Annotated in this window: 376 protein-coding genes, 6 tRNA genes and 1 riboswitch (2 of these 383 only partly in view); of the genes, 196 read left to right on the top strand and 186 right to left on the bottom strand. The window is 44.6% G+C overall.

All coding sequences use genetic code 11. The annotated features are described in order from the left end of the window. The 5 genes from F3J22_RS04310 to F3J22_RS04290 all read right to left on the bottom strand — a co-directional run. A protein-coding gene (locus F3J22_RS04310; protein WP_167014640.1) for a SusC/RagA family TonB-linked outer membrane protein crosses the window boundary here: on the bottom strand, positions 1-2,281 show its 5' portion. 890 nt of this gene lie to the left of the window's left edge; only the first 2,281 of its 3,171 coding nucleotides appear in the window; the start codon lies at positions 2,279-2,281; its stop codon lies off the left edge, out of view. Between the two features lie 371 nt (positions 2,282-2,652). Continuing rightward, the gene (locus F3J22_RS04305) at positions 2,653-4,032 is read right to left on the bottom strand and encodes a RagB/SusD family nutrient uptake outer membrane protein (protein ID WP_167014638.1); all 1,380 of its coding nucleotides are present in this window, start codon (positions 4,030-4,032) and stop codon (positions 2,653-2,655) included. A gap of 24 nt (positions 4,033-4,056) precedes the next feature. Continuing rightward, the gene (locus F3J22_RS04300; RefSeq protein WP_167014636.1) at positions 4,057-7,083 is read right to left on the bottom strand and encodes a TonB-dependent receptor; all 3,027 of its coding nucleotides are present in this window, start codon (positions 7,081-7,083) and stop codon (positions 4,057-4,059) included. A 513-nt stretch (positions 7,084-7,596) separates the two neighbouring features. After that, complete coding sequence (locus tag F3J22_RS04295) at positions 7,597-8,298, bottom strand: hypothetical protein (RefSeq protein WP_167014634.1); 702 nt, start codon at positions 8,296-8,298, stop codon at positions 7,597-7,599. A 232-nt stretch (positions 8,299-8,530) separates the two neighbouring features. Continuing rightward, complete coding sequence (locus F3J22_RS04290; protein ID WP_167014632.1) at positions 8,531-10,945, bottom strand: RND family transporter; 2,415 nt, start codon at positions 10,943-10,945, stop codon at positions 8,531-8,533. Between the two features lie 98 nt (positions 10,946-11,043). Here F3J22_RS04290 and recO point away from each other — a divergent pair, with 98 nt between their 5' ends. Beyond that, a complete protein-coding gene (recO, locus tag F3J22_RS04285) occupies positions 11,044-11,781 on the top strand; it encodes a DNA repair protein RecO (RefSeq protein ID WP_167014629.1) in 738 nt (245 codons plus the stop codon). Here recO and F3J22_RS04280 read toward each other — a convergent pair. From F3J22_RS04280 to rsfS, 4 genes are all read right to left on the bottom strand, one after another. Next, the gene (locus F3J22_RS04280; RefSeq protein ID WP_167014627.1) at positions 11,760-12,578 is read right to left on the bottom strand and encodes a UDP-2,3-diacylglucosamine diphosphatase; all 819 of its coding nucleotides are present in this window, start codon (positions 12,576-12,578) and stop codon (positions 11,760-11,762) included. The genes recO and F3J22_RS04280 overlap by 22 nt on opposite strands. Before the next feature lie 88 nt (positions 12,579-12,666). Beyond that, entirely contained in the window at positions 12,667-13,302 is a 636-nt protein-coding gene (locus tag F3J22_RS04275; protein ID WP_167014625.1) for a lactate utilization protein, read from the bottom strand. A gap of 8 nt (positions 13,303-13,310) precedes the next feature. After that, positions 13,311-15,335: an ATP-dependent zinc metalloprotease FtsH gene (ftsH, locus tag F3J22_RS04270; RefSeq protein WP_167014623.1), complete on the bottom strand. Its 2,025-nt coding sequence runs from the start codon at positions 15,333-15,335 to the stop codon at positions 13,311-13,313. A gap of 79 nt (positions 15,336-15,414) precedes the next feature. Beyond that, positions 15,415-15,816: a ribosome silencing factor gene (gene rsfS / locus F3J22_RS04265; RefSeq protein ID WP_167014621.1), complete on the bottom strand. Its 402-nt coding sequence runs from the start codon at positions 15,814-15,816 to the stop codon at positions 15,415-15,417. A 158-nt stretch (positions 15,817-15,974) separates the two neighbouring features. Between rsfS and F3J22_RS04260 the strand changes: the two genes are divergently transcribed. The 3 genes from F3J22_RS04260 (at position 15,975) to F3J22_RS04250 (ending at position 19,088) form a co-directional block, all read left to right on the top strand. Then, a complete protein-coding gene (locus F3J22_RS04260; RefSeq protein ID WP_167014619.1) occupies positions 15,975-16,715 on the top strand; it encodes a biotin--[acetyl-CoA-carboxylase] ligase in 741 nt (246 codons plus the stop codon). 333 nt (positions 16,716-17,048) lie between these two features. Beyond that, complete coding sequence (locus F3J22_RS04255; protein ID WP_167014617.1) at positions 17,049-17,996, top strand: AraC family transcriptional regulator; 948 nt, start codon at positions 17,049-17,051, stop codon at positions 17,994-17,996. 93 nt (positions 17,997-18,089) lie between these two features. Then, positions 18,090-19,088: an aldo/keto reductase gene (locus F3J22_RS04250; RefSeq protein WP_167014615.1), complete on the top strand. Its 999-nt coding sequence runs from the start codon at positions 18,090-18,092 to the stop codon at positions 19,086-19,088. Positions 19,089-19,163: 75 nt separating this feature from the next. Here the strand turns inward: F3J22_RS04250 and F3J22_RS04245 are convergent, their stop codons facing one another. From F3J22_RS04245 to F3J22_RS04230, 4 genes are all read right to left on the bottom strand, one after another. After that, complete coding sequence (locus tag F3J22_RS04245) at positions 19,164-19,499, bottom strand: translation initiation factor (protein ID WP_167014613.1); 336 nt, start codon at positions 19,497-19,499, stop codon at positions 19,164-19,166. 18 nt (positions 19,500-19,517) lie between these two features. Then, positions 19,518-20,396: a diacylglycerol kinase family protein gene (locus tag F3J22_RS04240; RefSeq protein WP_167014611.1), complete on the bottom strand. Its 879-nt coding sequence runs from the start codon at positions 20,394-20,396 to the stop codon at positions 19,518-19,520. Between the two features lie 5 nt (positions 20,397-20,401). Continuing rightward, positions 20,402-21,253: a carboxylating nicotinate-nucleotide diphosphorylase gene (nadC, locus tag F3J22_RS04235; protein WP_167014609.1), complete on the bottom strand. Its 852-nt coding sequence runs from the start codon at positions 21,251-21,253 to the stop codon at positions 20,402-20,404. Positions 21,254-21,421: 168 nt separating this feature from the next. Further along, positions 21,422-21,832 carry a DUF4783 domain-containing protein gene (locus F3J22_RS04230; protein WP_167014607.1) on the bottom strand — a complete coding sequence of 137 codons (411 nt, stop codon included), beginning with the start codon at positions 21,830-21,832 and terminating at the stop codon, positions 21,422-21,424. A gap of 311 nt (positions 21,833-22,143) precedes the next feature. Here F3J22_RS04230 and gpmI point away from each other — a divergent pair, with 311 nt between their 5' ends. The 3 genes from gpmI to uvrC all read left to right on the top strand — a co-directional run bounded on the left by gpmI (position 22,144) and on the right by uvrC (position 26,385). Further along, on the top strand, positions 22,144-23,667 hold the full coding sequence (gene gpmI, locus F3J22_RS04225; RefSeq protein ID WP_167014605.1) for a 2,3-bisphosphoglycerate-independent phosphoglycerate mutase: 1,524 nt from the start codon (positions 22,144-22,146) through the stop codon (positions 23,665-23,667). A gap of 298 nt (positions 23,668-23,965) precedes the next feature. Beyond that, a complete protein-coding gene (locus tag F3J22_RS04220; protein WP_167014603.1) occupies positions 23,966-24,550 on the top strand; it encodes a hypothetical protein in 585 nt (194 codons plus the stop codon). 2 nt (positions 24,551-24,552) lie between these two features. Then, entirely contained in the window at positions 24,553-26,385 is a 1,833-nt protein-coding gene (gene uvrC / locus F3J22_RS04215) for an excinuclease ABC subunit UvrC (RefSeq protein WP_167014601.1), read from the top strand. A 42-nt stretch (positions 26,386-26,427) separates the two neighbouring features. Here uvrC and F3J22_RS04210 read toward each other — a convergent pair whose 3' ends face one another. The 8 genes from F3J22_RS04210 to F3J22_RS04175 all read right to left on the bottom strand — a co-directional run bounded on the left by F3J22_RS04210 (position 26,428) and on the right by F3J22_RS04175 (position 36,334). After that, positions 26,428-27,015 carry a DinB family protein gene (locus tag F3J22_RS04210; protein WP_167014598.1) on the bottom strand — a complete coding sequence of 196 codons (588 nt, stop codon included), beginning with the start codon at positions 27,013-27,015 and terminating at the stop codon, positions 26,428-26,430. Positions 27,016-27,136: 121 nt separating this feature from the next. Further along, positions 27,137-28,159, bottom strand: coding sequence for a gliding motility protein GldN (gene gldN / locus F3J22_RS04205; RefSeq protein WP_167014596.1), 1,023 nt, complete (start codon positions 28,157-28,159; stop codon positions 27,137-27,139). A gap of 21 nt (positions 28,160-28,180) precedes the next feature. Continuing rightward, positions 28,181-29,719, bottom strand: coding sequence for a gliding motility protein GldM (gldM, locus tag F3J22_RS04200; RefSeq protein WP_167014594.1), 1,539 nt, complete (start codon positions 29,717-29,719; stop codon positions 28,181-28,183). 54 nt (positions 29,720-29,773) lie between these two features. Further along, positions 29,774-30,520 (bottom strand): gliding motility protein GldL, encoded by a 747-nt coding sequence (gene gldL / locus F3J22_RS04195; protein WP_167014592.1) that lies wholly within the window; start codon positions 30,518-30,520, stop codon positions 29,774-29,776. A gap of 148 nt (positions 30,521-30,668) precedes the next feature. Next, complete coding sequence (locus F3J22_RS04190) at positions 30,669-31,955, bottom strand: SUMF1/EgtB/PvdO family nonheme iron enzyme (protein WP_240155000.1); 1,287 nt, start codon at positions 31,953-31,955, stop codon at positions 30,669-30,671. A gap of 271 nt (positions 31,956-32,226) precedes the next feature. Beyond that, positions 32,227-34,272 carry a thioredoxin domain-containing protein gene (locus F3J22_RS04185; RefSeq protein WP_167014589.1) on the bottom strand — a complete coding sequence of 682 codons (2,046 nt, stop codon included), beginning with the start codon at positions 34,270-34,272 and terminating at the stop codon, positions 32,227-32,229. 199 nt (positions 34,273-34,471) lie between these two features. Next, complete coding sequence (locus F3J22_RS04180) at positions 34,472-35,266, bottom strand: uroporphyrinogen-III synthase (protein ID WP_167014587.1); 795 nt, start codon at positions 35,264-35,266, stop codon at positions 34,472-34,474. Between the two features lie 36 nt (positions 35,267-35,302). Next, positions 35,303-36,334: a DUF4271 domain-containing protein gene (locus F3J22_RS04175; RefSeq protein ID WP_167014585.1), complete on the bottom strand. Its 1,032-nt coding sequence runs from the start codon at positions 36,332-36,334 to the stop codon at positions 35,303-35,305. Positions 36,335-36,530: 196 nt separating this feature from the next. Between F3J22_RS04175 and hemW the strand changes: the two genes are divergently transcribed. Beyond that, positions 36,531-37,655, top strand: a complete 1,125-nt coding sequence (gene hemW / locus F3J22_RS04170; protein ID WP_167014583.1) for a radical SAM family heme chaperone HemW — start codon at positions 36,531-36,533, stop codon at positions 37,653-37,655. A 77-nt stretch (positions 37,656-37,732) separates the two neighbouring features. Here the strand turns inward: hemW and F3J22_RS04165 are convergent, their stop codons facing one another. Both F3J22_RS04165 and F3J22_RS04160 read right to left on the bottom strand, forming a co-directional pair. Further along, positions 37,733-38,707 (bottom strand): deoxyhypusine synthase family protein, encoded by a 975-nt coding sequence (locus tag F3J22_RS04165; RefSeq protein WP_167014581.1) that lies wholly within the window; start codon positions 38,705-38,707, stop codon positions 37,733-37,735. Between the two features lie 151 nt (positions 38,708-38,858). Next, positions 38,859-39,308, bottom strand: a complete 450-nt coding sequence (locus tag F3J22_RS04160; RefSeq protein WP_167014579.1) for a hypothetical protein — start codon at positions 39,306-39,308, stop codon at positions 38,859-38,861. A gap of 230 nt (positions 39,309-39,538) precedes the next feature. Here F3J22_RS04160 and F3J22_RS04155 point away from each other — a divergent pair, with 230 nt between their 5' ends. The 6 genes from F3J22_RS04155 to F3J22_RS04130 all read left to right on the top strand — a co-directional run bounded on the left by F3J22_RS04155 (position 39,539) and on the right by F3J22_RS04130 (position 44,543). Further along, positions 39,539-40,135, top strand: coding sequence for an ACP phosphodiesterase (locus tag F3J22_RS04155; RefSeq protein ID WP_167014577.1), 597 nt, complete (start codon positions 39,539-39,541; stop codon positions 40,133-40,135). Between the two features lie 101 nt (positions 40,136-40,236). Continuing rightward, positions 40,237-40,839 carry a DUF2911 domain-containing protein gene (locus tag F3J22_RS04150; protein ID WP_240154999.1) on the top strand — a complete coding sequence of 201 codons (603 nt, stop codon included), beginning with the start codon at positions 40,237-40,239 and terminating at the stop codon, positions 40,837-40,839. Positions 40,840-41,179: 340 nt separating this feature from the next. Beyond that, positions 41,180-42,319 carry a cystathionine gamma-synthase gene (locus F3J22_RS04145; RefSeq protein ID WP_167014575.1) on the top strand — a complete coding sequence of 380 codons (1,140 nt, stop codon included), beginning with the start codon at positions 41,180-41,182 and terminating at the stop codon, positions 42,317-42,319. A gap of 144 nt (positions 42,320-42,463) precedes the next feature. Continuing rightward, positions 42,464-43,237 carry a TIGR02757 family protein gene (locus F3J22_RS04140; RefSeq protein WP_167014573.1) on the top strand — a complete coding sequence of 258 codons (774 nt, stop codon included), beginning with the start codon at positions 42,464-42,466 and terminating at the stop codon, positions 43,235-43,237. 17 nt (positions 43,238-43,254) lie between these two features. Beyond that, entirely contained in the window at positions 43,255-44,199 is a 945-nt protein-coding gene (locus F3J22_RS04135; RefSeq protein ID WP_167014571.1) for a DUF6263 family protein, read from the top strand. Continuing rightward, positions 44,199-44,543 carry a hypothetical protein gene (locus F3J22_RS04130; RefSeq protein ID WP_167014569.1) on the top strand — a complete coding sequence of 115 codons (345 nt, stop codon included), beginning with the start codon at positions 44,199-44,201 and terminating at the stop codon, positions 44,541-44,543. The genes F3J22_RS04135 and F3J22_RS04130 overlap by 1 nt, the downstream gene beginning before the upstream one ends. Positions 44,544-44,611: 68 nt before the next feature. On the opposite strand, the gene F3J22_RS04125 is transcribed toward F3J22_RS04130, so the two are convergent. Further along, positions 44,612-45,274 carry a sterol desaturase family protein gene (locus F3J22_RS04125; RefSeq protein ID WP_167014567.1) on the bottom strand — a complete coding sequence of 221 codons (663 nt, stop codon included), beginning with the start codon at positions 45,272-45,274 and terminating at the stop codon, positions 44,612-44,614. Positions 45,275-45,425: 151 nt separating this feature from the next. Further along, on the bottom strand, positions 45,426-46,670 hold the full coding sequence (locus F3J22_RS04120; protein WP_167014565.1) for a serine hydrolase: 1,245 nt from the start codon (positions 46,668-46,670) through the stop codon (positions 45,426-45,428). Positions 46,671-46,814: 144 nt separating this feature from the next. On the opposite strand from F3J22_RS04120, the gene F3J22_RS04115 reads away from it, so the two are divergent. Beyond that, on the top strand, positions 46,815-47,828 hold the full coding sequence (locus F3J22_RS04115; RefSeq protein ID WP_167014563.1) for a fumarylacetoacetate hydrolase family protein: 1,014 nt from the start codon (positions 46,815-46,817) through the stop codon (positions 47,826-47,828). A 3-nt stretch (positions 47,829-47,831) separates the two neighbouring features. Then, positions 47,832-48,716, top strand: a complete 885-nt coding sequence (locus F3J22_RS04110) for a flavin reductase family protein (RefSeq protein ID WP_167014561.1) — start codon at positions 47,832-47,834, stop codon at positions 48,714-48,716. Between the two features lie 63 nt (positions 48,717-48,779). Here F3J22_RS04110 and F3J22_RS04105 read toward each other — a convergent pair whose 3' ends face one another. The 3 genes from F3J22_RS04105 to lysS all read right to left on the bottom strand — a co-directional run bounded on the left by F3J22_RS04105 (position 48,780) and on the right by lysS (position 52,033). Further along, on the bottom strand, positions 48,780-49,523 hold the full coding sequence (locus tag F3J22_RS04105; protein ID WP_167014559.1) for a DUF4197 domain-containing protein: 744 nt from the start codon (positions 49,521-49,523) through the stop codon (positions 48,780-48,782). A gap of 41 nt (positions 49,524-49,564) precedes the next feature. Next, positions 49,565-50,398, bottom strand: coding sequence for a universal stress protein (locus F3J22_RS04100; protein WP_167014557.1), 834 nt, complete (start codon positions 50,396-50,398; stop codon positions 49,565-49,567). 120 nt (positions 50,399-50,518) lie between these two features. Further along, positions 50,519-52,033 (bottom strand): lysine--tRNA ligase, encoded by a 1,515-nt coding sequence (gene lysS, locus F3J22_RS04095; protein WP_167014555.1) that lies wholly within the window; start codon positions 52,031-52,033, stop codon positions 50,519-50,521. A 336-nt stretch (positions 52,034-52,369) separates the two neighbouring features. Here lysS and F3J22_RS04090 point away from each other — a divergent pair, with 336 nt between their 5' ends. Further along, positions 52,370-54,502, top strand: a complete 2,133-nt coding sequence (locus F3J22_RS04090) for a S9 family peptidase (protein WP_167014553.1) — start codon at positions 52,370-52,372, stop codon at positions 54,500-54,502. Positions 54,503-55,157: 655 nt separating this feature from the next. On the opposite strand, the gene F3J22_RS04085 is transcribed toward F3J22_RS04090, so the two are convergent. The 4 genes from F3J22_RS04085 to F3J22_RS04070 form a co-directional block, all read right to left on the bottom strand. After that, positions 55,158-55,496: a tRNA-binding protein gene (locus F3J22_RS04085; RefSeq protein WP_167014551.1), complete on the bottom strand. Its 339-nt coding sequence runs from the start codon at positions 55,494-55,496 to the stop codon at positions 55,158-55,160. A 344-nt stretch (positions 55,497-55,840) separates the two neighbouring features. Then, a complete protein-coding gene (gene lptC, locus F3J22_RS04080; protein WP_167014549.1) occupies positions 55,841-56,680 on the bottom strand; it encodes an LPS export ABC transporter periplasmic protein LptC in 840 nt (279 codons plus the stop codon). A 121-nt stretch (positions 56,681-56,801) separates the two neighbouring features. Next, positions 56,802-58,049 carry a hypothetical protein gene (locus F3J22_RS04075; protein ID WP_167014547.1) on the bottom strand — a complete coding sequence of 416 codons (1,248 nt, stop codon included), beginning with the start codon at positions 58,047-58,049 and terminating at the stop codon, positions 56,802-56,804. A 245-nt stretch (positions 58,050-58,294) separates the two neighbouring features. Then, on the bottom strand, positions 58,295-58,930 hold the full coding sequence (locus F3J22_RS04070) for an LON peptidase substrate-binding domain-containing protein (RefSeq protein ID WP_167014545.1): 636 nt from the start codon (positions 58,928-58,930) through the stop codon (positions 58,295-58,297). Positions 58,931-59,088: 158 nt separating this feature from the next. On the opposite strand from F3J22_RS04070, the gene F3J22_RS04065 reads away from it, so the two are divergent. Together F3J22_RS04065 and F3J22_RS04060 are read left to right on the top strand one after the other, a co-directional pair. After that, positions 59,089-59,895, top strand: a complete 807-nt coding sequence (locus F3J22_RS04065) for a glycosyltransferase family 2 protein (RefSeq protein WP_167014543.1) — start codon at positions 59,089-59,091, stop codon at positions 59,893-59,895. 299 nt (positions 59,896-60,194) lie between these two features. Then, positions 60,195-60,521, top strand: coding sequence for a multidrug efflux SMR transporter (locus tag F3J22_RS04060; RefSeq protein WP_167014541.1), 327 nt, complete (start codon positions 60,195-60,197; stop codon positions 60,519-60,521). 26 nt (positions 60,522-60,547) lie between these two features. On the opposite strand, the gene F3J22_RS04055 is transcribed toward F3J22_RS04060, so the two are convergent. Next, a complete protein-coding gene (locus tag F3J22_RS04055; RefSeq protein WP_167014539.1) occupies positions 60,548-61,813 on the bottom strand; it encodes a chloride channel protein in 1,266 nt (421 codons plus the stop codon). A gap of 191 nt (positions 61,814-62,004) precedes the next feature. On the opposite strand from F3J22_RS04055, the gene F3J22_RS04050 reads away from it, so the two are divergent. Together F3J22_RS04050 and F3J22_RS04045 are read left to right on the top strand one after the other, a co-directional pair. Continuing rightward, positions 62,005-62,565: a protoglobin domain-containing protein gene (locus tag F3J22_RS04050; RefSeq protein ID WP_167014537.1), complete on the top strand. Its 561-nt coding sequence runs from the start codon at positions 62,005-62,007 to the stop codon at positions 62,563-62,565. A 92-nt stretch (positions 62,566-62,657) separates the two neighbouring features. After that, the gene (locus tag F3J22_RS04045) at positions 62,658-63,272 is read left to right on the top strand and encodes a MarR family winged helix-turn-helix transcriptional regulator (protein WP_255492039.1); all 615 of its coding nucleotides are present in this window, start codon (positions 62,658-62,660) and stop codon (positions 63,270-63,272) included. 64 nt (positions 63,273-63,336) lie between these two features. Here F3J22_RS04045 and F3J22_RS04040 read toward each other — a convergent pair whose 3' ends face one another. The 15 genes from F3J22_RS04040 to F3J22_RS03970 all read right to left on the bottom strand — a co-directional run bounded on the left by F3J22_RS04040 (position 63,337) and on the right by F3J22_RS03970 (position 79,443). Beyond that, entirely contained in the window at positions 63,337-63,555 is a 219-nt protein-coding gene (locus tag F3J22_RS04040) for a hypothetical protein (protein WP_167014533.1), read from the bottom strand. A gap of 128 nt (positions 63,556-63,683) precedes the next feature. Then, positions 63,684-64,274 carry a DUF420 domain-containing protein gene (locus F3J22_RS04035; RefSeq protein ID WP_167014531.1) on the bottom strand — a complete coding sequence of 197 codons (591 nt, stop codon included), beginning with the start codon at positions 64,272-64,274 and terminating at the stop codon, positions 63,684-63,686. A gap of 76 nt (positions 64,275-64,350) precedes the next feature. After that, positions 64,351-65,046, bottom strand: a complete 696-nt coding sequence (locus tag F3J22_RS04030) for an SCO family protein (protein ID WP_167014529.1) — start codon at positions 65,044-65,046, stop codon at positions 64,351-64,353. A gap of 54 nt (positions 65,047-65,100) precedes the next feature. Then, on the bottom strand, positions 65,101-65,514 hold the full coding sequence (locus tag F3J22_RS04025) for a cytochrome C oxidase subunit IV family protein (protein ID WP_167014527.1): 414 nt from the start codon (positions 65,512-65,514) through the stop codon (positions 65,101-65,103). A 73-nt stretch (positions 65,515-65,587) separates the two neighbouring features. Next, positions 65,588-66,262 (bottom strand): cytochrome c oxidase subunit 3, encoded by a 675-nt coding sequence (locus F3J22_RS04020; RefSeq protein ID WP_167014525.1) that lies wholly within the window; start codon positions 66,260-66,262, stop codon positions 65,588-65,590. Positions 66,263-66,289: 27 nt separating this feature from the next. Continuing rightward, positions 66,290-66,871, bottom strand: coding sequence for a cytochrome c oxidase subunit 3 (locus tag F3J22_RS04015; RefSeq protein ID WP_240154998.1), 582 nt, complete (start codon positions 66,869-66,871; stop codon positions 66,290-66,292). Between the two features lie 2 nt (positions 66,872-66,873). Further along, the gene (cyoE, locus tag F3J22_RS04010; protein ID WP_240154997.1) at positions 66,874-67,749 is read right to left on the bottom strand and encodes a heme o synthase; all 876 of its coding nucleotides are present in this window, start codon (positions 67,747-67,749) and stop codon (positions 66,874-66,876) included. A 132-nt stretch (positions 67,750-67,881) separates the two neighbouring features. Continuing rightward, on the bottom strand, positions 67,882-69,693 hold the full coding sequence (locus tag F3J22_RS04005) for a cbb3-type cytochrome c oxidase subunit I (protein WP_167014523.1): 1,812 nt from the start codon (positions 69,691-69,693) through the stop codon (positions 67,882-67,884). 122 nt (positions 69,694-69,815) lie between these two features. Further along, positions 69,816-70,847, bottom strand: coding sequence for a cytochrome c oxidase subunit II (locus tag F3J22_RS04000; RefSeq protein WP_167014521.1), 1,032 nt, complete (start codon positions 70,845-70,847; stop codon positions 69,816-69,818). Between the two features lie 67 nt (positions 70,848-70,914). Then, entirely contained in the window at positions 70,915-72,120 is a 1,206-nt protein-coding gene (locus F3J22_RS03995; protein WP_167014519.1) for a quinol:cytochrome C oxidoreductase, read from the bottom strand. Positions 72,121-72,161: 41 nt separating this feature from the next. Beyond that, positions 72,162-72,773 (bottom strand): cytochrome c, encoded by a 612-nt coding sequence (locus F3J22_RS03990; RefSeq protein ID WP_167014516.1) that lies wholly within the window; start codon positions 72,771-72,773, stop codon positions 72,162-72,164. Positions 72,774-72,855: 82 nt separating this feature from the next. Further along, positions 72,856-73,449 carry a DUF3341 domain-containing protein gene (locus tag F3J22_RS03985; protein WP_167014514.1) on the bottom strand — a complete coding sequence of 198 codons (594 nt, stop codon included), beginning with the start codon at positions 73,447-73,449 and terminating at the stop codon, positions 72,856-72,858. 48 nt (positions 73,450-73,497) lie between these two features. Then, positions 73,498-74,934 (bottom strand): NrfD/PsrC family molybdoenzyme membrane anchor subunit, encoded by a 1,437-nt coding sequence (gene nrfD / locus F3J22_RS03980; RefSeq protein ID WP_167014512.1) that lies wholly within the window; start codon positions 74,932-74,934, stop codon positions 73,498-73,500. A 109-nt stretch (positions 74,935-75,043) separates the two neighbouring features. Continuing rightward, complete coding sequence (locus F3J22_RS03975) at positions 75,044-78,100, bottom strand: TAT-variant-translocated molybdopterin oxidoreductase (RefSeq protein WP_167014510.1); 3,057 nt, start codon at positions 78,098-78,100, stop codon at positions 75,044-75,046. A 71-nt stretch (positions 78,101-78,171) separates the two neighbouring features. After that, entirely contained in the window at positions 78,172-79,443 is a 1,272-nt protein-coding gene (locus F3J22_RS03970) for a c-type cytochrome (protein ID WP_370459402.1), read from the bottom strand. A gap of 470 nt (positions 79,444-79,913) precedes the next feature. Here F3J22_RS03970 and F3J22_RS03965 point away from each other — a divergent pair, with 470 nt between their 5' ends. The 3 genes from F3J22_RS03965 to F3J22_RS03955 all read left to right on the top strand — a co-directional run bounded on the left by F3J22_RS03965 (position 79,914) and on the right by F3J22_RS03955 (position 82,042). Further along, positions 79,914-80,657, top strand: a complete 744-nt coding sequence (locus tag F3J22_RS03965) for a copper resistance protein NlpE N-terminal domain-containing protein (protein ID WP_167014508.1) — start codon at positions 79,914-79,916, stop codon at positions 80,655-80,657. 97 nt (positions 80,658-80,754) lie between these two features. Continuing rightward, a complete protein-coding gene (purN, locus tag F3J22_RS03960; protein ID WP_167014506.1) occupies positions 80,755-81,321 on the top strand; it encodes a phosphoribosylglycinamide formyltransferase in 567 nt (188 codons plus the stop codon). Positions 81,322-81,358: 37 nt separating this feature from the next. Beyond that, the gene (locus tag F3J22_RS03955) at positions 81,359-82,042 is read left to right on the top strand and encodes a hypothetical protein (protein WP_167014504.1); all 684 of its coding nucleotides are present in this window, start codon (positions 81,359-81,361) and stop codon (positions 82,040-82,042) included. Here F3J22_RS03955 and F3J22_RS03950 read toward each other — a convergent pair. The 3 genes from F3J22_RS03950 to F3J22_RS03940 form a co-directional block, all read right to left on the bottom strand. After that, a complete protein-coding gene (locus tag F3J22_RS03950; protein WP_167014502.1) occupies positions 82,026-84,482 on the bottom strand; it encodes a TonB-dependent receptor in 2,457 nt (818 codons plus the stop codon). The genes F3J22_RS03955 and F3J22_RS03950 overlap by 17 nt on opposite strands. A 134-nt stretch (positions 84,483-84,616) precedes the next feature. After that, a complete protein-coding gene (locus tag F3J22_RS03945; RefSeq protein ID WP_167014500.1) occupies positions 84,617-85,801 on the bottom strand; it encodes a GTP-binding protein in 1,185 nt (394 codons plus the stop codon). 12 nt (positions 85,802-85,813) lie between these two features. Beyond that, on the bottom strand, positions 85,814-86,227 hold the full coding sequence (locus tag F3J22_RS03940) for a MerC domain-containing protein (RefSeq protein ID WP_167014498.1): 414 nt from the start codon (positions 86,225-86,227) through the stop codon (positions 85,814-85,816). Positions 86,228-86,452: 225 nt separating this feature from the next. On the opposite strand from F3J22_RS03940, the gene F3J22_RS03935 reads away from it, so the two are divergent. After that, a complete protein-coding gene (locus F3J22_RS03935; protein WP_167014496.1) occupies positions 86,453-87,079 on the top strand; it encodes an SCO family protein in 627 nt (208 codons plus the stop codon). Between the two features lie 9 nt (positions 87,080-87,088). Next, positions 87,089-87,523, top strand: a complete 435-nt coding sequence (locus F3J22_RS03930; protein ID WP_167014494.1) for a Fur family transcriptional regulator — start codon at positions 87,089-87,091, stop codon at positions 87,521-87,523. A 149-nt stretch (positions 87,524-87,672) separates the two neighbouring features. On the opposite strand, the gene F3J22_RS03925 is transcribed toward F3J22_RS03930, so the two are convergent. The 3 genes from F3J22_RS03925 to F3J22_RS03915 all read right to left on the bottom strand — a co-directional run bounded on the left by F3J22_RS03925 (position 87,673) and on the right by F3J22_RS03915 (position 91,947). After that, entirely contained in the window at positions 87,673-89,397 is a 1,725-nt protein-coding gene (locus F3J22_RS03925) for a M3 family oligoendopeptidase (protein ID WP_167014492.1), read from the bottom strand. Between the two features lie 71 nt (positions 89,398-89,468). Next, on the bottom strand, positions 89,469-90,152 hold the full coding sequence (locus tag F3J22_RS03920; protein ID WP_167014490.1) for a DUF5606 domain-containing protein: 684 nt from the start codon (positions 90,150-90,152) through the stop codon (positions 89,469-89,471). Positions 90,153-90,246: 94 nt separating this feature from the next. After that, the gene (locus F3J22_RS03915) at positions 90,247-91,947 is read right to left on the bottom strand and encodes a hypothetical protein (protein WP_167014488.1); all 1,701 of its coding nucleotides are present in this window, start codon (positions 91,945-91,947) and stop codon (positions 90,247-90,249) included. Between the two features lie 152 nt (positions 91,948-92,099). Here F3J22_RS03915 and F3J22_RS03910 point away from each other — a divergent pair, with 152 nt between their 5' ends. Together F3J22_RS03910 and F3J22_RS03905 are read left to right on the top strand one after the other, a co-directional pair. Next, positions 92,100-93,089: an aspartate-semialdehyde dehydrogenase gene (locus F3J22_RS03910; RefSeq protein ID WP_167014485.1), complete on the top strand. Its 990-nt coding sequence runs from the start codon at positions 92,100-92,102 to the stop codon at positions 93,087-93,089. Positions 93,090-93,402: 313 nt separating this feature from the next. Beyond that, complete coding sequence (locus tag F3J22_RS03905) at positions 93,403-93,654, top strand: hypothetical protein (RefSeq protein WP_111594566.1); 252 nt, start codon at positions 93,403-93,405, stop codon at positions 93,652-93,654. 199 nt (positions 93,655-93,853) lie between these two features. On the opposite strand, the gene F3J22_RS03900 is transcribed toward F3J22_RS03905, so the two are convergent. The 4 genes from F3J22_RS03900 to uvrB all read right to left on the bottom strand — a co-directional run bounded on the left by F3J22_RS03900 (position 93,854) and on the right by uvrB (position 99,986). Next, positions 93,854-94,513, bottom strand: coding sequence for a DUF2461 domain-containing protein (locus F3J22_RS03900; protein WP_167014484.1), 660 nt, complete (start codon positions 94,511-94,513; stop codon positions 93,854-93,856). A gap of 161 nt (positions 94,514-94,674) precedes the next feature. After that, positions 94,675-95,760, bottom strand: a complete 1,086-nt coding sequence (locus F3J22_RS03895; protein ID WP_167014483.1) for a porin — start codon at positions 95,758-95,760, stop codon at positions 94,675-94,677. Positions 95,761-96,069: 309 nt separating this feature from the next. Beyond that, positions 96,070-97,458 (bottom strand): ammonium transporter, encoded by a 1,389-nt coding sequence (locus F3J22_RS03890; RefSeq protein ID WP_167014481.1) that lies wholly within the window; start codon positions 97,456-97,458, stop codon positions 96,070-96,072. Between the two features lie 473 nt (positions 97,459-97,931). Next, positions 97,932-99,986, bottom strand: a complete 2,055-nt coding sequence (gene uvrB, locus F3J22_RS03885; RefSeq protein WP_167014479.1) for an excinuclease ABC subunit UvrB — start codon at positions 99,984-99,986, stop codon at positions 97,932-97,934. A gap of 102 nt (positions 99,987-100,088) precedes the next feature. Here uvrB and F3J22_RS03880 point away from each other — a divergent pair, with 102 nt between their 5' ends. Beyond that, a complete protein-coding gene (locus F3J22_RS03880; protein ID WP_167014477.1) occupies positions 100,089-100,880 on the top strand; it encodes a S1/P1 nuclease in 792 nt (263 codons plus the stop codon). A 78-nt stretch (positions 100,881-100,958) separates the two neighbouring features. Here the strand turns inward: F3J22_RS03880 and F3J22_RS03875 are convergent, their stop codons facing one another. Continuing rightward, positions 100,959-101,882: a PfkB family carbohydrate kinase gene (locus tag F3J22_RS03875; protein WP_167014475.1), complete on the bottom strand. Its 924-nt coding sequence runs from the start codon at positions 101,880-101,882 to the stop codon at positions 100,959-100,961. Between the two features lie 511 nt (positions 101,883-102,393). On the opposite strand from F3J22_RS03875, the gene F3J22_RS03870 reads away from it, so the two are divergent. Next, positions 102,394-102,906 carry a hypothetical protein gene (locus tag F3J22_RS03870; protein ID WP_167014473.1) on the top strand — a complete coding sequence of 171 codons (513 nt, stop codon included), beginning with the start codon at positions 102,394-102,396 and terminating at the stop codon, positions 102,904-102,906. 178 nt (positions 102,907-103,084) lie between these two features. Here the strand turns inward: F3J22_RS03870 and F3J22_RS03865 are convergent, their stop codons facing one another. From F3J22_RS03865 to F3J22_RS03855, 3 genes are all read right to left on the bottom strand, one after another. Further along, entirely contained in the window at positions 103,085-105,142 is a 2,058-nt protein-coding gene (locus F3J22_RS03865) for an OmpA family protein (RefSeq protein WP_167014471.1), read from the bottom strand. Positions 105,143-105,204: 62 nt separating this feature from the next. Further along, on the bottom strand, positions 105,205-106,212 hold the full coding sequence (locus F3J22_RS03860; protein WP_167014468.1) for a PorP/SprF family type IX secretion system membrane protein: 1,008 nt from the start codon (positions 106,210-106,212) through the stop codon (positions 105,205-105,207). A gap of 93 nt (positions 106,213-106,305) precedes the next feature. Continuing rightward, the gene (locus tag F3J22_RS03855; RefSeq protein WP_167014466.1) at positions 106,306-118,500 is read right to left on the bottom strand and encodes a gliding motility-associated C-terminal domain-containing protein; all 12,195 of its coding nucleotides are present in this window, start codon (positions 118,498-118,500) and stop codon (positions 106,306-106,308) included. 633 nt (positions 118,501-119,133) lie between these two features. Here F3J22_RS03855 and F3J22_RS03850 point away from each other — a divergent pair. From F3J22_RS03850 to F3J22_RS03830, 5 genes are read left to right on the top strand one after another with little or no spacing between them, the layout of a single operon-like run. After that, on the top strand, positions 119,134-121,728 hold the full coding sequence (locus F3J22_RS03850) for an NACHT domain-containing NTPase (protein WP_167014464.1): 2,595 nt from the start codon (positions 119,134-119,136) through the stop codon (positions 121,726-121,728). Positions 121,729-121,754: 26 nt separating this feature from the next. Beyond that, complete coding sequence (locus tag F3J22_RS03845; RefSeq protein ID WP_167014462.1) at positions 121,755-122,663, top strand: transglutaminase domain-containing protein; 909 nt, start codon at positions 121,755-121,757, stop codon at positions 122,661-122,663. A 17-nt stretch (positions 122,664-122,680) separates the two neighbouring features. Further along, complete coding sequence (locus F3J22_RS03840; RefSeq protein ID WP_167014460.1) at positions 122,681-124,531, top strand: chloride channel protein; 1,851 nt, start codon at positions 122,681-122,683, stop codon at positions 124,529-124,531. A 23-nt stretch (positions 124,532-124,554) separates the two neighbouring features. After that, positions 124,555-125,160 carry an NAD(P)H-dependent oxidoreductase gene (locus F3J22_RS03835; RefSeq protein WP_167014458.1) on the top strand — a complete coding sequence of 202 codons (606 nt, stop codon included), beginning with the start codon at positions 124,555-124,557 and terminating at the stop codon, positions 125,158-125,160. Between the two features lies 1 nt (position 125,161). Next, on the top strand, positions 125,162-127,057 hold the full coding sequence (locus F3J22_RS03830; protein WP_167014456.1) for a monovalent cation:proton antiporter-2 (CPA2) family protein: 1,896 nt from the start codon (positions 125,162-125,164) through the stop codon (positions 127,055-127,057). An 88-nt stretch (positions 127,058-127,145) separates the two neighbouring features. Here F3J22_RS03830 and F3J22_RS03825 read toward each other — a convergent pair whose 3' ends face one another. From F3J22_RS03825 to F3J22_RS03815, 3 genes are all read right to left on the bottom strand, one after another. Then, complete coding sequence (locus F3J22_RS03825) at positions 127,146-127,400, bottom strand: hypothetical protein (RefSeq protein ID WP_167014454.1); 255 nt, start codon at positions 127,398-127,400, stop codon at positions 127,146-127,148. A gap of 33 nt (positions 127,401-127,433) precedes the next feature. Beyond that, positions 127,434-127,655 (bottom strand): hypothetical protein, encoded by a 222-nt coding sequence (locus F3J22_RS03820; RefSeq protein ID WP_167014452.1) that lies wholly within the window; start codon positions 127,653-127,655, stop codon positions 127,434-127,436. A gap of 123 nt (positions 127,656-127,778) precedes the next feature. Beyond that, on the bottom strand, positions 127,779-128,966 hold the full coding sequence (locus F3J22_RS03815; protein WP_167014450.1) for a DUF5009 domain-containing protein: 1,188 nt from the start codon (positions 128,964-128,966) through the stop codon (positions 127,779-127,781). Between the two features lie 128 nt (positions 128,967-129,094). Between F3J22_RS03815 and F3J22_RS03810 the strand changes: the two genes are divergently transcribed. From F3J22_RS03810 to F3J22_RS03765, 10 genes are all read left to right on the top strand, one after another. Then, positions 129,095-131,140 carry a M13 family metallopeptidase gene (locus F3J22_RS03810; protein WP_167014447.1) on the top strand — a complete coding sequence of 682 codons (2,046 nt, stop codon included), beginning with the start codon at positions 129,095-129,097 and terminating at the stop codon, positions 131,138-131,140. Positions 131,141-131,229: 89 nt separating this feature from the next. After that, positions 131,230-132,378 (top strand): GTPase HflX, encoded by a 1,149-nt coding sequence (hflX, locus tag F3J22_RS03805; RefSeq protein WP_370459401.1) that lies wholly within the window; start codon positions 131,230-131,232, stop codon positions 132,376-132,378. Further along, positions 132,378-132,719, top strand: coding sequence for a Rieske 2Fe-2S domain-containing protein (locus tag F3J22_RS03800; protein ID WP_167014444.1), 342 nt, complete (start codon positions 132,378-132,380; stop codon positions 132,717-132,719). Before hflX ends, F3J22_RS03800 begins: the two co-directional genes overlap by 1 nt. 69 nt (positions 132,720-132,788) lie before the next feature. Next, positions 132,789-134,399, top strand: a complete 1,611-nt coding sequence (locus F3J22_RS03795; RefSeq protein ID WP_167014442.1) for a glycosyltransferase family 39 protein — start codon at positions 132,789-132,791, stop codon at positions 134,397-134,399. Positions 134,400-134,549: 150 nt separating this feature from the next. After that, positions 134,550-134,623, top strand: a tRNA-Asn gene (locus F3J22_RS03790). A gap of 320 nt (positions 134,624-134,943) precedes the next feature. Continuing rightward, positions 134,944-135,564, top strand: coding sequence for a hypothetical protein (locus tag F3J22_RS03785; RefSeq protein WP_167014440.1), 621 nt, complete (start codon positions 134,944-134,946; stop codon positions 135,562-135,564). 129 nt (positions 135,565-135,693) lie between these two features. Then, positions 135,694-135,767: transfer RNA gene (locus F3J22_RS03780), tRNA-Asn, on the top strand. A 112-nt stretch (positions 135,768-135,879) separates the two neighbouring features. After that, positions 135,880-136,353: a nuclear transport factor 2 family protein gene (locus tag F3J22_RS03775; RefSeq protein WP_167014438.1), complete on the top strand. Its 474-nt coding sequence runs from the start codon at positions 135,880-135,882 to the stop codon at positions 136,351-136,353. 142 nt (positions 136,354-136,495) lie between these two features. Further along, positions 136,496-136,569, top strand: a tRNA-Asn gene (locus tag F3J22_RS03770). Positions 136,570-136,667: 98 nt separating this feature from the next. Further along, positions 136,668-137,117 carry a hypothetical protein gene (locus F3J22_RS03765; protein WP_167014436.1) on the top strand — a complete coding sequence of 150 codons (450 nt, stop codon included), beginning with the start codon at positions 136,668-136,670 and terminating at the stop codon, positions 137,115-137,117. A gap of 13 nt (positions 137,118-137,130) precedes the next feature. On the opposite strand, the gene F3J22_RS03760 is transcribed toward F3J22_RS03765, so the two are convergent. The 6 genes from F3J22_RS03760 to F3J22_RS03735 form a co-directional block, all read right to left on the bottom strand. Further along, positions 137,131-137,658, bottom strand: coding sequence for a hypothetical protein (locus F3J22_RS03760; RefSeq protein WP_167014434.1), 528 nt, complete (start codon positions 137,656-137,658; stop codon positions 137,131-137,133). Positions 137,659-137,670: 12 nt separating this feature from the next. After that, positions 137,671-138,261, bottom strand: a complete 591-nt coding sequence (locus F3J22_RS03755) for an LA_2272 family surface repeat-containing protein (RefSeq protein WP_167014432.1) — start codon at positions 138,259-138,261, stop codon at positions 137,671-137,673. 45 nt (positions 138,262-138,306) lie between these two features. Next, positions 138,307-139,113 (bottom strand): hypothetical protein, encoded by an 807-nt coding sequence (locus F3J22_RS03750; RefSeq protein WP_167014430.1) that lies wholly within the window; start codon positions 139,111-139,113, stop codon positions 138,307-138,309. Positions 139,114-139,122: 9 nt separating this feature from the next. After that, positions 139,123-140,571 (bottom strand): serine hydrolase, encoded by a 1,449-nt coding sequence (locus tag F3J22_RS03745; protein ID WP_167014428.1) that lies wholly within the window; start codon positions 140,569-140,571, stop codon positions 139,123-139,125. Between the two features lie 685 nt (positions 140,572-141,256). Beyond that, positions 141,257-143,080, bottom strand: a complete 1,824-nt coding sequence (locus tag F3J22_RS03740; protein ID WP_167014426.1) for an ABC transporter ATP-binding protein — start codon at positions 143,078-143,080, stop codon at positions 141,257-141,259. Between the two features lie 16 nt (positions 143,081-143,096). After that, positions 143,097-144,581, bottom strand: a complete 1,485-nt coding sequence (locus tag F3J22_RS03735; protein ID WP_167014425.1) for a retropepsin-like aspartic protease — start codon at positions 144,579-144,581, stop codon at positions 143,097-143,099. 343 nt (positions 144,582-144,924) lie between these two features. Here F3J22_RS03735 and F3J22_RS03730 point away from each other — a divergent pair, with 343 nt between their 5' ends. Then, positions 144,925-146,139, top strand: a complete 1,215-nt coding sequence (locus F3J22_RS03730) for a glycosyltransferase family 87 protein (RefSeq protein WP_167014424.1) — start codon at positions 144,925-144,927, stop codon at positions 146,137-146,139. A 63-nt stretch (positions 146,140-146,202) separates the two neighbouring features. Further along, positions 146,203-148,491: a GH92 family glycosyl hydrolase gene (locus F3J22_RS03725; protein ID WP_167014423.1), complete on the top strand. Its 2,289-nt coding sequence runs from the start codon at positions 146,203-146,205 to the stop codon at positions 148,489-148,491. Positions 148,492-148,579: 88 nt separating this feature from the next. Here F3J22_RS03725 and F3J22_RS03720 read toward each other — a convergent pair whose 3' ends face one another. Together F3J22_RS03720 and F3J22_RS03715 are read right to left on the bottom strand one after the other, a co-directional pair. Then, positions 148,580-149,668, bottom strand: coding sequence for a family 10 glycosylhydrolase (locus F3J22_RS03720; protein WP_167014422.1), 1,089 nt, complete (start codon positions 149,666-149,668; stop codon positions 148,580-148,582). Between the two features lie 5 nt (positions 149,669-149,673). Then, on the bottom strand, positions 149,674-150,774 hold the full coding sequence (locus tag F3J22_RS03715; protein WP_167014421.1) for a carbohydrate-binding family 9-like protein: 1,101 nt from the start codon (positions 150,772-150,774) through the stop codon (positions 149,674-149,676). 161 nt (positions 150,775-150,935) lie between these two features. Between F3J22_RS03715 and F3J22_RS03710 the strand changes: the two genes are divergently transcribed. Beyond that, positions 150,936-152,924: a S9 family peptidase gene (locus tag F3J22_RS03710; RefSeq protein ID WP_240154996.1), complete on the top strand. Its 1,989-nt coding sequence runs from the start codon at positions 150,936-150,938 to the stop codon at positions 152,922-152,924. A 34-nt stretch (positions 152,925-152,958) separates the two neighbouring features. Beyond that, a complete protein-coding gene (locus F3J22_RS03705; protein WP_167014419.1) occupies positions 152,959-153,735 on the top strand; it encodes an enoyl-CoA hydratase-related protein in 777 nt (258 codons plus the stop codon). Between the two features lie 73 nt (positions 153,736-153,808). Here F3J22_RS03705 and F3J22_RS03700 read toward each other — a convergent pair whose 3' ends face one another. Continuing rightward, complete coding sequence (locus tag F3J22_RS03700; protein ID WP_167014417.1) at positions 153,809-154,510, bottom strand: porin family protein; 702 nt, start codon at positions 154,508-154,510, stop codon at positions 153,809-153,811. A 305-nt stretch (positions 154,511-154,815) separates the two neighbouring features. Between F3J22_RS03700 and F3J22_RS03695 the strand changes: the two genes are divergently transcribed. Further along, positions 154,816-157,404, top strand: a complete 2,589-nt coding sequence (locus tag F3J22_RS03695) for an ATP-binding protein (RefSeq protein ID WP_167014415.1) — start codon at positions 154,816-154,818, stop codon at positions 157,402-157,404. On the opposite strand, the gene F3J22_RS03690 is transcribed toward F3J22_RS03695, so the two are convergent. The 8 genes from F3J22_RS03690 to F3J22_RS03655 all read right to left on the bottom strand — a co-directional run bounded on the left by F3J22_RS03690 (position 157,401) and on the right by F3J22_RS03655 (position 166,363). Further along, positions 157,401-159,107, bottom strand: coding sequence for an ATP-binding protein (locus tag F3J22_RS03690; protein ID WP_167014413.1), 1,707 nt, complete (start codon positions 159,105-159,107; stop codon positions 157,401-157,403). The two genes, F3J22_RS03695 and F3J22_RS03690, sit on opposite strands and share 4 nt — an antisense overlap. Further along, positions 159,104-160,228, bottom strand: a complete 1,125-nt coding sequence (locus F3J22_RS03685) for a sensor protein KdpD (protein ID WP_167014411.1) — start codon at positions 160,226-160,228, stop codon at positions 159,104-159,106. The genes F3J22_RS03690 and F3J22_RS03685 overlap by 4 nt, the downstream gene beginning before the upstream one ends. A gap of 9 nt (positions 160,229-160,237) precedes the next feature. Further along, complete coding sequence (locus tag F3J22_RS03680) at positions 160,238-161,323, bottom strand: porin (protein WP_167014409.1); 1,086 nt, start codon at positions 161,321-161,323, stop codon at positions 160,238-160,240. Between the two features lie 100 nt (positions 161,324-161,423). Then, positions 161,424-161,987: a K(+)-transporting ATPase subunit C gene (locus F3J22_RS03675; RefSeq protein WP_167014407.1), complete on the bottom strand. Its 564-nt coding sequence runs from the start codon at positions 161,985-161,987 to the stop codon at positions 161,424-161,426. A gap of 25 nt (positions 161,988-162,012) precedes the next feature. Then, entirely contained in the window at positions 162,013-164,058 is a 2,046-nt protein-coding gene (kdpB, locus tag F3J22_RS03670) for a potassium-transporting ATPase subunit KdpB (RefSeq protein WP_167014405.1), read from the bottom strand. A gap of 11 nt (positions 164,059-164,069) precedes the next feature. Then, on the bottom strand, positions 164,070-165,788 hold the full coding sequence (kdpA, locus tag F3J22_RS03665; RefSeq protein WP_167014403.1) for a potassium-transporting ATPase subunit KdpA: 1,719 nt from the start codon (positions 165,786-165,788) through the stop codon (positions 164,070-164,072). 24 nt (positions 165,789-165,812) lie between these two features. After that, a complete protein-coding gene (locus F3J22_RS30800) occupies positions 165,813-165,890 on the bottom strand; it encodes a potassium-transporting ATPase subunit F (protein ID WP_167018300.1) in 78 nt (25 codons plus the stop codon). A gap of 116 nt (positions 165,891-166,006) precedes the next feature. After that, positions 166,007-166,363 carry a hypothetical protein gene (locus F3J22_RS03655; RefSeq protein ID WP_167014401.1) on the bottom strand — a complete coding sequence of 119 codons (357 nt, stop codon included), beginning with the start codon at positions 166,361-166,363 and terminating at the stop codon, positions 166,007-166,009. A 291-nt stretch (positions 166,364-166,654) separates the two neighbouring features. Between F3J22_RS03655 and F3J22_RS03650 the strand changes: the two genes are divergently transcribed. After that, entirely contained in the window at positions 166,655-167,554 is a 900-nt protein-coding gene (locus F3J22_RS03650; protein ID WP_167014399.1) for a lipopolysaccharide assembly protein LapB, read from the top strand. Between the two features lie 9 nt (positions 167,555-167,563). Continuing rightward, positions 167,564-168,100, top strand: coding sequence for a metalloprotease family protein (locus tag F3J22_RS03645; protein ID WP_167014397.1), 537 nt, complete (start codon positions 167,564-167,566; stop codon positions 168,098-168,100). A 66-nt stretch (positions 168,101-168,166) separates the two neighbouring features. Here the strand turns inward: F3J22_RS03645 and F3J22_RS03640 are convergent, their stop codons facing one another. The 4 genes from F3J22_RS03640 to gcvT form a co-directional block, all read right to left on the bottom strand. Next, complete coding sequence (locus tag F3J22_RS03640; RefSeq protein WP_167014395.1) at positions 168,167-171,901, bottom strand: DEAD/DEAH box helicase; 3,735 nt, start codon at positions 171,899-171,901, stop codon at positions 168,167-168,169. Positions 171,902-172,210: 309 nt separating this feature from the next. Further along, the gene (locus F3J22_RS03635; RefSeq protein WP_167014393.1) at positions 172,211-172,942 is read right to left on the bottom strand and encodes a 2-phosphosulfolactate phosphatase; all 732 of its coding nucleotides are present in this window, start codon (positions 172,940-172,942) and stop codon (positions 172,211-172,213) included. Between the two features lie 16 nt (positions 172,943-172,958). Beyond that, positions 172,959-173,432, bottom strand: coding sequence for an SRPBCC family protein (locus F3J22_RS03630; RefSeq protein WP_167014390.1), 474 nt, complete (start codon positions 173,430-173,432; stop codon positions 172,959-172,961). Positions 173,433-173,546: 114 nt separating this feature from the next. Beyond that, the gene (gene gcvT / locus F3J22_RS03625) at positions 173,547-174,635 is read right to left on the bottom strand and encodes a glycine cleavage system aminomethyltransferase GcvT (protein ID WP_167014388.1); all 1,089 of its coding nucleotides are present in this window, start codon (positions 174,633-174,635) and stop codon (positions 173,547-173,549) included. Between the two features lie 202 nt (positions 174,636-174,837). Between gcvT and F3J22_RS30795 the strand changes: the two genes are divergently transcribed. The 7 genes from F3J22_RS30795 (at position 174,838) to F3J22_RS03590 (ending at position 181,385) form a co-directional block, all read left to right on the top strand. After that, positions 174,838-176,187 (top strand): M28 family peptidase, encoded by a 1,350-nt coding sequence (locus tag F3J22_RS30795; protein ID WP_167014386.1) that lies wholly within the window; start codon positions 174,838-174,840, stop codon positions 176,185-176,187. Between the two features lie 113 nt (positions 176,188-176,300). Continuing rightward, positions 176,301-176,696: a nuclear transport factor 2 family protein gene (locus F3J22_RS03615; RefSeq protein ID WP_167014384.1), complete on the top strand. Its 396-nt coding sequence runs from the start codon at positions 176,301-176,303 to the stop codon at positions 176,694-176,696. 8 nt (positions 176,697-176,704) lie between these two features. After that, a complete protein-coding gene (locus F3J22_RS03610; protein WP_167014382.1) occupies positions 176,705-177,115 on the top strand; it encodes a hypothetical protein in 411 nt (136 codons plus the stop codon). 12 nt (positions 177,116-177,127) lie between these two features. Next, positions 177,128-177,814 carry an NUDIX hydrolase gene (locus F3J22_RS03605; protein WP_167014380.1) on the top strand — a complete coding sequence of 229 codons (687 nt, stop codon included), beginning with the start codon at positions 177,128-177,130 and terminating at the stop codon, positions 177,812-177,814. 99 nt (positions 177,815-177,913) lie between these two features. Then, positions 177,914-178,822 (top strand): NUDIX domain-containing protein, encoded by a 909-nt coding sequence (locus F3J22_RS03600; protein ID WP_167014378.1) that lies wholly within the window; start codon positions 177,914-177,916, stop codon positions 178,820-178,822. A 12-nt stretch (positions 178,823-178,834) separates the two neighbouring features. Beyond that, positions 178,835-180,250, top strand: coding sequence for a nicotinate phosphoribosyltransferase (locus F3J22_RS03595; RefSeq protein WP_167014376.1), 1,416 nt, complete (start codon positions 178,835-178,837; stop codon positions 180,248-180,250). Between the two features lie 220 nt (positions 180,251-180,470). After that, positions 180,471-181,385: a glycosyltransferase family 2 protein gene (locus F3J22_RS03590; protein WP_167014374.1), complete on the top strand. Its 915-nt coding sequence runs from the start codon at positions 180,471-180,473 to the stop codon at positions 181,383-181,385. Between the two features lie 147 nt (positions 181,386-181,532). On the opposite strand, the gene F3J22_RS03585 is transcribed toward F3J22_RS03590, so the two are convergent. From F3J22_RS03585 to F3J22_RS03560, 6 genes are all read right to left on the bottom strand, one after another. Then, positions 181,533-184,715 (bottom strand): efflux RND transporter permease subunit, encoded by a 3,183-nt coding sequence (locus tag F3J22_RS03585; RefSeq protein ID WP_167014372.1) that lies wholly within the window; start codon positions 184,713-184,715, stop codon positions 181,533-181,535. A 36-nt stretch (positions 184,716-184,751) separates the two neighbouring features. Further along, positions 184,752-185,822, bottom strand: a complete 1,071-nt coding sequence (locus tag F3J22_RS03580; RefSeq protein WP_167014369.1) for an efflux RND transporter periplasmic adaptor subunit — start codon at positions 185,820-185,822, stop codon at positions 184,752-184,754. A 63-nt stretch (positions 185,823-185,885) separates the two neighbouring features. After that, a complete protein-coding gene (locus tag F3J22_RS03575) occupies positions 185,886-187,241 on the bottom strand; it encodes a TolC family protein (RefSeq protein ID WP_167014367.1) in 1,356 nt (451 codons plus the stop codon). Positions 187,242-187,265: 24 nt separating this feature from the next. Beyond that, positions 187,266-187,880 carry a TetR/AcrR family transcriptional regulator gene (locus tag F3J22_RS03570; RefSeq protein ID WP_167014365.1) on the bottom strand — a complete coding sequence of 205 codons (615 nt, stop codon included), beginning with the start codon at positions 187,878-187,880 and terminating at the stop codon, positions 187,266-187,268. Positions 187,881-187,896: 16 nt separating this feature from the next. Next, positions 187,897-188,502 (bottom strand): TetR/AcrR family transcriptional regulator, encoded by a 606-nt coding sequence (locus tag F3J22_RS03565; RefSeq protein WP_167014363.1) that lies wholly within the window; start codon positions 188,500-188,502, stop codon positions 187,897-187,899. A gap of 349 nt (positions 188,503-188,851) precedes the next feature. Continuing rightward, a complete protein-coding gene (locus tag F3J22_RS03560) occupies positions 188,852-190,111 on the bottom strand; it encodes a pyridoxal phosphate-dependent aminotransferase (protein ID WP_167014361.1) in 1,260 nt (419 codons plus the stop codon). A 384-nt stretch (positions 190,112-190,495) separates the two neighbouring features. Here F3J22_RS03560 and dnaN point away from each other — a divergent pair, with 384 nt between their 5' ends. The 3 genes from dnaN (at position 190,496) to F3J22_RS03545 (ending at position 193,168) form a co-directional block, all read left to right on the top strand. Next, positions 190,496-191,614 carry a DNA polymerase III subunit beta gene (dnaN, locus tag F3J22_RS03555; RefSeq protein ID WP_167014358.1) on the top strand — a complete coding sequence of 373 codons (1,119 nt, stop codon included), beginning with the start codon at positions 190,496-190,498 and terminating at the stop codon, positions 191,612-191,614. 424 nt (positions 191,615-192,038) lie between these two features. Further along, positions 192,039-192,869: a sterol desaturase family protein gene (locus F3J22_RS03550; RefSeq protein WP_167014356.1), complete on the top strand. Its 831-nt coding sequence runs from the start codon at positions 192,039-192,041 to the stop codon at positions 192,867-192,869. Positions 192,870-192,916: 47 nt separating this feature from the next. Next, positions 192,917-193,168 (top strand): hypothetical protein, encoded by a 252-nt coding sequence (locus F3J22_RS03545; RefSeq protein ID WP_167014354.1) that lies wholly within the window; start codon positions 192,917-192,919, stop codon positions 193,166-193,168. A gap of 4 nt (positions 193,169-193,172) precedes the next feature. On the opposite strand, the gene F3J22_RS03540 is transcribed toward F3J22_RS03545, so the two are convergent. Then, positions 193,173-193,646, bottom strand: a complete 474-nt coding sequence (locus tag F3J22_RS03540; RefSeq protein ID WP_167014352.1) for a lipocalin family protein — start codon at positions 193,644-193,646, stop codon at positions 193,173-193,175. Between the two features lie 88 nt (positions 193,647-193,734). Further along, positions 193,735-193,833, top strand: a riboswitch (TPP riboswitch). A 55-nt stretch (positions 193,834-193,888) separates the two neighbouring features. Here F3J22_RS03540 and thiS point away from each other — a divergent pair. From thiS to F3J22_RS03465, 15 genes are all read left to right on the top strand, one after another. Further along, a complete protein-coding gene (gene thiS, locus F3J22_RS03535; RefSeq protein WP_167014350.1) occupies positions 193,889-194,092 on the top strand; it encodes a sulfur carrier protein ThiS in 204 nt (67 codons plus the stop codon). A gap of 79 nt (positions 194,093-194,171) precedes the next feature. Beyond that, positions 194,172-196,025 carry a phosphomethylpyrimidine synthase ThiC gene (thiC, locus tag F3J22_RS03530; protein WP_167014348.1) on the top strand — a complete coding sequence of 618 codons (1,854 nt, stop codon included), beginning with the start codon at positions 194,172-194,174 and terminating at the stop codon, positions 196,023-196,025. Between the two features lies 1 nt (position 196,026). After that, positions 196,027-196,617, top strand: coding sequence for a thiamine phosphate synthase (locus tag F3J22_RS03525; RefSeq protein ID WP_167014346.1), 591 nt, complete (start codon positions 196,027-196,029; stop codon positions 196,615-196,617). Then, positions 196,614-197,366 carry a hydroxymethylpyrimidine/phosphomethylpyrimidine kinase gene (locus tag F3J22_RS03520; RefSeq protein WP_167014344.1) on the top strand — a complete coding sequence of 251 codons (753 nt, stop codon included), beginning with the start codon at positions 196,614-196,616 and terminating at the stop codon, positions 197,364-197,366. The genes F3J22_RS03525 and F3J22_RS03520 overlap by 4 nt, the downstream gene beginning before the upstream one ends. A gap of 9 nt (positions 197,367-197,375) precedes the next feature. Continuing rightward, positions 197,376-198,020 carry a thiamine phosphate synthase gene (locus F3J22_RS03515; RefSeq protein ID WP_167014342.1) on the top strand — a complete coding sequence of 215 codons (645 nt, stop codon included), beginning with the start codon at positions 197,376-197,378 and terminating at the stop codon, positions 198,018-198,020. After that, on the top strand, positions 198,007-198,780 hold the full coding sequence (locus F3J22_RS03510; protein ID WP_167014340.1) for a thiazole synthase: 774 nt from the start codon (positions 198,007-198,009) through the stop codon (positions 198,778-198,780). Before F3J22_RS03515 ends, F3J22_RS03510 begins: the two co-directional genes overlap by 14 nt. Positions 198,781-198,798: 18 nt before the next feature. Continuing rightward, positions 198,799-199,908, top strand: a complete 1,110-nt coding sequence (thiH, locus tag F3J22_RS03505) for a 2-iminoacetate synthase ThiH (RefSeq protein WP_167014338.1) — start codon at positions 198,799-198,801, stop codon at positions 199,906-199,908. A 512-nt stretch (positions 199,909-200,420) separates the two neighbouring features. Continuing rightward, positions 200,421-201,566 (top strand): esterase-like activity of phytase family protein, encoded by a 1,146-nt coding sequence (locus F3J22_RS03500; protein ID WP_167014336.1) that lies wholly within the window; start codon positions 200,421-200,423, stop codon positions 201,564-201,566. A gap of 43 nt (positions 201,567-201,609) precedes the next feature. Beyond that, positions 201,610-202,065: a copper resistance protein NlpE gene (locus tag F3J22_RS03495; protein ID WP_167014335.1), complete on the top strand. Its 456-nt coding sequence runs from the start codon at positions 201,610-201,612 to the stop codon at positions 202,063-202,065. Positions 202,066-202,122: 57 nt separating this feature from the next. Next, positions 202,123-203,733, top strand: a complete 1,611-nt coding sequence (locus tag F3J22_RS03490; protein WP_167014333.1) for a DUF6377 domain-containing protein — start codon at positions 202,123-202,125, stop codon at positions 203,731-203,733. A gap of 410 nt (positions 203,734-204,143) precedes the next feature. Continuing rightward, on the top strand, positions 204,144-207,098 hold the full coding sequence (locus F3J22_RS03485) for a SusC/RagA family TonB-linked outer membrane protein (RefSeq protein ID WP_167014331.1): 2,955 nt from the start codon (positions 204,144-204,146) through the stop codon (positions 207,096-207,098). 28 nt (positions 207,099-207,126) lie between these two features. Then, positions 207,127-208,680: a RagB/SusD family nutrient uptake outer membrane protein gene (locus F3J22_RS03480; protein ID WP_167014329.1), complete on the top strand. Its 1,554-nt coding sequence runs from the start codon at positions 207,127-207,129 to the stop codon at positions 208,678-208,680. 136 nt (positions 208,681-208,816) lie between these two features. After that, positions 208,817-211,285, top strand: a complete 2,469-nt coding sequence (locus F3J22_RS03475; protein WP_240154995.1) for a TIM-barrel domain-containing protein — start codon at positions 208,817-208,819, stop codon at positions 211,283-211,285. Between the two features lie 166 nt (positions 211,286-211,451). Further along, the gene (locus F3J22_RS03470; protein ID WP_167014327.1) at positions 211,452-212,327 is read left to right on the top strand and encodes an AraC family transcriptional regulator; all 876 of its coding nucleotides are present in this window, start codon (positions 211,452-211,454) and stop codon (positions 212,325-212,327) included. A gap of 95 nt (positions 212,328-212,422) precedes the next feature. Next, the gene (locus F3J22_RS03465; RefSeq protein ID WP_167014325.1) at positions 212,423-212,812 is read left to right on the top strand and encodes a nuclear transport factor 2 family protein; all 390 of its coding nucleotides are present in this window, start codon (positions 212,423-212,425) and stop codon (positions 212,810-212,812) included. Between the two features lie 105 nt (positions 212,813-212,917). Here the strand turns inward: F3J22_RS03465 and F3J22_RS03460 are convergent, their stop codons facing one another. The 4 genes from F3J22_RS03460 to F3J22_RS03445 all read right to left on the bottom strand — a co-directional run bounded on the left by F3J22_RS03460 (position 212,918) and on the right by F3J22_RS03445 (position 220,035). Then, complete coding sequence (locus F3J22_RS03460; RefSeq protein WP_167014323.1) at positions 212,918-214,417, bottom strand: RagB/SusD family nutrient uptake outer membrane protein; 1,500 nt, start codon at positions 214,415-214,417, stop codon at positions 212,918-212,920. A 4-nt stretch (positions 214,418-214,421) separates the two neighbouring features. After that, on the bottom strand, positions 214,422-218,030 hold the full coding sequence (locus F3J22_RS03455) for a SusC/RagA family TonB-linked outer membrane protein (RefSeq protein ID WP_167014320.1): 3,609 nt from the start codon (positions 218,028-218,030) through the stop codon (positions 214,422-214,424). Between the two features lie 181 nt (positions 218,031-218,211). After that, positions 218,212-219,336, bottom strand: coding sequence for a FecR family protein (locus F3J22_RS03450; protein WP_167014318.1), 1,125 nt, complete (start codon positions 219,334-219,336; stop codon positions 218,212-218,214). Positions 219,337-219,438: 102 nt separating this feature from the next. Next, positions 219,439-220,035, bottom strand: a complete 597-nt coding sequence (locus F3J22_RS03445) for an RNA polymerase sigma-70 factor (protein WP_167014316.1) — start codon at positions 220,033-220,035, stop codon at positions 219,439-219,441. Positions 220,036-220,553: 518 nt separating this feature from the next. Here F3J22_RS03445 and F3J22_RS03440 point away from each other — a divergent pair. Next, complete coding sequence (locus F3J22_RS03440) at positions 220,554-221,534, top strand: MBL fold metallo-hydrolase (RefSeq protein ID WP_167014314.1); 981 nt, start codon at positions 220,554-220,556, stop codon at positions 221,532-221,534. A gap of 2 nt (positions 221,535-221,536) precedes the next feature. On the opposite strand, the gene F3J22_RS03435 is transcribed toward F3J22_RS03440, so the two are convergent. Both F3J22_RS03435 and F3J22_RS03430 read right to left on the bottom strand, forming a co-directional pair. Then, on the bottom strand, positions 221,537-221,734 hold the full coding sequence (locus F3J22_RS03435) for a hypothetical protein (protein WP_167014312.1): 198 nt from the start codon (positions 221,732-221,734) through the stop codon (positions 221,537-221,539). A 533-nt stretch (positions 221,735-222,267) separates the two neighbouring features. Next, entirely contained in the window at positions 222,268-222,498 is a 231-nt protein-coding gene (locus tag F3J22_RS03430) for a hypothetical protein (protein ID WP_167014310.1), read from the bottom strand. Positions 222,499-222,708: 210 nt separating this feature from the next. On the opposite strand from F3J22_RS03430, the gene F3J22_RS03425 reads away from it, so the two are divergent. From F3J22_RS03425 to F3J22_RS03415, 3 genes are all read left to right on the top strand, one after another. Further along, positions 222,709-225,969, top strand: coding sequence for a SusC/RagA family TonB-linked outer membrane protein (locus F3J22_RS03425; protein ID WP_167014307.1), 3,261 nt, complete (start codon positions 222,709-222,711; stop codon positions 225,967-225,969). Positions 225,970-225,989: 20 nt separating this feature from the next. Continuing rightward, the gene (locus tag F3J22_RS03420; protein ID WP_167018296.1) at positions 225,990-227,474 is read left to right on the top strand and encodes a SusD/RagB family nutrient-binding outer membrane lipoprotein; all 1,485 of its coding nucleotides are present in this window, start codon (positions 225,990-225,992) and stop codon (positions 227,472-227,474) included. A gap of 64 nt (positions 227,475-227,538) precedes the next feature. Beyond that, positions 227,539-228,348, top strand: a complete 810-nt coding sequence (locus F3J22_RS03415; protein WP_167014305.1) for a hypothetical protein — start codon at positions 227,539-227,541, stop codon at positions 228,346-228,348. Positions 228,349-228,355: 7 nt separating this feature from the next. On the opposite strand, the gene F3J22_RS03410 is transcribed toward F3J22_RS03415, so the two are convergent. From F3J22_RS03410 to F3J22_RS03400, 3 genes are all read right to left on the bottom strand, one after another. Further along, entirely contained in the window at positions 228,356-228,949 is a 594-nt protein-coding gene (locus F3J22_RS03410) for a DUF6624 domain-containing protein (protein WP_167014303.1), read from the bottom strand. Positions 228,950-228,993: 44 nt separating this feature from the next. Next, positions 228,994-230,301, bottom strand: coding sequence for an NAD(P)/FAD-dependent oxidoreductase (locus tag F3J22_RS03405; protein ID WP_167014301.1), 1,308 nt, complete (start codon positions 230,299-230,301; stop codon positions 228,994-228,996). Positions 230,302-230,379: 78 nt separating this feature from the next. Beyond that, on the bottom strand, positions 230,380-231,303 hold the full coding sequence (locus F3J22_RS03400) for a glycosyltransferase family 2 protein (RefSeq protein WP_167014299.1): 924 nt from the start codon (positions 231,301-231,303) through the stop codon (positions 230,380-230,382). Positions 231,304-231,564: 261 nt separating this feature from the next. On the opposite strand from F3J22_RS03400, the gene F3J22_RS03395 reads away from it, so the two are divergent. From F3J22_RS03395 to F3J22_RS03385, 3 genes are all read left to right on the top strand, one after another. Next, positions 231,565-231,945: a hypothetical protein gene (locus tag F3J22_RS03395; protein ID WP_167014297.1), complete on the top strand. Its 381-nt coding sequence runs from the start codon at positions 231,565-231,567 to the stop codon at positions 231,943-231,945. 375 nt (positions 231,946-232,320) lie between these two features. Continuing rightward, positions 232,321-233,544 (top strand): site-specific integrase, encoded by a 1,224-nt coding sequence (locus tag F3J22_RS03390; RefSeq protein ID WP_167014295.1) that lies wholly within the window; start codon positions 232,321-232,323, stop codon positions 233,542-233,544. A gap of 84 nt (positions 233,545-233,628) precedes the next feature. After that, positions 233,629-234,690 carry a nucleotide-binding protein gene (locus tag F3J22_RS03385; protein WP_167014293.1) on the top strand — a complete coding sequence of 354 codons (1,062 nt, stop codon included), beginning with the start codon at positions 233,629-233,631 and terminating at the stop codon, positions 234,688-234,690. A 46-nt stretch (positions 234,691-234,736) separates the two neighbouring features. Here the strand turns inward: F3J22_RS03385 and F3J22_RS03380 are convergent, their stop codons facing one another. From F3J22_RS03380 to F3J22_RS03330, 11 genes are all read right to left on the bottom strand, one after another. After that, the gene (locus F3J22_RS03380; protein ID WP_167014291.1) at positions 234,737-235,468 is read right to left on the bottom strand and encodes a hypothetical protein; all 732 of its coding nucleotides are present in this window, start codon (positions 235,466-235,468) and stop codon (positions 234,737-234,739) included. Beyond that, the gene (locus F3J22_RS03375) at positions 235,437-236,054 is read right to left on the bottom strand and encodes a hypothetical protein (RefSeq protein WP_167014289.1); all 618 of its coding nucleotides are present in this window, start codon (positions 236,052-236,054) and stop codon (positions 235,437-235,439) included. Before F3J22_RS03375 ends, F3J22_RS03380 begins: the two co-directional genes overlap by 32 nt. Further along, the gene (locus F3J22_RS03370; RefSeq protein ID WP_167014287.1) at positions 236,051-236,782 is read right to left on the bottom strand and encodes a TIGR04255 family protein; all 732 of its coding nucleotides are present in this window, start codon (positions 236,780-236,782) and stop codon (positions 236,051-236,053) included. The genes F3J22_RS03375 and F3J22_RS03370 overlap by 4 nt, the downstream gene beginning before the upstream one ends. A gap of 139 nt (positions 236,783-236,921) precedes the next feature. Further along, positions 236,922-237,182 carry a helix-turn-helix domain-containing protein gene (locus F3J22_RS03365; RefSeq protein WP_167014285.1) on the bottom strand — a complete coding sequence of 87 codons (261 nt, stop codon included), beginning with the start codon at positions 237,180-237,182 and terminating at the stop codon, positions 236,922-236,924. Between the two features lie 782 nt (positions 237,183-237,964). Beyond that, the gene (locus F3J22_RS03360; RefSeq protein WP_167014283.1) at positions 237,965-239,131 is read right to left on the bottom strand and encodes a relaxase/mobilization nuclease domain-containing protein; all 1,167 of its coding nucleotides are present in this window, start codon (positions 239,129-239,131) and stop codon (positions 237,965-237,967) included. Next, on the bottom strand, positions 239,112-239,462 hold the full coding sequence (locus F3J22_RS30790; RefSeq protein ID WP_167014281.1) for a plasmid mobilization relaxosome protein MobC: 351 nt from the start codon (positions 239,460-239,462) through the stop codon (positions 239,112-239,114). Before F3J22_RS30790 ends, F3J22_RS03360 begins: the two co-directional genes overlap by 20 nt. Positions 239,463-239,535: 73 nt before the next feature. Then, positions 239,536-240,435 (bottom strand): toprim domain-containing protein, encoded by a 900-nt coding sequence (locus F3J22_RS03350; protein ID WP_167014279.1) that lies wholly within the window; start codon positions 240,433-240,435, stop codon positions 239,536-239,538. An 11-nt stretch (positions 240,436-240,446) separates the two neighbouring features. Next, the gene (locus F3J22_RS03345) at positions 240,447-240,779 is read right to left on the bottom strand and encodes a helix-turn-helix domain-containing protein (protein WP_167014277.1); all 333 of its coding nucleotides are present in this window, start codon (positions 240,777-240,779) and stop codon (positions 240,447-240,449) included. 112 nt (positions 240,780-240,891) lie between these two features. Continuing rightward, positions 240,892-241,809 (bottom strand): hypothetical protein, encoded by a 918-nt coding sequence (locus F3J22_RS03340; protein ID WP_167014275.1) that lies wholly within the window; start codon positions 241,807-241,809, stop codon positions 240,892-240,894. A gap of 83 nt (positions 241,810-241,892) precedes the next feature. Next, complete coding sequence (locus tag F3J22_RS03335) at positions 241,893-242,381, bottom strand: hypothetical protein (RefSeq protein ID WP_167014273.1); 489 nt, start codon at positions 242,379-242,381, stop codon at positions 241,893-241,895. Positions 242,382-242,950: 569 nt separating this feature from the next. Further along, positions 242,951-243,024: transfer RNA gene (locus tag F3J22_RS03330), tRNA-Ile, on the bottom strand. Positions 243,025-243,172: 148 nt separating this feature from the next. Between F3J22_RS03330 and F3J22_RS03325 the strand changes: the two genes are divergently transcribed. Then, positions 243,173-243,799, top strand: coding sequence for an HAD family phosphatase (locus tag F3J22_RS03325; RefSeq protein ID WP_167014271.1), 627 nt, complete (start codon positions 243,173-243,175; stop codon positions 243,797-243,799). A gap of 34 nt (positions 243,800-243,833) precedes the next feature. Here F3J22_RS03325 and F3J22_RS03320 read toward each other — a convergent pair whose 3' ends face one another. Further along, entirely contained in the window at positions 243,834-244,091 is a 258-nt protein-coding gene (locus F3J22_RS03320) for a DUF4834 family protein (RefSeq protein WP_167014269.1), read from the bottom strand. Between the two features lie 65 nt (positions 244,092-244,156). Continuing rightward, positions 244,157-244,507 (bottom strand): TM2 domain-containing protein, encoded by a 351-nt coding sequence (locus tag F3J22_RS03315; RefSeq protein WP_167014267.1) that lies wholly within the window; start codon positions 244,505-244,507, stop codon positions 244,157-244,159. Between the two features lie 286 nt (positions 244,508-244,793). Here F3J22_RS03315 and rimP point away from each other — a divergent pair, with 286 nt between their 5' ends. From rimP to F3J22_RS03285, 6 genes are all read left to right on the top strand, one after another. Next, the gene (gene rimP / locus F3J22_RS03310; protein ID WP_240154994.1) at positions 244,794-245,258 is read left to right on the top strand and encodes a ribosome maturation factor RimP; all 465 of its coding nucleotides are present in this window, start codon (positions 244,794-244,796) and stop codon (positions 245,256-245,258) included. 16 nt (positions 245,259-245,274) lie between these two features. Beyond that, on the top strand, positions 245,275-246,522 hold the full coding sequence (nusA, locus tag F3J22_RS03305) for a transcription termination factor NusA (protein WP_167014263.1): 1,248 nt from the start codon (positions 245,275-245,277) through the stop codon (positions 246,520-246,522). A gap of 91 nt (positions 246,523-246,613) precedes the next feature. Further along, positions 246,614-250,327: a translation initiation factor IF-2 gene (gene infB / locus F3J22_RS03300; protein ID WP_240154993.1), complete on the top strand. Its 3,714-nt coding sequence runs from the start codon at positions 246,614-246,616 to the stop codon at positions 250,325-250,327. Positions 250,328-250,497: 170 nt separating this feature from the next. Then, positions 250,498-251,880 (top strand): peptidylprolyl isomerase, encoded by a 1,383-nt coding sequence (locus F3J22_RS03295; protein WP_167014261.1) that lies wholly within the window; start codon positions 250,498-250,500, stop codon positions 251,878-251,880. Positions 251,881-252,137: 257 nt separating this feature from the next. Next, positions 252,138-253,865, top strand: a complete 1,728-nt coding sequence (locus tag F3J22_RS03290) for an amidophosphoribosyltransferase (RefSeq protein WP_240154992.1) — start codon at positions 252,138-252,140, stop codon at positions 253,863-253,865. Positions 253,866-254,145: 280 nt separating this feature from the next. Further along, entirely contained in the window at positions 254,146-254,640 is a 495-nt protein-coding gene (locus tag F3J22_RS03285; RefSeq protein ID WP_167014257.1) for a histidine phosphatase family protein, read from the top strand. A gap of 83 nt (positions 254,641-254,723) precedes the next feature. Here F3J22_RS03285 and proC read toward each other — a convergent pair whose 3' ends face one another. Next, the gene (gene proC / locus F3J22_RS03280; RefSeq protein WP_167014254.1) at positions 254,724-255,521 is read right to left on the bottom strand and encodes a pyrroline-5-carboxylate reductase; all 798 of its coding nucleotides are present in this window, start codon (positions 255,519-255,521) and stop codon (positions 254,724-254,726) included. An 88-nt stretch (positions 255,522-255,609) separates the two neighbouring features. Between proC and F3J22_RS03275 the strand changes: the two genes are divergently transcribed. Beyond that, the gene (locus F3J22_RS03275; protein ID WP_167014252.1) at positions 255,610-258,927 is read left to right on the top strand and encodes an AAA domain-containing protein; all 3,318 of its coding nucleotides are present in this window, start codon (positions 255,610-255,612) and stop codon (positions 258,925-258,927) included. Between the two features lie 76 nt (positions 258,928-259,003). Here F3J22_RS03275 and F3J22_RS03270 read toward each other — a convergent pair whose 3' ends face one another. Then, positions 259,004-259,573: an NUMOD4 domain-containing protein gene (locus F3J22_RS03270; RefSeq protein WP_167014250.1), complete on the bottom strand. Its 570-nt coding sequence runs from the start codon at positions 259,571-259,573 to the stop codon at positions 259,004-259,006. A gap of 42 nt (positions 259,574-259,615) precedes the next feature. After that, on the bottom strand, positions 259,616-260,686 hold the full coding sequence (dusB, locus tag F3J22_RS03265) for a tRNA dihydrouridine synthase DusB (protein ID WP_167014248.1): 1,071 nt from the start codon (positions 260,684-260,686) through the stop codon (positions 259,616-259,618). Between the two features lie 148 nt (positions 260,687-260,834). Between dusB and F3J22_RS03260 the strand changes: the two genes are divergently transcribed. The 5 genes from F3J22_RS03260 to F3J22_RS03240 all read left to right on the top strand — a co-directional run bounded on the left by F3J22_RS03260 (position 260,835) and on the right by F3J22_RS03240 (position 264,019). Further along, positions 260,835-261,761, top strand: a complete 927-nt coding sequence (locus F3J22_RS03260) for a CPBP family intramembrane glutamic endopeptidase (RefSeq protein WP_167014246.1) — start codon at positions 260,835-260,837, stop codon at positions 261,759-261,761. Positions 261,762-261,794: 33 nt separating this feature from the next. Next, positions 261,795-262,076, top strand: a complete 282-nt coding sequence (locus tag F3J22_RS03255) for a DUF2007 domain-containing protein (RefSeq protein WP_167014244.1) — start codon at positions 261,795-261,797, stop codon at positions 262,074-262,076. A gap of 67 nt (positions 262,077-262,143) precedes the next feature. Then, on the top strand, positions 262,144-263,028 hold the full coding sequence (locus F3J22_RS03250) for a phosphatidate cytidylyltransferase (protein ID WP_167014242.1): 885 nt from the start codon (positions 262,144-262,146) through the stop codon (positions 263,026-263,028). 83 nt (positions 263,029-263,111) lie between these two features. After that, entirely contained in the window at positions 263,112-263,762 is a 651-nt protein-coding gene (locus F3J22_RS03245; RefSeq protein WP_167014240.1) for a phosphatidylserine decarboxylase family protein, read from the top strand. Positions 263,763-263,791: 29 nt separating this feature from the next. Then, complete coding sequence (locus F3J22_RS03240; RefSeq protein ID WP_167014238.1) at positions 263,792-264,019, top strand: hypothetical protein; 228 nt, start codon at positions 263,792-263,794, stop codon at positions 264,017-264,019. A gap of 100 nt (positions 264,020-264,119) precedes the next feature. Here F3J22_RS03240 and F3J22_RS03235 read toward each other — a convergent pair whose 3' ends face one another. Beyond that, entirely contained in the window at positions 264,120-264,815 is a 696-nt protein-coding gene (locus F3J22_RS03235; protein WP_167014236.1) for a YjjG family noncanonical pyrimidine nucleotidase, read from the bottom strand. 53 nt (positions 264,816-264,868) lie between these two features. Here F3J22_RS03235 and F3J22_RS03230 point away from each other — a divergent pair, with 53 nt between their 5' ends. The 3 genes from F3J22_RS03230 to F3J22_RS03220 all read left to right on the top strand — a co-directional run bounded on the left by F3J22_RS03230 (position 264,869) and on the right by F3J22_RS03220 (position 268,422). Then, on the top strand, positions 264,869-265,570 hold the full coding sequence (locus tag F3J22_RS03230; protein ID WP_167014234.1) for an SDR family oxidoreductase: 702 nt from the start codon (positions 264,869-264,871) through the stop codon (positions 265,568-265,570). A 103-nt stretch (positions 265,571-265,673) separates the two neighbouring features. Continuing rightward, the gene (locus F3J22_RS03225; RefSeq protein WP_167014232.1) at positions 265,674-267,620 is read left to right on the top strand and encodes a BatD family protein; all 1,947 of its coding nucleotides are present in this window, start codon (positions 265,674-265,676) and stop codon (positions 267,618-267,620) included. Positions 267,621-267,639: 19 nt separating this feature from the next. Then, positions 267,640-268,422: an SH3 domain-containing protein gene (locus F3J22_RS03220; protein ID WP_167014230.1), complete on the top strand. Its 783-nt coding sequence runs from the start codon at positions 267,640-267,642 to the stop codon at positions 268,420-268,422. 74 nt (positions 268,423-268,496) lie between these two features. Here the strand turns inward: F3J22_RS03220 and F3J22_RS03215 are convergent, their stop codons facing one another. The 8 genes from F3J22_RS03215 to F3J22_RS03180 all read right to left on the bottom strand — a co-directional run bounded on the left by F3J22_RS03215 (position 268,497) and on the right by F3J22_RS03180 (position 275,677). Then, the gene (locus F3J22_RS03215) at positions 268,497-269,864 is read right to left on the bottom strand and encodes a Fic family protein (protein WP_167014229.1); all 1,368 of its coding nucleotides are present in this window, start codon (positions 269,862-269,864) and stop codon (positions 268,497-268,499) included. 100 nt (positions 269,865-269,964) lie between these two features. After that, complete coding sequence (locus F3J22_RS03210; RefSeq protein ID WP_167014227.1) at positions 269,965-270,711, bottom strand: LytTR family DNA-binding domain-containing protein; 747 nt, start codon at positions 270,709-270,711, stop codon at positions 269,965-269,967. 110 nt (positions 270,712-270,821) lie between these two features. Continuing rightward, positions 270,822-271,631: a histidine kinase gene (locus F3J22_RS03205; RefSeq protein WP_167014225.1), complete on the bottom strand. Its 810-nt coding sequence runs from the start codon at positions 271,629-271,631 to the stop codon at positions 270,822-270,824. Positions 271,632-271,846: 215 nt separating this feature from the next. Further along, a complete protein-coding gene (locus F3J22_RS03200) occupies positions 271,847-272,557 on the bottom strand; it encodes a response regulator transcription factor (RefSeq protein WP_167014223.1) in 711 nt (236 codons plus the stop codon). A gap of 67 nt (positions 272,558-272,624) precedes the next feature. Next, the gene (locus F3J22_RS03195; protein ID WP_167014221.1) at positions 272,625-273,641 is read right to left on the bottom strand and encodes an ATP-binding protein; all 1,017 of its coding nucleotides are present in this window, start codon (positions 273,639-273,641) and stop codon (positions 272,625-272,627) included. Then, the gene (locus F3J22_RS03190; RefSeq protein ID WP_167014219.1) at positions 273,641-274,129 is read right to left on the bottom strand and encodes a gliding motility lipoprotein GldH; all 489 of its coding nucleotides are present in this window, start codon (positions 274,127-274,129) and stop codon (positions 273,641-273,643) included. Before F3J22_RS03190 ends, F3J22_RS03195 begins: the two co-directional genes overlap by 1 nt. 15 nt (positions 274,130-274,144) lie before the next feature. Then, positions 274,145-275,020, bottom strand: a complete 876-nt coding sequence (locus tag F3J22_RS03185; RefSeq protein ID WP_167014217.1) for a YicC/YloC family endoribonuclease — start codon at positions 275,018-275,020, stop codon at positions 274,145-274,147. Positions 275,021-275,080: 60 nt separating this feature from the next. Then, the gene (locus tag F3J22_RS03180) at positions 275,081-275,677 is read right to left on the bottom strand and encodes a pseudouridine synthase (RefSeq protein ID WP_167014215.1); all 597 of its coding nucleotides are present in this window, start codon (positions 275,675-275,677) and stop codon (positions 275,081-275,083) included. Between the two features lie 54 nt (positions 275,678-275,731). Between F3J22_RS03180 and F3J22_RS03175 the strand changes: the two genes are divergently transcribed. The 13 genes from F3J22_RS03175 to F3J22_RS03115 all read left to right on the top strand — a co-directional run bounded on the left by F3J22_RS03175 (position 275,732) and on the right by F3J22_RS03115 (position 289,460). Then, the gene (locus F3J22_RS03175) at positions 275,732-276,439 is read left to right on the top strand and encodes a Crp/Fnr family transcriptional regulator (protein ID WP_167014213.1); all 708 of its coding nucleotides are present in this window, start codon (positions 275,732-275,734) and stop codon (positions 276,437-276,439) included. A 70-nt stretch (positions 276,440-276,509) separates the two neighbouring features. After that, positions 276,510-277,088 carry a hypothetical protein gene (locus F3J22_RS03170; RefSeq protein WP_167014211.1) on the top strand — a complete coding sequence of 193 codons (579 nt, stop codon included), beginning with the start codon at positions 276,510-276,512 and terminating at the stop codon, positions 277,086-277,088. Beyond that, the gene (locus F3J22_RS03165; protein WP_167014209.1) at positions 277,088-279,520 is read left to right on the top strand and encodes a heavy metal translocating P-type ATPase metal-binding domain-containing protein; all 2,433 of its coding nucleotides are present in this window, start codon (positions 277,088-277,090) and stop codon (positions 279,518-279,520) included. Before F3J22_RS03170 ends, F3J22_RS03165 begins: the two co-directional genes overlap by 1 nt. A 194-nt stretch (positions 279,521-279,714) precedes the next feature. Further along, complete coding sequence (ccoS, locus tag F3J22_RS03160; protein ID WP_167014207.1) at positions 279,715-279,873, top strand: cbb3-type cytochrome oxidase assembly protein CcoS; 159 nt, start codon at positions 279,715-279,717, stop codon at positions 279,871-279,873. A 32-nt stretch (positions 279,874-279,905) separates the two neighbouring features. Next, positions 279,906-282,056, top strand: coding sequence for a cytochrome-c oxidase, cbb3-type subunit I (gene ccoN, locus F3J22_RS03155; protein WP_167014205.1), 2,151 nt, complete (start codon positions 279,906-279,908; stop codon positions 282,054-282,056). 11 nt (positions 282,057-282,067) lie between these two features. Beyond that, positions 282,068-282,238 carry a CcoQ/FixQ family Cbb3-type cytochrome c oxidase assembly chaperone gene (locus F3J22_RS03150; protein WP_167014203.1) on the top strand — a complete coding sequence of 57 codons (171 nt, stop codon included), beginning with the start codon at positions 282,068-282,070 and terminating at the stop codon, positions 282,236-282,238. A 7-nt stretch (positions 282,239-282,245) separates the two neighbouring features. Next, on the top strand, positions 282,246-283,310 hold the full coding sequence (locus tag F3J22_RS03145) for a cbb3-type cytochrome c oxidase N-terminal domain-containing protein (protein WP_167014201.1): 1,065 nt from the start codon (positions 282,246-282,248) through the stop codon (positions 283,308-283,310). 3 nt (positions 283,311-283,313) lie between these two features. Next, a complete protein-coding gene (gene ccoG / locus F3J22_RS03140) occupies positions 283,314-284,705 on the top strand; it encodes a cytochrome c oxidase accessory protein CcoG (RefSeq protein ID WP_167014199.1) in 1,392 nt (463 codons plus the stop codon). Positions 284,706-284,733: 28 nt separating this feature from the next. Next, a complete protein-coding gene (locus F3J22_RS03135; RefSeq protein ID WP_167014197.1) occupies positions 284,734-285,171 on the top strand; it encodes a FixH family protein in 438 nt (145 codons plus the stop codon). A 6-nt stretch (positions 285,172-285,177) separates the two neighbouring features. Next, positions 285,178-285,888, top strand: coding sequence for a sulfite exporter TauE/SafE family protein (locus F3J22_RS03130; protein ID WP_167014195.1), 711 nt, complete (start codon positions 285,178-285,180; stop codon positions 285,886-285,888). Between the two features lie 5 nt (positions 285,889-285,893). Then, positions 285,894-287,252, top strand: coding sequence for an oxygen-independent coproporphyrinogen III oxidase (gene hemN / locus F3J22_RS03125; protein ID WP_167014193.1), 1,359 nt, complete (start codon positions 285,894-285,896; stop codon positions 287,250-287,252). A 495-nt stretch (positions 287,253-287,747) separates the two neighbouring features. Beyond that, entirely contained in the window at positions 287,748-288,695 is a 948-nt protein-coding gene (locus tag F3J22_RS03120) for a UDP-3-O-(3-hydroxymyristoyl)glucosamine N-acyltransferase (RefSeq protein ID WP_167014191.1), read from the top strand. An 87-nt stretch (positions 288,696-288,782) separates the two neighbouring features. Continuing rightward, positions 288,783-289,460 (top strand): hypothetical protein, encoded by a 678-nt coding sequence (locus F3J22_RS03115; RefSeq protein WP_167014189.1) that lies wholly within the window; start codon positions 288,783-288,785, stop codon positions 289,458-289,460. Here F3J22_RS03115 and F3J22_RS03110 read toward each other — a convergent pair. The 3 genes from F3J22_RS03110 to pheS form a co-directional block, all read right to left on the bottom strand. Further along, positions 289,446-290,432 (bottom strand): NAD-dependent epimerase/dehydratase family protein, encoded by a 987-nt coding sequence (locus F3J22_RS03110; protein WP_167014187.1) that lies wholly within the window; start codon positions 290,430-290,432, stop codon positions 289,446-289,448. The genes F3J22_RS03115 and F3J22_RS03110 overlap by 15 nt on opposite strands. Positions 290,433-290,525: 93 nt before the next feature. Beyond that, on the bottom strand, positions 290,526-291,377 hold the full coding sequence (locus F3J22_RS03105) for a 3-hydroxyacyl-CoA dehydrogenase family protein (RefSeq protein ID WP_167014185.1): 852 nt from the start codon (positions 291,375-291,377) through the stop codon (positions 290,526-290,528). Positions 291,378-291,389: 12 nt separating this feature from the next. Next, positions 291,390-292,418 (bottom strand): phenylalanine--tRNA ligase subunit alpha, encoded by a 1,029-nt coding sequence (gene pheS, locus F3J22_RS03100; RefSeq protein ID WP_167014183.1) that lies wholly within the window; start codon positions 292,416-292,418, stop codon positions 291,390-291,392. A gap of 87 nt (positions 292,419-292,505) precedes the next feature. Here pheS and F3J22_RS03095 point away from each other — a divergent pair, with 87 nt between their 5' ends. Then, positions 292,506-293,345: a sensor histidine kinase gene (locus F3J22_RS03095; protein ID WP_167014181.1), complete on the top strand. Its 840-nt coding sequence runs from the start codon at positions 292,506-292,508 to the stop codon at positions 293,343-293,345. Positions 293,346-293,347: 2 nt separating this feature from the next. Here F3J22_RS03095 and F3J22_RS03090 read toward each other — a convergent pair whose 3' ends face one another. Together F3J22_RS03090 and F3J22_RS03085 are read right to left on the bottom strand one after the other, a co-directional pair. Then, positions 293,348-294,031: a response regulator transcription factor gene (locus F3J22_RS03090; protein ID WP_167014179.1), complete on the bottom strand. Its 684-nt coding sequence runs from the start codon at positions 294,029-294,031 to the stop codon at positions 293,348-293,350. A gap of 13 nt (positions 294,032-294,044) precedes the next feature. After that, entirely contained in the window at positions 294,045-295,523 is a 1,479-nt protein-coding gene (locus F3J22_RS03085) for a sensor histidine kinase KdpD (RefSeq protein WP_167014177.1), read from the bottom strand. A 140-nt stretch (positions 295,524-295,663) separates the two neighbouring features. Between F3J22_RS03085 and F3J22_RS30375 the strand changes: the two genes are divergently transcribed. The 3 genes from F3J22_RS30375 to F3J22_RS03070 all read left to right on the top strand — a co-directional run bounded on the left by F3J22_RS30375 (position 295,664) and on the right by F3J22_RS03070 (position 301,294). Then, on the top strand, positions 295,664-296,455 hold the full coding sequence (locus F3J22_RS30375; protein WP_205195138.1) for a GLPGLI family protein: 792 nt from the start codon (positions 295,664-295,666) through the stop codon (positions 296,453-296,455). Between the two features lie 43 nt (positions 296,456-296,498). Further along, entirely contained in the window at positions 296,499-299,378 is a 2,880-nt protein-coding gene (locus F3J22_RS03075) for an outer membrane beta-barrel protein (RefSeq protein ID WP_167014175.1), read from the top strand. Between the two features lie 155 nt (positions 299,379-299,533). Then, positions 299,534-301,294, top strand: a complete 1,761-nt coding sequence (locus F3J22_RS03070) for a carboxypeptidase-like regulatory domain-containing protein (RefSeq protein ID WP_167014173.1) — start codon at positions 299,534-299,536, stop codon at positions 301,292-301,294. A 58-nt stretch (positions 301,295-301,352) separates the two neighbouring features. Here the strand turns inward: F3J22_RS03070 and F3J22_RS03065 are convergent, their stop codons facing one another. Continuing rightward, the gene (locus tag F3J22_RS03065; RefSeq protein WP_167014171.1) at positions 301,353-301,652 is read right to left on the bottom strand and encodes a hypothetical protein; all 300 of its coding nucleotides are present in this window, start codon (positions 301,650-301,652) and stop codon (positions 301,353-301,355) included. Between the two features lie 216 nt (positions 301,653-301,868). Between F3J22_RS03065 and F3J22_RS03060 the strand changes: the two genes are divergently transcribed. Together F3J22_RS03060 and F3J22_RS03055 are read left to right on the top strand one after the other, a co-directional pair. Beyond that, positions 301,869-302,735, top strand: a complete 867-nt coding sequence (locus tag F3J22_RS03060; RefSeq protein ID WP_240154991.1) for a hydroxypyruvate isomerase family protein — start codon at positions 301,869-301,871, stop codon at positions 302,733-302,735. A 134-nt stretch (positions 302,736-302,869) separates the two neighbouring features. Further along, positions 302,870-304,339, top strand: a complete 1,470-nt coding sequence (locus tag F3J22_RS03055; protein WP_167014166.1) for an amino acid permease — start codon at positions 302,870-302,872, stop codon at positions 304,337-304,339. Here F3J22_RS03055 and F3J22_RS03050 read toward each other — a convergent pair. The 3 genes from F3J22_RS03050 to mqnC form a co-directional block, all read right to left on the bottom strand. After that, positions 304,336-304,878: a GNAT family N-acetyltransferase gene (locus tag F3J22_RS03050; RefSeq protein ID WP_167014164.1), complete on the bottom strand. Its 543-nt coding sequence runs from the start codon at positions 304,876-304,878 to the stop codon at positions 304,336-304,338. The genes F3J22_RS03055 and F3J22_RS03050 overlap by 4 nt on opposite strands. 81 nt (positions 304,879-304,959) lie before the next feature. Next, entirely contained in the window at positions 304,960-305,598 is a 639-nt protein-coding gene (locus tag F3J22_RS03045; protein WP_167014163.1) for a hypothetical protein, read from the bottom strand. Positions 305,599-305,798: 200 nt separating this feature from the next. Further along, positions 305,799-306,923: a cyclic dehypoxanthinyl futalosine synthase gene (gene mqnC / locus F3J22_RS03040; protein ID WP_167014161.1), complete on the bottom strand. Its 1,125-nt coding sequence runs from the start codon at positions 306,921-306,923 to the stop codon at positions 305,799-305,801. A 173-nt stretch (positions 306,924-307,096) separates the two neighbouring features. On the opposite strand from mqnC, the gene F3J22_RS03035 reads away from it, so the two are divergent. The 6 genes from F3J22_RS03035 (at position 307,097) to F3J22_RS03010 (ending at position 312,824) form a co-directional block, all read left to right on the top strand. After that, positions 307,097-308,350: an aspartyl protease family protein gene (locus F3J22_RS03035; RefSeq protein WP_167014159.1), complete on the top strand. Its 1,254-nt coding sequence runs from the start codon at positions 307,097-307,099 to the stop codon at positions 308,348-308,350. A gap of 13 nt (positions 308,351-308,363) precedes the next feature. Next, on the top strand, positions 308,364-309,281 hold the full coding sequence (locus F3J22_RS03030) for a retropepsin-like aspartic protease (protein WP_167014157.1): 918 nt from the start codon (positions 308,364-308,366) through the stop codon (positions 309,279-309,281). A gap of 61 nt (positions 309,282-309,342) precedes the next feature. Further along, a complete protein-coding gene (locus F3J22_RS03025; protein WP_167014155.1) occupies positions 309,343-310,581 on the top strand; it encodes a pitrilysin family protein in 1,239 nt (412 codons plus the stop codon). 44 nt (positions 310,582-310,625) lie between these two features. Further along, on the top strand, positions 310,626-311,906 hold the full coding sequence (locus F3J22_RS03020; protein WP_240154990.1) for a pitrilysin family protein: 1,281 nt from the start codon (positions 310,626-310,628) through the stop codon (positions 311,904-311,906). Between the two features lie 12 nt (positions 311,907-311,918). Next, positions 311,919-312,314, top strand: coding sequence for a lysozyme inhibitor LprI family protein (locus F3J22_RS03015; RefSeq protein ID WP_167014151.1), 396 nt, complete (start codon positions 311,919-311,921; stop codon positions 312,312-312,314). Between the two features lie 99 nt (positions 312,315-312,413). Further along, positions 312,414-312,824, top strand: a complete 411-nt coding sequence (locus tag F3J22_RS03010; protein WP_167014149.1) for a lysozyme inhibitor LprI family protein — start codon at positions 312,414-312,416, stop codon at positions 312,822-312,824. Positions 312,825-312,874: 50 nt separating this feature from the next. Here F3J22_RS03010 and F3J22_RS03005 read toward each other — a convergent pair whose 3' ends face one another. After that, positions 312,875-314,014, bottom strand: coding sequence for a formimidoylglutamase (locus tag F3J22_RS03005; RefSeq protein ID WP_167014147.1), 1,140 nt, complete (start codon positions 314,012-314,014; stop codon positions 312,875-312,877). A 116-nt stretch (positions 314,015-314,130) separates the two neighbouring features. Further along, complete coding sequence (locus F3J22_RS03000; RefSeq protein ID WP_167014145.1) at positions 314,131-314,379, bottom strand: hypothetical protein; 249 nt, start codon at positions 314,377-314,379, stop codon at positions 314,131-314,133. A 338-nt stretch (positions 314,380-314,717) separates the two neighbouring features. Here F3J22_RS03000 and F3J22_RS02995 point away from each other — a divergent pair, with 338 nt between their 5' ends. Then, a complete protein-coding gene (locus tag F3J22_RS02995; RefSeq protein ID WP_167014143.1) occupies positions 314,718-315,812 on the top strand; it encodes a glycosyltransferase in 1,095 nt (364 codons plus the stop codon). A 136-nt stretch (positions 315,813-315,948) separates the two neighbouring features. Here the strand turns inward: F3J22_RS02995 and F3J22_RS02990 are convergent, their stop codons facing one another. Next, positions 315,949-316,278, bottom strand: a complete 330-nt coding sequence (locus F3J22_RS02990; protein WP_167014141.1) for an arsenate reductase family protein — start codon at positions 316,276-316,278, stop codon at positions 315,949-315,951. A gap of 112 nt (positions 316,279-316,390) precedes the next feature. Between F3J22_RS02990 and polA the strand changes: the two genes are divergently transcribed. From polA to F3J22_RS02975, 3 genes are all read left to right on the top strand, one after another. Further along, a complete protein-coding gene (gene polA / locus F3J22_RS02985) occupies positions 316,391-319,216 on the top strand; it encodes a DNA polymerase I (protein ID WP_167014139.1) in 2,826 nt (941 codons plus the stop codon). 145 nt (positions 319,217-319,361) lie between these two features. Then, entirely contained in the window at positions 319,362-319,907 is a 546-nt protein-coding gene (locus tag F3J22_RS02980; RefSeq protein ID WP_167014137.1) for a GNAT family N-acetyltransferase, read from the top strand. Positions 319,908-320,028: 121 nt separating this feature from the next. Beyond that, positions 320,029-321,174 (top strand): aminopeptidase C, encoded by a 1,146-nt coding sequence (locus F3J22_RS02975; RefSeq protein ID WP_167014135.1) that lies wholly within the window; start codon positions 320,029-320,031, stop codon positions 321,172-321,174. A 121-nt stretch (positions 321,175-321,295) separates the two neighbouring features. Here the strand turns inward: F3J22_RS02975 and F3J22_RS02970 are convergent, their stop codons facing one another. Then, entirely contained in the window at positions 321,296-321,913 is a 618-nt protein-coding gene (locus F3J22_RS02970; protein ID WP_167014134.1) for an L-threonylcarbamoyladenylate synthase, read from the bottom strand. Positions 321,914-321,984: 71 nt separating this feature from the next. Between F3J22_RS02970 and mtgA the strand changes: the two genes are divergently transcribed. Further along, positions 321,985-322,722 (top strand): monofunctional biosynthetic peptidoglycan transglycosylase, encoded by a 738-nt coding sequence (mtgA, locus tag F3J22_RS02965; protein WP_167014132.1) that lies wholly within the window; start codon positions 321,985-321,987, stop codon positions 322,720-322,722. Here mtgA and F3J22_RS02960 read toward each other — a convergent pair. The 4 genes from F3J22_RS02960 to F3J22_RS02945 all read right to left on the bottom strand — a co-directional run bounded on the left by F3J22_RS02960 (position 322,719) and on the right by F3J22_RS02945 (position 326,326). Then, the gene (locus tag F3J22_RS02960; RefSeq protein ID WP_167014130.1) at positions 322,719-323,240 is read right to left on the bottom strand and encodes an AAA family ATPase; all 522 of its coding nucleotides are present in this window, start codon (positions 323,238-323,240) and stop codon (positions 322,719-322,721) included. The genes mtgA and F3J22_RS02960 overlap by 4 nt on opposite strands. Further along, the gene (pnuC, locus tag F3J22_RS02955; RefSeq protein ID WP_167014128.1) at positions 323,237-323,863 is read right to left on the bottom strand and encodes a nicotinamide riboside transporter PnuC; all 627 of its coding nucleotides are present in this window, start codon (positions 323,861-323,863) and stop codon (positions 323,237-323,239) included. The genes F3J22_RS02960 and pnuC overlap by 4 nt, the downstream gene beginning before the upstream one ends. A gap of 78 nt (positions 323,864-323,941) precedes the next feature. Beyond that, positions 323,942-325,627, bottom strand: coding sequence for a PNGase F N-terminal domain-containing protein (locus F3J22_RS02950; RefSeq protein WP_167014126.1), 1,686 nt, complete (start codon positions 325,625-325,627; stop codon positions 323,942-323,944). A 102-nt stretch (positions 325,628-325,729) separates the two neighbouring features. After that, positions 325,730-326,326, bottom strand: coding sequence for a NifU family protein (locus F3J22_RS02945; RefSeq protein WP_167014124.1), 597 nt, complete (start codon positions 326,324-326,326; stop codon positions 325,730-325,732). A gap of 368 nt (positions 326,327-326,694) precedes the next feature. Between F3J22_RS02945 and F3J22_RS02940 the strand changes: the two genes are divergently transcribed. The 4 genes from F3J22_RS02940 to F3J22_RS02925 all read left to right on the top strand — a co-directional run bounded on the left by F3J22_RS02940 (position 326,695) and on the right by F3J22_RS02925 (position 331,488). Further along, the gene (locus F3J22_RS02940) at positions 326,695-327,147 is read left to right on the top strand and encodes a methylglyoxal synthase (RefSeq protein ID WP_167014122.1); all 453 of its coding nucleotides are present in this window, start codon (positions 326,695-326,697) and stop codon (positions 327,145-327,147) included. Positions 327,148-327,390: 243 nt separating this feature from the next. Beyond that, complete coding sequence (locus F3J22_RS02935; RefSeq protein WP_167014120.1) at positions 327,391-329,262, top strand: mechanosensitive ion channel family protein; 1,872 nt, start codon at positions 327,391-327,393, stop codon at positions 329,260-329,262. 44 nt (positions 329,263-329,306) lie between these two features. After that, the gene (locus F3J22_RS02930) at positions 329,307-329,828 is read left to right on the top strand and encodes a 3'-5' exoribonuclease domain-containing protein (RefSeq protein ID WP_167014118.1); all 522 of its coding nucleotides are present in this window, start codon (positions 329,307-329,309) and stop codon (positions 329,826-329,828) included. Between the two features lie 118 nt (positions 329,829-329,946). Further along, a complete protein-coding gene (locus F3J22_RS02925; RefSeq protein ID WP_167014116.1) occupies positions 329,947-331,488 on the top strand; it encodes a glycoside hydrolase family 10 protein in 1,542 nt (513 codons plus the stop codon). A gap of 18 nt (positions 331,489-331,506) precedes the next feature. Here F3J22_RS02925 and F3J22_RS02920 read toward each other — a convergent pair whose 3' ends face one another. Continuing rightward, on the bottom strand, positions 331,507-332,532 hold the full coding sequence (locus F3J22_RS02920; protein ID WP_167014114.1) for a hypothetical protein: 1,026 nt from the start codon (positions 332,530-332,532) through the stop codon (positions 331,507-331,509). Between the two features lie 76 nt (positions 332,533-332,608). Beyond that, entirely contained in the window at positions 332,609-333,685 is a 1,077-nt protein-coding gene (locus F3J22_RS02915) for a hypothetical protein (protein ID WP_167014112.1), read from the bottom strand. Positions 333,686-334,182: 497 nt separating this feature from the next. On the opposite strand from F3J22_RS02915, the gene gltB reads away from it, so the two are divergent. The 5 genes from gltB (at position 334,183) to F3J22_RS02890 (ending at position 348,926) form a co-directional block, all read left to right on the top strand. After that, complete coding sequence (gene gltB / locus F3J22_RS02910) at positions 334,183-338,712, top strand: glutamate synthase large subunit (RefSeq protein WP_167014111.1); 4,530 nt, start codon at positions 334,183-334,185, stop codon at positions 338,710-338,712. Positions 338,713-338,771: 59 nt separating this feature from the next. Continuing rightward, positions 338,772-340,247, top strand: coding sequence for a glutamate synthase subunit beta (locus tag F3J22_RS02905; RefSeq protein ID WP_167014109.1), 1,476 nt, complete (start codon positions 338,772-338,774; stop codon positions 340,245-340,247). Positions 340,248-340,502: 255 nt separating this feature from the next. Beyond that, positions 340,503-341,132: a hypothetical protein gene (locus tag F3J22_RS02900; RefSeq protein WP_167014107.1), complete on the top strand. Its 630-nt coding sequence runs from the start codon at positions 340,503-340,505 to the stop codon at positions 341,130-341,132. A 206-nt stretch (positions 341,133-341,338) separates the two neighbouring features. Further along, complete coding sequence (locus F3J22_RS30785; RefSeq protein WP_167014105.1) at positions 341,339-346,408, top strand: translocation/assembly module TamB; 5,070 nt, start codon at positions 341,339-341,341, stop codon at positions 346,406-346,408. After that, complete coding sequence (locus F3J22_RS02890) at positions 346,395-348,926, top strand: BamA/TamA family outer membrane protein (protein WP_167014103.1); 2,532 nt, start codon at positions 346,395-346,397, stop codon at positions 348,924-348,926. Before F3J22_RS30785 ends, F3J22_RS02890 begins: the two co-directional genes overlap by 14 nt. A gap of 53 nt (positions 348,927-348,979) precedes the next feature. Here F3J22_RS02890 and F3J22_RS02885 read toward each other — a convergent pair whose 3' ends face one another. Further along, positions 348,980-350,716 carry a thiamine pyrophosphate-dependent enzyme gene (locus F3J22_RS02885; RefSeq protein ID WP_167014101.1) on the bottom strand — a complete coding sequence of 579 codons (1,737 nt, stop codon included), beginning with the start codon at positions 350,714-350,716 and terminating at the stop codon, positions 348,980-348,982. 139 nt (positions 350,717-350,855) lie between these two features. Between F3J22_RS02885 and F3J22_RS02880 the strand changes: the two genes are divergently transcribed. The 3 genes from F3J22_RS02880 to corA all read left to right on the top strand — a co-directional run bounded on the left by F3J22_RS02880 (position 350,856) and on the right by corA (position 354,165). Continuing rightward, positions 350,856-351,257 carry a septal ring lytic transglycosylase RlpA family protein gene (locus F3J22_RS02880; RefSeq protein WP_167014099.1) on the top strand — a complete coding sequence of 134 codons (402 nt, stop codon included), beginning with the start codon at positions 350,856-350,858 and terminating at the stop codon, positions 351,255-351,257. A 112-nt stretch (positions 351,258-351,369) separates the two neighbouring features. Next, a complete protein-coding gene (locus tag F3J22_RS02875) occupies positions 351,370-352,626 on the top strand; it encodes a DUF3472 domain-containing protein (protein WP_167014097.1) in 1,257 nt (418 codons plus the stop codon). 432 nt (positions 352,627-353,058) lie between these two features. Then, positions 353,059-354,165 carry a magnesium/cobalt transporter CorA gene (gene corA / locus F3J22_RS02870; protein WP_167014095.1) on the top strand — a complete coding sequence of 369 codons (1,107 nt, stop codon included), beginning with the start codon at positions 353,059-353,061 and terminating at the stop codon, positions 354,163-354,165. Here corA and F3J22_RS02865 read toward each other — a convergent pair. The 3 genes from F3J22_RS02865 to F3J22_RS02855 form a co-directional block, all read right to left on the bottom strand. After that, positions 354,162-354,668: a DUF2480 family protein gene (locus tag F3J22_RS02865; RefSeq protein WP_167014093.1), complete on the bottom strand. Its 507-nt coding sequence runs from the start codon at positions 354,666-354,668 to the stop codon at positions 354,162-354,164. The genes corA and F3J22_RS02865 overlap by 4 nt on opposite strands. A gap of 94 nt (positions 354,669-354,762) precedes the next feature. Further along, positions 354,763-356,859, bottom strand: a complete 2,097-nt coding sequence (locus F3J22_RS02860) for a peptidylprolyl isomerase (protein ID WP_167014091.1) — start codon at positions 356,857-356,859, stop codon at positions 354,763-354,765. Positions 356,860-357,181: 322 nt separating this feature from the next. After that, positions 357,182-357,379: a hypothetical protein gene (locus tag F3J22_RS02855; RefSeq protein ID WP_167014089.1), complete on the bottom strand. Its 198-nt coding sequence runs from the start codon at positions 357,377-357,379 to the stop codon at positions 357,182-357,184. A 246-nt stretch (positions 357,380-357,625) separates the two neighbouring features. Between F3J22_RS02855 and nadA the strand changes: the two genes are divergently transcribed. Further along, complete coding sequence (gene nadA, locus F3J22_RS02850) at positions 357,626-358,633, top strand: quinolinate synthase NadA (protein WP_167014087.1); 1,008 nt, start codon at positions 357,626-357,628, stop codon at positions 358,631-358,633. 2,776 nt (positions 358,634-361,409) lie between these two features. Here nadA and F3J22_RS02845 read toward each other — a convergent pair. Then, positions 361,410-361,646, bottom strand: a complete 237-nt coding sequence (locus tag F3J22_RS02845; RefSeq protein ID WP_167014085.1) for a FeoA family protein — start codon at positions 361,644-361,646, stop codon at positions 361,410-361,412. 155 nt (positions 361,647-361,801) lie between these two features. Here F3J22_RS02845 and ybeY point away from each other — a divergent pair, with 155 nt between their 5' ends. The 4 genes from ybeY (at position 361,802) to F3J22_RS02825 (ending at position 366,309) form a co-directional block, all read left to right on the top strand. Continuing rightward, on the top strand, positions 361,802-362,230 hold the full coding sequence (ybeY, locus tag F3J22_RS02840; protein WP_167014083.1) for an rRNA maturation RNase YbeY: 429 nt from the start codon (positions 361,802-361,804) through the stop codon (positions 362,228-362,230). Between the two features lie 234 nt (positions 362,231-362,464). Next, the gene (locus tag F3J22_RS02835; protein ID WP_167014081.1) at positions 362,465-363,073 is read left to right on the top strand and encodes a hypothetical protein; all 609 of its coding nucleotides are present in this window, start codon (positions 362,465-362,467) and stop codon (positions 363,071-363,073) included. Positions 363,074-363,173: 100 nt separating this feature from the next. Further along, positions 363,174-365,042 carry a tRNA uridine-5-carboxymethylaminomethyl(34) synthesis enzyme MnmG gene (mnmG, locus tag F3J22_RS02830; protein ID WP_167014079.1) on the top strand — a complete coding sequence of 623 codons (1,869 nt, stop codon included), beginning with the start codon at positions 363,174-363,176 and terminating at the stop codon, positions 365,040-365,042. Between the two features lie 832 nt (positions 365,043-365,874). Next, positions 365,875-366,309 (top strand): hypothetical protein, encoded by a 435-nt coding sequence (locus tag F3J22_RS02825; protein WP_205195137.1) that lies wholly within the window; start codon positions 365,875-365,877, stop codon positions 366,307-366,309. Here F3J22_RS02825 and cls read toward each other — a convergent pair whose 3' ends face one another. Together cls and F3J22_RS02815 are read right to left on the bottom strand one after the other, a co-directional pair. Then, a complete protein-coding gene (gene cls / locus F3J22_RS02820; RefSeq protein WP_167014077.1) occupies positions 366,310-367,788 on the bottom strand; it encodes a cardiolipin synthase in 1,479 nt (492 codons plus the stop codon). Between the two features lie 133 nt (positions 367,789-367,921). After that, a complete protein-coding gene (locus tag F3J22_RS02815) occupies positions 367,922-370,066 on the bottom strand; it encodes an alpha-galactosidase (protein WP_167014075.1) in 2,145 nt (714 codons plus the stop codon). A 549-nt stretch (positions 370,067-370,615) separates the two neighbouring features. Between F3J22_RS02815 and F3J22_RS02810 the strand changes: the two genes are divergently transcribed. Then, positions 370,616-371,002 carry a hypothetical protein gene (locus F3J22_RS02810; protein ID WP_167014073.1) on the top strand — a complete coding sequence of 129 codons (387 nt, stop codon included), beginning with the start codon at positions 370,616-370,618 and terminating at the stop codon, positions 371,000-371,002. 125 nt (positions 371,003-371,127) lie between these two features. Next, the gene (locus tag F3J22_RS02805; RefSeq protein WP_167014071.1) at positions 371,128-373,533 is read left to right on the top strand and encodes an ABC transporter permease; all 2,406 of its coding nucleotides are present in this window, start codon (positions 371,128-371,130) and stop codon (positions 373,531-373,533) included. Positions 373,534-373,595: 62 nt separating this feature from the next. On the opposite strand, the gene F3J22_RS02800 is transcribed toward F3J22_RS02805, so the two are convergent. Together F3J22_RS02800 and F3J22_RS02795 are read right to left on the bottom strand one after the other, a co-directional pair. Further along, positions 373,596-374,867, bottom strand: coding sequence for a hypothetical protein (locus tag F3J22_RS02800; protein ID WP_167014069.1), 1,272 nt, complete (start codon positions 374,865-374,867; stop codon positions 373,596-373,598). A 243-nt stretch (positions 374,868-375,110) separates the two neighbouring features. Next, entirely contained in the window at positions 375,111-375,272 is a 162-nt protein-coding gene (locus tag F3J22_RS02795; protein WP_167014067.1) for a nuclear transport factor 2 family protein, read from the bottom strand. A gap of 128 nt (positions 375,273-375,400) precedes the next feature. On the opposite strand from F3J22_RS02795, the gene F3J22_RS02790 reads away from it, so the two are divergent. Beyond that, on the top strand, positions 375,401-375,976 hold the full coding sequence (locus tag F3J22_RS02790; RefSeq protein WP_167014065.1) for a hypothetical protein: 576 nt from the start codon (positions 375,401-375,403) through the stop codon (positions 375,974-375,976). Between the two features lie 342 nt (positions 375,977-376,318). Here F3J22_RS02790 and F3J22_RS02785 read toward each other — a convergent pair. The 3 genes from F3J22_RS02785 to recQ form a co-directional block, all read right to left on the bottom strand. Further along, positions 376,319-376,391: transfer RNA gene (locus F3J22_RS02785), tRNA-Phe, on the bottom strand. 83 nt (positions 376,392-376,474) lie between these two features. Beyond that, positions 376,475-377,242, bottom strand: a complete 768-nt coding sequence (locus F3J22_RS02780) for a DUF3050 domain-containing protein (RefSeq protein WP_167014063.1) — start codon at positions 377,240-377,242, stop codon at positions 376,475-376,477. Between the two features lie 40 nt (positions 377,243-377,282). After that, positions 377,283-379,484, bottom strand: a complete 2,202-nt coding sequence (gene recQ / locus F3J22_RS02775) for a DNA helicase RecQ (protein WP_167014061.1) — start codon at positions 379,482-379,484, stop codon at positions 377,283-377,285. A 162-nt stretch (positions 379,485-379,646) separates the two neighbouring features. Here recQ and F3J22_RS02770 point away from each other — a divergent pair, with 162 nt between their 5' ends. The 3 genes from F3J22_RS02770 to F3J22_RS02760 are packed head-to-tail and all read left to right on the top strand — an operon-like array spanning position 379,647 to position 382,864. Continuing rightward, a complete protein-coding gene (locus F3J22_RS02770; protein WP_167014059.1) occupies positions 379,647-380,621 on the top strand; it encodes an SIS domain-containing protein in 975 nt (324 codons plus the stop codon). A 1-nt stretch (position 380,622) separates the two neighbouring features. Beyond that, positions 380,623-381,714 carry a mannose-1-phosphate guanylyltransferase gene (locus F3J22_RS02765; protein WP_167014057.1) on the top strand — a complete coding sequence of 364 codons (1,092 nt, stop codon included), beginning with the start codon at positions 380,623-380,625 and terminating at the stop codon, positions 381,712-381,714. 16 nt (positions 381,715-381,730) lie between these two features. Then, on the top strand, positions 381,731-382,864 hold the full coding sequence (locus F3J22_RS02760; protein WP_240154988.1) for a methionine aminotransferase: 1,134 nt from the start codon (positions 381,731-381,733) through the stop codon (positions 382,862-382,864). A gap of 214 nt (positions 382,865-383,078) precedes the next feature. Here the strand turns inward: F3J22_RS02760 and F3J22_RS02755 are convergent, their stop codons facing one another. From F3J22_RS02755 to F3J22_RS02745, 3 genes are all read right to left on the bottom strand, one after another. Continuing rightward, the gene (locus F3J22_RS02755; RefSeq protein WP_304487935.1) at positions 383,079-383,825 is read right to left on the bottom strand and encodes a carbonic anhydrase family protein; all 747 of its coding nucleotides are present in this window, start codon (positions 383,823-383,825) and stop codon (positions 383,079-383,081) included. Positions 383,826-383,834: 9 nt separating this feature from the next. Then, complete coding sequence (locus F3J22_RS02750) at positions 383,835-385,469, bottom strand: SulP family inorganic anion transporter (RefSeq protein ID WP_167014053.1); 1,635 nt, start codon at positions 385,467-385,469, stop codon at positions 383,835-383,837. A 253-nt stretch (positions 385,470-385,722) separates the two neighbouring features. Next, positions 385,723-386,016 (bottom strand): hypothetical protein, encoded by a 294-nt coding sequence (locus tag F3J22_RS02745; protein WP_167014051.1) that lies wholly within the window; start codon positions 386,014-386,016, stop codon positions 385,723-385,725. 331 nt (positions 386,017-386,347) lie between these two features. On the opposite strand from F3J22_RS02745, the gene F3J22_RS02740 reads away from it, so the two are divergent. The 4 genes from F3J22_RS02740 (at position 386,348) to F3J22_RS02725 (ending at position 391,723) form a co-directional block, all read left to right on the top strand. Continuing rightward, complete coding sequence (locus tag F3J22_RS02740; protein ID WP_167014049.1) at positions 386,348-386,686, top strand: PadR family transcriptional regulator; 339 nt, start codon at positions 386,348-386,350, stop codon at positions 386,684-386,686. A gap of 35 nt (positions 386,687-386,721) precedes the next feature. Then, positions 386,722-388,431 carry a PspC domain-containing protein gene (locus F3J22_RS02735; protein ID WP_167014047.1) on the top strand — a complete coding sequence of 570 codons (1,710 nt, stop codon included), beginning with the start codon at positions 386,722-386,724 and terminating at the stop codon, positions 388,429-388,431. Positions 388,432-388,610: 179 nt separating this feature from the next. Continuing rightward, positions 388,611-390,743 carry a ferrous iron transport protein B gene (feoB, locus tag F3J22_RS02730; RefSeq protein ID WP_167014045.1) on the top strand — a complete coding sequence of 711 codons (2,133 nt, stop codon included), beginning with the start codon at positions 388,611-388,613 and terminating at the stop codon, positions 390,741-390,743. A gap of 65 nt (positions 390,744-390,808) precedes the next feature. Continuing rightward, on the top strand, positions 390,809-391,723 hold the full coding sequence (locus F3J22_RS02725) for a M20/M25/M40 family metallo-hydrolase (RefSeq protein ID WP_167014043.1): 915 nt from the start codon (positions 390,809-390,811) through the stop codon (positions 391,721-391,723). Positions 391,724-391,778: 55 nt separating this feature from the next. Here the strand turns inward: F3J22_RS02725 and F3J22_RS02720 are convergent, their stop codons facing one another. Both F3J22_RS02720 and F3J22_RS02715 read right to left on the bottom strand, forming a co-directional pair. Then, positions 391,779-393,227 (bottom strand): S41 family peptidase, encoded by a 1,449-nt coding sequence (locus F3J22_RS02720; RefSeq protein ID WP_167014041.1) that lies wholly within the window; start codon positions 393,225-393,227, stop codon positions 391,779-391,781. 71 nt (positions 393,228-393,298) lie between these two features. Next, positions 393,299-393,913: a hypothetical protein gene (locus tag F3J22_RS02715; protein WP_167014038.1), complete on the bottom strand. Its 615-nt coding sequence runs from the start codon at positions 393,911-393,913 to the stop codon at positions 393,299-393,301. A gap of 149 nt (positions 393,914-394,062) precedes the next feature. Between F3J22_RS02715 and paaA the strand changes: the two genes are divergently transcribed. The 5 genes from paaA to nadD all read left to right on the top strand — a co-directional run bounded on the left by paaA (position 394,063) and on the right by nadD (position 397,364). Further along, positions 394,063-395,061, top strand: coding sequence for a 1,2-phenylacetyl-CoA epoxidase subunit PaaA (gene paaA, locus F3J22_RS02710; protein ID WP_167014037.1), 999 nt, complete (start codon positions 394,063-394,065; stop codon positions 395,059-395,061). Between the two features lie 35 nt (positions 395,062-395,096). Further along, positions 395,097-395,477 carry a 1,2-phenylacetyl-CoA epoxidase subunit B gene (locus F3J22_RS02705; RefSeq protein WP_167014035.1) on the top strand — a complete coding sequence of 127 codons (381 nt, stop codon included), beginning with the start codon at positions 395,097-395,099 and terminating at the stop codon, positions 395,475-395,477. Further along, positions 395,467-396,228, top strand: a complete 762-nt coding sequence (paaC, locus tag F3J22_RS02700; protein WP_167014033.1) for a 1,2-phenylacetyl-CoA epoxidase subunit PaaC — start codon at positions 395,467-395,469, stop codon at positions 396,226-396,228. The genes F3J22_RS02705 and paaC overlap by 11 nt, the downstream gene beginning before the upstream one ends. 3 nt (positions 396,229-396,231) lie before the next feature. Then, entirely contained in the window at positions 396,232-396,723 is a 492-nt protein-coding gene (gene paaD, locus F3J22_RS02695) for a 1,2-phenylacetyl-CoA epoxidase subunit PaaD (protein WP_167014031.1), read from the top strand. Positions 396,724-396,794: 71 nt separating this feature from the next. Next, a complete protein-coding gene (gene nadD, locus F3J22_RS02690) occupies positions 396,795-397,364 on the top strand; it encodes a nicotinate (nicotinamide) nucleotide adenylyltransferase (RefSeq protein WP_167014029.1) in 570 nt (189 codons plus the stop codon). Here the strand turns inward: nadD and F3J22_RS02685 are convergent, their stop codons facing one another. After that, a complete protein-coding gene (locus F3J22_RS02685; RefSeq protein ID WP_167014027.1) occupies positions 397,365-398,456 on the bottom strand; it encodes an AI-2E family transporter in 1,092 nt (363 codons plus the stop codon). 211 nt (positions 398,457-398,667) lie between these two features. Between F3J22_RS02685 and F3J22_RS02680 the strand changes: the two genes are divergently transcribed. The 3 genes from F3J22_RS02680 to F3J22_RS02670 are packed head-to-tail and all read left to right on the top strand — an operon-like array spanning position 398,668 to position 399,738. Continuing rightward, positions 398,668-398,862, top strand: a complete 195-nt coding sequence (locus F3J22_RS02680) for a YtxH domain-containing protein (protein ID WP_167014025.1) — start codon at positions 398,668-398,670, stop codon at positions 398,860-398,862. A 24-nt stretch (positions 398,863-398,886) separates the two neighbouring features. Next, entirely contained in the window at positions 398,887-399,354 is a 468-nt protein-coding gene (locus F3J22_RS02675; protein WP_167014023.1) for a hypothetical protein, read from the top strand. Between the two features lie 12 nt (positions 399,355-399,366). Next, entirely contained in the window at positions 399,367-399,738 is a 372-nt protein-coding gene (locus F3J22_RS02670) for a hypothetical protein (protein WP_167014021.1), read from the top strand. Between the two features lie 171 nt (positions 399,739-399,909). On the opposite strand, the gene F3J22_RS02665 is transcribed toward F3J22_RS02670, so the two are convergent. Beyond that, complete coding sequence (locus tag F3J22_RS02665; RefSeq protein ID WP_167014019.1) at positions 399,910-400,935, bottom strand: SPASM domain-containing protein; 1,026 nt, start codon at positions 400,933-400,935, stop codon at positions 399,910-399,912. Between the two features lie 130 nt (positions 400,936-401,065). On the opposite strand from F3J22_RS02665, the gene F3J22_RS02660 reads away from it, so the two are divergent. Both F3J22_RS02660 and F3J22_RS02655 read left to right on the top strand, forming a co-directional pair. Next, the gene (locus F3J22_RS02660) at positions 401,066-401,806 is read left to right on the top strand and encodes a glycoside hydrolase family 25 protein (RefSeq protein ID WP_370459400.1); all 741 of its coding nucleotides are present in this window, start codon (positions 401,066-401,068) and stop codon (positions 401,804-401,806) included. Positions 401,807-401,819: 13 nt separating this feature from the next. Beyond that, positions 401,820-402,134, top strand: a complete 315-nt coding sequence (locus F3J22_RS02655; RefSeq protein WP_167014017.1) for a hypothetical protein — start codon at positions 401,820-401,822, stop codon at positions 402,132-402,134. Between the two features lie 5 nt (positions 402,135-402,139). Here F3J22_RS02655 and F3J22_RS02650 read toward each other — a convergent pair whose 3' ends face one another. Next, positions 402,140-402,685, bottom strand: coding sequence for a CAP domain-containing protein (locus F3J22_RS02650; protein WP_167014015.1), 546 nt, complete (start codon positions 402,683-402,685; stop codon positions 402,140-402,142). Positions 402,686-403,094: 409 nt separating this feature from the next. On the opposite strand from F3J22_RS02650, the gene F3J22_RS02645 reads away from it, so the two are divergent. From F3J22_RS02645 to rmuC, 5 genes are all read left to right on the top strand, one after another. Beyond that, positions 403,095-404,285: a DegT/DnrJ/EryC1/StrS aminotransferase family protein gene (locus tag F3J22_RS02645; RefSeq protein WP_167014013.1), complete on the top strand. Its 1,191-nt coding sequence runs from the start codon at positions 403,095-403,097 to the stop codon at positions 404,283-404,285. 72 nt (positions 404,286-404,357) lie between these two features. After that, positions 404,358-405,083: a 3-deoxy-manno-octulosonate cytidylyltransferase gene (gene kdsB / locus F3J22_RS30370; protein ID WP_205195136.1), complete on the top strand. Its 726-nt coding sequence runs from the start codon at positions 404,358-404,360 to the stop codon at positions 405,081-405,083. Positions 405,084-405,104: 21 nt separating this feature from the next. Further along, positions 405,105-406,181: an iron-containing alcohol dehydrogenase family protein gene (locus F3J22_RS30365; protein WP_205195135.1), complete on the top strand. Its 1,077-nt coding sequence runs from the start codon at positions 405,105-405,107 to the stop codon at positions 406,179-406,181. Between the two features lie 81 nt (positions 406,182-406,262). Then, positions 406,263-406,766, top strand: coding sequence for a hypothetical protein (locus tag F3J22_RS02635; protein ID WP_167014011.1), 504 nt, complete (start codon positions 406,263-406,265; stop codon positions 406,764-406,766). A gap of 123 nt (positions 406,767-406,889) precedes the next feature. Further along, positions 406,890-408,239 (top strand): DNA recombination protein RmuC, encoded by a 1,350-nt coding sequence (gene rmuC / locus F3J22_RS02630; RefSeq protein ID WP_167014009.1) that lies wholly within the window; start codon positions 406,890-406,892, stop codon positions 408,237-408,239. 129 nt (positions 408,240-408,368) lie between these two features. Here the strand turns inward: rmuC and F3J22_RS02625 are convergent, their stop codons facing one another. Next, a complete protein-coding gene (locus F3J22_RS02625; RefSeq protein WP_167014007.1) occupies positions 408,369-409,571 on the bottom strand; it encodes an MFS transporter in 1,203 nt (400 codons plus the stop codon). A gap of 173 nt (positions 409,572-409,744) precedes the next feature. Between F3J22_RS02625 and F3J22_RS02620 the strand changes: the two genes are divergently transcribed. From F3J22_RS02620 to F3J22_RS02605, 4 genes are all read left to right on the top strand, one after another. Then, on the top strand, positions 409,745-410,215 hold the full coding sequence (locus F3J22_RS02620; protein ID WP_167014005.1) for a Dps family protein: 471 nt from the start codon (positions 409,745-409,747) through the stop codon (positions 410,213-410,215). 81 nt (positions 410,216-410,296) lie between these two features. Further along, positions 410,297-411,046 (top strand): NYN domain-containing protein, encoded by a 750-nt coding sequence (locus F3J22_RS02615; protein WP_167014004.1) that lies wholly within the window; start codon positions 410,297-410,299, stop codon positions 411,044-411,046. Positions 411,047-411,079: 33 nt separating this feature from the next. Next, the gene (locus F3J22_RS02610; protein WP_167014003.1) at positions 411,080-411,613 is read left to right on the top strand and encodes an O-acetyl-ADP-ribose deacetylase; all 534 of its coding nucleotides are present in this window, start codon (positions 411,080-411,082) and stop codon (positions 411,611-411,613) included. A 103-nt stretch (positions 411,614-411,716) separates the two neighbouring features. Then, positions 411,717-413,114 carry a TlpA disulfide reductase family protein gene (locus tag F3J22_RS02605; protein WP_167014002.1) on the top strand — a complete coding sequence of 466 codons (1,398 nt, stop codon included), beginning with the start codon at positions 411,717-411,719 and terminating at the stop codon, positions 413,112-413,114. A 394-nt stretch (positions 413,115-413,508) separates the two neighbouring features. On the opposite strand, the gene F3J22_RS02600 is transcribed toward F3J22_RS02605, so the two are convergent. The 3 genes from F3J22_RS02600 to F3J22_RS02590 form a co-directional block, all read right to left on the bottom strand. Continuing rightward, positions 413,509-415,482, bottom strand: a complete 1,974-nt coding sequence (locus tag F3J22_RS02600; protein ID WP_167014001.1) for a thiamine pyrophosphate-dependent enzyme — start codon at positions 415,480-415,482, stop codon at positions 413,509-413,511. Between the two features lie 43 nt (positions 415,483-415,525). Further along, entirely contained in the window at positions 415,526-415,870 is a 345-nt protein-coding gene (locus F3J22_RS02595) for a phage holin family protein (protein ID WP_167014000.1), read from the bottom strand. A 76-nt stretch (positions 415,871-415,946) separates the two neighbouring features. Then, positions 415,947-416,873: a hydroxypyruvate isomerase family protein gene (locus F3J22_RS02590; protein ID WP_167013999.1), complete on the bottom strand. Its 927-nt coding sequence runs from the start codon at positions 416,871-416,873 to the stop codon at positions 415,947-415,949. Between the two features lie 173 nt (positions 416,874-417,046). Between F3J22_RS02590 and F3J22_RS02585 the strand changes: the two genes are divergently transcribed. From F3J22_RS02585 to F3J22_RS02575, 3 genes are all read left to right on the top strand, one after another. Further along, entirely contained in the window at positions 417,047-418,006 is a 960-nt protein-coding gene (locus tag F3J22_RS02585) for a formylglycine-generating enzyme family protein (RefSeq protein WP_167013998.1), read from the top strand. 30 nt (positions 418,007-418,036) lie between these two features. Further along, positions 418,037-419,377: a Gfo/Idh/MocA family protein gene (locus F3J22_RS02580; RefSeq protein ID WP_167013996.1), complete on the top strand. Its 1,341-nt coding sequence runs from the start codon at positions 418,037-418,039 to the stop codon at positions 419,375-419,377. 82 nt (positions 419,378-419,459) lie between these two features. Beyond that, positions 419,460-420,752 (top strand): D-alanyl-D-alanine carboxypeptidase/D-alanyl-D-alanine-endopeptidase, encoded by a 1,293-nt coding sequence (locus F3J22_RS02575; protein ID WP_167013994.1) that lies wholly within the window; start codon positions 419,460-419,462, stop codon positions 420,750-420,752. Positions 420,753-420,803: 51 nt separating this feature from the next. On the opposite strand, the gene F3J22_RS02570 is transcribed toward F3J22_RS02575, so the two are convergent. Continuing rightward, on the bottom strand, positions 420,804-421,379 hold the full coding sequence (locus F3J22_RS02570; protein WP_167013992.1) for a hypothetical protein: 576 nt from the start codon (positions 421,377-421,379) through the stop codon (positions 420,804-420,806). A gap of 505 nt (positions 421,380-421,884) precedes the next feature. Between F3J22_RS02570 and F3J22_RS02565 the strand changes: the two genes are divergently transcribed. From F3J22_RS02565 to F3J22_RS02555, 3 genes are all read left to right on the top strand, one after another. After that, complete coding sequence (locus tag F3J22_RS02565) at positions 421,885-424,953, top strand: TonB-dependent receptor (protein ID WP_167013990.1); 3,069 nt, start codon at positions 421,885-421,887, stop codon at positions 424,951-424,953. Between the two features lie 11 nt (positions 424,954-424,964). Further along, on the top strand, positions 424,965-426,722 hold the full coding sequence (locus F3J22_RS02560; protein WP_167013988.1) for a RagB/SusD family nutrient uptake outer membrane protein: 1,758 nt from the start codon (positions 424,965-424,967) through the stop codon (positions 426,720-426,722). A gap of 126 nt (positions 426,723-426,848) precedes the next feature. Further along, complete coding sequence (locus tag F3J22_RS02555) at positions 426,849-427,991, top strand: tetratricopeptide repeat protein (protein ID WP_167013986.1); 1,143 nt, start codon at positions 426,849-426,851, stop codon at positions 427,989-427,991. A gap of 75 nt (positions 427,992-428,066) precedes the next feature. Here the strand turns inward: F3J22_RS02555 and F3J22_RS02550 are convergent, their stop codons facing one another. From F3J22_RS02550 to F3J22_RS02540, 3 genes are read right to left on the bottom strand one after another with little or no spacing between them, the layout of a single operon-like run. Beyond that, a complete protein-coding gene (locus F3J22_RS02550; protein ID WP_167013984.1) occupies positions 428,067-429,515 on the bottom strand; it encodes a Gfo/Idh/MocA family protein in 1,449 nt (482 codons plus the stop codon). Positions 429,516-429,559: 44 nt separating this feature from the next. Further along, entirely contained in the window at positions 429,560-430,252 is a 693-nt protein-coding gene (locus F3J22_RS02545; protein WP_167013982.1) for a gluconate 2-dehydrogenase subunit 3 family protein, read from the bottom strand. 14 nt (positions 430,253-430,266) lie between these two features. Beyond that, positions 430,267-432,006, bottom strand: coding sequence for a GMC family oxidoreductase (locus F3J22_RS02540; RefSeq protein ID WP_167013980.1), 1,740 nt, complete (start codon positions 432,004-432,006; stop codon positions 430,267-430,269). A 57-nt stretch (positions 432,007-432,063) separates the two neighbouring features. On the opposite strand from F3J22_RS02540, the gene F3J22_RS02535 reads away from it, so the two are divergent. Beyond that, on the top strand, positions 432,064-433,548 hold the full coding sequence (locus F3J22_RS02535; RefSeq protein WP_167013978.1) for a gluconokinase: 1,485 nt from the start codon (positions 432,064-432,066) through the stop codon (positions 433,546-433,548). A 66-nt stretch (positions 433,549-433,614) separates the two neighbouring features. On the opposite strand, the gene mutL is transcribed toward F3J22_RS02535, so the two are convergent. Beyond that, entirely contained in the window at positions 433,615-435,525 is a 1,911-nt protein-coding gene (gene mutL, locus F3J22_RS02530) for a DNA mismatch repair endonuclease MutL (RefSeq protein WP_167013976.1), read from the bottom strand. A gap of 338 nt (positions 435,526-435,863) precedes the next feature. On the opposite strand from mutL, the gene msrB reads away from it, so the two are divergent. Next, complete coding sequence (msrB, locus tag F3J22_RS02525) at positions 435,864-436,349, top strand: peptide-methionine (R)-S-oxide reductase MsrB (protein ID WP_167013974.1); 486 nt, start codon at positions 435,864-435,866, stop codon at positions 436,347-436,349. Between the two features lie 84 nt (positions 436,350-436,433). Continuing rightward, positions 436,434-437,453 (top strand): SRPBCC family protein, encoded by a 1,020-nt coding sequence (locus tag F3J22_RS02520; RefSeq protein WP_167013972.1) that lies wholly within the window; start codon positions 436,434-436,436, stop codon positions 437,451-437,453. A gap of 76 nt (positions 437,454-437,529) precedes the next feature. Here the strand turns inward: F3J22_RS02520 and F3J22_RS02515 are convergent, their stop codons facing one another. Next, the gene (locus F3J22_RS02515) at positions 437,530-437,808 is read right to left on the bottom strand and encodes a YciI family protein (protein ID WP_167013971.1); all 279 of its coding nucleotides are present in this window, start codon (positions 437,806-437,808) and stop codon (positions 437,530-437,532) included. A 273-nt stretch (positions 437,809-438,081) separates the two neighbouring features. Between F3J22_RS02515 and F3J22_RS02510 the strand changes: the two genes are divergently transcribed. From F3J22_RS02510 to F3J22_RS02495, 4 genes are all read left to right on the top strand, one after another. Next, on the top strand, positions 438,082-439,863 hold the full coding sequence (locus F3J22_RS02510; RefSeq protein WP_167013969.1) for a DUF4836 family protein: 1,782 nt from the start codon (positions 438,082-438,084) through the stop codon (positions 439,861-439,863). Between the two features lie 99 nt (positions 439,864-439,962). Continuing rightward, the gene (locus F3J22_RS02505; RefSeq protein ID WP_167013967.1) at positions 439,963-440,613 is read left to right on the top strand and encodes an ATP-binding cassette domain-containing protein; all 651 of its coding nucleotides are present in this window, start codon (positions 439,963-439,965) and stop codon (positions 440,611-440,613) included. Between the two features lie 74 nt (positions 440,614-440,687). After that, on the top strand, positions 440,688-441,818 hold the full coding sequence (locus F3J22_RS02500; protein ID WP_167013965.1) for an FtsX-like permease family protein: 1,131 nt from the start codon (positions 440,688-440,690) through the stop codon (positions 441,816-441,818). A gap of 22 nt (positions 441,819-441,840) precedes the next feature. Beyond that, a complete protein-coding gene (locus F3J22_RS02495; protein WP_167013963.1) occupies positions 441,841-442,161 on the top strand; it encodes a Dabb family protein in 321 nt (106 codons plus the stop codon). On the opposite strand, the gene F3J22_RS02490 is transcribed toward F3J22_RS02495, so the two are convergent. Then, complete coding sequence (locus tag F3J22_RS02490) at positions 442,158-444,701, bottom strand: DUF3857 domain-containing protein (RefSeq protein ID WP_167013961.1); 2,544 nt, start codon at positions 444,699-444,701, stop codon at positions 442,158-442,160. The genes F3J22_RS02495 and F3J22_RS02490 overlap by 4 nt on opposite strands. 72 nt (positions 444,702-444,773) lie before the next feature. Then, positions 444,774-446,009 (bottom strand): NAD(P)/FAD-dependent oxidoreductase, encoded by a 1,236-nt coding sequence (locus F3J22_RS02485; RefSeq protein ID WP_205195134.1) that lies wholly within the window; start codon positions 446,007-446,009, stop codon positions 444,774-444,776. Between the two features lie 152 nt (positions 446,010-446,161). Between F3J22_RS02485 and F3J22_RS02480 the strand changes: the two genes are divergently transcribed. The 3 genes from F3J22_RS02480 (at position 446,162) to F3J22_RS02470 (ending at position 447,657) form a co-directional block, all read left to right on the top strand. Continuing rightward, positions 446,162-446,458, top strand: a complete 297-nt coding sequence (locus tag F3J22_RS02480) for a YbaB/EbfC family nucleoid-associated protein (RefSeq protein WP_167013959.1) — start codon at positions 446,162-446,164, stop codon at positions 446,456-446,458. 475 nt (positions 446,459-446,933) lie between these two features. Continuing rightward, positions 446,934-447,494, top strand: a complete 561-nt coding sequence (locus F3J22_RS02475; RefSeq protein ID WP_167013957.1) for an N-acetyltransferase — start codon at positions 446,934-446,936, stop codon at positions 447,492-447,494. Between the two features lie 90 nt (positions 447,495-447,584). Then, a tRNA-Thr gene (locus F3J22_RS02470) sits at positions 447,585-447,657 on the top strand. Between the two features lie 3 nt (positions 447,658-447,660). Here the strand turns inward: F3J22_RS02470 and F3J22_RS02465 are convergent. Next, entirely contained in the window at positions 447,661-448,140 is a 480-nt protein-coding gene (locus tag F3J22_RS02465) for a hypothetical protein (protein WP_167013955.1), read from the bottom strand. 139 nt (positions 448,141-448,279) lie between these two features. Here F3J22_RS02465 and F3J22_RS02460 point away from each other — a divergent pair, with 139 nt between their 5' ends. Next, entirely contained in the window at positions 448,280-449,389 is a 1,110-nt protein-coding gene (locus tag F3J22_RS02460; RefSeq protein WP_167013953.1) for a hypothetical protein, read from the top strand. Here F3J22_RS02460 and F3J22_RS02455 read toward each other — a convergent pair. From F3J22_RS02455 to F3J22_RS02435, 5 genes are all read right to left on the bottom strand, one after another. Continuing rightward, a complete protein-coding gene (locus F3J22_RS02455; RefSeq protein ID WP_167013952.1) occupies positions 449,381-450,025 on the bottom strand; it encodes a DUF2306 domain-containing protein in 645 nt (214 codons plus the stop codon). The two genes, F3J22_RS02460 and F3J22_RS02455, sit on opposite strands and share 9 nt — an antisense overlap. Next, a complete protein-coding gene (locus F3J22_RS02450; protein ID WP_167013950.1) occupies positions 450,025-450,792 on the bottom strand; it encodes a hypothetical protein in 768 nt (255 codons plus the stop codon). Before F3J22_RS02450 ends, F3J22_RS02455 begins: the two co-directional genes overlap by 1 nt. Before the next feature lie 46 nt (positions 450,793-450,838). Continuing rightward, positions 450,839-451,558, bottom strand: coding sequence for a hypothetical protein (locus F3J22_RS02445; RefSeq protein ID WP_167013948.1), 720 nt, complete (start codon positions 451,556-451,558; stop codon positions 450,839-450,841). 54 nt (positions 451,559-451,612) lie between these two features. Next, positions 451,613-452,647, bottom strand: coding sequence for a GTPase ObgE (gene obgE / locus F3J22_RS02440; RefSeq protein WP_167013946.1), 1,035 nt, complete (start codon positions 452,645-452,647; stop codon positions 451,613-451,615). 139 nt (positions 452,648-452,786) lie between these two features. Next, positions 452,787-453,374: an adenylate kinase gene (locus tag F3J22_RS02435; protein ID WP_167013944.1), complete on the bottom strand. Its 588-nt coding sequence runs from the start codon at positions 453,372-453,374 to the stop codon at positions 452,787-452,789. Positions 453,375-453,649: 275 nt separating this feature from the next. Between F3J22_RS02435 and F3J22_RS02430 the strand changes: the two genes are divergently transcribed. After that, positions 453,650-456,628 carry a glycoside hydrolase family 3 N-terminal domain-containing protein gene (locus tag F3J22_RS02430; protein WP_167013942.1) on the top strand — a complete coding sequence of 993 codons (2,979 nt, stop codon included), beginning with the start codon at positions 453,650-453,652 and terminating at the stop codon, positions 456,626-456,628. Positions 456,629-456,703: 75 nt separating this feature from the next. On the opposite strand, the gene F3J22_RS02425 is transcribed toward F3J22_RS02430, so the two are convergent. After that, on the bottom strand, positions 456,704-457,147 hold the full coding sequence (locus F3J22_RS02425) for a hypothetical protein (protein ID WP_167013940.1): 444 nt from the start codon (positions 457,145-457,147) through the stop codon (positions 456,704-456,706). Between the two features lie 182 nt (positions 457,148-457,329). Between F3J22_RS02425 and F3J22_RS02420 the strand changes: the two genes are divergently transcribed. Both F3J22_RS02420 and F3J22_RS02415 read left to right on the top strand, forming a co-directional pair. Continuing rightward, positions 457,330-458,379 (top strand): COX15/CtaA family protein, encoded by a 1,050-nt coding sequence (locus tag F3J22_RS02420; RefSeq protein ID WP_167013938.1) that lies wholly within the window; start codon positions 457,330-457,332, stop codon positions 458,377-458,379. Between the two features lie 99 nt (positions 458,380-458,478). Further along, on the top strand, positions 458,479-460,713 hold the full coding sequence (locus tag F3J22_RS02415; RefSeq protein WP_167013936.1) for a hypothetical protein: 2,235 nt from the start codon (positions 458,479-458,481) through the stop codon (positions 460,711-460,713). 3 nt (positions 460,714-460,716) lie between these two features. Here the strand turns inward: F3J22_RS02415 and F3J22_RS02410 are convergent, their stop codons facing one another. Beyond that, positions 460,717-461,373: the 3' portion of an alpha/beta fold hydrolase gene (locus tag F3J22_RS02410; protein ID WP_167013934.1), read on the bottom strand. The gene runs 348 nt beyond the window's last position; the window shows 657 of its 1,005 coding nt (coding positions 349-1,005); its start codon lies beyond the right edge, outside the window — the gene reads right to left on this strand; its stop codon occupies positions 460,717-460,719.

Here is a 461,373-nt window from a genome sequence, read left to right as displayed (position 1 = left end):
AGTTATCAATTACACGTGTATAACCAGAGGATGGGCCTAAGGAGATCGGTGCAATCAGGCTGGTAGAAGTTCTCTGGTACCATGCGAAATCCAATGTGATTCTGCGGTTCAGGAATTCCAGGTTTGTACCTACTTCCACATCTTGTGTAAACTCTGGTTTCAGGTTAGCATTTCCACCTGTTGGATTCTGGATAGCTCCAGGTTGTCCCAGGAAAGGAATATTAACGGAGAATATGTTCTGCAGTTGATAAGGATCAGCATCACGGCCTACCTTAGCCCAGCTTGCACGTAATTTACCAAAGTCAAACCAGCTGCTCTTGATTTTCAAGGCATCTGTGAATACCCAGGATCCGGACACACTTGGATAGAAGTAAGAACGGTTGTTTTTAGGCAGGGTAGAAGACCAGTCGTTACGACCTGTTACAGTCAGGAACAACCATTTCTTATAGTCCAGATCGAGTTCTGCGAATACACCCCACAGTCTTCTCTGGATGAATACATCCTCAGAAGGCAGTACGCTCTTCACGTTTGTAAGATTGTATACGCCCGGAACCACCATTTGGTTACCGATCATGATGGTAGAAGTAGTCGTACGCTGGTTCACGTTATGACCAATGATACCTTTCAATCCGAAATCTTCATTTTTCAGTTTCGGTGTGAAGGTACCAATCAGGTTAGACTCGATTTCAGCGAAGCGGTAGTTCTGTTCAGTAATCTGACCCAGACCGGACGCACCACGGGAACCGATATCAATGATTTCCTTACGGGTAAGGTTATTGATGTTCGTACCGAGCTGGTAGCTGGCATTAAACCAAGGAAGGATATCGTAGTTTAATTTCAGACCTGCAACATATCTGTCAGTTTTAGTATTAACAGTATTGTGTGCAAATGACCAGAGTGGGTTATCGAATTGTGCAGTGAGTGGCGAAATCGGGTTACCATTTTTATCCTGTGTAGGATAACCGGCAATATCCCAGTTTCTGGCCAGGAACAGGTTACGGGCAAATGAAGAAGCCGCACCATCTACCTGGTTTTCACCAAACTCAGAACCCAGCTGGTTAGTGGTGCTGTAACTAAAGTTACCACTCACATTCAGACCATTCGTCAGCCTGGTGATACCACCAACAGCCATACTTCCACGGTTGAAGCTGGAGTGAGGCACATAACCATCCTGGCTCATATAGGAAGCAGTAGCGCTTACAGAGGATTTTTCATTTCCACCATTTGCACTTACTGAGTTTTCAGAGATGAAACCTGTACGGAAGAGATCTCTTACGTTATTTGGGATCGCTTTATAAGGAATCATATATCCTTTAGGATATAATTCAGGATAAGCAGTCTGATAATCCTGCCAGATAGGAACTGAATCCAGGCCCTGGCCAAAAGGAGCACCCCATGAACCATTGGATGCTGCATTGTAGACAAACCTGCTACCAGCACCATAAGAGTTCTGGTATTTAGGATAGCTGGCTACAGTTTCAAATGCGATAGAGGAGGAATAGGTTACTTCAGTTTTTCTCTTAGAGAGTGTTGAAGAACCGGATTTGGTAGTAATTACTACCGCACCGTTAGATGCTCTTGAGCCATACAGTGCAGCAGCAGCAGCACCTTTCAGTACGGTCATTGTAGCAATGTCATTCGGGTCGAGGGAGGACAGACCACTTGAGTAAGCACCACCACCAGAAGTCTGAGAAGAGGTCGTAATCTGGTCATTGTTGTAAGGAACTCCATCCACTACAATCAGTGGCTCGTTATTTCCGAAGAAAGAGGTGTTACCACGGATGTTAATACGGGTAGCGGCACCTGGTGTACCTTGTGAAGTTCTGATGTCAACACCCGCAACTTTACCTTGCAGGCCTTTTAACATATCAGGTTCTGATTTCTGCGTAATCTGATCAGGTTTTATGGTAGCAACGGAATAACCCAATGCTGCCTCGTTCTTTTTCAGACCAACTGCAGTTACTACAACTTCACCGAGTTGTTTTTTGTCGGCTTCCAGCGCGACATCGATAGTGTTGCCAGCAGCAACTGGTACTTCCTTGGATAAATACCCCACAAAAGAGAAGACTAGTGTGGATCCGGATGGAACTCCATTCAATTTATAAGTTCCATCTGCAGTAGTGAAAACGCCCTTGGTAGTGCCTTTAATCACAACGGTAACACCGGGAATAGCAGAGCCGTCTTTAGCGTCACTAACTTTACCGCCGATCGTTCGGGTCTGTGCAACTGAATTAAGCACACAGCCAAACACGAACAGCCAAAGTAGTAGCTCTTTTTTCATAAGCGACTTGGTTTTGATTGACTAATAAAAAAGAAGTTAACAGGTTTTAAAACTATGTAACACGCAAAAAACCAATACTATATAACTACTGACTATAGCTATATAGATATAATTATTTCATTATATTAAACCATCTAAATAAATGTTAAATAACAGGTTAATAACAAGAATATAACGAATTTGTTGCCCCTAAGCAAATATATAACTATATTTTTTTAATTCAAATACAAAAACTTTTCTTGATAAAAATACTTTAACAATTTTTTAATTTATAAATATATGTTAAAACTTCATAAAAAATATATAAAATCTGCATAAAAAAAGGGGCTCCGCTTTCGCAGAACCCCTCCTGAGTTATAACACGCTTACTGTTATTCGTATCCTTCATTCTGCTCAATACCAGGATTGGTATTTTTCTCCGCCTGCGGAATAGGCCAGATCAAATTGGTTGCATTCGCACCAAATGAACATGGCGCAGTAATCGCCAGCGGATTACCACAGAAGTTCCTGTTTACACCACGCCCATTTCTCAATAAATCAAAATAACGGTGACCTTCAAACATGAACTCTTTACGACTTTCAGCCAGAACTGAATCCAATACCGCATTTGGTGCCACACCAGACAATGGCTTCAGATTCCTCTTCTCTCTGATTACATTCACATCTGCAATCGCTGCATCCGGATTAGTGCTGCTGTTTGCTTCCGCACGTACCAGGTACATTTCCTCCAGACGAAGCAATTTAGGACTGGTTAATCCATCCTTGCCATCCTGAATAGTAAACTTGGCATTAAGGAATTCGTGCGAATAAGCCTCAAAATAAACATTACGGCTATCGCTGCTATCCAATGTGGTATAAAGGTCTGGCGACACTCTCACATCACCATAGCTATACATCTGGTACATCGCTCCCATGTCATTTGAACCGGTTGCCTCAGAAGCCATAAAACGAAGTGTGAAAATTTCATCCGCAGTTCCTGGTGTGCTATAGAATTCAATGGAAGATCCCTGAATCTGATATCCCGCATTGATTACATTCGTTGCTTCTGTAATAGCATTTGCTTTATCGCCCTTATACAGGTAAACTCTCGCCAGTAAAGCGGAAGCCGCATACTGACTTGCTTTGTATTTAGTGCCGATACCTATATTTTTCAGCAATGACTTCGCCTGTGTCAGATCAGCTATTACCTGATCATATACTTCCTTAACGGTGTTCCGGCCAGGAGTAGCTAATTCATATTTGATCTTAATCGGAATACCTGCCTGTGCACCATTACCTTGTGCATATGGACGCGCAAATACATTCACCAGATCAAAATGCATCAGGGCACGCAGAAAAAGCGCTTCCCCTTTGATACGGTCTTTATCATCCTGTGACGCATTGATATTATCAACAGCTTCAAGAATCCTGTTTGCACGCATGATTCCTTTATAGGCTGAAGCCCAGAAATCTTCCACATCTGCATCTGCTGTCACATAATCATGACGAAAACTACTCAGGAATCTGTTACCGTTGGTGGTAGAAATATACCCATTATCTGCGTTCAACTCGGTCATAACCCAATAGTTACGGCCATAGTACGCTGTTTCCTGAAGCACATCATAAACACCACCCAACGCTGTATTAACACCATTCAAGTCAGATAATGCCTCTCCTGCTTCCACAGAATCATATGGTTTAACATCCAGTTTATTACTGCAGGACTGCATAAACAAACCTGCTGCAACAAGCGCGATTATATATTTTTTCATAAAACTTTTCTCCTTTAATAGATTTTACAAAGTGATATCAACTCCGAAGCTTACACTTTTACTTACTGGATACTTGAAGAACTCATAGCCAGTATAGTCGATCTCAGGATCCACACCAGAATAACCGGTAATAGTCAACAGGTTCTGACCCTGTGCATAAACACGTATATTCTGGATCTTCGCAGCTTTTAACCATGTTTTAGGCAGGTTATAGCCTAAGGTTACGTTACGCAGACGGATGTAGGAGCCATCTTCCAGGTAGCGGGTGGATAAAGCGGTCGAGTTGTGATTACCACCTGCAATTGGTTTAGGCCTGGATGCACTCTGTCCTGGTGTTGTCCAGTAATCAGTTCCTGCTGAAACATTATAGTTCCAGTTCATACGATAACCATCTGCATCACCATATCTTGCGGTACCGTTCATCACCTGGTTACCCTGCGAAGCGTAGATAAAGGCAGAAAGAGTGAAGTTTTTGTAGTTGAAAGTATTGTTAAACCCTAATGTAAACTTAGGCATAGTAGAACCAAATGTTCTGTAGTTGGCCTTGTTGATATCATTGGTGGTTGTTCCGTCAGCTTTGTACCACAGCGGGTCCCCGTTGTTAGGATCAACACCTGCCCACTGTTTCAGGTACCAGGTATATGCAGGCATGCCCACTCTGTTAATTGTACCAGTGTACGCAGTACCATCATAATCAGTAGGGTTTACAATGTCCTGACCATCATACAGCGACAGAATCTTGTTTCTGTTCATGGCAAAAGTCACGTCTGTACTCCACTGGAAGTTTTTATGCTCGATATTTCTGGAAGACACACTTGCCTCTATACCCTTATTGGCAATGCTACCAACGTTCTGGGACATAGTTGCAAAACCATTGGTCATTGAAATCGGTAACTCCTGTAACAGGTTGGTATTTTTCTTATAATACAGATCAACAGAAGCTGTCAGCCTGTTTTCGAAGAAGCCCATATCAATACCTAAGTTGGTATTGCTACTTTTTTCCCATGTCAGGTTTGGATTTCCAATAGTAAATGGTCTGCTGGAAGGAGAACCATTATAAGCGATATCATATTTATACAATGCCATTGCCTGGTAGTTACCAAAATTGGCATTACCACTGGTACCTTGGCTGGCACGGATCTTCAGATCAGAGAAGACATGCTGGTCTTTCATGAACGACTCTTCGATAATACGCCATGAAGCACCCAATGCATAGAAGGTCGCATATCTCTTATCAGCACCAAAACGGCTGGAACCATCTCTTCTTACTGACCCTGTTATGTAATACTTACCATTGTAGGTATAGTTCAACTGACCCAGGTAAGAAAGGAAACGATAATCATAAGCGTTACCGCCTACAGACTGAGGTGTGGAAGCCGCATCCAATACACGGATCCGACCATTGGCAAAACCAGTACCATCAGAACTGAAACCTTCAAAATGAGTAGGTGCATACTCCATCATAGCCAGGTAATCAAACTGGTGCTTCTCGCCCATGTTGAAGTTACCACTGAGGGAGGTCTGTGAAGTAATGGTTCTGTTAGTCTGATTCGCTTCATATAAATAACCGGCAGATGCAGGATCTGTAGCAAAACCATCATGTGTGGTAGGATCCTGGTAGGTTTTCTGATGCGCCATGATCAGATCACCGGAAACTGTCTGGTTAAATTTCATCCAATCGAAAATTCTGTAATTCAGGTAAAGTTTACCCAGTCCACGGAAGTTTTGGTTAGTATTACCATTTCTTGCAGCAGAATACAGGAAGTTATCTTTGGTAACTGAATTAGCCTTCCAGTAATCTTCCAAACCTGTATACAGATCGCCATTAGGCTGATATGCCGGCAGAAGCGGGCTATTAGCGAAGCTACCCATCAGCGGGCTACTGTAGCGGTTACCCGCATCGGAGTTTTTAGTATCCGTGTAAGACAGATTCAGGTTCATTCCGATGTCCAGACGATCACTTACTTTATGCTGGATATTAGACACTACAGAATATCTTTTGATACCAGAGTAAATCAAAGCACCATCCTGGCTGAAATAACCACCGGAAAGGAAGTATTTCGTTTTGTCATTACCACCGCTTGAATTGATCTCATAGTTCTGGGTGCGTCCATTCTGAAATGCAGCATCTCTCCAATCAGTGGTGTGTTTCAGAAGAGAATCCGGCACCGCAGCATCAATCTGTTCCTGAGAATATCCTGAGTTAGCCAGTACCATTCTTTTGTAATCAAAAGCCTGCTGTCCGTTCATTTGTTTCCAGTTACCAAAGCTTGGAGACTGAAAACCATACTGTGCTTTGAAATTTACTTTTGAAGTACCTGCTTTACCTTTTTTGGTAGAGATCACGATAACACCATTAGAACCACGTGCACCATACAGCGCCAATGCAGACGCATCTTTCAGCACAGTCACATTTTCGATGTCATTCGGGTTCAGGTTCGCCATGATGTCACTGCTCTGAGATTGTACATCATAGTTAAACTGACCGTTATTCATGATGATACCATCAATAACGTACAGTGGACCAGCACCTGCACTCAGGGAACCAATACCACGAACAGTAACCTTCTGCACAGAACCAGGCTGACCGGACGCAGATGAACTTACCACACCAGGAGCACGGCCCTGAAGGAGTTGGTTCACATCCGGCATTGGTACGTTTTCCAATTGCTTGGAACTAACTTCAGCAATTGAACTCACCGCTTTCTTACGGTCTACCTGCGTATAACCGGTAACTACAACCTCACTCAGTTGCTTGTCGTCTGATGCAAGTTTCACGTTCAATACTGAACCTGACGCAATAACTTCCTGTTTGGCAAATCCCACGAAAGAGAATACCAGCACAGTTTTTTCATCATCAATGTTGATTTTGTAAGATCCATCCACTCCGGAGGTGGTACCTTTACTGGTACCCTTGATCTGGATGGTTACACCCGGAACAGGAGTACCGTCCCTTCCGTCAGTAACTTTCCCCGATACTGTGCGACTTTGCGCAAAGACCTGACCGCCAATGCATAGCACGGCCAGGAGGAGAAATAACACTTTCCTCATAAGCATGTTTGTTTCCGTTAATAAAAAATCATCACTACAGTACACGGCCCATCCGTGTCTGAATACAGTCCAGGTTAAACAGAATTTGTGATCGATAATTAGGCGAGAAAGTTTGTCCGTTGGCTATGGCTAAATGTATTATACCTCAAAAATGACAATCGCTAAGAAATGTACTTCTTTGTTATGATTTTTTTAATAAACCAAACAAAGAAGTAATCATCCTATTTCTCACAAGCAGTTTCCTTAATAATTTTTCAATCAGTGCCAAATATAGGAAATTATTAACAAAAAGTTAAAGTATTAACTAGTTCAATAACATGCCGATAACAAAGCTTTAACTTTTCTATAACTTATAATTTAATTTTATGCTTTCTAATTAGATGATTGTCAGTATAAAAAACACATATAGTTAATTATTTAACTAAAAAGATTGTTAAACTTTTCATGTGACAACACACAAAAAAGCCCGGCTGACGTCCAGCCGGGCCAATGCCATTAGGTTAGAAAATAAAATCAGGATAATGTAAGTGGATATGTTTTTAACAACTCCAGTAATACCGTAAACAGATCATCGCTACGGTAATTGAAACGGAATTCACACTCTTTCAAATGCAAATAAGCCGTATTTCTGTTCAGCCCCTTAAACTTGGCTAAACGATGCTTGGTAAGCCCCCAGAAGGCATCTACCTCGTCCATCTGTGGTGTGCCGCTCGCATCCGATGGCTTGGAACCCAACCGGTACAAACGATACTGACCCAAATCAACAACTCCCGTGTAATGACGCAAACGCTCTGTAGTTCCTATCTTCTCCAGAACTGATCTGCCCCGGGTAGCCGCATGGATCATTGATCTGCTGACATCAGGAAGAATCTCTGTATACAACCGGTCTGCCGATTTAACAATCCCAAAGATAACAGGCTTCACCGCCTTGTCTACCTCGGTCTTTACAGCAACCAACGTATCCTCTTCCTGCTCTGAACGAACCATCAGGTCCCGCTCAAATATCGCTGCTACAGGTACAGCTACCGGATGCATCGTCTCACAATAACGTGCAATCTGGCTTCTTAATTTCTTCAGGTAACTGTTGATCGTTACCCGGCTGACGCCACTGATATTCGCTATCTGCGTGGCAGTAAGATCATCGGCAAACAGCCGTAAAATCTCCTTAAATTTCCGCTCAGACAAATGAGCGCCCTTTAAGTATTTGTTTTTCATGAACTAGTGGTTAGAATGGCATTATAAACCTCTAACTTTTTTATGTGGATATATACCTGTTTGTGATGAACGGTAAATATGACGGATAAACGTTTTTTACTAGATTACTTTATACATTTTTTTTGTCCAGTCCCCCCTTTTGTATTAAGAAAATGTAGAATTTCATCCACATGAAAACAATAAAAAAGGATGGCCAACGGCCATCCCTTACCTATAATGAGTTCTATACAGACTACTCCTTATCGCCCACTCCCAGCTTATCCATAGGCATATCCTCCGCCTCATCCACCATTTTCAATTCCTGCTTTTTATTCGCCTGCTTCAACAATGCCTTCTCCATCCACAACAACAATGCCGGCAGTATAGTGAGGTTTGTCAGCATCGCTACAATTAACGTAAGGGAAGTTAGCCACCCTAACGCCTTTGTTCCGCCAAACTCCGAGAAACTGAATATCATAAACCCTGCAAACAATATCAACGAAGTATAAATAATACTCAACCCCGTCTCATGTATCGTCTGCTTAACAGTCTCGGATATATCCAGATTATGATGCGGTAACTCCTGCTTGAAATTCACCAGGAAACGAATCGTTACATCTATTGCTATACCCAATGCCACACTGAAAACCAACACCGTAGAAGGTTTTAACGGAACACCTACCCAACCCATCACACCGGCAGTTACCACCAACGGAATAATATTTGGCACCAATGATATAATCAGCATCCGCCACGACCTGAATAAATACAGCATACATCCCATGATCAGCACAAAAGCCAATAAGATACTCTCTGTCAAACCACTGATGATAAATCGCGTACCCTCCTGGAAAATCACACTGGTCCCTGTAAACGTCACAGTATATTTACTACTGTCGAAAATCTTATCCACCTTAGGCTTCAAGGAATCCAGCAATGCAGGCAGACGCTTTGATCCTACATCGGCCATATTCACACTCACCCTCGCTATCTGCTTCGTACTGTCCATAAACGAGGATACCAGCTTACTGAAAGTACTGTTAGCACCCGCCGCTCCGGCCGCCGGCGCTTTCATACGCAGGTACGGTGCAAGAAATCCAAGGTCAAACTGGTTAGGAACCGCATAGTTACTGCTGTCGCCATTATAATACGCCTGCTTCGCAAATTTAATACCTTCCACTACCGACAAAGGACGTGCAAAATCAGGCTGCGCCGCTATCAGCTGCGTCAGCTCATCCAGCTTGTTCAACGTCTGCAAATTCACCACACCATTCTTTCGCTTCGTGTCTACCGCAATCTCCAACGGCATCACACCCTTGAAGTTTGCTTCAAAAAATTTCAGGTCCGTATACAACTTGTCCGTATGCGGAATATCATCCAGCATATAGCCTACAGACTGTAATCTCGTCATACCTATAATTGCCGCAATCACCATAACTCCGGTAACTACGTAGACGGATGTACGATATTTAAACACCAGCGTTGTAATAAAGTCGAGCAATTTTTTAATGAACCCACTCTCCCTGTAAGAGATATGTTTCAGCTTAGGCGCTGGCAGATAACTCAGTACTGATGGCAACAATATAAAGGAGATCAGGAATATGAACATAATGTTCAAACCCGCTACCACACCGAATTCCTTCAGAATAGCACTGTTGGTAAAACAGAAAACACCAAAGCCAATCGCAGCAGTGATATTGGTAAATAATGTAACAATACCCATACGCTGGATCATCGTCACCAATGCTCTTTCCTTATTCTGGTGCTTCGCATATTCTGTATGATATTTACTGATAAAATACACACAGTTAGGAATCCCAATTACCACTATCAGCGAAGGTATCAACCCCGTCAGTAAAGTGATTTTATAACCCATCAGTACAATGGTTGCCACCGACCAGATTACACCAATCGCCACTACCACCATCGACATCAATACTGACCCCAATGACCTGAAAAATAAAAACAGGATCAAACCAGTCAGCAGAAAAGATATCTTCAGAAATAATTTCAGTTCATCTGCGACCTTAACGGCCATGACTGTACGAATTAATGGCAAACCACTTAACCGTACCGTTGTATGCTGCTTCTCTTCAAATGCTTTTGTGATCTTATAGATAGAATCTACTACTGCCGTACGTTTGGGAGAATTGAACACATCTTTGTTTACATAGATGGCCATCAGATAAGCCTGTGTTTCCGGGTTATACAACAGGCCCTTATAAAACAGCAACGTGTTAAAAACGTGCTGTAAACTATCAATCGTTTCCTGGCTGGAAAGATCCCCTTTAAACAGCAATCCTGCCTCCAGTTTCTTGGTGCTGTCATTCTTCGTAAGATTGATCGCCATCGGCACACTCAGGATATTTTCAACAGCATGTACCTGCTTAATATCTTTATTCAGCTGAATGTAATCCCGGAAGAAATCTCTCTGAAAGAATTTATCTGTCTGCACACCCAGCACCATCATATTCCCATCTTCTCCAAACTTCTTTTTAAACTGCTGGAACTCGAGAAATTTTGGATTATCATGCGGAATGGTAGCCACATAATCATAGGACATCTGTACTTTGCTGGCGAAGTATGCCATTACGCCTGTTGAGGCCAACAAAATCAGTAAGAGTGTGAAGCGATATTTAAGCACAAAGCCGGCTAAACGTTGCCACATGAGGATTTTTCAATTTAGTTTAGTAAGGGCGTAAAGGTAATTAAAATAGCTATTGGCTGTTAACCGCCACCTTTTAGCTAAATTGCATGCTTTACTCCATGTTACATAAAACCAACGGCATAGTTTTACGTACCGTCAAATACGGCGACACCAGTCTGATAGTCAGTGTATTTACTGAACTGTTCGGGTTGCAATCCTATATTGTAAATGGTGTAAGGTCCAGCAAGCCCAAGGCTGCCCGTGGCAACCTCCTTCAGCCTGGAAATATCCTGGAATTGGTGGTTTATCACCAGGAAATCAAAAATCTGCAGCGCATATCGGAGTTCAAACTTGGCTTCATCTTCAATTCCCTGCATTTCAATATTGTAAAAAATACGGTCGCACTCTATATGATCGAGCTGCTGCAGAAAACGCTGAAACAACCGGAACAGCACCTGGAGCTGTATTATTTTGCAGAAAACGCACTGAAAGTACTCGACACCGCCGAAATGCCGATAGCGGCAAATCTGCCCTTATTCTTCACATTAAAAGTAGGGGAGTACCTGGGCTTCAAATTGAACGGCAGGTTCTCTGAATATACGCCTTACCTCGACCTCCAGGAAGGGCATTATATCGATTTACCACCACATCACATCCATCACCTGGACCCAGCCGCCAGCGAGCTGACAGATGCCATCTCTCAATGTACCGATGCGGCACAACTGGGTAAAATTGCTATGAATAAGGAGAGAAGAAGAAAGCTGTTGTACGCTTACCTGGAGTTTTTCCGGCTTCACCTGCCGGATTTTGTGGAGATGCAATCACCTCCGATACTTCACGATATTTTAGACGCCTGAATTTTTGATGCTTCACGCGCTGCCGCTTCACCAGACGCTGTAAGGAATTTCAACGTAGTTGTTTCCCCGTCAAATACAGCATAGGAGAAGTAGTTCAGCCAGTCACCCAGGTTGATGTAATGGCTGTTTTCGCCTACTTTCAGGTCAAGCGGAAGATGCCTGTGCCCGAAGATGAAATAATCGAAATGTTCTTTTTGTAAAACCTCTTTTGTGTAGATGGCCAGCCATTCATTTTCTTCACCGAGATAATGCTCCAGGCTTTGCCCGGTGGCAGCACGGCTTTTGCGGCTGAAGTAGTTGGCAAGAGAGATGCCAATAGCAGGATGCAGAGCGGAAAACAGCACCCGGCATAACGGGTTGCGGAATATTTTTTTCAGGAATTTATAGCCATGATCACCGGGGCCGAGGCCATCGCCATGGCCAATATAGAAACGTTTTCCGGCAATAGTATATGTTTGCGGTTCATAGTAAACAGGGATATCCAGTTCGTCTTCAAAATAGCCGTTCATCCACATATCATGGTTGCCGATGAAAACAGAAATCCCTATTCCTTTATCGCGGAGGTCCGCCAGTTTTCCCAGGATACGGATATATCCTTTCGGAACTACATGTTTATATTCAAACCAGAAATCAAAAATATCGCCTACCAGAAAGATATGTGCGGCATCTTTCTCCGCATCTTCCAACCATTTGATGATCGTCCTTTCTCTTTCTCTGCTGGCAGTAGCATTAGGTGCTCCCAGGTGAAAATCGGAAGCAAAATATATTTTCTTATTGGCTGGCAGATTAATATCCATGCTAAAAATTATGAAGCTGTTAGCAGATAGCGGCGGCATAGTTTGTCACTATCCGGCAACTACCTGCTAACAGCTAAAATATTATTTGTTAGTCGTCTACTAAGAAGACGTATACTTCTTTGGGTCCGTGAATACCCACGACCAGTGTCTTTTCGATATCTGCAGTGCGACTAGGCCCTGTTGCAAAAGAAATGGCGGACGGAAGGTCATTGCCATATTTATCTTTCAGCTTGTGGAGCGCATCTTTCAGATCAAAAACGAGTTGGTGGGTGTAGGCAATCATGACATGTACCGGCGTATATACGGGCAAAGCACGGCCGCTGGGCTGTGCAGCGCTTAATACAACGGTGCCGGTACGTGCTACCAGGTACTCACAATCTGTGATGGCAGCATCTGCTTCATGCATAGAGCCCTGGTTCAGACAAGGCAACTCATCCTGATGAATATACTTCAGGATAGAAGGCGTCTGGCAGAATACATTATGCCATTCCTTATTATCACATAAAGCACGCAGATTTTCGATGAGTTCTGTTTTACCGGAGCAGAATACAAATTTTCCCTGCAAGCGGGTAAATTCTTCCGCGAACCTGATTTCCATTCCTTCGCTTTCAGCTTTAAAAACAGCAGTGTTGCCCTCCGAGTTAGGGAAGGGCAACTGTACTGGCTGACTTAAAGCATTTCGTACTCGCTTCAGAATATTTTCCTTGGCAGGAGAAATCTTCATATTACTAATTACGCGTTAGCAGGTGATGGTGATGGATTGATGATATCTGTAGGTTGAACGCCATCTGAAGTAAGACCATCAGCAACATGATGTTCCTGTTTGGTATCATACGGACGTTTACCGATCAGTCTTTCCAGATCTGCCTGGTACAGCACTTCGCTTTTCAGCAGTTCCTTGGCCAGGATTTTCACCTGTTCAAGTTTATCTGTAAGCAGGGCTTTAGTTCTGGCATAAGCCTGGTCGATCAGTTTTCTAACTTCCTCATCGATCATTTTCGCTGTCTCCTCAGAATAAGGTTTGGTGAAAGACTGATCGCTGTTAGGATCGTAGAAAGATACGTTACCTACTTTATCATTCATACCGTAAACGGTTACCATTGCATAGGCCATGCGGGTGATTACCTGCAGGTCGTTCTGTGCACCGGTAGAGATTTTGCCGAATACGATTTCTTCTACAGCACGGCCGCCGAGGGTCATACAGATGTCGTCCATCAGTTGCTCGGTGTTGTAGAGATATTGTTCTTTAGGAAGATACTGAGCATAACCCAGTGCTGCCACACCGCGAGGAACGATCGTTACTTTCACGAGTGGGTTAGCGTGTTCCAGGTACCAGCCACAGATAGCGTGACCCGCTTCGTGGTAGGCAATTACTTCTTTCTCTTCCGGAGAGATGATTTTGTTTTTCTTTTCCAGACCACCGATTACGCGGTCTACCGCATCGTTGAAGTCATCCATTTCCACTTCAGTTTTGCCTTTACGGGCAGCGATGAGGGCGGCTTCGTTACAAACGTTGGCGATATCGGCACCGGCAAAGCCAGGTGTCATAGAAGCCAGTTTCTTAATATCCAGGTTTGGAGATGTTTTAATTGGCTTCAGGTGTACGGAGAAGATCTGCTCTCTACCTGCCAGATCCGGCTTGTCAATAGAGATCTGACGGTCGAAACGACCAGGACGCAGCAATGCGCTATCCAGTACATCCGGGCGGTTGGTAGCTGCCAGGATAATGATACCGCTGTCAGTTCCGAAACCATCCATTTCAACGAGCAGCTGGTTGAGGGTGTTTTCACGCTCATCATTGCTCATCATTACGTTTTTACCTCTGGCACGGCCGATTGCATCAATCTCATCGATGAAGATGATACATGGTGCTTTCTCACGGGCCTGTTTAAACAGGTCGCGTACACGGCTGGCACCCACACCTACGAACAGCTCCACGAAATCGGAACCGGACATAGAGAAGAAAGGTACCTGTGCTTCACCTGCCATCGCTTTGGCGAGGAGGGTTTTACCAGTACCCGGAGGGCCTACCAGTAACGCACCTTTTGGTATTTTACCACCCAGAGAGGTGTATTTCTTTGGATTTTTCAGGAAATCAACGATTTCCATTACTTCCACTTTCGCTTCGTCCAAACCGGCAACATCGTTGAAAGTAATGTTTACGCGGGTACCTTTATCAAAAAGGGTAGCTTTAGACTTACCGATATTGAAGATACCACCCGGTCCACCGCTGCCACCAGCAGGGCCACCCACTTTTCGCATGAGTAATACCCATAAACCAATAATCAGCAATAACGGCACCAGCAACTGTATAAATGGTTCAAACCAGCTCGTTCTTTCGTCATAGCTGATCTTGACCAGGTTCTCAGGAGCTACGCCTTCCTGGGCTTTGTCGATATCTTTCTTGAAACTTTCCTCGCTACCTATGGTAAAACGGAAATGAGGACCAGCATTTTCTCCACCAAACTTACTTTTAGATACGTCTTTAAATTGCGGGTCTTTTAATTTGTCTTTCTTTATGTAGACTTCTACATATTTCTTGTTTACAACGACCAGCCTGTCCACGTCTCCAGGTTTCAGGTATTTAACCTGGAACTCCTGGAAGCTGATCTCCTGGGGGTGAGATCCAATATCCATGAAATTCATCGCTAACAGGGCAAGGCCAATAAAGGCATAAACCCAATATATCGTGAACCTAGGTCCTTTCTTAGGCGATTTGTCTGAACCCCTGTTGAAGTTATTGCCTCCTTTTTCCATAATCTTTCGCTCCTTTACGGATGTTTATTGCAATCAGAATTATATATAAAATAATACAGAACCAAGCTGTTTTGTTTAATTAATCGTTGTGTTCCATTCTGTCAGCATCGCTCCACATTTCTTCCAGGCTGTAGAATTTCCTGGTTTCCGGCTGAAAAACATGCACAACTACATTTACATAGTCAACCAAAATCCATTGCTGAGCAGTGAAGCCCTCATGCTTGTAAGGCTCTTCACCCACCTTTTTCTGGACCTCGTCAGCGACAAAATCAGCTATTGCCCGTACTTGTGTGTTGGAATTCGCTTCACATATAATGAAGAAATCGGCCACAGCTTCAGGAATCTGGCGAAGATCCAGGGATACTATATTTTCTCCCTTTTTATCCTGAATGGCCTGTATGATGGTGGTAAATATTTCACTTTCTCTGGTTAAGCGCGTCTGCGCTTTTTTCCTCGTGCTCAGAACGGTTAAGGGTGCCAATAAATCACGTTTTTGTTAAAAATAATCTTTAATTGTCAAAGTTACTAAACAAGCATTAATATAAGCTTGAGAAAATCACCATATGGGCGTCAATCCTGTTAAGAAAATAATAAAATGAACTACTTTTCCAGCTGAAATTCAGACTAAAAAGGATTCAAGTGATAGGACACCCGTTTTATATCCTCGAAAGTGTTGACAGCACCAATAACTATGCCATGGCACAGGTCAATTCCGGCGATGTGACATCCGGTACAGCCTGGTATACCGGCAACCAAACCGCAGGCAAAGGCACCCGTGGTAAAAAATGGCTCGCCGAACCCGGCGATATCAGCGCACTAACCGTTGCCATACATCCCGGATCGCTGCCACTTTCCAGCCAGTTCATGCTAAGTATCGTCATCGCCCTCGGTGCCCATGATTTCCTCTCCAAATACGCCGGAGACGACACCATTATTAAATGGCCCAATGATATTTACTGGCGTGACAGAAAGGCAGGAGGTACCCTCATCGAAAATGTGATCAGAGGTACCAGCTGGCAATATGCCATCATCGGCATCGGCATCAACCTCAACCAGGCAAAATTCCCGGATGAACTCAAAAATGCCGTCTCCCTGCGCCAAATCACCGGCAAAACATGGGAAGGCCCCATCATGGCCAAAGAACTATGCTCCTTCTTTGATCTGCGCGTTAATCAACTCCAGACAGTTGACCACCACGACCTGCTCAAAGAATATAAATCCAAGCTTTTCCGCTTCGGTATACCCTCCCCATTCAGAATTAACGGGGAAATATATACCGCTACCATTGTAGACGTACAACCTACCGGACATATTGTATTGGAAAGAAACGGTAACCTCGAAGAATACGGATTCGGTGAAATCGAATTTATCCTGGGCTAACATCTTCCTGTAAACTACAACACAGATATAATAAAAAAGTCTCTACGATGTAGAGACTTTTTTTCCAAAGGGGTAATATAATAATTTAGAAAATATTCTTGTTTTTACTTAGCGCAAATCCTTGCTGCTTAAGCTCATCATAAAGCGCGATGATAACAAGATTTTGGTTGATAAAGGCGTTAACAAATTGTGAAATTTCTTTGCAATTATCAAAAATAAAAATGCAATTGTGTTGCATTTAAACCAAAACATCAGTAAAATCAAGGGTTTCACTTCATGTGAATTTTTTAGACACCCATTATTTTATCTGTTAAAGAAGTGGTAAATTTGAAAATGTCTTCGAAAAAAGTAACCCTCCCCAACAGTATTCGTACCCAAAAAATGTCTGAGATCAATAACGATCTCCTACTTTTTACAGATCGTGAACTTCGCCCTAAAGCACCTGTTCACGGCAGCTTCGCCATATACTCCCGGAAAGACACCCCGGTCAAAGCAGATATATCCGCCTCCAGAAGAGATTATTACAAAATAGTACTGATCACCAAAGGAACCGGTATCTATACCGTAAATGACAGACAACATGAAATAGATGGGCCAACATTGATTTTTCTTCACCCCGACCAGGTCAAAAGCTGGCATGCCACTTCAGAAGAGCAGGACGGAACCTACATTCTATTTAATGAACACCTCTTCGAAAACCAGCAGCAGGAAATCCTGAACTACCCACTGCTGCAAAGAGAAGGACAGGCGGTATACAAAATAACAGACACACAGACAGTATACCTGGCCTCTATTTTCAGACAACTGATGAAAGAATTCAATGAAGATGCAGCCTTTAAACAGGAAGCCATCCTCATCTACCTGAAACTGGTGTTACTGGAAGGAAGAAGAATCGCACAGGAAGAAGCCGCACCCGTACGGCAACTGACAGCCGCTCAAATGCTGGCCTTCCGCTTCACCGACAAACTCGAGAAGCAATTCCCGATCGAACATCCGCATCAGCAGGTAACATTAAAAACAGCTAAGGAATTCGCCACCTTTCTCAACACACATCCCAATCACCTGAACGCCTGCGTAAAACATACCACAGGACGCACTGTCAGTGAGCATATACGGCAGCGTGTAGTACTGGAAGCCAAACTCCTGCTCATTCATACCGATTGGCCTATTGCTGATATCGCATGGAGTCTGGGTTATGAAGATCCCGGTAACTTCACCCACTTCTTCCAGAATCACTGCCACCAGTCGCCAAATTCATTCCGTCACCAGTCCGCTCTTTGATATTAACAAGAATCCCTTTGCACAATACAATTTCTCTGCTGCCTCCCCATTGTACTTTTGTATCATACTAATCAGATACAAAATCACAATATTATGCAGTACAGAAAACTTGGAAAAACAGGAGCATCAATATCCGCAATAGGACTGGGTTGCATGGGAATGTCATTCGCCTATGGCAACGGACAGGAATTTGATAACAACGAAGCTGAATCACTTTCTACGCTGGAACTCGCACTGGAACTGGGCATCAACCTGCTGGATACAGCAGATATGTATGGAAAGGGCGCCAATGAAATATTACTCTCTAAATTACTCGCCACTAAAAGAGATAAAGTTTTTCTCGCCACTAAATTCGGATTCCGTTTCAATGACGATAACAGTACCTGGTTTGATGGCTCACCAAAATACCTGAAACAGGCCTGTGAAGCCAGTCTCAAACGGCTCGGCATAGATGTAATTGATCTGTACTACGCTCACCGTATATCCGACACCGTACCGGTAGAAGAAATGGTTGGCGCCATGGCTGAACTGGTGAAAGAAGGCAAAGTGCGTTACCTCGGCCTCTCTGAAGCCAGCGCCGACTCACTCAAAAGAGCTTATAGCGTACATCCGATAGCAGCACTGCAAAGCGAATACTCCCTCTTCTCACGGGACGTGGAAGGAGATATTCTGCATACCGCCAGAGAACTGGGCGTTTCCTTAGTGGCTTACAGCCCGTTAGGTCGTGGTATGAGTACGGGCACTCTCACCGATACTAACCAGCTCGCCGAAGGAGATTTCCGCAGAAATATGCCAAGGTTCCAGGGTACAAACTTTGAACAAAACCTCGAAACAGTAAATGCTTTAAATGCTTTTGCAATTAATAAAGGTATTTCAACAGCTCAACTGTCGCTCGCATGGTTGCTTGCACAGGGAGATGATATTATCCCGATCCCTGGTACCAAACGCAGAAAATATCTGACTGAAAATGCAGGCGCTGCGGATGTAATGCTCACCAGTGAAGACCTGACCGCGATTGATAACATTCTCCGGTCACATCAGGTAGCTGGTAACCGTTACCATGATGCCGGTATGAAACTGGTCAACAGATAAAATTTGTTAAAAAAGCAATACGAAAACGGGACGGATGTCTATCCGTCCCGTTTAATTATTTATGAGAATAAGTAACTATTTTGTTTTCTTGTAACCCCAGTCCTGGAGCCACTTCACCATCTTTTCCCTGTAATCGCCCTGAATCAGGATCAATCCGTCTTTTACACTTCCGCCTGTACCACATTTTGTTTTCAGGTCTTTTCCCAATTTCTCCAGGTCAGCTTCTTTACCGATAAAGCCATCTACCATCGTCACTACTTTACCTGCACGCTGTTTGGTATCCAGCTTAACACGAAGCTGCTGGCTCTCCGGCGCTAACGTGTCTGCTTCTGTTTCCGGCTCCGGCGCAAAATTGTAATTGGGATCGGTGGAATATACTATACCGCTGTTATTTGATTTTTTCTTTGACATCTTTCTACGTTTTAAACGTTAACTATTAACGATCATCTGGATGGCACCCGGTTTTACTTTAAGTTCCAGCGAGTTGCCGTTCAGCGGCACTGCATCACCATCTACCTGCAGGTATTGTAAGCTGCTTCCTGAAACGTTGATCGTTTTACCTGTATAATGTTTAAGATAACGTGTTTTATCAATATTTCCCAGCAAAGAATATAAACTAACCGGCAGCAATTGCAGGAAATTGACAGGAGGCATTACGCAGAGGTCCAGCAAGCCGTCAAAAACACTTGCTTTAGGCGCCAGTTTAAACTCATAGCCAAACTGGTTACCATTGGCCACTGTCAGCAGAAACGCCTTTTCTTCCAGCTTTTTACCATCAATACTGATGCTGTATGCTTCCGGCTTATAGCTGCTGAAACGTTGGATAACCAGTTTTGCGTAGCCATAGAGGCCACGTTTGGTGGTATGTCTGAATTCATCTGCTACCAGTGCATCGAAACCAACGCCGGCATTGCTGAGGAAAAGATGTCCGTTGGCATAACCTACATCCATGGGTTTCCTGGCATCAGCGAGGATAACCTGCATGGCTTTGTTTACGTCCAGCGGGATTTTCAATGCACGCGCAAGGCCGTTACCGCTTCCCAGCGGAATAATGGCCAGGGCAGTATTACTATCTACCAGTCCCTGCGCGATTTCGTTGATGGAACCATCTCCACCAACGGCTACTACCGTGTGAACCCCGTTTTTTACTGCTTCCAGGGCCAGATCTTTACCATGGCCAAGGTAAGCCAGGTGGGTTACCTGCACATCATACCGGTCTGACGGGAAATTCTTCGTGATGGCTCCCTCCAGTTTCTTTTCCCTGTCGGTTCCCGCTTTCCGGTTGATGATAAATAAAATCTTCTTCAAAATAATCAGATAATAATCGCTTTCAGGCTGAGATCCAGACTTACAGCATGATGGATAATAGCACCAACGGAAACGTAGTCTACGCCTGTTTTGGCGTATGCCTCGATCGTATCAAGGTTGATACCACCGGAGGCTTCCGTTTCCACTTTTCCATTGGTGAATTTCATAGCTTCAACAATCTCATCGGGACTAAAGTTATCGAACATAATACGATCTGCATGTCCCGTTGCAAGCGCTTCTTTTACATCGTCGATATTGCGGGTTTCTACCTCTATTTTCAGGGGAAGATTCCTTTCTTTCAGATAAGCAACTGTTTTGCTCACAGCGGCGGTAATGCCACCGGAAAAATCAATGTGATTGTCTTTCAACATAACCATATCATACAATCCCATACGATGGTTTACACCACCACCGATACGTACTGCTTCTTTTTCCAGCATACGGAAGTTAGGAGTGGTTTTACGCGTATCGAGGATTTTGGTATGATAATCTTTGATTTTTTCTGCATACTGGTGCGTGAGGGTAGCGATACCGCTCATACGCTGCATGCAGTTTAATACCAGGCGCTCCGCCATGAGGATGGTATGGATCGCAGCCGTCACCTCAAATGCAACCTCACCGGCTTTCATGGTATCGCCGTCCTTTTTATAGGGCGTGAATACCGTATACATATCAAGATAGCGGAAAACAGCCTCAGCCACCTGCATACCTGCAAGTATACCATCTTCCTTAATTTTCAGTCGCGCACTACCTTTTGTATCGGCAGAAATACTAGCCAGGGTAGAGTGGTCCCCGGTGCCGATATCCTCTGCCAGGGCGCTTCTGATAAATGTATTAAGCGCAGTTTCGTTTAACATGAATCATATTTTATTCGCCTGTGGCGATGTTTATATTTTGTTGTTTTCAGGGAGATAATTTCCCTGGAAAGTTACCTGTCTGAATAACTAAACCGCCGCAAAAATAAAAAGTGCTCCGCAATATTATGCGGAGCACCAGATTTTTCAACTGAATTATATAGTAAATATTTACTTTGTTTCGAAGCGAAGTTCATTCAATACCATGCTGGTGCCCTTTTTCTGAAGGAAAAAGGTAACACGGTAATTGCCACCGGAAGTGGTCAGGTTACCAACGCCAAAACGGGAACCTTCACCTCCCTGATGGATCAGTTCGAATGATTTTACCTGGTTCTTGGCAAAGAAATCTTTCAGGATAATATCAGCCTGTGCTTTACTATATGCGCTGGATTTACCTGCAAGGTTAATTTCTACGGTATTGTCCAGGTAACGGAATAAACTACCCGCGTCACCTGCTTTCATAGCTGTAACTACATCTTCAAAAGGCCCAGCAACTGTAACTTCGTATGAGCTTGCCGACAGCGTAAATGCTGAAATAACTCCTCCCAACAATATCCCCAGCACAATCAAAAGCTTTTTCATTGTCAGTTATTTAATTAAAAATGTGATTCTTCCAACTCAAATTAAAAGCGAAAACTATGCCAAAGGCCTTGTAACTCAACAAAATCCCATCATCGTGGTAGCAATGAAAGGTTAAACAATAACAAAAGAATAATATGTATCCAAAATACCATGTATAAATATCAAGTAAGCCCTGCCAAAAAGGGTTTCAGAATTTTCGAGTAGCTTTAACCCCCGAAATATTTAGAAAGTATTTCAACGCTTTATGAGTATTTTCACCCCCTGAGTATTAAAACTTACGAAACTTAAATATAATCTTAACCGGATTGGATATGGAAAAGAAAAGAGCCATTCTCGTAATTATGGACGGATGGGGCGAAGGAAAAGTACCTTCTGCAGATGCCATTGCTAACGCTAAAACTCCTTTTGTAAGCAGCCTGTACAATAAATACCCGCACAGCAACCTGATCACCTGTGGCGAACAGGTAGGTTTACCTGAAGGTCAGATGGGTAACTCTGAAGTTGGTCACCTCAATATCGGTGCCGGCCGTATCGTTTATCAGGAACTGCAACGCATCAACGTGGCTATCCGCGATGGTGAACTGGCTAAAAACCAGGTATTACTGGATACACTCGCTCACGCGAAAAACAATAATAAAGCCCTCCACCTCATCGGTCTGGTAAGTGATGGTGGTGTACACTCTCATATCAGCCATCTTAAAGCGTTAACTTCTATCGCTAAAGAAAATGGTGTGGAGAAAGTATTTATCCATGCCTTCACCGATGGCCGTGATACCGATCCTAAAAGCGGCCTGGGCTTCCTCGAAGACCTGACTGCTCACCTCCAGACGTCAGGTGGCAAAATCGCCTCTGTAACGGGTCGTTATTACGCTATGGACCGCGACAAACGCTGGGAACGTGTTAAACTGGCCTACGATGCTTTAGTAAAAGGCACCGGCACCCCAACCCAGGACGTTATCACTGCAGTGAAAGCTTCCTATGCAGAAGGTGTTACCGACGAATTCATCAAACCAATCATCGTTACCGGTGAAAATGGTCAGCCACTGGCTACCATCCAGGAAGATGATGCCGTACTGTGCTTCAACTTCCGCACAGACCGCCCGCGTGAAATCACACAGGTACTCAGTCAGGAAGCCTTCCCTGAGTTTGATATGACGCCGCTGAAACTCTACTATACCACCATGACCGAATATGACAAAACCTACAAAAATGTACATGTCATCTTCGAAAATGATAACCTGAACATGACACTGGGTGAAGTGGTTGCAGGCGCAGGTCTGAAACAGATCCGTATCGCGGAAACAGAGAAATATCCGCACGTTTCCTTCTTCTTCTCCGGTGGCCGCGAAAAAGAATTCGATGGCGAACGCAGAATCATGGTGCCTTCTCCTAAAGTGGCCACCTATGACCTGAAACCAGAAATGAGCGCCAACGAACTCACGGATGCAATCGTTCCTGAAATTGAAAGCAAATCAGCAGATTTCATCGCGCTCAACTTCGCCAATGCCGACATGGTGGGCCATACCGGCGTATTTGAAGCCGCAGTGAAAGCAGTTGAAACAGTTGACCATTGCGTGGAAAGAGTAGTAACTGCTGCTCTCGCAAATGATTATACTGTATTCCTGACCGCTGATCATGGCAACGCAGATTTCATGATCAATGCAGATGGCACTCCTAATACTGCCCATACACTGAACCTCGTACCGTTCTTCATCATTGATAAGGATTTTAAAGGTACCCTGAAAGATGGTAAACTGGGTGACTTAGCCCCTACCATCCTGCATTTCATGGGCGTTCCTGCTCCAAAGGAAATGACAGGAAATTCATTGGTGTAAAAAATCTGATTTTTTATAAGAGATTAAAGGTTGTCGCATATATTTGTGACAACCTTTTTTCATGTAAACCTACGGTACTAGCCAACTTACCAGGTACTAGATAATTAAATATCCTTTTTTCTGATACCCTGTAACATTTGACTATAAACCGACGTTTTACTATCACCAATTAGTATATTTCTCAGTCTTAACGACTGATATTCATAATTTTAGTGCTCTCGACAGATTTGCTCATGCATCGATGCGCCGTTTTCACGGCGCATTTTTTATGCCCCTTTTAAATAGTAATTTTGCACCTATGAAGTACACTTCCGGCATTATACTAATCATCATATTTGCAGGCGTTGTTGGATGCAATAACAACGTGAAGGATACAAAGACAGGCAAACAGGATAAATTCATTGATATCCCTGCCTACTTCAAATCCGAAGAACAACAACTGATTCAATCAGGCATCACCTTTCAAAAAAAGGTTACCTTCAACGGGAAATCAGAAGCTGTTGCCATAGAAAGTAAGGATACCAATGCAATTCAGCATCTCCTTAAACCATTCCTGGATATTGATCTTAACAAACCTTCCCTGGTAAATGAATATGACACCACCAGCCTCACAGACCCGTTCTCCGGCAGAAAGTCTATCATTTACAAGTCAAAAGGAAAACAAACAAATCCGGATGAAATCACCATGGAAACAGATAAGAACGGTACCATCCAACAGGTAACCGTTCAGTCATATACTTCCAGCCTGGTATATGAATACAGACAACATCTCGTATACCAGCGGGGAAAAGCGATCATGATCAATACTTATCAGAGAATAGCTTTCCTCACCCCAAAAGAAGTGGAGATAACAGCTAAAAAAGAAGACAAAAATCAATTGTAAAGATGACAGGAGCGGAGTTTCAGAGCATTTCACACACCATCCCTGTAGAAGCCGGGATTTACAAATACTATGACGAGCAGGGCACGTTACTGTATGTAGGTAAGGCTAAAAGTCTGCGTAAAAGAGTCAGCTCCTATTTTGTAAAAAATCACGACAACTATAAGACGAGAAAACTCGTTCAGCATATCCACCATATTGAGTTTACCATTGTAGACTCAGAACAGGATGCGTTTCTGCTGGAAAACTCGCTTATAAAGCAGTTCCAGCCCAAGTACAACATCAATCTGAAAGACGATAAAACATATCCGTATATCGTCATAAAACACGAAGCTTTTCCGCGTGTATTCCTTACCAGGAATGTCATCAAGGATGGCTCTGAATATCTCGGGCCATTTACCTCCGTAGGCCGCGTCCGCGAACTGCTGGAAGTAATAAAAAACAACATCCCGTTAAGGACCTGTAACCTGAACCTTTCAGAACAGAATGTCCGTAAAGGAAAGTATAAGGTTTGCCTGGAATATCACCTGGGTAACTGTAAAGGCCCCTGCGAAGGACTGCAAACGGAAGAGGATTACAGGGAAGGCCTGCAGCAGGTCCGTAACGTTCTGAAAGGCAACCTTACGCCGGTAATGAATATGTTCAAGGAACAGATGATGGAACATGCCGCCAATATGGAATTTGAAAAGGCAGAAATCCTGCGTAAGAAGATTGATAGTCTGCGCGAATATTCTGCCAAATCAACCATTGTTAATACCCGTTTGGGTAATATGGATGTCTTTTCCATCATCAGCGAGGGCAACCATGCCTATGTAAATTACCTCCGTATTCTCAATGGGACCATTGCCGACACCAAAACCGTGACGCTGGAAAAACAGCTGGAAGAAGGAGAGGAGGAAGTGCTTACATATGCGATCGCGTATATGCGTGATGTATTTAAAAGTATCAACAGTGAGATCGTGGTACCTATTCCGGTAGAATACCCGGAAAGCAATGTTACCATTACCGTTCCCAAAGGCGGCGATAAGAAGAAATTGCTGGAGCTCTCAGAAAAGAACGTCAATTATTTTAAAGAGGAGTTATACAGGAAGAAGATATTGCACCTCGAGGGCAAAAGCGACATGGAACGCAAGCAGGTATTGTACCAGCTCCAGGCCGACCTGGAACTGCCGGCACTGCCATTGCATATTGAGTGTTTCGATAACTCCAACTTCCAGGGGGCATATCCGGTGGCTGCCTGTGTGGTATTCAAGGATGGTGTTGCTTCCAAAAAAGATTACCGTCATTTCAATATTAAAACGGTGGAAGGCATCAATGACTTTGCCTCCATGAAAGAAATCGTTTACCGCCGGTACAGCAGGTTGCTGGCAGAAGCCCAGCCATTGCCCCAGCTGGTAATCATTGATGGTGGTAAGGGACAGCTGGGATCAGCCATGGAAAGCATCCGTGAATTGAATCTCATCGGCAGTATGACCGTCGTTGGGCTGGCAAAAAATGAAGAAGAAATCTTCTTTCCCGGGGATTCAGAGAGTATCAAACTGCCTTTCAACAGTGAGAGCCTGAAACTGATCCGGAGAGTACGTGATGAGGTACACCGCTTTGGTATTACTTTCCATAGAAATAAACGTAGCAAAGGGACCTTTAAAAACGAGTTGGAAAGCATTAAGGGAATCGGTGAAAATACCGCCACCCAGCTGCTGAAAACTTTCAGATCGGTGAACAAGGTGAAACAATTATCACTGGATGATCTCACCAATGAAGTGGGAGCAGCAAAAGCCAGACTGATTTATACACATTTCCATGGCGATGCGCCTGCTCCCGGAACTGTTAAAGAATAACTGATTTTATATACACGGCTGTCTCTGACAGCCGTTTTTGTTCTATACCGCATACATATTTGCGCTCACAATGGCTCGTTGCGCCTGCAGGATATGCCTGCGTATATGGGCAATCAGGTAGCCAAAAGTATCTCCTGCGGAGATTTTTATCCATTTAGACATAGATATCGGCACCCGTACTTTTTCGAGGTCAACCCTGCTGGCTGCTACCAGTAGCTGCTCCATGCTTTCCTGCTGCCGGATGAATTCGGCCAGTACAATCTCTACTACCAGTTCAGTACCCGGGCGGAAATTACCGGGGGCTGACATTTTGGTTTTAGGAAAGCCATTAGCCTGTGGCTCGAGAAGCCTGGTAAACCAGGCGCCAAACCATCCTGATTTGAATGCCGCTTTGGGCTTTACACCTTTTCTGACTGCTTTTTCGATGGCTTCTCCGATGGCAGGGAGGTAGAATCGTCCGAAGGAGTTGAGGTGTTCGAGGCACTGTATGGCACTCCAGGAATCCGGATTGGGAGATTGGAGCAGGATGGCATCGCTCTGGCCACCGAAGCGGCTGATAGCAACCAGCCTGATGGTAGCAATCTCTTCTTTCAGCTCCGACAGTAATTGTTGGGAATTAACGGGGGCCATAACAGGAATATTTGGAACAAATCTAAAGCATTAAAAGGAATCGGGGAATGGGTATAAAAGCAAAGTGGTCTCTACTTTTGGTAGAGACCACTTTATGTATAATCAGGTTAAGTTGTAGCGATTAGTATTGCCAGAGATCCTGTTCTTTGTTGAAGATACGATCTTTAATAGCCTGACCTTCCATGAGGCGCATTACACCATCTTTGATGTAATCTTTGATTTCGCGGTTATAGGTGTTTTGTTCTTTCACGATATAACTGCCAAAGAAGCGCATTTCGAAGAGGTCTTCCCAGGAGATGGTAGATGCGTCGTTATTTTGGTTATAAACGTCGTATTTAGCCAGTACCGGGCGCAGGTCAGGGTAGTAAACCCAGAACAGCGGGATGGATGCACGGTATGATCCGTCGTCGTTGAGGCGGGTCATGAGTGGTGCGATACCGAGGATACGTACTTTCAGCTGAGATGCTTCTTTATCGAACACCCATACTTCTTTGATTTTGTACTGTCTGATAGTAGTAGGATCGAAGTCGTCGCGGGTGGTTACCTGTTTTTCTTCGTTGGTAACCGGGTCGATACTTGTTACTGTTCTTTCCTCACCGGTGAGTTTCTTTTCGATATCAGCGTAAGGCATTACAGTAGTGAAGCGATCGTCGATAGGACTAAAGGCTTCTACATCCTTATTTTTAATTGCCTGGAGCAAGATATTGATAAACAGTTGATTGGTACCTGCTTCATCTTCCACGTTAAATTGGAAGGGCAGGTTGATTTTTTCCCTGATGTCGATGATCTGCCATACACGTTTTTCCCAGAATCTATCATCCTCGCGGATGTAGTCGTAAGTGATAGGAACACGTTCTCTGGCGAGGTTTCTTTCCACTACTCCGTCGATACGCAGCGATTTACGCGGGGTATCTACTGGTGCGGCTGCAACAGGAGCTGCGGCTCCAGGAGGGGGAGGAGTTGCAACAGCGTTACCTGTTGCTGGATTAACCACCGAGTTGGGGTCTTGTTGTGCGGTGTTCTGTGTTGCTTTTTTGCGACGGGTAGAGCCACCTTTACGGGTGCTTTGCGCGTCTGCAGCAGTTGCCAGCATTACCAGCAACATAGTGCACCATCCAATTCTGTTAAACAATACTGCTCGCATATTTCAGCAATTATAAATCCGTTAGTTTAATTTATACATAGTGTTAGCCATGGTACGTACAACACCGTCTGGTCCTTTTACTTTAGGGCTTTCGATGTGAACGATATCTCCAGGGCGTAACGCGCGGATAGCACCAGCGATGTTCGCAGGGAAATAAGGAGAAGAAGCATCACCTTCTACATAATCCTTACCTCTTGATTCGATACCAACGCGGTAGCTAACCACATCATATTTAACACCTTCGAATTCGAAGTCTTCCAGTACAGCGCGAACACCCATCTGGTTTCTGAATTCAGCGGCTTTAACTGTACCACCTTTGTAGTTACCTACCTGCAGAGAAGGATCCGGAACGCGTTTTACGCGGAATTCCTTTTTACCCAGGTCTCTGGTTTTACCGTCGATGTTGGCAACAACATTGATGGTAGCTTTACCGGTTTGGCTAACAGTAACTACATAGTTACCGGCGCCGGTTTTGGTGATATTACCTGCACCTGCGATAGTTGCGGATACCTTTTCAGCAGGTACACCGGCAGCGGTGATGGAGATCGGGTTTTGAACACCGATATACAGCACGTTCATTTTATCAGCAGAGATAGCGGTAGCAGAAGCACCAACATTATAGGTTTCAGAGAAAGGATACGATTTTGCTGCACCACCAGTAGGATCTGGCAGTGATATTGTACCAGAAATGGTTTTTTCTCCGATACCACCTACCTGTGTGGTGTAGGTAGCTAAACCATCTTTAGCTTCGATTGTCTGACCATTAACGGTAACAGAAGGATTTACTGTAGTGCTGTAGGCACCTACTGCGATTTGTGCAGTTACAGTCTGGCCTTCCATCAGGTTTTTAGAGTTCAGTGATACGAAAGGTCTGATCTGGTCAAATTTGAAATCTTTCTCGCTGATTTGCTTGAAGAGGTCATCAATGATAGCAGACTCAGAGTTTTTGATATCATTCTGGAATTTACTTAACAGGGTAACTGCAGCAACAGTAGGAACCATGTTGAAGTGGTAGGTAGTCCAGGATTTTTTAGCGTCGCCGCCATGAATGGATTTACCTACTTCAACTCTCAGAGGGAGTGATTTATCAAATTGTGCTTTCTTATCAGGATTTACATAAGACAACAGTTGTTCACGGAGCTTGATCAGTTTAGCTTCCAGCGCCGGACCCTGTTTCTGGTTTTCCATTACGTAAGTAGGAACATCCAGATTGCTTTTGCCTTTAATTTCACCGTTTTCATCCAGTCCATCAGATTGTTTGATGATGGTGTCTTTCAGGTTTTCGATGAAATCATATACTTCTTTAGAAGCAGCTTTTACCTGTTCAGCTTTTGCTTTGTACGGGCCTACTTTTTCGGCCTGACCTTCCATCTGCTTTGCAAATTGTTCATAGATGAAAGCATTCTTAGCAGCCAGGGAGCTGTTCGAATTGATGATAGAGTTATTTACGATACTAAATGCGTTCAATATTTCAGCAGACACGTTCAACGCCAGCATGGCCGTGAGGACCAGGTACATGATGTTGATCATCTTCTGCCGGGGATCTTTAGGTAGTGCCATAGTTTGTTTTCGGATTTAAAAATTTGTGTTACTCAAAAAACTATTAGCAATACCTTATTTCGCACCGTGCATAGCGCTCAGCATGTTACCGTAAACGGTATTGAGGTTGCTGAGGTTTTTAGCAAGCAGTGTGATTTGTTCTTGTGTTTTCTTAGCATCATCGATGCTGTTGCTCATTGCAGCTGAAGTATTCTGCAGGTTGCTGTAGAATTTGTTCATTGCTTTGAGATGGTTGTTAGTATCCTGGAGTTCCAGTTCGTAGATAGCATTCAGAGAAGCCAGGTTTTTGGTCATACCCTGCATCTGAACATGGAATTCTTTAGTTGATTCTGATGCGCTGTTGAAAGAAGAAACAGCAGTAGCAGCCTGTGTGTAAGCGTTAGCAACGTTACCGATAGCAGCAGCAGCTTCTTTGGTTTTAGCAGTGTAGTCGCCGGTTGCAGCAACAACATCGCTGATATCTCTCATTTTGTCAACGGTAGTTCCCAGTTTCTGGAAGTTTTCGCTGAGGCGTTGCAGGTTAGCAGGAGTGATATCTGCTTCTACCAGCATTTTGTCTAATGCAGCAGTAGAAGAAGGTCCGCCAGCTACAACAACAGCCTGTCCTTCATGAGAAGCACCACTGTCCGGTACGAAGGCGTATACGAAGAAGATGAGGGCTTCCGTGCTCAGACCTAAGATCAAAGCAATGTCAGCACCTGGCCAGTGTTGCAGTTTAAAGAGTGCACCGATAATTACAACAGAAGCCGCAATACATACGAAAAAGTTCAGCCATTTAGCTTTGTTAGGATTCATAGCCATAGGTTAAAATTTAATCTGGTTAAAGTGATTAGTGTTAAATTTTTGTATGGAATAGTAGTTAAAAAAAATACTCAACGATTTGCAGATAGTGTAGTACATAATATAAAAGGTTAGCTGTTATATTAATTAATTACGCTATTCTAATGTTTTAGTGATGGCCTTTAGATCTGCGGCTCAGCGCAATGGTGCATCTGAAACCAACATACGATTTGGCACTATCTTGATACTCATAAGTTCTGGTACCAGTCTGCAGGAAATATCCAATATCCTTCCATGAACCGCCCCTGATGGCTTTACGCTTCATTTTCAGCGGTGCGTCATCCGGAACGTCCATTCTTAAATACGGGTTCATATCAGAGGTAAAGGAATAAGCATTCTCATAGAAGATATCCGCAGTCCACTCTGCCACGTTACCCGCCATGCAATACAGACCATAATCATTAGGCCAGTAAGCGTCGGCACGTACAGTGTAGAAGCCACCATCTTCAGGATAGTTACCACGGCCAGGTTTGAAGTTAGCCAGCAGACATCCTTTTTTATTGCGGATATAGTAACCACCCCAAGGATAAGGAGTTTGTTCTCTACCGCCGCGTGCAGCATACTCCCACTGCGCTTCAGAAGGCAGCTGGAATTTATCTTCCGTAAATAATTTCTTAGAAATACGATAGTCTTCCCAGAACTTACTTCTCCACTCGCAGAAGGCGGTAGCCTGGTGCCAGTTAACACCTACAACAGGATAGTTATCGAATGCCGGATGCCAGAAGTACATACGGGTCATCGGTTCGTTGTAGGCATAAGAGAAGTCCCTGATCCAGCATAAGGTATCCGGATAAATAGGTACGTCTTTTTTAACAATGAACTGAGAACGAGGTTTGCCGGAGTTTTCTCTCAGCTTGGCTTTATCCCAGTTGAAGGTTTCCTGATGGTAAATCAGTTTTCCAACGTCAATGTCTTTACGACCATACAGGCGATCTGCTTCAGAATAGATCATGGCATCCAGTTTTTCATAGGTGCCTTTGTCTTTCCAGTTGATTTTCTGTTTCCAGTCGATAATATCCTGACCATCATCCTGTTTTACATGTCCGAGGAGGATATGTGCGATGGAATCACGTACCCAGTTCACGAACTGACGGTACTCGTTATTGGTGATTTCCGTAGCATCCATGTAAAAGCCGGAAATGGAAATAGACTTGTTACGTGCTGTAAACGCATAGTTTACATCTTCATCGCTCGGACCCATGTGAAAGGTTCCGGCAGGAACGTACACCATTCCATAAGGTACAGGGGGATAGTACTTTGGCCTTGGACTAACGCCAATCAGTTGCCCTTGTGCGTTCTTTGGGGTTTTACTACCGCCACAGCTGGCCAGCAGGGACACCAGCAACACTGCCAATAGACTTCTTAAATAGTTAAGCTTCATAAGGGTAGCTTTCATCAGAATATGTTTTTTCTATTAACCAGCCAGGTGTTTTTTGCCAGCATACAAGGGAACACTTTTCTCATATTTTCACCCGCTTTGTTTATATGAAAGATAGCAAATGTAATAATTAATTTTAATCCGTAGTTACTTTTTACACAACTTTTTCAATTCCACATACGACGACCCGGTAACTAATTTAAACGTATTTTTTAACATTTTATTATACGCATGGAATAACATTTACCGTTTTGTGCGTGCCCCTGACAGGGTGCAAGTTACATAATTATTAAATTAAATTAATAATTTCACTCATATAAAAAACAGGCTTAATACAATGATAATCTTTACATAAGTAAATCAGGGTTTCATTGTCCCGGAACCTGTCCGTTAACAAAGGGAAATCTTCTTTATTTTTTTCTGCACCTACTAAAACCCGGAACGGAATAAACCATTGCCCTGTTTCGTGCATTTTTGGCTGATAATCTTTCCCTACTATCGCTATTTCGGCCGTGCCCTTAACAAATTGTAGTAACTGCGACGCCCAAACGCCAAATGAGGTGGGGTATCTAACCGCGGTCTGTGCTAATCCCGATACTGCTCCTATCGCTTTGTCTGCCAGTGCCTTATCCCCGAAAACAATAGAAAGCGCCCAAAGGTTCTGCGCCATCACTGCATTTCCACTGGGAGTGGCCCCGTCATAAACTTCCTTCTTCCTTACTATAACGTCGTTTTGGTCGTCTATCGTATAATAAAAATATTGCCCGCTTTCATCCGCAAAGTGTGACTGTACAAAAGATGTAAGCTCCCGGGCAGTATGTAAATATTCCAGTTCTCCGGTAACTTCCTCCGCTGCTATCAGCGCCCGGATCAGGTATGCATAGTCGTCCAGAAATGCCGGATACTTTGCCTTTCCATCCTTCCAGGTATGATAGAACGCAGAATCACCCTGTTTTATGCGGAATTGCTGCATACAAAATTTAATATTCCGTATAGCCGCTTCCCGGTAGCTGGTATCTCCAAAGGCCAGAAACGCCTTACAATAGGCATGCGCCATCAAGGCATTCCAACCCAGCAACACCTTATCATCCAAACCAGGATGCACCCGCTGTTCCCGCACTGCCAGCAGCTTTTCGCGGCAACCAGCCAGCATCGCCTTCAGCACCGCCGCATCATAGCCATGTTCCGCCGCAAATTCCTTCAAAGGCTGCTGCACCCATAAAATATTAGTCTCTTCCCAGTTGCCATGCCCCGTTACATCATAATATTCACAGAATGGACCTGCCTGTTCTCCCAGGATATGATGAACCTCCGACTTACTCCAGGTATAATATTTTCCTTCCACCCCCTCAGAATCAGCATCCAGCGCTGCATAGAAGCCACCTTCCGGACTGGTCATCTCCCTGGCAATAAATCCCAGGGTATCCGCTACGGTCTCTTTATATATCTCATTACCGGTAACCTGGTAAGCATCACACAATACATCTACCAACAGGGCATTATCATACAACATCTTCTCGAAGTGCGGTGCCAGCCACTTCTCATCGGTAGAATACCTGGCAAAACCACCACCCAGATGATCGTAAATGCCCCCCTGCAACATCTTGTCCAGCGACAATAACGCCTGCTTTAAGGCAGCTTCATGTTGGGTGACATAATGATAACGCAGCAGGTAAGCGATGGTAAATGTTTGCGGAAACTTAGGCGCACGGCCAAAACCACCCCAGGTCGTATCCGCCTGGCGCAATATATTCTCACAGATGGTATCTGCCTGCGCCCTGGTAAACAACTCATCCACCGGGATTTTCAGGTCGAAGCCTGAAGTTATTCCGAACTGACTGGCTTGTTCCAGGTGTTGTGTCAGCGTATCCGCCTGAGACTCAATCTCATCTCTTTTATTTTCATATGCATCGGCCAGTGAAAATAACACGTCTTTCCAGGAAGGACGGTTATAGGCCTTTGCCGGCGGGAAATAGGTGCCGCCGTAAAAAGGTTTCTTATCCGGCGTCAGAAAAACATTCAGTGGCCATCCGCCGGCACCGGTCATCGCCTGTACTGCATCCATGTAGATATGATCCAGGTCAGGGCGCTCCTCACGATCAATTTTGATATTCACAAAATGCTCGTTCATGATCCTTGCGGTCTCAGGGTCTTCAAAGCTTTCCCGCTCCATAACGTGGCACCAGTGACAGGCAGCATATCCAATACTTACCAGTATGGGCTTATCTTCCCGACGTGCTTTCTCCAGGGCTTCTTCTCCCCAGGGATACCAGTCTACAGGATTGTGCGCGTGTTGAAGAAGATAAGGGCTGGACTCACTGATCAGCTTATTCATGCATTATTCCGTTTAAGTACAAAGAAATTTATTTTCCGGGATTATTCTGCATTATTTTTCAGTAAAACAATGAGTTACGTAAATAAAAACAGGCAGACCCTGCGGTCTGCCTGCACTATAATATCTTACCTCGATCTGTTCAGCTCAGAAGGGCCGAATAATATACGGTCAGATTTCCTTAAATGTTTTGTTACCAGCGTTATTTTTTCGCGTTGGCAACTGCAAGATACTGTTCCAGCGCTGCTACCATGCTTGGAGCCTGTGGCGCCGGCGCTTTTACATCCAGCCTTAACCCGGCTTCTTCCACTGCTGCAGAAGTAGTAGGTCCGAAAGCTCCGATCCTTGTTCCGTTCTGTTCAAACGCAGGTACGTTCTCAAACAGTGACTTAACACCCGATGGACTGAAGAACACAATCATATCGTACGCCTTACCACCTAAAATCTCCTTTACATCATTTGAAACTGTTTTGTAAAGGGTAGCAGTTGCATACTCACATTTGTTTGTTTTCAACCACTCTTCAATGTCCTTCTTCTGACTGTCTGAACTAGGGAACAGGAACTTCTCGTTATCTCTGTGCTTGTTCATCACCTCCAATACCCCTTTGGTAGAACCATCTGCACCATAAAACACTTTGCGCTTCCGGTAAAGGATAAATTTCTGAAGGTACAGTGCCACTGCTTCTGTAATACAGAAATACTTGCAGTCCTGAGAAACTTTGATTTTCATCTCCTCGCAAATCCTGAAGAAGTGATCTACTGAATTGCGACTGGTGAAAATTACAGCTGTGTAATGCAGGATATCAATCTTCTGCTTCCTGAACTCCTTAGCTGGTAAGCCTTCAACCCGAATGAACGGAAAAAAATCCAACTTAACATTGAACTTCTTAGCCAGATCAAAGTAGGGAGACTTTTCTGTTTCAGGCTTAGGTTGAGAAATTAGGATTGACTGAATTTGTTTACCTTGCAAATCTTTTTTTGGCCCGCCTTTAATCATACTTTTTTATGCTCTAGTGTTAACAATAGGCGGTAATCAAGGATTACCAGTTAACCAGATATTCAGTAACACCTTGGTCAATATTAAAACAGGTGCTACTTCGAATGCGCAAAGGTAAAGAAAAAAATGCAATTTACTGAAAGACAGGTATTGCTTTACCAATGAATAAGACCTAATATACCGGTATATAACAAGTAATATAATGAAGAATATCGAAATATAAAGGAAGGTTTGTGCTATTTCCGATGAACAAAATGCAAGCACTACCAGAAATGGCACGAGTAAAACACCTAAAATCTTATTAATCAGGTATAAAATAAAAATGTAGGCATCTGCAAGATCGGCATTACCAAATAACCATCCGCAAAATCTTAACATTACATATTTAGTTCCATATACAATACCCACCAATGCTATAAGCCCTGGAATCAGCATCCATGGCTCTGCCTGAGGAAATACCTGCTTACGGTACAATACCAGGTAGAGATACATTCCCAGCGAAATAATGAAGAACGCATTCAGCAGAAAATTCGGAAAAGGCGACTGTGATAACTGATCTTTCAACTGACGCTGACTCAGGGTAGGGTTCAGGAAAGCGCGGAACAGGTCATGGAAATATTTCTGATAGGAAAGCCTGATAACAGCTACCAGCAGGGTAATCCCTGCAACCACATATACCAGCCAGTCCTGGTCATGAAAAGGCCTGATCGGGTTCACGTCTGTAAAGGCGGGTTTTCCTGCTTTCAGAAAGACGTTTTCCGCCACCAGTTTTTTCATGTAGATATCATAATCAGATACCGGCTTTACCTTAGGAACAGCTGCCACTTTGGTAGTATCTGTGGCCAGATGAGCGGTATCTGTAGCCTTCCTGGTACTATCATTATGTGCCACAGGAGGTACTACTATACGTCTGGTCGTATCACGCCTGACTGCAATAGTTCTTGCTGCCGAATCGGTACGGGGTTTCACCGGCCTTGGTTTAGGACGGGAAGTATCCGCAACGCGGCGGGGAGCAGTAACATGTGTGTCGGCCGGCACCCTGGCAGAAGAGTCTGCTTGTTGGGCCATCAGCGGCAGATAACAGATTGTAAATAGTAACAATAACCAGTGGCGCACCAGGAAAATGATTTTTCAATGAATTGAAAGAATGGCAAATAAAGGCATCCTGTTCACAAAACAAAATTCAACCGTAATTTTGCTGTTTGCAAAGATATTAAAATACTCCATAGTTGGCAGAACGCCATCAGGATAAGGAACATCATTCATGTCGGGCATCTATTTACATATTCCATTCTGCAAGCAGGCTTGTTATTACTGCAACTTTCACTTTTCGACGTCCGTGTCGCAAAAAGACGCCATGGTGAAAAGCATATTGCAGGAAATCTCCCTGCAAAAAAATTACCTGGGAAACGACAGCATCCACACCATTTACTTTGGTGGCGGAACACCCAGTCTGCTTTCGCAAAGCGATCTTCAACAGATCATGGACACCCTGCATACCCATTTCAATATTGCTGCAGATGCGGAAGTGACCCTGGAAGCCAATCCTGATGACCTGAGTCCTGCTAAACTGCAGGAACTGAAAGCCCTTGGTATCAACCGCCTCAGCATTGGTATACAGTCGTTCCACGAAGCGGACCTTAAATGGATGAACCGTGCCCATAATGCCCAACAGGCGGAAGACTGCATCAGAAATGCGCAGGAAGCCGGTTTCCAGAATATCACCATCGACCTTATTTACGGCGGCCCCGGACTTTCTGACGAAGGCTGGGAATACAATGTGAAAAAAGCCATTGCTTTCGGCATCCCGCACCTGTCCTGTTACGCCCTTACGGTGGAACCAGGAACAGCGCTCGACCATTTCATCAAAAAGAAGAAAATGGAAGCAACAGACCCTGAAAAGGCGGCGAGGCATTTTGAACAACTCATGCAATGGGTAGAGGAAGCAGGATATGAACACTACGAGATTTCCAACTTCGCATTACCAGGCTGGCATAGCCGGCACAACAGCAGTTACTGGAAAGGGTTGTCGTACCTGGGAATTGGCCCTTCGGCGCATTCCTTCAACGGGCATTCCCGTCAGTGGAATGTGGCCAACAATGCATTGTATATCAAAAGCATTGAAAAAGGGGAAGTGCCTTTTGAAATAGAGACGCTTACAGCAGAGATGCAATTCAATGAGTATATCATGACGTCGCTGCGCACCGCTGCCGGATGTGACCTCGGCTGGGTGGAAGAAAGATTCGGTGTTGACCTTGCCAGGCAATTACAAAGCAACTGCCGGCAGTTTATAGCCAAAGGCTGGATGGTAGCGCAGGGCACCATGTTGCGGCTAACAAAGGCAGGAAGGCTGTTTGCGGACGGAATTGCGTCTGATCTGTTTATCTGATCAAAAGTTATCTAAAATAAAAAAGTCATATCTACTACGTAGACATGACTTTTTCCCAATATTTATTCCTGAGTGGATTACCAGCCAAGGATATACGCAAACATCAGTGGTGCTACGATGGTGGCATCTGATTCTACGATAAACTTAGGCGTGTGGATATCCAGTTTACCCCAGGTGATTTTCTCGTTAGGTACGGCACCGGAATATGAACCGTAAGAAGTAGTGGAGTCGGAGATCTGGCAGAAATAGCCCCAGAAAGGAACATCTGTCCATTCCAAATCCTGATACATCATTGGTACTACGCAAATTGGGAAGTCACCTGCGATACCACCACCGATCTGGAAGAAGCCAACGCCTTTACCAGCGGAGTTATTGCGGTACCATTCAGACAGGAAGATCATGTACTCGATACCAGATTTCATGGTAGAAGTTTTCAGATCACCTTTGATGCAGTAAGACGCGAAGATATTACCCATGGTGCTATCTTCCCATCCTGGAACGATGATAGGAATATTTTTCTCGGCAGCAGCGAGCATCCAGCTATTTTTAGGATCGATCTCGTAGTGCTCTTTCATTACACCGCTCAGGAGCAGTTTATACATAAATTCGTGTGGGAAGTAGCGTTCGCCGGCAGCTTCAGCATCTTTCCAGATTTTATAGATATGTTTCTGGATACGACGGAAAGCTTCTTCTTCAGGGATGCAGGTATCGGTTACACGGTTGAAACCTTGTTCCAGCAGATCCCATTCTTCCTGCGGGCTCAGATCACGATAGTTAGGTACACGTTTATAGTGTGTATGTGCAACCAGGTTCATGATATCTTCTTCCAGGTTTGCACCGGTGCAGGAGATGATATCTACTTTACCCTGACGGATCATTTCCGCGAAAGAAATGCCCAGTTCAGCCGTACTCATGGCACCGGCCAGTGTCACCATCATTTTACCACCTTCCAGCAAATGTGTTTCATATCCTTTGGCAGCATCCACCAATGCAGCTGCATTAAAGTGGCGGTAATGGTGCTGGATAAATTGAGAAACGGGTCCCTTATTCATGTCGTTTAATCATTTATATATTAACTGCATGGCTTATAAAGCCTTAATAAGGGGCAAAGTTAAGATAATTTTACTGGTGATAATGATTTGAGCCTAATATGCTTATCTGAACATTTCTTTACAGACAATACAAGACGGGACAGCGCAGTTATTATGCCTTAATAAGACGTTCCATTAAGGTCAGGGTACCTGTTTCGTCTGACTTAACTTTAGTCCAGGTTTTTTCACCTTCCAGCATAATCAGGTATACAGTGCCTCCGGCAGATGTATATTCTACCACTGATTGAATTTTGTTGTCAGGATATTTTTTTATGAGTCTGTTTACCACGTTGAACGGCAGACTTTCACCGGTGATGTAGCGGGAAGTTACAAGGAGCTGTCCGTCTGCATCGAAATACGCATTTACCTTGGTGTGGTTCATGGTAAATTTAGCGGTGAAGGTCTTGTTATCATCGGTGTACCATTTCACATCGTTTGCGCCTGAAAACGCGTAATCAAAGGCACCGCTGATTTTTCTGTTAACAGTAGTTTCGTATGCTGTTGCAAATACAGAGGTACTTAATGTCAGGGCCGCAGCGCAAATCAAAAGGATCTTTTTCATAGCTTTTTGCTTTTAGGAGTTTTTGAGATTAATTTTTAATAGTTGGATTTCTATCAGATTTCCGTTTTTTACTTTTTGCTTATGTTTTGTTTATCTGATAATATAAAGTTGCCTGAGATAAAGAAATGTTGCACGGACAAAAGTTAAAAGACTGTTAAATAGGAGGAAATTTGGAGGAAAGGAGGGGTTTGCTACATTTGTCCATTATATAAAACAACAGCACCAGTATTATGAATCACCTGGCCCACGCATACTTGTCTTTCCATGATCCTGAATTGATTACCGGCAACCTGATTGCCGACTTTATAAAAGGTAAAAAACAGCTGGAGCTGCAGACCCCGGAAATACAGAAAGGTATCCGGTTACACAGGGCCATCGATACCTATACCGACCAGCATCCGATGACTGCTGCGGCAAAGCAGTTTTTCAGACCGGCGGTAGGACTATATGCCGGCGTGTTTACCGACCTCGCATTTGATCATTTTCTGGCCACTGATCCCCTTTATTTCTCCGATGAATCACTCTATACCTTTACCCGGTTTGTATATGCACAGATCATAGAAAGAAAAGCACAATTACCTGCCACCTTCCTGGAGATGTTTAAATATATGTATGACTTCGACTGGTTATATAACTACAGGACTACTGACGGAATCGGCCGTGCCATCAAGGGAGTTACCCGGCGGGCACAATACCTGGAAACTTCTCCTGATATCGTTTTTGCCACATTTATTGAACATTATGAGGGACTGAAAAAATGTTACCAGTCGTTCTTTCCTGAGCTGGTCACTTATGTAAAGGAAATTTACCCGTTGGAACACCCTTAATACCTTGTTAATTGGGCCGCTGCTGTTTTTTCGATTGGCTAAAAATGTCTAGGTTTGGGCCCTATTTACAAAACAGAAAACAATTTTTAATACTAATCCGGATGATGAAAAAAGCAATGATAGTGGCCCTGATGATGGGTATGTTTTGTTTGACAGCAAGTGCTCAGGACAAAAAATTACCACCACTTGATGCCAGCCCTATGGACATGGCGTATTACCCTGTAATGTACCCTTATGTAGTTAAAGTAAAAGGCGAAGCTGCCGGCCCGCTGGTAGCACGTGTAATCTATAGCCGTCCGCAAACAAAAGGCCGTGAAATATTCGGCAACCTGGAAGAATACGGTAAGATCTGGAGATTAGGCGCCAACGAAGCCACTGAGATCGAGTTCTTCCGTCCTGTTGTAATCGCCGGAAAATCAATTCCTAAAGGCAGATATACAATGTATGCCATCCCAACAGAAAAAAGCTGGACCATCATCATCAATAAGGAAACTGATATCTGGGGCGCATTCAAATACGATCAGGCAAAAGATGTGGTAAGAACAACCTTGCCGGTTATCTCCCTGAATACCCCTGTAGATGCATTTACTATGGTGTTTGAAAAAGCTGATGCCGGTGCAAACCTGATCATCGCCTGGGACAGAGTAAGCGTAAATCTTCCGATTAAATGGAGCGATGCCGCTGCCAAACCTAAAACAAAGTAATCAGGTAACTAAAAATAAGAAAGGCGGTAAGAATACCGCCTTAAAAATTTTAACCATATCCTATGAAAAACCTTCACGAATATATATCGTTCTGATCGTCTCCAACGACTCGAATCCGTGAACGATATAAAAATGTTCGTGAGCGTTTAAAATAATACGATAATATCATAATATGAGCTAAATTGGACAAGTGTTTTTAACCCGGTTCAGCCAGTTAACTCCTTCCTCATTTCTCTCCCTGTAAATCATCCCCCTAAATAAAAATCATTGCTGGAACAGCCGGGCAAAGGGTGTATATTTGGTTACCACCAGAAATTGTTCATTATAAAATAATTAAGACATGAAGCTGGGTACTAAACTCATACACGCAGGTGTAGCTCCCGACCCGTCTACCGGGGCCATAATGACTCCGATCTTCCAGACCTCCACATTTGTACAATCCGCCCCCGGGCAACATAAAGGCTACGAGTACGCACGTACGCAGAACCCTACCAGGGACGCACTGCAGAACGCATTGGCAGCCATAGAAAACGGCACCCATGGTATCTCTTTTGGCAGTGGCCTCGCCGCCACAGATGCAGTCTTAAAACTGCTCAACCCCGGCGATGAGGTGCTGGCTACCAACGACCTGTATGGCGGCACCTACCGCATATTCACCAAGGTATTTGAACGCTATGGCCTGAAATTCAATTTCATATCCATGCAGGACGCCAAAAACATCGAGGCGCATATCACACCAAAAACAAAACTTATCTGGATTGAAACACCTACCAATCCATTGCTCAATATCATTGATATTCACGCCGCTGCACAGGTAGCCCGCCAGGCAGAAGTGCTGCTGGCCGTAGACAATACATTCGCATCTCCTTACCTGCAAAATCCGCTGGATCTGGGCGCCGACATCGTAGTACATTCTGCTACCAAATACCTCGGCGGCCACAGCGATGTGGTACATGGTGCCGTTATTGTAAAAAATGAAGAACTGGCCCGTCAGCTCTACTTCATTCAGAATAGCTGCGGCGCAGTTCCTGGCCCGCAGGATTGCTTCCTGGTACTCCGCGGTATTAAGACCCTGCATGTACGCATGCAGCGCCACTGCGAAAACGGTGCTACCATTGCCAACTATCTCCGCCATCATTCCAGGGTGGACAAAGTGTACTGGCCAGGTTTCACTGATCATCCCAACCACGACATTGCCAAAGCGCAGATGCGTGGCTTCGGCGGCATGATCTCCTTCTCGCTTAAAGACGACACCATAGAATCTGCCAATAAAGTATTGAGTAACACACATTTATTCAGTCTGGCTGAATCCCTCGGCGGCGTAGAATCCCTCATCGGGCACCCGGCTACCATGACCCATGCCTCTATTCCAAGAGAGGAAAGGGTTAAAAACGGCCTGGCAGATAGTCTCATCCGCCTGTCGGTAGGTATTGAAGATGCCGACGACCTGATAGAAGACCTGAAAAAAGCAATCGGGTAGAGAAAGTTAATAGGTAAAATCTATCTTTACTGCTTTCTAATTGCAGTAAACCATATCCACAGCTAATCAGCACAACATACGTACACGGATATACTCCGATGTAGGTATGTTGTACTGCTGCTCTGGTATATATGAAGGAACTTTATGAAAATTGAGCAGTTAAGGGATTTCCTGAATGCAAAGGTGGAACAATACAATCATCCGGATTTCATTGCCAATGATCCGATCAGCATTCCGCATCGCTTCAGCCAATTGCAGGACATCGAAATTGCCGGCTTATTTGCCGCCATCTTCGCCTGGGGTAACAGAACCACTGTTATCAAGAAAAGTAAGGAATTGCTGCAGATGATGGACAATGCGCCATATGATTATATCCGTCATCACCAGCCCAGGGAAAGACTTAAACTGATGTCGTTCATCCATCGCACCTTCAATGGCCTGGACCTGCTGTATTTTGTTGAATTCCTGCAACATTACTACGCCAATGTCACCTCATTGGAATTCGCCTTCAGCGGCCATATGAACGCAGCAGACGAAAACGTGGAAAATGGTCTGATAGGATTCCGCAAAGTATTTTTTGCACTGGAACACCCGGAAAGAACAACAAAGCATATCTCCACACCGGCGAAGAATTCCGCCTGCAAAAGACTGAATATGTACCTTCGCTGGATGGTGCGCAAGGATGAAAATGGCGTGGATTTTGGACTGTGGAACAACATATCACCGGCTCAGCTGGTAGTACCCATGGATGTCCATGTAAGCAGGGTAGCGGCAAGGCTGGGACTCACTTCCAACGAAAAAGCAGATTGGAAAACAGCAGCAGCACTCACCCATGCACTGAAAAAATTAGACCCGGAAGATCCGGCGAAATATGATTTCGCCTTATTCGGACTGGGAGTAATAGAAAAATACGTTTGATAAAATCATAGATGCTAATGAAAAGGATTTTGGGAATAACACTGACATTGCTGGCCTTCACGTTTCAGGTAAATGCACAGGAGGCTTACGTTGACCTTAGCTATCATTTCAATAAAGGCGAGCAGTTTGAGCTGGAACAGAAAAGCAGGAATGAGACCTATATGACGGTAAATTCAATCCAGCAAAGAACCACCAGAGATTACAACAACCTTATCGTTATCGATGTGAAAGAGGTAAATCCTGGTAAGGCCATTCTCACCTTCTATTATAAAGAATTGAAATTCAACTGGAATGCTAAAAACACCAACATCGCAGTTGATGCTAACGGCCCTGCCTCTACGGAGCCATTCCAGAAAGGACTGAAATACATCCTCAAAAAGCCTTTTACAGTAGAAATCAACAGCTTCGGCGTCATCAGCAAAATAGATGGCTTAAATGAGCTGCTGGACAGCGCAGAAGTAGCCTTCAACGACCTGAAGAAAGATGAACAGGCAGCCTATAAAAAACTGATGACCGACCAGTTCGGTGTGGAAGCATTCCGCAGCTGGCTGGAACAACTGCTGGTGATGTATCCGGCACATGGTATTAAAACAGGCACCCAATGGGAAGAAAACGTTCCTATGCGTGGCGGCCTCGTAGGCTCTATTGATCTTTACTGGAACCTCCAGACCTGGGACTCCCAGACCGCTAAAATCGGCGGTACCGCTAAAATCAAAACCGATAAGGTACAAATGCTGGAGCTGGAAGATGGTATCAAAGCCACTGCAGAAATCAGCGGAAGTACACAATCTAACTACCTCATTAACCGTAGCTCAGGTTTTCCTGGTATCTGTGTGCAAACCACAGAGCTGAATGGTGCATACACCTACAAAGCCAATAAGGCCAAAGGTTTTAAGAAAGATATCAACGTTCCGGTGAAAGTAATCACCAACGCCAGTTATAAAATCAAACAAATGAAATAATGAACAAGCCGTCAGACTTACAGCAAACATCTGCCTGGGCAGCGCAAACATTTGAATTGCGTGTACCCGATAGTGTTAGCTATGAACAACTGGAGTCATTACTGGCGGCACGACTGGAAATCCTCATCAGTGAAGATTTTCAGCAGTTCATTTACCTGCTTTACCGGATTGATGTATCAGAGAAAAAAGTGACTGCGATCATCCAGGATGCCACCGCAGCAGGCGTGAGTCCCTATCCGGCCATAGCGGCGCTGATCATTCACCGGCAATTGGAGAAAATAGCTACCAGGGCTTCCTTTAAACAGCCACCGCCTGCTGGTGAAGATGATGAAGAAAGATGGTAAAAGATATAAAAGCGAAAGGGTCTCTAATCAATAGAGACCCTTTCGCTTTTATAGGAATACTATTCCGGTTATTTATTGAACATCAGTTCTTTCACTTTGTCTTTATCCTCTTTCTCCTTGTTCAGATCAAAGAAAGTTCCGAACACCTTGTCCCACAATGAAGTACTTACGCCAAAACCTTTATCATCCGTCTTGTAGTGGTGCAGGTGATGATTACGCCATAATGCCTTCATAAATTTAAAAGGAGGATTCCAGGCATGAATAGCATAGTGCATGCTGCCATAGATCAGGTAACCCAGCAGGAAACCCGGAAAAAACATAAATGTAACCTTGCGCAGGAAAATATACTGCGCGCCGAAAATTACAGATGCCAGGATCAGACTTGGAACCGGCGGCATAAACAAACGTTGCTTATCCCTCGGGTACTCGTGATGGTTACCATGCATCACATAAATGATACGCTGTACTCTTGGACTTTCGCTACCGAGGTGGAAAATAAAACGGTGCATTATGTACTCAAAAAATGACCAGAAAAACATGGCCCCAAAAAATACCATTGCAACGGTACCGACTGTAAATCCTAATTTGTCGTGGCTGTAGTACAGCATGTAGCCAATAATGGGTATGTAAATTCCCCAGATGACCAATGGATGCGTTTTCGTCAGCATCTCCAGGTATTGGCTCTCGAATAATCTTGCCTGTCCTTTGTTCTTAATCTTTTCAAACTTCATGACTCCCCAGTTTTTAGTTAGTTACGGGAAATGAATAAAACCTATCTAAACTTATGTATCAATACAATTTGGTTAACTGGCATCGGCCTGAAAATCCCGGCCATAGAAATCAAAATCCCGTTGAGGTTGATCCTTAAAATGCGGTGCAAATTTACTGAGAATAATTTATTCTGAAGCCATTCAAATCAGGAGAATGTGCTCTTTCTCTTCCTAATTCATACTGATAAATTATCTCTCCAACTTGCTTGAAAAAAGGATAACCCACCTCCTCATATTCATACTTATTATCATTCAAAACACCATCGCTGTTAACGTATATAGTACCTGTCAACATAAATTCCACCTGGTTTTTAAAATCCACGATATATGTTGCATCAGTTAGAAACCCATAAGACCATCCCGTTTTATTGAATACACGTATGTACGGAGGTATGTTCTGTTTACCCGCTTTAAAGAAGAAAAACTTTGTAAAACTATTAAAGTACGCTGCGGTATCATATTTCGGAAAACGACTCTCAGAGGGGTATTCTGACATGTATTGATATAAGAATTTATAATCATCTTTAGTTAGATGAAAACGTTGTGCTGCTGGGACTGATTCGGGGAAAATAACCGACTGCAGTACCTGCTGCAGATTCTCCAGCGGGAAATTGTTATGTCTGGTAAAATCCATTGGCCGCGGAACCAGGTGATCATCTTTGTCCAGGTAACCTTGCCCGATAAACACTTCTTTACTGTAATCAAAATTCAGTGTTGAAGTAGCAGGCGCCTGCTGATAGATCATCTTCCCATCTTTTACAAAAGTTATTTGTGGAGAATGCCTGTTTTCATCTTCTGTCAATGGCATAAACCTGCGTACGATGCGGGTATCTGTAAGGCCCATCTGCCAGAGTCTTTCGTTTATGTGCTGCTGTCCAACAAATTCGTATAGCCGGTTATATGCATCGTTATCGCTGATCAGAAATATTTCCTTTATGTAATGCGCTATAGATGGCAAACCGTTTTCTGCACTTGTATCTGCATGAACGGTAACCTGTCCGCCATAGGCACTATCTGTGAGCATAGCTGTGGTACTGGTTAATCCTGGCACCTGTAATTCATGTAGTTTTTCCAGCGACAGCAGTGCGATCGGTAATTTCACCGTACTGGCAGGATTAAAATACTGGCCGGCATCTACATTAAAATAATAATTTTTAAAATGCGGTGTATTATCTGCGTCCCGATTTATTTGTGTGTAAATAAGCTGATACCTGAAAGAATCCGGATGTTGCAGTACATGCTGCAGTAATGGGCCGGCATGTGCGCGGATGAGCCGCTCCAGCATGCTGTCTGTACGAACCTGCGCAGTCAGCAAACATGGAATAAAAAGCAGGAATACCAGCAAACGGTTACGCATATCTGAAATAGGTTCTGAATAGTGACGTTTCAAAAAGAATTTACCCTTAGTTGAATTTATAAAAAATATTGCTCAGACTGAAGCTCCATGCTCACTTTTCTTATATTTGATCCTCATATCATACAACCAGAACTCACACCAATCATGAAACTTGTTACTTATTTAAGAGAAGAAACCGACCAGCTGGCCATCCTGGTCGATGGACAGTTATATAATACCCAGGACCTTCATCCTGATTTGCCCACCAATATGCAGATGTTCCTGCTGCAGTGGGAAGAAGTGATAGAAATAGCCTTACATGCCGATGCGCAGCTGAAAGCAGGGGTTAAACCAAGAGGAGTACATGGTATCCCTTACGACAGCGAGCATATCCTGGCGCCTGTGCCATTCCCTACTTCCTGCCGCGATGGCTATGCCTTCCGCCAGCACGTTGCCGCCGCAAGACGTAACCGTAAAGTAGACATGATTCCTGAGTTCGATGAATATCCGATCTTCTATTTTACCAATCACAATGCCATCCAGGGACCTGGTAAAATTTCCTGTATGCCTGACCATTTCGACAAACTCGATTTTGAGCTGGAAGTGGCGATCGTAGTATGCAAGCATGGCCGTAATATCACCGCAGCAGAAGCAGACGAATATATCGGCGGATATATGATCATGAACGATATGAGCGCACGTACCCTGCAGATGGAGGAAATGAAGCTCAATTTAGGCCCGGCAAAGGGAAAAGACTTCAGCACCGTGATCGGCCCTATGCTGGTTACTCCTGATGAGCTGGAAGAATTCCTGGTACCTGCCAAACCTGGTCATACCGGCAACAACTTCAACCTGAAAATGACCTGCAAAGTGAATGGTGTACAGGTAAGTGAAGGTAGTATGGGTGATATGGACTGGACATTTGCTGAAATCCTGGAACGTTGTGCCTATGGCGCCAATATCCTCCCGGGTGATGTCATTGGCAGCGGTACCGTTGGCACCGGCTGCTTCCTGGAATTAAACGGCACCGGCAAGCTGAACAATCCTGATTATCAGGAGCAATGGCTACAGCCCGGTGATGTGGTAGAAATGGAAATTGCAGGCCTCGGCATACTAAAAAATACTATTGTGAAAGAGGACAGCGATTTCTCTATCCTGGCACTGAAGAAAAAAGCATAGCATATGCAGGTAAATCCCACAGATATAAAAACCAGTGAGTTACATGCCTATCTCCTGGGCGCAGTAGCGCCAAGGCCTATCTGCTTTGCGAGTACAGTAGATGCGGATGGTAATCCGAACCTTTCGCCCTTTAGCTTTTTCAATGTTTTTGGTTCCAAGCCTCCTACGTTGATTTTCTCACCTGCCCGCAGGGTCAGGGACAATACGGTGAAGCATACACTGGAAAATATATACGCTACCAAAGAAGTGGTTATCAATGTGGTAAACTACGCCATGGTACAGCAAACTTCGCTCGCCAGCTGCGAATATCCGGCAGGTGTCAACGAATTTGCAAAGGCAGGCTTTACGCCACTGGCTTCAGAGAAGATCAGGCCTTTCCGTGTGAAGGAAAGTCCGGTGCAGATGGAATGTATCGTCAGGGAAATCATTGAAACAGGGCAGGAGGGCGGCGCAGGCAACCTCGTTATCTGCGAACCAGTTATGCTGCACATTCATGATGATATCCTCGACAGCAATGGAAAGATCGATCCACATAAGATAGACCTTGTAGCCCGCATGGGTGGCGACTTCTACTGCCGTGCTTCCGGCGATGCCGTTTTTGAAGTGGAAAAGCCCAATACCAAACTCGGTATCGGCGTTGATGCCTTACCGTTATCCATCCGGAACAGTGAAATATTAACCGGGAATAACCTCGGGCAACTGGGCAATGTGAATGAAATACCAGTAATAGAGGCCACGTTTAATGATGATCATCTAAAACAAATCGTCCAGTACTACAGCATTACACCGGATGAAATGGAAAAAGAACTGCATCGTTATGCGCAAAAGCTCCTGCAGGCAGGGAAAATAAAAGAAGCCTGGCAGGTGTTATTGTCGGGAAATTTTTAATAAAAAAATATGGGCAGATGATGATCATCTGCCCATATTTTTTATAAGATATTTTAAATCAGCTTATTTAGCACCGAATACTTTCTTCAGGAGATCAGTAGTTCTTGCCACAGGATTAGCCCTGATATTCACTTCTTCTTTGCTGATCTGGTCAAACAGTGCATTTACCGCCCTGGTGGTAACGTAGTCCTGCAAATCAGGATTTACTTTATTGAAGGTGGTAGGGAGCTTGTTGTAGTTAGTTACGAGCTCGCCATAATATTTGGTAGCCATGGTGCTATCCAGACTGCTTTTAATAACCGGCGCAAAAGCAGCTTTCAGTTTATCGGTAGTTTTTCCTTTGAAATAATCTGTAGCTGATGTATTACCGCCTTTTACGAGGTTGAGTGCATCGGTCAGCGTCATTTCCTTGATAGCGTCAACAAAAATTGGCGCTGCAAATCCTACTGCTTTTTCAGCAGATCTGTTGATCTGGAGGATCGCGTTATCTACCAGTTTACCCATGCCTAACTGACGGAGGGTGTTACCGATCTTAACAGCGTCTTCAGGCAGCAGCATTTTGTAAATATCGTTGCCGAAGAAACCATCTTTCACGCTCAGCTTCTTAATACCAGCTGAAACACCGTTAGACAGTGCCTCTTTGATAGCAGAAGATGCATCAGATTCGGAGATGCTGGATAGGGAAGTGGTAGATGTTGAACTGGTGGTAGTTGTTTTGCTCAGCTTTTTAAGTTTATTCAGCAGTTGAGCCTGGCTGGTATGCAGGGAAAAAACACCCAGCAACACTAACAGTGATCGTTTAAGCATAGTAGTTATGATGATTGCTTGTAATAAGTCAAAAGTATAAATTATTCGTGTATTGTCAGCAAAGGTATTTGAGTTTTAAATGCCAGCTTACTGGTACTGCTTCTTTTGAAGATGCTTTCAAACAGGCCATGCTTTTTAGGGATCGTGATGATCATATCGGCCTGGATACTTTCGGCAAAAGATACGATACCCTGTACCACATTGGGATTATCAATGAAATGATACACAGGATTATAGCCTTGTAGCAGTGTATCCAGCATTAAAGATTCAAACGGTGTATCGGCGGTAAAATGCTTGCTTTCATGGTCGATATTGAGTACATGCAGTTCTGCATGAAAAGCGTCCATGAATTTTTTAAGCAGATCTACCGGTGTAGATTCCACCACTTTTTTCAGGTCGCAGGCAAAAACCACTTTACTGATGGATTTGAACTTAGCGGTTGCCGGGATGATAAGTACCGGCGTGGTAGTTTGTTTCACTACGTCGATCGTATTGGAACCTACCAGGATTTCTTCCAGTTTACTGCCACCGGTAATGCCCATAATGATAATATCTGCTTCTTCATTTTTGCACACTTCGTTGATGGTAGCGGCAAGCAGGGTATTATCAGCCCTTAGCAGGATATCAATTTTACCAGCACTCAGCGCCTGCAGGTCTTTCTTCATTTTTTCCAGTCCTTCCATACTGGCTACCCTCAAATCGTCCGCATTCACCATGGGCACAGAAGTAGGCACATCCGGGATGGGTACTACCAGTTCATATGCATGGTAAAGGACGATACGCTCCGCACCAATGGCGTTGGCCATATCCATCGCGTATGTAGCAGCATTATAGGCTACGTCTGAAAAGTCTGTAGGAACGAGCATTGTTTTCATGGGCGATATTTTTGGATGACTCATTAGATTAACGAAGTAAGCGCCAAAAAGTTCCGTCCCATATAAAGCAAAAAGCTGACCAGTTGTAACTGATCAGCTTTTCTATAATGTTATTTATTGTTAATCTGCTTTTTCCTGCTTCATCTGCGGGAAGAAAAGAACGTCCTGGATAGACGGCTGGTTGGTCATCAGCATGGTTAGCCTGTCGATACCGATACCGATACCGGAGGTAGGCGGCATACCGTATTCCAGTGCACGGAGGAAGTCCTGATCGATGTACATTGCTTCGTCATCGCCACGTTCCATAAGTGCTACCTGCTCTTCGAAGCGTTCGCGCTGATCGATAGGGTCGTTCAGCTCACTGTAGGCGTTGGCAATTTCCTTACCGTTTACCATCAGTTCAAAACGTTCTACCAGACCGGCTTTGTTACGGTGTTTCTTCGTCAGCGGGCTCATTTCAACCGGGTAATCGGTGATGAAAGTAGGCTGGATATAGTGTCCTTCGCATTTTTCACCGAAGATTTCGTCGATGAGTTTGCCTTTACCGATTTTAGGATCTACGGAGATTTGCAGTTGTTTGCAAACATCACGGAGACCAGCTTCGTCCATTTCAGAGATATCGAAACCGGTATGCTCTTTAATGGCATCGTACATGGTTACACGACGGAAAGGTGCCTTGAAGTCGATTTCTTTATCCCCAACCTGTACTTTGGTGGTGCCATGCAGCGCGATGGCTACTTTTTCCAGCAGCGTTTCGGTGGTGGTCATCATCCATTCGTAGTCCTTGTAGGCAGCGTACATTTCCATTACGGTAAACTCCGGATTATGGGTACGGTCCATACCTTCGTTACGGAAGTCTTTCGCAAATTCGTATACACCTTCAAAACCACCTACGATCAGGCGTTTCAGGTATAATTCGTTGGCAATACGCAGGTACAGCGGCATATCCAGTGCATTATGATGAGTAACGAACGGACGGGCAGCGGCGCCACCAGGAATAGGCTGGAGGATAGGTGTTTCTACTTCCAGGTAACCCAGGTTGTTATAGAAGTCACGGATGGTCTGCATGATTTTCGTACGTTTCATGAAAACCTCTTTCACCTGAGGATTGATGATCAGGTCCGCGTAGCGTTGACGGTATTTGAATTCAGGATCTGTTACTGCGTCAAAGGTTTCGCCCTCTTTCTCCTTTACAACAGGCAGTGGACGCAATGCTTTTGCGAGCATAACAAATTCGCTGACGTGTACAGATGTTTCACCTGTTTTGGTAGTGAATACATACCCTTTCACGCCAATAAAGTCACCCATATCGGTGAGCTTCTTGAAAACAACATCATACAGGGATTTATCTTCACCTGGGCATATATCGTCACGACGGATATACAGCTGAACGCGACCTACAGAATCCTGTAACTTGACGAAAGCAGCCTTACCCATGTCACGGACACTCATAATGCGTCCTGCCAGGCACACGTCCTGGAATTGCTCCTTGGTTTCTTCCGAATAATTGGTGAGAATGTTTACGGAAGTATTGTTAACCGGATATTCGGCAGCAGGGTATGGGTCTATGCCCAGTTTCTGCAGCTCCTGTAATTTTTCCCGGCGTATAATCTCCTGCTCTGATAATTGTGTCATGTGATAAATTGTAAATAGCAATTTGGAGTGCAAAAATAACTTAATAATGCAGAAGGAACAAGGAAACTGCTAGAATCCCAATAGGAAAGGGCTGTAAGACTACAGCCCCTTACTTTTTGACCATATCCTATGAAAACCGGGATAAAAGTAAATCAGCTCACTGCGAAATCTGTATCGACTTTCCACATGAAGGGTTTCCCCATTTAAATGGCAGTATTTTCAAGATTAGCGGCAAACTTGCTTCCACTCATGGAATTTCAGGGGGCGGGTATCTCCACTTATGCTTATTTTCGCCCGCCAACACTATCAAACAGGCTAAAGACATATTATTTATTTATGAGAAGCGTACATTGGCTAAAACCAACCTACCTGACTGGTGCAGCGTTCCTATTGCTGACGATATCAACCACCCAGGCACAGGAAAAGCAGGATATTACCTTTGAGCAATCCTTCAAAGGGCAACCCAGCAACATTACCGTCGCTTTGCCAGCAGTAAAAGGCTGGGCCGACAGTGAACATTACATCGAAATTCGTGACAAACAAGCCTACAGCATTGATGTCCGTACCGGAAGAGCTACCATCTATACCGCGCCTGTTGGCGGCCCTCATGTAGACATTCGCGATAACGACGTTTTCTACACCGGCAACGACGGTAAAGAAATTCAGCTGACCAGCAACAAAGACCAGGAAAAGAATCCTACCCTTTCCCCGGATGGTAAATACGTGGCCTTTACCCGCAACAATGACCTCTACAGCGTGGAAATTGCCACTAAAAAAGAAACCCGTTATACCAACGATGGAACGGATGTCATCTATAATGGCTGGGCATCATGGGTATATTATGAAGAAATCCTCGGACGCCCTACGCATTACCGCGCATTCTGGTGGAGCCCGGACAGTAAGAATATTGCCTACATGCATTTCGACGATACCAAAGTACCTGTATTCCCTATCTATAGCGAGAAAGGACAACATGGATATCTCGAAAACACCCGCTATCCTAAAGCCGGCGATCCTAACCCTGCGGTTAAACTGGGCGTAGTACCAGTTACTGGCGGTGCCACCGTTTGGGCCGACTTCAACGAAAAGGATGACCAGTATTTTGGTATGCCTTTCTGGACAGCAGATAGCAAAAGTCTTTGGATACAGTGGATGAACCGTGATCAGAACAACCTGAAGATCTACAGTATCAACCCTGCCTCCGGCACTAAAAAAGAAATTTACGACGAGCAGCAAAAAACCTGGATCGACTGGTTTGATGCCGTTCCTTTCCTTGATAACAATAAAGGTTTCCTGTTACAAAGTGACAAAACCGGCTGGTCGCACCTATACCTCCACAACATGGACGGCTCCCTGAAAAAGCAGCTGACCAATGGTAACTGGACCGTTAAAGAAGTACTGGAAATTGATCAGAAAAATGAAATGATCTATTTCACCGCACGTAAAGAGTCGAGCGCACGCTTCGACCTGTATAAAGTGAGCCTCAAAACCGGCGCTATGACCCGCCTGACCAATGGTAACTATAACAACGTTATTAACATGGCCCCAGGTGGTAAATACTTCATTACCACTTACTCTAACCTGTCAACTCCTTCTAAAATGGCGCTGACAGACAATAACGGTAAAGTCATCCGAGAACTCGGCGATAGTAAAGGAGCTGCTTTTGACCAGTACAATGTAGCCAGAACCGAACTGAAAACATATAAAACCCGCGATGGTCTTGAATTACCAATGACCATTACCATGCCGGTGCATATGCAGCCAGGTAAAAAATATCCGATCCTGATCAGCATCTATGGCGGACCTAATGCCGGTACCGTGTATGATACGTGGAAATGGAACAACCTGCAACAGTGGTGGGCACAGGAAGGCGTTATCCAGGTGGCTATTGATAACCGCAGCAGCGGGCATCTGGGCAAGGCCGGCATGAACTACATTCACCGTAAACTGGGCCTCTATGAAATCCAGGATTATATGGATGCTACCAAATGGCTGCGTACACAACCATGGGCAGATACCAATAAAGTTTGTATGACCGGCGGAAGCTTTGGTGGCTACATGACTTGTATGGCCCTGACTTATGGTGCAGACGTATTCAACTATGGTATGGCTAATTTCGCCGTAACAGACTGGCAGTTATATGATAGCCACTATACGGAGCGCTACATGGATACCCCGGCTGATAACCCGGATGGTTACAAATCCACTGCCGTGATGACTTACGCCGATAAATACAAAGGCCTGATCCGCATTACCCACGGTACTATGGACGATAACGTACATATGCAGAACTGTATTCAGCTCATCGATAAATTTGAAAATCTGAACAAGCATTTTGAATTTATGCTCTATCCTGGCGAGCGCCATGGCTGGGGTGGCTTAAAAGCAGTGCATTCCAACCAGGAATCCTGGAGATTTATCTATAACAACCTGTTAGATAAACCTTTCCCTTCTGCCTTCAGTAAATAAGAAATTGTTATAAACAGAAGCGCCCGCCTGGTAATTCCGGCGGGCGTTTTCTTTATAAGTAAAACAAAGCCCACAGATCTTGAATCTGTGGGCCTTATTTAAATAGAAACGGGGCTGCAAGACTACAGCCCCGAAAAATTTTAACCATATCTTTATTGAAAAACCTACACCAAAGATGGTCGTTTTTACCATATGAGTAAAGGTCATTTTTGTGAATGATATATTTTAACCGGGGAACGTCAGAAAAATGAAGGTTAACGTATGGTCGTGAAAAACACTTTATAATTATTTAAATATGATTATTATCTACACAAAGAATTGGTAATCAATATATAACAAGCATTATTATCGTGAAAATAGAGAAACGGCTTTCGGGAGAGAGAAATAAAAAAGGGTGGTAAGAATACCGCCCTTGTAATAATTTTAACCATATCCTATGAAAAACCTAGAACAAAGATATACTCCTAAATTTTCCTTAGGTTTTCATTTCCGTGAACGATGTATTATTGTTCGTGAACATCGGATAATGGTAAATTAATTATCATATTAATAAAAATATAATATTATAATATTATAGAATTAATAGGATAATTAATCAATATCTAATTGATTATCAATACAATTTTTCACTAGATTAGTTGTTAGAAAAGATTTCTCAGGCAATTCTCTGACCGTTTTCTACGGGCAACCCAGGTTGAAGTAAGGTAACTGCTTTATTATCACCGACTACTCCCAAAACTAAACACTCAGACATAAAACGGGCTATCTGTTTGGGAGGGAAATTCACTACTGCGACAATCTGTTTTCCGATAAGTGCCTCTTTGCTATAATTGACTGTAATCTGTGCGGAGGATTTGCGTTGCCCTATTTCAGGGCCAAAATCTATCAGTAACTGATAGGCGGGGTTACGGGCTCCCGGAAAGTCGTTTGCCTCCAGAATTGTCCCCACTCTCATTTCTATTTTTTCGAAGTCCTGCCAATTAATTAATTCCATGTCTGTAAATCGTGTTGATTAAATATAGGTATCTATTATGACAAAATCAAGTAGAATACTTGTATTAACTATTCTATGTGACTGACCTGTTTACGTCGTATATGCGTAATAGTTAAGGCATATTTCCTGTTGTATTTACCCTAAGGCTATACCGATAATGCCATCTCGATAACATTAACATTTTCCGTGTAGAAATGATGCATAAAAACCAAGCAAACACTGCAAACTGGCATAATTATTGGTTTTTATTGAATCAAATTTTAGGTTAAAAAATAGGTTAAAGCGAAATAACCCCACCTGCAGAGGTGGGGTTATTTCGTTTATACATTTACGTTAGTTACCTGCTATGATCGAACCGGTTTTATGTGCGGGTGCTTAGGCTTCTCTAATAGCCTTACGCCATTCTGCTGTTGCTGCCCTGCCGGTGTGGCTACCGGCGATGGCTGCAGCCTTGCCGGTACATTAACTACCGGTTTTGGCGGAGCAGGCGACGGTGAAGCAGGAGGTGTTGTAGGATTAGCCGGAGATGTTGCCGGATGCGCACTGTCAGATACACCGGCAGGGACTCCCGCAGGCTGTATCGTTGCAGGCGCCGGCGCTGATGCCGGAGCAAGGCTGTCGCCAGGTGCAGCATCCTGCGACATAGACGTACTATCCTCAATGGTAATAGGTCCGCTTACGCTGATAATCTTCTTAACACTGAAGTCTTCATTAGCCTCCAATCCCCAGCCATGCAGCTGTGAAGTAGGCGTATTAATAAATACTTCTTTGGTGGAATAGAAAATCTTACGCTTAGGATCGTAATTTAACTCGTTGGTATTCAGCGTTTCGCCTTTGGCAGTTACCAATACCACGCTATCCCGTAGATAAACGTAGCCTTCTTCTTCCAGGTATTTACCATGTTTGGCGGTGAGTGTACTGGTTACCTGTAAGGTTGTATCGTACATCAGCAATTTGAGTCCTTTCTTGAACTCTACGTAGGTAGGTTTGTCCAGGCTCCTCTCCATAGAAGGTGCCAGCAGTTTGGCGCTTACCTTACCGTTCTGGCTGAACATGGCAACGATGTCTGATCCATTCTCCACGGCGGCTTTCTTGGAGTCGAATTCCATTACAGCCTGAATATCATTCTCACAACTACTAACCGTAATGGCTATCAGAAAAAAATATATAATCCTTTTTATCATGTACTTAATTAAAAAAGAAATGCAGTGAATGCCAGGGCGAAGATAAAAGATTTTATCTCCCTAATCATACACTGCATTTCGATTTAATATGTGGCAGGCTACTATTTAGCCTGTTATGGTATTAGTCGTATTTACGTTTAACGAACCATCTGTCGCTAAGTGTAAAGCCTATAGATACCCGGTAGATGTTTTCCTGAAGCAGGGTGGATGAATTACCACGGTGGGCAATTTCCAGTGCCAGGTTCAACATGCTGTACTGGTTAGAGTAGGCCATACGGCGGATAGGTAATCCTGCCCCCAGTGTAGCGCCATAGGTAGGCATATTTTTATCATCCAGCTTAATGTAATCCTGGCCGTAGTAACCTCCGAGGCGGTAAGCCACACGGTTCCAGTAACCACTCAGTGCAGAGGCATTTGGTACAAACTGTCCGCCTAGAGACATTTTCCAGGCGTTTTGCACAGCGGCATCTTTCACGCCATAGGATTTGAAATCGCTGCCCCAGTTAGAAGCATTGAAATCTGCGCCGATCATCCATTTATCATACTTACGCAACATGATACCACCGGCAAATTCAGTAGGGTAAACGATTTTCCCTTTTTCGCCCTGAGTGAATTTCACCGTATCAATAGTAGTATAATCGTTGGTGCTGGCATCATAGATAGCAGATTCAGACATGGTCATTTGTTTACCGTTCATAGTCTGGTTCAGACTACCGCTGGCACCAAAACTCAGGTCCATGTCCTTCGCTACTTTGGTTTTATACTGGACACCCACTTTATAGAAGAAGCTGCTGTAGCTGATTCTGTTGGTATGTCGGGAAGCATAAATGTTGTTGGATGGATAGATAATATTGGTTGTATTGGTAAGACTACCGAAGAGGTAGCCCAGGTTCACGCCGATGCTGAAGTTACCAATGCCTACACCCGTACCACCATATAACTGATATAAACCACCACTACCTTCGTAGCGGTTAACCAGTGGTAAACGTAAGGTATCAAAGAAATTGCCGGTAACTGGCTCCTGGATATTATAGGATACCCTTGTTACTGGACGAAGTCCGATGTTGGCGCCCCATTTTTTCTTAATAGGGATACCCAGTTGAAGATAGGAGAGTGTTCCAAAACCTGAGCTGAAGCTAGACTTACCATCGCGGATGGTACGCGCTCCACCTTCCACGCCAATATCTAAAGACGTAAGCAGCAAGTTGGAATAGCTGGCAGGATTGATGAAATTCACTGACGTTGGATCACTGTATGCCTGAGAAACGCCTCCCATACCCCGGTTGACAATGTTCTGGTTATTGTTTAAATCTCCCAGACCGTAACGTGAATATGGTGAATTGTCTTGTGCGATTGCTTTATTTGCCAACAGAAATAATGCGACGATTAGGCAAAAAATACTGGTTTTTGTCCGATGCATTTAGTAACAGAATTATTTTTTACCCATTTATCTATAAAATATACCTGTTCATCTATAAAATTGAAGGGTCTGCAAATATCTAAATTTTAAGACGGGAAGCAAAAAAAAACCTAATACGGCCTGTTAAAACCGCGTTAAAGTTGGCGTTTTTATCTCTCGAAATCCTTACCTGACAATCATCTTCATAGAATTCCTCACTCATTATCTGCGGATAAATTTCTAAAATGTCCGTTTAATTTGACCCGCTCCTTCAGCTTTTCCATTTCTGCCATCATCGGAATTACTTTATGAAGATGTCTTTTTAGAAATTCCAGCCGCTGGATTTCATAAAACAGGTGCAGCATTTCGTATTCTTCCGACAGGGAAAGACCGGCATGATGGGCAACATCATAGGAGAGGAGCTCCTGATCAGCTTTCTTAAAGGATTTGTGTACCTGGAGGATGGCGTGCAGTTCCCGGATACCATGCAGAACCTCGCCCAATAAGCGCGGACTCACCGTGAGGTTGTTTTCCGGATAACTCACAATAGCGCCGGTATATAGCTTCTGAGGAATTGTCTCTATCTTTTCCAGTACCCTGAAAATCCTGTCGCCACGGGTGATAACATCCATTTCGCCGTTATCATAGAGTTTTTCCACCTTCTCTACTTTCACCAGGGTGCCATATTCCATCACCTTTTTATCTACCACAGCAGGAATACCAAAATACTTACCCTCAGCTACACATTCCGCCACCAATTGCTTAAACCGGGGTTCAAAAACATGCAGATTCAGCTGTTCTCCCGGATAAGTCACTACGCCAAGCGGAAATAAGGGTATAAAGTTAGTCATTGAATTTTCCGTTATTTGCTAAAGTTATAAAATCATATGAAAACCTGGACAGCACAAAATACAACAACTTAACCTACATAATCATGTCATAATATGGGCCTGTTTGAAGGGAACATGTAAACATTAAGTACTTTTATGGTTTATAAATTATCATATTTATGCTAACTGGCAATTGTTCGACAACTTTGCTGATTTCTACCTATAACTGGCCTGCTGCACTAAATCTTTGCCTCAAAAGTATTTATGAACAAACGTTGTTACCCAACGAAGTGATCATTTGTGATGATGGTTCCCGGGAAGATACTACCGAACTCATCAAAACATTTCAGCAAAATTTTCCGGTTCCTTTAATTCATGTCTGGCAGCCTGATGAAGGTTTCAAGCTGGCACAAATCCGTAATAAAGGAATTGCTAAAGCCTCCGGAGACTATATTATTCAGATTGATGGAGACCTGGTTCTGGAGAAACATTTTATTGCCGACCATGTGGCCCTGGCAGAACAAGGCTATTTTGTGACCGGCAGCCGTGTTGGTCTCACTCCCGACCTCACCAGAAATGCATTTGACAAAGAAGCCGTGGATATGCGCGTGGTTCCGCTGGCCTATAAATTCAATGCCATGCGCATCCCCTTTATTTCCAACCTGCTGTCAAAAACATACAAGCAGTGGGGTAAACATAAATATTATGTAAAAGGCTGTAATATGGCCTTCTGGAAAAAAGACCTGGTGCTCGTAAACGGATACGATGAAATTTTTGTTGGATGGGGACAGGAGGATACCGATATCGCCATCCGCCTGTTGAATGCCGGCATTAAAAAGAAATTCATAAAGCTTCGTGGGGTGGCATTTCATCTATACCATAAAGAAGCATCCCGCGAGAAAGATCAGGAAAACCAGCGGTTAACCAAACTGGCGATCAGCTCCGGTAAAAAATACGCCACACAGGGCCTTAGCGCATATCTGTAATTAAATACACTACCATAAATGCTGTTACCAGCTCCCCAGGTGCTGGTAATAGTAGTTCATATTCGTTTATTCGTCCACGTTAGCACAAGCCACATCATCGTTATCGGCAGCCTGAAAAAATTCAGGTTCTGAAAAAAATCGTACCTTCGCGCCATGCGAACAATTATATTAGGCATAAATATCGCGTACGCAGTTTTCAACTACGGTCTCTGATTCCAGGACTGACGGGCATTTCATGCTCATTCTTCCCATACATTTTTCCTGCATATATTTTTTGTTAATTATTCAAAACCATTATTATGGCTTGGTTATTCCTGATTATAGGAGGCCTGTTTGAAGTGGGCTTTACTGTATCCTTAAAGTATTCTGAGAACTTTAGTAAGCTCTGGCCTTCAATAAGTTTCTTTATCTGTATTACGCTGAGTTTCTTCTTTCTGAATAAAGCAATTAACGGCGGATTGCCGATAGGAACATCCTATGCAGTGTGGACCGGCATCGGCGCCGCTGGCACTGCCATTGCGGGCATGATCTTCTTTAAAGAACCTGCTGTATTCTGGCGTATATTCTTCCTGTTGACGCTGATTGGTTCCATTGCAGGACTGAAGTTCGTATCAGGGGGAGAATAACAAATTATCCGCAGCCATAGAAAGCGTTATGCTATGCTTTCTATGGCTTTCTTTTTAGTAACTGGTAGTAGTCTGCTTATCAGATATGCGCTGGTGCATGCTATCGCTGTCATTGGTAATAATGCCGGTGCATGGCTTATTTCCAATCCCATTATTAAAGCGGTGAATACGGCCCTCGTAGTACCAGTAAAGAATGCCAGCATACCGGCGATGGCGGCAACCGCAGGGTCTACATGAATTCCCGGAAAGGAAACCTGGAAAATAAATCCTGTCAGCAGGCCCCAGGCCGCGCCTATGAGAAACAAAGAAATTACACCGGCCCCTGTATCCAGCAGCGCACTGTATACCACCCACATAAACAACTTCACAAAACAGAAAAGGAATATTAACTTCAACGTGACCGCACCGTTTAGTAACGGGATCAGCTGTTGTTCTCCGCTTCCAAACATCTCCGGATAATAATAACAGCAAACACCGGTGATAACCGCAGCGAAGAGCAGCCACCATTTTGACTTAGCAGCCATTAATACGCCTTTTGAAGACAACCATCTGTTACATTTTACTACCAGCGCACCCAGTAATGCACTCACTACACCGACAATCAGATATAACCCATACAGCGTGTAATCATTAACGTTAGCTATCCTAACGTTATAATTAACAGGATGTAAAAAGTATTGTGCAACTGCCGTTAATAAAGTAGCAGTAACTACCGGCAGGATAGCAGCTAATGTTATTTCTGCCATCAGCAATTCAGCGGCAAACATGAATGCAGCAACCGGGGTACCGAAGCACCAGGCAAATCCGGCAGCAATGGCGGCCATACGGAGGGCATTACGCGCCGTTGTATTCATACCGGCGATGTCTGCGATTTTATTATTTACGGCCATGCCAGCCAGCCATACAGGAGATTCTGTTCCGAGTGGAGCACCCGTTGCAACCGCTGTTGTCAGACCGGTGGCGTTTAATAATTTTTGTTTGTGGCGGAATAATAGCCATATTACAGCGCCTGCTACCGGAACAAGTACCAGGAAGAAGCCGAGGCCACTATCTTCAGGATCTGGATAAGTATAGCCTATCTTCCCCAATAATACCAGGTTGGTCAATAAAGGTAACAGGTAACTTATCAGCCAGGCGAGTCCGATGCCGGTAAGGGTGGCTGGGATTGTTAATATTAACAGCCTGAGCAAGGAAATACTTTCAGCTACATCATTGGATGAGCTGGCGATTTGCCCGGACTTAGGCAGCAGGGAAAATCGTTCATTGTTTAAATAGTAGAGCCTATTCCTCATGAAAAGTTGATATTATCCAAAGCTATATCCTTCATATGATAATCTCAAATGATTTTTCATCATATATATGAACAATTTGGATAAATAGCGAACATTATGTTAATCAGTTGCAAATATTTTCACCGTTAGGAAACCTTATCATAAATTGAAATTCATTGTGATTGAGAATTTCAAATAATTCAATGTTGACCATGCAAAAAAACGAAGATCTGATAGATGATACTGATGGGAGTGTTCCTGCCATAACTTTAAGAGAGCTAATATTATTAAAGCGACTGTTACTATATACCCGTAAAGATGAAGAACTGCTCAGGGAAGCTGCGCCCATGCTAAAACAATCCGCCACTGGTATTTTAAGGAAATGGTACGCATTTATTCAGGCGGATAATTATCTTGCCCAATACTTTAGCGATATAAAAGATGAAGACGCTTTTCTTGCATCACGTATGGGGGAATGGTTGAATCAGCTATTAACCATACAGGAAATTCCTCATGCAGACCTGATCGAGAGAAAAATAAAAGAAGGAGATAGTCTTAACATGTCATTGGATCCGGCCTTGTTAAGATATCTGGTAGCCTTTTCTTACCCGGTAATTAACGCCGGTAATGAGGTATTATATAGAGCAGGCTATAAGGAAGCCATCCTTGCAGGCATGCAACTGGCGTGGTATAAGGCTGTTACGTTGAGTGTAGCTTTATGGGCATATCCATTCAGGGCATCTAAAAGCAGCGGCACATACTTATCAAGATAGTAAGATTAACGGTATGTCACTAATATGCTATTTACACCCATATATTAATATTGTACCTTGCCCCCAAACTATTAAGGACAGCACGATTTATCATGGGGAAAGTATCCACATTCAGCCCCGAGCAACAGGCCGACAACACAGCGAGCAAGGTTGTAGCCGCTTTGGAGCGTTTATCAGAAGCATTTAGAGTACTTCTCTGGCAAGAGGCCACTCAGTATGGATTAAGTCCCATACAAATTCAAGTTCTCACTTATTTGCTACATTATCCGGAAGAGAAGCGTACAGTGACCTCACTGGCTTCTTATTTTAACATGACTAAAGCTACGATCAGTGATGCTGTAAAATCACTGGAGCAGAAGAAGTACATCGTTAGAAAAGCCAGTCTGACTGACACTCGCAGTCACAGTCTGCAACTGGTGAAAGAAGGAAAAGCACTGGCAAAGAAAGTAGAACGTTTTGCACAGCCATTACAGGACAGTGTAGATTCGGTACCTGTGAAAGAGCAGGGAGCATTGCTGGAGCAATTAATGCAATTGATTTATCAGCTAAATCAGGAAGAAGTGACCAGTACACAGCAGATGTGCTTTAACTGTCAGTTCTATACCCAGAAAAAGGGTCACTATTGTGGATTGCATAAAGCAGCCATGAAGCCTAATGATCTTCGGGTAGAATGTTCCGATTTCGATTTACGGTTAGAAGAAGCCTGATTTTCGGCTCAAAACCAATCTAAAACATTAACGGCAGGAAAGTGATTTCCTGCCGTATGGTAATTTATGCTTCCTTATTGCTGAGATACCAGCGATAAGCCAGAAAACCTATGATTACAAGTGGCGTAAGTGCCAGCATCAAGATCCCGTTATTCAGTCCTTTTGCAGGACCTTCTCCCAGTTGCTGAGCTGTTTTTGTACACAGGGAACACTGCGCCATCACTTGATTGCTCAGCGTAAGCAGTAGCATTCCAATCGGCAAAATAAAACACAGCTTTTTCATTCCTTATTCTTTTAAGTCCTGTAAAATTACATTATACCGGGCAATTTCCGACCAATTATTCCATGGCCGGAGGAGTGTCTGTTATTCTGGTAAACAAAAAAGCAGACCGTCTGGCCTGCCTTTTATAATTATTTAGCGAGATGATTAACTATGTGATAAGGCGACAGCATGATATACACGATTACGCCGGTTATAGCCACATAAAACCAGATGGGCCAGGTGATACGTGCAATCTTGCGATGACGCGGTATATCCATCTGAAAACCGCGCCAGGCTGTAAACAACACCAATGGTACAATAATCGTAGATAATATGATGTGGGAAGTCAGGATGAAATAGTAGAGGTAACGAATACCACCAGCTGCGGCAATCTCTGCTTCACTCAATTTATTGTCGCCATTCAGGTCGCCATAAATAGTTTCAGGCACCAATGCATGGTAAGTAACGTATGAAACCAGGAATATGGCAGAGAGTCCGATAGCAATCAGGTTGGTCACCTTATGTGCCTGGACTTGTTTGTTTTTGATAAAGTACAGGCTGGCTACCAGCAGAATAGCAGTGGCAGAGTTAAGAATAGCATGGAAGAGGGGTAGTACATGCGGATCGAAACCCGGTTGAAAATCCGGCTTAGGCAGGAAAAACAGTAATGCTACTACTACAGGGATTGCAATCGAAACGATGACAATTGGTGTGCTTAGATTTTTATCTTTAATACCCATGATATACAGAAAAGTAAAAAGTGAATAAAGAAAGATGAAACCTTTCTCTATTCACCTTTCATATAACGAAATAATATTAGTTCGTAGTGGAGAACAGCCCTTTCAGGAACTTCAGGAAACCTGGTCTGTGTCTTTCCTTTTCCAGATAAAGGGTAGCAACATCACTTGCCAGCCTTTTGATATCAGTAGAATCGAGACCGTTATAGTAACCGCGGATATTCCTGTTTTTATCAATCAGGACGATTTTTTCGGTATGAACGAAATCGTCCGGTCCGCCGTCGCCTTCTGTCACTGATACGAAGAAATCGTGTCTGGCAAGATCATAGATTTCTTTTTTATCGCCAGTGAGCAACCACCAGTTATCAGGATTGACTTTGTAGTCGTATGCGTATTTACGCAGTTTGTCTACGGAGTCTCTGACAGGATCCACTGAGAAAGAGAGAATTTGTAATAACGTATCGTTTTTTACATATGCACTCTGCAGCAGGCGGAGGTTTTTTGTCAGGGTAGGGCAGATGCTTGGGCAGGAAGTGAAGAAGAAGTCGACCACAAGGACTTTTCCTTCGAGATCTTTGAGGCTTACTTGCTGACCAAGCTGGTTGGTCATGTGAAAGTCTCTTATGGTATGGAAGACCGTATCATAAGAGACTTTCCCGTCTTTTACAATAGTATCAACTCTTTCAGGGATATAGTACCTGGGTATTGGCACTACGTTTTTACCGTAGTGATCTACAATCAGATAACCCGTCAGCGGCAGCAAAATCGCCAGCATCAATCCTAAAATAGCCCTGCGTGAGATGATTCTAAAGTTTTATGCTAAAAAATATTAATAATGACCGTGACCTTCTTCTGCCGGAGCAGCTTTTGGTGCTTCTACCTTGGTACCTGGAGCGAGATCAGATCTCATGTTTTTCCAGGAATTACCTTCGTACAGGAAGGCGATGATGAACCATATGAACAGCAGTAAAGGCATTAATACGGTCATTATCAGGTTTTTGATTTCATGACCAAGGTGCATGAATTCAGCAACGATATAGAAGGCTTTGAATAATGTCAGGATGATGAAGACACCATTCAGTACCATTCTTGGCAGGAAATGAAATTCGAAGTGTAAGTATGCGAGACCTACTTCAAGCACGGTAATACCCAACAGGATCCAGAATGTTCTCCAGATGGCCTTAGTTGACGAATCAGCGTGAACTGGTTCGAGCACCTCTGATGATTGTGTATTATGTTCCATTCTATAATAAATTAAATAACGTCTAAAAATCAGATTCGAAATTAATCAGGAATAAACCTTGCGTTTGGTACTATTAGAGCAGGTAGAAGCAGGTGAATACGAATACCCAAACCAGATCTACAAAGTGCCAGTACAGACCTACTTTTTCCACCATTTCGTAGTGACCTCTTTCTTCGTAGGTACCTTTCAGTACGTTGGTGAGGATTACGATATTCAGTATCACACCGGAGGTTACGTGTAAACCGTGGAAACCGGTGATGGTAAAGAAGAAGTTGGTGAAGTTAGTAGAAGCAACGGTACCGTCTACGTTCATGAAAGGGTTACGACCCCACCATGCACCTTCGTGATACAGGTGTGTCCATTCCCATGCCTGACAGCTAAGGAAGGCGATACCACCAACGATGGTCCATGTCAACCATTTAGCTACTGCTTTTTTATCTTTATGGTGACCAGCGTGTACGGCCAGTACCATGGTTACAGAACTCATGATGAGGATGAAGGTCATCAAGCTCACAAATGCCAGTGGCAATTCTTTGTGCCCCATGCCTGGGAATGATTTGAACACCTCATTCGGATCAGGCCAGGATGGGCTGGAAAATCGGATGGTACCATAAGATATCAGCAATGCGCCAAAAGTGAACGCATCTGACAAAAGGAAGTACCACATCATCAACTTACCATAGTTCACATTAAAGGGAGAGTAACCTCCGGCCCACCATTTTTTCTTCGCTGTAACTGCTGTATCCATTGTTTGTTTTATAAAATTTTACAAAGTTTATCTCGCGATACTTAAAAATACTAACAAGTAAATCCACAGAATGTCTACGAAGTGCCAGTAAGTGGCTGCTACTTCGATAGGCACCGGGCTGTAGGTTCGAACACGTGTTCTGTAGGCTCTGCCAAACATCACCAGTAAGGCTACAACGCCACCCAGTACGTGCAGCATATGCACTCCTACGATTACATAAATAAAAGATGCGGAAACTGGCCCGTTAAGGGGGAGTCCGCTGGATTTCATCTGAGAAAACCCGATCCACTGACATGCGGCAAAAACTACACCCAGTACTGCGGTAAGCGTAATTAACTGTTTGTAGCGCTGCATATTCCTTTCTTTAAATTGCTTTAAAGCCAGGTGAATGGTCAGGCTGCTGGCCAATATCACAGCAGTTGAGAGCCAGAAAATATGTGGCAGTTCAAATGCCAGCCAGTTTGCTTGTGTCCTCTTCACAACGTACGCACTGGTAAACCCGATGAACATCATGGTAATACTACCCATGGCGATCCAAAGAGAATATTTGTGCGGATGTATTTTCTTACGTTGTATGCTCATTGTTTGCATCACTTCCTCCTGTTTCAAGTTTAATATTTATCCAGCAATTGTGCAAGCTGTACTACTGTCAGGTAGATATAGGATCCGAACATCAATTTCCGTGCTGCAGGAATATCGTTCTTTCTGTAGAGGTTGATGGCTCTGAACAAGAAGAATATTCCGGCAATGATGGCTACGATAGCGGATACTTTACCCGTAATCTTCAGCAGATAAGGAGCTACGCCTGCTGGAATCATAAGCAGTGTATATATCACCGCCTGCAATGCTGTGAACTTATTAGGTTCTCCGTTTGCAGGTAATAATTTGAAACCGGCTCTGGCATAGTCTTTATACGCAATCCAGGCAATGGCCCAGAAATGCGGGAATTGCCATAGGAATTGGATGGCGAACAGTGACCAGCCACCTTCTGAAAGGTTATTGGCGCCGGCAGCCCAGCCGATAAGCAGGGGCATGGCACCCGGAATAGCACCTACCAGTACGGCGAGTGAATTCCATTTCTTCCAGGGTGTATATACAAAAGCATATAACACCAGTGACAAGAGGCTTAACCCTGCACTTAACCAGTTAAAGCTGAAGCCCATGATGAGGGTTCCTGCGATACCGGTAATGGCAGCGAGGGCGATCGCTTCACCGTCAGACATACGTCCGGCGGGTAATGGACGAACTGCGGTACGAGCCATCAGTTTATCCGTTTCCTTTTCCCATATCTGGTTGATGGTATTAGCTGATCCGGAGACCAGTAAACCACCGGCAAATAATAAAAGAACTTTTACAATTTTAAACTCCACTCCCGGCACCAGCAGGTAAGCTACCACAGACGAAAAAACCACCATGAAGGTGAGATTAAACTTCATTAACTGAGAATAATCCTTCACCTTACTAGCTACTGCATATGATGACGACAATTTTATGGAGTTTTCTTGCAACATTTTATTTCTATCCACATCCCGGACGTTTAATTCGGGACAAATTTACAAACATCACAGTTAACAGCCTCCGACAGGCCGGAAAAGACCTGCCGGATGCTGAAAATAATATTAGTGTGCAGACTCGTTAGGTCCGATTGGTTCAGTCTGAGGAATGAAATCTCTACCATCCTTAGAGTAGTCGTAAGCCCAACGGTGAACTTCAGGGATTTCACCAGGCCAGTTTCCATGGATACCATGAATTGGCGTAGTCCATTCCAGAGAAGTTGCTTTCCAAGGGTTCTGGGTGGTCATCTTTCTACCTTTGAAAATGCTGTAGAAGAAGTTGAACACGAACAGGAGCTGGGTAGCGAATACGATGATTACCACAAAGCTGATGAATTCGTTCAGGCCATTGAACTGGTTGAAAGAAGTCCAGCTGGAGTAGTCGAAATATCTTCTAGGCATACCGGCCATACCTTCGTAGTGCATAGGCCAGAAGATGCAATAAGCACCAACCAGGGTGATCCAGAAGTGGATATAACCCAGGGTGTTATTCATGAATCGGCCATACATTTTAGGGAACCAGTGGTAGATACCTGCGAACATACCGAAGAAAGCGGATACACCCATTACGATGTGGAAGTGCGCGATTACGAAGTAGGTATCGTGCAGGTGAATATCGATAGAAGAGTTACCCAGCCAGATACCTGTCAGACCACCGGAGATGAATGTAGATACAAAACCGATAGAGAACAGCGCAGCCGGAGTAAAGCGGATATTACCTTTCCAGATGGTGGTGATCCAGTTAAACACCTTGATGGCAGATGGAACCGCGATCAGGAGTGTTAACAGTACGAAGAAGGCGCCGAGGAATGGATTCAGACCTGTTACGAACATATGGTGTGCCCAAACCAGGAAGGCGAGGATACAGATAGCGAACAGGGAACCGATCATTGCGAGGTAACCGAAGATAGGTTTGCGGGAAGAAATCGCGAGTACTTCAGACACCATACCCATTGCAGGGAGGATGATGATATATACCTCTGGGTGACCCAGGAACCAGAATAAGTGTTGATAGAGGATTGCGCTACCACCTTCGTTAGCCAGTGCTTTACCGGCGATGAAGATATCAGAGAGGTAGAAGCTGGTGCCTGCGTGACGATCCATGAGGAGCAGGATGAAACCTGACAGTAACACAGGGAAAGACAGTACACCGAGTACAGCGGTAAAGAAGAATGACCAGATTGTCAGAGGCATTTTGGTCATGCTCATACCTTTAGTACGCATGTTGAGGATAGTGGAGATATAGTTCAGACCACCGAGCAGCTGAGAAACTACGAACAGCGCCATGGAAGTGAGCCAGAGATCCACACCTATTTTAGAACCGATAGAAGCATCTCCTAATGCTGACAGCGGAGGGTACATTGTCCAACCACCGGAAGCAGGACCTGTCTGAACGAACAGGGAAGCCATCATTACTAAGCTCGCCAGGAAGAAGAACCAGTAAGAGAGGCAGTTCATGAAAGGAGACGCCATGTCGCGGGCACCTACCTGCAGTGGAATAAGCAGGTTGGAGAAGGTACCGGACAGACCGGCGGTTAATACAAAGAATACGAGAATGGTACCGTGCATGGTAACCAGCGCATAATATGCTTCAGGCGTAATACGTCCGCCTTTTGCCCAATGGCCTAAGATGCTTTCCAGCCAAGGGAAAGTGGCTTCAGGAAAGCCGAGTTGCAAACGAAACAGTACAGAGAAGAAAGCGCCGATGATAGCCCAAATAATACCTGTGATCAGGAATTGTTTGGCGATCATTTTATGGTCCATGCTGAACACATACTTCGAAATGAAACTGTCATGGTGTTCATGATCGTGATGATCATGTCCACCCGCGCCGTGCGTTACCTCCTGTTGACTGTGCAATGTTGCTTCGTGACTCATAATCGGTTCGGTTTATTATTAAACTGACACCCGGGAAGTATTTTCGTTTGTCAGTTTGTTTTTTTGAATTATTAATTGGACTCCGTCAAAAAATCTTCTTCACAAAATTAAGCCTAACTTAATTATTTGGCAGCTACAGTTTTAACTGTAGAATCAGCACCAGCAGCCGGAGCAGCAGGAGCAGGGTTTGCCAGGTTATACTGCAAAGGTTGTTTAGCAACCCATGCATCGTATTCTGCCTGTGTTTCCACCACGATCACACCTCTCATAGAGTAGTGACCGGAACCGCACATCTGATCGCAGGAGATTTCGTAAGTGAAATCAGGATTTCCTGTTTTTTCTTTCATTTGTTTGGTGGTGTATTTAGGAGTAACCCACAGTGTAGTAGGGATACCAGGAACAGCGTCCATTTTCATACGGAACTGTGGTAAACCAACGTCGTGGATAACATCGCGGGAGCCAATTATGAATTTAACCGGTTTGCCTACTACCAGGTGAACTTCAGTAGCCTGGAAGTCATCTTTGGACAGAGGATCGTTCCAATCAACACCCAGTTCATTGGATTTAGCCGCGTCAATGAGTTTGAAGTCACGACGACCGAGCTGACCATCTTTACCTGGGTAGCGGATGAGCCAGTTAAATTGTTTACCGGTGATCTCAACGATTGCAGCATCTTTCGGTGCTTCAGAGGTGAGTTGGAACCAGTGTTTCAAACCGAAGGCTACGAGAACAGTCAGGGCGATAGCCGGGATAACTGTCCAGATAACTTCTAATTTGTTGTTGTGAGGGAAGTAAAATGCTTTTCTTCCTTCTTTTTCCTGGTATTTGAATGCAAATACGAAGAGCGCGATCTGAGTAATAACGAATACGATACCGGTGATAGCCAGTGTTACGTAGATGAGTGTATCAACACCTTCACCCTGCACAGAGGCAGATTCGCCCAGGATCTTCCCTTTCAGCAAATCGTTACAGTAGTAAACTCCTATAAGCCCCAGCACCAGGAATGCAATCAGCAGGAAACCATTGATACGGTTACTTTGCTGGCGCGCTTTCTTTTCTCCCTTCAGAATGGACACATATTCGCTCGCCTTCGCAATCTGGAAGATGACTATGAATATGAGAACAACAACTAAGACTGCTAAAAATCCTGACATTGCTATATGAAATAATTAAGTTATCTAATGCTTTTCTATTATCTAATCTCCTTTCTCACCTATAATATTAGGTGTGGTGAATGATACTCTCTTTCAGGTAAGGATGATTTTTTGGAACCAGAGGTGCTTTTGTCAGCTGGTTAGAAACCAGGTAGATAATCAGACCTACGAAGCCGAAGCCTAATCCCAGTTCATACCAAGGGAACACCAGGTGTTTTACTGTACCAGGGTAAACCATTTGCCAGAAATCCATCCAGTGACCAGCGATGATCACGATAGCGATGAATACGACAGATGTATAGTTACGTTTAGTATCTCTTTTCATCAGATACAGCAACGGAGTAATAAAGTTGATCAGCAGATTCAGGAAGAAGATCGGACGCCATTCGCCCCATACACGAGGTTGGAAGTAAGCGGTTTCTTCAGGCATATTAGCGTACCAGATCAGCATGTACTGGGAGAACCAGAGGTAAGTCCAGAAGATACTGAAGGCGAACATGAATTTACCCAGATCATGCAGGTGTTCTTCATTCACATAAGTGAGGTAACCATGTTTTTTCAGGTAAACAACAAACAGGGAGATCAGTGCGAGACCAGACACCCAGGTGCTTGCGAAAGTGTACCAGGAATACATGGTAGAGAACCAATGAGAATCGATGCTCATGAGCCAGATCCAAGGAGAGGTAGAACCTACAGAGAGGGTGAATACTACCAGGAATCCACCTGCTACTACGGTATTTCTCCAGAGGATTTTTTTACCGGTTGCTGGTTTCAGATCCCAACCATCTTCTTCGATAGACATTTTACGCAGTTTCATGGTAAAGAATATCCACAGACCGATGGTAATGATAGTTGCTGTTGTAAAGAATCCTTTATTCAGGAAAGCTGATTTCCATTGCAGGATTGGATCGTGTTCTACGTGTTCTGCATTTAACCAGTGGTAGATATGATCTTTACCACCAAATACGAGAATCATTACAACTGCAAACAGGATAGCACCTAAAACAGGTACTGCCATTGAAATTGCTTCAGGAACGCGGCGGAATGCAATCTGCCAACCACCATGTGCCAGGGTTGTAGCAGCAATAAAGAATGTGCTGGCTAATGTAATCAGCAAAAAGAAGCTGCTGTTTTGCAACAGACCCGCCCAGAAGCGTGTTGCGTTCTCACCCTGGAACGCAAATAATCCGATCAATAAAGTCAGCAAGCCAACGCCCATTAACACGAAGCTGGTCTTTTTTAATCTTGCTGGAACTACAAATTGGTCTTTCATTGTCGTATATTAAAATACTTGTTTGAAATTCAGTTTAACTCTTACTTTTTAGCTGCCGCGCTATCGGTAGCTGCTGGTGCTGCTGCTGCTGCCGGAGCAGAAGAAGGAGCATTTTTGCTCTTAATATAAGCTGCAATTTTCCAGCGTTGTTCTCTATCGAGCTGGCTGGCGTAGCTACCCATCATGTTAAAACCATAAGTCATTACATGGAACAGGCGGCCTTCAGTGTAAGCTGCTTTTGGACCAGAAGCCAGGTTAGCAGGAGCTGCAGGGTAAGGACCATCACCACCTTTGTAGAGAGGACCGTTACCGTCCATTGCTGTACCGTGGCAGATACCGCAGTAGATGTTGAACAGACGTTCACCTTCCTGCAGATCAGCTGCTGTGATAGCCAGCGGATTTTTCACCAGATTAGCCAGAGCAGTATCTGATTCTTTCAGATGGTATGGTAATAATTCACCTCTTTTTACTGTTCCTTCCACTGGTTTCATACCTGACAAACGAGCACTGTAAAATTCGTACGCACGGGATTCATACATGTCTGGCATATAAATCCTGCCGGGCTTTCTGTTGTGCTCCCCTCTGTTACATGCTGTCAGGAAAGCTCCAGTTGCCAATGCGGCTACAATCAATATGTTGGAAGTCCTTTTCATCAGAATTTATTTAACCGGCAGTTACTTCATATTGTTGTTACAAGCTGTAGTAACTGCCACTGTCGTTTTTTGCTGTTTTTAATTACGCGTTTACAGGTTTTACCTTACGGAGATAAGGCTCATCATCCTTATCGAATCTGCCGAACCACCAGCCAGCTTCAGCCTGTTGCTCTTCGATATCGTGAGCGCCTGCAGCCTTGAGGAAGCTTTTCACTTCTTCAGCGTTAGTTTTTTCGGTTACTTCGATTACCATTACAAACTTATCATCGGTTTGTCTTGGGTGGAAGATGTGTTTTTTAACACCTGGCATGACTTGGCAAAGCCAGCAGAAGGTCATCACCATACCAACAGCTGCAAAGAGAACTGTCAGCTCAAAAGTGATTGGAATGAAAGCTGGTAATGGGAAGTGAGGCTTACCACCGATGTTCAGTGGCCAGTCTACGTTAAATACCCAGCTCATGAATGATAATGCCGTAGTAGTACCGGTAATACCGTATATAAAACCGGCTGTGTGCAGGCTGGTCTCCCTCAGGCCCATCGCGTGATCAAGGCCGTGTACAGGGAAAGGAGTGTACACATCGTGTAATTTGTAACCAGCTGTACGAACTTTCTTTACCGCTGGGAACAACACTGCCTCATCGTCAAACAACCCTACAACAAAATTTTTAACAGCCATATATTTAAAAATTCAAAGTCTAAATAATTAATTCTGTCTTTTAGTCTATTAGTGAGCGTGAGCAACGTCGTGAGCGAATTTCTCATCACTTTCTTCTTCGTATACTTCCATTTTCTCTTTGAAGTTTTCGCCGGAAGTTTTCAGAACAGATTTGATCTCTGCTACTGCGATTACCGGGAAGTACTTAGCAAATAAGAAGAAGCAAGTGAAGAACAGACCGAATGTACCCATGTAGAAACCAACTTCAGGCCAGGATGGACGATAGTAAGACCAGCTGGATGGGAGGTAGTCACGGTACAGTGAAGTACAGATAATTACGAAACGCTCGAACCACATACCGATGTTTACGATGATAGACATAACGAATGTTACCATTACGCTTCTTCTCATCTTGCGGAACCAGAATACCTGCGGAGAGATAACGTTACAAGTCATCATGATCCAGTAAGACCAGCCCAGAGGACCTGCTGCACGATATTTGAAGAATGTTGCAAACTCGTAAGGGTTAGCACCGTACCATGCCATGAAGAGCTCGGTCAGGTAAGCACAACCTACTACAGAACCGGTCAGTACAATTACCTTGTTCATGGCTTCCATGTGACCAATGGTAATGTATTCTTCCAGGTGCAGTATTTTACGGGTGATGATTAAGAGCGTATTTACCATCGCGAAACCAGAGAAGATCGCACCAGCAACGAAGTAAGGAGGGAAGATGGTGGTATGCCAACCTGGAATAACAGAGGTCGCGAAGTCGAAAGATACGATGGTGTGTACGGAGAGTACCAGTGGAGTAGATAAACCCGCCAGTACGAGTGACAGTGCTTCGTGACGTTGCCAGTGTTTGGTAGAACCAGTCCAGCCGAAAGAAGCTACACCATATAATAACTTACGCAGTTTAGTTTTTGCTCTATCACGGATGGTAGCGAAATCCGGTAATAAACCAGAGTACCAGAACAACAGTGATACAGTGAAGTAAGTAGAGATCGCGAATACGTCCCAGAGGAGCGGAGAGTTAAAGTTAACCCATACCGGACCGCGGGTGTTAGGATAAGGCAGGATAAAGAATGCCATCCATACACGACCCATGTGAATAATCGGGAACTGACCGGCACACATTACCGCGAAGATGGTCATCGCTTCTGCTGCACGGTTTACCCCTGTACGCCATCCCTGACGGAACAGCAAGAGGATAGCGGAGATCAGGGTACCGGCGTGACCGATACCTACCCACCATACGAAGTTGGTGATATCCCAACCCCATCCGATGGTTTTATTCAGATTCCAAACACCTACCCCGAAATAGATCTGCCAAAACACTGAAAATGCGCCGAAGCCCAACAGTGCAAGTGATATAAAAAAGCCTACATACCACAATTTACCAGGCTTAGCCTCGATAGGACTAATGATATCTTCCGTTACCTGGTGATAATCCTTAACCCCGTCTACTAAAGGTTCTCTCAGTGTGGATTCGTATTTTAAATGCATATCCTTTAAGCTTTTAGCTGCTAGCTTCTAGCTACTAGCCCTTGTCTTTTGTTATGATCTCAGATTCTGTAACTTCTTTTTTCCTCTTAACGATTTCCCGTCAAGATCATTAAGCATGGTGTGCTTCTTCCTTGTGAGCAGCTTCTTTTTCTGCTTTAGGTTCAGCATCCTTGTTTCTGATCTTAGCCAGGTAGTTGATAGAAGGCAGTACGTGGGTTTCTTCCAGCACGTAGTACATTCTTTCTGTCTGTTCCTCGTTACGGATCTTGTAGATTGCGCTGTTTTTATCGTTTACGTTACCGAATACGATAGCATCTGCAGCACAAGCCTGCTGACATGCAGTTTTAGCTTCACCGTCTTTCATTGGACGACCAGCTTTCTTAGCAGTCAGTTTAGCATCCTGCAGGCGTTGTACGCAGAATGAACATTTTTCCATCACACCACGGCTACGAACCACTACATCAGGGTTCAGGACCATGCGGGTCAGGTTATCGTTCATATCAGCAACATCGTACAGGTTGTTTTCGAAGCTATCAGCACCATTCCAGTCTCTCCAGTTCAGACGACGAACTTTGTAAGGACAGTTGTTAGCGCAGTAACGGGTACCGATACAACGGTTGTAAGCCATCTGGTTAATACCTTCAGAGCTGTGGTTGGTAGCTCCAACCGGACAAACGTTTTCGCAAGGAGCGTTATCACAGTGTTGGCACAGCATCGGCTGGAACACAACTTCCGGATTGTTCTCATCACCGCTGAAGTAACGGTCGATGCGGAGCCAGTGCATTTCATGCGCTTTCACCACTTCTTCTTTACCTACAACGGATACGTTATTTTCTGCCTGACAAGCAATGGTACATGCACCACAACCGAAGCAAGTGTTCAGGTCGATGGACATACCCCATTTGATACCAGGGTAAGAGAAGCTAGGATACAGGGTAGCATCTTTACGGAAATCCTTACCAAATTTCAGCAGTTCTTCTCTGTCTTCGTTAACTTCTTTAGGATTTGCTTTGAATTCATCGAGGGTAGTTTCCTTGATGATAGGACGACCTTCGTAGCTGTTGTGCGTCTGAGTCAGACCGAGTGGATATTTAGCACCGGTTGCAACAGGAGCTTCAGCAGGAGCGAAGTAGTCGAAGTTCTGACCGTTGTAGCTTACAAAAGGATAAGCGTTTTTACCGATACCGCCGGCAGCTTTACCGGTTTTCTCAGAGCGGCCATAACCTACTGCGATGGCGATAACTTCAGGGTGCATACCAGGAAGGATCAGCAGCGGGAGTTCCACTGTTTTGCCGTTAGCAGTGATTTTCAGTACTTTCTTCTCAGCGTTGATTTCGTAATCATCGCCCAGTTCAGTAGAGAAGGTTTTAGCGAGTGTATTGGAAACACAAGCGTAGTTGTCCCAGGTAGCGCGGGTGATTGGATCCGGCATTTCCTGTAACCAAGGGTTATTTGCGAGTCTACCGTTACCGATAGATACTTTTTCGTAAAGTACAACTTCGTATTTACCACCTTTTACACCACCGATTTTAGCGGTAGCAGCGGCAACGTCACCGGAGAAGGAACCACCACCCATAGCCGGAGCTGTAGCTGGTTCAACGATACCATCCTGCAGTACTTTATCCCATGCTTCAGCGCCACCCAGTTTAGCGATCCACTCGTTTTTCAGGTAATCAACCCATTGGGTAGTGTTACCAGCCCAGGTCAGGAGGGTATCCTGAATAGCGCGTGTTTTAAAGAGAGGAGCGATGGTAGGCTGAACGAATGAGTAGTAGCCAGGTTTACCTTCAGCATCATTCCAGCTTTCGAGGAAGTGATGATCAGGAGCGGCAAATTTGCACAGTTCAGTAGTTTCATCTACGCGGTCGTTGAAGGAAACGGTGAGTTTCACTTTTTTCAGACCTTCGGAGAATTTAGCGGCGTCGAAGTAGTCGTAAGCAGGGTTAGCGCCATAAACGAGTACAGCACCGATGCTGCCTGCGTTCATATCGCTTACCAGTTTCACCATTTCAGCATCGCTACCCTGGCGATAGTTGCTTGGGTTAGCGAGGTCGATGGTAGCACCATATGCACCAACTGCGTTGTTGATAGCGTTTACGATGATCTGTACATTCACATCGTTAGAACCGGAAACTACCAGGGATTTACCTGCGGTCTTTTTCAGTTCAGCTGCTGCTTTCTTAACGCCTTCTGCCAGTTTACCGTCTACGCCGGAAACTGCATTGCCATTTACTGCTGCGAGCAGGGCCAGGGCAACTTTACCGGTTTCAGATGGTTTGTGGGTATATCTGTAATCCGCGTTGGCACCGCTCAGGCTCATGTGGCTTTCGAACACGAAATGTTTGGACATTTCAGGGTTCTTAGCGTTGATTTTGCGGGTAGCAGCGAATTGTTTTGAATATTCAGCAGGGTTTAACCAGGTACCCAGGAAATCTGCGCCGAGGTTTACAACGGTCTGCGCATTTTCGAAGTGGTAGGAAGGAATAACTCTTTTACCGAAAGAAGCCTGGTTTGCGTCCAGCATACCGGAGTATGAAACTGCATCGTAAACCACGTGACGGGAGTTAGGGTATTTCGCCAGGAACTCACCGATTACTTTTTTAGTAGTAGGGCTCAGCAGGGTAGTGCTCAGCAATACTACAGGTGCACCACCAAGGCCGGCGAGTGCGGCAGAAACCTGTTTGTCAAGTTCTGTCCAGGTAGTTTCGTTACCGCCGATAGTAGGGAAACGCAGACGAGCTACATCATATAAGCTCAGTACAGCACCCTGTGATTTAGCGGTGGTAGCGCCACCAGTTATAGAAGAAGAGGTATTTCCTTCAATTTTGATAGGACGACCTTCGCGGGTTTTAACCAGCAGTGGCAGGTATTCACCATCAATAGTGTAAGAAGAAGCATAGTAGTTAGCTACACCCGGTGTGATTTCTTCTGGTTTGTTCACATAAGGGATAGCTTTCTTTATCGGCGTTTCACAGCTGGCTGCGATAGTTGCAGCAGCGGTGGTGAACCCCAGGTATTTCAGGAAATCCCTGCGGGGGGTAGTAGCATTCAACAGGCCTTCACTCTCAAACGGCAGTTCTTCACTGAATTCGTTCTTCACAATTTCCTGATGCGCATCGGTATTGTGCAACTCCTCCAAGCCTTTCCAATACTTTTTTTGCTCCATGTTATATTAACGAGTTACGTTTATAAAATTTGATATCTTCTGATCCGAGATCATTAATCTCTAAATCCTTCCTAGTAGTGACATTTTTGACATTCAGTACCACCAACCATTTCAACGGTTACGCTATCGATCTTGCCATCTTTCATATCCTGATGAAGCTGTTCGAAGATTTTGTAATAGTTGTTTTCAGCGAACTGAACTTTGGTTGTACGGTGACAGTTAATACACCATCCCATGGACAGATCAGCGAACTGATGAACTTCGTCCATTTCGGTGATTGCACCGTGGCAGGTCTGGCACTGCTGTTTTCCAGCCACTACGTGTTGAGAGTGGTTAAAGTATACGTGGTCAGGCAGATTGTGGATTTTAGTCCATTCGATCGGACGACCAGGTTTGGTATACTTCTTAGACTCGTTATCCCAGCCTACGTAATCGTATAATTTTGCAATTTCAGCAGTACCGTCAACTTTCTTGCCTTCCGCTGTAAACAGGTCAGGACCAGAGTAGCTATTGATAGCCTTGTGACAGTTCATACAAATGTTCTCAGAAGGAATCATCGCTGTTTTAGACTTCTCAGCACCGGCGTGGCAGTACAGACAGTTGATCTGGTTGATACCTGCGTGCACCTTGTGGCTGTAGAAGATCGGCTGCTCAGGCATATAATCTTTCTGACGTCCGAGGTTGATCGCTCCATTAATAGTGAAGTAACCACCTACCATGAACAACACCAGAATACCCAGCGCGATGTAAGCTTTGTTTTTGTAGAAAGGAACAGGTTCCGGAGTAGCGATACCCTCTTTATCACCAGCCAGCTTATTCAGGTTGCTGTTGATTTGCATGAGGATCAGGGCTACGATTGCCAGGATCAGGGTAATGATACCGAACAGGAGGCTGTTGTCAGCACCTTGTTCACCCTTACCGTTTTCCGGACTAGGAGTTCCTTTTGGAGTGGTGGTAGATTTCGTCTCTTCAACTTTGATATAAGCCAGAATGTCGTCGATCTCTGCATCACTTAATGCAGGGAACGCCGTCATAGCAGTCTTGTTATACTCGTTGAAAAGGTCGTTGGCATACTTATCACCTGATGCCAGTACTGACGCAGAGTTGTGGATCCACTGGTGCAGTAATTTCTTATCAGACCACCTGCCTTCAACACCTGCCAGAGCAGGTCCTGTTACGCGCTTGTGGACATTGTGACATGAGGCGCAATTCTGTTGGAATAATGCTTTACCAGCGTTTGGATCCGCAGCTTTAACGGAAGAAAACGGAATTACTATACTAGCGCATAGAATAAGCACACTCACAAAATGCTTGCGCAAAAGAATGGAAACACGACGATACACAGCCTATATAGTTTAGATTTGACCTAAAGTTTCTTAAAAGTGCGAGCAAAAATAAGACAGAATGTTGACAATTTACCAACAAATAAAAAAATTTATTGCCGTAAATAATCCCAATTTTTTACTACTTTCCGAGCATCCTACTGGTTTAGAGTCTTACTACTGGCTTTGTCTACAGTCTCTAACATACATCCAGCCTGATATTACCTAATCGAAAACGGAATTTTTTTTAGTAAAAACATCAATGCATATATATAATATATGGACTGCGCTGTCTTGAGGTTATAGTAATATTATATGCAGATTTGAAATTTCATAAGGCCTCCCTATATCCATACCTACCTGGTAATCCTCTCCCTACCATATATTAATATTGTGTCTGACGCCACTATTATTGGCCTGAGTGCCTTAAATTTACCATAATAACCTGCCACCTTCCCATAATGTTCATTAACACCCGTAAAAAAATATCCATGCATAAAATCCTTCTATTCTCCGTATTGCTAGCCACCATGGCCGGTTGTAACAACAATAACACACAAGAAAAACAAACTGAAATCCGTGATAATGCGGGAAAATCTGCCCAAACCCACCTTACCGGCACCTACCAGGGAACCTTACCCTGCGCAGATTGCCCCGGGATGGACTACCAGATATCCCTATACGATGACCACACCTATAGCGAATTAAAATCATATCAGGGAAGAGGACTAAATGTGGCATATGTCGAAACAGGTACCTGGAAGGCGGTTAACGACTCCGTTGCCATGCTGGAACAAAAAATGGACAGCACCTCCTTCCTCGCCTCCGAAGGAAAACTCGTCCTGCTCGACAAAGCCGGCAAGCGGGTCGAAGGCGTACTCGCCAGCAATTATGAACTGAAACCTATAGAAGGGGGTGACATCCGTAAACTCCTCAGCGATAAAAAAACCAATGGCGTGAATTTCTACGCCAGCGGCAACGAACCTTTCTGGTCCCTGGAGCTGGACAAAAAGAATATCCGCTTCAAAACCGCCAACGGCGACAGCATCTATGTTCCGCTGCCCGGCCTGACCATGAACACCGATACGCTGAAAATCTACAAAACAAAAGATATCACCATTAATATAAGGAATACCGCCTGTTCAGATGATATGAGCGGATTTATGAGACCCAACACCGTACAATTAACAATCGGAGATAAAACATATTCCGGATGCGGACAGTTTATTAAGTAGATGTATTTCAGAGAGAAGTGACCTGGTATTACCCTAATACAGCAGGTCTTTCTCCCGGATATATGCTACTTTTGCAGCTGATTCAAATCCAGCAACATTGAAAAATATCGCAATATTTGCCTCAGGAGCAGGTAGCAACGCACAGAAGATCATCGATCATCTCAGGAACTCACCCGATGGAAAAGTAACGCTGATCGTTTGTAATAAGCCAGGCGCCGGTGTTTTGGACATTGCTGAAAAAGAAGGTATTCCCTCCGTTCTGATCGAAAAAGAACAGTTCTTCCGCGGCGACGACTACGTTAAACTCTTACAGGAAAAAAATATAGACCTCATTGTGCTGGCAGGATTCCTCTGGAAAATCCCCGCCAACCTGGTGCAGGCATTCCCGGATAAAATTATCAACATACACCCGGCCCTCCTCCCTAAATACGGTGGAAAAGGCATGTACGGGCACTTTGTTCATGAAGCTGTGATTGCCGCCGGCGAAAAAGAAAGCGGTATCACCATTCACTTTGTAAACGAGAAATACGATGATGGCGCACCAATCCTCCAGGAACGTTGTGTCATCACTTCTGAAGATACCCCGGAAACGCTGGCTAAAAAAGTACAGGTACTGGAACACCAATGGTTTCCGGTAATTGTGGAACGATTATTGAAAAAATAATCCAGCCGTCGGCCTTCCAACCTAACCCTTCAACTGTATGAAAAAGATATTGCTATCATCCTGGCTGTTTCTATCCTGCATTGTCGCTGCCCATGCCCAGGATGGTAATTCTTTCCACAGAAATACCTACATCAAGGTAAACCCTACCACGCTTATTAATGAGCTGGACGTTTACCTGGAACAGGAGCTTTCCCCTAAAGTAAGCCTGGAACTAGGTATCAGCGGTATTTATACAGATTATCCGGACTATGTGCTCACTAAAAAAATTGACTTCGGGCAAAAGAAACCCGATATCAGCACTGAACAATTCGTAGATGGGAGAGGGTTAGGGTTCCGTGCAGGCGTCAGGTTATACCTTTTCCCCAGCGGCATTTCGCAGTCCAGGGCAGCAGGTACCTACTTCGAGCCCATGCTGCTTTTCAAAAAGGTCTTTTACCCGAATGAGGACGTCACCATTAACAATGCCAGCTATACAAATACCGGCACAAAAGACGTTTATGGGATCCAGTTACTGCTGGGACGGCAGTTCAATAAGGATAAGGTAATACTGGACCCGTTTGTTGGAGTAGGCCTGCGTGGCAAAGTATATCAATACGTTACCTACCACGCAGGTGATAATAATTCAATAGTTATAAATGACGGCCGGATGGTAAGCGTACTTCCCAGTATCCAGCTGGGCATTAAGATCGGGCTCAACCTCGCTCCTAAAAAGGAACAATAACCTTCATACTGACATTTCTTCCCATATTATATATACCATAACGCCCGTTGGGTGAATGACTGTAATATTCAAAGTATTTCAGCCTGTTCATATTTGCCTGATAAGCAACATCAAAGAGGTTTTCAGCCTGTACAAAGACTTCCGCCACCGCCTTTTTCTGCTTATTCAAAATGCTGGCGCCAATGCCCATATTCACCAGCGTATAGCCGGGTGTGTAGGTCTCTGTATCATCCACACCATAAAATTTAGACTGTGCCCCGAAAATATCCACACCGGCACGTACATAGGCACCGCTGATTATTCCCCATGGCTTCGCCGCCGTTAGCTTTACATCAGAACGTATATGCATTGGCGGTATAAATGGAAGATACTTAGCGCTATTGCCATATTTATCACGCAATGCCTGATTCTGGTTCAATCCCTCCGTATAGGCAATACTGTTATTCCAGCTAAACCAGGACCAGCGACGAGGATGCAGGTTAACAGCGAGTTCCGCCCCATATAACCTTGCTTTGGATTGCTGATAACTATAAGTGACATTTCCCGGAACAATCACGACCGGTTCCCCGTTTGCATCGTATAGTCGTGCCTGGTAGATATAGTTTTGAATGTTATTATTGAAGAGCTCCACACTGATGTCTGCATCAGGCAGATATGCCAGAAAACCGAGATCTTCCTGCAAACTAAACTCCGGCTTAAAAGACCTGTTGCCCAGATAAACAATATGCGCACCCGGATCGAGGCCATTAGAACCGATTTCGGTAATATTTGGCGCACGGTAACCTCTTGCAATGTTACCTTTTACGAGTACACGCTGACTAATATTCCATGTCAGGCCCAGACTTCCGGATATGCCAGTATAGGTATGCCTGAACGAAGGGAATTGCAAAGTGGCGCCCACAGTATCTTTCGTATGAAAATCAAAACCGGTGGATTTATCTGTATCTACATAAAAATCACTCCAATGGATATTTCTATGGTCATAACGCAATCCTCCGGATATATCGATCTTTCCAACAGAACGACGTGCGAAAAAGAATCCACCTATATCAAACAATTCATAATCAGGAATCGGAAAATCAGTAGCAGCCTTACTTCTGTTGGTCTGGTACATACCATTTATACCTACACTTGTTTCAAAACCTGCGATAGTCGGCATATTATACCGTACATCGTAATTGAGCGTGTTTAAAACTACGTATAGTCCTGCCTGTGATGGATAAACCGGATGATTATATTCCCTGCGTATGCTTTGCTGCAATCCCAGTGTGGTAGAGAGTTCGCCTTTTCCCAGGTGGAACATACTCCTGTTAAAGACTCTGTAATGCTGGATATGCTGGTGTAAAGGGTTCAGGCGATAAGTATGCAGCTGATCGTCCGGAACGATGGGCCTGCTGCGGATATCATCCTCATCGCCCTCTGCCACCTGCCTTGTAAATTTGCGGGTCAGCGAATCGCGGCTACCGTCGGGGATTTCCTGCATATTATCGTATAGTGTAACGCCCCAGTGCGTATAGCCCCATTTCTTATCCGCATGTGCGAGGGCTGACAGGTTATATTCCCTGAAGGCAGTTCCGTATACATAACCATCTACGCTGTTTTTATAATTATGCGCAGTACGTAAACTCCCTCTCAATGCGAATTTCCAGTCATTATGGCGATAGGAGAGCCCCAGCGAATTACCAATCATTCCGTTATTGGTTTGATATTCAGTAGTAAAGTTTCCACTGAGTTTTCCTTCAGGAGAATTAGGAATATCAGGGATGATGTTGATAACACCAGCCAGTGCATCGGAGCCATAGGTAAGACTTGCCGGGCCTTTCACCACTTCCGCGCGGGATACGCCGTACTGATCAATTTCGATACCGTGTTCATCGCCCCATTGCTGGCCTTCCTGGCGGAGGCCGTCGTACAGGGTAAGCACACGATTATAGCCAAGGCCACGGATAAAAGGCTTGGAGATATTTGGGCCGGTAGTTACAGCACTGATGCCGGGCACCCCCTTCACGATGGCGTCTATCAGGTTGCCGTTTACCTGCTGGTTCATTTCTTTCTTTCCGAGGATAGCGATAGGCACTGGGTTCTTTCTGGCTATAGTACTTTTGGAAACACCTGTTACCACTACCTCATTCAGTTTGGAAGGGTCTTCTTCCAGGGAGATGTCCGGCATTGTGTGAACACCAGCCTTCACCGTGTATTTCAACGTTTTAGTCTGGTATCCTACCATAGAAATATTGAGCACATAATCTCCGGGTTTCACTGCAAAAGTATACATACCGGTTGCATCGGTTACAGCGCCGGTGTGCAGTGCCGGTATGGCTACAGTTGCGAATTGCACGGGTTTTCCATTGGAGATAACTTTTCCTTTCAGCTGAAACTGCTGGCTATAGGTTGCTAAAGCAAATAGTTGTAGAAATAGTAGCGTAAAAATTTTCTTCATCTTCAGATCATATTGTTTTTTTAAGAAACAGGGTAATGGATAGTAACAAAGTTTTAGACTTCCGAAGCTAATTTTTTACAAATCTATCCCGAATGATTTAAATTTGCTTTAATTATTTTTTAGACCAGCCTAAATTAATCGATCAAAAAAGGATCTTTGAAGTATTTACCCTTTAGGTAGGAGATCACCTCATTGTCAGTACAGAGGCAGCTTTCCAGCTCTTTTTCCAGGAGTGGCTGATCCAGAAACTGACCAATTATTACCAGTTCATTGTACCGATCTGCGAAATGTTCATCCCATCGGTTTTCGATAGTCTGAAGCGTTTCTTCATCCAGTTGCCAGCGGTGGCGGGGAATGGCACACCACCAGTAACCGGCTTTTTCGGCCCTGACGGAACCGCCGGCCTGACTCCAGTTAACGGCAACCTGCGGCCGCGATGCCAGCCAGAACAAGCCTTTACTTCTGATTACATTACCAGGCCATTGATCATTGATATATTGCCAGAATCTTTCGGGGTGAAACGGTTTTCTGCTTCTGAATACGAAGGAAGAAATGCCATATTCCAGCGTTTCAGGCGTGTGCTCGTTCGTCAATTCTGCCTGCCAGCCAGCGCTTTGGGAAGTTGCATCGAAATCAAATCTGCCTGTATTCAATATTTCCTGCAATGGAATTTTTCCAAAAATTGATTCTACTATTCTTGCACGGGAATTTAATCGCTGAATAATACCTTTCAGGAGTCCTAACTGTATTTCATCTACCATATCACATTTATTCAGGATAATAACATCTGCAAATTCTATCTGATCTGTGAGCAGATTTACGATAGTCCGGTGGTCGGCATTATCTTCTGTCAGGGCTCTGTCCTGCAGCTTTTCAGCGCTGTTAAAATCTTTCAGAAAGTTCAGTGCGTCCACTACCGTTACCATTGTATCCAGTTTGCTTACTGCGGACAGGTCGATATTATTTTCTTCATCTACATAACAAAAAGTTTGTGCAACTGGTATTGGTTCTGATATGCCGGTAGATTCGATCAGGAGATAATCGAACCGGTTTTCCGCAGCCAGTTTTTCTACTTCTTTCAGGAGGTCTTCCCGTAGTGTGCAACAGATGCAGCCGTTGCTAAGCTCTACGAGTTTTTCTTGTGTTTTGTGTAATACCTGTTCATTCCTGACCAGCTGCGCATCAATATTTACTTCGCTCATATCATTCACGATAACGGCTACACGAATATTTTCGCGGTTATGCAGTACGTGATTAAGGACAGTAGTTTTCCCTGCGCCGAGAAATCCACTCAGCACCGTTACTGGTAACTTTTTCATATGTAGGTTCTTTTAATTCAAGGAAGATGCATGTTTGTGTGTATCACAAGTCCTGGTATGGCGGATGTTCAGGAGATGTGCAATGATGATGATAATGGCGCCGATGGCGATGACAGTGGCTTCCCAGGCCGCTGCCCAGTGCAGGAAATGCCCTGCAACCAGGCAAATGAAACCCAGGATAAACAACAACAAAGGCTGAGACTTTCTGTGCCGGAGGTAATACCCTCTGCCCAGGGCAAAACATCCGACTATAAAAGAGAACGACAACATTGCATATTCCATCCATCCATGGCCCGGTAGCGCCATTCCCAGCAGGGGAATGGCTGTTATGAATAGCGGGAGCAGGGCACAGTGTACCGCACATAAAACAGAAGCGCCTATACCCAGTGCGTCCAGGTTCAATCTTGCATACAGTCGTTCTCTCATCATTTATTATTTCGATCGGACAAAACTATGTATTTTTGCAACATAGTTGCAATTATTTTTTAAAAGAATTTTAAAAAACCAATGAATCACCTAAACATAAAATCTTTTAATAATTGTAACAGATTGATTATAAAATAAAAAATGATCTAATAAGGCGAATACTGGGGCATCTGTTTAGTATGTGCTACCTTTGTATATAGTTCTAAAGATTAGAGAATATAACTTATGTCAAGTAAAGCAAAAGGTCTATTAATATTCTTTGCAGTGCTGAGTGTGGCATTTCTGGGATATGCAGGATATGTAATCAAAGGAGAAAGAGGAACATTCCTTGGTGTGGAAAAGCTGCCGGTATTAGGGGCTCCAGGGCATACAGTGCCAGGATTTTCCTTCACTGACCAGGAGGGCAAAACCCGTAGTTCTGAAGATGTCAAAGGTAAAATATACGTTGCTGAATACTTTTTCACCACCTGTACCGGTATTTGTCCGAAGATGAATGCCAACATGGAAAAAATATACGACGCATATAAAAGCAATCCGAATTTCCTGATATTATCACATACCGTTGATCCTGAACATGATAGCATTCCTGTTTTAAAAGCATATGCAACAAAACATGGTGCAGACAGTAAAAACTGGTGGTTCCTCACAGGCAATAAGGTAGATTTATACCGCCTCGCCCGTCAGGGATACCTCGTAGATGACGGCACTCCTAGTGGTGATGATGATTTTGTTCATACACAATGGTTCGCACTGGTAGACAAAACCGGCCAGATCCGTGGTTTATACGAAGGCACCAAAGACAGAGACGTTTATAAGCTGATTGCCGATATAGACAGATTAATGAAAGAATAGTTTTTGATCATGGGCAACAAACAACAAATAGCAGAAAGAATTTCCGCCTTACTGAAGGATAGCAAGCTTAGCGTGACAGAAACCAGAACAAAAATTCTGGAGCTGTTTATGAAGAGTGATGGCGCGCTGGAACATAGCGACTTTGAAAAGCTTGCCGGTAAATCATTTGACAGAGTAACTGTTTATCGTACCCTACAGACCTTCCTCGATAAAGGGATCATACATAAAATACCTACTACGGATACGTCTGTACGTTATGCAGTGTGTAAATCGGAGTGCACCGAACATCACCATCATGATCACCATGTGCATTTCCGTTGTGAAGCATGTGGGAATACCATTTGTTTAGATGAGACGAATGTACCGGAGATACATTTGCCGAAAGGCTTTGCCGCACGTAATGTGGAAGTAGTGGTGAGTGGGGTATGTAAGTCTTGTAAGTAGATTTTACTTTTTTATATAAGAGCGAGGGATAAGGTTTTTAATCTTATCCCTCGCTTTTTTATATCCGACACCTTCGGTGTCGGACGGAGCGTGAAGGCCGCGTCTCTACTTCGTAGAGACGCGGCCTTCACATATGAGATTGAGTCGGGTTATCCGATTTTGTCCATTTCGATTTTTACGAAGTCTATCAGCTCTTTTACGTAGGCTGGGGAGAAATCAAATTTAATTCCTGCCGCTTTATAGAGTTCAGGTAATGTTCTGGTATTACCGAGACTCAATGCCGCTACGTAGTTATCCAATGCCTGCTGCGGATTTTCCTTATACTGTTTCCACATCGCGATGGCACCTAACTGGGCAATACCGTATTCGATATAATAGAATGGTACTTCAAACAGGTGCAGCTGGCGTTGCCATGCGATAGACCTGATATTTTCCAGTCCTGACCAGTCTACCACATTCGGAGAAAACTCATCCTGGATTTCGTTCCATTTAGCGGTGCGTTCTTCAGCTGTATGGTTTGGATTTTCGTAGATCCAGTGCTGGAATTTATCGATGGTGGCAATCCATGGGAATATGGTGATAGAGCGTTCCAGCTGCTGGCGTTTTGCGCGGCGCAGCTCTTCTGCATCATCAAAGAAGATATGCCAGTGGTCCATCGTAAAGAGCTCCATACTCATACTGGCCACTTCCGCAATTTCCATAGGGTATTCCTTGAAGGCGGTTAATGACAGATGATGGCTGAGGAAGGAATGTACTGCGTGGCCACCTTCATGTACCATGGTGGTGAGGTCTTTCATCTGACCGGCAGCGTTCATGAAGATAAACGGCACACCGGTTTCGGCGAGCGGACAGTTATAGCCACCAGGTGCTTTCCCTTTACGGCTTTCCAGGTCCAGGCGTTTCATCTGTTTCATCACGCGCAGGCAGTTACCAAAGAAAGGTCCCAGTTCGTCAAAAGTTTTGATGGCTTTATCTACCAGTTCTTCACCGGTATGGAAAGGTTCCAGCGGTTTGATGCCGGCGGGTTCTGCGTCTCCATCCCATGGGCGCAGGGTATCCAGTTCCAGCTTGCGGCGTTGCTCTTCCAGGACTTCTTTTACCAGCGGAACGATATGTGTTTTTACTGCATCGTGAAACTGGAAACAGTCTTCTTTCTTGTAGTCGAACCTGCCCAGTTCTTCGAATTTATAATCACGGTAGTTTTCAAAGCCTGCATTGAGGGCTACCTGGTTACGCTTGGTGATCAGGCCGGAGTAGAGGTTGTCCAGTGCTTCGCGGTCTTCCAGGCGGCGGGTACTGGTTTTCATGAACACTTCTTCTCTGAGTGACCTGTCGCTGCTCTGGAGGAATTTGGCTGCCTGCTGTAGCGTATATTCCTGACCGTTAACGGTGATGGTCTGTTTGCCGGAGATAGCGCCATATTGCTGTGCCATCACGCTGAGTTCAGCTGCGATCGGAATATTTTCTTCCCTGAACAGTTTGATTTGTTTGTGGGTATTGCGGATGTACGTCTTATAGAGTTCCTGGTCCAGCTCTTTCACGAAAGGGATGTCCAGGAATTTTTTATTGATGGCATCTGTGTATGGCTGGAGTTTGGGCTGGATTTCCATACAGAAGTATGCGAAGGCCTCTTCCAGCGATTTATCGGTGGTATCGCATGTCATTTTTATCTGGCGCCAGCAGGCATCTTCGCTGATAACACCTTCGAGTTCGCTGATGTCTTTGAGCCATTGTTCCAGTTCGCTGACGTTATTGATCTGACGTTGCTGCAGTTCTTCGAAGTAAGGCTGCAATGCATCCCATGTGGTCACGGTAAAATCTTCGGGGAGATAGTGACGGGGGAGTTTCTTTATATCTGCGGTTAAATTCTTCATCTTACTAAAATAAAAAATTCCAGGCATCCCTCAGGTTGCCTGGAATAATAGTTATGTTAAAATCTGGAAGATTACTCTTCAGATTTCTTTTTACGAGGTTTAGCGGCTTTTTTAGGTTCTTCACCTTCAGCAGCTTCTTCTTTTTTAGCGGCGGCTTTAGCTTTTTTAGGTTTTTCTTCTGCAGAAGCTTCTTCACCTTCTTCCTTCGCAGCTTTTTTAGCGCGAGGTTTTTTAGGTTTTTCTTCTGCATCGGTAGCCTCAGTAGCTTCAGCAGGAGCTGCGGCTGCTTTTTTAGCTTTTTTCTCTGGAGCAGGAGCTGCTACTTCTTCAACGAGTTCTTCTTCTCCGTTACCATCAGCCAGAATTTCTTCAAATTTCAGCAGGTCATTTGATTTGAGTATGGCAAACCATTTAACCATTTTCTTCATATCACTTACGTATACTCTTTCTTCATCGAATTCAGGGTATACGTTTTTGAAATAGGCTTTGATAGTATTGTTATCAGCTTTAGCATCCAGTGGAGGGAAAGCTGCGGTTTTTTCGTCCATGGCTTTGAAAACTTCTGCCAGGTTTACGTTTTCGCCAGTGGTAAAAACTTCAATACTTTCCAGTGGAGTAAAATTATGCACGCGGGAAGACACAAACCTTGTGCTCTTATCTTCCAGTGACCTAACGATGGCGCCATCTTGTTTACTGGCAACTAACTGAAACAAACCGCCCAATCCGGTTACTGCAACAATTTCTCTGTACTGCATGTTCAAATTTTTAGGAAGCGCAAATATAAATAATTATAATAGATTGCCCGCTGACAAATTGACCTGTAACAGGCGCCGGTGTCAGGAGGCTGATTCAATTCAACTTTCGTGCCAGCACAACAGCCTGTTTCCAGCGCCTGTTGCGGCCTTTGGGGTCAAATATTTCGATTAAAAATATATAAACACCTGCCGGCAAAAGTACTTTTTTTTCATCATATCCATCCCATGTGAAAAAACCAGTTCCTGATAAGGGTAGATTTCTGGCCAGGGAGCGTATAGCCTTTCCTGTTACATCATACACCGTTGCATTCGCCACCCATAGCTGATTCCCAAACATATACCGGCATTTTGCACGTTGCAGTTCTCCTTGATTTTCAGGGGTAAAAACCGGGGTCAGAAAAGTCACTTCAGCACTTTCAGCACTATCCCGGGCCACACTGCTGATCCATCCCGGGGAAGCATAACCGGTAGCAGCGGTAGCCGACTGCCAGTTATCCGCATTAGCTGCCGGGCGCTCAAAGCTAATGCGCTCCAGTGAGACGCCCTTGCTATTGGAAAACAGAGAGAACTGCCAATCACTATTGTACCGAATTTCTTCCAGAATAATGCTGTCGGCCGTCATCAGCCTTAAACCACCGCCACCAACGTAGGTTACAGGCATATTAATTTCCTGAATAGCGCCAGGTTCTTTACAATTATAGCGCCCACAAAGTTTCAGGGCATCAGCGGTAAAAGCAATACATTTTCCCGGCATTAGCACTCTGCCATTGACACTCAGTGCTTTAGCCGCATCTGTGCGACCATCATCGCGTATATTCTGCATCCTGATTGATTGTAAATTGATCGCATGGTGGCTGTTGTTATATATTTCTATAAATCCCGGTGTACTTGTCTCCGGATCAAAGAGTATTTCACTGAAAAGGACATCACCGGCAACAGCGGGGGCTGGCAGCTGGAATGACCGGGTTATCTGGCTACCGCCAGGGTCCAGGCAGTTGGTTAATCCGTTGACAGTAACCTCATACTCCTGTTCGGGCTTTAACGGTGCAGGGCAGGAGAGTAGCACCGTGGAAAAAAGCGGGGGCTGCACTTCAATTTTTGATAATTGCATGCCAGTTATGTGGTAATGATCGGGGGATGCAGCGGATATACTGTCCAGCGTTTGAGAGAAATACAGCTGCAAGTGGCTGGAATCAGGAGCAGAGATATAATACAGGTCTGGCCCGGTTGTCCAATCCAGCTTTCCGGCGGCCGCATTAGGCAGGCCGGGCGTACCACCGGCAGGGGCCAGACTCGCCTTCCAATTGGGCTTATCTATACAGGGAGCATCCACGTCGATCATCTCCAGACTATAACCGCCTTTACTATATTCCGGGCTACCATACCAGGATTTATTATAATTCACCGCATGGATTACCTGTCGTTGCTGATTGTAGAGCACTACCAGGCCTGTATCATCAGGAATGGCGGTCCATTTGTCCAGGCCGGTAACCAAAGGAGCATGAAAGCTGTCTTTTGCTGCGGCCGGACAAAGCAGCAACGGCTGTTCCGGTGGCAAAGCCACGTCTGGCAGGATGATTTCCTTTTTATTGACTGCGATGATACAGCCTTTAAGGGTTATAATTTCGTGGGTCCTGTTGTAGAGTTCCAGGTATTCGTAAGGCGGTAAAGCTATTACAGGTGTCGGCTTTGCCATAATTTCCCGGATAACGATATTATAAACGGAAGGCCGAATGGTATCGGCAGGGCCAGAAGCCATACTGGTGGCTATTAAACAAACAACGGGCATCAACATAGAGAAAAAATTTAGAATACATAAATCTATACTAATTTTTTCCGGGCTTCCTTAATTACATGTTAACAGGAAGCAAAAAAATTTAGATATTATGAAAAGAGAGGAGTATATATTAATTTTGGGTTCCTAAAAATTTAAAATTTACAATCACAATGAAAGTTGCCGTAGTAGGAGCTACCGGACTGGTAGGCTCAAAAATGTTACAAGTTTTGACAGAAAGGAATTTCCCTGTCACAGAATTGATTCCAGTGGCTTCAGAGAAGTCAGTAGGTAAGGAAGTAACATTTAAGGGCAAGGGCTATAAGGTGGTTAGTGCAGAAACGGCAATTGCCATGAAACCAAATGTAGCGATCTTCTCTGCAGGCGGCAGCACTTCCCTGGAATGGGCTCCTAAATTTGCAGCAGCAGGTATCACTGTTATTGACAACTCCAGTGCCTGGAGAATGGACCCTACCAAAAAACTGGTGGTTCCGGAAGTAAATGGTGATGCTTTAACTCCTGAAGATAAAATCATCGCAAACCCTAACTGCTCTACTATTCAGATGGTGCTGGTATTAAAACCGCTTCACGAGAAATACAACATCAAAAGAGTAGTTGTTTCTACCTATCAGTCAGTAACCGGTACCGGTGTTAAAGCGGTGACCCAGCTGATGAATGAAAGAGAGGGTATCCAAGGTGAGATGGCATATGCTTACCCTATTGACCTGAACGTAATTCCTCAGATTGACGTATTCCTGGAAAATGGTTATACCAAAGAGGAAATGAAGATGGTAAATGAGACTAAGAAAATCATGGGTGATGATCATATTCTGGTAACTGCAACGACTGTACGTATCCCGGTAATGGGTGGTCACAGTGAGGCAGTTAACATCGAATTTGATAAGGAATACGAATTGGGAGATGTCCGTACTGTTCTTGCAGCAACACCTGGTGTTATTGTAGTAGACAATCCTGCCAAAGCTGAGTACCCGATGCCTAAAGATGCGCACGACAAAGACGAAGTGTTTGTTGGTCGTATCCGCAGAGACGAGACCCAGCCTAAAACAGTGAACATGTGGATCGTGGCAGACAACCTGCGTAAAGGCGCTGCAACCAACGCAGTACAGATTGCAGAGTACTTACTGGCTAAAAACTGGTTATAATCATACTGTTGTGTTAGGCTTCCGGCCAAATCGTTTATACGACACCGTGGTATCTGACACGACTATACGAGATTATATTTATAAAACATTAAAAGCAAGTGGATTACCACTTGCTTTTTTTTGTTTATATCACTATAGTGGTTAATATTGTCCGGAAAAATTACACGGAAGTAGTATTGATTTCTGCTGGATAAAATTCAATTTTGGAAGTAATAATCCTATGCCAGCTAACTAAATTTAGAGTTGTCCGATTTTAGAGAAAGAGCATTTTTTTATTTCGCTATTGTCTAATCTGAAAACACCCTTAAGTCCTATGAAAACCAACACCAATCGCGAGCTTTTGTTGATGCACAAGTTTACAGAGGAGTGGAGTACGAACTTTTCCTCACAGGTATCCAGGATCATGAATATTGTTGATCAGCAGGATACCCTGGACGGGATTATTCCAATTATCGAAGTTGCCAATGTGTACAATCAGAAATTCGCACATACGCGCTCAGACAAAGAAAACCTATTGAAAAACAGAAAAGCGCGTCCATTCGAATTCCTGATCCACAAAAACTAATTTTTTAACCGGCTTATTAGTACTGTATGGGATTTGGGCCCGACGATAAGGCAAAAGAAAAGCAAGGCTGGCTAATGCTTATTTTATTTGGCCTTATCTGTATCCCTATGTTTCTGCTGTTGTTTTCCATGGTCATTTACCGATTATGGACCGGAGATTATTAACAAATCACAGACAGCACTAATAAGCCGGCTGGAACTTAGTCCATTGCACGGTTAATGAATTGCAGCAATGGTTGCATAACGGAAAATGTTTTGAGTATATCCCGTAGCATTGCAGGCTGTACGACAGCATCGTCTGTCAGAGGACGTGATACAATGAGGCTTTTTAAACGGAGATATGCAATGGCAGGATTATCTGGCAGATATCCCTGTGGGGCGGTTTTGAGAGATTCCCCCTCAATTTTCCCAAATTGCTTAATAAAATCTTTATTGGAAATAATGCTTTCGAATTCTTCGAAATTGTAATCTATTTCCTGTCTTACTTTTTTCAGTTCAGGGGCGGGAGGCATCCATAAGCCGCCGCCGGCCATACTATTCCCTCCTGGTTCCAGGTGGAAATAATAACCTGCCAATGTGGATTTCTTTCCACCTTGCTGGAAAGATGCGCCCATATTTGTTTTATAAGGTGTCTTGTCTTTGGAAAAACGGACATCTTTATAAATTCTGAACACACAATCCTTTACCTGAAGGCCCGCCATCGTCGGGTCCTGTTTCTGTAATCCGTCAATAATCTGTTGTACTAACGTTTCGTAGTCAGCTTTTGCAGCCATGTATTCATCCCGGTGTTCGTCGAACCAGGGCTTGTCATTATGCTGTTTTAACGCTCGCAAAAACTTTAACGTGGAAGACTGTAACATCGTTTGGAATAAATTTTCAGCAAGATAATGATTGTTAATAATATGGTTTAAATCAGCCGCATTATCGCGGCCGGATATATAAAATCCCTGCAGGCGCCGGAACGCCTACAGGGTCATCTCAAAAGACAGAAAGAATAATGTTGGTCTACCTTGCAGTTATATCAAAAATGATATGTCGCAGCAAATAATACGTTAGCTGTTGTTGTAGTCGGAACTCCGTCCGATTTACTGAACAAATCTACGGATGATTTATCCAGTCTGAATTCAGGTATCAACGTTAGGTTTCCTACCTTATAATTAAACGACAAAGTACCAGCCACTACATTTCCACCAGTAGGCGTTGTTGTAAAAACCTTCAGCCCTTTTTTATCAGAAAAATATTCTCCTCTTAGTGTAAGTCCGAGTTTATCTGTAAAATCCAGGTTTACATACAATGCAGATCCCCACCAGTTGGCACTTGCATTGCTCTCTCCTTTCAGATGGGAATTCAGGTAAGTGCTATAGGTACCATTATATCCCAATCCGAAAATTTTAGAAAACTGGTAAGTGGCAACAAAATCTACCTGGTGGTTCTGAATACTGCTGGTATCTTTTCCTTCGAGGTAGTTCAGGTATAATTTTACCGGCGCTGAAGCTGGCGTAAACCCAAGCTGGGCACCAATATATTTATGACTGTTCTCCGAAACAGATTTCAGATCCGTCGGATTAAATACGCCTACCATTGCACTTAATGAAGACGACAGCGTAAAATCCGCTTTCAGACCCGTATTAAAGAAAGGCCCGTAGCTGAACATATAGCTCATGCTGTAATTTCTGTTAAGATATGCATCCACTAACTCGTAGCCTACATGCGTAGCGTAGCTACCCAGACTCAACTTCACCTTATTGGTCAGCTGGTAGGAGACATACAATTGTTTTATAGCCATAGACAAGCCATTGGAAGAACCCGGTACATCATTATAGGAAAATTCCCCCGCGCGTTTTCCAAATCCAAGGTCAGCAACAATACTTCCTTTTTTAAATCCGTGCTCTATCTTCAAAGAAACCATTCCCAACTCAAAGGAGTTATGAGAGTTGGTAAAGCTGGTTTTATTATCTGTATAATTACCATTCAGGTTATACTTGTAATAAACATCAGCAGAACCAGATAATTTAAATGCCGGTACAGACGTGGTATCTGTAGAAGTTTGGGCCGTGGCAGACAACAGGGTGCCTGTAGCAAATAAGGTCGTGAGCAGTCGTTTCATTTACTTATGATTTGGTTGATAAAATGGTAAGATGTAAATGCTGCCTTTTCTGCGTTGTTTTGGGGTGCGTGCACTTTATGCTAGGTACTCAATACAGGTCAATTTCAATTTAGTGGCGTGCAAAGCGCAATAGAAGGAATGGATAACCAACGAAGCATCCATAGCAGTTCCACCGTGAAGGCTTCCCGCGCTGATTATCCATTCCAGAACTTTATAACGTAATCGCATATACGCGATCTGTCAATACAATTGATAAATATCTAACTCAAAGAACTTAATTTCACTTGCTATGTTAATGGGCATTGCTTTTCAGGAATGCGCCAGTTCTTCTTCTTTGAGATCACCATCGTCTGTAACAGACATTAAAGCAGGGTGATAGCTTTCGTTGTGCTGTGTAGTATCCAGGCCCAGCGCTTCTTCATCGTCAGATACGCGGAGTGGGTGGATCATGTTGATCAGCTTAAAGAGTCCGTAAGAAACCACAAAGCTGTAGGTCACTACCAGCAGGAGTCCCAGCACCTGGTTTTTAAACAGTTCGAAGTTGCCATAGAACCAGCCGTTGTTACCACCCTCGTTTACAGTTTTGGTTGCGAAGATGCCAGTAAGCAGCATACCTACCATACCACCAACACCATGACAAGGGAATACGTCCAGGGTATCATCAATGGTGGTTTTTGATTTCCAGTGTACCATCATGTTAGACACGATAGCCGCTACGAAACCGATGAAGATAGATTGCGGAATGGCAACGAAACCGGCAGCAGGTGTGATAGCCACCAGGCCAACCACCGCACCGATACAGAAGCCAAGTGCTGATGGTTTGCGTCCACGTACTACATCAAAGAATACCCATGATAAACCGGCAGCAGCAGTGGCAGTGTTGGTAGTTGCAAAAGCGGAAACAGCAAGACCATTGGCTGCCAGGGCAGAACCAGCGTTGAAGCCGAACCAGCCGAACCAGAGCAATCCTGTACCTAACAGCACAAAAGGAATATTTGCCGGCTGCAGTTCTTTATTATCGATGTGGTCTTTTCTGCGTTTCAGTACCAGTGCTCCGGCGAGCGCGGCGCAACCGGCAGAGATATGTACTACCGTACCACCTGCGAAGTCGAGTACCCCCAACTTGAACAGGATGCCATCCGGATGCCAGGTCCAGTGTGCAATTGGAGCATATACCAGCAGACTGAACAGCACCATAAATAATACATAGGAGGTAAAGCGGATCCTTTCAGCTACTGCACCAACCACCAGGGCAGGCGTGATGATGGCGAATTTCATCTGAAAGAGGGCAAACAACAGCATAGGGATAGTAGGGGCCAGACTCCATGGACCGCTGCTTTCTACATTTCTAAACATAAAGAAGGTGGATGGATCACCTATGATACCATGATAAGATTTACCAAATGCCAGACTAAAACCAACTACTACCCATAAGACGCTAATAAGACCAGTCGCAATGAAGCTTTGCATCATAGTAGAGATCACATTCTTTCGGTTAACCATTCCGCCGTAGAAGAATGAAAGGCCGGGGGTCATTAAAAATACCAGCGAAGCGGCTACCAGGATCCAGGCAATGTCCGCGAAATTATATTTACTGGTATCGGCAAAAGCGGGGACAGAGGGAATAAAAATCCCAATAATTGCAACTACCGTCAAAAAAATGAAGGGTAGATAGTCTTGGAATGAGTTTTTCTTCATAGCACTTGAATTTTAAATTTCTTAAATAAAAGTATAGGTGAAATTTAAAACGTCAAATAGAAGGCCCGAAAAATAGAATTTTTTGAATAATGTGCCAGAAATTTGCCCTGAGACTAATCAGATAATAAATAATTATAATATTAATTATTATTTTCTGAAATATGTGTAGAAGGAAGGAGGGAATTTATCGATATAATACTCTAAATATCAATTATTTATGAAATAATTTGTGTCTGGTTGACAATTTTTAATTTTCATAGGTAGATGTCTTACTGCATTTCTAAAAACCTCATATTAAATTATTAATAATAAATAGATTACATATCTTATAAAATACAAAGCGAAATGAAAATGCCTATCTCATATAATAAATAATTCTATATATGAGATAGGCAATACGTTTATAATTTTGAATCCGGGAAAGCAGAATTTTTACATGTTCCTGCACAATGAATGACCCAAAGGCCACATTTTTATGCTTTCATTTCCTGTAATTCCCTTTCCATGGCAAACATCTGGTCACGGAGTCGGGCAGCTTCCATAAAGTCGAGGTCTCTGGCAGCCTTTTCCATATCCTTTTTCACCTTCGCCACAGCCTTCTCCATTTGAGGAATAGTCTTCACTGCCGCCGCAGAAGTTTTGGCGCTCTCCATGGCCTCTTCAGCCACCAGGGTCATTTCATCATGTACCGCATATGGTGAATGCTCGTCGAAGTTCTTGATTTCCAATACAGACGTCTGACCCAGGATTTGCTCTTTCGTTTTACGAACAGTCCTAGGCGTAATATTATGTTCTATATTATAAGCTACCTGCTTTTCACGGCGACGGTTGGTTTCATCAATCGTGCGCTGCATACTATCGGTCATCTTATCTGCATAGAATATTACCAGGCCATCCACGTTACGGGCCGCACGGCCTGCCGTCTGGGTCAGCGAGCGCTCATCACGCAGGAAGCCTTCCTTATCGGCATCCAGGATGGCCACCAGCGACACCTCCGGCAAATCAAGGCCCTCTCTCAGCAGGTTCACACCCACCAGCACATCTATATTACCCAGTCTCAGATCTCTCAGAATCTCTATCCGCTCTAATGTATCTACCTCAGAATGTATATATCTTGATTTTACATTAATACGCTGGAGATATTTATCCATTTCTTCCGCCATACGCTTGGTGAGGGTAGTTACCAGCACCCTGTCGCCTTTCTGAACGCGCTTATCAATTTCATCCAGGAGGTCATCTACCTGGTTCACACTAGGACGGATTTCAATCGGAGGTTCCAGCAGCCCTGTAGGACGAACTACCTGTTCCACCACGATCCCTTCGGTTTTTTTGAGTTCATACTCGCCCGGCGTAGCACTCACGAAGATGGTCTGGTTCAGCAGGTTTTCGAATTCATAGAAGTTCAGCGGTCTGTTATCCAGTGCTGATGGGAGACGGAAGCCATACTCTACCAGGTTCAGCTTACGGGAGCGGTCACCGCCGTACATACCACCGATCTGCGGTACGGTAACGTGACTTTCATCTATCACCAGGAGGAAGTCGTCAGGGAAGTAATCCAGTAAGCAGAATGGTCTTTTTCCCGGATCACGGCGGTCGAGGAAGCGGGAATAGTTTTCAATACCGCTACAATAGCCCAGTTCCCTGATCATTTCCACATCGTAATTGACACGTTCGGAGAGGCGCTGTGCTTCTATGAGTTTGCCATTGGCTTTAAAATATTCTACCTGTGCTTTCAGCTCATCCTGGATTTCATAAAGGATTTGCTGCATCATATCTTTCGGCGCAACATAGAGGTTTGCCGGGAAGATAGCGGCATCATCCATCCGGGCTATACGTTTACCATTCTGGACATCTATGGTTTCAATCTCCTCAATCTCATCTCCGAAGAAGGTAATTCTATAACCAAAATCCACATATGGCAGGTTGATATCTACGGTATCTCCCTGTACCCTGAAATTACCACGATTAAAATCGCCGGTAGTACGGGAGTAGAGCGAATTGACCAGTCCGTGCAGGAGGGTATTCCTGCCGATGGTTTGTCCTTGTTTTATGCGGATAATGCTGTTTTCATAATCAGTAGGGTTACCCATACCATATATACAGGAAACGCTGGCTACCACGATAATATCCCGTCGGCCCGACAGGAGGTTGGAGGTAGCTTTCAGGCGTAGTTTATCCAGTTCTTCATTGATGGCCAGATCCTTTTCTATATAGGTATCACTTACCGGCATATATGCTTCCGGCTGGTAATAATCATAATAGGAAACGAAGTATTCCACGGCGTTATCCGGGAAAAACTGGCGTAATTCGCCATAGAGCTGGGCAACGAGGGTTTTATTATGTGTAAGTACCAGGGTAGGGCGTTGCACCTGCTGGATTACATTGGCTACAGTAAATGTTTTACCCGAGCCGGTTACCCCTAACAATGTCTGAAATGGTTCACCTTCGTTTATTCCTTCGGTCAATTGTCTGATAGCTTCCGGCTGATCACCAGCGGGAGCATATGGAGCTTGTATCTTAAAAGGCATAATGTGATTAATAATTGAGCAGTACATCAAAAATACTAAAGAACGGTGGACAAAAGTGTTAAAAAGGTCTTTACTTTTGCCAGACAACGAGGATCAAAAATTATGAGAAAGAAAGTAATTCTTGCCCTGATGGTGGGCTTCCTTTTACCTATCGCCAGCTTTGCCTGGGGACCGAACGGGCATCGCATTGTTGCGGAGATTGCCTTCAATCATCTGACGCCGAAGGCACGTAAGGCGGTAATTGAAATTCTGGGTCGCCAGAGCATGGCCATGGTGGCTAACTGGCCGGATTTCATCAAATCCGACACTACCCATAAATACGATCATACCAACACCTGGCATTACCTGGATTTCCCGGGCGGCATAGACAGAGCTGAGTTCGACAAGGAACTGGCTGCTGCTACCGGCGAAAACCTGTATACCGAAACCCAGGCGATGATCAAGCAACTGAAGAACCGTACTTTATCTAAAGACGAGCATGTATTTGCCATTACCTTCCTGATCCATATGATGGGAGATATGCACCAGCCGCTGCATGTGGGTCATGATGAAGATCAGGGTGGTAATAAAATCCAGGTACAGTGGTTTAACAACCCATCTAACCTTCACCGCGTATGGGATGAGCAATTAATTGATTATCAACAGCTCAGCTATACCGAATATACCAAAGCCCTGGATATTGCCACTGCAGCAGAGATCAAGGCCTACCAGTCTGGCAGCATTGCCGACTGGATGTTTGAATCACATGTAATCGCAGATAAGATCTATGGTTATACCAAACCTGATTCCAAACTGAGCTATCGTTATAACTATGTATTTGTGAATGATCTGAATACGCAGTTATTGAAAGGTGGCCTCCGACTGGCGCAGGTACTGAATGAAATTTATAAATAATAGCAGTTACTATAAAAGCAAAAGCCTCCCTCTACTGAGTAGAGGGAGGCTTTTGCTTTTATAACTTTAAAACGGAGACTATACCAGGTCGATATCGAAGTTAACCAGTTGTACGAACTGTTCGATACGTGCATGGATTTCCTCTTTGGATACTGCTCTGATACGCTCAGTACCGAATTTTTCCACAGAGAAGGAAGCCATTGCAGAACCTACGATAATCGCGGTTTTCATATTTTCGAAGGAGATATCTTTAGTTTTAGCCAGATATCCGATGAAACCACCTGCGAAGGTATCGCCGGCACCGGTTGGATCGTAAACATCGTCCAGCGGCATTGCAGGTGCGAAGAATACGTGGTTTTCATGGAACAGGAGGGCACCGTGTTCACCTTTTTTGATGATCAGGTAGCGAGGACCCATGGTCATGATCTTGCGGGCAGCTTTCACCAGAGAGTATTCACCACTCAGCTGACGAGCTTCGCTATCGTTTACCATCAGGACATCTACTTTTTTCAGCACTTTCATCAGATCTTCCAGTGCTACTTCCATCCAGAAGTTCATAGTATCCATTACGATCAGCTTAGGGCGCTCTTTCATTTGTTCGAGCACGCTCATCTGAACCTGTGGCGTCAGGTTACCGAGGATCAGAAATTCGGAGCCCTGGTAGCTTTCAGGAATGATTGGATTGAAGTCTGCCAGCACGTTGAGGTCAGTCACCAGGCTGTCGCGGGTGTTCATGTCCATGTGGTATTTACCGGACCAGTAAAAGGTTTTTTCATCCTTTTTTACCTGTACACCGTCCATTTTCACACCTTTTGCCTGTAATGCATCCATTTCAGACTGTGGGAAGTCGCCCCCAACTACTGATACCTGGTTGATTGGGCTTACGAAGTTAGACGCTGCCCAGGCAATGAAGGTAGCAGATCCACCAATGATTTTTCCTGATTTTCCAAATGGGGTTTCGATCTCGTCGAACGCCATAGTACCTACCACTGTAAGAGACATACTATTTCTTATTACTGGTTTATTAGATTAAAGTATTATACAAAACCCGGCAAAGGTAATACATCTCCATCAAACCAGCCCTGCTTTTTATCTCATTATATTATATTTTATATAAATATATAAATTGATATTTTTTGCACGATAATGTTGTGATAAAAATATTTTTGGTATATCGTTAATGACTATACGAAATAAAAATATTCACGAGCCGGTCCGATAAAAACAATCTTGATAACACATAAAAAAGGGAGGATATAAATTTATAAAGGGAGGAATTCAAACTAACTGAAAAGCATATACAAAAATTTTATCCTTACGAAACACTGTACCACAGCAAGTTTCAATAGTACTAAAATTTAGCAGTAATATATTTTTTGTGCATCGCTGTAACTTTTTAAAATCAGTCTCGTTTAACATACCAGTAAGCGCTGAAAACCTATTGCAAATACAATCAAAGATATTTTAGTAAAAGACTGTATCAATCTAACAATCTTCAATTAAAACACGAATCATGTCAATTTCAAAGAAACGTGCTCTCGCTGCGGGAGTCATGATGGCTACTGCTATGGCTGTAACTTTCACTGCCTGCAAAAAAGACGACGACAACAAACCTACTCCACGTCAAACCACTTTCAAAGTTCAAGGTATCGGCGCTGATAAACAAGTAGACAAAGCAATCATTACCCTGTCTGAAAACCAGGATAGTTCTGTAACACTGAAGCTGCAACTGACTAAATCTACTAAAGATGCTGCTCAGTTTATCTACCTGCTCGGTGGTACTCCTGATGCGCCTAAAACTGACACCTTCTTCGTGGCTACCGGCGATGCAGTAAAAGGTACTGGTGCCGCAATGCCTGTGCCAATGTATGCTAACGTGAAAACCATCAAATCCTACACTGCTACTGGTGCTAAAGATATCGCTTTCCGTTATGACGATGTTGTAAAATTAGCTGCTCACCTGAAAGTTCTTTCTGGTACTGCTAAAGATACCGCTGCTATCGGTGTTATCAAAACAGGCAACTAATCTATCGATATATCGGATCTGGTTAAGTTAAAACTGTGCAGTGCTGTTCTTCTTAAGCGGAAGGCAGCACTCAATAAAAGTGTGATGAATCAAATAGAATAGCCCACGCAATTGCGTGGGCTATCTCTGTCGTTTTGTAATTCTGTAGGATATGGAATAATAACAGGTAAACGATTGTTTATTCTGTCTGGTTGTTATTTACAGGTGCTTCTACCTGACGGCGAAGTACAGTGAATTCAGTTCTTCTGTTTAACTGACGGCCTTCCGGATTATCCTTGTGATTAGGTAAGGAGTTAGGAGCAATTGGCCTGCGTTTGCCATAGCCTTTAGCTATCAGTCTGTTTGATGCAATACCTTTGCTGATCAGATAATTCACGCATGACTGTGCACGTGCCTGCGACAATTTATCATTGTATTTATCAGAACCGATACTATCGGTATGTGCGGCCATTTCGATCGTCAGTCTTGGATTATCTTTCAACATTTCCACCACTGTATCCAGTACAACTTTAGATTCTTCACGTAATGTTGCTTTGTTGAAATCGTAGAAAATATTATTTATTACGATTGGTTTTTCTATTTCATAATGTTTGAGGCACAGTGTAGGGTTCTCAAGTGAGTCTACTGTTTCGAGGCCATCAGTACGGAACGGAAGTCCTTTTGTGAAATAGTTTTCTTTTTCTGCAACCAGTTTATACTGACGGGAAGGATCTGCTTCAAAGGTATATCTGCCGGCACGATCTGTTGTCTGTTTTGACATCACTTTCTGCCGGGCGGAGTCCATCAATGTAATGGTGGCACCTTCCAGTGGTTTGTGTGTATCACAATCTATGATCATACCGCTTACAATTTTGCGCAGGCGTTTGATACCGAATATTTCCAGGCAGCAAACTGATTCGCGATCCGAACTAATAAATCCGGATGCGAAAGGGTGCGTATTGTCTAAAGCAGTGTAGTAGATATCATCTTTGGGCGAGTTGAGTGGTTTACCCATATTTTTGGGAGCAGACCAGCTGCCAAAGTCGCCTTCGCTGGAGAAGAAATCCAGTCCACCCAATCCTATACGGCCATCGGAGCTGAATACGAGGAGGCCTTTTTCTGAATCATAGAAAGGCGCCTGTTCTTCATCTTTGGTATTAATGGCGGTACCGATATTTCTTGCACTACCGGGTGTATTATTTGATATAACGGAGTACCAGATATCGTATTTACCCATGCCACCAGGCCGGTTAGAGGAGAAGAGCAAATATTTTCCATCGCTGGTAACAAAGGGTTGCATGGAGTTATAGCCATCGATGTTCACGTTGGTACCTAAAGCCACGGGATCCGACCATCTTCCGCCACTCTGTGTACTTACACAAATACAAGCCTGTTTAACGCCATTTTTGACTGTCCAGCGTGTCAGGTACATGTATTTACCGTCTGGTGTTATGGCTGCTACGCCCTGGTCCCATCCTTTAGGAGGGTCAGGCATGGCTACTTTCTGGGAATTACTGTAATCATTTCCGGAACCTGTTGCGGTATACAGGGTATTGACATATGGCGTACCTGCTTTTTTTGCTTCCCTGTTTTTCTTTGCCTCGCTGGTATTAGCGGCGGGCGCCGGCATGTTTTCAGGCCTGGAAGAAGTAAACATAAGGGTATTAGCATCGAGCATTACCGGTGCGTAGTTTGCTCCACCTTCGTTTACAGTACCAGAAGTTTTAATGATGCTAAAGCGGGGTTGCTTTTTATCTTCTTCGATAGCGAATTCACAAGTCTGAATTTCGAGTGTTGCTCGGGTAGAAATATCGTCAGCGGCAGTATAAGATTGTTTGAATTTATTGAATTGCTCGAGGGCTTCCTGGTATTTACCATTTGCCCTGAGACATACACCATACCAATAGCGGGCCTGCGGGAACTGAGGGTTATTAAACCCTACCAGTTGTGCGTACCAGGTTTCGGCGTTGCCATAGTCGTTGTACAGGCGATAAGATTCGGCCAGGCGTGCTACCACCTGTTGATAGTCTTTCATTTTTCCGCTTGGCGGGGGGCCACCGATAGTATAGGGTAATACCTGTTCTGGCTTCACTTTGAAAGTACCGAGGGCTTTATTATAATACTGTGCAGCAGAATAATAGTCTCTGGCATTATAGTAGACATCTGCAGTATGCTTATAGTCATAAACATACTGTGCCTGCACGGAGCTTATGATCCCGGTAAAAACAAGTAGCCAGCAGAGTGTAATTTTTTTCATGAGGGTCTCATTTCTTTTTTTCGTGTAATTTTTTCCCCTTCAGATATTTTGGTATATGATGATTATAATCTAGGACAGATGAAATATTCCTGGTTCAGCATTCTCTTTTTGCGGCTGATGAAGGATAGGGATACTTCAAAACTCTGGCTGCCATTAACGAGACGGTGCATATTGGAAGTATTGGCATCATAGCTGAGCCCCAGTGTAAATCCTTTAAAGTGGAAGCCTGCCATGGGAATAGCGGAATCATTGAAGCGGTAGTTGAATCCCAGCAGGAAGTCGAAATCAGGATTTACGGTCATGGAAGCATAAGCACCTACTACAGTCTCTTCCGCATTTCCCTGGTGCATGTACAGTCCGGTGGGAGTAAGGCTAAACTGTTCGTTCAGTTTGATTTTGGTACCACCATGGATCAACCACCTGATAGGCAGTGTTTTTTCCTGTCCATCAGCAGAGAAAGGGTCTTTAGGCTGTGTAAGGTGTGCTGCGGAAAATCCCAGGAATGGGTTGAAGCGATGATTGGGGTTACTATCGAAATATACTGCACCTGCGCCTGCGTCAAATGAGCTGGCAGAGGTTTTAGAGATATTTTCACCGTTTGCAATGCTCGGATCGAAACCGATGGTAGGATTATACTGGCTTCCCGTCTGGAATTTGGCGGGATCAATTCTCCTGTTGAGTAATCCAAAGTTAATACCAAAAACGATCTGGCTTGTTTTGGTTCGGCCAAACTTCACACCGGAATAGGATACACTGGCCATTGCATTGAGGTAGTTGTACCCGGCATCACCGGCAGACATATTCAGCACATTGGCGCCAATACCAATATTTTTATCTGTGGCGGCATCGATAGATACCCCCGCAGTAGAGAATGGTTTTCCATAATTCGCCCACTGATTACGATAATCACCGTTTATACGGAAATCACCATCAATAATACCAGTCAGGGCTGGGTTTAACCAAAGTGGGTATGCATAATATTGAGAGAAATGCGGATCTACCTGCGCTGTAGCAAAGCGGGGCAACAAACTGCTCCATAAAAGTATCGCAATTATAAAAATCCTCTTCATAGGAACATTTTTTACTTGTTCAAGATTACCGGGATGACAGTAGTTTAAGGCTATCATCCCGGTATGATTTATTCACGGGTTTTAAGAACGTTATTATCGCATGAGGGTCACATTACCTTTCTTAGTGATCACCGTACCATCCTGCATGGTTGCTTTGACAATCCATACATATACACCCACAGGCTGTTTCACTCCGTTCATGGTACCATCCCATCCTTTACGCTGGTCAGTAGAAGTAAATACCAGCTGACCCCATTGGTTATAGATCCTGAATTCGAGTTGTGCGATAGCGGTGCCGTATACATACTCGATATCATTCACACCATCACCATTTGGACTGAAGAGGTTTGGTACATAGATATTATTACCCTGTGGATTAGTTGTTTTATCTGTTACAGATGCCAGTGCACTGTTCTGACAAGAAGAGGCGCCGATCGCTCTTACATACAGCGTTACATTCTCATTAGGCTGGAGGTTGCTAACGGTATGTGATGTACCATTATCTCCTGTACTTGGTGCGGTGAAGGTAGTAGTGTCATTTACTGCTACTACATACCGTTGTGCACCTGGTACTGCCGGCCATGTAAATGTGACGCTGGTAGCTGTTCTGCTGCTTACGGTTACCGTTGGAGCAGCGATCGCTGTCAGCACTGTAATCTGTGCCTGTGCTCTGCTTGCACTTGTACAACCTGTTCCTATAGAAGCCTCTACATAGTAGGTCACATCAGCGTTAACCGGCGGTGTCACAAACTGAGCACCTGTGCTTACCGGTGTAGTGCCGTTAGCTGTAGCATACCATCTGAAGACAGCACCTGGCGTATTGGTTATTGCCGTGAGTGTGTATGTTTCACCTGGGCACTTGCTGAGGTCATTACCGCTTACTGTTGGCACAGCAGGAGGATTACCTACTGAAACGCTTACCAGTGTACGGCTTGGACTTGCACAACCACCTGTGCTTACTGCTTCAACATAGTAAGAAGTATTAGCAGTGATTGGGCCTACCGTTACGCTATCGCCGGTGGTGATCAGCGTTCCGCCTGATGTTGTCGCATACCAGTTGTAAGTCAGGGTCGGATCAGGATTTTTAACCTGTAATGTTGCATTGCTATTGTTACAGGTGGTTACCGCAGGGTAGAGGACTGCCGGAGCAGCTGGTGCATTAACGACGGTCACGTCTACACGTCCTCTGCTGGTGCTTACACAGTTACCATTTGCAACACTTGCATCTACGTAGTAGCTGGTGTTTGTGCTCACACTATTGAAGCTTACGTTGGTACCGGTAGCTATTGGAGTAGTGCTTGTTGCGCTGGTATACCAGTGGTAGATCATACCAGACACCGGATTTATTACCGCGAGATTCAGCGTATTTCCAAGGCAGAGTGTCACATTGGAACCAGCGTTCGGTGTTGCGACAGAGTCTACAACAGTAGCGGTGGCTGTTCCTTTGGTTGCACTGTAGCATCCGGAGGCGTTTCTTGCAGCTACGAGGTAGTCTGTTGTTGCTGTCAGACGGCCGGTTGTAAAGGTCGCACCAGTTGCCAGACTATCATTGGTGATAGCATTATACCAGATATAGTTGAGTGCCGGATCCGGATTAGTGATATTGAATGTTACCGGATTACCAGTACAAGCAACCTGGTTATTAACATTAATTACCGGAGTTGGCGGAGTTGGCAGTACAGTTACTGTAGCTGTTGTTCTCGCACCTGCATTGCTGCAACCTGCGCTGTTGAATGCTGCAACATAATAAGTTGTTGTAGCGGTCACATTGCTGGCTGTATAGCTGTTTGCACCGTTAGGTGTAAGGTCTGTACCATTTACGGCTGCATTAAACCAATGGTAGGTCAGTGATGGATCAGGGTTAGCAACAGTGAATGTTACGTTGCTGCCTGCACATACTGTCTGACTATTGGTTACCAGAGACGGAGCACCTGGAACCGGTGTTATAGCTAAGGTTACGGCCACTCGTGGTGATGTTCCTGTGCATCCTGTCACACGTGTTGCTTCTACATACAAGACAATAGAAGAGGTGAGTACACCAGTTGTATAGGACGTACCAGCATCTGTATTCAGGGCAGTTCCACCAGTTGGTACATTGTACCATTTGTAAACCACACCGCTGAAAGGTGCTGTGATGATAACAGTTGCAGGAGAGCCACTACATACTGCCTGATTCGGATTCACCAACGGAGTTGGAACGCTGTTCACTTTTACACTCGCAGCAACGAGAGGAAGTGTACATCCACCTTTACTTACCTGTAAATAGAAGGTAGTATCTGCTGTCAGTGGCGCCGTTCTGAGGCTATCAACATTTGACAGAACAATCGTTCTTGCCAATGATGTATACCAGGTGTAAGTCAATGTTGGATCAGGGTTGCTCACGGTCAGCAGGGCTGTTTGTCCTGCGCAGATGGCAGCGCCTACTACTGTTGGTGGTGTGAAGCTATTAACTGTCACCGTTACTGACTTCGCAGAGTCTGGTCTGTTTTCACATGCATTTGTACCCTGAACGGTCACATAATAAGTAGTAGTGATATCCAATGTATCAGTTACAAACGTACTACCACTGGTGATATACTGTGTCAGTGCTGCATCACGGTACCATTTGAATATTGGACTGGTGACAGTAGTGCTGGTAGCAGTAAGTGTGGTAGTTGAATGCACACATGTTGTTGCTCCATTCACCTGTATATCGGAAGGCAGCGCTTTTCTGCCAACATTAACGGTTACTTCTTTCAGGTTACCTGGAACATTCGCACAGTTGCCATTAGAGCTTACACTTACAAAGTAGTGATACTGGCCATTGGTAAGATTAGTAATGGTCAATACACCTGTTGCAGGGTTTACGCCATTGGTTATTGGCTGTGTTTCCTGTTGATCCAGGTACCAGTGGAATACCGGATTAGCGACATTGCTGGTTGGAGTCAGCACTACTGCATCCCCTGCGCAAACATTCTGAACACTGTCGATTGTGATGTCAGAAGGTTGTGCATTGTTGAATACATTAATGGAGATCTGTGTGCGTGCTGTATCTCCTGCACAGCTACCGGCGCCATTGGCTTTTACAAAGTAGTTGTGCATACCGACAGTTGTACCTACCGGAACAGTATAGGAAGTACTGTTTGCTACCAGCTGATTTCCAGCAGCATCGTACCAGGTGTATGTCTGGCCTGCCTGTGCAACTACTTTCAGTGTTACAGGCAGATTGCTTACGCATACAGATGCAGGGTTGCTACTATCTGCTACCGGAGGTGCGATACCACCATTTACAGTTACTGTAACCGCTTTTGCGTTACCTGGTGCATTTTCACATGCATTGGTACCTTGTACGGTTACATAGTAAGTAGTAGTTACACTCAATGTATCCGTTACGAATGTGCCGGCACTTATGATAAACTGTGTCAGTGCAGCATCACGGTACCATCTGAATACAGGGTTGGTAATAGTGGTGCTGGTTGCTGTGATAGAGACAGCGCTATGAATACAGGTTGATGTATCATTCGCCTGAATATCAGATGCCAGCGCTTTTTTGTTTACTGTTAAGGTCACCGCTTTCAGGTTGCCTGGCTGATTGGAGCAGCTACCGTTAGTTGACCCTACGCTTACGTAGTAAACATAAGTACCTGCGGTTGCTGGTGCAAGTGTTAACACACCTGTTGCAGGATCAACACCGGCGGTTACCGGCTGCGTTTTCTGCTGATCCAGGTACCACGTGAACACAGGGTTCGCAATAGTGGTACTGGTTGGAGTCAGGCGGATAGTATCACCGAGACATGAATGCGGTGTAGTATCGATATTGATATCAGATGGCTGTGCATTGTTGAATACATTCAACGTGATCTGCGTACGGGCAGTATCTCCGGCACAGTTGGTATTTCCACCGGTTTTCACAAAGTAGTTGTGTATACCGATAGCTGTGCCAACAGGAACAGTATATGAATCACTGTTTGTTATCAGCACATTTCCTGAGGCATCGTACCAGGTATGTATCTGGCCTGCCTGTGGTACCACTTTCAGCGTTACTGGCAGATTGCTTACGCATACGCTTGCAGGATTACCTGTATCAGCTACCGGAGGTGCGGCACCGCCATTTACAGTTACTGTAACTGCTTTCGCGTTACCTGGTGCATTTTCACATGCATTGGTACCTTGTACGGTTACATAGTAAATAGTGGTTACGTTCAGGGTATCAGTAACAAAGGTGCTGGTGCTTCTGATAAACTGCGTCAGCAAGGAATCACGGTACCATCTGAATACAGGATTAGTGATAGTGGTGCTGGTTGCAGTGATAGAGACAGCGCTATGAATACAGGTTGATGTATCATTCGCCTGGATATCAGATGCCAGCGCTTTTTTGTTAACTGTTAAGGTCACCGCTTTCAGGTTACCTGGCTGGTTGGAGCAGCTACCGTTAGTTGATCCTACGCTTACATAGTAAACATAAGTACCTGCGGTTGCCGGTGCAAGCGTTAACACACCTGTTACTGAATCTACGCCAGCGGTTACCGGCTGTGTTTTCTGCTGATCCAGGTACCACGTGAACACAGGGTTCGCAATAGTGGTACTGGTTGGAGTCAGGCGGATGGTATCACCAAGACATACATGCGGAGTAGTATCGATGTTGATATCAGATGGCTGTCCATTATTGAATACGTTCAACGTAATCTGCGTACGGGCAGTATCTCCGGCACAGTTGGTATTTCCACCAGTTTTTACAAAGTAGTTGTGTATACCAACAGCTGTACCAACAGGAACAGTATATGAATCACTGTTTGTTATCAGCACATTTCCTGAGGCATCGTACCAGGTATGTATCTGGCCTGCCTGTGGTACCACTTTCAGCGTTACTGGCAGATTGCTTACGCATACGCTTGCAGGATTACCTGTATCAGCTACCGGAGGTGCGGCACCGCCATTTACAGTTACTGTAACTGCTTTCGCGTTACCTGGTGCATTTTCACATGCATTGGTACCTTGTACGGTTACATAGTAAATAGTGGTTACGTTCAGGGTATCAGTAACAAAGGTGCTGGTGCTTCTGATAAACTGCGTCAGCAAGGAATCACGGTACCATCTGAATACAGGATTAGTGATAGTGGTGCTGGTTGCAGTAATGGAGGTGGCGGTATGAATACAGGTAGATGTATCATTGGCCTGAATATCAGAAGGCAGTGCCTTTTTATTTACCGTTAAGGTGACACCTTTCAGGTTACCTGGCTGGTTAGAGCAGCCACCATTGGCTGAGCCAACGCTTACATAGTAAACATAAGTACCTGCGGTTGCCGGAGCAAGCGTTAATACGCCTGTTACCGGATCAACACCAGCTGTTACCGGTTGTGTTTTCTGCTGATCCAGGTACCACATGAACACAGGGTTCGTAATAGTGGTACTGGTTGGAGTCAGGCGGATGGTATCACCGGCACATGAATGCGGTGTAGTATCGATGTTGATATCTGATGGCTGTGCATTGTTGAATACATTCAATGTGATCTGCGTACGGGCAGAGTCGTTGCTACAGCCATTTGTATTATTGGCTTTCACATAGTAAGTGTGCAGACCTACTGCTGTTCCTTGCGGAACAATATATATGTTATTCTGTGCTGTCAGCTGATTACCGATTGCGTCGAACCAGGTATATGTTACACCAGGTTGTGCAATTACTTTCAGGGTGTCCGGAAGGTTGCTTACACATACAGAAGTCTTGTTGCTGCTATCTGCTACCGGCGCCGCAGGAATTGACAGGATATTTACTGTCACAGCTGCAGAGCGCTGGATATCACAATTGTCTCTGGTTGCAGTTACAGTATAAGTGTAAGTACCTGCCGGGTGCGTACCAGGAATAATGTAGGCCAGACTGTCAATCAGCTTGGTATTATTCTGATCGTACCAGCTATAGGTAACGCCTGCTACAGGATTTGCCACGCTTAATGTAATCGGTGTACCGACACAAGCGCTGGTATCTTTCGCAATAATTGTTGGTGCCACTATTCCACGACGGGCGTAGTTGAAGTCGACTGCGGTGAGCAGGGAAACCACGCCTGATTTCAGTTTCACTTCGATACCATCGAATTGTTTGGTTGGAACAAAAGACAGCACCACGCCTTGTGTACCGTTCAGAATATTCAGGTGCAGCAGCGGGTTGCTAACCAGGAGGCTATCACCTGGGGTATTACCATTATAGCTGGTTAACTGAACACCTGCCAGTAATGCGGCTGACAATACCTGGCTTGGATTGCTGAGGCGAACTTCAACGGTATCACCGAGTGTTGACAGACCATTAAAGAGCGCACGTTGCCATACTGCGGATCCCAGCAGACCGACGTTAAGTACCAGGGAAGATGCAGATTCTGTATTATTATCCACTGCCAGATCCGGGTTAACTACGGTTCCCAGTCCCAGCACACCACCAACAGAGGTACCGCTGTTGATCTGCGCTATTGCGCGTTCACAAGGAACAGGGTTAGGCACCATTGGTGTGGTGATGATCAGCACCGGAATACGCTGGGAAGTACAAGTACCGGTAGAATCCAGTGAGGCCTGTACCCATAATGTATCTGTGCTTTGTGTATGCTTAGCAACAGTTGTATACTGTAATCCTTCAAAAATGCTATCAGTAGCAAATTGAGATGCATACCATTTCACTTTGGCATTTGCAGCCGGAGGCGTAGCCACCAGTACAGCGCTCATACCAGTATCCACGGTAGCCGGATTAGGTTTCACAATCGGAACACCGAGTTGGGTAGTAACAGTAAACAGTACCGGCGTACGGGTCGCAGAAACTGTATTACAGCTATCATTCATCGCTTCCACATAGTAAGTTACAGGAGCGGTTACGTTGGTAACAGTGAATACAAAACCACTGTCTGTATTCAGTTTGGCACCACCGTTTGCAACATTGTACCAGCTATAGCTATAACCTTTAACAGGATTGCTGATGGCTGCACTAGCTGTAGAACCAGGACATACAGCAATTGTATCAGGATTTAATACCGGAGGCAGTGGCGTAGCTACTACCTTAATATTAACAGCAGTTCTGTCTGTACTTTCACAACCTACGCCTGCTCTGAAGGCGGTTACATAGAATGTGGAGTCAGTTGTTATTGGGCCTGTAGTCAGACTTGCACCGTCTTTACCTGTCAGGTAGGTACCGTTACCGGTATACCAGCGATAGGTAACATTCGGAGAAGGATTGCTTACGTTCAGGGTGGCTGTACTACCGCTACATACAGTTACGGATGATGCCTGTACCTGCGGAGCAGCAATTATACGGCGGGCAGAATTAAAGTTGATACTTGTCAATGCACCCACTACACCTGATTTCAGTGTTACCTGCACTGCATCGAAGGTACCTTTAGGCAGGAAGGTGTATTCGCCTGTCTGGCCGCTGTTCAGCAGATTCACATGGAGTAATGGATTACCTACCAGTACTGAATCTACCGGAGTATTTCCGAGATAAGCGGTGAGCTGTACACTTGCGAGTACGGCTGCGGAGAGCACCTGGCTAGAGCTGGAGAGACGTACTCTTACGCTGTCGCCAGGAGCAGATGGACCGGTAAATCCGGCGCGCTGCCATACTGTGGCGTTTAGCGCGCCCAGGTTGATTACGAGGGAAGAAGCAGTATTCTGATTGTCGTCCACTGCAAATCCAGGGTTGTATACGTTACCCAATATAAGGAGACCTGAACCACCAACGGTTTGGGTTACTGCGCGTTCACAAGGTACGGCCAGAGAATCTCCCTGATAAGTGACAACGGTTACTGGAACCCTTGCAGATTGACAAATATTGGCTGAAGTATCTTTAATAAGTGCCTGTACCCAGTATACCTTGGTATTTGGCGCAGACTGAGCAGGGGCAGCAAATGTAGTACCTGTAAACAGTGAATCATTGCCTGTTTGTGAGCCATACCAAACAATAGAAGCATTAGATACCGGCAGGGTGGCTGTCAGCACAGCAGTAGCGCCTACAGTTACTGAATCTGGATTTGGCGATACCACAGGTGGCTGTAATGCCTGTCCAACCAGGATATGGTAAGCCTGTCTTGTTGATACAGCACCACAGGAGCTTTGTGCTTCCACATAGAAGGTTGTATCAGCAGTAACATTATTCACTTTGAATACGAATCCGCTGTCTGTATTCAGCTTGGTACCGCCAGTCGCAACGTTATACCAGTTGTAGGTAAGGCCATTCACTGGTTTGATTACCTGTAATGATACATTAGTACCAGCGCAGGCAGTGATATTCTGATCAGCGCCAGGAACCTGTGGAGCAGCCAATACGACTACTGGCACAGGGAATCTTGTAGGATTTTCGCAATTCTGCGGACCTCCGTAAACAGCTACCCAATAAGTAACGGTGCCTGGAGTTTTCAGACTATCGGTAGTATAGGTTGCATTAGAACCCAATACAGTAGTGCTGGTAGAATCGGCGTACCAATGAACACCAGTACCATTTACCGGCGTTACAGTCAGGGTTGCCTTATTATTCACACATACAGTGTCGTGTGGTGTTACCACAGCCGGTGTAGGATAAATTACCCTTGCACCATAGATATCAATAGATGTCAACAGATTTGCAAGGCCGGTGATACGCACCTCTACACGATCGTATGGTGCGCTAGCAGGGATCGTTGCAACAAACTGCTGACTGTTGAGCAGGCGAAGCGTCAGGAGGTTGGAAAGTGTATCTGCCGCTACCTTGGTTGTATTATTATAAACAGTTACCACTACACCACCGAGCAGACTAACATCTGCAAGACCTGTTGGTGCAGCAAAGTTAATTCTGATGCTATCAGTAGCTGAACCCACATTAGGGAAAATCAGCTGTTGATATACGGAACCACCCAGTAAGCCTACTGGCATACTCAGGCGAGTGAAGTTAGTTTGATTACTGTCGATATCATTTGTTGGGTTCTGCACAGAACACAGGATACAACCCAGTGAAGTACCGGATACCTGTGAAGTCGGAACATTACAATCAGGCGAAGGAATAACCGGACCTGTAACAACAACAGCGACGGCTACACGTTTGGATTCGCACGCACCCGGAATTGTAACGGCTGCATAATAAGTGTAGGTACCAGGATTGTTGAATGGTCCTACAACAAATGGAGTTCCTGTTCCTACAGGTGTGGTAGCCGTTGAATCGGAATACCAGCTGATGGTAGCACCAGGTATTGGTGTTGCAGTCAGACTGGCTGTTTGTCCGGTGGCTACTACTACAGTACCAGGTACTACTGGTCCGGCAGGGGCGGTAACTATTTTTACATTTGCCGCCTTCAGGTTGTTAGGGGCATTTGAACAACGGTTGGAACCAGCCACCGCAACATAATAGGTATAAGTACCTGCTGCGAGTCCGGATACGGTAAGTTTACCGGTAGAATCGATATTATAGGTTACCCCACTGACTGTACCATTGGTAATGGCTTGCGTTTTAGCAGCATCCAGATACCAGGTAAATACAGGTTGGGTGATGTTGGAAGTAGGATTGACAGCAGGAGTGATCACCGCATTGCCACTTGTACACGCGGTGGTGGTATCACTTACAATGATATCTGCCGGTGTTGAAAGTGGATTAACAGTAATGCGTACTGGTAATCTTTCAGGATTTGCGCAACCATTTGCATCAGTAATTTGTGCAAAGTAAGTTACAGTACCTGTTGTGGTCAGGGTAGGGGTAGTAAATGTAGAGTCATTTACTTTGGTACCAGCCACTGTCATACCAGTAGAATCAGTATACAATGTCATGGAAGCAGTACCGAGACCATTGGCAGTAATTGTAGCCGTCTGGCCCTGACATGCAGCTCCATTATTTGTAATAACGATTTTAGGGTTTGGCGCCACTGCTCTTACACCATATATATTGATGTTATTAAGCAGGTTGGCAACGCCTGTCAGTTTAATCTGAACAGTGTTGTACGGGCCACTTGCCGGGATCGTTACAGTGAAAGGTCCGGAACCTTGCAGCAATTGCAGGGTCAGGAGGTTCGCCAGGGTATCTCTGCGGTTGATGGTTGTCGTACCCCCCTGAACGTTAGCCACGGTAATTTCAACTCCACCAAGGAGGGAAACATTCGCAAGACCACTTGCTGTCCCCAGCATCACGCGGAGGCTATCCGAACCATTACCTACAACAGGGAATATCAGCTGTTGATAAACACTACCACCCAGTAATCCTACCGGTATATTAAGCGTACTGTAATTCGTTGTAATTGCGTCGATGGCGTTATTTGGATTACTAACGCTGCAGAGCACACAACCTAAAGTAGTACCTGTTATTGTGCTGGTAGGGGCGTTACAGGAAGTATTGGTTACCGGCGGTAACGCAATTGCTGTATCTGCAACATGGTATGATTCGCAGGTACCTCCTGTGCTCAGTCTGACGCCTGCAAAATATACATTCGGTGTATTTGCTGTGGTAGGTACTACCGACAGTGTATCGCCAAAGGCGATAGGTGCCTGTGTAGTATCCTTATACCAGACCACCGTACCACCTGCCGGCGGTGTTGCTCTCAGAATTATTGCCTGTCCGAGGGTACCGTACACTGTTGTAGCGCCAAGGGTTGGTACAGGGGCTTTACCTGTCATGATTACCGTCACCTTCTTCAATGTATTGGCGAGGTTATCGCAATGTGTAGAATCAGATGCGCTGATATAGAATATGGCGGTACCTGAACCAAGACCGATAATCGTCAGTTTTGCGGTGACAGGATCTACCTGGTAGGTTAATGCACCATCTACCATTCCATTGGTGATAGGGGTAGTTTTACCAGCATCTTTATACCAGGTGAAAACAGGTTTTGTGAGTAACGTCGAATATGGAGTTATTCTTACCGTATCTCCCTGACAGCCATAGGCAGTATCCGGGAAGTTGATATCAGTTGCAGCCGTATATGCCTTCACTAACAGGCTCACTGGTGTTTTCTGTGATCCTGACGGACAGGTACTTCTGGTGGCGGAAACATAATAGGTAAAGCTACCGGCAATATTCACCGGTGGCGTGTAAGTAGAAGTGGCAGATGGCCCCTGAAGTATATTTCCGGCAGCATCGTACCATGTATATTTCAGGCTTGCGTCCGGGTTCTGCACCGTAAATGTTACCGGGGTGTTGAGACAGGTAGCCTGGTTAAGTGAGGCGGCTGTCAGCACCGGGCTAGGAATGACGCGACCCATATCATAAACACGTAACCCCGCCAGTACGCTGGCCAGGGCAGAGAATCTGATTTCGATATGATCGAATTGCCCCGAAGAGGCGAATGTAAATACCTGTGGAGAGGAAGGCCCCGATAACAATCGTAATTGCAGCAATGCGCTGGACGCATTGATACTATCCACCGTTGTCTGGCCATTGGATGTAACGATTGTAATATTATTGAGTGCATCTAACGACAATAAAGCACCAGGAGTGCCCATCACTATTTTAACAGAATCGCCGACTTTTGACAGGCCGGGATATACTGCACTTAATCTTGTATAACCTAACAGTCCCACGGAAGCATTCATTGTTGCAAAGGTGGTAAGGCTGTTATCAATGGCATTATATGGATTATCGATTGATCCTACTGCAGCAGCATTGACAGCATCGAGGCTGCCTCTTGATCCGTAAATAACGTCTAATGCTGTATCGCAGGTCAGCGGGGTTGTTGTTACAGTGTTGTAATATGCTGCATATACATTCAATGAGGTAGCCACATTTAACAAACCGGCAATAGAAATAGTAATGCGGTCATAGGCGGTGGTTTGCGCCGGCAGATATATTTCTGCCTGGTTTGTTGCTGCCAGCAGATTCACTAAAGCAGCATTGACATTATACGCACTACCAACATTGGTGGTATTATTCTTTGCCTGCATGGTGATGGCTCCCAGGTTAGCACTTAAGAGTGCACCTCCTGTTCCTATTTTCACAATAGCCCTTGTTCCTGCCGGCACCGGTGTGGGAAAAATCAGGGTTTGTTCAACGCCGGAAAGCAGGGCTAACCCTGCTGTCAGTGTGGAATAGGTACTTAGGGATCCCGAGCCGGCATCCACCGCATTTCCGGGGTTAGTCACTGTACATATCACGCACAACGCTCCACTTGTATTGGTTTGCGAGTTAGCGTATACGCGTTGATAATACGTTTGTGCGTTCACGTTAGCTGAGGAAAATCCCAGTATCAATAGTACAGACAACAGGCTTTTCCACCACCTGTCGAACCGTAGGTTTTTCCGGGGTTTAGGCGAAGACCCGTTCCAGGTTTTCAGGATAACAAAAGAAGCACTAAAAGGGCTATTAGGAGTAGCTTTTGAATGCATAGCATCTATGTTTGGATAATAAGAAGTCTTGTTTAATGTATTCACACTAAACTCTAAGGATAGGCAGCGGTTAAGATGTTATTGGGGGAAAGGATTTTGGTTGATATAATATCACTTCCTTTCTGCCTTGTATACATTCCGATATTTGGTTATACAACTACGACAATTCACAGTATAATCACGAAAGTATAATGTAGAAAGCGTTTATTGATATGCCTTTTTGTTCATTTATTGCCAACGGATCAGTTTGTTCATTTTGAGTTCGCTTTGTTCATTTTATTCATTTTACTTAGCCAACTCACCATTTTGTTCAGGGATTGAAAACAGGGGGATTTATTTTAAATTCTGGCACGAATAGTTAGCATATTTTAACAGCAAATTATCCCGATGATCATATTAATATCTGAGGAACCTCTCTTCTAATTAAATAATTGATAATAATCTTCTTACAAAAAGAAAAAACGGAATAAACCTCCTGCTCTTTACCAATAAATTAAAATAATTTATATGTATAATATATTTTAATACCTCAATTCATTCCATTCATTTTTATTTTTTAAAATCTAAACGGCTGATATCTACGTAATTAACCTATTGTACCGAAATTCCATCAAAATCCATTATTGTCCCCTTATGATAGATATATCCTATGACTTTATTCTGACCTTACAGAAGGAAGTGTTACAAAAATTCGGGGTCGAAGTCATGTCGCCAGGAGAATGCAAGCATCTGGCCCAATCCATACTGGATTCCACCAGGCAGCTGATAAGTGAAACAACCCTCAAAAGAGTGTTCGGATTCGCCGTTGCACAACACAGCTTCTCCCGCTTCACACTGAATACACTCGCACAATATTGCGACTACAAGGACTGGGAAGCATTCCAGCAGCATCACTACCGGATGAGTAATCCGCAGGCAATATCCATTGAAAACGGCACCGCAAAAGAAGCCAAATGGGTAGAACTTAAAACCAAAGCTGCTGCTGTATCCCACTACACCATGCTCACCCTCCAGAACAGATCTGGCATCAATTTCCCATTCACGGTTAAGCGTCAATATATTATTAACCACATTGAGAAATTCCTGGAAAGCAATTACACTGCTACTGCATTAATTGCACCTTCAGGGTGGGGAAAATCCATTTCACTGGTGCATGTAGCAGATCATTTCTGGCATAACAAATCACCAAAAATGAAGGAAGACGTGTGCTGGTTTATCCATGCACATGCCGCCGGAAGCTTGCTGTTGAAAGGTTTCAGCCTTTCCACCTGGCTGGACAATCAACTGAACCACGGTAACGGCGAAAACTTCAGAGAATATTTCGCATCAGAATTTGAAAGAAGAGGCTCACGCCTTATATTAATAATAGACGGATTTGATGAGATAGCCGTATCAGCAGAAAAACTCCGGCTTATCTATTCCAAACTGGAAGACTTCATTTATACCAATGAGAAATTTCCATGGATAAAAGTCATACTTTCTGTCAGAAGCAGTACCTGGAATGAACTGTTTCAACGCCCCAATGACTATTCCTCCTTCCGTCGCTATTGGTACGTAGGTGCTGAAATGGACGAAGAAACGAATATCAACGTTAAACAGTTTGAAGACCAGGAAATCAAGGCCATACTGGAAAAGCACGACTACGGCCCTGACATCATCAACCAGTTTTCAGAGACGTTCCTCCAGAAACTCCGGCATCCTTATTATCTGCAGTTATTCTGCCAGCTAAACCCGGACCCGAAAACATCATTTATCGATGAAAACCTGAGCATGTACGAAATCGTATCCCGGTTTGTACAGAATAAGGTGTTCATCTCTTCTACCAGCTCTTTTAAAATAAAAATCATACAGCGAATGCTTCAGTTAATAGACCTGGGCAGAAACGGTATGTATATTGAAAAGCTGGAACTGCTGGACCAAAGCTCAGAACTATTCCCCGCATACAAGGAATTACTCGCCGATAATATCCTGGTAGAGGAAAACCTCAGCCAGGAAATTATGTACCACGTGAAGGTGCGTTTCGCACATCCGTTCCTGTTAGAATACTTCGTGGCCATGCACTACCTGCAAAAAACGAATCAGCAGGTGAATGAATCCATTTTGCAGGAAATGCTGGACTACCTGCCTTCCTCTTCCTACAGGGTGGGGGTGTTTAAATGGCTGTTACGCTTTGCCATCAACCATAAACAAACCGATGGCATCCTGAAAATGCTGCACCTGCCACTGGCATTGCTGGAAAAATCCCATCTCCTGGAATACCTGGTACTGCACTATCAGCTGGATGGCAACGACCAGATGGAATTACGTTCCATCTTCCCGCAAGGCTTCTTTAAAAAGAACCCCATCAGTAACTTTATCAATGATGAGTTTATCCATTTCAGGAAGAAAAGGGTACTGATGGCATTACTTACCCTCGCTGATACCAAAGAAGATAAACTGAAGATAAGAAGCATGCTGTTTACCATTTCTCTGCTGCAACTGGACGCAGAGGACTGTGAAGCACATCTTCAGGCAATTAAAAAAATCTATAATCCGGGAGAACTGGATGACGAACTGTGGGTAACTCCTCATGAAATCCTCCTGTTTATATACGAACGCCTCAAATTTGGTATGGTCGATGACCAGATCATGCAGAAAATCTATAATTACAAGCATTATCTGAGCGCCGTTTCTAAAAACCACCAGGCCACCATCCCGCAGGAAATCGTTATCCGTAACATGGGGTATGCCCTGTCACTGCTCGATGACTATGAACAGCTTTTGCAGTTCACACAACAGATTTTTGATGCCTACCCTTCACTGGTGCACAGAAAAACTGACTCTTTCAGACTCCAGCTGCTCTGCTGGCAGACACATGCGCTGGCCAGACTCGGAGAAATGAAGAAAGCACAACGCATCTGTAAGCATACAGATAAGGTATTGAAAAATTATTCATCCGATTATTTTGCAAATAAGTATGTAGAATCACTGCAGAAGATGATTACAGCAGATTTCTACTATAAAGAACATGACCTCATCAGAGCCATGCGTGCCGCCGAGAATGCAAATGAAACAGCCCAGAAGCTTGATTTTAAAGTGATCGCCCTCAGAAACCTGAATCTACTCAAAAAACTATACGCACAATTAGACATGTCCAGTAAAATAGCGGGCATACAATCTCAGATAGATAACATCAAAGCAAGTACCTCATTTAAACATGAAGTATTAAACTTTGCTCCCAGATTCTGATAGAATTTTGTTTTCTTGCATAGCAGATGGCTATCGACGAAATCAAATATTCATTTACACAACGACTTGTTCTAAATATACTGAGCCTGTTGACGATTGTCGCGCAAGCTCCCTACCTGAACAGATTCCTGCCACCAATTATGGCAGGCGGTTTTCATGTGGACCTACTCGTGTCAGTAATTATCTCCCTGGCCTTTGTATTCCTGCTTCGCTGGATATTTAAGCCATTGGTTATACCCGTATTTATTACCATATGCTGTATTATGCTGGTAAATAACTTCGGTAAAGGCTATTCTTTCTATAATATTTTTAATGATTATAAAGGGATGGTACAGGGAAACTGGGTAGCCAAAGACAGCAAACAGCTGGATATCCTCAGTCTTTACCCTCATAAGGTAGAAAGCTACCGGGATAAAACTGTTCGGGGTATCCGCGAAAAAATTAATTACAACGATTCTACCGTCAGGAACTTCTCTATCAGGCATTCCCTGGACTATTACGACTCCTATTGGTACAAATATGGCAGTATTGTGCGTTACCTGTCGCTGTTCCGCTATATCAACACCAACTTTAAATATGTGCTGGACTCCAGGCGCGATGAATATTTTGCTACTCCCCAGGAAACCATTCTCAACGGGCTCGGCGGCGACTGCGATGACCATTCCCTGCTGATGACCTCCTGTCTGCAATCCATCGGGGCCAGAACGCGCATTGTACTGATCAAAGGGCACGCCTACCCGGAGTTATATGTAGGCAGCAAGGAGGACTTTGAAGTGATGAAACAGGCCATCATCCTGTTTTTCCCCCGGCCACCGATCAGGGAAATCTATTACCACGAGCTGAAAGGGGAATACTGGATCAACCTCGACTACAGCGCCCGTCATCCGGGCGGTCCATACCTGAATGACAGAGTTTATGCACTCATTGAGCTCTGATCCCCTAAATTTGCGGTATGAGCCAGTTCAAGTATCTACGGAAATATCATAGCTTTTTTAGATTTAAACGGGAATTCGAGCAGTACAGCCTCAAAAAAGCCAGGAGTTACGAAATAGTTATTCATTGGCTTCATAGCAAGCTCACCCGTCAGCAATTTTTGCTGCTATCAGGTATGCTGGTAGGCTGTGGTGCCGGGATGGCCGGTGTTGTTTTGAAAATGCTCGTGCACTACATTCACTATGTCATTACGGACAAGGTCCATTTTCATACACAGGTATTCTTTTATGCGATCTTTCCATTTCTGGGGATTGTACTCACCACGCTGATAGTAGTGTGGTTTTTCAAGGGGCAGTCCAGGAAAGGGATTCCGGCGATTTTACACGAGATAGCGCAAAACTCCAGCTTGATACCACCTGTAAAGATGTATTCCCAGGTATTGCAAAGTGCCGTTACGGTGGGCCTTGGGGGTTCTGCGGGGCTGGAGAGTCCGATTGCAGTTACCGGTGCGGCACTGGGCTCCAATTATGCACGTACCTATAACCTGGGCTATAAAGAGCGTACCCTGCTGCTTGCAGCTGGTGCCACCGCTGGTATCGCGGCCGCTTTTAATGCGCCTATTGCCGGTATGATGTTCGCCTTTGAGATATTGCTTACCGGCGTTGTATTTTCAGATTTTATGCCGCTAATTGTGGCGGCAGTCTGTGGGAGTCTGCTGTCAAAAATTATATTACAGGAAGAAGTCCTTTTTCATTTTGAGTCCAGGTCGCCATTCAATTACCATAACGTTCCCTTTTATATAGTACTCGGGCTGCTGAGTGGGTTTTATGCCCGGTATTATGTGGTCATAGGGCAGAAAGTGGAGCATTTTTTCCATGGCCTGAAGTGGAGCGCTGTACAGAAAGCCATGTTGGGCGGGGTGATCGTATCCGCTTTTTGTGTGGCTATGCCACCATTATTCGGGGAGGGATACACTGTAGTGAAGTCGCTGGCCAACGGCCATGGCGAAACCATTCTGCAGAACAGCTTTTTCCGGTATATGCCGGCACAAAGCCAGTTATTGTTGATTTTCACTGGTGTTATATGCCTGATGAAGGCTTTTGCATCTTCCATTACAATACAGAGCGGCGGTAATGGCGGTAATTTCGCGCCCTCGCTCTTTGCCGGCGGATTCCTGGGATATTTCTTTGCGTTATTGTGCCTGCAGCTGGGGTTTGACACAGCACCTGTTACCAACCTGGTAATCGTAGGCATGGGCGGAGTCATGAGCGGGGTGATGTATGCACCTCTTACCGCCATCTTCCTGATTGCCGAATCCAGCTCCGGGTATGATCTTTTCATCCCACTTATGATAGTCGCCACTATTTCTTATCTTATCAGTAAATGGTTTTCTCCTATCTCTCCCGAAATTAAAGCGCTGGCAGAAGAAGGCAAAGTATTCACCAGGGCCCATGATAAAAACATTTTATCACTGATTAAAATGGAGGATATCCTGGAAACAGAAGTGCAGACAATATCCAGCAATAAGTATTTCAGAGATCTGGTGCCGCTGATTAAGGAAGGCGACAGCAGTAATATTGCCGTAGTAAATGATCAGGGAATTTTTGAGGGCCTGATAGCCCTGGATACGTTACGGCCGATTATGTTCAGCCCGGAACTATATGACACCATTACTGTTAAGAAATTGATGAAGGCACCGGCAGCGGTTATTAATATCAATGAGAATATTGATGAGGTTATAAAAAAATTTGACGCTGTCAATGCCTGGCATTTGCCGGTAGTGAAGGATAAAATGCTGGTCGGGATGATTTCCAAATCAAGAATCCTGAACCACTACCGCAGATTGTTACAGGAATATTCAGAAGTCTGACAATAAGCAAAACGACACCTTGTATGGCCCGTGTACTTATAAATTTTGCGCATCCGGCACTTGAAAAATCGAGGATGCATAAGCAACTCGTTCCTATGTTAAAAACGGTACCGGGGATTACATTCAATGATCTTTACGAGCGGTACCCCGATATGGATGTAGATGTTACCAGGGAACAACGTTTGCTGGAGCAACACGATATCATCATCCTGCAACACCCTGTATACTGGTATAATGCACCTGCTATTATCCGGCAGTGGCAGGACCTGGTGCTGGAACATGGTTGGGCTTATGGCCATACCGGGAAGGCTTTACAGGGGAAATACATGACCAATGCCGTATCTGCCGGCAGCCGGCAGGACCATTACCAGGCAGGTGGTATTCATGGTTTCCCGTTGGAGCAGTTCTTTCTGCCTTTTTCACAGACAGCTGTGCTTTGTAATATGAAGTACGTGTCGCCCTACATTATCTACGGCGTACACCGGATGGATACGTCTGCTATTCAGGAAGAAGTGAAACGTTATAGACAATTGCTGGAGGTATTGAAGTCGCCCGATTTTGATCTGACCACCTTAACTAAGATCAGCCATTTGAATGAGCTGGTCAAAGCACCTATTCAAACCACCTAACATGGATCAACATACGTTGTTATTTCAGTCGATGGTATACCTGGCTGCTGCCATACTTTTTGTGCCATTGGCTAAAAAGATGGGGCTGGGAGCCGTTTTAGGCTATCTGCTGGCAGGAGTTATTATTGGTCCTTCCGTTTCTGGTTTTATTGGAAAAGAGGGGGAAGACATTATGCATTTTGCGGAATTTGGCGTGGTGATGATGCTGTTTCTGATTGGGATGGAGCTGGAACCTGCGTTGTTATGGCGTTTGCGTTCGGCGATACTTGGGCTTGGTGGGTTGCAGGTGATAGGCACTTCTGTAGTGCTCGCCGCAGCATCCTGGTGGCTGGGCCTATCCTGGAACGCCGCCCTGGCATTGGGTATGATCCTTTCACTCTCCTCCACGGCCATTGTGCTACAAACGCTGAATGAGAAAGGGTGGATGCCCACTGCTGCCGGGCAAAGTTCCTTTGCCGTGCTGCTATTTCAGGACATTGCGGTTATCCCTATGCTGGCCATTTTTCCGCTGCTGGCAGGCAATCATGCTGCGGCAGAAAGTGCGGAAGGCGCTTCTATACGGGACAATCTGCCGGCATGGGGACAAACGCTCGTAGTATTAGGCGCCATCATCACGATTGTTATCGGCGGCCGGTACCTGGTGCAGCCCATCATGCGTGTGATTGCCCGTACAAGGGTGAGGGAATTGTTTACCGCCACCGCCCTGCTGATGGTAGTAGCCATTGCGGTACTGATGAACCTTGTAGGACTGAGTTCAGCGCTGGGAGCATTTCTGGGAGGTGTTGTACTTGCCAATAGTGAATACCGCCACGAGTTGGAAAGCGATATCGAGCCATTCAAAGGGCTATTGCTGGGGCTATTCTTCATTGCAGTAGGAGCTTCCATTGATTTTAAACTTATTATGCAGCAGCCCTGGATTATACTGGGACTCGTTTTTGGTATTATGGCCATCAAAGGGCTTGTATTATTTGGCTTGGGCAAGCTGTTCAAACTCAGTCTGGACCAGAATCTGCTGTTCTCTTTCGCGTTATGTGATATTGGAGAATTTGCTTTTGTTTTGTTGTCGCTTACTTCGCAGAGTAATATCCTGGACAAACATACAACAGGCATGATGACCGCTGTAGTAGCCATTTCCATGGCGATGACGCCCTTGCTGATGCTGCTGTATGAAAAATTGGTACAACCACATTTTACTATCTCCGCAAAAACAGAACGTGATCCTGATGAAATCGACGAACACAACCAGGTGATCATTGCCGGATTTGGTCGCTTTGGTAGCATGACAGGGCGTTTCCTCCGTGCAAACGGTATTAAGGCGACTATCCTCGATATGGATTCTGACAGAGTGGATGCACTGCACCGACTTGGTATTAAGGTTTATTATGGAGACGCTTCCAGGTATGATATGCTGGCAGCAGCGGGTGCCGCAAAGGCAAAGATCCTGATCATTGCCATGGATGATGCTGAAAAAACCGCGGCAGTAGTAAAAATAGTAAAGCGCTACTTCCCGCATCTGCAGCTGCTGGTGCGTTCTATGGATATCGAAGATACCTTTGATCTGATGGACCTCGGGGTATTACATATCTACAGGGAAACTGTTGACACCTCTTTGCGGCTCGGCGTAGATGCGTTGGAGTTATTAGGGATTAGAGCATATCATAGTCACCGTGCAGCGCGTACCTTTTTAAAACAGGATGAGCGCTCGCTGAAAAGTCTTTCAGCAGCACGTGAAGACAAGAAAGAGTTTGTCAGTGCGATGAAGGAAAGAATTGATGAAATGGAAAAACTGATTACGTCTGATAAGATCAAAACATGGCTTGATGAAGGGGAGGGCTGGGATAGCACCAGTATCAGAGACGAAGCGAAAGGAGAACCTGATGCAACCGCTACTAAATAAGCAGACAATACAAATCTGATTGCCAGATACTTTTCAGCTGATACCTTCGGTATCAGCTGTTTTAGTTTAGTTCTGCGCTGTTTCTATTTTATTTAGCGATATGCGCGATGATAAGCTCTGCCACGTGATGCAATAAATTCACATCTATTTGCTTTGGTGAATCATGTAGCGGCTTGCTGGAAACGGCTCTTACAAAACCTTCTTCGTCGGGTTCGAAGGTAATTTCCTGTTCTGCAATATCTACTTTATATACTGTTTTGAATGGAAGCTCAGATGTTCTTACTTCCAGGATATGTGGCTGTCCTTTATATTCAAATTTCAAGGTGAAATTAGCTGTCTGCATATTGGGTTATCGCTGTGCGGATCAGGCGCTGGCTTATTTATGCCGGTAATTCCTCATACTTGCTTTGGTATCTTTCGATAATTCGTGAATACCCCAAACTGAAAGATAGGCCAGTCCGCTGATGATTAAAATATAGCCAACAAAACCGAGGGTATGAAACCATGTGGATAATACCCAGTCATTTGTGTCGGCGTACTGCGCTAAGATAGCTAAAATAGCGCCTGTAACGGTTAATATGATTGCGATTTTTTTCATGGGGGGCGATTTTAGGAAGAGATTGTAATACGATCACTGTCTGCTGTAAAACGGTTCGGGTACTACAATATCTACGTAAAATCAACACCCGTAAGATGTTAATAGCTATATTTTTTATGGAGATTATAGTTGTAGTCTGATACCCAGTTTATTAAGTCCTTTTACCAGGAATAGCATCAGTACGGCAAAGCAGGCACTCCACAAAATCCCTGTCCATCCTTCACCGAAAGCGTCAGGATATTGCAGGCCGAAAAACAGCATGGCGAAGTAAATGATATCAGGCAAAATATAGGTCAGTAAAGGATTTGAACCTGCCGGCGCGAAAAAACCTGTCCATCGGGTTACCTGTTTAACATCTACCAGAAAAAATAAAATTGAATAAACGACTACACAAATAGCAGCGCTGTTTAGTGCCCAGCTTGGTGTGGCGTGTATTTTAGATATTTTATACTGGGGGTGCAGGCAGATGCTGGCAATCATCAGCAGAATAAAAAAGCCTGTAACACGTGAAATCAATTTAGAGCCATTCAAATCCAGGTCTTCATCAAAATAAAACAATGACAACAACAAACCACAGAGTACAATTGCTGTGTGTACAGCATTTACCGCTTGTCCACCGATCCAGGCCAGGCTGCTATTCTGTATAAATGGCTGATGTACCACCGCATAATAGGCGATACAAATGGCTATCATCAGGAAGATGCCACCGCTGGCACCTTTCACCAGCTGGTAGATGATGGAGGCATACAGATAAGCCCAGCCAATGAGCCCTAAAATCCCCCACCATTGCGGCTCGAGATAATGTGTACCCTCTTTTCCTCCCCGGTAGATATAGCCCAGATAGATTAAGCCGGCCATACCAATGAGTTTTAGTAAGATGGCCAGCCATTTTTGTTTGAACCTGTATACGTTCCATACCAGTATAGCAGCGCCGTAAAACAGCAGTGCCCATGCGGGTTCAGACATGCCAGTGGCCTCTTTGTTTAATCTGCCGGTATTTACCATAAAAAGTCCCAGCACCAGCAAACCTAAAGTTCGCCAGGCGATATGCCCCTGTAGTTTCCAGAAGCTGTCGCCCTTTGCCAGTCTGTTGTTGATGGCAAACGGAATCGACATACCTACAATAAAAAGAAAGGCGGGAAAAACGACATCTACGAAGGTCATACGATCTTCGTCGGCATGGGCATGTTCCAGCCAGGAGGGGATACCGGCTACACCTGCAACATTATTGACGAAGATCATCACCAGGATAGTGATGCCTCTGAAGGTATCGATAGAACCTATGCGTCCTTTTCTCAGATTATTGATCATATGCGATTGAATAAATAGCGGACATAAAATACGACATCTGGCGGACACCCTTTAAGAATTCTCCATGAGCGGAATCTGCCAGTCGTGAAAAACCGGTAACTTCAGTTATAAACCATTTTTCATCACATATGAAGCAAAATCTAATTGCCGGCATCGGCTTTACCGCTTTATCTGTCTTAATGGCGTGTAACCAGGGACAGAAAAAAGAAGCAGCCAAAGCAACCCCCGACCCGCTGGCCGCCAACAGAGACACCACCATTAACCCCAGGCAGGATTTCTTTGAATATGCCAATGGCGGATGGATCAAGAGAAACCCAATCCCGCCTGAATATAGCTCCTGGGGCATCGGTAACCTGGTACAAGAAGAACTCTACACCAGGTTACGTGAGATCAATGAAAAAGCAGTCGCTAACCCTTCAGACCCTATATCCAAAAAGATCGCAGCTTTCTGGAAAGAAGGCATGGACTCTGTAAAGCTGAATGCTGACGGCATCAAGCCTATTGAGCCAAAGCTGAAAGCCATTGATGGCATTACTAATCTGCAGGAGCTGGCGCAGGTAAGTGCACAGTTAAGCACATTTGCAGGCGTTTTATCCGTCATCGGTATTGAGCAGGACGCGAAAAACAGCGAACGTATGTCCGTCATCTTCTGGCAGGGCGGCATTGGCTTACCTAACAGAGATTATTATTTCAATACAGATGACCGTACTGCAAAAATCAGGGCCGCTTATCCGGGCCATATTTCCAGGATGTTGCAGTTTACCGGCATGAGCGCAGCAGCAGCCAGCAGTGCAGCAGCCGATATCGTAAAGCTGGAAACCATCCTGGCAAAAAACAGCCGCAAACTGGAAGCACTCCGCGATCCGGAGGCGAATTACCATAAAATGCCGGTGAGCAAGCTGAATCAGCTGGCAGGGAATATTGACTGGAGCAAATACCTGCAACAGCAGGGCATCAGCAAATTTGCTGATACTGTGATTGTGGGCCAGCCGGAATTCTATACCGCCTTAAGCAATGCCCTGAAATCAGAGAAGCTGGAAACCTGGAAAAATTACCTGAAATGGATGGTAGTAAGCGAAGCAGCTCCTTATCTGAGTGATAGCATCAGTTATGCAGATTTTGAATTCTATGGCAAACTGCTGAGTGGAAGAGAAAAGCAACAGGTTCGCTGGAAACGTGTACTGAATGCTGAAGAAAAAGCCATGGGCGAGGCATTGGGACAACTGTTCGTAAAAGAGTATTTCCCTGCCAAAGCTAAAAAACGCTATGAAGACCTGGTAGAAGATATCCGCGGTGCGCTTAAGACACGTATCCAGAACCTTACCTGGATGAGCGACAGCACTAAAGAAAAAGCGCTGTACAAGCTCTCTAAAATCACCAAAAAAGTAGGTTATCCTGATAAATGGAAAGATTTCTCTGCCATGGATATCAAGGAACAGTCTTACTTCGACAACGTTTATCAGGCCGGGCTCTGGTGGCATCAATACAGTATCAACAAGCTGGGCAAGCCGGTGGACCGTACCGAGTGGGACATGACCCCTCAGACCTACAACGCTTATTACAACCCGAGCAACAACGAAATCGTGCTGCCGGCGGGTATTTTCACCGTTCCGGGCAAGCGCGACGCAGAACTGGACGATGCGCTGGTATATGGTTATGCAGGCGCGTCTACCATCGGCCATGAGATCACCCATGGCTTTGACGACGAAGGCCGTCAGTTTGATGCAGCGGGTAACCTGAAAAGTTGGTGGAGCAAAGAAGATGAGAAAAAATTCAACGAGCGTGCAGCCGTAATGGTGAAACAATTCGATGGATATGTGGTAGTAGACAGCTTACATATCAACGGTAAAGCGACACTGGGAGAGAACATTGCAGACCTCGGCGGTATCTTGCTGGGCTGGGATGCCTTCCAGAAAACCGAACAGTTCAAGAAAAACGAGAAAATCTCCGGTTTGACGCCATCAGAGCGCTATTTCCTGGGATATTCCCTGGGATGGGTGAGCCATACCAAGAAAGAAGAGTTGGCCAGAAGGGTGCTTACCGATGTACATTCTCCGGCGAAATTCAGGGTGAACGGGCCTTTCAGCGATGTAGACGCATTTTATGAAGTTTATGGCCTGAAACCGGGAGATGGTATGTACAGACCTGATAGTCTGCGGGTACGTATCTGGTAGATAATCCGCTTTTTTCTCAGTAATTTTGCGTCAAATTCTGAAACACATTGATTGAGAAAAAACAAGTTGTAAAACAAGAAGAAAGGGCGGTGATTGTAGGAGTAATCACCAAAGACCAGACGGAGCGCCAGGTACAGGAGTTCCTGGACGAGCTGGTATTTCTGGCTGAAACAGCCGGAGCCCAGACTGTTAAACGTTTTACGCAAAGGCTGGCTCACCCGGACCGTACTACATTCGTAGGGAAGGGTAAGCTGGAAGAGATCCATCAGTTTATTGCCGGTAGAAATATAGACCTTGTCATTTTTGATGATGAGCTGACAGGCTCACAGATTTCGAATATATCTAAGGTATTGAAGGTGAAGGTGATTGACCGCAGTGACCTGATCCTGGATATTTTTGCGCGCCGCGCCCGTACTGCGCAGGCAAAGGTACAGGTAGAGCTGGCACAGTACCAGTATATCCTGCCTCGTCTGCGTGGTATGTGGAGCCACCTTGAGCGTCAAGGGGGTGGTATCGGTAGCAGGGGACCTGGTGAAACGGAGATCGAAACAGACCGCCGTATCGTAAAAGATAAGATCTCGCTGTTGCGTAAACGTTTGGCGGAGATAGACAAGCAGTCGCTCACCCAGCGTAAGGAAAGAGGTGAATTTATCCGTGTGGCCCTGGTAGGTTACACCAACGTAGGAAAGAGTACTACCATGAACCTGCTCAGTAAGAGTGAGGTTTTTGCGGAGAACAAACTTTTTGCGACGCTGGACACTACTACCCGCAAGGTGGTATTCGAGCAAACGCCATTTCTGCTGAGTGATACTGTAGGTTTTATCCGTAAACTCCCACACCACCTGGTAGAGAGTTTCAAATCCACGCTGGACGAAGTAAGGGAAAGTGATATCCTGCTGCACGTAGTAGATATTTCACATCCTCAGTACGAAGAACAGATTGAAGTAGTAAACCGCACCTTACAGGAGCTGAAGGCCTTTGACAAGCCTACGATTCTCATCTTTAACAAGATGGACCTGTATGAGCAGAATACTTTCGATGAGTGGCTGGCACCAGAGATCAAGGAAGAAATTTTGACTAAGCTGAAAGCAGACTGGGATGTCAAAACCAATGGTAATACCGTATTCATCAGTGCTGCCGAGAAGCGGAACATTGAGGAATTACGTAAAACCATTATGGACAAGGTTAGCCAGCTTTACCGCGAACGTTATCCTTACAAAACAGAATTCTTCTATTAATGGCCAAACAGTATACCTGGCACAAACTGGATGAATACAGTTTGCCACTCCGGGATAATGACATCAACATACTGGAAGTTAATGGCAAAAAGCTTAGCTGCACCCGGTTTCAGGGGCAGCTTTTTGCTTTTGCCCATAAGTGTCCGCATGCCAGCGGGATCATGGCAGATGGCTTTATTGACAGTGCCGGCAATGTAGTATGTCCTTTGCACCGTTACCGTTTTGACATCCGCAATGGTCGTAATACCAGCGGCGAAGGGTATTTCCTGAAAACATATCCCATAGAACAGCGTGAAGACGGCGTTTACCTGGGAATGGAGAAGAGTGGATGGTTATGGTAAGGGGATTATCATTCTGTTAAAAGTAGGAGGGCGGGGTAAAGGTTTAGTCGTATGCAGTAACTTTTCGATATGCTTACAACCAGTTACCGACCTGCCAACATCACTGAGCGGCAAGTGTGGCAATTATTTATTGTGATACTTGTTTTATTGCAGTTCAGTGCCTTATTTGTTCCTGTTCTGGAGCCCGATGCCGCCCTATACGCAGGCATTTCCAAAACCATGGTGCTGCGCCATGATTATATGAATTTATTTGTTGACGGCCACGATTGGCTGGACAAACCCCATTTCCCCTTTTGGATTGCAGCATTCAGCTTTAATATTTTCGGCATACATACCTGGTCGTACAAGCTTCCGGCGATACTTTTCCTGTTGCTGGGCGTGTGGTATACCTGGCGTTTTGCCCGGGAGATATATGATGAAACCGTTGCCAGGTGGGCAGTATGTATACTGCTGACCGCCGAGCACCTGGTATTATCCAACAATGATGTACGTGCAGAGCCTTATCTGACGGGACTTATCATTGCAGCAGTCTATCATTTCCACCGTAAGCAGGTGGTTCCTGGCGCCATATTTACGGCATGTGCCATCATGACCAAGGGCATATTTGCTATTGTGCCTATCGGTGCTGCCATAGGCGGGCATTTGTTATTTTCGGGGCAGGGCAGGGAGCTGCTGCGGTGGCGCTGGCTGCTGGCGATTGTGCTCACCGCCTTATTCACAACTCCGGAATTATATTCGCTGTATACACAGTTCGACTTACATCCTGAGAAAGTTGTTTTTGGTCGTACGGCGGTATCAGGGTTACACTTTTTCTTCTGGGACAGCCAATTCGGGCGTTTTATGAACACCGGACCGATTAAGGGTAGTGGTGATCCGTTTTTCTTCTTTCATACGATTTTATGGGCCTTTCTGCCCTGGTCCGTGATGTTATACGCAGCAGTGATCGTATTTATCAGGAAATGGAAGTCGCAGGTAGAGTATTATTGCATCAGCGGTGCATTGGCGACCTTTGTATTGTTTTCACTGTCGCGGTTTCAGCTACCGCATTACATGAATATCATATTTCCGTTTTTTGCCATCCTGACCGCAAAATATATTCTGTCGCTGCATACAGAAAAGGGGCTTAAATTTTTCAGGGTCACACAATACACGATCATTATACTGGTAGCCGTGCTGGGAGTGGTGATAGACCTGTTATACAAGCCGGCCATGCATTTTCTGTGGTTGATACCAGCAGGCACCTTGCTACTGCTGTATGTACTGTTGCGCTATTGGATGGATAAAACCACGAAGCAGGCGGTGTTCTACAGATCCGTAGCCATCAGCATCCTGTTAAATTTATATTTGAATACTGTCTTATATCCTGATATGATGCAGTACCAGAGCGGTACTACCGCTGCCCAATACCTGAATAGTGCTTTGCCTGGTCAGGCAGTAACGATGTATAAGGCACATTCCTATTCGCTGGAATTTTACGCTAAAGCGCCGGTGGCAGTGAGTGATACTGTCAATGGAGCGGGGCTTTACTTCACGAATAAGGAGGGGTTGGAGCATTTCCACAAGTATACACTCATTAAAACTTTCCCTCAATTCTGGGTGAGTAAGCTGGATTTACCATTTGTCAGAAAAGCAACGAGAGCCGGGGCTTTGGAGGAGAGATACCTTGTGTCAGGATATTAGTCTAAAAAATATATTGTCTCAAAACCCTTTACCACAGGGGATTTAAGAAGATCTTCCGAAAAAATTTAAAAAAATCTGTATTAAGATTTTGCAGAAATAAAAATTTGCCTATTTTTGCAATCCCAAATCGCACAAACGGTACGGGAAAATTCCTCCTTAGCTCAGTTGGTTAGAGCATCTGACTGTTAATCAGAGGGTCGCTGGTTCAAGTCCAGCAGGGGGAGCGAAAAACGAAAGGCTTGCAGTAATGCAGGCCTTTTTTGTTTTATGTTAGTTCACATTGAAAAATAAACACAAGACAAATTCCATCCCTGCCTTTCCAAATAATATTTCAAACCTGCTTTCGACCAAAGCGCCACCGTGGCTGACACCTCAATACGCCAGCAATCTCCGGTCAATTTAGCTTATTCACCCGCAACTGATTTTCCTATCTTGGACGCACCGGAAGAAAATGTCTATGACAAAATAATAGTTTTAAAAAACAACAAATAACGTTATCGCCTACACGTAGCATATTTTATATACACGTACTTATTCCAATATCATGAAATACTTAATATTGTCAGTACTCTTAGCGGCAGGAGTAACCGCCGCACAGGCACAAATAAAGCGCAACTCCTGCTCCTGGGAGTCTTGGACAAACAACACTGTTCCCCGGCAAATCACTAAGTTATTGATCATCTCCTCCGGTCATATGTCGGGCAGGAAAGTCGTACAGGACCTCAAATATGCGCTGGATCAGAAGTTAGGAAAAAAGCAGGCGTCAACGGTTTTCATTTACATGGGAGAAACATGGAATGTTACACCCGATACCATTCGTCATATTGCCCGTTTATATCCACATGATGCTATATTGTTGGTTACTCCGCAGGGGACAACAGATCGAACTTCTTCCTTTTCCCCTACCACCTCGTGGTATAGCCGCAAAAAATATGTACCAAACGTTGCCGGCCCTTTCGCTCAGGAAACCGGAACTGCTACGAAATATGAAAATATAGATATGATTTCAACGTTGGATCTGTTGGACGATGATAACATTGATCAGCCATACTGGTCTGCTCATATGAAGCTGCATACAGTTCTTAGCTCCAGGAGATTATATGTAAAAATGGCGAATCAGTTGCTGAGTGACTGGAAGAAACAACAAATAAACATAGGTGGCTAATTCTCTTATAGTTATAGATATTTTTTATATCACACAAATTTCGTTTTGATTTGCGTGATAATTTACTACATTTGCGACCCGGAAAGCTGGTCTAATAACCAGATTTCCAGGAGAATAAAGCAGTTATACTCCTCCTTAGCTCAGTTGGTTAGAGCATCTGACTGTTAATCAGAGGGTCGCTGGTTCAAGTCCAGCAGGGGGAGCAAAGGTTATAGGTTGTAAGACTTATAACCTTTTTCTTTTTACAGCATTGGCCATCTGACTCCGTGACGTGCCATCTATCTCTATTACTACTTTCACTTTAAAGCCGATAATATGAAATCTCCATTTGCTTTATTATTACTATGCCTTGGCATATCCATCAACCTGATGGCTCAAAACAGCGATTACAAGCCGAAAGATCCCGCATTATACAATACCATTGCACATATGGACAGTGTTATGTTCAATGCGTTCAACAACCAGGATATAAGTCTACTGAGAACCGTATTTGCGGAGAATGTGGAATTCTACAATGATGGCGGGGGCGTATCTGATTATAACACGACTATCCGCAATTTTGAGGCGATGTTTCAGCGGAATCGTGAAAGCGGTCTAAAAAGAACGTTAGTTCCTGGCTCACTGGAAGTATATCCAGTTCCCGGATTTGGCGCCATAGAAACAGGCCTGCATCGCTTTACGCACATAGAAAACGGTAAGACAGAAGAAGCGGTAATGAAGTTTGTACAAATCTGGCAATTCAGGGATAACCAGTGGAAAGCCACCAGGGTAATAAGTATAGGGCATTAAAACGTTGCAGCACCCCAGTAAACTGATGATTAATTTTCTTTCTTTAGAAAAAAAATCTTTGAAATTTTAATACGTTTATTACATTTGCGACCCGGAGAGCCGGCCTAACAACCGGATTTCCAAAAGAATAAAGCAGTTATACTCCTCCTTAGCTCAGTTGGTTAGAGCATCTGACTGTTAATCAGAGGGTCGCTGGTTCAAGTCCAGCAGGGGGAGCAAAAAATCGGAAGGCTTGCAGAAATGCAGGCCTTTTTTATTTTGCAAATTCACTTCCTGATAAACCCTAGATACTTGCCTTATTAAGAACTATAACTATGGCTAATGCAGATAAATTTGACCTCGAAATAATTATTCCTTCGACAATTGAAGTAGTTCATATGGAAGATAAAGTCAGATTCCGTGGAAATAAAAAGGATATAGATCAGTTTGTACAGGAATTTTATAAGCTCAAAGCACTAACAGACGGGCAATTGTGTAAACTGGGAAATTATGTCCTGAAGGTTTCTGATTATATTACAGAGGATAGCATAAAGCCCAACTGGATAGAGTTACCAGCATGCGCCTGGGGAATTATGGGTAGTAAATTCCGGGAGGTAGCTAATGAACTAGAGGATAACCCTTTCGACTTTAATGATTGCGCTTACACTAATAGGATTCCATTCGACATTGGCGTGGAAGTAATGGATTTGCCAATTCAATACATGATATTTCATGAGGATGGAACCTATGAAACCAAAATCATTCATAGGTCTTCTGTTGAATAGTTTTTTTTAATGCTTATTTAGTCAGATACCTACTCTTCCCCGAGCCATCATCAATGGTTTTAAGCATATAATCTATCTCTTTCTGCTGCCACAAGGCGAAAAGCCGATTCATTGCCGGAATATGCTCCGGCAATAGCAACAATGTGGCTTTAACCCTTTCTCCATGGTGTGAAAATGAGATATAGTTATCTACGCCTTCGCTTACACTTCGCGCATAGTTTTGGCCATAATAACTCCCGTAAAAAAACAGGATGTTATCAATTGCTGTCAGTTGGTATTTACAAGTTCCTTCAAGCGTAGTTATCGTAATATCATCATCTGTTAACAGACATTGTCCAGCCTCTTTATAACTCTTTATAAAAGCGCCAATTATAGGAATGATTAATAATAGTCCACCAGGAATAACTGCATAAACTCTCAGGAAAGGAATAAACAGTAAGACAATAATGACCAGCACTTCAACTATCGCAAACACTCTCAGCATTTTAGTCAGCCTGGTGATAATATATTCTACTCTTGTAAAAAGAACATAATAAGTCATATCATAAAAGATCTACGCCCTGAAATTCCAGTTAATCAATGGCAACTTCCTGCGTTCATTACAATTCCAAAGTCCGATTTGAATTCCCCTTGTTTTCTTGCTTTTGTTCACAGCACCAATCTGCAAGCCTCTCATCTGGTAGCATAGATTGTAGGCCAACGCAAACTGTATACCATTATGCGCCTGGGTGTAGTTAAATGTCGCAATGGAAATACCATTGGTTCTATTGGTAAGATGCCCGATAAATCCAAGAGAAATACCATTTACAACATAAGCACCCCCGATACCGGTTCCGGAAATGTTTATGCCGTTAATAATCTCTGTGGGAGATTCTTTCTTTACTTCTGCTAATGCACTGTCGCTATCAACGGTCGGATCGGAAGGAACGAATGCCACCAGTATACCTTCTCCAATAATCGATAGCCGCAATCCATTGGTGTAGGTATGTTTGGGACCATCAGTAAAATTCCAGAGACCTACAGACAAGCCATAAATAGTGGTGTTTTTTTGTTGAAAAGTCCAGGCAGGGAAATAGACTTTCTGTTGCTGCGCTACAACCTGCATGGTCAGCACCATGAGCAGGCACGTGATAATTACTTTCATTTCAGTACAGGATTTATACTACAATTAAGAATATTATCTGATCATTTACATGCTACATTTCTGCTTCACATCTTCTGAAAAAAATCGGGGAACATGAAGGTAAGCTTTGCTCATAGGCACCCAATAGCTCTTTCTATCATCAATGGTAATCTGGCAACTATCACCTTCACAGCAGGCGCAATGGACAATTTCTACCTGCACTATTGAATCGCTTACAAGTTTATATACACCAAACCGCATGGCCATATCTGCACAACCATCGCTTCTATAGGAATAAATCTGTTTCGTTTTTTTATCATACTCCGCCGAGATAATTTCATCAAAGTTTTTTACGGGAATAAAACTGTCATTTTTAAATAACCAAAGATCGGAAAGCTCTCCCGGATGGATATCCCAATAGTGTTTTACGAGTTTAAAATCAGGGATACCATCACCATTGAAATCACTGAAGGTATAAAAATCGAAGATACTGTAAAAATTGGGGCCCGACTCCTGCCTATGTAATGTAAAAATCGTATCCCATCGTTCGCCGGATTGCTTTAGGATAAGCACTTCTGACACAGAATCATTCATAAAATAGTGCATGGCCGCATATTTTTTTGAATTACCAAACAAATGACCAATATGCATGGAATACCACATTTCATCTTTGTCAAACTTTGATGAATCGCTATACAGATTAAACATACTGTCCAGATCGGACTTAACCATGTGATAATCAGTCATCCCTTCATCAGTATCTGCTGTAGCATGCAAAGATGTATCAACAGCCCGAATAGTAGCATCCGGACTGTTTTTATGCTTACACGCAAAAAATAAAATAGCAAATAACAGTACAGCAGCCACTTTCATGTGTGCTAATTAATCAATTTTCTTCGCAAATCCTTTACCTCCAACATTAAATCCAGTCACAGTACCTTTTTCATCTTTTTTAAACTGGAACATCATACCCATCTGGTATATAAAAAACTCCTCCGGACTTGTAAAATTCATCTCCCAATTAATTCCACTGTAATTAATGGACAATTTTCCTTTATCCAGATTCACCACAGCAGTATCTCCATTAAACAAATACTTGCCTACATAAGTACTTGCAGGGACTTCATTGATATTAAGCAGGTGTTTTTCCATCGGTTTGTAAAAATCTTTCCAGCCATATGCCTTAGCTACGCTGTTTACGATTTCCATCAACAGCATATCATCATTGCCATTGCTCATTACTACCACACCATCTCCATTTTCAAGGCAACCATAGTGAACACAGGTAAATCCTTCATCACCGCCACTGTGCATGAAGTAGTGGTTACCACCAATCTCACCGATAAAACTTCCCATTGCAGTGCCGCTATTTAGCACCGGCGTTAATCTTTTTCGTGTATACTCTTCCGTTAGTATCCGGTTGGATTTTCCAATGTATGCCAACTGGGTTTCAATAACGTACTTACTGTAATCCGAAGGAGTTGTCCAGAGTCCTGCTGCTGCTTCTTCAGGGTATATGTGGTATTTTCCGGCAACGGGTGTACCTGTAAAGCTATATCCTGTGGCTAGCAGTGCCTGTTTTTCTTTGGGTGGCGGTTGCGTAAAAGAGCTGCTGGTCATACCAAGTGGCTTCAAAATCTTTTCATTCATAAATTTATCATAAGGCAATCCTGTTACGTCTGCCAGGATTACCTGAGAAATAGTAGTACCACCACCGGAATACTCCATTTTTACACCTGGCTCAAACTGCGACCTGACAGCAGGGGAGTTGGCAGGTCTTTTACCGTCCAGTATCTGTGTGATAGTTGGAATAGAATCTCCGACAGCGTAGCCGTCGAAGCCGTGTACATTGAGTCCTGCCGTATGTGTCAGGAGGTTGGCGATAGTTATTTTCTTATTGTGAGATACAGTATCATAGGGGAATTTCCAGGTTTTCAGGTAATTGTTGATATCTGTATTAAGATCGAGTTTCTTGTCCTGTGCCAGTTTCACGATCGCTACTGCATTCAGCGACTTACTCATAGAGGCCGCCTGGAACAGCGTATTAACGGTTACGGGCGTATGGCTTTCTGCATCTGCATAGCCATAACCTTTGGCCCATTCCACTTTATAATTGTGAATAACGGCAATGGATACACCGGGAACATGGTGATAAGCCAGGCGTTCAGCAATAGTCCAGCCTGCTGCATTATCGGTATGCACCCAGCCACAGAGGCCATTTTCGACCTGCTGTATCTTTTCCTGAACACTATCTGAATTTTTTGTCTGTGCAAAACAAAATGTGGGAAGGGCTAATAATAAAATGCCCAAGTTGATAAGTGCGCGTCTCATTATGGGGTAGTGTTAATTATAATACCAAATTAGAAAAATCTATCTCTTTATTATAAATCAGGTAAACAGATATTTTCAGTAAGATTATCAAGTAATTTTAAATATTTAGAAACCAATTTGTTACAATTAAAATCTCTTCATAGTCTCCATTATATCGTATACCCGGTGTAGTTAGCATTAAAAAAATTTAGGAGATAATTTAATCCTTCATCGGTTTTAACGATCAAATTGTTCATCTTTGCGGCGGATTCTGTTTTATAGGAAGATAAGAATAAGACCAAAGAACATTAAGAAAACAGAATACGGAAATTGGTTGCTGGTAAATACTAAAAGTAGGTTTTGAAAGCCTTTTAACTGATACTGCGTTTAAAAAGCAGTATGATATTTGTATTGAATAAAGAATAGTTGTTAAAATCAGGTGCTGTATATGGCGGGATTTACTATCTTTATCATATAAGTTGCACCCGGTTAACTGGTAAATCTTATTGAAAACGGACCATATCGTCGAATATTGCTTTCAACAAGACATATATAATCCAACATATAACAGCATCGCATAAACGCTGCTGTAAACGTTTTTTGTTGTCCCCATGGCAAGCGTGGGACGACGCCTGCACAGGCCTAAGTCTGTGTACTCAGTGAGATTAGGAGCACTCTTCTTCCCCGAAGGTGCTCCTCCTTACTATCATTGATAACCAGCAGCCTGCAAATGAAACAGCTCTGCATATCTGCCATTCTCTTTCAGTAATTCTTCATGACTTCCCAGTTCTATCATCTGGCCTTTATCCAACACCAGAATTCTGTCCGCCATTCTAACAGTGGAGAACCGGTGTGAAATCAACACCGCAGTTTTTCCTTTTGTTAGTTCTGCGAAATGCAGGAAAACATTGTATTCAGCCCGGGCATCCAGCGCAGAAGTAGGCTCATCCAGTATCAGCAGCTGCGCATCCTTCATATATGCTCTGGCCAGAGCAATTTTTTGCCATTCACCTCCTGAAAGCTCAATACCCTTGTTGAAACGGCGCCCCAGCATCTGACTGAAACCATTCGGCATCTTTTCTATCAATGGCAGGGCCAGACTTTGTTCTGCCGCTTCGGTGATCAATCGCTGATCATCTTTATGACCAATATTACCCACCGCAATATTCTGAGAAACTGTCATCTGATAGCGCTGAAAATCCTGGAATATAACGCCAACGTGTAAACGCAGATCTTCCGGATCATAATCTCTCAGATCGTGACCATCGAGTAAAATACGACCTTCCACCGGATCATAGAGCCTGCTGAGCAGCTTTACCAGCGTGGTTTTGCCGGCACCATTTTCTCCGACAAGCGCCAGCTTTTCACCGCTGCGAAGTGTAAAGCTAAGATGGCGAATTGCCCATTTTTCCGCATTTTGATATTTAAAACCAACATCCTCAAATACAAAGCCTTCTTTAATCGGCTGTGGAAAAGGCAACGCCTTACCTACCACCTCCATACGTGATTTTATTTCGAAGAAATCGAACATATCTTTCAGGTATACAGCCCCTTGTGTAACGCTGGAGAAGCGTATCAATATTCCCTGGAAGGTTGTTCTCAGCTGCCTGAAAGACCCTGCCAGAAAGGCCAGATCGCCAATCGTCAGCGCGCCGTTAATGGTACGGAGGATTATTATCACATAGGCGGCATAATAGCCCGCACTGCCTATCAGCGCGAAGAAAGTGCCCCAGAAAGCGTGCTTCCGCTCCAGGACTTTCTTATCGTTGTAAAACTGATCAGAGATGACTTTAAAGCGCCCGATCAGGAAGTCGGACAGGTCGAACAGCTTGACTTCCTTGGCTGTATCGTCGCTGGCGGCGATAAAACGGATATAGTCCAGCTCACGCCTGGCGGAGGTTTGCCCCCAGGTGAGCATGTAGTACTTATTGTTATAGCTGGATTCATTGAGGAATGCCGGGATAACAGCCACCAGCAATAAAAGTATCAGCCATGGGTTAAAGACGATCAGGCCGGCGGCCAGAAAGCCTACGGTGATCATATCCTGCGCCTGGCTCATTACCTGCGACAGCAGGATAGTACGACCGGCAGTTTGCTGCCGTGCCCGCTCCAGTTTATCATAAAACTCAGAGTCCTCGAATTGGTCAAGGTCTAATGTGGCCGCGTGTTCCATGATTTTAACGGAGCTGCTGTTGGCAACCAGTTCGCCAAGAAGTCCGTCTGTATAGGAAATTACTCTGGAGAGGCCATCTGAAATTACAGCGAGTGTTAATTCGATGGCTACCAGCTGCCATAGAAAAGAGGCATCGTGGTGGGAGGGGTCTTTGCTGAGGTGAACTACCTGGTCAATAATCAGTTTGCCGATATACAGGAGAGATAATGGCATGGCCGATTGTATAACACGCAGCAGTATATTGACGATCGTCAGTTGCTTACTGGTTTGCCAGACCATTCTGAAAAAGGCTGGCAGGTTACGTAATGCTGCCAGCCTTTCTTTAAAGGTCATGTTAGGGTTATTCCTTGGTCTCATGACCTGAAATTACGAATTAAGGAATATCTATCTTCCAGGGTTTGCCGTATTTATTTACTTCTACCTTCATGGGCTGGTCTTTCCACTGGGCGGCATACTTCTTAATATTTTCCGGGTTCATCAGTTCAGCGGCTTTAACCCCGTTGATGGTCATCACCTCATCATCTTCCGAGATGCCACTATCTGCAGCACTGGTTTGGGGCATAAAGCGCCTTACCAGCATTTTGCCATTGGCAAAAGCCCACTCCACATTTTTCATCCAGAAGCTAAAGGGAAGGTTATAGTTGTTATTTGGCACTGCAGAAAATTTATGATCTGCCAGGTTAATAACCCAGTTAAAGCGGCTGATCAGTTCAATACCGAAGCTACCGTCGCCTTTAGGAGACCATTTTTCGTCGCCTTCGCGATAAGCCTGCATAGTGCCCGTAAAGTTGCCGATATGCCATTTATTCAGGTCTACACCGTTAAAAACACCGTTTACAACAGGAGAGGAGTGACCCATACTGGTAGTGGTGCTGTTGGATTCGACCTTAAATCCTTCCATCAGGTGGTTTCTGTTTACGGAAGGACCAAAGATGATCAGCGGATATCCTGCGCCGGTATCGAAGTGGAAATCACCGTCCAGGACTCTTCCGCTATTGAGGGTAACACTACTCTTAATACCCGGTACACCGAGGGAGTAATCCAGCGGGATGATGGCCGCATTGGTATTATAATCGAATTTCCCGATGGTATACAGGCGTATCTCAGACTTATCGAAATCTATCTCCGTAATATAATTACGGAGGAAATTAGCGCCGAAAAGGCCGTCCAGGTCATCTCCGAACTGAGGGAAGATAGCGCTGTTATTGTTGGGGATACTGAGTGTATCGAAATGCATGGTAATACCCGAAGCGATACCGATTTGCTGAGAGGCGCCTACAACACTGGCCTGTTGCTGCCTGCTGGCAAAAATCCCGATTTCATCTGCCACGCTTTTTTTAATACCCATGCCATCAGCACCGGTATCAAACAGGAAGCGCAATGGCTTTTTACTATCGTTGAGTGTGAGCGTCAGTACGATTCTGTTCCGGGAATATTGGAACGGAATAACGGCTGCGAGGGCTGCTGGCTTGTCCAGGTCGATGCCTGCAAGCAGGTCATAATACTGGATTTTTTCTACTTTATTGGCGGTATCCAGGTAGATCCAGGTTTCGAAGGCTTTTTGTTTTACGTTGGCATATTTCACCAGCACTCTTTTTCCTCCCGGAATGGTTTCTTCTTTTTTAATGCTGAGTTTATCCAGGCTGTCTTTGCGGAAGGCTCTGTCGAGCATGCCGTAGGCATAAGGTGCAGGATAAAATCCCAGGTGAAAGTCAGGGGAAAGAAGTGGTTTGGCGAGCTCCACGCTTTTGTTGCGGATGGCATTTTCCAGGGAGCTGATGACGTCAGCAGGCCGCTGTGCATACAGTGATGATGCCGTGCACAGGAACATGCCCGCGTACAGGATTACTTTTCTCATGGTTGGTTTTAATGGTGGTTTATCGGGTGAAATTATTATAAATAAGCCTCATTTGCAGGTATTTTTTAATTTCAGCAGCGATTGAATTTGATTATCTTTCAGATAGATTGTTCATTTAAATGTTTTGAAAATGCTGATCGCTATTTCTATATTAATATGTATCATATTAATTTTCAGTATATTAATCGGAATTGTTCGAATAAATCATCAATCACGCGAATGGTTTTCGCATAATGATTAAAAAAAATCTGCCTTAGATAGAGGGGATGCGTTTGAACGTGCGTTATTAAGTTGTATCTGTATTCTGTACTGTAGCATTATTCTTAAATACAACTTATAATTCATGCGTGCAAGGAGGAATGTGCTGTCATATCTGGGCGAAAAAGAGTGGTTTATACTGCTGTTATGGTTTGGGTTGGCCGCTGTGGGCACAGTAACTGAATTATCAAGAGGAAATATGAATAATTTCCTCATCTTCCGCCAGGTATTCTTTCACCTGATTCATCAGCAACCGCTGTATATAGAGTATCCTTCTGAATATCTTGATGTAAACCTCTATGGTCCTGTTTTCAGTATCATGATTGCGCCATTTGTCGTATTTCCGGTAAAGATCGGGGCATTCCTATGGTCGATGGCAGGGGCGGGAGCGATATTTTATGCCATCCGGCAGTTACCCATCACAAAGCTGCAGCAAAACATCGTGTTATTGCTGTGCAGCCAGGAGCTGATGGGCGCCTCCGGCTGGTTCCAGCTCAACCAGTTTATACTGGCATTCATCATACTTACCTTTACCGCTACTATAAAAGGGAAAGACCTGCTCGCTGCTTTTTTCATAGTGGCAGGAACCCTAACTAAATTTTACGGAATAGTAGGACTTAGCTTTTTCTTTTTCAGCCAAAATCCGAAACGCTTCATTGCAGGGCTTTTCCTATGGTCAGGGGTGTTATTCGCATTACCTATGCTAATGTCCTCTCCACAATATATCCTACATTCCTACCAGGACTGGCTGATGGCGCTGGTAGCAAAAAATGCAAAAAACCAGCATAACCTGGTCAGCTTCCAGGATATATCTGCCGGAGGACTGATCAAGCGTGTATTCAAGCTCCCTGAGCTGGATGACCTGGTGGTATTGGTGTCTGGTACATTACTTTTTGCATCACAATACCTTAGACTTAAGTATAGAAAGAATAGCAATTATCAATTATATATTCTTTGCTCTGTTTTATTTTTTCCTGTGTTGTTTAGTAGCAGTTCTGAGTCGCCTACCTACATCATTGCAATACCTGCTATCTGTATCTGGTACGTGATTCAGAACCCTACAAAGTGGAATAACGTATTCATTTTCTTCGCTATACTACTGGTAAGTTTCTCACACTCGGATGTATTAACACCATGGTTCAGGAAAAACATCGCGGTGCCTTATGCTATCAAAGCTTTGCCATGCCTGGTTTTATACCTGGTGATCGTATATCAGATACTTACAAGACAATTTCTCCGGCTTCAGCAAAACATCATTCCTGTATATGCCGATAAGCCACAGGAGCTAATGCGTGCATAAAATTTAGCAAATTTTTTTTATTATCCCGACGTATCTTGCCATTCTAAAGAGTGTGTTTATATTATGTTAACGGGATTCAAGATTGGTCGCGCCTTAGCGCTATCGGCTTTAGTTTGCGGCAGCATACAGGCTGGCGCACAAACTCAGCCAACTACTGCCTCAACTTTTAAGGAGAGTAAAAACCTTGCCGCTGTAGATCCATATATTGGCTCCGGTGGACATGGCCACGTTTTCGTAGGTGCCAGCGTTCCATTTGGTGCCGTACAGGTTGGGCCTACTAACATTGTGAAAGGGTGGGACTGGTGTTCCGGTTACCATTATTCAGATAGTGTTGTGATCGGATTTTCACAGATGCACCTCAGCGGAACCGGTATCGGTGACCTCGGAGATGTACTGATGATGCCTTACACCGGCGCCATCAGAACCAACAGAGGTACACAGGAAAATCCTACCTCCGGCTACGGCTCTCACTATTCTCACAACAGAGAAAAAGTTCGCCCGGGATACTACTTTGTTCACCTGGACGATTATAATACTGACGTAGAACTCACCGCCACAGAAAGAGTAGCATTACATCGCTACACCTTCCCTAAAGATCAGCAAGCCAATATCATCGTGGACCTGAAAGAAGGTATCGGCTGGGATGCTCCCGTAGAAACCTATTTCCATAAAGTAGATGATCATACAATCGTAGGCTACCGCTATTCCAAAGGATGGGCTGTAGACCAACGCCTGTGGTTTACCATCAAGAGCAATACTCCTTTGAATGAAGTAACCCTCTTCGATGGCGACAAACAGGTAAGCGGAACAGAAGTGAAAGCAGTTGCCACCAAAGCGGTGATCAGCTTCAAACAATCACCAGGACAGGTAATGCTGAAAGTCGGTATTTCTCCGGTGAGCAGCGAAAATGCAACGGCTAACATCAACGCTGAAATGCCAGGATGGGACTTTGCAAAAGTGGTAAACGATGCAAATACCAAATGGGAAAAAGAGCTGAACAAAATCGACATTCAAACCAATGACGAAGCTGCCCGCCGCACTTTCTATACCGCTATGTACCACACGATGATTGCACCAATCCTGTTCAATGATCATGATGGCAGCTATCGCGGTACCGACAAAAAAGCATATCCTAATCCAGGATTCAACAACTATACTGTTTTCTCCCTGTGGGATATCTATCGTTCATGGGGCCCGTTGAGCACCATTCTGCATCCTGACAAGGTGAGCGACTTCGTAAACTCCATGGTTACTATCTACAAACAACAGGGCAAACTGCCTATATGGCCACTTGTAGGTAGCGAAACCAATTGCATGGTAGGTTACCATTCAGTTCCAATTATCGTGGATGCATACCTGAAAGGTTTCAAAGGATTCAATGCCAACGAGGCTTTTGAGGCCATGAAAGCTTCTTCTACCCGCGATGATCTGGGTGTGAAATATGTAAAAGAAAGAGGTTATATCCCTGCAGATAAAGAATACGAATCAGTATCCAAAGCGATGGAATACGCCATCGACGACTGGTGCATCGCTGCCATGGCTAAAAAGCTGGGCAAAACTGCTGATTACGAATACTACAAAAAACGCGCAGGCTACTATAAAAACTATTTCGACAGCACCATTAAATTCGTACGTCCGCGTATGAGCGATGGCAGCTGGAAAACGCCTTACAATCCTTTCAACTCCATCCACGAGAAAGGTGACTTCACCGAAGGTAACGGCTGGCAATACACCTGGCTGGTGCCTCAGGACGTGGAAGGCCTGATCAAACTGATGGGCGGCGACGCTGCTTTCACCACCAAACTCGATAGCCTCTTTACTGCAAAAGGCGACATGGGCGCAGAAGCTTCCAGCGATATCTCCGGCCTGATCGGTATGTACGCGCATGGTAATGAACCTAGCCACCACGTTACCTACATGTATGCTTTCGCTGGCAACCAGTGGAAAACTGCTGAAAAGGTAAGACAGGTAATGAAGGATTTCTACTTCGATAAGCCTGAAGGCCTCGCCGGTAACGAAGATTGCGGCGCTATGTCTTCCTGGTATATCTTCTCTTCATTAGGTTTCTATCCGGAGAACTCCGCCAGTGGCATCTATGTAATTGGTAGTCCGCTGTTCAGCAAAGCTTCTGTACAGGTGCAGAACGGTAAGAAATTCACTGTAAATGCTATTAACAACAGTGCTGATAACATCTACGTACAAAGCATTAAACTGAACGGTAAGCCATATACGAAAAGCTATATTAGTCACAGCGATGTGGAAAAAGGCGGCGTAATGGAAATCACCATGGGTAGCAAACCAAATCTGAACTTTGGTAAAGCACCTGCAGACAGACCTTACAATAAATTATAAAATTATGTTTAATCCCGCGCCTTCGGCGTGGGATTAAACGAAAAAAGCGTCTCTACTCAGTAGAGACGCTTTTTTCGTTTATAGGCAATTATGCTAAGCTTCCTTTAAGAACAGTTAATACTTCCGGAGTTACATCCCCGAAAATAGAAACCCCGGCAGCACCATTGCTGACAGCCAGTCTTACTGCTTCACGGAAATCATCGTAGTTATTATGAAAGTCTGGCATAAACAAGCCTGCATACAGCGGAAATGCGCCGTGTAAGGCTTTTACGCCTTCTGCCACTGCATCACCGATCCAAACAATTTTTTCTCTATAGAAACCATGATAGATCATAGGGCAAACCGCCGTCAGTGGCCAGTTTGTCCAGTCTTGTCGAACAATACGCTTTGCAATTTCAGGGGTAGGGAATACCGCTGCTGTAATCGCTTTCTTGTGGCTTTTCGCTACCGCGGCGAGGTTATTCACCACGTTAGTAACGCGATCGTAGCGATATTTGCGCCAGGATGGGCTTTGATCAGGATGCTGAATATCTTTAGGATCAACGCCATATTTCTCTTTATAGCCACTGCAACAGGTATCGCAATAACAGAAATCATATTCAGGCAGTTCTTTCGACTGATCGATACCATAATGATCCCAGAGATTTACCGGCAGGATTACATCACAGAAGCGCACATAATCCAGGTGGATACCATCTACATAATCTTTAGAGAGAATTTGTTCTACCTGTGATTTCAGGTAATTTACTACTTCCGGTTTGCTTGGGCATAACCATCTGTAGTAATCTACATAAGGCGGATGATCTGCACAGGATTCACCTTTCCTGTTTTTCGCATACCATTCCGGATGACTTGCCAGCAGATCTTTTTCACCACGGTTCATCGTCCACATCCAGCGGTGAGCCTTGATACCATTGGCTTTGGCAGCTTTAAAATGTTGCTCGCTGTCTGCCTCAAACATTATATCCAGGATACCTGCTTTTTTGTAACCGGCATACTTCTTTACCAGGTCTTCGTATTTTTCTTTGTGATCAGGATTGATCCATACGCGGTGAGATACTGTGGCAGCTTTACCTGCAACTGATGCTACTTTTTCCGCTGCGCTAACGGGCAACAGTGGATTTGCCATTGCAAGGCCACCAATACCCAGGGTCTTAATAAAATTACGTTTATTCATAGCCGTTATTTTTTCTGTAACCAGATTTTTCCATCCTGATTAATATGTAGGATATCCGCTGCGATTTTCTTACCTTTTATTGTCCACTCAAAGCTGCTACCATCGCCGGAAAGCGTAATATTATAGGTTCCGCCATTATCCACATTTATCTTGTCTGTTATATTTAATTCTGTTAGGGAAGATGCATATTTCCCGTGACTGGCGCGGTATTCACGCTGCAAGTTATACAGTCGCCACGCTTCTTTCCTTGCTTCAGTATCTGCCGGATATACGAAAGTTTTATTGCCTTTACCGGCACTCGCTGCAGCAAACTGGAGGTATCCCCAACGTTCCGGAGCATGCATATCAATCATTTCCTGTGCTGACCAAACCCAGTTGTTCTCCGGCTTTTTCAGCTTTACGTATTTACCGTCAACAATATCTGTGTCCCATTCTACACGGGAAAAATTAATTCTCCATATATCATTATCTGCGGGCACAGCACTTTTATCTGTCAGCTGCAAAGCGCTGAACGGAATAGCCATTTCCACCGTCCATGAGGAGTCCTGATCAGCTGGATGATTGATAGTACCATTAATTTTGACGGCTGTTTTCACGCCTTTAGTATCCCATTTCATATCAAAGCTGCCACCATTGCGGTATGGCTTCGACATAAACAGGTCCATTAAAGTATTGAAGGCATTAATTTCCAGTTCAAAATACTGATGGGTATCACCATTTGGGTCAATAAATACTTCGAAATCATTATCATGATAAATCACCGCATCGCGTTGGGTCAATGTAGCCCAGATGTGCGGTTCCTGCAACCATGCCCCAATGTACAAATAGTTTTTATCCCACAACATTTTAATACGTGTGCGGTAACGAGGCGTAGGCTTTGTGGTTCCTTCGATGTCTACAAAGTCTTTTGTCCATGGTACATTTTGCCATGACGACTCATTCAGATCACCATCAATTTTAATATTGCCTGCAGTTTTATAGCAGACATAATTCTCAGGAACAATTGTATAATTTTTGAAATTCCTGGAAGCCACCTGTCCATCGGCAGGAACGGCGAAACCAACACCCATGGCGAGCGTTACAAGTAAGCAAAGGCGTTCTAGCATATCCTTTTAATATTTACAACAACAACAAACTGAGGACTTAAAGTTAAACTTATTAAATTATGAATCCCGGAAAAGCATTTATTCCTACATTTATACGATCCAAAACAACCGTTCAGATCATGTATAAACCAATTTTACTGACAGGTCTATTATTTACAACTATGGCAGCATCAGCCCAGGAAAAGATGACGCCAGAGCTATTATGGCAGCTCGGCAGGGTAAGTGGAGAGACTGTAACAGCCGATGGCAAAAATGTTATCTATGGCGTATCCCAGATAAATCTGGCAGAAAATAAAGGAGAGAAAAATCTTTTCTCCATTCCATTGACAGGAGGCCAGCCTAAACAGCTGACGAGCAGTGCAGGTGCAGAAGGAGATGTGGCCTTATTGCCAGGTAACAAAATCGGCTATTCACTGAAAGGACAGTGGTGGGAAATGAATGCCGACGGCAGCAATCCTGTGCAAAAAACCAATGTAGACGGTGGTATGCAGAATATCCGCATCTCCCCGGATGGTAAACATATCCTGTTCTCTAACGAAGTAAAAATCAAGAAGGTCTCCGGTAAAGACTTCTTCCCGGATCTACCTAAATCCAATGTACAGATCTACGACAACCTGAACTATCGCCATTGGGATGCCTGGGAAGATGGTAATTTCTCCCATGTATTTTATGCTACTTATGAAGATGGTAAAGTAGGTACACCAGTGGATATCATGGCAGGAGAGCCGCATGATTGTCCGCAGATGCCTTCCGGTGGCCCTGAGGATATGATCTGGAGCCAGGATGGTAAAAGCATCCTGTATGTATGCAAAAAGAAATTCGGCAAAGACTACGCATTGAGTACCAACACCGATGTGTATGAATATAACCTGGACAACGGCACTACCCGCAACCTGACCGAAGGCATGATGGGTTACGACGTTGCGCCGGTACTTAGCAACGATGGCAAATACCTGCTGTGGTTATCTATGGCACACGATGGTTATGAGGCAGATAAAAATGATGTTATCATCCTCAATCGCGCTACCGGCGTAAAAACCAATCTTACCAAAGGCTGGGACGGCACCGCTTCCGGCGCAAGATTCAGCAACGACGGCAAGAAAATATACTTCCTGGCCGTGATCAAAGGCACCGAACAACTGCTGGAAATCACGCTGCAGAAGGATATTGCGCAAACCAATGAAAAACATATCCGTCAGGTAACCAATGGTGAATTCGATATCAACGATATGATCAGCCAGACCGGCAACACCATGGTAGTTACCCGTACTGATATGAACCATGCTGCGGAAGTATTCACCGTAGACCTGGTAAAAGGTGCTGTGCAGCCGTTGACGACAGTAAACAAGGCTACCTACGATAAAATCGGTATGAGCAAAATTGAAAAACGCTGGGTAAAAACCACCGACGGGAAGGAAATGCTTACCTGGGTGATCTTCCCGCCGGATTTCGATCCAGCTAAAAAATATCCAACATTGCTGTATTGCCAGGGTGGCCCTCAGTCTGCATTATCACAGTTTTACTCTTTCCGTTGGAACTTCCAGCTGATGGCAGCACAGGGTTACATCGTAGTAGCACCTAACCGCAGAGGTATGCCTGGCCATGGCGTTGAATGGAATGCCGCTATCAGTAAAGACTGGGGTGGACAACCTATCCGCGACTACCTGAGCGCTATTGATGATGTCAGCAAGGAAAGTTATGTGGATAAATCCCGTCTGGGAGCAGTAGGCGCCAGCTATGGCGGTTATTCTGTATACATGCTGGCAGGCGTACACGAAAACAGGTTTAAAACCTTTATCGCCCATGATGGCCTGTTCGATATTAAAAGCTGGTATGGTACCACCGAAGAGCTGTGGTTTGCCAACTGGGATATCGGAGCTTACTGGGACCCAGCCAATGCCAATACCTATAAAAACTTCAATCCGAGCGAACATGCCAATAAATGGCACACGCCTATCATGATTATCCAGGGTGGTATCGATTTCCGTGTTCCTATTGAGCAGGGCTTACAGGCATTCCAGCTGGCACAGCTGAAAGGCATCAAGAGCAAACTGCTGTATTTCCCGGAAGAGAACCACTGGGTGTTAAAACCGCAGAACGCCATCGTATGGCAGCGTGAGTTCTTCAACTGGCTGAAAGAAACATTATAATCATCTGTAATTCATTAACACCAAAATAGTCTCCATGGCAGCCTTATTGCTTGACATCCGTGATGGTGCAGCCACCATTACCTTAAACAGACCAGAAGTATATAACGCCTTCGATGATGCCCAGAGTTACGAACTCCAGGATGCATTAAAACAGGTAGAAAGAGATCCTTCCGTACGTGTAGTGGTTTTAACGGGGGCCGGCAAGGCCTTCAGTAGTGGCCAGGATCTGAAAGCTTCCATGGAGGCTGGCAAACGCAGTCTCAGCGACTCCTTGCATAAACGTTATAACCCTATTATCAGGGCTATACGAAATATGCCTAAGCCGGTTATCTGCAAACTGAATGGAGTGGCAGCCGGCGCGGGATGTTCCCTGGCGCTGGCCTGCGACGTGATCATTGCCAGCGAAACCGCCAGCATGATAGAGATATTTGTGAATATTGCGCTGGTATTGGATTCGGGGTCTTCCTACTTCCTTCCCCGGACGGTAGGCTATCACCGTGCCTTTGAGCTGGCCACCAAAGCCAGCAAGGTAAGCGCAGAAGAAGCGCTTAAACTGGGGCTGGTGAATAAAGTAGTGCCGGCATCAGAACTGGACGAGGCTGTGGCCGCAGAGGTGAAATATTACGCCAATGCACCAACGAAAGCCATCGCCCTGATGAAGAAAATGCTGACCAAAGGCATGACCGAAGACCTGGATGCAGTGCTCGAATATGAGGCCTATTGCCAGGAAATCGCTGGAAGCTCCGCTGATAATACAGAAGGGGTGCAGGCCTTCCTCGAAAAGAGAACGCCCGTATTTACCGGAAAATAGCAGATCATCTGCCTGAAAAGAAAAACGCGCCCCGCCGAAGCGGGACGCGTTTTTTTATATTCGTCAATTGGTATTAAAGACCACTCAGGGCGATACCGATCTGGTAAGGACGGATATCGTATTTGTCGGAGTTTTTCAGCAGTGGAGTCAGGGAATAGTTGTAGAAAAGTGCAAAATTTCCATAACCTACACGTGCAGAAGCGGCAAAACGCCATGGGTTGAAATACTCCTTATTTCTTTCCTTGTCGGTAGTTTTACCACCGTTAGGACCAGTGAATTTAGCTTTCGTATGTGCATCTACGAGGGCACCGATTTTCAGACCGATAGCAGCCTTAAAGCCTTTGTTAGCGTTATCAGGAACGGAACGATATCTTAATTCAACCGGAATTTCCAGGTAAGTAGTAGCTACTTTATATCTTTTGTTGGCAGTAGAATAAGGGAAAGTAACGTCTGAAGTATTAACACGGCCGGCAACATCCATGGTGTGGTCTTTCAGCATAACACCATCTGTACTGATACCGAGACCCGGAGCGATACTGAATTTAGAACCTTTCAGCGGCATATCGTACATGAAAGCTATATTAAAAGCCCTGTTGAAGCCAGACTTCACGCTATCCGGAGAATTTGACCATCCACTGTAACCAAACTGGATCATCAGGAAGTCTTTGGAATGGGAAACGGAATTCATTGCTTTATTCATCGGCGAACCACCGTCCTGTGCAAAAACTCCCAGCGAAATGGCTATCAAACCAAGGGTAAAAATTATTTTTTTCATAAAATCTTAATACTTAAGAAAAAGAATATTAGGCAAATTTAATGGAATGATTGTAAAACAATTGGTTAAAATATTGCAAAAACATCCACCGGATGAATCATTTCCGCGGTGGAAGTTACACAAAAACTCAAATTGATATTGATATTCTTTTTTAAGTAGTCAACCCCAAAATGAACAAAATGAACAGCAATTTGGGCTAAATAATCATTAAATTGATATAAAATCTTCGATTTGGTCCTAATCTCCTGTCAACGCTGGTAATTTATAGTTATACAATTTTTAAGAGTTTGTGAACACACCACTACATGAAAAAAATTGTTAATAGCGTGATCTGGCTGTTTGTAACCATAGGGATGATACTCTGTGTTCTGTTGTATTACTCGTGGCATATCCGGCAACGTGTGCACATAACCGCCACCATGGCGCGCAAAAGCAGCAACACAGACACTGAACTACTGGCAGCCCTCCAAAAAAATGAGCTCTATACAGAATACAGCTTCTGGTTCATCCTCTTTGCGGTATGCGTGGCCATCGTTTTCCTCTGCGTCGAAGGCCGATACATCTCCCTGCGCTTCGCCCAGCTGAGAGACAGAAGCAACCGGCTGTACAAAAGTTCCCAATCCTACAAAAGACTGGCACAACAAGCCGGCCCTATCATGTATACCTCCACGCCGGAAGGATATTTCAGCTTCGTCAGCAGCCGCGTAGAAGAAATTACCGGCTACACCGCCGAAGAAGTGACCGACCAGCACTACTCCATGTTCCTGGATACCCGCACCTTTAACCGCCTGGAAAATTTCTATTCGGAACAAATGCGTGGTCACCAGGACTATTCCTCTATCCAGTTTGAAATCATCACCAAATCAGGCGAGCGCAAATGGGTAGAACAGCTGGTGTCTGTTGTCAGGGATGATTTCGGCCATGTAACTGAGTTTCAATGTATCGTAAAAGATCTTTATTCCAGCGGCGGAAGCGATTATAACGTAGATTATATCCGGGAAAGACTGGAAGCAGTCATCGACTTCACGCCTTCCCTGATGTTTATCAAAGATATGTCGGGCAGGTACCTGCTGGTAAACAAACGCTTTTCAGAAGTGCTGCAAACGCCCAGAGAAGCCATTATCGGCCGCATAGACGAAGATCTCGACTTCCCCTGGGTAGAACGCTACGCCCACATGGACTCGCATGTAATCTCTGCCGGTACCCCCATTGATCAGGATGATGCCTTTGAGTTTGAGGGCCAGACCCTGTTTTTCAATATGACCAAATTCCCCTTGCGTAATAGTTACGGGGAGATGATCGGCATTTGCGGTATCGCCCACGATGTGACCGATAAGAAAAACAGTTACCGCGAAATGGCCAGGGCAAAGCACTTAGCCGAAGAAGCCCGCAGGGCACAGGAAATTTTCCTGGCCAACATGAGCCACGAAATTCGTACGCCCATGAACGGTATCCTGGGCATGACAGGCCTGCTCCTTCAGGACCCACGGCTGCATGGCAACCAACAGGAATTCATTACTGCCATTCAAACCTCCGCAGCTAACCTGTTGGTTATCATCAACGAAATACTCGATTTCTCCAAAATAAAAGCGGGCAAACTCAACCTGGAAGAAAAACCTTTCTACCTCGGAGAAGAGATTGAAAACGCATTGTACACCCTGAAACACCAGGCACAGGAGAAAGACCTGGTATTCATTACAACACTGGATGAGCATCTACCTGAAATAATTATAGGGGATAAGGTGAGACTAATACAGGTATTGGTAAATCTGGTAGAAAACGCCATTAAATTCACCGGCCCCGGAGGAAGCGTGAACGTACACCTATATCCGGCATCAATAGGAAAAGAGAAAATTCGTTTAGCCATTGATGTTGCAGACACCGGCATTGGCATTGCCCCTGAAAAACAACTGCATATATTCGAAAGCTTTACTCAGTCGCACGGTGATGATAACCGGACCTTTGGTGGCACAGGCCTGGGACTGGCCATCTGCCGGGAGCTGGCAGAAATGCAGCAGGGAAGCATCAGCGTAGAAAGCAAGCCAGGAGAAGGTTCCCGCTTTCATGTAGAAATTCCTTTTAACTATGATAATACCCTGGCAACCGAAATGGAGAAAACACCCGTTTTCCCGAAAAACTCAAAGCCTTTGCTGGGGAAATCCATACTGATAGTAGAAGATAATCTTATCAATCAAAAGGTGGCCTATCATGCGCTCAGCAATGCAGGCGCCCGGGTAGCCATCGTGGATAATGGCCGCACCGCAGTGGAACTGGTATTGATGCAATCCTACGACTGCATTCTGATGGACATACAAATGCCCGGTATGGATGGCCACGAGGCCACACAACTCATGAGAAAAAATGGCGTTACCGATGTCATCATTGCCATGACCGCCTCCGCACTCAAAGGAGAAAAAGAACGTTGCCTCGAATCAGGAATGAATGACTATATTTCAAAACCCTTCGAAGCGGATGAACTCTTCACCAAAATATTAAAAGCCACCGGCTCCCCGACGCTACAGGAAATCCCTAAAACTCAAGTGAAGCATATGTCTTCCTATAATATCGACTTTCAGTACCTACGCTCCAAAATAGGACTGGAAGACCATGAAATAAACGACCTCCTGGTAGATATGCAGGCCGATTTCCCGGAGAAGCTGGAAATGCTGCAGCAGTCCGTACAATCGGAAGACTGGCAGAATGCCTTTATTATGGCGCATCAGCTGAAAAGCTGCTTCTCCCTGCTACAACATACCGAAGCGGTCAGACTCTCCCTGAGTATCGAAATGGATACCCAGAGCCGTGAAAATCTATCGTCGGTACCGCATCGTGTAGGCAAGCTCGTTAGTATGTACCAGGAAATACTACCGGCGTTACAAACCGCTACATCCTAAGCGGCCGGTAAGGTAAAATAGAAAGTACTGCCTTTCCCTTCTTCGCTGGTAACACCGATTTTACCGCCCTGCGCTTCAATAAACTCTTTGGAAATCGCGAGTCCGAGCCCGTTCCCTTTGTCGCCACTGCCGCCCGGCACCTGGAAAAACCTTTCGAAGATTCTGCTGGTAAACTCAACAGGGATTCCTTTTCCTTTGTCCTGCACAGAGAACAATATCATTCTGCCTTCGGCTGCCATCACGTTTAAAGCTATAGCCGATTTAGCCGGCGAATAGCGAATGGCGTTGGTCAGGAGGTTTACCAGTACCCAGGCCGACTTTTCCACATCTGCCAGTACTTTTGGCAATGTTTCCGGCACATCTGCATCAATAGAAATTTCCCTTTGCGCCGCCTGCTTCCGCACGGTATCCATGGCGTATTGTACAATGTTCTGTGCCGGCACAGATTGCGGTTGCAACTGTATATTGCCGCTTTCCACCTGCGAAAGATCAAGTAACTCGCCCACGATTTTGATCATGCGCCTGTTATCCTGTTTGAGACTGTCTACCAGTTCTTTTTGTTCTTCAGAGAGATGACCAACGCGATCATCTTCCAATAACTTCAGACTAAAATCAGAAGACGCCAGCGGCGTTTTTAGTTCATGGGAAATGGTAGCAATGAAGTGGGTCTTAGCCAGGTCATGCTCTTTGAAAGAGGTAATATTTTTCAATATAACGACATAGCCTATACGTTCATTTTCGTGTTTAATATCAGCTACTTCTCTCGTGAAGAAAGATTCTTTTCCATCAACCACAATTTTTATCGGTGTATTCTCCTGGTTATTAACAAGATATTTTAGCAGATCATTGTATTTACCGGCATCTTCGGCAGATTTGCCTACCACATCTTTCTCCTGCATACTAAGTAGCTGCAAGGCTTCTGCGTTGGCAAACAGGATGGTATTCTTTATATCAAAGCCAATGGTGGCGTCTTTCAGGCTACTAATTACGGCTTCTGCGCGCTGTTTCTCGAACATGATCCGCGCGATATTACTATGCTCATAGTCATCGAGGCGCTGGGCCATGGTATTGAAGGCATTGGCAAGGTCGCCGAATTCATCATTGGAGGAAAAATGTAATCGTTTGCTGTATTGCTTATTGGCAATGCTTTTGATACCTTCCGTCAGCTCATGGATAGGGTTGGCGATATATCCGGGGAAATTATATACGAAGGTGAGTCCAACGAGAAAACAGACACAACTGATAATTGCGATATACCATAACGCCCTGTCTGCCGCCATTTTCACCGTTTCATTCTTACCTACGATCGCGTTCATGTTGAGGTCCATGATGGTGTAGATATTGGCTTTAATGCCGGCAACATCAGCAGGGGAGTAGGTAGAATCGTTCTGGATATGCGCAAACAAAGCAGCCACCTTAGCGGTGGCATCCTTTTCTCCACGTTCGGTAACGTTGATTTGTTGTTTTTCCAGATTTTTTTCAAACTCCTGCACACTGTGCGCCTTATTGGTAGGTAGCTCCTCCAGTGCTACCAGCATATTTTTGGCATATTCCAGCGATTCGTAGTTATCCTTCAGGATGATTTTAGCTTTTTCGTTCAGGCGGCTCAGGTAGTAATAACCCAGCACACTAACCACCAGCAACATGATGTATAAAAACAGCACCCCCAGGGTTATCTTCGTTTTGAGTCTAACTTTACTCATGACAGTATGATGAGGTCTATATCATTATTAGATAATGTTTTCAACAGCTGATTGAACAGGTTTGTCCGTAAGATAATACGAAACAGGCTCAGGTGCGGCTTCCCGATACAAACAGTGGTAACATGTTTCTCCAGTGCAACATTAATGATTGTTGTTGCGATATCGGCACTATGTTCCTGTACAACTTCCGCACCCAGTTCTGTAGCCAGTTTCAGGTTATTAATAAGATGTCGTTGTGATGCCAGCTGGATCTTATCTGCACTTTCACTCGGGGTCTGCACGTATATCACCAACCAGTCTGCATGATAATAGGCTGCGAGCCTGGCTGTTTTACGGATTACTTTTCTTGCGGTTTCGTCGTTGGTAGAGATACAGGCCAGGAAAGTCTCATGGCGCATCTGCTGACTTCGGGGCACTTCTATTTCAACTTTTCTTTCAACCTGGTTGGTCACTTCTTTCAGCGCCAGTTCACGCAGCTGAAGGATTCGTTCCGGCTGGAAGAAGTTGCGCAAGGCTGTTTCTACCTTTGATTTATCGTAGATCTTACCTTCTTTGAGGCGGGTAATGAGTTCGTCGGCGGTGAGGTCAATATTTACGACCTCGTTGGCCATTTGCAGTACGCTATCGGGTATACGCTCCTGCACTTCTACGCCGGTAATGGCTTTTACTTCCTGGTTGATGCTCTCAATATGCTGAATATTAACAGCAGAAATCACATTAATACCAGCATTCAGTATCTCCACTACATCCTGCCATCTTTTTTCATTTTTACAACCGGGAATATTTGTATGTGCCAGCTCATCGATCACCACCCATTCCGGCGACAGCAGCAGGATGGTGTTCAGGTCCATTTCTTCCAGCAGCTTTCCTTTATAGAAGACATGTTTCCTGGGGATAACCGGCAAGCCTTCCAGCAGGGCGTGCGTCTCCGCACGCCCATGGGTTTCTATGTAGCCTATCTGGATATTGACATTATTACGTAGCATCGCATGTGCTTCCTGCAGCATGCGATAGGTTTTGCCTACGCCGGCACTCATACCGATGTAGATTTTGAATTTGCCCCGGTCTGTTTGCCGGGCAAGATTCAGGAAATGCGCTACGGAACTTTCTTTTTCTGTCATGATAACATTTTAAAACCAGACTGCCAGTGATGCAGTGATGGCGCTGTTGGTATTAGTGGGATTATCGCTTTTATAAAATGTTTTGTCCCTGCCATCAAACAATCTTCCTTCCAGTCTGAAAACGACATTATCTACCGGCGAAAAATCAGCATTCAGGGAATATCCTAAAGTCTGAAAGCCGTTGGGTGTATTGGTAGCGATGATTACACCGTCTTTGTCGTTGTAGTATTCCAGGCGTCCGGCCATAGCGAATTTGGGTGTAAAAGCATACTTCGCAATCGCGATAGGACTATACCAGACGGAGTAATCGGATGACCCTTTTTCTTTCTGTTGTAAGCCATAGTCTATACCTGCGATCAGACTGAATTTATCCGTGATATTGAATGTTCCGTAAAGGTCGTTAAAGTATCTCATTTTACGGGTGCTGTCCGGAAAATCATTTCCGATATAGGTGCTCCAGTTTAGCAGCACATTATCGGAGGGCTTAAAGGTAATCTGAGTACCGAAGGCAGGGGTCTGGTTACCATCTACTTTACGGATGCGCTGCCATCCGTTGAGGTACATGGCTGCAAAAGACCAGCGGTCATTTGGCGACCAGGTAATTTTTGCACCGGCTTCATAGTAGGGCGTATTCTCCGCCATGATACTACGTGTAAGTGTGAAACAATCTTTCCCTATGGCGCTTTCAAAGCCAATGTGGGAAGGCATAATGCCGGCATCTACCCAAACCTTTGGCGCTATACGAATACCCACATTTGCTTCATAAACATATCTTAATGCTTCTGGTTCAGCTGCCAGGTTATATTGGGGATAAGTCCCGGCCATGAGCCCAACATTAGCCCTGACACGGCTGCTGCTGTAATTGGCTTTTACCATGGCCAGGTTGATATTTAGTTCATTATGTCTGCTGAAATTATACAGAAATCCAGGGGCCATATGGTTGGATGGATTGCCAGTGTTATAGCTGTAATAAGCCTCTGCATATCCGGAGAAGGTAATTTTTCCTTTTTCATTTCCCGTAGTTTTAGTAGAGTCCTGGGCATAGCCTGTCAGTGCCGCGGATAACAGCCCCGCAGCCAGTAATACTTGTTTCATTTTGAGTCTTTTAGAAAATCAGGTCAAATGGAGGCTGTAAATGTCCCCCCGCCTTTGCAGGCGCGGGGAGTATACAGCATGGTTTTCCTATATGATAGCATTATTTCAATTCGTCTAACGCAACGTTCAGTTTGAGCACATTTACAGTGGCAGGGCCGAACATACCCATTACAGGAGATTTAATATTGGCCGCTACGAGCTGATTAAGCCTGTCGGCAGGGATATTGCGCACCTTGGCAATACGTGCCACCTGGATATAGGCAGCAGCTGGCGACAACTGAGGGTCCAGTCCACTCGCAGAAGCGGTAACGAGTTCCGCAGGGATGTCTGACTTTTTCACATCAGGGTTATGCACCAGAAAAGTGTCGATACGCGCCTGTACAATCTTCAGGTAATCAGCATTATCAGCGGATTTATTGGAGCCACCGGAACCGGCAGCGTTGTAATCCACCGCAGAAGGGCGACTCCAGAAGTATTTATCTTCTGTAAACTTCTGACCTATCTGCTCATAACCCACTACTTTTCCATTATGCATGACCGTTACACCATCCCCTTTACCAGGAGCGAGTTTCGCAATACCTGCCAGCAGCAGGGGATAGAGTCCGCCCAGCAGGACAACCAGCAGGAGCGTAAGTTTTATGGATGGCAAAAGATATTTTTTCATGACTTTTCTTTTAAACATTAATCATCTACATAAACAATGCAATCAGCATATCTATGATCTTAATTCCGATGAAAGGCGCGATGACACCTCCAACACCATATATCAGGAGGTTTCTTCTCAGCAGTGCACTGGCGCCTATTGGCTTATAGGCAACGCCGCGCAGCGCCAGTGGTATCAGCATAGGGATAATAATCGCATTGAAGATAACCGCACTGAGAATCGCTGTTTCAGGACTGTGCAGCTTCATGATGTTAATACCTTGCAAAGCCGGTATGGAGGCCACAAAGAGCGCAGGTACTATCGCGAAATATTTGGCTACGTCGTTGGCGATGGAGAAAGTGGTAAGGGTACCACGTGTCATCAGCAACTGTTTACCGATTTCTACGATTTCAATCAGCTTGGTAGGGTCATTGTCTAAGTCCACCATGTTACCAGCTTCTTTAGCTGCCTGGGTACCGCTGTTCATGGCCACGCCCACATCTGCCTGGGCCAGGGCCGGCGCATCGTTGGTACCGTCGCCCATCATAGCCACCAGACGGCCTTCCTGCTGCTCCTTACGGATATAAGTCATTTTATCTTCCGGCTTGGCTTCTGCGATGAAGTCATCGACACCCGCTTTGGTAGCAATGTATTTGGCAGTAAGTGGGTTATCACCCGTTACCATTACTGTTTTTACCCCCATCTTGCGCAGACGCTCGAAACGCTCGCTGATACCAGGTTTGATGATATCCTGCAATTCGATAACACCCTGTACCTTACCATTCAAAGCTACAACCAGCGGCGTACCACCATCTTTGGCAATGGCTTCCACGCGTGATTTCGTTTCATCCGGGAAGCTGTTGCCCGCTCTTTCGGTCAGCTTCCTGATAGCGTCGAAAGCGCCTTTGCGGATCTTATTGCCATCAGGCAGATCGATACCACTGCTGCGGGTTTCAGCAGTAAATTTCACCAGCACACCACCGGAAGTATTCAGTTTACTTACGATGTCTTTTCCTGCCAGCTCCACGATAGACTTACCTTCCGGCGTTTCATCAGATAAGGAACTGATGGCACACAGCTGAATGAAGGTCGTATTGTCGATACCATTGGAAGGGTAGAAGTTAGTAGCCTTACGGTTACCGATGGTGATGGTACCTGTTTTATCCAACAGCAGTACATCTATATCACCAGCTGTTTCTACGGCCTTACCTGATTTGGTGATTACATTTGCACGCAGTGCACGGTCCATACCGGCAATACCAATGGCAGAAAGGAGTCCGCCGATCGTGGTAGGAATCAGACATACAAATAATGAAATGAAAGCGGCAATGGTTATCGGTGTGTTTGCATAGTCTGCAAATGGTTTCAGTGTTACACACACAATGATGAACACCAGTGTGAAGCTGGCCAGCAGAATCGTAAGTGCTATCTCATTCGGTGTTTTCTGCCGACTAGCTCCTTCCACCAGTGCAATCATTTTGTCCAGGAAAGATTCACCCGGCTCCGTGCTTACACGTACTTTAATATGGTCTGATAATACTTTGGTACCGCCTACCACGCTGGATTTATCACCACCAGCTTCGCGGATTACAGGCGCACTTTCACCGGTAATGGCAGACTCATCTATGCTTGCCAAGCCTTCTACTATCTCACCATCTGCCGGGATAATATCTCCCGGATCACACAAGAAGATGTCACCTTTTCTTAACTGGGAAGAAGAAACGATTTTTATTTCGTTGGTGAAGATTTCCCCGATTACTTCCACTTTTTTCGCCGGTGTTTCTTCCCTTGTTTTACGCAGACTTTCAGCCTGTGCTTTACCTCTGGCTTCAGCAATTGCTTCTGCAAAGTTGGCAAACAAAACAGTGAGGAACAGTATAACGAAAACGGCTATATTATAAGTAGCAGAACCCTGTTCTGTGTTGTGTGTAAACAATGCGTATAAAGCAACGATCAACATAACGGCTGTACCGATTTCCACGGTAAACATTACCGGGTTTTTGATCATCAGCTTAGGATTCAGTTTCACGAAGGACTGCTTCAGGCTTTCCATCACCAGTTCCCTGGGAAACAGTTTATTATCTTTATTCATTTTCTACTTAATTATTTATAAACAGAGAAATACTCAGCAATAGGACCCAGTGCCAGAGCAGGGAAGTAAGACAATGCAGTGAGAATAACGATTACTGCAAAAGTCATGGCGCCGAAAGTCAGGGAATCTGTTTTTAAGGTACCAGCTGATTCAGGTACATATTTTTTAGCGGCCATGATACCTGCAATTGCAACCGGCCCGATAATAGGCAGGAAGCGGCCAAGTATCAGTACAAAGCCGGTACTCACGTTCCAGAATACGTTGCCATCACCGAGTCCTTCGAAGCCGGAACCATTGTTGGCATTGGCAGAAGTATACTCGTACAGCATTTCAGAGAAGCCGTGATAACCAGTATTATTAAGCCATGCCCCCGGTTTTACCGCCCAGTTTACATCCGGATGATGTACCAGTATGTAAGAAGAAAAAGCAGTAAAGGCCAGGATCAGGAATGGCGACAGCAGCGTAATAATAGCAGCGATCTTCACTTCCCGGGCTTCGAGCTTATGGCCCATGAATTCAGGCGTACGCCCCACCATCAGACCAGAAATAAATACTGCGATGATCACGTAGATATAGTAGTTCAGGATACCTACACCACATCCGCCGTACAGGCAGTTGAGCATCATACCCAGCAGCTGCATCAGGCCGGAAACCGGCATCATACTATCATGGAAACCACAGATAGACCCGGTAGAGATAATCGTCGTCACAGTACTCCAATATGCTGTGCCGGCAGGGCCGAAGCGGACTTCCTTGCCCTCCATGGAGCCCGTTGGCTGTAGTATACCCATATGCGCGAGTACCGGATTACCTCCCATCTCCGCCTGCATAGTAGGTATCAGTAACATAATCATGCCTATGGTCATAATACCAAACATGACATACGCGAATTTCCTGCGTTGGATAAACATACCCAGCGCAAATACCATCGCGATAGGGATCACTACCTGCGCCACCATTTCGGTGATAAACCCAATGTAGTTAGGGTTTTCGAACGGATGTGCAGAGTTGGCGCCGAACCATCCGCCACCATTGGTACCCAGGTGCTTGATAGCGATAAAGCCGGCAGCAGGACCACGGGAAACGTTCACGGTGTCGCCCTGCATCGAAACAACAGTATCTTTTCCGGCGAAACTGGCAGGTGTACCATTGAAGATGAGGATAACGGCAATGAGTATACTAAGTGGCAGTAAAATGCGGGTGATTGTTTTCAGGAAGATATCCCAGAAGTTACCCAGTTTGGTAACAGATTTCTCTTTAAATGCCTTGAATACGACTATCAACGCAGCAATACCGGTGGCAGCACTTACAAATTGCAGGAATGCCAATACAAATAACTGTGTGAAGTAGGTTACACCCGTTTCTCCGGAATAGTGCTGGAGGTTACAGTTCACTACGAAGCTGATAGCAGTATTCCATGCCAGATCTGGCGACTGGCCAGGGTTTCCGTCAGGGTTGAGTGGCAACTTATGCTGAAACATCAATGCAAAAAATGCATACACCAACCACACCAGGTTGATCGTCAGCAATGCTTTCATGTGTTGTTTCCAGTCCATTTCCTCTTTAGGATCGATGCCGGAAAACTTGAAGAAGAGGCGCTCAATCGGCGACATAAAATCGGACCAAACCCTATCACCTCTGAATACTTTTACAATATATCTCGCAAGTGGCCAGGCTAGTAGCAGTGTTAGTCCATAGGTGGCGATAACGCCCAGAATTTCTGTATTCATTTTATAGTTAGTTAAATAGCAGCCTTAGAATTTTTCCGGTTTCAGTAATACATACACCATGTATAGGAATACCAGGATGGATAAGACGAAAAGTGCGGTCATAGCATTTAGATTTTTTCGAAGTAGTCAACAGATTTGAAGAAGAGCCAGAAGCAGGCCAGGCCCGCAATCAGCAACAGAATGGTAAGCAACATATATTTTCCTTTTTTAGTTAAACATTAAAGTGCGGATGTGCGGAGATGATGTCTGTGCAAACGTAAAAGTGTTACTGGCAGCAGCTCTTTCATATTAACATGCTGTTGTCTGGTATGCAGTAACGGTGATAACGTATAAACATAAACGCATTCAATCGCATTTTTCACTACCATACTTCCGTTATGATACAGCACCGCTGCCATGGTAAAGCAACGTCTTACTTCATCGAGTCTGCCCAATTGGATCATTTTCCTGGTGTAATCAGCAAAGCTGTGGATCACCTTACTCACTTTATCTCTGCCCGAATACAGCTGCATGGCTGATGACAGCCCGGTAATCTGGTTACCTATTAGCTGGGAGACTTTTGAATCTGGTAACATGGTAATATTGTTTTTTGTTCATATGGTAATGCCAGCGGAATGCCATTTCGGAAAAAATCGCGCTTAAACAAAATCAACAAATTGATTATCAATTATTTAATATGCAGATGATTATTTTTTAGGTAGATGATTGTTGCGGAAAACCATGCAGAAATGGAAGGGTCTATACTATTTCTGCATATGGAAATAGCATACTTCATTACAAGGAAAGTTGACGCAAAATGGTACATAGAGGTAATTAACGCGCTGAAATAAATAGGTATCTTGCCCTAAAATATATCCCGTATACCTATGAACGTTAATCCGGAATCAGTAGACCAGCCAAATGAAGAGCCGGTCACTACTCCAGTTTCTGAACAATCTCCCTGGACGCGCTATTGCGAAAACTGTCGTAGCCCTGAGGCTGAAAAAGGGTATGTAACCCCACTATGCGTAGCATGCAGGAAAGCATTCAGCCGATATCCAATCCATAAACATATTAAAGGAGCCGCTATTCTCGTCGGCATCATTATCGTTTATTCGTTGTGGCTAGTGCCAGAACGCCTACAAACTTATTTCAACTATGAGAGAGCGAAAAAGCTGATGACAGAACATCGCTTTCATTCGGCCAGGGCACTTCTGGAACCATTGATGGAACAGTACAACGACAACATGAAACTTCGTGTAGCCTACATGGAAGCAGCATTCAGGGATGGCGACTATGATGCAGCAGATAGCATTCACGACCTGATTGCCAATAGTTCTTTTGAAGATGAAAATGTACTCGCAGATGTGGATCGCATTATTAGTGAAAAAGGGTTTCTGTACATCCATGATGATTGTGTAAAACTGCTGGAAGCCAATACTGACAATGCCAAAATGGAACTACATCTTTTAGATTCAATGGTTAAAGTACATCCTGACGCTGTTGGATTAAAAACCACCCAGGCATATTATTATAACTATGTCGGCAATATTGAAACCTGTGATTCTATTTTTCTTCAGCTGTTAAAAGAATATCCCGGAAGCGTGGATATTCGTCGAAAGTATGCAGAAAGGCTGGATGAACGGGAGAAATATCAAGCTGCTGACTCCCTGTTTTCCCTTATCCTGCAAAGCTACCCTGAAGACCAGGAAGCATTGACATATGTACAAGCAAATTATGCCCGTAAGAGTAACGCGTACGTGGATTCTATTACTTCTCAACATTAAAATATTCTTATGTACTTTCTCCGGGGCATAATCATCTCTATTGTAACATTTCCGGGTGTGGTGATACATGAACTGGCACACCAGTTATTCTGTCGTTTATTTGGTGTAGCGGTATACAAAGTAACCTATTTCCAGTTGGCGAATCCTATTGGATTTGTACACCATGAAATACCAAAAAAATCTATCCACAGTTTGTTTATCAGCATAGGCCCGTTTTTCCTGAACAGCATACTCGGTATGGTGATTGCCTTTCCGGCAGTTATACCTGTTGCGCATATCGGTCATCTGACCTTTACTGATTACTTTCTGTTATACCTGGGTATAAGCATTTCCATGCATGCATTTCCATCTATCGGAGACGCTAATAATATCTGGGCAATTGTACGGCACGGGCCCAATACTCCAATGTGGCTGAAAGTACTGTCTTTCCCTATTGTATGCATTATATATGTGGGAGCACTAGGTTCTATTGTCTGGCTGGATCTGCTCTACGGCGCTGCCGTATCTATCTGGTTACCAATGGCTATATTGAGCGCTATGGTATAATAAAAAAAGGAAAGTTGATAACAGCCTAAGCCACTATCAACTTTCCTTTTTTCATTGTAAATATTATTAGCTGAAGAGATACAGCACGTCTTCTTTAGTGAGTTTCTTCACGAAGCCGTTATCATCAGCAATGATTTCTTTCACCAGCGATTTCTTTCTTTCCTGTAACTGCAGGATTTTTTCCTCTACGGTATCTTTACAGATCATACGATAAGCGAAGATATTTTTCGTTTGTCCGATACGGTGCGTACGGTCAATGGCCTGCTGTTCTACCGCCGGGTTCCACCATGGATCTACGATGTATACGTAATCCGCCGCGGTAAGGTTAAGACCCACACCACCAGCTTTCAGTGAAATCAGGAATACACGGCACTCATCATTTCCCTGGAAATTCTGAATGGCTTTTTCACGGTCCATTGTAGACGTGCTACCATCAAAATATTCGAAAGGAATTTTCAGATGTTGCAGGCGCTCTTTGATGAGCCCCAGCATACCCAGGAACTGAGAGAATACCAGCACCTTGTGGTTACCGATATTTTCAGCGATTTCGCGGGTAAGCTCATGCAGTTTTACAGAATGGTTTGGATACTGCTCGGTATCATTCAGGATAGCCGGGCTATCACAGATCTGACGCAGTTTCATCAAACCTTGCAGGATGGTCAGCTGTGAACGTTCCATACCCTGATCTTCAATAACACCAAGGATTTTAGAACGATAGCTGTTACGGTACGCATCATAGATATGGCGTTGTTCCGCGTCCATCTCACAGAAAATAACTGTTTCAATTTTTTCCGGTAATTCTTTCGCCACCTGTTCTTTGGTACGGCGAAGAATAAACGGATATATCAGCTTACGCAGATGTTCTTTTCTTTCCTCATCCTGGAATTTATCGATAGGCGTTGCAAACTCGTTACGGAAGAAGTCTACACTACCCAGCATACCCGGGTTCAGGAAGTTCATCTGTGCATAGATGTCGAAGGTATTGTTCTGCATCGGGGTACCACTCAGCGCCAGCCTGTTTTTGGTATGTAACAGCTGTGCGGCTTTGGTAACTTTAGACTGCGGGTTCTTGATTGCCTGCGACTCATCGAGTACAACATAATCGAATTCAAGTTTCATCAGCAGCTGCACATCACTGCGCAAAGTACCGTAGGTGGTAATGATAATATCAAATTGACCCAGTTCTTCCGCGGTTTTGAGTCGGGTAGGACCGTGGTGAATATGATGTGTTATTTCCGGTGTGAACTTCCTGATCTCATTTTCCCAGTTATAAATCAGGGTGGTAGGGCACACTACCAGTGTGGTACAATGGCCGTGTTTATTTTTGTAATACTGGATGAAGGTGAGTGCCTGGATGGTTTTACCAAGACCCATGTCATCAGCCAGGATACCGCCCCATTTGATCTCGTCGAGGTAGTTGAGCCACTGGAAGCCGCTTTCCTGGTAAGGACGCAGTTTTGCATGCAGGTTTTCCGGCAATGCGATGTTCCGTATCTCATCAAACTGCAACAGCTTTTTACGTTTCTGTTCCAGTTCAATTACTACCGCTTCATCATCAATAAACTCATAGAGTTCATCGATAACGGAGAAGTTATATTTACTGAGTTTAAGACCTTTATCCTTTTCTTCCCCAACTTTGAAGAGCAGGGAATATTTGCGGAGCCATTCTTCCGGCAGCAGCCCCAGGCTGCCATCGGCCAGCTGCACATAGTTTTGTTTATTGGCGAGTGCAGATTTAATATCCTTGATAGATACACGCTGATCGCCATACAATACTTCAATCTGAGCATCAAACCAGTCGATGCCGGAGCTGATCTGCAGATTGGTTACCGGCTTATGGGAACTGAATTTGAAATTCCGCAGGTTATCGAAGCCGAATACCCTGACATCCATTTCTTTCAGTGCGTCGAAGAAAAGGAAGAACCAGTTGTTTTTCAGTGCTTCTTTGGCGCGCAGGTAGAAATAGTTGTTATTATCTATCTGTGCAAAGTTGGTATGCAGCGTACGGAGTTTGGCTACAAACTCGTCTTCTGCTTCCTTGTTGCGGTGGATAACGATTACCTTATTGCCTTCCTGAACGGTGATTTTACTTTCATCATTCCATTCTACTTCCTGTCCGCGGTAGGCGAATCCAGGCTGGATAATGAAGGTTTCACCCATTTCTTTCAGGTAAACACGTGCTTCGGGTTTGATGTCGTGCACTTCCGCCAGGAGGCCGGTATCGAATTGGATATCGTACTGGCGGCTCATTGGCAGCAGGTAATCTTTAAGATATACCGGCCATTCCTTCGTAGGAATTTTCAGTTTATTATTCTGACGGAATAACTCAACATGTAAGGAGTCCTGCGGATTTTCGAACATATATACTACGTTCTGGTGCAGGAACAGCAACGGACTTTCCCATTCATTGCGGGAAACGTTGACTTCTTCCCCTTCTATGGACACGTAGCATTCTATTTCCACGTTGGAAGCAGTAGTACGTGTTTTGATGATCAGGCGAAGGCGTTCGGCGCCTAACTGAACAGGGACAAGGCTTTTAGTCTTGAATGCCTGTCTGTTTGGCAAGAGGAATATCAGTCCCTGTTCGGCCATTTGCGGAAACAGTTTGGCCAGTTTAGGGTGGAGATATTCCAGCATTAATTCTTTTGTTTCGGTGGGCAGTTCTTCTGCATTTTCGTGGGTAATATTTTCCCATATACCGGCAAAAGGAGAATTTTTGCTGAGGAATTTGCTTACTTCTGCGTTCTGGAGCTTACGCACGGGTGCGATCAGTTCCCTGTCTTTTTCCTTGAACTGGTAGAAATCCACATATTTGGATAAGTCCAGTTTGCTGGCGAGGGAAACGAAGGCGGTTTGCTCATCGTTTACCTCACCGGAAACGAGGTCCAGGCGGAAGTAAGGATATAATGTTTCGTTGGCATTGAAAACCGTTGCCAGACGCTGTGTTGCGGTGATAGTTTCATCAGCGGGGGCGGGGGCCGGAGCCTGCTGTCTGCCGATGGTGGTGCCATCTACTCTTTTGATGCTTGGGTCTAATACGCGCAGGAAAGGTTTCCCATCGGTATAGGTAAAGGTAAATTTACCTTCCAGGTCATCGCTGAGGGAGTAGCCGTAGAGGGAGAGGAGCTTATTTTTCTCTTTATCCCAGTTACGGAGTGTATCGAAGTAGAACGGCCCGTGTTTTTGCAGCAGCTGCAGGAACAGGGCGGTTTTATGAACACAGAGGGCATGTTCCGTTTCATCACAGGTACAATGCGTATCGAAGAACCGTTCTTCATTGCGTTGGATGATTAAAGGAAATTCCTCTTTGCCTACCTTGATAACAGCTTCCACTTTTTCATCTTTTGCGGAGATGATTTTTGCGGGATGTTCTTTAGCCAGCTTTTCTGCGTTGGCGAATATACCGCCAGAGGTAAGCAGTTTAATGGTTTTGAGGTCGATCGACTTCATTTTGATCAGCGTATGCTGCTGATCGAACTGTGTATCGAAGCTTTCGAACTGATTTTTGTCCAGCATTTCCTGGAGTTGGAAAAGGGCGGCTGCCTCGTGACGACAAATGTCTCCAAGGTTATAAGGACATTGGCAGCGGATGGACATACCTGATGTATCACCATATTTATTGATAGATACACGGTAAAAATTGGCATGAGTGTCGCTCTTCACGCGGAAGGTAGCTGATTTTAATACCGGGTCTGCCTCAATTAATTCGACACCACCGGTAGAAAATATACGCTTCCCCCTGCGGATCACTTCATCAGTGCCGTTGTTATAAACATATTTGAGCAAATGGGGTAGCGACATACTATCTCTTGTTGCCAGCTTTTATTTTACCAGCCGAAGGGTTAAAGTAAGAAAAAAAAGTCATCGGCGACTGGCAAAAAGGCAATCCACAAAAGTAAGCAGAAAATCCCTAATGAAAAAAGGTCATCTGCCCATCTCCGATAACATATCTTTTCTTTAAAAATAAGTAAAAAAGAGCATTCTAAACACACTGATTATCATTAAAATTAAGGTAAACAAAAAAAGGCTGCCGGTAATTCCGGCAGCCTTTTTAACGAAGGTTTATAAAAAAATAATATTCCAGACTGGCTGTAAACCGCCCAAAGGGCCTTAAACGATGGGTTCTGCCACCAGTTCTCCGTTCTTAAACAACGGCAATACGTTCGCACCGTCGGCAGTCAGGCAATATTCAATATCTTTTTCCAGGTTGTATTTAGACAGGCGTTTGTAGTGTGAGGCCTGCTTCATAAAGGTATAGATATCCCCTTGAGCAGCGTTGTACAGGGTTTCTGCAGCAATCGCGGAGTCACAGTTGATGTCAAAATGGGATTTAATACGGCTAACCACAGCACCGGCGAAGAGGGTATCTTCGAGGTTTACCCTGTCTTTCCAGGCGGCGCAGCCAAGGATTACGTTTTGTCCCTGGGATATGAGGTAGTCGCATACTGCGGTGATATTCGGGAAGGAGCCGGTCACTATCTGGATGGCATCTTTTGCCATGTGCAGCAATTTTGTACCATTGGTAGTGGTGAGTACCAATGTTTTACCTTCAATAAAATCTCTGGGGTATTCAAAAGGGGAGTTGCCATGTACCAGGCCTTCCGCCACTTTTCCATCGCGTTCGCCGGCAGTGATGCCGCCAATGGCGCGTCCGATGTTGACACATTCTTCTACAGAGGCCACCGGGATAACCTTCGCGGCGCCATTGTACAAAGCAGTACAGATCGTAGAGGTAGCACGCAGTACGTCAATAATTACTACAATGCTGTTTTTTACATCATAAAGATGCAGTAGAGCCGGAGATAAACATACTTCCAGGCTGGGTTTGTTGCTTTCTGTCATTCAGTTACGTTTTTCTTTAATCAAGGATCACTCTCCACTTGTCTGTTTCCGCATATTCCTTAATTGTATCGTTGCGAAGACTCAGGAGCTTCGTCATGTATTGCAGCAGATAAAATCGCTCTACCATACGGCCTAACCAGCCATAAGGGGTACCAAATTCCATCAGATCTATCATCACAGTACCATTCTCTATCTCTTTAAAAAAGTGATCATGCTTCATGGAGGTAAAATCCCCTTCCGTCATCTCATCACAAAAATGTTCTATGGCAGACATCTGGGTAATTTTAGTTGTCAGTTGCCTGAGTTTTCCCAGATGGCGGGCCTGCCAGGTGACTGATTCCCCCAAGGAAATCAAACCACTGGTTTTGCCTTTAATTGGCTCCTCTCTGGTATGCTCCATACTTTTTTTATGGAGTGTAATGCTACGGCTCAGGTCAAAAACCCTTTCCCGTGGGGCATGGATCACGGTTGTCAGATGAATAGTGGGCATAGATATGGTATAATTATAAAAATTCCGGTACCCGGAAAAATAGTTTTTCCAGGCACCGAAATTAATAACTTTAACCGGCTATTCATATTCCTATAGCCTGGCCGAATATTTTACTTATCCCAGAAAAGGCACTTTTACCACTTTTGCCTTCAGGGATTTATCTCTAACGGCAATGTAGATATCGCTGTCCAGGCCTGCAAAAGGAGTTTTTACATAACCCAGGCCAATGGCTTTCTGCATAGAAGGAGACTGTGTACCGGAAGTTACACGACCGATAACATTACCTGCTGCATCTTTGATTTCGTAATCGTGACGGGGAATACCCTTGTCCACCATTTCAAAACCTACCAGTTTCTGTTCAACGCCATTTGCTTTCTGTGCTTCAAAGATAGCACGGGAAGGGAAGTCTTTGGTAAATTTGGTAATCCATCCCAGACCAGCTTCCATTGGAGAGGTACGGTCGTCGATATCATTACCATAGAGGCAGAAGCCCATTTCCAGACGCAGGGTATCACGGGCACCTAAACCAATAGGTTTCAGGCCTTTAGGTCCACCTACTTCAAAGAGTGCATTCCAGATTTTATCTGCAGCGCCATCTTTGTCTTCAAAATAGATTTCGATACCACCAGCGCCGGTATAGCCGGTAGCGCTGATAATTACGTTTGGAACACCTGCAAATTCGCCTTTAGCGAAAGTGTAGTATTTCAGGTTTACCAGGTCTACTTCCGTCAGTGGCTGGAGCATGCTGGTAGCATTAGGGCCCTGGATCGCCAGCAGCGCAGTTTTGTCGGAGATGTTGTGCATCTCAACGTTTTTGGTGTTGAACTGGCTGATTCTGTTCCAGTCTTTTTCGATATTGCTTGCATTTACTACCAGCATATACACATTGTCTGGCTCAATGCAGTATACCAGTAAGTCGTCCACAATACCACCTTCATCGTTAGGCAGGCAGCTGTACTGCGCTTTACCCGCTGTCAGTTTGGAGGCATCATTGCTGGTAACACGCTGGATCAGGTCCAACGCATTTTCTCCTTTTAAAATAAACTCGCCCATGTGACTCACATCAAACACACCGGCATTGGTGCGGACAGCCTGATGTTCGTCGTTAATACCTGTGTATGATATTGGCATGTTGTAACCTGCGAATGCAGCCATTTTAGCACCCAACGCAATGTGCTTTTCTGTAAAAGGCGTGTTTTTCATACTTATTTTTTAAAACGCGGCAAAAATAGCATTTTGGATCGTACCAACGCCAGACAGATATAGACAGATGACTTTCAGCAGACTAAATCAATATATTATAAATACCTAAAATACAACGAAATAGTAAAAAGTTCTGGCATGAAATTCCTTATTGGTGAAGGGTAATCCGTAATTTTGCATTCACACCCAAAACTGTTTTGCTGTGAAAAAGATAACCTGGCTGTTACCATTGGTAGTTACTACCATGTATGTAAATGCGCAGAAGAAGAGTGACCGAAAAACCCTGACAAACCTGCAACTGCACATCAATTATCTCAGCAGTGATAAGCTGGAAGGACGCCGTACAGGTGCTCCGGGCGAGCGGCTGGCAGCTGAATACATTGTATCTCAAATGCAACAGATAGGGCTTATCCCTAAAGGGACTGACGGCTTCCTGCAAACATTTACCGTAAAAGAAGGAATGGAACCCGCTCCTGCGTGCGCTTTTGAGCTGAATCACCATCAGCTTACCACCGGCGCCCAGTATATTCCGTTGCCTTTTTCAGCACAAACAGCCGCAAAAGGGGAAGTTTTGCCACAAGCCAATGAACCGGAAAATATCTGGCTCGTGAATGTTGCGGAGATCGACAGCAATAAATACAAGACAAGTCTGGACCTCTATCAGCAGGAAACCGCTACCGCAGCCAAATCCGGCGCAACAGCCGTTATCTTCTATAACGGAAAGGAAAAACCTGCTGAAGTCAGCGCATGGCTACAGCAAAAAACGCCCGCAGCAGCCATCCCGGCAGTATGGGTGGCTCCGGACATCAGCAGGCAACTGGCAGACGATGACGCCAACAGCTTCCTGATCAATATGCACATTGCCCTGCAGCCGGTAAAACAATCAGGCGTCAACGTGATCGGCTATATCGATAATAATGCTGCCCGTACAGTGATTATCGGCGCCCATTATGACCATTTAGGTTTTGGAGAAGATTTACAGGAAGATAGTAAAGTACTGTATAACGGCGCCAACGACAATGCCAGCGGCATCGCGGCATTGCTGGAAATCGCCCGCCAGGTGAAAGCTTCCAAGCTGCATAACAGCAATTACCTGTTCGTGGCCTTCTCCGGCAACGAGCAGGAATGCAGCGGCTCCAGGTACCTGGCTGCCAATAGCCCCATCAACCTCGGACAGGTAAACTATATGATAAACCTGGACATGGTCGGTAAGCTGGACCCCTCCAATGGCCTCCAGATCGGCGGGGTAGGAACCAGCCCTTCCTGGGCAGCATTGCTCCAGGGAAGTGCAAAAGAAACGAAAATCGTATATGATCCAAGCGGTATAGGCCCTTCTGATCATACATCTTTCTATAGAAAAAATATTCCTGTACTCTTTTTCTTTACCGGTAGAGAAGATTATCATAAAAGCGGCGACAGCGCCGATAAAATCAACTACGAAGGCACTTTGACGGTCATGAAAGTCGTTTACGACCTGATAGACAAGACCGATGGAAAGGACAAACTGGCCTTTTCCAACACTCCTGAACCTACTACAGCTGCCATCAAATAATTGCAGCTGATGCTGATATAAAAACGAATTTTATAAATTCGCAATTTGTTTGCATCATCACTTGATGCACTGACGGCTATTGTGTAATTTGTAATTCGTAATTAAAATCCTGAATGGACGAAAAACTGGCGGTAGTTTATAAATATTTTCAGCTACTGGAACATTTTTCAGCAGATGCTGCTGAATTTGCCAGGATATTTCATCCAAATATCATCCAGACGGAATACCCCAATCAGATGTCTAATGATATCAAACAACGGAATTTTGATGTTATTATGGAGAGTATGGCCACTACAAAGCTGATACTCAAATCGCAGCACTACAGCGTGCTGAAGGCATTTGAAAACGGAAATACACTGGTGGTAGAAGCTAAATGGACCGGAGAAATTGGTGTGGATGCAGGAAAATTTCGCCGCGGACAGGTAATGAAAGCGTTTATTTGCACTATAATTGAGTTTCGGGACGGCAAAATTTATCGTCAGCGTAACTACGATTGTTACGAACAATAACAACAGCTATGCGTAAATTATTTTCAATATTATCACTGGCAGCATGCGGGTTGATGGCTTGCAATCAACAGCGCGGTGAAAAGACAATGGACAGATCGGCATATGACGTGATCACTGAAAAAAGCTACGTTTACCGGGAGATGAAACCTGCTCCAGGCCCGCTGTCTGACTCCATCCAGCAATTAAAAAAAGAAATGACCGACTACCTGGACCAGCATGGCTTTAAAAGACATATGGCCGGGAAAGACAGTCTGCTCTTCGTTCGTAGCAATGCGCAGGAAGTAGTAATCGATCTTCCTACCCCGCAGGATGTATGGGAAGCCAATACCATTATCGTTTTCGATCCGGCAAAAAATCCTCGCTTCATCAACCTGCATAAGGGAACAGGTCAGCTCGAACATTATATTAACAGCAAATAACCCGTTTTTACTTTGGCTATCAAGCAACATATAAGACTTACCGTTGATGCGGTAGTATTTGGATATATACCAAAGGAAGGCATTGTGGTACTGCTGATCAAACGTACCATAGAGCCTTACCTGCATAGCTGGGCGCTCCCCGGCGGATTTGTACGTGATGAAGAATCGCTGGAAGATGCCGTTACCCGTGAACTACTGACCGAATCCGGCGTGAATATCAATTACCTTGAACAGTTATATACCTTTGGAGGCCCCGACCGCGACCCGAGAGGCCGCGTAGTGTCTATCGCCTATTTCGGACTGGTAAACCCAACCAACTATAAGCTGGCCGCCAGCTCCGACGCAGAAGATGCCTCCTGGTTCAATATCAAGGATTTGCCAGACCTGGCATTTGACCACGCCACCATTATTGACCTGGCCGTAAAACGCCTCCGTAATAAAATAAGATACGAACCTATCGGCTTCGAACTCCTGGATCAGAAGTTCCCCATCGCCGACCTGGAAAAATTATACGAAACCCTGCTCGACAGACCTATCGACAGAAGAAATTTTCAGAAAAAAATTAATCACCTGGGCATCCTTTTCGCGCATAACGAAAAACAGAAACAGGTGTCGCAAGGCCGTCCGGCAAAGCTTTTCAGCTTCAATGAAGAGAAATACTTCCAGCTGAAAAAAGAAGGTATGGCCTTCGAAATCTAACCCCGGGATTTTATTTTGTGTAATTTTTACAAAAATTATTTTGGAGATATAAAATACCTGCTTATATTTGTGTCATAATTACACAAAATAGCACCGAAGATGCACACAAAGCCCACAGGAGTTATTATCGCCAGGTTTCAAACACCATCCTTACATGAAGGACACCTGGAAATCATCAGACAGGTGAAAGAACAGCACAACCGCGTGCTGATAGTACTCGGCGTTAGTCCGGTAAAAGGTAGCAGGAAGAACCCACTCGACTACCACACCCGGGAAAGAATGATCAAACAGCTGTTTCCGGAAATCATTGTGCTTCCGCTCAGCGACCAGAAATCTGATATGGTCTGGTCCCACAAACTGGACGAACTATTACATAATACCTTCCCGCATGAAACATTTCAGCTGTATGGCAGCCGGGATAGCTTTATAGGCACCTACACCGGCCGTTACCCAACCGTAGCGCTGCCACCGGTAAGCGATTATAATGCTACCGCCCTCCGGGAAGCCATTTCTGACAAGGTTTTCGACACAGAAGAGTTCCGGGCTGGCATTATCTACAATACCTACAGTCTTTTTCCGTCTGTATATGCCACTGTAGATATCGCCGTATTCAGAAACAATAAAACGGAATTACTGCTCGGCAGAAAGCCGAACGAAACAGCCTGGCGGCTGCCAGGAGGCTTCTCTGACCCGGAAGACGAATCTTTCGAAGCTGCCGCACGCCGCGAACTGCAGGAAGAATGCGGCACCTTTGAACCCGGCGATTTCGAATATGTTTCCTCTCTGCGGGTAAACGACTGGCGCTACCGCAGCGAAGTCAATAAAATCATCACCACACTCTTTGCCACAGACCTGATCTATGGCGAACCAGCAGCAGGGGACGACCTGGAAGCACTCAGATGGGTAAACGTAAAAGATATCCCACAACTGATTGCACAACAGGAAATTACCGATACCCATATCCCGCTGATGCAGTTGCTACTCAAAAAATATTCTACCCAAGACTAAAAACTTACTGCTATGACAAAAGAGAATCTCGTTTTGCTGGCCGATGCTTATAAATACTCTCACCACAAATTATATATCCCTGGTACCGAATTCATCTATTCCTATCTCGAGAGCCGTGGTGGTAAATTCAATGAAACCGTGTTCTATGGCCTCCAGTACTTCCTCAAAGAATACCTGGAAGGGGTAGTCATCACCAAAGAAAAAATTGATGAGGCAGAAAAAGAATTGCTGGAAGTATTTGGGAGAAATGATGTTTTTGAGAGAAGCAAATTCGACTATATCGTTGAAAAACATGGCGGTAAGCTGCCGGTACGTATCAAAGCAGTACCCGAAGGAACGGTAGTGCCTGTACGAAATGTACTGATGACCATCGAAAACACGGACCCTGCCTGTTTCTGGCTGACCAACTTCCTGGAAACATTACTGATGCAGGTATGGTATCCATGCACCGTGGCCTCCGTATCAAGAGAAATCAAGAAAGTAGTAGTAGACTATTATAACAAAACTGCTTCTGCTGAAGCCTTTGCCGGAATTGATTTTGTACTGAATGACTTCGGTTTCCGCGGCGCCAGCAGCGTAGAAAGTGCAGGCATCGGCGGTAGCGCCCACCTGGTCAACTTCTCCGGCAGTGACACCATTCCCGGTTCTACCTTTGCAAAAAGGTACTACCAGGCCAAAACCGCACCCGGCCTTTCCATCCCGGCCACTGAGCATAGCATCTGTACCCTCCTCGGCGAAGAAGGTGAACTGGAAATCTTTAAACATGTGCTGGATACCTTCCCCACCGGAACCATCGCCTGTGTTTCTGATTCCTACAACATCTTCCGCGCCTGCGAAGAATACTGGGGCACTGCACTGAAAGAGCAGATCCTCAGCAGACAGGGTACTTTGGTGATACGCCCCGACAGTGGCGACCCCGTTCAAACACTCCTCCGTGTATTCCAGATCCTTATGGATAAGTTTGGATACACTACCAATGAAAAAGGATACAAGGTATTGCCTCCACAAGTGCGGGTGATCCAGGGAGATGGCATCAGCTATTCTTCTATCCCTGGCATTTTTGCCGCACTGGAGCAAGCCGGTATCAGCGCAGAAAACCTTGTACTCGGTATGGGCGGCGCATTACTCCAACGCGTAAACCGTGATACCCAGGAGTTTGCACTCAAATGCTCCTATGCACAGGTAAACGGTAAACATATCGATGTACAGAAATCTCCTGCCGAATTGGATAAAGATGGTCATCTACGCACTTCTTTCAAAAAATCCAAAGCAGGCAAACTTAAGCTGGTAGTAGAAAACGGTGTATTCATTACCGTTAGGGAAGAAGAATTCCCTGATTTGAAGGATCAGCTGGTTACTGTTTTCGAAAATGGCCATCTCACCTCCAATATTACTTTCGAAGCAGTAAGGCAAAACGCCAAACTTTAAAATATTCTAATATATAATACTATACAGCCCCGGCAATAATTAACCGGGGCTTAAACTTATCATATACGAAATCCCGGCTTTTTACCCTATTTTTGAGACACTTTAGATGTAGCTATGCCGCACTGCGGCATCAAATATGCGAACCAACGAACGGACTAATGAATGCAACTTTAGAACTGTCATAACAGAAAAGCCTACAATTATCAAACACTGACAACCTATGAAAGTAAGTGGATTTTCGTACATGCGTAATAGTTTTACGTATGGATACCCTGTAATTCAATCTATCAAATCTGTATTGCCATTGGTAGATGAGTTTATTGCCATTGTCGGGAAAGGGGACGATGGTACCCGCGAGGCAATTGAAGCAATTGGTTCTCCTAAAATCCGGATCATCGATACTGAATGGAGTATTGCAATGACCAAAGGTGGGAAAATCTTTGCGCAACAGGCAAATATCGGCCTGAAAGCAATTTCCCCGGACGCTGACTGGGCGTTTCATATCCAGTCTGATGAATTAATCCATGAAAAAGACATCCCGGAAATAAGACAGGCCATGCTGGAAAATCTCCACAACAAAAAAGTGGATGGTTTCCTGTTTCCTTTCTATCACTTCGTGGGCGACTATAATCACATCGGGCCTACCCGCAAATGGCACAGCAAGGAAATCCGTATTACCCGGAACGATCCTAAAGTTTTCAGCTATCGCGACTCTCAGGGCTTCCGCCTCTACGATTCGGAAGAAGCGTATAACGAAGATGAAAAGAAAAATGGTACCAAGCTGAAAGTAAAATTACTGAACGCACATATCTACCATTATTCTTACTGCCGTAACCCATATCTGCTGCGTGGAAAGGTTAAAAAGTTTAGCAGCTACTATTCCCAGGGAGCCACTTCACCAGAGTTTACCAGGGAAGAGGAACCATTTGATTTCCATTCTGTAATTGATATTCTTGCTCCTTTTACCGGCACACATCCTGCTATTATGCATGATGCTATCGCCCAGCAAAACTGGGAGTTTAAATATGATCCTTCCCGCGGTCGTTTCAAACCAAGACACCGTGTGCTCCATGAGATTGAGAAAATTACCGGCTGGAGAATAGGGGAGTATAAAAATTATAAATTGATCAGCTAGCAAATATTTCGTCTTTATAAAAAGTGCGCTGGTAGTATACCTGCGCATTTTTTTTATCTCTATATAAAAAATAAGCCGGAATAAGATTATTCCGGCTATTACCTAAACCTACAACTGTTACACTGTTAGTAACAAAACTTAAATATCTTAATTGACGTGTATTTCATTTAAAGGCACTTCTTCATAAGAAGCCACCATACGCTGACGGATATATCTTTTCTTCGATAATCTGCCCATACCCAGCTTCGCCATACCCATATCTACGATCATGTACACAACCGGTACTACGATCAGCGTCAGGAACATGGAGCTTATCAGACCACCGATAATTACCCATGCCAGACCATTCTTAGTAGATGCCACACCACCAGTTGCCATTGCAATAGGCAGCATACCAATTACCATCGCGATGGTAGTCATCAGGATCGGACGCAGACGCGCATTGTTCGCGTGAATCAGCGCCTGATAGGTGCTCTGGCCCTGCTCTTTCATCTGGTTGGTAAAGTCGACCAGGATGATCGCATTCTTGGCCACCAGACCGATCAACATGATCATACCAAGGATAGTAAAGATATTGAGCGTATTATTGGTGAGTGCCAATGCCAGCAATGCACCGATAATTGCCAATGGAATGGAGAATAATACCACAAACGGATAGATGTAGTTATCGTAAAGTGCCACCATGATGAGGTATACCATTACGATAGAGATCAGCAGTGCTGCACCTAATGTTCCGAAAGAGTCGCCCTGGTTCTCCGCATCACCGCCGAATACAAAACTAACGCCGGCAGGTCTTTTCATCTTTTCCAGTTTAGCGGCAAACTCCTGGGTTACAGTACCTGATGGTCGTCCCATCACCTGAGATTGTACAGATACAGAAGTATTTTTATCTCTTCTTTCCAGATGGCTAGGTCCGGAGCCTTCTGTTACGGCTGCAAATTGCGACAATTTTATGAGTTGTCCCTTATTATTTATGAACTGAATGTTAGCAACGTCTTCCAGGTTCTTTCTGTTGAAATCATCGAAGCGTAAGTTGATATCATATTCATAATCTCCCTGACGGAATTTCATCTTGGAATCATCGGCTGTACCGGAGAAGGCTGTCTGCATAGTACCACCCACTGCATCCAGTGTGAGGCCCAGTGCCGCCATTTTATCGCGGTCCACTTTCACGTTGATTTCTGGGTTACCCTCTTCTACAGAGAGTTTCACCTCACTGGAACCCGGAATGGTTTTCAGTGTGTCCATGGCGATTTTGGCAAAAGCCATTACGCTGTCCATTTCGGAACCCATCACGATCAGTTCTACAGGCGCACGTTCTGCAGTACCCAGGATACTAACGTCAGTAGTCTTAACTTTCACACCTGGCAGGATTGCTTTCAGCTCTTTCTTGATTTTCGCTGCATAGATATCCGAACCATCTTTACGCTCTTCCGCAGGCACCAGCATCACCGTAATTTCTGATTTATATGCGGTAGACTGAGAAGTACCGAAGCCATCTTCTGAAGTCTGGCCCACGGTAGTAATCAGACGGGTGATTTCTTTCTTCTTATTCAGGTATTGTTCTGCGGTACGTGTAGCCATATTGGATTGCTGAACAGATGCATCTTTCGGCATTTCCAGCTGCACGATGAATTGTCCGCGGTCACCTTTAGGGATAAACTCACCACCGATGTAACCTTTACCTACCAGCATGAAAGACAGGATCAGCAGACCAACAGAACCCAGGATAGTCCAGCGTTTATGTGCCAGTGCCCAACGAAGCAGGCCTGTCATCCAGTCGGTGAATTTCTGCAGTTGTTTTTCAAACCAGAGAATAAATTTCTCAAAGATATTTTTACCGGTGATATGTTCCAGTTTACCCAGTCGGGACGACAGTAATGGCACGATCATGAAAGAAGAGAGCAAGCTCAACATCGTTGAAATCATTACCACCACACAGAACTCACGGAGGATTTTAGATACCAGTTCATTCGTTAAAGAGATAGGCAGGAACACTACCACAATTACCAATGTAATGGAAGTTACGGTAAAACCGATTTCCTTTACACCGTCATAAGCAGCACGGACACGGTTTTTACCCATTTCCATGTGACGGTAGATATTTTCCAGTACCACGATCGCATCATCCACCAGGATACCTACTACCAGGGAAAGACCCAGGAGCGACATCAGGTTGAGGGAGAAGCCCATCAGCTTCATACCAATGAAAGTAGCGATCAGTGAAGCCGGGATGGAGATCATAACGAAAAGGGCACTACGAATACTGTGCAGGAAGAGGAGCATTACTATTGCCACCAGTACTACCGCCAGGATAAGGTCATGTATTACAGAGTCGGCGGATTCCAGTGTAAACTCAGAAGAGTCGTTAGCCACCAGGATTTTCAGCTTATCTGTTGCATATTCACCTTCGATCTTTGCAATCGCTTTTTTCATTTCTTCAGAAACAGTAACCGCGTTGGCATCTGTCTGTTTCTGTACCTGTAAGGCGATCGCGTTTACACCGTCTACACGGGCAATACGTTCAGCATCTTTCTGCGAATCCTGTACATCGGCAACATCCATCAGGCGTATCTGTGACCCGTTGTCCATTGTTTTCAGTACCAGGTTGTTCAGCTGTGCAACATCTTTATATTTACCGGCAAGGCGGATCAGGATCTGCTGATCAACTGTTTTTACTTTACCGGTAGGGAAGTCGAGGTTTGCATTGGTAATCAGCTGACGCAGTTCCAGGATAGAAAGGTTGAATGCCTGCAGTTTCTTAGGATCTACGTTGATCTGGATTTCACGTTCCTGGCCACCGATCAGGGATACCTGGGCAACGCCTGGTAAACGGGAAAGGATAGGCTGAATCTTTTTATCCATCAGATCATAGAATGCTTTATCATCCATTGTTGCAGTAGCAGACAACGTCATGATAGGCAGGTCATCAATAGAGAACTTATTCAGGGAAGGTGGTTTTGCATCACCTGGCAGATCGGCCAGGATAGCATTTACCTTACGCTGCGCGTCCTGGAGTGCGATGTCCACGTTCGCGTCGTTATTCAGTTCTACAGTGATAACGGAAAGGCTTTCAGAAGATTTGGAAGTGATCTTCTTGATTTTTTCCATAGATGCGATCGCATCTTCAATTTTTTTGGTGACAGTACTTTCCACCTCGTTAGGAGATGCGCCCGGATATACCGTGGCAATAGTAACTATCGGAGAGCTGAACTTAGGCAGGAGCTCATAGTTCAGGGCTTTATAGCTCATCACGCCCAGCAGCGTAAGGATGGTAAACACCACCACTACGACGGTAGGTCGTTTTATCGATACTTCAGTAATCTTCATGTTGAAAGAGTTTGTAGTCCCGGTTACACGTTTTCCTTATTTCCCAGCCTGTTGAACAGTTACGGAAGCACCATCTGTCAGGTTGATCTGACCGCTGGTGATCACTGTTTCGCCTTCGTTCAGGCCTTCACGGATTTCAACCTGGTCGCCGATGATGCGGCCAGCGATTACTTTACGGAGCTTAGCTTTGTTGCCGTCCATTACATAAACCTGGTTACCGTTTACACCACCTACGAAAGCGGTACGTGCAATGAACATCGTCTTATCAGTTTCAGGAGAGGCGAAGTGCGCAGTTCCGTACATACCGGCTTTCAGTTCTTTTGCAGACTGGTTAACAACTTCCATTTCAACAGGATAGTTGAGGGAATTATCACCTTTGGCAGCGATGAAAGTGATGACAGCTTCGTATTTAGCTTCAGGGAATACAGAAGTAGTCACTTCTACTTTCTGGCCTTTCTTCAAGCCTACAACTTGTCCTTCAGGCACGTTCACAGCCAGTTTCAGGCGGGAAACGTCTACGATATCAAACATTTTGTTACCTGCGGAGAGATAAGCACCCTGTTCGATATATTTTTTATTGATGATACCGGAGATAGGCGCTTTCACGTAGGTATCGCTTACACGGCGGCTGGCAGCTTCGTAGCGTGTTTTGGCTACATCATACTGCAGGCGTGCATCGTCTACCTGTTTCTGGGTAACACCACCTGTCTGGAAAGCGGATTCATATCTTTCTTTATCAACTTTCAGTTGTTGCAGATTAGCTTTGGCAGATTCCAGATCTGTATTGAAGAGCTGACCATCTATATAAGCGATTATCTGACCTTGTTTTACTGCGCTGCCTTCATCCACCAGCAGTTTGGTAATACGACCGTTCGTTTCGGCCATGTAGGAAAGTTCGCGAACAGGGGTGAAGTTTCCGTTAGCCAGGAAGCCATCAGCAAAGTCGTTGCGGGATACTTTCTGGATCAATACAGGAACATCGCCGATATTACTTTCTTTTACAAAGTTGATTTTGTCTTCGTTGGCTTTTTTATTTGCGTTGAGCTTCCACATTATCAGTACTACTGCACCTACCGTTACCAGGCCCCAGATAATAAATTTTTTCATCTGCAAATAGATTGAGTTGAGTTTATGTTCTTGCTTTTCAGCAGTTGTTTTTCGTTTATTCGTTTAGTTTAGGAGAGATTTCAGATTACCCTGACTTTTGATAATTTCCAGTTCAGCCAGTTTATATTGCAGCAGTGCATTGTTGTAGCTGTTCTGAGCATCAGTGAGGGATGTTTCTGCGTTGAGCAGATCTGTCAGGCCTGCGAGACCAAGTTTGTAGTTATTCTGTGTAGAATAATATACTTCGTTTGCCAGCTCCATATTCTCTTTCTGTGTATTGATAGCGGTTACGTTGGTACGCATGGTGAGTTTGGCATTTTCATACTGGGTACTGAGTGCCTGTTTGGTTTCATCCATGGTATATTGCAGCTGACGCAATGTAACGTTGGCCTGGCTTACTTTTGAGCGGCGTCCGAAACCATCGAAGATGGGAATTTTCAGGGAGAGGCCTATTGCGGAAGTACCATACCAGAGGGTGCTGTTGATCGCTTCTTTTGCAAACATCCATTGGTTACTCATACCATTGTAGGAATAGCGGCCGAAGAGGGAGAGAGAAGGATAGTTCTCTGCCTGATAGGCTTTCTTCTGGAACATTTGCAGTTCTTCCTGTTTACGGAGCACACGCATTTCTGTTCTGTCTTCCATGTTCATCTGCTCATAATTGAGTACAGCAGCTGCTGACGACTCGATATCTTTCAGCGGAGTAACCGGAATGGTAAATGCATTTTCCAATGGCATACCCATGACGCGTTTCAGGTTGTTGATCTGCATCGCGTAGCTGTTGAGGGTTTGAATGCGTTGGGTCTGGTAGTTGGTAAGATTTACCTTTATTCTGTCCAGATCGATTTTTTTAGCGAGACCATTATCGAATTGAGATTTGGTAGCGCCTACCAGTGCTGTCAGTTTAGTGATATTGCTATCCAGCGATTTTAGATTTTCCTGGGTGATCAGCAACTGATAATAGAGCTGAGTGACGTTGTAAATTACGTCTTCAGTAGACTGTTGCGTAGCCAGTTTATAATATTGTTCGCCTGCTTTTGCCGCTTTAAGACCGGTGAATACGCTCTGGTTAAAGAGTTGCTGGTTCAGCTCTGCGCCTGCGCTGGCGCCGTATTTCACGCCGAATGCCAGTACTACATTTTCACCAGGTTTTCCCAGTGCATCACCAGGAAGGATGGATTTAGCCAGCTGGAGATTATCCGTGTAATTGGCGGAACCATTAATTTGAGGGAGTGCCTGGGAACGTACTTCTTCTGTTTTGAACTTACCCATGTCTTCGTCCATTCTTGTTCTGGCAAGACCCTGGTTATTATTCAAAGCAAACTTCAACGCTTCCGGGAGAGTGAGTGGCGCTTGGGCATAGCAATGAGATACACCTATCCCCAGCAGGAGGATAAGCGACAACTTTAATCGCTTCATACTGTTTAAATTAGCCTGGTAATTTTATTCTTCTTCCTTTATTTGTAAATACTGGTAAGCGAGTTTATGTCCCTGGAGGGTAGCAACTCCCAGTACAAAGTGACTGGTAACTTCATCCATCACCGAGGAGATTTCATACTGGTCAGCCGGGTAGTGAATCGGATCGAAAGCCGCTTCCAGCTGTAGTTGGCGCATACGAGCAGTAACTTCGAGATCTAGGTTTTTACGGAAAATTCCTTCGTTCATACCACGTTTCAGGTTCTCTTTAATGCCAGTCAGAATACAATCGGTTCTAAAACGTTCTACTACTTTCCAGGTTTCCGGATGATATTTTTCTATTTCGAACAGCATAACCGGATTGAGTGTACGGGCTTTCGTGCGGATGAACTGCATCTGATTTACCAGTTCTTCGATAGCGTTGGCCGAGTCTTTACCGTTTTTTTCTGCGAACTGGATATGATCGTTTAATAGTTCGTTCATTGATTCTTTGATGAGCGACTGTTTATCTTCATAATGTTCGTAGAGTGTTTTTTTAGAGATGCCGCATTCGCGTGCGATATCAAACATGGTAACACCTTTCACACCATAAGACCTGAACATTTTTCTGGCCGCCTCCATAATCCGATCTCTCACTTCCATGGTAGCTGTTAATTAATTATGCTTTTATTCCTTTAATAAAGATTTCAATTAAGAGTCGTTGTTGTTCCATTACCTGGTCAAACATTACGTCGTCGATGTCTTCATTGGGATTGACGTGATCGGGAACACTGTAGCGTAGTCCCATCATGGCCATCACCAATGTTTCAGCAGTTTTGTGGGCGTTTTTCACTTTGAATTCACCGCTGGCCACGCCATTTTTAATGATTTCCGCGTGGATTTCAATTTCTCTTTTTTTGGCGGCAACCATCTGCTGGCGGATATCATGTTTGCTATCTATCAGCATTTTAAAGAGCTCCAGGCGGCAGAACTTCATTACGAAGTTGCGGCGGATTTCAATGATCTGAAATAACGCTTTGGTGGCCGATTTGGCAGTTTTGGCTTCTTTCTCCATTTCCTGAAAGTAGGTTTCGCCAATTCTTTCCAGCACAGCCTGGTGCATCCCGTTTTTATCGGTAAAATAATAATAGAGGGATGCTTTAGAACAGCGAAGATCGTCGGCGATCTCATTCATGGTAGTTTTAGAAGCACCATAGTGTGTAAAGCGCTTCAACGCCGCGTCGAGGATCTTATCCCTCATTTCGTCTTTGTTCTCTGCTTGCATTAACTTTCTGACTTTTTTAGTTTCAAGGTCAAAATTAGCAGATTTTTCTTAATAAGTAATGAACAGATTTGTATTAACAACGATTTAACTTTTTTAACAGAAAAGTCAAATAGTCAAAAATGTTGATTAGAAGAGTGTTATAACGGGAGAGTGGAAACGAAAAAATTTTTTAAATTTTTTTTGAGGACAGCTTGTTTTGCTTTTTCCTGACGCCTTCGGCATCAGGAAAAGCCTCAGGGCTTACCCCTCGGAGGGGTAAGCCCTGAGGCTTATAATTATAATAGTAATAATAACAAAAGCCCATGTCTGTGCAGACATGGGCTTTTGCTCCTTATAAATAAATATATACTTATTTCAGTTTGTTGAGGGCAGCTTCCAGCTTTTCGAACATAGCCGGGATTTCTTCCTTCACGCAGGTACCAACGCTGAGGCGGTACCAAGGGGAGGATTTGTCGCCACCGAAAGCGTAGAAAGGCACGAGGGCGATCTTAGCTTCGTCGAGGATATAGGAAGTAACGGCAGCCTGGTCAGCCAGTACTTTACCATCGGCTGTGGTTTTACCCACCAGGTCGATTTTAATGGTAAGATAGATGGCAGCCTGCGGTGCGATTGCTTCTACTTTATGGCCTGCATTCTTCAGTTTATCAAAGCCCTGGTAGATTTTCACCAGGCGTTCTTCGATTTCGCCTTTGAAGTGCTGGAGGTATTTATCCACATTCTCTTTCTGAACGAGGTAGCGGGCAGCGGCTTTTTGCTCAGCCATCGGGCTCCATGCACCTACGTGGGAGAGGATAGATTTCATTTTACCGATCACGTGAGCCGGACCGAGTGCCCAACCAACGCGAACGCCGGTAGCAGCAAAGGCTTTACTCATACCATCGATGAAAACGGTGTAGTCTCTCATTTCAGGACGGAGAGAAACCGGGTTGTAGTGGTGGGTTTCACCGAAGGTCAGTACCCAGTACATCTGGTCAAACAGTACGTAGAGCGGCTTTTCGTCGGCGCCACGGCTTTTGTTTTCTTCCAGTACCAGGTCACAGATATCTTCCAGCTGTTTTTTACCGAAAGCGGTACCGGTAGGGTTCTGTGGAGAGCACAGTGCCAGGAGGGTCGCCCCTTTCAGGAGTGGCTTCAGCTCTTCTGCCGTAGGCATGAAGAAGTTTTCCGGCTTAGTTTGCAACACTACGTGTTCCGCTTCCAGGAAGTGGGTGTAGTGGTTGTTATTCCAGGAAGGAGTTGCATAAACTACCTTTTCGCCACGATCAACGATCGTTCTGAAAGTAGCATAGATAATCGGACGGCCACCGCAGGAAATTACGATTTCTTTAGCAGGGTCGTATGTGAGACCTTCACGTGCACCAATGAAATCACCTACCGCTTGTCTGAGCTCCAGGATACCATCCGCAGGAGGGTAGTTGGTCAGGTGTTCCTTGTAAGCAGTTATGATCTCCTGTTCAAACTCAACCGGGATTGGGAAAACCTTCGGATCAAAATCGCCGATCGTAAAATTGTAGATCTTATCACCCTTGGCCTGCTTCTCTTTGATTTCAGCTGCTAATTTGATGATTTCGGATCCAATCAGTGTTTCGGCTAAATGAGACAGTTTCATAACCTGCTATTTTTGTTGGTTTTAGAAAAATTTTTCTGCGCCGCAAAACTAACCCATTTGCAGATAATTTAAAAGATTGCTGGTATTCTTTTCATAATCTTTAACAAAACCCACAAATACCAGACATCCATCTAAAAACAACTGCTTTTTTTACCCAATCACGTAACATTATCATTTTCAGACATATTTCGGTAACAATAAATTATTGTGAAAAACGCGGATATTTAAGTGTATAAGATGTTATGAAATTAGGCTGATTGACAAAACTTTCTATCTTTGTTTACAGTACATTTACAGCATTTTTGGGGCTATCATGTGAAAGCAGACCAGAGAGACCCTGCCAATCAGGTTACCATAAGAATGACAAGCAAACTTTTATAGATCATGAAATTTATTGTTTCTTCCTCTACTTTATTAAAACAATTACAACAGATCAGCGGTGTTATCAATTCCAATACAGTATTGCCTATACTGGAGGACTTCCTGTTCCTGATTGATAAGAACGAACTGACTGTAGTTGCCACAGACCTGGAAACTGTTATGCGGGTGAAGCTGGAGGTGGAAGCCAAGGAAAACGGAAGGGTTTGTATCCCTGCTAAAATCCTGATGGATTCCCTCAAGAATCTGCCGGACCAACCGCTGACCTTCCACATCGATCTTAACTCATATGCGGTGGAAATCACTTCAGACAACGGTAAGTACAAGGTGATGGGCGAAAACCCTGAAAACTTCCCTAAAGAGCCGGCTGCTGATGAAACCACGTCTTTTACCATGACCGCTACCGGCCTGGTAACCGCTATCAACAAAACACTCTTCGCTGTCAGCAACGATGACCTTCGTCCTGCCATGACCGGCGTATTCTTTGAACTGTCCCCTAACAGCCTGACCTTCGTATCTACCGATGCGCACCGCCTGGTAAAATACGTTAGAACAGACGTTCAATGCCCGCAGGCAGATACCTTCATCGTGCCTAAAAAGCCGCTGAACCTCCTGAAATCACTGCTGCCGGACAACGACTCACAAATCAAAGTTGCCTACAGCCAGAACCACTTCTTCGTGCAACACGAAGGTGCCCAGATGATCTGTCGCCTCATCGACGCCAGATTCCCTGATTATAAAGTGGTTATCCCTAAAGACAATCCTTACCGCCTTACCCTGGTAAAAAGCGATTTCCAGAACGCCCTCAAACGCGTAGGTGTTTTCGCCAACAAATCCACTAACCAGGTGGCACTCAATATCACCGGCAGCGAACTACAACTCTCTGCACAGGATGTTGACTTCTCCTTCGAAGGTAACGAGCGTATGAGCTGCCAGTACACCGGCGACGATATGCAGATCGCCTTCAACGCCAAATTCCTCATCGAAATGCTCGGTGCTGCTGAAGGCGATGAAATCAATATCGAACTGGCCACCGCCACCAAAGCAGGTATCCTCAAACCTTCCGAAAAAGAAGAAAATGAAGATCTGCTGATGCTGGTAATGCCACTCATGCTGAACAACTAATCCGCCCCCTTCATGACCGCCTTTATAACGATCATGAATACACGGTAACCTAAAATTTTGCTAAAAGTTATTGCTTGAAGCATAATGATAATACATAAAGCAATCTCTCACAAAGAGGTTGCTTTTTTCTTTGCCCACAGCCCAAATCAGCCATTTTTTATTGCACAAAAAATCGTAATTTTTTACCGGAATAAAGAATCAATACTACGTTTTTATAGTTAGCGCCCGGAACAAATATCACTGTCAGTAATAACGACTGCGCGTATACGAGAAAGAAGCAAAAGTATCCCGTTATTATATACAGAAAATCTCACATATCCTTCTCCCGAGCTTGTTGGTTGTTGTTTAGTTAATGTGGAAAAACCCACTTCGGTTATTAAAGGAATTTGCCTTGTAGCGATTATATACCTGACATACCTGAAATATGGAGTCGTTTTTTGAACATATTTCCACACCTTACCGCATGGCCTTCCTCATAGGTGGCCTGCTATTACTATGGATACTGGAAGGGACCATCCCACGTTTCCGGTTTTCAGGGAATAAATACCGCCATGCCGGTACCAACCTCTTCTTTACCCTCACCACCGTTGTTTTAAATACGATTTTTGCCTTCCTCATAGTGAAAGCCAGCATCTGGACCTCCGCCAAACATTTCGGCCTCCTATACCTCGTAAAATTACCTGTATGGCTACACGCAGCGCTAGCTGTACTGCTGCTCGATTTCATCGGCGCCTGGCTCATACACTGGGTACAGCATAAATATCTCTGGATGTGGCAGTTTCATAAAATACACCATATCGACACAGAGATTGACGCCACCACCGCATTAAGACATCACCCGATAGAAAATCTTTTCCGTATTGCAGCGCTCTTTGCCGGCGTGCTGGTACTAGGTGTACCATTCTGGATGGTCATGCTATACCAGACACTCTCCGTATTTATATCCCAGTTTTCTCATGCCAACATAAAATTGCCCAAAAAGGTAGATAATATCATTAGCTGGATTATTGTATCGCCTGATATGCACAAAGTGCACCACAGCCACTATCAGCCGGAAACAGATTCCAACTATGCCAATATCTTCGCCCTCTGGGACCGCATTTTCGGGACATTCAGAGAAATTAAAGAAACTACGACTATACGTTACGGATTGGATGAATACCAGGAGAACCGGTATAAAGAAATCGGGCCCCTGCTAAAAGTACCCTGGGATCAACACAACGACACCACTACAGTGAACTACAGTAACCACTAAATATATAAACAACGATTATTTACCCTCGATTTTAAATTCGAATACATATGCAACACTCAACAACGTTAACGAAAACTACCTGTATCAGTGCACTTATTATCGGAGTATTTTCTGCTGTTTTTGCATTCGTGACAAAAACACCCTCCAACGCCATCATTATAGGTGCCACCGGTATCGTGGTAGGATTTATTTCTCTGTACATCGGCAGAAAAAATATTGATGACATGCAGCTCGCCACCGGTGGCATTTTCATGGCAGTACTGGCTTGTCTGATCGGATTATGGCAGATTTATAACTAATCCGCTACTTCGTTTTGTGGTATTTTTCAGTGTAACCCACAGCTGCCTTCAGTGGATACAATATTAATGTTGTATCAGACAGCTCTTTAATAATCGCTGTATCCACAACGATACTGGTATCCTTCACACCTTCGGAGTGACTCCACAACAGTAAGGTGTCTGCCGACAGCAGCCATTTTTCGTATATCAACGTATACATATTAATGGATCTGGCGGAACCGTTCTTTCTTAGTTGAAAACCCTGCATTTCTCTGTCCAGGCCCGCTACGGGCTGAATCCACTTTCCTATGAGCTTAGCTGCATCAACCTGCAGCGTATCTGCAACAGCGGTAGTGCTGTCGATTACGCCGGCATTACTGCTGTCAGATACCGTTAATAAACTACTATCCGGAACATGCGTTTCTTCACTCTTCCTGTTGCCACCACAAGCAGCCAATAACAGCATCAGCAATATTCCTTTCAGATAAACTCTTACCATAAACTAAAAATACAATAGTTAACAGAATTACCAACTTTATATTCCATTTCACAGAAATTACCATTTCGGAAAATAATTACTACATTTACGTTCACTTTAGGGGTGTTTATGCGAAAGCATAAGCTGAGATGATACCCTCAGACCTGATGCAGCTCATACTGCCGTAGGGATAAGTAACTGAAACCTTCTTCATCTTCCACACCATCCTAAAGTTTATTGTTCACCAATTAATTCCAGCATCTATGGAAGTGCTTGTAAACAATAAACTTTATGCGGTGCAGCAGGGGACTACTATTGCTGCACTCTTACAGTTTATTCAATTATCCTCTCAAAAAGGCATTGCCGTGGCCGTTAACAGCCAGGTGATTCCCAGGTCAGACTGGGAACAACAGCTGCTGGCCGCCGCAGACAACGTCACCATTATCCGCGCTACACAAGGCGGATAAGATTTAAATCAATTTTCGTTTACCCAAAACCGTTATTATTTATAATGGTTAGGAATCCTATTATCTAAATCTTACTGCCATGCAAAAGCAACAGGCGACTATCAGTCGCGCGCCATTCCCTGCGTCCGAAAAAATTTACGTAGCCGGAAACCTGCACCCAATAAGGGTAGCCATGAGGAAAGTCAACCTGACGAATACACGCCACCAGGGCCCGAAAGCCCCCGGAACCCCCAACGACCCCGTTGTTATCTACGATACCAGCGGCCCATATACCGACACTACCATAGACATCGATGTAAACAAAGGACTGCCACGTCTGCGTGAACAATGGATTATCGACAGACAGGATACAGAACTGCTGCAAGAGAACTCCAGCGCATATACGCGTAGTCTGCAAGATACCAGCCTTCCCGGTATGACGCACCAGATCACGCCACGCAAAGCGTTGCCAGGCAAAAATGTTTCCCAGCTGTATTATGCCAAACAAGGCATCATCACTCCGGAAATGGAATATATTGCCATCCGCGAAAACCAGTTACTGGAAGCCGCTTCCACCGAATACACCACACAACACACTGGTAATAGTTTCGGCGCCCGCACACCTGTTAAGTTCATTACACCGGAATTTGTAAGAGATGAAGTTGCCGCCGGCCGTGCTATCATTCCTGCCAATATCAACCACCCGGAAAGTGAACCCATGATCATTGGCCGTAACTTCCTCGTTAAAATTAATGCCAACATAGGCAATAGTGCCGTTACCTCCAGCATAGAAGAAGAAGTGGAAAAAGCAGTGTGGGCCTGCCGCTGGGGCGCCGATACCATCATGGACCTCAGCACCGGAAAAAATATCCATGCTACCCGTGAGTGGATCATCCGCAACTCACCGGTGCCTATCGGTACCGTTCCTATCTATCAGGCACTGGAAAAAGTTAACGGCAAAGCAGAAGACCTCACCTGGGAAATTTTCCGCGACACCTTAATAGAACAGGCAGAGCAGGGAGTGGATTACTTTACTATCCATGCAGGGGTATTGCTCCGATATGTACCGCTTACCGCCAAACGCGTTACCGGCATCGTTTCCCGCGGTGGCTCCATCATGGCTAAATGGTGCCTGGCTCACCACAAGGAGAATTTCCTGTATACACATTTCGAAGATATCTGCGAGATCATGAAGGCCTATGATGTGTCTTTCTCGCTCGGCGACGGTCTGCGCCCGGGAAGCATTGCTGATGCCAACGATGCTGCACAGTTCGCGGAACTGGAAACGCTTGGGGAACTTACTAAAATTGCCTGGAAACATGATATACAGGTAATGATAGAAGGCCCTGGTCACGTGCCTATGCAGCTCATCAAAGAGAACATGGACAAACAGCTGGAATGCTGCCACGAAGCACCATTCTATACCCTCGGGCCTTTGACTACCGACATCGCACCAGGTTACGACCATATCACTTCCGGCATCGGCGCCGCTATGATAGGCTGGTTTGGCTGTGCCATGCTCTGCTATGTTACGCCGAAAGAGCACCTGGGCCTGCCAAACAAGGAGGATGTCAGACAAGGGGTGATTACCTATAAAATTGCCGCACATGCTGCCGATCTGGCCAAAGGCCATCCTGGTGCGCAGGTACGCGATAACGCACTCAGTAAAGCCAGATTCGAATTCCGCTGGGAGGATCAGTTCAACCTCGCTTTAGATCCGGAAACAGCCCGTTCCTACCACGATGAAACCTTACCTGCCGAAGGCGCTAAAATTGCGCATTTCTGCTCTATGTGCGGCCCACATTTCTGCTCTATGAAAATTACACAGGAAGTAAGGGAATATGCACAGGCAAAGGGTTTGGAAGAAGCTGCCGCCATTGATGAAGGTATGCAGCAACAGGCAAAGGCATTTGTTTCCGGCGGAAGCGAATTGTATTCAACACAATCTAATTAATATGATCTGGGTGATAACTTCTCCCGAAAATATAAATTCGGAATCCGAACTAATAACAAATCTATTAGCAGCAGGCGCTGATAAAATACTGCTCAGGAAGCCTTCCTGGACAAGCATTTCCTATTACAGACTGCTGGAAAAAATTCCCGCTGATTTATATAAGAGGATTATCATCAGAGATAACCAACAGGTATATAAAGATTTTGCACTTGCAGGCATACACTGGAGTGAGGCCGCCAGAAATGCATCACCGTTGTCTGCCACGCAAAAGCAGTATAGTACAGGTGTACACGATTTACAACAGCTGGAAATTTATGAAGATGCTTTTTCGCATTTTTTATTAAGCCCGGTTTTCGACAGCATCTCTAAGCCAGGCTATAGCAGCCAGTTTGCAAAACCTTTACCGGAAAGCTGCAAGGCTACTGTTTTGGCACTGGGAGGCATCAACGAACACAATATTATGCAGCTGCCGGCATGGAAATATGCCGGTGCTGCTGTATTGGGTAGCATCTGGAAAAATCCGGCAAAAGCAGTGGATCAGTTTCTCCTGCTGCAACAAGCCTGGCACAAAGCAAAAATTGCACATCCATGAAACAAGACAGACCATATGCACTCAGCATAGCAGGACTGGATCCCAGCGCCGGCGCCGGTTTGCTGGCTGATATAAAAACATTTGAACAGCTACAGGTATACGGACTCGGGGTAACCAGTGCCGTTACCATACAAACGGGCACCCGGTTTCATGATCTGCAATGGTTGCCTGCCACGCAAATACTGGAACAGGCGAAACCCTTGCTGGAAGAATATCCTGTCACCTTTTGCAAAATAGGTATTATGGAAAATCTTGCTGCTATGCACCGCGTTATTACACAATTGCTGATATGGCAACCAGCTATGAAAATTATCCTGGACCCTGTATTGAAGGCCTCTGCCGGATATACCTTTCATGAAAAACCGTCATGGACACAGTGGGAAGCCCTGCTAAAACACGTTTACCTGCTCACCCCCAATTATGAGGAAGCAGTGCAACTGACAGGTCTTTCCAGCGGTACAGCAGCTGCATCACAGATTTTCAGCTGTTGTCATGTACTCCTGAAAGGCGGCCACCATCCTGAAAAGCCAGGTGTAGACACCCTTTACACCGACAAGGTAATTGAAATTCATCCCGGCAAAATAAACGCCTCACCCAAACATGGGTCAGGATGCGTGTTATCTGCTGCCATTACGGCCTTGCTGGCAAAGGGCGAAACACTGGAAAGGGCCTGTATTAACGGTAAAGACTATACGGAAAAATTATTATCGTCCAATACAGGTCTACTGGGATATCATTCTATCATCTAACTAAAAAACATGATTAACAGACTTCATTATATATCACAGGGCGCCACTGCCGAAGCCCACCTGGACAATATCCGGCAGGCCTGTGACGCAGGCTGTACCTGGGTTCAGCTGCGCATAAAAAACGAAACGCCGGCCAATATTACGCCTGCCGCCATGGAAGCAAGGCGCATTACGCAGGCTTATGGCGCAACGCTTATCATTAATGACCATCCGCAGGTGGCTGCTGCCTGTGGCGCTGATGGCGTGCATGTCGGGTTAAATGATATGTCCGTGGCAGATGCCCGCCTGATTGTAGGCCCGCAGGCAATTGTAGGTGGTACCAGCAACAAAACGGCTGATATCCTGAAACATAGTCTGGAAGGCGCCGATTACGTAGGACTCGGGCCTTTCCGGTTTACGGCTACCAAAGAAAAGTTAAGTCCGGTTTTAGGAATAGATGGTTACCTGAGTATTATGGAGCAGTTGCACATTCTTCGTTTGTCCATTCCAGTTATTGCCATAGGAGGTATACTGGAAGATGATTTACCGGGATTAATGCAGGCAGGTGTACACGGTGTCGCTATCAGCGGGCTGATAACAAATGCAGCAGTCAAAAGCAAGATGGTAGCAGATCTTTATTCACAACTCAACAATGAAAATTATGCAACCACTTAAAATAGCAGATAAAATATTTCAGTCGAGGTTGTTTACCGGCACAGGAAAATTTTCATCGACGATACTGATGGAAGAGGCGCTGTTAGCGTCTTCTTCAGAACTGGTTACTGTAGCGCTGAAGCGGGTTGATATCCATAACCAGGCAGATGACATCCTTTCACACCTGCATCATCCGCATATTAACCTGTTGCCTAACACCAGTGGTGTACGCACCGCCAAAGAAGCAGTATATGCTGCGCAACTGGCTAGGGAAGCGCTGGAAACCAACTGGGTAAAGCTGGAAATCCATCCTGATCCGCGGTACCTGCTGCCAGACCCGATTGAAACCCTGCTGGCAACAGAACAGCTGGCGAAGCTGGGCTTTGTGGTTTTGCCTTATATCCATGCGGACCCTGTGTTGTGCAAGCGGCTGGAAGATGCCGGCACCGCAGCCGTGATGCCATTAGGCGCTCCCATAGGCAGTAATAAAGGACTGAAAACACTGGATTTCCTGGAAATCATCATTGCGCAAAGCAGGGTACCGGTGATTGTAGATGCCGGTATCGGCGCGCCTTCCCATGCCGCGCAGGCCATGGAACTAGGCGCAGACGCCGTCCTGGTAAATACGGCCATTGCTGTATCTCCTGATCCGGCAGGCATGGCGCTGGCCTTTAAAGCCGCCGTGGAAGCAGGCAGACAGGCATACGAAGCCGGACTTCCACGCCAGCAACAGCATGCGAGAGCATCAAGCCCGTTAACTGCTTTCCTGGATGAGATTTAACCACCTAAAATGTAGTTTATGTTTACGGATATATTCAACAGGTATGATTGGGAAGATGTAAAAGCGAATATCTACAGCAAAACTGCTGCCGATGTGGAAAAAGCACTCTCCAGCAGCAAAAGGGACCTCAACGACTTTGTAGCACTCATTTCGCCGGCAGCAGTACCTTACCTGGAAGAAATGGCGCGGATAAGCCAGCAGCTTACCTTACAGCGGTTCGGCAATACCATGCAGCTGTACATACCGATGTACCTCTCCAATGAATGCCAGAACATCTGCACCTATTGCGGATTTAGTCTGCATAATAAAATCCCGCGGAAAACGCTGACCAACGCAGAAATGTTGTTGGAAACCGCCGCCATCAAGGAAATGGGATTTGAGCATGTACTGCTTGTAACTGGAGAAGCCCAACAGCTGGTAGGAGTAGACTACTTCGTTAATGCGTTACAGTTATTAAGACCACACTTCTCCAATATCTCCATGGAAGTACAGCCCATGGACCAGGAAGATTATGAAACCCTTATTCCGCATGGATTACATGCTGTTTTAGTATACCAGGAAACCTATCACCAGGCCGACTATAAACTGCATCATCCCAAAGGGAAAAAATCAAATTTCCAATACCGGCTCGAAACGCCCGACAGGCTTGGAAAAGCAGGCATCCACAAAATGGGACTGGGCGTACTGATAGGCCTGGAAGACTGGCGGACAGACAGCTTCTTCACCGCATTACACCTCCAATACCTCGAAAAAGCCTATTGGAAAACAAAATATAGCATTTCCTTTCCGCGGCTGCGGCCATTCAGCGGAGGACTGGCGCCAAAAGTAGAAATGAACAACCGCGAGCTGGTACAGCTTATCTGTGCCTACCGGTTATTTAACCAGGAAGTAGAACTGAGTTTATCCACCAGGGAAGAGGAGCAGTTCCGCAATAACCTGGTTAAGCTGGGCATTACCGCTATGAGTGCCGGTAGCAAAACTAATCCGGGAGGATATGTGGTAGACAGACAGTCGCTGGAGCAGTTTGAGATTTCAGATGAACGCAATGCTGCCGCTATTGCAGCCATGCTAAAGCAACAGGGCTATGAAGCCGTCTGGAAGGATTGGGACCAGTCATTTTGCCAATAAAAGAAAAGAGGGTGGAAGAAACCGCCCTCTTTTTTGCTTTTCATAGATGGTCAAAAAAATTACAAAAGACTTCTCTCAATGGTTGTAAATATAAGTAAGCTCTACAATAAAAAAACTGATTTATAGAAACTGAACAAAATGAACAGCGGGCCTGAAAATGAACAGCGAACAGGTATTTTGAACAGGAGAACGGCGCGCTGACGGCCAGGAGGCAGCAACAGGCTAAAAAAAAGAGGCTGCCTCTACAATGCAGAAGCAGCCCTGTACCTAAAATCCCGTAGTGGCCATATTACTTATAAACATAAGTATGATTGGGACATCCTTAAACCAAATGTAGCACTGTAATCGTGAACAACCCGGGCATTCGCCGAAATGAACAAAAAGAACAAATGAACAAAAGCTGCACAAAAGGACAGACCAGCAAGCACTTCCCTAAATCAGCCACCAGCAACAACTCCAATGAACAGTACTGATCTTTTCTGTGGTTCCCCGACATTCAGTAATTTGCCACCATGAAAAAGAATTGGCTTTTCCTGCTTACAGCAGCCATCGCACTGGCCAGCTGCAGCAGCACCCGCAAAACCGTTAACAACGAACATTCCATTACCCAGCTTCGCCTTATAGGCAAACAGGTAATACCTTTCAATATGCCCTTTAAGGGAACCACCACCGGCGGCCTTTCCGGTATCGATTACGATCCTGTTCACCAACAGTACTATATGATATCCGACGACAGGTCTGATATCAATCCTGCCAGGTTTTATACCGCCAAACTGTATTTCAGCGATAAATCATTTGACAGTGTAAGGCTGACAGACGTAACCACCTTCAGGCAGGCTAACGGTCAGTCATATCCGAATAAATTCAGCAACCCCGCACTAACACCAGACCCTGAGGCACTTCGGTACAACGCCAAAGGCAACTTCATGGTATGGACCAGCGAAGGGGAACGCATCGTTACAAAGAAAGATACCGTGCTGGCAAATCCAAGTGCTACCATGATCCATCCGAACGGACAGTACATAGATACATTTGCACTGCCAGCTGCTTTCCGTATGCACGCCACTGAAAATGGCCCGAGAAGGAATGCCGGCTTCGAAGGACTTGCCTTCTCCAACGATAACAAATGGTTATATGTGAGTCTGGAAGAACCAAGATATGAAGATGGTCCAAGAGCGGATGTAGGCGTTGATAATGCCCTTACCCGGTTCATAAAGTTCGACCTCAAAACCCGTCAGCCGGTGGCACAATATGGGTACAGGCTCGATCCGGTGGCTTATCCACCGGTATCAAAGGATAGTTTCCGCATCAATGGTATCGCGGATATCCTCTACCTGTCTGATAATAAATTGCTGGTACTGGAGCGCTCTTTTTCCGTGGGTGTTAAAAATTGCACCATTAAATTATATATCGCTGACCTCAGCAATGCTACCGATATCAGTAATATTAACTCCCTCCAAAATAACGGCAACGTAACGCTGGCGTCCAAGAAGCTGCTGTATAATTTTGAAAGCCTGAACACTTATATAGATAATATCGAGGGCGTAACTTTTGGACCGACCTTACCCAATGGTCATCCAAGTCTGGTTTTTGTAGCAGATAATAATTTTTCATCTGCAGAAGAAAGCCAGTTTTTTGTTTTTGAAGTAATTCCATAGAACATACTGGAGATTAAGCTGTTATTGGTGTAAAGCGTTCCGAATGAAATACCTTACACTGATAACAGCTATTCTATTGGCCTCCTTTGTGGCCTGTAAACAATCTGCCACGCACGAAAAAGATCAGCAAAATACCACTACGGCTGAAGCCGAAAAATACGTAACCTATATCGGTACCTTGCCCTGCGCAGATTGCAGCGGCATTATCACCAAACTAACCATCAACGAAACCGACAGTACCGGCAACCAGCATTTTAAATTAACGGAGACTTACCAGGGCACAAAAAACGGTGACCAGGACCTGAATAGCGAAGGTCGCTATGCCATTATTAAAGGCAGCGCCAGCGATCCCAATGCAGTAGTTATAGTGCTCAACCCCGACAAAGACAAAAATCTCCAGCGTTATTTTCAGAAAATCAGTGAAGATGAACTACGGCTGCTGGATACGGAACAAAAAGCCATCAACAGCAATTTAAATTATAGTCTGAAGAGACAGTAAAAGCCCAAAAAATTACATTAAATTTAGCTTCATCAGAACATTTTATGACCAACTTCTATGAGGCGTATACTGGGTTGTTTGTCTGTTTTTCTATTGATTATTCTTTCTTTTTCCGGGGCTGTCGCGAAATCAAAGCACGACAGTATTCTTGCCGTACTCAATACTACCATTGATCAGGCACCGTCGTTTGATGCCGGCAGGGTAAAAAAAATCGATAGTATCAGACATCTGTTACAGGAGCCGCTTACCATAGAGAAAACATATAGTGTTTACCAGAAGCTGTACGAAGCATTCATCGTTTTCAACTTTGATTCGGCATTTGTATATGCCAGCGCTATGGAGCGCATAGGGGAAAAGCTACAGGACCCTATAAAAATTACGAACGCCAAAGTTAAGCTGGGCTTTATTCTGTTATCTTCCGGGATGTTTACCGAAACCAATGGCTACCTGCAGTCGATTGACATTAGCGGCATGCCCGACTCTGTGCGGGTGCAGTATTTTCTCATGAAAAGCCGGTTTTACAGTGACCTTGCCGAATACAACCAGGATAAGTTTTTTACCCCTGAATACCGCCGGCAGGGGCTGGCGCTGATGGACTCCGCCCTTCACCTGATGGACCCCAATACCTTCGACTACCGCTTTCACCGGGCGGAGCAGCTCTTTAAAAGGGGAGAGGTCCAGGAAGCCCTGCGGCTATGGCCCAATCTGAACGACGGGCAGCTCACCGACAGGCAGGTGGCCGTTGCGGCCTGTAGTCTGGGTTCCATTTATATGAAGATACACCAGCGGGATACCGCCATTTTCCTGATGGCCCGTTCAGCCATTGCTGATATCAGGTCTTCCACCAAAGAAACCATGGCGGCCTATAACCTGGCTACCTTTCTCTTTGAGCAGGGAGATATTAAGAATGCCTCCCGGTATATTGAAAAAGCGATTACCGAAGCTGCCTTTTACGGGGCACGCCAGCGAAAGGTAATGGTGAGTAATATTCTGCCTATTATAGAAGAAGAAAGAATTTCCTCTGCTGAACAACGCAACAGATCGTTGCTGATATACGCCACTGCGGTAACCCTGTTGTTCCTGGCACTGGTAGCCATGACCATTATTGTTTTCAGGCAGATACAAAAACTGAAACTGGCCCAGCTGGCCATTACTACCGCTCACCACCAACAGCAGAAAATAAATAACCAACTGGAAGAAGCCAATAAAATCAAAGAAGAGTACATTGGTTATTTCTTCAACATCAACGCCAACTATATCTCAAAAATTGAGAAAATAAAACAGATGCTGGAGCAGAAGCTGGCAGAAAGTAAAAATACCAGCGATGTGAAGTTTTTGGTAAACTCCATCAATGTGCGGCAGGAGCGGGAAGAGCTCTTCACCAATTTCGACAGGGTTTTCCTGCGGATATTCCCACATTTTGTTGACGAGTTCAACAAACTATTTGACAAAGACAACCAAGTCATTTTAAGAGAAAATGAGTTGATGAATACCGACTTACGCATCTTTGCATTAATTCGTATAGGCATTACTGATAATGATAAAATTGCCGGCATCCTGGAATACTCTGTCAACACGATTTATGCCTATAAAACAAAAATCAAAAAACGTTCACTGATACCCAACGACGAGTTTGAAGCCCGGATTATGTCCATTCAGGCATTGTAATTACCCAAAATACCACCTGATAGTATCGATATTTTCAAAAAAAATATTCAAAATTATTTGTTTGAATATCAATATCTTATCTCTTAATTAATCAAATATTTCATCTATTTTTTCGATATTTCATCTGTAAAAATTGTTACCCTCAAAACAGAACCATTATTTTGACAAAAGAGAAATTTTCAACCAAATAGTAAATACTAAGAAAGCGCCTTATTTATTAACCACGTTAAAAATCCATTTTCTGCAGCATTGATCTGATGACAAATCCACGTAACCGGAAAGGGCAAGCTATGTCCTTTTTGAAAGCCTCATCACGCTCATAAATGCCTCGTTTCTGATAACATCTTGTAAAAAAATCCACGTAGAACTCGTAACAGTACAAATCTCTTTACTGATCTAAATTCCATTTTATGAACAATTCACGACTCTTTTGTCGACTCCTAATTACGTTGCTGCTTGTGCTGGTTCAGGGGCTTGTTTTCGCCCAGAACCGGAGTATCACCGGTAAGATTACCGATGGTCAGGGCGCCCCGATTCCAGGTGCCTCCATAGCAATAAAAGGTACCAAATCAGGTACTTCCTCCAGCCCGGATGGAACTTTTAGTCTGTCTAACGTACCAGCAAACGCTACGCTGATCGTTTCATTTGTAGGATATAAAACCCAGGAAGTAAGTATAGGTGGTAAATCATCCCTGGCCATTGCACTCGGTCAGGAAAACTCTACCCTTTCTGATGTAGTGGTAGTAGGTTATGGTACCACCCGTAAGAAAGACCTTACCGGTGCGGTGGCCTCTATCAAATCAGCAGATTTCAACCGTGGTATTGTTACTGCCCCTGATCAGCTGATCCAGGGTAAGGTTTCCGGTCTGATGATCCTGAACAACTCCGGTGCACCAGGTGCTGCTGCTACCGTACGTATCCGTGGTCTGTCTTCCGTTCGTTCCGGCAACCAGCCACTATATGTAATTGATGGTATTCCTTTGGATGGTCGTGTTGCACGTCCTTCTGTAGATGCCAACGGTCTTGGTCAGACCCCTGATGCCAACCCGCTCAACTTTATCAACTCTTTTGACATTGCGTCCATGGACGTACTGAAAGACGCCTCTGCAACAGCGATCTATGGTTCCCGCGGTTCCAATGGCGTTATCATGATCAATACCATAAAAGGTACAGCAGGCCTTCCACGCATTGATGTTAACTATGGCGGCGGCTTCAGCAATATCATGAAACAGCTGAAAGTACTCAACGCCGACGAATACCGCTCTGCCCTGAAACAATACAATCTGACCAGCGGCGACTACGGCTCCAGCTCAAACGGTATGAATTCTATCCTTCGTACCGGTAGTACACAGAATATAAACGTTGCTGTTAGTGGTGGCAGTGAAACTGGCCGCTACCGTGCTTCCTTCGGTTATATGGACCAGGATGGTATCATCCGTAAAACAGGTCTGAAAAAATATACCGCTACCCTGAACGGTCAGAATACCTTCCTGTCTGACAACAGACTGGGCCTCGATTACAACATCATGGCCGCACAGACGATTGAAAATATTGCTCCTATCTCCAATAACGCAGGCTTCACCGGAAGTCTGATAGGTCAGGCGCTCCAATGGAACCCTACCATGCCTATCTACAACTCCGACGGTTCTTATTACCTGCTTGGCGCTGGTAGTTCTATCAACCCGCGTGCTATGTCTGATGCCTATGATGATAAAGCGAATATTTCCTACGTGCTGGCAAGTGTTTCTCCTCACTACAAAATCACGCCAGACCTGGAATTAAGAGCGGTTTACAGCCTCAATCACCAGGTGGGTATCAGAAAATCACAGATTAAATCATTCATCAATATTACAGATGTACAAGGACAGGGTCAGGCCTATTATGGCAATAACGAGCTGAATACCTCTCTCTTTAACACCACCCTGACTTACCAGAAACAGCTCAATAAAGATTTTAACCTGAAAGCACTGGTGGGTTATGAATACCAGCAGTTTGATTTCAACGGAACTTCTATCGGTGCACTGGGATTCCCTACATATGCGGTTGATTACTGGAAACAGCTACAGTCAGCTGCTCAGACAAAAACATCTATCAGTTCTTTTGAGAACCCCACCAGCAAACTGCAGTCTGTATTCGGCAGGGCTGAAATGAACTATCGTGGTAAATATTTACTGAATGCTACCCTGAGAGCAGATGGTTCCAGCAAATTTGGTAAAAACAACCAGTATGGTTACTTCCCGTCTTTTGCAGGTAAATGGAATATCAGCCAGGAAGATTTCATGAAAGGAGGCAAAGCATTCCAGAACCTGGCGGTACGTGTAGGTTATGGTACTACCGGTAACCAGGAATTCCCTGCCGGCGCGTCTCAGGAACAATATGCCCTCGGCCCTAATGGTAGCGCGGCACTCAGCAACGTGGCCAACCCCAACCTGAAATGGGAGAGCTCCAAACAGTTCAATGCCGGTGTCGATTTCAGTATCCTGCACGACCGTGTGTCCGGTACTATCGATTATTTCTATAAAAATACTACAAACCTCCTGTTCAGCTTCCCTGCCATCATGCCGGCGCCTGCATCCAATTACTGGATCAACATGCCTGGCCATGTTATCAACAATGGTGTGGAAATCTCCCTGGGAGCAGATATCATCCAACATAACAACCTGAACTGGCGTGTAAACATCAACGGTACAGTACTGCATAACCAACTGAAAAACTATGACGGTCCTCCGGTACTGACAGGTGCTATCAGTGGTCAGGGTGTATCCGGTGCTACCTCTCAGCGCCTTGCTAATGGTTATCCGCTGAATACCTTCTATGTTCGTAAATTCCAGGGCTTCGATGATAAAGGCCAGGCTACTTATCAGGACAATGGTAATACCCTTTATTATCTCACCAACCCTAACCCTAAAGCCATGCTGGGCTTTAATACTCAGCTGATGGTGAAAAAATGGACGCTTAGCATGAGCTCCCACGGCGCTTTCGGCTATCAGATCTATAACAACACCGCCAATACAGTACTGCCAATCGGTAACCTGGGCTCCAGGAATATCGCTAAAGCATTATTGGGCAATGGCGAATCTCTTTCCAACCCGATCACGGTTTCTTCCCGTTACCTGGAGAATGGCAACTTCATCAAGCTCGATAACCTTACCCTTGGTTACACCTTTGGTAATATCGGCCATGTATTCAAAAATGCAACAGTATCTGTAACTGGTCAGAACCTGTTTGTAATCACCAAATACACTGGCTTTGATCCGGAAGTTAATACAGACAAAAGTGTAGATGGCGTTACCTCATTCGGTATTGAGTACTCTCCGTACCCAACCGCAAGAAGTGTAATGTTCAATATCTCTTTCTCTCTGTAATCTACCATTCATTTAAAACGTAAGACCAATGACCAAGAAAATATTTCGAACCGCACTTGCTGCCTCCATCTGCCTCGGACTCGCTTCCTGCAGTCTGAAGGAAGATCTGGGATCAACAATTACAAAGAGTCAGGCCGACTCCGTAATCACCGTAGCTTCGCTGCTGAAAAGCGCTTATGATAATTTACAGATGCCATACCAGGACTTCAGCAACAGCTGGGGCATGAGTGAAATGAGCACCGATGAAGCCGTTGGCCCTACACGTGCCGGCGACTGGGACGATAACGGCGTATGGCGCCAGCTCCATCAGCATACCTGGACTGCCGACCACGCGCATATCCTCGGTACATTCAACAGCCTCCTGCAATTGCAGTTTGCAGCTACCAACGTACTGAACTTCCGCCCATCCGCACAACAGGCCGCCGAAGCCAGATTCCTTCGTGCTTTATCTATGTACACCACCCTCGACCTCTGGGGACAGGTGCCTTTCAGACAACCAGGTGATAACCTGCTGGAAGCGCCTAAAGTGCTGAAGCCACAGGAAGCCATCGACTTCATGGTCGCTGAACTGAAAGCCATCATCCCGGATTTACCAGGAACATTAGCAACGCCAGCCTACCAGGCAAACCAGAGCGCTGCTAAGTTTTTGCTGATGAAAATCTACCTCAACAAAGGCGCATTCCTGAACAGACAAACACCTACATTCGATGCTGGTGACATGCAGTCTGTTATCAGTTATGCAGATGAAATCACCGGTGTTGGCTTCTCGCTCGCTACTAACTACTTCGATAACTTCGCATACAACAACGATGTTATCAGTACTGAAAATATCTTCACCCAACAAAACGGCCCGGGACTAAGTACCGTAAGAAGTGGTAACAGCGCCTATGCACGTTGGAAATTTACACTGCACTACAACCAGGACCCAAGCGGCTGGAACGGTTTTGCGACCTTATCTAACTTCTATGATTCATTTGAAGCTGCTGATAGTCGCCGTGGTGGCCCTTACAACATTGTCACTGCTGCCTCCGGCTTAAATGTTGGCTTCCTCTTCGGCCAGCAATATGATAAAAATGGGGTAGCGCTGAAAGACAGAAAAGGTAACATGCTCAGCTTCACTAAAGAAGTAGCGCTGAAAGAAACAGGCAACAACCTGGAAGTTACCGGTATCCGCGTACTGAAATATCCACCGGATTTCGTTACCAGTGGCGGTAAAGCGAAAGATGGCAACGACGCCAGTAACGATTACGTTTTCTTCCGTTATGCGGATGTATTACTGATGAAAGCGGAAGCCCAGCTGAGAACAGGTCAGTCTGGCCCTGCGCTCATACTGGTAAATACTTTAAGAGCTAAGAGAGGCGCTTCTCCATTGACTACACTGGATCTCACTGCCCTGCTGGCAGAAAGAGGCCGCGAACTCTACTGGGAAGGATGGCGCCGTCAGGACCTGATCCGTTTCGGTAAGTTCCTCGATGCATGGCAGCTGAAAGATGCTGACGGAGCACCTAAAAATCTCCTGTTCCCAATTCCTACCAGCGGTCTTGCTGTTAATAAAAATCTAACCCAAAACACCGGGTACTAATATTCCCGACCGTCACCAGTGGTTTCCACGGCGCTGGTGACGGTTATTTCCATCCCTTCACCATAGCTTGTTATATGTTGTTATGCATCGGACGCAGGTCCGGTGAAGGGATTTCCTTTTCGAAAATTTCCCGTCCATGTATAAAGTCAACATGAATAAAAGTGGTATTCGTTTAACAGTAGCGTTGCTGCTGTTGAGCATATACGCAAAGGCACAATCGCCGGTCAGCGTGCCAGGAAATGTAAAACAGGTAACTGTTAGTGGCCAGCAGGTGAAAATCAGTACAGATAATGCTTTTGCGGAGATTACAGTTTATAGTCCGGATGTAGTAAGAGTCAGGTTAGATAAAAAACCACTGAAGGCCGATTTCTCCTATGCTGTTATCGCAAAGCCTGCATCTTCCAAAATAAATATCACCCAGAACGCACAGGAAATTCATATCACTACAGATTCATTACAGGTGAGTATCGGGAAAACTCCTTTCGCCATCACCTTCCTTACACCTGACGGTAAAGTGATTAATGAAGACGAAAAAGGTTTGACGACCTCCTGGGTCAGTGATCAGGTGACTACCTATAAAAAATTACAGGAAGGAGAGCGGTTTGTAGGGCTAGGAGAGAAGACCGGCAACCTGGATCGTAAAGGTGAAGCCTATACGAACTGGAACTCCGATGTATTTGGCTATGCCGTCAACAAAGACCCCTTGTATACTACCATTCCCTTCTATATGGGAATACACCATCAGCTCAATTACGGGATTTTCTTCGACAACAGCTTCCAGAGCGACTTCAACTTCGGCGCCAGCAATAACAGGTTTTCTTCCTTCGGCGCCAGAGGCGGGGAGATGAACTACTATTTTATCTATCATCAACATCTCAACGACATTATTAAATCCTATGCTGACCTCACAGGCTACATGCCATTACCTCCGTTGTGGAGCCTGGGATACCAGCAAAACAGATATAGCTACTATCCGGAAACGGAAGTAATGCGGATCGCACAAACGCTCCGCGAAAAGAAAGTACCGGCCGATGGCATCACCCTCGACATCCATTATATGGATGCCTACAAACTTTTCACCTGGAATAAAGACAGATTCCCGGATCCCGCAACAATGACGGCGAAACTCAAAGCAATGGGGTTACATACCACCGTTATTGTGGATCCGGGAATCAAGGTGGAAAACGGCTACCATGCCTACGAAAGCGGTAAGGCCGCCGACATCTTCATAAAATATCCTGACGGACAATATTACACCGGACAAGTATGGCCGGGATGGTGTCATTTCCCTGATTTCACCAGTCAGAAAGGACGCACCTGGTGGCAGAATGAATTAAAAACGTATATGCGGCAGGGGGTGAGCGGCATCTGGAATGACATGAATGAAATAGCCACCTGGGGGCAGAAAATGCCTGACAATGTGCTCTTTAGCTTCGAAGGTCATCCGGTATCACATATGGAAGCGCATAACGTATATGGGTTAACGATGGCCCGCGCCAGTTATGAAGGTGCAAGGGCAGAAATGAAGGAGCGTCCGTTTGTACTGACCAGGGCCGCCTATGCCGGTTCTCAGCGCTACGCCGCCTTATGGACAGGCGACAACAGGGCGGAAGAAGATCATATGCTGCTGGGAGTAAGGTTGTTGAGTAGTCTGGGCCTGAGTGGTTACGCCTTTACCGGCATGGATGCCGGCGGGTTCACCGGCAACGCTACTGTTGGGCTATACACCCGCTGGATGCAGATAGCCGCCTTCATTCCTTATTTCCGCAATCATACGCAGGTGAATACCAAATCTGCCGAGCCATGGGCTTTCGGTGAAGAGTCGCTGGAAATCACCCGTAATTATATTAATCTACGCTATCATCTGCTCCCATACCTCTACAGTAAAATGTATGAAGCCAGCAAAACAGCCATGCCAGTGGTTCGTAGCCTGGCAATAGATAACACCTACGATCCGCTGGTATATGATCAGCAGTACCAGAATCAATATTTATTTGGAGATGCCTTCCTGATCGCTCCTTTTGAGAGTACCGCCAGTTTTGGTAAGATTTATTTTCCGGAAGGGAAATGGTATAATATGTATACCGATGCAGTAACTGCAGGAAAAAAGGAAGACATCACCGCAATCAATATTAAGACCTTACCCGTATATATCAAAGGGGGCAGTATAGTGCCGATGCAGTCGCTGGTTCAGCATACCGGAGAAATGCCTTCAGATACATTACAACTGCATGTATACCAGGGAGATCAGGCCCATGTATTTACTTATTATGAAGATGATGGAAGCGGGTACGATTACGAAAAAGGGGGGTATTACAGCAGAGAAATTTCCTATACCGGCTCCGGTAGAAAATTAACACTGGCCAAAGCATCCGGCAACTACAACACTAAATTCCATTATATCAGGTTTATCCTGCACGGTTTTGAAGATAAGCAACAGCTAACTGTCGATGGCAAAACAATAGGCGTTACTGCAACGTCCTATTCGTTCCTGTCGCCAATATCCAGATTTGATCCACAAGGAACATTTGTTCCGGCAGACAGCTGTAAGGTACAGCAGTTTACTATTGCCAATTCCAATCAGCTTATTAACGTGGATTTATAAGAAGGGAACGGCCTTCCCGCTTTCGGGTGGGCCTTTTTTTTAAAAGAAAGAGATATCTGAGGTCCAGATTTTAAGGCATTACCGCCTCAGCAGCAAAGCTACCTTTTCCATGAATAGTTTAAATTTGCATTAAGATATTTTTCTTAAAAGTGTGAAAGATAAGACCATGCAAAAAACCATTCAAATACCTACCCGGTTGGAAGATAGTATTGATGCTAAAAACAGTCTTGCTCTTGACGAGGTTCCAGTAATAGAACAATGTATTCAAAATACGGATGAGAAAGGTGTACTGCATATCGAAGAACATGCATTGCTGCTTATTTTGGAGGGCAGCATTTCTCTTTCCGCCGGTGAACAGGCACTTACAGTCTATAAAAATGAATTGACGCTTCTGAAAAAAGGAACCGTTCTGAAATACGAGAAAAAAGGGGATCAGCAAAAGGACAATATCTATCATGAAATGGTGGTGATTTTGAAAGACAATCTCATAAAATCCTTCGCTGCTGCCGCTGAAAAAATAACCCCCAAAGAAGCTAATGGAAAAGTCAGAGCGGGTGTACACACAATGACCGAATGCCTGATTACTTTTACAGACTCACTCCGTCCGTATTTCAATCATAGCCCGGAAGTATATGCCGGACAGCTACGCCTGAAATTAACAGAAATGCTGTACCATTTGGGGATTGGAAACAGTAGTTTATTTCATGAATTAATGCAGCTTCGTCAGCCAGTGCAAACTGAAATCCGGGAGGTAGTAGCGCAAAATCTGACTTCACCTGTCTCCCTTACAGAACTTGCCCATTTATCAGGCAGAAGCCTTTCCAGCTTTAAAAGGGATTTTTTACATATCTACAATCAGTCACCGGCGACATGGATACGTAATAAACGTTTGGAGAAAGCTAAAGAAATGCTGGAAACAACCCAACTATCAGTATCGGACATTTGCTTCTCCCTGGGTTTTGAAAATCTTTCCCATTTTTCAAGAATATTTAAAGACTATCACGGCCAAAAACCTTCTTTTTATAGAGAAGGACTAAAATGAACCAAATAGAAAAGTAAACTGAACGGGATAGAAAAACAAAGGATAATACCCCATCCTACTTTTGTATGTAGTAATCACTATAAAAAAACAGAAGTATGGCAGTAACAGAAAACAATAGCGTTCAGGAGTATAAAGCAATAGTATCCGTTCTGGAAAATTATGTGGAAGGGTTAAGAACAGGCAACATAGAGCGACTCAAAAAATCCTTTCATCAGGATGCCATTATGTATGGCTATTGGGAAGAATATTTTATTGAAGGCGGCATCTCAAATCTTTATGATTCCGTAGAAAAACATGGAGCCGCGCCACATTTCAGCACCCATATTGACATCCTGGACAAAACGGAAAACACGGCCCTCGCCCGTATAAGATATGAAAGAAATGCTGCAGATAAAGACGGCGTGGATTATCATTCATTAATTAAAGTGAAGGGCGAATGGAAAGTGATTTCCAAATTATTTCAGATATCGGTAAAGCAGTATTAGTTTTTTAATCTACTCCTTTACCAAATAATTAATGGTGCTTTGTAAAGTATAGACATACCTTACGCAGCACCATTTTACTTTTTATCAATCTTAATCAGTCGCCTCTTAGTTGAGTGGGTTCTGAACTACCACTCCGTTAGTATTATTAATCTCATCCTGTGGAATAACATACTGCCATCTTAAATCTCCGGCAGGAACGTCCATTATACCACCAGTAAAGCTTGCATTGTGGTTACCACCATTTCTGTTTAATGGTGCATTCAGGCGTTTCAGATCTGTAAAGCGGAAACCTTCTCCCCATAACTCCACACGACGCTGGGTCATGATTTCATCCACCAGGGCATCTCCGGTTTTAACACTCTGAACATAGGCAGCATCACGCTGATGAGCCAGCGGATATAGCGCAGCAGCAGCTTCTGTGAATTTATTATTTCTTGCCAGCGCTTCTGCTTCGATCAGGTACATCTCAGCTACACGCATAATTGGTAAATCTGCCACACTACTTCCAGCATCCGCCACAATGAACTTGCAGTTCATATACGGATATCTCGTACCAGCCGCAGGTATAGAAGTATTCTTACCGGTAGAATCCCAGAGTTTTTTACGTATATCCGTGTCCGTAATTTTTGCATACAAAGGAGCAAAAATCGCTTTAGGACAGGTTTTGATGTTAGATGACCCGAAATTGCAGGACATATACGCAAAGAAAGAGTAGAAGTAAGTCGTTTGATCTGCCTGCTGGTGTACGCCCCAGATCCATTCAGGATTGGTATAATCGTTAAACCCGGCGGTATACTGCGCATTCGTCATCAGGTTGAAACCAGTTCTGGAAAGCTTTGCATAATAGGCAGCAGAATCCCAGTTTTGTTGTGTCAGCGCCACTCTGGCTTTGATACCCTGTGTTACGTTAATGTTCAGGTGAGACGCGTTCGGACGTTTGAAATCTTTCAGCAATACCATAGCCGTGTTCAGGTCATCATTGATTTGCTTATACACATCTGCAACGGTATTACGTGCTACCACAGGGGAATTCGGTTTAGTCTTGATAGGCAGACCCAATCCATCGTTTGTACCTTTGGCATCGAAACGTACACCAAACAGCTGGATCATCTGGAAGTATGCCCAGCCTCTGTAGGCATAAGCTTCTCCTTTAATTGCCAGTTTGTCTGCATCCGCACCGGAAGCCGCATCTGTGTTAGCGATGATCATGTTGGCATTCGCAATGATCGTATAATAAAACAGGTAGTTATAATAAGGCGCAGAGTTAGTAGCGATGCGGTGCGAAATCCACTTATAGTTATTATTAAGCCATCCGTTACCGGCAGAAGGCATCACCAGATCTTCTCCCATCACATCATTATACATCATATTGGCACTTTGTCCGCCCTGATCCTGCTGGCTGTAAAACTGAGAATACATGTAACGGTGTATACCGTTTACAGCAGCCCATGCATTGGCAGTAGTACTGAATGCATCTTTGGTAGCTACCTGGTTGGTTGGATTGGTATTCAGATAATCCTTGCCGCAAGAAGCTAACACCAGCGCTGCCAATGACAGTGCTACGTATGTCGCCTTGCCTTTATAAAGCGAAAATATCTTTCTCATAAAATTAGAAGTTAAGATTTACACCCATGGTTATGATTCGATTGTAGGTATAACTGTTGGCAGTAGTACCATTGAAGGCGCCATTCACGTCCATACCTTTTCTTGCACTGAACATGTGCAGGTTTTCACCTGATACATACACGGTTGCTCCTTTAGCAGTAATGCGCGACAGTACCTGACGAGGAACAACATAAGATAAAGTGATGTTATTGATATTCAGGTAAGAAGCACTTGTTAACCAACGATCACTGGCTGCGCCATAGTCTGAAGTACGGCCGTTGTCCAGGCGTGGAACATTGGTGATATCACCAGGTTTCTGCCAGCGTTTAAATATATCAGTAGATAATGCATTACCATAGGAACCGCTAGACATCAGGGATGCATAGGCGCCATCATAGATTTTACCACCGATCTGGTAAGTCATCACGATGCCAAGTGTAAGCCCCTTATAGGTGAAGCTATGCTGCAGGCTACCATATAATTTAGGAATGGAGGACTGACCAACATACATCAGTTTAGCGTTGCTGACAGAGCTGGTTACGGTATCCTGTGCTCCGGTTGTTTTATTGGTAATGATTTTTGTATTACCAGGATTTGCCGGGTTGTAGGTTTGTGCAGTATATAATGCATTTCCGTTATCAGGATCAACACCATAGAAGTGACGCAGGTAATAATCATAGATAGAATGACCAACGCTCAGCTGTTTGGAACCATCAATGATAGAAGATGGGTTATCCGGCATTTTGGTGATCTTGTTCTGCAAGGTAGTACCATTCACGGTCAGGGTGTAGCTGAAATCTTTTGTTTTCACGATCTGGCCAGTCAGCTGCAGTTCCCATCCGCGGTTGTACATATTACCAACGTTCTGCTTAACGGTGAATACAGCGGTAGTAGTACCGCCATTATCCAATGGCTGCGGCACACTGAAGATCAGGCCTGATGTATTACGATTGAAGTAATCGATGGTACCTGTCAGGCGATTCTTGAAGAATCCGAAGTCAATACCCATGTCCAGGTTGTAGTTGGTTTCCCATTTCAGATTAGGGCTACCTAACGTTCCCTGTACGAAACCAGGTGCAGTACCATTGTTTCTGCCGAGGTTATAGAAAGCCTGGTAGGCATAGTAGCCTAAACCGGCATCATTACCCAGTTTACCGTAAGAACCTCTCACCTTCAGCTGATCAACCCAGTAAACATTAAAGAACTGCTCGCGTGCGAGGTTCCAGCCAGCACCAACAGACCAGAAATTATCCCATCTTACGTCAGGGCTGAATCTGGAGTTACCATCGCGACGCAGAGATGCGGACAGCATGTATTTTCCTTCGTAATCATAGGTAGCTCTCGACAGATAGCTTTCTACCTTTTGATTATCTACATAGGAAGTAGTGGAGTTAATGGTAGAAAAGTTTGGTAATTCAGTGATACCATCCACGATCTGACCCTGTTTGTAACCTTCCAGGAAGGCGTAATTCAGGCTGTAATTTTCATGGCCGGCGAGTACACTTACGTTATGCTTGCGGAAAGACTTAGTAAAAGTCAGCAACTGGTTGAAAGTATAGCTTACTGTTTTTTCGGTATATCTGTCTGAACGACCGGCAGGAGCACCATCACCGATAATATTATTATCGTAATTCTGCTGGAAGTTATTTTCAATATCTGTACTGAGGTTGGTGGTAAATTTCAGGTAGGGGAGGATAGAGATCTCTGCAAAGCCTCTGCCACTTAACAATCCTTTGTTCTGCATTACCTGGTTCAGCATATTTTCGTAGATAGCATTTCTGCCGGCAGCAAAAGGACGGGTCAGGCCGATATCATAAGTCGGCTGCCCATCAGTGCCAATGATATATGCACCGGTTGCATCATGCGCATGTACAGGATAAATAGGCCCAACGTTTCTGGAGAAAAAGAAAGGATTCACATATCCGGTGTTACCAGAGCTGTTATCCTGGTTCTGTTTGATGTAAGTACCGCCGATATTCATACCGGTTTTGAACCAGGTAGTAGGACGTACATCTATATTCAATCTGCCGTTGAAGCGTTTCATGTTGGATTTAATCAGATAACCTTCCATATCAGTATAGCCGAAGGAGCCATAATAGGTAGATTTATCACTTCCGCCGCTGTAAGACAGCTGATAATTCTGTCTACTACGACCGCCTTTTTCAGCAGCTTCAGACCAGTTCAGGTCTTCAGGATACAGGAGTCTGGCAGCAGGATTTAATTTTCCATCTATCCCAACGATTTCTTTCCCGGCAACATTATACGGGTTGTATGCCAGCAACTGGCTGATATCGCTATAGGCTTTATTTTTATATGATTGCAAACCAGTGTTGGCGCCGGTAGTGATACGGGTATAGGTACCTGATGCAATTTGGTTGGCAATATCATTAGGCAGGGAGTCTGCACCAAACTGAAGGCTGTTTCTGTATGCTTCCCACATTAAAGGGTAGTAGTCGTTGGTACCAACGCGGTCATATTCAGGCAAACCTCTTCTTACAATACCATAATTAGCTGAAAAGTTAAGCTGTGGTTTGTTTTTATTGCCTTTTTTGGTGGTGATCATTACCACACCATTAGCTGCTCTGGAGCCATATAATGCGGAGGTAGTCGCATCTTTAAGTACAGATAAGGATTCGATGTCTGCAGGATCGAGAGAAGAGATAGAACCATCATAAGGCACACCATCCACTACAAAAAGTGGAGAGGAGGAAGCAGAATAGGAGCCGTAGCCTCTCAGGCGTATACCAGGACCCGCATCAGGAGCACCACTGGAGTTGGTTGTCTGAATACCTGGAGCAGCACCTACCAGTGCATTTGCCACGTTATTCAGCGGACGTTTATCAAAGGTTGAGCTTTCAATCTGCGTGGCAGGGCCGGTATACAAAGCTTTCTTTGCAGTACCATAGGCTACAACCATTTCCAGGTCAGCAGCATTTAAAGCCAGGCGTATACTAAGATTGCCCCTTCCATCAGCAACGATATCAGATTGCTTGTAACCCATGAAGGAAACAGAGAGTACAGCCCCCGGATTACAGCTGATGGTAAAATTACCTGTTGCATCTGTTACCGCGGCCAATTTGGTGCCTTTGATAACAACAGTAGCGCCAGGCAATGCCTCACCCTTTTCATCTGTTACCTTACCGGTAACTTTTATAGGATCAGCAGCCACTAGAGAAGTTTCTGCTGCATTTACCGTCGCTTTTTTCAACTTGATAACTACAGTTTTGTCTACGATTTCGTAGGTAAGGTCCTGGCCTGCAAAGCATTTACGCAGTACATCATTGAGGTCTTCATTATGTACCTCCAGGGATACGTTTTTTGCCAGACGAAGGTCTTTGTCTGAGAAGAAAAACTGGTACCCGGACTGGCGTTCAATTTCTTTGATAACCTCTGCCATCGCTGCATTGTGCTTGACAATGGTAAGTCGCTGACCAGCAACTTTTGCTTCTGCACCTGCGCTGCAAATGAACAGCAGCAAAATCATAAATTTGATAAAATAGCGCAGATTAAATCGGGAGGAATGTCTGCCTTTTAATAGTGGCAATCGGGATGTTTTGACAATAGCATCGCTGACCTGGTATGAATCCAGGACGTCATAAGCAGTAAATTGCATATTTTCGTTTTGTTTGGGTTCTTAAATCATCAGTTTGATTAATTACAGTTGATACAAGTCTGATATATACCCATACTTTATTCGCCGTTCCATCTGAACCATGGAACGGTTTTTTTTAGTGCTGAATATACTTTTGGTTGATAAAGATTATTCTATTCCGGCATAAGCAAAACAGGTCTTTTTAAGATTTAATAATTATAGTTCTGTCTCTGAATTCAAAATTTAATTTGCCTGTAACTTCCAATATATGCAGTAGTTCTGCCAGTTTCACATTCCTTGAAATACCCCCACTGTAGGTTTCTTCAAACGTTCCTTCGTACTCAATATTTACACCATACCAGCGGCCTACCTGGCGCATTATAGTGTGAATATCCACGCTATTGAAATGGAAATTCCCATTTTTCCAGGCCACTACATTTTCTACATCAACATTTTCCAATAATTGCATTTTTCCGGAGCGGGCAATCATTACCTGATTTTCGGGACGCATGATTACATCGCGGATTTTCAATGCTCCTTCTACCAGCGTGCCTTTCAGATTAGGCTCGTCCGTATAGGCATTGATGTTAAAACTGGTACCCAGGTCCTCAAAGGTCTCTGAGCCGGCTTTTACCCTGAAATTGATTCCGGTTTTATGTGTAACCTCAAAATATACTTCTCCGGTAATGCTTACTTCACGGTCTTTCCCCGCAAACGCAGTAGGATAGGTGATAGACGATTCTGCGTTTAACCATACATGTGAGCTATCGGGCAGCATTACCTTGAAAGTACGTCCTGTTGGCGTAGTGATGGTGTTATAAACGATATCCTTACTTCCGCTTTCCGGATGATATTTTATCTGATCCTGGTCTTTAACAATAGAAGTACCGCCCTGCGTGGCTATGACACCATTCCCTGCTGAGTCCAGCAATACTGTTTCTCCATTGGATAATGTTAGGATAGCGCCCGTTCTGCCAGGCAATACCTTTGCAGCTTCACTATATATAATAGATCGCTTGGTATTCCGGAAACTTGTCCACCAGAAGAAACTCATGGCGGAAACAAGCAATAACAGCGATGCCGCGGCATACCAGCGGTACCGGTTCAAAAAGCGGATTTTGCCGGCAGGACGCACGATTTCGTCTGTTTGTTCCATTATTTTACTGAGCATACGCAAACGTATGTCGGTCGCATCCTGTTCGGGTATTTCCCAGTCGGAGCCCTGCTGTACCTTCTTAAACCATGCCTCTACTATTGCGTTTTCCTCGGCAGTACATAGTCCCTGCTGGTATTTTGCCAGCAATTCCCGTGCTTTTTCTTTCTGCATTTAAAAGTGCTTTCTAATGATTTTGGTAGAAAAAGTAACTCCGTCCTTTTATAAGTGACATGACAGAGAAAATAGTGGACTATTTTCTCAAAAAAAAAATTTTCATCTGAAAATAATAGACACAAAAACGCAGACGGATAAGTCTTTCAGATGAATCCGGAGAAGTTTTAAGGCGCGATGGATCTGCTTCCTGACAGTTTCTTCAGAAATATTCAGCCGGGTGGCTATTTCATGATAACTGAGATTATATTCCCTGCTCAGGCGAAAAACCTGTTGCATTTTTCCGGGAAGTTGCGCAATGGCAGCCTCCAGCTGCAACCCCATCTCTTTATTATTAAAGGCTTTTTCGGGGGCAGGCTCATTGAAATATGACTCGTCCATGAAGTGTAACAGCAGCTCCTGATAAGTATTCCTGCTGATATTCCTTTCAATATGTCTGACAGACATATACCTGGCGCTGGTAAACAGGTAGCTGGATAATGAAGTATTGATTGTCAGTTCATTTCTTCGTTTCCACAGGGAAATAAACAATTCCTGAACTATATCTTCTGCTTCCAGCTGCACTTTTACAGCACGCATAACATATACCAGCAGCTTATCCCAATATCTGTTGTAGATGATGGAAAATACTTCTTTATCATCCTGTCGCAAAAGCTGTATCAGCGCTTCGTCTGATAAACTGTGATCGGAAGTATGCATCGATAATAATTATAATACCCCTCCAGAGAGTGAGATAAGATAATTCCTGTTAAAATGGCGGCAAAGGAACTCTTAAGGAAAAGGCCAAGTTAAAAATTATTGTTAACGGCAATCGTTGTGCTACATTGTCCAGTCTTATTATCGCGTATTCACTGTAAATGTATGTTTAAACACTTATTTTTTGGTTGATGATTCGTTGTTATAAGCAGTTTAGTATTAATGAACTCTCAAAGAAAAGCAATAGTAAAAGTTAGCAAAATTTTGTGAAAGATACGTATATCATCTTAACGGCACAAGATAGCCATAATTTTTTGCCGGTGAAAATTCAATCTCCCAGTTCAGGCTTCTAAAGATATAGTCCACTTCCGGCGTAATCTACATCATTATTTACAGCTATTCTTCTTTTTTAAATCACTGATACTCAACAATAGTACCCTTTTAGTAAGTAGGATACCAAAATGTATCCACTTGTTTTAAATTTATTACGCAGGTAATTTCGCATCAAATTAAACCCAAAAATGGAAAGAAGAAGCTTATTGAAGCAATTAGCCCTGGCAGGAATAGTAACCGCCATCCCGTTCAGAAAGTTATTGGCATCCGCACCCCTGGCCCCCACAGGCAGACCATATCATCAATTTAAACTTGGAGACCTGGAATTATTCACCATTACAGACGGGTTCCTTCATTTTGATCATATCCAACCCGATATTGCAAAAGGTGTTCCCCGCAAACAGGTGGATGAACTACTGGTGAAGAACTTCCGCCCTGTCAATGAGATGGATATGAGCATGAATATCCTGTTGATCAAACACCTGAATAAATTTATCATTATCGATACCGGCGTTGGTGGTTCATACGGTAAAGATTCCGGTTGGCTGCAATCGTCCCTGGCAGATGCCGGCATCTCCCCGGACAGTATATCCGACATCGTTATATCACATGGTCACCCGGATCATATCGGGGGAGTCCTCACAAAAGAAGGACAACCCGCCTTCCCGAACGCGACCGTCCACATCAGCAGGATTGAACACGATTTCTGGATGGCCCCTACCCAGGACTTCTCCAAATCAACTTTTGAAAATAAAGACCTGCTACACACCTTCGCATTAGCGACCAAAAATACACTGACCACCATCAAACCTAAGCTTCGCCTCTTTGAAGATGGCGACAAGCTGTTTGATTGTATCCGCCTGGAAATAGCTCCGGGTCATACACCCGGACATACGGTAACGCATATATTTTCAGGAGGAGAGGAGCTGGCCCACGTAGCAGACCTGGTCCATTCTGATGTATTACTGTTTCCACACCCGGAATGGGGCTTCAATGGCGACACAGACCTGGAACTCGCAGCGGCTACCCGCAGAAAGGTGCTGGCAGCACTCGCCGAAAAAGGCAGCAAAGTATTTGCCTACCACCTGCCTTGGCCTGGCATCGGTCACGTCAGAAAAAATGGAAATGGATTCGAATGGGTAGCTGAAACCTACGCCATCCCCGGATGATATCATTCTACAACGGAAGGCTGCTGCAAGGCAGCCTTTCTTTTTACCACCAATAACACAATAGCGGCGTATAGGAGTGCACTTATTACCGGCAAACCAATCAGCTCAGAATAACTGATATAATAAGACCAGCTGGAGGATAACATATCTCTATTGCTGAAAAAGATAAATATATAGATCGTCTCTGTAAAAAAACTCATTATAAATACTGTTATTACCAAACAGGTAACGACAATACTATAACGGAGTTTCTTTTTAAGAAAAAATAAAGCAGGTACCCCCTTTAAAATTACCAGTAGTGTAAGAAATGGTATTCTATATCTTACAAATAGTCTATTATCCGACGTATTATTCCTGATGAGATTATTATAGAAAAAATCTCCCAGATAAAGCAACAGAAATGACCATATAACTATCATACCTATACGATTAGATACAGTCAGATATGACTTCCGCATCGATTTCAGACCAGGCAAAAACAGCGACAATAGTAACATTAGTATTGAAGAGAAAATATAGCCAATGCAGGCATAGCGCAAGTACTCGAACAGATATTCCATAGGTAATGATTCATCCAAGATACATTTTTATTGATTGTCATTGCTCCACATTACTAGTAACCTCACCTTAACATTAAGTTCATGATTAGTTAACCTTCAATTTTAACATTTCATGTTGCCCTATTTTAGCTTTGTTGTAAATGCGTTCCCGTTCAGCCATATTGCTTTCCCTTCTAATCTTCAGGATATTCTTTATCCCTGTATGGTTTAGCTGCAACGTACACCAGTTCCACGACCCAGCCACTACCTTCGAGCATATACGTATTCATAAAAGACGTTCCTGGCTGATTGATGAAAAAGCCACTGCCGAAGCAATTCAGCTCGAAGAACAACAACAACAAAGGATTATCCCGCTGATAAGACTTATCAACAAACTGTTCTTCGCTGTAAGGTCGATTGCACAAAAAATTTCTTCCCCATCTACCATAAACGATGCGCCGCTGTTTCTCCGACATCGTGTTCTTAGAATATGATACCCCCATGCCTGTTTCTGTATGCGTTTACACGCATGTAAAGAAATAGTTTCTCCATCCCTCCATTGCACTCGTTCATTGGCCATCAACTGGCCATAGGGACGCCATTTGTCTATTCGCCTTGTCAAACAAACTTACATTATGCGAAAGCTATCAGTTTTATTGCTCCTTTTTTCACTATTTCTCCCTATACTTTTTATTAATCCCACCGCTGTATATGCACAGTCGGCACAGGTAATCACCGGTAAGGTGGTAGATGCAGAAGATGGTTCACCTATTATCGGGGCAATCATCAGCATAAAAAATGCTAAAAGAGGAGCTGTCACCAATGCCACCGGAAACTTCTCCATCAACGGTAAAGAAGAAGATGTTATCAATGTTAGCTTCATCGGCTACAAACAAGCCACTATTACTATTGGCAAACAAGCTACCCTCAACGTTTCACTGCAGCGCGACAACAAAGCACTGAGTGAAGTAGTCGTTACCGCATTGGGTATCAGCAAACAATCCAAAGCACTGGGCTACGCCGTGCAGACCATTAACTCCAAACAGCTGACCGAAGCGCCAGACCCCAACCTGATCAACAACCTGGGCGGTAAGGTGGCCGGCGTATTCGTTACCAATGGCGGCGCCGGCGTGGGTTCTACCTCCCGTATCGTTATCAGGGGAGAAAACTCTTTCAATGGTAGCAATCAGCCACTGTTTGTGGTGGACGGTGTACCTATTAATAATGAAACCTTTTTTAATAACGCCATCGAAAACTCTTCCAATCAGGGTACCTGGGCAGAGGTAGACTGGGGCAACGGTGCGGCCGAAATGAACCCTAATAACATTGCCAATGTAACGGTGCTGAAAGGCTCCACTGCTGCAGCATTGTATGGTTCACGTGCCGCAAACGGTGCTGTAGTACTGACCACCCAAAAAGGCAGCAGCGAGAAAGGAAAGATAGGCGTTACTGTTAACAGCACTACTACTTTCGAATCTCCACTGAAACTTCCACGCCTGCAAAATGAATACGGCGCAGGTGTAAACGCTTATCCGTTAAGTGGTACACCTAATACCTACCAGTTCGTAAATGGTGGCGGCGGTAATGAAAACAACATTCCTAACTGGGGACTGAAATTCGATCCCAGTGTGAAAGTAATTCAGTTCGACAGCCCTACCAGCGACGGTTTACAAGCCGGCGACCTGGTCCTCCGCGGCCTTAATCCCAGTGCAACTGTTACAGCTACGCCGTGGGTAGGTCATGCGGACCACTTCAAGAACTTCCTCCAGACGGGTCTTACTACACAGAACAGTGTTGGATTTGGCGGTACAACAGACAATGGTAGCTATCGTTTTTCTGTTGATCAGATGTATAACAAAGGTATCTTACCAGGAACAGATCTGAAACGCTATGGTGTTGCATTACGCGCAAATCACCGCTTCAGCGACAAACTTACTTCCGACTTCTTCATTAACTATATCAACAGCAGTAGCAGCAATCGTCCGAATATCGGCTACGGCTCTGAAAGTGTGATGTATACCTTCTTTGGTGTATATGGTATGCCGATCAACATCGACATCAATTCGCTGAAAAAGCAATGGCAGACAGGCAGAGATCAGCAAAATCAATTCCGTTACTGGAACAACCACGATAACCCTTATGTGACCCTGTTCGATAATACCAACAGCTTTAATAAAAATCGCCTTATCGGCAATGCATCATTGAAATATGCCATCACACCGCAGTTTGATGTTATGCTGAGAACAGGTTCTGATTTTTATGCAGATATGAGAGAAGGACACCGCGCCTTTACCAGCGTGCGTTTCCCAACAGGTGGCTTCAGAACTGATAATGTGAATTATTTCGAAAATAACACTGACTTCCTCTTCAGCTACCACAAAAAACCTGGTAAATTATTCAATGTCAGTGCTTCTGCGGGCGGCAACAGGTTTATGCAGAACGTCACCTACACCCGTGACATCGCCAATTCATTGATTACACCTGGACTCTATAATTTCTCCAATGCACAAAGTCAGCTGCCTACACTCTATCAGAAATTTGACAAAGTTGTATACAGCCTGTATGCATTCGCCGACTTCGATTATAAAAGCCTGATCTACCTGAATATCACCGGCAGAAATGATCATTCCAGCACGCTGCCTAAAGGCAACAATTCCTACTTCTATCCATCTGCTTCCCTGAGTGGAATCATTTCCGATATGGTAGCACTGCCACACGCCATCTCTTTCCTGAAAGTACGCGTATCAGCAGCACAGGTAGGACGTGATGCAGATCCATATTCTATCAGCAATACCTATGTTACCAATACACCATTCAACAACTACCCGTTAACAACAGGTAATAACGTATTGGCCAACAACAATCTCAAACCATCATCTACCACAACAACTGAAGCAGGCCTCGAAATCAGGTTCCTGCATAACAGGTTAGGCCTGGATGCAACTGTGTACCAGTCTAATACCAAAGACGAAGTGGTACAATTACCAATCGCGGTATCTTCCGGTTATACCAATGCTTATGTGAATGGTGGAAAGATCAACAACAAAGGTATTGAGCTCATGCTAACGGCAGCGCCTGTACGTTCAGCGCATCCCGGAGGATTCAACTGGGACATGAACTTCAACTTCAGTCACAACGTAGGAAAAGTTGTTTCCCTGCCTGACGGCATCGATACCTATGTATATGCACAGGTAACGCAGTACGACCGCTACTATCGCGCTATTCAATACGATGCAAAAGTTGGTCAGCGCCTGGGTAATATGTATGGAAATGCTTTTGTAAGAGACCCACAGGGCAATATAGTATATAACAATGGTGTTCCTCAGTTTACCACTACGCAGAATTCCCTGTTAGGCAACTACAACCCGGATTTCATTCTTGCCTGGAATAACGAGTTCAGTTACAAAAATTTCAACCTGAGCTTCCTCTGGGATTGGCATCAGGGTGGTAAATTCTTCTCTTATACTGAACTGGGTGTACTCGCTGGTGGTATGTCTGTTGAAACCCTGGAAGGCAGACAAACAGGTATTATCGGTAAAGGCGTTATGCTGGACGGTTCCGGAAAATACGTTCCAAATACTGTAAAAGTTGATGCTGCCACGTATTACAACGGCTACTACAACGCATCCAACAATGAGGCTTTCATGTATGATGCATCGTATATCAAATTACGTGAACTGCGCCTGGGATACACCTTCAAAAACATCTTCGGTAATGCATCAGGAGCTAAACTGAACTTCTCCCTGGTGGGAAGGAATATACTGGAATTCACCAAAAACAAAGATGTTGATCCTGAAACACTGGCATTGCGCGGTCAGCAAATACTGCCAGGAACAGAGTTCCTCAGCATTCCTTCTACAAAAAGCCTCGGATTCTCTCTGGGTCTTAGTTTCTAGTAATTTAACCTGAATAAAAAATGAAAAAGTATATATATATCCTGGGTATAGGTATTACTGCATTACTAAGTGCCTGTTCTAAAGAACTGACCAATACCAATAAAAACCCCAACGCCCTCGAACAGGCGGATGCAACTACCTTGCTGTCCAACACGATCGTAACTGAGTTCTATAACAACTCAAACATCGTATGGACGCTGGGTAACGGCTACAGTCAGTATATGACTTTCAGCCAGTCTTACTACGATCAGCCTACACGATACTCTCCGGTTACCAACGAACCTTACTGGATACCATTGTTTGAAGCTGCCCGTGACGCCAATACTTTATATACACTGGCCCAGCAGAAGAACAACCCAATGTTGCAGGCCGCGGCGCTTACCCTGCGTTCCTACGCATTCGCGCAGCTGACCGAACTCTGGGGCGACATTCCTTTCCTCCAGGCACTCAAAGGCAATTCCGGCGTATATACACCAGCGTATGATTCGCAGCAAACCGTTTATACAGATGCCGGACAGGGTATTATTCCAAGTCTGAGAAAAGCGGATAGCCTGTTAAAAGCCAATCCTGCCGGACTGATAGAAGGGGATATGCTGTATTCTTCCAGCGTTACCAACTGGAGAGCTTTCATCAATGCACTCAGGTTACGTTACCTGTTAAGGGTATCTTCTAAAATGGATGTATCGGCCGAAATGCAGTCTATTATTGCTGATGGCGCCATTATGCAGAGCGCTGCACAAAGTGCCGCACTGACATTACCAACGGTAACACCGTATAATTTTGTGAGTCTGACAGAGCGTTCCGGCGACTTTGCCGTTAAGTACATGAACAGTACGCTGTATGATCAGTTTGTAGCTACCGGCGACAGCTCCCGCATCAGTGCGTACTTTGCGGTGAATACACTGACGCCGTCAGGTGCTGCATTCAGTTTCAATAACTACGGCGGTATGCCATTAGTAGTTGATGCAACTACCACACAAACTAATCAGAGCTCCAACTTCAACGTATCTTTTACCAAAGGCACCAATACGGCGCTTATCAAAGCACGTGTGATCACTTATGCCGAACAGCAGTTTATTCTGGCAGAAGCAGCCATTAAAGGCCTTGTTTCCGGCGGCAACAGTGTGGCAACCACTTACTATAACAGCGGCGTAACAGGTGCATATGCAGAAGTCGGGCTGAGTGCCGGCACTGCGGCCAACTATCTCACACATGCTGCCGTTGCACTGGATAATTCCTTACCTGCCAATGCGTTAAAGCAGATCATTACTCAAAAATGGCTGGTGAATATCAACAACGGTTTCGAAGGATGGATAGAGTATAGGCGTACGGGTTATCCTGCCTTCCAGACGGGAGGTTCCGCCAATATGAACAACGGCGTAATTCCGACCCGTTTCCTGTACCCTACATCTGAACAAACAATCAACAACACCCATTACAGTACAGAAATTACTGCAATGGGCGGAAAAGAAACCACTACCTACAAAGCCTGGTGGGAAAAATAGTATTACAATCGCCGGACAATAAATCATCATTGTCCGGCGATTTATTGCAATAAACACGTTGAACATGACCTATACGCAGGCGGAAATACAGGAACTGTTTATTAAGTTTAACCGGTTAAGCAGGTATGAAGATAGAATCAGGTTATATGACCAGCATTTTAATATCCTCCCTTTTACGTTACCTGCCTTTGAGACCAATCTATATAATTTTTTTTCTGATAAAAACCTGGAACAGTTTGATGCAATCCTTTGTCAGGAGAGGAGATCAAGTATTGATTTGAAAAAATCATTTCTGTTTGATAAAGAACAATATACCTTTAGCATCAAACCGCTGAACTCCAATTACAGCACAATCAATACCTATTTCATCGAGCGTTTTCTGCATACAAGGGAATATCTTTTTGCACACCATCAGGAAGATGAAAATAATGATGCGGAACAATTGCTGTTAGCCGCCAAAGAAATGGTAGCTGTGCTGGAAAATAAAATCACACACGACCTCAGAAGAAATGCACTCACACAGTATGCAACTGTGTTCTTCAGGGGCTTATCAGATTTCAACACCTGGAAAGTGCCTACAGTAACCACCCGCCGTAAGAAGATCATCGAGTTATATATGTATGCTGTTGGATTTTTGTACGGAGAATATATGCATGCATTACAGTATTATCAGTCAAAGAAAGATGCGGACAATTTACCGGTAGGTATTGAAGAGAAGCTGTTGTTATTGCAGGAGTTTGGCTTTATAGATGCCATCAGGAATCGATTTCCGTTTTTAAACAAAGCGGACCTCGACAGGAAAATAGCAGAGATTATTTACAGGATAACCGGAGAAAAAATCTCCTCCTTTTTTGGTGTAACGAAGCGAGGATAGCGCTGTATCAGTGTCCCGGATAATCGACACCAAATTTTTTGGCAGCTTCCGACAGTGGCGGCATCCCTTTTTCTTTTCTTCGCTTATCAACGTTGGCTTCATCCTCTATTGGCGCCAACTGCATTTTATCTGTATTATAGCCTGTTACAGGGTCTTTTATGGGCATATATTGTGTTCCGTATAGTTGCTTTCCTTCTTTCTCCAACTTAACACGGTCAATCATTTTTACCAGAACAGGCCACTCAAGGTCGTGCTTTTCGGTAGCGCGTGTAAACTCCGGCAAATATTTTTCCTGATCGGCTAATTCCGCATGCTGAATTACATAGAAACATGCAGAGGCTGCCTTCTCTCCAAAGACCTGTTTTCCCGGATTTCCCATGGAGTCCAGTATTACTCTTACACGTTTCAGGTTAATTGCATCCAGACTATCCTGCATTTTCCATAATGCGATATTTTCGTGGGCAGTAACGGATTTGCTTAATTGTTCCCTATATCGTTGATCATCATCATAAATACTGTTTAGTTCAGCTTTTAGATGATCTATCCGTTGTTGGTTAGTATTGCATGCTAGCAGTAGCAATAGGAGTGGTAGCTTTTTCATAAAATGGAATGATGAAGAAGATACAAAAATCCGCTGCAATCTCACTACATGTTTAAAATTAAAGCCGCAGCATTTTTCCCGCTACTCAATGCAGCTTCAACAGTTCCCATTGCGGGACCATCATAGAGGTATTCACCAGCGAAGTATATTGTTTGCTCCACTGCCTGCGATAAAACCTTTCTGGCGTCGGCACTTCCAACTTTATCATAGGCATAGGAGCCGCGGGTGTAGGGAGCAACTGTCCAATTGGCTACGTGCCAGCCCTGGAGATTACTTTGGAGTGTCTCAGGGGCCAGACTGAAAATATTACCCAGAGATTGTAATGTCAGCTTAAGAATTTCTTCTGCCGGCAAATCCTTCTTCGCCATGGCCGGAGGACCTCCCAGCCAGCCAGTAAGCAGTGGGTTATTTACAGAAGTCTGTGTCCAGAAGGTGGGCACCTCTTCCCCGGAAGTAACCAGCAGCGTGGTGGATGGGCCGTTTTCAGGCGCATTAAATACTTTATTTTCAGTCCAGAAGGGCGTTTTGAACTCGAGTAATACTTTTATTATAGCGCCGTAACCAATATTCTTTAAAGCCCTATCCTGTGCGGGAATTACAGGATCAAACCTCACAGCTCCAGCTGATTCAGTTGTTGCCTGTAACATTCCCAGCGGAAGTGCTACTATCACTTTTGAAGCATTATATTCATTACCATCAGTTGTGCAGATGCGCACCATATCTTTTTGCCAGTGTATTTCAGTGGCTGTTTTATGCAGTAGTATTTCATTTCCGGCGGCAGTAATGGCATCTGCAAGAAATTGTATCATCTTTCCATAACCTTCATCTACGCGATATTGTGCATCATCATCCTCATGGCTCCATTCATTCCTAACGGCGAAAGTACTGATATCATTCACGTCACCGGTATCATAGCCATTTACAAAACCTTCGATCTGGGTACGCATATCTGTATATTCTTCTGTGGAGAAATGTTCCTTCAGAAATGCCCTTAGCGGAACATCTTCTTCTTGTTGGTACATTTTCTCCAGCAGCGCATCCCAGCCGGTAACTGTTTCGTTTCCTTCCTGAAATACGCCATTCCGGGAGCGTAACATTTTAAATTGTGTGTTGGAATAGGGGATACCTGCTTCTTTCAGCAGGTCCAGGGTAACGGGCAGGTTACCGTGAACAAATTCGGCTCCTAATTCAGCCTGGGCAAGGTTGTCGTGATGATGTACGGTATTGATTCTTCCCCCGGTACGATCACGTGCCTCCAACAACGTGACACTTTTTCCTGCCTTCATGAGCGAATAAGCGGCCATGAGGCCAGCGGCGCCCGCACCTATGATAATTACATCCGGATGTTTCATAGCTTATACTGATGGGTCAACGTTAAGAAAAAGATATTAACAGTATGTTATCCTTACCGCTGGTAGTTCAATTTTTTATTAAACTACTTTAAAGAATGTTTTTATACAGAACAAAAATTTGCGGAAGCCCGAATATTTCTTCAATGCCAGCACTTCTTCGCGATATTTGAAAAAAGTAGACATACGTACAAAACGGTTTACCAATGAGGGATGTTGGTAGGTACGGTTCAACACTTCAAATACTTCTTTTTCTTTGCCTTCAGGGCATTTTTCAGCAAATAGCTGCATATTTTTTCTGGCTTCTACGATTTCCCGGTTCTTCTTGTCTGCCTTTTTTCTTGCTTTATGTGCATCTTTATTCCCGGTATTTACATTGCAGTCGTGCTGCCGGTATTTTACCAGTGGCTGATCCACAAAGAGGATCGGGCCGAAAAATGTGGCAACGAAGCCAATCCAGCGGTCATGAATCATCGTATCAGGAAAGGGCAGGGATCTTTCAATAACTTCTTTTTTGGAAATCATTGCATGTCCGGCGATGCTGTTACCTATGGCGAAATTTAGTGGCGTATTGAAATTCTGCTGATTTCTTTTGTCAGAAAGACGGTACCCTAAAGACTTTCCGTCGAAGTCTACAAATTCTGAATCACAAAATGCCATAGGATAGCCTTTCGACATTTCCTCCATCATCACCGCTATCTTCTCCGTCAGCCAGATATCATCCTGATCACAAAATGCGAAATAATCGCCCTGAGCCAGCCTGGAACCCTTCTCGAAGTTTTTGATATAACCCAGGTTTGTTTCATTTTCATACACCCTGAAATTGGCATACCGTTCTTTATAGCTCATCAGTAAATCATAAGATCCATCTGTGGAACAATCATCAATAGCAATAATTTCAATATTAGGATATGTCTGGCTTAACAGGCTATCCAGTTGGGCCGGGAGGAATCTAACGCCATTATAGACAGCCAGGATAATTGAAACCAGCGGTGCGTGTGTCATTGTAGGTTTGTTGTAGCGTGTTGTAAAAGGTGTTAAATATATAAAAAATACATATAAGACCTGTCCGATAACTTCGGAACAAGTCAAAAGGTTTTTCTGTCGCGTTTTTTATCAATATGTTTTAGTTCTGCATCAATTCATTTCAGGCTGTTATTTTAGAAATATATATCAAAATTACAATTGAAGTTATCGTGAAGCAAGAAAAGCAAATATAAAGCTCCGTTTGGAGGTGTATATTGTTCTGTCCAACTAATTAATGCTATGACGTTCGATCAGCTATTCAGGCAATGGGTGGAGGGCATAACCAGCAATTATTCACCCGATAAGCATATAGTAGCCTATTATTTCGGGATATTTCAATCGCCGTCGTCTTACACCCTTTACCTGACAGGCACAAGTACCTATGACCTGGATGATGATGATTGGGCATCAAACCTGGAAGAATTCTATCTTAAGGACAGCTACCTGGAATTGCCAGCAAACGGATACGATCATTTATCCTGGGAGGCAATGCTGGCTTTGGTCGTAGGAACGGTTACTGAATTTTGCCAATCAGACACTTTCCAGCAATCATTCCTGCGCAGGGCAGAAGTCATTGCAACCGGTTTTGATGACGGTGATTTGATCATCCTCAAAAAATGATGCGGAGGTCCCAAATGAGAAAATGAGAAAGGCTTAGGAAGGCGTCTGTTAGGGACTTTGTTAGGTAGATGAAAAAATACACGTCGAAGCAGGAGGTATGCAAACTGTTTGCAAACGAAAAAAGGCTTTCAGCGCTATATCGCTAAAAGCCTTTACCAGTGTGTGCTCCCAACAGGGCATGATCCTGTGACCCCCTGATTATGAGTCTCTAAAATTCATGCTTTTAGTTACCTGCAGTTACTGCTGAACACGTCAAAAGACCTTACCAGCTGCGCTTTCAATTGTTTTTATACTTAGACTTGCGTCATGTCATTTCGGAATGTTTTTTAGAAACATGTATCAAAATATGTATCAAAAATACGCTCTAAAGTTATCATGAAACAAGATAAGGTAAACGTAAAGGTAGTTCCAGATACTCGAAGGTCCAAAACCGGGGAGCGTTTCCCGTTGAAACTCCGTATCACCTATAAGGGTATACGCAAATACTACGCTACCGGCTTTGATGCTACCCCGGAAGAGTGGGAGCAGCTCAACAGCACCGAAGCCAAAGGCAACCTCCGGCGCATCCGCCAGGAACTAGGCATTATCGAAAAAGATGCAGCACGATGCTGCGAGGGGATTGTGCCTTTCTCTTTTTCCCAGTTTGAGTCCAGCTTTTTTGAGGAAAGGATCTATACGGAGTCGGTAGAAACATTATATAATAACTATATATCCGAACTCCAATCAAAAGACCAGCACGGCACCGCTGACTCTTACACGACCTCCATCAACTGCCTGAAAAAGTACCGTCGCAGCCCGCAACTGGGGCATATCACGAAAGAGTACCTGGAAGGGTTTGAGTCGTGGATGATTTCCCGTGGCCGCTCCATTACTACGGTAGGTATTTACCTGCGGCCACTGCGTACCATTATGAACATTGCCCGCGAAAATGGGCTCATAAAGCCGGAGACCTATCCTTTTGGGAAACGTAAGTACATCATTCCTACCGGGAAGAACATCAAAAAGGCCCTGACTAAAGCACAGCTGAAGCAAATCTTCGAGTATCCTACTGATCCGGGTTCCGGCATGGAAAAGGCCAAAGACTTCTGGATATTCAGCTACCTGTGTAATGGCATCAACGTGATGGACATTGCTTTACTGAAGCATAAAAACGCGCATCCATCCTACATTACCTTCCTACGGGAAAAGACGAAACGCACCACCAAAGGGAGTCCGGTTAACATCGTCGCCACCCGGAACACCTATATTGATGGGATCATCGCCAAATGGGGCCAGGCATATACTCACCCTGAAGGCTATATTTTCAACATTGCCGAAATCGGTGATGATTCAGTAACCATTCGCAAAAAGGTGAAGCAATTCACCAAGAACACTAATAAGTGGATGAAAAAGATGGGAGAGGAGCTGGGCTTCGAGATGCCGGTGACTACCTACGTAGCCCGACATTCATATGCTACGATTCTTGTTCAGAGTGGAGCGCCGCTTAAACTTGCCAGCACCAACCTGGGTCATCAGAGCCTGATGACCACGGAAAGGTATTTTGCCGGGTTTGAGATGGGGGTTCAGGCAGAGTATGCGAGGAAGTTGGTGGAGTTTTAGAACGAAAAAATAAGTTTATATTTAGGTTTCATTGGAATTTTCCCTAAAACTGTTTGAACCATAATCCCCTTTGAAGGCACCAAAATGAAACCAAGAATTTTTGTCGGATCATCTGTTGAAGCATTAGATATTGCATATACAATTCAAGAAAATTTAGAATTCGACGCCACAGTAACGGTATGGAACCAAGGCGTCTTTAACCTTTCCAATACGGCGTTGGATGATTTGATATCAGCCTTAGATAATTTTGATTTCGGCATTTTTGTCTTCAAGCCCGACGATGTTACCTATATTAGAAGCGAGAAAAAGAATACAATTCGAGATAATGTAATTTTTGAATTGGGATTATTTATAGGTAGATTAGGTAAAGACAAGGTGTTCTATTTAACACCAAGAAATAGCCCTCCCTTTCATATTCCAACAGATTTATTAGGTATAACCGCTGGAACTTTTGACGTTAAACGAGAAGATAATAACATTAAGGCGGCTTTAGGCCCATTTTGTAACCAAATAAGAGCACGCTTAAAGAATTTCGTTTATAGTAATCTAAGTGTCTTAAGAGAGGAGAGCACAGAATGTAAAAGGCTAGCTATTGAAAAACCTAATTGTTGGAATTATCTTTTGGCTGCGGAACTCCTTTCAAACAAGCTAATGGAGATCCATCAAGGCTACATCGATCTTGAAAAAGGACATATTTTTCAGAAGGCAAAAATATATAATGCAGAAGAATATTTCATTTGGTTTCAAGAAGCCATTGAAGACATGAAAAGATTCACAACTCTAATCCCAGAATTGATAGATGATTTAAACAATTCCGTGGTTATTTCTGACGAAGGGGATCGTATTTCTAATATAAAGAAATCTGTAGATAGAATTCTTAACTTTTGTCGAGAACTAGTCAAATGGGAATATCTGCGTATGGAAATTGAACCTCCAAGAGAACTAGCTGAGGTAAAAACAATAGCCAAGGGATGGTCGAAGACTTATTTTAATTCAATAAATTCTCTTCCATTGGAAATAAAACGAAAAATTGAAGTTGAAAAATCGCCTGAGAATAATGGCGATTCGAAGTTTATTAATGTCGATTCTCTTAAAGGGATAGATAAGGCTATAAATATTTTTGCCGAATACTTCGCCACTCTCTAGCCATACATTCGAACCCAGTATGAAATTGAAGAAATTTATGCCGCAGTTATTTTGTATATGCTGTTGTCCTAACTTTGGGTACTACAGGACATTTTTTGAGAGCTTTGGCTGAAATAAGATGATAAATACTTTGCGTCAAGTTTTCCTTCCATCTAGAGTTGGCGTCCTTTATAGCTTTCGCATTTTCATGCAGAGATTCCCTAATAGTGAATTCAACATGCCAATAATTCGCATTACTCGGCTTATGGACAATTTCGACTTTGGCTATAACATTCGCTGTTTGACCAACTTGCTGAGGTATACCTAATTCTGTTAACAATTTTTTAGCGGTTGCGTCATTAGGTCTAGAATACGGAAATTCAATGTTTTGTAGATCTTCAACAAAAAAGTAAATAGGGCAATACACCTCAAGTAATTTAATATCTTTTAAATATTCGTTGAGTTTTATTTCTCTAATTGAATCCCAATATTTCCCAGCTCCGCCTGTCTGATTAAATTTTAAGTGCTTAATTTCATAATTCCCACCTAGCAAATTCATTGATAAACCCGGTATTCTTTGATCAAGAATAATGTTATCCACTAAGTTTTCAAACTCATTAAAAGTATCTCCAATACATTTATCTGATCGTCTTAAGATCACATATTTATCTTGTCCATTTAAAATGTTTATATCTATAGGATTTATATAGTTACCACGAGGTAATATATTTTTGGGATAAGTAAAAAATACTATAGCAGTATCTTTTTTAGCTTTTAAGAAACTTTTTAAATCCTTCAATGAATCCTGTAAGTTCCATCGCATTGGTCGAAATCAGTTCACGATTAATAAAATAACTAAATACTATCTCATCAGTTTCATTATTGACGCTAGAAGAAATCATTAACATTTTATTCTCAGGAAATAATAGAGTATATTTTAATGAATTATTCTTGGCAATCTCAACAGTTGCGTCTGAGCATTCAAGCTCCGAAATTTTAAAGGCCGTTTTATAAAAATGATTCTGAAATAATTTTCGATCTAAGTTCCTAGTCTCCGATTTTCCTAATGCCAGTTCAAACTTACGTGTATACCTCTCCATATTTGTATCTAAATACTGAGGGAGATTTGTATCATAGACACGAACTTGGTCAAAGAACTCTCTGGCTTGTGAAATTTCCCAACCATTATTATTTAAAATATCAAGATGTCTGATCCTGCCGCTCCTTGCTTTGAGATTTTCATGTGCCAATCTTAGTCTATTTTCATTATTCTCTACCCCCCAAATTGCTGACGGAACGGAAACATCCTCCACAAGAATGCAGATATTTATTGGATTATTTAAGAGTTTTAATTCGCCATTAGTAACATCTATTGCAGCACTCATATTCTGTCGTATTTAGGGTTAAGAGTTTGCAAAAACGCATTATCTAACATGGAAAAAAATAACCTTTTTTCTTCGGCATGTAAATTATCGACGATTTCAAAAATGTTATCATCAAGATCAATATCACTAAATTCTCTGCATGCATCAATATCAATCAAAGTTCCTATTCTAAATTCATTCGCGGTTGATGCTCTTGCATTCTTAACTATTTGAACTTTCAATAGCACATTGGGATCATTACTAGGATTAAAAGATGTTCTATATAAATTTAGATTCTCTTTATATCCTTCAAGGTTGAATTGAGGTATTTTAATAAATGTACTCTCTTTAGTTAATTGCTTTTCAAACAGACTCACATATCTCACACTTATTCGTTGAATAGAACGTACAATTTTCATTTCAATTAACGTAGAAAGTTGTGTGCGAATAAATGGAAAATAATTCCCCCATAACTGGTAGTCTCCCATGTTCTCAAAAGAGATTGCATTTCCATTAAACGCTATAGCATATTTATCATTGCTCATCAAAAAATCTGGAGCAAACTTCATCAACTCATCTGCAATCCCTGGATCCTTTGACACCTTCGTTTCTCTTAATATTGGAAAAACATCTTTAAACTGAGAATAGAAGGCTCCAACGACTTCATCAGGTTGAATATTTAATACGTATCGAATTTCAACTCTTGATGACAATAAGGGATTAGGCGTAATTTCAACTGGAAGTTTCATCAACCGAGTTATAAAAGTTAAAAGGTTTGCAAAGATACGACTCTTTGCTGAGGTTCCGATCAGGGTATAGGGTCGAAATTTGGACAACTAAATATATTCAAAATATCTGATAATTAAATGTTTCTTATTTATCTCATCTTTAATCAAACCCTTCCCCAAAAAACTCCTCCATCGTCATTCCAAACGCACTCACCACCTTCACCAGGCTACTAAACCGCAAGTCTTTTCCTTGCTCATAGCGGCCATACTGCGCTCTGGGGATATTATTTTCATACGCGAAAACTTCATAGTTTTTGTATCCTGCTTTGATGCGGAGATCTTTGATCCGGGCTCCCAACTTTACTAGCTGCTCATCAGGGTCAAGCTGGACTTTCTTGGAGTTTTCTTTTTTGCTATCCATATACTAAAATAAATGAATAGTTTACAAATGAGTAACCCTTTATATGTTACTACTAAAAAGAAACTACTTTTATTTTACTACTAATAAGTAGCTTTAATTGAAATTTTGCTTAATTTGCTAACAAACAGCATTGTTATGAAACTGCTATCAGGTTAGACAAACGCAAATTCTTATTTTAGTGATCTAAAGATATTTCAAGCTTCTTGCTTTAGATCTCGTCCTGGAAAACTGGTAATTTGAAAGGCGACGAGGGATACAAGGTGAGTAGCCCATGCTATGGCGCATGGGCTCACTTAGTCGTCGCCAGGTATACCAGTACCTCCAGAACACTTTGTTGGGCCCTGCGCTATTTTTATGCCCACCCAACACGCTCCCAAGTTACTTATAGTCAGGAATTGAACGGCAAAGGATGCCGTACTGGAAATTCTTTTGCCATATGGACATTAACCCTCAAAATCCGCTAACTATTAAATCATCTTACTCATGGACAAAGCACAGAATGTACTATCAGAATTTCACAAACACTTTACAAATATGCCGCTCGATTTTCGGGAAAAGGTTTGTGCAGAATGCGGCTGGAGTGTTCCCACATTCTATCGGAAAATGCGGCTCCGGCCAGTTGTTCATCCCGATGGTAGCACAGCACCCATTATCAGCAATGCAGAAAGGGAGGGCATCATAAGAGTGATAAAGGAAACAGTCACCCGAACACACAACAAAATTCCTAAGTAGCACTCATAAATGGAAAACGGCAATTGCTCAATGCAATTGCCGTTTCTTTGTCACCGCCGGATTTTCCGTTTTTTCTTTTTCTTTTTAAACTCATTTAATGCAGCCAGATTTTCATGAGTATAACTATCAACAGGGCTGAGCAACTCCCGGATAATACCGCCAACCAGAACTCCCGTCTCCTTTGTATTTTCAAATATTTCAGTGTTCCGTCGTGAAGGCTCTTCACTAATTGCGTTAGTTCGTTCAACTCTCTTTGCAGACGGACGCAGTCGGCCTGTATTGTTCGAAACTCCTGTGAAGTCCTTTCCAGATGCGCTCTGTGTAATCGCTGTTGCTCGTTTAAGCTCGTTTGATGCCATTGTTTGATTGACTGCACCATCTCTAACAGTTTGTTGTAATCCAATATCTGATAGGATGGATCTTGTCCTAAGGTTTGCTTCGCATATTGTTGTATGATCTCTTTCTTGTTCATAGTTTAATGATCCTTTTAGCTGTGTCCACTTAAAACCATTTCCCAGCGCCGATCCCTTAAAAATCAATCCTTCAAAACCGTAGCTGATACCACTTACAAAACCTGTCTGCGCCTGATTAAAAAGGACATTCACACCTCTAACCTCTAGCGACTGTATAAATTCAGCAACTGAACGACTCTGCTTTTGAGCATTATTTACGATTGTCTGAAGTTTGATTTTTACCGACAGTTCGTCGGTACGTTTCATCATCTCCATTTCATTCTTTGTCAAAGCACGTTCCACGGCCTGCTTACTGGATACAACAGGAGTAAGGTTATATTTCTTTTCAATGGCCCTGATCACTTTTTCGCTCCTGGCATAATCCTGACTATCTGTAACTACTTCACCATCGAATCCGATTCTATTTACCAAGATATGAATATGTGGATGATCTGCATCACGATGCCGGAAAACCATGAATTGATGCTGATTAAAGCCCATCTCTGATAAATACTCTTTAGCGATAACCCTCATCTGCTCATTTGATAAATTCTCATTAGGTGGAAAATTTAGAGAAGTATGATAAAAGTATTTCTGAAGATTTGGACGCAAAGCCTTTATCATAGCGACTTCCTTCATGATTGTATTTTCCTGCCTGCTGGAGAAGTTGGTATCCAATACCTCAGCAACTCCTTTTTCTACTTTAGCAAGATTATAGCGTAATGCCCCTCTAAATCCTTTCCCTTTAACCTGATCGCCTGTCATTTACTAATAGTTTTATTGCTTGGTTAACTGTCTTTGATACCTGAATAAGAATAGATAGATATTCACCAGGTAACTCATTTCTATTAATCCGGTGGGTGGCCTGATTCAGATTTACACCGATCCTATGCAGTTCTCTGTATAGGTCAATTTCGATAGGAGAGTGTTTTACAGGTGGGAATCTACCGGCAAATAATTTCTGCCGGATAAGGTTGGCAGGCGTAATCCCTACCGATTTCGCCAGCTCGTTGACACGCTGATTCTCACATGAAGTCAGTCGTATATTCACCTGGACGACTCGTTTTTCACTTTCATTTTTCCTCGGTCTTGCCATAATTTCAGATATTAGAACGAAGTGACTACCAATTTTCCAAGCCGTTGAAGCGTAGCGGAAACATGGCTTGCTCCTAACGTCGCAGCCCACGCCGGACGCTATTCATTACCTTCTGAATAGGCTTATTCCTGTTAATCCACCAGTCATTAATGTCTTTGTGCCCTTGATAGAGAGAGGAGCAATCTGAGAATCTATCGCTCGTTTTGAACGTGTTGGTTGCTCGCTTTCCTGCTGTGTCATTATCCAGATACAAGGCGATTTTGGGGTACTTCTCTGTGAGGTCCATCGCTTTTCCCAGCAGAGCAAGAGAGTTCAGGATCAGGAAATCATCACCGGTTACTCCCAGAACTTTCTGACACGCCAGGTAGGAGAGAAAGCTGAAAAATCCTTCAAAGATATTTAGCCGTTGTCCTGTGCCGGCTATTAAAGTCACGTCCTTAGGCGCACAACAGCCTTTAAAATCCGCGTTTCTCAGCTCATAGCCGCCAGCCTCATTCTTGAAACCAAGGGCTCTATATTGGCGGTTATGTAGGGAAAAGTCTACTTCCTTACAATACGATTCGGCTATTGAATGTGGTATCGCCCTGGTGTTCAGATATGCTAACAAATGCTGGTCAGTGATGGGTCTTACTGCAAGAATAGAAACTGCGCCCTCATCGGGATTTTTCTTTTCACCAGCAATTCGCGGTTGAAAAGAAAAAGTAGGGGAGGGAAGGTTTTCCCATTTTTTGAGCAGATCACTAACTGAACAGCTGTTATACAGGCAACCAAAATCGATCAGATCACCACCCTGACCAATACCGTGATCATACCAGACATTCAAACGCCTATTTACTTTAAAGGATGGCGTTTTCTCTACTCTGAGCGGAGATAAGTACCAGTAGTCATCCCGAATTACCTTACTGGGTTCATAACCCAATCTGGATAAAAGGTCAACTAAATCCCATTGCTTCAAATCTTTTACACGTTGCATCTTCGTAGGATTTAGCGTTTTGCAAATCGGCGTCTCATATTGATCACCGGATTCTCATCTGTACTAACCTTGAATTCATCCACCCATGCCATCAAAGCAGAATGCTTCACCACATAGCCTTTACCAACCTTAATTGCCGGCAATGACTTTTGATGAATGTAATAACGGACGGTACCTACCGGCTTACGCAGTACGTTTGCAGCTTCAGCCAGGTTCAACAACCTGTCAGGATCTTCCGGCTGAATCACAATAGGTTTCTTGTTGTTTTCCCGCAAGCCATTTACGCATGCTTGCAATACGTCGATCTTAGAAATAATTAGATCGAATGGATTAATAATTGTCATAGTGCATTTGATTTATTTGTTATCAAATGCGTGCAATTTCTTGAGAAATGGAGGCGATATCAGGCGGATTGGGGGAGGGATTTGGGCAATTGGGGAAAGATGAAAATCGGCATTACAATTTATTAATTTTCAATTGTTTAAGCATTTCAATATGCTTTAAATAACTATTGTCTTGCCTGAATTCTGACATGAAAGTGCTGAATTTTGCTATGTTATTTCCAGTATGTTTAAAATATGCCAGGAAGATTTCCTCTAAAGAGTAAGCAGGGTCAAAATAATTGAGCTGGTAGAAATGATCTATAACAGCGGCGACACAGCCATTGAAGCCATATGGATTACGGTTATCCCTCGACTTACGTATTGATCGAAAGATTTCAAACTTACAGCCAGATGCTTTTACCTTTTCATCGATATAATTGAGGGTTTCAAGATGGCTGCCATTAATAGGAACTAACATACTCAAAAAAGTAGGCGTGGTTTCAACAGGCACCGCCATGACTGCCTGTTCAACCGGCGAGCGGTTCATAAAGGCAGCAAGAGCTGATCTTATGGCTGCCCTATTCTCCTGATCCCGGCAATACATCAGTTCAAACTTTCCAGAATTCTTCAGAGAGGCATTTTTCACAAAGCACCATTGCAGTTCCTCATCCGGGTTAATATGGCTGGCCTCACTGTACGGAATCGGGAATCGGGTTAGTAGCTCATTGCATTGGGGTATTAACGCATCTGGTATCAGTGGCAACAGCCGAATTAAGTTCTCCCTGAAACTGTCGTTAAAAGTCCAGAACACGTATTTGCTGATATCCTCCAGGTGGTTCGTGTTCCAGAAATTATCGGTAGTTATTGTGTAGTGTGTGCTTAATAAGGTTATACAGTTACCGGTGCGGATAATCTGATTTGCGTAAAGGTCATACCAGCCTATCAGGAAGTGAAACTTATTTGATGTTTTCCCCTCTACAGGAACTTCGTTGAGGTAATAATGATTGGACAATAACTTTGTTGGAAAACTTACTTCAACTCGATTCATCATACTTTTAGTTTTTCTGAAATGAATGAAATACTATTTACCTCCCAATGCTATTAAAATCTTAATACCTCCCCTAAAGGGAGTACTTATAAATATGAAGGTAGTATCCAAACAAATGTATCAATATCAAGTGAGCGTATTTTCTTTCCTACCCTGTATTTTACTCTTGCTTTATTGTTATTCATATCGGTAGGCTTTTCTCCATCATAATCAATAACGCTAATTAAAATTTTTAGATTTATCGCACTATTAGGCAGAATCAAATGAACGGGTTTGGTTTTAACTACTTCGTCATTAATTCTCTCGATTCGTAGAGAGCGGCTTCCATTTACCTCAATTACACGGTCAATTAGAAAAGTTTTTGGAATATTAGATCCGTTGAAAATATACAAATCGAGAATACCAGTCAAATTATCTATAAAATCTGGATTTTGAGTATCAACAAATCCTAATTTATTAGACGCATCTACATATAATTTCTCTTTCTTACTGAGTAATTCCTTAATCGTTGGTAAGACAAACCCTAATGAAACTCCAGCAAGAGTTCCTAATATCCCTAATAACGCAGTATTCATTTTATGGTTTTAAGTAAACAATACCTTATATGAAGGCTAATTTTAGTCCGAAAGGGATGTTAATATTAATATTCCTTAAGTTAGTTTTCTTAGTTTTAAATACTAAAGGAACTCGGTATGGGTAATACCTTGAGCTTTACTTAATTTCTTTTCTTGATTCTTAATATAGCGGAGTGATATTTTTTGTTTGCTCATAACTAAATAATTTTTCTCAAAGAAAACCGTCGCCCACCAACCATTCTTCTGTAATGAGAAAAAATCTATGTATGCTTTTGGGTACAGCACTCAAAAGAGCTTCGCAGCGGTGGGTGGCACACTTCTGTCAGTGCTAGCATAAAAATATAACTTAAAAAATCAATGCGACTTAAATATTTTCGGCTTGATTAATCAAAGATGGGTTTTCAAAATTGCTCCACATAGACAGAAGGGTAAGAATGAAAATGATCTTGACAAGTGTCATTTTTTCGTAAAACCAATATCAGCCTCCATTCTCCAAAACATGTATCAAAACATGTATCAAACGAAAAAAGGCTTTCAGCGCCAATACGCTAAAAGCCTTTACCATTATGTGCTCCCAACAGGGCATGATCCTGTGACCCCCTGATTATGAGTCAGGTGCTCTAACCAACTGAGCTATAGGAGCTGTTCCTGAGAACGAAGGTTTCCCCTCTTTCGAGGGACGGCAAAATTAATTATTTTCTTCAATTAACCTAAAAAATATTTTTTCTATATAACTGCCACGTATATACTCTAGAAAAAAGCCTGTTATTTTGTGGTCAAATAAAGACTATATGCAGGGAATTAAAAATATCATTTTTGATCTGGGAGGAGTGATCCTGAACCTGGATTACAAAAAGACGAACGACGCTTTTACAGCCCTTGGTGTAGAGAATTTTCATGAGCTATACGGCCAGTTCAAGGGCTCCGACCTTTTCAACGGACTCGAAACGGGGCACGTCAGCACAGCGGAATTTCTGGCTACCATGCATAAATACCTTCCCGAAAATATCACGGACGCACAGATTATTGATGCCTGGAATGCCATGTTACTCGATTTCCCGGTAGCAAGACTCCAATTACTACAACAGCTACGCCAGCAGTATAATCTTTTCCTGTTAAGTAATACCAATGCTATCCACCTGGATGCATTCAATAAAATTCTGATGGAATCAAGGGGCATTCCTTCGCTGGGAGCATTCTTTGATAAAACTTATTATTCTCATTTAATGGGTTGCCGTAAACCTGACAGAGAAAGTTATGAGATGGTCCTGGAGGAAAACGGACTCATAGCAGGGGAGACAGTTTTTATTGATGATACCCTGCCAAACATTGATGGCGCTAAAGCAATCGGACTGCAAACCATTCATCTGCAGGCGCCCAAAACAATACTTGAAATATTCAAACCTTTATCTGCATAAAAAAAGTCTCTACAAGGTAGAGACTTTTTCTTTACTATTTAATTTCTTCAAAATCAATATATTCACCCCGATCCGTAGATTTCGGCGGCTGTGTTCCTTTAGCTTGCGTCGTTTGTTCAGGATGCTCCTGGTAAGCCTGCTGGCTCTCGTACTGCTGGCGCATTGCGTCCTGCATTCCATTCATCTGCTGGCGTAACTGCCTGGTCGCTTTGTATACGGGTATTACAAATCCGAATACAATCTTATACAGCAGATAGAGTACAAAAAATAGAAATAAATACTTTAACACCATACACCAAAGGTAGCGGAATATCAGTTTCCAGCCGGAAAAAGATGGGGTATTTAAGTTTTCTTTAACTATAAGTCAATCATTTGCGAACACTTAACTGCTTCGCGTTTATTAAAGTCCCAGGCGATTCTTTTATAATTAATCGCATCTATCAGCGTACCTAAAAAGAAAATACCGCAGGTAAAAAAATATATAATCCCTAAACCAATCCTGTCAGTTACAAATCTGTGCACCCCCGCAAACCCGACCAAACCTAACAAAGTGAATATCAATATCGACTGCGGATCCCTTCTTTTGCTTTGATATAACATTAAAAACTTATCTTTTTTTTCCTGGGTATATGCGCTGGTTAACTGATCTAACCAGATTTTCTCCTCCGGCTCAATACCGGGTAACATATTGTATGAAAAGTTATTCATATAAAAAATAATTATAAATCGATAATGGCAACAACTGCACGTTCTATATCTCCTATATAAAAAGACACCAATAGGTAGTATTACGTTGCATGAGATGATTAAATTTGTTTCGAAGATCCTGGCAGCGGGGCAAACATTATACAAATCGAATATACGATAATAAAATGGAGAAAATTATTGGTTTTAAGAGAGAAAAACTTTTAGAATCGAAATAAAATCCTAATTTTGCGTAGGAAAAATGATTCAAACGAAGGGGACGAGATATCGGCCCCTTCGCGCTTTTTGTATGGCAAACGAACACGTGATAACAGCAATCCGGGAACTGGCAGAGGGTCTGCTGGCCAATGATCCCGATAATTTTCTGGTAGATATCAGAATAAAGCCCACAAACAATATTAAGCTCTTTTTAGACGGAGATAAAGGCGTACCTGTTGAAAAATTAGTATCTTTCAACCGTGCGTTATATGCCCTGCTGGAGGAAGCAGCCCTGTTTCCTGACAATGACTTCTCGCTGGAGGTTTCTTCTCCCGGACTGGATGAGCCATTGAAACTGCACAGACAGTATCTCAAAAATATTGGTCGTAAAGTGGAGGTTACCTTCCCGGATGGAAGTGCTAAAGAAGGCACCCTGATGGCGGTATCCGACAGCAACTTTACCATTGAAGAGCAGATCGGCAAGAAAAAAGAGAAAAAAACTACTGAAATAAATTTCGATGAAATCAAGCATACGAAAGTGTGCATTGTGTTTTAAAATATAATAGATAAACATGGCTAGTATTAACCTGATTGAGTCATTCTCTGAGTTCAAGGAGGCGGAAAACATTGACCGTCCTACGTTGATGAAGGTTCTGGAAGATGTGTTCAAAACGCTGCTGAGAAAAAAGTATGGCTCTGATGAGAACTTTGACGTCATTGTAAATACAGAAAAAGGAGACCTTGAAATATTACGTCGTCGTCTGGTAGTTGAAGATGGTGAAGTGGAAGACGACAATGCACAAATCGCTTATTCTGAGGCTATTAGCATCGAAAAAGATCTGGAAATCGGAGAAGACCTCTACGAAGAAGTAGATATCATGGACTTCGGACGCCGCGCAATCCTCGCAGCAAAACAAACGCTGTCTGCACGCATCGGAGACCTCAAAAAGAACATTCTCGTAAAGAAATATGCTGATAAAGCCGGTGAAATTGTAACCGGTGAAGTTTACCAGGTTTGGAAAAAAGAAGTTTTATTGCTTGATGATGAAGGGAATGAATTAATTTTGCCAAAAGCCGAACAAATCCCCACTGATTATTTCAAAAAAGGGGAAAACGTTAGAGCGGTGGTGAAAAAGGTGGAAATGAAGAATAATGCCCCACTCATCATTCTTTCCCGTACACACCCATCCTTCCTGGCTAAATTATTGGAAATTGAAGTTCCTGAGATCTTTGACGGCCTGATCGTTATCAAGAAAATCGTTCGTGAACCAGGAGAAAGAGCCAAAGTGGCTGTTGAATCCTATGACGACCGTATCGACCCTGTAGGTGCCTGCGTGGGTATGAAAGGTAGCCGTATCCACGGTATCGTTCGCGAACTCAGAAACGAAAATATTGATATCATTAACTTTACCGCCAACATCCAGCTCCTGATACAACGCTCGTTAACACCTGCAAGAATCAGCCGGATGGAAGTGGATAACGAAAATAAATACGCCTCCGTTTACCTCAACCCTGACCAGGTTTCCCTGGCCATCGGTAAAAAAGGCGTAAATATTAAACTCGCCTGCGAACTGACCGGATACGAAATCGACGTATTCCGCGACGAACAACAGGAACAATCCGAGTTTGATATCGATCTCGAAGAATTCTCTGACGAAATCGAAGAATGGATCATAGATGAATTGAAGCGAATAGGTTGTGACACTGCCCGCAGCGTATTAGAGCTGACTACAGAAGAACTGGTACGCCGTTCTGATCTGGAAGAAGAGACAGTGCAGGATATTAGAAGAATATTGCAAGAAGAGTTTGACAAAGAATAAAGCCCAGCCAGAACCCTTCCCAGGTAAAGGGCTTATTAGAAGGGGAATTGGATTTTTCGAGTTATTGTTTAAACGTAAAAAAACAACCCGTTTGGAAGAAACGGGAAACAGGGGAGGCCCGAACTACGATATGCCTGAAACAACAAACAACACACCACGATTGCTGGCCGCAGCCAAAGAGTTTAATATTGGTAAAGAAACGCTTATAGACTATCTTTCCAATAAAGGCTTCGACATGGGTGGCTTTGGTTCGCCAAATGCCCGCCTCACGGCTGTCATGTACCAAGCGCTGCAGTCGGAGTTCCAACAGGACAAGGCTAATAAGCGCAAAAGCGACCAGATAGCCCTGCCCAAAGGAAGCGTGTTAGATACGAAGAAGAAAGAAAAAGAGGAAGCGGAGGCTGCGGCGAAAAAGAACACTAGCAAAGACAAAGAAGAGGCAGCTCCAGCTCAGGAAGCTCCTAAAACGGAACCTAAACCTGAACCTGTTAAGGAAACCCCTAAACAGGAACCTCAGGCACAAGCTCCATCTACTCCTCCGGTAAAGGAACCAGCAGCTCCCGTTACACCACCTCCCCCGGTGGCGGAATCTCCTAAACCACAGGCACCGCCTGCCGAACCGGATGTAGTGAAAACTGAAGCACCTAAAATTAACGGGCCTCGCGTCATCACGACCATCGATCTCGATGCCATTAATAAAGGTGCTGCCAAAAAACCTGCTCCTGCACCAGCTGCTCAAAAAGAACAGCCTAAACAGGAACCAACAGCAAAACCTGCAGAAACGCCGGCACCTCAGCCTAAAGCAGAAACTCCTGCTCCACAGCCAACGCCAGCGCCTACTCCAGCACCTGTTGCCGAGAAAAAACCAGAACCAGCACCTGCTGCACCGGTAACTCCACCGCCAGCTCCTGCCAGTCCTGAAAAAACACCGGCACCAGCACCTGCTCCTGCAGCCGTTACTGAGCCTAAAACAGAAAAAGCACCTGCTGCTGAAAAAGCACCTGCAGCCAAACCTGCCCCGGCTCCTGTTGAGAATGTAGCGAAAACAGACAAAACCGATACGACAGTTAAAACGGAAAAAGCCGCACCGGTTGAAGATAAACCTGTAGTTAATAAAGTGGAAGAAGTATTACAAGAGGCTAAACCGGCTGCAGCAATCAAAGAACCGGCGATTCCAGTTAAACTTCCTGTTAAGGAAGAAACGAAAAACAACGATAACAATACCCAGGCTCCTGCGGCTAACACCGAACAGGCCGGAAACGTTATCGAAAATATTCAGGCTGAAAAATTGACCGGTCCTAAAGTTATCGGCAAAATCGAACTGCCGGTACAATCCGACAGAAGAGATAATAATAAATCTAACTTCAATAAGGACCGCGACGAAAAACGTAAACGTAAACGTATCATCGTCGAGAAAAAACCTGAACCAATCCAGCCACGTGACTTCAAAGACGGCGAACGCAAAGAAGGCGACCGCCCACGTCATGATAATCAAGGTGGTGGACACGGCAACCATGGCAACCGCGATAACCAACACGGAAACCGCGATAACCGCGGCGGACAAGGTCAGGGTCAGCATGGTGGCGGTCAGCACGGTCAAAACAGACAAGGTGGTGGACAACACGGTGGTCAGAACAGACCTGGTGGCGGACAACACGGCGATAATCGCAACCAAAACCGTAACCAGCAAGGCGGCGGTCAAGGTGGTGGTAATCGTCCCGGCGGCGGACAACACGGTCAGAACAGACCTGGTGGCCAGCAAGGCGGCGGATTCAATCGCCAGGGCGGCGGTGGCTACGGTCAGAACAGACAAGGTGGCAACTTTAATCGCCCAGGTCAGGGTGGTGGCTATAACAGACACGGTGCCAATAACCGCGATGATAAACGCACCCCTGAAGAAAAAGAAATCGACAAAAACGAGATCCAGAATAAGATCAAGGAGACAATGGCCAAACTCTCCGGCAATACCCGCGGTAAAGGCGTAAAAGCCAAACACCGTCGCGAAAAACGCGAAGAGAGAGCCAACGAAAGAGCTAACCAGCACGGCCAGGATAATAAACTCCAGGTAACTGAATTCATCTCCGTTAGCGAACTCGCTAACCTGATGGATGTTAGCTTCGCCGAAGTTATCTCCAAATGTATGGGCCTCGGTATCATGGTGTCCATCAACCAACGCCTCGACGCCGAAGTAATCGAACTCGTATCCGGCGAATTTGGATATGAAGTTGAATTTATCGGTCTCGACGCCGTTGAAGATGCAGAAGAAGTAGAAGAAGTAGATGCTCCGGAAGACCTGGAACCACGTGCACCAATCGTTACGATCATGGGTCACGTAGACCACGGTAAAACGTCCCTGCTCGACTATATCCGTAATGCTAACGTAGTAGCAGGTGAAGCCGGCGGTATTACCCAGCACATCGGTGCTTACCAGGTAACTACCAGCGGTGGTAAAAAAATCACCTTCCTCGATACCCCTGGTCACGAAGCGTTTACCGCGATGCGTGCCCGTGGTGCGAAAGCTGCTGATATCGCTGTAATCGTAATCGCTGCTGATGATGCCATCATGCCGCAAACTCGTGAAGCAATATCCCACTCTCAGGCTGCCGGACTCCCAATGGTATTCGCTATCAACAAAGTGGATAAAGAAGGATCCAACCCTGAGAAAATTAAAGAACAACTCGCTGGTATGAACCTCCTCGTTGAAGACTGGGGTGGTAAATATCAAAGCCAGGAAATATCTGCCAAGAGCGGTCTGAACATCGACCTCCTCCTGGAAAAATTACTGCTGGAAGCTGAACTCCTCGAACTGAAAGCAAATCCAAATCGCGAAGGTTCCGGTTCTATCGTGGAAGCATCCCTGGATAAAGGCCGCGGTTACGTTGCCTCCCTCCTGGTACAAAATGGTACCCTCCGTCAGGGCGATACCATCGTATCCGGTTCCTTCTACGGTAAAATCAAAGCCATGTTCAACGAACGTGGTCAGAAAATGGATGAAGCAGGTCCTTCCATGCCAGTACAGGTGCTCGGCCTGAACGGTGCGCCGCAGGCAGGTGAGAAATTCAAAATGTACGAAAACGAATCTGAAGCAAAAGAAGTGGCTAACCGCCGCGCCCAGATCGTTCGCGAACAAGGTATCCGTACCAAGAAACATATCACCCTCGACGAAATCGGTCGCCGTCTGGCACTCGGTAACTTTAAACAGCTCAACCTCATCCTCAAAGCTGACTTTGACGGATCCGTGGAAGCGCTGTCCGACTCCCTGCAGAAACTCTCTACTGAAGAGATCGTGGTTAGTATCGTTCACAAGGCCGTGGGTCAGATCACCGAATCCGACGTACTCCTTGCTACCGCCTCCGACGCGATCATCCTCGGATTCCAGGTGCGTCCTTCTTCTCAGGCTGCTAAACTCGCCGAGAAAGAAAACATCGAGATCCGCAACTACTCCATCATCTATGACGCTATCGAAGAAATTAAGAGCGCCATGGAAGGTATGCTGGAACCAAAAATCGAAAAGAAAGTGGTGTGCAACGTCGAAGTACGCGAAACCTACAAATTCGACAAGGTTACAGTGGCTGGTTGCTTCGTACTCGATGGCAAGTTAGCGAGAAACACACGCGTAAACCTCGTTCGCGACGGTATCGTAGTTCATACCGGAGACCTCGGCTCCCTGAAACGTTATAAAGAAGACGTGAAAGAAGTTGCCGCCAATATGGAATGCGGTCTGAGTCTGCGTAACTATAGCGATATCCGCCCAGGCGATATCGTCGAAGGTTTCGAAGAAGTGGAAGTTAAAAGAACATTATAAGCCTCTGGCTTTTATATCCTTAAAAGCAGCGAAGTATCCCTTCGCTGCTTTTTTTTTCTTATAGAGATATCCGGTATTTTTCCGTACTGATCTAAACTTTTGTTAAATCCGTAGAATTTTAGTGCAGGACTGAATGTTATTTGGTTATTTTTGAACTTTACGATACTAGTATGAAGAAAATTCTGGCTTTATCCGCTATCACCTTAATGCTCGGTCATGCCGCTTCGGCACAGCAAAAACTGATAGCAGACAAGATTGTAGGCATAGTAGGGGATAAGATTATCCTCAAATCCGACATGGACGGTGCCCTCGCTGATCAACAGCGTAATACCGTGGATGGCGTATTGCCCCATGATGCACCCTGCAATACCCTGGAAATGCTGATTTCCCAAAAGGTAATGGTGCTTCAGGCCGAACGCGACTCCTTACCCGTTTCAGATGCCGATATCGAAGGTCAGATGGAAAACCGTATCCGCTATTTCGAACAGCTCTACGGATCCAAAGATAAAATGAAGGAAATCACCGGCTACTCCGTATACCAGCTGCGTGAAAGGTTCCGCACACCTATTAAAGAAGGTCTGCTCGCCCAGGCAATGCGTGGTAAAATCATCGACCAGGTGAAAGTAACCCCTTCTGAAGTAAAAAGATATTTCGACGCAATTCCTAAAGACAGCCTCAAATTCTATGAATCTGAGCTGGAAATCGGTCAGATCGTTATCAGCCCTAAAGCTACCCGCGAAATGGACCAATACGCCATCGACCGCCTGCTCGATTTCAAAAAACGCGTGCTGAATAAAGAATCTGATTTTAGCTCCCTCGCCATCCTTTACTCCGAAGATCCGGGCGTAAAAGAAAACAGAGGTATCTACAACCTGAACCGTAATGATAAAAATACCTGGGACCCAGACTTCCTGGCAGCAGCTTTCCGTCTGAAAGAAGGAGAGATCTCCAGCCCGGTTAAATCCCAGCACGGCTACCATATCATCCAGATGATCAAACGTCAGGGCGATAACGTTACCGTTCAACACATCCTCGTAAGAGCTGCCGTAACAAAATCAGACCTTAGCTCCGCTACTACCAAGCTGGACTCTATCCGCAACCTGATCCTGAACAATAAATTGACCTTCTCTGAAGCGGTAAACGAATTCAGTGATGAGCAATCCGCCAAATTCACCGGTGGTATGCTGCAGTCCAAAACCGGTGAAGGTACCCTGCTCACCATCGACCAGCTGGACGATGAGGCAGACAAAGCCATCGTAATGATGCTGGATACCCTGAAGCCAGGCCAGATCTCCAAACCAACACAGTTTACAGATGAAAACGGCCGCACTTCCGTTCGTATCGTTTATCTGAAGTCACGCAGCCAGCCTCACAGAGAAAACCTGAACGACGACTATTCCCGTATTCAGGCACGTACTCTCCAAATCAAACAGGCGGAGGCTATCAACAAATGGCTGAAGGAAAAGATTCCTACATTCTACGTACACGTAGATCCAGAATATAAAAACTGTACCCATATCAGTCAATGGATGGGGCAGCTAGCCAAGCAATAGGCAGATATTTAACTTTTTTGCAAGAGGGCCGCAGTGTAGTATCACAGCGGCCCTCTTGCCGTTTATACAACTGCCTTACGCTCCCGTGACGGATTTTAACTTTATTTGCCGTAGCTTTGCATCTTCAATTTTCAGGCATGAGTGATGCGATCAAGCATGAATGCGGACTGGCATTTATTAGATTGAGAAAACCGTTCTCTTATTATCAACAGAAATATGGGACCGTTTTTTATGGGCTGAATAAATTATATCTGCTCATGGAAAAGCAGCACAACAGAGGCCAGGATGGCGCTGGTGTTGCAGCTGTAAAATTAGACACTGAACCAGGTGTTCCCTTTATGCACCGCGTACGTAGCGCAGCCCCACAGGCAATTGGCGACGTATTCAGCAAAATCAGGGACGAGATTCAGGAAATCGAAAAGTATCAACCCGAAATCACCAAATATCCGGGTTTGATGAAAGGACACCTCAAATTTCTCGGTGAACTCCTCATGGGACATCTTCGCTATGCTACCCAGGGTAAAAACAACGTAGAACTTTGCCATCCTTTCGTAAGATATAACACCATCCCTGCCCGCAACCTCGCTATGGCAGGCAACTTCAACCTCGTAAACGCTGACGAACTCTTCAAATTCGTAAACGCAAACCCTGGTGAAGTACACAAAAACAGCGACCTCGCTGCCATGCTCGAAGTGGTACACCACTTCATCAGCAAAGAAGATGAAGTACGCCGCAATGGCCTCGACATCAAACACATCCTTCAACAGGCATTCTCCTTATTCGATGGCGGTTACCATGCTGCCGGCCTCATCGGCACCGGCGACGCATTCGTTATCCGCGATCCACACGGTATCCGTCCTTCCTACTACTATATCAACGACGATGTGATCGTAGCTGCCTCCGAAAGAGCCGCAATCCGTACCACTTTCAACGTTGGTGAAAATGAAGTGCTGGAACTGATGCCAGGTAATGCCCTCATCGTTAAACCTAATGGCGAATACGCTATTGAGCAAATCCTCGAACCTAAAGAACGTAAAGCCTGCAGCTTCGAAAGGATCTACTTCTCCAGAGGTAATGATGAAAAAATCTATAAAGAACGTACCGCCCTCGGACGCAATCTCTCCGGCACCGTTCTCAAAGCTATCGACAACGACCTTCGTAATACCATCTTCTCATTTATCCCTAATACCGCTGAAGTTGCCTTCTACGGACTCCTCAAAGGCCTGGAAGACTACCTCAACAAAATTAAAGTGGAAAGAATCCTTTCCTGGGGTAAAGATTTCGACGAAGAGAAACTGAACGAAATGGTGAACCGTCGCATCCGTATCGACAAAATCGCGATCAAGGATGTGAAAATGAGAACCTTCATCACAGAAGATTCCAGCCGTAATGAAATGGTACAGCACGTGTACGATATCACCTACGGTACCGTAAGACCTGGCGTAGACTCACTGGTAGTTATCGACGATTCTATCGTTCGTGGTACCACCCTGAAAGAAAGCATCGTGAAAATGCTCGACCGCCTCGGCCCTAAACGTATCATCATCGTTTCTTCTGCTCCGCAGATCAGGTACCCTGACTGCTATGGTATCGATATGAGTAAAATGGGTGACTTCGTTGCCTTCCAGGCGGCTATCGCACTCCTGAAAGAGCAAGGCAAGGATTACATCCTGCAGGAAGCTTACGGCCTCTGTAAAGAGCTGGAACGTACCAACACCCTGCACGCACAAAACGTGGTGAAAAATGTCTATAAACCATTCACACCACAACAAATCTCTGATAAAATCGCACAGATCCTTACTCCACAAGGTATCAATGCTAAAATCGAAGTTATTTACCAATCCATCGAAAGCTTGCACGAAGCCTGCCCTAACAACCTGGGCGACTGGTACTTCACCGGCGACTACCCAACTCCGGGCGGTAACCGCGTTGTAAACAAAGCTTTCATGAACTTCATGGAAGGTAAAAACGAAAGAGGTTACTAACGGTATACGTTATACGAGAAGTCTTGATAAATTTTGAGAGAGGGCACCATCCGGTGCTCTCTTTTTTTTGCTGGTTTCGTGTTTACCGGACGCCGAAGGCGTCCGGTAAACACGAAGAAGGGCAGCCCCGACGGGGCTGCCCTTCTTCGTGAAAACAATATTGGCAATCTCCGGGGTGTAACAACTTTATTGTCTTTTCCGATGTTAATTTTATTTTAAATGACATCACAACGATTCCTATTCTGTATTTTCGTTATTGTAAACAACAGGTTTTCAGCCCATGAAAACATTGCTACTAATCCGACATGCTAAATCCAGCTGGAACGATCCCGATACGGACGATTTCGACCGGCCACTTAACAAACGGGGAAAACAGAATGCTCCTGAGATGGCAGAACGTCTGAGAGATAAAGGAGTAGTTCCCGAACTGGTGATCTCCAGCCCGGCTAAAAGAGCCCGCACCACCGCCAAATTAATGGCTGATGTATGGCATTACCCCAAACAGGCGATCCTCCTGGAAGAAGAATTGTATTTGTGCTATGCATCCACGTTCCTCAAAGTAATCACCAAAATAGATGATGACTTAAACATCGTGGCCATCTTTGCACACAATCCCGGTATCACAGACTTTGCCAATTACCTGACCGAAGAAATCAGGATAGACAATGTCCCCACTGCCGGCGTATTCGCTATCCAGGCCGATACCGATAACTGGAAGGATTTCGACCGCGCTAAAAAAACTTTCCTCTTTTTCGATTACCCCAGGAAAGATTAACCCGGACAATACAATCCTCTTCCGATATCTCTTCGGAAAAATTTTCAGTTATCCACTATAATTAATGAAATCAGGGGAGATAATTATCCCTTCACTATCTTATTGTAAGATGCGGTTATTCCTTTGATCAGCGATGAACTGAAGCCCTGGTGCTCCATTTCATTCAAACCGGCTATAGTACAGCCTTTAGGAGTAGTTACCTTATCTATTTCTTCCTCGGGGTGACGGTTCTCACGAATCAACAGTTCCGCTGCTCCCTTAACGGTTTGCGCAGCAATCAGACTGGCGGTACGGGCATCAAAACCAATCTCAATACCTCCCTGGATATTGGCACGGATAAAACGCAACGCATAGGCAATACCACATGCACCCAATACAGTAGCGGCATCCATCAGCTTTTCATCAATGCTCACGGCTGCTCCCATATGGTTGAACATGCTGGTAACATAATCTGTCTGCTCTTGTGTTGCATGCTTGAAACACAAACAGGTCATCGATTCCTGAATGGCAATCGCTGTATTCGGCATCGCCCTTACCACGGCCATACCCGGCACAATTCTCTCCAGATCATCTATACTAACACCTGTAACCACGCTGATAAGAATCTGCCTGGAAGGGTCAAATAAACCGCTGAACTCCTGCAATACTTCCCGCACATTATAGGGCTTCAGCGCCACTATAATCACTTCCGACTGGCGAATCGCCACCGCATTATCTTTTTCCACCTGTACACCGGCAGCCTTCAGCTCCCCGAGTGTATCCGTGTTTCTTTTGGTGATAGTAATATCACCCGCCTTTGAAAAACCGCTCTTCAGCAATCCCTGGGCAATGGCCGATCCCAGATTTCCACCACCTATAATGGCTATCTTTTTGCCTGACATAAAAAAAGGTTTACACTATAAATCCTAAGAAAGGTAAAACAAAAGCCTGATTGATGCAAAAAGTACAGCATTGCATTATCTTGCATAAATGCGCGCACCAACCAAAGCAGCAGCGTTTTACGCCAGAATTACCGAAGCCGCCGGCCAGCAGCAGCCGGAAGAAAAAGTAAGGCTCTATAAACTGATACTGGAACACCTTTTCAGGGACCTTACCCGCGAAGAACACCGTTCTTTCGGTAACCTGTTCGCACGCATGCAGTTCTATTTCGATAAAGAAATAGTATCTCCCGATATACAACAACAATTAACCACCCTTCGTATTCTCACCAATCGCGCTACAAAATCCCTCTTCCCGCTGCAACCGGAAGAACATCTGCTCTGTATCAAAGCACTGGCAGAATCTGTAGCCTGGTTTTATGAAGAAGTAGTACCACTAAAGCTCTCCGAACTTTATTACGATACCGGCGACCGTACCCTTTCCCGGAGCCTCCGGCAAAGACCCGCCACCATACCATCGCTGCGGTGCATGATTACCGCAGTAGGGCCACTGGTCACCAATCCCCAGGGAAAATACTCCTGTGTCCTGGAGGTCAGAAATGATGAACAGGGAAACTTCCAGCTCTCCCTCGATGGACTGGATTCAGTTTCAGTCATGTCGCTACATGGCCAGCTGCGGCCCTATGATTCTATTCATGTGCTACACTGCGCCCAGGAAGACCAGGATACGCCAGATGACTCCCTGCCCGATTTTTACACCACCACAGCAGAAAGTCAGCTCGTACTGGAGCCCGACTTACTCATAGACATCAGTGACCTGGCAGAATGCTTCAACCATAAAGGCGTGAACAGACTGCAATACCTGGTCCGCAAACTGGTGCCGCAAAGCTCCAGTCCTGCAGCTTTCCGCGGTAACCTTGTCAACGCACTGCTGGATGAAATGCTGCGTAACAAGGAAATTGACTTCAAAACCTCCTTTAAGGAAACCGTTGCGGATAACGTCCTGCACGCTGCCGCATATGGTCGCGATAAAATAAATGAGATGTTCCGGGAAATCCGGGAGTCGCACTGGGGAAATCTCCACCAGACAGTCAAAGACCTGCAGGATAAACCCATCAGGATAGAGCCGACCTTCTTTTCCGCTATGTACGGACTGCAGGGCCGACTCGATCTCATGGCCGAAGATGATACCGATCCTCACCGTAAAGAAATTTTTGAGTTAAAAAGTGGTCGTTCGCCAGACTTCAACACCTGGAAAAACCACGAAATGCAGGTTATCGGCTATAACCTGTTACTACGTTCTGCCTTCGGCCCACAGCGAAAAGGCAGTTCGGCCATTCTTTATTCAGCAGCCGATTCGCAGCCACTGCGCAACGTCAGCAGTACACATGCCGGCGAAAATGCCCTGCTGCAACTCCGTAATGAGGTGGTGTCCATGCTACTCCGACTGGCTGCCGGCGAATATGATGTGCTTTCAACTATCAACAGCACCAGCGCGGCAGGACTGCCTTCTTTCAGTGCGGAACCTTTTATGGGCTTTGAAAAAGCCTGGCTGGAAGCATCTGAAGTATGTAAATCTTATTATAAAGAATATCTGTCGTTTACCCTACGCGAGTTTCTACAGGCAAAATGCGGGATGTTTTCCGAAGTAAACCGGGAAGATGATGCCGATGGATTTGCGGCACTCTGGCTACAGGACGAAAAAGAGAAGGCTGGCCGCTTCAATATTATTTCCGGCCTGCAATTCCGCGAATTCGATACCAGCAGCAGCGCCGTAACTTTTGATATAGTAGGTGCTGTGAGCCATAATTTCAGGGTAGGGGACACGGCAATTATTTATCCGCGCACCGGCCTGGAACTGGCACCCTTACAGCAACAGCTGCTGAAAGGACGGATAGATGAGCTGGGTAAAGACTTCCTGGTATTCTCTCTGAATAACCGGCAGATGACGCTGGACTTCTTCCGTCAGTACGACGAATGGATCATCGAACACGATATATACGAATCCAACTACTGGACAGCTGCCGCATCGCTCTTTTATATGCTGGCACCGCAGTACAGCTATAAGGCGGAAAAACTGCTGGGCCTCAGGTCTCCCGCTGTTAAAGCGCTTCCTGTTCCGTTGCCAAAAATGTTTAACGACAATCAGGAACAGATAGTTAGGGATGCTATCGAAGCGGAAGATTACTATTTATTACAAGGTCCGCCGGGTACCGGCAAAACCTCTGCCATGCTGACTACGATAGCAGATGAGCTGGTAAAAAGAGGCAATCACGTTATTATAGTTGCTTTTACTAATAAGGCAGTGGAGGAGATTTCTATTAAGTTAGATGCCTGTCAGATACCTTATTTGCGGATGGGCGGCCGCAATACCGACTCCGCACTGCAACTCCGCGATCATTGCCTGAATGGCTCCCTCGAAGCAGCGAAGCAATTCATTACCAGCCACCGGGTATTTGTAGGCACAGTGGCCACCATGGCTACACGACTGGAGTTGTTGCTGATGATGGGGATTCCTGCTGATGTACTTATTGCCGACGAGGCTTCTCAGCTGACAGAGCCTCAGTTGCTTGGTTTACTGATGCCTTTCCGCAAGTTCATCCTGATCGGTGATCAGAACCAGCTTCCGCCGGTGGTGGCACAGGAAAGCTTTTTCTGTAGTACCAAAGGAGAGGCCCTCAAAACGCTGGGCATTCACGATTTACGCTCTTCTATTTTTGAACGGCTGATGCAGCAATGTAAAAGCCAGCAGTGGCGGCGTTCCTGGGGTATGCTGAATACGCATTTCCGTATGCACGACAGTATCGCAGCATTGGTCAATCACTATTATGCAGGGCAGCTTTCTTCCGGAAAGCGGGAGCAGCAGGAGGTTTTCGAACATAACACAGCTGTCGCCGGAAGTTGGGATAAAGTGTTGTCTTTAGGTAGAAAGGTGTTTATTCCCAGTCCGTATGAGCCTACCTCCAAGATGAACAGGACGGAAGCCGCGCGTGTAACGGAACTGTTGAAGCATCTTAAAAACCTTTATGGTGCTGCATTTAATAAAGATACAGTAGGGGTGGTAACACCATGGCGTACACAAATAAGTTTGATCAGGGAGATGATTTCCAATGAGCCGGATTTACAATCTGTCCATATCAATATAGATACCGTGGAGCGTTTTCAGGGTTCTGAGAATGATATTATTATAGTCTCGCTGGCGGTGTACCATGCGGCGCAGGTACAGACGCTGGAGTGTATAGGACAGTTCAGGTGGGAGCAGTCGGATATAGAGGTAGACAGAAAGCTGTTGGTAACGTTGTCGCGTGCACGAAAACAGGTTATTATAATGGGATATGAGCCGGTATTAATGGAAAGCGCCCATTACCGGAAGATGCTGGCAGAGATGGAGCGGGGGAGTATCAACTAAAGGTAACAAAGGCCACACACAGTGGTATGGCCTTTGTCAGACAACATCATATAGATCATTCCTGGCAAACCAGGCGTTAATCCAGTGTTACGTGCGACCAGTTTTCACCGCTTTTGATGCGATATAACTGCATTTCGCTGATATCAAACTGTTCTGCTATCTGTTTCATGGTTTTCTTACCGGGCTTGTTGAGCAGGCGTTTGATATTCTTCACTTTGGTAACATTCAGTTTCAGGCCTTTCAGTCTGTTACGTTGTTTTTCTTTATAAGCTTTTTTGGCAGGGCTGTTCTGCTGGTGGGCTTCCATTTCTTCTTTGGTGGCCCATTTCAGGTTACCTGCTTTGTTGTTTTTCTTGTCGTAATCGAGGTGGATCACATACCTATGTGCACGGCCGGGTCTTTTCACAAAAAGCTTTGCAACTTCTCTGTGCAGGTAGAGTGACTGGTAGCTGTCGGCGGGTTTAACATTCAAAACCGTATAGCCTTCAACGGTGGAACCCGTGAGAAGCTTACCATCTTCCGTACTTTCATGATAACTGATCACTCGGCCCATGTTTGAAACAGCGTATTTTTTACGCAGGGCAGATTTGTTTTTAATCTGTAAGTCTTTCCAGACTTCGTTTCTCAGATTTTTAATTGTGGTCATGTGAAAGTAATTTTTTATTTATTGGATTTCCGGGGTTAGCGTTTAACCATAAACGTTACAACCGGCCATTTTATCATCGGCCGGCAGAAAGTCATTCACGGCCACTTGGGGAGTTGTTGTTCTATCAAAAATATGATCTTTATATTGAATCACTACTGCGTCTAAGACTTCCTCTATTTCAGCTAATGTTTTTAAAGTTACTAATTGTTGTCTGAATTCCTTTATGTGAGGTAACCCTTTCAGATAATTAGTGTAGTGGCGGCGCATTTCGAGGATACCAACGACATCACCTTTCCACGCTACAGATTGGAGTAAATGTTTTTTACACACCTGTACTCTTTCCAAAACAGTTGGCAGAGGCAAATGTTCGCCGGTTTTCATAAAATGCTTTATCTCACGGAAAATCCACGGATATCCGATAGCGGCACGACCGATCATGATACCGTCCACACCGTATTTGGCGCGGGCTGCCACGGCCTGTTCCGGTGTGCTGATATCTCCGTTGCCGAAGATGGGTATATGAATTCTTGGGTTATTTTTAACTTTTCCGATGAGTGTCCAGTCGGCGCTGCCCTTATACATTTGGGTACGGGTACGGCCGTGAATGGAGAGGGCTTTGATGCCTACGTCCTGTAATCTTTCTGCTACCTCTTCGATGTTTTTGGTATTATCATCCCATCCGAGGCGGGTTTTCACCGTTACAGGGAGTTTGGTAGCTTTCACTACGGCAGCGGTAAGACTTACCATTTTAGGGATATCCTTGAGGATACCGGCGCCGGCGCCTTTACAAACCACCTTCTTTACAGGGCATCCAAAGTTGATGTCCAGCAGGTCGGGATTGGTAGCCTCCACGATCTGGGCGGCCATTGCCAGTGGTTCTTCATCGCCACCAAAGATCTGAATACCAACCGGGCGTTCGTAATCGAAGATGTCCAGTTTCTGACGACTTTTAATTGCATCACGGATAAGTCCCTCCGAAGAGATAAACTCCGTATACATGAGATCCGCCCCGTTATCTTTACAGACCGCGCGGAATGGGGGATCACTCACGTCTTCCATCGGCGCAAGTAAAAGTGGGAATTCCCCTAGTTCAATATTACCTATCTTCACCATAAAATTGTGAACCCTGGCCTATCTGGCAGTAGTTATTATTGTAATTACTTATATATTTTTAGCAAATGCAGCAGAGATATTGGGTTTACTGTTGCCGCATGCTTAATTTCACGCTGTAAATTTACGCATTTTAATAGAGTATTTAATTATGAACGGCTACCTAAAGCAGTATCCAGCAATATTACAGTTCGTTACAATTATAGGCTTCTTCGTAGGCTTCCTGGCATTATCCCTGCTGTTAATAACTCTTTTGTCTCCTTACCTTACCGGCTATACGGCGCTGGAGGTGCAGACGAAAGTCCTTACAGATCACAGTCTGATAGGCTCACAGCGATTAATACAAACAATATATACCTGCACGGCCTTCTTTGTACCATCGGCAATATTCTGCTACCTCTGGCAGCCCGAACCCGCTACCTACCTGGGTTTGAAGACCAGAAACTCTTTTATGCAAATTCTACTGGTAATCGTGTTATACTTCTGTGTAATGCCGTTTGCCAATGTGCTGGGAGAATGGAACCATACCTGGAACCTGCCTGCTTCTGCTTTTGACATACAACGGAGAAATGAGGAGCTGATCAAGGCAATGCTGTACATGCCTAAAATCAATGACCTGGTGCTGAATTTATTGTGCATGGCTGTGGTGCCCGCTATTGCAGAAGAATTATTGTTCAGAGGAGTTATACAACGGGTGATGATCAACATGACCCGCCAACGCTGGCTGAGTGTGGTATTCACCGGCATTATCTTTAGTGCCGTTCATGGCGAAATGCTGGATTTCCTCATGATTGCCTTGCTGGGCATGGTTTTGGGAGCCGTATACGTTCTCACAAATAATCTCTGGTTAGCGATCCTGATACATGCCGTCAACAATGGCTCTATGGTAGTCTACTCTTATCTGTACCAACATGGAAAATCCACCACTGACCCGATGAAAGACAGCCATATGCCATGGTACCTGGGCCTTGCCAGTTTAGTCGTTACCGTTGGATTATTCGCGGCGCTTTCCAGGCGCTCGCCGAACCAGATTCAGGTGGAAACCGTTACAGATGATGAGGAAGACCAAGAAAACTAAAAGTAGTAACTTGACAATCTAAAATGATCAACTATGGAAAAAGGATGGGTTAAAGTATTTGCCAGCGACCGCCCTTACGAAACTGAAATCGTAAAAGGTATGTTAACAGAAAATGATATAGAAGCGGTGATTGTGCCTAAACAATCATCTTCCTTTACCTTCACTATCCCTGGTCAGGTAGAGTTATATGTGCCTGAGGCTCAGGCCGAAGCAGCAAAAGCACTCGTAGCTTCCCATAACAACAAACCTACCGGCGATCCATATGAGATTGACGAAGAAGGAGAGGACAAAAAAGACGAAACAGATCACGAATAGTATTACCCGGCTGGCATTACCCGATTTTTTGCAGATTTTTGCGGCCATTAAATTTATCTGAGACCAAATGAAGACATTTTTTACCCGCACTGCATCAGCACTGGTTTTTGTGGCAGTAATGCTGGGAGGTATCCTATGGAGCCCGTTTACCTTTTTCCTGCTTTTTTTCCTGGTAAATGTCTTTGCCCTGCAGGAATATTTCAAGCTCATCGGTGAAATTGACCCTGACTATAAACAAAAAAGTTCCCTGCACCATTATGGGATCACAATAGCGAGCTGTGCTGTAATTACAGCTTTTACCAATAATTATTTCATGTTCAGCGGCATTTCTACCGGCTTTCTGGGCTGGTGGGTCGCTATCCTTTTCCTGATGGTACTGCCATTGGGAGAAATACTTTTTAGCAAGGACTTCTCCCTGAAAAACATCGGTTATTCAGCGATGGGCCTGCTGTATGTGACCATACCATTCAGTTTGCTGGTAAATATCCGTCTGAATGCCGAAAACATCCACTATACAGCGGATCAGGTGGGTACAGCGCCAGGCTGGTTAATACCATTGCTGTTGATCATCTTCATATGGATTAACGACACCATGGCTTATATCACCGGCTCTCTGATAGGCCGTACGCCATTTGCACCAGCAATTTCGCCCAAAAAGACCATTGAAGGTACATTGGGCGGGATGATCCTGGCGGTAGCCGCTGCCGGCATCTATGGTCATTTCTGGGGTGCTGACTATCTGGCATTACAACACTGGATGGCACTGGCCGGTATCGCCGCTGTATTTGGCACCATTGGCGACCTCATCGAGTCTAAGCTCAAAAGAATGGCAGGCGTAAAGGATTCCGGCAATATCATGCCCGGCCACGGCGGATTCCTTGACAGGTTTGATTCTATGCTGCTGGCAGCACCATTTGCATGGCTCTATGTACAGACATTTATGCTCCATTGATAAATTCGTATGCTGAAATTTTTGAATTGAAGTAACTTCGCACTGCGATTAAACCAATAAACAGACAAACAAATAAAAAAACAATGAAGATCCATCGTGAAGGATTTGCTACCATTTCTCTCGTATTCCTGGTTTTGCTGGTAATTAACGGAGCAGTATCCTACTGGTTCGATTCTCCGGTACTGACCTGGAGCCTCCTGGCCGTTTCTGTAGTATTTTTCCTGTTCATCGTGTCCTTTTTCCGGATACCTTCCAGACAAAATACCTCAGGCGATAACCTCGTAATTTCTCCCTGCGATGGTAAAGTAGTAGTAATTGAAGAAGTGTATGAACCTGAATACTTTAAAGATAAAAGACTCCAGGTATCTATATTCATGAGCCCTGCTAACGTGCATGTGAACAGGAACCCGATCAGTGGTCAGGTAAAGCTCTCCCAATACCATCCTGGTAAATACCTGGTGGCATGGCACCCTAAATCTTCTACAGAAAATGAAAGACATTCTGTGGTAATCGATAACGGTAAAACCGCCATCCTCGTACGTCAGATCGCCGGTGCACTGGCACGCAGAATCGTGAACTACCTGAAACCAGGTATGGAAGTAAAGCAAAACGAAGAAATGGGCTTCATTAAATTTGGTTCCCGTGTAGATCTTTACTTACCTTTAGGAACAGAGGTAACTGTGCAACTGGAACAAATCGTTAAAGGCCAGCAAACAGTTATCGCAAAACTCTAATCGATTTTCTTACCGGAAAATACTGAGCTATGAAAAAAATCGCTACACTGGCAGTTGCCACTCTTTTTGTTGCAGGAACTGTATTTGCACAGGAAAAAGCTAAAACGCAACCTGCTAAAAGTACCGCTAAAACTGAAAAGAAAGCTGATTGTCCGGCATCCTGCCAACAATCAGGCGCTAAGAAAAGCTGTTGCAAACAGCCTTCCAAAACAGCCGCAATGCGCGTTTCTGCTGCCAATAAGAAGACGACCAAATAACTCAGTCTGCATATTATTTAAAATGCCATCTTCGGATGGCATTTTTTATTTTATCCCGCCCTGGCGGGCAGATGCTGATCATCTGCCCAACCAGCAATATTTATAAAATACCCTGGATCTCTTTCAGACTATTAATGGTATATGTAGGGGTAAATTCAACCGGTGGCTTCGCCGGATTGAAATAGATCTGATCCATCCCAACACCGTGTGCTCCCTTGATATCCAGTTCCATCGCGTCTCCGATCATAATACTATCCGCAGCGGAAGTATCCGCTTTTGCCATCGCATAATCGAAAATTTCACGGTAAGGTTTGAGGCTACCGGCCAGCTCAGAGGTGATAATATGTGTAAAATATTTATCTATCCCTGAATTCTTCATTTTCAGCAACTGCGTAGACTCGAACCCATTGGTAATCATATGCATAGGGTAGTTTTTGGCAGCCAGGTAGTCCAGTGTTTCGATCGCATGCGGAAACAGCCTGTTTTTAGTTGGCAGAATATCCAGAAACTGGTTGGCAATGGCTTCATTCAGCTTTTCGTCGCCGATTTTAAAGTCGAGGAGGGTAAGTCTGAAACGTTTGAAGCGAAGATCGTTGCGGGTGATATATCCTTTTCTGAATCTATCCCAGAGGCGTTCGTTGTGACCTACATATGATTTCGAAAATTCCTGAAATGTTGGCACTCCCTTTTGTTGTAATCCATGTTCATCGTACAACTCCAGCAAGGTTTCCTGTTCATTTGTCTCAAAATCCCAGAGCGTATGATCCAGGTCAAAGAAAAGATGTTTGTATCTCATGATGCGCAAAGTTACGAAATTCAGTATTTTACTGTCTTTAACGAATAAAGACTATGAATGCAGTTATCACCGGCGCAAGTAAAGGAATAGGGAAGGCCATTGCAGAAAGGCTGGCAAAAGAAGGATTTAATGTGGCTATCTGTGCCCGGCATGAAGCAGCGCTTCAAGCTGCCCGGAGCAGCATCAGTCAGCAGAATCCGGCTGTTACCGTACTGGCGGAACAGGTAGATATGGGCAATAAAGCAGAGGTGCTGGCATTTGCCGAAAAAGTCAGATCACAATTTTCTACCATAGATATATTGGTCAATAATGCCGGCATATTCACGCCAGGTGCCCTTTTTGAAGAGGCTGACGGCTTGCTGGAGCAATTAATGGCAGTAAATGTATACAGTGCGTATCATCTCACCAGGGCATTATTACCTGACATGATGACTAAACGCAACGGACATATTTTTAATCTGTGCTCTGTTGCCAGCCATAAAGCCTACGCCAATGGCGGATCTTACAGTATTACCAAGCATGCTTTGCTGGGTTTCAGCCGCAACCTGCGGGAAGAAATGAAACCTTATGGGGTCAGGGTAACCAGTATCAGTCCGGGTGCTACCCTCACCGCCTCCTGGGATGGCTTTGAGGCGCCACCAGACAGAATGATGCCTCCGGAAGATATTGCCACCATCGTGTGGACCGCCTACACGCTCGCCAAACAGACAGTAGTAGAGGATATCGTACTACGTCCCGTTTTAGGAGATATTTAACATCATATATCATAATTTTTTAACTAACTTTTAACGGCGTCCGTACCGCATCCATGGCGGGTTTGGTTAAATTTGTTGACATAATATGATGGTCAGGTCTGATATGAGAAAATGTTTATTCTCCTTATTGTTTTTAGTAGGATTGGTAAACTGCGCATTCGCGCAGGATTTCCGTTTTACGACCACTGTGAGCCAGAATACAGTTGGGCTGGACGAGCCATTCCAGATTCAGTTTATGCTGGAAAACGGAGTGAACGTCACCAGTTTACAAGCTCCTAACTTCAAGGATTTCGACATTCTGCAAGGTCCCAGCCAGATGCAGGGACAGTCAATTATGAACGGACGCCGCTCCGATTATTTTGCATTCATTTATGTTTTGCAGGCCAAACATGTGGGAAGTTTTACTATCCCCGGGGCGGTAGCAAGAGTAAATGGTAACCTGGTAAAATCCAATCCTGTATTAATAGAGGTTAAAAAAGGTACGTCTACTGCAGGGCAGATGCAACAGCAACAGCTCCAGCAGCAACAACAACAGCAGCAGCAACAAAACCTGGGCGGCTACGCCCAGAGAGGCCGCGGCGATGAAGCCATGGACCCCGTATTGAAGAAAGGAGAGGATGTCAATGAAAAATTACGCAAGAACATCTTCGTAAAAGTAGATGTGGATAAAACCAATCTCTACGAAGGAGACCAGCTAACGGCAACGTATAAACTCTATACACGCCTGCCAACAAGTTCCAGCGTAACAAAAGTTCCTGCCTTCAAAGGATTTTCCGCTAAAGATATTGAACTTCCGAACCCGCCACAGGCAACGGAAGAAACGGTGAATGGTGTTCCCTATAAAGTATTCACCATTCGCAAAACATTATTGTTCCCACTGCAATCCGGCACCCTGGAACTCGACCCTGTAGAGGTAGACAACACGGTAAGGCTGGTGAAACTGGTGCCTAACAAGCGCCCCAAAGCAAAAGATCCGTTCGAAGACTTCTTCAATGACCCGTCATTTAAAGATCCGTTCTTTGACGATTTCTTCAATCGCCCGGATGTGGAAACAGTAGACGTCCCCTACAAAACCAAATGTAATCCGGTACAGATCAATGTGAAACCGCTGCCTGCAGATGGCCGCCCGGCGAGCTTCAATGGCGCTGTCGGTAAATTCACCATGCAAGCGGCAACCGATAAAACACAGCTCAGCACCGACGATGCATTAACACTGAAAGTAACGATCAGTGGCCAGGGCAACGTCAACCTGCTGAATACACCTAAAATAGATATCCCTTCAGGATTCGAGAAATACGATCCTAAAGTGACCGATAATATCGAGAAAAACAGCAACCCGTTGACGGGTAGCCGTACGTTCGAATTCGTACTGATGCCTACAGAAGCGGGACAACATATCATTCCGCCGGTAGAATTCTCCTATTTCGACCCGGCAGCTAATGAATATAAAACCGTTAAGTCGGCACCTTTCACAATTAACATCTCCCAGGGTAAAAAAGCCAAAGCTGATAAACAGGATTATGGCCTGAACAGAAATGAGCTGGTAGGCATTCAAACAGAAATACTGCCCTGGATAAAACAACATACCTGGTTTATTACCAGTATCTGGTTCTATATACTGTTATTAATTCCGGTATTGATATTCCTTGGCGTGGCTTATCTCAAGCGCCGCAAGGATTATAATACCACCAATGCGGCCCTCCTGAAGCATCGTTACGCCAATAAAGTAGCGCTGAAAAGACTGGAGCTGGCAGCCCGTTATCTCAAGGAAGGAAAAGACAAAGCCTTTTACGAAGAGACTTCCCGTGCTGTATGGGGCTATCTTAGCCATAAACTGAAGATTCCGTTTGCAGATCTCAGCAAGCAGCTGGTGCAGGATAAACTGGCAGCAAGAAGTATCAACGGTAGCAATACCAGCGATCTTTTTGCACTGATCGATAATTGTGAAGTAGCCTTATACGCACCAGGACAAGATAATACCCGCATGCAAGGCACCTACGAAAAAGCTGTTGGCATTATTACCAACCTGGAAAACGCATTGAAGAATTAATATAATAACAACCAGGCAAATGTTCTATACAAGAATGATCAGATCGTTATTACTGGCTATGGGCTTGCTTTTCGCCACTTGCTTTTCGCAAGTGATGGCACAGCAGGCAAATCCGCAACAACGTTTTGACGAAGCCAATAATCTTTATCGACAGAGTAAATTCACAGAATCTGCCAACGCCTATCAACAACTGATTGATGAAGGCTATGCCGAACGTTCCCTGTATTTCAACGCAGGTAACGCCTGGTATAAGGCCGGCAAAATAGGCGCTTCGGTATATGCTTACGAAAAGGCATTGCAGCTTTCCCCGGAAGATGCAGTCATCAAACACAATCTGGCCATTGCCAACCAGAAAGTGAACGGTTTCGTAGGGGAGTTACCGTTAGTATTCTTTCAGCAATGGTGGCTGAAGCTGCAACATATCCATAGCAGCAACGCATGGGCAGGTTTCTCACTGGCATTCTTCTGGTTACTGATAGCCGGCATGATCGTCAACCTCTTCATCCCCGGCCTGAAAAATAAATACCTCACCTGGGGCAATTACCTCTTTGGCATCTTATTCATCCTTCATTTGCTGATGGCGGTAGATACCTACAATATTGCCAATAACCACGACAACGGTATCGTCATGACAAGCACCGTTAAGGTGAAAGCCGCTCCTGATGATAATAGCAAGGATTTGTTTGAACTGCATGAAGGCATGAAGGTGAAAGTCCTGGACGCTACGAAAGAATTTTGCAAAATAGAAATGAATGACGGTAAGAACGGATGGGTAATCTGTAATGGTGTTAAACGGCTCTGACAGCGTATCCCGACGATTTAATCATCTACATAAAATAATATTGTAAGGCTGACCTGTTGGGTCGGCCTTTATTTTTACCCTTCGGGGTAGCTTGCAGCTAGTTGTTTGACTCTTTCGAAAATTCGCCTAATGGTTGTACTAACAATTGCCGTTCTGTCGTCCGATGTTAAATACTCATTATATTTCCATTCATTTACCTTCTCATTGTCAATTCCCACTTCATAGGAATGTGGTTGAAAGTTAATGGTGATCTTAGTCTGAACGGAAAAAGGTGTTACTTCTCCATGTAGGTAATCAACTAATTTTATTTCAATGCATATTTCTTTTACTAACTCTGTCAAAACATCTTCATGGTGGGAGTTATTGTAATCTTTTAATTTGTGCTCCATTTCCAGATTAAGCCCATCAGGCTCAGCTATCTTCACTCCGTTTAAAAGGACATCTAGACTATGGCGACGAAATAGGGGGTAAAAAACTGTAATATTCTCAGTTATTAATTTAATAAGATCTTCAATTTTACTGTTTTTGCATGCGTGATATATAGTTAAATTATATAAGTGGGCTATATCCGATGGCGAATCAAAACGCTGTCTTCTCCAACGGTTAATCACTTCCTTCAGTTCTTCCAGTTCATCCAGCATTCCGCCATTTGCCCCATCTATGTACAATTCCAGGCTCCAGATTAGTTGCTCACCGACATATTGTACAAAGGTATCAAGGTCTCCCACATCTGCCTGATTAAGCGCAAATAAATAGTTCTTTTTATCCGCTGATTTAATAATTGCAGGTGGGTAATTTGCTCTCAGCAAAACATAATTCATTAACAGACGCGAAAGACGGCCATTTCCATCATCAAACGGATGAATTCTCACAAACCTGTAATGTAAAAGTGCTGCAAGTTGAAGCGGATGAAGTTCTCCGGCTTCCTCTTCCATCCGGTACCAATTAATCATTTCTGCCATCATTGCCGGAGTGTCTTCCGGTGAGGCATAATGAAATATTGTTCCATCCAGCAATTTCACATGATTAGGCGCAGTTTTATATACACCGATTTGTATTTGTTTTCTGGACGGCTCCCCAGAGCCTGTTACAGCATCTCTCCAATATGGTCTGACGAGGAGGACTTCATGCAAATGCCTGATCGAGGATTCAGATAGTGGTCGTTCTTTATCAGCAGCCATTTCCTTCACCAATTCAAAAGCGACATCATGTGCCTTCATTTCTTCATATTCTCTTAAATCATGGTTTCCTGTCGTCTTATCAAACATAAACAACAACTTTGTTTCTCCATAGGTGAGTGTATTACCCTCAATATGATTGGAGTTGTAGTTAAATTCCAGGCGCACTTTTCTATTAATGCGTTCCTGAAATTCAGCTTTGATGGGCTGTAATGACCACAATTTTTCAACAAGCTCATTTATCTTTGAAATACTTTGAAGCATGGATGAGTGAATTAACTGCTGTAATGAAGTTCCCCAAAAAAAGCCAGACTCACAATAAAAATTGCTGCTTTTTGCCCTTCGGGCAGATATAGGCAGATGATTACATGCGCTCTATCCGCAGCAGGAAGTCCTGCTTTTTCTGGCGGGATACCGGTACACTCTGTCCGTCGCACATAATGATTTCGCCGCCATCGCCTTTGATGTATTTATCCATGAAGGAGAGGTTAACGATGTAGCAGTTATGTACCCTGAAGAAGGCTTTATCTTCCAGCATTTCTTCCATTTCTTTCAGGGTGCGGGAAGCAGAGAAGGAGTTGTCCTGTGAGCGGAGAAATACGTTGGTATTGGCGCCATCAGATTCGCAGTACAGGATATCGTTGACGATAACCATGCGCAGTCCTTCGGCAGTGGGCAGGGCGAGTCTTTCTGCCTGTTTGATATGCTGATGAAGTATTTCGACGAGGTGATCTACCTTTTTGGCAACTGGTTGTCCTATGTGTTCAATTGCTTTTTCCACAGCTTCCTGTAATTCATTCGCGTCGATGGGTTTGAGCAGATAATCCAGTGCGCTGTGGCGGATAGCCTGTACGGCATAGTGGTCGTATGCGGTGGTGAAGATCACAGCAAAAGTGCCTTTTTTACTGGCTTCCAGCACCTGGAAACCGTCCAGACCCGGCATTTCGACATCCAGGAATAACAGTTGCGGTTCGTATTTAACGATGGCTTCGAGTGCGGCCGTTCCATTACTACAGGTAGCCATTACCGAGATATTCGGACAGTTATTTTCCAGTAGTATACGAAGTACATCCCGACTATGTTTCTCGTCGTCCACAATGATGGCTCGCATGGGAGAATTGAAAAAGGTTGATATAGCTGATAAATAGTTGGAAACGCTTGTATTATCAGGCATTTCCGGATGGAAAAATTACGTCTTTTTTTCTAGTTATCCAAACTGGTTCAGCTAACCAGCGCCTGCCGGCAGGAGGTGTGGCGCATACTGATAACAATGCGGTTGCCGCAGGGGGCGGAGGTAGTATCTACCAGTTGTTGTGTGGAGATGCTGGCCTTCATCTGATAGCGTTCGCTCATCATGTAAAGCCGCTCGGACGCAATATCTATACAGTGAACGAGCCGTTCGCTGGTATCATCCAGCAGTTTCATTTCCGGCTCTCCGTTATCTTCTACCGTAATAAAAATCCTGTCATCATCTCTGTCGATACAGATGTTCAGCTCGCCGCCGCCTTTTTCCGGGCGGAGGAGCAGGCGTTGCCAGATGGCATACTGAACATAGGGCTGAATGATCAGGGGTGGAATGAGGCTGTTATGTGGCGCTATATCAGGGGCTATTTGCAGCTGGTATTGAAACTGCTGATCAAATCGTAGCTGTTCCAGCTGCAGGTAGAGTTCCAGCGCTTCCAGGTCTTCGTGGAGTGTCACCCATTCTTTATTGAAGTTAGACATCACCATTCGCATCAGTCGGGAGAAGCGGGTGAGGTAGAGCGATGCCAGGTCGGTGCTGGTGGTAAGAATATAATGGTGGATAGCATTGAGGCTATTGAAGATGAAGTGTGGGTCCAGCTGGGCCTGGAAGGCATGAATTTCCAGGTTGATCATGGCTTGCTGCTGGGTAATTTCTTTGGCGGAGGCGCGGCGTATCTTTCTTTCTCTTAAAAAGAAAAGAATCAGGAGCGTAAGGGTACTGGCGAGGAAAAAAGCCCAGTATGGCCAGGCAACTCCCAGAAATACATCTGTTAAAATATGTGCCACCTTCAGAGTTATAGAGGGAGAATGCGTGTCCCGAATTTAAATATCGGGCAAAACGGCACTAAAGTGAAGTAGCAATTTATACTAGGCAGAAAATAGGCAGAAAGCGGTTACAATCAGCGGAAAACTGGTTATATAAAAAAGCTGACCGGAAGCAGATGCCGCTGTTAGGGCCCAAATGCTTGCTGGTCAGCCTTTTACAATGTTTTTATGAAGGATCAGGCTTCTGTGAATTTATAGCCGACGCCACGTACAGAGTGGAAGTATTTGGAGTTGCGGCTATCTTCTTCGAAGTATTTCCTGAAGTTCAGAATAAAGTTATCGATCGTTCTCGTAGTAGGGTAGACGTTATATCCCCATACTACCTGCAGGATTTTTTCACGGGTAACTACTTCGCCTTTGTTTTCTATGAGGAGTTTGAGGAGCATGGCTTCTTTTTTACTCAGCTCATAGTGTTTACCGTCTTTGCCGATACATTCCTGTGCGGCGAAGTCGATGGTGTTGTTACCGAATTTATATACGTTAGGAACGCTGTCTTTATCCTGTATTTTTTTGTTTTTAACGATCAGCTTTTCAACGCGGAGGAGTAATTCTTCCAGGTTGAAGGGTTTGGTCATGTAGTCGTCGCCGCCTTTTTTGAGGCCGAGTACTCTGTCGGCGCTGCTATTTTTAGCGCTAAGGAAGAGAATAGGTACTTCATTATTCTGGATCCGGATATTTTCGCAAACGGCGATGCCGTCCATTTCCGGGAGCATGATATCCAGTATGATGAGGTCGAAATATTCGTTTTTTACTGCCTTGAGGGCAGCAGTACCATTATCCACAGCGGTTACTTCATATCCTTCCAGCTCCAGGTTCAGCTTCAGCGCTTCCTGGAGGTTCTCTTCGTCTTCAACCAGTAGTATTGATGCCTTTGTAGCTTCCTTCATGAGTATATATTTGATTGTAAGTCAAATGATGGGATTAAAGGGCTGCCAATTAATCCGTTGATTAAATTTACGCCGTTTGAATGGAATAATTCGTCCATGTTATATCAAAGCAGGCGCCGGAAGGTTTATTGTCCAGTACTTCTATAGTTCCGTTGTGTTGCTCTACAATTTTAGCGGTCAGGAACAGGCCCAGCCCGGAACCTTTTGCTTTCCTTGTATTTTCGTTGCCTACGCGGTAAAACTTCAGGAAGATTCTTTCTTTTTCTTCATCAGGGATACCAGGACCTTCGTCAATGACCTGTAATCTGAGTTGTTTGTTTTCTTCAAACAGCTTTACATAGATGGTACTGTTACGCGGTGCATATTTGGCAGCATTTTCCACAAGGTTACTGAGTACGATGTGTAACATCAGCTTGTCACCTTCCATCCATACCCCCGGCAAAATGCTTGCCTGAATGTCATGTGTGCCAATTCGTCCGCCTAATTCCTTAATTCCTGCCTCAAAGATGGCGGAAATATTCAATGGCTCCTTAAACAGCTGGTATTTATGGGTTTCCAGCTGGGCTGCCAGCAGGATATTATTACAGAGTTGATCGAGGCGGTTGGTTTCGCGGATGGTATTGTCTATAAGTCTGGTTTGCTTTTCTTCATCCAGCTTATGTTTGCGTATAGTTTCCAGGTTTAGCTTGGCGGCGGCGATGGGCGATTTCAGTTCATGGGTGACTGCCATCATAAAGTTTTGCTGTTGCCGGCTAAGTTTCATGTACTTCAGTACTGCCCTGAATACGAAGCCTGCGCCCATGAGTATGATACCCAGGAAGGTAAGTCCTTCGCCCAGGTATTTGAAGGAGCGCATTCTTTCGTCCTTCTGAATACGCTGAAATTCTATTTGATATTCAACGGGTTGCGTAAGACTATCGGTACGAAGTTTCAGGTTTTGCAGTTCGAAAGTGGTGATCTGATGACTCTGGCGGAGCAACAGGATTCCCCACCATACCAGTGCTGCCACTGTATATGCCAGAACGAGCAAATAAAGGAAGGAGACAGATTTGCCTCCCTGCATGTAGTTAAAGAATCTTTTCATCACGGCCGCTTGCCGGCTTTCTCAATCCGCAGACCGACATTCATCACATTGGGGAGCGGATTTTGCCGCATATTTTGTTCAAAAGATATTTTGTAAGTACCCGGTTTGTCGAAGATGGCATTCCGTTGAATAGGAACACGATGTTCATAGATATCGTCTATACCGCTGCCTAACCATTTTCCGGAGGCTTCTGCCAGCGGGAGTTCGACGCGTTGACTTTGCGGGATACTATCGCCGGGATATTGCGTACCTACCAGCAACCAGAGGTTACTATAGGGATAGGCGGCAGTATGCCGGACGTTGACGTATATATTATACAGCCAGGCTGTATCTTCCGGTTCGAATTTTACTTCAAAAGAAGGCTTGTAATCATAGGCCCAGTCGTGCCCTGGAATTTCCAGGTTTTTCTCGTAGGCATCCATTTTAGGAGGCTTGCAGGCGGCAGCCAGTAAAAAAAGGCCTGCGGTTACCAGGAGTAATCTCTTCATAAGGTGTTCGCCTTACTATAAAACGTTTAATACTTGTTCTTTTGCTTTCTCCAGTTCATCCTTCATTAAAACCACCCACTGCTGGATACCTGCGTCGTTTGCTTTGGAGCCGGTTGTATTGATTTCGCGGCCAACTTCCTGCAATACGAAGCCCAGTTTTTTACCTTTAGCCGGGTCACCTTCTTTAATGATTTCCTTGAAATAGCGGCAGTGATTTTCCAGGCGGGAAAGTTCTTCAGAGATATCCAGTTTTTCCAGATAGAAGATCAGTTCCTGTTCCAGGCGGTTGCTGTCTACATTTTCTTTGCCTACATGTTCGGCGAGTAAGCCTTCCAGGCGCTGACGGATACGGTCTTTACGGAGCGGGTCCAGTTCTTTTACCTTCACCATGTAGGTTTCAATGTTTTCAATGCGGGTCATCAGGTCAGATTCCAGCATTTTACCTTCATCCTGTCTGTGTGCATCGAGGTCCTGAAGTGCAGCCTGTAATGCTTCTTCCACATCTTTCCATTCCTGTTCAGCGATCTGTTCGGTGGCAGGGGATACTACTTCCGGCAATTTCATCAGGATGTTGAGCATATCACCCTGTGGCAGTTCTAGCTGATTAGCCAGCATGGTGATGGACTCATAGTAGTACTTAGCCAGGTCGGTGTTGATAACAACCGGGCGGGTAGCACCATTCTGACGAATATTGATGGTAGCATCGAGGGTACCGCGTTGCAGTACCTGTTGCATTTGAGAACGGATCTCAAATTCGTAGGGTTTCAGCAAAGGAGAAAACTTCAGATTCACCTCAAACTGCTTTCCGTTGAGCGACTTGATCTCCACCACAATTGTTGTTTCGCCTCTCGTGCTCTCCGCCCTTCCGAAGCCAGTCATTGATTTCAGCATAATAGAAATTTGTAGGCAACAAACCTAGTTAAATAAGCGCAGAAAGCCAAAAGCATAAAATCATAATGCCGGCAGTCTGAGTTTTTTATATATCTCCTCTTTACTGAGGGTGATCATATCACCGGAAGCCATTCCGGCTATATTGATTTCTTCGATGCGGTAACGGACAAGCCTCAACGTAGGGAAGCCCACAGCAGCAGTCATTTTACGTACCTGCCTGTTCTTGCCTTCCCGTAATGTCAGGCTGATCCAGGGCGCAGGAATACTCTTCCTGAAACGGATAGGAGGGTTCCTCGGCGGCAAAGCAGGCTCTTCAGTAAATAATTGCGCCTTGCACCGATGGGTCTGGTACATTTTTCCATCCACATTTATCTGCACTCCCTGTTGCAATTTATTAACAGCCGCCTCAGTAACAGCACCATCTACCTGCACCCAATACTCCCTTTCATGTGCATGACGGGGAGATAACAGCCGGTGATTCAATGCTTTATCATTTGTCAGTATGAGCAGGCCTTCACTATCATAATCAAGGCGTCCCACAGGATATACGTCAGAAGGTACTTTGAAAAAATCAGCCAGACAAGCTTTATTTCCTTCCGGTGTAAATCTTGTTAATACCTCATATGGTTTATAAATTACATAATAATTAAACGCCACAAGACCTTTGCTTTGGTTAAGGAGCCGTAAATTAGTACATTTGCATGATTCGATATGAGTATACCTAATAATCCTTCGTGCGAGAAATGTAAAGATCGCTTTTCGTCGATCTTTTGCAAAGCTGACCAAACCAATCTTGAACAGATTGATGCGGCCAAAGTTTGCTCTTCCTACAAGAAGGGGCAGGTCATCTTCCATGAAGGTGCCTATCCATTCGGTGTATTCTGTATCAACGATGGAAAAATAAAACTCTCCCACAGCGGCGACGACGGTCGTGAACAAATCGTTCGCCTCGTTAAAGCAGGCGATATCATGGGGTATAAAGCCCTCCTCAGCAATGAGCGCTATACCGCCACCGCTACCGCACTGGAAGATTCTTCCATCTGCTTTATTCCGAAAGACCTGTTCCTTGGCATTCTCCAGAAAGATGCTTCTATGTCTTTCGAAATGATGCGCATCTTATCCAGTGAATTACGCAAAGCCGAATTAAAGATCACCCACCTGGCCCAGAAGCCGGTGAGAGAACGCCTTGCAGAAACGCTGCTCTTCATCAGGGAAACCTACGGCCTCGAACCTGATGGCCAGACCCTGAATGTCCGCCTCTCCAGAGAAGAAATCGCCAACCTGGTAGGTACTGCCACTGAATCTGCTATCAGATTACTGTCTGAATTCAAAAAAGACGGTATGATTGAACTCGACGGCAAGAAAATCCGCCTCCTCGACGTTCCGCAGATCATCAGAACAGCTAACCTGCACGACTAATCCTGATATTTATCATTTTCTGCCTTGACACTTGTCATTGTGCACCCCACGCATCCCGGGTATTTTTGCTATGATCAAAAATTCACCGGAACTGATGCATGCATTTGCTATTATAAATTTTCATGAACTTACCCCTTCTGCCTTGTGTGAGGTGATGAAACATAAATTCCATCACGCCATTGAACATACGGCTGACCAGGTGGTCAGCTACTTCACCCTGGAGCTCCAGGACGATACCACCGTTCCTGCTGTTGCCGATATACAACACCTGCTATTTGCCCGTTTACACGCCGAAATTATCCAAACCATCCGCAAAGAGGACACCATCCTCTATCCGGTGATAAAGAGCCAGGAGCCACAGTCGCCCCCCATTAAATGCATACAGCACGGCACCTACACCACCATCCGTAACTCTTTCCAGAAGATTACCCTGTTATTGCAAAAAATCAGACAGGTATCCGGCAACTACCAGATACAAACCAACTGGAGCAGTGCCTATAAGCTCTGCATCAATGACCTCTATATCACGGAACAGTTAGTAATGCAATGGATATATGTAGCACAGAACATCCTGTACCCATCTGTTACCAAACCCGGCACCATCGTCATTGATCAGAACGATTTTAATAACGCAACAAGTATCGACTAATGGCCCAGATTCATACCAACACCCAGACAACCTGCTACCACTGCGGGGAAGACTGCCAGGAAACCAATATTACCCTGGCAGGTAAACCTTTCTGCTGTGAAGGCTGCAAACTTGTTTATGAAATCCTTAACCAGAACAATCTCTGTGAATATTATGACCTGAATAATAAGCCAGGCATCAATCAGCGCATGCAGGTAAGGAAAGATAAGTTTGCATTTCTGGAAGATGATGGTATACAGCAACACCTGGTTCAATATAAAGATGAATCACAAACACATGTCTCTTTCTATCTACCTCAGATACACTGCAGTTCCTGCCTCTGGCTACTGGAAAACCTGCACAAACTGAATGAAGGTGTACTTCGTGTAACCGTTAACTTTAGTCGGAAAACCGCACATATCATCTACCTGCATAAAATTACTACGCTGAGGAGTATAGCCGAAACGCTTACCGGCATAGGATATGAGCCATATATCAGTCTGAATGATATTCAAAAAGAACAAAAACCCCGTGTCAACCGTCAGTTGATTTATCAATTGGGTGTAGCAGGATTTTGCTTCGGTAATATTATGCTGCTCAGCTTCCCGGAATATTTTTCCGGTTCGGCTCATAACACCTCTGCCATGAATACCATGTTCCAGTACATGAACCTGGTACTGGCGCTGCCGGTATTCTTTTATAGTGCACAAGCTTTTTATAAATCTGCCTGGGGCGGGCTTAAACACGGCTTTCTCAACATCGACGTTCCTATTGTGCTGGCTATCTTCGTAACATTTATCAGAAGTCTGGCAGAGGTAGCAGCAGGGCATTCCGGTTATTTCGACTCTATGACCGGCATTGTGTTCTTTATGCTTATTGGCAGAGTATTACAGGAAAAAACTTACCAGGGACTTTCCTTCGACCGAGACTATACGTCCTATTTTCCCATAGCCGTCCACGTTATAAAGGACGGCAAAGAGGTGCCTACCTCCCTGCCGGAAATCAAAGTAAACGATACCCTGTTGATTCATCATCAGGAGCTCATTCCGGCTGATGGCATCATATCACGCGGAAAGGCGCTGATAGACTACAGTTTTGTAACCGGGGAATCTGCCCCGGTTCAAAAAACTGTAGGAGAAATCGTGTATGCCGGCGGACGCCAGCTGGAAGGAAACATCGAAATACTGACCATTAAAGAGGTGGCACAGAGTTATCTGACCAGCCTCTGGAACAGGGATACCTTTAAGGAGCCGGACGAAAAACATGTCTCCTTTGTACACCTGCTCAGTCGATACTTCACATGGGTGGTATTATTGATTGCTGTTTCTACATCCGCTTACTGGGCGGCCACAGATCCGGCTAAAATATGGCCTGCGGTTACCGCCATACTGATTATCGCCTGTCCATGTGCATTATTGCTGGCATCTTCCTTTACCAACGGGCATATATTACGTATCCTCAGCCGGCATAAACTATACCTCCGGAATGCACAGGCCATCGAAAATCTGGCCAACACCACTCATATTGTATTTGATAAAACAGGCACCCTTACCAGTAAATCAGGTGCGGAGGTAAGATATTTCGGTACCCAGCTGACGCCGCTGCAGGAAATGATGATCAGTAGCATGGCGGCGCAGTCTACACACCCGCTGAGCAAGGCTATCAGAAATTATTGCAGTACCACCAGCGCCTATACTATCCGCGATTTTCAGGAATTTACAGGAAGAGGTATTTGCGGTTGGGCCAACGATACCTTTATACGTATGGGTAGCGCGGAGTTTACCGGCATTCACAATAAAGAGGAGCAGGATGGAAGCGTTGTATTTGTAGCCATCAATGAAAAGCCGGTGGGGTTATTTACCATCAGGAACAGCTACAGGCCAGGCATTCGTAATATGTTGGAAAAGATCAGGAATTATTTTGATTTATCTGTTTTATCGGGAGATAATACGAGAGAGGCCGCCAGTCTGAGATTGCTGATGGGCGCCTCTGCTACGCTTAAATTTGAGCAGCAGCCGGCAGATAAATTAGAATACATCATCGGCCTTCAAAAGAAAGGCGCAAAAGTATTAATGATAGGAGACGGCCTCAATGATGCAGGTGCGCTGAAACAAAGTGATACGGGCATTTCCGTGGCAGAAAGCACCAATAACTTCACACCCGCCAGCGATGGCATAATAGAAGCTCAACAACTGCATCTGCTCCCTCATTTTATTCAGCTATGCCGTGCCAACAGGAAGATCGTTATTTTCAGTTTTATCATCTCCTTACTATATAATATAACAGGACTGTATTTTGCTGTGCAGGGAATTCTTTCTCCGCTGGTGGCCGCTATTCTGATGCCGGCAAGTTCTATCAGCATCATTATCCTCACTTTCAGCATGAGTGAACTGTATGGCAGAAGACTTGCTGCCAAAGCCTTTTCAGGCATTACTGACAAAAATCATGTTTGAGATTGAGCATTATCATAGTACCCCGATTGTATTGGATCTACCTTTGATACCGACACGAAAAATTACATAGTCAAAACCTCAAAGCGCTAGTATTAATGCCCGTAGTTGAAATGGGCCCCGCAAATTGACCGTTTGCGGGGCAACGGGTAACTCTTGCCGCTGCGATCGTACCTGAAAACTAATTAATTGTAGCTATGGGCGTCATCATACTATTACTGGGAGCGAGTTTGGCCGTTGCACTCGGATTTCTTGCCGCGTTTATCTGGTCTGTGAAACACGGACAATTTGAAGATGATTTTTCTCCCGCACACCGTATTCTTTTCGACGAGAAGAAGTATAACGGTAATGATTAAACGTAATTCCGCATTTCAATCCATCAATACTTATGTCACTCGAAAAATTCTACTACGACAACCGAACGGTTAAACTGTTTGCCTACGCCTGTGTGTTCTGGGGGCTGATAGGAATGTTGGCCGGTTTATGGGCCGCCACTTCGCTGGTTATCCCGGATCTTAACCTGGGATTTGCGCCTACTACTTTTGGCCGTATGAGACCAGTGCACACCAATGCTGTCATCTTCGCATTTGTTGGTAACGGTATCTTCATGGGTGTTTATTATTCATTACAACGCCTCTGTAAGGCCAGGATGTTCAGCGACGTACTGAGCAAAATCCACTTCTGGGGCTGGCAGGCCATCATTGCAGGTGGTGCCCTGACGCTGTTCCTCGGTTATACTACCGGTAAAGAATATGCCGAGCTGGAATGGCCTTTCGATATCGCCATTACCCTTATCTGGCTTGTATTTGGTGCCAATATGCTGGGTACGATCCTGAAGCGGAGAGAGGCACACCTGTACGTAGCCATCTGGTTCTATATCGGAACATGGGTGGCCATTGCCATGCTTCATATTATTAACTCTTTCGAATATCCGCTGGCATTCTTTAAAAGCTATTCCTGGTATGCAGGGGTACAGGATGCACTGGTACAGTGGTGGTATGGTCATAATGCGGTTGCATTCTTCCTGACAACCCCATACCTCGGCCTGATGTACTACTTCGTACCAAAAGCAGCCAACAGACCTGTCTATTCTTACCGTTGGTCTATCATTCACTTCTGGTCACTTATATTCATTTATATCTGGGCCGGTCCTCACCATCTGCTGTACACCGCATTACCTGAGTGGGCACAATCACTCGGTACCGTGTTCTCCATTATGCTGATCGCTCCATCCTGGGGTGGTATGCTGAATGGCTTGCTGACACTGCGCGGCGCCTGGGATAAAGTAAGAGAAGATGCCATCCTGAAATTCTTTGTGGTAGCGCTTACCTGCTATGGTATGGCTACTTTCGAAGGCCCGATGCTGTCGCTCAAAAATGTGAATGCTATCAGCCACTATACCGACTGGACCATTGCACACGTACACGTTGGTGCACTGGGATGGAACGGATTCCTGACCTTCGGTATACTCTACTGGCTCATTCCAAGGATTTTCTCTACACAATTATATAGCCGCAAATGGGCTAATACCCATTTCTGGATCGGTACGCTGGGTATCATATTTTATGTTATTCCGCTGTACTGGGCTGCCTTCACACAAAGCATGATGTGGAAACAGTTTACAGAAGAAGGCACCCTCAAATATCAGTTCCTGGAAACAGTTACCGCTATCTTACCAATGTATGCACTGCGTGCTGTAGGTGGATTACTGTATGTTTCCGGCCTGGTGCTGATGATCGTGAACCTGACCAAAACCATACGCCGTGGCTCTTTTGTGGCCAATGAAGCTGCTGAAGCAGCACCATTGCCGAAAGTAATTACTACGCATGGTAAATCTCACTGGCACAACTGGATCGAGCGTCGTCCTATTCAGCTGGTGGTATTCAGTCTGGTGGTGGTAGGTGTAGGTGGCTTGCTGGAAATGGTGCCAACCTTCCTTGTAAAAAGTAATATTCCAACTATCAGCAGTGTAAAACCATATACACCATTGGAGTTACATGGTAGAGATATTTATCTGAGAGAAGGATGTTATACCTGTCACTCACAAATGATACGTCCGTTCCGTGATGAAGTAGCCCGTTATGGCGAATACTCCAAAGCCGGCGAATTTGTTTACGATCATCCATTCCAGTGGGGTAGTAAACGTACTGGTCCTGATCTGGCGCGCATAGGTGGTAAATACCCGGATTCATGGCACTTCAATCACATGCTGGACCCTACTTCTATGTCACCGGGTTCTATCATGCCACAGTATCCATGGTTATTTGAAGACAGGATTGATAAAAGCAGAACACCAGCCATGATCAATGTGATGCGCAAGCTGGGGGTTCCATACCCTGCGGGTTATGAAACCAGGGCAAATGATGAGCTGGAAAAACAGGCAACAGCAATTGTGGAGAATCTTCATAAGGACAAACTCCCTGTTGGTAAAGACCGTGAGATTGTAGCGCTGATCGCTTATCTGCAACGACTCGGAAAAGATATCAAAGCGGAGCCTAAACCAGTACCAGCTGAAGCAACAGCCAGTACAGACTACTAAATCCAATTATCATGAAGTTCATCAATTATCTGCAATCAATCGCTGGTATCAGCATATATCCAATGATCACGCTGGTACTGTTTGTTCTGTTCTTTATCGGGGCTGCATATCTCGCATTCAGTGCCGACAAACGGATGATGGAGCATGTAAGTCGTATGCCACTCGATAAAGAAGAAAATTAAAATACTTATGAATCTCAGACAACTAATCATATTAACAGCAGGTACGTTACTCAGCGTACCTGCCTTCGCCGAAGGGAAGCCACAGCCTACGGAGCTATCAGACCCTGTGGCGCTGGTATTGCTGACAGTATGCGGTGGCCTGCTGATCGCCATTGCCATACTGGGCAACGCAGTAATGGGAGCCATGGATATATTTAGAGAGAGGATGAAGAAAGATGCCGGGAAGGCAGTTATTACCACTGGAATCATCTTGCTGGGGGTGCTGAGCGCAAGCAATGCATCTGCTTCAGATGCGCTGGTAGAAACTGCCACTAACGGCATCTTATCTAAAACATCACTCTGGGTATTGGTTACTGTTATACTCTTGGAAATCCTGGTAATCATAAGTCTGCTTTTTACACTGAAACACCTGGTGGGTATTCAGCGGAAGCGTAAACCAAAGAAAGTTGCCGTACCTGGTAAGCCACGTATATCCTGGATGGAAAAAATTAATAAAACCAGGACAGTGGATGAAGCATCTGAGGCGGAAGAAGATATGGGACACGAGTATGATGGTATACGTGAGCTGAATAACCCCACCCCACCATGGTGGAAATGGGGCTTCTACTTCAGTATTTTCTTTGGCGTCGTGTACCTGTGGCGTGGTTATGTTTCTGAAACTGCTCCTACGCAACTGCAGGAACTCGCCATGGCAGAAGAAAAAGCTGCCGCCGCTAAAGCAGAATACATGAAAAACGCTGCCAATAATGTAGATGAGAATTCCGTAAAACAACTCACCGCTACAGATGAGCTGGAAGCAGGGCAGAAACTGTTTATCAGCAACTGCGCCCCATGCCACGGCCCGCAGGGACAAGGCGTTGTAGGTCCCAACCTGACAGATGACTTCTGGCTGCATGGCGGAAAAATCAATGACGTCTTCAAAACTATTAAATACGGTGTACCGGAAAAAGGAATGAAATCATGGCAGGAAGACTTCTCTCCACGACAGATCGCCTTGCTTGCAAGTTATATCAAGTCGATCCATGGTACCAATCCTCCAAATCCGAAAGCACCACAGGGCGATAAAGAATAAATCATGTCCGACAGTACAACATTCAGAGACAGCATAGCCACAGTTGATAAGCAAGGAAAACGCAAATGGATATTTGCGAAACAACCTGCCGGTCGTTTTTATAATATCCGTACAGTTCTCAGCATTTTCTACTTTTTTGCATTTTTCAGCCTGCCGTTTATTTCAATAAATGGCAGGCCCTTGTTTATGCTCAATGTGGTAGAAGGAAAGTTCATTCTCTTTGGCGCTATTTTCTGGCCACAGGACTTCTTCATCTTCGGGCTGGCCATGCTGGCTTTTATTCTGTTTATTGTACTCTTCACGATGGCCTTCGGCCGTTTGTTCTGCGGATGGGCCTGTCCGCAAACCATTTTTATGGAGATGTTATTCCGGCGGATAGAATACTGGATCGAAGGTGACGCCGCGCAGCAACAACTGCTCGACCGCAGGTCCTGGGATACAGATAAAATCATCCGTAAAACGGCTAAACACCTCATTTTTTACCTGATCTCTTTCATTATTGCCAACATATTTCTCGCTTATATCATCGGCGCCAAAGCACTGGAAAAGATCATCATGGAGCCGTATAGCGCCCATATGGGTGGCTTTATTGCCATAATTGTATTCTCCGGTGTTTTCTACGGCGTGTATGCCTTTATGAGAGAACAGATCTGCACCATTATCTGCCCTTACGGCCGCCTTCAGGGCGTGTTGCTGGACAAAAACAGCGTACTGGTTGCCTATGACTATAATCGGGGAGAACCTCGCGGAAAATACCGTAAAGATGAAGATCGTGCAGCGGGAGACTGCATCGATTGCCTGCAATGTGTAAGGGTTTGTCCTACGGGGATAGATATACGGAACGGAACACAACTGGAATGTGTGAACTGCACCGCCTGTATAGACGCCTGTGACTTTATGATGGAGAAAGTCGGCCGTCCCCGTGGGCTTATCCGTTACGCCTCCGAAAATAACATCGCTAAAAAAGAGAAACTCAGGTTCACGCCAAGACTTAAAATATACAGCACCATCCTGTTAGTTATCCTGGGTGCAATCGTAGGGATGTTGTCCAGCCGCAAACCTGTAACCGGCACCATTATCCGCACCGCAGGAATGTTATACCAGGAAAGAGGGACAGACAGTATTTCCAACCTCTACCGGATAAAATTAATTAACAAAACAACCGCAGGCATTCCATTGGAGCTAAAGCTGGAAGATACACCGGGCGCCATTGAAATGATCGGCAAATCATCCATTACTGTTAAAGCCGAAGGACAAGGTGAAGGCACTTTCTTTATTGTACTGCCTAAAACAGCCTTACAGGGAAGGAAGTCGAAGGTAAAGATCGGACTATATGAGAACAATGTGCTGATCAGTAGTATCACCACCACCTTTTCCGGACCAATTTCATTTTAGTTATCGTACACAACATCAACATATTATCATGAACTGGGGATATAAAATCATCATCGTTTTCACACTGTTTGCTGCCGGCATGCTGACGCTGGTCACCAAGAGCATGCGAACAAAAATTGATATGGTTACAAACGACTACTACAGCGAAGAGCTGAAGTACCAGGATATCATTGAAGGGAGAAATAATGCAGGGCGTTTATCTGCCCCCGTTAAAGTAACCCAGCCGGGAGAAGCGGTTGCGGTTAGCTTTCCTGAGGAGCTTATTGGCAGGTCATTCAAAGGAAACATTTCCTTTTATCGTCCTTCAGATTCCAACAAGGATTTTACGGTACCGATGCAGCCCGACAATACCGGTACACAGACATTTGGCCGGGATAAGTTTATCCGTGGAAACTATCGCGTAAAAATTCAGTGGGAAATGGATAACAAGCCATATTACCAGGAAGAGATTATACACATTAACTAAGCTATCATGTTTACACTGACCGCCTTTTTACTTGGATTTGCCGGCAGTTTTCACTGCGTAGGAATGTGCGGGCCTATAGCCCTCGCCTTGCCTGTGCAGCACCTGCAAGGTGCGAAGAAACTGGCAGGCATCTTCCTGTACAATGCCGGCAGGATCAGTGTATACAGCGTATTCGGATTGTTGTTTGGATGGCTGGGACAGCAGCTGTTTCTGGGTGGATTCCAGCAATGGCTGTCTGTTACCGCCGGTCTTATTTTACTGTTTTCCGTGCTGGTAAACTATGTGCTGAGTACCAGGAAATTCCGGCTCACCACACCCGGCATAATGACTACGCAGGTAAAAGCCGCTTTGGGTAAATTATTGGTACAACAACGATTCAGTACGTTATACACGATTGGAGTTTTGAATGGTTTGTTACCCTGCGGGTTAGTATACATGGGCATTACCGGCGCTGCAGCTACGGGCACAGTAGAGAAAGGAATGCTATTCATGGCAGCATTCGGCGCCGGTACCCTTCCTGCCATGGCAGGAGCCGCATGGTTCGGTCATCTCCTCAGCGCCGGTATCCGCAATAAGATGCGCAGTCTGGTGCCGGTAATGATCGCTGTAATGGCCATTTTACTCATCATGCGTGGCATGAACCTGGGCATACCTTATGTTAGCCCTGTAATCAGCCAGCATCCCGAAAAAATAATGGAGCACTGCTTTAAACCGTAAATCACATGAGCCTACTACAGAAATACAATGTGGCAGCGCCACGATATACCAGTTATCCCACCGTACCTTATTGGGATGAATCTTCTTTTGATCTGGAGAGATGGAAAAGTCTGCTGAGAAAATCTTTCCTGGAATCAAACAATACGGAAGGCATCAGCCTGTACCTTCACCTCCCATTCTGCGAAAAGCTCTGCACCTATTGCGGCTGCAATAAGCATATCACCGTCAATCACAGTGTGGAAGAACCATATATCGCCACGCTGCTCAAAGAGTGGCAGCTGTATACCACCGTTTTCGGAGAAAAGCCCCGTATCCGGGAGATACATCTCGGCGGAGGTACTCCTACCTTTTTCAGCGCAGATAACCTCCGTACATTGCTGAGTGGATTACTGGCTACCGCCACCTTACTTCCTGATGCGGCACTCAGCTTTGAAGGTCATCCGGGAAATACCACAAAGGCACACCTGGAGGTATTATATCAGCTCGGGTTCAGAAGGATAAGTTTAGGTATTCAGGACTTCGATCCTAAGGTCCAGGAGATTATCAATCGTATACAACCATTTGAAACAGTGGCAACTGTGATGCAGCAGGCAAGAGAAACCGGCTTCGATTCCGTCAACTTTGACCTGATATACGGCCTCCCGTTACAAACACATCAAAGCATAAAGGATACCATACAAAAAGTAATGGAGCTTCGCCCGGACAGGATCTCTTTTTACAGTTATGCACATGTTCCGTGGATGAAAGGAAATGGCCAGCGTAAGTATGATGAATCAGACCTGCCTAAAGATGAAGAGAAACGCAAACTTTACGAAACCGGCAAGCAGCACTTCGAAGCAGCCGGCTATACCGAAATAGGGATGGACCATTTTGCATTACCTGGAGATGAATTGCACGCTGCATTTCATGATGGCACACTGCATCGTAACTTCATGGGTTATACTGTTTTGCATACTTCATTATTAGTTGGTTTAGGCGCCTCTTCCATTGGTGATAACTGGTATGCCTACGTTCAAAACGAGAAACATACCGCCACCTACCAGGAAAAAGTAAACAGGGGAGAATTTCCGATCGTACGCGGACATATTCTCAACGAAGAAGACCTGCTTATCAGAGGACATATCCACGACCTGATGTGCCATTTTGAAACCCGCTGGCACAAGGCCGATACGCAGTGTGACGCTGTGATTGCGGGGATCGACAGGCTGCAGGAACTGGAGCGCGATGGCCTTGTAAATGTGATGCCTGACCGGGTAAAAGTAACCGCTACAGGAAGAACATTTATCAGGAATATCTGCATGGCTTTTGATGCAAGATTGTGGCGAAAACTTCCTTCTTCCCAACTTTTTAGCCAGGCAATTTAATCCTGACAATAATTGCTACCGGATAAGCCCGATTTTTTTTGTTAAAATCGGGCTAACTGGTGTCCGATATTCCCGATTTTTGAAAAAATGGAGGAGGAGAGGAGTTGGCTCCCGTAGATGATCAACTGGTAAATTTTCAGTGAAGCAAAAGGTGAAACATGAAGAGAGAAAAAAATGCATCGGCTGAAACGCTCTATTGACGCGTATTTCGAAGGCAATAAAAAAAGTCTGACCGTGTAAACAATCAGACTTTTCTATTATGTGAATGGGTTAGTAAGTACAGGGAAACAAAATTCCCTACACAATATTAAAAAGAATTTCATGACAAAAGAAAAATTTTACAAAAAATTTTATTCACACCACTAAAATAATTGTGGATAACAACAGAATGAATCTTTCTAAACGTATATGAACTTCCTTTCAGAAAATCATCATCGCACTTGTTGATTTACTACCTTTGTTCCACTTTAAACATTACTCTCTAATACAGTTCATATGAAGTTCGAAGCACCAGTTGCCGTAACGGAAATCGCATCAATGATAGGCGCAGAGCTGGTTGGCAACAGCCAGTTGATGGCCACCGGCATTAACGAAATACATAAAGTAACACCAGGAGATATCTCCTTCGTAGACTTTGAAAAATACTACTCCGCCAGCCTGAATTCTGCAGCAACCATTATCATCATCAACAAGAAAGTTGATTGCCCGGATGGTAAAGCCTTATTGGTTACCGACGATCCATTCAGCGCTTACGTAAAACTGGTAAAAAACTTCCGCCCATTTGAACCGGCAACAAAGGCAATCAGTGATACCGCACTGATTGGTGAAGGTACCATCATCCAACCTAACGTATTCATTGGCAATCATGTGCGCATTGGTCGTAACTGCCTTATTCACCCTAACGTTACCATCTACGATCATAGCGTTATTGGAGACAACGTGATCATCCAGGCAGGTACCATTATCGGTGCTGACGCTTTTTACTTCAAGAAAAGAGCTGACAGAGAAGTGATGTACGACAAACTGGAAAGTTGTGGCCGCGTCATCATCGAAGATGATGTTGAAATCGGCGCAGGCTGCACCATCGACAAAGGCGTAAGTGGAGATACCATCATCGGTAAAGGCACCAAATTCGATAATATGATCCACATCGGTCATGGTACCGTTGTTGGTAAAAACTGCCTCTTCGCAGCGCAGGTAGGTATCGGTGGTAAAGCCCTTATCGAAGACAACGTTATCCTCTGGGGTCAGGTAGGTGTATCCAAAGACCTGGTGATCGGTAAAAACGCAGTAGTGCTTGCACAGAGCGGCGTCCCCAGTTCACTCGAAGGCGGTAAGGTATACTTCGGCTACCCTGCAGAAGAAGCCCGCACCAAGAAAAAAGAACTGGCATGGATCAAACGTATTCCTGAGATGTGGGAAAAGATTAAACATCTTTCCTAAGATCATTAACAATACATTATTTTCGCAGAGGAGCAATCATCTATTCAGATGTCTGCTCCTCTCTTGTTTAACCGCTGCTATATTTTTATGAGATACTTCCTCGCAGCACTGCTGCTGTTAACAACCCAATTTGCAATTGCACAGCGTTTTCCTAAAGACAACCTGTACGATTCTGTTAACCAGTGGCATACCAACATCGACGACGGCTGGTTTACTGCAAAAACCATCACCTTCGGCGACTATTCCACCTCCTCCCGCAAAAATGGGGTCGACGAAAGTATCACCGGCGGCGCCATCACCAGCCCCGCTAAACCCTTCAGTTTTACCCTTACCGGAAAAGGAGCCAGAATACCTGTCCAGACCATGGAAGTTACCCATATCGCCTTCCTGAATAGGGATTTACCCGACTTTCTGGACAAGGCATCCGACAAGGCTACATTCTTCTATGCCCTGCTGAATGACTCCAAAAATGACCCCTTAAAACGCTGGGAATTGATATTGAAATCTCCTACCTACCTCGACCTGAACGACGACAAGCCATGTGGCATCCTCCGGACAGAAGGAGAGAGCCTCCGCATATCCGCGAATAACCGTTTCGGCATCGCCAATTCCTACGAAAATATCTGTTATGTATTCAGAGATGGGAAAAAGACCATTGCAGCCATTGTACCTGGCAAACACCCGCGTATCTGGATGAAGCCCGACGTGGACGAAAGAACATCCAACGTCATAGCTGCTGCTATGGCCGCCTTATTGCTTCGTTGAGAGATATTCCACATACGCCTTGCTGGTTTCAGCAATAGTGGTGGCCAGTGGCCGGAAGGAAAAACCTGGCAGCGACTCCAGGATCTTATCATTGGCATAATACACTTTCAGCTGTGCCGTATGCGCCGTCTCTTTGGTAATAAGCGGCGACTTACCTCCAAACAGGTGCTTTATCTTTTCTACTCGCCATACCATACCCGTCATGAACGGTGTAGCTTCCTTTACCGGCGGTTTACGCCCCATAGCTTCCGCCATGGTGGTAAAGAGTTGCTTGTAAGACCAGTTTTCAGCATTCAGGACAAATCGCTCCTCTGTTATCGGACTGTCCATTAACATCATCATGGCCTTTACCACATCCCTGACATCTACAAAACCATTCACACCACTGGTATAATATGGGAATTCTTTATAAACATTCTTGAAAAGCGCACTGGAACCTTCATCCCATTGGCCTGTACCGAGGATAATAGAAGGATTTACGATAACCGCCGGCAAACCTTCCGCGATACCTCTCCAAACCTCCATTTCCCCGTCGAATTTACTAACACTGTATTTTGAATTATTCTTGCTGGACTGCCATTCAGATGATTCGTTGATAACTGTTTCCCCTACTTTGGCTCTTCCCAGCGCTGCCACAGAACTCACATGCACCAACTTTTTCACACCTGCATCCAATGCGAGGTTCACCACGTTGGCAGTGCCTTCCACATTTACCTTACGCAAATCGTTATTACCTGGCACAAAGGAAACAACACCCGCGCAGTGATACACCTGTTCGATGCCTTCCATGACATCTTCCAGGGCACATACATCCAGGATGTCGGCCTTTACCCATTCTATCTTATGCTGAATATCCCGTAACCGCGCAGCGGGCGCTGAACGGTACAAAGCCCGCACAGGTTTTCCTGCTTCCACAAGTGAACGAATCAGATGACCACCTAAAAGTCCAGTACCACCGGTTACTAAAATCATGAGAAGAATGCTGTTTTACTTTAGCAGGCCCAAAAGTAGTTAGTTCTTTTGTATTTGAGCACTGTGCGTTACGGCCTGCTACGATATAGGAGATTATTTTTCGTACCGGTAGAAACCCAACCCGGTTTTACGACCCAGTTTTCCGTCTTTCACCCGCTGTTCCTGCAGATGATTCGGTTTGAACCTGGGTGCGTGATTAAAGGCATCGTATAACGATTGTGATACAGCCAGGTTAATATCATTCCCGATCAGGTCCATCAGGGCAAAAGGCCCCATTCTGAAGCCTGCACCTTCCATCAGCTGATCGATCGCGCTGAAGTCTGCAATGCCCTGTTCGGCAATCTTCATAGCTTCCAGGTAATAGTGGCGGGCCACCCTGTTCACGATAAAACCCGGAGAGTCTTTAACGCGTACCGGTGTTTTACCCATTTGTTCGGCCAGAATATAGATAGATTCCGCAACCTCAGGAGCGGTTTGCTTACCTGAAATTACCTCTACCAGTTTCATCGCATGTGCAGGATTAAAGAAATGCATACCCACTACACGGGCAGGGTTCACTTCAATGGCAGCAGCGATACGGGAAACAGAAAGGGAAGAAGTGTTGGTAGCGAAGATGGTATCAGGTGCATTAAATACCGCCAGCTGGTTGAAAAGCGTCGTTTTTGCTTCCGGCTTTTCAATGATGGCTTCAATGATTACATCTGCTACGCAGTCTTCTATAGTGCTGGTAAACGTCAAACGTTGCAGTATTTCATCCCTTTTTTCGGGTGTCATCCTGTTCTTTTCAACAGCCAGGGCCAGGCTCTTTTCAATCTGAGCTTTGGCCCTGTCCAGCATCGCCGGTGCGATGTCAAATAAGATAGTAGTAAATCCGCCTGTGGCTGCAACCTGTGCTATGCCGGCACCCATTGTACCGGCGCCACATACAGCGATGGTTTTAGTCATATTGGAACTGCTTTATACAGTACCCTCAAACTGCTCCAGGAAACGGGTATCGTTTTCAGAGAACAGACGAAGGTCTTTGATCTGATATTTGAGCATGGTAATACGTTCAACACCCATACCGAAGGCAAAGCCGGTATATTTCTCCGGATCGATACCACAGTTGGCCAGTACTTTCGGATGAACCATACCGCAACCCAGGATCTCTACCCATCCGGTATGTTTACATACAGAACAGCCGGTACCTCCACAGATGAAGCAGGAAATATCCATTTCTGCGCTAGGCTCTGTGAATGGGAAGTAGGATGGACGGAAGCGGATACCAGTGTTTTCACCAAACATTTCCTTCACGAAATGGTAAAGGGTTTGTTTGAGGTCAGCGAAAGATACGTTTTCGTCGATGTACAGTCCTTCTACCTGGTGGAAGAAGCAATGTGCACGTGCAGAAATAGTTTCGTTTCTGTATACACGACCCGGGCTGATGATACGGATAGGCAGCTTGCCTTCTTCCATTACACGTACCTGGGAGGAGGATGTTTGTGTCCTTAACAGCCAGTCCGGGTTCTGATTGATGAAGAAAGTATCCTGCATATCGCGGGCAGGGTGATTTTCCGGCAGGTTCAGCGCGGTGAAGTTATGCCAGTCATCTTCGATTTCAGGACCTTCCGCAATGGTAAATCCTAATCTTTCGAAGATATGTATGATTTTATTGCGCACCAGGCTGATAGGGTGACGTGTACCCAGTCTGTGTGGTGCTGCAGGTAATGTGAAGTCTGTATCTTCCTGAGGGCCGCCATCGGCTTCTTTCAGGTTGCTAAACTGCTCATAGTGTGATTCAGCCAGCTGTTTAAATTCGTTCAGGATCTGACCGAATTCTTTCTTACGGTCGTTAGGCACCTGCTTCATTTCCCCAAAAAGGGCTTTCACGATACCTTTGGTACCCAGGAATTTGATGCGGTATTGTTCCAGATCCGCTGCTGTTTCGGGCACGTAGGCCAGAATTTCCTCTTTGTAGGCTGCTATTTGCTGTACTAACTGTTCCATAAACAACAAAGATAAGTGTTTAGGACATCTTCCGCAAAGTGATAAAAACAGGGCAAAAGTTGTATATTTTCAACCGCAAATCTGTATATGTCTATTTTATTCCTGATTACTGCGCTCATCGCGCTGGTGTTACTGGTTTTGCTCCTGCGGACACAAAATTCCCTGCAGGCCGCCAAGGCCCGGCTTACTGCCGCCGAACGCCGCAACGCCTTCCTGGAAGCAGAAACCAGCCTGCTTCGCAAGCAGCTGGCAAATATGAAACTGACTACCCTCAAATCACAGATAAATCCACACTTCGTCTTTAATTGCCTCAATGGCATCCATAGCGCCATCCTTACCGGCGAAAACGACCGCGCAAAGGAATATGTTTCCGGCTTCGCCAGACTGCTGCGCATGGTACTGCTTCACGCCGGCACCAATCTGCTCTCCCTCAGGGAAGAAATGGATATGCTGGATTATTATCTCAGGTTGGAAAGACTCAGAACCAGCGAGGCTTTTAATTATTCAGTGGAAATAGATCCCGATATCAGCCCTGCTGCCATCCGCCTGCCGGGAATGCTGATACAGCCCTTTCTCGAAAATGCCATCTGGCATGGATTAATGGCCAAAGAAGGTGCTAAGCAGTTGTGTATCCGCTGGAAACAGTTGCAGGAAAATACAATATTATGTGAGGTGGAAGACAATGGCATCGGCCGCGACCTGGCTTCCCTGCGCTGCAATATCGACTTGAAATCAGGGGCTTCTCACCAGTCGAAAGGCATGGAAATTTGCCTCGAAAGAATAGAACTTTATCGCTCCACCTTCAATTCCAGGTGCTTCATAGACATCGAAGACCTGCTCAATGAAAACAAGGCACCCGTAGGCACAAGGGTGAAAATAATTTTTGAAGTAAACCCCGAAATGGAAGCAGCCATTCCTGCTGCATAAAACTAGAAAATCAGCTTATACCCAACACCGCGGATGTTGACGATCTGTACTCTGGTGTCATCTTTCAGGTACCGGCGCAACTTTGTGATGAATACATCCATGCTGCGGGCATTAAAAAAGTTATCATCTCCCCACAAGTCCAGCAAAACTGTTTTCCGCTCCATTACTTCATTTTTGTTATCGTACAGGCGGCGTAGAATCTCCGCTTCCCGGTGCGATAAAAACTCGGTAGAGCTATTACGGGTAAGGGTTTGTTTGGCATAGTTAAACATATACTGACCGATGGCCACCGCTCCTTCTTCCAGGTTACGTACCGGCTGATCATCGAAGCGCTTGAGCAATGCTTTGATTCGCACGATCAGCTCGTCCATGGAAAACGGCTTTTTCAGGTAATCATTTCCTCCCAGTTCAAACCCGCGTACAACATCTGCTGTCTGTGATTTTGCTGTCAGGAAGATGATCGGCGTGTATTTGTCCTGCTTACGAATCTCAGCAGTAACCGTAAAACCGTCCATATTCGGCATCATGATATCCAGCACCACCACATCCGGATGCTCCGTCTGGAAAAGATGTAATCCTTCTTTTCCGTCTGCGGCATACAACATGGTAAATCCGCGCATTTCCAGACTGTCTTTAACAATCTGCCCCAGCTGCCATTCGTCTTCTATCAGTAATACTTTAGCCATAATCGAGAATAGGTTATTTTTTGGAAGATATTGCTCCCGGGATAATAATGGTAAACTCACTGCCTTTATCCTGTTCACTATGAACAGAGATAGTACCACCGTGCATTTCCACGATCCGCTTCACATAGCTGAGGCCCAGTCCGAACCCTTTTACGTTATGCAGATTACCGGTAGGTACCCGGAAGAATTTATCAAAGATATCGTACTGGTAACTACGTGGGATACCAATGCCATTATCTTTTACTTTAATGATCAGCATGTCGTTGTCTGCCGATATCTGAATATAGATATTTACCGTTTCTCCTGAATATTTGATGGCATTATCTATCAGGTTGTTGATGGCATTGGCGATATGCGATTTATCTACCAGAACAGTTTCGTTTTTCAAATTGTTATCGAAGCGAATCTGTAATGGTTTGGTCGCTTTCAGCTGATGGGTGGAAAGTATGTTGTCCACCACTTCTGTAAGGTCGGTTTCTTCTCTGAATAATTCAATTTCTTCTTTCTCTTCTGCAGCGATGTGCAATACTTTTTCCACCAGGTCGGATAGGCGTTGCAATTCTTTCTTGGAGATATCCAGATAGGTTTGTGTCTTGCGCTGATCGTTCAGTGCATTGAAGTTCTGAAGGGCTTCAACAGCGGCAGACACAGTAGCAATGGGCGTTTTCAGCTCATGTGTCATGTTGTTGATAAAGTCATTCTTCACTTCCGACAGTTTCTTTTGTTTGAGGATGGTACGCAGCATGTAAATAAAGCACATGGTAGTGAGTACGAGCAGCAGCAGGGAGCTGACGAGCGTCCACAGCATCTTCTGGATAATAAACTGGAGTGGCGATTCAAATACCGCCTGTACAAAGAGATTGGTACCCGGATTAAAAGGAATTTTCCTGGTTTGGTTAGGTTCCCTTTTACGGATACTATCACGGAAACTTTCCCGTTCAAAGCCATTGAAGCTCATATGAAAAGTATCCAGTTTATATTTTGTTATGATCTGACGGCTGTTAAGCTCTGATTTAAAGGTAGAATCGAGTTTTACCAGGGCAGCGCTGTCGTTATATTTATTGGTAATCAGGTATTCAGAAATCTGCCGGGCCAGTGTATCTGCGTATATACGTGCAGGTGAGTCTGTCGGGAAGGGTTCCGGCGGGAATGGCGGCCTGTCTCTGTCGCCATCATGGTGGTGTGGTGGCGGGGTTCTGAAGGTGGGGCCATGTTTTCCGTCTCTGGGCATTCCGATTTCTTCCAGCTGGATGGCATAACCTTTCATATTCAGCTTTATCGAGTCACGGTCTTTGCTATAATATCGTATATATCTGCGTACATCAGAATACTGCTGGTTAAAAACGGCATTGCGCAAAGCATCATTAATTTCTTTATTGAATTGTTCCTCCCTGATACGGTAGGAGTTATAGAGCCAGTATGCCTGGAAAAGGAAAATTCCAAGAATACAGATACTCATCAGGGTAAGAATATTTCTGATACGTTGACGCATAATTAAGATTGATCTTCAACAAAACTATCTAATCCGCTGAAAAAGCGGTGAAATCCTTAACAATAATTAACAGTAAATAAAGGTTTTTAACGCAAAGTCACACCACGAATAGCGTTTTTTGCATATAAAACAACCATTTTATGAATCTGATTTCCCGGCTGATGTTGGCAGCAGCATTACTGCCAGTTTCTTCCACCCTTTTTGCACAATCCGGGGTGATAGATTACGAAGTAACACAACGAGTAGACAAAGAGCGTATGGCGCGTTTCGCCGGTGGCGACAATGCCCCTGATATTCCGGACGTCATTACCCTTGAACAACATTTCACCTTCAACAACGGCGTAGGTAAATTAACAACCGATCGTCCTGATTTCGCCAATGGTGGCGGGTTTGGCGGCAGAAGAGGCGGACAGAACAGTGGCGACACTTCCCGGCAGGGACGCGGCCAGGGTGGCACTGGTGGCGGATTCAGAGGTGGAATGAACGGCGGTGGACAGTTCGTAGATCTCGAACACAAGAAATACCAGCAGATCTTTACCACCCAGGGAGATGATAAAAAAACCTATTACACAGAAGAAGATTATGTAGCCGCTACAGGCGCTCAAACCAGCGACAAGACTAAGAAAATCGCAGGTTTCACCTGTAAAAAGGCCACCGTTAAGGTAAAAGACGATACTTATACCGTATGGTTCACTACCGATCTGCCTTTCAGCTATTCACCCATCAATGGATTACTGCCTGAAGGCAAAGGTGTAGTACTCGCCGCTGAGAGCAGCAACCGCTCTTTTACAGCACAGAAAGTGAGCCTCAAACCTGTAACAGATACAGATTTAGCCATCCCGGCAGATGCACAGAAAGTAAGCCAGGACCAGTTCAGGGAGATCAGAAGAACAGAAATGGAAAAATTACGTAAGCGGCAACCGCAAATGTAAAAAACCTACATAACTTACTTCTTTCTGCTACTACATCCGAACTATGAAGATAATTATGCAAATCCTGTTGATACTGAGCCTTGGCATATTTCAAGCCCAGGCCCAGTCTTCACAGGGCAAGATCAAAGGACAACTGACCGACCAGACAACCAAAGAAGCACTCCCCGCTGCAACTGTAGTATTACTACACTCCAAAGATTCCTCTGTTGCCAATACTGCTATCAGTGACAACAAAGGAAATTTTGAAATCAGCGGCATCGCTGATGGCTCTTATAGAATATACCTCAGCTTTATGGGGTATAAAGCCGTATACAAACCTGTAACCATCAACGCAGACAACAGAACGATCAACCTCGGAAACCTCGCTATGGAACACAAAGGCGTAGATCTCGCCGGCGTGGAAATTGTTCAGGAAAAACCTCCTATCGTTGTAAAAAAAGATACGCTGGAGTTTAATGCAGATGCATTTAAAACCCGTGAAAACAGTGTTGTTGAAGACCTTCTTAAAAAATTGCCTGGCGTCGTTGTAGACAAAGACGGTGGCATCACCGCACAGGGACAAACCGTAAATAAAGTACTCGTTAATGGTAAACCATTTTTTGGCAGCGACCCTAAAATGGCCACCAGAAACCTTCCTGCTAATATTATTGATAAGGTTCAGCTGATAGATAAAAAATCTGATCAGGCCGAATTTACACAGATAGATGATGGACAAACAGAAAAAGCCATCAATATCGTTATCAAAAAAGATAAAAATAAAGGCCTCTTCGGACGCGGTACTGCCGGCTATGGTACCGACGACAGATATGGCGTCAGCTTTAATCTTAACAGATTTAACGATGACCAGAAAATTTCCCTGGTTGGTAACGCCAATAACGTTAATAACCTCGGCTTCTCCGCCCAGAACCAGATGAGTTTTGGCCGTGGCGGAGGAGGTGGAGGTGGCGGCGGTAGCCGTCGTGGTTTCGCGAGTGGCGGCGCCACTACTGTAAACCCTGGTATCACTACCAGCTCCATGGCAGGTTTTAACTACATGCAAACTTTTAACAAAAAGCTGGACTTCAGTGGTAGTTATTTATTTAACGACAACAAAGTCAATATTTTACAAAATACTACTCAACAAAATATTCAGGCAAACTATTCTAACTATCAGTATACTAATTCAGCATCTAGTACTGATAACCTGAACCATCGCGTGAATATGCGTTTCGAATACCAGCTGGATTCTCTCCACTCATTCATATTTACACCTACTTATAGTCTCACCAACGCTAACAGTAACTCCGTTAACGCCTATACGACGCTAGGCAACAACAACAAGGATACTATTAACCGCGGTGTTACCTATAACGACGGTCATGGTAATTCTGCCAACTATGGTGGAAACCTCCTGTTCCGCAAACGCTTCAATAAGAAAGGTCGCTCACTCAGCTTAAACCTCTCTTATAATAACAGCACCAATAACCAGGTAGGAACGGTGATATCAAATACCATGTTTCTGAATGATAATGTCAGAAAAGATTCTTCCTATAACCAGGAAAATACAACTGACAGCTACAGCAAAAACCTCGGCGCCAACCTTACCTATTCAGAACCGCTCTCCAAAGACAGGTACCTGGAAGTAAACTACGGCATCACCAAATATCACAGCTATAGCGAACGCTATACCTATGATTACGACAGCGCCAAATTAGGCTATACCAAAAGGAACGACTCACTGAGTAATATATTCACCAATAATACCGTCAATCAGCAGGCAGGTATCGCCATCAGAACGGTGAAACTGAAATACGACTATGCTTTCGGGCTGAATGTATTGTTCAATAACCTGGACAACAACACTTTCGCCTACAGAACGCTGAAAGACAGCCTGATCACACAAAATACGGTGAACTTCTCGCCTAATGCGAATTTCAACTACATGTTCTCTAAAAACAAAAGACTGCGTATCAACTATAACGGTAACACCACACAGCCTACCATCCAACAGCTGCAACCCGTGCCGGACAATAGCGATGCGTTGTATATTCAGCAAGGGAACCCTAACCTGAAACCCGCATTCAACAACACTATCCAGGTGAACTATAATACGTTTAACATGAATACCTTCAGAGGTGCGTTTATCATGTTTACGTCTAACTTTGGTAGTAACAAAATTATCAATGCCATCAACTACGATTCTACCACCGGTAAAACCATCACCATGCCGGTAAACGTAAATGGCTACTATAGTTTCAGTGGTATGATGCACAATTCAATACCGCTGTCCAAAACACCCGGACAGAACCTGAATACCGCTACCAATATTTCGTATGGCCGTGATGTTTCTATCAACAATGCGTTGAAAAATTTCAGCACCAACATCGTGCTCGGCCAGGCTGCCAATGTCAGCTTTATGGTGAAAGACTGGCTGGATTTATCTGCCGGCGGTAATATTTCGTATAACATTACCCGTTATACCATCACTAAATCTTCGAATGGCAACTACCTGAACTACGGTGCTACCGGTGATGTGAACGTCACGCTGCCAAAAGGTTTCATGATCGGGTCAGATATCAATTATACCATGAACTCCGGACTGTCGAATGGTAATAACCTGACATCCACTTTATGGAATGCCAATGTTGCCAAATACGTATTCCCTAAACGTACGGGGTTGATTAAATTCCAGGCTTTTGACCTGTTGCACCAGTATGCGGCGGTGTCCAGAACCGTAACAGATAACTACATCAAAGACTCCCGTTCCAATGTGCTGCAGCAGTATTTTATGCTCAGCTTTACCTACTTCCTGAACCGTTTCGGTGGTCAGAGTCAGAACTCTAACCGCGATAAAATGCAAAGGGATATGGACAGGAACATGCGTATGTACCAAAACGGCGGTGGCCGTGGCGGTGGAGGAGGGTTCAGACCAGGAGGTTTCTGATTATAATATCACCTATAGGCGAACAGGCTGTCTCGAGAAGTTGAGGCAGCCTGTTTTGTTTTTAACAGATTGATTATCAATATATAATTATTTATTAAAATAGAAATTTAATGAGAAGTCTATAATTTTGAGACCAAATAATGTCCCCTCTACCTATGAGCAAATATTTAAAGATTGCTTTGTCTTGTTGTCTGTTCGCAATTGCAGCATGTAATAAAGAAGCTATCCCGGCAGATTATAAACCGACTCCATCTGGAACAGCCATTTCCTCCAAACAGATCAGCGCAGGCGTTCAGGGCATAGTGCTGGATGAAAAAAATCAGCCTGTATCCGGTGCTACAGTAAGCTGTGGCAATGGAACCGCCACCACTGATCAATATGGCGCTTTCCTTATTCCTAAAGCCGATATGAATGAAGCAGCGGCTGTAGCTACCGTTAAGAAAGACGGATATTTCAATGGTATCAGAACCTTCAGGGTTACCGGTACTGGAAAAATTCAGTTTGTACAGGTACAGCTGCTACCTAAAAAAATTGCCGGCACATTCGATGCTTCCAAAGGCGGTACTATCAATGCTTCCAATGCACAGTTTAATTTCGTATCCGGACAGGTTTTAGATGCAAATAACAAACCTTATACGGGTAAAGCCAGTCTGCTATATGCACCTATCAATCCGGAAGATGCCAGCTTTGCCAGCCAGCTACCTGGTGATCTGCGTGCCATCAACTCCAATAATGATGAAGTAGGTTTGAAATCCTATGGTATGATGGCCCTGGAATTACAGGGAGAAAACGGTGAAAAACTTCACCTCGACGGCAAACAGGATGTAAACTTCAAAATGACTATCCCGGCAGGTTTGCAAGCCAGCGCACCAGCCACCATTCCATTATGGCATTTTGATGAAGCAGATGGTTTGTGGAAAGAAGAAGGAGAAGCCAAAAAATCAGGTGATAGCTATGTTGGAACAGTAAAGCATTTTTCTTTCTGGAATTGTGATGCCTATTTTCCATTAGTAAATTTCAAAGCCACTTTCCAGGATGCTAAAGGTGCTCCTTTAGGCAATATGACGGTAACTTTAACACGTGCCGATGGTAACACCAGCTATGCATATACAGATGCAGGGGGAGTGGTAAATGGTGGTGTTCCCCTTAATGAATCCATGACGTTAAAGCTGTTAGATAAATGTAATACCGTCATATACTCGACTAAGGTAGGGCCATATGCCAAAGATGCGGATCTCGGTATTGTCTCCATTACTTTATCCGATCCTGGCACCATCACCATTAAAGGACAACTCACCACCTGCGATAATACACCCGTAAAAAATGGTGCGGTTAGTATGCAACTTCAAGGACTTACTTATCTGGCAACGGTAAAAAATGGAACTTATCAGGTAACTGCTATCCGTTGCAATAGTAACCTGGCAGATGCAACCATCACTGCAGCTGATTTAGATGCAGACAAATCAGCCTCACAAACAATACAAGTTACAACAGGAGCGATCACCCAGGATCTTCAGGCATGTGATAAGCCCGCTTTTGGACAGATTTCTATAACCATAGATGGAAACGCGTATAGTCTTAATAGCATTACAGACACTTTAGTGATGCGCCAATATAATGCTACGGAATATTCTTTTTATGGTGGTTTAAGAACTAGTGGAGGCAGAACGATCGCCTGGTACCTGGATGATTTGAGCATTGGTACCCGTACGCCAACTGACTTATACATATACATAGGCAATACCTATTATGGGGCATCTCCAAATGTTCAGATAACTGTTACCCAAACAGGTAACAAGGGAGAATATATCATGGGTACCATATCTGGTACGGTTACCCAACCCGCAGATAGTACAGCAGGAATACCAAGTAAAGCAGTACCTATCTCTGGAAATTTCAGAATGTTAAGGGAATAATAACTTTTTCCTAAAAATACCAACGGCCAGCTAAGATCCTTAGTTGGCCGTTGGTATTTTAGCTATTTCGTACTGGCGAAACCATGCGTTTGGATTGAGGCGCCGTAATTCTGCGTATCGCCCAGGCGATGGTAAATGAAGGAATGAAGTCTGTACCTGGAAACAGCTCTTCCATCAGATTAAAAACACTACCAAAAGAACCAAGGGGACCACCAAAAAGGCGGTAAAAAATAATAGCAGATATGGGTGCCCAAACAATGTCGCTGACCTCACCTAAAACCGGGATTGCATAGCTGGCACAGCCCAGGAGATCCATTACAATGCAGATCCATAAGTTGGGAGTATATTTTTTGTCCATTTCAACCTCCGCTTTTAATCTTTCTCTTACTTAAACAAATAACCTACCAAAAAGGAAAAAGGTTCTTTGCAAAGGTACTTCAAACCACAAAATCTACCACTCAGCAATATTTTTCTGCCACTGCAATTGCAATGCTATTGCAATTCAAATCTATTTCTTTTAACTTGAACCGTATTTTAAACGCTTATTATGCCTCAGAAAAACTCACGCCGCGATATGATAAAGAAAGTTGCTACTATGGCAGTGGCTTCTAGCGCCATATCTTCACTGGCTCAAAGAGTATCTGCCCACGAAAACGTTATGGAAGAAAAACTGAAAGGTAAAATCAACCACTCCGTTTGCGCCTGGTGCTATCCAATTCCATTGGATGATCTCTGCAAAGCCGCTAATAAAATAGGGATTACCTCTATCGACCTGGTTGATCCGAAGGATTTCGATATCCTGAAGAAAAATAACCTGTATTGCGCCATGGTGGCAAGTAATGGCCCTGAATGGGGTATTACCAAAGGGTTCAATAACCCCGCCCACCACGAGAAACTGGAGGCATATTTCAAACAATATATCGACGCTACCGCCAAAGCTGGCTTCAAAAACCTGATCTGCTTCTCCGGAAACCGCAACGGTATGGACGACCAGCAAGGTATTGAAAACTGCACCAAAGGCCTGAAACGTATTCTCAGCTACGCAGAGAAGAAAAATGTTACCCTGGTAATGGAACTGCTGAACAGTAAAGTGGATCACCACGATTACCAGTGCGACCACACAAACTGGGGCGTAGAGCTTTGTAAATCAGTAGGTTCTGAAAATTTCAAACTGCTCTACGATATCTACCACATGCAAATAATGGAAGGGGACGTAATCCGCACCCTCAGAGATAATCATCAGTACATCGCGCATTACCATACCGGCGGCGTTCCTGGCAGAAATGAAATCGATGAAACACAGGAACTCTTTTATCCTGCTATCATGAAGGCCATCTACGAAACCGGATTCAAAGGTTATGTAGCACAGGAATTTATCCCTAAACACACGGATAAACTGGCCTCCCTGAATACTGCCGTACATATCTGCGATATCTCCTGATCATCATCTAACTAAATATCAATTACATCCGTTCGAACTTACTGTACGAACGGATGTTTTATTTTGATACTAAATACCTCCACCTTACCTTTGCCGCCTATTAGTCCACAAAAACAGTAGGATAATATAAATAGATGAAACAATATTATAAAAAGCCGCTGGCCTGGCTGCTCCAGGAGTCAACAGATGAAGGAACACATTCCTTAAAGCGCACGCTCAACGGGTTTCAGCTGGTAATGCTGGGCCTGGGAATCATTATCGGCGCCGGGCTATTTTCGCTTACAGGACTTGCAGCGGCTAATCATGCCGGACCTGCGGTAACATTATCATTCGTGGTAGCGGCGGTAGGTTGTGCCTTTGCAGGCCTCTGCTATGCTGAATTTGCTTCCATGATTCCTGTTGCCGGCAGTGCCTATACCTATGCGTATACCACCATGGGAGAGCTGTTTGCCTGGATCATCGGATGGGACCTGGTGCTGGAGTTCTCTGTAGGCGCGGCTACTGTGGCCATCAGCTGGTCTAACTACCTCGTTAAATTTCTGGCCAACTACAATATATACCTGCCGGAACGCTGGCTGCATTCTCCTTTCGAAACCTTCACCGCTCAGAATGGCGCACAGATCAGTGGAATTATTAACCTGCCGGCAGCGCTGGTAGTGGTGATGATGTCCATGATTTTAATAAGAGGTACCAAAGGCTCTGCTATCTGGAATTCAGTGGTGGTTTCCCTGAAAGTAGGCGTGGTATTGGTGTTCATCGCGCTGGGATGGAAGTATATCCAGCCCGCCAATTTTACGCCTTATATACCGCCAAATACAGGCAAATTCGGGGAATTTGGCATCTCCGGGATCTTCCGTGGCGCCGGTATTGTATTCTTTGTTTTTCTTGGCTTCGACATTATCAGTACAGCGGCCCAGGAAACAAAAAATCCGCGCAAAAACATGCCTATAGGCATTCTCGGCTCACTGGCCATCTGTACGGTATTATTTATTCTGTTTGCACACGTAATGACAGGCCTGGCGCCTTATACCGCGTTTAAAGACAGTGGTGCGCCAGTGGCGATAGCCATTGCCAATACACCGTATCACTGGCTCGGACAGGCGATCCTGCTGGCTATCATTGTCGGCTATACATCTGTAATCCTGGTGGATCTGCTGGGACAATCACGCGTATTCTATGCGATGTCGAAAGACGGTTTGTTACCAAAGATTTTTTCAGATATCCACCCGCGCTTCCGCACGCCGTGGAAATCCAATATACTGTTTTGTGTATTCATAGGTCTTTTTGCGGCCCTCGTACCATTAAGAGTAGTAGGAGAGATGACCAGCATAGGCACCCTGCTGGCGTTTGTAATCGTTTGTGCCGGCGTATGGATTATGCGATATACCATGCCTGATGCCCCTCGTGCATTCCGCACGCCATGGGTACCGGTAGTACCAATTCTGGGTATCATTTCCTGCCTGGCCATGATGGTATCGTTGCCGCTGGACACCTGGTTGCGACTGATCATATGGATGGCGATCGGGATGGTTATTTACTACGGTTATGGTAAGAAGAACAGCCGTGTCAGGGCTGTTACAGCTGGAAAGCACCAACAGCCTTAGTGGTGCCAGTCTTCACGAAGAATGCCCATTACGACCATATCTACAAACTGGCCGTGCAATTTAGCGCTGTCGCGCAGAATTCCTTCTTTGGAAAAGCCTAGTCTGATAGGGATTCTGCCGCTTTTTTCATTCTGCATGACAAATCGTATCTCGATTTTATTTAGTTTAAGTTTTGTGAAAGCGAAGCTGATGAGGGCTTTGGCAGCCGCAGTAGCTATGCCTTTTCCCTGGAAGGCGGCACCTAACCAGTAGCCGATTTCGGCCTTCTGTATCTGGTGTTCCCAGTTGTGGAGATCGATAACGCCACAGCAATCATTTTCATACCAGATACCTAAAGCAAGGGCTTCCTGTTCTTCTGTTTTGCGTGTCATCATTTCGATGAAGCGGAGCGAATGTTCTTCGTTGGTGTTATAATCGACCCAGGGGAGAAATTTGCGAAGATATTTCCGGGAGATATCCAGCTGATGATATATCAAAGGTGCATCCTGTGGCTGCAGCTGTCTAAGGAACAATTTTTCATTAACCGGAATCTCTATCATAGCAGGAATAAAAAGGATTAAACATACAAAAAAAGCGGGAACACATTGAAATGTTCCCGCTTTTTTCATTTAAATGATTGCTTATCTGTTGGCCAGCAGCTGTTGTCTGGCCATGTCCTTTACTACCTGTTGTGCATAAAGCACCGCCATTCTTTCGGTAGTAGGAGGATCGAAAGATTTTGACTGAACGGAGTAGGTCAGCTGACCACTCTGCAGGTCATAGAGGTTTCCTTCCCATTGGTATTTGGTATTGATAGTAAAGTATCCTGGCTGGTACATTCTTCCATACCACATGGAGTAATATGGCCAGAATCCATAATAGCCGTAAGGATATGGGCCACCATATACGGTACCCGGAACATATTCCCTTTCTCTGCCTTTATCTACCATTACTATTGTTAATACCTGGTTAGCGCCACTGCTTCTCAGCATATTTACTACCTGTTTTTCACCCATATTGGCAAATCCGTTCGGGCCATATTCCTGCAATGCAGAAACAGCATTATATCCTTTCTTTCTGAACTCAGCAACAGTATAGTTTTCCATCTGGCTGCGTAATGTGCGGTCTTTTTGAGGGACTAGTGCAATTACCATTACCTTCTGGTCTTTTTGCAGTTGAGGAGCACTGTTTGCTCTCCATGAAGAAGTAACCTTTGTGCTTGTACATGCCGTCGTTGCAAGAATTGCCAGTGCGGCTACTATTAAACCCAGCTTTTTCATATTCCCTCCTTTATTTTAGTTCGTTAATTATTAGACGTAGAAAGAGGCAAATTGTAACATCTGAGGGGCCGTTTTAACATTTTTTTCAGACTTGTTAATGAACTGTAAATGAACAGATTAGATTAAGATTAATTAAAATAAAAAAGCAGGCTTTCCGTTATGGAAAGCCTGCTTTTTTATATCTGTAAAAAATATGTTTGTTAGTAGTTGATAACCTGCTCTTCAATTGATTCCGGCAGTTCTCTGAACTGGTACAGCTGTGTGCGCAGCTGTGGTTCAAATCCTGCTTCACGGATAGCTTCCTGCATAGAGCGGTAAGTAAATCGGTGAGGAGCACCTGCAGCGCTTACTACGTTTTCTTCGATCATGATAGAACCGAAGTCATTAGCACCTGCGTGGAGGCATATCTGCGCAACCTGTTTACCAACGGTCAGCCAGGAAGCCTGGATATTTTTGATATTCGGCAGCATGATACGACTCATGGCGATCATACGGATATATTCTTCGCTGGATGTCATGTTGTGTACACCGCGGATACGTGCCAGCAGGGTATCTACATCCTGGAATGTCCATGGAATGAAGGCGGTGAAGCCATAGTGTCCTTCTGGTTTTTCGCTCTGTACCTGACGGATATCTACCAGGTGTTCGAAGCGTTCCAGCACGGTTTCTACGTGACCGAACATCATGGTTGCGGAAGAAGCGATATTCAGCTTATGAGCTGCGCGCATCACATCCAACCATTCCTGTGCACCACATTTACCTTTGGAGATAAGGCGGCGTACGCGATCGTTGAGGATTTCTGCGCCGGCACCCGGAAGACTGTCCATACCTGCTTCCTGCAGGGCTTTCAGCACTTCAATATGGGTACTTTTCTCCAGTTTGGTGATATGAGCAACCTCAGGGGGCCCGAGGGTATGTAAACGCAGGGTAGGGTAGAGTTGTTTCAGTTGTTTGAACAGGTCTACATAAAAGCTGAGGCCCAGTTCAGGGTGGTGGCCACCTTGCAGTAACAGCTGATCTCCGCCATATTTCAGCGTTTCCTCGATTTTGCGTTTATACTCATCGATGCCGGTAATATAAGCTTCCGCATGTCCTGGTATGCGGTAGAAGTTACAAAACTTACAATTGGCAGTACACACGTTGGTCGTGTTCACATTCCTGTCTATCTGCCAGGTAACCTTGCCATGTGGCACCTGCTGCTTACGCAGCTCATTGGCAATCTGCATCAGCTCTGCCAGCGGTGCATTTTCAAATAAGAATACTCCTTCTTCTGCAGTCAGAAATTCAAATTGTTGCGCCTTTTTGTATAATTCCTGTAGTTCCATTGTGCTTTCCTTAAAAGTTGACGGCTTAACTGAAACAAAGGTAGTGTAATTGGATATATTATGAGATGAATAAGTTAATTCTACGATATCTGTCTTTCTTAATAAAAATATTTTATACGAACCGTTTTAAATGTTAAATTTATAGATATACGACACCGTTATTTATCCCCAACATGTTAAGACCGTTTCTGTTACGTATTTTGCTGTTATTAGGAACAGCCTTTACTTGCCAGCATATATCCGCAACCACGTTAAATGCTGACGATCTACGCCTCCTATTGCCACGAAGCGACAGCAGCTCCCGCAATGCCCAGCTGATAACCCGATTTAAATTCAAGCAGTATTATGGTGGAGTAGTGGTTATCCAGGCACAACTGAAAGGATACCCGGATACATTACAGTTTATCCTTGATACCGGCAGCGCCGGCATTTCATTGGATACCGCCACCTGTGTACATCTCGGCCTCAAGCCTGTACCCACTGATAAAACAGTAAAAGGACTGGCTGGCACCAAACTAGTGTCGTTCGTGATGAACAAATCACTGCTGCTCCCGAACCTGGAGGTAGACAGTCTTAATTTCCATGTGAACGACTATGAACTGATCAGCCAGGTATATGGCCTTCAGATTGATGGTATCATCGGGTATGGACTACTTAGCCGCTATATCGTTACGGTGGATTATGATACTGAAGAAATCGGCATCTATTCACAAGGTAAATTTGCCTATCCACGGGGCGGCCAGCTCCTGAAGCCTTCTCTGACACAGATACCACTGGTGGCTTCTCCCGTGAAAAACGGCAAATGCAATACCAGCAATCGTTTTTACTTTGATACCGGCGCCGGAATGTGCCTGCTGCTGTCTAACCAGTTCGTTAATGACAGCTGTCTCTTTAAAGAGAAAAAGAAAAAAAAGAAAATGATCCAGACCGAGGCCCAGGGCCTCGGTGGCAGAATGACGATGAACCTTACCACCATCTCTGAGTTCAAAGTAGGGAACTTCGCTTTCCGTAACGTTCCTACCTATCTCTTCGATGACATTTATAACGTTACCGCCTATCCTTACCTGGGAGGCATGATCGGCAATGATCTGCTGCGCCGGTTCAATCTCACGCTCAATTATGGCACCAAAGAGATTTATCTGCTCCCCAATACCCACTACAGGGATATTTTTGATTACTCCTATACTGGACTGATCATGTACCTTATAGACGGACAGGTGGAAGTAACGGATGTCATCAAGGATTCTCCGGCCGAAAAAGCAGGTTTTAAAAAAGGCGATATTATCATCTCTGTAAATAACAATATGGGTGCAAACCTTCCACTGTTCAGGGAATTACTTAAAAGCATCGGCTCCAGGGCTGTTATCATCATCAAAAGGGATAATGACCTGGCCATAAAAAAATTGCCAATAAAAAGTATTCTTTAACGTTATTTGTGGCATGTGGCGACTTATCCGGATATTAGTATTAGCCGCTGCCTGTCAGACTGTTAGCGCACAGCGAAAACACACAGCGGAAACCAAAAGCGATAAAATATTAGCAACAATTCCTTTTACCCTGGTCAACAACCAGGTGGTCATTCCTGTTACTGTGTCGGGCGGCAACGATACCCTGCACTTTATCTTCGACAGCGGGGCAGAAGTAACGGTGATGAATATACGTACTGCTGAAAAACTGAAATTAAACAGTAACAGACAGGATTTTATGAGTGGCATGAATAATGCCATGACCCGTGTACCAGTAGTAACAATCAATGCACTATATATAAGGGAAATAAGAATGCCCTTTCTGACGGCTTACCTGGAAGACCTGACTGACATGGGAAATGAGGGCACAGCGATAGATGGTATTATTGGCGTAAGTCTGATGAAAGCCTATATTATCAAGGTAGATTATAAAAACAGGCAACTGACATTCTACCAGAATGGCAATACACCGGTCAACACCGCCGGCCAGTTGCTGCATTTTCAACTAAATTATACAACCCCCGTAGTGGATGCTACTATCAAGTTGCCCAATGGCAACACACTACTGGGACATTATCATGTGATTACCGGCGGCGAGTATGGCGTGCTTTTCAACTGGCCATACGTGGAAAAATACAAGCTAAACACGCTGCTGCCCACTATTAACACCGATAAAATACAGGACATGCTGAAAGTACTGTATTATATCAACAGTAAAATTCCACAACTCCAGATGGCAGGAAAGGTGATGAACAATGTTCCTGTCAGCTATTGTAAAGATGTGGACGATATTGGCGCATTCATAGAAATCGCCGGCGCTTTTGGCTATGATGTATGGAAACATTACACACTTACGCTCAACTACGCCAAGCAGGAACTATTTATTGAGTAGTATAGTACGCTCACCTATCAGGAAATATCTTTACTTTGTATACACAACTATCAATTGGCTTATGATTCATTATAATAAATTTACTTTATCGAATGGACTGCGTGTCATTGTGCATGAGGACCATACCACTCCCATGGCTGTTCTGAATGTGCTGTATGATGTGGGGGCAAGGGATGAAAACCCGGCACAGACAGGTTTCGCCCATCTATTTGAACACCTGATGTTTGGTGGATCTGTCAATATTCCAGAATATGATGAACCATTACAGATGGCGGGCGGTGAGAACAACGCCTATACCACCAGCGATCTGACCAACTACTATATCACTTTACCCGCTGAAAATATTGAAACTGCTTTCTGGCTGGAAAGCGACCGTATGCTGTCGCTCGCCTTCAGCGAGAAAAGCCTGGACGTTCAACGCAAAGTGGTTTCCGAGGAATTCAAGGAACACTACATCAACAAGCCCTATGGCGACGTATGGCATAAAATGCGTGAACTGGCCTATTCCACACACCCTTATCGCTGGATGACCATCGGTAAAGAGCTTTCTCATATTGAGAATGCTACACTCGGGGATGTGAAAGCCTTCTTCTTTAAGCATTATTGTCCGGTAAATGCGATCCTTTCCGTTGGTGGAAATATTACCACAGAACAGGTGAAAACCCTTGCCGAGAAATGGTTTGGCGATATTCCTTCCGGTGAAAAGTATGTAAGAATTCTGCCGGTAGAACCTCCGCAGGCGGAACCACATAAGCTGGAAATAAAAGCGAATGTGCCGCTGGATGCATTGTACAAAACCTACCATATCCAACCACGTGCAGACAAGCGCTATTACACAGCAGATCTTATCAGCGATATCCTTGGTGGTGGCGGTTCTTCCCGCCTGAACCAGGTACTGGTGAAAGAGAAAAAACTGTTCAGCAATATCGAGTGCTATCATTTTGGTAGTCTGGATGCCGGCCTGTTAAGCATAGAAGGTAAGCTGGTAAAAGGTGTGAAGATGAAAGACGCGGAAAAGGCAGTACAGATAGAACTCGATAAAATCCAATCAGAGATCATTCCTGAAAGAGAACTGCAAAAGGTTAAAAACCGCATCGAGAGCATGCTGGCATTTGAAGATATGAGCTTGCTCAACAGGGCCAATAATCTTGCTTTCTATGAATTACTGGGAGATGCTTCCATGATGAACAGAGAGTTTGCCAATTACGAAGCTGTAACCACAGAAGATATTCACCGCGAAGCACAGATTATCTTCAACGAAAATAACTCCAACACTATTTACTATTACGCTGAAAACTAATACAGCATTCGCTTTTATTAGTAAATGGCTAAAAATATTTGATGATGAACAGAAGTATTCCTCCTGCTATTAAAGATGCTGTTGAGTTTGATCTGAGTTTAAAACCTTATGAGAAATTCACGTTAGACAACGGCATTCCGGTATACGTTGTAAAATCTGATGAGCAGGAAACCCTGCAACTGGAAATGGTATTTCCTGCCGGTACCTGGTACGAAAATCAGAGCATGCTGGCACTGGCTACCAACTTCCTGATGAAAAATGGTACCAGCAAGCATTCTGCACTTGAAATAAATGAGAGCATCGAATACTATGGTGCTTATCTCAACAGAAATACTTTCCACGAAAATGCAACCTATACCCTGCATTGCTTAACCAAGCACGTGGAAGAGCTGCTTCCCACGATGCAGGAAGTCATTTTAGACCCTGTTTTTCCGGAAGAAGAGCTGAACATCTATAAACAGAATCAGAAGCAAAGACTGGCTGTAAATCTCCAGAAATGCGATTTTGTAGCAAACAGGTATATCGACCAGTACCTCTTTGGTGAGTTCCACCCTTATGGCCGTGTGAGCACCATGATGGGCTATGATGCACTGCAAACCGAAGTACTGGAAGGCTTCTATAAAAAGCATTACACGTATAACAACTGCCGCATCTTTGTAGCCGGACATTTACCTGCCAATATGATTGATCTGCTGAATAAATATTTTGGCAGCACCAAATGGAACGGCGAATCTCAGTTACTCAAATTAGATCTGCCTATCCAACCGGCAGAAGAAAAGAAATTCCGCATCTTCAATGATGAAAACGGTGTTCAGGGCGCAGTTCGTGTAGCACGTCAGTTCCCTAACCGCTACCATCCGGATTTTCCAAAGATGCTGGTACTGAATACCATCTATGGTGGCTACTTCGGCTCCAGGCTGATGAGCAATATCCGTGAAGAAAAAGGATACACCTATGGCATTCACTCCCAGTTATACAATTTCAGACAGGTAAGTGCCATCAATATCCAGACAGAAGCGGGAAGAGATGTATGCGAAGCCACCATCACAGAGATTTATAAAGAGATGGAGAAATTGCAGCAGGAGATTGTTCCGCAGGAAGAACTGGACCTGGTGAAAAACTATATGATCGGTTCCATTCTCGGCGATCTGGATGGTGCATTCCAGATTATTCAACGCTGGAAAAACCTGATACTCAATGATCTCGACGAAAACTATTTCTATAACAATATCAATACCATCAAAACCATTTCAGCAGAAGAACTGCAACATCTTGCCAAACAATATTATAATCCTGCAGATTTCTACGAACTGGTGGTGATATAACCTGGCCGACATATGAAATATATCCTGATCGCTCTGCTGCTGATTACTGCCGCCAGCAAGGGTTTTGCACAAACGCAGGCAGAAATGAACCGTAAAGCCAATGAAGCTTACAAAGAAGCAGATAAGAAACTGAATGAAGTATACCAGCTGATTCAGAAAGATTATTCCGCCAACAAGAAGTTCATCGAAAACCTGAAGGCCGCACAAAGGCTGTGGATTGAATTCAGGGATGCACAGGTGCAGATGATGTTTCCTGAGCCTGCAAAGAGCTATGGCAGCATGTTTCCTGTTTGCAAAGCCAACTATCTCGCTGAGCTGACCACACAACGATTGGAGGCACTACGGCCATGGATAAACGGACTTGCCCCCGGCGAAACCTGCACAGGATCAATAGGAGCGAAGCAGTAAGGATTACCGTCTATATAAAAAATTCGTTAAGAGAGTCGTATTTATGAGTACGACTCTCTTATTTTTTTATCTTTACGGCAGACATACTAACATATCCCTATGCGAAAACTTTTACCTATCCTGGCCATATTTGGCTGCGTATCTGTGTATGCCCAGAAGCATGAAGACCCGCTGGAAGCAATTGAACACCGCTACCAGGAATGCCTTGCCAAAGGCAGCAATATGAACGGCTGCGCAAACGCTTATTATCAATCCGTAGACAGTACTTTAACTGTTACCCTTCAGTCTCTTTTGAATCAATTAAACGGCGCCGCACTGATTAGTCTGCAACAGGACCAATCCCTGTGGGAAGCCAAAAAAGATGTGTATTTCAAGAAGATGGACGAGCGCGTGGAAAAGCTGCACAAAAGCACCATGCAGGGACTTGATGACGATATGATTTCAACAGATAACAAAGCAGCTTTTTTAAAGTTGCGGGTAACTGAATTGTACAGGCAATACAACAGTTAAGAGCTGCGATAAAATTTAAAAGCTGCCTGTGGCAGCTTTTAAAAAATTTTTTAGAATCGCTCCTGATGGCGCAACCAACGTTCCGGTATCTCATTGTTGGATGCCAGTAGGTAGTCGTTATAGGCGCACGGAATGAATTCTTTGTCAGGCAGTTGCATCCACCAGCGGCCTGTTTTTTTACTTTTCAGGAATACGGTATCTATATCGGAGAAGGCGATATGAAACTCCCAGAAAGCGTCCCTGTTTTCGAGGTGGGCTTCTTTATTTTTTATAGCGCGGCCATCGAGGAAATACCAGATCATTTGCGCGATCTGGCGGGCGGTGATGTGGTCTTTATCTTTTTCTGCGCGATAGCCGTAAATGCCCATCGTGCTGAGTCTGCTACTCATGCCTGCGTAGCGGGTAAGGAGGCAGCCTTCTTCACCGCTGAATCCGTTAGGGGAGAGGTGGTTGGAAGGAGCATCTGTATGGCGGATGATATTGATATCGATACTAAACATATCGGAGTGCCTCAAAACAGGCTCAGCCTCGTCCATATTTTCGCGGATACGGCCCAGGCGGAAGCAATCGAAGCGGAGTTTGTCCAGCGTTTCTAACATACGTGGATGTACGAAATAGCTTTGAAATCCAAGATGGTTATAGTGTCGGAGGTAATTTGGCTGTTCGGTGAGCAGGTCCATGAGGAAGCGTTCGCTGCGTATATTGGAGTTTTCCTGGAGGTCGATGAGCGCATCGGCAACGGTTGCTTCAATAATCATTTGCTGGGACGCATATGCCTTATATTGTGCGTAGGTGAGGTCATGTGAGCCACCGAGGATGATAACGGTTTTATTGGCTGCTATCAGCTCACCAATAACTGTTTTCATGGCAGCATAGGCATCAGCCAGAAAGGCGCCGCTGCGGAGGTTGCCTACGTCAGCGAGGCGGATATCTCTGTGCCAGTGGTAAAGGCGGTAGAATTCGCGTCGGATTATATCCGGCCCCGTGGTGCCGGTACGGTTTGTTTCGCTGCCTCTTTCTTCGCCAACACCCAGCAGAATGATATCTGCGGCGTCGAGGTCGGGGATATGATTAGACTCATAAGCGTCTATCCCGCCACCAACCTGGAATTCGTCGTATTCCTGGTCGTCATGAAGAAATGCTTTTGAAATAGGATTCAGAAAATCCTGCAGGTGCGAAAAATCAGCCATCAGTTAATAGGATTTTAATGATGGCAAACGTACAACAAGAATTTTAAATTGGAATCAATGCAAAACACTAAAGTACTGGCAATTATGCTGCAGACAGCATAAATATGAGCTGACAACTAGTTCTTATGAATAATAAATTCAAACGGCTTGTGCGCCTTGCGTGAAATTGCTTTTTCCAGCACAGTTCTTTTACTGGTAACTTTACTCCTGTTGCAGTTGGCTACTTCGATCACAGAACACAGATAATCCATCGTCTCGATCAGTGACAGCATTTCGCTGATCTGTCTGACGGCAAACTGAATCTGCTGTTCTGTATACCTGTCTTCGTGTAACAGGATCAATAAATCTCTATCTGCCGGTTTCATGAAAAAAAATTGAATTTCCCCGAAAATATTGTTTGCTCAGGTGTTCATCGGATAACCCAAAGAAAGATAAGGTTAAATCTTTACTGAAGTCGTGAAATTGTGGGTTAGTGCATTCTTTTTTTGTTCATAGTGGGACATCCGCAATCATTTTTCTTAAATACCTTGCAACCTTCCATCGCCAAACTTCCACAAAGAAGAACAATTACTACCCATTTTATCTTATTCATACTGACGGTTATATACTTAATCTTGTTTAAAAAATCCTGTCTCAGAGTTTACCTTTTCTTAACAATGCTCTTTTGTAATTTAAGCTAAATTCGCAAAAAAAATTTAAATATTTGTCCACAATCCTCTCACCTAAAAAAATTCTTGTAGTACCGTTGGATTGGGGCCTTGGACATGCCACCAGGGACATCCCTCTGATCCATGAAATGCTAAACGCCGGATGCAAAGTTTTTATTGCAGCGGAGGGTAAACATGCCGCACTACTACAGCAGGAATTCCCGGATATCACCATCTTTCCGCTTCCCGGATATCGCATCCAGTATGCACAAAAGGGCAAATTCTTCGGATTAAAAATTATTCAGCAAATTCCCAAAATTTACAATAGGGTAAAATATGAGCAGCGCTGGCTGAAAAAAATCGTCGAAGAGCATGGTATTGATGCAGTTATATCTGACAACAGATTTGGATTATATCATAAATCCATACCTACTGTTTTCATCACCCACCAGTTACTTATTAAAACTCCTTTTGGTGGATGGATAGAACGCACGCTCCAAAAAATTAACTATTCTTTTATAAAAAAATATGGCGCCTGCTGGATACCTGATTTTGCCGGAGACAATAACCTTTCCGGAGAACTGGCACATCCTGCAACATTACCGCCTCATACCACCTACCTGGGCTGCCTGAGCCGATTTGAGCCAAAGGAAAATGTTCAGAAAAAATACGATCTGCTGGTATTGATTTCAGGTCCGGAACCACAACGTTCCAACCTGGAAAAAATGATCACCACACAGATCAAAGACCTGAATATCACTGCATTAATTGTGAGTGGCAAACCAGGCACGCCACAACAGGACCAAATAGCACCCGGCGTTACACAGGTAAACCATATGAATGCCGCTGAGCTCAATCAGGCGATACTGGCTTCAGATATGGTGCTTACCCGCAGTGGCTATACTACCCTGATGGATCTTGTAAAGCTGAACAAAAAAGCCATCCTGGTGCCTACCCCAGGGCAGTCTGAGCAGGTATACCTGGGAGAATATCTCATGGAAAAAGGGTATTTCTACTCTCTTCCACAGGAAAGTTTTCACCTGAAAACGGCGCTGGAAAATGCAGCTAAGTTCCAGTTCAAATCCTTCCAGCATGAGCAGGATATGAACCGCTACAAAGCGGTAGTACAGGATTTCGTTAAATCGCTTTAACCAAACAAAATATACTCATCGGCGGCCCCCCTAAGCTGCCGGCCAAAAAATAAGGCGAGACCTTCGGTCTCGCCTTATTTTTTGGTCTTCCCCCCGCCACTGGCGGGGGGAAGACCAAAAGCTATTCAAATGTTATTTAGATATTCTTAACATCTGCCCCAATAAAAATCTTCCCATTTTCAATCGCTACCGGACGTTTCAGGAAAGAATATTCTTCCAGAATCAGGTCATGATAGTCCTGCTCGCTCAGCTGCTTTTCATGTAACCCCATTGGGCGATATTTCTGAGAACGCCTGCTGAACAGGGCTTCATAACTGCCGGCCAGTTCTTTCATTTCTTTTAACTGTGCTTCGGTTATTTTCTCTTTTTTAATATCTTGTAATGTAAATCCACGCTGTACTGCCTGTGTTTCTTCCAGAATCTTCTTGCAGGTACCGCAGGTAGAAAGATGATATATCTTTTTCATATCAATTGATTTCAGATAACAAATGTAATTTTTCCCGGAAAAAACCATAAAAGGAATACTGAGAGGCATCCCTTAATTTTGTACATTCAAATTAATTCACGTAGGTTTAGCGATGCAAAAGAAACTATTTTTACTGGATGCTATGGCATTGATCTACAGGGCCTATTACGCCCTGATCAGAAATCCGCGCATGACCAGCACCGGGCGCAATACCAATGCGCAGTTCGGATTCACAACTACATTACTTGATCTCATAAATAAAGAAAAACCAACTCATATGGCCGTAGCGTTTGATACGCACGCGCCTACCGAACGTCATACCACTTTCACTGACTACAAAGCCAATCGCGAAGACGCCCCGGAAGACCTCCTGGACGCACTTCCCGATATCCGCCGTATCCTGCAGGGATTCAATATTCCCCTGCTCGAAGTAGACGGGTATGAGGCGGATGATGTGATCGGGACACTGGCCGGACAAGCCGCTGACGCGGGTTACACCGTATACATGGTGACGCCGGACAAAGACTACGGACAGCTGGTCCGTGACAACGTATTTATCTACAAACCTCCATACATGGGCAGCAAAGAGGAAATCATGGGCCCTAAGGAAGTATGTGAAAAATGGCAGATAAAAGACGTATCCCAGGTAATCGATATCCTCGGCCTGATGGGCGATGCAGTGGATAATATCCCCGGTATCGCAGGTGTAGGAGAAAAAACCGCCATGAAACTGCTGGCACAATACGATACCCTCGAAAATGTGCTGGAAAATGCCGACAAAATCGGCGGTAAAATGGGCGAGAAAATCAAGGCAGGCAAAGAAAATGCCTTACTCTCCAAACAATTGGCCACCATCATCCTCGATGTACCGGTGAGCTTCCATGAAGAAGATTTCTGCCTCAAAGACTATAACAAAGACGTCCTGGTGGACATCTTTACTGAACTGGAATTCAAGACTTTAGGCAAACGTATCCTCGGCGACACCTTTGCCAGCAGCGGCGCTGCTGCTGTGGAAGCACCTGCCAGACCAGGCGTGGTACAAGCCGATCTTTTCGGAAATACAACCGAAAGTGCTGCCCCCGCTGAAGAAATCAGCGAAGGTGGCGCCATCAACTTCCTCGCACCGGAAAAAAATATCAACAATACACCGCATAACTACGAACTGACAGACACACCCGAAAAACGTGCTGCACTGATCGCTGCACTCCTGCAACAAAAGGAAATCGCCTTTGATACCGAAACTACCGGCAAAGACCCTAATGAAGCAGATATCGTAGGTATGAGCTTCTCCTGGAAAAAAGGCGAAGCATTCTATGTACCGATGCCTGCCGCCAAAGACGCAGCCATCGCTATTATGAACGAATTCAAGCCGGTTTTTGACAATGAAAATATCACCTTCATTGGCCAGAACCTGAAGTATGATATGATCATACTGAAATGGCTTGGCTTCGAAATTAAAGGGCCGGTATTTGATACCATGCTGGCACATTACCTGGTGGAGCCGGAAGGCCGCCGTAGCATGGACTACCTGAGTGCGCAATACCTTGGCTATGAGCCGGTTTCCATTGAAACCCTCATCGGCAAAGGAAAAAACCAGCTCAGCATGCGCGATGTAGCAGTAGAAAGAGTAGCAGATTATGCCGCTGAAGATGCGGACGTAACCCTCCAGCTGAAAGAAGTATTTCAGCCGATGGTGCCCGAGAAAAAAGTAGATAAAGTATTTTATGAAGTGGAAAACCCACTGACCAAAGTACTTACTGATATGGAGTTTGAAGGCATTGCCATCGACACCAAAGCATTAGCAGATTACTCCAAGGAACTGGAAACAGAAATCAGAAGAGCGGAAGAAAGCGTATACGAACAAGCTGGCGTACGTTTCAAACTGGCTTCCCCTAAACAACTGGGAGAGGTGCTGTTTGAAAAACTACAACTGGACCCTAAAGCGAAAAAGACCCGCACCGGCCAGTACGCTACCGGCGAAGACGTGCTCCAGAAGCTCTCTTCCAAACATAAAATCGTGGAAGATATTCTCATCTTCCGCGAACTGAGCAAATTAAAATCTACCTACGTAGATGCATTACCGTTATTGCTCAACAAACGCACAAACAGAATTCATACTTCTTATAACCAGGCCGTGGCAGTGACCGGCCGACTGAGTTCCAATAATCCCAATCTGCAGAACATTCCTATCCGTACAGACAGAGGCCGCGAAATCCGCAAAGCCTTTATCCCGCGGAATGAGGAGTATGTATTGCTTTCTGCCGACTATTCCCAGATAGAACTGCGTATCATTGCTGCCATCAGTGGCGATGAACAGATGATCGCGGCCTTCAGAAGCGGAACCGACATCCACGCCGCCACAGCAGCAAAGGTTTATAACGTTCCTTTAGAAGAAGTAACTGCTGACATGCGACGTAATGCGAAAAGTGTGAACTTTGGCATTATCTACGGTGTCAGCGCCTTCGGATTATCTGAAAATCTGGGCATTGCACGTAGTGAAGCCAAAACACTTATCGACAACTATTTTACGCAATATCCTGCCATCAAGCAGTATATGGAAGACCAGGTAAAATCAGCACAGAAAAAAGGCTATGTGGAAACGAAACTGGGCCGTAAACGCTGGCTGAAAGATATCAATTCTTCCAACGCTGTTGTGAGAGGTTTCGCAGAACGAAACGCGATTAACATGCCTATACAGGGCACCGCTGCAGACATGATCAAACTGGCCATGATTTCAGTTCACAAAGCCTTTAAGGAACGTAACCTGAAATCCAGAATGATCCTCCAGGTACATGACGAATTGGTATTTGATGCCCATCGTTCTGAACTGGAAATCATCAAGCCTATCATCATTGAATGCATGAAAAATGCCTTACCGCTCGACGTTCCGGTAGAAGCCGAAATGGGCATCGGCAACAACTGGCTGGAGGCACACTAGTAGTAGACCTACTGTAGTAATAGCATATTTGTAATACGATCAGATGTTGACATGGTATATCACTATACCCATCTGATCGTATTACCTGACTTATTGAATCCCAAAAACCTGAAAGTTTAATTCCAAACTGTTACTCGTTACGAACATGATTTTGACAAAGCGCCTGCAATTAATGCCGTGCACCCTTCAACATTTCGAGTTGTTCTTACAAGGGGGTGATGCACTGGCTAATCAGTTAGGTATAACTATTTCCGAAAACTGGATCGAATATCCTGAAGTGATACTCGTTACCTACGATAAATTACGCAACGATCCATCTCTGCTGGGATGGTTCTTCTATATGGTCATTCACCGTGAAAACAGGGAACTGATAGGCGCCGGAGGCTTCAAAGGCCGCCCGGACAGCAACGGGGTCGTGGAAATTGCCTATGATATCAGCCCCGATTACCGCGAACAGGGCTATGGCACCGAAACCGCCAAAGCACTCATCAATTTTGCCTTTGGACACAATTATGTCACAAGTGTTATCGCCCATACCGAAGAAGAATATAACTCTTCGGTGAAAACATTACAGAAAGTCGGTATGTCTTTCGTGGGGGCTTTCACCAACAAAGAGAACGAAGAGCTATGGGAATGGCGCATTACGAGAGATGTTTTTGAGTCTCACCAGCAATATCAGCAACAGTATTAACACATTACAGTAGCATATATCTGTCAGGGCGATGCTCCGCTCATCAAACTTTTACCCGCCAGGAAAGGTGCTATACCTTATATTTGATCCTTTAATAACAAAATCTAGACTCACATACATCATGAAGAATTGGATGATGGGGGCTATTATGCTTTGCAGCACAGCAGCCTTCGCACAAACCGCCACCAACGTAGAGGGAAGTAAGCTTCAGTTTACCACTATTAAAAATATGGATGCTTACGATGTACAGAACCAGGGCCGTACCGGTACCTGTTGGTCTTTCTCCGGAATGTCCTTCCTTGAATCAGAACTGCTCCGCAACGGTAAAGGTAAAGACCTGAACCTCAGTGAAATGTACGTAGTGCGTAAAATGTACCCTTTAAAGGCTGTTAACTACGTACGTATGCATGGTAAAGCCAACTTCGGTGAAGGTGGTGGCTTCCCTGATGATATCCTCTGCTTACGTGAGTATGGTCTGGTTCCTCAAACGGTTTATGATGGCAACCGCCAGAAAACATACAACCACGCTGAAATGGAGACGCTCCTGGAAAGCATGGTGAAAGAACTGGGTAACTCCAATGGTGTTATCAACCCAACCTGGAAAAACGCTTTCGACGGCGTTCTGAATGCCTACATGGGCGATGCTCCTGCTAAATTTGACTATAACGGTAAATCATATACACCGCAGTCTTTCGCTAAAGAACTGGGCCTGAATGCTGATGACTATGTATTAATCACCAGCTTTACCCACCATCCATACAATTCTCAGTTCGTACTGGAAGTACCAGACAACTGGAACTGGGAAAAAGTATACAACGTGGATATGAACGATTTCACCAACATCGCTGAAAATGCACTGACCAACGGTTACACGATCGCATGGGCTGCTGACGTAAGCGAAAAAGGTTTCAACTTCAAAGAAGGCCTGGCTGTTGTTCCTGAAAAAGACTGGAATGATATGTCTGCAGATGAAAAGAAAAATGCTTTCCTCGAGCCTATCCAGGAAAAAAACATCACCGCTGAAGTACGTCAGAAAGCGTTCGATAACTTCGAAACACAGGACGATCACGGTATGCACATCGTAGGTCTGGTAAAAGATCAGAATGGTAAAAAATACTTCCGTGTGAAAAACTCATGGGGTACCGAAAACTTCGGTAAAGGTTATTTCTACGCTTCTGAACCTTACTTCCAGTACAAAACCACCAGCTACATGGTGAACAAAAAAGCTCTGCCTGCTGATATCGCTAAGAAACTCGGCATCAAATAAATCATTGCTTTAACGCATCAAAAAAGCCTTGTCTATGCATAGACAAGGCTTTTTTATTGAACTTTTCTTTTATTTGACGAAGTCAACAATAAATATTTGACAACGTCCAGTTTACTTAAAATCAGGTAATTGCATCAAAATCGCCGATCCCTTCACGGATTAACTCAGGTGCCTCTCCTGTGCAATCTATTACGGTAGAAAATGACATCCCACCCGGGCCACCATCTACAACAATATCTACCTGACTACCAAATTTCTCATAAATAACCTCCGGGTCGGTATATTCTTCTACATAAACATCTATCGGAAGCGTAGTACTCATGAGCGGATTACCCAGCTCGTGTACAATACTTCTGCAGATATTATTATCCGGCACCCTGATACCTACGGTATCTTTTTTTGTTTTTAGCAATTTGGGCACCTGTTTACTGGCATTGAGAATAAAAGTAAACGGCCCGGGCAACGCCTTCTTCAGCATCCTGAAAATGGGTGTGTCTACACTTTTTGCATAGTCGGAGAGATGGCTTAAGTCGTAGCAGATAAAAGAAAACTGGGCTTTTTTAGGATCTACCTGTTTGATACGTGCTACCCGTTCGATCGCCTTATGCTGTGTGATATCACAGCCCAGCGCATACACAGTATCCGTAGGGTAGATGATGACTCCGCCGTCTTTCAGACACTCAATGATCATCTTCATATTGCGCGGATTCGGGTTATCCGGATGTACTTGTAAGAGCATACCCAAATTTAACAAAAATGCATGTCAAATTATCTTACTAACTTTCGGCCGATTTTTCTAAACCTACTTGGATGAAGCTTAAAGGAATTGTTCCGAGACTGTGGAGGAGATTAAAGAGAGTACTACTGGTATTGATTATTGCACAATTTGCCTATATCATTTTGCTGAAATGGGTGAACCCGCCTATTACTATCACAGAGATTTCCAGTTGGTTCAGCCTCTGGGGTACCGATAAAAAATTACATAAGAGCTGGGCCAGTTACGACGAGATTTCCCAACATGCCAAGTTAGCGGTAATTGCCAGCGAAGACCAGCTCTTTACGGATCATGATGGTTTCGATTTTAAATCGATAGAAAAAGCCATGAAGCATAATGCTACCAGCAAAAAGATCAGGGGTGCCAGTACCATCAGCCAGCAGGTAGCAAAAAATGTGTTTTTGTGGCAGGGCAGAAGCTGGGTCAGAAAAGGACTGGAAGCATATTTCACCTTTATGATCGAAAAAATCTGGGGTAAAAAGAGGATCCTGGAAGTATACCTCAATGTAGCGCAAACCGGCGATGGAATTTTCGGTTTTGAGTCTGCCGCACAGGCCTATTACAATAAAGATGCGGCCAGCCTTACCCGGGAGGAAGCAGCCATGATAGCCGCGAGTCTGCCAAACCCGGTAAAATACACGGTTAATCCACCTGCAAAATTTACGGTTTACCGTCAGCGCAAGATCATGGTACAGATGCGTAATATCGCGCCTGATCCGGATATTAACGAGCTGGTGACCGGTATTCCTGCGCCCGCAGATAAAAAGAACTAACCATGCAGTAGTTGCTTTACAGCGGCTACTGCGGTGTTTTCCCGGTCGGTATAACTCCCGCGGATATCCACAAAAGGAACACCGGACTGCATCACGATATCTCTGTAAATATTATAAAAATAATCGCGCATCTCCTGGGCAGGGTACTCGCGTTGCGGATCTTCTTCCCAAGGCAGATCAGTCGCCATCAGCAGGTATAAATCGCAATCCTGTTCTGCAATCATCTTCAGAATACGGGCGTCACAATCTCCATATTTATGCTCGCTCCAAACCTTTACCACATAAAGGTCTGTATCACAGATAAGCACTTCATTCGCTTTTGCCGCCTGTTCCTTTTCCAGTTGCAGTTGTCCTTCGGCAATATGTAGCAGGTCTTCCTGGGTATAGGGTCTGTTGAGCTGGTCGATATATTCACGCGCAAATTCAGGCGTCCAGGCCGTATGAAAATAACGGGCGAGGTATTCGCTTAACGTGCTTTTGCCTGTAGATTCAGGCCCGATTACAACTACTTTCTTCATGAATGTGCGCTTTCGTTTGCTTCAACTTCCTTTTTCCAGCTGAAATAGCCAAATACGGCAATGATAAATAAAAACACCGTTAATGCGGCAGTAAGATATAAATGTTTGTAGACCAGTAGCGGGATAGCGACCAGATTGGAAATATTCAGGAAGATCCAGTTTTCCAGCTTACGTTTTGCCAGTAACCACATTCCGGCACAGGCTGTCGCAGAAATGAACCCGTCCATTACCGGCACATTGGAATCGGAGAAATTACGCAGCAAGACATAGAAAACACCCCAGCCAATCAGGGCGATCAATGTGGCAGTAAGCAGCTCTTTACGATTGCTGCGGCTCACTTTCACATGTTCATGTGTTGCACCTTTTCTTCGGGCCCAATAAATCCAGCCGTATACGCTCATGATGAAATAATACGCATTGAGCGTCGCATCTGCATATAATTTAAAATGCTCCCTGGAAAGCAGGTAAACGTAAATACCAGTGCTGATAAGGCCTGTAGGATATACGAGTATATTATTCTGTTTCTGGAAGATGACCGATAAGACCGCGAAAAAAACAGCTATTATCTCTAAGGTGGTCATCGCATGAAAACCATTCATCAGGCCCTGGTAAATCTCATTCATGGGGTTAAAATTAAAACGAAAATGCGGAAGCAGTGGTAAATACCGCTTCCGCATCCCAATTATTTTTAAACTGTTTGTTTATTTCTCTCCAATCAGTATTCCGGAAACATTCCAGAAGCTCTGGCTGGTACCGGCAGGTTTTCCTTGCGGAATAGCCACGCGGAAGGTATGCAGGCCAGGTTTTACATCTGGTAGATTGATAAACACCGGTGTTGTTAAAGTGCCCGGGCACCAGTTACTGCGACTCAGGTCAGAAGAAGACAAGCCATCTCCGAAGTTGCCCGAAGCCGGATTAGAGAAACGGTAGGTAGCACAATCCGTACGCCATGGAATAAAGTGGTATACACGTTGGTTATCCACAAAAATTTCATTCTGCTTAGGATTGAACTCATCACCGCCGCCCCAGCCACCGTGGCCGGTGGTGAGGTAACGCAGCTGCAGGCTTTTCAGGCCTTCAGGGATGTTCACCGTAACGGTCAGGCTATCTTTATCAAACAGGGTAGCGTATTCCTGTCCGGCCATTTCCATGACGTTGGTGGTGTTGAATATTGGCATTACCCACTTGCCTTTGCCGGTGGTATCGGCATCTGCGTCAGCAGGGTAGTATTTAAAGCTGAGACTTACTTTATGCCCGCCTTTATCGTAGTTACCGATGTAAACACCGATCAGCGCTTCCCCTTGCAGGGCGTCCTGCAGTTCGGTGACATCCTGTTTATAGATCACGGAGTCGGCCCAGTGGTAGCCTTTGATTTTCACCTGGTCGTTGAACTGGCGTACGCCGAAAGGCGTGAAAAAGCGCATGATTTCAAGGGTAGGCGTATAATGCGGCGTGGCCACCATTCCCTGGTATTTTTTGCCGTTCCTGTCCTGGAATATCGGCAGCACAGCAGCGCCTTTGGTAAGACCGTCGAGGAAAGTGGTATCGCCGGTAACAGGGATCATAAATACAGAACCGGTGCGGTCGTAGGCGTCGCCATTGGAATATTGTACCAGTTCAGCGAAGAGGGACTGTCCTTTCTTTGGTGCTGGCAGTTTAACGCGTTTTACGATCACGGTGCCGCCGGCAAAGTGGAAGGTTTTGTCCAGCTCCGTGATGGCGGGATTAGGTGTATTATTTCCCCAGGAGATCTGTTCGTTTTGGAAGATGGGGAGCGTAGTATACCTGCTGTCGATCACAGCGCGGGTATAGGCGGCATCATCTACCTGCTGGCCCAGGTTAGCAGGCCACGACAGCTCCTGCGGCGTCACTTTGCGGTATTCAATTTTGCGTGCGATGGTTTCGCTGTTGCCATTACGAACGATGCGGAGCACCAGGCCGAGATCAGGGCCATAGCTGAGGAAGGGCGTGCCTTTCAGCTGTACCGCGTTGGTATACCATACTTCGATGGTATTGGAACGTACGAAGAGTTTGGCTTTTTTACAAGGCAGACCCAGTATGGTGGCAGTATCCGGGAGCAGTTCCGGCTGCGGATGATCCTTAAATGGTTTCTTCAGCGTGTATACATCACCGTTGGACAGGGAAAGTACCTGCAGGGTGCTGTTATCGCTGTAATCGAGGTATTGCTGTTCTTTTTGTGTTTTGCCACCGGGCAGGAGGTGGGCTTTGCCATGGTCGATAACGAGTTTAAGACCTTCGCCAGCGGAAGGTTTACCGTTATTGACATATCCATAGGTAATGACGGCTACAGTACTGTCTGTTTTCTTTTTCTGGGCGGCAGTTGGCAGGGCCGCGGCCAGCATAACACCAGCTAAAATTCCTTTCATTGTTACTTGTGTGTTTAGGACTCCAAATAACAATATTAATTAAAAAAGCACAGTCCTTGCGACTGTGCTTCAATTTAACACTATCATTCACTCAACTATGGCTTATTCTGCTTCTGCCACTACTTCCTTCACTTCAGGGATCATACGCTTCATCATGCCTTCGATACCGGCTTTCAGCGTAATCATTGAAGATGGGCAGCCTGAGCAGGAACCTTGTAACATCAGTTTCACCGTACCGTCGTGATAATCTTTGAACTGGATAGCACCGCCATCCATTTCTACGGCTGGTTTCACGTAGTTTTCCAACAGTTCCTTAATACGTTTTACCACATCGCTGTCATCCGCGCTCACAGTGTTGCTGGCCGTAGCCTTGGTAACAACCACTTCTTCCTCGTTCACAACAGGACGGTTATCCTCCAGGTATTCCTTCAGGAAGGCTTTGATGGTAGGGATAACATCACTCCAGTCTGTTTCACTGGTTTTGGTAAGCGTGATAAAATTAGCCATGATAAACACACCTCTGATGAAAGGGAAACTGAAGAGTTCCACTGCTAAAGGAGATGGTTTTGCGCTGGCTTCATCCGGAAAATCAATGCTTTTACCTGGATACAGGAGTTTGTTGGCTACAAACTTCATTGTTTCCGGGTTAGGTGTCATTTCCGTGTATATGCTGATAATGGGATTTCCTGTTTTAATCATTGTATCCATATTTACCGGGCAAAGGTAACATTTTTAGTGCAGATTCAGGTCTAAAATGGCTATCTATGCCATCGAATTTTACAATATCATTATAGGTAAAACTGATCGGAGACGGCGATTTTACGACGGAATCCGGCCAATGTCGCTGTGGAACCAGACTTCCTGTTACATTCGCTTATTCCGCAATATGAAAATGTTCTGGCAGAAATTCCGTTTCGCGCAAAAAAGGCGGGTATGAATTCCCGAATGGATTAAATGCGGCGGTCAGTTATTTTTTCCGGAGAGAAGATACAGGCAGCTATTTCACATTATATTAACAAAAAACGACATTTATTTATTTGTTTTACTGTGCTACTTTTGTAATAGATATGCAACAGGTAAAAACGCTTAAAGCACGCAAACGCATCGCATTAATTGCGCACGATCATAAGAAAGCCGAATTGATTGAATGGGCAACTTACAACAAGGTTGTTCTGAGTCGCCATGAGTTATATGCTACCGGCACCACCGGTAAGCTGATAGAGCAGGCACTGGATGTATCCGTACGTAAGCTGCTTAGCGGACCACTTGGTGGCGACCAGCAGATAGGAGCGCTGGTAGCAGAAGGCGCCCTGGATGTGATCATCTTCTTCTGGGACCCAATGGAAGCTTTGCCCCACGACCCCGATATTAAAGCACTCCTGCGACTCGGCGTTGTTTGGAATATTCCAATCGCCAACAACAGATCCACCGCAGATTTCCTGCTGACATCACCATTGATGCACGAGGATTATGAAGTGATTTTACCAGACTACGCACAGTACCTGGGCAGGAAAGTATAATAGTTCCCTTTTTCTGATTCTTATCAATGCTGCCTGAAACCAGGGAGTTTACAGGAAATTTCTGCAAAAAAAATATTGCGGGAAGGGGAGAAGTGTGTGCCGGAGGTTTTGATTTTCAATTCACAATTCATGATTCATAAATCGTGAATTTAATAATATATTCTTCCTCACAACTCACTGATTTTTATTACGAAGCCATTTCTCCCTGAAGAATTTTCCGTATTTTAAGATAAAGCTTCGGGAATGAGAATCTTATGCGCCGTTATTATAACGTGTATACTGTGCTCTTTCAGACAAAACGCCCAGGCACAGGCAGACAGTGTAAAAGCCAGAAATCAGGCTGCAGCCGACACCCAACTGGTCATCACAACGGCCTGGCTGCGGGAAACCGACTCCATTATCAAAGCTGATTCCACGGAGAAACAGACCATGCTCAACCAGCTTGAGTCGCTCAAATCCTCCAATGATCTCAAAAAACAAAAAGAATTACAGGAAAAACTGGCCGTCTTTCAGCAGGCCGATTCCCTGAAAAAGCAACAGCAGCTACAGCGCATACAGCGCCTGCGCGCCACGCAAAAAGGTATTCCGGTTGTCCCGTTCCAAGATACGCTCTACTACGTCTACAATAAACTCGGCCCCTTATTACCCAGCGAAAGAGCCGCCAATACCGAACGTAAAATCCGGCAACTGGCCGATGATCCCATGTTCAGTAAAGATTCTATTCTGGCTATCAATAATGAAAATAATATAGATATTGTTTATGGAGAGATTATCCTTTCCACCATCACCAATGATGATGCACTGTGGATGGACAAAGACAAACCGGCACTGGCACAAGCCCGTATACAAGCCATTGCCGCCTCCATAGAAAAGTACCAGGAAGAAAACAGCTGGAAAAGCCTGCTCATAAGAATCGGACTACTCATCGCTATACTGCTGGTTTTCGCCGGACTGGTATATCTTATTAACCGCGTATTTCGTCGCATACGGAAACGCATAAACGAAAAAAAAGAACGCTACTTCAAAGGGCTGAAAGTACAGGGCTACGCCATCCTGAACCCAGAGAAACAGCTGAACGTCGCCTACAGCGCACTTCGTATAGTCCGCATCGTTATCGTGCTGCTGATGTTCTATCTCACGCTTCCCATTATCTTCAGCATCTTCCCCTGGACAAAAGGTATCGCCAATAGCCTCATACAATGGACACTCGCGCCCGTCAGATCTATTTTGAACAGCGTGCTTCATTATCTGCCTAAATTATTGACTATAATTGTAATATACATAGTAACAAGGTATATAGTAAAAGGGGTGGACTACCTCGCCAAAGAAATAGCTATCGGCAATTTTGTGATCAAAGGGTTTTATGCCGACTGGGCAAGACCTACCGCCAGTGGCATAAAATTTCTGCTGTACGCATTCATGTTTGTGATCATCTTTCCCTATCTGCCAGGAGCAGATTCTAAAATATTTCAGGGGGTTTCTGTATTCCTGGGTATCCTGTTTTCTCTTGGATCATCTTCTGCCATATCCAATATCATTGCGGGTTTTGTAATTACGTATATGCGTCCGTTTAAGATAGGAGATAAGATCAAAATAGGGGAGATAACCGGCGTGGTCATAGAAAAATCGTTATTGGTAACAAGACTCAGGACGATTACAAATGAAGAGATCACCGTTCCAAACGCCAGTATACTCAATGGACATACGATCAATTATTCCTCTGCCAGCAAAGATCTTGGTCTGATACTGCACACCAGCGTGACTATTGGTTATGACGCCCCCTGGAAAACCGTACATGAACTGCTGATCAACGCAGCCCTCGCCACTGAACATATCTCTAAAGACAAGCCCCCATTTGTTTTACAGACAGCGCTGGGCGATTTTGCCGTTACCTACGAAATCAACGCCTACACAGATCAGGTCAAACTCATGCCTGAAATATATTCTGAGCTTCACCAAAACATTCAGGATAAATTTAACGAAGCAGGCGTGGAGATCATGTCGCCCAACTATTTTGCACACCGAAACGGCGCCTCCTCCACGATTCCAGCCGAATATCAAAACAAGCAAAAACCAGATGATACCTTTAAGGTGTCTGTAGAAAAAGGAGAATAGTTATATCTTTGCGGCTGATTTGTTAAACCCAAATATTTATTTTTATGCCTTACATTATGGTCGATATCGAGGCCGATGGCCCGATTCCCGGCGATTATTCCATGATTAGCTTTGGAGCTGTTGTTGTAGAAGAATCTCTCAGCGAAACTTTTTACGGACAACTGAAACCTATTTCTTCCCAATTTATTCCCGAAGCACTCGCCGTTTCCGGCTTTTCCAGGGAAGAAACTTTAACATTCGAAGACCCTGCCAGGGTAATGCAAAATTTCAGCACATGGCTGAAAAAACAAGCCCACAAAGGCCAGCCAAGGTTTATCAGCGATAATAACGGTTTCGACTGGATGTTCATTTGCTGGTACCTGCATCATTTTACCGGCGCCAATCCATTTGGCCACAGCAGCCAGAACCTCGGCAGTTTGTACAAAGGACTGGTCAATGATGCATCCAAAAACTTCAAACACCTCCGCGTACGCAAGCATACCCATCACCCCGTTGATGACGCTATCGGGAATGCGGAAGCACTGCTCACCATGAAAAAAGAATTAAAGTTCAACATAAAATTGTAAACAGTATATAGTAAACAGAACAACATCTCCGTTATACGTGTAGACTAGTAATCAAATAATTAGGGTCTCTCACAATGGGTTTTCCTATTTTCGCAGTATACGTATTTAAACAAGGCAGATGTTGAAGCAATTATTAGCTGGTGCGATCTTACTGATGGGCATTATGCAGCAGGCCTGGGCGCAATTACCGCCCAAAAGGGAAATGAGAGCCGTTTGGGTAGCCACGGTCGAAAACATCGACTGGCCGTCCAGGAGAGGCCTGAGTTCGGACCAGCAGAAGCAGGAATTTATTACGCTGCTGGACCAGATGCAGCGAAACGGTATGAATGCAGTGGTTGTTCAGATAAGACCTGCCGCTGACGCATTCTACCCTTCGCAGTATGAACCATGGTCCGAATACCTCACCGGACAGCAGGGCAAACCGCCTTTTCCGTATTATGATCCGCTACAGTTCATGATAGAGGAAACGCATAAGCGCGGGATGGAATTTCATGCCTGGTTCAATCCTTATCGTGCAGTCTTTAGCGTTAGTCGCAGCACCATTGCCGCGGATCATATCACACGTCTGAAGCCACAATGGTTCGTAACCTACGATGGCAAGAAATATTTTGACCCTGGCGTACCGGAAGTGCGCGACTATGTTACTTCTATCATCAAAGACGTGGTAAAACGCTATGATGTGGATGCCATTCACTTCGACGATTACTTCTATCCATATCGTGTTCCGGGAAAAGAGTTCCCTGACAACACTTCCTATCGCCTTTATGGCGGCAACATGATGAAAGACGACTGGCGCAGGGCCAATGTGGACGCTATCATCGAAAAGCTGAGCAAAGCCATCAAAGCAGAAAAGCCTTACGTAAAGTTTGGTATCAGTCCTTTTGGTGTATGGCGCAATCGCGACCGCGATCCCGAAGGTTCGTATACCCGTGGAGGCATGTCGAACTACGACGACCTGTATGCAGACGTGGTGAAATGGCTGAAGAAGGGATGGATAGATTATGTAACGCCGCAACTGTATTGGGAGAGAGGGCACAGGCTGGTTGACTACGAGATTTTGCTGAACTGGTGGAGTCAGCATGGTTATGGCCGCCAGGTGTATATTGGGCATGGCGTATACAAAATCAACAGCAATGCCATCTGGAAGAATCCGAATGAGATCCCTTCCCAGATTGAAGAAGCGCGTACCCTCAATACTGTACAAGGCAGCTTCTTCTATAGTGCGAAATCTTTTGCCGGCAATCCGCTGGGCCTGGAAGACACATTACGCTATCATCTTTATAAATACCCGGCCTTACGTCCAACGATGGACTGGTTGCCTAATATGGCTCCTGAGTCGCCTTATTTCGATGACGCCTTCGAGCGTCCCGGCTACCTGGAAATCCATTGGTCTGACGGTGATACCACCGGCCATACCAAACAATATGTATTATATAGATTTGAACAGAACGAGAGCATCAACCTGACTGATCCGACCAAGATCTTAGCCATACTGCCACAGACCTCCGATCCGGAGTATAAAGACCGCAGCTATGTAAAAGGGAAGGATTACACTTATGTGCTTACGGCGCTCGACAGATTACAGAATGAGAGTCTGGCCAGTGAGCCACTACGTATACGCCTGAACGGAAATAAGGTGGACATCTTCTTTGAACAATAACCGGACAACCGGTGCATACTAAAAGATGTATGCACCGGTTTCCATATCGATAGCCGTTGCCTCTGGCTGTATAAACAAAGAGGGATAGGCATCTGCCGGAAGAATCAATGTTGACCCTTTTCCAGCGGCCAACGCCCCCAGGATTCCGCCCCCAAACGCAACAGCCGTATTTAGTCGCTGCGCATTACCGATGTAGGAAGAAATTATATAGCCGTATTGATATTTTTCCAGCGCAATCAATCCTCTCACGTCGTATTTATACACCACCCCACCTTTTACCACAGCCCAGTAGTCGATTGTCTTGCCTGTGGAGTCTTTCACCAGCGTTTTCCGTTTTACTTTTTCAACAGTAAAACTGGTGATAGCAGGTGTATTATTTTTCAGATCATTGTACTGTAGATATACACCGTCTTTCATTTTTTCGGTGAGAATAGGCAAGGCTCGCTTTTGCTGGTATTGCCCCATAATTTGCTCGTGCGTAAACATGCCTCCATTACTTGCAAAAGCAGAGTCCAGTTTATCCATGCTTAATTGCATCAGTTTATCCATTGCAGACGCAATATGATTTTTATGCTTATGCGTAACATCCATACCTGCGCTTCTGGTAACAATATCGTAGGTAAATACAGGCAGATAGCTGATTCCATCTTTTGTTACAAACGAGGTGCCTTTGAACCTGAAGAAGCCGTCTTCGTTCATAGGGTTAGTCTTTTCACCCACGCGGAGTGCTTCAATTACCCATAACATACGCAGGCCTTCGTTTTTAAACAGATGACCAAATGCTGATTGGGTATAGTCCTGTAGATAGCTGGTGACAGGTTTATCCGGCACCGCAACAGCGCGATCGTTCAGAAGGCCTACCTGAGCAAAGCCAAGATGAAGGCTATCCCATAAAAACTGCGTTACTTCTATCCCGGCAACAGGGTATTTTGGATTTAGTTTAATGTCTTTTTTAGTGTCACTCAGCGTGATTTTTCGCGATAAAACGGTATCCACTGTTTGCGCCATTGCAACTTTTGCAACTAATACCAGTGCAATAACCATTAAGGTTTTAAAATTCTTCTTTCCGGGCATAGATAGCTAAATCGATCGTATTAAAACGTGTAAAAGTAGTTTTGTGTTAAAAAATTAATGCACCGGTTTCCATATCGATAGCTGTGCCGGCTGGCTGCGGATTCAGATCCGGAAATGCGTCAGCAACTATCAGTTGCACCGTCCCGGCCACTACAGCGCTCGCTGCACCTCCGCCGAAAGCAGACCATATGATTGCCGAATTTCTTTTCTTCGCATTGTCCAGGTATTTGGTAAGAATGTAACCATCCTGGTTTTTAGAGAGCGGCATTACGGTGTAGCCCACATTTTTGAATACGACCCCAGCTTTTACTGCACCCCAGCATTCAATATGGTTACCGCTTTTATCAGCTACAAAAACTTTGCGTTTTTCTTTTTTAAATTCAAAATCTGTTGCTGTTGGCTGGTTATTTTTAAAATCAGCAAAGGTGAGATATACACCTTCTTTGAGGGAGTCTTTCAGTGCCGGTACATTGCGTTTGGCCTCATAAATAGCGAGGATACCCTGACGGGAAAGGGCAGGAGACGAAGAGGATGCCAGGTTGCCGAGTCCGGCTACAGATGCATCTACCAGTTCTTGTATTGCATTGGCAATATTGGACTTATGCTTATGCGTAACATCCATGCCACCGTTTGATTTAACGATATTCACAGTGGCCAGTTCCTTATAATTTTCTCCATCAGCGGAACCGTAGGTAGTGCCTTTAAAGTGGATATAAGCCTTTTCACTCATGGCACCTGTTTTTTCCGCGATGCGCAATGCTTCTACCACCATCAGTACCTGTATGCCGCCGGGCTGGTATAAGTGACCGTAGGCGTTATTCACATGTGTCTGCATCCAGCTGGTAGCATCCAATTCAGGAATGGCCACTACCATACTGTTCATCATTCCTTTCTGCGCATAACCGATGTGGGTGCTATCCCACAGGTACTGCACCACTTGTATTTTCCCCAATGGCTGACCGGAAACAGACTGTAAATTTCTTTTGCTTTCACTTAGGCTGATCCTGACCGTTTTTACTTCTTTAACGGCGGCGGTATCCTGTGCATAGGTTGCGTCCTGTGCTGCAGCGGCTATTGCCATGGTTGATAACAGGAGCGTGACAGAAAGGAATTTGATTGACATAGCATGTAGATATAGGTTACTAATTACTGTTGGCTTCGGTTCAAAGGTATAGGTTCCGAAGTCATTGCAAAACATTTTGGGAAGATTTTCCGGTAGACACAGGGAGCAAGTAACATACATATATTATTATCCTCTCATTATTATATTTTTTAACATAACTAGATAATTTTAACGGTGGAAAGCCGCCACTGTATGATATTTTAATAGATTCAGGTACAATTTTCCCATTAACGGGTACCGGGTAATTTTCTATTTGCGGGAAGTCACTGTCAGCGCAATGTCCGGGGGATACCCTCGCACCCATCTTTTTTCAAAAAATTCAAATCATTTCAAAGAATTTTTCAATTTTTCTAAATTTTAGGACTATAACAAAAGTTTGTATAAAAAAAGTCGCATTCCTTTAGTATCTTTAAACCGTTCCCGAAACATATCGTACACCATCACCCAACGGCGCAAGTCACATGGGGAAAGTGTGCCTAAGAATAAAATCTAAATCAATGGATGAAGTGAAGCAAACGCAAGGTTTATACCGTCCTGAATTTGAACATGATGCCTGCGGAACAGGTTTTACCGCCCATATTAAGGGGCGTAAATCCCACCATATTATTAGTGATGCGCTTACCATGTTAGAGAACATGGAACACCGCGGAGCCTGCGGCTGTGAGCAAAACACTGGTGATGGTGCAGGAATCCTGTTTCAGCTGCCACATGAGTTTTTGTATGACGAGTGTCTGAAGCTGGGCATTCGTTTACCGGAATTTGGTAAATACGGTGTAGGGATGATTTTCTTCCCTAAAGAACCTCGTTGGCGCGAAGAGTGCCGTGAAATCCTGGAACGCAGCGCGGAAAAGCTGGGCCTGGAAATTCTTGGCTACCGCAAGGTGCCTGTGCGCCCCGATGGTATCGGTGAAAGCGCCCTCTCTGTAGAACCTGAAATCGAACAGGTATTTATCGCCTGTCCTTTTAATATTAGTGATGTAGAGACATTCGAACGTAAGCTCTACGTACTCCGCAACTACGTATCTAAAACAGTACGTAACACCGTTCCTAAAGAAAAGGCGCTGTTCTACGTTGCTTCACTCTCTACTAAAACCATCGTTTATAAAGGTCAGCTGACTACCTACCAGGTACGTCATTATTACCCGGACCTTTCCGACGAGAAAATGGTGTCAGCATTTGCGCTGATCCATAGCCGTTTTGCAACCAATACCTTCCCTAGCTGGCGCCTGGCGCACCCTTACAGGTATATCGCACACAACGGTGAAATCAATACTTTAAAAGGTAACCTCAACTGGCTCCGTGCCGGCGAAAGAGATTTCGTTTCCAAATATTTCAGTGCTGAAGAAATGGAAATGCTGCTTCCTATCGTGGAAGAAGGCCAGTCCGACTCTGCCAGCCTCGACAACGTAATTGAACTGCTGACTTTATCCGGCCGTTCCCTCCCTCATGTAATGATGATGCTGGTTCCGGAAGCATGGGACGGCAATGAGGATATGGACCCGGTTAAAAAGGCATTCTACGAATACCATGCTTCCCTGATGGAGCCATGGGATGGTCCTGCTTCTATCTCTTTCACAGATGGTAAGATCATCGGTGCTACGCTGGACCGTAACGGTCTTCGCCCAAGCCGCTTCGTAGTTACCAAAGACGACCGCGTAATCATGGCTTCTGAAGCAGGTGTATTACCGATCGATCCTAAAAATGTTAAAGAAAAAGGCCGCCTGCAACCTGGTAAAATGTTTATCGTAGACATGGAGCAGGGCCGTATCATTGGTGATGAAGAGCTGAAACAACAGATCTGCTCTCAGCAACCATATGGCGAGTGGCTGAATAAATATAAAATCCGCCTGGAAGAACTGCCTGAACCTCGTGTAACTTTTACTCACCTGGAACATGAGCAGATCTTTAAATACCAACGTGCTTTCGGATATACTACAGAAGACCTGAACACTATCATTGCGCCAATGGCCATCGATGGTAAGGAACCTATCGGTTCTATGGGTACAGATGCGCCACTGGCTGTATTAAGCAACCAGCCGCAACATCTCTGTAACTACTTCAAGCAGTTGTTTGCCCAGGTTACCAACCCGCCAATCGACCCTATCAGAGAGAAACTGGTGATGTCCCTGGCCACTTTCGTTGGTAACAATGGTAACCTGCTGGATGAAGATCCACTGCACTGCCACGGCTTAGCACTGAATCACCCGATTCTTAATAACTACGAACTGGAGAAAATCCGCAGTATTGATACCGGTCTGTTCCAGGCTAAAACCCTGCATACCTATTTCAAGGCGGATGGTAAACCTGGTTCTATTGAGAAAGGTCTGGCGAGATTATGCCGCTATGCGGTAGATGCGGTGGAAGATGGCTTTGAGGTAATCATTCTGTCTGACCGTGCGATCGACTCAGAGCATGCGGCTATTCCTTCTATCCTGGCTGCATCTGCCGTTCACCACCATCTGATCAGAAAAGGTTATCGTGGTCAGGTAGGACTGATCGTAGAAGCCGGTGATATCTGGGAAGTACATCACTTTGCTTGTCTCCTGGGCTTCGGCGTTACCGCTATCAACCCTTACCTGGCACTCAGCACCATCCGCGATATGAAGCTGAATGGCAAGCTGGATACCGATCAGGATGCAGACAAACTGAAGAAAAACTACATCAAAGCCGTATGTGAAGGCTTGCTGAAAGTATTCTCCAAAATGGGTATCTCTACCCTGCAATCTTACCAGGGTGCACAAATATTTGAGATCCTCGGTATCAACCAATCCGTGGTTGATAAATATTTCACTGGTGCTGTTTCCCGCATCCAGGGCTTAACTACAGATGATATTGCCCGTGAAACACTGGCAAAACACTGGGTAGGTTATGGCCGTAAGGAAACACCGGTACAACGCCTCACAGAAGGTGGTGTATACCAGTGGAAACGTAAAGGTGAATTCCATCTTTTCAATCCTAATACGATACACCTGCTGCAATATTCCACTCGTATGGGAGATTACAGCGTGTTTAAAAAATACTCTAAAGCTGTCAACGATCAGGCGGAGAAAGCATGTACCCTGCGTAGCATGTTCTCTTTCAAGCGTACCCGTCCTTCTATTTCTATTGATGAAGTAGAGCCGGCAAACGTGATCCTGAAACGTTTTGCAACAGGTGCGATGAGCTTCGGTTCCATCTCACATGAGGCACACTCCACACTGGCTATTGCCATGAACCGCATAGGTGCTAAAAGCAATACCGGTGAAGGGGGAGAAGATGAAATCCGCTACGAGCAGCTGCCAAACGGCGACTCTATGCGTTCTTCCATCAAACAGGTAGCCAGCGCACGTTTTGGTGTAACCAGTGAATATCTTACCAATGCAGATGAACTGCAGATTAAGATGGCACAAGGTGCGAAACCAGGCGAAGGTGGCCAGTTACCTGGTCATAAAGTAGATGAATGGATCGCGAAAGTAAGACACTCTACACCTGGTGTAGGTCTGATTTCTCCGCCTCCACACCACGATATCTATTCTATCGAGGATCTGGCACAGCTGATCTTTGACCTGAAAAATGCTAACCGCGCTGCACGTATCAGTGTGAAACTGGTATCTAAAGCCGGTGTAGGAACTATCGCTGCCGGCGTAGCCAAAGCACATGCCGATGTAGTACTGGTTTCAGGCTTCGATGGTGGTACCGGTGCATCTCCTATCAGTTCTATCAAACATGCGGGTCTGCCTTGGGAACTCGGCCTGGCTGAATCTCACCAGACACTCGTAAAAAATAAACTCCGCAGCCGTGTTGTTCTCCAGACAGACGGTCAGCTGAAAACAGGTCGTGATATCGCTATCGCTACGCTGTTAGGTGCGGAAGAATGGGGCGTTGCTACTGCTGCACTGGTAGTAGAAGGTTGTATCATGATGCGTAAATGCCATGTGAATACCTGCCCGGTAGGTGTGGCCACTCAGGATCCTGAGCTGCGCAAACGCTTCACCGGCGATGCACAACACGTAGTAAACCTCTTCCACTACCTGGTAGAAGAAATGCGTGAAATCATGGCTGATCTTGGATTCCGTACCGTTAATGAAATGGTGGGCCAGGTAGATAGTCTGCAAATGCGTGAAGATATCAGCAACTGGAAAACACAGAAACTGGATCTTTCTCCAATCTTATTCAAAGAACCGGCAGCTCCTGAAACCGGCCTGTACAAACAGGAAGAGCAGGACCACGGTCTGAGAGAAGTACTGGACTGGCAGCTGCTGAAAGCAGCACAGCCTGCACTGGAAAAGAAACTCAGGGTTTATCAACAATTCCCTGTTAAAAATACTGACCGTACAATCGGTACTATTTTATCAAACGAAATCACTAAACGCTACAAGAGCGAAGGCTTACCGGAGGACACCCTCCACTTCAAATTCCTTGGTTCAGCAGGTCAAAGCTTTGGCGCATTTTCTACCAAAGGTTTGACCCTGGAACTGGAAGGGGAAGCAAACGACTACTTCGGTAAAGGCTTGTCTGGTTCAAAACTGATCCTCTATCCGGCAGGAGAAGCAGGCTTCAAGGCAGAAGAAAACATCATTGCGGGCAACGTTTGCTTCTATGGTGCTACTTCCGGAGAGGCTTATATCCGCGGTAAAGCAGGCGAACGCTTCTGCGTACGTAACTCAGGAGCTACCATCGTAGCGGAAGGCGTAGGAGATCACGGATGTGAATATATGACTGGTGGCCGTGCTGTTATCCTCGGTGAAACAGGACGCAACTTCGGCGCAGGTATGAGTGGTGGTATCGCTTATGTATATGATGTTAAAGGCAACTTCGCCAATCATTGCAACCGCGATATGATCGACCTGGACCCACTGGACCAGGAAGATGTAACCGCCCTCCAGGACCTGATTACCAAACACCACGCCTATACGAATAGTACCGTGGCCAAGTTTATACTGAAAGACTGGGAAAACCAGCTGCGTCACTTTGTTAAAGTATTCCCTAAAGAATACAAGGCTGTGTTGAAATCAGGGAAAGCAGTAAGCCAGAAAGTAGGTAAATAGTAACAATTAACATTCATCATCAAAATATCCCTTGCTGAAGGGACTTGTGGAGGAAAATTATGGGTAAGCCTACAGGATTCCTGGAATTTACACGCGAGATGCCGGGGAAAACAGATCCACGGGAAAGGACAAAAAACTACAACGAGTTTGTAGAGCGCTACGCCGATAATAAATTAAATCAGCAGGCCGCCCGCTGCATGAACTGCGGTGTGCCTTTCTGCCACAGCGGATGCCCGCTGGGTAACGTTATTCCTGAGTTCAATGATGCCGTATATCATCAGGACTGGAAAGAAGCATACGATATCTTATCATCTACCAATAACTTCCCGGAATTTACCGGCCGTATCTGCCCGGCGCCTTGCGAAAGCGCCTGTGTACTGGGTATCAATCAGCCTCCGGTAGCTATTGAAGAGATAGAAAAACATATTATTGAAATCGCTTTCGATAAAGGACACGTACAGGCAAAAACGCCTCGCGTACGTACAGGCAAGAAAGTTGCAGTAGTTGGCTCAGGTCCTGCCGGACTTGCAGCTGCAGCTCAACTGAATTATGCCGGTCATCAGGTTACTGTTTTCGAAAGAGATGATGCCCCGGGAGGCTTGCTGCGCTACGGTATTCCAGACTTTAAGCTGGAGAAATGGGTGATAGAACGCCGTGTGAAACTGATGGAAGAAGAAGGGGTAACTTTCCAGTGTAATACCAACATCGGTGTGGATATTCCTGCCAACGATCTGTTGAGAGAATTCAACGCTGTGGTGCTTGCAGGTGGTTCAACCATTCCACGCGATCTCACCATCCCTGGCCGCGAGCTGAAAGGAGTACATTATGCCATGGACTTCCTCAAACAACAGAACAAACGCGTTGGCGAAAGACCAGTAGACGGACAGGATATCTGGGCTACCGGCAAAAATGTAGTGGTGATTGGTGGTGGAGATACCGGTTCCGACTGTGTGGGCACCAGCAACCGTCATGGTGCAGTGAGCATTACACAACTCGAATTATTACCGAAACCTCCGGGCGAACGTACTGATTATATGCCTTGGCCTACCTTCCCGATGGTCCTCAAAACATCTTCCTCTCATGATGAAGGTGCCGACCGTCAGTGGGCTATCGCTACCAAAGAATTCATCGGTGATGAAAACGGCCATCTGAAAGCACTCCGCATCGTAGACCTCCAATGGTCGCTGAGTCATGATGGCCGCCCGGCGAAATTCACTGAAGTTCCAGGCTCAGAAAGAGACATTCCTTGCGAACTGGCTCTCCTGGCAATGGGCTTCGTTCATCCGCAACACACCGGCATGCTCGATCAGCTGGAAGTGGAAAAAGATGAAAGAGGTAACGTAAGGGCTACCGAAAAGAATTACCTGACATCCATACCTAAAGTGTTCACCGCCGGTGATATGCGTCGCGGTCAGTCACTGGTAGTATGGGCAATTAGCGAAGGTCGCGAGTGTGCAAGAAAAGTGGATGAATTCCTGATGGGTACCTCCCAGCTGGAAAGTAAAGACCATTCGTTACAAGCTATGGCTTTGTAACAAGCTGTTTAAATAACAGCCTGTCTTAAAATACTGACAGCCTAACCGCTGTTCAACTTTTCTCATAAGCAGGTTTAGATTTTGTTGTAACCTTCAGTCGGGCCGGGTCTTTACCCGGCCTTTTCTTTTATAGCAAACCCTGCCATTTCTCCCAAAAACATCTCTTATAGACAGAATTAATTTTTATAGAGAAGAAAACCGGCCATTCAGCTATTTCTCCCCAATTGAGCCCTTCGGGCAGATATATTTGTAATCATGAGAAGTGTGTTGTTTTTCTGGGGATTCATTTTAATGACTGTTTCGGCCGTTGCGCAGGAATCGCGTACCAGTGCCGACCCTTCTGCACTTATCATCTACGCAAGACAATACAATAAAGGGCTTTATAAGAGTTTTAAAGACTTCCAGACCAATTCCCCCACTGAAGATGGCGATCTGGTCATAAAAGACCGTAGCTCCGCCGCCCAGACCTATCTGCTGGCCGACAAAAACCAGCTGGTCATCAGAGACGGGGCAGGAGAGCATAAGGTCAAAGATTACTGGGGCTACTGCGATGGCAGAAATCTCTACATCAAAGACAATGGCCTCAACAGAATCATAGAAACCGGTTATTACTGCATTTATCGTCAGCACGGCTTACAGTCTTCAAGGGGCTATGTTAATCCTGCCGACATGACCGTTAATAACATCAGTACTCCCGTACAGCTGGTCAAAGTAATTAATATCATGACAGGTGAAATCTACGACCTGTCTGCCTATAACCTCCGCAAATATATCCTTCCCCAAGACAACGAACTCCTCGAAGAATTCAGGACCGACAAGGAAAAAAAGGATAAACTGGAATACTATATCCATCGTTTCAACGAGCGAAACAGGCCTTCCATCTGACCCCATCTCCCTAAAGAACACTAAAAAAAAGTACGTCCGTTACCGTATTTAACGTATCCTTGCATGAAGTCATAACCATGCCCCTCAGGTACGAATTTTGCATAACACCCTATCAGGTAGCAAAATACTATCCTGTTAACGAGTAAACCTATACGTACGTTGGTGCGTTTTATTTCAGTAATTATTTAATTACCCTGAATAATCACGTGACAGAACCAGAAGAAAAAGAAGAACATCAAGGTCGTCCATGGTGGAAATGGCTACTGTGGATAATTGTAGCGGTGCTCCTGTTGCCCGTTATGTTAGTTTTATTGCTTCAGATCGAAGGAGTACAAAATTACCTGCGTCAGCAGGGAGAATCCTATCTTCAAAAGAAACTAAACACAAAAGTCAGGATCGGATACCTCCGCGCCCGTGGCTGGCAATACCTGGAATTACGGGATGTATATGTTGCCGACACCACCAATAAGGCGCTCCTTTATTCCCGCGCGCTCCGCGTTCAGTACAACCTGTTGTCGCTGCTCAGCAATGAATTGAAAATAAATAAGCTGGAATGGGATACCGTGCTGGTTAACGCCTACAGGCTAAACGATACCACCTTCAATTACCAGTTCGCCATAGATGCCTTCGTATCACCCAACAGCAAACCGGATACATTGCCACATACCGGCACCAGCCTGCAATATGTTTTAAAAGATATCACCCTCAAGGCTGTTACCCTCCGCTATGAGGATATGCCGGGAGGTATGGATGCTGCTGTTGTCTTTAAAGAACTCCATCTCGACCCGGATGATATTCTGGTAGATGATGGATTATATACGCTTCGCGAGATAAAACTCGACGGACTCCGCGGGTATTTCAGACAGTATTACAATCCTAAACTGGCTACCAGTGCTGCTCCGCCGCCGCCAAAAAACGATACTGCCAGCGCCTCTTTCCACCTGCTGCTGAAGAAACTGAATATTACCAACAGTAGCTTTCAGTATAGCAACGATGCCATAGATGTCAATACAGTGTGGTATCTGGGTAAGCTGCAGCTGGAAAACTCCAGTCTGGACCAGGACTCTGCACGTATCCTGATCGGCAGCCTCCTGATGAAAAACGCCAACGGTATCGTTACCCTTTTACCTGGGAAAGACAATACCCCGGCGCCTCCGGACACCTCTTCTTCCGAAGGATGGAAGGTAGTGGCATCTATCATCAATCTGGATAAACTCAACGTACGCTACGATAATGGTGCCCCGGCACCTAAAGCTGCCGGCCCCGACCCGGACTATAATCACCTGAACCTGTCAAATGTTTCTACACAGGTGCGAAACGTCAGGTACCTGCCAGACACGATCAGCGCTACGTTGAATTCGCTGGCTGCCCGCGACTGGTCAGGATTCACCATCAAAAAGGCCAATATGGACGTGATCTTCACGCCACAAAGCCTGGTGCTGAACAATTTCCTCGTACAAACCAATAAAAGCATTCTCAGAAAAAATATAGCCGTTACCGTGCCTTCCTGGTCTACCGTTACGAAAGACATGGACAAAATAGGCCTGGATGCTAACCTGGACTCTGTCCGCGTAGCCCTGGGAGAATGGCTCGGTTTTGTTCCCGGTGCCCGCAAAAACAAGTCTTTTGACCCACTGTGGAACAAAGAACTCACTTTGTCCGCCATGCTGAAAGGCAACCTCGGACTGCTGAATATCAAAAGCCTCTACGTCAACGACAATACAGGCAACGTCATTAAAGTGAATAACGGCCAGGTAAGCCACGCCACAGATGTGGATAAACTGAATGCCAACCTCAGTAACCTGTACATCCAGACAGGTAATAAACCGCTGCGCGGCTGGCTGCCGAAAGGTATGCTGCCAGACACTCCGCGTTTACCGGAACATATCCTCATTACCGGCTCCTTTGTGGGAGGTATGAAGAATATGAATACCAACGTCCAGCTGAGAAGCGAATACGCCAATGCGGACGTAAAAGCACGCCTGGTCAATATTACAGACAAAATCCGCAGTCAGTACGATATCAATGTGCCATATTTCCACATCCAGCCGGGCAAAATGATGTACGATACCACCATGGGCTGGATCAACGGAAAATTGTATGCTAACGGTCAGGGATACACAGCAAATGGTATGACGGCAAAAGCCAACATCCAGCTATATGATGCATATTACAACAGCTATAACTACCATGATATTCACGTAAACGCTGATATCGCCAAAGGCACATTTAATGCCCAGGGCGAAAGCCAGGACACCAGCATTACCACCACATTCAATATCAGCGGGGTATTGGCAGATACCACCGTCCATGATCTGCTTGTAGATATGGAACTCACCAAAGCAGATCTCTTTGCCACACATTGGTATAGTTCTCCGCTTACTTTAAGCGGCAACCTCAACGCCAATTTCGCTAACATTGAACCACGGCGTATAGACGGAAATGCCTTCCTTACCAAATGGCAGATCATCACCGAATCTCAGGTAGTACCACTGGACACTATTTCGCTGATAGCGAAATACACAGATCAACAGTACGTTGACCTGAAAACACCAATGGGCATTATCAACACCTGGGGCCAGTACGACTATACGAAAATAGGTACTGCCATGGCGCAGGTTATCCAGAAACCGCTGGAACCAGAGGATTCAGGAAAAATAATCATCCCTGCCCCAGGGCAGGTGCTCGCCTGGACAGGCTCGCTGGTATGGCCGCATAGCCTCCTCGAACTGATGCCCACCTTGCGTATCGATGAACCGCTGATCATCAGTGGCCGCTTTAACAGCGACAGCAGCCTGCTAAACTTCAATGCCAATGCACCTAAAATTGCATATGATTCATTACGTATAGACAGCCTGGTTATAAGTGCGGGTATCCTCGATACTGCCATGCAGGCCAATATATCGCTTGCGCATCTGGCACACCCTACTTTTCCGCTGCACCACACGGAACTGGCCGCCCATGCAGATACAGGAGCGGTCAACTTCAACCTGATACTCGATGATATCAGGAATAAGCCTAAATATGCACTGGGAGGTATCTTTACCTTCCTCTCCGGCAATGCGATGCAGTTGTCGCTGAAACCTTCGCTGCTTCTCAATTACCAGAAATGGGCCGTGGATGAAAACAATATCCTTCGCCTGAAAAATAGTTTACCTGATACAGCGAATATCCGCTTGTCTAACGGCGATCAATCCATACACCTGGTGACGATGCCGGATACCACCACCACGCCGGCATTACAGCTGCAGGTCAAAAACTTCCAGCTGTCAACGATTACCGGCTTGCTCGCCACAGATACCCTGTTGGCTAATGGCCTCCTGAATGCTGACGCCAATGTCCGCAACTGGGACAAATCGCCGATCATCAACGCCAAACTGAAAGTAGATAGTCTGGAGGTAAAAAATACGCCATTAGGCACCCTCAACGCGGAAGTAGACAACCAGGTGGCCGGACAGTACAAACTGGATGCAACACTCGCCGGCAACGGTAATAATGTGCAACTGGCAGGTACCTACGATACCACTATCAACGCACATTTACAGATAGACAACCTGAACATGAAAACCCTGGAGCCCTTCACCATGGGCAACATGGAACATATGTACGGTGCTGCCAGCGGTAAATTCGATATAACCGGCACCACAGATCAACCTAAAGTATCTGGCAGCCTTCATTTTGATAATGCAGGCGGTGTGGTCACCTATCTTGGTACCAACCTCCATCTGCCTAATGAAGACATCGTTATTGACGATAGAGGCGTGCTGTTCAACAATGTGGTTATTGCCGACAGTCTGAAAAATGAAATGGTTGTTAATGGCCGTATCAACACGCGCGATTACAAACGTTTCAGCTTCAACCTGAATGTAAATGCCGATAATTTCATGGCATTGGGACCACAGCAGAGCAATGACCAAATGTTGTATGGTCCTGCATTTGTAGATAGCAAGATCACCATCCGCGGCAATATGGATTTGCCACGTGTAGACGCCAATGTTAAACTACGCGATAAATCTTCCGTCACCATTAAACTACCACAGGATACCCCTGGTATAGCTGACAGAGAAGGCGTGGTGGAATTCGTAGATATGTCTAATCCTGTAGACTCTGCAGTATTAAGACGTCTGGATAGTCTGAGGTTCCAGAACCCACGATTAAAAGGGATTAATTTTTCTGCTGTCGCAGAGATAACACCAGCATCTACCATAAAAATTGTAATTGATAGCCAGAATGGTGATTATGTAACAGCAAAAGGTACTGCCAACATCAACGCCACGTTAGACCCAAGTAGTAAAATGAGTCTGACAGGCCGTTACGAGATAAGCGAAGGTAAATATGAAATGTCGCTGAACCAGCTGATCAAACGCTCTTTCGATATACAGAAGGGTAGTGCCATCACTTTCAACGGCGATGCCATGGACGCGGATCTGGACATCACCGCCAAATATACCGTGAATGCGCCGGTGATCGACCTGGTTGGAGATCAGCTCACAGGGCTTAGCCAGCAGGAAAGAAATACCTATAAACAACGCGTTCCTTTTGAAGTATACCTGATGATAAAAGGCAACCTTCAAAAGCCAGACATCAGCTTCCTGCTGGATATGCCGGAAAAAGAGCGCAACGATTTCAACGGTACACCGTATAACCGCATTAAACAAATTAATCAGGTGCCTTCTGAATTGAACAAACAGGTAATGGGCCTGCTTGTATTGAATTCGTTTATTCCTGATGATCCGATGAGCACCTTCGATAACGGCGGTGGTGGCGTAGAACAGGCCGCCAGAAACAGTGTGAGTAAGATCCTCAGCCAGCAGCTGAATAACCTCGCCGGCAACCTGATCAAAGGTGTAGATCTCAATTTCGATTTACAAAGCACACAGGACTATTCTTCCGGTAGTGCGCAGGAACAAACCAATCTTAAAGTCGGTGCTTCCAAAAATCTCTTTAATGATCGCCTGACAGTAAGCGTTGGTTCCAATATCATGCTCACCGGTAACCAGCAAAATGCCAGCTCTTTGCTCGGTGATATTTCAGTGGATTATAAACTTAGCCGCGATGGCCGCTACAGACTACGTGTATACCAGCAGAATGATCAGTCTGTGATAGAAGGCCAGCTCGTAGAAACCGGTGTTTCGTTTATCCTGGTAATGGATTACGACGAATTCCGGGAAATATTCCAACGCGCAAAAGGAAGAATTTCTTCAAGAAAACTACGTGCGGCAGACAAAGCAAATAATAAAAATCAGCAGGATAAAAGCCCTAATGCAGAAGACTAATAGCCATATCATCGCCACTATTTGTTGCTGCCTTATATGGCTGGCAATTGCCTCGTGCAGTACAACGAAGTCTGTACCCGAGAATGACAGACTCTACACCGGCAGTAGCGTTAAATGGAAAAGTAAGCAGAAGCCAAAAGATTATTCCACATTATCTGATGGTCTTAATAAGAGAATTCGTCCTAACAGGAATAAAAAATTTCTGGGTATGCCGATCAAGCTCTGGTTGTATAATATGGGGCATGAACCGAAAGGAAAAGGGAAGGGATTGAATTATCTGTTACGCAAAAAATGGGGAGAACCACCGGTATTGCTGAGCCAGGCCAAGCCTGATTATACGGCCAATGTACTGGAGCAATATCTTGTTGATAATGGTTATTTCCAGGCAGATGTTACCTCCGCAATAAAAACAAAAGGATCGAAAAAAGCATCGATAGAATATACCGCCGCTCCGCACCACCGGTATACCATAAAGAAAGTTGTTTTCATTACCGATAGTACCGCCATTGGCAAGTCAATAGCAGCAACACAATCAGAAAGCTCACTGGTGGTTGGTGCACCTTATTCACTCGATAGTATCAAAGCTGAACGGGAACGTATACACGCTATTCTGAAAGAAAAAGGTTATTACTATTTCACACCAGATAACCTAATTGTTCAGGTAGACAGTACAGAAAATGGAAAGGTAGATTTGTATGTAAAAGTAAAAGATAACACACCCATTGCGGCGCTGAGACCTTACAAACTACATGATATAATTCTATATCCGGATTATTCGTTAGACAATGATTCTACCTCTACTACCGGCACACCGCTGAACTATAAAGGAATTTGGATCATTGATTCCACGAAGCGTTTTCGTCCGCTGGTATTTGATAAATCTGTGTTCCTGCGCCCGGATAGTCTTTACCGTTTAAGCTCGCATAATATTACGTTGCAACGCCTTATCAACCTGGGTACATTCAAGTTTATTAAGGGGCAGTTCAGAACAGTAAGAGATACTTCTATTCATAATTTCAGGGATGTAAATCCGAATGCGCCTACTAACGCTGATGGAACACCACGAAGACAGGTGCGTGATACTACTAATATGCTGTCGCCGAATGGAGATACCATATATGCACGGGTACAGCGGGATACAACACGTGGTGCCGCCGGGGATACCAGTGGCGCCAGTTTCTATCGTCAGTATGGCAGTTATTACAGCGTTCCTGATAGCGGCTGGCTGGATGCCCGTTTCTATCTGACCCCTTATCAACGCCGCTCGCTACAGGCGGAGCTGAGAGGCACTTCCAAGTCGAACGGATTCGTGGGAGGCTTGGTAAAAATTACCGCTAAAAACCGTAACTGGCTGCATGCGGCTGACCTGTTGGAGATAGGCCTCAGTGGCGGTATGGAATGGCAGACAGGCGCCAATACCAGCGGGGGCTCCAACTCATATGGATTCGGTGCAGAAGTGGCTGTAACCATTCCTCGATTCTGGACACCTTTCCGTATAAACCCGCGTACACCGTATGTTCCGCGTACGCGCGTCAGCTTCGGATACGAATTGTATAGCAGGGCAGCGTTATATAACCTTAACGCCTACACGGTACAATTACAATACCTCTGGCAGCGTACAAAGTTCCTGACGCATCAGTTTGCGCCAATCGCTGTAACGTATGTGCTGCCTACAAAAACAACGGCTGCATATGATAGTATTCTGAAAAACGATCCTAGTCAGCGTGCTGCTATTTCAAAGCAATTTATTCTGGGTGGCAACTACACCATCACCTATAATAACCAGGCTGCCAACAAAGTACATAGCTGGTACCTCAGTGGAAACATTGACGTATCGGGTAATCTGGCCGGTTTGATCATTCCTAAGCGTGGCGATTCTACAAGAGAAATCTTTAAAAATCCGTTCGCACAATACGAGCGTTTAACATTGGAAGCGCGCCACTACTGGCAGCTTGGCAGAGGTAAACAGTGGATCAACAGGCTGATGATGGGATATGGTGTGCCCTATGGTAACAGCATTTATGGTGCGTCAAATTCATTGCCTTTCGTTAAGCAGTATTTCACGGGTGGTAGTAGCAGTATCAGGGCTTTCCGGGCAAGAACACTGGGACCGGGATCCTATCGCAACCCATCGCTGGACACCTCCAATCTGCTGGCTAACCAGGCGGGTGATGTCAAGCTGGAATTCAACTCTGAAGTTAGGATGCATATAGCCAGTGTATTTAATTTTGCTGCTTTTGTAGATGCCGGAAATATCTGGTTATCGCGCGATGATCCTAACCAACCTGGCGGTAAATTTCAGTTCAGTAACTTCTATCAGGATATCGCAGTAGGTGCGGGCGTTGGTTTGCGTATAGATGCATCTATCGTAGTGGTACGTTTCGATCTGGCATTTCCATTACGCGTTCCTTATCTTCCTAAAAACGAGCGATGGGTGATAAATCAGATAGATTTCGGAGATCCTGACTGGCGCAAGAAAAACCTGGTTTTAAATATCGCAATCGGATATCCTTTCTAGAAAAAATACACACAATATAGTAAGGGCCGGCATTTGATGCCAGCCCTTACTATTTACAACACATCTTTCAAATGTTTATAATTCGATTTAATCGCATCAAAAACATCTTCATATCTACCACCTAATATCATTTTCCCCATCCACAGCGCATAGCCTTTCATCTGTGCAAATTCAATCTTTGGCGGCATCGCAAGTGAGTTGGGATTTGTATAGATACTGACTAATGCAGGTTCATTGGAAGAGAGTGCTGTTGTCAGTGTTTTTTGTACATCATCAGGAGATTTGATGGTATAGGAAGAAATACCCATCGCCGTTGCTACTGCTGCAAAATCGGGATTGAGCATATCCGTTTGCCACTCAGGGATTCCGGCCACTTCCATTTCCAGTTTCACCATGCCTAATGAGCGGTTATTAAATACAATTATTTTTATTGGGAGATGATATTGTTTGATGGTCATCAGGTCGCCCAGGCACATACTGATACCGCCATCTCCGCAAAGTGCAATCACCTGCCGGCCTTTATGTGCCAGCGAGGCACCGATTGCCTGCGGCAGGGCATTGGCCATGGAGCCATGGTTGAAAGAGCCTAATAGCACACGTTTTGCGCTGCCTTGTAAATAACGCGCCGCCCAAACGTTGGTCATGCCGGTATCTACCGTGAATATTGCCTCTGAAGTGGCCAGTACATTGATAACGCTGGCTACAAACTCCGGACTGATGGCCTCTTCTTTACCACGGTCATCTACGTACGTCTGTAAACGCTTCTCTACTTCTTTATGAAATTCCAGCATCGCATCCAGGAAATCTGCGTCCTGCTGCGGGGTAAGCATTGGCAGGAGGGCTACCAGCGTGTCCCGGATATCTCCACAGAGGCCCATTTCCAGGTTGGTACGGCGCCCTAGTCGCTCCGGCTGGATATCTATCTGTACCGTCTTTGTTTTTTCCGGTAAAAAGGGGGCATAGGGAAAATCTGTCCCCAACAGTAACAGTACATCTGCTTCATGCATGCTTTTATAGGCAGATGCGATCCCCAATAAGCCCGTCATTCCTACTTCGTGGGGGTTGTCATACTGAATGCCCATTTTTGCTCTGAAAGAGTAGGATACAGGCGCTTTCAGCAACTGCGACAGCTGTACGATCTCATCATGGGCAGGCATGGCGCCATGGCCACAATAAATGGCAATTTTCTTAGCGCTCTTCAGCAAGGTTGCCAGCGATTGTAATTCTGCCTCAGCAGGACGTATAACCGGCCTGGGATGATAGAGCTGTGTTGACATGGTGATGTCTACCGCATTGGAGGCAGCTACATCCCCCGGAATGCCTACAACGGCTACGCCCTGTTTGCCGATAGCATGTTGCAGTGCCATTTGTAGCATGCGTGGCGCCTGTTGCGGCGTTGCCGCTACCTGGTTAAAGCAGCTGCAATCATCGAAAAGCTTGATGGTATTGGTTTCCTGGAAATAGTTGCTGCCAAATTCAGTGGTCTCACAGGTAGATGCCAGCGCAATCACTGGTGCTCCCGACCGATGGGCATCATACAGCCCGTTGATCAGGTGTACATGCCCGGGACCACTGCTGCCGGCACAGCAACCGATACCAAGTAGCTGTGCGTCAGCACCTGCGGCATAGGCGCCTGTTTCTTCATGGCGTACATGTATCCATTGAATTCGTCCGTCTCTGCGTACAGCATCGTTAATATGATTCAGGCTATCGCCCGTAACAGCGTAAATCCTTTTTACACCGGCATTGGCCAGCATGTCAACAATTTGATCAGCAACTAGTTTTGCCATAAGGTAAAGTGTTTATGCAGCGGTTATCGTTTCCATGCAAAAAACACCAGTGGAATAGCATTGTTCACGCCGGCTTTATCCCTGTCACATTAAATTTTTAACTACTTTTACAATAACCTTTAAACCCAGCTTATATCGTATGTCCACAACGAAAAAGCACTTTCCTGTATTTCTGGTAGCAGTACTGTTATTGTGCTGCACGGCATGCAGCAAAAGTATCACGCAAACAGGTAAGGCATCCTATTATGCAGATAGCTTCGATGGCAAACGTACTGCAAGCGGACAAGTGTTTCGACAAAACAGGCTTACTGCTGCACATCCCAGTCTGCCTTTTGGTACCAAACTAAAAGTTACCAACGTGGCTAATGGCCGCACGGTAACCGTTCATGTAAATGACCGCGGCCCCTTTGCCAAAGGCCGTATCGTCGATCTGTCGAAAAAAGCCGCTAAGCAATTGGGTATGGTAAGCACCGGCGTTGCCACCGTTCAGATTAAATACAAGAAACCTAAGAAAGGCGTTCAAACAGTAGCATCTCACTAATTATCCATCACCCGGATTTCTTATTCTCATCCCTGTGTAATTTTTGATGAGTGAAATTGCATTTCCCTCATTTACGCTTTTTATTTGTCCATATATCAACTAAAAAAGAACAATGAAAAAGAAATGGCTGATAATGGCTACCATGCTCGCTATGGGTGCCATCAACAACGCCTGGGCACAAACGCCGCAGGCTGATCTCCCCGGTTTTACTGCCTATGCCGATCCTGCCGAAGAAAATGTGCAGATCAATCAACGCAACGGCGTATCCAAATGGACCGATGATAAGAATACCGTTAACTTCTATTTTCATGTTGCCACGCCTGGTAACTTAAAAGTTGCCATCACCGCAAAAGCTGATGCAGCAAGCAAAGTAGCCGTTAAAATAAATGGTACGGAAAAAATAATCAGTATTAACGCTAACGACTACACGAAAATATCCGCACTGGAAACAAAGATTAAAACACCAGGATTTTATTGTGTGTCTTTAAGAGGAGTGGAGAAGCAGGGTAGTGTTTATGCAGATGTAAAATCCGTAAACCTCGAAGGCGCCGCCGTGAAAGATATTCAGTTCAATCCGAAGCCATGGCGCCGCGCAGCTTCTGTGCACCTCAACTATCCCGTTCCGGAAGGAAAAAATGTGGAATGGTTCTATGGCGAAATAAAAGTGCCGGAAGGAGAAGATAAAGTAGGAACTTATTTTATGTCTTGCGGCTTCCACCGCGGATATTTTGGTATGCAGGTGAATGGTCCTGATGAAAGGCGCATCATTTTCTCTGTATGGGATGCAGGTGGAGAACCGGAAACCCGTAATAATGTTAAATACGAAGACCAGGTGGTTATGCTGGCCAAAGGCGACAGCGTTTACGCCAGCGGATTTGGTGGCGAAGGTACCGGCGGACATAGCCACTGGCTCTATAACTGGAAAGCCGGCGAAACCTATAAATTCCTGATGCACAGCGTTCCGGAAGGCAACAATACCACGTATACTGCTTATTTCTATGTTCCCGAACATCATGAATGGAAGCTGATCGCCAGTTTCCGCGCGCCTAAAGATGGCAAGTACATGGGACACCTCTATTCCTTTCTGGAAAACTTCTCCTTCGAAAATGGCCACCTCGGCCGTAAAGGCTATTTCGGTAACCATTGGATAAAAACCAATACCGGCGAATGGATTGAGCTCACTAAAGCGAAATTTTCCAATGACGCTACTGCAAAAGCTAAAGATCGTATCGACTATGGCGGCGGCAGCGAAAATGGCTGGTTCTACCTCTGGAATAGTGGTTTTAAACCTGCCAATGCACAATATGGGGATATCTTCGAACGGCCGGCAAATGGTCAGCATCCGGAGATCAATCTCCCTAAATTCTAATACTGGCTTCAGTTTCATTTATAATCCTGGTGGTTCATTCCACCAGGATTTTTTTATTTATCCACGAAAAATGAGCAAATTTTGTCCACATTTATTATCCTATATACCCCATAGGGTTAGAGGGAGCAACATATTTTTTGCCTGCTCACGCTGTTGGTTTGATTTCTCGCCCTTTTTTTCAACAAAAAAGCGGATATCTGAATAAATTTTTCAGATACCCGCTTAAATAAAGGTTTTCAATAATTCGCTTGTCACAAAACAAGCTGGGGTTTACAAACAATAAAAATATCTTTGGGTCGTCATAGGAGCGATGGTTATGTCATCCGGTTTGTCCGACAATGCCGCAAAGCTAAACACGTGGTATTACAGAATCGTTAAGAGAACTTTATTTAAATTTAAATTCGGATCTATATATAAAACAACGCATGAGTTATGGCTAACAAGAAAATACTTCCCATTCCACAGGTGCTGGACGTGCTAAGACCCTTCCGGCAACGGAAAGAACGCATTATGCAGTTCAATCCTGCGGAAGGAGTATCCATGCGAAAACCTTCCGATACAGTTAAAATCACGGTTTTCAACTATAACGCCAGCCATGTGATAGAAAGAACACTCGAAAATGTATCCGAAGTTTTTCCCTATCTGGAATCCACCGACATATCATGGATAAATGTGGATGGCATCAGAAAAGAAGAAGTGCATGCGATCGCCACCTGCTTTATGATACATCCCTTGCTGGAAGAAGATATTCTCAGCGTGGGCCAGCGTGCCAAAATGGATGAAATTGGTGAACAACTTTTCTGTTTGCTGCCGATGATGTATTTCAATGCGGAAACTTCTATCGTAGAACAGGAACAGGTAAGCATTGTAATGGGGAAAAATTTTATTATCTCTTTCCAGGATGACCCATCCAGGGATTTATTTGACCCTATCCGTGAAAAACTACGTGTAGCCTCTTCGCGTTTGCGCACCGGCATGACAGATTACCTCTGTTATTCCCTCCTGGACGCGATTGTGGATAACTACTTCGTAGTGCTGGATAAACTCGCAGAGCGGATAGAATTGATGGAAGACATGGTTCAGCATCAGCCTAATACCAAAACACTCGCGCGGATAAATTTCCTACGCAGGGAAGTGCTGGTGTTTAAACGCGCAATATTACCCGTACGGGAATTAGTAAACGGATTCTTAAAAAGTGAAAGTGATCTGCTGGAAGACAGGGATACCAAATACTTTAAGGATGTCTATGATCACATTGTTCAGTGTGTGGAGCTGGCAGAAAACTACCGGGATATGGTAATGAACCTGCAGGAGATGTACCATACACAGTTAAACCTGAAAATGAATGAGATCATGAAAGTGTTGGCGGTAGTAACAACATTGATGGCCCCGCTGACATTGATTGCCGGCATTTATGGTATGAACTTCACTAATATGCCAGAACTGCGCTCCCCGAATGGCTATTTTCTCACATTACTTGCAATGGCCTTCATTCTCATATTCATGATCTGGCTATTCAGGAAGCGCGGCTGGTTTTAATTTTTTTTCTTGTAGACAGGTACGGTAGAACAAGGCTCACCATACATAATGCTTTTCACCACCGGCAACAACAACCTGGTAATTTCAGCATAGGCAATTTCTCCTACACGCTTATCCCCACAACCTTTTATTACCACTCTCTTGTCTGTAAGTGCGGCTGTATCGATGGCAGCCAGGTTACGGAGATAAAGGGTATTGTGGATAAACGTTGCGTCTCCAAAGGCAGCATAAGCCGCTACTGGCTGCAGGTAAGTCATTACCAGCATATATGCCCACAATGGAATAACAGTATCCACACTGCAGATCATTCCTACATTTTTACCGCGGTATTGTTCCCAGTCGTGCGACTGCAGGGCTGCTCTGAAATCCTTCTCTTTCAGGATCATTTCCATGAACAGGAAGGGTTTCAGGTCAAAAACGACGATTTCTCCCTGGGGATAAAACTGCTCCAGGTCGATGGTTTCTATGCCGCTCTGTGCTACTTTATTTACGATTTCTTCCATTTTATCCACATTTAGACTACAAATTTACGAATAAAAAACGCCTCCCTCTACTAAGTAGAAGGAGGCGTTCCCTTATGTCAGTAAAATGTATTTATTAGAAGAGTTTGCCGCGGGTGTCTTTCACGTTGCTGAGTTTTTTCAGCACACTGAACAGCTGGTTATTCAGCATAGAAGCAACACCTTGCTCGTAAGAAGCCTGCATAGCAGTGATATCCATAGCTGGCTGACCAGAAGGCTGGTAAGCATCTACTTTTACTACATATACGCCGCTACCGCCTTCGATTGGAGCAGAAACAGCTGCAGTACCCCATTTCTTATTGAAAGAAGCACCTACTACGCGAGGCTCAAAGCCCAGAGAAGCGATGAATGGCGTAGCGAAAGATACGCTTTCAGCTTTCAGCACTGGTTGGTTGCTTGCTTTAGCAGCTGCATCCAGTGAAGTTGGCGTACCAATTTTAGCAATGATTTGTGCTGCTTTTTTCTCTTTTCTTACTTCAGCTTCAACGAGTTGTCTAACATCTGCCAGTGGAGCAGTACCTTCCTGACGGATGGTAGTCAGTACAGCAACAACATATTTGTCGTCCAGTGTAAATACAGGACTAACTGCATTTTCTTTAGCGTCATAAGCCCAACGAACCAGTTCACGTGACTGACCCAGGCCAGGGATGATGAAATCCATTGGTTGAACGCGGTCAGCGATTCTTTTCACCAGTTTACCTTCAGTGATAGCTTTATCGAAAGAAGCTTTGCTGTTAGCCTTAGCTACGAAGTCGCTGGCCAGGCCATAAGCAGTATTGTTGGTTTCTTTGCTAGCCTCAACAGATTTAGAGAGGTAAGCCACTTTAATAGCTGGTCCGATATTTTTCTGGTCCATTACTTCAGTAAGCAGGTAGCCATATTGCGTTTTAATGCTTTTCAGCTGACCTTTATTACCAACAGTCATAGCAAATTCAGTGACTTCAGGCAGGAATTGTGTAGAAGGAGTCAGTTCCATTTCTCCACCATTTTCCTTTGTACGCTCATCATCAGAGAACTGTTTAGCCAGGTCAGCAAAGTTTGCACCACCCTGGATAGCTGCTTTCAGACTATCTGCGCGTTTAGCTGCGATTTCGTCGGTAACACCGCCCTGAGGATTGACACCCACCAGGATGTAACGGATTTTTACGCTATCTGGCATAGACTTGCGGTCAACCATTTTAGCGTAGGTGATCAGGTTATTATCATAATAAGGACCGAAGTCGCCGCCAACTGGCAGATCCACTACTGAATCCTTCATTGGGAATTTAGCTTCGTTCTTGGCGATATAACCGTTATAGAATTTAGTTTCAGAATTACGGTTGATGAAACCTGCGATATCTTTGGTAGAATCCAGTTCTGCTTTCAGCGACACCAGCTGGTTGATAGCTACAGAAGAATCCTGTGCAGAAGGGATGGCATCAAATGCAACATATTCCAGTTTACGGGATTCTTCAACCTGGAACATCTGCTTGTGTGCCTGAATGAATTGGTTCAGTTCAGCATCTGTCAGTTTGATGGAAGCATCAGCGATAGTAGCGTAAGGAACGTTCACATAAGAAATGCTGGCGGTCTGGCTATTATCTTCCTGCTGTTGTTTTGCTAACCATTTAGGATAATAAATACCCTGTCTGATCAGTGTAAGATATTTATTCTGGAGTTGGTAACGGGCAACATCAGCCTGAATACGGTGTAATTCCAGACGATATTGATCGTTGTTATTAGCTTCTTTAGCTACCTGTTGTAATAAATTACGATCAATTTTACCATTCTGGCCAAACTGACGCATTACAATAGGGTTGTTATGTTTGTCATTAAACTGATCAATTACTTCTGCTTCGGTTACTTCGAGGCCGAGTTTATCATATTGACCATTTAAAATTTCTTCAGTCAGGAACTGGTTCCAAACCTGTTCACGGATTTGCTGACGATCTTCGTCTGTAAGATTAACATTCCCCATCTGCTGGCGAACATTGTTCTCATAGTCCGTGATCCTACGTTGGTAATCTGAATAGTCCAGCTCTTTACCATTTACTTTACCCACAGATGTCGAACGACGGGTCATGGAATTTTTGCCAAAGAAGGCATCCTGCAACAGGAAACTAGCAATAGCCACGCAAATCACAACTACGATGACAACGGCGTATTTGTCCCTGATTTTCTGAATTACTGACATATATTATATAGTCTACATTTTTAAGGATAGCAAAAATAGAATAAAATAACTGTAACTGCAAAAGAGTATTTTTTGCGCTCAAAGCCTTTACTGTATTGGGTTTGAGCGACTTATAACACTTTTGGGTACTGTATGTCATTAACAGGTTTTCCACAGTAACGGCATATTCTCACGTTCCTTTTTTTGATACGCTTATCATTTTAAAATCCAGAACAGGCGTGATATTTTCGCAGTATGAAGGGCAACTTATCCTGTCTGGCTTATTCACATTTGTGTAAAAGTCTGATTTTGAAATCCACAGAGATTTGTGAATAAAACAGGCTTAAATGCGTTGCACACCGTTTTTGGCTTTCGAAGACTCCCGTCCCGTTTTTTTCCACATTTGATGTGTAAAAACCCCTGTAAAACGTAAAATAAGGTGGGAAAACATGCCCTTGTCCACAGGTAAAACTAAATTTGTTTTTTTGCCAAAAGTTTGCCTTTGATTTTTAAAATGTGGATTGTGGATTGTTAACCTCATCTTTCAACATTTTCCTAATAGGGTGTACAACGAAAAGATTTACACGGTTAACGATATCCACGTATGTGGATGAAGCGTACAAAATGTAGTATTGGCGCGGAAATAGCGTGTTAATTTAATGTGGATAGTGATGTCAAAAAGAATAACAACTACATTTGTATCAAGGTCAGAAATTTAATTTCCACATATTCACAGCCCTAATAGTAGTGGGTTTTTCTTTTTAAATAAATAAATAGATATATAGATATGATTACGGAATTAACCACCGCAAAAAAAAATTTGCAACACAACGGATTTTTGGATATATCGGTGGATCCAGCTTTGGACTTGTTCGCGGCGATCGAAGATTTGAAAAAGCGGAAGAATGCCATCGTCCTCGCACACTATTACCAGGAACCGGATATCCAGGATATTGCCGACTACATCGGGGATAGTCTGGGCCTTTCTCAACAGGCTTCCAAAACTGATGCCGATATTATCGTATTTGCCGGTGTTCATTTCATGGCAGAAACCGCTAAAATCCTCAGTCCGCAGAAAAAAGTATTGCTTCCGGACCTGAAAGCCGGTTGTTCACTGGCCGATAGTGCGCCACCAGAGCTGTTTAAGAAGTTCAGGGACAAGTATCCGGATCATATCGTGATTTCCTACATCAACTGTTCTGCAGGTATCAAGGCGCTCAGCGATATCATCTGTACCTCGTCAAATGCTGAAAAAATCATCGAAAGCGTTCCTAAGGACCAGCCGATCATTTTTGCCCCAGACAGGAATTTAGGCGCTTATTTGGTCAAAAAAACGGGAAGAGACATGGTTTTGTGGAACGGCGCCTGCATGGTACACGAGATTTTCTCCCTGGAAAAGATCATGAAACTGAAGGTTCGTCACCCGAAAGCCAAGATACTGGCCCATCCGGAGTGTGAACCAGCAGTTCTTGCCGTTGCCGACTATATCGGTTCCACTACCGGTATCCTGAAATATGCAAAAAAAGACGATGCGAAAGAATACATCGTTGTTACCGAAACAGGTATTCTTCACCAGATGCAGAAAGAGAACCCGGATAAAAGTTTTATTCCGGCTCCGCCTAACAACGCATGTGCTTGCAATGATTGTCCACATATGAAACTGAACACACTGGAGAAACTTTACCTGTGTATGGAGTATGAGTTGCCAGAAATCCACATGGACGAGACTTTACGTATTACAGCAAAAAAGCCTATTGACAGAATGTTAGAAATTTCAGCTGCAGCAGGGCTCTAAGCAATTGATTTACAATATCATTTGAGTTATCAACATAATTCACATTTTTTAAGACCATGTAATCACATTACATGGTCTTATTTTTTTGAGCGCTTTTTATTTTAATAATCAATTAGTTACAAGGTTATCAACCAGGTTGTTCCCAAAATATTTCCCCAGCTACTTCACAGTAATTATTACATCTGCACATAGTTGTTCACAAATAACATTTTTACAAGGCTCTTTTTTCAAAAATGAGGGCGCTGAGAATTGAATATTAATTTTCTCCCTTGGTATACCTCAGGAAAATAAAAAATATTGAATTCTCAGCGCGTGTTCAAAGCGCTGAGAATTGATTTTATAGATTGAGTTTTACTCACTGATCAGTATATTATCCCCATACGCGCTAAGTACAACTCATTATAAGTGTGCTGAGAATTCAACAGATGTGAATATCTCGGGGATACCCTTCTATATTGAGTTTCAGCTGATTCTTAAGCCATTCGTTTTTATTTTCAGAAGAAAATTTTAGTTGTATTACAAGCTTTTATACACATATGCACATTTACAGTGGATGTGGATATCCTTAAATATTCACCTGGTTATGCACAATGGCTTTACAAGAAAGTTGAATTTGAATTTTTGAGTCCGCTGTGAGTAGAATATTTAAAAAAATCCTGTGGTTACCCCGTGTTTTAATTTTTTATGCGATTCTCACAGCATAGGTAATAGCGTGAGAATTATTGTCCCATTGGTATCTGGTCAGTTTCATTTTATTCGCGCGATTCTCAGCGCCTTCGGAAGGCCGTGAGAATTCAATATTTGGAATCGTCTTTTATCTGATTAATGAAGGTATTTTTTATGCAATTCTCGAGGGACAATGAGCGCGCTGAGATTTACATATTTTTCCCTTTTATGAATTCAAAGTTGTTGAGAGAAAATGAAGTCATTCTCAGCCGGTAGCTTGTGCGCTGAGAATTGAATATTTAATGAATCGTCTGCATAATGTCCGGGATAGCATTCTGATAGCATAAAGGAAGGTGCTGAGGATTCAATTTTTTCTTTTTTTCCGTGGTTATGCCGGGATTTTAGAAAATTTCGCGTTGTGGGAAGCTTTGTAGTCTGCCTAGAATAGCATAGAATTTTTTGATCCTGTCAGATATAAGGGTGGTGATTTCTGAGCGCCTTTAAATTTAATTTCCTCTTTTCTTCTACTTAATCCACAAAATTGTGAATAACCTGGTACGAAGTGCTTTTTATAAATTTTTTCGGATTCTTTAAAGTAGAAATGTGAATAAGGTGAGTATCAGTAAGGATTTCAAAATTTTTTTTTGATTTTTTCTTTGTTAGATGTGAATAAACCTTTGTCTATAGTGATTTTCAAAAATTTTTTTAATTTTTTATAGTGGATATGTGAATAAAGTGAGTACCAGCAATGATTTTAGAAATTTTTTTGATTTTTTTCTCCAATAGATGTGAATAAACCTTTGTCTACGGTGATTTTCAAAATTTTTTTTTGAATTTTTATAGTGGATATGTGAATAAAGTGAGTACCAGCAATGATTTTAGAAATTTTTTTGATTTTTTTCTCCAATAGATGTGAATAAACCTATGTTTACAGCGGTTTTCAAAAAATTTTTTTGATTTTTTCTGATGGATATGTGAATAAAGTGAATGGGAGTAAGGATTTTAGAAATTTTTTCTGATGTTTTCTCCAATAGATGTGAATAAACCCTTGTCTACAGCGGTTTTCAAAAAATTTTTTTGATTTTTTATGCTGGATATGTGAATAAAGTGAGTACCAGCAATGATTTTAGAAATTTTTTTTGATGTTTTCTCCAATAGGTGTGAATAAACCCTTGTCTGCAGCGGTTTTCAAATTTTTTTTTATGATAGATATGTGAATAAAGTGAGTACCAGCAATGATTTTAGAAATTTTTTTTGATTTTTTCTCCGATAGATGTGAATAAACCCTTGTCTACAGTGATTTTCAAAAATTTTTTTTGATTTTTTATAATGTATTTGTGAATAAAGCGGGTGTCAGCGAGGATTTGGGAAAACTTTTTACAATTCTTCCTGGTTAGATGTGAATAAATCCTTACCCATATTGATTTTCAAAAAATTTTTTTTGAATTTTTACGATGTAGATGTGAATAAAGCGGGTGTCAGCGAGGATTTGGGAAAACTTTTTGCAAATCTTCTTGGTTAGATGTGAATAAACCTTTGTCTACACTGATTTTCAAAATTTTTTTTTGATTTTTTCATGCTGGATATGTGAATAAGAGGGGAGCTAGTAATTGATTTGAATATTTTTCTCATTATTTCTCCGCTTAGATGTGAATAAATCCTTGTCTACACTGATTTTCAAAAATTTTTTTTGAATTTATTTGCTTCGGATGTGTATAAAATGAGCATTAACCTGTGATGGCAATGAATCTTTCTGATTTCCCTGGTATGCTTCTGGTTCCTCACTGCATTATTTGTGATTTTTAACCCTTGGAACGGCTTTATGGGCCATATATAGGAATATTATTGCCTGGCGAAGTCTGAGGGGCTATTTACGGCGTTATTTACCTTAAATAAAGGATCCTGAAGGAACAAGAGGGATGTTGGTAAATGGAGTTCTCTTTAGCAAGAAATAATGGTACTAAGTAGTTGCTTTCACTATCCTGCCGGTGCGCTTGGTATATTGGTATGTGTGATTAGTGTGGAAGAGAAAAGGAGGAATTATGGGGATATAGACTCCGGGAACATGAAAAAAGTAAATGAAAATTCGGGGTATAAAAAAGGTAGAGGATTAAATTTCCTCTACCCAAATATGATCAGCTTCTGTTTTTCGGAGCGACAAGTTATAACCTGCTACCATGATAGAAATTGGATCTCCGAGCGGTGCGATTTTTTCGATCTTCACTGTTTCGCCAGGTACGCAACCCATTTCCATCAGTTTGATATGAAGATCATCTTTTTCAAACTCTATTATCACTGCACTTTTACCTGTAGCAAGTGAGGACAATTTAATAATGCCATTTTTCATTATCTAAGAATTGGTCCGTTTAAACTTTATTTCGGCATCGGGGAACATTATATGAATGATACAGCAAAGTTACCTCCGATGTAGCAATATGCAAAAAGAAACATTAGCTGCTATCATTTTTCACTTTACTTTTACATCAATTTTAAGATAAATCAATGGCAATACACTTTAATGATCATGAGGTAAAGTCGGGATTAAAGAATAAGACCCGTCTGAAGAAGTATCTGGCTGACTTGTTTAAAAAGGAAGGGCAAGGGCTTAGTGGATTGAACTATATTTTTTGCACTGATGATTATCTGCTCGATATAAATAAGCAGTTCCTGAATCACGATACTTATACCGATATCGTCACTTTTGAAATGTCAGAAGATCCTGCCATTACAGAAGGTGAGATTTATATCAGTTTTGACAGGGTGAAAGAAAATGCGGCTAAGTTTGATGTTTCTGTTGAGCAGGAATTGCATAGAGTTATTTTTCATGGCGCCTTGCATCTCTGTGGTTATAAAGACAAGTCTAAAAAAGACAAGGAACTGATGACAGAGAAAGAGGATGAAAATATCAAGCTCTACTTTAAGAAGGATTAATTCATAAACTTCTCCAGAAGTTGGAATGTTCCACGTGAAACATTGTATAGAAATGTTCCACGTGGAACATTTTTCTTTGCACGAAGAATAACGAAGCATCCTAATTTCCCTTCCCGATATTCACCCTAATGCTGACCAGGTTACCCAGATTTTATTATTCTTGCTAACTCATCCTTTTCCATTATTTTAAAATATCTTTCTGGAAATTTATCCTATTACCTTAAACCTTATTCGATGGGTTCTTACCTATTTTCCTATGCTGTAAATTATGAGCGACTAAAATCTGCATGTGGCTCCAAAGAAGAAACCCTAATACTGGAGATTCAAAAAAGCCCTCGCTTTGAGCGATACAGTAGAAAGGAATTGCCGGTACTAAATATGCAGCAGGCATTGAAACAAATTATTGATGGATATCAACCTAAAGATTGGGAAGCTGCCGCTTCATTTTGGTATGCATTTATTGCAATGGCCGATTACTTTGGGGAGCGTTTGCAATTCAATCATGAAATTAAGCTCCATTATGAAACAGACTTAATTGACAGGTATCTGAAGGAAGACTTCCAAGTTGAGTTTAATAGTTTGCGAACATTATTAAATGGGAAGCTTTCAAATGATCTTCCTCCAGGTTCCCAGGATGGTATTTATAATGGGGTATTGAAAGAAGATGAATTACTTAATCTCCGGAATAAGCTGGAACATATCTCGATAACAGACGAACGACTAAAGGAACTGGAAGACGAGGATTTTGAAAAAGAGATGGCTTATGATTGCATCCGGCAATTGCAGAAGCATGTAAATTATTGCCTGGCTAATAATTTATCACTGGTTGTGTTTGCTCATTAAATTCACCCTAAAACACCTTTTGAAATGTTCCACGTGGAACATTTCACTTTCTCCCAACAATCTCCTTACTTCTATGTAATTTTGCACTTTCAATTTTAATATGTTTCCATCATACGATATAATAGTTGTAGGTGCAGGGCATGCGGGATGTGAGGCTGCTGCCGCTGCTGCTAATATGGGCTCGAAGGTTTTGCTTGTTACAATGAACATGCAAACGATCGCCCAGATGAGCTGTAACCCGGCCATGGGAGGAATCGCCAAGGGCCAGATTGTTCGTGAAATTGATGCGCTGGGTGGTTACTCAGGTATTATCACGGACCAATCCATGATACAGTTTCGCATGCTGAACCGTTCCAAGGGACCTGCTATGTGGAGTCCGAGAACGCAGAATGACCGCATGTTGTTTGCTGCCAAATGGAGAGAAGCTTTAGAAAAAACGCCGAACGTAGATTTTTACCAGGACATGGTAAAAGGTCTGCTTGTTAAAGACGGAAGATGTCATGGTGTTATTACCGGTCTGGGTCATGAGATCCAGGCAAAAGCGGTAGTACTTACCAACGGTACTTTCCTGAACGGGGTAATCCATATCGGAGAAAAACAATTCGGCGGAGGCCGTGTAGCTGAAAAAGCTGCCACCGGTATCACCGAACAACTGGTTTCTCTCGGATTCGAAAGCGATCGCCTGAAAACAGGAACGCCTCCACGTATCGACGGCCGTAGTCTCGATTACTCTAAAATGGAAGAACAGAAAGGGGACGATGAAATCGTTGGTTTCTCTTACCTGAATGTTCCTAAAATAAAACCTGAACAACAGAGAAGTTGCTGGATCACTTATACCAGTGAAGCGGTACATGAAATGCTTCGTACCGGGTTCGACAGGTCTCCGATGTTCCAGGGTCGTATCCAGGGAACAGGACCTCGTTATTGCCCAAGTATCGAAGATAAAATCAACCGCTTCGCCGAGAGAGAAAGGCACCAGCTTTTTGTTGAACCGGAAGGTTGGGATACAGTAGAAATCTATGTAAATGGATTCTCTACTTCGCTGCCGGAAGATGTACAAATGAAAGCACTGAAAATGGTTCCGGGATTTGAAAACGTTCGTATGTTCCGTCCGGGATATGCGATCGAGTACGATTATTTCCCACCTACCCAACTGCAGTTTTCTCTGGAAACAAAACATCTGCAAAACCTCTTTTTCGCCGGCCAGATTAATGGAACCACCGGATATGAAGAGGCCGCTTGCCAGGGCTTAATGGCGGGTATCAATGCCCACCTGAAAGCAACTGAACAGGATCCATTTGTGCTGAAAAGAAGTGAAGCCTATATCGGTGTACTCATCGATGACCTGATCAATAAAGGCACAGAGGAACCATACAGGATGTTTACCTCCAGGGCAGAATTCAGAACCCTGCTTCGTCAGGATAATGCTGACCTCCGTCTTACTGAGAGAAGCTACAAAATGGGACTTGCATCAGAAGAAAGAATGCAGCGTGTACAGCAGAAAAAAGAAGGCGTGGAAAAAGTGAAAACAATCCTCCGCGACCTGTCTATCGAACCTGCTGAAATCAGTGATCTGCTTCATGCTAAATCTTCTGCTCCATTAACACAGAAACAAAAAGCACATCAGATTCTGCTGCGCCCAGGTCTGGATATTATTTCTATGAAGAACGAAGTACCTAAAATTGCAAAGGCACTCGAAAACTTCGATACAGAAATTTTAGAGGAAGCAGAAATCCAGGTGAAGTACGATGTGTACATAGAAAAAGAAAATGAACTCGTACAGAAGATGAGCCAACTCGAAGATCTCATTATCCCGGATTCATTCGACTATGGAAAATTGGTTTCACTGTCTGCCGAAGCAAAACAGAAATTCAATAAAATCCGTCCACGCACTTTAGGACAAGCCAGCCGAATCAGTGGCGTTAATCCAAGTGATGTACAAATTCTTATGGTGTACATGGGTAGATAAAATCTCAACATAAAAATTGTTAAGAGGCCAGGTAAATTTTACCTGGCCTTTTTATTACACACAAATGCAGTTTTGTTAAAAAAAACGCCAAAATTGCTAAAAAGTGGCCTTCAGAAATAGGGTAAAATTGAAAGATCGATTATTGGCTGAGTACTTGTGTTCAAAATAGGGGTGAGGTGCTAAAAAGGGCTAAAAATGGCTGTTTTTGAATAGGGATTGCTTTAAGACAGGGGAAGGAGACCTTTAAAAGGACTTTGTCCAAAAATCAGTGGAAAAATCAATTCGCCTGCCATTTCCGAAAATTTTGATTCAGGTTCAGAGGCAAATTTTACTGCCGGGGTCTTTATCTAAAAAGTCGGACTAAAAATTCTTCCGAATAATATTTACAGATAATCCTGTTGAAATTATCCCCCCGAAAAAAAATGCGTTTCTCTGAAAAAATAAGTGAGCAGGTATTTCACGTTAATGCATAAACGAAATAAGGCAGCTGTCTTTCTACCCAATAAATTCAATTTCTCCTACCAATACCATCCGTGTCAATCATCTCCCGAAAATCTAAAATAATTACTGCAACAGATTCATGGCGAGCATATCTCCCATAAAGCAATCCCTATAATTACCACCTATAAAAATCCACTGATCGTGGCAAAAACCGGACAGTTCCACCTTTGTTTCTATATCCTCCTTTTATAACGGTTATTTAATGGCAGATAACGCTTATAATCCGCCACCACAGCGGTATGTGAACAATCCTCCAACTGCATTGTTATTTTTTCAGCCAGACTTCCCTATGTGGCACAATATTCTTTCTGATCTTATAAAACTTAATTGTATGGCACCTAAAAAAACTAATCCTCCGAAACAAAGCGACGATAAACAAAAAGGAAAAAAGAAGAAGGAAGAATTTCCTGGTTATCCCGAATATCCTGCAAGTGAAGATATTATGAATACGGATAACAGAGATAATGAAGTAGATCTTGATATGGATGAGGTTACCCGTTCTTTCCGGCACAACAGTGAATTACCGAATAAGCCAGGAAAAAGTCCTTCCAAAAGTGATGAACAGGACGAAACCTGGAGACAGGATAAAGTAGGCGATGACCTGGATGTTCCCGGCTCAGATCTGGATGATGAGGAAGAAGAAATCGGCGCCGAAGATGAAGAAAATAATATCTATAGTATTGGCGGCGACAGGCACGAAGACCTTGAAGAAACCAACGATGATATTGTGGAAGATGATGAAGATTTTGAAGAAGAAAAATACTGATTACAACAATGGCGTTAATAATCTGCAAGCACTGTCCATGAAGCGTTTCAGGGGATTTCTCTTATTCCAGCGCGTTTCCTGGACAGGCGCTGCGTATAACAGGTCCTCATCAAAAATTCTGTTTAGTTTTTTCGCTGTTTCTTCATCATACATCATCGCTCCAATTTCACAATTCAGGTAGAAGCTTCTGTTATCAAGATTGACAGAGCTTATCCAGGATAAGTTATCATCTATTACCATTGTTTTTGCGTGTATAAATCCACGAGTATAGAAGTATACTTTTACACCTGCCTGTAGTAAAGGTTTCAGATAAGATAGTGCTGCATGCTGCACGATAAATGAATCTCCGCGATAAGGCAATAATAACTCCACATCTTTACCGGCAAGCGCGGCAACCTGTAAGGCAGATAATATCTGATCCGTAGGAATGAAATAGGGATTGGTAATGCGTATCCTGCGCTGGGCAACGTTTATAGCCATCACCATCGTATTCATTGCCATCGGCCATTCAGAATCAGGCGCACTCGCCACGATATCCGTAAAACAAGTACCAACACAGGCAGAGCGCTGAAAATATGGATATGCAAAAGGAAAAACTTTCTTACTGCAATAACGATAGCTCATCAAAAATTGGAGCTGTAAAATATTCACTGCATCACCAACAATTTTCAGATGTGTATCGCGCCAGAATAATTCATGTTTGCCGTTGTTGAGATAACGATCATCCATGTTAATTCCACCAACGAATCCAACCGTCCCATCTACAACAATTATCTTTCTGTGATTTCTGTAATTGGCATTTACGTAAAAGTTGATGCGAACAGGCGCGAAGGCGTAAACTTCAGCACCATGTTGTTTTAGCAGCTGAGGTATCTTCCCGATATGGTTGCTGCCCATGTCATCATAAATGAATCTTACCTGTATACCTTGCTGTAATTTTTCCAGCAGAATACTGAGTAATTCTTTACCAATATCATCATCTGTAATGATGTAATATTCGAAGTGTATATGATGTTTTGCATTACGCAATGCGTTGAATACTTCCGGGAATTTTTCTTCACCATTCACCAGGATTTTCACCTCGTTATTTTTAGTGAGAATAGATTGATGGGTATTCAGCAGCATAGCAGATATTTCCTGCTTCTTTCCCTGCAGTTGACGGAGTTCCAGCTGCATCTGTTCCAGTTCTGCACGTTGCATCTGCATATAACTCTCAAACAACACTTCATCCTTGGTACCTTTTAATGTAAACCTTCTTTTCTTCCTGTAATCTCTACCCAGATAGTAGTAAATGATCAATCCGAGTACAGGAACGAAAACCAGCAGCATGATATAAGCAATAGCTTTCACCGGATTCCGGTTTTCCATTAGAATAGTAAAGACCACACCAATCAATGTCAGCGTGACAAGAATAGTGCTGCCCATTTTCATATATGGGTGCCAGTCGATACTATAGATAAATGAATAAAGCTGTTGCAAGGATGTTTCTGTTTAATTAATAACGCAGGGAACGAAAAATGGTTATGAAGGTACGAAACCTATATTAACGTAAAATGAAAAGGTCCCTCTCTACACTGTAGAGAGAGACCTTTTCACGATATATTTTCACGGATTATTCTGCTGTAATTTCCAGTATGTTACTGGTCAGTGCAACGGCGCGTGGCACCAGGTTCAAACCGACATTCATCAGGTAATCACCGCTGTATGTCTGATTAAATTTCAGTGCTGAATTTGTACCCGGGAAGAGGTTAATTTCTTTGATGGTATATTGTTGCTTAGGGTCCAGGCCTTGCAGCTTTACATTTTCAAATAATTCCTTTCTTCTAACATTCATCTGATAATTAAACACGATCGCATGTTTTTTATCTGTACTGTTATATTGGAATACAGCGCGCTCTTCCTCATACGGCGAAATAATTCTGTACATATCTCCATACCATACTATATCACGTATACGGTTATACGTAGTTACAGCATCGTGAGAGAATTGCATTTCCTTATCTGTAAATGCATCTACCTTGATATCATAACCGAGCTTACCCATCATGGCAACATCGGTCCTGAATTTCAGTGATTGCTTGCCCCAGTTGGTAACGTGGGCCGACATAGTATTTGCAGGGAAGAAATGTGAATAACCATATTGAATGAAGATACGTTCCAGGCCATCTGTATTATCACTTGGCCAGAATTCGGTAAAGTATTTCATGGCGCCATAATCGGTCCGACCGCCGCCACCAGAGCAGAGCATGATAGGCAGGTGTGGATATTTGGCTCTTACTCTGTCCATTACTTTATAGAAAGCGCGAACATAATCGATGAAGAGATGTGATTGTTTTTCTTTCAGGTATGGGGAATAAGGATTGGTGAGCATACGGTTACAATCCCATTTGATATAGGCGATACCGGGATTTTCGGAAAGTGTTTTATCTACGATTCCGTATACGAAATCCTGTACGGCAGGATTAGTGAGATCCAGGACCAGCTGGTTTCTGTAATAGTTTTCGCTTCTGTTTGGCAGGCGGAGGATCCAGTCGGGATGTTTGGTATACAGTTCACTTTTCGGGTTCACCATTTCAGGTTCCAGCCAGATACCGAATTTTACGCCTTGTTTTTCGGCTTCTTTAACGAGGTAGCCCAGGCCTTGCGGGAGTTTGGCTTTATTAGGTTCCCAGTCGCCGAGTCCGGCATTATCAGCATTACGTGGGTATTTATTGGCAAACCATCCATCATCGAGGAGGAAGAGGTCTACACCCAGTTTGGCGGCGCCACCAAATAATTCGGTAAGGCGTTTATCGTTGAAGTCCATGCCGGTGGCTTCCCAGTTGTTGAGCAGGGTGAGTCGTGGTGTATGTCCATCGAGGATACCATATTCCACTGCCCAGTGGTGGAAATTGCGGCTAGCCTGTCCTTTACCGGTGGTGGAAAGTGTAAAAATGAGTGCCGGCGTGGTAAATACTTCATTCGGCTGAAGCATATAATCGGAGGCATAGGGATTAATACCGGCGTTTATATGAAGAGCATTCAGCTGATCTACTTCAAATGCGAACCTGAAGTTACCGGTCCATGCCAGTGTACCTGCGATTACTTCACCGCTGTTTTCTGTTGCAGGTTTATCCACAGCCAGGAGGAACATAGGGGACTCGTACATATTGGCTCTGGTACCGAGTTTACTGTCCAGTATTTTCATACCGGGCGTGAGTTGTTCTTCTACCATATTAACTTCCCGGGCCCAGTCGCCATGAAATTGGGTAAGGTAATATTTATCTGCGTTGAGGTGCAGCATGGAAGAGGAGTAGTCTGTCAGGCGTACCGGTTGTTTTTCGGAATGTTTTATTTCGCTCCATGCTTTGATGATATCTTCTTTATAATAGCTTTCGAAGTGGAGTATAACGTTTACCGGGTAAACGGGATCCTTCAGGTAGATATCCACATCGGTGACGTTATTATCTTTTTTGGTAATCTGGTGAGATTGGTATTTTAATTCCAGGGAGGGATTACCATCGTTATGGATAAGTCTGATGGCGGGTTCCAACAGGCTTTCCATGCCGGCAGTGACATAAGCTTCCTGCGACGATTTATTGAGTGTATCGCTATTTTCGGGAGCTAATTTTTTACCCAGGTAACGTTGGATGAGTCGTCCCTGGTTATTGGTGGTGAATACGAGGCTTACATTGCTGGTCGTGATTCTTATCGGCTGATTTTGTGCATAGGTGGATGCAGAAAAGAGTACCAGCAATAACGTGGTGAATTTCTTCATGGTATTATTTTTTCTAACGGCGGATTAAGTGTATAAAGTACAAATAAAGAATAAGTAATTCAGATAAGCTAGTGAAATATTATCCGGAGGTGATTCAAAAAGATGACTTTCTGCGTATATACTATATAGTGAGTGTATCTTTTTTGTTAAAAAATATTTAATCATGAGTTTGTTAACATCCAGTAAAGGATTGGCGGTTAAGAAAGGCGTAATTTCTGGTTATAACACTGATGATAGTTGGTGTTATGCTAGATAGATTTATATGGGAAAAATCCTTTAAAAACAGCGCATGGTCTGGACGAGCACTAATCGGATTCGAATACCATTGTTTTTAGCCATTTTGGCCATAACAACTGAAAAAAAACCTATTCTGGAAACAAGTTTCTCCCACACATTATGGTTAACCCGAACAGAATCTTTGTATTAATCAATCTCCCTAACTCAGGGCATTTTGATACAGTTGTAAGAATATTCGGCCGGAAAAACTTTTTCCCGCTTAAGACTCCTTTTATTGCTCCGCGTTTTGGCGCGCACAATAAATTTGCGGTGATGGGTACGAATAACTCACGATGTACTACCACAGAATATATTGCAGAGCTAAACAAGGTGTTGGCCAGTCATACACAGCTGGGTGTACATTTTGTCCTGAATCTGGCCTTGTATCTTGAAGGGCCGCATGATATCAGTGACGTTATTCAGGTTCTGAACAAACAGTCTTATAGCGTACATTATTTTGTACTGGTCCATAATTACAAGGATGACAGGAAAATTACCGGTGAAATGCAGGCGGAGCTGCAAAGAATGATAGGGAGAGGAAGTATGCATACGGTGGATATGCTGGTAAAGAATTCAAGTATCCGTATGGAGCAGCGGTCGGCCGAGGTCACGGAAATAATAGGTGATATTCTGAATAAGAGTGTATTTTATCCTTTGTAGTCCTGTACACGGATGAACAGCTGTTGTACGTAAATGAACACGTGCAACCGAGCAAACTGTTGATTAACAATTAGTTATAGCTGGGCATTTTTTTCGTGGAGGGAGGCAGGCTAACAACAGATAAAATGTGGAAGAACTATTTTATAGTGGCCTGGCGGAATTTATCCAGGCATCGGTTTTTTACGCTCATTAATATCCTGGGTCTTTGCACGGGATTAACCTTTCTGTTCCTGATTGGCGCGTATATATGGGGGGAGTATACGGTAAACAACAACTTTCCGGAGAGCAACAGAATTGTTCAGCTGCAAAGCAAGTGGAAAAATCCTGATGCCGGCGTGGAGCTGGCCACTGTAGGAAATCTTGCAAAAATATTGCAGGATAACTACCCCTCATTGGTAGAAAAGGTTTATTGTCATGATGGCATTAATACCGTTATAACGGTAAAGGATAAACATTTCCGCATAGGATTGCAGCTGGGAGATTCCACTTTTCTGGATGTTTTTAAGCAGCCATTACTGGCAGGAGATCCACGTACGGCCATGGTGGCCCCTAATGCCGTATTGATAACGGCGAATAAAGCAAAACAGTTCTTCGGAACAACCGACGTACTTGGCAAAACGCTGAAGATACAGTCGTTTGATGGCAACAATAAAGACTTTGAGATAACCGGTGTATTGCAGGACCTGCCATTTAATACAGTGACAAATTATTATAGTCCGGGAGATGAGGTATTTCTGGGCCCTGCAGCCCTAAAATATTTCGGCCGGTACGCCGGCTTCACAGCCTGGCAGAACCCTTACATTGTTTCCTATGTGCTGTTGAAGAAAGGAGTAGCTCCGGAACAGCTTAATGCAGCGATCAGCACTGTGCTTCAGCAATATGCCCCCGGAGATATATCCTCCCGGCTGAAGGTCGTGCCCATGCCATTGCAAAAGTGGTACATGAAACAACATAACGGCCTGGCACTGAAAATGGTGCTGGTATTTGGCATAGTAGCATTCTTTATTCTGTTGATGGCCCTGATAAACTTTATTAACATCACGATAGGAAATTCTGCCGGCAGACTAAAAGAAATTGGTGTAAGAAAAGCGATAGGAGGCCTACGCTCACAACTTATTATTCAGTTGTTGCTGGAATCCATCCTGGTGGCGGCAATTGCCAGTATATTTTCCCTCGTATTATTTGTCGTTTTAAAGCCTGTTTTCGGGCAGTTAACGGGCAGGGTACTACCAGGCTTCCAATCCTTTCCGATATGGTTTATAGGCGTTCCTATTGCGATATTGTTGCTAACCGGATTGCTGGCAGGCATCTACCCCGCATTTTTCTTATCTGCACAATCATCTGTAAAAGCCTTAAAAGGTGGAACACTAAAAATAAAAGACCGGTTATTATTACGCAGGGGACTGGTAACAGTTCAGTTTGCAACAGCCATGATCGTCTTTGTTGCAGCCATCACCATACAGCAGCAGGTAACGTATTTCATGAACAAAGACCTTGGCTACAACAGGAACAGGTTGATAACAGTAAAGCTACCCCGTGACTGGACCCCGGAAGGGGTTGCACATCTTAAGCTGATGAGAGATGAAATGCGTAGCCTCTCTGCCGTGAAAGATGCAACGTTTTCCTTTGAATTGCCGGACGGTGCCAATGCAGGGTCTATCATGCTGTATAAACCTTCGGCAGACTCTACTTCCGCCATTACCAACCTGACATTCACAACAGATGAACGATACCTGCAGACCTACAATATTAAAATGGCTGCCGGCAGTTTTTATCAGGGAAATGCTGCTGATGCGGATAAGATTGTTATCAATGAAGCCGCAGCCCGTGCTTTAGGATGGAGTGACCCCGAAAAAGCCATCCATCAGTATCTCCGGCAATATAATAACAGCATGCCCTTACAGATTAGTGGCGTAACAAAGGATTTTCATCCGGGATCATTGCAGGCAGCAATTTCTCCGGTCTGCTTTCTGAGTGTTTACCAGCTGAATCTCTATAATTATCTGACCATCAGATTAACCGACGGGCCGCTATCTGCATCTGTTAAAGCCTTAGAAGATAAATGGCAGCACTTATTTGCTGAGCAGCCATTTGAGTACCGCTTTATGGATGATGTGCTGGCATCGTTGTATGAAAAGGAAACACAGATGCTGCGGGCGGCAAGGTTATCAACCGTAATAGCTTTACTGATGGTTGTATTGGGTATCACCGGTATGACTGCTTTAAGTATTACTGCCCGGAAAAAGGAAATGGGTGTAAGAAAAGTACTGGGCGCATCTGCCTTTAATATATTGAGTCTGTTTATGAAAGAGTTTTCGCTGGTGATGATCATTGCCAATATGATTGCGTGGCCTTTAGGATGGTATATGCTACAGCAATGGCTGAACGGGTATGCTTACAGGATAGAACTGGGGATCACCCCTTTTGTTGCAGTGGTAATGTTTGTAGTGGTACTGGTTACAATGATAGTAGGAGGGATGACGCGGAATATTATCCGGATTAATGCAGTAGAAAGTCTTAAATCGGAGTAACAATAAAAAGCCAGCAGATTGAAGATTCAATCTGCTGGCTTTTAATAGTATAACAATAACCTTTACTGAAGGAATTGTACCAGTTTATTATTGACAAAATGAAGCGAGCGTCCTTCTTTATATACCCAGATTTCTACTGCCTGGTTTCCAACAGCCTTACCTTCCATGTAATCTAAAGGCCTACCCCATGCAGATTCACACATATCTTTCGTCATGCCTATTTTTACCTGTCCAGCCGCAATCAGTGCCCCATTTACAGGTCCATATTCTTTGATCATTTCCGCCTTGAATTTTCTCACGTCATTAGCCGTTCTGATCTCACTGGATTTTTGAGCGGCGAGTTTCGCTGCTGCCAGCTGCTTATCTTTCTCTTTCTGTGCCAGGTAACTTTCATCTGTATAAAGGTTCGCAATCGCAAGATCTCCTGACCAATAATCCTTGTTAGGGTTTGCTGCTATTTCAAGTCCGGCTTCGTCTTTCAGTATGACATACAAAGCAGCATACTTAAAATCTTTATTCATCAGGAACGTAACATCTGTACAATGCCATTTTTTGTCAATGGCATAGGTGTATTTCTCGTTATCCAGCCTATTGAAGTACAACTTTGTGTGGTTAGTGTCGCTTTGGTACATGTGAAGGTCTGTATTAAGATAAGTGGTACGTAGTTTCGCGAGGTAGCCATTTATGACAATACCATAATCTCTTTGTTTGTTGACATAAAACTTCCAGAATATTACTTCGTTCGCCGCGTCCTTTAATTCAAAATCATAATAAGAGGCCCTTTCGTTTTGCGTAAGTTTAGCATTAGTAATAGTAAAGGACTTATTTTCCAGGGAAGAATAATTGGTGTAGTACCTTACCGTTTCTTCCATCCTGTTTACAACAGAAATAGGTTTGTATAAATTAGTTGGCCCTATAATTTTATTACCAGGATCACTAGATTCCCTTTGAGATGAATTATCCAGTACCCGGATACCTTTGAATGATTGCTTGAGAAATCCCTTTACTTCCTCCTTTGCAGCGGGCGTCTTTACAGACGTCGCTTTTGTAAAAAACTCTGACATAAGGGTATCGGCAGGATAAATGGGTTCTTTGCCCCTGTTAAGCTGCAAAAATGTGATTTGCTGGCCTATAAGAGAAGCAGGATCTGTAAACACCATTTTATCTTCCGTATTATTTGTATTTGTGTGGATATAATCCACAAGGGCGGATAGATTGTAGGTGCTGTCATACTTCTTTAAAGGCATTGTGTTGCTATTGGCATCACGGTAGGTAACCTGGGAAAATGCAAAGCAGGCAGGCAGTAACAGGCCGATAGTTAATAGATACTTCATAGTGGGTGTAATAGGTAAACAGATACAAGTCTGGGATGAACCAGTTATGATCAGTAATTTATTTTAATTGTATAAAACACTTAGGGATTTCAATATAAATATATAGGTATTAACATAAATAAAAAAAGCAGCTCATTATGAACTGCTTGCTGTCTTCGGGGAAAAAAGGAGTGGGGAAATATCTACTCTGTGCAGATCGGGGAAGAAATAAGTTTGTAAGATGGAAGCATGAAGCCGTGTCCCTTATTTCCTGGCTTCCACCACTGCCAGGTTGTTGACGATCCGCCATTCATTATCCGTATCCAGCACAAGCGAATTGTAAGAGACAAAATAATTTTCTGAACTTTCCAAGCGTAGTTTCACCATGGCGATAGTGCTATTCTCTTCTATTGATTCAATTTCCATTTTTCTGGACGGGCCTCCGAAAATTCCCTCCCGTATATTTTGCCGGTATCTTTCTTTGCCGATAATACAGATGTCAAGAACTAGGGGAACCTGTATCTTTAGCAGCTGAATCCCTAAAAACAAGAACTATGATCAGGAACATGTACTGTCTGCTGGTTGTGATGGCCCTTTCTCAGCCTTGCCTATCTCAAAGCAACCCTAAACAGCTAAAGACTGTAGCACCCGCAAAGCGTGAAATGTCTTTGATCGATAGCATTTTGGCGAAGTCTGGTACTCCCGTGAAACAGAAAAAAATAGCAAGTCCCATCTCAGACCTTGACCGGTTATATGCGAAGTATAAGGATAAGGAAACTGTTACAATCTTTAGCGCCGGGGAGGAGGTCACGGCGAACATTGAAATCGTTTATAACGATGATGATAAGCCCAAAGCGATCATTCTATCCGGAGAAAGTTACAATAAGCCATTGCTAATGCGGATTAAGGATAACCTTATCGCTCAGAAAAAACAGGCAGGATACCAATACGTGGACAACTTTTCCTATTTTGAAGGTAACCTGTATCAGAAAGGAAGCATGTATGCGAAGTATTTGGTACAGGATGAATTTTCAAGCGAGCTTTTGATTAATAAGACGTACCAATTCCGCTTTGAGGTGGGGGATACCAAGCGGGCAGGAAGCGGAAAGACGGAAACCTTTACGTTCTAAAGTAAATCAAGACTACAAGGACAATGGGGGCCGCTCCTTCAGTCCATTCATAAACAATATTCGGTGGTACGAGGAGCCTGATCTGGTGCTATACCTGTAAGCTGATGTAATTAACACAAGGAAGGAGACAGGAGGAGTTCCTCCTGTCTTTTTCGTCTCCGGGAGTTGCTGACAAAGTGAGACAGCAAATGAGACAGCGGAGGCATCAAAACGACCGGGATCACATAAGACAACCATATTCACTCACCAGCTCGCCGCTGCACGGTGCGTTCTCTTTGAACATCCGTATCACCGGGAGTTACGGGCATAAAAAAAGGCCACTTTTCAGTGACCTTTTTTGTGTGGTGTGAGCCGGGATCGAACCGGCGACACAAGGATTTTCAGTCCTTTGCTCTACCAACTGAGCTACCGCACCATCTTTATTTTGTGCCCCGTCTCGTGTGATGGGATTGCAAAAGTACATAAACTTTTGAATTCACAAAATTTTTTTTCAGTTTTTTATAAAAAAACTTTTTCGTTGAGGATGGCAGACCAGAGCTCATGTCTCCAAACCAGCGACTGGCGGGCATATTCAGCCGCTTCGTCCCATTTGTTTTTATCATCACCACAGAGCTCCTGTACCATTTGCATGGCCAGTTGACTATGATGATCGCCATCTACTTCTATATGTCTTTCCAGATAATAAATGAAAGTCGTGAGCTTGCCAGGGAATTTTTTGTCCAGATCTTTTACTAAAGCATAGAACATATCCGGGATGAGGTCTTCTCTACCGAAAGTAAATACGGCTGCCATAATATGTGCCTTACCGGTGGCGATAACATCGAATGTAAATCCGAGGAAACCTTTCACCGCTTCAGGAAGATCCGCCTGCTGAATAATATTCTTTACCGCCGTTCCTTTTTGTGCTTCCTTTATGATATGTTGAATAGCTGTAGTATCTGCGCCGGCCTGCAGCATTGCCTTTTCGTAAAGCTCGAAATGGCTGCAGCGATCGCCGTTCATATCTACATCACTCTCCTCGCCGGTAACAATTTCATTGATAAGGTACCTGGTAGCAGCACTGCCTTTAGGTATCCATGGAACGTTTACACAAGTCAGCTGCTGTTGCAGTCCTTTTAATAAAGACATGAAATCCCAAACGGCATATACATGGTACTTCATAAAAGTACGTACATCATCCAGCGATTGTAATTCGGCGTATAACGGGTGTGCAACTACCTGTTCTCTGGCAGGAGCAATGGTTTCCTGTATCTTTTTGACACTCATAAAATCTTATTATGATCACATGCTAATCCGGGAAATGGTATTAGTTACCGTATACCACCAGGAATTTAATTCTCATCAGTTTCAGCTGTTCCAGTGAATAATCACTATCGATCAGCTCTTCGCGTGCAAGTGCGAGACTGGAAGTTTCGCAGCCTTTGAAATACTCCATGATCTCATCCTGAGCGTAGTCGTCCAGTTCTTCATCCAGACAATAATCCACGTTCAGTTTGGTACCACTGGCTACGATGGTTTCCATTTCATCGAGCAGTTTGGCAATGGTGAGTTCCTTGTTTTTAGCGATGGTTTCCAGCGGTATTTTTTTATCAATGTTCTGAATGATAAATACTTTCAGGCCGCTTTTATTCACAACGCTTTTCATCACGAAATCATCCGGTTTGGTGATATCATTTTCTTCCACAAATTTGGAGATGACATCCACAAACTGTTTACCATAGCGTACAGCCTTACCTTTGCTCACGCCCTGGATTTTCTCCAGTTCCTGAACGGTAGTAGGGTATTGTGTTGCCATGTCTTCCAGGGAAGTTTCCAGGAAGATGACAAACGGAGGCAGATTTCTTTCTTTAGAAACTTTTTTGCGTAGTTCTTTCAGCATTTCAAAGAGTGCCGGATCTGCAGAAGCGTGTGCCGCAGCAGCAGCTTCTTCTTCATCATCACCACTCTCATCATCAAACTGGTGGTTGAGTGCCACCATGATAGAATAAGGCTTTTTCAGGAATTTGGTTCCTTTCTCTGTTACTTTCAACAGGCCATATTCTTCAATATCTTTATCTATCAAACCTTCCAGCATCATCTGACGCAGGAGGGAATTCCAGAAGTGTGCATCAAATTCTTTTCCTTCACCGAATACTTCCAGCTGATCATGACGGTAAGTCGCGATCTGCGGGCCGGTTTTACCGGTAATGATATTGACTACGTATTCGCTGCCGAAGCGTTCTTCCAGTGCACGGATTGCTTTTAAGGCAATTACCACACGGTTTTTCACTTCGATTTTTTCTTTAGGATTACGGCAGTTATCACATTGTCCACAATCCTCGGTTTCATAATTCTCACCGAAGTAGTGGAGGATCACCTTACGGCGGCAAACAGCACTTTCGGCATATGCCACGGTTTCATTGATCAGTTGTGCACCCATTTCACGCTCAGACAGTGGTTTATCACGCATGAGGTGTTCGAGTTTCTGCACATCTTTATGAGAATAGAAACATACGCAGATACCTTCGAGTCCGTCGCGGCCGGCACGACCGGTTTCCTGGTAGTAGTTCTCCAGGCTCTTAGGGATATTATAGTGAATAACAAAGCGAACGTCCGGTTTGTCGATACCCATACCGAAGGCAATGGTAGCAACGATTACTTCCACATCTTCGTGCAGGAACATATCCTGGCGTTGTGCCCTGGTAGCAGGATCGAGTCCGGCATGGTAAGCAACCGCCTTGATATTGTTAGCCACCAGCATATCGGCCAATTCTTCGGTTGTCTTACGGTTGAGCGTATAGATGATACCACTTTTGCCTTTATGTGAATGGATAAATTTTACGATATCCTTGATGGTCTGATCTTTCTTACGCTTCTGCCTGATTTCATAATACAGGTTAGGGCGGTTAAAAGATGATATGAAGATATTAGGATCGTTCAGCGCGAGGTTTTTCACGATATCGCTCTGCACTTTCGGTGTAGCAGTAGCTGTCAGCGCGATGATCGGTAATTTATCACTGATTTGCTCAATCATTTCTTTCAGACGGCGATATTCCGGTCTGAAGTCATGACCCCACTCAGAAATACAGTGTGCTTCATCTACAGCGATGAAGGAGATCTCGAGATCTCTGAAAAATTCAAGATTTTCCTGTTTTGTCAGTGTTTCAGGAGCTACGTATAGCATCTTGGTTTTACCGGAAAGCAGGTCTGTGCGCACTTTTTTAATTTGCGCTTTTGAGAGGGTTGAATTTAAAAAGTGAGCCACATTGTCCTTACTGCTATAACCACGTACCAGGTCAACCTGGTTTTTCATTAAAGCGATAAGGGGAGAAACAATGAGTGCACAGCCAGGACTCATGAGAGCGGGGAGTTGGTAGCATAGTGACTTACCTCCACCAGTTGGCATAATTACAAAAGTATCTTTGCCTGACAGGATGCTTTTAATAATAATCTCCTGATTTCCTTTAAAGGAATCGAACCCGAAATGTTCGCGTAATGCATCCATCAAACTTTCCTTAACAACAGCCATTGCATTTCATTTTATACGGTAAACTCTAAAGAACTAACAAATAGCAAATTTAGTTTATATGTTTTTTAGGGGACACGAAGTTACTTAAAAAAGTGCGGAGTGGCAATATTAATTAAGGAAGTTCGGGGGCTGATTAAAAATGATTAAATTTGTTCCATCGTCATGAAAGGGAATCAAACCATCAATATAGGACAGGTAGCCAAACGCACAATAGCAATGGAAGCGACAGCAATCAATGATTTGCAGCAATTTATAGATGCAGATTTTGAGAAGGTTGTTGAACTGATCGCTACTGCTGAGGGAAGGCTGGTTGTTACAGGAATCGGTAAAAGTGCCATTATCGCACAAAAAATAGTTGCTACGCTCAATTCTACCGGTACGCCGGCTTTATTTATGCACGCAGCTGATGCCATTCACGGTGATCTGGGAATGATCCGTCAGGATGATATTGTGATGTGTATCTCCAAAAGTGGTACTTCTGCTGAAATAAAAGTTCTCGTTCCACTGGTGAAAAACTTTGGGAATACACTGGTAGCCATGGTTGGCAATACCAGCTCCTTCCTTGCTGCTGAAGCAGATTATATTCTGAACACCACTGTCAGCCAGGAAGCATGTCCTAACAATCTTGCCCCTACTACCAGCACCACCGCACAGTTAGCAATGGGAGATGCACTCGCCGTTTGCCTTATCGAATGGCATGGTTTTACAGCTGCTGACTTCGCTAAATTCCACCCGGGCGGCGCACTAGGTAAGAAATTATACCTAAAGGTACAAGACCTCAGTAAATTGCATGAAGCTCCTAAGGTACTGACAAGCAGTTCTTTAAGAGATGTGATCGTAGAAATCTCCTCGAAAATGTTAGGTGTGACTGCTGTACTGGATGAGAACGGTATACTGCAGGGTATTATCACAGATGGAGACCTGCGCAGAATGCTCGAGAAAAATGTTCCAACGGCAACCATTACAGCCACGGATATCATGTCTCTCCATCCCAGAACTATTCAACAGGATGAACTGGCCATTAATGCACTCGAAATGATGCGCAAAAATGATATTACACAGCTCCTGGTGATGGATGATACGAGATATGCCGGCATTATTCATTTACATGATTTAATAAGAGAAGGAATTATATAAAATGACACAACTTAATAACCATTTTTATGTGGCAATTATGGCTGGCGGTATCGGCAGCCGCTTCTGGCCGCATAGCAGAACAGATAATCCAAAACAATTCCTGGATATTCTGAATACCGGCAAAACCCTATTACAGTGGACCTATGAGCGATTTGCCCAGTTTATTCCAAAAGATAATATTTTCGTTGTTACCCATCACCAGTATACGGATAAAGTGGCCGACCAATTACCGGAACTTCCGCTGGCGAATATTGTAAGTGAACCTTCCAGGAAAAATACAGCGCCATGTGTCGCTTATATTTCTCACAAAATAAATAAACAGGACCCGAAGGCTAACATCATCTGTGCGCCGGCGGATCACCTGATCCTCGATGGTACCGCATTTACAAATGCATGTCTGAATGCACTGCTCTTTGTACAAAAACATAGCGCCCTGCTGACATTAGGCATCAAGCCTACCCGCCCCGACACCGGCTATGGCTACATTCAGTTCGAACCACAACATGTTGCAGATAACGTTTACCAGGTAAAAACATTTACCGAAAAACCTAACCTGGAACTGGCGAAAACCTTTATCCAAAGTGGCGACTTCCTCTGGAACGCCGGCATCTTTGTATGGAATGTTCAAACCATTATGACGGCACTAAAAAAATACCTGCCCGAAGTGGATGAACTGTTTGAATTGAGTACGCCTGCATTGAATACACCTGCAGAGAAAGAAGCAATAGAAAAAGTATATCCGCAATGTACCAACATATCCATCGATTATGGTATCATGGAAAAAGCGGATAACGTGTACGTTATTCCTTCCAACTTTGGTTGGAGCGACCTCGGCACATGGGCTTCCGCGTATGAAAATATCGAGAAGGATTACCTGGGAAATGCTGTTCAGGGAAAAAATGTAGTGGTAATCGATGCTACCAAATGTATGGTTAAGGCTCCTAACGAAAAACTCGTTCTCCTCCAGGGACTGGATGAAATGATCGTAATCGATACGCCCGACGTTCTCCTGATCGCTAAAAAAGATCATGAGCAGCAAATCAAGGATTACGTTTCAGAAATCAAACGAAACAAAGGCGAAAAGTTCTTATAATTCTATATACGATCTCATGTCAAAACTGCCTAATGTTGGCACTACCATTTTTTCTGTCATGTCAGCACTGGCTGCAGAAAACAAAGCCATAAATCTTTCGCAGGGTTTCCCTGACTATGATTGCAGTGATGAGTTGAAATCGATGGTGAATGAGGCCATGCAACAGGGGCATAACCAATATGCACCAATGCCGGGTCTCCTGCAGCTTCGAAGTGCAATAGCCACAAAAATAGCAGGTCTCTATCAACAGAACATAGACCCGGAATCCGAAATAACCATTACTCCTGGTGGCACCTACGCCATATTCACCGCTATTGCAACGTATATACGTCCGGGTGATGAAGTAATTGTATTTGAACCTGCTTACGACAGCTATATCCCCAATATTCTCGTAAACGGTGGTACACCGGTACTGATCTCATTATCTTTCCCGGAATATCGTATCAACTGGCAGGAAGTGCGTAACAAAATTACGCCCCGCACGAGGATGATCATGATAAATACACCACATAATCCTACAGGTAGTATTTTACAGGAAGATGATATCCGTGAGCTGGAAAAGATTGTGGCAGAATTTGATCTGCTGGTATTGTCTGATGAAGTATACGAGCATCTTGTATTTGATGGACAACAACATCACAGCATACTCAGATATCCGAATATTTTCAAAAACAGTTTTGTTACTTTTTCATTTGGAAAAGTATTCCACAATACCGGCTGGAAAATGGGTTACTGTATCGCACCCAAACACCTGACACAGGAATACAGAAAAGTACATCAGTACCTTTGCTTCTCTGTGAATACACCAATGCAGTATGGCCTGGCTAAATTCCTGGAAACACCGTCCCATTACCTGGAGCTGCCGGCTTTTTACCAGCAAAAACGTGATTATTTCCTGGAACTGATGCGGGGTACTAAATTTACACCGTTATCCACCAAAGGCAGCTATTTCCAGCTGATGCAGTACGACCGTATTTCTGATGAAGGTGATAAGGATTTTGCGATCAGACTGACGAAAGAGTTTGGCGTAGCAGCGATCCCGGTTTCCGCCTTCTATGATAAGGGTAAAGATGACCATGTGGTGCGTTTCTGCTTTGCAAAAAAGGACGAAACATTGGAGCGGGCTGCAGAACGACTGGCTAAAATATAGGCATCTGCCTGAAAACTGATTATAAATAAGAAAGCGTCTCCACACAAGTGGGGACGCTTTTCATTTACATAAAACTACAACTAAACAACAGTAATAAAGAACGGCTGTTAACAGCTACCCGGCAATCACCCCTAAATCGATTGCCAGGCGGGCGCTGTTAACGCCGTTCCGATTTAACACAGACATTCCCTTTTCTTAATAAAAGGCTCTTATATTAAACTGCCAGGGCAGTCGCATTTTCAGTGATTCCTTCCAGGATCAGCGTATGGTCCATAAAAGCAACAACACCGGTTTCTACATCATAGCTGGCGCCGATGATACCGATTTCTCCCTTCAGGATCATATCACGGAGAATAACACTCTGGTCCATAATGGCTTGTACAGAACGTTCTACGTGAATTCTGGATACCGCTTCCACAAATTCAGGGTTATGTGAATTTCTATCTTCCTTAACGGTTTTTTCCGCATACACTGCCGGGGTGATTTTTCCGAGGAGGGCCGTCAGGTTGCCGAGTTCTACGGCATCACATGCACCCTTGATCGCACCGCATTTGCTATGACCCAGTACCACAATGAATTTGGAACCAGCCACTTTACAAGCGTACTCCAGGCTACCCAATACGTTTTCGGAAATAACGTTTCCGGCTAAACGAATACTGAATATGTCTCCCAGGCCCTGATCAAAGATCAGCTCAGCAGAGGTGCGGGAATCCATACAGCTGACAATGGCCGCCATTGGCCATTGTCCGTTGGAGGTGTCATTCACCATCTGTAACAGGTTGCGGTTTATGCGTAAATTCTCGACGAAGCGGACATTGCCCGCTTTCAGTAAGTCGAGGGCTTGTTTTGGTGTAATGTTAGCTTGAGCAATTTTATCGAGTGTTTTCATTTTTTCTTCTTTTAGATGTTTAAATAATTGTCCGATAAGGAGCATGGTTTCCGTGTTTTCTCCTATCATCATTATGCCTCTTTAATTCAATTGTAATTCTTTAAGCAGATCATTGTGTGTGCCAGAGGCAATCGTGTGTACATGTCCGTTAGTCATCTTCACTTGTTGATCTGCTGATAAGTTTGGGGTGTTCTGGATATTATATACATCCTTGAAACCCGTTAGTACTACAGAGATATTTTTCTGTTGTGCTTTTATTTCCTTGAATTCGCGGATGGTCTGCAATACATCGAAATCTATATAGGCCGTTTTGGTAGCGTCTATGATAACAGTTGTATTTGCAGGCAGATGGTCCAGCGTAAGCAGGATGCTGGCTTTGTTCAGGAAAGAAACTTCCTGTGCCAGTTCCAGGCGGATGCTGTCGCCATGCTGATATTTCTCTTTGCGAAAGAAGTAAGAGCTTTTCATGTTTCCTCTGAGGATCGCGATGACACTCACAGCCATACCGATACCGATACCGATCAGCAGGTCAGTAAAAACAATAGCTACTACTGTTGCCACAAAAGGCACCCACTGGTACTTTCCATTTTTGAACATCTCTTTAAAGATGGAGATCTTACAGAGTTTATAACCGGTTACCAGCAGTACAGCCGCCAGGGTAGCCAGTGGTATCATATTCAGAAACGGTGCGATCAGTGCGGTACATACCAGCAGTAATATACCATGTGACATGGAGGCCAGCTTGGTGCGGCCACCGGCGTTGATGTTGGCGCTGGACCTTACAATTACAGAGGTAATCGGTAAGCCGCCGATCAGTCCGCTGATAATGTTACCAATACCTTGTGCTTTGAGCTCTCTGTTGGGAGAGGTGTGGCGTTTCAGCGGATCGAGCTTGTCTGTTGCCTCTACGTTGAGCAATGTTTCCACGGAGGCCACGATAGCTACCGTAATGGCTACCAGCCACACTTCCTTGTTGGCAATAGCACTGAAACGAGGTAAGGTAAACTGGCCGAGGAAATCATCGATGCTGCCGGGTACCGGCAAACTCACCAGGTGATTGGCACCCAGGGCCAGCACGGCACTACCGGAGAAAGCCTTGTTCAGGATGATTCCTGCAATAACTGCCACCAGTGGCGCCGGCACTACGCTGACTTTGGGTATTTTGCTCCAATACAGAATAATTAATACAGATATACAGGTTATAATGGTAGCCCCCAGGCTGATATGGTTAAAGGCTGCAAAGAGTGTGTGCTCTGCATCAATGAACGCATATGCGTTGTCGCTGCTTTTGTCATACCCAAAGGCATAAGGCAGCTGCTTCATGATGATGATGATACCAATGGCTGTCAACATTCCCGTAATAACGTTGGACGGGAAATAGTTGGCTACGGTGCCGGCCTTTACAAGACCGAACACCAGCTGAATGGCTCCTGCAATGACTACTGCCAGCAGAAATACGTCGAATGCGCCCAGCTTGGTAATGGCGGTTAATACCACGGCGGTGAGTCCGGCGGCAGGGCCGCTGACACTCAGCTGTGATCCGCTGAAGAATCCTATTACGATACCGCCAATAATACCGGCAATCATGCCGGCAAAGAGTGGCGCGCCGGAGGCCAGGGCAATACCTAAACACAACGGCACAGCAATGAGGAAAACTACAAGACCGGCGGATAAGTCGCCTTTTATGTTCGAAAAGATGGATGTCTGTTTGTTCATGGCAATAAGATTTTCCAGATGAAGGATCAGACTCCCGGATCGACAGCACACAACGATGCCGCAACCGTGGAAGTATTAAACCCACCAGATTAAAGAGCTACAGAAACGGACATGCACAACGTATCTGATACCGGTATTGACAATACCACAGTAATAGACACACGATGATCCGCGCGTAGCGACAAATAAAGCGTTAAATAAAAATGTAATAATTAGAGGTGCCGTACTGCTTCGCAGTCAGCGTACTATGTAATCAGGCCATGAAGATGTTTGGAGGGGGGCAGTGTATTTCCTGGGCAGGACTGTTAGGAATATCTTCGTTGGATAAAAAACGGACGGTGTTCAATTCTAAAAGCGGACTAAGTTTTAATAACTCGTCCGACCAATTGCAGAACTTTAACTCCTTTGCAATCTTAATATGATCACCTCCTTCTACCGGATGTTCTTCGACAATCTGATTATTGAACAGGATCTTTCCAACCTCTTTTATAGGAAGAAGTTGAGACACCATGAGTGCCAACAGAAATATGCCGATCGCTCTTTTCATATAATTAGCCGTCATCACAAAAATAACTGAGGAAAATGATAATTATCATGCATGCCAATTAAAAAAATGTTAAAGCGCTTTAACAATAGCTTATCCTTGTTTTTTACCGTTCATCCATAATATTCTTATTATAAATAGATTATATAAGTTGGTGTAAGTTCTTATAAATGTTGATGTTGCAACATCAATTGAGGTAATATTCAAAGCAAGTTATTTTGCTTTATATGGTATTGTGTATTGCATAGTAGTAAATTTCTTCCTACATTTGTATTGTTAGGTTGAGAATAAGGTTTCAACCAACCACCATTAAGATAACAAAAGCTCACTTGCCATGAACATTGATAACACACAATCGCAGATGAGGAAGGGGGTACTGGAATTCTGTATCCTCTCTATCATCAAGCAAGGAGAAGCTTACCCTTCAGACATCATTGAGAAGATGAAAGAGGCGAAACTGGACATCCTGGAGGGCACACTTTATCCTTTATTGACCAGATTAAAAAATGCAGAATTGCTTACCTACCGCTGGGTAGAAAGTAGTTCAGGACCACCCCGCAAATATTTTTCCATGACCGAAAAAGGAGAACTCTTCTATAAGGAACTGGAAGCAACCTGGAACGAACTGGCTAATGCGGTACATCAGCTGACTCAAAATAGTAGTAACATCTAATCACGCCTTTTACCTAAAACCCAAAATCACATAAAATGAAAAAGATTATCAACATAAATCTGTCAGGCAGGTTGATCCCAATTGAGGACAGCGCCTACGAGGTGCTTCGCCAGTACCTGGACAGCCTTAAAAGATACTTCGCAAGGGAGGAAGGTGGTGATGAAATTGTCACAGATATTGAATCCCGTATCGCTGAAGTATTTCAGGATAGACTGAAAAATGGTGCACATTGTATCACAGACGCAGACGTGGAAGCGGTGAAACTCTCCATGGGTACACCTGAGCAGTTCGACGAGGCAGCGCCTAAAGATCAGCAACAACAACAGAAATCCAATAACGATACCTTCGAACCACGCCCGCGTAAACGCTTTTACCGCGACCCGGACAATAAAGTATTAAGTGGTGTTTGTGGTGGATTAGGTGCCTATTTCAACCTGGACCCGGTGATCTTCCGTGTAGTATTTGCACTGCTTGTACTTGGCTCCTTTGGTGCTGCGGCTGTAGTGTATGTTATCCTCTGGATTGCAACACCTTATGCTGAAACCGCCGCTGAAAAGCTGGAAATGAGAGGGGAGAAGGTAGATCTGAATAATATCAAGAATACCGTACAGGAAGAAATCAATAGCTTAAAAGGCCAGTTTAAAAATGCCGGAAATGATATCCGAAATTTTTCTCAGGGCCGCGGAAAACAAATAGGTAGCGATTTTGAACGCTTCTTCCTGGGATTGGCAAGAGGTTTAGGTAAAGTAATCACTGCTATCAGCAAGAGCTTCTTTATCTTCTTTGCCATCGTATTACTGTTCGTTCTGGTGGTATTGGGCATTGTGCTCACCATGTATTCTGCGGCCATAATTCCGTTCCAGTCACTCGCATTCTCCAGCGGAAGCCAGACGGTTATGTTCTGGGCAGCCACCGGCCTCCTCATCGGTATCCCGGTACTGGCACTGGTCATCTTCCTGATCCGCGTAGCTACCGGCTCCAGACTGTCTGTACGCTATGTAACGCCTACGCTGACTTTCCTCTGGATTCTTGGTCTGGTGTTCGCCATTATTGTGGCAGGACAGTTGGGCAGAGAAACCCGCAGAAGCTCTACCACCGTTGAAAATGTGGCCATTACACAGCCCAAAGCTGGTAAGCTGTACCTGAAAGCAGGGCCAAGATTATCCATCCTGGATAATAATGATGATATCGACTTTGGTGATTGGATGGAAGATTTCAACGCGACAGATACCATGCTTATTCCTGATGTACGCCTGAGAATCAGCCAGAGCCCGGATAACGACTTCCATCTGAAACTGGTACGTTTTGCAAAAGGTCGCAACCCGGGCGATGCACAGAACAATGCAAGTGCTATCATTTACAGTATCGCACAGAAAGATTCTGTAATAGTACTGCCATTGGGCTTCGGTATCACCAAAAATACCAGGTACCGCCTGCAACGCCTCATTGTAAACGTAGAAGTTCCGAAAGGCAAACACCTGGATGTAGAAGAAAATATCTATAACAGCCTTAGTCCTGATACTTACAATTATGTAGTGGGTGATAACTTCGATTTCGACGGTTTTGGTGATTTCCGGTTCAGACATCACCGCCGCCACTACAGAATGGAGTCTACCAGCGATGGCCTTCAATTACAGGAGGATACGAGCGTTAAGTCACACGACGATACCTCCCGCGTGAAAATTGATGTTAACAACAGGAACGCAAAAGATTCTGCAGAAAGCCAATACCGTTATCACGGTTAATGCCGAAATATAAAAAGTGTTAAAATTAAATATATGTAAGACTCTGGTTTATACCAGGGTCTTTTTATTTATGTTAATACCTGCTTTTTTCCCGATTGGATCATTCCGCCTGTTTTATTATATGTAACTTTGCGGCTTCGGCAATTATCTCAAACTATAATTAACAGGACAGGTAAGGAATGCAGGCACCATTAAATATTGCGTTGGTAGGAAATCCGAATAGTGGAAAAAGCTCCCTTTTTAATGCACTTACAGGCTTAAACCAGAAGGTTAGTAACTTTCCTGGTGTAACCGTTGATAAAAAAACGGGTAGTGCTACTATTGCACCCGGACTTTCGGCCAATGTGATCGACCTGCCTGGAACCTACAGCCTGTACCCTAAAAGTGCGGACGAATACGTGACCTATGATGTGCTCATCAACGTAAATGCATCCGAAGCACCAGACCTGGTAATTATTGTAGCCGATGCCTCCAACCTGAAACGTAATCTCCTTTTCTGCTCCCAGATCATCGATCTGAAAATGCCGGTTATCATCGCACTGACGATGATGGACATCGCCCGCAAAAAGGGTGTGGAAATCGACCTGGATGGACTGGAAAGAGAACTGGGTGTGCCGGTAGTAGCCATTAACCCCAGAAAAAACAAAGGGTTGGCAGACCTCAAGAAAATCATCGAGCAGTCAGAAAAAGGAAAATATGCTGTTCCTGCCCGTGATTTTATAGATAATCTGAATCTGGCAAAAGCTGCGATAGAAGATGTGAAGAAATTTACGCTTTGCAGAAGTGATTACGCTGCCTTACACGTGGCCGTTAACAGCGATGAGCTGAGCTTCCTGAACGATGGTCAGAAATCGGCCATCAAACAGGCACTGAAGGAAAGCCAGTTCAATAAAACAAAAGTTCAGGCGGAAGAGATTATGCAAAGGTACGCCCGTATCAAGCAAATCATGAAATCTACCGTAGTAGAAGCAGACCCGCTGCAGAAACAATTACGCTCTGAAAAAATCGATGACTTATTACTCCACCGCTTCTGGGGATATGTAATCCTGCTGGTGGTGATGTTCCTGCTTTTCCAGAGCATCTTCTGGCTGGCCAGTTATCCAATGGGCTGGATAGAAGGAATGTTCAGCGGTTTAAGCGGATGGCTCGGTGGCATACTGCCGGATAATAAAGTCACAGATGTATTCATCAATGGTATACTGGCCGGGGTGAGCGGATTTGCTGTATTTGTACCGCAGATCGCCATTCTTTTCGGATTGATCACCGTATTGGAAGATACCGGCTATATGGCGCGTATCAGCTTCCTGACAGACAGATTAATGCGTCAGGTGGGACTCAACGGTAAATCAGTCATGCCACTGATCAGCGGTGTAGCCTGTGCCGTGCCGGCAATCATGGCTACACGTACCATCGAAAACAAGAAAGAAAGACTGATAACCATACTGGTAACGCCGCTGATGAGCTGCTCCGCCAGGTTACCCATTTATACCATGATGATCGCCCTGGTAGTACCGGATAAGCGCATCTTTGGATTCCTGGGCCTGCAGGGACTTGCCATGATGGCTTTATACCTGCTGGGTTTCTTTATGGCCATTCTCATTGCGGCCCTGATGAAACTGTTTGTGCGCATTAAAGAGAAGAGTTATTTCATCATGGAACTGCCTGTATACAGGGCGCCACGCTGGAAGAACGTAGGTATCACCATGCTGGAGAAATCCAAGATCTTCATTACCGATGCCGGTAAAGTAATTGTGGTGATCTCCGTTATTCTCTGGTTCCTGGCTTCCTATGGCCCGGCAAAACGAATGGACCCTGTTCACCAGAAATATGAACAATTGATGGCTGCCGCTACGCCTGATTCTCCGGCGTCAGACAGTCTGAAACATGCATTCCAGTCAGAAAAGCTTTCCAACTCTTACGCAGGGATTCTTGGCCATGCGATTGAGCCGGCCATCAAGCCGCTGGGCTTTGACTGGAAAATCGGTATTGCACTGATAACCTCCTTCGCTGCAAGAGAAGTATTCGTAGGAACAATGGCCACCCTCTACAGTGTGGGTGATAGTCCGGACGATAACCAATCCACACTCCGTGAAAAGATGGCTTCCGCAAAAAGGGCAGATGGTACGCCGATGTATACACTGGCAACAGGTATTGCGCTGATGCTGTTTTATGCTTTTGCCATGCAGTGTATGAGTACGATGGCGATTGTACGCAGAGAAACCAACTCATGGAAAATACCGATGATACAATTGGTATACATGACAACACTGGCTTACATCTGTAGCTTTATCGCCTATCAGCTGCTGAAATAATCCAACAAAATTCTAATCTCTCCCCACCCGAAATAACTTGTACATTGCAGTAAATGTTATGTACTATGAAATGGATCTTATTTGCTGTGGGTATACTGTTTTTAGTGCCTGGAAAGGCGCAGGAAAAAGTAGATTCCATCCGGCTGATGAAGGATATCAGTACGCTTTCCTCTGACGCCTACCAGGGCCGTCGTGTAGGCACTGCCGGTAGCAGGATGGCGCAGTTTTATATCATTAAGCGCTTTCAGGAAATAGGACTTTCAGGATATCATAGTACCTACGAATACCCGTTTTACTTCGACCTTGGTGGAAAGAATATCATGGGTACCAACCTGTATGGGTATATCCCTGGTACATCTGCAACAGCAGACGAAGAAGCATATGTAATCTCCGCACACTATGATCATCTGGGGATCGCAAAAGATAAAAATGGCCAGGACAGCATTTATAACGGTGCAGATGATAATGCCTCCGGTGTGGGCGGATTGCTCGCCATCGCCAAATACTTCAAAACACATCCACCAAAACATACCATGATTTTCCTGGCAGCAGATGCAGAGGAAGAGGGCTTAAAAGGTGCACAGGAATTTGTAAAACGCCCACCAGTAAAGCGTATTCTGATGGATTTTAATATGGATATGATCGCCCATAATGATAAAAATGAACTATACGTATGTGGAGTGAAAGTGCAGCCCTTTCTGAAACAGGTGGTAGATGCAGCTGCTAAGAAAGCCACTGTTAACCTGATACAGGGCCATGACGATCCTGATGGGCCTGCTGCCGATAACTGGATTAAACAAAGCGATCAGGGTGCTTTTTATGAGCAGAAAATTCCGTTTTTATATTTTGGGGTAGAAGATCATCCCGATTATCACCAGGTATCTGACGAATATGGACGGATAAATAACTCCTTCTATTACAGATCAGTAAATACAATCCTGGAGGTAATAAAACTCATAGATGTCTCGCAAAAAGACTAAAACAGAAAAGGTCTCTACTCAGTAGAGACCTTTTCTGTTTTATATCTGATAGTAATCAGTTTCTCTTAAATTTCTGGATAGTACCCTGAAACTTGTTTCCTTGTGTGTAGAACTTAGGAATCAATGCTGAGCGGGTAGATTCTACATTAGCCTGGCGGGCGAATACGCTGGCTGGAACACCCATATCCAGTAAGGCAGCTTTCAACAGCGGATCTGAAAAACTACCCCAGTCGTTGGTATAATCATCCAGTACGCTGATGTTTGGTGAGAATCCGGAGAAATAATCACCGTTGCCGGCCGAGTTTTTATTCTGCATACATACAGCAAACATATCTGTTGTACCGAAATTAATATCGATAAATCCGGTTGGTTTACCATACGTCTGGCTACCTACCAGTTTAGGGCTCATGCTGGGGATCAATACGTTATAGAGCAATTCGCTGGCTGAAACGGTATTGTGTGTTACCAGAAAAGTAAGTTTGATGCCATTGCCAAAGAAGCCGGTAGTACCTGCGAAATTGGTTTTAGCGTAGGTCGTTGCTTCTGAATGGTAGATATCTGTCCAGAAGTAATTAGGGTAATTCGGAGTGGCTTTCATGGTTTTAAACAGCCATCCGAAAGTGCCATTGGTTACACCGGTATTGAAATAGGCAGTATACATGAGGGAATTGGCCACGGTTGTTGGCGCCAGTTTATTGGCGATATATTCCGCTGTTTCTGCATATCCGCCACCGTTATATCTCAGGTCGATGATTACATTGTTAACACCAGCAGTTTTCCATGCGCCGAAAATGCTGTCCAGCTCTGGCTGTACCACGCTTAACTGAACGAAGGTATTGAATACCAGGTATCCTACATTGACTCCGCTGAGGGTATAGGAATGGGAGTAGAGCACCGGATTAAGTGAATAACTGGCAGCGGCGAGGGTAGAAGTCTGGCTGGTACCATCAGGTTTTTTGAAGATAAAGGTGGCAGATGAGGCGCTGAATGCGTTGTCTAATATGGTATAGGTGGCAGTGTTCAGGCCAAAAGTGGTGGTACCGTTAACGGAGGTAACCTGCCAGCCTCTTTTAATGCCTGCTTTATCGGCTGGGGAGCCGGGATAAACGTATACTACGCGGAGTTCTGTTGAAGTCTGATAACCTACCTGGAAGCCCATGTCGCCGGCTTGTCCTGACAGTACTTTAGAGGTGGTGCCATCGTCGATGAAGCTGTATCTGTCGAGGTTAGCGCCGTTAGCATCTTTTTTGAACCCGATGAGGGAGTCGAACATGGCTCCGGCGGAGGGGTAACTATCTGGCTTAAAGGTAGCGGAATCCGGAACGGCATCCGTCCAAAGGTAAATATCTTTAAATACGTCGAAAATGCTATCGTTGAAGGATACTATCCCGCTGGAGGGTTTATTGCCACCACTGTTGGTTGCCATATCCTTTTTACAGGCTGCAAAGCAGAGGCTTAGCAGGGCAAAGGCAGTGAGTAGCCTTAGGGTAAGATTTGGTCGCATATGTAGAGTTTAAAGCATGACGGTATTTTATAACTAACGTTACAGGTTAAACGGTAAAATACACGAAAAGTTTAATACGGCTTGAGCTGGATATTGTTGATATCGTTGCCTAATTCTTCCGGAAAATTTCCGTTGTTTTTCAGTGCCATGGCTATTTTATCATGCCATACTGCCTGTGCGGCGGCATTAAGGCCGTTATGCGTTTCGCGATCAAAGGCATATTGCAGCCTGTTCATCTCTCTAAACGCTTCGAGGTACTGAAATTGTATAACGCTGTCGTAATCGTCCCGGTTCAGTGGGGTTTGTTTTAAGCGTTGTTTAAATCTTTCTACTACCACTCTGGTGATATCGAAATGTAGTTGTTCGTGGTTCAGCACATAGGGCGTTTCATATTCGGGGCGTACCCATGATGCGCTTTTTATGAAGAACACCTGTAACTGCAGGGAAATATGAAGGGTGTCTTTATAAATCCTGCTGCTGCCTTCATAGGAAAAGCTGGTATAGGAGAGGGCCGCACTGGGGCCATCTGAAGAAGGCTTTCCTTTGAAGTCGTTCCAGGTAAGCTTACGAAAAGGCGAATAAAATACCGTGTCTAAGTCTGCTGAATCTGGTTGTTCCTGGAAGTAAAAATCCAGCTGAACGACCGGATTTTTTGAAACTGGTACAGTCGTCTTTTTTTCTCTCACAGGAAGGGAGAAAAGCAGCGCTAAGCTTAATATAGACTGTATCAGAAACATAAAAAATCCTACTCCTAAAATTAGGCTTTTTAACAATCCATTTCTACTATTAACGGGCTTTTTTCCGTAATTTACGAATCAACCAAAACAATCGCACTATGTACGGCGGCGGATATATATTTGATGAACCCAACAGGAAACAGTTGCGGGAAGAGCAAGTCCATGATGAGCCGGAAAAGCTGGCTGCATTTGAGGAACGCATCGCAAGGGGAGAGAAAATAGAACCTGGCGACTGGATGCCAGCTGAATATCGCAGGCAACTCATCCGTTTAATTGAACAACATGCTCATTCTGAGATCATTGGCGCGTTGCCGGAAGGTACCTGGATTACCCGTGCCCCCGGATTTAAACGTAAACTTGCCCTGATAGCCAAAGTACAGGATGAGATCGGTCATGGTCAGCTGTTGTACAATGCAGCCGAAACACTGGGAAAATCCAGGGAAGAGATGATCAACGACCTGCTCAGTGGCAAATCCAAATATTCCAATGTATTTAACTATCCAGCCAAAACATGGGCGGATGTTACTGTTATCGGTTTCCTGATCGATGCGGCAGCTATCGTTAACCAGGTAGCGAATGCCAAAGGCTCTTACGGCCCTTATTGCAGGGCATTGGAACGTATCTGCTACGAAGAAAGTTTCCACCTCAAACAAGGACACGACGCATTTATTGAACTCGCCACCGGCACACCTGAACAGAAAGCCATGCTGCAGGATGCGCTCAACAGATGGTGGCAGCCTATCATGCATTTCTTTGGCCCTCCGGACAAAAACAGCCAGCACAGTGAAAAACTGATGCAGTGGAAAGTGAAAATGGCCAGCAATGATGATATGCGCAACCAGTTCCTGGATGCCTATGTTCCTAAAATATGGGAACTGGGTTTAACCCTTCCTGATCCTGCCCTGCAAAAGAATGCTACAACAGGACGATGGGAATATTCAGATCCTGACTGGGATGAATTCTTCCGGGTAATAAACGGAGGAGGCCCTTGTAATGAAGAACGCCTCCAGGTACGTAAATGGGCAGAAGAACAAGGCAGATGGGTACGCAAGGCTTTAATGAACCCTGCAGAAAAACACGCACTGCCAGTCGCTTAGCTAATTCAAAACAATTCCAATATATACTACAAATCATGTCTTTAGATCCACGTGTAAACAGGCTTAAACTGGGCAATGCTACGGATATAATCAAAGTTGAAGAAGGAGAGAACTGGAATGTGTATGAGGTATTTCATCAGGAAAAAAGAGGCGCCCACCACGAACATGTAGGCTGCGTGCATGCTCCCGATCCGCAACTGGCGCTGATTTTTGCCAAGGAACAATTTGGCCGCAGAAAGAAATGCGTTAACCTGTGGGTAGTCAGAAGTGCCGACATACTCGCATTTGATACAGAAGATGAAGATATGTTCGAGAATAACCTGGAGAAGAATTACCGCGACGCCAGCGGCTTCAAGGTGATGGAGAAGATCAACAAATTCAAGCAATCCAAAGGAACCACCAACCATGCTCAATAATGCACTTACAGATCTGCTCACCAAAATGGCAGATGATGAATTAATTCAGGGACACCGAAATTCCGAATGGACGGGCCTCGGACCTATGATGGAAGAAGATATCGCGTTTTCTTCCATGGCCCAGGACAAAATTGGCCATGCCCTCGCATTATATAAAGTAATCCAGGAACAATTAGGCGGCACCGACCCCGACCAGTATGCATTTTGCAGGGCTGAAAAGGATTTTAAATGCTGCCACCTCGTAGAAATGCCTAACAGCGGATATGACCTGTCGCTTATGCGGCATTTCTTATTTGATATGGCAGAAACGGTACGATATGAAAGCTTTGCGGACAGCAGCTTTGAACCACTGCAGCACCTGGCCAGGAAGTTCAAGGGAGAACTGAAATATCATACTCTCCACGCCAACGCATGGGTGATTCAGTTGGGACAAGCCGGCGAGGAAAGCTATGATCGTATGCAAACAGCACTGAATGAAACCATTGCCCTGGCAGCAGGCATCTTTGAGCCTTCCAGGGAATTTGAGTCGCTGCTGACCGATGAAAAAGTTTATCCGGGAGAAACTGCATTATATCATCGCTGGCTGGATAGAATCTATCCTGTACTGGTAAAATCATCGCTCAACCTGCCGGATATATCATCGATACAACCGGCATTCGGTGGCAGACAGGGCGTACATACTCCTTATCTGGCCCCATTGTTAAAGGAAATGGGAGAGGTGATTCATATAGATACTAAAGCAAACTGGTAAACAATGACAACATTAGTTTCCATAGCTGCGGTGTATAAATCACTGGAAAAAGTAATGGACCCGGAAATACCAGTATTGAATGTGCTGGAACTGGGAATGATTACTGACGTACAAGTAGCAGAGGATGGCGTTCATATTGCCATGATACCCACCTTTGCTGCCTGTCCGGCAGTTAGTTATATCCAGAAGAATATCCGTGATCAGGTAAATGCTGACCTGAACATCCCCGTAACTGTTACTGTTGATAAAACAGTGACCTGGCAAAGTAACAGGATGACTGCGGAAGCCAAAGAAAAGCTACAGCAATTCGGTATTGCGCCACCCCGAAAGCTCGACTCCGAATTGACTGAAGAAATTTTTATTGAAACACCTTGTCCTCACTGCGGCAGCAAAGACACCTATTTACGGTCTCCATTCGGGTCTACATTGTGCCGGGCGATACACTACTGCAAATCCTGCGGACAGGTATTTGAGCACTTTAAACCCCTTGAATAGCCGGAGAATGCAGGAAATGCCTATTTTTACGCGCATTAATTGATATGCCGCGGCAAATTTATAGATGAATTATGAAGATAGGCTTGTATTTTGGATCGTTTAATCCTATACACACAGGGCATTTGATAATAGCCAATTACGTGGCATATAACACCGATCTCGACAAGGTTTGGCTGGTGGTTTCTCCGCAGAACCCATTAAAACCTTCGTCCACCCTGCTGAATGAGCACGACAGGTTTCATCTGGTAGAACTGGCCATTAAAGATGAACCCCGGCTCAGAGCGAGTAATATCGAATTCTCATTGCCACGGCCTTCCTTTACTGTAGATACGCTGGCATATCTGGGGGAAAAGTTTCCCACACAGGAATTCTGCATCATTATGGGCAGTGATAGTTTCCAGAACCTGCCACGCTGGAAAAACTACGAACACATCATCCGGAATTACCCGATTTATGTATATCGCCGGCCCGGCCATGAAATAAAAGATACTTACGGCGCCAAACTGGAAATATTGGACGCACCTATGCTCGATATATCGGCAACGGATATACGAAAATGGATAAAAGAAGGGAAATCAGTGAGATATATGGTGCCGGATAATGTGATCAACTACATCGCCGAAAACAATTACTACAAATAATCAAGGCGCTCCACGCTGTCTTTTGGTTTTATCTCTTGCCACCACATCTTTTTTAATCCTGGCTACCTCAGGAGCGGTTCTCTTTTTCACCAGGTATTCATTACTGTAGATCTTCAGCAGCAGGATAAACATAGATATCAGCAATGGCCCGAAAATCAGGCCTATAAATCCAAACAGGCTAACGCCGATGATCACACCAAATATGGTAATCAACGGGTGAACATCTGCAATACGCTTTGCCAGCAATAACCGGGAGATATTATCTGAAGTACCAACGATCAGGAAACCATAGATCAATACCTCCACACCCTGCAACACAGTGCCGGTTGCCAGGAAGTATACACCCAGCGGCACATACACTGCAGCGGCGCCAATTACCGGCAACATGGCGGCAAAACACGTCACTATAAACCAGAACATCGCCTGCGGAACCCCAAAGATGAGGTAACCTACCAATGACACCAGTCCCTGGATAAACGCAATCAGCGGAATACCCACTGCGTTGGCAATGACCAGTTTGTTGAATTCTGTACCCAGCAGTACCACATTTTCATCTTTCAGCGGAATATATTCATACAGCGTTTCCTCCATTTGCCGGCCATATACCAGCATGAAATAGAGAATGAAATACATGATAGCGATGGAGGTCAGTGTATTGAAAGTGGCGCCCAGAAAGCCCGGAAGAAAGGCCGTAATGTTTTCCTGTAGCTTCTGGATACGTGCATCCGTCAGGATGTTAAAGCCCAGCTCTTCGGAGAGCCGGTCGTTCAGGCCTTTAACGGAAGATATCAGATCGGCAGAATGAGCCACTGCATAGGAAGCCTTGGCTGTCAGCAGGTTAATCAGCATTCCTACCGGCAGCAATATGATCAGAAAAGTGAGCAGCATGAGTAAAGCCGCTGCCAGACTGCTATTCCACTTTTTAAGCTCCACCAGCTTAAACTGCCATTTCCTGCACAGTACATAAAAGGTAACTGCCCCCAGGAAGCCCGGGAAATAAGTATATAATTTTGTAAACAGCAGAATTGCCAGAAATGTGATTAAAAGTAAAAATCCAATCTGCTTTAACCGGTCGTTATCGATATAGCTCATAACTTAATTTCTTAAAAAATATGCTACTTTCAAAAGCGGGGCCACAACGTTAGATTGTTGTAAACACTAAACAAAAACCATAACTACTTGTTCTTAATGCTCTTGGTAACCCAGGTTTTTTTCAACACCTATTCAAAAATGGAATAATGTTTGTGCACCAGGAGGTACCGAGCAAAAATTATTATTATTTCATCTTTAAAAAAACTTTATTATGAGTAATAGTTCAAAAGCAGTGGTTTCATTTATCGTAGGTGCCGCCGTAGGTGTTGCAGTTGGTTATTTCCTGAACTCCGACAAGAAAGACGAACTGGTTGACAGAATGAAATTTCAGGCTGATAAGCTGAAAGATAAATGGAGAAAGAAAAAAGATCATTTCGAAGACGCACTCGAAAATGAACTGGCTTAATCCTCTTTGATCAAAAAGTTTTGCATGGAAGAAAATTTCAGCGACTATTTTAAGCAAACAGGAAAAGTAGCTAAAGATTACCTCGAAACGAGGCTGGATATCTTAAAACTCCAGGCAGCGGGAAAGCTATCAAAAGCATTGGGATTGTTTTTCTCAGTTTTGATGGCTTTCCTGTTGTTCTTTTTTGTTATTGTTTTCCTCGGAATGCTGGTCGCATTTTGGATCGGAGAAAAAACAGGCAGCTTCACCATAGGTTTTACCTGTGCTTCAGGGTTATTTATCCTGTTGTTCGTAGCTATTATCCTGTTCCGTAAACAGCTGATTGAAAGGCCTTTATCTAAGTTATTGATCACCGTACTGATCGATGAGCTGGAAGACCGTGAAGAAGAGGAAGTACCGATGGGAAAAAGAGCAGAGAAAAAAGCGGCAGATGAAGCGCAAAGTATTTATCCGGATTATGTTCCGGATGATGAAGCCAATGAACATCTCTAAAGACTAAACTTTATGCCGAAGAAAAAGAAAATCAATGGCTTTGATGCGCTGGAACAGGAACTGGACCGGCTCAAAAAACGGTCGGTACGACTGGAGGACCAGTTGCTGGACAGGGTTGACTATTTCAAGGATAATTATAAAAAGATGGCTTTGAATGCTGTAATCCCCGGAAGTGGCAATCACAAAGGTGCGATCAGTATGGCCGGCAAGTTTGCCAGGCTCGCCTGGGAAAGCGGTAAGTTTAAAAACTTTGCTACCGGTGCGTTGATGACAGCTTTGGAATTCTTTGGTGTACAGCTGGGTATCAAACTCTTTAATAAAGTGGCGGATGCCCGTAAGAAAAAGAAAGAAAGCAAACGACAGGCAGAGGAGCCTGATTTTTGAACAGCATTCTTTTGAATTCCCTTTTCCGGAATAATCTTCTACAGATAGTTGTGGCGTTCAGCCATCACCGTTAATAGTTATCCCCACTATCTCAACGATATTTTTACAGACAATTTCATCTACCTAAAATATTTACCATCAATGATATAAATATTTTAGGTAGATGAAATATTATCCCCAAACCTTTGTGCCTTCGCTACAATTGGCGCAGATATCAATGTTTTTGCGTGTTTCCAGGATTTCACTACGGAAACGGATATACTCTTTATTATGCCATAAGGCCTTGAAAGATTCTTTTTTCAGGTTGCCGAGGCGGTGTTGTGCATCTTTATCGAAGCAGCAGGGCACTACCAGCCCGTCCCAGGTAACAACCGGAGAGTGCCAGAGTCGCCAGCAGTGGTTACTCAGCTTATTCTTGATCGCGTAGGTACCGTCTTCATTGCGATGGTAACGGGAGTATTTGTCGATCGTAGGAATCAGGCGGTTGCCTTCTTCATAATCGTATACCTGCGCCGTTTTGAAACGAACCTGGTCAACCCCGATTTCCTTTGCCAGCCGTTTAATGTCCTCTATCTGGTGTTCGTTAGGTTTCACAACCAGGAACTGGAAGAAGACAAAAGGCTTGGTAGAGTTGAGTTCTTTCTTCCACTTTACAATGTTTTTGGCGCCCTGGATAACTTTATCCAGCTGGCCACCTACACGGTACTGCGTATATACGTCCTGGGTAGTACCATCTATGGAGATGATTAATCTGTCGAGGCCACTTTCCACGGTTTTCTTGGCATTAGCCTCTGTGAGGTAATGGGCGTTGGTGGAGGTGGCGGTGTAGATACCCTTGTCGGAGGCGTATTTTACCATGTCCAGGAAGCCTGGGTTGAGGTAAGGTTCTCCCTGAAAGTAGAATATCAGGTAGAGCAGTTCTTTATGAATTTCGTCGATCGTCTGTTTGAAGAAATCCTGCTGGAGCATACCCGTAGGACGGGTAAAGGCTCTGAGTCCGCTGGGACATTCCGGGCAGCGGAGGTTACAGGAAGTGGTTGGTTCAAAAGATATGGAAATGGGGTATCCCCATTGAACGGGTTTACCAGTCCATTTGCTGACGAAATAGCTTCCGAGTACTTTACCGGCGTTGAATGCACGGCGGAAAGTGAACTTGCGGAAGAGGTTCAGGGTATCATTCAGGTTAAAATCGGGCATATAAATTCACTTGACCTTTTGTAAAAGTAGTTTCTTTACAGAAATTATAGACTATAATTGCTATAAAATTAGGTCTGTCGGCATACCTTTTTCTTGATACCCAAGCACCTGCAACTAACTGAAACTAAAAGTGAAAAGCATCTGGATTAGATTATTACTCGTTATACTTGTCATTGGAGGATGGTATTGGTGGAAAACCCGTGAAGAGAACATTCGGTTTGTACGGTATGATGAATTCGGCATTTATGTACCTGTGAACTATAAGATTCATGGGATTGACGTGTCCAAATTTCAGAAAGATATTAACTGGACGGCCGTAAAGCAGATGAAGGTAGATGATATCCGGATTTCCTTTGCATTTATAAAAGCAACCGAGGGTATTACCCGTCAGGATGCATCATTTGAGCAGAATTGGGAGCGTGCGAAGCGGGCAGGGTTGATCAGGGGGGCCTATCATTTTTTTTATGCCACCAGGGATCCTAAGAAGCAGGCTATAAATTTCCAGAACGTGGTACAGTTGGAATCGGGGGATATGCCTCCGGTATTGGATATAGAAACATCCAATAACCAGCCGGCCGCGGTTATCCGCGGCACAGCTAAGGTATGGCTGGAGGAGATGGAAAAAGCGTATAAAGTGAAGCCGATCATCTATACCAACATACATTTCTATGAAACGTACCTGGGAGATGAGTTTGATAAATATCCCCTGTGGATAGCGCACTATTACCAGAAGGAGAAGCCGTCCTCTTCCAGGAGCTGGCTTTTCTGGCAGCATAGTGATATCGGCAGAGTGAATGGCATCAGAACCACCGTAGATTTTAACGTATTCAGGGGCGACAGCGCAGCATTGGCTAAACTGTTGATACCATAATAAACAGCATACAATGGACGAAGAAAAACAGGAAGAAAAGCAGGAGCCGGCGCCGGAAAAACCACAACCACCGCAATCCGAGGCGCCTCAGCAGCCGGGGTTTGATGTTGGCCTGTTCATGTATTTCACCAAAATTATACGGACTGTATTCGTGGGTCTCTTTATGTTGACCGCCGATATATTCCTGGGTTTGTACCTGGGTTTCGCGGAGCCGGAAGCGTCCACTCCCGGCCGTATGATCTTCTTTTATACCTGGCTGACCATTACGATGGCAGCGTATATCTATTACATCTGGAAGATGTGGCGAAAAAAGGAAAACACGCTCTGATAACCTTATTGCGGGTTGTTGCGGTGTCCCAGTTCCATGGTCCACATTTTATCATATCTGCCCACACCCAGTTCGGTGTAACTTGCCGTCATCATATTTTTACAGTGATTAGGGCTATTGAGCCATCCTAAAACAACTGCCTGTTCGTCCATGGTTCCGGTAGCGATATTTTCGCCATAGAAGTTCCAGTGGTAGCCGGCAGCATCGAGGCGTGCGCCAGGGGTGCTTCCGGTAGGGGCGGTGTGGTCAAAATATTTGTTAACAGACATGTCTTTACTGTGGAGGTAAGCTGCTTCTTCCAGCAGGCCGTTCCAGGTGAGCGGGCCAACAGGAGGCATCTGTACATCGCCGCATTTGCAGCCATGGCTTCGGAGGCCATTTACAAGTGTTAACAGCGCGTTGCGGTCAACGTGATTTTCAGGTACTGCAGTGGTGTCTACAGCAACAGGGGTAGTAGGGGTTGGGGCGATGGGTTGAACATCGTTTTGTTTGGTGCAACTGCTGAATAAAACAACTGCAACAAAAGCAGTGAGAATAAATTTCCCGGACATAACCAGTTTATCAGTTAATAAGAAATGTGAATAGATACCGGGTTCTAAACAGGAGGTCAGTTAAAATTAAAAAACTGCTTTTCGGAGGATCAGGATTAAAACTATAAGAGGTCGATCAGAGGTTATGGGGTAAAATTGGTCAGGATTTTTCCTGATGAGGGCCCAAAGATAGGACGTAGTTATTGATTTTTTATCTCAGGTTTTGCAAATCTAATGTTAATGATAACTGTCATGTTATAGCAGGGAGATTCCGGGTAGATTCAAGGTCGTCAGCACCAGCCCAAAACGCATGTTAAATTTTTAGCAAAAGATAAACAGAAATTGAAGCCAACCGCATTTCTGATTATAGTAACTTTGCAACACCAATAAAACGAACTTATTTCAATTATATTTTAAAAATCAACAGCTTATGCCCGGATTTGAACTATTTGGACCCGAGGAAAGGAAAGAAGTAAATGATGTACTTGAAACCGGTATCTTCATGAGATACGGCTTTGATGGTCCTCGTAAAGGCATTTGGAAAGCAAAGGAACTGGAAGCGGAAATGTGTAAGAAGCTGAATGTTCAGTATGCACAGCTGGCCTCCAGCGGAACTGCGGCATTGACTACCGCAATGGCTGCATTAGGTTTAGGTGCAGGCGATGAAATTATCATGCCTACCTTCACTTTTGTTGCCAGCTTCGAATCTGTTTTCTCCGTAGGTGCTACACCGGTACTGGTTGATGTGGATGATACCCTCACCCTGGACCCTAAAGCAGTTGAAGCAGCGATCACCCCACGCACCAAAGCGGTAATGCCGGTACATATGTGCGGTGCTATGGCCGATATGGATGCACTGGTAGCGATCTGCAAAAAACATAACCTCATCCTGCTGGAAGATGCCTGTCAGTCTTTCGGTGCTTCCTACAAAGGCCAGGCCCTGGGAACCATCGGTGATGCGGGTACTTTCTCTTTCGACTTCGTAAAAACAATTACCTGCGCTGAAGGCGGTGGTATTGTTACCAACAATAAAGATATCTACACTAAATGTGATGGCTATACAGACCATGGTCACGATCATATCGGCAACGACCGCGGCCTGGAGCAGCATCCGTTTATTGGCTATAACTATCGTATTTCTGAGCTGCACGCAGCTGTAGGTCTGGCACAGATCCGTAAACTCGATACATTCCTGGAAATCCAGCGCAGCACGAAGAAAATCTTCAAAGATGCGTTGTCAACTGTTCCTGGTGTTACTTTCCGTCGTTTACCAGATCCTGCCGGCGATAGCGCAACGTTCCTGTCATTCTTCCTGCCGGAGGCTGACCAGGCACGTAAAGCCGCTGCTGCCATGAAAGCTGCAGGCCTGGCCGCATTTTACTACTATGATAACAACTGGCACTATATCCGCCAGTGGGATCATTTCAAACAGGGCCAGGTACTGACTCCGTTTGCTCCAGGACTGAAACAGGCCATGGAGATCTACAAAACAAAAGAATTCCCTGCTTCTGATGCAATCATCGGCAGGAACATTTCTACACCTATCAATCTCGCCTGGTCAGCAGCTGAAATCCAGGAGAGAGCGGAGAAACTGGTGAATGCTGTAAAAAGCGCATTATAAAGCTTGTTAAAGGCGTAACCGGATAGTCGTGTCGGCTGTCCGGATGCGCCTTTATACTTTAAATATATTCGCATGAAGAAAATAGCGTTAATACCTGCCCGTTATGGCGCTACCCGTTTTCCGGGCAAGATGATGGCCAAACTGGGCGATAAATCCGTCATACTTCGTACTTACGAATCAACTGTGAACACAGGCGTATTTGATGAAGTAATGGTGGTAACCGACAGTGATGTTATTTTTGAAGAGATAGTAAGCAACGGCGGTAAAGCCGTTATGAGCAGAAAAGAGCATGAATGTGGTACCGACCGTATCGCAGAGGCCATGGAGCTGCTGGACTATGAAATCGTAGTGAATGTACAGGGCGATGAACCTTTTACCCAGAAAGAACCATTGGAGAAACTGCTCAAAGTATTTGAAGGGGAAGAAGGTAAACAGGTACAGGTAGCTTCATTAATGCAGGTACTTACCGATGAAAAATCCATCGCAGACCCTAACTATGTGAAAGTTGCGGTAGATAAAAAATTCAATGCCCTCTTCTTTTCCCGCTCCATTATCCCTTATCCACGCGCTAAAGACGTACAATCCATTTACTACGAACATATCGGTATCTATGCTTTCCGTAAAGATACCCTGATGAAATTCACCAAACTGGAACCAACACCGCTGGAACTGGCAGAGAAAATCGAATGCCTGCGCTACCTGGAAAATGGTATCCCGATGAAAATGGTAGTAACAGAATATATGGGTGTGGAAATTGATACCCCGGAAGATCTGGAAAAAGCAGCAAAATTATTATAACATACTAACTAATACGCATATATGAAGTTCAGGAATTTCAAGATGGTGGACTATGTAGTATACGGCAACGGATGCTTCGATCAGTTGGACGAAATACTGGCCCCAAATCGTAAAGGTGATGCGCCCATGATCTTTTTCGTGGACATGTATTTCCAGGATAAGAAAGAATTTTTATCCCGCGTTCCATTACGTGGAAAGGATAAAATTGTGGTGATCGATGTAACTGACGAACCTAAAACCAAGTACGTAGATGCTATCCGTGATGAGCTGAAAGCTGAATTCGGTGAAGTGTCCGGTATCATTGGTATTGGCGGTGGTTCCGTAATGGACATGGCCAAAGCAGTGGCACTGATGATGACCAACCCGGGATCTTCAGCCGACTACCAGGGCTGGGACCTCGTGAAAGTTGCCGGTGTGTATAAAGTGGGTATCCCTACCATCTCCGGTACAGGTGCTGAAGTAAGCCGTACTTGCGTATTAACCGGTCCTACCCGTAAACTGGGTATGAACTCCGACTTCACGCCGTTTGATCAGATCGTACTGGATCCTTCCCTGACTAAAACCGTTGAGCCTAACCAGCGCTTCTATACTGCCATGGATTGCTTTATCCACTGTGTAGAATCACTCACAGGTACTTATCTGAATGCATTCTCTCAATCATATGGTGAAAAGGCACAGGAACTCTGCGAGGAAATCTTCCTGGACAAAGACCAGTGGGATGATGATGCAGACGAAAAACTGATGATGGCTTCCTATGCCGGTGGTATGAGCATCGCTTATTCACAGGTAGGTGTGGCACACGCCGTGAGCTATGGTCTGGCTTACCTGTTGGGCACCAAACATGGTATCGGTAACTGTATCGTGTTTGATAAACTGGAAGAGTTCTATCCTGATGGCGTGGAGAAATTCAAGAAGATGGTGAAAAAACACAACATCGATATTCCGCAAGGTATCACCAAAGGCCTCACCGACGAGCAGTTTGACATTATGATCAACGTATCGCTGGGAATGGCACCGCTGTGGGAAAACGCACTGGGTAAAGACTGGAAAGAAATCATGACCAGAGAGCGTCTGCGTAAATTATACGAAAGGCTCTAATCGTTTGATATTATACCATATAAAGGCATTCGGCATGTTTGTGCTGAATGCCTTTATAGTTTAACTTCAGTAAAAAAAGTTATGGATAATATCGAGCGGCTTGCGCAGGAACTGGCGCAGGTATTTTACCGGATAGAAGAGCGCCGTAACCACTGGCATACCATCACGAGAGATCTGATATTAACCACGCTGAAAGGCGTTGCCGAACGATTCCCTATTTTCGACTGGACCGTCGATATCAATGAAGCCTGGCAGAACATGGAATCTGCTTTTATCAGCTTTAATTTCAGTCCCAGCGGCATCATAGAGAAAAACCCTACCGCCATCGTTCAGAAGATGAAGAAAGGTGGTCTGCTGTCATTTTCTCAGTCCAGAAATGGCCAGATTGTTACCTGGGTAGCCTATCCTTTTATTGACGGTATTACCGCCGATGGCCCTAAAAACAGTACGCTTGATACGGTAGAGCCGGAAGAAATCAATGAAGAATATGTTCACCGGTTTATAGAGAAATTTCTGGAAGAGATGATCGGCTGGGAGAATGATGCCAGAGAAGAAATCGGCTTTGTGAAGAAGCACCACCGTTAAGGATTTCCAGGAAGATATAGTGAATAATCGGGCTCCGCCGGATTGATTTTTAATTGATTAGCTATCATTACGCAGGTAGAATGCGTAGCGGAAGCTGAATTTTGTAACAGGAGGACGATTGTCATGACAGTATACCTGATAATTGCGGGAATCATCATTCTCGTACTTACATACCTACTATTTGCTGCCATAGCAAAACAACGTAGCCTGGAAAGCCAGGGCCGCCAGCTCCAGGAACGTGCTATACAGCTGGAAGCCCGCCAGGGCTATGCCGATCAGTCGCTGCAGGAAAAGCAGCAACAGGTCCGGGATGCCAGAGAGCAACTGGAAAGACTCAACGAAGAATACGCATTGCTTCAAAACGATCAGGGCCGCCTGATCGAGAAAAATAAATTCCTTAGCCAGCAACTGACAGAAGAGCGTCAGCGAATGCTGCAACAGCAGGAAGAGGTAAGGCTCCAATTTGAAAATACCGCTAACCATCTGCTGCAAAGGATCTCCGGTAACTTCATGGAACAAAACCAGCTCAAACTGGATGACCTGCTGAAACCACTTTCCGAAAAAATCGACAATTTCAGAAGTAGTGTTCAGCAATCGCTGGTGGCCGAAACCACCCAGCGTACCGAATTGAAAGCAGAACTACAGCGGCTGTTGTCGCTCAATCAGCTGCTGTCAAAAGAAGCCAATAACCTCACCAATGCGCTCAAGGCCGACACCAAAAAACAAGGCAACTGGGGCGAAGTAATCCTGGAGAAAGTACTGGAAGCCTCCGGACTGGAACGCGGTATTCATTACCAGACACAGGATGCCCGCTATGACGACGCCGGCCAGCTACGTAAACCGGATCTGGTATTACATCTTCCGGAAGACAGAAAAGTGGTGATCGATTCTAAGGTTTCGCTGAAAGCCTATGAGCAATATTGCAGTGCAGAAGATGATGTTGTGCGCCAGCAGGCGCTGAAAGCGCACCTCAGCTCTGTAAAAAATCACGTCAACGAACTCAGTGCCAAAGCCTATCAGAACCTGTATAACAACACCACTGATTTTGTTATGCTGTTCATTCCGATAGAACCCGCTTATGCCCTGGCTATCATGCAGCCAGATGAAGACCTGTACGACTTTGCCTTCCGCAAACGCATTATACTGGTAAGCGTTCCTTCTCTGCTGGCAACGCTGAAAGTGATTGAAAACATGTGGAAACTGGAAAAGCAGAACCGCAATGCACAGGAAATTGTCAGGCAGGGCGGCGCCCTTTATGATAAGTTCGTTGGCTTTGTCAATGATCTTCAATTAGTTGGGTCACATCTTAATAAAAGCCAGCTGGCCTATGAAGAAGCATTGAAAAAACTGAATTCCGGCAAAGGTAACCTGGTAAGGAGTGCGGAGAAGATGAAGAAGCTGGGAGTAAATACCAATAAGAGTTTGCCGACAGATATTTATATCCAGGAAGCAGAAGAAAAAGATGACGAATAAAATAGAGAGATCCTGAAAGCTTTAGTGCCACCACTGGTGGCACTAAAGCTTTCAACCCCGATCAACTGCCGGAGGCGGTTGATCGGGGTTGAAAGTATAAATACACGATAATCATCTACAAGAAAAAAACTACGTGCGCGCATACTGAAGCTTCGCTTCCTCAAAATTCCGTGGAATCTTAAAGAACACCAGGTATAGTGTAGCCATCAGCGTTATAACCGCCAATACAAAGAAGGTAAGCGGGAAGCGGCTCGCATGGTTATGATAGATCAGCGCAGAACCCCAGGCGCCCAATCCGATACCCGCTTCCATCGCAATATACATGCTCGCGAGGGCCCGTCCTTTAAACTGCGGGTTACTCAGATCTACTGTCCAGGCGGTAACGGCAGGAGAGTTAAGACCTGTTGCTGCGCCATATACGACCGCAGCGGCAAACAGTATCCATGGGGAAGTTGCCACCGCAATCATGGCCATAGATGCGGCCATAATAATGGCGGATATTTTCAACACAGGAATACGGCCATATTTATCGGAAACCTTTCCTGCTACAAGTCGGATACCCATAGAGGCGCCGGTGTAAAAAGTAAAGAAAAGTCCTTTGTTATCCACACCGAGGTAGGTGCTGTAATCCGGAATGACCGTGAGCACTGCGCCATAGCTGAAGAAAGTCAGGAAAGTGACGATCACCGGCGCTATTACCAGTGGTTCGAATATTTCACCACGATGGATACGCAGGAGGGATAAACGGAACGGCTGTTTGTCGGGCAGTGTTTCTTTCATGGCACCGATAAGGATGACAACAGAAAGCAATGCAAAAGCGGCAGACAGATGGAACATTACATTAATACCCCACTGGTGCGCTACCCAGCCGCCAATGGCTGGCCCGATAGCCATACCGATGATAGAGGCCAGTCCGATCATCCCCATGGCCTCACCGCGGCGATTGGAAGGGACGATATCTGAAACATATGCAGATGTGCCTGTAGGCTTAAAACCTGTGGAAAAACCATGGAAGAAGCGTAGCAACAGGAAAGCCGCCACAGAGCTGACCATCGGGTACATCATACTACAAACCACACATATCAGCGATCCGAATATCATCACCGGCACACGGCCGATGGTATCCGTCAGTTTGCCGCTGAATGGCCTTGATAGTCCCGCCATCAGTGTAAAAACGCTGATGATATAGCCTTTATAATCTTCCCCGCCTAATTGGGTAAGATACGCCGGGAGCTCGGGTATCATCATGTTGAAACTGGCTGAGAATAGGGCATTACTCAAACACAGTAATATGAATTGCAGATTGTAGATCCTGCCTGTCGACTGTTCCATGCCGCAAAATTACCAACAATGGTACAATTTTGGTAAAGTATTAAGACCTCGTGATCAGGCGAACAAAAGCGGATCGCTGCTGTTAATATTAACCGGCTGTTAAATCATGATAATACTCATGTGCGCCTATCCCCGGAATCAGTAAATTTATAATAACCAAAAAATTCAAGGATATGAAAGTAAACACTGGCATTTTACCTGAACACGCCAAAGAGGTTGCTTTAGAATTGAATAAAGCATTAGCTGACGAGTTGGTGTTATATGCTAAAACCCGCAACTGTCACTGGAACATTGAAGGACCAAGCTTCAGGGATCTGCACCTGTTTTTCGAAGAACAGTATGAAACACTGGAGGAATTCGGTGACGAAGTAGCAGAAAGAATCCGTGCGCTGGGTCACTATGCGTTGGGCAGGTACAGAGATGTACTGGACCTGACACACCTCCTGGAATCAGAGTATACCAATGATGCTAAAACCCAGATCAAGGAATTGCTGGATGATCACGAAACGATTATTCGCAACCTCCGTCGTCTGATCGATGAATTTGATCAGAAATACAACGATAAAGGCACCAGCGATTTCGTAACGGGACTCATGGAAAAACATGAGAAGCTGGCCTGGATGCTTCGTTCTTACCTGAAATAAGCAATTAAGCCTATAACAGAAACGTGTCAGTTGCAGCCCAAGTGCTTGTGACTGACACGTTTCGCTTTAATAGAAAATGATATGGATAATACCAAAGACCTTCGTCTGGCAGTATTGATAGATGCAGACAATATCCCTTACCATAATGTAAAAGGGATGCTGGAAGAAGTAGCCAAATATGGCAACCCTACGTTTAAACGTATTTATGGCGATTGGACAAAGCCCACCGTTTCAGGGTGGAAAACCGTGCTGCTGGACTATGCCATTACCCCCATTCAGCAATACAGTTATACCTCCGGCAAAAATGCCACGGATTCGGCCATGATCATCGATGCGATGGACATCCTGTATACCGGCAGGGTAGATGGTTTCTGCCTGGTTTCCAGCGACAGCGATTTTACCAGGCTGGCGACCCGCCTTCGGGAAGCCGGGATGTATGTAATCGGGATGGGAGAGAAGAAAACCCCCAGCGCATTCCGGTCTGCCTGCGATAAATTCATCTACCTGGAAATTCTTCAGATAGCAGAAAAGAAAACAGAAACAGGTAAATCAAAATCTCCCAAAGAAAAAAATAAAGGGATCAGCAAGGCGGATAAAGAATTGATTACGCTCTTAACCGCCAGCATCAACGATATCGCTGATGAAGACGGCTGGGCCTATCTTGGGGAGCTTGGTAATTTGCTCCTTAAAAAACAACCTGATTTCGACTCACGTAACTATGGATATAATAAGCTGATTCACCTGATCAGAAGCTTCCCCGATTTTGAAATAGACCTGAGGGAGGGTGGAAAAAGATCCGGAAAACTGGTTTATGTGCGCAGTATATCTTAATGTCAGGAAGATAAAAAAGTAGGATATAATTGTATGAAGCAGATAAAAGTTGTTAAGGGAGATATTACCAAAGTTGCCGTGGACGCTATTGTGAACGCTGCCAATTCCTCATTGATGGGCGGTGGTGGCGTAGATGGCGCCATTCATCGTGCGGGTGGCCCTGAAATACTGGAAGACTGCCGACAGATTGTAGCGAGGCAGGGAGGTTGTAAAACCGGTGATGCTGTTATCACGCGGGCAGGCAGGCTTCCCGCCAGGCATGTGATTCATACCGTGGGGCCGGTATGGCAAAGCGGAGAGAAAAATGAGCCGGCACTGCTGGCCAGTTGCTACCGTAAATCGCTGGAACTGGCCGCAGGCAATGAATTGAAAAGTATTGCCTTTCCGAATATCAGCACGGGAATTTATCATTTCCCTAAAGACCAGGCCGCAAGAATAGCCATGGAAACTGTTGTAGCATTTTTAGAAAAGGGTTCAAGTATTAATGAGGTCATATTTGTTTGTTTTGATGAGGAGAATTTGTTCTTTACAGAGAAGTATTACCACCAGTTTGTAGGCCCGGAATGACCATTCTGTAATGATTATCAGCCGTTTGACATAATGTAGTACTGATATTAAATCCCTTTATTATTTTTATGCCAACAAATCACAAAAACCACCATTAATTACCATGAAGAAAAACATCCTAACCGGGATGCTTCCTGTTGCTGTGTGCATGGCATTCACCACTGTACACGCAATAGCAGGCCCTGGCCCTGTCCAACCAACGCTCACCACCATTCAAGGGACCACCGACAACGAAAAAGCCACAAAATTAAGTCTGTATGCCGTAGTTGAAGGTCAGACAAAAGAAGTTGCGTCCACTGAAGTAAATGCAGATCATGCATTTGCGTTTGCACTGCAAAAACCAGCCGAAGGTTTCTATTACATCTCTGCCTACCCTAAAGATCTGGGTACGCGTATTTACCTGAAATCAGGTGATCAGCTGAACCTGGCAATTGAAGGACATTCTTTCAAACAGAAAACGGGTTCTGCAGAGAACAAATCATTGCAACAATGGAATGAAGTTGCGGCTCCTATAATGAGTCCTGCTTACACTATCGACAGTGTGACCTTCCATTCTTATTTCCCTAAACTGGAAGCGACCCAGCCTAAAATTGCGGCTTTCAAAAAGTCATTCACCAGCACTAACAAATCGTTTAGCGCATTGATGAAAGTGACGATGGATGCTGATATTGAGTATGCAGCTATGCGTTTGTTGCTGACACCACGCTCTGATCATCCAAAGAAAGAACAGTATCCTGCGTTCTACAATACTATTGTTCAGGATAAAAAATTCTGTGATGCAAACTACATCCGCCTGGGTAATATCAATGACTACATGCAGATTTACAACACTTTCCAGTTTATCATTGGCGACAGAACAGCTGCAAGGCCTGCACAGGCTGAGTTACTGGCTAAAAAGGTCAATGGTATCTGCAACGATCGTCTGAAAGCTTTAGCCTTGCTGAACAGTATGGGAGCATATAAATCACTGGATGAGCTGACTACCGCCATGGCGCCTTACCAGCAGTATTTCAGCACTCCGCTGGAAAAGCAACGTTACAACGACTACGAAAAAAGCATCCGTAAATTCAATGCCGGTGAAGCGGGTTATAACTTCATAGGTGAAGATGTAAACGGTAACAAAGTAGCTTTCAATGACCTGAAAGGCAAAGTGGTAGTAGTAGACGTTTGGGCTACCTGGTGTGGTCCTTGTAAAGCGGAACTGCCTCACCTGAAGCACCTGGAAGAAGAAATGGAAGGTAAAAATGTAACTTTCGTTGGTGCTTCCGTGGATGAAGCGAAAGACAAGGAAAAATGGAAAACTTTCGTTCACGACCAGGAAATGAAAGGTACACAGATTTTCATGTCTGGCTGGAGTGAGGTTACCAAATTCTATGATATCAAGGGTATTCCTCGTTTCATGGTGTTCGACCAGCAGGGTAAAATCGTTACCATTGATGCACCTCGTCCATCAACACCAGAGCTGAAAGCACTGATCGAAAAGCTCTTAGCCAAAGGCTAATATTCTAATATATCGGGCGGTAGTCTACCGCCCGAAGTGCAAATCCAACACAGGTATAGGTTTTATAAACTATTATCTGTGTTGGATTTTTTATTTAGCATCTTTATGTAATAAAAAAAGACCGCCGGCAAGGCAGTCTTTTTTTATATAATGCGATGTGAAAAAACGGAGGGGTATGGATTATGCTTTAGCGTATTTCACCCAAGCATACAAAAACATCAGACCAAAAACTACAATGGCTACTGGTGCAAGAAAGTGACCAATGCTATCACCCACTTTGTAAAAGTTAGTGGTATGTACTACTGTTAAAAGATTCATCATCATGGTATAATGAGTTTATTATTTCCGCCTGCAAATTAGAAAAATAACGGCAAATTCCCAATCCCAATTACTGTTACCAATTTAATAATTGTTGAATATAGGCGTCCAGTCTGGATTTGGCGAGGAAATTTTTTTCCAGTTCTTGTGCAAACGGCACTGGCGTATCGAGGCTGGCACATCGGAGAACGGGGGCATCGAGTTGGGGAAAGCAATGTTCTGCGATCCAGGCAGCGATTTCGGCCCCGAAGCCACCGGTGAGGGTATCTTCATGTAATATCAGCACGCGGCCGGTGGCCGCTACTGCCTGCTGGATGGCCGTATAATCCAGTGGCACCAGGCTTCTCAGGTCCAGGATGCCAATACTGATGTGCTGATGGCTGGCGGCATATTCCATGGCCCAGTGTACGCCGGCGCCATAGGTAATAATGCTAATATCTTCGCCGGCCTGTACCAGACGGGCTTTGCCAATTTCGGTGGTATAGTATTCGTCGGGAACAAGGCCGCTGATACTGCGGTACAGGGCCTTATGTTCGAAGAACAGGACCGGATTCGGATCGGCAATGGCAGCGTTGAGCAAACCTTTGGCGTCTTCCGGAGTGGCCGGGTATACGATTTTTAGTCCGGGTACATGGGTAAACCAGGCTTCATTGCTCTGGGAGTGGAAGGGTCCGGCTCCGACACCCGCACCTGTAGGCATTCTGATGACAACATCTGCGTTTTGTCCCCAGCGGTAGTATATTTTAGCCAGGTTATTAACAATCTGGTTGAAACCGCAGGAAACAAAATCAGCGAACTGCATTTCTATCATGCTTTTGAAGCCGGAAATGGAGAGTCCGAGGCCGGCGCCGATGATGGCGCTTTCACAAAGCGGGGTATTACGAACACGGGATGCCCCGAAATGGTCGAGGAAGCCTTCCGTGATCTTGAAGGCGCCGCCATACCCCGCGATATCCTGCCCCATTAATACAAGGCCGGGAAATTCCTCCATCGACTGCCACAGGCCCTCTTTGATAGCATCAATAAATCGTTTTTCGCTGCTGGTACCTATGGGATAATGGGGTGCAGGGGATTCTGCATAAACATCTCCCAACTCATAATTGGTATCTACGATAAAATGCTGTGTTTGAAGGCCATGGTGCACTGATTCTTCAATCTGGTGTTTCAGCAGGTCTTTAATTGCCTGAGATTTCTCTCCTGTCAGTATTCCTTTCTGAATCAGGAAGGTTTCAAATTGAAGAATAGGGTCTTTGGCAGCCCATTGTTCAAATAATTCCGGGGGAACATACTTTACGCCGCTGGCTTCTTCATGGCCGCGCATACGGAAGGTGAGCGCTTCCACCAGTACGGGTTTCTGTTGCTGGATGGCATATTGCCGGGCTGTTCTGATGGTTTGGTATACCTCCAGGAGGTTGTTGCCATCTACCTGAACACCTTCCATGCCGTAACCGGCGGCCTTTTCCACGAGGGATTCGGTGCGGTATTGCTCTGAAACCGGGGTACTGAGGGCGTAACCGTTATTTTCTACCAGGAAGATAACGGGGAGATCCCAGACAGCGGCCACATTGAGGGCTTCATGAAACTCGCCTTCGCTGGTGCCGCCTTCGCCGGTAAAGGCCAGGGTTACCTTTTGTTCATTTTTTAATTTATGTGCCAGGGAGATACCGTCTGCTATGGACAGCTGGGGGCCCAGGTGGGAAATCATCCCGCAGATATGGTGTTCGCTGCTACCGAAGTGAAAGGAGCGTTCGCGGCCCTGGCTGTAACCGGATTGCTGTCCCTGCCACTGCAGCAGCAGTTTTTCCAGCGGCATACCACGGGAAGTAAATACGCCCAGGTTGCGATGGAGCGGGAGTATCCATTCATCGGGATGCAGCGCCAGTGTGGCACCCACAGCAATAGCTTCCTGGCCTATGCCGGAAAACCATTTGCTTATCTTACCCTGTCTTAATAACAACAGCATTTTTTCTTCTATCAGTCGCGGATATACGATTGATTGATAGAATAGCAAAAGCTGTTCATCGGAGAGATTTGACCTGTCGAAGTGCATGCAAGCATAATTTTAGCTGGACCACAGGTTAGGGAGGCGCGAATTAATTGCCGCCTGCAATATTGATCATGATACTGTTGATGATCGTCATAATGATACTGAAGAGAAGCGCCCACCAGAAGCCATCTACTTTGAAGCCAGGCACAAGTTTGGCGGCCAGCAGAATAATGAGTGCATTAATTACGAAGAGGAACAGCCCCAGCGTAACAATAGTAACGGGGAAAGTGAGAATGACCAGTATCGGTTTAACGAGTGCGTTGAGTACCGCGAGTACCAGCGCCAGTAAGAGGGCATGAAGGAAGCTGTCTACTCTCACTGCAGGTTTTAACAGGTAGGCCGTAAGCATAGCGGCGAGGGCATTGACGAGGATGCGCATTAAGAATCCCATAGTTCAATAATTTAAGGGTTGCTGGTTATACAGACCGGAACAGGGAATTTCCCTGCGCCGGTCTCCATTACTTAAATTACAGAAAATTGTCGGCATCTCTATAAGCTTTTATTAAAGCCAGCTCGCCATCGGCTCCTTTGCCGGAAATTCCGTGCTCCATACCCAGGACGCCCTTGTATCCTTTCTGGTGCAGGTGTTTGAAAATATTTTTATAATTGATTTCTCCTGTGCCTGGTTCTTTACGGCCAGGGTTATCACCTATCTGGATATACGCAATCTCGTCCCAGCACATATCCATTACAGGAATAAGGTTGCCCACGTTGCGCTGCATGTGGTAGATGTCGTACAGAATCTTACAGGAAGGGCTTTTTACAGCTTTACACACCTCAAAACTTTGTTCGGCAGTGCGTAGGAACAGGTCAGGGTTGTCGCTCAACGGCTCCAGTACCATCACTAATCCATGAGGTTCAAAGATTTCGGCGCCGCGACGCAGTGCCTCTACCACGTTCGCAGTTTGTATACCCATGGGGAGGGTACGTTCAAAATAGCCGGGAACAACAGTGGCCCATTTGGCATTCACGCGTTTGGCCACTTCCACGCTCTGTTTACAGGTTTTCAGAAAAGCATCTGTGAATTCCTGTTTGCCGGTGGTGAGGGAGGTTTTCCAGTTATTACCGGTATCTACCACGAATACACCCATGGTCATACCTTTCTGGGCAAGCAGACTACCGATTTTTTCCTGGGTGGCAGTATCGCGGCCCAGCATGCCATTATCTTCAATGGAACGGAAGCCCTGATCATATGCATATCTGATCTGATCCAGGAAATCGGCGCCACCATTGTTTTTAAACATACCATCGTGTGGTGCGTAGTTCAGGTTAAATGGCTGTCCGGCCTTTTTAGGTTCGTTGGCAGCTGCGCTGGCCGACTGGGAGATACCTCCCAGTGCAAGGGCGGAAAGCCCTGCAAGCGTTCCCTGTTGCAGGAAATTTCGTCTTTTCATAACGGTTAGATTAAAAGTAAAAAGGACACCCTTAAATTTAAACGCTTTTGAAAGTAAATACTAGTGTTCCGAAAAAAAATCAATGAAAAGGCCTTTTTTTCGTTCATCACAAATTTTTTAATTCCCGGGGTTCGTTTTTTATCTTACCAGAAATACACACCCAAACGATAAAGATGAAACCATTTTATGTGACCTGCCTGATGGGCGCATTGCTCTGTCAGACAGCTGTAGCTCAGTCGAACAGTGATTTTTCCGCGTATGAACAACAGATACCGGGTACGGATATACGTTTTAAGATGGTGCCTATCCACGGAGGTACATTTACGTTAGGTAGTCCGGCGGGAGAAAAGGGCCATAAAGCTGATGAAGGGCCGGCCAAAAAAGTGCAGATAGCTGATTTTTTTATGGGCGCCACAGAAGTGACCTATGATGAATACAACGAATACGCTGATCAGGACAAGCCCGGATTACCGGATGGTATGACGCGTCCTAGTCCACCATATATTGATCTGACGCTGGGGATGGGAAAATCTGGTGGATATCCTGCCAATAGTATGAGCCAGTATGGCGCTTTGATGTATTGCCGTTTCCTGTATTATAAAACAGGTGTTTTTTTCAGGCTGCCCACAGCAGCCGAATGGGAATATGCCTGCCGGGCCGGGTCAGATAAAGCTTATCCCTTTGGAGATGATGCTTCTCAGCTGAATAAATATGCCTGGTACAAACAAAACAGTGAAGGCAAATACCATAAAGTAGCCCAGCTGCAGCCCAATGTATGGGGACTCTATGACATGATGGGCAATGTGGCCGAATGGACCATGGACCAATACGATGAAAACGCTATTGCCAATGTAACAGCAGAAGATCCCTGGACACAGCCTACTGCAAAAGTGCCGCGTTTACTGAAAGGAGGTAACTACGATGATGATGCGGCAGCGCTGCGTTCCGCAGCCAGGCTGAAATCTGACCCGGTATGGAACCGCCGCGACCCGCAGATTCCTAAAAGCAAATGGTGGAATGCCGATGCGCCTTTTGTAGGATTTCGTATAGTCCGTCCCGTTAAGCAGCCTACCAAAGAAGAGGCTGAGAAATTCTTTGAAGAAATGATCGACAAATATATTGGAGCCCGCTAGTACTTCACAACCACAAAAAACAACGTTATTATGGACACTGAAAAAAGTCAGGAATTCCACGTTCAGGGTCGCCGCGATTTCGTAAAACAAACCTCGTTAATTGCCGGTGGTCTTATGGCTGCGCCTATTCTATCTAAGGCAGCCTCTTTTTCCGGAAGCGGAGAAGTTATTAAAATAGCCCTGATTGGCTGCGGTGGCCGCGGAACCGGCGCTGCAACACAGGCGTTGAGCACAAAGGAAAATGTGCAGCTGGTAGCCATGGCAGATGCCTTCCCAGACAGGCTCTCCGACAGCTACAACAACATTAAGGAAGCCCTCGGCGATAAAGCCAGCAGGGTAGCTGTACCAGAAAGCAACAAATTTACTGGTTTCGATGCCTACAAACAGGCCATCGCATTGGCAGATGTAGTAATACTCGCCACCCCTCCGGGTTTCAGACCTATCCATTTTGAAGAAGCCGTAAAACAAGGCAAACACATCTTCATGGAAAAACCCGTGGCAACAGATCCTGCCGGTATCAAACGCGTACTCGATGCAGCCGCTGTTGCTAAAACAAAGAAACTCAACGTAGTAGTAGGCTTACAACGCCGCTACCAAAACTCTTACAGAGAGCTGTACAAACGCTTCCTCGACGGCATGATCGGAAACATCGTATCCATGCAGGTTTGGTGGAACCAGGGCGACCTCTGGGTGAAACCTCGTAAACCAGGATATACCGAAATGGAATACCAGATGCGTAACTGGTACTATTTCAACTGGCTTTGCGGTGATCATATCGTAGAACAACATATCCACAACATCGATGTGGGTAACTGGTTTAAGGGAGAAACGCCGGTAACCGCGTCTGGTATGGGTGGAAGAGCCATCAGAACAGGCAAGGAGTATGGAGAAATCTATGATCACCACTTTGTAGAATACCGCTATGCAGACGGCGTGGTGATGAACAGCCAGTGCCGTCACTGGAAAAACGCCACCAGCAAGGTAGACGAAGAAATCGTGGGAACTAAGGGCCGTATTTATTGCGACCGTGCCCAGATCGTTGACCATAAAGGAAAAGTACTGTACCAGTACGATAAGAAAGCCAAAGAAAACAATCCTTACCAGACAGAGCATGATGAACTGTTTGCGGCCATTGCAAAAGGTGAATACAAATTCGCAGACGCAGAACGTGGCGCACAGGCAACCTTCTCTGCCATCATAGGCCGTATGGCTACCTATTCCGGACAGATTATCCATTGGGATAAAGCGCTGGATTCAGGCCTGGACATTCATCCAGCTACATATGCCTTTGATGCCAAACCTCCGATAGTACCTGACGCAGACGGATTCTATCCATATGCCAAACCTGGTATTACCAAATATGTAGGTTAATAAAGGCCATTGCAGGTGCCGGAATTTAGAAAAGGACACATAAATTCCGGCATCTCAATGACATAATTCGTAATTTCCCCACATGAGGAAACTTACATTAGCACTGCTTTTATCCCTATCCGGTACTGGTTTGTATGCACAAAATGCAGCCATCAGTAAATGGGCAGCAGCAGAAATATTGAATACATCTCCCCTGAAAGATGCTCATACAGGGATTTCCATCTATGAACCAGCTGCTGGTAAATACTGGTACCAATACCAGGACGAAAAATATTTTACGCCTGCATCCAACACAAAAATCTTCTCTTTATATACTGGTCTGAAAATACTGGGCGACTCACTTCCTGCGGCCCGCTATTTCGAAAATGATACCGCCATATTCGTGAAAGGCACTGCAGATCCGTCTTTCCTGCACCCAGACTATCCATACCAGCCTTTGCTGGAATTACTGCAAAAAACAAAGAAACAGATATACCTCGTCAATACGGGCATTGCCAATAAAAGATATGGGCCGGGATGGGCCTGGAGCGATTATGCAGATGATTATCAGCCTGAATTAAACGCCTGGCCTATGTATGGTAATGTGGTAAGAATTTATCACCATAAGGATACCAGCATGATGATCCCGGATTTGTTTGATATGCAGGTATTTGCAGATGATAGTAGCGGAGAACTCAGCACAGACAGAGAAGAAAGAAGTAATCTGTTCACACTGCGTTTTAATAGGAAAGATAATAGTACATCGACAACAGAAGTGCCTTATATCACGGGTTCCGTGCAGGATTTGCGTGAACGCCTGGAAGACACGCTGCACCGTACTATCGGCATTGCAATGAATGCACCTAAAGGCAGTTATAAATTGCTGCGCAGTATTCCCACAGATTCTCTTTTTAAACCGATGATGCACCGCAGTGATAACTTCTTCGCAGAGCAGACGCTGATGATGAGTTCCGCGCTGATGTGGGATTCTATTAACAGTAAACGTGTAATCAGGTATATGCAGGATAATGCATTGAGTACATTACCCAATAACCCACAGTGGGTAGATGGTTCGGGACTATCCAGGTATAACCTGTTTACACCACGTGACTTTGTGCAGGTGCTCACGCAAATGTATAAAGAGTACCCGCAGGAGAGATTGTGGGAGATCTTTCCAACAGGAGGGAAGGGCACTTTAAAGGCCTATTATAAAGAGCAGTTTGTACACGCAAAAACAGGAACGCTGAGTGGTGCTGTGGCGTTGAGCGGGTATTTGGTGACTAAAAAGAATAAAACGCTTGTATTCAGTGTGTTGGTGAATAATAACAGGGAGAGTGCTACCAGCGTACGTCGTGCAGTTGAGCGATTGCTGACAATGATTTATAATCAGTATTAGTTGAGATTATAGCAAGATAGTAGGCCCGGTTGCTTTTTAGCGCCGGGTTTTTTATTTGATATTGTATTTGATAAGACGGGTCGTGTCCTGTGCCTGGTCTGCCTCAATCAGGCCAACACCTCTGGCATAGTAACTGGTGGAGAGTGTGCCGATAGGCATGGTACTACTTAATACACTGGCGGATGCATCCATTTGTACAGCGATAACATCTGTAAATGCGATGCCGTTTACTACACGGCTGGTACCTTTTTCCGTGATGGTATACTGCAGATAGGCGGTGGTGCTGATGCCGTTATTGGTAACGTTGATGGTATCAGACCAGGTGCTGCCAAGTGGCAGAAAATCTTTGAGGTAGGTGATGCGCAGATCACTGGCGGTATAACCATCGAAGCTCAGCAGGGAGGCTACCTGTGTATAGGTGCCATCTGTGCAGCCGGAGCACATAAATACGCTGTCGTCGCCGAGTTTGCGGTAATTATTGCCATTGATAGTGGTGTCGCCGTTGACGGTAAGTGTATAGGTCGTGCTGTCTTGTGATTGATTAATATTAAGATAGGTAAATGCAGATCCTTGTGTGTAGGGGGCATACTCACATTTACTGGAAGGGCCGTCGTTTTCCGTACTCATTTCTTTGGAGCATGAAATGAGCAATAACATACATAGACATATGGTTCCCAATAAGCCGCGTATCATCACTAAAAGTTAGGATATCTTAATAACGCACGATCTTATAAATTTATGCGAATTCCATGAAAAAAGATATAGGTTTTTTTTATACGCAATGCGCTTCATTTTCAGTGGCATCAGCTCGCTGAATTATAATAACAGGTTGATCTTTAAATGGATATAATTTCGCAGTGAGAAATGTTGGTATCATATGTTTTACGTATATCCGTTAACGTGATACAAGAAAAGTTTTTCGAAGTGCTGTATGGCTTTCCTATGCTGATATTGCATCTTTTAAATAATAACCATTTCCACTATACGATTTTTTAGACAAAAGTGTTTTTAGTACGCTTATTTTTAGAAAATAATTAAAGCGATTCTTGATAATTTAATGGTAGATGAATTTGTTGTATCTGTAGACTTGTAAAACCCGTTCATCTTTTCTATCACCCAAAATTTATAGTTTATGGTTCCACGTTATGTGAAGGCATTGCTACTGCTATGTCTTCTCGGGCCGGTGCTTCGTCCGCAAAGCGCCAGCGCACTGCCGTTATCCCCCTGGCAGCAGGCAAACTTGAACATTAAAGGAAAAGTCAAAGACGTCAATGGCAACCCCTTGCCAGGAGTGACCGTATTGGTGAAAGACACCAAGAAAGGCGCGACCACAGACGAGAAAGGGAACTTTTCCATTAATGATGTACAGAAAGATGCCGTACTTGTATTCCAGTACATGGGTTTTGATCCCTTACAGGTAACTGTAGATGGTAAAACGAACATCAACGCTACCCTGAAGGAAAACCAGAAAACACTGGATGAGTATGTCGTTGTTGGTTATGGTACACAAAAGAAAGTAACCAAAACTGGTGCTGTTTCCATGGTAAAGGGAACAGACCTGCAGCAATCGCCGAATGTCAATATATCCAACTCCCTGGTTGGACGTATTCCGGGTATTATTGCGGTTAACCAGAGTGGTGAACCTGGTTATGACGGCTCAACGATCTTTATCCGTGGCCGTAGTACGCTTGGTAACAGTAGTCCCCTTGTTGTAATTGATGGTTTCCCAAGAGATGGCTTTGAGCGCATGAACCCCAATGATATCGAGAGCGTATCTATCCTGAAGGATGCTGCTGCCGCTATTTATGGTTCCCGCGCTGCCAATGGCGTTATCCTGGTTACCACCAAACGCGGTAAAGGGGGAAAACCTACTATCAGCTATGGCTTTAACCAGTCTTTCGTTTCGCCGACGCGTCTCCCGAAAATGGCGGATGCTCCTACCTACGCCCAGGTAGTCAACGAAATCCTCAAATACGGTGGTGACGCACCACGTTACTCCGATGCGGAGATCAAAAAATTCGGAGATGGCTCCGATCCATGGCTCTATCCCAATACCAACTGGTATGATGCCGTTATCAAAAAAACTTCTTTGCAGGACCGCCATGATCTCTCCCTGTCCGGTGGTACTGAAAAGATGAATTATTATGTTTCTATGGGCTCTCTCTTCCAGGATGGTGTCTATAAGAACAGTGCTACCAATTACAAACAACAGAATATCAGGGCCAACCTCGATGCTGTTGTGAACGATTACATCCGTTTGCGCTTCGACCTCGCCGGCCGACTCGAAGACAGGAATTTTCCGCCAAGAAGTGCCGGCTCTATCTTCCGCGCACTGATGCGTGGCCGTCCTACAGAAAATGCCATCTGGCCAAACGGTATGCCCGGCCCCGATATCGAATACGGTGATAATCCGGTAGTTACCGGAACTAACGCCATTGGATATACGAATAATAAAAACTATGTGCTGAACGGTACTTTCGCAGCAGTGGTAAACATTCCTGGCGTGCAAGGCATGTTCGTTGATGGTAGTTATGCCTACGACAAAAACTTCATGTTCAACAAATCCTTCGTGAAACCATGGACTTTATACACACTGGACCCGAACAGCTCTACGCACGCGCTGATCCCTGGAACAAGAGGCGTATCCTCGCCTGAGCTGTCAGAGTCTTTTGTTACCAATAGCAGCTCCACAGTGAACCTGAAATTAAACTACACGCGCACTTTCGGAAAACATTATTTCAGTGGCTTCATCGCTGTTGAACAGAACACTTTAAAAGGCGATAACTTCAACGCCTATCGCAGATATTTTGTCAGTGATAAATTAGACCAACTCTTTGCTGGTGGCGATAAACAGAAGGACAATGGCGGATCTGGCTTTGAATATGCCAGACGTAACTACTTTGGTCGTATTTCTTATAATCTGAAAGAAACCTATCTCTTCGATTTCAACGCACGCTACGATGGTACCCAGAACTTCCCTGCGGGCCGCCGAATGGGCTTCTTCCCAGGGGCTTCTGCCGGTTGGGTACTCTCCAACGAACACTTCTGGAAAGATAATATCCACTTCATGGATTATTTCAAAGTACGCGGTTCATGGGGGCAAATGGGTAACGACAACGTGCCTGCATTCCAATATCTCAGCACCTATGCTTTTGCAGATGGTGGGGTGATGTTTGGTACTGATCTCAACAAAACGTTATACCAGGTACGCACACCTAATCCTAATATCACCTGGGAAATAGCCAATAACTATAACGTAGGTATTGAGGCCAAACTGCTGAAAGATAAACTCTCCATTGAAGCAGATTATTTCATGTCCAAACGCAGTAACATCCTCATTCCCCGCAATGCCGCCGTACCGGACTATACCGGGCTGACGTTGCCGGATGAAAACATTGGTATCGTACGTAATCAGGGATACGAAGTGGTTATCTCACATAAAAATGATATCAAAAAATTCCATTATGAAGTAATCGGTACCGTTACAAAAGCGAAAAACAAAATCCTCTATTGGGCAGAATCCCCGAATGTACCTTCCTGGCAGCAGTCCACAGGGTCACAGATTGAGGCACCACTGTATTATAAGGCAATAGGTATCTTCCATACACAGGACGAAGTGGATAAAACGCCGGCAAAAATGAGCGGCGCCCGCCCCGGTGATATCATCTTTGCTGATATTAATGGTGATGGTGTAATCAATGACCTGGACCGCGTAAGAGTAGACAGGACGCAATATCCGACCATGATCTTTGGTCTTACCCTGACAGCAAAGTATAACAACTTCGATCTTACGATGTTATGGCAGGGCGCTACCGGCGCCAGTCAGTATATCCGCACAGAATCAGGATTGATAGGAAACTTCCCGGAAGCAATTATTAAAAACCGCTGGACGGAAACCAATACCAATACTAACTGGCCAAGAGCGTACGACCGTGACCGTGAGTACTGGGTAAATAACGCTAACACCTTCTGGTTCTGGAACACAGACTATGCCCGGTTGAAAACACTGGATTTTGGCTACAGTGTGCCTTCGAAAGAGTTAAAGCGGGTAGGTATTCAAAATCTCAGGGTATATGTCTCCGGCCAGAACCTGCTTACCATCGACAAAGTAAAAATCTTTGATCCGGAGGCGCCACAAGGTAGCGGACAATACTATCCGCAAACCAAGATCTACAATGTGGGATTAAACGTAACCTTCTAATCTGTCTTTTTATGAAAAAACTGCAAATACTAAGATATATATGTGGGATGATGGTACTGGCAGTAACATTTTCCTGTAATAAAGATTTCCTGGAGAAAAAGCCCTTAACGGAATTCCAGGAAAGTGATGTCTGGAAAGACCAGGGATTGATACAGGCATATGTTAATGACCTGTATGCCCAGATGAGACCAGGCTTTAATGAGGTAATGCTATCATCTATGACCGATGAAAGCCGGTTTATCCACGATTATAGCACCTCCCGTGTCGTAGAAGGAAACATGACCGCCGATGATATGGGTGCATTGGATGATTTTAGCCGTTGGAAATTGCATTACAAAACCATCCGGAACTGTAACCTTTTCTTTGAAAAAATTGATTCCGTTAAAGGTGTAAATGCCGACGTTATCAAACGAATGAAAGGAGAGGTGCATTTCATGCGTGCCTGGTATTATCATATGCTGGTGAAATACTTTGGTGGCGTGCCTTTGATCACTTATACCTTTAACCTGGAGGGAGAGCATAGCGATTACCTGAGTGTGAAGCGTGCACCGTTTACAGACTGTGTAAACTTCGTTGCAGCAGAATGTGACAGTGCCATTAAATATCTCCCGGATGCATTTAAGGAAATAGACAACAAAGGTCGTGTTACGAAATATGCTGCCTTTGCATTGAAATGCAGAATGCTGCTGTATGCTTCCAGTAAGTTGTATAATCCGACATTTAATACAGATCCTAAACGTAACAACCTGACACTGAACTCTTCTGATCTTAGTCAGCAGTATGCAACAGCGGCTAAGGTTGCAGCAGACAGTGTTATTCTTTCCGGTATGTACAGTCTGTATCAGCCTACAGGTTCTCCCGTAGACGACTATACGAGAATATTTCTGGATAAGGGAAATGTTGAGCTCATCTTTGTAAAGCTGTATGATAAAGCCTTACTGGGGACCTCTCATGATAAGTACAACGGGCCAAACGGATACCATAACTGGGGTGGTAACGTACCACTGGAAAACTTTGTATCCGGTTACCAGATGGCTGATGGCACTAGTTTTTCCTGGTCGAATCCTGTAATGGCAGCACATCCTTACCGCAACCGCGATCCGCGCTTTTATGCCACCATTCTGTACGACAGCGCCAAATGGAAAACAAGGCCGGAAGATGGTATTAAAGTAGATCCGATCGGGTTGATCCAGACAGGCCGCTACGAAACTGCTGATGGCAAAGACAGCGTATGGGGGCTCGATACCAGGAACAGCACCATCGAAAACTGGAATGGTACTTTCTCAGGTTATTATATGCGCAAGTTCATGGACGCCACACTGGATGCGCAGTTCTTCAATGGTGATCAAAGCTGGATATGGTTCAGATATGCAGAAATTCTGCTGAACCATGCAGAAGCAGACCTGGTACTTAAAGACTATGGTACCGCAAGAAAGTATATCAACATGATTCGTACCCGTGCAGGAATGCCGGCTACAAACCTTGCTGATGAAAGCTTGTGGGGTGTTTATAAGTATGAAAGAAGATATGAGTTAGCCTATGAAGAACACCGGTTTTTTGATCTGAGAAGATGGAATGATGCACCTGCTGCATTAAGTGACAGCGCCAGAGGTATTGACGTAAGAGGTTCCTTTGTTCCTGGTCACCCTTACAAATACACGGTGTTTAATATGCAGAACAGGAAGTTTAAAACGCAAAACTATTTTGCGCCGATTCCGGCTTCTGAAACAAGAAAGAATGTAGGGTTAGAACAAAATCCTGGTTATTGATAATAGCGTACAAATGAATGGGGGCGCCAGTTTTGGCGCCCTTTTTTGTTTGTAAAGATGTAAATTGGACGCGGTATTATCAGTGAACATTATTGTTTACTTACTATACTTCTCTCGATATATGTTATGGAACAAACAAAGGAATTAAGCGACATTCTTGAGCTGGCCCGCGAAGTTGTTGTTGAGCTTCAGCATGGCAGCATTGACATAGACCACATTTTCCTGGCGATGTTAAGAACAGAAAATGCAGCAACACGCTATATCTCTGTAATAGAACAGGAGGGGTGGACAACCTACGTAAAAGGGGAGTCTAAATACGGTAAAGGGCCTCGGTCGGTGCTGAAGATGACGCCTGCAACGGAAAGGGTGATAGCGCATGCACAGGCCTTTGCTGATTCGCGTAGGGAACCTGCAGGTGTAATGGGTATACTACTTGCTATCCTTGCATTCAAAAATGGTGTTCGAACAGAGTTGGCATTTGAAGGCTGTACATTTAATAAAACCTTACATGACCATTACGGGGCTGATGTTGTATGGCCGAAATTACCTGTGGAGCTGATGCCCTCAGCGGTGATAGCGCAAGTAGATGATCCTTCCAGGGAGAGGGAAACGGAGAAGATAGCTTTTATCGCAAGTAAAGCGTCACTATATCTTGAATACAATTTGAACAAAGAAGTTCTGGAGATCTGTGCTGCGCTTGCCTACAGTACCGAAGAGCATCCGGGGATTGCCTGTCTAAAAGCCACAGCATTGCTTAATCTACGGGAATATGAAGCCAGCAAGCCATTATTAGACAGATTGGCAGAAAATGACTTATATAGACGATGGGTTGAAAACCAGCGCCTGCGAATTGAAAAAGCCGGGGGGAATTACAATAATGCAATAGCCGCCTGTGTTAAAAATCGGGATTTTGAAACAGATGCTATCCTTCAGAATAATGTTGGTTATTATTTACTAAAACAACAGCGTTATGAAGTAGCATTGGTCTACCTGGAGAGTGCAATTGAGCTGAATCCATTTTTTGCCTACCCTTACAATAATCTCGGTTATGTACAACACAAGCTCGGCAAAACTGAGGCTGGTATTGAAAATATAATGTACTCGCTGGAATTGAACAGGTCAAACTCATATGCTTATAAGCATCTGGGTATTATCTATATAGATCTGGGAGATATCCCCAAGGCGAAAGAATACCTGCTTATTGCTTTGGCATATGATTATACTGAACATTATGGTAATGAGGTCGTTGAGTTATTAGAGACTATCTAAAATTACTACAGCTATAAACAAAGGCCTGCCCGGATCCGGGGCAGGCCTTTGTTATAATATGATTTATAGCGCGAATTATACACCTAACGACCAACCGTCGCGGTAGGTGCGTTTTACGAACTGGTTAGCCGGTTCGAAGTTGGTGATCTTCATATTCGGGCCATCCCAGAGTAACTGGATATTTCTTCCCGGATAATTATATCCTTTACCATCTGCTTTTGCTTCGCGGTAGTCGTAGCTTCTGATAGCGAGGTTACCCATGAGGATACTCTCTGTCAGCGGGCCTGCGATATCGAAAGGAGAGCTGAGGGCTTTGGCTTTATCGCTGCCGTAGCCGGCGATAGCTGCGTTTACCCATTGGAGGTAGTGTCCTTCTGGTACACGTGCAATAGTTTGTTTAACGTGTACTTCTGCATTACGGGAAGTAGGCAGCAGCTTAGGGCTTACACCATAAGTACCGCACATCATTTTACCTTTTGTACCAACGAAGATTACACCGTTGCCACCGTCGCCCATGATTTCATTAGGGCCCAGTTCTGCCGGGCGTTCAGGTTGAATACCACCATCCATCCAGTGCATAGTGATTTCTTTTCCGTTTTTGCCTTCAAATTTCATGATCACATGAGAAGAAGGAGGGCAGCTGTCAGGGAAGTAACCACGTTTGAATTCACCTACATACACGCTACCAACACTGGCTTCTACCGATTTAGGGTAGCCCAGGCCGAGTACACGGAAAGGTGGTTCGATGAGGTGACAGCCCATATCGCCTAGTGCGCCGGTACCGTAATCCCACCAGCCACGCCAGTTAAATGGAACGAGGTTACCCACATAGTCTTTTTTAGGAGCGGTGCCCAACCAGAGGTCCCAGTTCAGTTCTGCCGGTACCGGGCTGGGTGTTTTAGGCCACTCGATACCTTGGGGCCATACCGGACGGTCGGTCCATACGTATACCGTATGTACGTCTCCGATAATGCCGGCATTGTACCATTCCATCAGTTGGCGTACGCCATCACCGGAAGAGCCCTGGTTACCCATCTGGCTAACTACTTTGTATTTTTGGGCTGCTTCAGTGAGTTTACGTGCTTCGAAAATATCGTGTGTCAGCGGTTTCTGTACATACACATGTTTGCCGAGCTGCATGGCTGCCATGGCGGCAACAGCATGCTGGTGGTCTGGTGTGGATACAGAAACGGCGTCGAAGTTCTTATTTTCTTTTTCGAACATCTCTCTAAAGTCGGTGTAGAACTTGGCTTTAGGGAACCTTTTCACTGCATCGGCAGCACGACGGGTATCTACGTCGCAAAGGAAATTAATATCTGCAGGGCCTTCAGCAAAACTGGTAATATCGCCGTAGCCTTTACCGCCAACACCAACGGCTGCTACACGAAGTCTGTCGCTGGGAGCAACATAGCCCCGTCCTAATACGTGACGTGGAACGATCATAAACCCCGCGGCAGCAAGTGCTCCGTTGCGGAGAAACGACCGGCGGGACACCTGGTTTCCTTCTTGTTTGTTTTCTGGCATAATCTGGAGGATTAAGTTTTAAAGGATATTTACTAACAACAATTTTAGTCCCAGGTCATGATTTTATTTCGGTCTTCAATTTTAAGACACTGGGCAAGTGTTTTCTCGTCGTAAGACAAGCCATACTGTTTCAGCACATCATCCGGTACGCCGTCCCATTCGTTGGGCGTATTACCTTTATAGTCGATATCCTTTATACCTATTTTACTGGTGTAAAAACCAGTAGCAGTAAGGTTTCTCATCAGATTGAAGAAGGCCACGCCCTGACTCATTTCAGGTTTTGCCTTTTCAGGATAAGCGATATCATCTACGATCTGGATTTGCTGCTCGTGGCTGGCTTCCGTAAATGATTTATTGAATCTTTTTGCTGTCTGTACATCCAGCCATCGGAGGCCGCCGCGCATAGGAAGCTGCAGTTCCGGTTTATCTTTTACGATAAAGCCGATGAATGCAGGTACTGCTGCTTCGCTGGCACTGCCGGAATGCTCATCTTTTGGAATGATGATATCAGCAAGTACGGTGATCGTTTTCATTTCCGCGTCGTTGAAATACGGTTCCGCATTCAGTTTGGCGTCGCGTTCCTTTTCATCCTCCGTACGGCCATAGCCTTTGGCATCGGCATGACCTGCATCTTTACCTTTCCCGGTGCTTTTATCTTCACAACCGGTGGCCGACAGGATCGCACTCACGGATAATGTCCCGAGCGCGAGTGCTTTAAGGGATTTTCTTCTATCCATATGTAGTGAGTAGTTTAAATGTTTTGTTTTTTCAGTTGATCAACAATGTATTCAGATGCACGCAGGGAGAGGGCGAGGATGGTCCAGGTAGGGTTTTTATCTGCCTGGGATACAAACGAGCCGCCGTCTACAACGAAGAGGTTTTTCACCTCGTGTGCCTGGCTGAATTTGTTGAGTACTGATTTGTTAGGATCATCGCCCATGCGGGTGGTACCTACTTCGTGGATGATACGGCCAGGGTTTTCCAGTCCGTATTTGGTCTCAGCGCCAGGTTTGGTGCCATTCGCCACACCACCCATTTCATGGATGATCTGTTCGAAGGTATCCTGCATGTGTTTGGCCTGATTGATTTCGTGGTCGGTCCAGGTGTAGTTGAAGCGCAGTACCGGGATACCCCATTTGTCAACAACATTCGGATCGATTTCACAGTAGTTGTCTTCGCGGGCGATACACTCACCACGGCCTGCGAATCCAACCTGGGCGCCATAGAAGCGGCGATAATCCTCTTTAAGTCCGGCTCCATAGCCACCAGCAGGTTTCATCTGGCCGTCTTTGCCCGGGTATTTTCCGTTCATTTTTTCCATGCCGAAGCCAAAGCCGTAACCTGGCATATGCAGGCCACCGCCAAATTCGATGTGGTAGCCACGAGGGAAATTCAGTTTTTTGTTATCTCCCCACCATGGAATATACAGGTGCATACCACCGGTACCGTCTTCGTTATAGCGTTTACGGTCCATGAGATGCGGGAGGAAAGCACTGCGGGAAGCTCCGGTGGAATCATGCAGGTATTTACCTACTACGCCGCTGGAATTGGCAAGGCCGTTAGGATGTTTGGCAGACTTCGAATTGAGCAGTAACCTGGCTGATTCACAGGCACTTGCTGCCAATACAATTACTTTTGCGTTCACTGAGTATTCCTGCAGGTCGGTTTTATCCACATAGAGTACGCCGGTAGCTTTTCCATCGCCGTTGGTGAGTACTTCCCTGGCCATGGCATTGGTGTAGAGGTCTACATGTCCGCTCTTCATGGCTGGTTTAACCAATACGGAAGAAGAGGAGAAGTCGCCATAAACACTACAACCTCTGCTACACTGGCTGCAGTAGAAGCATGGGCTGCGGTCCTTGTTTACAGAGCGGGTGAGGATAGACAGACGGGCCGGGATAACCGGGATGCCCAGTTTATCACCTGCCTTCTTGATCATGAGCTCATGCAGTCTGGGTTTGGGAGGAGGCAGGAAGAAACCGTCCGGTTCATTGGGCAGGTTTTCCTTGGAACCGAAAACGCCGATCATTTTATCGACACGGTCGTAATAAGGTGCTACATCTTCATAACTGATAGGCCAGTCGTCGCCGAGGCCATCATAGGTTTTGTGTTTGAAGTCGCGCGGACCAAAGCGAAGAGAGATACGTCCCCAGTGGTTGGTACGGCCGCCAAGCATACGGGAGCGGAACCAGTCGAATTCGGTGCCGTTCTTTTTCGTGTATGGTTCGCCGTTGATTTCCCACCCCCCGTAGGCGGCATCAAAGTCGCCGAATGGGCGGGTAGTACTGGCGCCTCTACGAGGAGACTCATAAGGCCACTTCAGCTGGGTCATTTGCTCCGGGTCGGCTGGGTCGTATTTCGGACCGGCCTCCAGGAGTGCGATTTTCAGGCCTGCCTCAGAGAGTATTTTGGCTGCCATTCCGCCACCAGCGCCGGAACCAACAATACACACATCATAGACCTGTCCTTTTTGTTTGATTTCAAAAGCCATTTGCGTGGAAATTTTAGACTTTATGTATGGATCACAGGTTTTAAATCTATAAATTAAATGTCGAAAACGGAAGGTTTTTTTATGAGCGAAAACAGGACATATATCATCGGTTCAGATATTGGGACCAGCAGTACTAAATCGATTTCGCTGGGAATTGACGGGAAAGTGAAAATGAGTTTTCAGCGGGCATATTCCACCTCACATCCGGCCCCCGGATATAGTGAGCAAAATGCTGCCGAAATATTACAGGCGGTAAAGGATGGCATCAGGGAAATTGTGCAGAAAACCGGTTACCCGCCCGCCGCGATCTCCTTCAGCAGTGCTATGCATAGCCTCCTGGCCATGGATACAGCAGGGAAATTACTCACCCCACTCATCATCTGGGCCGATAACCGCAGCCAGGAAAACGCGGTCGCCCTTCGTAACAGCCCTGCCGGCGCAGAAATATACCGTAGCACCGGCACACCGGTGCATGCCATGTCGCCCCTCAATAAAATCATCTGGCTAAAAAAATACCAGCCAGACATCTTCCTGAAAACAACAACATTCCTGGGGATAAAAGAATATGTCATCTTCCAACTGACAGGACAACTATTGACGGACCATTCCATTGCCTCCGCCACCGGGCTTTTCGACATTCACACCCTGACGTGGAACGAACTGGCCCTGAAAACGGCCGGCATTACCGCCGCACAGCTACCGTTGCCCGTACCGGCTGATTATGTCATCACCGGCCTGCAACCGGCGATAGCAGCGGAGTTGGGTATACCTGCCGATACCCCAATCGTTATTGGTGGCAGCGATGGTTGCCTGGCCCAGCTGGGAAGTGATGCCCTGGACGAAGGGCATGCCACCCTTACCATCGGCACCAGCAGCGCCATAAGAATGGCCATCCCCCAGGCTGCAACAGACAGGCAGCAACGATTATTCACCTATCTGCTGACAGATAATATTTATATTACCGGAGGCGCCAGTAATAATGGTGGCATCCTATTGCAGTGGCTGGTAAAGGATTTCCTGAACAGCCAACAGCCGGTGGATAACTTAATAAAAGAAGCGTTGGCCCTGCCGCCGGATAAACTGCTTTGTATGCCTTACCTGCTGGGAGAGCGTGCACCTATCTGGGACAGCAATGCCAGCGCGGGTTTTGTGGGAATTGGCCCGGAACATACCGCGCCGCACTTTGTAAGAGCAGTACTGGAAAGCATCTGCTTCGTGCTGCTCAGTATCAGTAAGGCGTTGGAAGAAACCGCCGGACCCATTAGGAAAGTCTCTGTGAGCGGAGGTTTTACACAGTCTCCCGGCTGGATACAGCTAATGGCGGATATCTTCGGGAAGCCGATGACGCTGAAGGAAGAGAGTGACGCCTCCACCCTGGGAGCGATTAAGCTGGCAGCCCAGACATTGGGTATTCCCGTAGATTTTCCCGAAACCATTGCTCCTGTTGTTTTTTACCCGGGGGATGATTATGCAGACTTTTACCAGCGGAAGTTTAAGGCATATGAAGAATTATATAGCCGGCTGAAAAACTGGCAATGGTAATATTATATAAAGCAAAAGACCCTAAGCCGAGGCTTAGGGTCTTTTGCTTTATATAATAAGAAGTTATTACTGATTTCTTTCAAACATTCTTGCCAGATCGGTGAGTTTGAAGGAGATAAACGTGAATTTGCCGCCTGGTGCTACGTTAGGCATGGTGCAGGCAAAGAGTTCATCGATGATATTCTGCATTTCTTTGGCAGAGAGGATTTTACCGGCTGGTATGGCGTTGTTACGTGCCATGGAGCGGATCAGCTGTTCGCGTCTGTTTACTTTCAGTTCATGCGCGAAGTGCTTGAATTGTTCCAGCAAACCTTCGATGGTAGCCTGGTCGTTGCCTGTCTGGATATCGGCAGGAGTACCGCGAACAACGAAGGTATTGTTACCGAATGGTTCGAGGTCATAACCAAGTGTCTGAAGATCAGGGAGCATTTCCATAACGATGGCAGCATCCGCAGGGGGGAGCTGTAATGTTTGTGGGAAGAGGCTTTGCTGGGTAGCCACTGGTGTTTCCTGGATGGCACGCTGGTAGCGTTCATAGAGGATACGTTCGTGTGCCGCGTGCTGATCTATCAGAATAAATCCTGATTTGATCTGAGAGAGCACATATTGCTGATGTACCTGTACGGGTACTTTCAGGTCTTTGGAGGTTTCCTGCCAGCGTTCATCGATGGCAGAAGCGGTGGCGGTGGCTGCCGGCTGGGTGTAGGTAACTTCTTCAGAAGTTTCCGTTTCAGTATCGGCAGAGTAGGCGCTCATGGTATAGCTTTCGCTATGTGAGGCCGCTGGTTTATCGTAGAGGTCTCTCCAGTTTTTCAGGTTGTTGGAATTGCTGCTACGGTCGATCACGTGGGCCTGGTGGGCCTGGGTGAAGGATTTGTAGAGCGGGGAATGGGTAGATTCCGTTTGTTGCTGTGCAGTAAAAGGTTTGCTGACAGCGTCCAGCTGCTGAATACTTGGGTCGAGGTCGAAGTCGAGGGTAGGCGTAACGCTGAATTGTGCGAGGGCGTGTTTAACGGCAGCCTGTACGAAGGCGTACATTACTTTCTCGTCATCGAATTTGATTTCCTGTTTGGTAGGGTGAACGTTGATATCGACATGTTCAGGGTTTACGTCAATAAAGAGGACATACAGCGGGTAGCTGTCTGCCGGGATGATGTCAGCAAAGGCGTTCATTACGGCATGATGGAGGTAATGGCTTTTGATGAATCGGTTATTGACGAAGAAGAACTGGTCGCCGCGGGTTTTTTTGGCTGTTTCCGGTTTGCCGACGAACCCGTAGACGTTCATATAATCGGTGCTTTCTTTCACGTTGACGAGGCGGGCATTGTAGTGCTGGCCGAGGATGGCTATGATACGTTGTTTCAGGGAGCCTTTGTCGAGGTGAAATAATTGCTGGTTATTGCTGGTGAGTGTGAATTGCAGCTGTGGGAAGGCCATGGCTACGCGGATAAATTCATCCACGATATGGCGCATTTCGGCAGCATTGCTTTTAAGGAAATTGCGGCGTGCGGGTACGTTGAAGAAGAGGTTCTTCATGGAGATGCTGGTACCTTCTGCAGTCTGGCAGGGTTCCTGCATGTTTACCGCACTGTTTTCGATTTCGATGAAGGTGCCGATATCGGTGCCTCTTTTCCTGGTTTTGAGTTCTACCTGGGCAACGGCCGCGATGGAAGCCAGTGCTTCACCACGGAAACCCATTGTACGGATAGAGAACAGGTCTTCGATGGTTTGTATCTTGGAGGTAGCATGACGTTCGAAGCACATCCTGGCATCGGTTTCGCTCATACCGCCGCCATTATCGATTACCTGTACTAACTCTTTCCCCGCATCTTTAATGATGAGGTGAATTTCTGTTGCGCCTGCGTCCACTGCATTTTCAAGTAACTCCTTCACCGCTGATGCCGGTCGCTGGATAACTTCTCCTGCAGCTATCTGATTCGCTATATTGTCTGGTAATAAATTGATGATATCCGCCACTTACTAGCCTTTTGCCGCTAAGTTAACAATTTATCGCTAGTTGCTCGCGGGTGATTATCAAACAGTTTAGAACATTATGTGGATAAATCTGTTAAATATCCGGCTGATTTACAGTTCTGAACAATCCATTCCGCGTGTTCATACGTACTTTTATAGTACAAAAAAATATATTAGAGTAATTCTATCTGTTAGTAAATAAGACAACTTTAGTGTTAATCAGTCGTTAATACAATTATGCCAACAGCTATGAACCAACGGAACCCAGGCACAATGCCATTGCCATGGACGGTTTTGCAACTGTAAATACTCATCTCATATTACGACTAAACGAAAATTAAATGGACGACGCAACAAAAAAGTCTGCAGTTTACTCCCGTACCGAAACGGAGAAGGTAAACCTGCCGGATGAAGAGTGGAAAAAAATTCTGCCACCGGAGGTTTATCACATCGCCAGGGAGAAAGGTACCGAATGGGCCTTTACCGGAAAATTCTGGAACCAGAAAGATGCAGGCACCTACTTCTGTGCTGCATGCGGTAACCCGCTCTTCGTTTCTGATGCAAAATTTGAAAGCAGCTGCGGCTGGCCGAGCTTCTTTCAGCCGGTAAACAAAAACAGCGTAATCTATGCACCTGACAACAGCCATGGAATGCATAGAACCGAAGTGCTTTGTGGACGCTGCCGCGCACACCTCGGGCATGTCTTCGACGATGGCCCGCCACCTGCCGGATTAAGGTACTGTATCAATTCTGTCATCCTGGATTTTGAACAGGCAAAAGACCTGGACAAAGACTTCCAGGAAAAAAACAACCCGGCTGAATCATAGTAATTTTCTTGCCAACATGCCAACAATACTGTAGGGAAGCACCGTAAAAAACCGTATTTTTATAGTAATCAACCCCTTGCAGTTATGAAAGCGCTGAAAACATTCGCCTGGATCATAGGAGTGCTGGTTTTTCTCTTTCTGGTATTGATATTCATTGCTCCAACCCGTATGCATGTGGAGGCAACTGTAGAAATTGACGCCCCCGCCAGTATCGTTTGGAACGACATTGTCCGCTTTGAGAAATTCAACGAATGGAGCGCATGGAAGCAAATGGATTCCACCACCACTTATACTATTCTGGGAGATGATGGCACCGTAGGCGCCACCTATTCCTGGAACGGAAAAAAAATCGGAGAAGGAAAATTACAACACCTTTCTCTCGAACCTTATAAACTGGTACAACAGAAGCTGACTTTCATAAAACCTTTTAAATCAGAAGCCGACGTTTCCTTTAACCTCTTTGAAGCAGGAAAGAAAACCAAGGTAGTCTGGAGTTTTGACGCCAGGTACAACCGCCCGCAGAACCTGATGAGCTGGATTATGAAAGGCGCCTTTTCGTCCGACTTCCAGAAAGGTTTAAACAACCTTAAAAGTATGGCTGAGGCCGATAAAAGAGGCCCCGGCAGTCCTAATGGAGTGAATGAAACGGTGAAAGAAATGAATTATCCGGCCACGACGTACGCGGCTATACGCAAATCTATCCCTCAAAAAGGCATTACCGCCTTCTACAGAAATAACCTGAAACAAATATATATCGCAGCTACTGCTGCCAAATTACAGCCAGGGGTGCCCTGCGGCCTGTTCTTTGCCTGGGATACAATTACGCATCAGGCAGATATGGCCGCAGCGGTGCCAGTGCCCGAAGGCAGCATCCTGAAAGGTGGTGGTATACAGATAATAAAACTGCCGGCAGCTAAAGCGTATTACGTTGATTATTACGGGCCTTATGACAAAATTGCCAACGCACACGTAGCCCTGCACGAATACGCAGACGATAACGGAAAGAAAATTGTTCTTCCGATAATGGAAATGTATGTAACAGATCCGGCCAATGAAAAAGATTCCAGCAAATGGCTTACAAAAGTCATCTACTTTATGAAATAACGGGGATAGATAGAAAGAGTGGGTATAAAAGCTGGCCTGGTGATTCGTCTATTGTCGCGCTCTCTATGTCTGTTGGCTATTTCTCCTGAACCGTAGCGTACGTAGTCGGCTCGAACTCTATTATCTCGTAAAGCGCCAGCTGATATTTCTCCAACGGATCTTCCTTCATGATTTCCTCAACCTCTTTTCGGCTGGATGCCTTACAAAGTATCAGTGAACCAGATTTAGGCTTACGGCGCCCGGAAAGAATGAATTTGCCGGACTCATAATACTTCTGCAAAAAAGCAGTGTGTGCCTCCATAAAGTGCTCTACAGCCGCTACAGGACGGATGTATTGTAATAAGATCAGGTACATAACGGTTTTTCGATGGTTTTAGTGAAAATTTTCATAGCTGTAACAAAGGTATTAACTATATCGGTAAAGAAATTATTGTAAAGGCCAGGGAAAAATAGACATATAAGCTACAAAAATATACGTACTTTTGATGTCGTAAAATACCACGATTGTGGGAATGTCGTTAGTTGTCCCTGTTGATTTGTGATGCCCGGTTATTGTGACTCCTGATTTCCCATCATCGCCGATTGCTAACTGTACGCATTCTATAGTCCTAATATATTATAAGCATTTATGAAAAAAACCATTTCCAAATTGTTGTTAACCGCTGGCACAGCCGCGGTCTTGTTATCGGCCTGCTCCAAAGTGCCAGAAGAAAGTAAATATATCCCTAAAGAAGCAGGGGTTATCTTCGAAATTAATGCCAAACAGATAAGCCAGAAGCTGCTTACTGAAGGCCTCACTATGGATAAACTCATGGCTGCCGCTCAGTCCAAAGATACTGCAGACGCCATGTCCAAATCTTGGAAAGATGCCCAGAACTCCGGCATCGACCTGACCAGCAACTTCTTCGCTTCTGTTATCGTAAGAGGTACCATCAATGATAATAAGTCTTACGCCGAAATTACCGCTTCCCTGAAAGATGCCGGCAAATTCGAAAGCTTCCTGAAAACAAACCTCAAAAGCTATAACGTAAAAGCAGGTAAAGACTTTAAATATACCTGGGACGATAAAAGCAATGGCCTGATTACCTGGAACGATAAAACGCTGATCTACCTGGTAAATCTCAATACCAATAAACTGAACAACCTTCCTGGTGCAAACGGTCTGCCTTCTCCTGATGGTGAAGAAAATGCAGCAGATTCTGCAAAACCGGCAGCTACTGCGAATGTAACCGCTGATGTTCCTGCAGAAGCAGCAGCCCTCATCACGGAAGCAGATCATATCTATCACCTGAAAGAAAACGAAACCGCCGGTACCCTGGAGCCTTTCAAAAAACTCCTGAAAGAAAAAGCGGACATGGGCATGTTCATCAATACCGAAGCTATCTACAACAGCGGTATGATGACAATGCTGCCTGCCAACTTCAAAAAACTCATGGATGGTAGCGCTGTTACCGCAACCGTTGATTTCGAGAAAGGTAAAATCTCCGCAGCTGTCAATAGCTACATGGGTAAGGAAATGCTGGCCATCTACAAAAAATATGGTAAAAGAGAAATTGATATGAGCATGCTGGAAAAATACCCTGGTGGTAATATTACCGGCTTCGCTGCTTATGGTTTCGATTTCCATATGGTGGGTGAAATCATCAAATCTGTTGGCATGGACGGCCTGGTTAATATGGGCCTCTCTCAGCGCTCCGGCCTCACCATGGACGATCTGCTGAACGCATTTGATGGTCAGCTGGTATACGTAGCTTCTGATTTCGCGATCACTAAAAAACCTAATCCTTATTTCGAAGGAGACTCTACCGAAACACCTTCTTCTAAATGGATCTTTAATATGAAAGTAGCCAACAAGGACGCTTTCAATAAAATTATGACCTCTCCGTTATTCCAGGGTATGCTCACCAAACAAGGCGACAAATACGTACTGGCTAACCCGGATATGGCTGCACAATTCCCTGCTATGTCACTCACAGAAAAATCTGTTACCCTCGGTTCTGACCAGGCCCTCCTGGACCAATACCTGGGCGGTAAAGGAAAAATCGAACTGCCTGATGGCATCGCTGCTAAAGTAAAAGGTAGCATGTTCGGCGGTTGGGTAGACCTGCAGAAAGTAATGGCTACCATCCCTGAAGATAAAGTGGATGAAGACGAGAAACCAATGATGATCCGCGTGAAAAGTCTCTTCAAAGACCTGACAATGGTTGCACAACCTGTTAGCGGCGACGTTCAGACCGGTCAGGTAATTCTCAACTTCAAAGATGAGAGCAAAAACAGCCTCGTTCAGCTGGTGGAACTCGGAACAGAAGTGGCCAAAATGAAACAGGCCAAAGACGAAAAAAGGAAAAAAGACCAGGCAGCAGAAGATAGCCTGCTCCAATTGGTTCCTGCCGATACACAAGCGCACTAATATTATTTCATTCTTATTACCCGAAAGCTGACCATTATCCGGTCAGCTTTCTTCTTTTACGGGCACTTGTTCTTGTGCCTAAAATATTATCTTAGTCCTATGCAAATTCAGTTGGATAATCTCCTGCCAATACCGCTGAAGGACAAAATCCTGCAACGGAATTCTGGCATATGGAATAAAAATATCACCTTCCAGCCTGGCACCTTCGTGAAGGTAAAAGCACCTTCAGGCACCGGTAAAACCACGCTGGTGCACTACCTGTATAATATCAGGTACGACTATTCCGGCCAGGTGCTCATCAATGGCAAATCATGGAACAATTACAGCCGCAATGATATTGCCTTTATGCGGCAACAGCAGCTCAGTGTTATATTCCAGGACCTCCGCCTGTTCGAACAACTCACCGCACTGGAAAATATAGAACTTAAAAGGGTCATGAACCCCACACCATATTACCAGCAGGACAAGGTCCGGGAAATGGCAGAAAGACTAAACGTAACGCATATCCTTGACCAGAGCGGTAAAACGTTGTCCTATGGCGAACGTCAGCGCATTGCTATCATCAGGGCACTGGTACAGCCGTTCGACTGGCTGTTCATGGATGAACCTTTCAGCCATCTTGATGAGGAAAATACCCGCCGCGCCGCCGCCCTCATCGCGGAAGAATGCCGTGCCCGTAAAGCCGGATTTATCTTAACAGACCTGGACGATGACCAGCACTTCTCCTATGACGTGCATTACCAGCTTTAATATTTGTTATGCGAGCCTTTTTTGCCCTTCTCAGAAAAATAATAAGAACAGGTGTCGGTAAATCCCGATTCATCATGGCCGCTGTAGGCCTGGGAATCGCTATGCTGCTGATACTGATCGCTTTACAAGCCAATACTGACTTCAACCAGCTACTGTACAGCGACAAAAACCAGAACGAAACCGCCGACTTCCTCGTCATCAATAAAAAAGTGACCAACAGCATGATGGGGCAACCGGGAAAATCTACCTTCTCACCGGCAGAAATTGAAAATATCAGGAAACAGCCCTTCGTACAGGCTTCCGGGTTGATCACCTCCAGTGAGTTTAATGTAGTGGTACAGGCGCCCGGCGACCTGCATTTTGCAACAGATATGTTCTTCGAATCTGTTCCCGACAGCTTTATTGATGTTAAAGGAGAAGACTGGAAATGGAACCAGGGAGACAATACCATCCCGATCATCCTTCCCAGCGACTTCCTCAACCTCTATAACTTTGGTTTCTCTTTAAGTCAGGACCTGCCGCAGATCTCGCAGGAAACAGCCAAAGCATTACCACTCCTGGTGGTCATCTCTAATAATACCACTTCCCAACAATATTCCGGACATATAGTAGGCTTTTCTGATCGTATATCCTCCTTTCTGGTGCCTGCCAGCTTTATGGACTGGGCCAATAAAACATATGGCAGCAATGCCGCTCCGGCAACTTCCAGAATCGTAATCAAAGTGGCAGATCCTTCAAACCCTCAGCTGGTGAAGTTTCTGGACGATAACGGCTATACGACCAATCAGGATAAGCTGAAATTCAGTAAAACCAGGTTGATCGTACAAACCATCGTATCGGTGGTAGGCTTTTTCGGACTGATCCTGTTGTTCTTTGCCTTGCTGGTTTTCAGCATGTTTATACAGCTGATTATTGCTTCCTGCAAAAAGGAAATCCAGCTCCTGGTAATATTAGGGACCGCACCTAAACAGCTGCAACGATATCTCCTCCGGCAATTTGTGCCATTATATATCATTATAGGAGTGGTATCTATTATACTGGTTACCGGTATTCAGTTCCAGGCGTCACAGCTGCTGGCAAAGCATGACATGGTGGTGTCGCCATGGCCGGGAATATGGACCGTTGGCGGTGCAGTCGCTGTGTTGATACTGGTATATATCGTGAACCTGGTAACTGTGCGGAAGTACATTCTGAAAGACCAATAGCGAAATCTCTAAACAATAGATAATGAAACCTTACGACAAGAAATTTGTACATGTGGTAAACTTCTATCTCAAACCTGGGTTGAGTGCAGAAGATATCAAACGGTTCGAAGCCGGTGTTAGCAGCCTGGGTGGTATTGAGGAAATTTCCGTATTCAATGTGGGCAAACCGGCTAGTACAGACCGCCCGGTGATCGATAAAAGCTACAGCTACTGCCTGATCTGTGTATTTGCAAATCAGGATGCACATGATGTATACCAGGTGCATCCTATTCACCTCAACTTCGTTGATAACTGTAACCAGTATTGGGAAAAGGTAGTCATCTTCGATTCAGAAACGATCTAGTGTTCCAGCCGGCTTCCCGGGTGTGGCATCACAAAAGTTGCTCTTGCGCGGCTGGATAGTTTCAGATAAGGTATCCATATCGCCATTTTTACTATTGGCCAGATAATGGAATTTGTCTGGAATATATCCGGCTGCGACGGCACTTCAAACATCTGCAGGGTCAATTTTTTATCTATATAAATAAATAATGCCAGCATAATATAATAGGTGGCCAATGCTACCGGGAATGTATCCCGCCTGTTAAAAAACAGTACTGCCAGTAACACGGAGAAGCCAAGAAACAGGATGTTAAAAAACAGCTCCGAAACAACCAGTAACTGCGCCAGTGTAATGTTCCCCGTATGCGCCCTGATTCCGATCGTAGCCCAGGTATCGAACTGGAAATAACCATTTTTTATAATCATCGTAAGCTCTGTTAACGGAGAGAATACCAGCGCGATCGCTAATATGGCAAGTCCGCCGCCAATAGGAATAGGCGCCGGGATTTCCTTCTCCACCGGCATATTGGCTCTATAAGCCATAATGGCCATCAGGGTGGTCATCAGCCCAAAAACAAGCGCCAGAAATACAGTCAGCCAGTTACATTTATTGCTGTTGGTATGATTGCCATTCATCGTTGCCGATAAGTCAATGGTTGTATTGCTGGTAAAAGCCGCCAGGTCGCGGGTATATTGTGGTATATCGGCTACGGATATATGATCTTTCAGGGTGATCATCCGGTAATGCAGGATAACGGTATCGCCGTTCTTTTCCGCCTTAAACTCCATCTGGTAGCTATCTGCCTGTATTTTGGCAGGAGAGAAGTCTATGGGCCAGTCGGAAGGCATATTCAATACGATGGTATAATCGAGATCATAGGGATAACGTAATCTTATCGGAATATCCCTGTCTTCGTCCACTTTAGGCAGCAAATTGTTAATTTCCTGTGCAATGGCAGTGAATTTCAACTTGTTGGTGCTGCTGTCTTTTTTCCAGATATTATTGATGAGATAGTGTTCTGTTATCCGGAGGATATTACTATCCGGATTATCTTTCACCTGCATGGAGTCTTTGATGATAATGTCTCCATACAGATCACTATAATATTTCTGGTAAGATTTGTCTTTATCCTGTATGCTGGCAGCAGAAAGATCATATCGCAGGTCATCCGCATCACCTTTGCTGACCATTGTTTCCACGGCAAGTTCTCCGGGGTCATTCTGGCCGTCAGGTAATGTAAATGTTTCCTTAATGATAGTACGGCCATGCTGTTTCTGAATGATGGGTGTGAGGCCGGCAGTGGAATCAGCCACCAGGAGTGCCAGCTCATAATCCGGTTCACAGAAATTGTTTAGTGGCCCGCGTTGCATACTGATGGTGGGATCCAGCCAATAAACCTGGTTGTTCAGTTTCGTATATACGATCACATGATTGAAGGCATATGGTGTAGGTAGCATTTCTCGGATCGTACCTTTCAAATCAGTATTTACATATGCCATGACGGCGTCAATGCCGTTGGCACGGAGTAGTGTTGTCAGCAGGAGTGATTTGTCTTTGCAATCACCGAAACGCTGGTGCAGCACTTTATCCGGTGGATTGGGCTTATGGGAATTTTCGCCCATTTCAATTCCCATATAACGGATATCATCCTGCACAAAACGAAGGGCTTCCTGTAGGTATAACGTTTTATTTCCCTTCGACGAATCTTTCAGCAACTGGATACGCTTATTGATTTCGTTGCCGTTGGGAGTTGCATTGTTAATTGTAACGGCCCATTGTGCTACTTCTTTCCATGATTGGTACTCACTTAATTGCACCCTGGGATAGGGTGTATACCAGGAGGGAATATAGTCGCGGGTTTCCGGCTGTTTGAGAACAATACTGTCCCATTCATAGCAGGTATAATGTTGCCAGGTGCGTTGTTTCGGTGTCAGGCCTTTATTGAACGTGCGTAGTTCCACTTTCCTGTCGGGATTTACCAGGATAGCTTTGTAGTAATTTACGATGGGTTCAAAGGAGAGGAGATAGGAAGTAGTATTTATTTTGTCCGGGAAGATGGGATTGGTGCCCTGGATAGAGTAAGCAAAGTCTATCTGGTCATTCTTTCTGATATCTTCCAGGATAAGCAGGGCGGTATAGGTGCCGCTGTAGATGAACCTGGAGAGGTCTTGTTCCTGTTGCAGCAGTTTAAAGGCAGCAGGGTTGAGTCGGTTGATTACCTGGCCATTTCTGCGAATAACGAGGTGATGAAAAATAAGTTTCTCGTAAGAGGGGTCGAAGTCGACAGATATTTCAGATCCGTTCTGGATACCGGTTTCGGAAACTATTTGACGGATGATATGTCTGTAGGTAGTATGTTCTTCCAGGTTTTTTTGTTCTTCCTGAACCAGGTGGTAATAACCATCACTGATATTTTTAGCGTTTGGTTTTTTGTCGAGATGTACGGCATGTGGTACCAGCCATGTTGGAGCAGGGTCAGTAAAGATTTTATTGCGCTGTGCTTGCAGGGCAACAGGGATTAGCAGCAGGGTCAACACTGCCAGGAAAAGTATTTTGCGCATAAGGGATAAATGATAACCTAACGTTGTAACCACATTGCTGTGGCTACAACGGGGCATCAAGTTATATCTTTTTTACCTGTTAAACAGCAATTTTACATAGAACCCAGGTTTGCTTAATCTTTTGCGGAGATCTACTTCATGAAACATGCAAGTCATCAGCTCGGCCAATTGTTTGTTCTTATTGCCGAGTTTCATGAGATAATTAAATAGCCAGGGGTATTTGACCAGTTTCTGCAATTTGGTGCTGAGTTGTAATTCGGGACCGAGAATGCGGTAAATTTCATCATTATAAGTCTGGAGGAAGTTGTCGGAGAAATCGTTGGCTTTAATGGCTGCTGCTGCCTGATTGGCGGCAATGGTTCCTGAATACAATGCATTGCCGATGCCTTCGCCGGTAAAAGGATCGATGAGGTAGGCGGCATCGCCGGCCAGCATATAGCGTTCGCCTTGCAGTTTTCTTTTTTTACTGCCCAGTGGCAGACCGTAGCCGTCAATGGAGCCAACCAGGCTCGCATCGCCGAAACGTTCTTTCATCACGGGGTCTGTGGCGATGGTATCCAGCATTAATTTTTTCAGATTTACCTTTTGGTTTCGGGCATTGTTGCTGAGCATTCCAACGCCTACATTGGCTTCTCCGTTTGGTAGCGGGAATATCCAGAGATAACCCGGCAGCATATTTTTAAGGAAATGCAGTTCGATGAAGTTGTCTTTATGGAGGCCTTTAATATCCTTATAGTAGGCACGGATGCCAGCTACATAGTGTTCGGGTTCCATTTTAATACCGGCGACATCTTTGGTGAAGGCTGAATGTGCGCCATTGGCCACAATGATCAGCTGTGCCTTTACCTGGAAAGAGTTGTCGTTATTGGAAAGCAGGTAGCCATCTTCCTGTAGCTGGTATTTATCGATACTTTTGCCTTCAAATAATTGTATTTCCGGCCTGCGCTTTAATTCCTCTACCAGGAAGTTATCGAAGTCAATACGTTTACATACAAATCCCCGGGGATCAGACATATCGTCTTTATAATTGGTCTTATAAGGGATATCCATTCCCAGCCTGTTTGGCGCTACGAATTTCACGCCCCAGCTGTTCAGCTTGAACACTGACTCCTGGAGGCGTTTGCCCATATCCTTGTCGATACGTTCTAAAATGGTCAGTACTTTACCACTCAAGCCATCTCCGCAAACCTTATCCCGCGGGAATACTGCCTTGTCAACAACGATAGAGGATATACCTAATTTTGCGAGCTGCAGGGCAGCGCAGGCGCCCGCAGGACCTGCCCCGATAATACACACTTTAGTTTCCATAATTTTTCGCTGATAGAATTTCCATCAGGAAGTTACGGAATTGTTAGCAGTTCATACCAGTGAATGACTGCATGATAAAAAAGCAGAATATGAATAGGGGGTGTATGGGAAAATGGCTAATCACTTATCTTCGCCGGAAAAAATAGCATTTTATGTTCGATTTATTAGGCAAACTGTCGCAGATACAGACGAAAATGAAAGAAGGGAAAGAGCGTCTGGCGAATGTAACGCTGGCGGGTGAAGCTGGGAACGGTGCCGTAAAAGTTGCTGTAGATGGCAATCGTCAGGTGAAAACCATCGATATCGCTGCAGAACTGTTAGTCCCTGAAAAGAAAGAAGAAATGGAAGACCTGCTCATTACCGCACTGAACCGTGCGCTGAAAGCTGCAGAAAACTCCTGGGAAGCTGAAATGAAAAACGCTGCCGGCCCACTCGGTAATCTGTTATAAGCATATTCGCGGTTGATGCCGCATCTGAAAACTGACTCCTGGTCGCTACACTGTAGTGGCCAGGAGTTTTTATTTTCCCGATCCCGTAATAGTTTTTCCCCTTTTGAGCCGGTTGTCAACGGCAAAATTTCGTTTCTTACTATTCAGTTTTTGTAAATACTTTTCTGAAATAATATACTTCCGGGGAATTTCTTTCCCTGGTACTTTCTTTTAACGTTTCGTATAATCCGCCATAGTACTGGATCTGACTGTTTTTTAATAAATAGTTGGCCTTATCTGGAATAAGTTTTGGCATTCCTCTACCAAAACGAACACTATATGCATGTACATCCTAAACCACCCGCTCCCAAATCACGCTCGTTGATTTACGCGCTCGCAGTAATCGTTATACTGAGTATTGTCGGGCAACTGATCATTAGCAACTGGCACAGATAAACTGCTTTATAAAAAATACAATCATCATAATAAATATATAATGGAAACAGCAACAGCTACGGATGAAGAGATAGTCGTCAGACGGGCGAATATCACTGATATAGATTTTGCATTACCGATTACAGCCGAAATGGAGGCCTCCGCCAAAGCCAGAGGTACAGGCATTTCGAAGCGTAATCCTGAAGATATCCGTAAAAAAATACTGGAAGGGAAGGCCGTCATTGCATTCACTAAAAGCGGTATCTGGGCTGGATTCTCCTACATCCAGACCTGGGACAACAACAGCTACGTTTCCAATAGCGGTTTGATAGTGGCGCCGGCATTCAGACGCCTGAAAGTGGCGTCCGCTATCAAACAGAAAATATTCGAATTAAGCCGGATGATGTATCCGGCGGCAAAAATATTCAGTATCACTACCGGACTGGCAGTGATGAAACTGAATACCAGATTAGGCTTTGAGCCTGTCACCTATAATGAAATTACCCATGACCCTCAATTCTGGTCGGCTTGCAAAAGCTGCGTAAACTATCCTGTGCTGGCAGCAAAGGGATTTAAAAACTGTCTCTGTACTGCCATGCTGTTCACACCCGAACTGGCATAACCCTGTTGAAGTCACAGCCATAAACAATAAGCGGTGGTGCATTGGCACTGCCGCTATTTATTTTAAATTGTACGCACAGAAAACTTATCAGCCAATCTAGCTTAGCTGGCAGAGCAGCGGTTTCGTAAATCGCAGGTCGTGGGTTCGAATCCCATGGTTGGCTCTATTAATCTTTCAGCTCGCATTCCAGGAAAGTGCCTGAATGCCTGGATACAGACAACTTCAGCAAACAACAGGTCTCTATCTGATCAAAAATATCTGGTGTTACATCTATCTTCTTTATACCATATTCATTATCCTCTACCAGCAGATAATGGGAAATTACACCTAACTCCTTGGTACTCTTCTTATCTACTACATGGGTAATAAATTCTGCCTTCTCTTTATGCCGGAGATCTTTTCGTATAGCCGATATCGTATTTACCCAGAAATATGCGATAAAGCCTGCGAAAGCAGCTGTCATAGTGCTAAAGAAATAAAAAGGAGGGATCGTATTTACCCGTATGAGCAATAATACAAATCCAATAATGGTAACAATTGAAAAATAACGGGCCAGTATACCAATAGCATCATATTTTGAAGCCAGGTTGCCACGCACAATGTAGGTGTCGTCTTGTGTAAACTGCTGATAATGTGGATAATTCATAAGGTTGATATTTTTCAGTCAGTGGATAGAAGATTGCTCGTATATAAAAAAGATGCAGGGCGGAAAAAATTCCATAAACCTTATTTTAATTTTCAATCATCCGGACTTCTGTATATTTATCCCATCAAATCCAATTGTTATGCGATTTATCCCTTTGGCTGCGCTGGCAGTATGCCTGTATGCCTGTAACGATAAAACCGGCAGTAGCACCTATCGGCTAACGGAAACGGCTATATTCAATACCGACTCTGTTCATGCGGCACTTACCGGAAAAGAAGCGAAAAACAGTGAAGCTGAAAAGAAATTTCTGGCAGCACTTGATATGTATAGAAACAAAAAGTCAGCTGTTCAAAGCATTCCTTTATTTTATGAATCTATCTTAAAACAGCCACAGGCAAAGGCTTACTATGAGCTGGGAAATGCCCTGATAGACGCCGCAAAGTTCCCGGAGGCGGTACAGGCTTATGAGGTGGCGGAATACCTGGATTACAAGCCAATGTACAAGCTATTGTACAATAAAGCATGCGCTTACTCCAAACAAAAGAAAAACGACGAAGCGATGGAAAACCTGATCTCAGCTATAGAATTCGGGTATTCTAATCTGAATAATATCATGAAAGATCCTGATCTTGAATATGTTAGATCAATGAGGGACGATTTCCGCGAAGTGGTGCGCCTGGCGCTTAGTGGAGCAACAGATCCGGATAAACTGCAATGGATATCTTTCTACAGAGAATTTAAAACAGCGCAAATGCCGCTTACACTGGATAAATCCTATGCTGCAAAACTGAATGATTATTATATTCCTTATGATTTTGAAAACTATGTTTCTGAAATGAAAGGAGCGCAATTCAGTCGGGAAACAGGCAGTACATTTTATTATGTAGGTATTGTGAAAAGTGATTCTGCGTATAAAACGCTGGTGTATGCCATCAATGATAAAGAACTGGATAATTACCAGTGGCCTTATTATATGCTGGCGAGCTATAACTCTTCAGGAAAACTTATTGAGAAAATGCTGGTTGCCGGACAGGCAAAAGATGAGGACCCTTATCGGGTAGCGGTTTTCAATGCCAATGGCGAGTTTAACATACGCCAGTATGAAATAGAATATGAGAAAAATCCGAAGGAAGAAGGATTTAATAACAACAAAGAAGTAAAAAGCACAGTGGTGGCCACCGACTATTATAGTATTGGGGCTGATGGACATTTTATTCACAAACAGAATGAACCACTGGCATCAAGATAATCTCCGTTTGTTTTTAGTAAGTTGAATATATAATTCTGCTATCAGCAGATTGATTGTCCAGCTTAGCCACGATATCAGTACATATGCCGCTGCAGGCCGCAGCGGCATATGCATTAAGCCAAGCAGGTACGCGTAAAAACGCAGTGTAATGGCGGAAAGCGTAAGTGCGTAGCTCCTGACCATAAAATCTTTATGACTTTCCCACTGGCGTTGTAGTGCTTTTCTCCAGGCAATAACGGTGAAGCCTATCCATAGTACCGATAATATCACGAAACTTATCTGCGCCCTGATGCCACCATTGGCATAGAATGCCATTACCAGTCCGGTGGGGCCACTGATCCCGATGACAACAACCGCATATATTTTCCCCAGTAGCCTGTGTATAGCAGGATAGGTTTTAAGCAAATATTTACTGAACTGGAATAACCCTGTAATCAATACGATCGAGCTTACGAATACATGTGTATAGAAACTCAGGCGCCAATGAACGATGTGCCATTGCACCTGTTTGGTCATCAGGAAATTGGTGTACCTGTTAAACGATACATAGGGCAGACTCAGCAATATCATCAGCCAGGTAGCATAGAGTATAGCCGCTACCGTTATCCACACAAATATTTTCTTCAGCAGTACCATTATGGCATATGATAAAACGATAAGCTATCACTTTTAAACTCTGTAGCATATCCACCTTTTTCAGGATGGTCCTGGTCATTAGGATAGAAAGCTACATCAAAAGTGGTTGATTTATCTGTCCAGATACTGTTTGTTTTCCAGATGACAGTAATTTTTTCGTGGTTACCTTTTACTTTTTGCCAGGTGCCGCGTACGATGGTGGCTTGTTCGGCTCTGGTGCTGTCGTTCACTTTAGGATAGAACTGTAGTTCACAGCTGCCGTCTCTGCGGAAGGTTAATATTCCTTCACCATGATCACCATCATAGGAGTCAAAGAAGTCGAAGCCTTCGTTTTCGGTATGTACTTCTTTTGACAACACAAAAGATTTTGCACTGGTATTTTTCTCATTGAGGGGCGTCCAGTTGCCTTTCAGCTGTTGGCCGTTGCCGGTTATGTTGATGGCGAACCTGCCATCGTAGGGGTTATCGCCGGGTTCGGTGAGTTCAAGCAACCAGTTGTCGCCATCCTTTTTCATGGCGCCATGGATATTGCGGCGTAGTCCTTTGTGAATATTGTAGCCGGCAGCCTGTTTGCCGTTGGCAAAGTTGACGGTAATGAAGATAGGGGAGCCGCCGAAATCGCCGGACCAGGTTCCTTTTAGTGCTGCGTAAACATCTTTGATGCTATCTGTTGCAGTGGAGTCTTTTGCTGGTGCCGTTGATCTCCCGGAATGGCAGGAACTGAGTGCGATGAGGAGGCAACAGGTACAGGTAAGGAATAATTTCACGAGGTGCTGATTTTATGTAAAAATAGTATTTAGTGAGATGCTGGTGTTATAGTTTAGAAGGAAGATCTATCACGATCAGTTTATCGATGGCCTCTGAGCTATGTTGCAGCATACCGGTAATACGCAGGTAATACCTGCTGATAATGACGCTGCAGGGCGGTGAGGGGAAAGTGGTGAGTGTGGATAAACGGAGATGGTATTCTCTGTTGAGATGTTTGTAAGTATACTGTTTCAGTTCCGCGATATCCACATCAGGGAATTGCTGTCTTTCTTCACGGCTGTATTTCCTGAGCACGTAAAAGTTATCCGCTTCCGGTTTGAGTTTTTCCCAGTTGCTGGTGAAATGGTGCCATTGATGAAGTATCCTGGAAGGAGGTCCATCAATGATGACGCTGGTTTCATATCGCTGGGCTACGTCCAGTCGGGTGTTGCCGGAAGTGGTAATGGTTAGTAGCTGTCCTTCGATGGTATGTGGTGCCTGTAGTGTAAAGTAGATGGTATCCGGATGGTATTCGAAGTCATTTTTGGCAGGAGTCGGAACTATCCAGTCGAGTGCCAGGTAGGAGCTACCGAAACGGATATACGTAGTGCTGTCTGTTTTTGCAACAGAAACTTCATTGGAAGCGACTCTGGTAGCCTGGCTTACGGGCGGGGCTACCAGTTCCATGGTATCAATTTGCACGGGTTTTTCCTGTTTTTTAGTTACAGGTGTGTGGCATGCAAAGAAGGCTGGCAATAGGGCTGCCATCAGAAAGAAGGTTTTCATGATACGCGGGATATAAAACTGAGTTAGGTTTTATTGTCCTCGTACTTGGAACAGTTATTCCGGTTCAGCCATATCAGTGAAATCGATGTTGTCGTTGGCATCTTCCAGTGCTTTCCATAGGATGTCTTTCAATTCCATGAGTCCCTGGTTGGTTACAGAGGAGATAAAAACATGTGGAACATCTGCCGGGAGCTCTGCGGAGATGGCGGCTTTGAGCTCGTCATCCAACATATCGCTTTTGCTGATGGCTAACAGAAACTGTTTGTCGAGTAGTTCTGGATTATATTGTTCCAGCTCATTCACCAGCACGTCGAATTCTTTTCGATGATCGGCGCTATCAGCAGGAATCAGGAATAATAATACGGAGTTTCTTTCAATATGTCGTAAAAATCGGTGTCCCAGACCTTTACCTTCGTGGGCTCCTTCGATAATACCCGGAAGATCGGCGATACAGAAAGATTTATCGCCACGGTATTCCACCATTCCCAGTTGTGGGGTGAGGGTAGTAAAGGCATAATCGGCCACTTTAGGTTTGGCAGCAGTAATGGTAGAGAGGAGGGTGGACTTACCTGCATTAGGGAATCCTACCAGTCCAACATCGGCCAGTACTTTCAGTTCCACGACTTTCCAGCCTTCGATGCCTGGCATACCTGGCTGGGCATATTCAGGAGTTTGGTTGGTAGCGGATTTAAAATAAGCATTGCCCTTACCGCCTTGTCCGCCCGGGAGCCAGATCAGTTCCTGGCCATGTTCCAGGATTTCTGCTTCTACTTCGCCGGTTTCTTCATCGCGGGCAACGGTTCCGAGCGGTACTTCAATGACGATATCATTACCGAAACGGCCGGTGCAGTTATCACCGCTACCATTTTCACCATTTTCGGCTATCAGCATTTTGTGCCAGCGTAAGTGCAGTAATGTCCAGAGCTGCCGGTTACCACGAAGGATGATATGTCCTCCACGGCCACCGTCGCCACCATCAGGACCCGCCTTGGCATTGAATTTAGTACGCATGAAGTGCATACTGCCGGCACCACCTTTACCTGATTTACAAAACACACGGATATAATCTACGAAGTTCGCTTTTTCCACTTTTAACCCTGTTTAAAAAGGCTATATCTTCCGATACAGCCATAAAATAAAATGCAAAGATCGTGAAGTTTAATCAATTAGTTAAACTTCACGATCTTTGCGTAGTATATAAGTTCTTGAAAGTCTTATCTGTATTGCCTTAGGCAGGTTGTCCCACCAGCGTATCCAGCTCGTTGGACAAAAGACCGAAGATTTCTTCTACAGTACCTTCTCCTTTAACCTTCTTGAATTTGCCGAATTTGGCATAGTGATCAGCCACAGGAGCGGTTTTGTTGTGGTATTCAACAATACGTGCTCTAACTACATCTTCATTAGCATCATCGCTGCGGTTAGAGGTCAGACCACGGTTCAGCAGACGCTTAACCAGCTCTTCTTCAGGTACTTCCAGTGATAATACTACAGAAATAGCAGTTTTCTTTAATGCTAACAGCTTATCAAGTGCCTCTGCCTGTGCAGTAGTACGTGGAAAACCATCAAAAATAAAACCGCGTGCATCTGGATTGGAATCCAGTTTGGAGCTGATCATACCGATTACCACCTCGTCCGGTACCAGTAAACCCTGGTCCATGAACTTCTGGGCTTCCATTCCCAGAGGTGTTTTATTACCGATCTCACTGCGAAGCAAATCGCCTGTAGACAGGTGAATCAGTCCGTATTTGTCTATAATATTAGCACTCTGTGTACCCTTACCACTACCTGGAGGGCCAAATAAAATGAGATTGACCATGTTTTATTAAATCTTTCTTACTTAACTCGCAAGGTTGCAAATATAGCAAACAATTGAATGTATAGGTAATTAAAATACGATTGATTGAATTAATCTAAAAATTTTAGGAAAAATACTAAATATAATTCAAATACTTCCACTGAAATCTAGTTTTTCTTCAAAACTCCTTATCGAAATTAGTGATTAACTTTCTTTCAGACAAAATCATATAATTATTATTAATAATTGGTTGATTGCCACTGGATTTAGTGCGCCAGAATTTGTAAGTTTATGAAATGAGACATTTATTGGTTGCTGGACTTACAGGCTTGATGTTGACCACGAGCGCGATACCTGTTCCGCTCTCGGTAGTCAACAAGAAGAAACATAAAAAGACGACTACTCAAACCGTTGTACAACAGGACCCTGCCTCCGCATGGGTAGACAGCGTATTTAATGCACTATCCCCCGACGAAAGGATAGCACAACTTATCATGATCAGGGCACACTCCAATCTGGGACAAGACCATATCAACGCCGTCGTCAAAGATATCCGGGAAAATAAAGTGGGTGGCATCATCTTCTTCCAGGGAGGCCCGGAAAGAGAAGCCAACCTGACCAACTATTACCAGTCTATCTCCAAAGTGCCCATGCTCGTTGCCATAGATGGTGAATGGGGCCTCGGCATGCGCCTCGACAGCGTAATATCCCTGCCACGCAATATGATGCTCGGCGCCACACAAGATACCGCACTGGCCTACGCTTACGGCCGCATCCTCGCTGAACAATGTAAACGAATTGGTATCCACATCGATTTCGCACCTGATATGGATATAAATAATAACCCGAATAACCCCGTTATCAACGACCGGTCGTTCGGTGAAAATAAATACCAGGTGGCCCGATTGGGAGTAGCCACTATTAAAGGAATGCAGGATAACGGCGTTATGGCCAACGCCAAACACTTCCCCGGACACGGCGATACCAATGTCGATTCGCACCTTGATCTCCCAACGATTAATAAAACCCGTCAGCAGCTGGACTCCCTGGAGTTATACCCCTTCAGAGAAGCTATCGCCGCAAACGTGGGCTCTATAATGGTCGGACACCTCTACATCCCGGCCATCGACAACAAACCCAATACCCCAACGTCTATTTCCTATAAAGCTGTTACCCAACTGCTCCAGAACGAATTGGGCTTCAAAGGCCTCATCATCACCGATGCCCTCGAAATGAAAGGCATCGCGAAATTCTACACCAAAGGACAGGAATCTTTACAGTCTTTACTCGCAGGAAATGACCTGATGATACTTCCTTCTACCGCGCAAGGTAGCATTGAAGCCATCAGAAAGGGTATCAAAAAAGGTCTGATCAGTCAGCAGGAAGTAGACCGCAGAGTGAAAAAAGTATTGCGTGCCAAATACGACCTCGGTCTCAACAAACCACAGGTCATCGACACAAAGAATATTACCGATGATATCAACAAAAGCACGGATTCCCTGCGTCGTAAAATTGCAGAGAAAGCCCTGACACTGCTGAGCAATAAAGATAACCTGATTCCATTCAGTCCGGCCATGACCCAGCAGAAGCTGGCTGTCATCGCAGTAGGGGCAGACGCCAACAATGCTTTCATCGATGCAGTGAAAGCAGCTAAACCAGGCACAGATGCATTCATCTTCACTGCCCGCCAGAGCGTAGAACAGATCGCACCGATCGTTTCCCGTATCCAGCGCGATTATAAAGGCGTAATTATCTCTGTACATAATTTCAGCCGCCGTCCGGCAAATAACTTCGGCCTGTCGCTCGCACAGCGACTGCTGATCCGTCAGCTACAGCAGGAATTGCCTTCCGCAACAGTGGTATTCGGAAATCCTTATGCTATCCAGTACTTCTGTGAAGCACCACATATCCTCGCTGCATACGAAGATGATTCTACCACCCAGAAAGTGGCGGCAGATATCCTTTTCGGCAAACTGGCGCCACAGGGGAAACTCCCGGTAACTGTTTGTCCGACGTATCCCGAAGGCTCAGGCGTAACCTATACCCTGAACCAGTACACACAATTGCCGCAATCCACACCTGCCGCAGAAGGCCTGAATGCACAGACACTGCTTAAAATCGACGGTCTTGCCAGCGAGATGATTGGTCGTGGCGCAGCCCCGGGCTGTGAGGTGCTCGCGCTCAAAAATGGTAAGGTAGTATTCAACAAAACTTACGGCCATTACGAGTATAACAGGAGAGAGCCTGTTATGCCGAAATCAATTTACGATATGGCTTCTGTTACAAAGATCTGTGCTACCACGATCTCTGTAATGAAACTCTATGATGAAGGGAAGCTCAACCTGGACGCTACATTGGGCACCTATCTGCCCTTTGTGCAGGGCAGCGATAAGGCCAACCTGAAAATACGCGATATACTGCTCCATCAGGCCGGTCTGGTCCCATATATCCCTTTCTACAAAGAGGTAATTGATGCCAATGGTGTTCCTGATTCGACCCTCTTCCATACTGTCGCAGGGCCAGGATTTACCACCAGAGTGGCAAATGACCTCTATCTGCGCGATAATTACAGGGACAGTCTCTGGCAAAAAATCCTGGACAGCAAGCTAACGCCTCATCCTTCCTACGTATACAGTGACCTGGATTTTATCTTCCTGGGCAGAATAGTAGAACAGCTCTCCGGCAAACCTTTAAATGAATATGTACAGGAAACCTTTTACACACCGTTAGGATTGGAAACCGCCGGCTTCCTGCCCCGCAACAGGTTCCCTTTAGCACAGATCGCACCTACTGAAAATGAGTTCATTTTCAGAAGACAATTACTGAGAGGGGATGTGCACGATCCTACCGCCGCCATGTTTGGTGGAGTGGCAGGCCATGCCGGCCTCTTCTCTGATGCCAGTGACCTCGGCATCATCATGCAGATGCTGCTGAACGGAGGCACATATAACAACAAAGAATACATAAAACCTTCCACTGTGGCGATGTTTACTGCCTATAACAGTAAAATCAGCCGTCGTGGCCTGGGATTCGATAAAACAGAAAAAGATAATGCTACCAGGCAGCAGGGGTACCCGTCGAAATTCGCTTCCGGCGCTACCTTTGGCCATACCGGATTTACCGGCACCTGCGTTTGGGCCGATCCGGACAGCAAACTGGTGTTTGTATTCCTGAGCAACAGGGTATATCCTAACGGTGGCGCCAATACGAAATTATCCACCCTCGATATCAGGGGTAAGATGATGGACGTATTCTATGAAGCCGCAGTGAAATAATACCGCCGTATAAAAAATAAAGGGCCTTCCATATTCACGTGGAAGGCCCTTTATTTTTAATGTGTTAATCCTGGCTTATTTCTCAACAGAAACATTTCTGTTAACTACTGTAGAAGTGTGAATTCCCACAGTTTTTTCAACCAGTTTATTTTTTCCGCTTCTGATTTCGAATGTGTAGTCGCCATCTTCCAGAGAATCCAGATTATAGCTACCCGCATATCTAACAGTTGTAGGTAGTATTTCGCGGTGCAGTGTAAAATTGTTTTTGTCTTTAATGTACAACACCAACTTTTCATTGGATGGATTTTCAACTGCTAAGTTGAAAGTAATCCCATCTTTGTTGAGTTGTGTGAGTTGCATGTTAACAGCTGCTTTGGGGGAACCGTTTTCAGTTACAGCTGTTGTCATTTTCGCTGTGCCGAAAGCGTAATCATTTTCCTGAGCCATCACATTTAATGAACCTAACAGCGCTGCTGCGGTCAAAATCATCTTCACTTTGGGTGCTAAAACAAGTTTCATGACATTAATTTTTTAATGTGTTTTTCTTTAATAGGGCTGGTATTAGCTAATACAATGGTGCCTTTTTGCTTTTAACGATGCAAAGATCAGAAGCCTGCGTTAAGTGAACATTACGCCTTTGTTAAAATAATGTGAGAAAATATGAACCCGATGTTGTTTTCTGTCCTAATTTCGCATCGTTTATGGAAACAGTACATTTAAAAAATAATCGCCCTGTAGCCATCTGGTTGTATATAGGTGTGGGCATGCTGATAGTGCAGGTACTCCTGGGAGGTATCACCCGTCTGACAGGTTCGGGATTGTCAATTACTGAATGGGCACCACTTTTAGGTACTTTGCCCCCAATGAATGACGCTGCCTGGCAACGTGCTTTTGATGGATATAAAGAAATTGCACAGTATAAACTGGTGAATAGCCATTTCACTCTGACAGATTTTAAACATATTTATTTCTGGGAATGGTTTCACCGCGAGTGGGCAAGGTTCATGTTCGTTGTATTCCTGGTGCCATTTATATATTTTATTTATAAGCGTAAGATTGATAAAACAATGGTTAACCCTTTGCTGATCCTCCTTTTGCTGGGTGGATTGCAGGGACTGATCGGCTGGGTGATGGTAATGAGCGGACTTAACAACGAAGATATCCGTGTAAACCACATCCGTCTGGCCATTCACTTTATTTCTGCACTGGTACTGCTCTGCTATGTATTCTGGTTTGCCATGCGTTTAAGCATTAAAGAAAAGCAGATATTATATGTGCCGGAATTACGCAAACTGAATGTTATCTTATTGGTTTTGCTGACTTTACAACTGATATATGGTGCGTTTATGGCAGGTATTCATGCTGCCCTGAATGCCAACACATGGCCTGATATCAACGGCGCCTGGGTGCCTGCAGGTATGTTCTCCAGTGGTAATTTCTTCCATGATATCTTCCATAACCCTATTGCTATTCAATTCATTCACCGCGGATTAGCTTATCTGATTACGATTATAATCGCGATATGGTGGGTGAAATCTGCCAAAGTGCCGGCAAACAGCCAGTTACATGCAGTTCGTTATCTGCCGCTGCTCTTGGTATTACTGCAGGTATTACTCGGTGTACTCACCCTGCTCAATAGCCAGATCAATATCCCGATTTCCTATGCAATCCTGCACCAGGGCGTAGGAATGCTACTGCTTTTATCGCTCGTATGGACCTTCTATCTGAGCCGCGGTAAAGCAGTCAACTAGCACAGACGATAACTTCGCATAATTAATAATACGGATTCGCAACAAGGAAATGCTGTTTCATAGTTGCAAATCCGTATTTTTATTTGTAATTATCGTCTGATGAAGTTGAAGTTATTGCTTATAAAGACATACTATTCTTTCCCTGTTCAGCTGCTGCTCCTGCATTTCAGAAAGTACCAGGTGCTGCTGCTATTTTGGGTGATTCTGTTTAGCACCATAAACGGTGGATTTGCCAAGGTTTTTGGAGGGGATGCGCTGTTTCTGGCGCCGGAATACCTGGGGAAAGTGAATTTCTATAGCACCGCCATCCTGGGTATGGCCACCGGTGCATTCATTATGAGCTGGCATATCACCACCTTCATCCTACATACCAGCCGTTTTAAATTTCTTGCTACCACTTCCCAGCCGTTTTTCAGGTACTGCCTGAATAACTCCATCATTCCACTCGCTTTCCTGGTTTGCCTGGTGATCCGGGGCTGGCAATACCAACGCTATGAAGAGCTGAGCAGTGTGCCCGAAATTCTTTTGCTGGCAGAAGGATTTATCAGCGGGGTATTATTTATTATTTTCTTCTCGTTTTTTTATTTTTTTAATGCAGATAGAAATATCGGGAGAAGATTAGAGCGGAAGTTCGGTAATCCCAGAAACTTTCTACGCACCATCCTGAAGCCTACGCAGGAACCGGACGAAAACGCCCTTCCGGTAAACAACTATTTCTCTACACCCATCAAAATACGCCGGGCAAGAAATGTTGATCACTACAACAAGCACTACCTGGATTCCATCCTGAAACAACACCACTTCGCAGCCATGATTACGGTGGGTTGTGCATTGATTTTCATGTTGATACTGGCCAGCATGATGGACTATAACATATTTCGTATCCCTGCCGGCGCCAGTGTCCTCGTATTTTTTGCATTCCTGATCGGAGTTGCCGGTGCTTTCAGCTATATGCTGCAAAGCTGGTCTATCCCTATTTTGCTGGTAATGCTGTTTGGTGTGAACTGGTTGGTGGAACATAACCTGCTCGATAACAGAAACAAGGCCTATGGCCTTAATTACCATCAGAAAGAGGGCCGTCCGGAATATAGCACCCAGGCTTTACAGCAGTTTTTTAATGAAGAGCGATATGAAGCAGATAAGGCCAATACAATAGAGGTCCTGAAGCGCTGGAAAGCGAAATTCCCCAAAGACACCAAACCCCCGCTGATAGTAATGAATTTCAGCGGTGGTGGCAGCCGCTCTGCAAAGTGGTCCGTACACGTATTGCAACGACTCGATAGTATCCTCAATGGCCAGTTGCTGAAGCATACAGTACTCATGACGGGGGCTTCCGGAGGTATGATGGGTGCCACTTATTTCAGAGAACTATTCTACGAGCAGCAACAGGGAAAAAACATTCACCTGAATGATACTACATATCCCATAAAGATTTCCAAAGACCTGCTCAATCCCGTGTTTACGGCCATGGCCGTGAATGACTTCATTGCACCGGTATGGAGTTTTAAAATTGGTTCCAACCATTATGCGAAAGACAGAGGTTATGCCTTTGAAATGCAGTTGAACCAGAATACGGATAATGTATTGAATCATACTATCTCTTACTATAAAAAAGCAGAAGAGCAGGCAGAAATCCCTATGCTGATATGGAATTCTACCATCAATGCTGATGGCCGCCGGCTGATGATTTCGCCATTGCCGGTGAGTTACCTGTGTGCGCCGGAATATAAGTATCCGACCAGGCCTATCCGGGATGTGGATGGTGTGGATTTCGGGCAGTATTTTGCCCGCCAGGATGCGGGTGAGCTACGGGTAACGAGTGCTATAAGGATGTGCGCTACTTTCCCGTACGTTTTGCCGAATGCCTTCCTGCCAAGCAATCCGATTGTAGATGTGATGGACGCTGGTATCCGTGATAATTTCGGCCAGCAGACAAGCTTACGGTACCTCTATACCTTCCGGGAATGGATCAATGAAAATACTTCCGGCGTGATTTATATCCAGGTAAGGGATACCCGTAAAAATGATATTTCTGCCATCAAGAAAACCAAAGACCTCAGCGACCTGATTTTTGAACCGCTGTTTACCATGCAGCAGCATTGGAGCGCCATGCAGGACTTCGATCAGGACGACCTTGTCAACTATATGGAAGGTTATTTCCCCAATAAATTCCATCGTATCATTTTCCAGTATGTACCGCAGCGCCAGGACAAGGCGGCGGCGCTATCATGGCACCTGACATCCAGGGAAAAAATGGACATCGCCGATGCGATCAATAACCCGGCTAACCAGAGTGGACTGGAGTATGTGCTGAAGATGGTACAACAGCGATAGTGGCTACTGTCGCAGGAAATCCAATAATGGCGTAATGAACTGCGGATAGGCTTCTATATGAGGCAGATGTCCTACGTTATCCACCCGCACCAGTTTGGCGTGTGGGATTCTTTTTGCTGCATTTTGTCCTAATTGCGGATAGTTTCCTAATGTTTTACGGACGGACTCAGGCACGCTGGCTTTGCCCAGCGCTGTACGGTCGCGCTGCCCGATAATAAGCAGGGTAGGGGCTTGGATGTTTTCGAATTCATAGAATACCGGCTGGGTAAAGATCATATCGTAGGTCAGGGCGTTATTCCAGGCTACGACAGGATAATCCGGGCTGGAGGTATTGCTGGCAAGGAGCGCAGCCCACTTTTCAAATGCCGGCGTCCATTTGCCGGCATAATAGCTATCCATCTGGTATTGCTTAATCTTTTCATAGTTCTGGTTTAGTTCAGTCTGGTACCATTTATCTACCGATTGGTAGGGCACTTTCACTTTCCAGTCTTCCAGTCCGATAGGATTTTCCAGAATAAGTTTCTCTGTCATTTCCGGGTACATCAGTGCGAACCTGGTGGCCAGCATGCCGCCCATAGAGTGGCCCAATACGGCCAGTTGTGGTATCTGGAGTGAGTCCAGCAGTGCTTTGGTGTTCTGTGCCAGTAACTGGAAGCTATA

The sequence above is a fragment of the Chitinophaga sp. Cy-1792 genome (assembly GCF_011752935.1).
Lineage (GTDB): Bacteria > Bacteroidota > Bacteroidia > Chitinophagales > Chitinophagaceae > Chitinophaga.
Note: the sequence above shows the minus strand (reverse complement) of the source record. Positions and strands in the feature narration are given on the sequence as shown.

What these genes read in the sequence shown, in the direction of transcription:
- F3J22_RS04305 (WP_167014638.1), bottom strand. Translation starts at nt 4,032, where the DNA reads ATGAAAAAATATATAATCGCGCTTGTTGCAGCAGGTTTGTTTATGCAG.
- F3J22_RS04300 (WP_167014636.1), bottom strand. Translation starts at nt 7,083, where the DNA reads ATGAGGAAAGTGTTATTTCTCCTCCTGGCCGTGCTATGCATTGGCGGT.
- F3J22_RS04295 (WP_167014634.1), bottom strand. Translation starts at nt 8,298, where the DNA reads ATGAAAAACAAATACTTAAAGGGCGCTCATTTGTCTGAGCGGAAATTT.
- F3J22_RS04290 (WP_167014632.1), bottom strand. Translation starts at nt 10,945, where the DNA reads ATGTGGCAACGTTTAGCCGGCTTTGTGCTTAAATATCGCTTCACACTC.
- recO (WP_167014629.1), top strand. Translation starts at nt 11,044, where the DNA reads ATGTTACATAAAACCAACGGCATAGTTTTACGTACCGTCAAATACGGC.
- F3J22_RS04280 (WP_167014627.1), bottom strand. Translation starts at nt 12,578, where the DNA reads ATGGATATTAATCTGCCAGCCAATAAGAAAATATATTTTGCTTCCGAT.
- F3J22_RS04275 (WP_167014625.1), bottom strand. Translation starts at nt 13,302, where the DNA reads ATGAAGATTTCTCCTGCCAAGGAAAATATTCTGAAGCGAGTACGAAAT.
- ftsH (WP_167014623.1), bottom strand. Translation starts at nt 15,335, where the DNA reads ATGGAAAAAGGAGGCAATAACTTCAACAGGGGTTCAGACAAATCGCCT.
- F3J22_RS04255 (WP_167014617.1), top strand. Translation starts at nt 17,049, where the DNA reads ATGTCTTCGAAAAAAGTAACCCTCCCCAACAGTATTCGTACCCAAAAA.
- F3J22_RS04250 (WP_167014615.1), top strand. Translation starts at nt 18,090, where the DNA reads ATGCAGTACAGAAAACTTGGAAAAACAGGAGCATCAATATCCGCAATA.
- F3J22_RS04245 (WP_167014613.1), bottom strand. Translation starts at nt 19,499, where the DNA reads ATGTCAAAGAAAAAATCAAATAACAGCGGTATAGTATATTCCACCGAT.
- nadC (WP_167014609.1), bottom strand. Translation starts at nt 21,253, where the DNA reads ATGTTAAACGAAACTGCGCTTAATACATTTATCAGAAGCGCCCTGGCA.
- F3J22_RS04230 (WP_167014607.1), bottom strand. Translation starts at nt 21,832, where the DNA reads ATGAAAAAGCTTTTGATTGTGCTGGGGATATTGTTGGGAGGAGTTATT.
- gpmI (WP_167014605.1), top strand. Translation starts at nt 22,144, where the DNA reads ATGGAAAAGAAAAGAGCCATTCTCGTAATTATGGACGGATGGGGCGAA.
- F3J22_RS04220 (WP_167014603.1), top strand. Translation starts at nt 23,966, where the DNA reads ATGAAGTACACTTCCGGCATTATACTAATCATCATATTTGCAGGCGTT.
- uvrC (WP_167014601.1), top strand. Translation starts at nt 24,553, where the DNA reads ATGACAGGAGCGGAGTTTCAGAGCATTTCACACACCATCCCTGTAGAA.
- F3J22_RS04210 (WP_167014598.1), bottom strand. Translation starts at nt 27,015, where the DNA reads ATGGCCCCCGTTAATTCCCAACAATTACTGTCGGAGCTGAAAGAAGAG.
- gldN (WP_167014596.1), bottom strand. Translation starts at nt 28,159, where the DNA reads ATGCGAGCAGTATTGTTTAACAGAATTGGATGGTGCACTATGTTGCTG.
- gldM (WP_167014594.1), bottom strand. Translation starts at nt 29,719, where the DNA reads ATGGCACTACCTAAAGATCCCCGGCAGAAGATGATCAACATCATGTAC.
- gldL (WP_167014592.1), bottom strand. Translation starts at nt 30,520, where the DNA reads ATGGCTATGAATCCTAACAAAGCTAAATGGCTGAACTTTTTCGTATGT.
- F3J22_RS04190 (WP_240155000.1), bottom strand. Translation starts at nt 31,955, where the DNA reads ATGAAAGCTACCCTTATGAAGCTTAACTATTTAAGAAGTCTATTGGCA.
- F3J22_RS04185 (WP_167014589.1), bottom strand. Translation starts at nt 34,272, where the DNA reads ATGAATAAGCTGATCAGTGAGTCCAGCCCTTATCTTCTTCAACACGCG.
- F3J22_RS04180 (WP_167014587.1), bottom strand. Translation starts at nt 35,266, where the DNA reads ATGATTAAAGGCGGGCCAAAAAAAGATTTGCAAGGTAAACAAATTCAG.
- F3J22_RS04175 (WP_167014585.1), bottom strand. Translation starts at nt 36,334, where the DNA reads ATGGCCCAACAAGCAGACTCTTCTGCCAGGGTGCCGGCCGACACACAT.
- hemW (WP_167014583.1), top strand. Translation starts at nt 36,531, where the DNA reads ATGTCGGGCATCTATTTACATATTCCATTCTGCAAGCAGGCTTGTTAT.
- F3J22_RS04165 (WP_167014581.1), bottom strand. Translation starts at nt 38,707, where the DNA reads ATGAATAAGGGACCCGTTTCTCAATTTATCCAGCACCATTACCGCCAC.
- F3J22_RS04160 (WP_167014579.1), bottom strand. Translation starts at nt 39,308, where the DNA reads ATGAAAAAGATCCTTTTGATTTGCGCTGCGGCCCTGACATTAAGTACC.
- F3J22_RS04155 (WP_167014577.1), top strand. Translation starts at nt 39,539, where the DNA reads ATGAATCACCTGGCCCACGCATACTTGTCTTTCCATGATCCTGAATTG.
- F3J22_RS04150 (WP_240154999.1), top strand. Translation starts at nt 40,237, where the DNA reads ATGATGAAAAAAGCAATGATAGTGGCCCTGATGATGGGTATGTTTTGT.
- F3J22_RS04145 (WP_167014575.1), top strand. Translation starts at nt 41,180, where the DNA reads ATGAAGCTGGGTACTAAACTCATACACGCAGGTGTAGCTCCCGACCCG.
- F3J22_RS04140 (WP_167014573.1), top strand. Translation starts at nt 42,464, where the DNA reads ATGAAAATTGAGCAGTTAAGGGATTTCCTGAATGCAAAGGTGGAACAA.
- F3J22_RS04135 (WP_167014571.1), top strand. Translation starts at nt 43,255, where the DNA reads ATGAAAAGGATTTTGGGAATAACACTGACATTGCTGGCCTTCACGTTT.
- F3J22_RS04130 (WP_167014569.1), top strand. Translation starts at nt 44,199, where the DNA reads ATGAACAAGCCGTCAGACTTACAGCAAACATCTGCCTGGGCAGCGCAA.
- F3J22_RS04125 (WP_167014567.1), bottom strand. Translation starts at nt 45,274, where the DNA reads ATGAAGTTTGAAAAGATTAAGAACAAAGGACAGGCAAGATTATTCGAG.
- F3J22_RS04120 (WP_167014565.1), bottom strand. Translation starts at nt 46,670, where the DNA reads ATGCGTAACCGTTTGCTGGTATTCCTGCTTTTTATTCCATGTTTGCTG.
- F3J22_RS04115 (WP_167014563.1), top strand. Translation starts at nt 46,815, where the DNA reads ATGAAACTTGTTACTTATTTAAGAGAAGAAACCGACCAGCTGGCCATC.
- F3J22_RS04110 (WP_167014561.1), top strand. Translation starts at nt 47,832, where the DNA reads ATGCAGGTAAATCCCACAGATATAAAAACCAGTGAGTTACATGCCTAT.
- F3J22_RS04105 (WP_167014559.1), bottom strand. Translation starts at nt 49,523, where the DNA reads ATGCTTAAACGATCACTGTTAGTGTTGCTGGGTGTTTTTTCCCTGCAT.
- F3J22_RS04100 (WP_167014557.1), bottom strand. Translation starts at nt 50,398, where the DNA reads ATGAAAACAATGCTCGTTCCTACAGACTTTTCAGACGTAGCCTATAAT.
- lysS (WP_167014555.1), bottom strand. Translation starts at nt 52,033, where the DNA reads ATGACACAATTATCAGAGCAGGAGATTATACGCCGGGAAAAATTACAG.
- F3J22_RS04090 (WP_167014553.1), top strand. Translation starts at nt 52,370, where the DNA reads ATGAGAAGCGTACATTGGCTAAAACCAACCTACCTGACTGGTGCAGCG.
- F3J22_RS04085 (WP_167014551.1), bottom strand. Translation starts at nt 55,496, where the DNA reads ATGGAATTAATTAATTGGCAGGACTTCGAAAAAATAGAAATGAGAGTG.
- lptC (WP_167014549.1), bottom strand. Translation starts at nt 56,680, where the DNA reads ATGATAAAAAGGATTATATATTTTTTTCTGATAGCCATTACGGTTAGT.
- F3J22_RS04070 (WP_167014545.1), bottom strand. Translation starts at nt 58,930, where the DNA reads ATGACTAACTTTATACCCTTATTTCCGCTTGGCGTAGTGACTTATCCG.
- F3J22_RS04065 (WP_167014543.1), top strand. Translation starts at nt 59,089, where the DNA reads ATGCTAACTGGCAATTGTTCGACAACTTTGCTGATTTCTACCTATAAC.
- F3J22_RS04060 (WP_167014541.1), top strand. Translation starts at nt 60,195, where the DNA reads ATGGCTTGGTTATTCCTGATTATAGGAGGCCTGTTTGAAGTGGGCTTT.
- F3J22_RS04055 (WP_167014539.1), bottom strand. Translation starts at nt 61,813, where the DNA reads ATGAGGAATAGGCTCTACTATTTAAACAATGAACGATTTTCCCTGCTG.
- F3J22_RS04050 (WP_167014537.1), top strand. Translation starts at nt 62,005, where the DNA reads ATGCAAAAAAACGAAGATCTGATAGATGATACTGATGGGAGTGTTCCT.
- F3J22_RS04045 (WP_255492039.1), top strand. Translation starts at nt 62,658, where the DNA reads ATGGGGAAAGTATCCACATTCAGCCCCGAGCAACAGGCCGACAACACA.
- F3J22_RS04040 (WP_167014533.1), bottom strand. Translation starts at nt 63,555, where the DNA reads ATGAAAAAGCTGTGTTTTATTTTGCCGATTGGAATGCTACTGCTTACG.
- F3J22_RS04035 (WP_167014531.1), bottom strand. Translation starts at nt 64,274, where the DNA reads ATGGGTATTAAAGATAAAAATCTAAGCACACCAATTGTCATCGTTTCG.
- F3J22_RS04030 (WP_167014529.1), bottom strand. Translation starts at nt 65,046, where the DNA reads ATGCTGGCGATTTTGCTGCCGCTGACGGGTTATCTGATTGTAGATCAC.
- F3J22_RS04025 (WP_167014527.1), bottom strand. Translation starts at nt 65,514, where the DNA reads ATGGAACATAATACACAATCATCAGAGGTGCTCGAACCAGTTCACGCT.
- F3J22_RS04020 (WP_167014525.1), bottom strand. Translation starts at nt 66,262, where the DNA reads ATGGATACAGCAGTTACAGCGAAGAAAAAATGGTGGGCCGGAGGTTAC.
- F3J22_RS04005 (WP_167014523.1), bottom strand. Translation starts at nt 69,693, where the DNA reads ATGAGTCACGAAGCAACATTGCACAGTCAACAGGAGGTAACGCACGGC.
- F3J22_RS04000 (WP_167014521.1), bottom strand. Translation starts at nt 70,847, where the DNA reads ATGTCAGGATTTTTAGCAGTCTTAGTTGTTGTTCTCATATTCATAGTC.
- F3J22_RS03995 (WP_167014519.1), bottom strand. Translation starts at nt 72,120, where the DNA reads ATGAAAGACCAATTTGTAGTTCCAGCAAGATTAAAAAAGACCAGCTTC.
- F3J22_RS03990 (WP_167014516.1), bottom strand. Translation starts at nt 72,773, where the DNA reads ATGAAAAGGACTTCCAACATATTGATTGTAGCCGCATTGGCAACTGGA.
- F3J22_RS03985 (WP_167014514.1), bottom strand. Translation starts at nt 73,449, where the DNA reads ATGGCTGTTAAAAATTTTGTTGTAGGGTTGTTTGACGATGAGGCAGTG.
- nrfD (WP_167014512.1), bottom strand. Translation starts at nt 74,934, where the DNA reads ATGCATTTAAAATACGAATCCACACTGAGAGAACCTTTAGTAGACGGG.
- F3J22_RS03975 (WP_167014510.1), bottom strand. Translation starts at nt 78,100, where the DNA reads ATGGAGCAAAAAAAGTATTGGAAAGGCTTGGAGGAGTTGCACAATACC.
- F3J22_RS03965 (WP_167014508.1), top strand. Translation starts at nt 79,914, where the DNA reads ATGCATAAAATCCTTCTATTCTCCGTATTGCTAGCCACCATGGCCGGT.
- F3J22_RS03955 (WP_167014504.1), top strand. Translation starts at nt 81,359, where the DNA reads ATGAAAAAGATATTGCTATCATCCTGGCTGTTTCTATCCTGCATTGTC.
- F3J22_RS03950 (WP_167014502.1), bottom strand. Translation starts at nt 84,482, where the DNA reads ATGAAGAAAATTTTTACGCTACTATTTCTACAACTATTTGCTTTAGCA.
- F3J22_RS03945 (WP_167014500.1), bottom strand. Translation starts at nt 85,801, where the DNA reads ATGAAAAAGTTACCAGTAACGGTGCTGAGTGGATTTCTCGGCGCAGGG.
- F3J22_RS03940 (WP_167014498.1), bottom strand. Translation starts at nt 86,227, where the DNA reads ATGAGAGAACGACTGTATGCAAGATTGAACCTGGACGCACTGGGTATA.
- F3J22_RS03935 (WP_167014496.1), top strand. Translation starts at nt 86,453, where the DNA reads ATGTCAAGTAAAGCAAAAGGTCTATTAATATTCTTTGCAGTGCTGAGT.
- F3J22_RS03930 (WP_167014494.1), top strand. Translation starts at nt 87,089, where the DNA reads ATGGGCAACAAACAACAAATAGCAGAAAGAATTTCCGCCTTACTGAAG.
- F3J22_RS03925 (WP_167014492.1), bottom strand. Translation starts at nt 89,397, where the DNA reads ATGAAGAATTTAACCGCAGATATAAAGAAACTCCCCCGTCACTATCTC.
- F3J22_RS03920 (WP_167014490.1), bottom strand. Translation starts at nt 90,152, where the DNA reads ATGCAGTACAGAGAAATTGTTGCAGTAACCGGATTGGGCGGTTTGTTT.
- F3J22_RS03915 (WP_167014488.1), bottom strand. Translation starts at nt 91,947, where the DNA reads ATGTTGATGCCCGTTGTTTGTTTAATAGCCACCAGTATGGCTTCTGGC.
- F3J22_RS03910 (WP_167014485.1), top strand. Translation starts at nt 92,100, where the DNA reads ATGAAAGTTGCCGTAGTAGGAGCTACCGGACTGGTAGGCTCAAAAATG.
- F3J22_RS03905 (WP_111594566.1), top strand. Translation starts at nt 93,403, where the DNA reads ATGAAAACCAACACCAATCGCGAGCTTTTGTTGATGCACAAGTTTACA.
- F3J22_RS03900 (WP_167014484.1), bottom strand. Translation starts at nt 94,513, where the DNA reads ATGTTACAGTCTTCCACGTTAAAGTTTTTGCGAGCGTTAAAACAGCAT.
- F3J22_RS03895 (WP_167014483.1), bottom strand. Translation starts at nt 95,760, where the DNA reads ATGAAACGACTGCTCACGACCTTATTTGCTACAGGCACCCTGTTGTCT.
- F3J22_RS03890 (WP_167014481.1), bottom strand. Translation starts at nt 97,458, where the DNA reads ATGAAGAAAAACTCATTCCAAGACTATCTACCCTTCATTTTTTTGACG.
- uvrB (WP_167014479.1), bottom strand. Translation starts at nt 99,986, where the DNA reads ATGCCTTTTAAGATACAAGCTCCATATGCTCCCGCTGGTGATCAGCCG.
- F3J22_RS03880 (WP_167014477.1), top strand. Translation starts at nt 100,089, where the DNA reads ATGAGAAAGAAAGTAATTCTTGCCCTGATGGTGGGCTTCCTTTTACCT.
- F3J22_RS03875 (WP_167014475.1), bottom strand. Translation starts at nt 101,882, where the DNA reads ATGTCTCTTACAGTGGTAGGTACTATGGCGTTCGACGAGATCGAAACC.
- F3J22_RS03870 (WP_167014473.1), top strand. Translation starts at nt 102,394, where the DNA reads ATGTCAATTTCAAAGAAACGTGCTCTCGCTGCGGGAGTCATGATGGCT.
- F3J22_RS03865 (WP_167014471.1), bottom strand. Translation starts at nt 105,142, where the DNA reads ATGAAAAAAATTACACTCTGCTGGCTACTTGTTTTTACCGGGATCATA.
- F3J22_RS03860 (WP_167014468.1), bottom strand. Translation starts at nt 106,212, where the DNA reads ATGAAGAGGATTTTTATAATTGCGATACTTTTATGGAGCAGTTTGTTG.
- F3J22_RS03855 (WP_167014466.1), bottom strand. Translation starts at nt 118,500, where the DNA reads ATGCATTCAAAAGCTACTCCTAATAGCCCTTTTAGTGCTTCTTTTGTT.
- F3J22_RS03850 (WP_167014464.1), top strand. Translation starts at nt 119,134, where the DNA reads ATGATAGATATATCCTATGACTTTATTCTGACCTTACAGAAGGAAGTG.
- F3J22_RS03845 (WP_167014462.1), top strand. Translation starts at nt 121,755, where the DNA reads ATGGCTATCGACGAAATCAAATATTCATTTACACAACGACTTGTTCTA.
- F3J22_RS03840 (WP_167014460.1), top strand. Translation starts at nt 122,681, where the DNA reads ATGAGCCAGTTCAAGTATCTACGGAAATATCATAGCTTTTTTAGATTT.
- F3J22_RS03835 (WP_167014458.1), top strand. Translation starts at nt 124,555, where the DNA reads ATGGCCCGTGTACTTATAAATTTTGCGCATCCGGCACTTGAAAAATCG.
- F3J22_RS03830 (WP_167014456.1), top strand. Translation starts at nt 125,162, where the DNA reads ATGGATCAACATACGTTGTTATTTCAGTCGATGGTATACCTGGCTGCT.
- F3J22_RS03825 (WP_167014454.1), bottom strand. Translation starts at nt 127,400, where the DNA reads ATGCAGACAGCTAATTTCACCTTGAAATTTGAATATAAAGGACAGCCA.
- F3J22_RS03820 (WP_167014452.1), bottom strand. Translation starts at nt 127,655, where the DNA reads ATGAAAAAAATCGCAATCATATTAACCGTTACAGGCGCTATTTTAGCT.
- F3J22_RS03815 (WP_167014450.1), bottom strand. Translation starts at nt 128,966, where the DNA reads ATGATCAATAATCTGAGAAAAGGACGCATAGGTTCTATCGATACCTTC.
- F3J22_RS03810 (WP_167014447.1), top strand. Translation starts at nt 129,095, where the DNA reads ATGAAGCAAAATCTAATTGCCGGCATCGGCTTTACCGCTTTATCTGTC.
- F3J22_RS03800 (WP_167014444.1), top strand. Translation starts at nt 132,378, where the DNA reads ATGGCCAAACAGTATACCTGGCACAAACTGGATGAATACAGTTTGCCA.
- F3J22_RS03795 (WP_167014442.1), top strand. Translation starts at nt 132,789, where the DNA reads ATGCTTACAACCAGTTACCGACCTGCCAACATCACTGAGCGGCAAGTG.
- F3J22_RS03785 (WP_167014440.1), top strand. Translation starts at nt 134,944, where the DNA reads ATGAAATACTTAATATTGTCAGTACTCTTAGCGGCAGGAGTAACCGCC.
- F3J22_RS03775 (WP_167014438.1), top strand. Translation starts at nt 135,880, where the DNA reads ATGAAATCTCCATTTGCTTTATTATTACTATGCCTTGGCATATCCATC.
- F3J22_RS03765 (WP_167014436.1), top strand. Translation starts at nt 136,668, where the DNA reads ATGGCTAATGCAGATAAATTTGACCTCGAAATAATTATTCCTTCGACA.
- F3J22_RS03760 (WP_167014434.1), bottom strand. Translation starts at nt 137,658, where the DNA reads ATGACTTATTATGTTCTTTTTACAAGAGTAGAATATATTATCACCAGG.
- F3J22_RS03755 (WP_167014432.1), bottom strand. Translation starts at nt 138,261, where the DNA reads ATGAAAGTAATTATCACGTGCCTGCTCATGGTGCTGACCATGCAGGTT.
- F3J22_RS03750 (WP_167014430.1), bottom strand. Translation starts at nt 139,113, where the DNA reads ATGAAAGTGGCTGCTGTACTGTTATTTGCTATTTTATTTTTTGCGTGT.
- F3J22_RS03745 (WP_167014428.1), bottom strand. Translation starts at nt 140,571, where the DNA reads ATGAGACGCGCACTTATCAACTTGGGCATTTTATTATTAGCCCTTCCC.
- F3J22_RS03740 (WP_167014426.1), bottom strand. Translation starts at nt 143,080, where the DNA reads ATGAGACCAAGGAATAACCCTAACATGACCTTTAAAGAAAGGCTGGCA.
- F3J22_RS03735 (WP_167014425.1), bottom strand. Translation starts at nt 144,581, where the DNA reads ATGAGAAAAGTAATCCTGTACGCGGGCATGTTCCTGTGCACGGCATCA.
- F3J22_RS03730 (WP_167014424.1), top strand. Translation starts at nt 144,925, where the DNA reads ATGCGTGCAAGGAGGAATGTGCTGTCATATCTGGGCGAAAAAGAGTGG.
- F3J22_RS03725 (WP_167014423.1), top strand. Translation starts at nt 146,203, where the DNA reads ATGTTAACGGGATTCAAGATTGGTCGCGCCTTAGCGCTATCGGCTTTA.
- F3J22_RS03720 (WP_167014422.1), bottom strand. Translation starts at nt 149,668, where the DNA reads ATGAATAAACGTAATTTTATTAAGACCCTGGGTATTGGTGGCCTTGCA.
- F3J22_RS03715 (WP_167014421.1), bottom strand. Translation starts at nt 150,774, where the DNA reads ATGCTAGAACGCCTTTGCTTACTTGTAACGCTCGCCATGGGTGTTGGT.
- F3J22_RS03710 (WP_240154996.1), top strand. Translation starts at nt 150,936, where the DNA reads ATGGCAGCATCAGCCCAGGAAAAGATGACGCCAGAGCTATTATGGCAG.
- F3J22_RS03705 (WP_167014419.1), top strand. Translation starts at nt 152,959, where the DNA reads ATGGCAGCCTTATTGCTTGACATCCGTGATGGTGCAGCCACCATTACC.
- F3J22_RS03700 (WP_167014417.1), bottom strand. Translation starts at nt 154,510, where the DNA reads ATGAAAAAAATAATTTTTACCCTTGGTTTGATAGCCATTTCGCTGGGA.
- F3J22_RS03695 (WP_167014415.1), top strand. Translation starts at nt 154,816, where the DNA reads ATGAAAAAAATTGTTAATAGCGTGATCTGGCTGTTTGTAACCATAGGG.
- F3J22_RS03690 (WP_167014413.1), bottom strand. Translation starts at nt 159,107, where the DNA reads ATGAGTAAAGTTAGACTCAAAACGAAGATAACCCTGGGGGTGCTGTTT.
- F3J22_RS03685 (WP_167014411.1), bottom strand. Translation starts at nt 160,228, where the DNA reads ATGACAGAAAAAGAAAGTTCCGTAGCGCATTTCCTGAATCTTGCCCGG.
- F3J22_RS03680 (WP_167014409.1), bottom strand. Translation starts at nt 161,323, where the DNA reads ATGAAACAAGTATTACTGGCTGCGGGGCTGTTATCCGCGGCACTGACA.
- F3J22_RS03675 (WP_167014407.1), bottom strand. Translation starts at nt 161,987, where the DNA reads ATGAAAAAATATCTTTTGCCATCCATAAAACTTACGCTCCTGCTGGTT.
- kdpB (WP_167014405.1), bottom strand. Translation starts at nt 164,058, where the DNA reads ATGAATAAAGATAATAAACTGTTTCCCAGGGAACTGGTGATGGAAAGC.
- kdpA (WP_167014403.1), bottom strand. Translation starts at nt 165,788, where the DNA reads ATGAATACAGAAATTCTGGGCGTTATCGCCACCTATGGACTAACACTG.
- F3J22_RS30800 (WP_167018300.1), bottom strand. Translation starts at nt 165,890, where the DNA reads ATGACCGCACTTTTCGTCTTATCCATCCTGGTATTCCTATACATGGTG.
- F3J22_RS03655 (WP_167014401.1), bottom strand. Translation starts at nt 166,363, where the DNA reads ATGTTACCAGATTCAAAAGTCTCCCAGCTAATAGGTAACCAGATTACC.
- F3J22_RS03650 (WP_167014399.1), top strand. Translation starts at nt 166,655, where the DNA reads ATGAACGTTAATCCGGAATCAGTAGACCAGCCAAATGAAGAGCCGGTC.
- F3J22_RS03645 (WP_167014397.1), top strand. Translation starts at nt 167,564, where the DNA reads ATGTACTTTCTCCGGGGCATAATCATCTCTATTGTAACATTTCCGGGT.
- F3J22_RS03640 (WP_167014395.1), bottom strand. Translation starts at nt 171,901, where the DNA reads ATGTCGCTACCCCATTTGCTCAAATATGTTTATAACAACGGCACTGAT.
- F3J22_RS03635 (WP_167014393.1), bottom strand. Translation starts at nt 172,942, where the DNA reads ATGACAGAAAGCAACAAACCCAGCCTGGAAGTATGTTTATCTCCGGCT.
- F3J22_RS03630 (WP_167014390.1), bottom strand. Translation starts at nt 173,432, where the DNA reads ATGCCCACTATTCATCTGACAACCGTGATCCATGCCCCACGGGAAAGG.
- gcvT (WP_167014388.1), bottom strand. Translation starts at nt 174,635, where the DNA reads ATGAAAAACACGCCTTTTACAGAAAAGCACATTGCGTTGGGTGCTAAA.
- F3J22_RS03615 (WP_167014384.1), top strand. Translation starts at nt 176,301, where the DNA reads ATGGACGAAAAACTGGCGGTAGTTTATAAATATTTTCAGCTACTGGAA.
- F3J22_RS03610 (WP_167014382.1), top strand. Translation starts at nt 176,705, where the DNA reads ATGCGTAAATTATTTTCAATATTATCACTGGCAGCATGCGGGTTGATG.
- F3J22_RS03600 (WP_167014378.1), top strand. Translation starts at nt 177,914, where the DNA reads ATGCACACAAAGCCCACAGGAGTTATTATCGCCAGGTTTCAAACACCA.
- F3J22_RS03595 (WP_167014376.1), top strand. Translation starts at nt 178,835, where the DNA reads ATGACAAAAGAGAATCTCGTTTTGCTGGCCGATGCTTATAAATACTCT.
- F3J22_RS03590 (WP_167014374.1), top strand. Translation starts at nt 180,471, where the DNA reads ATGAAAGTAAGTGGATTTTCGTACATGCGTAATAGTTTTACGTATGGA.
- F3J22_RS03585 (WP_167014372.1), bottom strand. Translation starts at nt 184,715, where the DNA reads ATGAAGATTACTGAAGTATCGATAAAACGACCTACCGTCGTAGTGGTG.
- F3J22_RS03580 (WP_167014369.1), bottom strand. Translation starts at nt 185,822, where the DNA reads ATGAAAAAATTTATTATCTGGGGCCTGGTAACGGTAGGTGCAGTAGTA.
- F3J22_RS03575 (WP_167014367.1), bottom strand. Translation starts at nt 187,241, where the DNA reads ATGAAGCGATTAAAGTTGTCGCTTATCCTCCTGCTGGGGATAGGTGTA.
- F3J22_RS03570 (WP_167014365.1), bottom strand. Translation starts at nt 187,880, where the DNA reads ATGGAAGTGAGAGATCGGATTATGGAGGCGGCCAGAAAAATGTTCAGG.
- F3J22_RS03565 (WP_167014363.1), bottom strand. Translation starts at nt 188,502, where the DNA reads ATGCAAGCAGAGAACAAAGACGAAATGAGGGATAAGATCCTCGACGCG.
- F3J22_RS03560 (WP_167014361.1), bottom strand. Translation starts at nt 190,111, where the DNA reads ATGAAACTGTCTCATTTAGCCGAAACACTGATTGGATCCGAAATCATC.
- dnaN (WP_167014358.1), top strand. Translation starts at nt 190,496, where the DNA reads ATGAAATTTATTGTTTCTTCCTCTACTTTATTAAAACAATTACAACAG.
- F3J22_RS03550 (WP_167014356.1), top strand. Translation starts at nt 192,039, where the DNA reads ATGGAGTCGTTTTTTGAACATATTTCCACACCTTACCGCATGGCCTTC.
- F3J22_RS03545 (WP_167014354.1), top strand. Translation starts at nt 192,917, where the DNA reads ATGCAACACTCAACAACGTTAACGAAAACTACCTGTATCAGTGCACTT.
- F3J22_RS03540 (WP_167014352.1), bottom strand. Translation starts at nt 193,646, where the DNA reads ATGGTAAGAGTTTATCTGAAAGGAATATTGCTGATGCTGTTATTGGCT.
- thiS (WP_167014350.1), top strand. Translation starts at nt 193,889, where the DNA reads ATGGAAGTGCTTGTAAACAATAAACTTTATGCGGTGCAGCAGGGGACT.
- thiC (WP_167014348.1), top strand. Translation starts at nt 194,172, where the DNA reads ATGCAAAAGCAACAGGCGACTATCAGTCGCGCGCCATTCCCTGCGTCC.
- F3J22_RS03525 (WP_167014346.1), top strand. Translation starts at nt 196,027, where the DNA reads ATGATCTGGGTGATAACTTCTCCCGAAAATATAAATTCGGAATCCGAA.
- F3J22_RS03520 (WP_167014344.1), top strand. Translation starts at nt 196,614, where the DNA reads ATGAAACAAGACAGACCATATGCACTCAGCATAGCAGGACTGGATCCC.
- F3J22_RS03515 (WP_167014342.1), top strand. Translation starts at nt 197,376, where the DNA reads ATGATTAACAGACTTCATTATATATCACAGGGCGCCACTGCCGAAGCC.
- F3J22_RS03510 (WP_167014340.1), top strand. Translation starts at nt 198,007, where the DNA reads ATGCAACCACTTAAAATAGCAGATAAAATATTTCAGTCGAGGTTGTTT.
- thiH (WP_167014338.1), top strand. Translation starts at nt 198,799, where the DNA reads ATGTTTACGGATATATTCAACAGGTATGATTGGGAAGATGTAAAAGCG.
- F3J22_RS03500 (WP_167014336.1), top strand. Translation starts at nt 200,421, where the DNA reads ATGAAAAAGAATTGGCTTTTCCTGCTTACAGCAGCCATCGCACTGGCC.
- F3J22_RS03495 (WP_167014335.1), top strand. Translation starts at nt 201,610, where the DNA reads ATGAAATACCTTACACTGATAACAGCTATTCTATTGGCCTCCTTTGTG.
- F3J22_RS03490 (WP_167014333.1), top strand. Translation starts at nt 202,123, where the DNA reads ATGAGGCGTATACTGGGTTGTTTGTCTGTTTTTCTATTGATTATTCTT.
- F3J22_RS03485 (WP_167014331.1), top strand. Translation starts at nt 204,144, where the DNA reads ATGAACAATTCACGACTCTTTTGTCGACTCCTAATTACGTTGCTGCTT.
- F3J22_RS03480 (WP_167014329.1), top strand. Translation starts at nt 207,127, where the DNA reads ATGACCAAGAAAATATTTCGAACCGCACTTGCTGCCTCCATCTGCCTC.
- F3J22_RS03475 (WP_240154995.1), top strand. Translation starts at nt 208,817, where the DNA reads ATGTATAAAGTCAACATGAATAAAAGTGGTATTCGTTTAACAGTAGCG.
- F3J22_RS03470 (WP_167014327.1), top strand. Translation starts at nt 211,452, where the DNA reads ATGCAAAAAACCATTCAAATACCTACCCGGTTGGAAGATAGTATTGAT.
- F3J22_RS03465 (WP_167014325.1), top strand. Translation starts at nt 212,423, where the DNA reads ATGGCAGTAACAGAAAACAATAGCGTTCAGGAGTATAAAGCAATAGTA.
- F3J22_RS03460 (WP_167014323.1), bottom strand. Translation starts at nt 214,417, where the DNA reads ATGAGAAAGATATTTTCGCTTTATAAAGGCAAGGCGACATACGTAGCA.
- F3J22_RS03455 (WP_167014320.1), bottom strand. Translation starts at nt 218,030, where the DNA reads ATGCAATTTACTGCTTATGACGTCCTGGATTCATACCAGGTCAGCGAT.
- F3J22_RS03450 (WP_167014318.1), bottom strand. Translation starts at nt 219,336, where the DNA reads ATGCAGAAAGAAAAAGCACGGGAATTGCTGGCAAAATACCAGCAGGGA.
- F3J22_RS03445 (WP_167014316.1), bottom strand. Translation starts at nt 220,035, where the DNA reads ATGCATACTTCCGATCACAGTTTATCAGACGAAGCGCTGATACAGCTT.
- F3J22_RS03440 (WP_167014314.1), top strand. Translation starts at nt 220,554, where the DNA reads ATGGAAAGAAGAAGCTTATTGAAGCAATTAGCCCTGGCAGGAATAGTA.
- F3J22_RS03435 (WP_167014312.1), bottom strand. Translation starts at nt 221,734, where the DNA reads ATGAGTTTTTTTACAGAGACGATCTATATATTTATCTTTTTCAGCAAT.
- F3J22_RS03425 (WP_167014307.1), top strand. Translation starts at nt 222,709, where the DNA reads ATGCGAAAGCTATCAGTTTTATTGCTCCTTTTTTCACTATTTCTCCCT.
- F3J22_RS03420 (WP_167018296.1), top strand. Translation starts at nt 225,990, where the DNA reads ATGAAAAAGTATATATATATCCTGGGTATAGGTATTACTGCATTACTA.
- F3J22_RS03415 (WP_167014305.1), top strand. Translation starts at nt 227,539, where the DNA reads ATGACCTATACGCAGGCGGAAATACAGGAACTGTTTATTAAGTTTAAC.
- F3J22_RS03410 (WP_167014303.1), bottom strand. Translation starts at nt 228,949, where the DNA reads ATGAAAAAGCTACCACTCCTATTGCTACTGCTAGCATGCAATACTAAC.
- F3J22_RS03405 (WP_167014301.1), bottom strand. Translation starts at nt 230,301, where the DNA reads ATGAAACATCCGGATGTAATTATCATAGGTGCGGGCGCCGCTGGCCTC.
- F3J22_RS03400 (WP_167014299.1), bottom strand. Translation starts at nt 231,303, where the DNA reads ATGACACACGCACCGCTGGTTTCAATTATCCTGGCTGTCTATAATGGC.
- F3J22_RS03395 (WP_167014297.1), top strand. Translation starts at nt 231,565, where the DNA reads ATGACGTTCGATCAGCTATTCAGGCAATGGGTGGAGGGCATAACCAGC.
- F3J22_RS03390 (WP_167014295.1), top strand. Translation starts at nt 232,321, where the DNA reads ATGAAACAAGATAAGGTAAACGTAAAGGTAGTTCCAGATACTCGAAGG.
- F3J22_RS03385 (WP_167014293.1), top strand. Translation starts at nt 233,629, where the DNA reads ATGAAACCAAGAATTTTTGTCGGATCATCTGTTGAAGCATTAGATATT.
- F3J22_RS03375 (WP_167014289.1), bottom strand. Translation starts at nt 236,054, where the DNA reads ATGAGTGCTGCAATAGATGTTACTAATGGCGAATTAAAACTCTTAAAT.
- F3J22_RS03370 (WP_167014287.1), bottom strand. Translation starts at nt 236,782, where the DNA reads ATGAAACTTCCAGTTGAAATTACGCCTAATCCCTTATTGTCATCAAGA.
- F3J22_RS03365 (WP_167014285.1), bottom strand. Translation starts at nt 237,182, where the DNA reads ATGGATAGCAAAAAAGAAAACTCCAAGAAAGTCCAGCTTGACCCTGAT.
- F3J22_RS03360 (WP_167014283.1), bottom strand. Translation starts at nt 239,131, where the DNA reads ATGACAGGCGATCAGGTTAAAGGGAAAGGATTTAGAGGGGCATTACGC.
- F3J22_RS30790 (WP_167014281.1), bottom strand. Translation starts at nt 239,462, where the DNA reads ATGGCAAGACCGAGGAAAAATGAAAGTGAAAAACGAGTCGTCCAGGTG.
- F3J22_RS03350 (WP_167014279.1), bottom strand. Translation starts at nt 240,435, where the DNA reads ATGCAACGTGTAAAAGATTTGAAGCAATGGGATTTAGTTGACCTTTTA.
- F3J22_RS03345 (WP_167014277.1), bottom strand. Translation starts at nt 240,779, where the DNA reads ATGACAATTATTAATCCATTCGATCTAATTATTTCTAAGATCGACGTA.
- F3J22_RS03340 (WP_167014275.1), bottom strand. Translation starts at nt 241,809, where the DNA reads ATGATGAATCGAGTTGAAGTAAGTTTTCCAACAAAGTTATTGTCCAAT.
- F3J22_RS03335 (WP_167014273.1), bottom strand. Translation starts at nt 242,381, where the DNA reads ATGAATACTGCGTTATTAGGGATATTAGGAACTCTTGCTGGAGTTTCA.
- F3J22_RS03325 (WP_167014271.1), top strand. Translation starts at nt 243,173, where the DNA reads ATGCAGGGAATTAAAAATATCATTTTTGATCTGGGAGGAGTGATCCTG.
- F3J22_RS03320 (WP_167014269.1), bottom strand. Translation starts at nt 244,091, where the DNA reads ATGGTGTTAAAGTATTTATTTCTATTTTTTGTACTCTATCTGCTGTAT.
- F3J22_RS03315 (WP_167014267.1), bottom strand. Translation starts at nt 244,507, where the DNA reads ATGAATAACTTTTCATACAATATGTTACCCGGTATTGAGCCGGAGGAG.
- rimP (WP_240154994.1), top strand. Translation starts at nt 244,794, where the DNA reads ATGGCAAACGAACACGTGATAACAGCAATCCGGGAACTGGCAGAGGGT.
- nusA (WP_167014263.1), top strand. Translation starts at nt 245,275, where the DNA reads ATGGCTAGTATTAACCTGATTGAGTCATTCTCTGAGTTCAAGGAGGCG.
- F3J22_RS03295 (WP_167014261.1), top strand. Translation starts at nt 250,498, where the DNA reads ATGAAGAAAATTCTGGCTTTATCCGCTATCACCTTAATGCTCGGTCAT.
- F3J22_RS03290 (WP_240154992.1), top strand. Translation starts at nt 252,138, where the DNA reads ATGGAAAAGCAGCACAACAGAGGCCAGGATGGCGCTGGTGTTGCAGCT.
- F3J22_RS03285 (WP_167014257.1), top strand. Translation starts at nt 254,146, where the DNA reads ATGAAAACATTGCTACTAATCCGACATGCTAAATCCAGCTGGAACGAT.
- proC (WP_167014254.1), bottom strand. Translation starts at nt 255,521, where the DNA reads ATGTCAGGCAAAAAGATAGCCATTATAGGTGGTGGAAATCTGGGATCG.
- F3J22_RS03275 (WP_167014252.1), top strand. Translation starts at nt 255,610, where the DNA reads ATGCGCGCACCAACCAAAGCAGCAGCGTTTTACGCCAGAATTACCGAA.
- F3J22_RS03270 (WP_167014250.1), bottom strand. Translation starts at nt 259,573, where the DNA reads ATGACCACAATTAAAAATCTGAGAAACGAAGTCTGGAAAGACTTACAG.
- dusB (WP_167014248.1), bottom strand. Translation starts at nt 260,686, where the DNA reads ATGGTGAAGATAGGTAATATTGAACTAGGGGAATTCCCACTTTTACTT.
- F3J22_RS03260 (WP_167014246.1), top strand. Translation starts at nt 260,835, where the DNA reads ATGAACGGCTACCTAAAGCAGTATCCAGCAATATTACAGTTCGTTACA.
- F3J22_RS03255 (WP_167014244.1), top strand. Translation starts at nt 261,795, where the DNA reads ATGGAAAAAGGATGGGTTAAAGTATTTGCCAGCGACCGCCCTTACGAA.
- F3J22_RS03250 (WP_167014242.1), top strand. Translation starts at nt 262,144, where the DNA reads ATGAAGACATTTTTTACCCGCACTGCATCAGCACTGGTTTTTGTGGCA.
- F3J22_RS03245 (WP_167014240.1), top strand. Translation starts at nt 263,112, where the DNA reads ATGAAGATCCATCGTGAAGGATTTGCTACCATTTCTCTCGTATTCCTG.
- F3J22_RS03240 (WP_167014238.1), top strand. Translation starts at nt 263,792, where the DNA reads ATGAAAAAAATCGCTACACTGGCAGTTGCCACTCTTTTTGTTGCAGGA.
- F3J22_RS03235 (WP_167014236.1), bottom strand. Translation starts at nt 264,815, where the DNA reads ATGAGATACAAACATCTTTTCTTTGACCTGGATCATACGCTCTGGGAT.
- F3J22_RS03230 (WP_167014234.1), top strand. Translation starts at nt 264,869, where the DNA reads ATGAATGCAGTTATCACCGGCGCAAGTAAAGGAATAGGGAAGGCCATT.
- F3J22_RS03225 (WP_167014232.1), top strand. Translation starts at nt 265,674, where the DNA reads ATGAGAAAATGTTTATTCTCCTTATTGTTTTTAGTAGGATTGGTAAAC.
- F3J22_RS03220 (WP_167014230.1), top strand. Translation starts at nt 267,640, where the DNA reads ATGTTCTATACAAGAATGATCAGATCGTTATTACTGGCTATGGGCTTG.
- F3J22_RS03215 (WP_167014229.1), bottom strand. Translation starts at nt 269,864, where the DNA reads ATGCTTCAAAGTATTTCAAAGATAAATGAGCTTGTTGAAAAATTGTGG.
- F3J22_RS03210 (WP_167014227.1), bottom strand. Translation starts at nt 270,711, where the DNA reads ATGCGAGCCATCATTGTGGACGACGAGAAACATAGTCGGGATGTACTT.
- F3J22_RS03200 (WP_167014223.1), bottom strand. Translation starts at nt 272,557, where the DNA reads ATGAAGGAAGCTACAAAGGCATCAATACTACTGGTTGAAGACGAAGAG.
- F3J22_RS03195 (WP_167014221.1), bottom strand. Translation starts at nt 273,641, where the DNA reads ATGAAAAGATTCTTTAACTACATGCAGGGAGGCAAATCTGTCTCCTTC.
- F3J22_RS03190 (WP_167014219.1), bottom strand. Translation starts at nt 274,129, where the DNA reads ATGAAGAGATTACTCCTGGTAACCGCAGGCCTTTTTTTACTGGCTGCC.
- F3J22_RS03185 (WP_167014217.1), bottom strand. Translation starts at nt 275,020, where the DNA reads ATGCTGAAATCAATGACTGGCTTCGGAAGGGCGGAGAGCACGAGAGGC.
- F3J22_RS03175 (WP_167014213.1), top strand. Translation starts at nt 275,732, where the DNA reads ATGAGTATACCTAATAATCCTTCGTGCGAGAAATGTAAAGATCGCTTT.
- F3J22_RS03170 (WP_167014211.1), top strand. Translation starts at nt 276,510, where the DNA reads ATGATCAAAAATTCACCGGAACTGATGCATGCATTTGCTATTATAAAT.
- F3J22_RS03165 (WP_167014209.1), top strand. Translation starts at nt 277,088, where the DNA reads ATGGCCCAGATTCATACCAACACCCAGACAACCTGCTACCACTGCGGG.
- ccoS (WP_167014207.1), top strand. Translation starts at nt 279,715, where the DNA reads ATGGGCGTCATCATACTATTACTGGGAGCGAGTTTGGCCGTTGCACTC.
- ccoN (WP_167014205.1), top strand. Translation starts at nt 279,906, where the DNA reads ATGTCACTCGAAAAATTCTACTACGACAACCGAACGGTTAAACTGTTT.
- F3J22_RS03150 (WP_167014203.1), top strand. Translation starts at nt 282,068, where the DNA reads ATGAAGTTCATCAATTATCTGCAATCAATCGCTGGTATCAGCATATAT.
- F3J22_RS03145 (WP_167014201.1), top strand. Translation starts at nt 282,246, where the DNA reads ATGAATCTCAGACAACTAATCATATTAACAGCAGGTACGTTACTCAGC.
- ccoG (WP_167014199.1), top strand. Translation starts at nt 283,314, where the DNA reads ATGTCCGACAGTACAACATTCAGAGACAGCATAGCCACAGTTGATAAG.
- F3J22_RS03135 (WP_167014197.1), top strand. Translation starts at nt 284,734, where the DNA reads ATGAACTGGGGATATAAAATCATCATCGTTTTCACACTGTTTGCTGCC.
- F3J22_RS03130 (WP_167014195.1), top strand. Translation starts at nt 285,178, where the DNA reads ATGTTTACACTGACCGCCTTTTTACTTGGATTTGCCGGCAGTTTTCAC.
- hemN (WP_167014193.1), top strand. Translation starts at nt 285,894, where the DNA reads ATGAGCCTACTACAGAAATACAATGTGGCAGCGCCACGATATACCAGT.
- F3J22_RS03120 (WP_167014191.1), top strand. Translation starts at nt 287,748, where the DNA reads ATGAAGTTCGAAGCACCAGTTGCCGTAACGGAAATCGCATCAATGATA.
- F3J22_RS03115 (WP_167014189.1), top strand. Translation starts at nt 288,783, where the DNA reads ATGAGATACTTCCTCGCAGCACTGCTGCTGTTAACAACCCAATTTGCA.
- F3J22_RS03110 (WP_167014187.1), bottom strand. Translation starts at nt 290,432, where the DNA reads ATGATTTTAGTAACCGGTGGTACTGGACTTTTAGGTGGTCATCTGATT.
- F3J22_RS03105 (WP_167014185.1), bottom strand. Translation starts at nt 291,377, where the DNA reads ATGACTAAAACCATCGCTGTATGTGGCGCCGGTACAATGGGTGCCGGC.
- pheS (WP_167014183.1), bottom strand. Translation starts at nt 292,418, where the DNA reads ATGGAACAGTTAGTACAGCAAATAGCAGCCTACAAAGAGGAAATTCTG.
- F3J22_RS03095 (WP_167014181.1), top strand. Translation starts at nt 292,506, where the DNA reads ATGTCTATTTTATTCCTGATTACTGCGCTCATCGCGCTGGTGTTACTG.
- F3J22_RS03090 (WP_167014179.1), bottom strand. Translation starts at nt 294,031, where the DNA reads ATGGCTAAAGTATTACTGATAGAAGACGAATGGCAGCTGGGGCAGATT.
- F3J22_RS03085 (WP_167014177.1), bottom strand. Translation starts at nt 295,523, where the DNA reads ATGCGTCAACGTATCAGAAATATTCTTACCCTGATGAGTATCTGTATT.
- F3J22_RS30375 (WP_205195138.1), top strand. Translation starts at nt 295,664, where the DNA reads ATGAATCTGATTTCCCGGCTGATGTTGGCAGCAGCATTACTGCCAGTT.
- F3J22_RS03075 (WP_167014175.1), top strand. Translation starts at nt 296,499, where the DNA reads ATGAAGATAATTATGCAAATCCTGTTGATACTGAGCCTTGGCATATTT.
- F3J22_RS03070 (WP_167014173.1), top strand. Translation starts at nt 299,534, where the DNA reads ATGAGCAAATATTTAAAGATTGCTTTGTCTTGTTGTCTGTTCGCAATT.
- F3J22_RS03065 (WP_167014171.1), bottom strand. Translation starts at nt 301,652, where the DNA reads ATGGACAAAAAATATACTCCCAACTTATGGATCTGCATTGTAATGGAT.
- F3J22_RS03060 (WP_240154991.1), top strand. Translation starts at nt 301,869, where the DNA reads ATGATAAAGAAAGTTGCTACTATGGCAGTGGCTTCTAGCGCCATATCT.
- F3J22_RS03055 (WP_167014166.1), top strand. Translation starts at nt 302,870, where the DNA reads ATGAAACAATATTATAAAAAGCCGCTGGCCTGGCTGCTCCAGGAGTCA.
- F3J22_RS03050 (WP_167014164.1), bottom strand. Translation starts at nt 304,878, where the DNA reads ATGATAGAGATTCCGGTTAATGAAAAATTGTTCCTTAGACAGCTGCAG.
- F3J22_RS03045 (WP_167014163.1), bottom strand. Translation starts at nt 305,598, where the DNA reads ATGAAAAAGCTGGGTTTAATAGTAGCCGCACTGGCAATTCTTGCAACG.
- mqnC (WP_167014161.1), bottom strand. Translation starts at nt 306,923, where the DNA reads ATGGAACTACAGGAATTATACAAAAAGGCGCAACAATTTGAATTTCTG.
- F3J22_RS03035 (WP_167014159.1), top strand. Translation starts at nt 307,097, where the DNA reads ATGTTAAGACCGTTTCTGTTACGTATTTTGCTGTTATTAGGAACAGCC.
- F3J22_RS03030 (WP_167014157.1), top strand. Translation starts at nt 308,364, where the DNA reads ATGTGGCGACTTATCCGGATATTAGTATTAGCCGCTGCCTGTCAGACT.
- F3J22_RS03025 (WP_167014155.1), top strand. Translation starts at nt 309,343, where the DNA reads ATGATTCATTATAATAAATTTACTTTATCGAATGGACTGCGTGTCATT.
- F3J22_RS03020 (WP_240154990.1), top strand. Translation starts at nt 310,626, where the DNA reads ATGAACAGAAGTATTCCTCCTGCTATTAAAGATGCTGTTGAGTTTGAT.
- F3J22_RS03015 (WP_167014151.1), top strand. Translation starts at nt 311,919, where the DNA reads ATGAAATATATCCTGATCGCTCTGCTGCTGATTACTGCCGCCAGCAAG.
- F3J22_RS03010 (WP_167014149.1), top strand. Translation starts at nt 312,414, where the DNA reads ATGCGAAAACTTTTACCTATCCTGGCCATATTTGGCTGCGTATCTGTG.
- F3J22_RS03005 (WP_167014147.1), bottom strand. Translation starts at nt 314,014, where the DNA reads ATGGCTGATTTTTCGCACCTGCAGGATTTTCTGAATCCTATTTCAAAA.
- F3J22_RS03000 (WP_167014145.1), bottom strand. Translation starts at nt 314,379, where the DNA reads ATGAAACCGGCAGATAGAGATTTATTGATCCTGTTACACGAAGACAGG.
- F3J22_RS02990 (WP_167014141.1), bottom strand. Translation starts at nt 316,278, where the DNA reads ATGAAAAAGATATATCATCTTTCTACCTGCGGTACCTGCAAGAAGATT.
- polA (WP_167014139.1), top strand. Translation starts at nt 316,391, where the DNA reads ATGCAAAAGAAACTATTTTTACTGGATGCTATGGCATTGATCTACAGG.
- F3J22_RS02980 (WP_167014137.1), top strand. Translation starts at nt 319,362, where the DNA reads ATGATTTTGACAAAGCGCCTGCAATTAATGCCGTGCACCCTTCAACAT.
- F3J22_RS02975 (WP_167014135.1), top strand. Translation starts at nt 320,029, where the DNA reads ATGAAGAATTGGATGATGGGGGCTATTATGCTTTGCAGCACAGCAGCC.
- F3J22_RS02970 (WP_167014134.1), bottom strand. Translation starts at nt 321,913, where the DNA reads ATGCTCTTACAAGTACATCCGGATAACCCGAATCCGCGCAATATGAAG.
- mtgA (WP_167014132.1), top strand. Translation starts at nt 321,985, where the DNA reads ATGAAGCTTAAAGGAATTGTTCCGAGACTGTGGAGGAGATTAAAGAGA.
- F3J22_RS02960 (WP_167014130.1), bottom strand. Translation starts at nt 323,240, where the DNA reads ATGAAGAAAGTAGTTGTAATCGGGCCTGAATCTACAGGCAAAAGCACG.
- pnuC (WP_167014128.1), bottom strand. Translation starts at nt 323,863, where the DNA reads ATGAATGAGATTTACCAGGGCCTGATGAATGGTTTTCATGCGATGACC.
- F3J22_RS02950 (WP_167014126.1), bottom strand. Translation starts at nt 325,627, where the DNA reads ATGAAAGGAATTTTAGCTGGTGTTATGCTGGCCGCGGCCCTGCCAACT.
- F3J22_RS02945 (WP_167014124.1), bottom strand. Translation starts at nt 326,326, where the DNA reads ATGATTAAAACAGGAAATCCCATTATCAGCATATACACGGAAATGACA.
- F3J22_RS02940 (WP_167014122.1), top strand. Translation starts at nt 326,695, where the DNA reads ATGCAACAGGTAAAAACGCTTAAAGCACGCAAACGCATCGCATTAATT.
- F3J22_RS02935 (WP_167014120.1), top strand. Translation starts at nt 327,391, where the DNA reads ATGAGAATCTTATGCGCCGTTATTATAACGTGTATACTGTGCTCTTTC.
- F3J22_RS02930 (WP_167014118.1), top strand. Translation starts at nt 329,307, where the DNA reads ATGCCTTACATTATGGTCGATATCGAGGCCGATGGCCCGATTCCCGGC.
- F3J22_RS02925 (WP_167014116.1), top strand. Translation starts at nt 329,947, where the DNA reads ATGTTGAAGCAATTATTAGCTGGTGCGATCTTACTGATGGGCATTATG.
- F3J22_RS02920 (WP_167014114.1), bottom strand. Translation starts at nt 332,532, where the DNA reads ATGGTTATTGCACTGGTATTAGTTGCAAAAGTTGCAATGGCGCAAACA.
- F3J22_RS02915 (WP_167014112.1), bottom strand. Translation starts at nt 333,685, where the DNA reads ATGTCAATCAAATTCCTTTCTGTCACGCTCCTGTTATCAACCATGGCA.
- gltB (WP_167014111.1), top strand. Translation starts at nt 334,183, where the DNA reads ATGGATGAAGTGAAGCAAACGCAAGGTTTATACCGTCCTGAATTTGAA.
- F3J22_RS02905 (WP_167014109.1), top strand. Translation starts at nt 338,772, where the DNA reads ATGGGTAAGCCTACAGGATTCCTGGAATTTACACGCGAGATGCCGGGG.
- F3J22_RS02900 (WP_167014107.1), top strand. Translation starts at nt 340,503, where the DNA reads ATGAGAAGTGTGTTGTTTTTCTGGGGATTCATTTTAATGACTGTTTCG.
- F3J22_RS02890 (WP_167014103.1), top strand. Translation starts at nt 346,395, where the DNA reads ATGCAGAAGACTAATAGCCATATCATCGCCACTATTTGTTGCTGCCTT.
- F3J22_RS02885 (WP_167014101.1), bottom strand. Translation starts at nt 350,716, where the DNA reads ATGGCAAAACTAGTTGCTGATCAAATTGTTGACATGCTGGCCAATGCC.
- F3J22_RS02880 (WP_167014099.1), top strand. Translation starts at nt 350,856, where the DNA reads ATGTCCACAACGAAAAAGCACTTTCCTGTATTTCTGGTAGCAGTACTG.
- F3J22_RS02875 (WP_167014097.1), top strand. Translation starts at nt 351,370, where the DNA reads ATGAAAAAGAAATGGCTGATAATGGCTACCATGCTCGCTATGGGTGCC.
- corA (WP_167014095.1), top strand. Translation starts at nt 353,059, where the DNA reads ATGGCTAACAAGAAAATACTTCCCATTCCACAGGTGCTGGACGTGCTA.
- F3J22_RS02865 (WP_167014093.1), bottom strand. Translation starts at nt 354,668, where the DNA reads ATGGAAGAAATCGTAAATAAAGTAGCACAGAGCGGCATAGAAACCATC.
- F3J22_RS02860 (WP_167014091.1), bottom strand. Translation starts at nt 356,859, where the DNA reads ATGTCAGTAATTCAGAAAATCAGGGACAAATACGCCGTTGTCATCGTA.
- F3J22_RS02855 (WP_167014089.1), bottom strand. Translation starts at nt 357,379, where the DNA reads ATGAGGTTAACAATCCACAATCCACATTTTAAAAATCAAAGGCAAACT.
- nadA (WP_167014087.1), top strand. Translation starts at nt 357,626, where the DNA reads ATGATTACGGAATTAACCACCGCAAAAAAAAATTTGCAACACAACGGA.
- F3J22_RS02845 (WP_167014085.1), bottom strand. Translation starts at nt 361,646, where the DNA reads ATGAAAAATGGCATTATTAAATTGTCCTCACTTGCTACAGGTAAAAGT.
- ybeY (WP_167014083.1), top strand. Translation starts at nt 361,802, where the DNA reads ATGGCAATACACTTTAATGATCATGAGGTAAAGTCGGGATTAAAGAAT.
- F3J22_RS02835 (WP_167014081.1), top strand. Translation starts at nt 362,465, where the DNA reads ATGGGTTCTTACCTATTTTCCTATGCTGTAAATTATGAGCGACTAAAA.
- mnmG (WP_167014079.1), top strand. Translation starts at nt 363,174, where the DNA reads ATGTTTCCATCATACGATATAATAGTTGTAGGTGCAGGGCATGCGGGA.
- F3J22_RS02825 (WP_205195137.1), top strand. Translation starts at nt 365,875, where the DNA reads ATGGCACCTAAAAAAACTAATCCTCCGAAACAAAGCGACGATAAACAA.
- F3J22_RS02815 (WP_167014075.1), bottom strand. Translation starts at nt 370,066, where the DNA reads ATGAAGAAATTCACCACGTTATTGCTGGTACTCTTTTCTGCATCCACC.
- F3J22_RS02810 (WP_167014073.1), top strand. Translation starts at nt 370,616, where the DNA reads ATGGGTACGAATAACTCACGATGTACTACCACAGAATATATTGCAGAG.
- F3J22_RS02805 (WP_167014071.1), top strand. Translation starts at nt 371,128, where the DNA reads ATGTGGAAGAACTATTTTATAGTGGCCTGGCGGAATTTATCCAGGCAT.
- F3J22_RS02800 (WP_167014069.1), bottom strand. Translation starts at nt 374,867, where the DNA reads ATGAAGTATCTATTAACTATCGGCCTGTTACTGCCTGCCTGCTTTGCA.
- F3J22_RS02795 (WP_167014067.1), bottom strand. Translation starts at nt 375,272, where the DNA reads ATGGAAATTGAATCAATAGAAGAGAATAGCACTATCGCCATGGTGAAA.
- F3J22_RS02790 (WP_167014065.1), top strand. Translation starts at nt 375,401, where the DNA reads ATGATCAGGAACATGTACTGTCTGCTGGTTGTGATGGCCCTTTCTCAG.
- F3J22_RS02780 (WP_167014063.1), bottom strand. Translation starts at nt 377,242, where the DNA reads ATGAGTGTCAAAAAGATACAGGAAACCATTGCTCCTGCCAGAGAACAG.
- recQ (WP_167014061.1), bottom strand. Translation starts at nt 379,484, where the DNA reads ATGGCTGTTGTTAAGGAAAGTTTGATGGATGCATTACGCGAACATTTC.
- F3J22_RS02770 (WP_167014059.1), top strand. Translation starts at nt 379,647, where the DNA reads ATGAAAGGGAATCAAACCATCAATATAGGACAGGTAGCCAAACGCACA.
- F3J22_RS02765 (WP_167014057.1), top strand. Translation starts at nt 380,623, where the DNA reads ATGACACAACTTAATAACCATTTTTATGTGGCAATTATGGCTGGCGGT.
- F3J22_RS02760 (WP_240154988.1), top strand. Translation starts at nt 381,731, where the DNA reads ATGTCAAAACTGCCTAATGTTGGCACTACCATTTTTTCTGTCATGTCA.
- F3J22_RS02755 (WP_304487935.1), bottom strand. Translation starts at nt 383,825, where the DNA reads ATGATGATAGGAGAAAACACGGAAACCATGCTCCTTATCGGACAATTA.
- F3J22_RS02750 (WP_167014053.1), bottom strand. Translation starts at nt 385,469, where the DNA reads ATGAACAAACAGACATCCATCTTTTCGAACATAAAAGGCGACTTATCC.
- F3J22_RS02745 (WP_167014051.1), bottom strand. Translation starts at nt 386,016, where the DNA reads ATGAAAAGAGCGATCGGCATATTTCTGTTGGCACTCATGGTGTCTCAA.
- F3J22_RS02740 (WP_167014049.1), top strand. Translation starts at nt 386,348, where the DNA reads ATGAACATTGATAACACACAATCGCAGATGAGGAAGGGGGTACTGGAA.
- F3J22_RS02735 (WP_167014047.1), top strand. Translation starts at nt 386,722, where the DNA reads ATGAAAAAGATTATCAACATAAATCTGTCAGGCAGGTTGATCCCAATT.
- feoB (WP_167014045.1), top strand. Translation starts at nt 388,611, where the DNA reads ATGCAGGCACCATTAAATATTGCGTTGGTAGGAAATCCGAATAGTGGA.
- F3J22_RS02725 (WP_167014043.1), top strand. Translation starts at nt 390,809, where the DNA reads ATGAAATGGATCTTATTTGCTGTGGGTATACTGTTTTTAGTGCCTGGA.
- F3J22_RS02720 (WP_167014041.1), bottom strand. Translation starts at nt 393,227, where the DNA reads ATGCGACCAAATCTTACCCTAAGGCTACTCACTGCCTTTGCCCTGCTA.
- paaA (WP_167014037.1), top strand. Translation starts at nt 394,063, where the DNA reads ATGTACGGCGGCGGATATATATTTGATGAACCCAACAGGAAACAGTTG.
- F3J22_RS02705 (WP_167014035.1), top strand. Translation starts at nt 395,097, where the DNA reads ATGTCTTTAGATCCACGTGTAAACAGGCTTAAACTGGGCAATGCTACG.
- paaC (WP_167014033.1), top strand. Translation starts at nt 395,467, where the DNA reads ATGCTCAATAATGCACTTACAGATCTGCTCACCAAAATGGCAGATGAT.
- paaD (WP_167014031.1), top strand. Translation starts at nt 396,232, where the DNA reads ATGACAACATTAGTTTCCATAGCTGCGGTGTATAAATCACTGGAAAAA.
- nadD (WP_167014029.1), top strand. Translation starts at nt 396,795, where the DNA reads ATGAAGATAGGCTTGTATTTTGGATCGTTTAATCCTATACACACAGGG.
- F3J22_RS02685 (WP_167014027.1), bottom strand. Translation starts at nt 398,456, where the DNA reads ATGAGCTATATCGATAACGACCGGTTAAAGCAGATTGGATTTTTACTT.
- F3J22_RS02680 (WP_167014025.1), top strand. Translation starts at nt 398,668, where the DNA reads ATGAGTAATAGTTCAAAAGCAGTGGTTTCATTTATCGTAGGTGCCGCC.
- F3J22_RS02675 (WP_167014023.1), top strand. Translation starts at nt 398,887, where the DNA reads ATGGAAGAAAATTTCAGCGACTATTTTAAGCAAACAGGAAAAGTAGCT.
- F3J22_RS02670 (WP_167014021.1), top strand. Translation starts at nt 399,367, where the DNA reads ATGCCGAAGAAAAAGAAAATCAATGGCTTTGATGCGCTGGAACAGGAA.
- F3J22_RS02665 (WP_167014019.1), bottom strand. Translation starts at nt 400,935, where the DNA reads ATGCCCGATTTTAACCTGAATGATACCCTGAACCTCTTCCGCAAGTTC.
- F3J22_RS02655 (WP_167014017.1), top strand. Translation starts at nt 401,820, where the DNA reads ATGGACGAAGAAAAACAGGAAGAAAAGCAGGAGCCGGCGCCGGAAAAA.
- F3J22_RS02650 (WP_167014015.1), bottom strand. Translation starts at nt 402,685, where the DNA reads ATGTCCGGGAAATTTATTCTCACTGCTTTTGTTGCAGTTGTTTTATTC.
- F3J22_RS02645 (WP_167014013.1), top strand. Translation starts at nt 403,095, where the DNA reads ATGCCCGGATTTGAACTATTTGGACCCGAGGAAAGGAAAGAAGTAAAT.
- kdsB (WP_205195136.1), top strand. Translation starts at nt 404,358, where the DNA reads ATGAAGAAAATAGCGTTAATACCTGCCCGTTATGGCGCTACCCGTTTT.
- F3J22_RS30365 (WP_205195135.1), top strand. Translation starts at nt 405,105, where the DNA reads ATGAAGTTCAGGAATTTCAAGATGGTGGACTATGTAGTATACGGCAAC.
- F3J22_RS02635 (WP_167014011.1), top strand. Translation starts at nt 406,263, where the DNA reads ATGGATAATATCGAGCGGCTTGCGCAGGAACTGGCGCAGGTATTTTAC.
- rmuC (WP_167014009.1), top strand. Translation starts at nt 406,890, where the DNA reads ATGACAGTATACCTGATAATTGCGGGAATCATCATTCTCGTACTTACA.
- F3J22_RS02625 (WP_167014007.1), bottom strand. Translation starts at nt 409,571, where the DNA reads ATGGAACAGTCGACAGGCAGGATCTACAATCTGCAATTCATATTACTG.
- F3J22_RS02620 (WP_167014005.1), top strand. Translation starts at nt 409,745, where the DNA reads ATGAAAGTAAACACTGGCATTTTACCTGAACACGCCAAAGAGGTTGCT.
- F3J22_RS02615 (WP_167014004.1), top strand. Translation starts at nt 410,297, where the DNA reads ATGGATAATACCAAAGACCTTCGTCTGGCAGTATTGATAGATGCAGAC.
- F3J22_RS02610 (WP_167014003.1), top strand. Translation starts at nt 411,080, where the DNA reads ATGAAGCAGATAAAAGTTGTTAAGGGAGATATTACCAAAGTTGCCGTG.
- F3J22_RS02605 (WP_167014002.1), top strand. Translation starts at nt 411,717, where the DNA reads ATGAAGAAAAACATCCTAACCGGGATGCTTCCTGTTGCTGTGTGCATG.
- F3J22_RS02600 (WP_167014001.1), bottom strand. Translation starts at nt 415,482, where the DNA reads ATGCACTTCGACAGGTCAAATCTCTCCGATGAACAGCTTTTGCTATTC.
- F3J22_RS02595 (WP_167014000.1), bottom strand. Translation starts at nt 415,870, where the DNA reads ATGGGATTCTTAATGCGCATCCTCGTCAATGCCCTCGCCGCTATGCTT.
- F3J22_RS02590 (WP_167013999.1), bottom strand. Translation starts at nt 416,873, where the DNA reads ATGAAAAGACGAAATTTCCTGCAACAGGGAACGCTTGCAGGGCTTTCC.
- F3J22_RS02585 (WP_167013998.1), top strand. Translation starts at nt 417,047, where the DNA reads ATGAAACCATTTTATGTGACCTGCCTGATGGGCGCATTGCTCTGTCAG.
- F3J22_RS02580 (WP_167013996.1), top strand. Translation starts at nt 418,037, where the DNA reads ATGGACACTGAAAAAAGTCAGGAATTCCACGTTCAGGGTCGCCGCGAT.
- F3J22_RS02575 (WP_167013994.1), top strand. Translation starts at nt 419,460, where the DNA reads ATGAGGAAACTTACATTAGCACTGCTTTTATCCCTATCCGGTACTGGT.
- F3J22_RS02570 (WP_167013992.1), bottom strand. Translation starts at nt 421,379, where the DNA reads ATGAGTACGGAAAACGACGGCCCTTCCAGTAAATGTGAGTATGCCCCC.
- F3J22_RS02565 (WP_167013990.1), top strand. Translation starts at nt 421,885, where the DNA reads ATGGTTCCACGTTATGTGAAGGCATTGCTACTGCTATGTCTTCTCGGG.
- F3J22_RS02560 (WP_167013988.1), top strand. Translation starts at nt 424,965, where the DNA reads ATGAAAAAACTGCAAATACTAAGATATATATGTGGGATGATGGTACTG.
- F3J22_RS02555 (WP_167013986.1), top strand. Translation starts at nt 426,849, where the DNA reads ATGGAACAAACAAAGGAATTAAGCGACATTCTTGAGCTGGCCCGCGAA.
- F3J22_RS02550 (WP_167013984.1), bottom strand. Translation starts at nt 429,515, where the DNA reads ATGCCAGAAAACAAACAAGAAGGAAACCAGGTGTCCCGCCGGTCGTTT.
- F3J22_RS02545 (WP_167013982.1), bottom strand. Translation starts at nt 430,252, where the DNA reads ATGGATAGAAGAAAATCCCTTAAAGCACTCGCGCTCGGGACATTATCC.
- F3J22_RS02540 (WP_167013980.1), bottom strand. Translation starts at nt 432,006, where the DNA reads ATGGCTTTTGAAATCAAACAAAAAGGACAGGTCTATGATGTGTGTATT.
- F3J22_RS02535 (WP_167013978.1), top strand. Translation starts at nt 432,064, where the DNA reads ATGTCGAAAACGGAAGGTTTTTTTATGAGCGAAAACAGGACATATATC.
- msrB (WP_167013974.1), top strand. Translation starts at nt 435,864, where the DNA reads ATGGACGACGCAACAAAAAAGTCTGCAGTTTACTCCCGTACCGAAACG.
- F3J22_RS02520 (WP_167013972.1), top strand. Translation starts at nt 436,434, where the DNA reads ATGAAAGCGCTGAAAACATTCGCCTGGATCATAGGAGTGCTGGTTTTT.
- F3J22_RS02515 (WP_167013971.1), bottom strand. Translation starts at nt 437,808, where the DNA reads ATGTACCTGATCTTATTACAATACATCCGTCCTGTAGCGGCTGTAGAG.
- F3J22_RS02510 (WP_167013969.1), top strand. Translation starts at nt 438,082, where the DNA reads ATGAAAAAAACCATTTCCAAATTGTTGTTAACCGCTGGCACAGCCGCG.
- F3J22_RS02505 (WP_167013967.1), top strand. Translation starts at nt 439,963, where the DNA reads ATGCAAATTCAGTTGGATAATCTCCTGCCAATACCGCTGAAGGACAAA.
- F3J22_RS02500 (WP_167013965.1), top strand. Translation starts at nt 440,688, where the DNA reads ATGGCCGCTGTAGGCCTGGGAATCGCTATGCTGCTGATACTGATCGCT.
- F3J22_RS02495 (WP_167013963.1), top strand. Translation starts at nt 441,841, where the DNA reads ATGAAACCTTACGACAAGAAATTTGTACATGTGGTAAACTTCTATCTC.
- F3J22_RS02490 (WP_167013961.1), bottom strand. Translation starts at nt 444,701, where the DNA reads ATGCGCAAAATACTTTTCCTGGCAGTGTTGACCCTGCTGCTAATCCCT.
- F3J22_RS02485 (WP_205195134.1), bottom strand. Translation starts at nt 446,009, where the DNA reads ATGGAAACTAAAGTGTGTATTATCGGGGCAGGTCCTGCGGGCGCCTGC.
- F3J22_RS02480 (WP_167013959.1), top strand. Translation starts at nt 446,162, where the DNA reads ATGTTCGATTTATTAGGCAAACTGTCGCAGATACAGACGAAAATGAAA.
- F3J22_RS02475 (WP_167013957.1), top strand. Translation starts at nt 446,934, where the DNA reads ATGGAAACAGCAACAGCTACGGATGAAGAGATAGTCGTCAGACGGGCG.
- F3J22_RS02465 (WP_167013955.1), bottom strand. Translation starts at nt 448,140, where the DNA reads ATGAATTATCCACATTATCAGCAGTTTACACAAGACGACACCTACATT.
- F3J22_RS02460 (WP_167013953.1), top strand. Translation starts at nt 448,280, where the DNA reads ATGCGATTTATCCCTTTGGCTGCGCTGGCAGTATGCCTGTATGCCTGT.
- F3J22_RS02455 (WP_167013952.1), bottom strand. Translation starts at nt 450,025, where the DNA reads ATGGTACTGCTGAAGAAAATATTTGTGTGGATAACGGTAGCGGCTATA.
- F3J22_RS02445 (WP_167013948.1), bottom strand. Translation starts at nt 451,558, where the DNA reads ATGAAAACCTTCTTTCTGATGGCAGCCCTATTGCCAGCCTTCTTTGCA.
- F3J22_RS02435 (WP_167013944.1), bottom strand. Translation starts at nt 453,374, where the DNA reads ATGGTCAATCTCATTTTATTTGGCCCTCCAGGTAGTGGTAAGGGTACA.
- F3J22_RS02430 (WP_167013942.1), top strand. Translation starts at nt 453,650, where the DNA reads ATGAGACATTTATTGGTTGCTGGACTTACAGGCTTGATGTTGACCACG.
- F3J22_RS02425 (WP_167013940.1), bottom strand. Translation starts at nt 457,147, where the DNA reads ATGAAACTTGTTTTAGCACCCAAAGTGAAGATGATTTTGACCGCAGCA.
- F3J22_RS02420 (WP_167013938.1), top strand. Translation starts at nt 457,330, where the DNA reads ATGGAAACAGTACATTTAAAAAATAATCGCCCTGTAGCCATCTGGTTG.
- F3J22_RS02415 (WP_167013936.1), top strand. Translation starts at nt 458,479, where the DNA reads ATGAAGTTGAAGTTATTGCTTATAAAGACATACTATTCTTTCCCTGTT.